Origin of the sequence: Sphingobacterium detergens, assembly GCF_003610355.1 — a bacterium.
Taxonomy (GTDB): domain Bacteria; phylum Bacteroidota; class Bacteroidia; order Sphingobacteriales; family Sphingobacteriaceae; genus Sphingobacterium; species Sphingobacterium detergens.
In genome coordinates this window covers 346,030-807,402 of sequence record NZ_RAPY01000001.1, presented here as the reverse complement: position 1 = coordinate 807,402, position 461,373 = coordinate 346,030, and the positions used below count along the sequence as shown (strand labels likewise).

At 40.7% G+C, this 461,373-nt stretch carries 404 protein-coding genes, 6 tRNA genes and 1 pseudogene (1 of these 411 only partly in view); 191 read left to right on the top strand and 220 right to left on the bottom strand.

Annotated features, from left to right (window positions below):
• Window positions 1–35 precede the first annotated feature (35 nt).
• The 5 genes and pseudogenes from DFQ12_RS03480 (at window position 36) to DFQ12_RS03465 (ending at window position 3,304) form a co-directional block, all read left to right on the top strand.
• A complete protein-coding gene (locus DFQ12_RS03480) occupies window positions 36–260 on the top strand; it encodes a hypothetical protein (RefSeq protein ID WP_120257624.1) in 225 nt (74 codons plus the stop codon).
• Window positions 247–420, top strand: a complete 174-nt coding sequence (locus tag DFQ12_RS28055; protein WP_167457185.1) for a hypothetical protein — start codon at window positions 247–249, stop codon at window positions 418–420. The genes DFQ12_RS03480 and DFQ12_RS28055 overlap by 14 nt, the downstream gene beginning before the upstream one ends.
• A 411-nt stretch (window positions 421–831) precedes the next feature.
• A pseudogene (locus DFQ12_RS28605) lies at window positions 832–1,140 on the top strand (nuclear transport factor 2 family protein); the annotation flags it as partial.
• Between the two features lie 78 nt (window positions 1,141–1,218).
• The gene (locus DFQ12_RS03470; protein ID WP_120257623.1) at window positions 1,219–2,388 is read left to right on the top strand and encodes an FAD-dependent oxidoreductase; all 1,170 of its coding nucleotides are present in this window, start codon (window positions 1,219–1,221) and stop codon (window positions 2,386–2,388) included.
• Between the two features lie 118 nt (window positions 2,389–2,506).
• A complete protein-coding gene (locus DFQ12_RS03465) occupies window positions 2,507–3,304 on the top strand; it encodes a hypothetical protein (RefSeq protein ID WP_120257622.1) in 798 nt (265 codons plus the stop codon).
• A 136-nt stretch (window positions 3,305–3,440) separates the two neighbouring features.
• On the opposite strand, the gene DFQ12_RS03460 is transcribed toward DFQ12_RS03465, so the two are convergent.
• The 3 genes from DFQ12_RS03460 to DFQ12_RS03450 all read right to left on the bottom strand — a co-directional run bounded on the left by DFQ12_RS03460 (window position 3,441) and on the right by DFQ12_RS03450 (window position 5,355).
• Window positions 3,441–3,761 carry a nucleoside triphosphate pyrophosphohydrolase family protein gene (locus tag DFQ12_RS03460; RefSeq protein ID WP_120257621.1) on the bottom strand — a complete coding sequence of 107 codons (321 nt, stop codon included), beginning with the start codon at window positions 3,759–3,761 and terminating at the stop codon, window positions 3,441–3,443.
• Between the two features lie 223 nt (window positions 3,762–3,984).
• Complete coding sequence (locus DFQ12_RS03455) at window positions 3,985–4,395, bottom strand: DUF2000 domain-containing protein (protein ID WP_120257620.1); 411 nt, start codon at window positions 4,393–4,395, stop codon at window positions 3,985–3,987.
• Between the two features lie 3 nt (window positions 4,396–4,398).
• Window positions 4,399–5,355, bottom strand: coding sequence for a bifunctional helix-turn-helix transcriptional regulator/GNAT family N-acetyltransferase (locus tag DFQ12_RS03450; protein ID WP_120257619.1), 957 nt, complete (start codon window positions 5,353–5,355; stop codon window positions 4,399–4,401).
• 161 nt (window positions 5,356–5,516) lie between these two features.
• On the opposite strand from DFQ12_RS03450, the gene DFQ12_RS03445 reads away from it, so the two are divergent.
• Entirely contained in the window at window positions 5,517–5,783 is a 267-nt protein-coding gene (locus tag DFQ12_RS03445) for a hypothetical protein (RefSeq protein ID WP_120257618.1), read from the top strand.
• Window positions 5,784–5,905: 122 nt separating this feature from the next.
• On the opposite strand, the gene DFQ12_RS03440 is transcribed toward DFQ12_RS03445, so the two are convergent.
• Both DFQ12_RS03440 and DFQ12_RS03435 read right to left on the bottom strand, forming a co-directional pair.
• Complete coding sequence (locus DFQ12_RS03440) at window positions 5,906–6,835, bottom strand: helix-turn-helix domain-containing protein (RefSeq protein WP_120259204.1); 930 nt, start codon at window positions 6,833–6,835, stop codon at window positions 5,906–5,908.
• 79 nt (window positions 6,836–6,914) lie between these two features.
• Entirely contained in the window at window positions 6,915–7,850 is a 936-nt protein-coding gene (locus tag DFQ12_RS03435) for an aldo/keto reductase (RefSeq protein WP_279634403.1), read from the bottom strand.
• 276 nt (window positions 7,851–8,126) lie between these two features.
• Here DFQ12_RS03435 and DFQ12_RS03430 point away from each other — a divergent pair, with 276 nt between their 5' ends.
• The gene (locus DFQ12_RS03430; RefSeq protein WP_120257616.1) at window positions 8,127–9,047 is read left to right on the top strand and encodes an Rpn family recombination-promoting nuclease/putative transposase; all 921 of its coding nucleotides are present in this window, start codon (window positions 8,127–8,129) and stop codon (window positions 9,045–9,047) included.
• A 74-nt stretch (window positions 9,048–9,121) separates the two neighbouring features.
• Here the strand turns inward: DFQ12_RS03430 and DFQ12_RS03425 are convergent, their stop codons facing one another.
• Both DFQ12_RS03425 and DFQ12_RS03420 read right to left on the bottom strand, forming a co-directional pair.
• Window positions 9,122–9,934 carry a helix-turn-helix domain-containing protein gene (locus tag DFQ12_RS03425; RefSeq protein WP_120257615.1) on the bottom strand — a complete coding sequence of 271 codons (813 nt, stop codon included), beginning with the start codon at window positions 9,932–9,934 and terminating at the stop codon, window positions 9,122–9,124.
• A 124-nt stretch (window positions 9,935–10,058) separates the two neighbouring features.
• Window positions 10,059–10,907 (bottom strand): SDR family NAD(P)-dependent oxidoreductase, encoded by an 849-nt coding sequence (locus DFQ12_RS03420; protein WP_244211666.1) that lies wholly within the window; start codon window positions 10,905–10,907, stop codon window positions 10,059–10,061.
• A gap of 367 nt (window positions 10,908–11,274) precedes the next feature.
• Here DFQ12_RS03420 and DFQ12_RS03415 point away from each other — a divergent pair, with 367 nt between their 5' ends.
• The 4 genes from DFQ12_RS03415 (at window position 11,275) to DFQ12_RS03400 (ending at window position 14,250) form a co-directional block, all read left to right on the top strand.
• Complete coding sequence (locus DFQ12_RS03415; protein WP_120257613.1) at window positions 11,275–12,111, top strand: SDR family NAD(P)-dependent oxidoreductase; 837 nt, start codon at window positions 11,275–11,277, stop codon at window positions 12,109–12,111.
• Window positions 12,112–12,206: 95 nt separating this feature from the next.
• Window positions 12,207–13,157 (top strand): helix-turn-helix domain-containing protein, encoded by a 951-nt coding sequence (locus tag DFQ12_RS03410; RefSeq protein WP_120257612.1) that lies wholly within the window; start codon window positions 12,207–12,209, stop codon window positions 13,155–13,157.
• 52 nt (window positions 13,158–13,209) lie between these two features.
• On the top strand, window positions 13,210–13,782 hold the full coding sequence (locus DFQ12_RS03405; RefSeq protein WP_120257611.1) for a Crp/Fnr family transcriptional regulator: 573 nt from the start codon (window positions 13,210–13,212) through the stop codon (window positions 13,780–13,782).
• A gap of 78 nt (window positions 13,783–13,860) precedes the next feature.
• Window positions 13,861–14,250: a RidA family protein gene (locus DFQ12_RS03400; protein WP_120257610.1), complete on the top strand. Its 390-nt coding sequence runs from the start codon at window positions 13,861–13,863 to the stop codon at window positions 14,248–14,250.
• A gap of 52 nt (window positions 14,251–14,302) precedes the next feature.
• On the opposite strand, the gene DFQ12_RS03395 is transcribed toward DFQ12_RS03400, so the two are convergent.
• Window positions 14,303–15,007 carry an NUDIX hydrolase gene (locus tag DFQ12_RS03395; protein ID WP_120257609.1) on the bottom strand — a complete coding sequence of 235 codons (705 nt, stop codon included), beginning with the start codon at window positions 15,005–15,007 and terminating at the stop codon, window positions 14,303–14,305.
• Between the two features lie 313 nt (window positions 15,008–15,320).
• Here DFQ12_RS03395 and DFQ12_RS03390 point away from each other — a divergent pair, with 313 nt between their 5' ends.
• From DFQ12_RS03390 to DFQ12_RS03315, 16 genes are all read left to right on the top strand, one after another.
• Entirely contained in the window at window positions 15,321–17,009 is a 1,689-nt protein-coding gene (locus tag DFQ12_RS03390; RefSeq protein ID WP_120257608.1) for a ribulokinase, read from the top strand.
• A gap of 7 nt (window positions 17,010–17,016) precedes the next feature.
• Window positions 17,017–17,718, top strand: coding sequence for an L-ribulose-5-phosphate 4-epimerase (locus DFQ12_RS03385; RefSeq protein ID WP_120257607.1), 702 nt, complete (start codon window positions 17,017–17,019; stop codon window positions 17,716–17,718).
• 42 nt (window positions 17,719–17,760) lie between these two features.
• On the top strand, window positions 17,761–19,263 hold the full coding sequence (gene araA, locus DFQ12_RS03380) for an L-arabinose isomerase (protein ID WP_120257606.1): 1,503 nt from the start codon (window positions 17,761–17,763) through the stop codon (window positions 19,261–19,263).
• A 72-nt stretch (window positions 19,264–19,335) separates the two neighbouring features.
• On the top strand, window positions 19,336–21,036 hold the full coding sequence (locus DFQ12_RS03375) for a sodium:solute symporter family transporter (protein WP_120259203.1): 1,701 nt from the start codon (window positions 19,336–19,338) through the stop codon (window positions 21,034–21,036).
• Between the two features lie 101 nt (window positions 21,037–21,137).
• On the top strand, window positions 21,138–22,286 hold the full coding sequence (locus DFQ12_RS03370) for an aldose epimerase family protein (RefSeq protein ID WP_120257605.1): 1,149 nt from the start codon (window positions 21,138–21,140) through the stop codon (window positions 22,284–22,286).
• Window positions 22,287–22,295: 9 nt separating this feature from the next.
• Window positions 22,296–23,840 carry an alpha-N-arabinofuranosidase gene (locus DFQ12_RS03365; protein WP_244211665.1) on the top strand — a complete coding sequence of 515 codons (1,545 nt, stop codon included), beginning with the start codon at window positions 22,296–22,298 and terminating at the stop codon, window positions 23,838–23,840.
• Window positions 23,821–25,821: an alpha-L-arabinofuranosidase C-terminal domain-containing protein gene (locus DFQ12_RS03360; RefSeq protein ID WP_244211664.1), complete on the top strand. Its 2,001-nt coding sequence runs from the start codon at window positions 23,821–23,823 to the stop codon at window positions 25,819–25,821. Before DFQ12_RS03365 ends, DFQ12_RS03360 begins: the two co-directional genes overlap by 20 nt.
• An 18-nt stretch (window positions 25,822–25,839) precedes the next feature.
• Entirely contained in the window at window positions 25,840–26,892 is a 1,053-nt protein-coding gene (locus DFQ12_RS03355; protein ID WP_120257604.1) for a glycoside hydrolase family 43 protein, read from the top strand.
• Between the two features lie 6 nt (window positions 26,893–26,898).
• Complete coding sequence (locus tag DFQ12_RS03350; RefSeq protein ID WP_120257603.1) at window positions 26,899–27,921, top strand: glycoside hydrolase family 43 protein; 1,023 nt, start codon at window positions 26,899–26,901, stop codon at window positions 27,919–27,921.
• 5 nt (window positions 27,922–27,926) lie between these two features.
• The gene (locus tag DFQ12_RS03345; protein ID WP_120259200.1) at window positions 27,927–29,900 is read left to right on the top strand and encodes a glycoside hydrolase family 97 protein; all 1,974 of its coding nucleotides are present in this window, start codon (window positions 27,927–27,929) and stop codon (window positions 29,898–29,900) included.
• Between the two features lie 33 nt (window positions 29,901–29,933).
• Entirely contained in the window at window positions 29,934–33,905 is a 3,972-nt protein-coding gene (locus DFQ12_RS03340) for a hybrid sensor histidine kinase/response regulator transcription factor (RefSeq protein ID WP_120257602.1), read from the top strand.
• 245 nt (window positions 33,906–34,150) lie between these two features.
• The gene (locus DFQ12_RS03335; protein ID WP_120257601.1) at window positions 34,151–37,273 is read left to right on the top strand and encodes a SusC/RagA family TonB-linked outer membrane protein; all 3,123 of its coding nucleotides are present in this window, start codon (window positions 34,151–34,153) and stop codon (window positions 37,271–37,273) included.
• 1 nt (window position 37,274) lies between these two features.
• Window positions 37,275–39,137, top strand: a complete 1,863-nt coding sequence (locus DFQ12_RS03330) for a RagB/SusD family nutrient uptake outer membrane protein (protein WP_120257600.1) — start codon at window positions 37,275–37,277, stop codon at window positions 39,135–39,137.
• Between the two features lie 12 nt (window positions 39,138–39,149).
• Window positions 39,150–39,827 carry a DUF3823 domain-containing protein gene (locus DFQ12_RS03325; protein ID WP_120257599.1) on the top strand — a complete coding sequence of 226 codons (678 nt, stop codon included), beginning with the start codon at window positions 39,150–39,152 and terminating at the stop codon, window positions 39,825–39,827.
• 57 nt (window positions 39,828–39,884) lie between these two features.
• Window positions 39,885–41,795: a glycoside hydrolase family 43 protein gene (locus DFQ12_RS03320; protein ID WP_120257598.1), complete on the top strand. Its 1,911-nt coding sequence runs from the start codon at window positions 39,885–39,887 to the stop codon at window positions 41,793–41,795.
• Window positions 41,796–41,828: 33 nt separating this feature from the next.
• Complete coding sequence (locus DFQ12_RS03315) at window positions 41,829–44,330, top strand: glycoside hydrolase family 2 TIM barrel-domain containing protein (protein ID WP_120257597.1); 2,502 nt, start codon at window positions 41,829–41,831, stop codon at window positions 44,328–44,330.
• A 5-nt stretch (window positions 44,331–44,335) separates the two neighbouring features.
• On the opposite strand, the gene DFQ12_RS03310 is transcribed toward DFQ12_RS03315, so the two are convergent.
• Together DFQ12_RS03310 and DFQ12_RS03305 are read right to left on the bottom strand one after the other, a co-directional pair.
• The gene (locus DFQ12_RS03310; RefSeq protein ID WP_120257596.1) at window positions 44,336–46,699 is read right to left on the bottom strand and encodes a glycoside hydrolase family 127 protein; all 2,364 of its coding nucleotides are present in this window, start codon (window positions 46,697–46,699) and stop codon (window positions 44,336–44,338) included.
• A gap of 450 nt (window positions 46,700–47,149) precedes the next feature.
• Complete coding sequence (locus DFQ12_RS03305) at window positions 47,150–47,554, bottom strand: nuclear transport factor 2 family protein (protein WP_120257595.1); 405 nt, start codon at window positions 47,552–47,554, stop codon at window positions 47,150–47,152.
• Between the two features lie 126 nt (window positions 47,555–47,680).
• Between DFQ12_RS03305 and DFQ12_RS03300 the strand changes: the two genes are divergently transcribed.
• The 14 genes from DFQ12_RS03300 to DFQ12_RS03235 all read left to right on the top strand — a co-directional run bounded on the left by DFQ12_RS03300 (window position 47,681) and on the right by DFQ12_RS03235 (window position 70,574).
• Window positions 47,681–47,998 carry a winged helix-turn-helix transcriptional regulator gene (locus DFQ12_RS03300; protein ID WP_120257594.1) on the top strand — a complete coding sequence of 106 codons (318 nt, stop codon included), beginning with the start codon at window positions 47,681–47,683 and terminating at the stop codon, window positions 47,996–47,998.
• Window positions 47,998–48,750, top strand: coding sequence for an RNA polymerase sigma factor (locus DFQ12_RS03295; RefSeq protein WP_120257593.1), 753 nt, complete (start codon window positions 47,998–48,000; stop codon window positions 48,748–48,750). Before DFQ12_RS03300 ends, DFQ12_RS03295 begins: the two co-directional genes overlap by 1 nt.
• Before the next feature lie 131 nt (window positions 48,751–48,881).
• Window positions 48,882–50,768 carry a beta-N-acetylhexosaminidase gene (locus tag DFQ12_RS03290; RefSeq protein WP_120257592.1) on the top strand — a complete coding sequence of 629 codons (1,887 nt, stop codon included), beginning with the start codon at window positions 48,882–48,884 and terminating at the stop codon, window positions 50,766–50,768.
• A gap of 27 nt (window positions 50,769–50,795) precedes the next feature.
• The gene (locus DFQ12_RS03285) at window positions 50,796–53,270 is read left to right on the top strand and encodes a glycoside hydrolase family 95 protein (RefSeq protein WP_120257591.1); all 2,475 of its coding nucleotides are present in this window, start codon (window positions 50,796–50,798) and stop codon (window positions 53,268–53,270) included.
• 122 nt (window positions 53,271–53,392) lie between these two features.
• Complete coding sequence (locus tag DFQ12_RS03280; RefSeq protein WP_120257590.1) at window positions 53,393–54,505, top strand: FecR family protein; 1,113 nt, start codon at window positions 53,393–53,395, stop codon at window positions 54,503–54,505.
• A 92-nt stretch (window positions 54,506–54,597) separates the two neighbouring features.
• Window positions 54,598–57,957, top strand: coding sequence for a SusC/RagA family TonB-linked outer membrane protein (locus tag DFQ12_RS03275; RefSeq protein ID WP_120257589.1), 3,360 nt, complete (start codon window positions 54,598–54,600; stop codon window positions 57,955–57,957).
• A gap of 10 nt (window positions 57,958–57,967) precedes the next feature.
• Complete coding sequence (locus DFQ12_RS03270) at window positions 57,968–59,614, top strand: RagB/SusD family nutrient uptake outer membrane protein (RefSeq protein ID WP_120257588.1); 1,647 nt, start codon at window positions 57,968–57,970, stop codon at window positions 59,612–59,614.
• Window positions 59,574–60,776 carry a BT_3987 domain-containing protein gene (locus DFQ12_RS03265; RefSeq protein ID WP_120257587.1) on the top strand — a complete coding sequence of 401 codons (1,203 nt, stop codon included), beginning with the start codon at window positions 59,574–59,576 and terminating at the stop codon, window positions 60,774–60,776. The genes DFQ12_RS03270 and DFQ12_RS03265 overlap by 41 nt, the downstream gene beginning before the upstream one ends.
• A gap of 47 nt (window positions 60,777–60,823) precedes the next feature.
• Window positions 60,824–61,819: a glycoside hydrolase family 18 gene (locus tag DFQ12_RS03260; protein WP_120257586.1), complete on the top strand. Its 996-nt coding sequence runs from the start codon at window positions 60,824–60,826 to the stop codon at window positions 61,817–61,819.
• Between the two features lie 36 nt (window positions 61,820–61,855).
• The gene (locus tag DFQ12_RS03255; RefSeq protein ID WP_120257585.1) at window positions 61,856–63,313 is read left to right on the top strand and encodes a BT_3987 domain-containing protein; all 1,458 of its coding nucleotides are present in this window, start codon (window positions 61,856–61,858) and stop codon (window positions 63,311–63,313) included.
• 380 nt (window positions 63,314–63,693) lie between these two features.
• Window positions 63,694–64,272: an RNA polymerase sigma factor gene (locus tag DFQ12_RS03250; RefSeq protein ID WP_120257584.1), complete on the top strand. Its 579-nt coding sequence runs from the start codon at window positions 63,694–63,696 to the stop codon at window positions 64,270–64,272.
• Between the two features lie 102 nt (window positions 64,273–64,374).
• Window positions 64,375–65,550, top strand: coding sequence for a FecR family protein (locus DFQ12_RS03245; RefSeq protein WP_120257583.1), 1,176 nt, complete (start codon window positions 64,375–64,377; stop codon window positions 65,548–65,550).
• 125 nt (window positions 65,551–65,675) lie between these two features.
• Complete coding sequence (locus tag DFQ12_RS03240; protein WP_120257582.1) at window positions 65,676–68,927, top strand: TonB-dependent receptor; 3,252 nt, start codon at window positions 65,676–65,678, stop codon at window positions 68,925–68,927.
• 21 nt (window positions 68,928–68,948) lie between these two features.
• A complete protein-coding gene (locus tag DFQ12_RS03235) occupies window positions 68,949–70,574 on the top strand; it encodes a RagB/SusD family nutrient uptake outer membrane protein (protein ID WP_120257581.1) in 1,626 nt (541 codons plus the stop codon).
• Window positions 70,575–70,715: 141 nt separating this feature from the next.
• Here DFQ12_RS03235 and DFQ12_RS03230 read toward each other — a convergent pair whose 3' ends face one another.
• The 3 genes from DFQ12_RS03230 to DFQ12_RS03220 form a co-directional block, all read right to left on the bottom strand.
• Complete coding sequence (locus DFQ12_RS03230) at window positions 70,716–71,918, bottom strand: dicarboxylate/amino acid:cation symporter (protein WP_120257580.1); 1,203 nt, start codon at window positions 71,916–71,918, stop codon at window positions 70,716–70,718.
• A gap of 69 nt (window positions 71,919–71,987) precedes the next feature.
• The gene (locus DFQ12_RS03225) at window positions 71,988–73,274 is read right to left on the bottom strand and encodes a CitMHS family transporter (RefSeq protein WP_120257579.1); all 1,287 of its coding nucleotides are present in this window, start codon (window positions 73,272–73,274) and stop codon (window positions 71,988–71,990) included.
• 20 nt (window positions 73,275–73,294) lie between these two features.
• The gene (locus DFQ12_RS03220; protein WP_120257578.1) at window positions 73,295–73,981 is read right to left on the bottom strand and encodes a DUF2490 domain-containing protein; all 687 of its coding nucleotides are present in this window, start codon (window positions 73,979–73,981) and stop codon (window positions 73,295–73,297) included.
• Window positions 73,982–74,134: 153 nt separating this feature from the next.
• Here DFQ12_RS03220 and DFQ12_RS03215 point away from each other — a divergent pair, with 153 nt between their 5' ends.
• Window positions 74,135–75,253 carry a sensor histidine kinase gene (locus tag DFQ12_RS03215; RefSeq protein ID WP_208642421.1) on the top strand — a complete coding sequence of 373 codons (1,119 nt, stop codon included), beginning with the start codon at window positions 74,135–74,137 and terminating at the stop codon, window positions 75,251–75,253.
• A complete protein-coding gene (locus DFQ12_RS03210; protein ID WP_120257577.1) occupies window positions 75,241–75,936 on the top strand; it encodes a LytR/AlgR family response regulator transcription factor in 696 nt (231 codons plus the stop codon). The genes DFQ12_RS03215 and DFQ12_RS03210 overlap by 13 nt, the downstream gene beginning before the upstream one ends.
• A gap of 4 nt (window positions 75,937–75,940) precedes the next feature.
• Here DFQ12_RS03210 and DFQ12_RS03205 read toward each other — a convergent pair whose 3' ends face one another.
• Window positions 75,941–76,132, bottom strand: a complete 192-nt coding sequence (locus DFQ12_RS03205; protein WP_120257576.1) for a hypothetical protein — start codon at window positions 76,130–76,132, stop codon at window positions 75,941–75,943.
• A 117-nt stretch (window positions 76,133–76,249) separates the two neighbouring features.
• On the opposite strand from DFQ12_RS03205, the gene DFQ12_RS03200 reads away from it, so the two are divergent.
• The 3 genes from DFQ12_RS03200 to DFQ12_RS03190 are packed head-to-tail and all read left to right on the top strand — an operon-like array spanning window position 76,250 to window position 79,278.
• Window positions 76,250–76,558, top strand: coding sequence for a helix-turn-helix domain-containing protein (locus tag DFQ12_RS03200; RefSeq protein WP_208642420.1), 309 nt, complete (start codon window positions 76,250–76,252; stop codon window positions 76,556–76,558).
• Entirely contained in the window at window positions 76,555–77,784 is a 1,230-nt protein-coding gene (locus tag DFQ12_RS03195) for a type II toxin-antitoxin system HipA family toxin (RefSeq protein ID WP_120257575.1), read from the top strand. The genes DFQ12_RS03200 and DFQ12_RS03195 overlap by 4 nt, the downstream gene beginning before the upstream one ends.
• A 9-nt stretch (window positions 77,785–77,793) precedes the next feature.
• Window positions 77,794–79,278: a sulfatase family protein gene (locus DFQ12_RS03190; protein ID WP_120257574.1), complete on the top strand. Its 1,485-nt coding sequence runs from the start codon at window positions 77,794–77,796 to the stop codon at window positions 79,276–79,278.
• A 60-nt stretch (window positions 79,279–79,338) separates the two neighbouring features.
• On the opposite strand, the gene DFQ12_RS03185 is transcribed toward DFQ12_RS03190, so the two are convergent.
• The 4 genes from DFQ12_RS03185 to DFQ12_RS03170 all read right to left on the bottom strand — a co-directional run bounded on the left by DFQ12_RS03185 (window position 79,339) and on the right by DFQ12_RS03170 (window position 84,103).
• Window positions 79,339–81,669: a GAF domain-containing protein gene (locus DFQ12_RS03185; RefSeq protein WP_120257573.1), complete on the bottom strand. Its 2,331-nt coding sequence runs from the start codon at window positions 81,667–81,669 to the stop codon at window positions 79,339–79,341.
• Window positions 81,670–81,833: 164 nt separating this feature from the next.
• Window positions 81,834–82,895 (bottom strand): fatty acid desaturase family protein, encoded by a 1,062-nt coding sequence (locus DFQ12_RS03180; RefSeq protein ID WP_120257572.1) that lies wholly within the window; start codon window positions 82,893–82,895, stop codon window positions 81,834–81,836.
• A 183-nt stretch (window positions 82,896–83,078) separates the two neighbouring features.
• A complete protein-coding gene (locus tag DFQ12_RS03175; RefSeq protein ID WP_120257571.1) occupies window positions 83,079–83,621 on the bottom strand; it encodes a hypothetical protein in 543 nt (180 codons plus the stop codon).
• Between the two features lie 2 nt (window positions 83,622–83,623).
• Window positions 83,624–84,103 (bottom strand): RNA polymerase sigma factor, encoded by a 480-nt coding sequence (locus DFQ12_RS03170; RefSeq protein WP_341867852.1) that lies wholly within the window; start codon window positions 84,101–84,103, stop codon window positions 83,624–83,626.
• A 156-nt stretch (window positions 84,104–84,259) separates the two neighbouring features.
• On the opposite strand from DFQ12_RS03170, the gene DFQ12_RS03165 reads away from it, so the two are divergent.
• Window positions 84,260–84,463 (top strand): hypothetical protein, encoded by a 204-nt coding sequence (locus DFQ12_RS03165; RefSeq protein WP_120257569.1) that lies wholly within the window; start codon window positions 84,260–84,262, stop codon window positions 84,461–84,463.
• 110 nt (window positions 84,464–84,573) lie between these two features.
• Here DFQ12_RS03165 and DFQ12_RS03160 read toward each other — a convergent pair whose 3' ends face one another.
• Window positions 84,574–85,944 carry a hypothetical protein gene (locus DFQ12_RS03160; RefSeq protein ID WP_120259197.1) on the bottom strand — a complete coding sequence of 457 codons (1,371 nt, stop codon included), beginning with the start codon at window positions 85,942–85,944 and terminating at the stop codon, window positions 84,574–84,576.
• A gap of 143 nt (window positions 85,945–86,087) precedes the next feature.
• Window positions 86,088–88,553, bottom strand: coding sequence for a TonB-dependent receptor (locus DFQ12_RS03155; protein WP_120257568.1), 2,466 nt, complete (start codon window positions 88,551–88,553; stop codon window positions 86,088–86,090).
• 106 nt (window positions 88,554–88,659) lie between these two features.
• Here DFQ12_RS03155 and DFQ12_RS03150 point away from each other — a divergent pair, with 106 nt between their 5' ends.
• The 3 genes from DFQ12_RS03150 (at window position 88,660) to DFQ12_RS03140 (ending at window position 91,308) form a co-directional block, all read left to right on the top strand.
• Window positions 88,660–89,586, top strand: a complete 927-nt coding sequence (locus DFQ12_RS03150; RefSeq protein ID WP_120257567.1) for a helix-turn-helix transcriptional regulator — start codon at window positions 88,660–88,662, stop codon at window positions 89,584–89,586.
• A 73-nt stretch (window positions 89,587–89,659) separates the two neighbouring features.
• The gene (locus tag DFQ12_RS03145; protein ID WP_120259196.1) at window positions 89,660–90,514 is read left to right on the top strand and encodes an AraC family transcriptional regulator; all 855 of its coding nucleotides are present in this window, start codon (window positions 89,660–89,662) and stop codon (window positions 90,512–90,514) included.
• A gap of 77 nt (window positions 90,515–90,591) precedes the next feature.
• Window positions 90,592–91,308 (top strand): FAD-binding oxidoreductase, encoded by a 717-nt coding sequence (locus tag DFQ12_RS03140; RefSeq protein ID WP_120257566.1) that lies wholly within the window; start codon window positions 90,592–90,594, stop codon window positions 91,306–91,308.
• 170 nt (window positions 91,309–91,478) lie between these two features.
• Here the strand turns inward: DFQ12_RS03140 and DFQ12_RS03135 are convergent, their stop codons facing one another.
• The 3 genes from DFQ12_RS03135 to DFQ12_RS03125 form a co-directional block, all read right to left on the bottom strand.
• Window positions 91,479–91,949, bottom strand: coding sequence for a hypothetical protein (locus tag DFQ12_RS03135; RefSeq protein ID WP_120257565.1), 471 nt, complete (start codon window positions 91,947–91,949; stop codon window positions 91,479–91,481).
• Window positions 91,950–92,222: 273 nt separating this feature from the next.
• Window positions 92,223–92,579 carry a DUF4406 domain-containing protein gene (locus DFQ12_RS03130; protein ID WP_120257564.1) on the bottom strand — a complete coding sequence of 119 codons (357 nt, stop codon included), beginning with the start codon at window positions 92,577–92,579 and terminating at the stop codon, window positions 92,223–92,225.
• Between the two features lie 71 nt (window positions 92,580–92,650).
• Window positions 92,651–93,226 (bottom strand): Crp/Fnr family transcriptional regulator, encoded by a 576-nt coding sequence (locus DFQ12_RS03125; RefSeq protein ID WP_120257563.1) that lies wholly within the window; start codon window positions 93,224–93,226, stop codon window positions 92,651–92,653.
• A 125-nt stretch (window positions 93,227–93,351) separates the two neighbouring features.
• On the opposite strand from DFQ12_RS03125, the gene DFQ12_RS03120 reads away from it, so the two are divergent.
• A complete protein-coding gene (locus tag DFQ12_RS03120; RefSeq protein ID WP_120257562.1) occupies window positions 93,352–95,817 on the top strand; it encodes an ABC transporter permease in 2,466 nt (821 codons plus the stop codon).
• Between the two features lie 83 nt (window positions 95,818–95,900).
• On the opposite strand, the gene DFQ12_RS03115 is transcribed toward DFQ12_RS03120, so the two are convergent.
• Window positions 95,901–97,721: a helix-turn-helix transcriptional regulator gene (locus DFQ12_RS03115; RefSeq protein WP_120257561.1), complete on the bottom strand. Its 1,821-nt coding sequence runs from the start codon at window positions 97,719–97,721 to the stop codon at window positions 95,901–95,903.
• Between the two features lie 244 nt (window positions 97,722–97,965).
• Between DFQ12_RS03115 and DFQ12_RS03110 the strand changes: the two genes are divergently transcribed.
• From DFQ12_RS03110 to DFQ12_RS03075, 8 genes are all read left to right on the top strand, one after another.
• Window positions 97,966–98,304, top strand: coding sequence for a magnetosome magnetite crystal formation protein family (locus tag DFQ12_RS03110; RefSeq protein ID WP_120257560.1), 339 nt, complete (start codon window positions 97,966–97,968; stop codon window positions 98,302–98,304).
• A gap of 250 nt (window positions 98,305–98,554) precedes the next feature.
• Window positions 98,555–99,172, top strand: a complete 618-nt coding sequence (locus DFQ12_RS03105; protein ID WP_120257559.1) for an SIMPL domain-containing protein — start codon at window positions 98,555–98,557, stop codon at window positions 99,170–99,172.
• Window positions 99,173–99,194: 22 nt separating this feature from the next.
• Window positions 99,195–99,599: a hypothetical protein gene (locus tag DFQ12_RS03100; RefSeq protein WP_120257558.1), complete on the top strand. Its 405-nt coding sequence runs from the start codon at window positions 99,195–99,197 to the stop codon at window positions 99,597–99,599.
• Window positions 99,600–99,606: 7 nt separating this feature from the next.
• Complete coding sequence (locus DFQ12_RS03095) at window positions 99,607–100,044, top strand: hypothetical protein (protein ID WP_120257557.1); 438 nt, start codon at window positions 99,607–99,609, stop codon at window positions 100,042–100,044.
• A gap of 22 nt (window positions 100,045–100,066) precedes the next feature.
• On the top strand, window positions 100,067–101,149 hold the full coding sequence (locus tag DFQ12_RS03090; protein WP_120257556.1) for a DUF1266 domain-containing protein: 1,083 nt from the start codon (window positions 100,067–100,069) through the stop codon (window positions 101,147–101,149).
• 24 nt (window positions 101,150–101,173) lie between these two features.
• The gene (locus DFQ12_RS03085) at window positions 101,174–101,782 is read left to right on the top strand and encodes a hypothetical protein (protein ID WP_120257555.1); all 609 of its coding nucleotides are present in this window, start codon (window positions 101,174–101,176) and stop codon (window positions 101,780–101,782) included.
• Complete coding sequence (locus DFQ12_RS03080) at window positions 101,779–102,609, top strand: FEKKY domain-containing protein (protein WP_120257554.1); 831 nt, start codon at window positions 101,779–101,781, stop codon at window positions 102,607–102,609. Before DFQ12_RS03085 ends, DFQ12_RS03080 begins: the two co-directional genes overlap by 4 nt.
• An 83-nt stretch (window positions 102,610–102,692) precedes the next feature.
• On the top strand, window positions 102,693–103,286 hold the full coding sequence (locus DFQ12_RS03075) for an LURP-one-related family protein (RefSeq protein WP_120257553.1): 594 nt from the start codon (window positions 102,693–102,695) through the stop codon (window positions 103,284–103,286).
• On the opposite strand, the gene DFQ12_RS03070 is transcribed toward DFQ12_RS03075, so the two are convergent.
• Window positions 103,272–103,967, bottom strand: a complete 696-nt coding sequence (locus tag DFQ12_RS03070; RefSeq protein WP_120257552.1) for a response regulator transcription factor — start codon at window positions 103,965–103,967, stop codon at window positions 103,272–103,274. The two genes, DFQ12_RS03075 and DFQ12_RS03070, sit on opposite strands and share 15 nt — an antisense overlap.
• Window positions 103,968–103,986: 19 nt before the next feature.
• Window positions 103,987–105,636: an ATP-binding protein gene (locus tag DFQ12_RS03065; RefSeq protein ID WP_120257551.1), complete on the bottom strand. Its 1,650-nt coding sequence runs from the start codon at window positions 105,634–105,636 to the stop codon at window positions 103,987–103,989.
• A 186-nt stretch (window positions 105,637–105,822) separates the two neighbouring features.
• On the opposite strand from DFQ12_RS03065, the gene DFQ12_RS03060 reads away from it, so the two are divergent.
• Both DFQ12_RS03060 and DFQ12_RS03055 read left to right on the top strand, forming a co-directional pair.
• Window positions 105,823–106,668: a GLPGLI family protein gene (locus DFQ12_RS03060; RefSeq protein WP_120257550.1), complete on the top strand. Its 846-nt coding sequence runs from the start codon at window positions 105,823–105,825 to the stop codon at window positions 106,666–106,668.
• Window positions 106,669–106,676: 8 nt separating this feature from the next.
• Complete coding sequence (locus tag DFQ12_RS03055; RefSeq protein ID WP_147420315.1) at window positions 106,677–109,304, top strand: porin family protein; 2,628 nt, start codon at window positions 106,677–106,679, stop codon at window positions 109,302–109,304.
• A 150-nt stretch (window positions 109,305–109,454) separates the two neighbouring features.
• Here DFQ12_RS03055 and DFQ12_RS03050 read toward each other — a convergent pair whose 3' ends face one another.
• Complete coding sequence (locus DFQ12_RS03050; RefSeq protein ID WP_120257548.1) at window positions 109,455–110,438, bottom strand: glycoside hydrolase family 18; 984 nt, start codon at window positions 110,436–110,438, stop codon at window positions 109,455–109,457.
• Between the two features lie 311 nt (window positions 110,439–110,749).
• Between DFQ12_RS03050 and DFQ12_RS03045 the strand changes: the two genes are divergently transcribed.
• Both DFQ12_RS03045 and DFQ12_RS03040 read left to right on the top strand, forming a co-directional pair.
• On the top strand, window positions 110,750–111,571 hold the full coding sequence (locus DFQ12_RS03045; protein WP_120257547.1) for a M12 family metallopeptidase: 822 nt from the start codon (window positions 110,750–110,752) through the stop codon (window positions 111,569–111,571).
• Between the two features lie 59 nt (window positions 111,572–111,630).
• A complete protein-coding gene (locus DFQ12_RS03040) occupies window positions 111,631–112,527 on the top strand; it encodes a hypothetical protein (RefSeq protein ID WP_120257546.1) in 897 nt (298 codons plus the stop codon).
• 160 nt (window positions 112,528–112,687) lie between these two features.
• On the opposite strand, the gene DFQ12_RS03035 is transcribed toward DFQ12_RS03040, so the two are convergent.
• The gene (locus DFQ12_RS03035; RefSeq protein ID WP_208642419.1) at window positions 112,688–114,040 is read right to left on the bottom strand and encodes a DUF3472 domain-containing protein; all 1,353 of its coding nucleotides are present in this window, start codon (window positions 114,038–114,040) and stop codon (window positions 112,688–112,690) included.
• A gap of 241 nt (window positions 114,041–114,281) precedes the next feature.
• Between DFQ12_RS03035 and DFQ12_RS03030 the strand changes: the two genes are divergently transcribed.
• The 3 genes from DFQ12_RS03030 (at window position 114,282) to DFQ12_RS28460 (ending at window position 118,107) form a co-directional block, all read left to right on the top strand.
• The gene (locus tag DFQ12_RS03030) at window positions 114,282–114,740 is read left to right on the top strand and encodes a GNAT family N-acetyltransferase (RefSeq protein WP_120257544.1); all 459 of its coding nucleotides are present in this window, start codon (window positions 114,282–114,284) and stop codon (window positions 114,738–114,740) included.
• Between the two features lie 12 nt (window positions 114,741–114,752).
• The gene (locus tag DFQ12_RS03025; RefSeq protein WP_120257543.1) at window positions 114,753–115,583 is read left to right on the top strand and encodes an arylamine N-acetyltransferase family protein; all 831 of its coding nucleotides are present in this window, start codon (window positions 114,753–114,755) and stop codon (window positions 115,581–115,583) included.
• A gap of 190 nt (window positions 115,584–115,773) precedes the next feature.
• Window positions 115,774–118,107, top strand: a complete 2,334-nt coding sequence (locus tag DFQ12_RS28460) for a TonB-dependent receptor (RefSeq protein WP_120257542.1) — start codon at window positions 115,774–115,776, stop codon at window positions 118,105–118,107.
• Here DFQ12_RS28460 and DFQ12_RS03015 read toward each other — a convergent pair.
• Complete coding sequence (locus tag DFQ12_RS03015; RefSeq protein ID WP_120257541.1) at window positions 118,073–119,242, bottom strand: PepSY-associated TM helix domain-containing protein; 1,170 nt, start codon at window positions 119,240–119,242, stop codon at window positions 118,073–118,075. The genes DFQ12_RS28460 and DFQ12_RS03015 overlap by 35 nt on opposite strands.
• A gap of 308 nt (window positions 119,243–119,550) precedes the next feature.
• Between DFQ12_RS03015 and DFQ12_RS03010 the strand changes: the two genes are divergently transcribed.
• From DFQ12_RS03010 to DFQ12_RS02995, 4 genes are all read left to right on the top strand, one after another.
• Entirely contained in the window at window positions 119,551–120,285 is a 735-nt protein-coding gene (locus DFQ12_RS03010; protein WP_120257540.1) for a hypothetical protein, read from the top strand.
• A 30-nt stretch (window positions 120,286–120,315) separates the two neighbouring features.
• Window positions 120,316–120,891 carry a hypothetical protein gene (locus DFQ12_RS03005; protein ID WP_120257539.1) on the top strand — a complete coding sequence of 192 codons (576 nt, stop codon included), beginning with the start codon at window positions 120,316–120,318 and terminating at the stop codon, window positions 120,889–120,891.
• Between the two features lie 327 nt (window positions 120,892–121,218).
• On the top strand, window positions 121,219–123,027 hold the full coding sequence (locus tag DFQ12_RS03000) for a tetratricopeptide repeat-containing sensor histidine kinase (RefSeq protein WP_167457184.1): 1,809 nt from the start codon (window positions 121,219–121,221) through the stop codon (window positions 123,025–123,027).
• The gene (locus DFQ12_RS02995) at window positions 123,002–123,628 is read left to right on the top strand and encodes a response regulator (RefSeq protein ID WP_120257537.1); all 627 of its coding nucleotides are present in this window, start codon (window positions 123,002–123,004) and stop codon (window positions 123,626–123,628) included. Before DFQ12_RS03000 ends, DFQ12_RS02995 begins: the two co-directional genes overlap by 26 nt.
• A gap of 97 nt (window positions 123,629–123,725) precedes the next feature.
• Here DFQ12_RS02995 and DFQ12_RS02990 read toward each other — a convergent pair whose 3' ends face one another.
• The 11 genes from DFQ12_RS02990 to DFQ12_RS02940 all read right to left on the bottom strand — a co-directional run bounded on the left by DFQ12_RS02990 (window position 123,726) and on the right by DFQ12_RS02940 (window position 142,163).
• Window positions 123,726–125,390, bottom strand: a complete 1,665-nt coding sequence (locus DFQ12_RS02990; protein ID WP_167457183.1) for an FISUMP domain-containing protein — start codon at window positions 125,388–125,390, stop codon at window positions 123,726–123,728.
• 25 nt (window positions 125,391–125,415) lie between these two features.
• Window positions 125,416–125,613, bottom strand: coding sequence for a hypothetical protein (locus DFQ12_RS02985; protein WP_120257535.1), 198 nt, complete (start codon window positions 125,611–125,613; stop codon window positions 125,416–125,418).
• A 618-nt stretch (window positions 125,614–126,231) separates the two neighbouring features.
• Window positions 126,232–128,133 (bottom strand): RagB/SusD family nutrient uptake outer membrane protein, encoded by a 1,902-nt coding sequence (locus DFQ12_RS02980; RefSeq protein ID WP_120257534.1) that lies wholly within the window; start codon window positions 128,131–128,133, stop codon window positions 126,232–126,234.
• A 28-nt stretch (window positions 128,134–128,161) separates the two neighbouring features.
• On the bottom strand, window positions 128,162–131,653 hold the full coding sequence (locus DFQ12_RS02975; protein WP_120257533.1) for a SusC/RagA family TonB-linked outer membrane protein: 3,492 nt from the start codon (window positions 131,651–131,653) through the stop codon (window positions 128,162–128,164).
• Window positions 131,654–131,737: 84 nt separating this feature from the next.
• Complete coding sequence (locus tag DFQ12_RS02970; protein WP_120257532.1) at window positions 131,738–132,955, bottom strand: FecR family protein; 1,218 nt, start codon at window positions 132,953–132,955, stop codon at window positions 131,738–131,740.
• A gap of 100 nt (window positions 132,956–133,055) precedes the next feature.
• Window positions 133,056–133,658, bottom strand: a complete 603-nt coding sequence (locus DFQ12_RS02965) for an RNA polymerase sigma-70 factor (protein WP_167457182.1) — start codon at window positions 133,656–133,658, stop codon at window positions 133,056–133,058.
• 486 nt (window positions 133,659–134,144) lie between these two features.
• A complete protein-coding gene (locus DFQ12_RS02960) occupies window positions 134,145–135,572 on the bottom strand; it encodes an MFS transporter (RefSeq protein WP_120257530.1) in 1,428 nt (475 codons plus the stop codon).
• Window positions 135,573–135,606: 34 nt separating this feature from the next.
• Entirely contained in the window at window positions 135,607–136,965 is a 1,359-nt protein-coding gene (locus DFQ12_RS02955) for a TolC family protein (protein ID WP_120257529.1), read from the bottom strand.
• 24 nt (window positions 136,966–136,989) lie between these two features.
• Complete coding sequence (locus DFQ12_RS02950; protein ID WP_120257528.1) at window positions 136,990–140,091, bottom strand: efflux RND transporter permease subunit; 3,102 nt, start codon at window positions 140,089–140,091, stop codon at window positions 136,990–136,992.
• Between the two features lie 6 nt (window positions 140,092–140,097).
• Window positions 140,098–141,171, bottom strand: a complete 1,074-nt coding sequence (locus DFQ12_RS02945; RefSeq protein ID WP_120259195.1) for an efflux RND transporter periplasmic adaptor subunit — start codon at window positions 141,169–141,171, stop codon at window positions 140,098–140,100.
• Window positions 141,172–141,623: 452 nt separating this feature from the next.
• The gene (locus DFQ12_RS02940) at window positions 141,624–142,163 is read right to left on the bottom strand and encodes a helix-turn-helix domain-containing protein (protein WP_208642418.1); all 540 of its coding nucleotides are present in this window, start codon (window positions 142,161–142,163) and stop codon (window positions 141,624–141,626) included.
• Window positions 142,164–142,392: 229 nt separating this feature from the next.
• On the opposite strand from DFQ12_RS02940, the gene DFQ12_RS02930 reads away from it, so the two are divergent.
• Window positions 142,393–142,659, top strand: coding sequence for a hypothetical protein (locus DFQ12_RS02930; RefSeq protein ID WP_120257526.1), 267 nt, complete (start codon window positions 142,393–142,395; stop codon window positions 142,657–142,659).
• A 10-nt stretch (window positions 142,660–142,669) separates the two neighbouring features.
• On the opposite strand, the gene DFQ12_RS02925 is transcribed toward DFQ12_RS02930, so the two are convergent.
• The 7 genes from DFQ12_RS02925 to DFQ12_RS02895 all read right to left on the bottom strand — a co-directional run bounded on the left by DFQ12_RS02925 (window position 142,670) and on the right by DFQ12_RS02895 (window position 147,928).
• Window positions 142,670–143,740 carry a flavin reductase family protein gene (locus tag DFQ12_RS02925; protein WP_120257525.1) on the bottom strand — a complete coding sequence of 357 codons (1,071 nt, stop codon included), beginning with the start codon at window positions 143,738–143,740 and terminating at the stop codon, window positions 142,670–142,672.
• A gap of 42 nt (window positions 143,741–143,782) precedes the next feature.
• The gene (locus DFQ12_RS02920; protein ID WP_167457181.1) at window positions 143,783–144,154 is read right to left on the bottom strand and encodes a helix-turn-helix domain-containing protein; all 372 of its coding nucleotides are present in this window, start codon (window positions 144,152–144,154) and stop codon (window positions 143,783–143,785) included.
• A gap of 123 nt (window positions 144,155–144,277) precedes the next feature.
• Window positions 144,278–144,523 carry a heavy-metal-associated domain-containing protein gene (locus DFQ12_RS02915; protein ID WP_120257523.1) on the bottom strand — a complete coding sequence of 82 codons (246 nt, stop codon included), beginning with the start codon at window positions 144,521–144,523 and terminating at the stop codon, window positions 144,278–144,280.
• A 92-nt stretch (window positions 144,524–144,615) separates the two neighbouring features.
• Complete coding sequence (locus tag DFQ12_RS02910) at window positions 144,616–145,122, bottom strand: hypothetical protein (protein WP_120257522.1); 507 nt, start codon at window positions 145,120–145,122, stop codon at window positions 144,616–144,618.
• 391 nt (window positions 145,123–145,513) lie between these two features.
• Window positions 145,514–145,705 (bottom strand): cold-shock protein, encoded by a 192-nt coding sequence (locus DFQ12_RS02905; protein WP_120259193.1) that lies wholly within the window; start codon window positions 145,703–145,705, stop codon window positions 145,514–145,516.
• Window positions 145,706–146,362: 657 nt separating this feature from the next.
• Window positions 146,363–147,148 carry a CPBP family intramembrane glutamic endopeptidase gene (locus tag DFQ12_RS02900; RefSeq protein WP_120257521.1) on the bottom strand — a complete coding sequence of 262 codons (786 nt, stop codon included), beginning with the start codon at window positions 147,146–147,148 and terminating at the stop codon, window positions 146,363–146,365.
• A gap of 138 nt (window positions 147,149–147,286) precedes the next feature.
• Window positions 147,287–147,928, bottom strand: coding sequence for a hydrolase (locus DFQ12_RS02895; protein ID WP_120259192.1), 642 nt, complete (start codon window positions 147,926–147,928; stop codon window positions 147,287–147,289).
• Between the two features lie 348 nt (window positions 147,929–148,276).
• On the opposite strand from DFQ12_RS02895, the gene DFQ12_RS02890 reads away from it, so the two are divergent.
• Complete coding sequence (locus DFQ12_RS02890; RefSeq protein WP_120259191.1) at window positions 148,277–148,822, top strand: TetR/AcrR family transcriptional regulator; 546 nt, start codon at window positions 148,277–148,279, stop codon at window positions 148,820–148,822.
• Between the two features lie 5 nt (window positions 148,823–148,827).
• On the top strand, window positions 148,828–149,238 hold the full coding sequence (locus tag DFQ12_RS02885) for a nuclear transport factor 2 family protein (protein WP_120257520.1): 411 nt from the start codon (window positions 148,828–148,830) through the stop codon (window positions 149,236–149,238).
• 111 nt (window positions 149,239–149,349) lie between these two features.
• Here the strand turns inward: DFQ12_RS02885 and DFQ12_RS02880 are convergent, their stop codons facing one another.
• Both DFQ12_RS02880 and DFQ12_RS28050 read right to left on the bottom strand, forming a co-directional pair.
• A complete protein-coding gene (locus DFQ12_RS02880) occupies window positions 149,350–149,679 on the bottom strand; it encodes a YegP family protein (RefSeq protein ID WP_120257519.1) in 330 nt (109 codons plus the stop codon).
• Between the two features lie 257 nt (window positions 149,680–149,936).
• Window positions 149,937–150,024, bottom strand: a tRNA-Ser gene (locus DFQ12_RS28050).
• A 174-nt stretch (window positions 150,025–150,198) separates the two neighbouring features.
• Between DFQ12_RS28050 and DFQ12_RS02875 the strand changes: the two genes are divergently transcribed.
• Both DFQ12_RS02875 and DFQ12_RS02870 read left to right on the top strand, forming a co-directional pair.
• Window positions 150,199–150,639, top strand: a complete 441-nt coding sequence (locus DFQ12_RS02875; protein ID WP_147420314.1) for a GreA/GreB family elongation factor — start codon at window positions 150,199–150,201, stop codon at window positions 150,637–150,639.
• A 74-nt stretch (window positions 150,640–150,713) separates the two neighbouring features.
• Window positions 150,714–151,226 (top strand): BON domain-containing protein, encoded by a 513-nt coding sequence (locus DFQ12_RS02870; RefSeq protein ID WP_120257517.1) that lies wholly within the window; start codon window positions 150,714–150,716, stop codon window positions 151,224–151,226.
• A gap of 88 nt (window positions 151,227–151,314) precedes the next feature.
• Here the strand turns inward: DFQ12_RS02870 and DFQ12_RS02865 are convergent, their stop codons facing one another.
• From DFQ12_RS02865 to DFQ12_RS02840, 6 genes are all read right to left on the bottom strand, one after another.
• Complete coding sequence (locus DFQ12_RS02865) at window positions 151,315–152,040, bottom strand: tRNA threonylcarbamoyladenosine dehydratase (protein ID WP_120257516.1); 726 nt, start codon at window positions 152,038–152,040, stop codon at window positions 151,315–151,317.
• The gene (locus tag DFQ12_RS02860) at window positions 152,037–152,699 is read right to left on the bottom strand and encodes a TatD family hydrolase (protein ID WP_120257515.1); all 663 of its coding nucleotides are present in this window, start codon (window positions 152,697–152,699) and stop codon (window positions 152,037–152,039) included. Before DFQ12_RS02860 ends, DFQ12_RS02865 begins: the two co-directional genes overlap by 4 nt.
• A 70-nt stretch (window positions 152,700–152,769) precedes the next feature.
• Window positions 152,770–154,056 (bottom strand): anthranilate synthase component I family protein, encoded by a 1,287-nt coding sequence (locus tag DFQ12_RS02855; RefSeq protein WP_120257514.1) that lies wholly within the window; start codon window positions 154,054–154,056, stop codon window positions 152,770–152,772.
• 3 nt (window positions 154,057–154,059) lie between these two features.
• Complete coding sequence (locus DFQ12_RS02850) at window positions 154,060–155,337, bottom strand: adenylosuccinate synthase (RefSeq protein ID WP_120257513.1); 1,278 nt, start codon at window positions 155,335–155,337, stop codon at window positions 154,060–154,062.
• Between the two features lie 130 nt (window positions 155,338–155,467).
• Window positions 155,468–155,959, bottom strand: a complete 492-nt coding sequence (locus DFQ12_RS02845) for a Fur family transcriptional regulator (protein WP_104381932.1) — start codon at window positions 155,957–155,959, stop codon at window positions 155,468–155,470.
• A 77-nt stretch (window positions 155,960–156,036) separates the two neighbouring features.
• Window positions 156,037–158,256 (bottom strand): RelA/SpoT family protein, encoded by a 2,220-nt coding sequence (locus DFQ12_RS02840; RefSeq protein WP_120257512.1) that lies wholly within the window; start codon window positions 158,254–158,256, stop codon window positions 156,037–156,039.
• A gap of 150 nt (window positions 158,257–158,406) precedes the next feature.
• On the opposite strand from DFQ12_RS02840, the gene DFQ12_RS02835 reads away from it, so the two are divergent.
• The 3 genes from DFQ12_RS02835 (at window position 158,407) to bshB1 (ending at window position 160,496) form a co-directional block, all read left to right on the top strand.
• Entirely contained in the window at window positions 158,407–159,039 is a 633-nt protein-coding gene (locus DFQ12_RS02835; protein WP_120257511.1) for a DUF4294 domain-containing protein, read from the top strand.
• Window positions 159,040–159,113: 74 nt separating this feature from the next.
• A complete protein-coding gene (locus DFQ12_RS02830; protein WP_120257510.1) occupies window positions 159,114–159,605 on the top strand; it encodes a glutathione peroxidase in 492 nt (163 codons plus the stop codon).
• 159 nt (window positions 159,606–159,764) lie between these two features.
• Window positions 159,765–160,496 carry a bacillithiol biosynthesis deacetylase BshB1 gene (gene bshB1 / locus DFQ12_RS02825; protein ID WP_120259190.1) on the top strand — a complete coding sequence of 244 codons (732 nt, stop codon included), beginning with the start codon at window positions 159,765–159,767 and terminating at the stop codon, window positions 160,494–160,496.
• Window positions 160,497–160,589: 93 nt separating this feature from the next.
• Here bshB1 and DFQ12_RS02820 read toward each other — a convergent pair whose 3' ends face one another.
• Genes DFQ12_RS02820 through DFQ12_RS02805 form a run of 4 tightly spaced genes read right to left on the bottom strand, consistent with a single transcriptional unit; the run spans window position 160,590 to window position 164,070 of the window.
• Window positions 160,590–161,399: a phosphate ABC transporter ATP-binding protein gene (locus DFQ12_RS02820; RefSeq protein ID WP_120257509.1), complete on the bottom strand. Its 810-nt coding sequence runs from the start codon at window positions 161,397–161,399 to the stop codon at window positions 160,590–160,592.
• Window positions 161,357–162,208, bottom strand: a complete 852-nt coding sequence (locus DFQ12_RS02815; protein ID WP_120257508.1) for a PstA family ABC transporter permease — start codon at window positions 162,206–162,208, stop codon at window positions 161,357–161,359. The genes DFQ12_RS02820 and DFQ12_RS02815 overlap by 43 nt, the downstream gene beginning before the upstream one ends.
• Window positions 162,201–163,097, bottom strand: coding sequence for a phosphate ABC transporter permease subunit PstC (gene pstC, locus DFQ12_RS02810; RefSeq protein ID WP_120257507.1), 897 nt, complete (start codon window positions 163,095–163,097; stop codon window positions 162,201–162,203). Before pstC ends, DFQ12_RS02815 begins: the two co-directional genes overlap by 8 nt.
• A gap of 1 nt (window position 163,098) precedes the next feature.
• Entirely contained in the window at window positions 163,099–164,070 is a 972-nt protein-coding gene (locus DFQ12_RS02805) for a PstS family phosphate ABC transporter substrate-binding protein (RefSeq protein ID WP_120257506.1), read from the bottom strand.
• Window positions 164,071–164,215: 145 nt separating this feature from the next.
• On the opposite strand from DFQ12_RS02805, the gene DFQ12_RS02800 reads away from it, so the two are divergent.
• From DFQ12_RS02800 to DFQ12_RS02760, 9 genes are all read left to right on the top strand, one after another.
• Window positions 164,216–166,321 carry a HEPN domain-containing protein gene (locus tag DFQ12_RS02800; RefSeq protein WP_120257505.1) on the top strand — a complete coding sequence of 702 codons (2,106 nt, stop codon included), beginning with the start codon at window positions 164,216–164,218 and terminating at the stop codon, window positions 166,319–166,321.
• A gap of 11 nt (window positions 166,322–166,332) precedes the next feature.
• Window positions 166,333–167,091, top strand: a complete 759-nt coding sequence (gene cobA, locus DFQ12_RS02795; RefSeq protein ID WP_120257504.1) for a uroporphyrinogen-III C-methyltransferase — start codon at window positions 166,333–166,335, stop codon at window positions 167,089–167,091.
• A 2-nt stretch (window positions 167,092–167,093) separates the two neighbouring features.
• Window positions 167,094–167,672: a precorrin-2 dehydrogenase/sirohydrochlorin ferrochelatase family protein gene (locus DFQ12_RS02790; protein ID WP_120257503.1), complete on the top strand. Its 579-nt coding sequence runs from the start codon at window positions 167,094–167,096 to the stop codon at window positions 167,670–167,672.
• Entirely contained in the window at window positions 167,662–168,363 is a 702-nt protein-coding gene (locus DFQ12_RS02785; RefSeq protein ID WP_120257502.1) for a phosphoadenylyl-sulfate reductase, read from the top strand. Before DFQ12_RS02790 ends, DFQ12_RS02785 begins: the two co-directional genes overlap by 11 nt.
• A 54-nt stretch (window positions 168,364–168,417) precedes the next feature.
• Entirely contained in the window at window positions 168,418–169,308 is an 891-nt protein-coding gene (cysD, locus tag DFQ12_RS02780) for a sulfate adenylyltransferase subunit CysD (RefSeq protein ID WP_120257501.1), read from the top strand.
• Between the two features lie 32 nt (window positions 169,309–169,340).
• On the top strand, window positions 169,341–170,585 hold the full coding sequence (locus tag DFQ12_RS02775; RefSeq protein WP_120257500.1) for a sulfate adenylyltransferase subunit 1: 1,245 nt from the start codon (window positions 169,341–169,343) through the stop codon (window positions 170,583–170,585).
• 682 nt (window positions 170,586–171,267) lie between these two features.
• Entirely contained in the window at window positions 171,268–172,599 is a 1,332-nt protein-coding gene (gene gdhA, locus DFQ12_RS02770) for an NADP-specific glutamate dehydrogenase (RefSeq protein ID WP_120257499.1), read from the top strand.
• A 101-nt stretch (window positions 172,600–172,700) separates the two neighbouring features.
• Window positions 172,701–172,946, top strand: coding sequence for a hypothetical protein (locus DFQ12_RS02765; protein WP_108634281.1), 246 nt, complete (start codon window positions 172,701–172,703; stop codon window positions 172,944–172,946).
• A gap of 8 nt (window positions 172,947–172,954) precedes the next feature.
• A complete protein-coding gene (locus DFQ12_RS02760; RefSeq protein ID WP_120257498.1) occupies window positions 172,955–173,293 on the top strand; it encodes a hypothetical protein in 339 nt (112 codons plus the stop codon).
• A gap of 47 nt (window positions 173,294–173,340) precedes the next feature.
• On the opposite strand, the gene DFQ12_RS02755 is transcribed toward DFQ12_RS02760, so the two are convergent.
• Together DFQ12_RS02755 and DFQ12_RS02750 are read right to left on the bottom strand one after the other, a co-directional pair.
• Window positions 173,341–175,713 (bottom strand): endonuclease MutS2, encoded by a 2,373-nt coding sequence (locus DFQ12_RS02755; RefSeq protein WP_120257497.1) that lies wholly within the window; start codon window positions 175,711–175,713, stop codon window positions 173,341–173,343.
• A gap of 20 nt (window positions 175,714–175,733) precedes the next feature.
• The gene (locus DFQ12_RS02750) at window positions 175,734–176,492 is read right to left on the bottom strand and encodes a DUF4296 domain-containing protein (protein WP_120257496.1); all 759 of its coding nucleotides are present in this window, start codon (window positions 176,490–176,492) and stop codon (window positions 175,734–175,736) included.
• Between the two features lie 72 nt (window positions 176,493–176,564).
• On the opposite strand from DFQ12_RS02750, the gene DFQ12_RS02745 reads away from it, so the two are divergent.
• The 11 genes from DFQ12_RS02745 (at window position 176,565) to DFQ12_RS02695 (ending at window position 185,518) form a co-directional block, all read left to right on the top strand.
• On the top strand, window positions 176,565–177,257 hold the full coding sequence (locus tag DFQ12_RS02745) for a YggS family pyridoxal phosphate-dependent enzyme (RefSeq protein WP_120257495.1): 693 nt from the start codon (window positions 176,565–176,567) through the stop codon (window positions 177,255–177,257).
• Window positions 177,250–177,702, top strand: coding sequence for a GNAT family N-acetyltransferase (locus tag DFQ12_RS02740; protein WP_120257494.1), 453 nt, complete (start codon window positions 177,250–177,252; stop codon window positions 177,700–177,702). Before DFQ12_RS02745 ends, DFQ12_RS02740 begins: the two co-directional genes overlap by 8 nt.
• A 144-nt stretch (window positions 177,703–177,846) precedes the next feature.
• Entirely contained in the window at window positions 177,847–178,518 is a 672-nt protein-coding gene (locus DFQ12_RS02735) for a DUF3298 and DUF4163 domain-containing protein (protein WP_167457180.1), read from the top strand.
• A gap of 25 nt (window positions 178,519–178,543) precedes the next feature.
• Window positions 178,544–179,806, top strand: coding sequence for an aspartate kinase (locus tag DFQ12_RS02730; RefSeq protein ID WP_120257492.1), 1,263 nt, complete (start codon window positions 178,544–178,546; stop codon window positions 179,804–179,806).
• Window positions 179,807–180,994, top strand: coding sequence for a THUMP-like domain-containing protein (locus DFQ12_RS02725; protein ID WP_120257491.1), 1,188 nt, complete (start codon window positions 179,807–179,809; stop codon window positions 180,992–180,994). It abuts the gene before it with no gap.
• Window positions 180,995–181,040: 46 nt separating this feature from the next.
• Window positions 181,041–182,030, top strand: coding sequence for an LLM class flavin-dependent oxidoreductase (locus DFQ12_RS02720; RefSeq protein WP_120257490.1), 990 nt, complete (start codon window positions 181,041–181,043; stop codon window positions 182,028–182,030).
• Between the two features lie 60 nt (window positions 182,031–182,090).
• Entirely contained in the window at window positions 182,091–182,900 is an 810-nt protein-coding gene (locus tag DFQ12_RS02715; protein WP_120257489.1) for a hypothetical protein, read from the top strand.
• Between the two features lie 3 nt (window positions 182,901–182,903).
• The gene (locus DFQ12_RS02710; protein WP_341867851.1) at window positions 182,904–183,566 is read left to right on the top strand and encodes a DUF1345 domain-containing protein; all 663 of its coding nucleotides are present in this window, start codon (window positions 182,904–182,906) and stop codon (window positions 183,564–183,566) included.
• A gap of 43 nt (window positions 183,567–183,609) precedes the next feature.
• Complete coding sequence (locus DFQ12_RS02705; RefSeq protein ID WP_120257488.1) at window positions 183,610–184,002, top strand: hypothetical protein; 393 nt, start codon at window positions 183,610–183,612, stop codon at window positions 184,000–184,002.
• Between the two features lie 90 nt (window positions 184,003–184,092).
• Window positions 184,093–184,512 (top strand): c-type cytochrome, encoded by a 420-nt coding sequence (locus DFQ12_RS02700; RefSeq protein ID WP_120257487.1) that lies wholly within the window; start codon window positions 184,093–184,095, stop codon window positions 184,510–184,512.
• Window positions 184,513–184,933: 421 nt separating this feature from the next.
• On the top strand, window positions 184,934–185,518 hold the full coding sequence (locus DFQ12_RS02695) for a pyridoxine/pyridoxamine 5'-phosphate oxidase (RefSeq protein WP_120257486.1): 585 nt from the start codon (window positions 184,934–184,936) through the stop codon (window positions 185,516–185,518).
• Between the two features lie 146 nt (window positions 185,519–185,664).
• Here the strand turns inward: DFQ12_RS02695 and DFQ12_RS02690 are convergent.
• Window positions 185,665–185,744 (bottom strand) — tRNA-Leu (locus DFQ12_RS02690).
• Between the two features lie 182 nt (window positions 185,745–185,926).
• On the opposite strand from DFQ12_RS02690, the gene DFQ12_RS02685 reads away from it, so the two are divergent.
• A complete protein-coding gene (locus DFQ12_RS02685; protein WP_120257485.1) occupies window positions 185,927–186,889 on the top strand; it encodes an aldo/keto reductase in 963 nt (320 codons plus the stop codon).
• 230 nt (window positions 186,890–187,119) lie between these two features.
• On the opposite strand, the gene coaD is transcribed toward DFQ12_RS02685, so the two are convergent.
• Genes coaD through DFQ12_RS02670 form a run of 3 tightly spaced genes read right to left on the bottom strand, consistent with a single transcriptional unit; the run spans window position 187,120 to window position 188,934 of the window.
• Window positions 187,120–187,605: a pantetheine-phosphate adenylyltransferase gene (coaD, locus tag DFQ12_RS02680; RefSeq protein ID WP_120257484.1), complete on the bottom strand. Its 486-nt coding sequence runs from the start codon at window positions 187,603–187,605 to the stop codon at window positions 187,120–187,122.
• Between the two features lies 1 nt (window position 187,606).
• Complete coding sequence (gene rsmD / locus DFQ12_RS02675) at window positions 187,607–188,146, bottom strand: 16S rRNA (guanine(966)-N(2))-methyltransferase RsmD (protein WP_120257483.1); 540 nt, start codon at window positions 188,144–188,146, stop codon at window positions 187,607–187,609.
• Window positions 188,137–188,934, bottom strand: a complete 798-nt coding sequence (locus DFQ12_RS02670) for a DUF3822 family protein (protein ID WP_120257482.1) — start codon at window positions 188,932–188,934, stop codon at window positions 188,137–188,139. The genes rsmD and DFQ12_RS02670 overlap by 10 nt, the downstream gene beginning before the upstream one ends.
• An 85-nt stretch (window positions 188,935–189,019) precedes the next feature.
• Here DFQ12_RS02670 and DFQ12_RS02665 point away from each other — a divergent pair, with 85 nt between their 5' ends.
• The 3 genes from DFQ12_RS02665 (at window position 189,020) to DFQ12_RS02655 (ending at window position 193,568) form a co-directional block, all read left to right on the top strand.
• Window positions 189,020–190,444 (top strand): ATP-dependent DNA helicase, encoded by a 1,425-nt coding sequence (locus tag DFQ12_RS02665; protein WP_120257481.1) that lies wholly within the window; start codon window positions 189,020–189,022, stop codon window positions 190,442–190,444.
• Between the two features lie 89 nt (window positions 190,445–190,533).
• Window positions 190,534–193,020 carry a S9 family peptidase gene (locus DFQ12_RS02660; protein ID WP_120257480.1) on the top strand — a complete coding sequence of 829 codons (2,487 nt, stop codon included), beginning with the start codon at window positions 190,534–190,536 and terminating at the stop codon, window positions 193,018–193,020.
• Window positions 193,021–193,028: 8 nt separating this feature from the next.
• Window positions 193,029–193,568, top strand: coding sequence for a hypothetical protein (locus tag DFQ12_RS02655; RefSeq protein ID WP_147420313.1), 540 nt, complete (start codon window positions 193,029–193,031; stop codon window positions 193,566–193,568).
• A 27-nt stretch (window positions 193,569–193,595) separates the two neighbouring features.
• Here the strand turns inward: DFQ12_RS02655 and ruvB are convergent, their stop codons facing one another.
• The 5 genes from ruvB to pdxH all read right to left on the bottom strand — a co-directional run bounded on the left by ruvB (window position 193,596) and on the right by pdxH (window position 198,005).
• A complete protein-coding gene (ruvB, locus tag DFQ12_RS02650) occupies window positions 193,596–194,618 on the bottom strand; it encodes a Holliday junction branch migration DNA helicase RuvB (protein ID WP_120257478.1) in 1,023 nt (340 codons plus the stop codon).
• Between the two features lie 12 nt (window positions 194,619–194,630).
• A complete protein-coding gene (locus DFQ12_RS02645) occupies window positions 194,631–195,368 on the bottom strand; it encodes a polyprenol monophosphomannose synthase (protein WP_120257477.1) in 738 nt (245 codons plus the stop codon).
• A gap of 291 nt (window positions 195,369–195,659) precedes the next feature.
• Window positions 195,660–196,856: an NADH-quinone oxidoreductase subunit D gene (locus tag DFQ12_RS02640; protein ID WP_120257476.1), complete on the bottom strand. Its 1,197-nt coding sequence runs from the start codon at window positions 196,854–196,856 to the stop codon at window positions 195,660–195,662.
• Window positions 196,857–196,861: 5 nt separating this feature from the next.
• Window positions 196,862–197,350, bottom strand: a complete 489-nt coding sequence (locus DFQ12_RS02635) for an NADH-quinone oxidoreductase subunit C (RefSeq protein WP_120257475.1) — start codon at window positions 197,348–197,350, stop codon at window positions 196,862–196,864.
• A 1-nt stretch (window position 197,351) separates the two neighbouring features.
• Window positions 197,352–198,005 carry a pyridoxamine 5'-phosphate oxidase gene (gene pdxH, locus DFQ12_RS02630; protein WP_120257474.1) on the bottom strand — a complete coding sequence of 218 codons (654 nt, stop codon included), beginning with the start codon at window positions 198,003–198,005 and terminating at the stop codon, window positions 197,352–197,354.
• Between the two features lie 154 nt (window positions 198,006–198,159).
• Between pdxH and DFQ12_RS02625 the strand changes: the two genes are divergently transcribed.
• The 3 genes from DFQ12_RS02625 (at window position 198,160) to DFQ12_RS02615 (ending at window position 201,202) form a co-directional block, all read left to right on the top strand.
• The gene (locus tag DFQ12_RS02625) at window positions 198,160–198,723 is read left to right on the top strand and encodes a YqgE/AlgH family protein (RefSeq protein WP_120257473.1); all 564 of its coding nucleotides are present in this window, start codon (window positions 198,160–198,162) and stop codon (window positions 198,721–198,723) included.
• 252 nt (window positions 198,724–198,975) lie between these two features.
• The gene (htpG, locus tag DFQ12_RS02620) at window positions 198,976–200,868 is read left to right on the top strand and encodes a molecular chaperone HtpG (RefSeq protein WP_120259188.1); all 1,893 of its coding nucleotides are present in this window, start codon (window positions 198,976–198,978) and stop codon (window positions 200,866–200,868) included.
• 260 nt (window positions 200,869–201,128) lie between these two features.
• Window positions 201,129–201,202 (top strand) — tRNA-His (locus tag DFQ12_RS02615).
• Between the two features lie 276 nt (window positions 201,203–201,478).
• On the opposite strand, the gene DFQ12_RS02610 is transcribed toward DFQ12_RS02615, so the two are convergent.
• The gene (locus DFQ12_RS02610; protein ID WP_167457179.1) at window positions 201,479–201,754 is read right to left on the bottom strand and encodes a transcriptional repressor; all 276 of its coding nucleotides are present in this window, start codon (window positions 201,752–201,754) and stop codon (window positions 201,479–201,481) included.
• Window positions 201,755–202,338: 584 nt separating this feature from the next.
• Here DFQ12_RS02610 and DFQ12_RS02605 point away from each other — a divergent pair.
• Window positions 202,339–203,370 (top strand): Gfo/Idh/MocA family oxidoreductase, encoded by a 1,032-nt coding sequence (locus DFQ12_RS02605; RefSeq protein WP_120259187.1) that lies wholly within the window; start codon window positions 202,339–202,341, stop codon window positions 203,368–203,370.
• A gap of 185 nt (window positions 203,371–203,555) precedes the next feature.
• On the opposite strand, the gene DFQ12_RS02600 is transcribed toward DFQ12_RS02605, so the two are convergent.
• Both DFQ12_RS02600 and DFQ12_RS02595 read right to left on the bottom strand, forming a co-directional pair.
• Window positions 203,556–204,125, bottom strand: a complete 570-nt coding sequence (locus DFQ12_RS02600; RefSeq protein WP_167457178.1) for an outer membrane beta-barrel protein — start codon at window positions 204,123–204,125, stop codon at window positions 203,556–203,558.
• Window positions 204,126–204,379: 254 nt separating this feature from the next.
• Window positions 204,380–205,264 carry a cation diffusion facilitator family transporter gene (locus DFQ12_RS02595; protein ID WP_120257470.1) on the bottom strand — a complete coding sequence of 295 codons (885 nt, stop codon included), beginning with the start codon at window positions 205,262–205,264 and terminating at the stop codon, window positions 204,380–204,382.
• A 144-nt stretch (window positions 205,265–205,408) separates the two neighbouring features.
• On the opposite strand from DFQ12_RS02595, the gene DFQ12_RS02590 reads away from it, so the two are divergent.
• Window positions 205,409–205,993, top strand: coding sequence for a Crp/Fnr family transcriptional regulator (locus DFQ12_RS02590; protein ID WP_120257469.1), 585 nt, complete (start codon window positions 205,409–205,411; stop codon window positions 205,991–205,993).
• A 61-nt stretch (window positions 205,994–206,054) separates the two neighbouring features.
• Entirely contained in the window at window positions 206,055–206,750 is a 696-nt protein-coding gene (locus tag DFQ12_RS02585) for an alpha/beta fold hydrolase (RefSeq protein WP_120257468.1), read from the top strand.
• A gap of 87 nt (window positions 206,751–206,837) precedes the next feature.
• Here DFQ12_RS02585 and DFQ12_RS02580 read toward each other — a convergent pair whose 3' ends face one another.
• From DFQ12_RS02580 to DFQ12_RS02560, 4 genes are all read right to left on the bottom strand, one after another.
• Entirely contained in the window at window positions 206,838–207,404 is a 567-nt protein-coding gene (locus tag DFQ12_RS02580; RefSeq protein WP_120257467.1) for a TlpA family protein disulfide reductase, read from the bottom strand.
• A gap of 865 nt (window positions 207,405–208,269) precedes the next feature.
• Window positions 208,270–208,491, bottom strand: coding sequence for a hypothetical protein (locus DFQ12_RS02570; protein WP_120257465.1), 222 nt, complete (start codon window positions 208,489–208,491; stop codon window positions 208,270–208,272).
• Between the two features lie 37 nt (window positions 208,492–208,528).
• Window positions 208,529–210,946 (bottom strand): heavy metal translocating P-type ATPase, encoded by a 2,418-nt coding sequence (locus DFQ12_RS02565; protein ID WP_120257464.1) that lies wholly within the window; start codon window positions 210,944–210,946, stop codon window positions 208,529–208,531.
• 169 nt (window positions 210,947–211,115) lie between these two features.
• Window positions 211,116–213,371: an ATP-binding cassette domain-containing protein gene (locus DFQ12_RS02560; protein ID WP_120257463.1), complete on the bottom strand. Its 2,256-nt coding sequence runs from the start codon at window positions 213,369–213,371 to the stop codon at window positions 211,116–211,118.
• Window positions 213,372–213,440: 69 nt separating this feature from the next.
• Here DFQ12_RS02560 and DFQ12_RS02555 point away from each other — a divergent pair, with 69 nt between their 5' ends.
• The 6 genes from DFQ12_RS02555 (at window position 213,441) to DFQ12_RS02530 (ending at window position 219,378) form a co-directional block, all read left to right on the top strand.
• A complete protein-coding gene (locus DFQ12_RS02555) occupies window positions 213,441–213,863 on the top strand; it encodes a MarR family winged helix-turn-helix transcriptional regulator (RefSeq protein ID WP_120257462.1) in 423 nt (140 codons plus the stop codon).
• A 159-nt stretch (window positions 213,864–214,022) separates the two neighbouring features.
• Window positions 214,023–215,117: a DNA alkylation repair protein gene (locus DFQ12_RS02550; RefSeq protein WP_120257461.1), complete on the top strand. Its 1,095-nt coding sequence runs from the start codon at window positions 214,023–214,025 to the stop codon at window positions 215,115–215,117.
• A 141-nt stretch (window positions 215,118–215,258) separates the two neighbouring features.
• Window positions 215,259–216,809, top strand: coding sequence for a M20/M25/M40 family metallo-hydrolase (locus DFQ12_RS02545; protein ID WP_120257460.1), 1,551 nt, complete (start codon window positions 215,259–215,261; stop codon window positions 216,807–216,809).
• Between the two features lie 194 nt (window positions 216,810–217,003).
• The gene (locus DFQ12_RS02540; RefSeq protein WP_120257459.1) at window positions 217,004–217,897 is read left to right on the top strand and encodes a metallophosphoesterase; all 894 of its coding nucleotides are present in this window, start codon (window positions 217,004–217,006) and stop codon (window positions 217,895–217,897) included.
• 209 nt (window positions 217,898–218,106) lie between these two features.
• A complete protein-coding gene (locus DFQ12_RS02535; protein WP_120257458.1) occupies window positions 218,107–218,691 on the top strand; it encodes a hypothetical protein in 585 nt (194 codons plus the stop codon).
• Window positions 218,692–218,826: 135 nt separating this feature from the next.
• The gene (locus DFQ12_RS02530) at window positions 218,827–219,378 is read left to right on the top strand and encodes a dihydrofolate reductase family protein (protein ID WP_120259186.1); all 552 of its coding nucleotides are present in this window, start codon (window positions 218,827–218,829) and stop codon (window positions 219,376–219,378) included.
• A gap of 50 nt (window positions 219,379–219,428) precedes the next feature.
• Here the strand turns inward: DFQ12_RS02530 and eptA are convergent, their stop codons facing one another.
• From eptA to DFQ12_RS02500, 6 genes are all read right to left on the bottom strand, one after another.
• Entirely contained in the window at window positions 219,429–220,955 is a 1,527-nt protein-coding gene (gene eptA, locus DFQ12_RS02525) for a phosphoethanolamine--lipid A transferase EptA (RefSeq protein ID WP_120257457.1), read from the bottom strand.
• Window positions 220,956–221,192: 237 nt separating this feature from the next.
• Window positions 221,193–221,777 carry a hypothetical protein gene (locus DFQ12_RS02520; protein ID WP_120257456.1) on the bottom strand — a complete coding sequence of 195 codons (585 nt, stop codon included), beginning with the start codon at window positions 221,775–221,777 and terminating at the stop codon, window positions 221,193–221,195.
• 712 nt (window positions 221,778–222,489) lie between these two features.
• The gene (locus DFQ12_RS02515) at window positions 222,490–223,761 is read right to left on the bottom strand and encodes a glucose-1-phosphate adenylyltransferase (RefSeq protein ID WP_120257455.1); all 1,272 of its coding nucleotides are present in this window, start codon (window positions 223,759–223,761) and stop codon (window positions 222,490–222,492) included.
• A 325-nt stretch (window positions 223,762–224,086) separates the two neighbouring features.
• Window positions 224,087–225,271, bottom strand: a complete 1,185-nt coding sequence (locus tag DFQ12_RS02510; protein ID WP_120257454.1) for a metallophosphoesterase — start codon at window positions 225,269–225,271, stop codon at window positions 224,087–224,089.
• 172 nt (window positions 225,272–225,443) lie between these two features.
• Window positions 225,444–226,094, bottom strand: coding sequence for a TetR/AcrR family transcriptional regulator (locus DFQ12_RS02505; protein WP_120257453.1), 651 nt, complete (start codon window positions 226,092–226,094; stop codon window positions 225,444–225,446).
• 85 nt (window positions 226,095–226,179) lie between these two features.
• Complete coding sequence (locus DFQ12_RS02500; RefSeq protein ID WP_120257452.1) at window positions 226,180–227,454, bottom strand: aminotransferase class I/II-fold pyridoxal phosphate-dependent enzyme; 1,275 nt, start codon at window positions 227,452–227,454, stop codon at window positions 226,180–226,182.
• 976 nt (window positions 227,455–228,430) lie between these two features.
• On the opposite strand from DFQ12_RS02500, the gene DFQ12_RS02490 reads away from it, so the two are divergent.
• Window positions 228,431–228,841: a DUF6157 family protein gene (locus tag DFQ12_RS02490; protein ID WP_120257450.1), complete on the top strand. Its 411-nt coding sequence runs from the start codon at window positions 228,431–228,433 to the stop codon at window positions 228,839–228,841.
• Between the two features lie 86 nt (window positions 228,842–228,927).
• On the opposite strand, the gene DFQ12_RS02485 is transcribed toward DFQ12_RS02490, so the two are convergent.
• From DFQ12_RS02485 to DFQ12_RS02470, 4 genes are all read right to left on the bottom strand, one after another.
• On the bottom strand, window positions 228,928–229,578 hold the full coding sequence (locus tag DFQ12_RS02485; RefSeq protein ID WP_120257449.1) for a DedA family protein: 651 nt from the start codon (window positions 229,576–229,578) through the stop codon (window positions 228,928–228,930).
• A gap of 308 nt (window positions 229,579–229,886) precedes the next feature.
• The gene (locus DFQ12_RS02480; protein ID WP_120257448.1) at window positions 229,887–231,041 is read right to left on the bottom strand and encodes an AhpC/TSA family protein; all 1,155 of its coding nucleotides are present in this window, start codon (window positions 231,039–231,041) and stop codon (window positions 229,887–229,889) included.
• 71 nt (window positions 231,042–231,112) lie between these two features.
• Window positions 231,113–231,775, bottom strand: coding sequence for a hypothetical protein (locus DFQ12_RS02475; protein ID WP_120257447.1), 663 nt, complete (start codon window positions 231,773–231,775; stop codon window positions 231,113–231,115).
• A gap of 42 nt (window positions 231,776–231,817) precedes the next feature.
• A complete protein-coding gene (locus DFQ12_RS02470; RefSeq protein ID WP_120257446.1) occupies window positions 231,818–234,259 on the bottom strand; it encodes an ABC transporter permease in 2,442 nt (813 codons plus the stop codon).
• A 138-nt stretch (window positions 234,260–234,397) separates the two neighbouring features.
• Between DFQ12_RS02470 and DFQ12_RS02465 the strand changes: the two genes are divergently transcribed.
• The 3 genes from DFQ12_RS02465 to DFQ12_RS02455 all read left to right on the top strand — a co-directional run bounded on the left by DFQ12_RS02465 (window position 234,398) and on the right by DFQ12_RS02455 (window position 236,766).
• Entirely contained in the window at window positions 234,398–234,850 is a 453-nt protein-coding gene (locus DFQ12_RS02465) for a DinB family protein (protein ID WP_120257445.1), read from the top strand.
• 46 nt (window positions 234,851–234,896) lie between these two features.
• On the top strand, window positions 234,897–235,364 hold the full coding sequence (locus DFQ12_RS02460) for an OsmC family protein (RefSeq protein WP_120257444.1): 468 nt from the start codon (window positions 234,897–234,899) through the stop codon (window positions 235,362–235,364).
• A gap of 166 nt (window positions 235,365–235,530) precedes the next feature.
• Entirely contained in the window at window positions 235,531–236,766 is a 1,236-nt protein-coding gene (locus DFQ12_RS02455; RefSeq protein ID WP_208642417.1) for a TCR/Tet family MFS transporter, read from the top strand.
• Between the two features lie 209 nt (window positions 236,767–236,975).
• Here DFQ12_RS02455 and DFQ12_RS02450 read toward each other — a convergent pair whose 3' ends face one another.
• The 5 genes from DFQ12_RS02450 to DFQ12_RS02430 all read right to left on the bottom strand — a co-directional run bounded on the left by DFQ12_RS02450 (window position 236,976) and on the right by DFQ12_RS02430 (window position 241,344).
• A complete protein-coding gene (locus DFQ12_RS02450; protein WP_120257443.1) occupies window positions 236,976–237,545 on the bottom strand; it encodes a Crp/Fnr family transcriptional regulator in 570 nt (189 codons plus the stop codon).
• A gap of 72 nt (window positions 237,546–237,617) precedes the next feature.
• Window positions 237,618–238,370, bottom strand: a complete 753-nt coding sequence (locus DFQ12_RS02445) for a siderophore-interacting protein (RefSeq protein ID WP_120257442.1) — start codon at window positions 238,368–238,370, stop codon at window positions 237,618–237,620.
• A 40-nt stretch (window positions 238,371–238,410) separates the two neighbouring features.
• The gene (gene ribB, locus DFQ12_RS02440; RefSeq protein WP_208642416.1) at window positions 238,411–239,052 is read right to left on the bottom strand and encodes a 3,4-dihydroxy-2-butanone-4-phosphate synthase; all 642 of its coding nucleotides are present in this window, start codon (window positions 239,050–239,052) and stop codon (window positions 238,411–238,413) included.
• A 278-nt stretch (window positions 239,053–239,330) separates the two neighbouring features.
• Window positions 239,331–240,425, bottom strand: a complete 1,095-nt coding sequence (locus DFQ12_RS02435) for an agmatine deiminase family protein (protein ID WP_244211661.1) — start codon at window positions 240,423–240,425, stop codon at window positions 239,331–239,333.
• A gap of 91 nt (window positions 240,426–240,516) precedes the next feature.
• Window positions 240,517–241,344 carry an AraC family transcriptional regulator gene (locus tag DFQ12_RS02430; RefSeq protein WP_120257439.1) on the bottom strand — a complete coding sequence of 276 codons (828 nt, stop codon included), beginning with the start codon at window positions 241,342–241,344 and terminating at the stop codon, window positions 240,517–240,519.
• Between the two features lie 108 nt (window positions 241,345–241,452).
• On the opposite strand from DFQ12_RS02430, the gene DFQ12_RS02425 reads away from it, so the two are divergent.
• On the top strand, window positions 241,453–242,748 hold the full coding sequence (locus DFQ12_RS02425; RefSeq protein WP_120257438.1) for a DUF389 domain-containing protein: 1,296 nt from the start codon (window positions 241,453–241,455) through the stop codon (window positions 242,746–242,748).
• A gap of 313 nt (window positions 242,749–243,061) precedes the next feature.
• Here DFQ12_RS02425 and DFQ12_RS02420 read toward each other — a convergent pair whose 3' ends face one another.
• A complete protein-coding gene (locus DFQ12_RS02420; RefSeq protein ID WP_244211660.1) occupies window positions 243,062–243,988 on the bottom strand; it encodes an SRPBCC family protein in 927 nt (308 codons plus the stop codon).
• 194 nt (window positions 243,989–244,182) lie between these two features.
• On the opposite strand from DFQ12_RS02420, the gene DFQ12_RS02415 reads away from it, so the two are divergent.
• From DFQ12_RS02415 to DFQ12_RS02405, 3 genes are all read left to right on the top strand, one after another.
• Entirely contained in the window at window positions 244,183–245,172 is a 990-nt protein-coding gene (locus DFQ12_RS02415) for a GlxA family transcriptional regulator (RefSeq protein WP_120257436.1), read from the top strand.
• A 262-nt stretch (window positions 245,173–245,434) separates the two neighbouring features.
• The gene (locus DFQ12_RS02410; protein WP_120257435.1) at window positions 245,435–246,310 is read left to right on the top strand and encodes a helix-turn-helix transcriptional regulator; all 876 of its coding nucleotides are present in this window, start codon (window positions 245,435–245,437) and stop codon (window positions 246,308–246,310) included.
• A gap of 71 nt (window positions 246,311–246,381) precedes the next feature.
• Window positions 246,382–246,711, top strand: coding sequence for a DMT family transporter (locus DFQ12_RS02405; RefSeq protein ID WP_120257434.1), 330 nt, complete (start codon window positions 246,382–246,384; stop codon window positions 246,709–246,711).
• A 35-nt stretch (window positions 246,712–246,746) separates the two neighbouring features.
• On the opposite strand, the gene DFQ12_RS02400 is transcribed toward DFQ12_RS02405, so the two are convergent.
• The gene (locus tag DFQ12_RS02400; RefSeq protein WP_120257433.1) at window positions 246,747–247,469 is read right to left on the bottom strand and encodes an SDR family NAD(P)-dependent oxidoreductase; all 723 of its coding nucleotides are present in this window, start codon (window positions 247,467–247,469) and stop codon (window positions 246,747–246,749) included.
• Window positions 247,470–247,602: 133 nt separating this feature from the next.
• Between DFQ12_RS02400 and DFQ12_RS02395 the strand changes: the two genes are divergently transcribed.
• Window positions 247,603–247,890, top strand: a complete 288-nt coding sequence (locus tag DFQ12_RS02395; protein ID WP_120257432.1) for a hypothetical protein — start codon at window positions 247,603–247,605, stop codon at window positions 247,888–247,890.
• A gap of 451 nt (window positions 247,891–248,341) precedes the next feature.
• Here DFQ12_RS02395 and DFQ12_RS02390 read toward each other — a convergent pair whose 3' ends face one another.
• From DFQ12_RS02390 to DFQ12_RS02370, 5 genes are all read right to left on the bottom strand, one after another.
• Complete coding sequence (locus DFQ12_RS02390) at window positions 248,342–249,133, bottom strand: phosphatase PAP2 family protein (protein ID WP_208642415.1); 792 nt, start codon at window positions 249,131–249,133, stop codon at window positions 248,342–248,344.
• 89 nt (window positions 249,134–249,222) lie between these two features.
• A complete protein-coding gene (locus DFQ12_RS02385; protein WP_120257430.1) occupies window positions 249,223–251,253 on the bottom strand; it encodes a heavy metal translocating P-type ATPase in 2,031 nt (676 codons plus the stop codon).
• A 37-nt stretch (window positions 251,254–251,290) separates the two neighbouring features.
• Window positions 251,291–252,601, bottom strand: a complete 1,311-nt coding sequence (locus tag DFQ12_RS02380; protein WP_120257429.1) for an efflux RND transporter periplasmic adaptor subunit — start codon at window positions 252,599–252,601, stop codon at window positions 251,291–251,293.
• Window positions 252,602–252,608: 7 nt separating this feature from the next.
• On the bottom strand, window positions 252,609–256,940 hold the full coding sequence (locus tag DFQ12_RS02375) for a CusA/CzcA family heavy metal efflux RND transporter (RefSeq protein ID WP_120257428.1): 4,332 nt from the start codon (window positions 256,938–256,940) through the stop codon (window positions 252,609–252,611).
• Window positions 256,941–257,090: 150 nt separating this feature from the next.
• Entirely contained in the window at window positions 257,091–257,420 is a 330-nt protein-coding gene (locus DFQ12_RS02370; protein ID WP_120257427.1) for a DUF6660 family protein, read from the bottom strand.
• 692 nt (window positions 257,421–258,112) lie between these two features.
• Here DFQ12_RS02370 and DFQ12_RS02365 point away from each other — a divergent pair.
• The gene (locus tag DFQ12_RS02365) at window positions 258,113–259,729 is read left to right on the top strand and encodes a fimbrillin family protein (protein WP_120257426.1); all 1,617 of its coding nucleotides are present in this window, start codon (window positions 258,113–258,115) and stop codon (window positions 259,727–259,729) included.
• Window positions 259,730–259,791: 62 nt separating this feature from the next.
• The gene (locus DFQ12_RS28045; protein ID WP_167457177.1) at window positions 259,792–259,959 is read left to right on the top strand and encodes a hypothetical protein; all 168 of its coding nucleotides are present in this window, start codon (window positions 259,792–259,794) and stop codon (window positions 259,957–259,959) included.
• 90 nt (window positions 259,960–260,049) lie between these two features.
• On the opposite strand, the gene DFQ12_RS02360 is transcribed toward DFQ12_RS28045, so the two are convergent.
• The 6 genes from DFQ12_RS02360 to DFQ12_RS02335 all read right to left on the bottom strand — a co-directional run bounded on the left by DFQ12_RS02360 (window position 260,050) and on the right by DFQ12_RS02335 (window position 266,713).
• On the bottom strand, window positions 260,050–261,219 hold the full coding sequence (locus tag DFQ12_RS02360) for an alpha-hydroxy acid oxidase (protein WP_120257425.1): 1,170 nt from the start codon (window positions 261,217–261,219) through the stop codon (window positions 260,050–260,052).
• 89 nt (window positions 261,220–261,308) lie between these two features.
• Window positions 261,309–262,079 carry an SDR family NAD(P)-dependent oxidoreductase gene (locus DFQ12_RS02355; RefSeq protein WP_120257424.1) on the bottom strand — a complete coding sequence of 257 codons (771 nt, stop codon included), beginning with the start codon at window positions 262,077–262,079 and terminating at the stop codon, window positions 261,309–261,311.
• 60 nt (window positions 262,080–262,139) lie between these two features.
• A complete protein-coding gene (locus DFQ12_RS02350) occupies window positions 262,140–263,777 on the bottom strand; it encodes a sodium:solute symporter (protein WP_120257423.1) in 1,638 nt (545 codons plus the stop codon).
• A gap of 9 nt (window positions 263,778–263,786) precedes the next feature.
• Window positions 263,787–265,007, bottom strand: a complete 1,221-nt coding sequence (locus tag DFQ12_RS02345) for an enolase C-terminal domain-like protein (RefSeq protein WP_120257422.1) — start codon at window positions 265,005–265,007, stop codon at window positions 263,787–263,789.
• A 44-nt stretch (window positions 265,008–265,051) separates the two neighbouring features.
• On the bottom strand, window positions 265,052–266,098 hold the full coding sequence (locus DFQ12_RS02340) for an alpha-L-fucosidase (protein ID WP_120257421.1): 1,047 nt from the start codon (window positions 266,096–266,098) through the stop codon (window positions 265,052–265,054).
• A gap of 177 nt (window positions 266,099–266,275) precedes the next feature.
• Window positions 266,276–266,713: an L-rhamnose mutarotase gene (locus DFQ12_RS02335; RefSeq protein ID WP_244211659.1), complete on the bottom strand. Its 438-nt coding sequence runs from the start codon at window positions 266,711–266,713 to the stop codon at window positions 266,276–266,278.
• Between the two features lie 184 nt (window positions 266,714–266,897).
• On the opposite strand from DFQ12_RS02335, the gene DFQ12_RS02330 reads away from it, so the two are divergent.
• Entirely contained in the window at window positions 266,898–267,764 is an 867-nt protein-coding gene (locus DFQ12_RS02330; RefSeq protein WP_120257419.1) for an AraC family transcriptional regulator, read from the top strand.
• Between the two features lie 48 nt (window positions 267,765–267,812).
• Here the strand turns inward: DFQ12_RS02330 and DFQ12_RS02325 are convergent, their stop codons facing one another.
• Window positions 267,813–268,373 (bottom strand): DUF4230 domain-containing protein, encoded by a 561-nt coding sequence (locus tag DFQ12_RS02325; protein WP_120257418.1) that lies wholly within the window; start codon window positions 268,371–268,373, stop codon window positions 267,813–267,815.
• Between the two features lie 201 nt (window positions 268,374–268,574).
• Here DFQ12_RS02325 and DFQ12_RS02320 point away from each other — a divergent pair.
• Window positions 268,575–268,648, top strand: a tRNA-His gene (locus DFQ12_RS02320).
• A 111-nt stretch (window positions 268,649–268,759) separates the two neighbouring features.
• Here DFQ12_RS02320 and DFQ12_RS02315 read toward each other — a convergent pair.
• Together DFQ12_RS02315 and DFQ12_RS02310 are read right to left on the bottom strand one after the other, a co-directional pair.
• On the bottom strand, window positions 268,760–270,100 hold the full coding sequence (locus DFQ12_RS02315) for a M60 family metallopeptidase (RefSeq protein ID WP_120257417.1): 1,341 nt from the start codon (window positions 270,098–270,100) through the stop codon (window positions 268,760–268,762).
• Window positions 270,101–270,547: 447 nt separating this feature from the next.
• A complete protein-coding gene (locus DFQ12_RS02310; protein WP_120257416.1) occupies window positions 270,548–271,177 on the bottom strand; it encodes an NAD(P)H-dependent oxidoreductase in 630 nt (209 codons plus the stop codon).
• A 199-nt stretch (window positions 271,178–271,376) separates the two neighbouring features.
• Here DFQ12_RS02310 and DFQ12_RS02305 point away from each other — a divergent pair, with 199 nt between their 5' ends.
• Window positions 271,377–271,730, top strand: coding sequence for a winged helix-turn-helix transcriptional regulator (locus DFQ12_RS02305; protein ID WP_120257415.1), 354 nt, complete (start codon window positions 271,377–271,379; stop codon window positions 271,728–271,730).
• A gap of 133 nt (window positions 271,731–271,863) precedes the next feature.
• Here DFQ12_RS02305 and DFQ12_RS02300 read toward each other — a convergent pair whose 3' ends face one another.
• Genes DFQ12_RS02300 through DFQ12_RS02290 form a run of 3 tightly spaced genes read right to left on the bottom strand, consistent with a single transcriptional unit; the run spans window position 271,864 to window position 274,409 of the window.
• Entirely contained in the window at window positions 271,864–272,511 is a 648-nt protein-coding gene (locus DFQ12_RS02300; RefSeq protein WP_120257414.1) for a response regulator, read from the bottom strand.
• Window positions 272,501–273,874 carry a sensor histidine kinase gene (locus DFQ12_RS02295; RefSeq protein WP_120257413.1) on the bottom strand — a complete coding sequence of 458 codons (1,374 nt, stop codon included), beginning with the start codon at window positions 273,872–273,874 and terminating at the stop codon, window positions 272,501–272,503. Before DFQ12_RS02295 ends, DFQ12_RS02300 begins: the two co-directional genes overlap by 11 nt.
• Entirely contained in the window at window positions 273,810–274,409 is a 600-nt protein-coding gene (locus DFQ12_RS02290; protein ID WP_147420312.1) for a hypothetical protein, read from the bottom strand. The genes DFQ12_RS02295 and DFQ12_RS02290 overlap by 65 nt, the downstream gene beginning before the upstream one ends.
• Window positions 274,410–274,590: 181 nt before the next feature.
• Between DFQ12_RS02290 and DFQ12_RS02285 the strand changes: the two genes are divergently transcribed.
• Window positions 274,591–275,340: a DUF6683 family protein gene (locus tag DFQ12_RS02285; protein ID WP_120257411.1), complete on the top strand. Its 750-nt coding sequence runs from the start codon at window positions 274,591–274,593 to the stop codon at window positions 275,338–275,340.
• Window positions 275,341–275,346: 6 nt separating this feature from the next.
• On the opposite strand, the gene DFQ12_RS02280 is transcribed toward DFQ12_RS02285, so the two are convergent.
• From DFQ12_RS02280 to DFQ12_RS02270, 3 genes are all read right to left on the bottom strand, one after another.
• A complete protein-coding gene (locus DFQ12_RS02280) occupies window positions 275,347–275,709 on the bottom strand; it encodes a helix-turn-helix domain-containing protein (RefSeq protein ID WP_120257410.1) in 363 nt (120 codons plus the stop codon).
• Window positions 275,710–276,138: 429 nt separating this feature from the next.
• The gene (locus DFQ12_RS02275) at window positions 276,139–278,550 is read right to left on the bottom strand and encodes a TonB-dependent receptor (protein ID WP_120257409.1); all 2,412 of its coding nucleotides are present in this window, start codon (window positions 278,548–278,550) and stop codon (window positions 276,139–276,141) included.
• 871 nt (window positions 278,551–279,421) lie between these two features.
• Window positions 279,422–281,668 (bottom strand): TonB-dependent siderophore receptor, encoded by a 2,247-nt coding sequence (locus tag DFQ12_RS02270; RefSeq protein WP_120257408.1) that lies wholly within the window; start codon window positions 281,666–281,668, stop codon window positions 279,422–279,424.
• 94 nt (window positions 281,669–281,762) lie between these two features.
• Here DFQ12_RS02270 and DFQ12_RS02265 point away from each other — a divergent pair, with 94 nt between their 5' ends.
• Window positions 281,763–282,788, top strand: coding sequence for a helix-turn-helix domain-containing protein (locus DFQ12_RS02265; RefSeq protein ID WP_120257407.1), 1,026 nt, complete (start codon window positions 281,763–281,765; stop codon window positions 282,786–282,788).
• A gap of 50 nt (window positions 282,789–282,838) precedes the next feature.
• Here DFQ12_RS02265 and DFQ12_RS02260 read toward each other — a convergent pair whose 3' ends face one another.
• The 6 genes from DFQ12_RS02260 to DFQ12_RS02235 form a co-directional block, all read right to left on the bottom strand.
• Complete coding sequence (locus DFQ12_RS02260) at window positions 282,839–283,384, bottom strand: hypothetical protein (protein WP_244211658.1); 546 nt, start codon at window positions 283,382–283,384, stop codon at window positions 282,839–282,841.
• Between the two features lie 252 nt (window positions 283,385–283,636).
• Window positions 283,637–284,347 carry a hypothetical protein gene (locus DFQ12_RS02255; protein ID WP_120257405.1) on the bottom strand — a complete coding sequence of 237 codons (711 nt, stop codon included), beginning with the start codon at window positions 284,345–284,347 and terminating at the stop codon, window positions 283,637–283,639.
• 113 nt (window positions 284,348–284,460) lie between these two features.
• Window positions 284,461–284,727: a hypothetical protein gene (locus DFQ12_RS02250; protein ID WP_120257404.1), complete on the bottom strand. Its 267-nt coding sequence runs from the start codon at window positions 284,725–284,727 to the stop codon at window positions 284,461–284,463.
• A 39-nt stretch (window positions 284,728–284,766) separates the two neighbouring features.
• A complete protein-coding gene (locus tag DFQ12_RS02245) occupies window positions 284,767–286,572 on the bottom strand; it encodes a serine hydrolase domain-containing protein (RefSeq protein ID WP_120257403.1) in 1,806 nt (601 codons plus the stop codon).
• Between the two features lie 343 nt (window positions 286,573–286,915).
• Entirely contained in the window at window positions 286,916–287,236 is a 321-nt protein-coding gene (locus DFQ12_RS02240; protein WP_120257402.1) for a hypothetical protein, read from the bottom strand.
• Window positions 287,237–287,361: 125 nt separating this feature from the next.
• On the bottom strand, window positions 287,362–287,655 hold the full coding sequence (locus tag DFQ12_RS02235) for a hypothetical protein (protein ID WP_120257401.1): 294 nt from the start codon (window positions 287,653–287,655) through the stop codon (window positions 287,362–287,364).
• 200 nt (window positions 287,656–287,855) lie between these two features.
• Between DFQ12_RS02235 and DFQ12_RS02230 the strand changes: the two genes are divergently transcribed.
• Window positions 287,856–289,433, top strand: coding sequence for a Na+/H+ antiporter (locus DFQ12_RS02230; RefSeq protein ID WP_120257400.1), 1,578 nt, complete (start codon window positions 287,856–287,858; stop codon window positions 289,431–289,433).
• A gap of 135 nt (window positions 289,434–289,568) precedes the next feature.
• On the opposite strand, the gene DFQ12_RS02225 is transcribed toward DFQ12_RS02230, so the two are convergent.
• Both DFQ12_RS02225 and DFQ12_RS02220 read right to left on the bottom strand, forming a co-directional pair.
• The gene (locus DFQ12_RS02225; protein ID WP_120257399.1) at window positions 289,569–290,966 is read right to left on the bottom strand and encodes an MFS transporter; all 1,398 of its coding nucleotides are present in this window, start codon (window positions 290,964–290,966) and stop codon (window positions 289,569–289,571) included.
• A gap of 40 nt (window positions 290,967–291,006) precedes the next feature.
• Window positions 291,007–292,047, bottom strand: coding sequence for a bifunctional transcriptional activator/DNA repair enzyme AdaA (locus tag DFQ12_RS02220; RefSeq protein ID WP_120257398.1), 1,041 nt, complete (start codon window positions 292,045–292,047; stop codon window positions 291,007–291,009).
• Between the two features lie 211 nt (window positions 292,048–292,258).
• Between DFQ12_RS02220 and DFQ12_RS02215 the strand changes: the two genes are divergently transcribed.
• Complete coding sequence (locus DFQ12_RS02215) at window positions 292,259–293,341, top strand: S41 family peptidase (protein ID WP_120257397.1); 1,083 nt, start codon at window positions 292,259–292,261, stop codon at window positions 293,339–293,341.
• A 42-nt stretch (window positions 293,342–293,383) separates the two neighbouring features.
• Here DFQ12_RS02215 and DFQ12_RS02210 read toward each other — a convergent pair whose 3' ends face one another.
• The gene (locus DFQ12_RS02210) at window positions 293,384–294,292 is read right to left on the bottom strand and encodes a hypothetical protein (protein WP_244211657.1); all 909 of its coding nucleotides are present in this window, start codon (window positions 294,290–294,292) and stop codon (window positions 293,384–293,386) included.
• A gap of 298 nt (window positions 294,293–294,590) precedes the next feature.
• Complete coding sequence (locus DFQ12_RS02205) at window positions 294,591–294,974, bottom strand: YidH family protein (protein ID WP_120257395.1); 384 nt, start codon at window positions 294,972–294,974, stop codon at window positions 294,591–294,593.
• Window positions 294,975–295,411: 437 nt separating this feature from the next.
• Between DFQ12_RS02205 and DFQ12_RS02200 the strand changes: the two genes are divergently transcribed.
• Complete coding sequence (locus tag DFQ12_RS02200; protein WP_120257394.1) at window positions 295,412–296,593, top strand: glycosyltransferase; 1,182 nt, start codon at window positions 295,412–295,414, stop codon at window positions 296,591–296,593.
• A gap of 102 nt (window positions 296,594–296,695) precedes the next feature.
• Entirely contained in the window at window positions 296,696–296,848 is a 153-nt protein-coding gene (locus DFQ12_RS02195) for a lmo0937 family membrane protein (RefSeq protein ID WP_104381542.1), read from the top strand.
• A gap of 163 nt (window positions 296,849–297,011) precedes the next feature.
• Here the strand turns inward: DFQ12_RS02195 and DFQ12_RS02190 are convergent, their stop codons facing one another.
• From DFQ12_RS02190 to DFQ12_RS02175, 4 genes are all read right to left on the bottom strand, one after another.
• Window positions 297,012–299,246, bottom strand: a complete 2,235-nt coding sequence (locus DFQ12_RS02190; RefSeq protein WP_208642414.1) for a TonB-dependent receptor — start codon at window positions 299,244–299,246, stop codon at window positions 297,012–297,014.
• A 41-nt stretch (window positions 299,247–299,287) separates the two neighbouring features.
• Entirely contained in the window at window positions 299,288–299,992 is a 705-nt protein-coding gene (locus tag DFQ12_RS02185; RefSeq protein ID WP_120257393.1) for a hypothetical protein, read from the bottom strand.
• 111 nt (window positions 299,993–300,103) lie between these two features.
• Window positions 300,104–300,403 carry a hypothetical protein gene (locus DFQ12_RS02180; protein WP_120257392.1) on the bottom strand — a complete coding sequence of 100 codons (300 nt, stop codon included), beginning with the start codon at window positions 300,401–300,403 and terminating at the stop codon, window positions 300,104–300,106.
• A 340-nt stretch (window positions 300,404–300,743) separates the two neighbouring features.
• Window positions 300,744–301,115, bottom strand: coding sequence for a DoxX family protein (locus tag DFQ12_RS02175; protein WP_120257391.1), 372 nt, complete (start codon window positions 301,113–301,115; stop codon window positions 300,744–300,746).
• 94 nt (window positions 301,116–301,209) lie between these two features.
• Between DFQ12_RS02175 and DFQ12_RS02170 the strand changes: the two genes are divergently transcribed.
• Window positions 301,210–301,560 (top strand): winged helix-turn-helix transcriptional regulator, encoded by a 351-nt coding sequence (locus tag DFQ12_RS02170; protein ID WP_120257390.1) that lies wholly within the window; start codon window positions 301,210–301,212, stop codon window positions 301,558–301,560.
• A gap of 40 nt (window positions 301,561–301,600) precedes the next feature.
• Here the strand turns inward: DFQ12_RS02170 and DFQ12_RS02165 are convergent, their stop codons facing one another.
• From DFQ12_RS02165 to DFQ12_RS02150, 4 genes are all read right to left on the bottom strand, one after another.
• The gene (locus DFQ12_RS02165; RefSeq protein ID WP_120257389.1) at window positions 301,601–302,698 is read right to left on the bottom strand and encodes a DUF2891 domain-containing protein; all 1,098 of its coding nucleotides are present in this window, start codon (window positions 302,696–302,698) and stop codon (window positions 301,601–301,603) included.
• Window positions 302,699–302,758: 60 nt separating this feature from the next.
• Window positions 302,759–303,466, bottom strand: a complete 708-nt coding sequence (locus tag DFQ12_RS02160; RefSeq protein WP_120257388.1) for a Sir2 family NAD-dependent protein deacetylase — start codon at window positions 303,464–303,466, stop codon at window positions 302,759–302,761.
• Between the two features lie 84 nt (window positions 303,467–303,550).
• A complete protein-coding gene (locus DFQ12_RS02155; RefSeq protein WP_147420311.1) occupies window positions 303,551–304,009 on the bottom strand; it encodes a hypothetical protein in 459 nt (152 codons plus the stop codon).
• Window positions 304,010–304,133: 124 nt separating this feature from the next.
• Window positions 304,134–305,969 (bottom strand): alpha-L-fucosidase, encoded by a 1,836-nt coding sequence (locus DFQ12_RS02150; protein WP_120257386.1) that lies wholly within the window; start codon window positions 305,967–305,969, stop codon window positions 304,134–304,136.
• 209 nt (window positions 305,970–306,178) lie between these two features.
• Here DFQ12_RS02150 and rnhA point away from each other — a divergent pair, with 209 nt between their 5' ends.
• Window positions 306,179–306,673 carry a ribonuclease HI gene (gene rnhA / locus DFQ12_RS02145; protein ID WP_120257385.1) on the top strand — a complete coding sequence of 165 codons (495 nt, stop codon included), beginning with the start codon at window positions 306,179–306,181 and terminating at the stop codon, window positions 306,671–306,673.
• A 193-nt stretch (window positions 306,674–306,866) separates the two neighbouring features.
• Here the strand turns inward: rnhA and DFQ12_RS02140 are convergent, their stop codons facing one another.
• From DFQ12_RS02140 to DFQ12_RS02090, 11 genes are all read right to left on the bottom strand, one after another.
• On the bottom strand, window positions 306,867–308,489 hold the full coding sequence (locus DFQ12_RS02140) for an arylsulfatase (protein ID WP_120257384.1): 1,623 nt from the start codon (window positions 308,487–308,489) through the stop codon (window positions 306,867–306,869).
• 41 nt (window positions 308,490–308,530) lie between these two features.
• Window positions 308,531–310,123, bottom strand: coding sequence for an arylsulfatase (locus DFQ12_RS02135; RefSeq protein ID WP_120257383.1), 1,593 nt, complete (start codon window positions 310,121–310,123; stop codon window positions 308,531–308,533).
• A gap of 33 nt (window positions 310,124–310,156) precedes the next feature.
• Window positions 310,157–311,626: a RagB/SusD family nutrient uptake outer membrane protein gene (locus DFQ12_RS02130; RefSeq protein ID WP_120257382.1), complete on the bottom strand. Its 1,470-nt coding sequence runs from the start codon at window positions 311,624–311,626 to the stop codon at window positions 310,157–310,159.
• Window positions 311,627–311,641: 15 nt separating this feature from the next.
• Window positions 311,642–314,695 (bottom strand): SusC/RagA family TonB-linked outer membrane protein, encoded by a 3,054-nt coding sequence (locus DFQ12_RS02125; RefSeq protein WP_120257381.1) that lies wholly within the window; start codon window positions 314,693–314,695, stop codon window positions 311,642–311,644.
• Between the two features lie 583 nt (window positions 314,696–315,278).
• Window positions 315,279–316,235 carry a thioredoxin-disulfide reductase gene (trxB, locus tag DFQ12_RS02120; RefSeq protein ID WP_120257380.1) on the bottom strand — a complete coding sequence of 319 codons (957 nt, stop codon included), beginning with the start codon at window positions 316,233–316,235 and terminating at the stop codon, window positions 315,279–315,281.
• 27 nt (window positions 316,236–316,262) lie between these two features.
• A complete protein-coding gene (locus DFQ12_RS02115; protein WP_120257379.1) occupies window positions 316,263–317,216 on the bottom strand; it encodes a 3'-5' exonuclease in 954 nt (317 codons plus the stop codon).
• A gap of 71 nt (window positions 317,217–317,287) precedes the next feature.
• On the bottom strand, window positions 317,288–318,610 hold the full coding sequence (locus tag DFQ12_RS02110) for a M16 family metallopeptidase (protein WP_120257378.1): 1,323 nt from the start codon (window positions 318,608–318,610) through the stop codon (window positions 317,288–317,290).
• Window positions 318,600–319,859 (bottom strand): M16 family metallopeptidase, encoded by a 1,260-nt coding sequence (locus DFQ12_RS02105; RefSeq protein WP_120257377.1) that lies wholly within the window; start codon window positions 319,857–319,859, stop codon window positions 318,600–318,602. The genes DFQ12_RS02110 and DFQ12_RS02105 overlap by 11 nt, the downstream gene beginning before the upstream one ends.
• A 17-nt stretch (window positions 319,860–319,876) precedes the next feature.
• Window positions 319,877–320,776, bottom strand: a complete 900-nt coding sequence (hemF, locus tag DFQ12_RS02100) for an oxygen-dependent coproporphyrinogen oxidase (protein WP_120257376.1) — start codon at window positions 320,774–320,776, stop codon at window positions 319,877–319,879.
• A 16-nt stretch (window positions 320,777–320,792) separates the two neighbouring features.
• On the bottom strand, window positions 320,793–321,797 hold the full coding sequence (locus DFQ12_RS02095; protein ID WP_120257375.1) for an NAD(P)H-dependent glycerol-3-phosphate dehydrogenase: 1,005 nt from the start codon (window positions 321,795–321,797) through the stop codon (window positions 320,793–320,795).
• Between the two features lie 76 nt (window positions 321,798–321,873).
• Window positions 321,874–322,221: a Rieske (2Fe-2S) protein gene (locus tag DFQ12_RS02090; RefSeq protein ID WP_120257374.1), complete on the bottom strand. Its 348-nt coding sequence runs from the start codon at window positions 322,219–322,221 to the stop codon at window positions 321,874–321,876.
• Window positions 322,222–322,289: 68 nt separating this feature from the next.
• Here DFQ12_RS02090 and ychF point away from each other — a divergent pair, with 68 nt between their 5' ends.
• A complete protein-coding gene (gene ychF, locus DFQ12_RS02085) occupies window positions 322,290–323,390 on the top strand; it encodes a redox-regulated ATPase YchF (protein WP_120257373.1) in 1,101 nt (366 codons plus the stop codon).
• A gap of 306 nt (window positions 323,391–323,696) precedes the next feature.
• Here ychF and DFQ12_RS02080 read toward each other — a convergent pair whose 3' ends face one another.
• Entirely contained in the window at window positions 323,697–323,993 is a 297-nt protein-coding gene (locus DFQ12_RS02080) for a YgaP family membrane protein (RefSeq protein WP_120257372.1), read from the bottom strand.
• A 134-nt stretch (window positions 323,994–324,127) separates the two neighbouring features.
• Between DFQ12_RS02080 and DFQ12_RS02075 the strand changes: the two genes are divergently transcribed.
• Window positions 324,128–324,973 carry an ATP cone domain-containing protein gene (locus DFQ12_RS02075; protein ID WP_120257371.1) on the top strand — a complete coding sequence of 282 codons (846 nt, stop codon included), beginning with the start codon at window positions 324,128–324,130 and terminating at the stop codon, window positions 324,971–324,973.
• Between the two features lie 72 nt (window positions 324,974–325,045).
• Here the strand turns inward: DFQ12_RS02075 and ispE are convergent, their stop codons facing one another.
• From ispE to DFQ12_RS02050, 5 genes are all read right to left on the bottom strand, one after another.
• Window positions 325,046–325,867: a 4-(cytidine 5'-diphospho)-2-C-methyl-D-erythritol kinase gene (ispE, locus tag DFQ12_RS02070; RefSeq protein ID WP_120257370.1), complete on the bottom strand. Its 822-nt coding sequence runs from the start codon at window positions 325,865–325,867 to the stop codon at window positions 325,046–325,048.
• A 34-nt stretch (window positions 325,868–325,901) separates the two neighbouring features.
• Window positions 325,902–326,429, bottom strand: a complete 528-nt coding sequence (locus DFQ12_RS02065) for an adenine phosphoribosyltransferase (protein WP_120257369.1) — start codon at window positions 326,427–326,429, stop codon at window positions 325,902–325,904.
• Window positions 326,416–327,384, bottom strand: coding sequence for a helix-hairpin-helix domain-containing protein (locus DFQ12_RS02060; protein ID WP_120257368.1), 969 nt, complete (start codon window positions 327,382–327,384; stop codon window positions 326,416–326,418). Before DFQ12_RS02060 ends, DFQ12_RS02065 begins: the two co-directional genes overlap by 14 nt.
• Before the next feature lie 109 nt (window positions 327,385–327,493).
• Window positions 327,494–328,798 (bottom strand): efflux RND transporter periplasmic adaptor subunit, encoded by a 1,305-nt coding sequence (locus tag DFQ12_RS02055; protein ID WP_120257367.1) that lies wholly within the window; start codon window positions 328,796–328,798, stop codon window positions 327,494–327,496.
• A 21-nt stretch (window positions 328,799–328,819) separates the two neighbouring features.
• Window positions 328,820–330,199: a TolC family protein gene (locus tag DFQ12_RS02050; protein ID WP_167457176.1), complete on the bottom strand. Its 1,380-nt coding sequence runs from the start codon at window positions 330,197–330,199 to the stop codon at window positions 328,820–328,822.
• 122 nt (window positions 330,200–330,321) lie between these two features.
• Between DFQ12_RS02050 and DFQ12_RS02045 the strand changes: the two genes are divergently transcribed.
• Entirely contained in the window at window positions 330,322–330,864 is a 543-nt protein-coding gene (locus DFQ12_RS02045) for a polysaccharide deacetylase family protein (protein ID WP_425275567.1), read from the top strand.
• Between the two features lie 3 nt (window positions 330,865–330,867).
• Here the strand turns inward: DFQ12_RS02045 and DFQ12_RS02040 are convergent, their stop codons facing one another.
• The 4 genes from DFQ12_RS02040 to DFQ12_RS02025 all read right to left on the bottom strand — a co-directional run bounded on the left by DFQ12_RS02040 (window position 330,868) and on the right by DFQ12_RS02025 (window position 335,948).
• Window positions 330,868–331,665, bottom strand: coding sequence for a DUF4249 family protein (locus DFQ12_RS02040; RefSeq protein WP_120257364.1), 798 nt, complete (start codon window positions 331,663–331,665; stop codon window positions 330,868–330,870).
• 6 nt (window positions 331,666–331,671) lie between these two features.
• A complete protein-coding gene (locus DFQ12_RS02035; RefSeq protein ID WP_120257363.1) occupies window positions 331,672–333,996 on the bottom strand; it encodes a TonB-dependent receptor in 2,325 nt (774 codons plus the stop codon).
• A 152-nt stretch (window positions 333,997–334,148) separates the two neighbouring features.
• Window positions 334,149–334,973 carry an alpha/beta hydrolase gene (locus DFQ12_RS02030; protein WP_120257362.1) on the bottom strand — a complete coding sequence of 275 codons (825 nt, stop codon included), beginning with the start codon at window positions 334,971–334,973 and terminating at the stop codon, window positions 334,149–334,151.
• A gap of 78 nt (window positions 334,974–335,051) precedes the next feature.
• Window positions 335,052–335,948, bottom strand: coding sequence for a hypothetical protein (locus DFQ12_RS02025; RefSeq protein WP_120257361.1), 897 nt, complete (start codon window positions 335,946–335,948; stop codon window positions 335,052–335,054).
• Window positions 335,949–335,986: 38 nt separating this feature from the next.
• Between DFQ12_RS02025 and DFQ12_RS02020 the strand changes: the two genes are divergently transcribed.
• Together DFQ12_RS02020 and DFQ12_RS02015 are read left to right on the top strand one after the other, a co-directional pair.
• Window positions 335,987–336,874, top strand: coding sequence for a DUF4377 domain-containing protein (locus DFQ12_RS02020; RefSeq protein WP_167457175.1), 888 nt, complete (start codon window positions 335,987–335,989; stop codon window positions 336,872–336,874).
• A gap of 252 nt (window positions 336,875–337,126) precedes the next feature.
• Window positions 337,127–338,080 (top strand): glycoside hydrolase family 43 protein, encoded by a 954-nt coding sequence (locus DFQ12_RS02015; RefSeq protein WP_120257359.1) that lies wholly within the window; start codon window positions 337,127–337,129, stop codon window positions 338,078–338,080.
• Between the two features lie 104 nt (window positions 338,081–338,184).
• On the opposite strand, the gene DFQ12_RS02010 is transcribed toward DFQ12_RS02015, so the two are convergent.
• Window positions 338,185–340,404 (bottom strand): NADP-dependent isocitrate dehydrogenase, encoded by a 2,220-nt coding sequence (locus tag DFQ12_RS02010; RefSeq protein WP_120257358.1) that lies wholly within the window; start codon window positions 340,402–340,404, stop codon window positions 338,185–338,187.
• Window positions 340,405–340,677: 273 nt separating this feature from the next.
• Between DFQ12_RS02010 and DFQ12_RS02005 the strand changes: the two genes are divergently transcribed.
• Window positions 340,678–341,517: an aldo/keto reductase gene (locus tag DFQ12_RS02005; RefSeq protein WP_120257357.1), complete on the top strand. Its 840-nt coding sequence runs from the start codon at window positions 340,678–340,680 to the stop codon at window positions 341,515–341,517.
• A 524-nt stretch (window positions 341,518–342,041) separates the two neighbouring features.
• Window positions 342,042–342,677, top strand: a complete 636-nt coding sequence (locus tag DFQ12_RS02000) for an HdeD family acid-resistance protein (protein WP_120259183.1) — start codon at window positions 342,042–342,044, stop codon at window positions 342,675–342,677.
• 60 nt (window positions 342,678–342,737) lie between these two features.
• Here DFQ12_RS02000 and DFQ12_RS01995 read toward each other — a convergent pair whose 3' ends face one another.
• Window positions 342,738–343,379, bottom strand: coding sequence for a peptidylprolyl isomerase (locus tag DFQ12_RS01995; protein ID WP_120257356.1), 642 nt, complete (start codon window positions 343,377–343,379; stop codon window positions 342,738–342,740).
• A 107-nt stretch (window positions 343,380–343,486) separates the two neighbouring features.
• Between DFQ12_RS01995 and mgrA the strand changes: the two genes are divergently transcribed.
• Window positions 343,487–344,524 carry an L-glyceraldehyde 3-phosphate reductase gene (gene mgrA, locus DFQ12_RS01990; protein ID WP_120257355.1) on the top strand — a complete coding sequence of 346 codons (1,038 nt, stop codon included), beginning with the start codon at window positions 343,487–343,489 and terminating at the stop codon, window positions 344,522–344,524.
• Between the two features lie 102 nt (window positions 344,525–344,626).
• On the opposite strand, the gene DFQ12_RS01985 is transcribed toward mgrA, so the two are convergent.
• From DFQ12_RS01985 to DFQ12_RS01975, 3 genes are all read right to left on the bottom strand, one after another.
• Window positions 344,627–345,154 (bottom strand): DUF1697 domain-containing protein, encoded by a 528-nt coding sequence (locus tag DFQ12_RS01985; RefSeq protein WP_120257354.1) that lies wholly within the window; start codon window positions 345,152–345,154, stop codon window positions 344,627–344,629.
• Window positions 345,155–345,168: 14 nt separating this feature from the next.
• Window positions 345,169–345,465, bottom strand: coding sequence for an MGMT family protein (locus DFQ12_RS01980; protein ID WP_120257353.1), 297 nt, complete (start codon window positions 345,463–345,465; stop codon window positions 345,169–345,171).
• A 342-nt stretch (window positions 345,466–345,807) separates the two neighbouring features.
• Window positions 345,808–345,881: transfer RNA gene (locus tag DFQ12_RS01975), tRNA-Arg, on the bottom strand.
• A gap of 185 nt (window positions 345,882–346,066) precedes the next feature.
• On the opposite strand from DFQ12_RS01975, the gene DFQ12_RS01970 reads away from it, so the two are divergent.
• Together DFQ12_RS01970 and DFQ12_RS01965 are read left to right on the top strand one after the other, a co-directional pair.
• Entirely contained in the window at window positions 346,067–346,585 is a 519-nt protein-coding gene (locus DFQ12_RS01970; RefSeq protein ID WP_120257352.1) for a YceI family protein, read from the top strand.
• A gap of 55 nt (window positions 346,586–346,640) precedes the next feature.
• Window positions 346,641–346,725 (top strand) — tRNA-Ser (locus DFQ12_RS01965).
• A 309-nt stretch (window positions 346,726–347,034) separates the two neighbouring features.
• Here the strand turns inward: DFQ12_RS01965 and DFQ12_RS01960 are convergent.
• From DFQ12_RS01960 to DFQ12_RS01940, 5 genes are all read right to left on the bottom strand, one after another.
• Window positions 347,035–347,397: a response regulator gene (locus tag DFQ12_RS01960; protein WP_120257351.1), complete on the bottom strand. Its 363-nt coding sequence runs from the start codon at window positions 347,395–347,397 to the stop codon at window positions 347,035–347,037.
• A 72-nt stretch (window positions 347,398–347,469) separates the two neighbouring features.
• The gene (locus DFQ12_RS01955; RefSeq protein WP_120257350.1) at window positions 347,470–348,300 is read right to left on the bottom strand and encodes a CheR family methyltransferase; all 831 of its coding nucleotides are present in this window, start codon (window positions 348,298–348,300) and stop codon (window positions 347,470–347,472) included.
• 2 nt (window positions 348,301–348,302) lie between these two features.
• Window positions 348,303–348,674, bottom strand: coding sequence for a response regulator (locus tag DFQ12_RS01950; RefSeq protein WP_120257349.1), 372 nt, complete (start codon window positions 348,672–348,674; stop codon window positions 348,303–348,305).
• 13 nt (window positions 348,675–348,687) lie between these two features.
• On the bottom strand, window positions 348,688–352,287 hold the full coding sequence (locus tag DFQ12_RS01945; RefSeq protein ID WP_120257348.1) for a response regulator: 3,600 nt from the start codon (window positions 352,285–352,287) through the stop codon (window positions 348,688–348,690).
• Complete coding sequence (locus tag DFQ12_RS01940) at window positions 352,277–353,761, bottom strand: hybrid sensor histidine kinase/response regulator (protein WP_120257347.1); 1,485 nt, start codon at window positions 353,759–353,761, stop codon at window positions 352,277–352,279. The genes DFQ12_RS01945 and DFQ12_RS01940 overlap by 11 nt, the downstream gene beginning before the upstream one ends.
• A 216-nt stretch (window positions 353,762–353,977) precedes the next feature.
• Here DFQ12_RS01940 and DFQ12_RS01935 point away from each other — a divergent pair, with 216 nt between their 5' ends.
• Genes DFQ12_RS01935 through pdeM form a run of 4 tightly spaced genes read left to right on the top strand, consistent with a single transcriptional unit; the run spans window position 353,978 to window position 359,655 of the window.
• On the top strand, window positions 353,978–354,961 hold the full coding sequence (locus DFQ12_RS01935; RefSeq protein ID WP_120257346.1) for a ligase-associated DNA damage response exonuclease: 984 nt from the start codon (window positions 353,978–353,980) through the stop codon (window positions 354,959–354,961).
• Entirely contained in the window at window positions 354,958–356,538 is a 1,581-nt protein-coding gene (locus DFQ12_RS01930) for an ATP-dependent DNA ligase (RefSeq protein WP_120257345.1), read from the top strand. Before DFQ12_RS01935 ends, DFQ12_RS01930 begins: the two co-directional genes overlap by 4 nt.
• Before the next feature lies 1 nt (window position 356,539).
• Window positions 356,540–359,002, top strand: a complete 2,463-nt coding sequence (locus tag DFQ12_RS01925; RefSeq protein ID WP_120257344.1) for a ligase-associated DNA damage response DEXH box helicase — start codon at window positions 356,540–356,542, stop codon at window positions 359,000–359,002.
• Window positions 358,999–359,655, top strand: coding sequence for a ligase-associated DNA damage response endonuclease PdeM (gene pdeM, locus DFQ12_RS01920; RefSeq protein WP_120257343.1), 657 nt, complete (start codon window positions 358,999–359,001; stop codon window positions 359,653–359,655). The genes DFQ12_RS01925 and pdeM overlap by 4 nt, the downstream gene beginning before the upstream one ends.
• On the opposite strand, the gene DFQ12_RS01915 is transcribed toward pdeM, so the two are convergent.
• The 4 genes from DFQ12_RS01915 to DFQ12_RS01900 all read right to left on the bottom strand — a co-directional run bounded on the left by DFQ12_RS01915 (window position 359,656) and on the right by DFQ12_RS01900 (window position 363,459).
• Window positions 359,656–360,618 (bottom strand): helix-turn-helix transcriptional regulator, encoded by a 963-nt coding sequence (locus DFQ12_RS01915; RefSeq protein WP_120257342.1) that lies wholly within the window; start codon window positions 360,616–360,618, stop codon window positions 359,656–359,658.
• Window positions 360,619–360,740: 122 nt separating this feature from the next.
• A complete protein-coding gene (locus DFQ12_RS01910; RefSeq protein WP_120257341.1) occupies window positions 360,741–361,532 on the bottom strand; it encodes a heme ABC transporter ATP-binding protein in 792 nt (263 codons plus the stop codon).
• Window positions 361,533–361,564: 32 nt separating this feature from the next.
• Complete coding sequence (locus DFQ12_RS01905) at window positions 361,565–362,596, bottom strand: FecCD family ABC transporter permease (protein ID WP_120257340.1); 1,032 nt, start codon at window positions 362,594–362,596, stop codon at window positions 361,565–361,567.
• A 5-nt stretch (window positions 362,597–362,601) separates the two neighbouring features.
• Window positions 362,602–363,459, bottom strand: a complete 858-nt coding sequence (locus DFQ12_RS01900; RefSeq protein WP_120257339.1) for a heme/hemin ABC transporter substrate-binding protein — start codon at window positions 363,457–363,459, stop codon at window positions 362,602–362,604.
• Between the two features lie 311 nt (window positions 363,460–363,770).
• Here DFQ12_RS01900 and DFQ12_RS01895 point away from each other — a divergent pair, with 311 nt between their 5' ends.
• The 9 genes from DFQ12_RS01895 (at window position 363,771) to DFQ12_RS28455 (ending at window position 372,361) form a co-directional block, all read left to right on the top strand.
• Window positions 363,771–366,149: a TonB-dependent receptor gene (locus tag DFQ12_RS01895; RefSeq protein ID WP_244211656.1), complete on the top strand. Its 2,379-nt coding sequence runs from the start codon at window positions 363,771–363,773 to the stop codon at window positions 366,147–366,149.
• A gap of 106 nt (window positions 366,150–366,255) precedes the next feature.
• Entirely contained in the window at window positions 366,256–367,011 is a 756-nt protein-coding gene (locus DFQ12_RS01890; RefSeq protein ID WP_208642413.1) for an HmuY family protein, read from the top strand.
• 29 nt (window positions 367,012–367,040) lie between these two features.
• On the top strand, window positions 367,041–367,628 hold the full coding sequence (locus DFQ12_RS01885; RefSeq protein WP_120257337.1) for a hypothetical protein: 588 nt from the start codon (window positions 367,041–367,043) through the stop codon (window positions 367,626–367,628).
• A gap of 293 nt (window positions 367,629–367,921) precedes the next feature.
• Window positions 367,922–368,710, top strand: coding sequence for an HmuY family protein (locus DFQ12_RS01880; RefSeq protein ID WP_120257336.1), 789 nt, complete (start codon window positions 367,922–367,924; stop codon window positions 368,708–368,710).
• Window positions 368,711–368,836: 126 nt separating this feature from the next.
• Window positions 368,837–369,544 carry a hypothetical protein gene (locus DFQ12_RS01875; RefSeq protein ID WP_120257335.1) on the top strand — a complete coding sequence of 236 codons (708 nt, stop codon included), beginning with the start codon at window positions 368,837–368,839 and terminating at the stop codon, window positions 369,542–369,544.
• Window positions 369,545–369,633: 89 nt separating this feature from the next.
• Window positions 369,634–370,437: a DUF5018 domain-containing protein gene (locus tag DFQ12_RS01870; protein WP_120257334.1), complete on the top strand. Its 804-nt coding sequence runs from the start codon at window positions 369,634–369,636 to the stop codon at window positions 370,435–370,437.
• 87 nt (window positions 370,438–370,524) lie between these two features.
• Entirely contained in the window at window positions 370,525–371,532 is a 1,008-nt protein-coding gene (locus tag DFQ12_RS01865; RefSeq protein WP_120257333.1) for a hypothetical protein, read from the top strand.
• Between the two features lie 102 nt (window positions 371,533–371,634).
• Window positions 371,635–372,198 (top strand): biliverdin-producing heme oxygenase, encoded by a 564-nt coding sequence (locus DFQ12_RS01860; protein ID WP_120257332.1) that lies wholly within the window; start codon window positions 371,635–371,637, stop codon window positions 372,196–372,198.
• Between the two features lie 28 nt (window positions 372,199–372,226).
• Window positions 372,227–372,361, top strand: coding sequence for a hypothetical protein (locus tag DFQ12_RS28455; protein WP_279634384.1), 135 nt, complete (start codon window positions 372,227–372,229; stop codon window positions 372,359–372,361).
• 318 nt (window positions 372,362–372,679) lie between these two features.
• On the opposite strand, the gene DFQ12_RS01855 is transcribed toward DFQ12_RS28455, so the two are convergent.
• The 8 genes from DFQ12_RS01855 to DFQ12_RS01820 form a co-directional block, all read right to left on the bottom strand.
• The gene (locus DFQ12_RS01855) at window positions 372,680–373,195 is read right to left on the bottom strand and encodes an STM3941 family protein (protein ID WP_120257331.1); all 516 of its coding nucleotides are present in this window, start codon (window positions 373,193–373,195) and stop codon (window positions 372,680–372,682) included.
• Window positions 373,196–373,487: 292 nt separating this feature from the next.
• Window positions 373,488–373,754, bottom strand: coding sequence for a hypothetical protein (locus DFQ12_RS01850; RefSeq protein ID WP_120257330.1), 267 nt, complete (start codon window positions 373,752–373,754; stop codon window positions 373,488–373,490).
• Between the two features lie 90 nt (window positions 373,755–373,844).
• Window positions 373,845–374,213 carry a hypothetical protein gene (locus DFQ12_RS01845; RefSeq protein WP_147420310.1) on the bottom strand — a complete coding sequence of 123 codons (369 nt, stop codon included), beginning with the start codon at window positions 374,211–374,213 and terminating at the stop codon, window positions 373,845–373,847.
• 123 nt (window positions 374,214–374,336) lie between these two features.
• Complete coding sequence (locus DFQ12_RS01840) at window positions 374,337–375,116, bottom strand: hypothetical protein (protein ID WP_120257328.1); 780 nt, start codon at window positions 375,114–375,116, stop codon at window positions 374,337–374,339.
• A gap of 605 nt (window positions 375,117–375,721) precedes the next feature.
• Window positions 375,722–377,227 (bottom strand): hypothetical protein, encoded by a 1,506-nt coding sequence (locus DFQ12_RS01835; protein WP_120257327.1) that lies wholly within the window; start codon window positions 377,225–377,227, stop codon window positions 375,722–375,724.
• A 62-nt stretch (window positions 377,228–377,289) separates the two neighbouring features.
• Window positions 377,290–377,796: an STM3941 family protein gene (locus DFQ12_RS01830; protein ID WP_120257326.1), complete on the bottom strand. Its 507-nt coding sequence runs from the start codon at window positions 377,794–377,796 to the stop codon at window positions 377,290–377,292.
• A 128-nt stretch (window positions 377,797–377,924) separates the two neighbouring features.
• Entirely contained in the window at window positions 377,925–378,584 is a 660-nt protein-coding gene (locus tag DFQ12_RS01825; protein ID WP_120257325.1) for a hypothetical protein, read from the bottom strand.
• A gap of 272 nt (window positions 378,585–378,856) precedes the next feature.
• Window positions 378,857–380,143 (bottom strand): GH36-type glycosyl hydrolase domain-containing protein, encoded by a 1,287-nt coding sequence (locus tag DFQ12_RS01820; protein WP_244211655.1) that lies wholly within the window; start codon window positions 380,141–380,143, stop codon window positions 378,857–378,859.
• 709 nt (window positions 380,144–380,852) lie between these two features.
• Here DFQ12_RS01820 and DFQ12_RS01815 point away from each other — a divergent pair.
• The 4 genes from DFQ12_RS01815 to DFQ12_RS01800 all read left to right on the top strand — a co-directional run bounded on the left by DFQ12_RS01815 (window position 380,853) and on the right by DFQ12_RS01800 (window position 383,984).
• A complete protein-coding gene (locus tag DFQ12_RS01815) occupies window positions 380,853–381,173 on the top strand; it encodes an ArsR/SmtB family transcription factor (protein ID WP_120257324.1) in 321 nt (106 codons plus the stop codon).
• Window position 381,174: 1 nt separating this feature from the next.
• On the top strand, window positions 381,175–381,639 hold the full coding sequence (locus tag DFQ12_RS01810) for an SRPBCC domain-containing protein (protein WP_120257323.1): 465 nt from the start codon (window positions 381,175–381,177) through the stop codon (window positions 381,637–381,639).
• Between the two features lie 26 nt (window positions 381,640–381,665).
• Window positions 381,666–382,250 (top strand): YdeI/OmpD-associated family protein, encoded by a 585-nt coding sequence (locus DFQ12_RS01805; RefSeq protein ID WP_120257322.1) that lies wholly within the window; start codon window positions 381,666–381,668, stop codon window positions 382,248–382,250.
• A gap of 174 nt (window positions 382,251–382,424) precedes the next feature.
• The gene (locus DFQ12_RS01800; protein WP_120257321.1) at window positions 382,425–383,984 is read left to right on the top strand and encodes a sulfatase family protein; all 1,560 of its coding nucleotides are present in this window, start codon (window positions 382,425–382,427) and stop codon (window positions 383,982–383,984) included.
• 160 nt (window positions 383,985–384,144) lie between these two features.
• Here DFQ12_RS01800 and DFQ12_RS01795 read toward each other — a convergent pair whose 3' ends face one another.
• From DFQ12_RS01795 to DFQ12_RS01785, 3 genes are all read right to left on the bottom strand, one after another.
• Window positions 384,145–384,834, bottom strand: coding sequence for a hypothetical protein (locus DFQ12_RS01795; RefSeq protein ID WP_120257320.1), 690 nt, complete (start codon window positions 384,832–384,834; stop codon window positions 384,145–384,147).
• Between the two features lie 116 nt (window positions 384,835–384,950).
• Window positions 384,951–385,475, bottom strand: a complete 525-nt coding sequence (locus DFQ12_RS01790) for a hypothetical protein (RefSeq protein ID WP_120257319.1) — start codon at window positions 385,473–385,475, stop codon at window positions 384,951–384,953.
• A gap of 46 nt (window positions 385,476–385,521) precedes the next feature.
• Window positions 385,522–385,821 carry a hypothetical protein gene (locus tag DFQ12_RS01785; RefSeq protein ID WP_120257318.1) on the bottom strand — a complete coding sequence of 100 codons (300 nt, stop codon included), beginning with the start codon at window positions 385,819–385,821 and terminating at the stop codon, window positions 385,522–385,524.
• A 138-nt stretch (window positions 385,822–385,959) separates the two neighbouring features.
• Here DFQ12_RS01785 and mazG point away from each other — a divergent pair, with 138 nt between their 5' ends.
• From mazG to kdsB, 4 genes are all read left to right on the top strand, one after another.
• Window positions 385,960–386,772, top strand: a complete 813-nt coding sequence (gene mazG, locus DFQ12_RS01780) for a nucleoside triphosphate pyrophosphohydrolase (protein ID WP_120257317.1) — start codon at window positions 385,960–385,962, stop codon at window positions 386,770–386,772.
• 77 nt (window positions 386,773–386,849) lie between these two features.
• Window positions 386,850–387,848, top strand: coding sequence for a tryptophan--tRNA ligase (gene trpS / locus DFQ12_RS01775; RefSeq protein ID WP_120257316.1), 999 nt, complete (start codon window positions 386,850–386,852; stop codon window positions 387,846–387,848).
• Between the two features lie 15 nt (window positions 387,849–387,863).
• Window positions 387,864–388,481: a deoxynucleoside kinase gene (locus tag DFQ12_RS01770; protein WP_120257315.1), complete on the top strand. Its 618-nt coding sequence runs from the start codon at window positions 387,864–387,866 to the stop codon at window positions 388,479–388,481.
• A gap of 79 nt (window positions 388,482–388,560) precedes the next feature.
• Window positions 388,561–389,304, top strand: coding sequence for a 3-deoxy-manno-octulosonate cytidylyltransferase (kdsB, locus tag DFQ12_RS01765; RefSeq protein WP_120257314.1), 744 nt, complete (start codon window positions 388,561–388,563; stop codon window positions 389,302–389,304).
• Between the two features lie 4 nt (window positions 389,305–389,308).
• Here kdsB and DFQ12_RS01760 read toward each other — a convergent pair whose 3' ends face one another.
• The 3 genes from DFQ12_RS01760 to DFQ12_RS01750 are packed head-to-tail and all read right to left on the bottom strand — an operon-like array spanning window position 389,309 to window position 391,929.
• On the bottom strand, window positions 389,309–390,214 hold the full coding sequence (locus DFQ12_RS01760) for an aldo/keto reductase (protein WP_120257313.1): 906 nt from the start codon (window positions 390,212–390,214) through the stop codon (window positions 389,309–389,311).
• Complete coding sequence (locus DFQ12_RS01755; protein ID WP_120257312.1) at window positions 390,201–390,935, bottom strand: FKBP-type peptidyl-prolyl cis-trans isomerase; 735 nt, start codon at window positions 390,933–390,935, stop codon at window positions 390,201–390,203. The genes DFQ12_RS01760 and DFQ12_RS01755 overlap by 14 nt, the downstream gene beginning before the upstream one ends.
• Before the next feature lie 7 nt (window positions 390,936–390,942).
• Window positions 390,943–391,929: a glycosyltransferase family protein gene (locus DFQ12_RS01750; protein ID WP_120257311.1), complete on the bottom strand. Its 987-nt coding sequence runs from the start codon at window positions 391,927–391,929 to the stop codon at window positions 390,943–390,945.
• 174 nt (window positions 391,930–392,103) lie between these two features.
• Between DFQ12_RS01750 and DFQ12_RS01745 the strand changes: the two genes are divergently transcribed.
• Complete coding sequence (locus DFQ12_RS01745; RefSeq protein ID WP_120257310.1) at window positions 392,104–393,057, top strand: zinc dependent phospholipase C family protein; 954 nt, start codon at window positions 392,104–392,106, stop codon at window positions 393,055–393,057.
• Window positions 393,058–393,285: 228 nt separating this feature from the next.
• Window positions 393,286–395,172 (top strand): TonB-dependent receptor plug domain-containing protein, encoded by a 1,887-nt coding sequence (locus DFQ12_RS01740; protein ID WP_120257309.1) that lies wholly within the window; start codon window positions 393,286–393,288, stop codon window positions 395,170–395,172.
• A 170-nt stretch (window positions 395,173–395,342) separates the two neighbouring features.
• On the opposite strand, the gene DFQ12_RS01735 is transcribed toward DFQ12_RS01740, so the two are convergent.
• From DFQ12_RS01735 to DFQ12_RS01725, 3 genes are all read right to left on the bottom strand, one after another.
• The gene (locus DFQ12_RS01735) at window positions 395,343–396,056 is read right to left on the bottom strand and encodes a ThuA domain-containing protein (protein WP_120257308.1); all 714 of its coding nucleotides are present in this window, start codon (window positions 396,054–396,056) and stop codon (window positions 395,343–395,345) included.
• 136 nt (window positions 396,057–396,192) lie between these two features.
• Window positions 396,193–397,260 carry a 3-dehydroquinate synthase gene (aroB, locus tag DFQ12_RS01730; protein WP_120257307.1) on the bottom strand — a complete coding sequence of 356 codons (1,068 nt, stop codon included), beginning with the start codon at window positions 397,258–397,260 and terminating at the stop codon, window positions 396,193–396,195.
• A 50-nt stretch (window positions 397,261–397,310) separates the two neighbouring features.
• The gene (locus DFQ12_RS01725) at window positions 397,311–397,517 is read right to left on the bottom strand and encodes an RNA-binding S4 domain-containing protein (RefSeq protein WP_120257306.1); all 207 of its coding nucleotides are present in this window, start codon (window positions 397,515–397,517) and stop codon (window positions 397,311–397,313) included.
• Between the two features lie 95 nt (window positions 397,518–397,612).
• Here DFQ12_RS01725 and DFQ12_RS01720 point away from each other — a divergent pair, with 95 nt between their 5' ends.
• Window positions 397,613–398,809, top strand: a complete 1,197-nt coding sequence (locus DFQ12_RS01720; RefSeq protein WP_120257305.1) for a proline dehydrogenase family protein — start codon at window positions 397,613–397,615, stop codon at window positions 398,807–398,809.
• On the opposite strand, the gene DFQ12_RS28450 is transcribed toward DFQ12_RS01720, so the two are convergent.
• A complete protein-coding gene (locus DFQ12_RS28450) occupies window positions 398,796–398,921 on the bottom strand; it encodes a hypothetical protein (RefSeq protein WP_279634383.1) in 126 nt (41 codons plus the stop codon). The two genes, DFQ12_RS01720 and DFQ12_RS28450, sit on opposite strands and share 14 nt — an antisense overlap.
• 202 nt (window positions 398,922–399,123) lie before the next feature.
• On the opposite strand from DFQ12_RS28450, the gene DFQ12_RS01715 reads away from it, so the two are divergent.
• Window positions 399,124–400,902: an AMP-dependent synthetase/ligase gene (locus DFQ12_RS01715; protein ID WP_120257304.1), complete on the top strand. Its 1,779-nt coding sequence runs from the start codon at window positions 399,124–399,126 to the stop codon at window positions 400,900–400,902.
• Window positions 400,903–400,956: 54 nt separating this feature from the next.
• Window positions 400,957–401,532 (top strand): xanthine phosphoribosyltransferase, encoded by a 576-nt coding sequence (gene xpt, locus DFQ12_RS01710; RefSeq protein ID WP_120257303.1) that lies wholly within the window; start codon window positions 400,957–400,959, stop codon window positions 401,530–401,532.
• A 73-nt stretch (window positions 401,533–401,605) separates the two neighbouring features.
• On the opposite strand, the gene DFQ12_RS01705 is transcribed toward xpt, so the two are convergent.
• Window positions 401,606–402,091, bottom strand: a complete 486-nt coding sequence (locus DFQ12_RS01705) for a hypothetical protein (RefSeq protein WP_120257302.1) — start codon at window positions 402,089–402,091, stop codon at window positions 401,606–401,608.
• A 180-nt stretch (window positions 402,092–402,271) separates the two neighbouring features.
• On the opposite strand from DFQ12_RS01705, the gene mnmE reads away from it, so the two are divergent.
• Together mnmE and DFQ12_RS01695 are read left to right on the top strand one after the other, a co-directional pair.
• On the top strand, window positions 402,272–403,651 hold the full coding sequence (mnmE, locus tag DFQ12_RS01700; protein WP_120257301.1) for a tRNA uridine-5-carboxymethylaminomethyl(34) synthesis GTPase MnmE: 1,380 nt from the start codon (window positions 402,272–402,274) through the stop codon (window positions 403,649–403,651).
• Between the two features lie 394 nt (window positions 403,652–404,045).
• Window positions 404,046–405,353, top strand: a complete 1,308-nt coding sequence (locus tag DFQ12_RS01695) for a G protein-coupled receptor family protein (RefSeq protein ID WP_147420309.1) — start codon at window positions 404,046–404,048, stop codon at window positions 405,351–405,353.
• Window positions 405,354–405,371: 18 nt separating this feature from the next.
• Here DFQ12_RS01695 and DFQ12_RS01690 read toward each other — a convergent pair whose 3' ends face one another.
• The 6 genes from DFQ12_RS01690 to DFQ12_RS01660 all read right to left on the bottom strand — a co-directional run bounded on the left by DFQ12_RS01690 (window position 405,372) and on the right by DFQ12_RS01660 (window position 409,346).
• On the bottom strand, window positions 405,372–406,169 hold the full coding sequence (locus DFQ12_RS01690; protein WP_120257299.1) for a DKNYY domain-containing protein: 798 nt from the start codon (window positions 406,167–406,169) through the stop codon (window positions 405,372–405,374).
• 16 nt (window positions 406,170–406,185) lie between these two features.
• Entirely contained in the window at window positions 406,186–406,569 is a 384-nt protein-coding gene (locus tag DFQ12_RS01685) for a hypothetical protein (protein ID WP_120257298.1), read from the bottom strand.
• A 148-nt stretch (window positions 406,570–406,717) separates the two neighbouring features.
• Complete coding sequence (locus DFQ12_RS01680) at window positions 406,718–407,923, bottom strand: hypothetical protein (protein ID WP_120257297.1); 1,206 nt, start codon at window positions 407,921–407,923, stop codon at window positions 406,718–406,720.
• 5 nt (window positions 407,924–407,928) lie between these two features.
• On the bottom strand, window positions 407,929–408,270 hold the full coding sequence (locus tag DFQ12_RS01675) for a hypothetical protein (protein WP_120257296.1): 342 nt from the start codon (window positions 408,268–408,270) through the stop codon (window positions 407,929–407,931).
• A complete protein-coding gene (locus DFQ12_RS01670) occupies window positions 408,252–408,758 on the bottom strand; it encodes a hypothetical protein (RefSeq protein WP_147420308.1) in 507 nt (168 codons plus the stop codon). The genes DFQ12_RS01675 and DFQ12_RS01670 overlap by 19 nt, the downstream gene beginning before the upstream one ends.
• Before the next feature lie 354 nt (window positions 408,759–409,112).
• The gene (locus DFQ12_RS01660) at window positions 409,113–409,346 is read right to left on the bottom strand and encodes a hypothetical protein (protein WP_147420307.1); all 234 of its coding nucleotides are present in this window, start codon (window positions 409,344–409,346) and stop codon (window positions 409,113–409,115) included.
• Window positions 409,347–409,878: 532 nt separating this feature from the next.
• Between DFQ12_RS01660 and DFQ12_RS01655 the strand changes: the two genes are divergently transcribed.
• Entirely contained in the window at window positions 409,879–412,350 is a 2,472-nt protein-coding gene (locus DFQ12_RS01655; protein WP_120257292.1) for an outer membrane beta-barrel family protein, read from the top strand.
• A gap of 40 nt (window positions 412,351–412,390) precedes the next feature.
• On the opposite strand, the gene DFQ12_RS01650 is transcribed toward DFQ12_RS01655, so the two are convergent.
• On the bottom strand, window positions 412,391–412,726 hold the full coding sequence (locus DFQ12_RS01650; RefSeq protein ID WP_120257291.1) for a nuclear transport factor 2 family protein: 336 nt from the start codon (window positions 412,724–412,726) through the stop codon (window positions 412,391–412,393).
• Between the two features lie 338 nt (window positions 412,727–413,064).
• On the opposite strand from DFQ12_RS01650, the gene DFQ12_RS01645 reads away from it, so the two are divergent.
• The gene (locus DFQ12_RS01645; protein ID WP_120257290.1) at window positions 413,065–413,322 is read left to right on the top strand and encodes a hypothetical protein; all 258 of its coding nucleotides are present in this window, start codon (window positions 413,065–413,067) and stop codon (window positions 413,320–413,322) included.
• 104 nt (window positions 413,323–413,426) lie between these two features.
• On the opposite strand, the gene DFQ12_RS01640 is transcribed toward DFQ12_RS01645, so the two are convergent.
• A complete protein-coding gene (locus tag DFQ12_RS01640; RefSeq protein WP_120257289.1) occupies window positions 413,427–413,774 on the bottom strand; it encodes a winged helix-turn-helix transcriptional regulator in 348 nt (115 codons plus the stop codon).
• Window positions 413,775–413,865: 91 nt separating this feature from the next.
• Between DFQ12_RS01640 and DFQ12_RS01635 the strand changes: the two genes are divergently transcribed.
• The 4 genes from DFQ12_RS01635 (at window position 413,866) to DFQ12_RS01620 (ending at window position 418,163) form a co-directional block, all read left to right on the top strand.
• Window positions 413,866–414,732 carry a DNA alkylation repair protein gene (locus DFQ12_RS01635; RefSeq protein ID WP_244211654.1) on the top strand — a complete coding sequence of 289 codons (867 nt, stop codon included), beginning with the start codon at window positions 413,866–413,868 and terminating at the stop codon, window positions 414,730–414,732.
• A gap of 81 nt (window positions 414,733–414,813) precedes the next feature.
• Entirely contained in the window at window positions 414,814–415,653 is an 840-nt protein-coding gene (locus DFQ12_RS01630; RefSeq protein ID WP_120257288.1) for a helix-turn-helix transcriptional regulator, read from the top strand.
• A 41-nt stretch (window positions 415,654–415,694) separates the two neighbouring features.
• Window positions 415,695–416,651, top strand: coding sequence for a nitrilase family protein (locus DFQ12_RS01625; RefSeq protein ID WP_120257287.1), 957 nt, complete (start codon window positions 415,695–415,697; stop codon window positions 416,649–416,651).
• 198 nt (window positions 416,652–416,849) lie between these two features.
• Window positions 416,850–418,163, top strand: coding sequence for a sensor histidine kinase (locus DFQ12_RS01620; protein WP_120257286.1), 1,314 nt, complete (start codon window positions 416,850–416,852; stop codon window positions 418,161–418,163).
• Between the two features lie 92 nt (window positions 418,164–418,255).
• Here DFQ12_RS01620 and DFQ12_RS01615 read toward each other — a convergent pair whose 3' ends face one another.
• The 4 genes from DFQ12_RS01615 to DFQ12_RS01600 all read right to left on the bottom strand — a co-directional run bounded on the left by DFQ12_RS01615 (window position 418,256) and on the right by DFQ12_RS01600 (window position 425,319).
• Entirely contained in the window at window positions 418,256–419,296 is a 1,041-nt protein-coding gene (locus DFQ12_RS01615) for an endonuclease/exonuclease/phosphatase family protein (RefSeq protein WP_208642412.1), read from the bottom strand.
• Window positions 419,297–419,397: 101 nt separating this feature from the next.
• Window positions 419,398–420,924 carry a SusD/RagB family nutrient-binding outer membrane lipoprotein gene (locus DFQ12_RS01610; RefSeq protein WP_120257285.1) on the bottom strand — a complete coding sequence of 509 codons (1,527 nt, stop codon included), beginning with the start codon at window positions 420,922–420,924 and terminating at the stop codon, window positions 419,398–419,400.
• A gap of 16 nt (window positions 420,925–420,940) precedes the next feature.
• Window positions 420,941–424,243 (bottom strand): SusC/RagA family TonB-linked outer membrane protein, encoded by a 3,303-nt coding sequence (locus DFQ12_RS01605; protein ID WP_120257284.1) that lies wholly within the window; start codon window positions 424,241–424,243, stop codon window positions 420,941–420,943.
• A 56-nt stretch (window positions 424,244–424,299) separates the two neighbouring features.
• A complete protein-coding gene (locus DFQ12_RS01600) occupies window positions 424,300–425,319 on the bottom strand; it encodes a FecR family protein (RefSeq protein ID WP_120257283.1) in 1,020 nt (339 codons plus the stop codon).
• Between the two features lie 66 nt (window positions 425,320–425,385).
• Here DFQ12_RS01600 and DFQ12_RS01595 point away from each other — a divergent pair, with 66 nt between their 5' ends.
• Window positions 425,386–425,964: an RNA polymerase sigma-70 factor gene (locus tag DFQ12_RS01595; protein WP_120257282.1), complete on the top strand. Its 579-nt coding sequence runs from the start codon at window positions 425,386–425,388 to the stop codon at window positions 425,962–425,964.
• Between the two features lie 300 nt (window positions 425,965–426,264).
• On the opposite strand, the gene DFQ12_RS01590 is transcribed toward DFQ12_RS01595, so the two are convergent.
• The 5 genes from DFQ12_RS01590 to DFQ12_RS01575 form a co-directional block, all read right to left on the bottom strand.
• Complete coding sequence (locus tag DFQ12_RS01590) at window positions 426,265–427,134, bottom strand: pirin family protein (protein ID WP_120257281.1); 870 nt, start codon at window positions 427,132–427,134, stop codon at window positions 426,265–426,267.
• An 11-nt stretch (window positions 427,135–427,145) separates the two neighbouring features.
• Entirely contained in the window at window positions 427,146–427,310 is a 165-nt protein-coding gene (locus DFQ12_RS28040; RefSeq protein ID WP_167457173.1) for a hypothetical protein, read from the bottom strand.
• A gap of 51 nt (window positions 427,311–427,361) precedes the next feature.
• Entirely contained in the window at window positions 427,362–428,093 is a 732-nt protein-coding gene (locus DFQ12_RS01585) for a DUF6796 family protein (protein ID WP_120257280.1), read from the bottom strand.
• A 306-nt stretch (window positions 428,094–428,399) separates the two neighbouring features.
• Entirely contained in the window at window positions 428,400–428,684 is a 285-nt protein-coding gene (locus DFQ12_RS01580) for a hypothetical protein (RefSeq protein WP_147420306.1), read from the bottom strand.
• Window positions 428,685–428,777: 93 nt separating this feature from the next.
• Complete coding sequence (locus DFQ12_RS01575; RefSeq protein ID WP_120257278.1) at window positions 428,778–429,347, bottom strand: hypothetical protein; 570 nt, start codon at window positions 429,345–429,347, stop codon at window positions 428,778–428,780.
• A 230-nt stretch (window positions 429,348–429,577) separates the two neighbouring features.
• Between DFQ12_RS01575 and DFQ12_RS28035 the strand changes: the two genes are divergently transcribed.
• The 3 genes from DFQ12_RS28035 to DFQ12_RS01565 all read left to right on the top strand — a co-directional run bounded on the left by DFQ12_RS28035 (window position 429,578) and on the right by DFQ12_RS01565 (window position 431,718).
• On the top strand, window positions 429,578–429,739 hold the full coding sequence (locus DFQ12_RS28035) for a hypothetical protein (RefSeq protein WP_167457172.1): 162 nt from the start codon (window positions 429,578–429,580) through the stop codon (window positions 429,737–429,739).
• Between the two features lie 276 nt (window positions 429,740–430,015).
• A complete protein-coding gene (locus DFQ12_RS01570) occupies window positions 430,016–430,852 on the top strand; it encodes a DUF5694 domain-containing protein (protein WP_120257277.1) in 837 nt (278 codons plus the stop codon).
• 20 nt (window positions 430,853–430,872) lie between these two features.
• On the top strand, window positions 430,873–431,718 hold the full coding sequence (locus tag DFQ12_RS01565; RefSeq protein WP_120257276.1) for a DUF5694 domain-containing protein: 846 nt from the start codon (window positions 430,873–430,875) through the stop codon (window positions 431,716–431,718).
• A 168-nt stretch (window positions 431,719–431,886) separates the two neighbouring features.
• Here DFQ12_RS01565 and DFQ12_RS28030 read toward each other — a convergent pair whose 3' ends face one another.
• Window positions 431,887–432,048, bottom strand: a complete 162-nt coding sequence (locus tag DFQ12_RS28030) for a hypothetical protein (RefSeq protein WP_167457171.1) — start codon at window positions 432,046–432,048, stop codon at window positions 431,887–431,889.
• Between the two features lie 187 nt (window positions 432,049–432,235).
• On the opposite strand from DFQ12_RS28030, the gene DFQ12_RS01560 reads away from it, so the two are divergent.
• A complete protein-coding gene (locus DFQ12_RS01560) occupies window positions 432,236–432,730 on the top strand; it encodes a DinB family protein (protein WP_120257275.1) in 495 nt (164 codons plus the stop codon).
• A gap of 86 nt (window positions 432,731–432,816) precedes the next feature.
• Here the strand turns inward: DFQ12_RS01560 and DFQ12_RS01555 are convergent, their stop codons facing one another.
• Window positions 432,817–435,249, bottom strand: a complete 2,433-nt coding sequence (locus tag DFQ12_RS01555) for a TonB-dependent receptor (protein WP_120257274.1) — start codon at window positions 435,247–435,249, stop codon at window positions 432,817–432,819.
• Between the two features lie 206 nt (window positions 435,250–435,455).
• On the opposite strand from DFQ12_RS01555, the gene DFQ12_RS01550 reads away from it, so the two are divergent.
• Window positions 435,456–436,475 carry a LacI family DNA-binding transcriptional regulator gene (locus DFQ12_RS01550; RefSeq protein WP_120257273.1) on the top strand — a complete coding sequence of 340 codons (1,020 nt, stop codon included), beginning with the start codon at window positions 435,456–435,458 and terminating at the stop codon, window positions 436,473–436,475.
• Here DFQ12_RS01550 and nagA read toward each other — a convergent pair whose 3' ends face one another.
• From nagA to DFQ12_RS01515, 7 genes are read right to left on the bottom strand one after another with little or no spacing between them, the layout of a single operon-like run.
• The gene (gene nagA / locus DFQ12_RS01545; RefSeq protein WP_120257272.1) at window positions 436,476–437,660 is read right to left on the bottom strand and encodes an N-acetylglucosamine-6-phosphate deacetylase; all 1,185 of its coding nucleotides are present in this window, start codon (window positions 437,658–437,660) and stop codon (window positions 436,476–436,478) included.
• Between the two features lie 3 nt (window positions 437,661–437,663).
• Window positions 437,664–438,977, bottom strand: coding sequence for a sugar MFS transporter (locus tag DFQ12_RS01540; RefSeq protein WP_120257271.1), 1,314 nt, complete (start codon window positions 438,975–438,977; stop codon window positions 437,664–437,666).
• A gap of 9 nt (window positions 438,978–438,986) precedes the next feature.
• Entirely contained in the window at window positions 438,987–439,718 is a 732-nt protein-coding gene (locus tag DFQ12_RS01535) for a glucosamine-6-phosphate deaminase (protein WP_120257270.1), read from the bottom strand.
• A gap of 6 nt (window positions 439,719–439,724) precedes the next feature.
• A complete protein-coding gene (locus DFQ12_RS01530) occupies window positions 439,725–441,158 on the bottom strand; it encodes a Gfo/Idh/MocA family protein (protein ID WP_120257269.1) in 1,434 nt (477 codons plus the stop codon).
• 5 nt (window positions 441,159–441,163) lie between these two features.
• Window positions 441,164–443,176, bottom strand: coding sequence for an alpha/beta hydrolase family protein (locus DFQ12_RS01525; protein WP_120257268.1), 2,013 nt, complete (start codon window positions 443,174–443,176; stop codon window positions 441,164–441,166).
• A 13-nt stretch (window positions 443,177–443,189) separates the two neighbouring features.
• On the bottom strand, window positions 443,190–444,737 hold the full coding sequence (locus DFQ12_RS01520) for a SusD/RagB family nutrient-binding outer membrane lipoprotein (protein ID WP_120257267.1): 1,548 nt from the start codon (window positions 444,735–444,737) through the stop codon (window positions 443,190–443,192).
• Between the two features lie 11 nt (window positions 444,738–444,748).
• On the bottom strand, window positions 444,749–447,832 hold the full coding sequence (locus tag DFQ12_RS01515; RefSeq protein ID WP_120257266.1) for a SusC/RagA family TonB-linked outer membrane protein: 3,084 nt from the start codon (window positions 447,830–447,832) through the stop codon (window positions 444,749–444,751).
• A gap of 291 nt (window positions 447,833–448,123) precedes the next feature.
• Between DFQ12_RS01515 and DFQ12_RS01510 the strand changes: the two genes are divergently transcribed.
• The 3 genes from DFQ12_RS01510 (at window position 448,124) to DFQ12_RS01500 (ending at window position 452,151) form a co-directional block, all read left to right on the top strand.
• Window positions 448,124–449,596: a tagaturonate reductase gene (locus DFQ12_RS01510; RefSeq protein ID WP_120257265.1), complete on the top strand. Its 1,473-nt coding sequence runs from the start codon at window positions 448,124–448,126 to the stop codon at window positions 449,594–449,596.
• Window positions 449,593–451,227, top strand: coding sequence for a UxaA family hydrolase (locus DFQ12_RS01505; RefSeq protein WP_120257264.1), 1,635 nt, complete (start codon window positions 449,593–449,595; stop codon window positions 451,225–451,227). The genes DFQ12_RS01510 and DFQ12_RS01505 overlap by 4 nt, the downstream gene beginning before the upstream one ends.
• Window positions 451,228–451,512: 285 nt before the next feature.
• Complete coding sequence (locus tag DFQ12_RS01500; protein WP_120257263.1) at window positions 451,513–452,151, top strand: isochorismatase family protein; 639 nt, start codon at window positions 451,513–451,515, stop codon at window positions 452,149–452,151.
• Window positions 452,152–452,319: 168 nt separating this feature from the next.
• Here DFQ12_RS01500 and DFQ12_RS01495 read toward each other — a convergent pair whose 3' ends face one another.
• Window positions 452,320–452,913 (bottom strand): YdeI/OmpD-associated family protein, encoded by a 594-nt coding sequence (locus DFQ12_RS01495; protein ID WP_120257262.1) that lies wholly within the window; start codon window positions 452,911–452,913, stop codon window positions 452,320–452,322.
• Window positions 452,914–453,245: 332 nt separating this feature from the next.
• Between DFQ12_RS01495 and DFQ12_RS01490 the strand changes: the two genes are divergently transcribed.
• A complete protein-coding gene (locus DFQ12_RS01490) occupies window positions 453,246–453,728 on the top strand; it encodes a DUF4199 domain-containing protein (RefSeq protein WP_120257261.1) in 483 nt (160 codons plus the stop codon).
• Window positions 453,729–453,876: 148 nt separating this feature from the next.
• Here DFQ12_RS01490 and DFQ12_RS01485 read toward each other — a convergent pair whose 3' ends face one another.
• The 3 genes from DFQ12_RS01485 to DFQ12_RS01475 form a co-directional block, all read right to left on the bottom strand.
• Window positions 453,877–454,449, bottom strand: coding sequence for an NAD(P)H-dependent oxidoreductase (locus DFQ12_RS01485; RefSeq protein ID WP_120257260.1), 573 nt, complete (start codon window positions 454,447–454,449; stop codon window positions 453,877–453,879).
• A gap of 64 nt (window positions 454,450–454,513) precedes the next feature.
• Window positions 454,514–455,659, bottom strand: a complete 1,146-nt coding sequence (locus DFQ12_RS01480) for a hypothetical protein (RefSeq protein ID WP_120257259.1) — start codon at window positions 455,657–455,659, stop codon at window positions 454,514–454,516.
• An 11-nt stretch (window positions 455,660–455,670) separates the two neighbouring features.
• On the bottom strand, window positions 455,671–456,528 hold the full coding sequence (locus DFQ12_RS01475; protein ID WP_120257258.1) for a TssN family type VI secretion system protein: 858 nt from the start codon (window positions 456,526–456,528) through the stop codon (window positions 455,671–455,673).
• A 121-nt stretch (window positions 456,529–456,649) separates the two neighbouring features.
• Here DFQ12_RS01475 and DFQ12_RS01470 point away from each other — a divergent pair, with 121 nt between their 5' ends.
• Window positions 456,650–457,600, top strand: coding sequence for a hypothetical protein (locus tag DFQ12_RS01470; protein WP_120257257.1), 951 nt, complete (start codon window positions 456,650–456,652; stop codon window positions 457,598–457,600).
• 7 nt (window positions 457,601–457,607) lie between these two features.
• On the opposite strand, the gene DFQ12_RS01465 is transcribed toward DFQ12_RS01470, so the two are convergent.
• The 4 genes in view from DFQ12_RS01465 to DFQ12_RS01450 are tightly spaced (at most 10 nt apart) and all read right to left on the bottom strand, a layout consistent with a single transcriptional unit that may run on beyond the window.
• Window positions 457,608–459,458: a type VI secretion system baseplate subunit TssF gene (locus DFQ12_RS01465; RefSeq protein WP_120257256.1), complete on the bottom strand. Its 1,851-nt coding sequence runs from the start codon at window positions 459,456–459,458 to the stop codon at window positions 457,608–457,610.
• A 10-nt stretch (window positions 459,459–459,468) separates the two neighbouring features.
• Window positions 459,469–459,900, bottom strand: a complete 432-nt coding sequence (locus tag DFQ12_RS01460) for a GPW/gp25 family protein (protein WP_120257255.1) — start codon at window positions 459,898–459,900, stop codon at window positions 459,469–459,471.
• Window positions 459,901–459,910: 10 nt separating this feature from the next.
• Entirely contained in the window at window positions 459,911–461,296 is a 1,386-nt protein-coding gene (locus DFQ12_RS01455; RefSeq protein ID WP_120257254.1) for a DUF5458 family protein, read from the bottom strand.
• A gap of 7 nt (window positions 461,297–461,303) precedes the next feature.
• Window positions 461,304–461,373: the 3' end of a type VI secretion system contractile sheath small subunit gene (locus DFQ12_RS01450; RefSeq protein WP_120257253.1), read on the bottom strand. It continues 377 nt past the right edge of the window; 70 of the gene's 447 nt are visible here — the last part of the coding sequence; its start codon lies beyond the right edge, outside the window; its stop codon occupies window positions 461,304–461,306.

The window sequence follows — 461,373 nt, the reverse complement described above, 5'->3', positions numbered from 1 at the left end:
CTGATCGCTAATCCTGCCTATTTAGAGTAACAGAAATGAAAAAAATCGTTAACAAAATCGGGCAGGTGCTGCAGCTGGTGCTGGCGGCACCTGTTAAACTACCAGGTAAGGTAGGGAATGTATTAAAATACCTAGCTTTGGGGCTAGGGATCGTGGAGACAGTATTGGATCAGGAGGAGCCCCTGCCAGAGGCTCACGACATACCAGAGAAAGGCTCTAAGGAAGCATTGGAAAGGAGCAAAGCCGATGAAGCTGAATGATCTCCGTATCTCCACAATCGGTGGAACAATCTGCTCCATCTGGGCGAGTATCTCGCTTGGCGATGTACTGCAGACGGTCCTTATGGCTGCTTTGGGTACACTGGTAAGTTTTGCGACCAGTCGTTTGCTGGGGCGCTATAGTAAACGAAGACGTCCATAATGGATGGCAAGGTGCACCGTTTGGGTGCGCCTTGTTCTTTTTAAAACGATATTGGTTTTTTAGCTCGTTGGAATGGAGAAGTTTGCCATGGAGCAATGATTTCCAAACTATTTCAGATCGCTGTAGTAGATTAAGGTTTATCGACCATATTGCCGCTTTTTAATCGTCGAACAGAGATTCATTATATTTTGTTTGTGGATAGAATTCAAAATAGATGAATTAATTTGTCACACATTTTTTTATATATTTAACTAGTGAAATTTATTTGAAAAAATGGAAAATAAAATAGCAAAAGTGGACAGAAGTCATCCTGCTTTCAGGGAAAATGCAGCACCTTTTTATCAAATTATCATGGAAGGATTAAAAGGCGAAGTTGAGGGCGAACATTTTTAGGACGCAGTTGCAGAAGATTGTGTGTTTGAGTTTTTATACATTTTCAAAGGATTTCCGACAAAAATTGAAGGACGAAAAAAGTATATGGATTGGTTTGGCGGTTACAACAATCTACTTACTTCAGCCGATAATTTGCGAATTTATAAATCTGCAAAACCCGAAAATGTAATCATTCTTGAATACGAAGTTCACGGTACAGTTCCTTCAACTCGCAAACCGTATGATAACCGCTTTTGCTCTATCATAACCATTAAGGACAGAAAAATAGTTTATTGGCGAGATTATATGGATACAATGGCAGTGATTACTGCGAATACACAGGATTAACAAAAAACGGACGAAGAACCAGGGCAGACTTTCCTCAATTCGCCACAAATAGAAACCAGAATAATTTGACTAAAAAATATGTTGATTAAAAACAAAAAAATAGCCATTGTTGGCGGTGGACCAGGTGGACTGACATTGGCTAAACTTTTGCAACTGAAAGGAGTTGATGTAAAAGTGTATGAAAGAGATATTGATAAAAATGCACGGGTGCAAGGTTCGCCACTTGACTTGCACGACAATTCAGGTTTGGCTGCTTTAGAAAAAGCCAATTTATTGGATGAGTTCAAAAAGAACTATATGCCTGGAGCCGACAAAACGACAATCACCAATGAAAAAGCAGAGATATTTTTTAGTGACCACGAAACTGTACAAACCGAAGATTTTGGACACGAACATTTTCGTCCGGAAATAGACCGTGGCACATTACGAAGAATTTTAATAGACTCTTTACAAGATGATACCATTTTGTGGAACAGTCATTTTCTTTCCATGCAAAAACAAAATGAAGGCTGGTTGCTACAATTCAAAAACGAGACTACATCCTATGCCGACATTGTAATAGCTGCTGATGGTGCAAATTCAAAAATAAGACCCTACATAACCGATATTAAATCCTTCTATTCAGGTATTACAATGCTTGAAGGGAATGTATATGAAGCCGATAAATCCCTGCCAAAAATCTCAGGAATACTTCGGGGCGGAAAAATAATGGCATTTGGAAACGAGAAAGATATTTTGATGGGGCAAAAAGCGAATAATGAAATCGGGTTTTATGCAAGTTTTAAAGCTGAGGAAAATTGGGCTGCAAAAAGCAATTTAGATTTTTCGGATAAATCACAACTGCTTGAATGGTTTAAGACCACCTATTTTGACTGGAGCGATATTTGGTATGAACTATTTGAAAATGTACAAACGCCATTTATTCCACGACCTATAAACTGTATGCCGTTAAACCAAACCTGGGAAACCATCGCAAACCTAACTTTGGTCGGCGATGCAGCACACGTAATGCCACCTTTTGCAGGCGAAGGTGTAAATATGGCAATGCTCGATGCTTTGGAATTGAGTGAATGCTTGACAACTGACAAATACAATTCAATAAAAGAAGCAATTGCTGTTTACGAAAAAACAATGCAAAAGAGAGCTTCGCTTATTGCACAGGAATCGCTTGAAAATGGAGAAAAAATGCACAGTAAAAATGCACTAACTACAATGATTAGTTTTTTTGGCGGAGATCATCACGGATAAAAGTTATTTTATCAGGTTGAAATATTCCCCGTTTCTTTTGAAATTGTCGGCAATCAAAGTGAATAAAACAAAAAAATAAAAGCAATTGAAAATCTTTTCCGCAAAATACGATAGCAAGATGCAGCGAATATCAGGAAGACATTTAGGTTTTTTTTCTATTCTGCTTGCGCTTATTTTTATACTGGGGGCCTGTGGGCATGTGACAACAAGGAAAACCGGAGATAATTCGGCAGGAATTCCCAAAAAAGACAGTGTAAAAACTGGTGCTATAGACAGGGGAGGAAACACAGCTATAAAAGATAAAGTTTCTATCAATTTCACCCAGCATAAAACTTTACTCGACCTGATCTTATTATTGCCGGACGACGCATTTTCAAGCTGGGAATGGAAACCGGAAGATCGATTAAAATGGTATAATGAAATAAAAGCCAATAATTTTTATAGTGATGCTACTACCAAGTTTTCTAAACAGAAGTATTTTGAACCGGACAGGGCAGGCTTTATGATTGTTGACGGCATTTGGTCAATCAACCTGTATCATGCCACCGATGGTTCAACCATTGTTATTACAGATGATCATGTCGGAGATGGTCATACCCTGAATTTTTATGAAGTTAGGTCTAACAAACTAAAAGAGTACAAAGAAGGGGAGTCCATGCTTTCTGGCTTCAGGGAGACTTTGAAAAAGACTGACCCGGTAGAACATTGTAGCGAGAAGTTTGATGAGTTGGAAGATCTTATTTTCGAATACGACTTTTCTAAAAATGATAAAATTGAAATCGAAAGCTCCTGGTATTTAGTGCAGGAATCTTATGGAAACTGCCTCAACGGAAACGCCATACAATACCGTTTCAATCCGCAAACCAAGAAATTCGATATCGAAAAGATCTATTGGAAGCCGAAACAAAGGGAATAAAATAATATCTTTCCGGACTGAATGAGCACCCCAATATAGACGAAGACCCTATTCGTAGGCAATTGTATCTTTTGGAGCTGCAGGAAGAAAAGAATGCCTGAAACTAGGATAGGGGCGATTTTGTGGAATTACATACCTATTTTAAAGCGTCCTCCGTTTTGGTTAAAAATTGATCAACGGCCTCCCTAATATCAATTCCAGATCTTTCCGCCAAGACAATCAGCCACCAAATGTTTTCGCCAAGTTTATGTTTCAATTCCGCTTCAGAACCGGCTTTCGGCCAACGTTGTTGTTGCGACATAACGTTTCTGCCTACTAGACCAGCATCCGTTAAATAAGCCAGCGCATCCTCCTCCACAGTCCATTCACTTCCATGGTGCAGCAATTCCAGTTCGCGATATTTTTTTCTAATTTCCATACTGCGGCGAATGATTTCATCAAAATCAGCTATACTCATATCTTTACTATTGTTTAGTCCACATTGGATTTGTTTCTAATATAGCCATAATCCATAGATATTGCTAACCTGTCAAAATCAAATTTGAGATCAGGCCCAATAAACGTTATTGACCATAGGTTTAGCGACCAGTCAGATACTGGGACGCTACTGTAAGCGAAGACGTCCATAAATAATGGCAAGGCGCACGCTGTGAACCAGTGATGATAGCTACAATTGTTGTCTATTCGTGGAATTTTAATCCATCGAATGCCTTATCGACTTTCTTATTTTCACCATAGACGATAATACCTACTAGATCCAAATCGTCTGTACTACGTTTTGCGATTTCCAAAATATTTTCCTCACCAGAACGTGTGTCAAAAAGTGGTTTTGTGTAAATACCAATGGCAAGTCCTCTGTCTTTTGAACGGAGGAATGCTCGTTGTAATTTTTCTTGTGATTCAGCCTTGTAAATAAGTACTGGATGCTTCAAAAACGGAAGAAATTTCACATTGTCTGCAGTAATAAAATCATTACCATGAGTTTCGGGAAACTGAATCGCAATACTACTTGCCAGAAATGATACCACATTTAGTTTTTGCCAAATTAATAACTCGTCTTTAATAACTATTGCTACTTTTTTATCATACATTTTTTAATCTTTTAATTGTAATTCCATTTGAATATTGCAACGTTTATAAGGAGTTGAATGTCCTACTATCTTGTTAAAACCTAACTTGTAATACAAATTAATGGCTGGTTTTAAAATAGTATTGCTTTCAAGATATATTTTTGATGCTCCCAGATCTTTGGCTGAATTTATAGCAGCCTGTCCAAGTAACCAGCCTATATTTTTGCCTTGAACTTTTGGTGAAACAGCCATTTTTGCAAGCTCAAAATCATAGTTGGGGTCATCCATTTTCATTAGTGCGCAAACGCCAAGTGGTTCGCTGTTGTATAATGCTACAAATATTTTTCCTCCCTTTGCCAAGATATAATCTTCAGGATTATCCAATGCTTTATAGTCGGCTTCTTCCATTTCAAAGTAAGTGGATATCCATTCTTCATTTAACGCTTTAAAAGCGGTTTTGTATTTAGGCTCGTAGGGTACGATTTGTACATCCTTACTTTCACGGAGTTTTTTTTGTTCCTGTACTCTTTTCAGTAAAGGTTTTTGATCAAGTAAAAATTCCCACTCAGCCAGAGCTTCCCAAAGGTTGTGCGTAGCCTCATTGATAATTTCATTGATTGCATGATCAACATCGCCAATTTGTACTTTTATTTTTTCAGAAAGCTTTATTCCCTTTTCGGTCAGTCCTGCTACATTCCTGCGTTTGTCATTGGACTTAATATTGTCTATAACTAATCCGGCTAAAGCCATTTCTTTAATGATTTTTGTAACAGACGGTTGAGAATGTCCTATTTCGTTCGCTATTTCCGTTATCGTTTTTGTTCCGTCTTCTGACAGTACAAAAAATACAGGAAACCATTTTGGTGAAAAATCTACATCGTACAGTTCATAAATCTTGGCTGCTTCTTCGGTAATCTGTGAAGCCATAAAGCGCAGCCTACTGCCTAATGCCATTTTACCAGTTTTTTCAAATATGTTCATAATAATAATTAATTATATAACCAGTTATGCAAATGTATAAAAAAATATTTACTTCAAATCTTTTTCCCTTATTAAGGTTCAATTTTATTAATCTCGAAATGCGAATAAGCTGGGGGATTGTTAAACCAATTGAAATACTTTGGCAACATTGAATATATGGGTTGTGGAGTCATGGTGAAAGTCTTTTTGAAGTCCCGCTTAAATGTTGTCAGGCTTCGGCACCTGAGCTGCCGGCGGCAGTTAAGATATCGCCTACATTCGCGGAGAAAATCCAAAGCGAATTTGAAGGTGATATCTATTACAAAAACAAAATTGTAAAAATTGCGGTTAATGACAAGCCAATGCGCCACCTGATCAATGAGATTTTGATTAATCAGATGCATGTCGACAGGGATTATCCCGCGCCAACGTACCCCGCACGCAATTAATCATGCTACATCAATTTGTTGGAGCTTGCCACGCTTACGACCGAAAAACACTGCCTTTCGGTCTTGCGCAATAGAACAATGTAAATGTATGCGCCAAAATTTTAAAGATGGTTGCAGCAAAGTCAAAGCTTGTTAAAGTTCATCCTTCTTCTAAATTCAAGCGGTGAGACCGCTGTTTTCTTTTTGAATAAACGATTGAGTGACTGCGGCTGTTCAAAACCCAGTTGATAGGCAATCTCGGCAACGGAAAGTTCGGATCCGGACAGTAGATCTTTCGCTTTTTCAATGAGCTTATGTTGGATATGGTTCTGTGCGCTCTCACCGGTCTGTGAACGTAATAAATCACTTAAATAGTTTTTCGACATATGGAGCTGTTCGGCAAAATACCCAACCTGTGGTAAACCGTTGCGTTCGGTTTCGTCATTAAAATAGTGATCCAATAATTGTTCGAACCGACTGACCAAAGGGACATTGTGTACCTTACGTGTAATAAACTGCCGGTTATAAAACCGCTGCGAATAAACCAGCAATAGATCAATGAAACTGACAATAGCATCCTGGCTATAGCTGTCAATCGTATTTTCATACTCGCTTATGATCCCTTTCCCAATATTTCGGATCTGCTCTTTTTCCCGGTCGGACAGAAAAAGCGCTTCGTTGACTTCATAGTCAAAAAAACTGTAGCTGCCGATTTTGTTTGCCAGGTCATAGCTGCGGATAAAGTCGGGATGAAAAACTAGGGAATAGCCTACTTCGGCATGGACGGTCGTCGGATCAACGCTTATGGTCTGGCCGGGTTTAAAGAAGGTCATCAGGCCTTCCCTAAAGTCATATTGATGTGGCCCATATCGCAAGACGCATTGCGCATCTTCTTTGACAGAAATGCAGTATAAATTGAGCTGAAAGGTGGTCTCGACCGCAGGATGCGTATGTTTGTTTTTTGAAAAATCCGTGATGCTAAAAAGCGGATGCTGGGGTTTGGGGAGCTGCAATGCTTCATGATAGTCAGCGATGTTATTGATCCTGATCAATACTGATTCTTTCTTTGACATGCTATTAATACCTGTTAAATAATAAACGAATGTAAGGAAAATGCCATGCGCTTGCTGCAAGCATGGCATTTAATATTTTCTAGGGCTGCAAGGGCATCCTTACATCCCGGGAACCGGTATCCAGTCCAACCGGCAGAATAGCCTCAATGCGCTGCAACTCTTCGGCTGTCAATAGGATGTCAGTCGCAGCAATATTCTGCTCCACATAGCGCACTCTTTTTGTACCCGGTATCGGCACGATTCCTTTTTGGATCAGCCAGGCAAGGGCCAGCTGTGAGGGAGTAACTTCTTTCTCTTTTCCAATTTGTTCAAGTTCCCGCACCAGATCCAGGTTTTTATAAAACTGTTCGCCCTGAAACCGGGGGATAAGCCTGCGGAAATCATCTTCGGGGATATCGTCCGGCGACTTGATCTCACCCGTGATAAATCCACGGCCCAAAGGGGAGTAGGCGACCAGACCTATACCCAGCTCATTTGTCAGGTCGTATATACCATTGGTCTCCACCTCACGTCCAAATAAGGAGATTTCATTCTGCACAGCCGTGATCGGGAAGGTCGCGTGTGCTTTTTGGATTTGCTCAGCACTGACTTCGGAAATACCCAGGTACCTGACCTTGCCCGCTGTAACCAGCTCAGCCATTGCACCCACGGTTTCCTCAATCGGCACATTGGGGTCTGGGCGGTGCATATAATAGAGGTCAATTACATCGGTATCGAGATTTTTCAGCGAGCGCTCGATAGACTTTTGGATATACTCCGGCCGACCGTTGATGCGCCAGGTCACCTGATCATTATCGTCAATCTCAAAGCCGAATTTGCTGGCTAGGATAAATTTGTCTCGTTTGCCGCGTATGGCCCTGGAGATCAGCCTTTCGTTTTCAAAAGGTCCATAGAGATCGGCCGTATCCAAAAAGTTGCCACCCAGTTCCAGTGACCGGTGGATGGTGGCAATGGATTCTTGTTCGTCTGCCTTGCCGTAGATATCGCCCGTGGAGGCAAAACTGCTCATCCCCATGCAGCCTAAGCCTATCATTGGAATCTCGAGCCCCTGCTGGCCTAATTTTCTTGTTTTCATCTGCTTCTTATTTTTGTTACCCAAAATTACGAAGGATGGCCTGCCAGCTGCTTACCCCAATTACGGAATCTTGTAACCGAATTACGGATCGTAAAAAAATTAGGTGATTAAAAAGTATTTACTAGCTACATTCTGTTATACTTATTTTTACTAAAATTATTAGTTTTATTGATTTATTTTTGCGATATTTACAAACAACAACCAATTATTGTATCTATGAACGAGCCAGTTTATATAGATCTAGTTTCAGACTATGCATTTAAGCGTATTTTTGGGTCAGAACCCAATAAGGATTTATTGATTTCGCTATTGAATGGGTTATTCCGTGGACGGAAATCTATTGTCGATTTATTGTACGAAAAGAATGAACATGTAGGAGATAGCGAGGAGATCGGTACGGTGATCTTTGACCTGATCTGTACCGCTGATAATGGAGAGAAGTTTGTGATTGAAGTACAACGTACTGCACAGATAAATCTAAAAAAACGCATGCTTTACTACAGCAGTAAGTTGATTGCCGATCAGGCTCCAAAAGGAAACCGGCGAGCGTGGAATTATGCGATAACCGAAGTATACATCGTGGTGCTCATGGATGGGTTTACTTTTTCACAGGCAGAAGAATCCAGCGCTGTTCTTCACGATATCTGTTTGTGTAACAGGAAGACAGGTCGAGTTTTTTATGAAGAGTTGGGGTTTATTTACGTTCAATTGCGTAACTTTACAAAAGTAGAGGCCGAATTAAAAGATGATTTGGATCGTTGGCTTTATGTTTTACGTAATATGTCAAAGCTGAATAAGATACCGGTCTATCTAAAGAAGACTATATTTGAAAAATTATTTAAAATAGCAGAATACGCAAAGTTGAATAAGGAGGAACGAGCAATGTATGATGTAAGTCTAAAACGTAAATGGGATGCTGAAGCGGTGCGCCAATATCAGGAGCAACAGCTTAACGAGGCTATTCAGAAAGGCCTCGAAACAGGTATTGAACAAGGTGCTGAGGCGAAAAGCTATGAGGTCGTGGAGAATTTGATTCATGAGCTTAAGCTTACCGATGATGTTATCGTGCGTGTTGCTGGGGTTTCGCTTGATTTTGTAAAGAAAGTACGAGCTGATCTAGCCAGAGACAAAAAATAATTATTCCCAATATAAACGAAGACCCTATTCGTAGGCAATTGTATCTTTTGGACCTGCAGGAAGAACGCCTGAAACTAGGATAGGGGATCGATCAAACGACTTGGAGCCAATCCAAATTGCTTTTTGAAAGCAAATGAAAAATGGGAGAGGTTTTCAAATCCTACCTCATAACAGACTTCCAAAGGCTTTTTTTTCTTTTCTGTAAGCTGATAATAGGCAAGTTCCAAACGTTTATGTGTTAACCAGCGTTGTGGAGTCATGGTGAAAGCCTTTTTGAAGTCCCGCTTAAATGTTGTCAGACTTCTGCCCGTCAGGTAACCAAATTTTTCCAGTGGAAGATTGAACATAAAATTCTTTTCCATATAATCGACAAGGTTGATTTTTCCGGGCTCCTCAAAATTAGCAAGCACTTGATCGATCTCTTGGTTCAGCGTTCGGAGAATACTGATGGCTTCGGTAATTTTAATGGAGGCAATATCTGCAGGAATGTCTTTCATGTCGAAATAGGGAATAAGTGATGCCAGGCAACTTTCCAGGAGCGGGTGATTATTGAAACAAAAAATCTTCGGTGAATTTTTGGGTTGGGGATTTATATTCTTGCCTGCATAGAAATTCGTTAATGTTTCTAATGATAAATGCATGACAACAGTTTTATGAGGTTCACCGTCTTTAGGATAATTAATAATAGTTGCCAACTGATTTCTGGGAATTAGAAAAATATCCCCTTTTCCAAATATATAGGTAGCATCAGCCTGTACAATCTTGGTTTCTCCGGAAAGAAACCAGACCAGCATATGCTGTTCAAACATAATATCTGATTTGAAAAACTTGTCTTCGTAGCTTGAAAGCTTTATATCTTCGGTAATGTATCGGGCTTGGTATTCCATGATTTTTGTTTTTTTTTGAGAGAAATCAATAATCTAAAGATAAGAAATAACAGCATTTACTTTGTTTAAAAGTTCATTGCTAAATTGGGGCAAAATGCAGATCCTGCCCCAGTTGTAAGCTGATTTACGGATTGAAGCGAATACCCGTCATCTCTTCTGTCAGTTTCCATAGTTTCTTCGCATTGGTTTCATCAAGTGAATAAGGGTGTACGCCTTTTTGGTCGGTCATATCTGATGATAGTACTGCAATGTCCCCATCCTCACAATAGACCCCTCCAATATGCTCCAATAAAGGGCTTGTAGCACACCATACTGTTGTAGCTGCTCCCTGTGGGATCGTTTTTAATGATGCCGCTACCTCAGGCAACATGTTGCCATTTACATCCACAAAACCCATTTTTTGAAATAGTTCCAGTGGAGCTTCTCTGCCCAATTCAGTCCCACCAATAGAACCTGGATGAACGGCATAGCTTCTGATATGGGAAGATTGTCCCCGCACATCCAGTTCCATTGAAAAAAGATTGACAGCGGTCTTGGATTGTCCGTACCCCTGTAACGTTTCATATGCGCTGTGAAGGAAATGAGGATCATCAAAATTAAAAGGCGCAAAATGATGACCGTGGGAAGAAACATTAATCACGCGTGCTCCATTGGCTTTTTTTAGTGACGGCCATAGTCTGGCGCTGAGCTGGAATAAGGCTAAATAGTTGGTCGCCAGCTGGGATTCTATACCCCGTGCATCTCTGCGAAGTGGTACCCACATAATACCTGCATTGTTGATCAGTAAATGTAAGGGTCTTCCTGACGCGATAAAGTTTTCCGCGAAAGCATCAATAGATGTGGGAGACATTAAATCCATTGCGACAATTTCGACATTTCTAATTCCTTCCAGATTCTTCTTTGCCTTTTCAATATCGCGCGCAGGTATGATTACTGTAGCTCCAGCTGCGGCGAGAACTTTGGTGGTTTCCAACCCAATTCCTGTGTTACCGCCAGTGACAATAGCGATTTTTCCGGTAAGATCGATGTTTTGAATGACATCATTGGCTGTTGATTTTGAATTGAAGCCCGAACCGATAGGCTGTTGTTGAACTCCCTGATAATTATTCTTTTTCCATTTTGAATACGTTTAATTGTTATTACTGAGACAAAATTAGGACGGATTAACATGCGCCGTTTTGTTCAAAAGTCCTAATTAGCTTTGTTCAAAAGGGCAGGTGATTTTATAACAATACCAGTCGTTCGTTTTTCTTTGTTTTGGTTAGGATAATCCTCATTCTGGCAACGTAAGGTATAGCTATTTAGGAGCAACTTTGCATGAAGATTAATACAATTAAAAAATGGAAAATAAACAGAAAGAAAAAGTTTGGTTCATCACAGGATCCTCAAGAGGATTTGGAAAAATATGGACAGAAGCCGCCTTGAAACGTGGAGACAAAGTGGCAGCTACAGCACGTAATATCGATCGTATTGCCGCATTAAAAGAAAAGTATGGCGATCAGGTTTTGATTCTTGAAGTGGATGTAACGAATGCCTCGCAAGTGCAAAACGCTATGAACAAAGCCAATGAATATTTTGGAAGATTAGATATTGTATTCAATAATGCCGGGTATTCTTTGGTAGGAACCATCGAAGAGGGCAGTACTGATGAGGTAAAAGCGATGTATGAAACCAATATTATAGGCCCTATCCATGTCATTCAGGCAGCATTACCTATACTGCGAACGCAAGGTTATGGCCATATTTTGGGGACGTCGAGCGCTGTTGGTATTTATAGTAGTCCTCTTATTGGGTATTATTGTTCTTCAAAATTTGCGTTTGAAGCGATATACGATAGTTTATCTAAAGAAGTTGCGGCCTTTGGCATCAAAGTAACGCTGATTGAACCGGGGGCTTATAATACTGAATTTGGAAGTGCTGAATCCCTAAAAATAGCCAGCAAAAAATTATCGGAGTATGACGCTTTAAAGAGCAGCTTGATGGAAAATTTACAAAAGCTGGAACGGGGAAATCCTATGGCCACTCTCGAGGCTATATTCGCTGTGGTAGATGATGAAAATCCACCATTGAGATTACTACTGGGTAAAAACGATTTGCCACATATTCAACAAATCTATGCTGAACGCATTCAGGAATGGAAAACTTGGAAAACTATTTCAGAAGCAGCCCAAGGTTAATCCATCGATGCTATTTTTGACATGCTTTTATTCGCTTTTCTTTTTTGTGAGGAAAAGCGAATATTGCTTAACTTGTAATCTGGAATTTTTATAACATGGCTTCAAAAAAATCGAATCATTCCTTAAAAAGATTTAATACACTGGCTGACGTAATGGCGGCATCTGGTTTTCCGCCCCCAAAGCACCCTTTAATCGTTTTGTTAAACGGTGTAGACAAACCACTTAAAGGTCGTGCACCGAATAGATCGCACGTACTGAATTATTATAAAATAGCTTTTAAACCGGATGCTGGAGGAGAGTTAAGGTATGGTCAGACTAAATTTGATTTTAAAGAGGGAGGTTTGTTTTTTGTGGCTCCACAACAAATTCTCTCTTCAATAGAAGAGAATGATAAAGAGGAAACTGCGGAACAAAAAATACTTAGTCCGCAGGTCACACTCCTTATAGATCCTGACTTTTTATTACAATACCCACTGGCACAAAAGATCCATCAGTATCACTTTTTCTCTTATGCGACCAATGAAGCGCTGCACCTTTCGACCAAAGAAAAAGAAACCATGCTTTCGCTATTCAGGGCGATAGAGGACGAGCTTGAAAGCCGTATAGACGACATGAGCCATGATGTGATCATCTCCCAGATTGAACTCTTGCTAAATTATGCCCAACGATTTTATAACAGGCAGTTTCTGACCAGAAAACAAAATTATCCTAGTCTTACTGACCGTATCGATCAGTTGCTGGAGGATTATTTTAAGAGTGATAAGGTTTTGAATGCCGGCGTTCCAACCGTCAATTATATCGCTGATCAGCTGCATATGTCAGCAAGTTATTTAAGTGATCTATTACGAAATCTTACGGGACAAAACACGCAGCAAATTATCCATGACAAAATGATTTACCGGGCTAAAAATAAGTTATCTACTACAGCGCTAAGTATTTCCGAAATTGCGTTTGAATTAGGTTTTGAACAGCCCCAATCCTTTAGCAGATTATTTAAATTGAAAACAAACCAAAGTCCACAGCAATATAGAGCTCAATTCAATTAACTTTTTACATAAAAACAAACCAAAATCAGCCACAATTGCTACTTATCACCCAATGGAAGATAAATATAATTTATTAAAAGAACATATAGGGAAAGTCGTTACTCTTACTGACGAAGAGTTTGCATGTGTAAGCGCATGTTTTATTTACAAGAACTATAGAAAATCCGACCGTATTTTTAAGGAAGGTGAAAACGTAAAATATATATACTTTGTATTGTCGGGTCTTCTTAAACTTTATTATACGGATGAGAATATTAAGGAGCATATTGTTTCATTTGCAATGGAAGATTGGTGGGAAACGGACGTTTCGGCCTTTTATACTAATGCAAATGCTTCATTTACGTTGGCATGCCTAGAGGACACTGAATTACTATGTCTATCGCTGGAAAATTTTGATCGATTGTGCAATCATTTACAAAAAATGGAGCGCTTTTTCCTGCGCAAATCAATTGCGGGTCATATCGGTTCACAACAACGGATCTTATCATTTTTAACTTCTGGAGCAAAAGAGAGATATGAGCAGTTGATAGCCCGAAATCCGGCTTTGGTACAAAGAATCCCAAAATTGCTGCTTGCTTCTTATCTGGGTGTGTCCAGGGAAACGTTAAGCCGTCTGTTTTCTTGATTTTATTAAATTGTGAGGTTTGTCACATCCATAAATATAAAAATATAGGGAGCTTTGTCGCACAATAAATTTACAACAATGGAAAAGCAAGTAATCAATCCTTGGAAATGGCAGGATGCCAGAAATTATGTGCAGGCAGTGGAAGTTAAACATGCAGCTTCAACTTTATATGTATCGGGACAATGTGCCATCAGTGAAGAGGGAATATCGAGTAATGCTGATATGAGAACGCAGATTATTCATAGCATTGAAAATCTTGAAAAAGTTATTCTACAAAGTGGTTATGAAGTTAAAGATCTCATTCGTCTCAATATTTACACTACCGATTCGACGGAATTAGTTGAACACTTCGATATTATACAGCGGTGGCTCAGCAAAAATCAGGTACAACAAACTAGTACCGTTTTGGAAGTCAAGTCTCTTTTTGAAACTTTAAAGGTGGAGCTTGAAGCAACTCTGGCCAGATAATTTCTTGATATGGCAGGGATTTTCGAAGTGCTTGCTACTGTTTTTTCCCGGATTAGTTTTCGGGAAACCAGCTTGGTAAATAGCGCAAAAATGACATGATTTTCTCCTTGTAGATGGCTGTATTCAATTTAAAATAAAAAGCGCCTTTCTTGGAGTTTTCTTTGTCCTTTTCTTCCAATTTGATAATAAGATCCGAGGAAAGCAACTTACGGCTAAAATTGCGTTTATCAAATTCGATATTATATACTCCCTCGTATAAGGCGGCAATCTGGGGAATGGTAAATTTCTCCGGCAATAATTCAAACAGAATAGGATAGAGCGCCGCTTTTATCCGCAGTCGATGCTGTGCCGAAGCAATCATCTGGTCGTGATCAAAGATTAACGTCGGATAGTTTTGCAATGGAAACCAATTGGCCTCATATTCCTCACTTAAAATATGCGTATATTTTTGCGTATCAATTAAAGCAAAATAACAGATACTGACAACCCGGCTGTTGGGCTCGCGTTTTGGATCACCAAAGACACTGCATTGCTCCATGTAAACGTTTTCCAATCCCGTCAGTTTTTTTAATACCCTGCTGGCAGCTAATTCAGGACTTTCGTCCGGTTGAACAAAACCTCCCATCAAACTCCATTTGTTCCGCTCCGGCTCAAAATCACGTTTTATCAATAATACCTGCAGGGATTCGCCATTAAATCCAAAGATAATACAGTCTACTGCTAAAAGGATTGCTGAGTCTTCTCTATAATATTCCATTATCTATTGTTTTGTCTCTCTTTTGACTTAATCTATTTTTTTTGATAAACCTAAACAGCTGATCAAATGCACAGTACAATGTGCACTCCCGCTTTTGAAAGCTGCAATTACCCCATACCCATCAGCCTTGGATTTATCTTATTTCGATGAGATGAAGATAGCTCAATTTTTTAAATATGAAAATATTCTTTCATATTTAAAAAAATAAATGTTAATTTGACACTAATTAATTTTGGGCCGATTATCCTGCTGGACAAACACCAAAAAGTAAGCTTTAAATCGAATTATAGATTATAAACCAAATTCAGTTAAAATGAGTAAATCATATGTCATCGGGGTGGATTATGGCAGCGATTCTGTCCGTTCAGTCTTGGTTGATGCAAGTTGTGGGGCGGAGATTGCGTCTTCCGTATTTTATTATCCGCGCTGGAAAAGGGGTGAGTTTTGCAATGCCGCCCGCAGCCAGTTCAGACAACATCCCCTGGATTACATCGAAGGCCTGGAGGCCACTGTAAAAGATTGTTTACAAAAATCCGGAATACAAAATATTGGGGAGCTGGTAAAAGCAATTTCGGTGGACACCACGGGTTCCACACCGGTTGCTGTGAATGAAGCGGGTGTGCCGCTGGCATTACTGCCGGAGTTCAAGGACAATCCCAATGCCATGTTCATCCTCTGGAAAGATCATACCGCTGTCAATGAGGCCAAAGAGATTAATCGGTACAACCAAAGCTACACTGTCGATTACCTGAAATATGTAGGGGGTATTTATTCCTCGGAGTGGTTCTGGGCCAAATTGCTCCATACCGTTAGAGTAGATCCGCAGGTGCGCCAAGCAACATTTAGCTGGGTGGAACACTGTGATTATATTCCTTTTTTGTTAACAGGTGGAAAACAGGCCAACGCAATTAAACGAAGCGTTTGCGCTGCTGGGCACAAGTCGCTCTGGGCTGCTGAGTTTGATGGTCTGCCCCCCAATGAATTCTTCGCAGGTATTGACCCCCTGTTGGACGGCTTTGTCGATCGTCTGTTTTCAGAAACCTATACCTCGGATAAGCCGGCGGGCCGCCTTTCGCCGGAATGGGCAGAGCGTCTAGGTCTTTCGACCTCCGTTGTCGTTGGTGTGGGCGCATTCGATTGCCATATGGGTGCCGTGGGTGGGCAGATTGAACCTTATTATCTGAGCAAAGTCATGGGAACATCCACCTGCGATATGCTGGTTGCGCCAAAAGAAGAGGTAGCGGATGTACTGGTAAAGGGTATCTGTGGTCAGGTAGACGGTTCCATCATCCCCGGAATGATCGGCATGGAGGCTGGCCAGTCTGCTTTTGGAGATGCCTATGCCTGGTTAAAGCAGTTGCTCTTATGGCCAACATACAATCTGATACCGGAACTGGAGGGGCTGAGCGATACAATGCGTGAAAACATACTGACCACACTGGAGGAAAAATTGTTGTTGCGACTAAGTGAAAAGGCGAGCAAATTGCCGCTAACGGCAGATTCGGAACTGGCGGTGGACTGGCTCAATGGCCGTCGGACGCCGGATGCGGATCAGTCGCTCAAAGCGGCAATCATGGGATTGCAGCTCGGCACCGATGCTCCGGCGATCTTCAGGGCGATTGCCGAAGCGACCTGCTTTGGGGCCAAAGCCATCGTGGAGCGTTTTGTGGATCAGGGGATCCCCATAAAGGGTCTGATCGGCCTTGGCGGTGTCGCCAAAAAATCACCTTTTATCATGCAGATGATGGCCAATGTGATGAATATGCCGATTCGTATCCATAAAAGCGAGCAGACCTGTGCGCTTGGTGCCGCCATGTTTGCGGCCACCGCTGCTGGATTATATGATCGGGTGGAGGATGCCATGCAAGCCATGGGTCAGGGCTTTGAATGCACGTATGAACCTGAACAGGAATGGCTGTCCATCTATGCCGAACGTTATGAAAAATACAAGGCCCTCGGTGCTTTTGTAGAAAGTAGGGTATCAATGCCTGTTACCGTTTAACCACAAAATGAGTACTATGTATAATTCAATTAAAGAAGAGGCTTATCGCTGCAATATGCAGCTGCCACAGTTGGGACTCGTGCTTTTTACCTTTGGAAATGTGAGTGTTGTCGACCGTCAGCAGGGTGTTTTTGCGATTAAACCCAGTGGTGTGCCCTACGAAGAATTGTCTCCCGAACTGATGGTGGTGGTGGACTTTGACGGAAAGGTCATCGAAGGCAAACTTAGGCCTTCCTCGGATACAAAGACACATGCGGTACTGTACAAGCATTGGCCGGATATCGGCGGCATCACCCATACCCATTCTACATTTGCAACAGCATGGGCGCAAAGCCAAAGGGATATCCCCATTTTCGGAACGACGCATGCCGACCACTTAACATCGGATATTCCCTGCGCGCCGCCAATGGATGACGAGATGATCGCTGGCAACTATGAGCATGAAACGGGTTTTCAGATCATCACTCACTTTAATCAGCAGCAACTGGATTATAAAGAAGTGGAAATGATCCTTGTCGGAAATCATGCGCCATTTGCCTGGGGTAAGGATGGAATGAAGTCTGTCTACAACAGTGCGGTATTGGAACAGGTGGCCAAAATGGCCTGGCTGACCGAGCAGATTAACCCGAATGCTGGACGGCTAAAGCCGGCGTTGATCAAAAAACATTACGAGCGCAAGCATGGTACAAATGCCTACTATGGCCAGTAACCTGCTGCTTTCCAAAATCTATAACGAAACTAATATTGAAAAATGAATATCAATCTAAAAGAACTTGAGGTCTGGTTTGTCGTTGGCAGCCAGGATCTATACGGTGAAGAAACATTGAAACAGGTCGCAGCACATGCGGAAGAAATTGCACATTATCTGAATGCCCAGACCCTGATTCCGGTAACGGTCAAGTATAAACCGATCGTAAAAAATACGGATGAAATCTATGCGACGCTAACGGCTGCAAATAGCAGCGCAAATTGTATCGGTATCATCACCTGGATGCATACATTTTCGCCGGCGAAAATGTGGATACGCGGTTTAAAGGCTTTGCAAAAGCCGTTGTTACATCTCCATACGCAGTACAACCGCGACATTCCATGGACTGGCATCGATATGGATTTTATGAATTTAAACCAGAGTGCGCATGGTGACCGCGAATTTGGACATATCGTCAGCCGCCTGAAAATAGGACGTAAAGTCGTCACTGGGCATTGGCAGGATACGGAGGTACTGGAACGCATCAATGTCTGGTGCCGGGCGGCAGCGGGTTGGCATGATTGGCAGGGAGCCAAATTTGCTCGCTTCGGCGATAATATGCGCTACGTGGCGGTGACCGATGGCGACAAGGTTGAAGCGGAAACACAATTTGGTTTTTCGGTCAACACCTATGCCGTCGGGGATCTCGTCGAGGTCATCAACGCCAGTACAGCTGATGAAATCAATGCGTTACTAGCGGAGTATGAGGCCAATTATGAGCTGGCGGATAATGTGAAGGCGGGTGCTGAATTCCATGATAATCTCATTGAGGCGGCTAAGATTGAGGTGGGGCTGCGAAAGTTTTTGAAACAGGGAAGCTTTAAGGGCTTTACGGATACGTTTGAGGATCTGCACGGGCTGGTTCAGCTTCCGGGGTTAGCTGTACAACGCCTGATGGCTGAAGGTTACGGTTTTGCAGGTGAAGGGGACTGGAAGACACCAGCATTGGTCAGAGCTTGCAAGGTCATGGGAGCGGGTTTGGTTGGAACCACAGCCTTTATGGAGGATTATACCTATCATTTTGACCCGCAGGATGCCATGGTGCTGGGCTCGCATATGCTGGAGGTAGACCCTGCACTGGCTGTCGGAAAACCACGTATTGAGGTTCACCCGCTGGGGATCGGTGGCAAAGCAGACCCCGCCCGGCTGGTTTTCAATGGCCAATCTGGCGATGCCTTGAATGCATCATTGGTAGACATGGGGACACATTTCCGTTTGATAGTCAACAAGGTATTGGGTGTTGAGGTGCAGGCCGAACTGCCAAATCTTCCCGTTGCACGTGTACTATGGAAACCGCTTCCGGATATGAAGACGGGCTGCAGTGCCTGGATCCTTGCCGGTGGAGCGCATCATACAGCCTATAGCTTATGCTTAACACCGGAATACCTGCAAGATTTTGCCCGTATGGCCGGAATAGAGTATGTACTGATCGACGAGGATACCACAGTGGCCAAACTCGAAAATCAATTGAAATGGAATGACCTCTATTATTTACTTGGTAAATAATAGAGGCATTGATCTTCGGGTAGCTGCATGCTATCCGAAGGTCGCTTAGCAATACAACCAATTAGGGAAAATATGGAAAAATTTGCAATGGTGGACTACGTTATCTTCGTGGTTTACTTCTTCATTGTGGCGGGATATGGTTATTATATCTATCGTCAAAAAAACAATAGCTTAAGCAGTAGCAAGGATTATTTTTTGGCCGAAGGTTCATTGACCTGGTGGGCAATCGGTTCCTCCTTGATTGCATCGAATATTTCAGCGGAACAGTTTATTGGCATGAGTGGTAATGGATTTGAAGTGGGCATTGCAGTGGCAGCCTATGAACTGATCGCTGCTGTCGCACTCATCATTGTCGCGGTGTGGTTTATACCGGTTTATCTGAAAAACAAGATATTCACAATGCCGCAGTTTTTAAATAATCGGTACAACGAGACGACCAGTTTGATCATGGCTATTTTCTGGCTGTTTTTATATGTATTTGTCAATCTAACTTCGATTTTATACCTGGGTGCGATAGCCATTTCGAGTATGGCCGGTGGTGGGGACAGTTTCCATACCATCACCGTTGCCCTCGCTGTATTTGCTGTCATCATTACGCTTGGCGGAATGCGTGTTATTGGTTTTACCGATGTCATCCAGGTGGTGGTATTGATTGTCGGTGGTATCGCAACGACTTATGTCGCGCTGACTCTGGTGAGCGAGCATTTTGGATTGGGCAAGGATGTGCTTGCCGGATTTAATAAGCTGATGGAAGACGCTCCGGAGCACTTTAACTTATTTGTCGAGAAACCGGCAGCCGGGGCCAGTCAGGAGGAAATCAATAAATACCTGATGCTGCCGGGAATTGGAATGTACCTGGCGGGGATATGGATCGTCAACCTCAATTACTGGGGCTGCAATCAGTATATCACCCAACGCGCATTGGGCGCAGATCTAAAGACCGCACGCACGGGAATCCTTTTTGCGGGTTTTCTCAAGCTATTTATGCCCATCATTGTGATGCTCCCAGGGATTGCGGCTTATGTTCTCTATAAAAATGGGGCCTTACAGCAGGAGATGGCCCCCGGCGGGGTATTCCATGCGGATAATGCGTATTCAGCGATATTGGGCTACCTGCCCAATGGCATGAAGGGGCTGGCCCTGGCCGCCCTTACAGCAGCCATTGTAGCTGGATTGGCAGGAAAAGCAAACAGCATCGCAACGATCTTTACCCTCGACATTTATAAGAAATACATCCGTAAGGATGCCAGCGAAACAAAGATGGTCTGGGTGGGTAAAATCACAATCGTCGTTTCGATTTTACTTTCGGTATTATTTACCTGGAATGACAGCCTGGGAATCGGCGGCGCCGGTGGATTTACATTTATCCAAAAGTATACGGGCTTTATCAGTCCCGGCGTCTTTGCCATGTTTTTACTGGGGATGTTCTGGAAAAGAACAACCGGTGCAGCAGCGATCACTGGGCTGATTTCCGGTTTTGCACTGTCGATATTTTTTAATGAGTTCGCAACAAAGGTATTTGGCCCCGAAACATGGATCTATACAGCTTACCCAAATAAAGCGGGTGTTTATGAGATCCCTTTCCAGATCTGTATGGGCTTGGCTTTTGCTTTTACCCTATTGGCCATGATCGGCGTCAGTTTATTCGGCCCGAAAGTCAATCCCAAAGCATTTGTCTTGGATCGTTCAATGTTTAAAGTGGAACCATCGGTACTTGCGCTGATTGTGGTCACGCTATTAATGGTAACGGCAATTTATGTTCGTTTTTGGTAGCATACGGCATGCAGTTGAATAATTAATCCATTTATACACCTTCTCCTGGCTTAACGAGGAGAAAATCCATCCGAAGGATGGCATAAAGACCTGAATAATTGATGAATGATAAAATCATTATTGGCTTGCTGGCCTGCACTTTATTAACCTATGGCTGCCAGTCCAATGCAACAAAAAACACTTCGCAGCATACTGGGCTGGATACCGCCTCAAGCCCTGCTTTTGATAGCCGGATAGATGGAAAGGATGTCCGTTTATTCCACGTGAAGAACAATAAACTGGCCGTGACGCTAACAAATTATGGTGCCCGTTTGGTTAGTCTTAGCGTTCCCGAAAAGAATGGAAAAACGACTGATGTGATTTTGGGTTACGATTCAGCAAAAGAATATAAAGATAACGCGGATAATTTTTACGGTGCAATTGTCGGACGCTATGGTAACCGTATCGGTCAAGCTACTTTTACACGCAACGGTACGTCTTATTCGTTAGAAAAAAATGATGGGGAGCATTCTCTTCACGGTGGTACCAATGGGCTATACAACAAAGTGTGGGATGTGGTCAGCAATACCGATACCTCAATCACCTTGGCGTATACATCACCGGATAAGGAGGCCGGTTATCCCGGCACGGTCAACATGGAGGTGACTTATACGCTGGAGGAAAATGGGGGCTTGGCCATTGCCTATCAGGCGACAACAGATAAAGAAACGGTTCTAAATCTGACCAATCATGCTTATTTTAACCTCAATGGTGCCGGTGATCCCTCCATCCTGGATCATGAGCTGCAGATTGATGCGAAAGCAATTACAGAAGTTGACAACACACTGATTCCAACAGGAAAAAGCTTTCCTGTAATAGGTACGGCATTTGATTTTACAAAACCACGGCTCATAGGTGCGCATATTGAAGATAAAGACCCACAGTTAAAGATCGGAAAGGGCTACGATCATAATTTTGAGCTTGACAAGAAAACGGGTTTTCAGAAAGTCGCCAGTGTATACGCCCCTAAAACGGGTATTCAAATGGAGATTTTCACAACCGAACCGGGGCTTCAGTTCTACAGCGGCAATTTTATGGATGCTGCTGATCCGAAGGGAAAATCCGGGCAAAGCTATCCTTTTCGATCAGCATTCTGTCTCGAAACGCAGCATTTCCCGGATGCTCCAAACCACCCCAATTTCGCATCTACGGTATTAAAACCCGGCGAAAAATATCGTTCGAAAACAACATATCGCTTTACGGTAAAATAAAAGTCTTTTATGATGAAACTTAATTTAAAACTTGGAATTGCTTTCATGCTGATCAGCGGAGTCACCCTGGGACAGAGCAGCATAAAACTGGAGCCTTCGGCAAAGGATATCACGATCAGCAAACATATTTATGGCCATTTTGCCGAACACCTGGGCCGTTGTATTTACGATGGATTTTATGTCGGGGAAAAGAATGATTCGATTCCGCATGCCAATGGCGTACGGACGGATGTCATCGAAGCGCTCAAAAAGCTGAATATCCCCAACCTGCGTTGGCCCGGCGGCTGTTTCGCGGATACGTACCATTGGAAAGATGGAATCGGTCCTAAGGCGGAGCGCCCTACCATGGTGAACAATTGGTGGGGTGGCGTGACCGAAGATAATTCATTTGGCACACATGATTTTCTAAATATGTGCGAACTGCTCGGGGCTGAACCGTATCTGGCCGGAAATGTGGGCAGCGGCGAGGTGCAGGAGCTTGCCGATTGGGTGCAATATGTAAATTTTGCTGGCAAAAGTCCCATGTCGGACTGGCGGCGCAAGAATGGGCGTCAAGAGCCCTGGAAGGTGAAGTTCTGGGGCGTAGGAAATGAATCATGGGGCTGCGGCGGCAATATGACCGTGGATTACTATACAGATATCTACCGCAAGTATGCCACCTTTATGTCCGACTGGACCAATGGCGCTGGACTGTACCGAATTGCCTCGGGGGCGAATAGCGCTGATTATAACTGGACGGAAACACTCCTTAAAAATATTCCCGGTAGCTTGATGAAAGGGATGGGGCTGCATCATTATGCGGTGATCAATTGGGACAAAAAAGGTTCCGCAACAGCATTTTCGGAATCGGAATATTTTAAAACCATGAAGTCGGCCTGGTTTATGAATGAACTGGTCGAGAAGAATATCGCCATTATGGACAAATATGATCCGAAAGGAAATATCGATTTGATCGTGGATGAATGGGGTGGCTGGTACGAAGTCGAACCGGGTACAAATCCGGGCTTTTTGTATCAACAAAATACCATGCGCGATGCCATGATTGCAGGAATGACCCTCAATATTTTCAATAATCACGCCCGACGTGTGAAAATGGCTAATCTTGCTCAAGCGATCAATGTATTGCAGGCGGTGATCCTGACAGAAGGGAAAAATATGATTCTGACACCCACTTATCATGTCATGGAGATGTATAAGGTGCATCAGGATGCGAAATTGATCCCGATTACATTACAGTCGACAGATTTTGAATTTAACGGCGAGAAACTTCCGGCGGTATCGGCCTCGGCTTCGCAGGATACAAAAGGCCGCGTACATATTTCCCTCGTGAATATTGATCCGAAAAAAACAAATAAGATCCGTGTAGACCTGGGGGAACTGAAAGCTTCGAAAGTCACGGGAAGAATCTTGCACGCTGACAAGCTGCAGGATTACAACTCCTTCAAGGTGCCTACGAAGATCGTACCCGCAGCCTATAACAAGGCGAAGATTCAACATGGGCTTGTAGATATCGAGATTCCGGCATTTTCTGTGATTGTATTGGAGCTTAATTAAAATTGCGATGAAACGGATGAAAAAAAAGATTTCGATGTTGCTCCTGGCAACGGGCCTGGCAGCTTCGGCAAGCGCACAGTTGCCGGTTGAATTGAATATACAACTGGATAAACCCAAAGGCAAGATATCACCGCATATGTGGGGTGTGTTTTTTGAAGATATTAACCTGGGGGCAGATGGTGGGATCTATGCCGAGCTGGTCAAAAATAGATCCTTTGAATTTGACAACCCCTGGATGGGATGGAAAAAACTGGGACATGCTTCAACGGAGGGGGCCTACCTCTTGCTTAATGATGCGCAGCGCAAAGGCAATAAACGGTATGTAAGATTAACGAATAGTGCAGGCAGCGAGCTGGGTTTACAAAATGAGGGTTTTCGGGGCATGGGCATCAAAGCGGGTGCTACCTATGAATTCAGTCTGCAGCATAGAAGCAATAGCTCATCGATGAACATCCATGTAGCGTTGCTGGACGAAGGGGAGCAAGTGATCGCTGAAGCGCAAATGCCCTTACAATCAACAGCAGCATGGACCGAGACTGCGCTGAAACTGCAGGCTACGGCCACAACGGCTAAAGCAAAACTAAAGATATGGCTTACGGGCGCGGGGACAGTGGATGTCGACATGCTATCGCTATTTCCATTGGATACCTGGAAGGGGCGGCCGAAAGGACTGCGTAAAGATATGGTGCAGCTACTGGCGGATATGAAGCCTGGATTTATCCGCTTCCCCGGCGGCTGTATTGTCGAGGGCAGGGATCTGGCCAATAGGTTCCAGTGGAAAAAAACCGTGGGTCCGATTGATGAACGCGAATTGATCATCAATCGCTGGAACACGGAATTTAGCCACCGCTTGACGCCTGATTATTTCCAGACTTTTGGACTCGGATTTTATGAGTACTTCTTATTGGCTGAAGATATTGGCGCGGCCCCTGTTCCGATTCTCAATTGCGGCATGGCCTGCCAGTTTAACAGTGGCGAACTGGTGCCAATGGACCAGCTCGACGAATATGTACAGGATGCGCTGGATCTGATTGAATTTGCAAATGGATCAACAGCGACCAAATGGGGTAAACTACGCGCGGATATGGGCCATCCCCAACCGTTTAAGCTCAAGATGATCGGTGTAGGCAACGAAAACTGGGGGCCTCAATACATTGAGCGTCTTGCGGTCTTCAAGAAAACGTTAAATGCAAAGCATCCCGAGATCGCCATTATCGCGAGTTCAGGAACGGATCCCGAAGGGGAGCGTTTTGAATTTCTGGACGATAAGTTACGCGCGATGAAGATTGACATCATCGATGAACATTACTACCGACCACCGTCCTGGTTCCTGTCCAGTGCCAGCCGCTACGATAATTATGATCGCAAAGGGGCGAAGATTTTTGCAGGTGAATATGCATCACATACCACCAGACCCAATGGTCCAGGAAAAAGTACTTGGGAGGCTGCGCTTTCCGAAGCGGCTTTCATGACCGGGCTCGAACGCAACGGCGATGTTGTTGAGATGGCCTCTTATGCGCCCTTATTCGGACATGTCGATGGTTGGCAATGGTCGCCGGATTTGATCTGGGTGGATAATCTTCAGGTTTATGGAACACCGAGCTATCAGGTGCAGAAATTATATTCCACCCACAAAGGCTCGGATATTATTCCGGTACACAGGGATGGTCAGCCGGTTGCAGGCAGGGATAGTTTGTATGCCTCTGCGGTGTACGATCAAAATACGATGGAACTGCTGATCAAAATCGTCAATTACAACAGTAAGCCGATGCCTCTGCGTTTTGCCCTGGCGACGGACAGGAAATTTGCCCAGGTTGCCCAGAAAATAACGCTGGCGAGCAAGGATCTCAATGTCAGTAATAGCATCGAAGAACCATTGAATATACAACCAAAGCAAACGGATATCCGGTTTAAAGGCAAGACTCTCACCGATAGTCTCGCTCCGTATTCGTTTACCCTGATTAAACTTCAAACCAAATAGCAGCTCGTTTATAAACCTATGAAAAACATCTTTATCGGCTTTGTCTTTTTGTTGAATGCTATCCACGGCTTACATGCCCAGGTAAAGGAAGCTGATTTGTCGGCTTATTTAATGGTTTATTTTAAGGATGAGAGCCATGGTCTTTACTTTGCACTCAGCAAGGATGGCTATTCCTTTACGGACATAAACAAAGGCCAGCCGATTATCGCAGGCGACAGCATTGCCCAACAAAAGGGGATTCGCGATCCTTACATCTTACGGGGTCCGGATGGTCATTTTTATATGGTAATGACCGACTTGCACATTTATGGCCAGCAGCAGGGCTATCGCAACCAGGAATGGGAAAGGGATGGTAAGGAATTTGGCTGGGGCAATAACCGGGGTATTGTACTGATGAAATCCGCTGATCTGATCCATTGGAGTCACCTTGAGCTTCGACTCGACCAGCTGTTCAAAGGCTGGGAAAATGTCGGTGCAATATGGGCTCCCCAACTGATTTATGATGAAGCTGTAGGCAAGCTGATGATTTATTTCACCATGCGTTTTGGCAATGGCCTGAACCGCTTGTATTATGGGTATATGAATACCGATTTTACCGCTTTGGAAAGCGAGCCGCAGTTGCTTTTTCAGTATCCCAAAGTAAATAAAAACTATATCGATGGGGATATCACACGCGTAGGCGACAGGTATCACTTATTTTATGTTGCCCATGATGATGTACCCGGAATTAAGCAGGCTACTGCCAACCAACCCGCGGGTCCTTATCGGTATGACGATAGGGAGTACGATCCAGAAGCAGCAGCTTGTGAGGCCCCGCATGTTTGGAAGAAAAATGGTGAGCAAAAGTGGATATTGATGTACGATATCTATGGTATTTCACCGCACAACTTTGGCTTTAGCGAAACCTCGGATTTTAAAAATTTCGTCAATCTGGGCCGATTTAATGAAGGAAAGATGAAGGCGACCAATTTTTCGTCACCCAAACACGGAGCCGTTATTTCACTGACAAAAAGGGAGGCGGATCGTCTGGCGCAGCATTGGCAGCTGGACATGCCGCTTAAAGGAAAATAGAAATTCATGAAACGATTAAAAAAACTTTTACTGATCTGTTCCTTGCTGTTGGCGGGGACAGTTACAGCCACTGCACAGACAGTGGCCACTGAATCCGAACTTGACGGAAAAAAACTGGAACCGGGACAGCGATATCACTTTGTGGCGCAGGGAAACCCTATCATCAAGCATCATTATACCGCTGATCCGGCGGCGCTGGTCAAAGGTGATACGCTGTGGCTTTTTGCAGGGCATGATTTTGCGGGTGGACAGAAAGGCTATAAAATGAAAGATTGGTTGGTATACGCAACGACAGATCTAAAAAACTGGGTTGAATACCCTGTGCCCATGAAAATTTCGGACTTCTCCTGGGCAAAAAGTGGCGATGCGTTTGCCGGGCATGCCGTGGAGCGCAACGGTAAATATTACTGGTACATCAGTACCAATTGGTCGGGCATCGGTGTTGCTGTGGCCGACCGTCCTGAAGGACCTTACCGGGATGCATTGGGGAAACCGCTCCTGACCAACAAGGATTGTTTTGCTTCCACCCATGCCTGGGCTTGTATTGATCCCGCGGTACATATAGACGATGAGGGGCAGGCCTGGATATTCTGGGGTAACCGCGAATGTTATTATGCCAAACTGAAGGATAATATGATTGAGATTGACGGAGAGGTCAAACAGCTGAAGTTCGATGGCTTCGAGTTTACCGAAGCGCCTTGGCTGCATCAATATCAAGGTAAATATTACCTGAGCTATGCAACTGGCTTTCCCGAGAAAATTGCTTATGCCATGGCTGATCATATCACGGGACCCTATACCTACAAAGGCTTGTTGAACGAGATTGCGGGAAATAGCAACACAAACCACCAGGCCATTGTCAACTTTAAGGATCAATGGTATTTTATCTACCATAATGGGGGCATCAATACAGATGGCGGCAGCTATAGCCGATCAATCTGCATCGACAAACTGGAATATCGTGTCGATGGCACCATAAAACGGATCAATATGACAAGTGAAGGCCCTTTTAATGAAATAGCGCAATGATGTGTATGAAATATAAGTGGTATTTAGCTACCGTAAAGAAACGAATCGTCCTTAGTGGTTTGCTGCTCCTGCTATTTTCGGGCCTAGGTGCACAGGAATTGCGGGTAGCAGGACCGGACGGAAAATTGGAGGTCAACTTATCGTTGGAGCAGGGTAAACTCTATTATCGCGTGAACCTGGCTGGGCAAGAGATGTTAGCACGATCGCCTTTGGGCTTGCGGGGCGACAAGGTGGATCTTGCCAGTAAGCTGCATGTGCTGACCTCGGAAAACCGGGTAATTGACCAAACCTATGCGGAACCTAAAATCAAACGTCGGCTGGTACATCACCAGGCAAATGAACTGCAGTGTACCTTGGAGAATGACTTAAAACAACAGCTTGTTGTGATTTTTAGGGTCAGCAATAATGATATTGCTTTTCGCTATGGTATTCCACAGGTGGGTGAAGCCGCAAATTTTCGAGTCGAGGAAGAAATGAGTGGCTTTAAATTTCCGGATTCAACCACCACCTTTCTGACGGCACAGGCTACCGCAATGATCGGCTGGAAGAAAACAAAACCGAGCTACGAAGAAGCTTACGTACCGGATCAGGCCATGGGCGTACCTTCACAATACGGTGTTGGTTACACTTTTCCGGCGCTGTTTCATGTGGGTTCTCGCGGTTGGGTACTGCTTTCCGAAACCGGGTCGAATGGCAGCTACTGTGGGACCAAACTCAGCGAAGGCACAAAATCGGGTTTTTATAAAATTGCTTTTCCTGAGCAAGGTGAAAATAATGGCATGGGCGACGCGGCTCCAACGTTGGCGCTACCGGGCTTTACGCCATGGCGCACAATCACCGTGGGCAGTACGTTAAAACCTATTGTGGAAACCACGATTCCTTTTGATGTGGTCGAACCGCAGTATGCCGCCAGTAAGCCTTATACCTTTGGACGGGCCACCTGGAGCTGGCTGGAGTGGCAGGACGGAAGTATTAATTTCGAAGATCAGAAGAAATTTATCGACCTATCTGCTGCCTTGGGTTACGAATTTGTCCTGGTGGACAACTGGTGGGACAAGCAGATCGGGCACCGTAAAATTGAGGAACTCGTGGCCTATGGCCGGGAGAAAGCCGTGGGGCTCTGCCTTTGGTACAACTCCAACGGATTCTGGAACGACGCACCACAGACGCCTAAAAATCGGATGAATACGGCCGTCGCCCGTAAAAAGGAAATGGCCTGGATGCAGTCCATTGGAATCAAAGGGATCAAAGTGGATTTTTTTGGCGGTGACAAACAGGAAACATTACAGCTGTATGAAGATATTCTTGCAGATGCAAATGACTATGGACTGACCGTGATCTTCCATGGATGCACTTTACCCCGTGGTTGGGAACGCATGTACCCTAACTTCGTGGGAAGTGAAGCGGTATTGGCCTCTGAGAACCTCATCTTTACTCAGGATGCCAATGATAACGAAGCGTTCAATGCGACTTTGCACCCCTTTATACGTAATACTGTCGGAGCAATGGATTTTGGCCCTGTGCTGCTCAACAAAAGGCATAATCGTGAAAATAATGGCGGGACGATCCGTAAGACAACGGAAACATTTCAACTGGCAACGGCGGTGTTGTTCCAGACTCCAGTACAGAATTTTGGGCTGACACCCAACAATCTATTGGATATGCCCGCGCATGTGATCGACTTCATGAAGCAGGTTCCCACCCTTTGGGATGAGACGCTGTTTGTGGATGGTTATCCCGGAAAATATGTGGTACTGGCGAGACGGAAAAAAGAGCAGTGGTATATCGCTGCAGTGAATACCGAAGGGAAAGAGAAGACGATCGAAGTAAACCTGCCGATGTTTTCTGAAAAAGTGGTGCAATACATCGGGGATAATAAGTCGCGCGGGTCGGAGCAGAAAACGATACGCCTAAGCCGGGAGAAAACCGTCAGATTGATTTTACAACCGGGCGGTGGAGCCTTATTGATTGGAAAGTAGTTGGTTTAGTTTTGCCTTTTTTGGACTTAAGCTATGAAAAATAGATTGATTTTGTGGGCCTTTGTATGCCAGTGTACACTGTTGTTTGCGCAGCCCAAGCAGGCTCGTTTCTTTTCCTTGCAGGATGGGTTGAGCAACCAGCAAGTGCTGGATATTGTGCATGATGACGAGGGCTTTACCTGGGTGGCGACAGAATTGGGCTTAAATAGATTTGCTGGAAAATCCTTTAAATCCTATTATGCATCCGAAAGCCAGGATGGCCTTTCACTCAATAGCAACGAGATCAACACGCTTTTATTTGATGATCGAAAGCTATATATCGGCACACGCTCCAATGGCCTGAATGTGCTTGACTTGAACAGCAATACGTTTAGCTATTACCTGCACGATCCCAAAAATCCGAAATCCATCGCTACAAACGATATCACCGATCTGATCAAAAGTAAGGACGGCACGCTGTGGCTGGCAACTTATCATCAGGGGGTTCAGCATTTTGATCCTCAAAAAAAAGTATTCACGCCGATCAATAAGAAGAATCTGCCACAGCTTCCCGAAAATAGCATTTGGTCCCTGGCCGAAGATAAAAGACGTACCCTCTACATCGGCCATGTGAATGCGGGCCTCACGATATTGGATCCGGTACGCCGCTCGGTCAGACAATTGACAAGCCTAAATACGAACTATCGCTTGCCCGATAATGAAGTGAAGGCACTTTTTTGCGATCGTTATGATAATATCTGGATTGGCACACGCAAGGGCCTGGCAGTTTACCATCCTTTAACGGGGCGACTTCAGTTTATCCCTTTGGCCAGGCTCACAAAAGGCAAGACCGAACCCTTCGTATATTCCATTAAAGAAATTGATGACAAGTTATGGATAGGAGCGGAATCTTCACAGCTTTTTATCTTGCAGCCAGACTATGGTTATGACAGTCAGGTAGCAGGTTTCAGGCAACAGCATACGGTGGATTTGGGAAAAGGAAATAATGCAATGGTCCAACATATTGCGCCTGATCGTTTCGGCAATATATGGTTGGCATTATATGGTGGTGGCCTGGGGGTCATCAGTCACCTAAAGCCATTCTTTGATTTTTTTCCGGCAGAAGGTGTACTATCAGAACGCCTGGCAACCGTCAGTGGGATCTATGAAAACGAAAACAGGACCATGAGCTTGACAACAGAAGGCTCCGGAATTGTGAATACCGATCAGAAAGGTAGACTGTTGCGGCAATTGAACAGCAAAAGTGGTGCTCCGGATGATTTTATCCTTTCGGCTTTCAAGGATCAGAAGCAGCAGATCTGGCTGGGCCTGAAAAAGGGTGGGGTGGCGGTAAAATATAAGGGATCAGATCGTTGGCAGGATATCTCTTTGGGAGAGCAGGTGACTGACGTGCGCACGATTTACGAAGATCACCAAGGTTCTATCTGGATCGCCGCCCAGCAGGGGCTGTTTATTTATAATCCACTGGATCGAACGGTGCAGAAGTTGTTGATCAATCAGCCTATGCTGGGGGACTATGCGCCAAGGGCAATTGTGGAAGATGAAAAGCATAACATCTGGGTGGGCACTTACGGACAGGGTTTATATGTATATGATCAGCACCGAAAACTGATCCGAAAAATGAATCGCGGCAACGGCCTGCGCAATAACACGATCAACCACCTGCTGCGCGACCGCAACAATACGATTTGGATCGCGACTAATGCCGGTGTGGCGATGCAGCGGGCGCAGCAGAAAATAGGGGATCTGATCCTGTTGACGCCGCCGGGAGAAGGCGCCTGGCTGTTTACAAATGCCCTGGCAGAGGATCAGTATGGAAATATCTGGTGTTCCACAAAATCGGGCATGCTGCGCTATGTGCCGCAAGAGAAACGTTTTTTGCAGTATGACGAACACTTCGGCCTTCCTTTAGGTGGTTTTATCAATGGGAGTGTAGGAAAAGATAGTCATGGGCGTTTATTTTTCGGAATGCAAGAGGGTGTATGTTCTTTTGAACCGGGTAATTTACCTTTGAGCTTGCCCGTATCGCCCGTGCGCATCGGTCGCTTTACGGTATTTCAATCCGGGGAGTCCAACAGGCAATTGGACAAATATCCCGACCCAACCCAGGAGGTGGAGCTCAGGCATGACGAAAACAGTTTTCGCGTTGAGCTCGCTGTGATGGATTATGCCCTAAACGGCCTTGTAGAGTTTGGCTATCAGCTACAGGGATTTAATAACGACTGGATTTTTTTGGGAACGGAGACAAACCTCGATTTTCGTAATATTCCTTATGGTGACCATGATCTTTTGATCCGCAAGCGCATGAAAAATGGGCAATGGTCGCCAACATTACTGCGGCTGAAGATCAATATTGCTGCACCTTTTTACCTGACTCTACCCGCAAAGATCGCCTATGCGTTAATTCTTTTGCTGTTTATCTACACCTTGGTTTTCTTTTACATCAAGCGGATGCATGCCGAGGCGGAGCTTAAATTTAAAGACAGAAAGCATAAACAGGAGGAAGAGCTCTACAACGAACGCATGAGTTTTTATACGCACATAACGCATGAACTGCGTACGCCACTGACTCTGATCCTTGGGCCACTGGATGATCTGGTGCATGAAGAGCAGTTAAATGCCAAGCATCGGGGGCTTGTGCAGACGGTTCAGCAAAGCGCCAGTCGCCTTTTTAACCTGGTCAACCAGCTCCTTGAATTTAGAAAAGTAGAATCGCAGTTTAAGCCACTTGTACTGGAAGCGGGATCTTTGGCGGAGATGCTCACTGATCTCGTCTATAAATATAAGACCTTAAATAGCAAACCCCAACTAACACTGCTTGCCGATTTACCCGAAGCAGATGTAAGAACGCTGTTTGATCCGGAGATCGTACAACTTATTGTCGATAACTTACTTTCTAATGCCTATAAGTATACAGCTGCGGGCTCCATTAAGTTGCATCTACATTACGAGGGCTCCGATATAAACCATTGGGCGGTACTCAGCGTGACGGATACGGGCTGTGGAATACCGGCACCGGAGATCGACCGGATTTTTGAGAAGTTCTACCAGATCCCGAAGACCGGTATTCATGGCACTGGCATAGGACTCGCCTTGGTGAAAGAGCTTGTTGCCATTCATCAGGGGCAGATTGAGGTGCAGAGTAAGCTGGGGCTGGGTACGGTGTTTACGGTAAGATTTCGGATGAGCAAAGTCAGTCCAAAAGAAGTGGAATCAACCTTGGCCAGGCCGCGTAGCCTCATCTTATTTGTTGAAGACAACCCGGAACTACGTGCCTATCTGGGCGACAGTCTATCGCAGCAATATGATGTGTTGCTGGCCGAAAATGGCGCAATAGCATTTGAGCTCGCAAGCGCAAGAATGCCAGATTTGATTATAAGCGATATTATGATGCCTGAACTGGATGGCTTTCAGCTGGTCGAAAAACTAAAGCAGACGGACTGCACGAATTCCATTCCCTTACTGTTGCTGACCGCAAAAGATACGGATATGGATAGACAGCGTGGTTATGACCTGGGCATAGATTCTTATTTGGTCAAGCCTGTTAGCACGCAGCTATTGCACAAACGGATACAAAATTTGCTGGGAAGGGCCAAGCTGGTTCAATATAACCCCGAATATCATCGGGAACAAAAAGATACGCAGGATGCCTGGTTCCGCGAAAATGAATTTGTACGCGATTTTATGAGCATCGTTGAACAACATATGCAGGATGAGCTGCTGGATGCGGCGGCATTGGCAGAAAAAATGAATATGAGCCAATCCACACTTTATCGAAAATTGAAGGGAATCACCGGTAAGAATATCAATCAGCTCGTTCGAAAGATACGGATTCATAAAGCTGCAGACTTACTGAAAACAGGTAAATACAATGTCACCGAAGTATCCTTTCTGGTCGGTATCAACAGTGTCATCTATTTTCGGCAATGTTTTAAAGAAGAGTTTGGACAGCTGCCTTCAACATTTCAAAAATCTGATTTGAAGTTACAGGTACAAGGGAATTAAAAATAGATTTCGAGTATTCGGACCAACGAACAAAAAAATAACCTAGAACACCAAAAAAGACTGTTTTTGACCAAAAATTGTATGCTAATTGACGGATTTGTATACGTTCTGCACAATCAAAAACGGCTAAGTTTGGACTGTTAATCCAATTATAAATCTACATGCGGGACGAGAACAGGGCAGTATATTCTTACTGTCTTTACCAGCTGGATTTTATTATTTACTATTAATAAGTATTAAAATTTATGAACAACCTAAAGATTGTTTCTCTTTATACCATGTTGAGCGTTGTGCCAACACTGGTATATGCCCAAGAGAAGATTACGGGGCAAGTTTTTAACAAAGCCAATGAACCTGTCGTAGGTGCTAGCGTTGTTATTGAAGGTGGTGGCCAGGGAACCTCCACCGACAAAACGGGGAATTTTGAACTGCATGCTGGCAAGGGAATTCTTGTCGTATCCTTTGTGGGATACAAAACGTACCGTGTTCCATTAAATGGGACGAAAAACCTGAAAATCCAGCTGGAAAACGACGACCATGTGTTAGAAGATGTTGTGGTCGTTGGATATGGTAAACAATCCAAACGCAATATTACTGGCGCCGTCAGCAACATCAAGTCGGACGATATTGTGCGCTCTTCGTCGACAACGACTGCTGGAGCATTGGCTGGTAAAGTACAGGGTATTTCAGTAAGGGCAAAAGATGCCCGTCCTGGCCGCGGAGCGTCCATTGAAATTCGTAATATGGGTTCGCCGCTTTACGTAATTGACGGAGTGGCTTATGGTGGTCAGGAAGGAACAGACTGGGTGGGCACACAGAACGGCTCCGGTGCGGATATATTTAATGCACTCAACCTGGAGGATATTGAAAGCATTTCTATCCTGAAGGATGCGGCAGCGGCTGTATATGGTTTTCGTGCGTCCAAAGGTGTGGTGCTGATCACCACCAAGAAAGGCGCGAAGGGGGATCGTGCAAAGATCAACCTCAACGGTTACCGAGGCTGGCAAAATCTGACACGCTTTCCGAAAATGGCAAATGCCAAACAGTATACACGTGGCCTGGTGGAGGCTGCTCAAAATGTAAACCGGGATCCTAACTCGGTGTATACACCTGAAGAGCTGGCCAAATGGCAGGCCGGGACCGAACCCGGTTACCAAGGTTATGACTATTACGATATGGTGATCCGTAAAAATATTCCGCAAAGTTACATCAATGCAAATATTACCGGCGGAAGCCAAAAATCCAATTACTTCCTTTCGATCGGCCATTTGAATCAAGAGGCCATGATCAAGGACTTTAATTACAAGCGAACGAATTTGCAGGCGAATATGGAGGCCGAGGTGCTGAAGGGCCTGACAATAGGAACGCAGATCTCAGCACGGCATGAAGGTACGCAGGATGTTGGCCTACCTGGTGGGGATGGCTATTTTTCATCCATATTGGCCATTATGAAAAATCGGCCGACTGTGGGGCCTTATGCCAACGATAATCCGGAGTATATCAATCATACGAATGATTTCCCTTATAATCCGGCGCTTTTCAGTCGGGATATTGTGGGGTACAAGGACAATAAATACCTTGCTGGAAACGTGAACCTCTTTGCGGCTTACAAAACCACTTTTGGCCTCTCGGCGAAAGGAACGGTTTCGTACAATTATACCAACAATAAATTTGAAGGTTTTCAATATACCTATGATGTATACCGTTATGAAAACGATATATACAAACGGACGGGGGGAAGTGATGCCGGATGGCGCTACGATACCAGTAGGGAGATTGTTTCTAGGTTTGCCCAATTCCAGATTGACTACAATAAACAGATTGGGGACCATAGCCTGGCCGGGATGCTGGGGTACGAACGTTCGGATTGGGACAGAACGTATAAAGCCTTGGGCGCAAATCCTTCCAACAATTACATTCCGCTATTGCGTCTTTCGGAACTCAATGGTTTAAGCGATGAATGGGCTTATGAGGCGCGTGCAGGTTATATTGGTCGGATTAATTACAACTACAAAGGAAAATATTTATTGGAAGTACTGGGACGCTATGACGGGTCCTACAAATATTATGACGGTAAGCGCTGGGGGATTTTTCCCGGTGCCTCCTTGGGTTGGCGGATCTCTGATGAGCGCTTCTTTCAACCCTTAAAGTCTGTGGTCAACGATTTAAAACTGCGGGCTTCCATTGGGCAGACGGGACTTGAAGAAGGTGTGGGCATGCATGACTACCTAGCCGGGTATAACTGGGCGGCAGGAAGTGCGGTGCTGGATGGCACTTATGTTCCCGGTGTACAGCCCCGGGGATTGCCGGTACGTAATCTCTCCTGGGTAAAAAACACCAATTACAACATCGGTATGGATCTTTCCCTATTAAATAATAAACTGACGCTAACGGCTGATGCCTTTAAGATTATTCGGACCGGATATCCAGGCAAGCGCTATGATGTGCTGTTGCCGGCTGAAATTGGATACGACCTGCCGAATGAAAACTTAGGTAAAAATGCATACTATGGTGCGGAGGGTATCATTACCTATACGGATAAAGTTGGCGAACTCAATTATGTTGTCAGTGGAAACATGACTTTCTCCCGTTTTCGTGACCTCGAAACCTATAAACCGCGTTTCAGCAATTCATGGAATGAATACCGGAGCTCGATTGAAGATCGCTGGGGTGGCGTCTGGTGGGGCTATCAGGTGGTTGGAAGGTTTCAGTCGGAGGACGAAATCCGTAACCATCCAATCAACAATGATGGGCAGGATAACCGCACGCAATTGCCCGGCGACCTGATCTACAAAGATGTGAATGGCGATGGTATCATCAATGACATGGACCAACGTCCGATTGGTTATCCGACAGGCTGGGCACCGATGATGACTTTTGGCGGCCGGATCGGTCTGGACTGGAAAGGCATCAACCTGAATATTGACCTGGCTGGCGGTGCAATTCAATCCTGGTTTCAGGACTATGAACTGCGCAATGCTTTTCACGGTGGGGGTAACTCGCCGGCATACCTGCTTGAAGATAGATGGCACCGCAAAGATCCCTACGATCCAAATAGCGAATGGATCCCGGGATATTATCCGGCTATCCGCAATGGCAATTCAGGCCCCAATAGCGCCAACAGTGACTTTTGGCTGACCAATGTGCGCTACCTCCGTGTCCGGAACCTTGAGCTTGGCTATAACCTGCCCAAAGCCTGGATACAAAAATTAAAGGCCGAGAAAGTACGGTTCTATATCAATGCCTCGAACCTGATTTCCTTTGACAATGTGAAGGATTTTCAGATCGACCCTGAGATAGAAGCCCGCGCTGCAGTGGTGTATCCGCAGCAGAAAGTATTTATGGTTGGATTTAACATGACTTTTTAACATGAAATTACGATTGATATCTATGGGGATTGCAATGTTTGCGGTTTCCTTACTCAACAGCTGCAATCATGACGACTGGTTCGACCGCGAATCGAAGACCCTGATTACAGATCAGCAGCTTTGGAATGATCCCAAACTACTAACATCGCTGGTGGCCAACTATTATGATCGGCTGCCGACCCTGCATGGGGTATTCAATACCGGCGGAATGACCGAACTGGATGACGCCATGTGGTCCGGGCATCGCGACCAAAACTGGCGCAATGATTTTCAGTTCGGTGATGACTATGGTCGCTATTGGGATTATGGCTTAATTCGGGACCTGAACCTTTCGCTAGAGAATATAGCCAAATTCAGTACGCAATTGAGTGATGCGCAACGAAAGCAATATAATGCCGAAATACGCTTTATTCGTGCTTTCGTATATTTTGAAATGGTCAAACGCATGGGTGGTGTACCTATTGTGACCACACAGCTTATCTATGATTTTAGCGGGGATCCAACACCTTTGCAAGTGGCCCGCTCCAAGGAACATGAGGTCTATGATTTTATCTACCAAGAGCTGGAGGAGATCAAAGAAGACCTGGCGGCAAACAACGCAAGCAAAACAAGAGCAAATAAATACGCGGCATTGGCGCTCGAAAGCCGCGCCATGTTATATGCAGCATCCATCGCCAAGTATAATAACCTCATGGCTTCGCCGATAACAACTACGGGTGGTGAAGTAGGTATTCCCGCGAATATGGCCTCGGCCTATTACAGCAAGTCGTTGGCGGCATCCAAGGAAATTATCAGTGCCCCCTTTGCTTTATATACGGAAAACGCTGATAAAGGAGCCAATTTCTACGATATGCTCAATAAGAAAACCGGCCGCGAGGTCATCTTCGCCAAGGATTTTGCGACCAGCTTGAAAGTTCACCGCTTTGCTTACGACAATATTGTCAGAAGTCTTACGGAAGATAATGAGTCCTCGTCAACGATTTCCCCATCGCTGAGTTTTGTCGAGAGCTTTGACTATCTGGATGGTAGCAAAGGAACTTTACACACTAAAAATACGGATGGCAATTATGTTGCCTATTCCCATATCGATGCTATTTTTGCCAACAAAGATGCGCGTCTTTATGGGACGGTTATTTATCCGGGCAGCACTTTTCGCGGCCGGGCGGTCAGTATCCAGGCGGGAGTGGCAATTTGGAACAACAATAAATACCAGCTGCATGCAGCCGCACAACTCGGGCAACAGCTAAAAGATGAACTCGGGAAGGAATATGCAGGCGGATTATGGACCGGTTTTGATGGTCCATTGTACGATGCGCAAGATGTGAGCAATACCGGGTTCTACATCCGGAAATTTGTAAGCGATGCGCCTGCAGCCAGTACACGCGGGACCTCAGCGGCAAACTGGTGGCCCTGGTTTCGGCTGGGAGAAATCTACCTGAATGCCACGGAAGCTGCTTTTGAACTTGGTCAGGTGGCCGATGCTACAGGCTACGTGAACAAGTTGCGTGAACGTGCTGGATTTCCAGCCAACAGCGTGACCAACCTAAGCATGGATATCATCCGCAACGAGCGCCGTGTTGAACTCGCATTTGAAGACCACCGTTTCTATGACCTCAAAAGATGGCGCATGGCACATCTGGTATGGGATGGATCTGAAAATGACACAAATGCTGTCGTCTATGGCTTATATCCTTACCGTATTTCCCGTCCCGGACATGTGGATGATGGTAAGTTTATCTTTGAACGCGTCAGACCGGCACGTTTCCGAAGAGCCCGTTTCTTCCGGATGGCCAATTACTATGCATCCATCAGCCAGGATGTCATCAATAAAAACCCTAAAATCGTTAGAAATCCATTCCACTAAATTATTCGTACGATGAAAATGAAACTATTAAGCTCCCTGTTAGCTTGTATAAGCCTACTTTTTGTAGGATGTGAATATGATAATTATGAGGCTCCCAAATCAACCCTTTCGGGCCGCATCGTTTATGAGGGCACACCCGTCGGTGTCAGAAATAACGGACCACAGCTTGAGTTATGGCAAGATGGTTTTCCCTTGCGCTCCTATATACCTGTTTTCTTAAATCAGGATGGCAGCTTCGCGGCCAGTTTATTCGACGGCACGTACAAGCTCGTCCGAAAAGGAGATTCCCCCTGGTTGCAACAGGCTACCGATACGATACTGGTTCAGGTAAAAGGGAATACGCAGCTAGATGTACCCGTCATGCCTTATTTTACGATTAGCAATCCTTCTTTTCAGCAAAATGATAAGGGCATAACCGCAAATTTCACAGTCAATAAAATTGTAAATACGGCGAACCTTCAATTTGTTCGCCTCTATATCGGCAAGTTTATACTGACGGATCAGGGACAACAGGAACTACGTGTAGATGCAAACCTGTCTTTGATCAGCTTTGGGCAGCCGGTCAGCATGCAGGTTGCTTTACCAGACAATTTGAAAAACCTGGATTATGTGTTTGCTCGCATTGGTATCAAATCAACAGTGTCCAATGAATATTATTATACACAAATTCAAAAGATCGCTTTAAAATAAGTATGCTGATCAGAAAATTGCCGAACTTAATGCTTTAATTATCCAAGATAAATCTGAATGAAAAAAAATATTATTCTCCTCCTTACCTTATTTTTAGTACATGTTACCTGCTTTATTTATGCACAGGCCTATCGCAATGGGCCGACCGAAAAGGATTTTGCCGGTTATTTATTCGCTTATTTTAAGGGCAATGCTGTGGCAGATGAAGCGGTCTGTTTTGCCATTAGTACCGATGGCTATACCTACCGTGCGTTGAACGGTAATCGTCCGGTGCTGGATTCGAAGACCATCAGTAAAACCGGGGGAGTCCGGGATCCACATATTCTCCGTGCTGAGGATGGAAAGACATTCTATATGGTGCTGACCGATATGACCTCCTCCAAAGGCTGGGATTCCAATCGCGGTATGGTCCTGCTAAAATCGCAGGATCTGCTGCACTGGTCGCATCAGGCGATCGATTTCCAGCAGCGATTCAGTGGGCAAGAAGATTTGAAGCGCGTATGGGCACCACAGACCATTTTTGATTCGGCAGCAGGAAAATATATGGTCTATTGGTCCATGCAGCATGGGAATGGTCCGGACATCATCTATTATGCTTATGCGAATAAAGATTTTACCGATTTTGAAACGGAACCAAAAGTGCTCTTCGTACCTAAAAATGGTAAATCCTGTATTGATGGCGATATTATTGAGAAGAATGGCCTCTTTTACCTCTTCTACAAAACAGAAGGCCATGGCAACGGGATCAAACTTGCCATGACCGATTCGCTGACTTCGGGAAAATGGATCGAACAAGAAGGGTATAAGCAGCAGACAAAGGATGCCGTGGAGGGATCAAGTGTCTTCAAGCGAAATCAGTCGGATCAATATATCCTGATGTATGATGTGTATGGTAAAGGGAAATACCAATTCTGTATTTCCGATGATCTGGATCGTTTTAAAGTGATCGATCAGGAGATTGATATGGATTTTCATCCCCGTCACGGGACCATTATTCCCCTTTCCAGAGAGGAGCTGATCCAATTGACGTCTCATTGGGGCAAACCTAAGGATATACCGCTTGCGCTGAAAAGGAACCCGGTTCTGGACGGCTTTTATGCAGATCCCGATATTCTTTACGCTCACAAAACCCAAAAATATTATATCTATCCGACCAGTGATGGCTTTGATGGCTGGGGCGGCTTCTATTTCAAGACCTTTTCTTCGACCGATCTTATCCATTGGAGGGATGAGGGCGTCATCCTGGATCTTAAAAAGGAGGTTGCCTGGGGACCACGTCATGCCTGGGCGCCAACAGTTACAGAGAAAAAAGTCAAAGGCGACTATAAATATTACTACTATTTTACGGCGGCGCAGAAAATCGGTGTCGCCATAGCGGACCAGCCAACGGGTCCATTCAAGGACTCAGGTACCCCATTGATCGATTTCAAACCTCCAGGTGTAACAGGCGGGCAGGAGATCGATCCCGCGGTGTTCAATGACCCCAGGTCGGGTAAAAGTTATTTGTATTGGGGGAACGGCTACCTTGCCGTTGCCGAACTAAATACCGATATGATCTCCATCAAAAAGAATACAATAAAGGTATTGACGCCCGACAAAACATTTCGTGAAGGGGTATATGTGATCTTTCGCAATGGAATATACTATTTTCTTTGGTCAGAAGACGATACCCGCAGCGAGAATTACCGGGTTCGCTATGGGACATCAACCTCTCCCTATGGGCCAATCCAGGTGCCCGAGAACAATCTGATCTTGCAAAAAGATCCGGCGAAAGGAATCTATGGCACTGGTCATAACTCAGTCTTACAGGTGCCCGGAACCGACGAATGGTATATTGTCTATCATCGGTTTAATTATCCAAATGGGATCAAGATGGGGGATGCGGCAGGTTTCCATCGGGAAGTATGCATGGATCGGCTTTATTTTGATGCGAATGGCCAGATCGTACCTGTCATTCCAACCCATTAATAGCAATCAGATCAACCTAAGCGACTACATAACATGAACATATTAATTAAAAATATAGCGATCCTTGCGGCATCAGTTTTAATCGGGCTGAGTTCCGTTTACGCCCAGCCGGGTTTTGGTGTCGCGCAGCGTATCAATGCAGATTGGCAGTTTCAGTTAGAAACTGCAGGAGCAGGGCAAAGCGCAACAGCACTAAACGAGCAAGCCTGGAAATCTGTCATACTACCCCATGACTGGGGCGTGAAGCTGCCCTTGAGTCCTAACCTGGCCAGTGCCACGGGATATTTACCCGGCGGTATAGGCTGGTATCGGAAACAGCTGTCTATCCCTGCTGAAGACCAAGGAAAGAAGATCTTTCTTTATTTTGAAGGTGTTTACAACCGCAGTGAAGTCTTTGTCAACGGCAAATCTGTTGGTAAGCGCCCCAATGGCTATGTGTCATTTTCCTATGATATCAGCCCATATATTGAATTTGGAAAGGAAAATACCATTGCAGTCAAGGTCGACCATAGCAAAAGCGCGGATTCGCGCTGGTACACTGGCTCTGGCATCTACCGCGATGTTTGGCTCGTCAAGGCCAATCCAGTACATCTGGATCAATGGGGGGTATATGCCTATCCGGAACTCAAGGCTGGGAAAGGAATACTCCATACAGAAATTACGGTGGTCAACAGTTCGTCCTTGCGCAGCCCAGTTACCGTGCAGCAGGAGCTCATTGATGCCGAAGGTAGGCTCGTTGAGAAAAAATCCGGGCAGCTTACTATCGCTGCCTCAGATAAAGCACATTTAGATCTGAAATTGACAGCATCAAATCCAAAGCTGTGGAACTTAACGCAGCCCACACAATACACCTTGAGGACAACAGTTTGGCAAAATGGCAAGCAGATAGATCAGTCCGAAGTAAAGACAGGTTTTAGGACCTTTACCTTTGATCCGGATAAAGGCTTTGCCTTAAACGACAAATGGATGAAAGTGAAGGGAGTCTGCTTGCATCACGATGCCGGCGTACTCGGTGCCGAGGTTTATCCTGAAGTGTGGCGGCGTCGCCTGCTCACGCTGAAATCTTTGGGTGTTAACGCCGTGCGTACGAGCCATAATCCACAGGCGACCTCACTTTATAATTTATGTGATGAGCTTGGTCTCTTGGTCATGGATGAAGCATTTGATGAATGGGAATTTCCGAAGCGAAAGTGGCTACAGGGCTGGAACGTCGGCGTACCTGGTTTTGAGGGAGCTTACGATTTTTTTGAAGAGTGGGGGGAGCGGGATTTGGCTGATATGGTCCAAAGAGACAGAAATCACCTGTCGATATTTGCCTGGAGCATAGGCAATGAGGTGGATTATCCAAATGATCCCTATTCCCATCCGATTTTGAATGGCGAGAAAAAAGAAGGTGGTTTTACCCAGGCCTCTTATGGCGGTTATCAGAAAGATGCACCGGACGCCATGCGTTTGGGGGACATTGCCAAACGCCTCGTTGCTGTGGTAAAAAAGTACGATCGCAGCCGGGCGGTAACAGCAGGTCTGGCGGGTGTAGCGATGTCTAATGAAACGGCCTATCCCGTAGCGCTTGACATTGCGGGATACAATTACACCGAGAGCCGGTATCAGGAAGACCACCAGCGTTACCCAAAGCGTGTCATCTTTGGCAGTGAAAATCGGCATGATCTTCTGGCATGGCTGGCTGTGCGCGACAATGCACATATATTTGGGCAATTCCTGTGGACAGGGATCGACTATCTGGGCGAATCGGGCCGTTGGCCTTCGCGCGGTTTTTATTCGGGCTTACTTGATTTTGCAGGCTTTATCAAACCCAGGGGGTATTTTCGCCAGTCTTTATGGGCAGCGAAAGCCATGGCTTATTTGGGAACCTATCCATTGGCTGGGGCAACTGGTACGACCGATCTGTGGTCCGCTTCGGAAGCTCAGCAGAAGCAACGAAAGAATGAAAGCCCCTCCATGGATGCCTGGCCGATCTGGAATTATCAGGACGGACAGCAGATTCGTGTGGTTTGTTATACCAATAGTGCTGCTGCCCGACTAACACTGAATGGGCAGACCGTGGGTGAAGAGAAAAAATACGATGCGAAAACAGGAATTATCTTTTGGGATATCCCTTATGCCGCGGGTAGACTGGAAGTGATTGGATTGGACAGCAATGGAAAGGAAGTTGTCCGCCATGCGATTCAATCCAGCCAACGGCCGGTATCCATTCAGGCTGTGCGTGTTGGAGATTCGTTGATTAAAGCAGGGGAGCTGCTGCAGGTGATGGTGCAGCTTGTCGATGAAAAGGGCATTCCCGTGGTTCTTTCGGAGGATGAAATTACCTGCGATATCGCCGGGAATGCGCGTTTATTGGGTATGGAGGCCGGAAATAATGCCGATATGGGTGATTATACGGATAATAAACAGCGAGTCCATCAAGGCAAAATGATCGTTTATGTACAATCAATAGGCAAATCGGGTGACCAGATTACGATTCGGCTGAGCTCCCCCTGGTTGAAAGCCGCCACGGTATCCTATAGCGTTAACTGATGGGCTTATTCATCCGAGCGGAGTGTCCGTATTTCTAAAATTTTATGACTAGGGGACCTTGCTGTCCCCTTGATTTTTACTTCTATGGTCGGCATCGCGGTACTTCCTTCAGGAAGCTTTATGCGCGAGGTGGTAACAACAGCACTGCTATCGGTGCTCTTTAGGGTTTCAATAAGGATTCCATTGACGATGATTTCGGTACTCCGCAGCGCCGTATCTGTCATAAATTTCAGGTATAGTGCAGTAGCGTCTGTATTTTTTAGCTGGTAACTGAACCAGCCCCTGGTTTCACGCCAACGCGTATCGTCAGTGCTCCCGGCCTTGCTATTTTCTTCCCGAAAGAAGTGATCCGATTCCGGCTGCTGTTCACCCGCAATCACCTTGTCCACCGTGATGGCAGTGAGGGCAAGACTTTCGCGTTCATCCCTTTCAATTTTATCCTGCAGCTGTTGAAGTTGGCTGGCGGTTGTTTGTGGCCAATACAAAATATACCTACTATCGTGAATACCATAGAAAGGTTCAAGTTCCATTTTTAGGCTGTCTTTCCCTTGACGAAGTCCTGTGAGTGTAAAATGCAATGGTCTATCGGAGATCGGATGGATCAGTGTCGGGATCGCCTTAGGATCAGCGACAAGGATAGGGATATCGTGCAATGGGATCTGTTTTCCAGATGCGATATGGCCCATCCGGCTATCGTCGGACTTTAGTCCTGTGAGATCACTCGTTCCCGAACGTGCGGCGAGCACAACAGGACCATAGGATATGCTGTAATAGTTACTTTGGTCAGGCAGCTGTTCGACCTGGGTTTCCATCGGCAACTCCATACGTAGGCGATCACCGGGCTTCCAGCTTCGCTTTATGATGATATGTGTCTCTGTGGAATCTGTAATGGGATAAGTTCTTCCATTTATTGAAATTTTAGGGTTGTTTTTCAACCACTTAGGTTTACGTATATAAAGTGTAAATTCATGTCCGCTTTTGGAGTTAATGATCAGCGAGGTAAAGGCTTCTTTTGGAAAGTTGTTGTCCTGAATAATCTCGATGCCCTTTTCTTTCCAATGTAATCGGGAGGGAATAAAGAGATTAACGTACAAGTCATCCTGTTGATGGGCATAAATCATTTCACCATACTTGGCATGATTTTCCATTCCCGAGCCTACACAGCACCACATACTGGTGTGGGGCTGCGAATAGACGCGATAATGTCCGGGGCGGATCTGTGTAAAGTATACAAGTCCACCATGTTCGGGATGCTGGCTGGACAAAATATGATTGTATAATGCCCTTTCGTAAAAATCCAGGTATTTGGCCTGTTGGTCTGTGCGGTACAACATTTTTGTGAGCCGCAGCATATTGTAGGTGTTACAGGTCTCGGGCCCTTCGATGCTCTGCAGCATCTTCGAAAAATCGTCTGTTGGATTAAAGTGTTCACTGACGCTATTTCCGCCGATGGCAATCGATCTATGCAATACCACATTATCCCAGAAGTAGCGTACAGCCGCGGTCCATTCCCTGTCGTTGGAGAGTTCTGCAATGCGGGCAAAACCAAGGACTTTTGGGATCTGCGTATTGGCGTGTAGGCCCGTCAACTTATCCTGATGTTGCGTTAAGGGAAGCAGGATAGACTGATGGGAGAATTTTCGCGCAAGCTCCAGGTATTTGGGGTTTTGAGTAATTGCAGCAACATCGGCAAAACTTTCATTGAGCCCGCCATGTTCACTGCGTAACATGTCCTGAATCTGTGTATCAGACAGTCGAGAAACTAATTTACAAGCCCAATCCGTCATCGCAATAAGCATATTTTTAGCGCTTTTATCAGCGGTTAGCAAGTAGACGTCCCGCAACCCGGCATAGGTTTTATGAATATTGTAAAGCGGGACCCACTTTCCGTTTAGGCTAAAGGTACTTGACTGGATATTCCCCGCATAAATTTCTTCCCAGATGCGCTTACCACCAGGGACACCGCCGATATAGCCATTTCCATTTGCCTGCTGACAGCGCTGCAGGTTTACAAGCATATAATCAAGCCGCTCTTTGATGCGTAAATCTCCAGTGGAGGCGTACATATTCGCGAGTGCGGAAAGATAATGACCACCAATATGACCGTCCAAGCCCGTGTTTTCCCAGTTGGTATAAGATTCTTTCACAACTGCTAATCCCGCTTCCCTTAAGAAGGGAGCGAGGAGACGATCGGGGTCCATCTCCAATAAATACTGCAAATCAAGTTGTTGGGCATGATAAAAGGGGCTTGGTAATAATCGGACATCCTGTAGATCGAAATAATTGAGCTCTTTGGATGTCTGTGCAAATAAAGAGGAACAAAAGAACAATGCAAGGATCGTGTGGGAAAGAGGACTCTTTAATTTCATTTTAAATTCAGGGTATCTAATCAGCTGCATAATAACGTTATGCAGCGATTTGGTTATTGGTTTTTATGAGCTAATGTACTGTTAAACCAAAGATATAAATTAGGTAATAATTTTTAAGTGTTTTTTTTACATTTATTATTTTCCTGCTTTCAGGTCGAACGCAACTTTCTATTTTTGCAAATAGGCACTTTTACCTTTTTTCTTTAATTATTTGTTGCAAACCCATTTTTTTAAAACTATAGCTTTGCTTAACCACAGATTGGCGGATCGTTGCTTACAGAAGGATTCCATTCGCAGGCTTCCAATTCATTGTCCTCCAGTTTTGGACGGACTATAACACTACAGCGCTGTCTCTTACTCCTTGCCCGTAGCCCTTAAATTGGAAAATAAACGAATCCCCACATAGTTATTTGCGGGGATCCGTTTAGCTACTTATTATCAATTGAAAATTTAATCTTTTGAAGCTCTGTTCCAAAAAGCATCTTCATCCGCTATTTTCTCTGAAAACAACCACACTTCCTTGATCTTGTTGTCTTCGACCCGCAATAAATCCATACCCTTCATTGCAAGATGTAAACCTCCTTTTTCCGCTTTAAAGTGGATCGCAGCACTGACAAGATCAGCATTGCTACTTAAATATTCGATTTCATCAATGACAAAAGTACCGTTGCTCCATTTCATAAAATTACCTAAATGGGCAAATACGGCTTCCTTTCCATTATATGTTCCAGATTGGATACCATCACCTGGCTGGTGCCATATAACATCATCGGCAAATAAACTCCCTATGGTATCAAAGTCTCCTTTGGCTACTGCATCAAAATAGGATTGAACGATCGCTACATTTTTTGACATATCATTTTAATTTTAATGGTTTAAATAGTATACAAATGTCTAAATTAGCACACTTATATACAAGTACTTACCTTAGGGTAGGGTACTTACTTGAAATTAAGAATAGTTGATTATCAACAATATAAAATGAACATAAATATTTCTGACGAGAGCTGTCCCTTACGAAAAACACTTGAAATCATCGGTGGAAAATGGACAATGCTTATTATTTTCCAGATCAATGAACGGACAATCCGCTATGGAGAACTTAAGCGTTGTATCGTAGGGATCAGTGAAAAAATGCTGATCAGCCAACTTAAATTTTTATGCGATAAGGGATTCGTTCATAAAAAGTCCTTTGCCGAAATCCCGCCAAAAGTAGAATATACACTGACAGATATGGGAAAAGAACTGCTTCCGCTGATCAATCAAATCATACAATTTGGTATAAACCATAAGTTTTAATGGTGTACGCCCATAGCTTTGGAAGCAGGGCTGGGCTTCGCGACAAGTTGCTGCGTCTTCTCAAGGCAGGGCTTAAGATTTTTAAGAATATTTCAGGAGAAAAACTATATTTGATTACTTTTACTACATTAGTATCTGACAGTACTACCATGCAAAAAGAGATAGATTATAGCCAACTTTCTGATCAACAATTAATGGTTTTAATTGGCCAGGATGATTATGCTGGCTTTACTGAACTTTATTTAAGACATCTTCAAGACCTCCTTCAATACGCCATGCGCCTGCATGTGGATGAGGAGGAAACGAATGATTTTGTACAGGAAGTATTCGCTTCATTGTGGATGCGCCGGCACGAGCTTCGGCTGGAGACGCCATTAGCATGGCTCTATATGTCGGTACGCAAGCAGATGCTGCTTAGCCTACGCAAACAGAAAACCAGGGAAAAATATGCCGAGAGCCTGGTAGCGCACCTCAGCGCTTTCTACGACCCCATTTTGGATGTGATTCAGGAAAAACAGGTGAAAGACTTTATCGAACGTGAAATTGCAAAACTGCCACCCAAGATGCAGCAGGTTTTCCGCATGAGCAGAGAGGATTATCTTTCCTATCGTGAAATAGCCGAAGAACTTAATATATCTGAAAAAACGGTCAAAAAGCAGATTAACAATGTGCTTAAAATCTTTCGCTCCAAGATAAGTTCAGACCAGGCCAAAGTCATCGTCATCATCAGTTATCTGCTCTCCCAAAAATAATTTCATTTTTTTCTACTACCAAAGGCCGACTTGTGCAACACCATCGCATAGGTTGACCCACACGAGCAACAGACAATTTCCTATTACTGTTGTTTATTTTATATATTTATCTATCTACAAGAGTTTAAGATATGAATATAGCTTTTTTAAAGAACCATTTGCTCCTGACTTTGTTGTTAATCAGCTTGAACAGTATGGTTACAGCACAAACAAAACCCGCCATTATTCCAGAACCTGTATTGTATACGCAGGGTGAGGGAACGTTTACGATTGATGCGGGTACTTCCATTGTGATACCCCAAAGTCATACAGAACTTAAACCGCTCGCCGAGCATCTCAACAAATGGATTGCTGAATTGAACGGTACTACGTTAGCGATAGCTAACGGATCGGAAAAATCTACTTCAACCATCAGCCTTTTGTTGAACCCTTCTTTGAATAATATAAATAATGACGAAGGGTATCAGTTATCTATTACAAAAAACAAGGTCATATTACAGGCGCGTAAACCGGCAGGACTATTCAACGGGCTGCAAACCTTTCGGCAATTGCTGTGCCAGGCAGGAAACGGCCCACAACAGCAACAATTAAGTTTACCGGTAGTGGAAATTACAGACTATCCCAGGTTTCAGTGGCGTGGCCTGATGCTGGATGTAAGCCGTCATTTCTTTTCAACGGATTTTGTAAAGAAATTTATTGATGATATGGCCCGTTACAAATACAATGTGTTTCACTGGCATCTAACCGACGACCAAGGTTGGCGCATTGAAATAAAATCGCTGCCTCGCTTAACAGAAGTCGGGGCTTGGCGGGTACCAAGAACAGGGCGATGGTGGTCCTATACAGCCCCGCAAAAAGACGAAAAACCTACCGATGGCGGCTACTATACGCAAGAAGAAATTAAAGAAATAGTCGCTTATGCAGCTGCAAGAAATATAACCGTCGTGCCCGAAATCGATGTACCTGGTCACTCGCTTGCTGCTATTGCCGCTTATCCTTATTTATCGGCTACGGGGTATAACTATATGGTGAATCCCGGTAGCAAATTTTATAATATTGACGATAATACATTAAATCCGGCAGACGATCGCGTATATGCTTTTCTTGAAAAAGTAATGAAAGAAGTTGCAGCTTTGTTCCCGGGACAATACATACATATCGGTGGTGATGAGTGTACGAAATATTTCTGGCAGCGTTCGGCCGTAGTCCAGGATTTTATGAAACAGCAAGGTATTAAAACCGAACATGAATTACAGAGCTATTTTATAAAACGAATGGAGAAAATGGTTAAAAAATACCAGAAAAAAATTATAGGTTGGAACGAGATCCTCGAAGGTGGTCTGGCACCGGATGCAACGGTAATGAGTTGGCAAGGTGTACAGGGTGCTATTGAGGCGGCAAAACAGGGGCACAAGGTCATTCTTACCCCCGATATGCATACCTATCTGGATTTATACCAAGGCGATCCTTTATTGGAACCAGATACCTATAGCATGCTGCGTTTAAAAAATTCTTATCTATGGAATCCTGTTCCCGCCGGTGTGGACAGTAGCCTGGTTTTGGGTGGACAAGGGAATTTATGGACAGAGTCTGTCCCCAGCGGCAAACATGCTGAATACATGACCTGGCCGCGTGCACTAGCCTTAGCAGAAGTTTTTTGGTCGCCCATGACAAAGCAGAACTGGCCGGGTTTTCAACAAAAATTACCGGCACATTTTAAGTTGTTGGATCAGGCCCGGATCAATTATTCAACAGCGGCTTTTGATATACTGGCAATAGCAAAACACGATACACAAAAACAATTGCTGGTTTCGCTGGAAACAGATATCGACGGCTTAGCTATTTATTATACCTTGGATAATACCAATCCCGACACAACTTCCTTGAAGTACACAGGTACGCCTGTCGCCATTCCCAACGGGATGTACCAATTAAGGGCACAAGCATTTAAGGGATCGGTACCTGCAGGAAAACTTTTAATTGCCCCACGTACTGAACTGGAAACAAGAGCGAAGTAAATTCCAACAAAACCACGAAGCAGAACAATGAAAAGACATACGTTTATAAAATGGATCGGGTTAAGTGTATTGGCGCAAAATAAGGTATTTGGGAGCAGTATTTCGGAGAGCCTGTTGGCAGACCTGGATATAGCAACAGATTACAACCATTTGCTATGGTATAAAGAGCCGGGCAGGTACTGGAACAGCCAAGCCTTACATATTGGCAATGGCGGCCTGGGAATTTCGTTTCTGGGCGGTATAGGCATTGAAAAATTTGCCATTACGGATAAAACCTTGTGGACAGGTGGCCCAGGTCAGGATGCCAATTATAATTTCGGCATAAAGCCCGGCGGTAAAGACAACCTGCAAAAAATAAGACAGCTTATTACAGCGAATGAAATCGATAAATTAAAAGAGGCAGATGCGCTGGTAAGTTCAAAATTTATGGGCGATACCAGTGCATTTGGATACTTTTCTGCTTATGGTATATTGTCAATAAATTTTGCACATGGCGAGGATGCCACCCATTATACACGCAAGCTTAGTCTGGCCAATGCCATTGGAACCGTGGCTTATGAAATAGATGGAATTAGGTATCAGCGGGAATATTTTTGTTCTTATCCACACAATGCCGCTGTATGTCGCTTTACTGCTTCTCAAAAGGGAGCCATTACGGCAACACTGCAATGGGAGCTGTTTCAGAAACAGAGCGTTGTTACCTATCAAAACAATATTTATGAAATAAAGGGAACTGTCAATAGCAACCAGCAGAAATTTAGTCTTAAACTACATGTTGTCCATACGGGTGGCAAAGTCTATCTAAAAGGAAATGACCTGGTTATTGATCAAGTGGATGAACTAACGATCAGGATGGCATCGGCGACGGAGTATGACGCAGTGGCTCCTTTGTTTAAAGGGAACAACCCGGAGCAACGCACAGGAGAAACCATTAGGAAAATAAAATCAATACCTTATGCGGAGTTAAAGAAAACGCATATAGCCGACCATAAAAAATTATACAACCGCACCAGCTTTACGTTAAAAGGAAATAGGATGGGGGAAGCGCTGCCCACCAACGAACGCTGGGCGGCATACAAGACAAAGCAGGATGATGTAGCGTTGAAAGTATTGTATTTTAACCTCAGCAGGTATCTGCTGATCGCCAGTTCCCGCAAAGGCTTTTTGCCTGCCAATTTACAGGGGGGCTGGAACATGACGGAGTCGGCACAATGGTCGGGCAACTACCAGTCCAATATCAATCTGCAAATGAATTATTACAGTGCAAATGCCGTTGGGCTGGACGATTGCATGCATCCGTATATTGATTGGATAAAAAGCCTGGAAAAACCCGGACAGGCAGTTGCTAAGGCATATTATGGGACAGACGGATGGGTAAGTCATACGGTGGGCAATATCTGGGGCCATGCCGCACCGGGAAGTGAGCTGATCTGGGGCATGTTCCCCATGGGATCGGCATGGCATTGCCATTACCTGTGGCGGCATTTTGCGTATACACAGGATAAAAATTACTTGAGTCACACCGCCTACCCTTTATTAAAAGGTGCGACACAATTTTGGCTGCAAAATTTGACTCCCTATCAGGGGAAATTAATCGTAGCACCAAGTGTTTCTGCTGAACATGGTGCCTTTATACGTGATGGAAAATTAGTCGCCTCAGGCAGTTCCTTTGCGGAAGATGTAGGCAATATACCATGTGCTTACCAGGATATACAAATGCTTACCGATCTGTTTCAGAACACAATCGAAGCGGCAAAAATATTACAAACGGATAGCGCATTGGTCCATACCATTGAATCAAAACTGGCGCAATTGATGCCTTTCAAAATAGGGCGTCTGGGACAATTGCAGGAGTGGGAAGCTGATATTGATGATCCCGAATGCAACCACCGGCATATTGCTCATTTATACGCGGTATGGCCCGCTAAACAGATTGGTGCCGATGACAACACATTGACCAATGCCGTCAAAAAAACATTGGAATTAAGGGGCGAAGCCCGTCAATACAAAGTGGTTCCGCATAGCGATATTTATACGGCAGGCAACTGGTCATTGGCGCTACGTATGATCTGTCGCATCCGGCTGCATGAAGCCGCAAAAGCTGACAAATTATTTAATGACATCATTAATGTGGCAGGTTTTGAAAACTTACTGAGTTACAACCATGTTCCAGCCGGTAAAATAAAAAAAGAAGATGAAGCTTATTTTACCACTGCCGAAGGCGAGTGGTACCCGGTATGGCAAATTGATACATCGCTTGCCCTTGCCGGGTTTATTGCAGAGATGCTTTTGCAAACAGATAAAAACGGTATCATACAGCTCCTGCCAGCTTTGCCTGCGGCATGGCAGGACGGAAGTATCAAAGGCTTGAAAGCAGAAGGTAATTTGACTGTGGATCTGGAATGGCAAAATGGGAAAGTACGGAACTATAAAATCTATTCGCCAGTTCAAAAAATAATACAGGTAAAAATCAATGGTCAGGTTAAAACGATCCGGGTGTAGTAATCCGGCCAGATCTGACCAAAGCCATTGTAATCAGCTTTATCTGCTCTCCCAAAAATAATTTCATTTTTTTCTACTACCAAAGGCCGACTTGTGCAACATCATAGTATAAGTTGCCAATTATGGATGTAAATAAGTTAGACATACTTTTAGAAAAGTACGCCAATAACTCTTGTTCAGAAGAGGAAAGAATGTTATTGGAGCTCTGGATAGAGACACTGCCCGAAGCTGATCGGGTAGCGCTTTCGGCCAAGCAGAAGCAGCTCTTGCTCAAACAACTGGACGCGAAGATCGCATCGAGACAAGCGCAGCCTATCCGCCAGATCGGCTGGAAACGTTATCTGCCTTATGCTGCCGCAGTTCTGATCCTGGCGCTGGCCAGCGTATCGGTCTGGCGTATCAACCAAAAGCATTCCAATACGATCGTTCAACAGATTGGCGACAAAGTCGTTCCCGGCTCTGACAAGGCTGTCCTGACGCTTGCCAATGGCAAGAAAATCGAACTTTCAGCCGGACAGGCTGTTAGCGCATCGGGAATCACCGTGACCCGCACCAGCGATGGTCAACTAAAATATGTGGTCAGCAAAGATGCCGTTATCCCGGGTGAATATCAGGTGATAGAGACACCTCGGGGTGGACAATTCCAGATTGAACTTTCCGATGGTTCGGAAGTGACGCTCAACGCCGCTTCTTCACTGCGTTTTCCCACAGACCTGACACATGATAAACTGCGTACGGTAGAATTAAAGGGCGAGGGCTACTTTGTGGTGGCTAAGGATAAACAACGGCCTTTTATTGTCAAGAGCGACCAGCAGGAGGTCCGTGTCCTGGGTACGGTTTTCAATGTGAATACTTATGACCTCAATAATAGCATTACGACGCTACTGGAAGGAAAAGTAGAAATCAACAAAGAGCGTGTATTAGTGCCGGGACAACAGTCGCGGGTCAAAGGAAAACAGATCTTGGTCTCGCAGGTGGATGTTGATGACTACGTAGATTGGAAACACAATGAATTTATTTTTAGGGATGAATCTTTGGAGTCTATCCTGACCAGAGTGGCCCGTTGGTATAACGTGGATGTCATTTATATCAATAAAGCCGAAGCCAGCAAACACACCACATTTAGTGGAAAAATATCGCGCTATGCCGATGTTGAAAAGATCCTTGAACTACTGCAGGGGGCAAGTGATCTCAAAATCAGTATACAGCATAAAACAATTATCGTAAACCCATAACCATTGCCTATGATTTACTGGAAACAAAACCTTCATTTTTAACCCAATTAAAGCTTAGAACAAACCAATTTTTAAAAAATACTTCAAAAATTATGAGGTTAACCATATTTAAACTAGCTAGAGCCATGTGCACAGCTGTACTGGTCGTCTATTGTACAGTTTCGGCGGCCGGACAGACGCTATTTACACTCAAAAAACAGTCCATCAAAGTGGCTGATCTGATTAAAGCAATCAATAAAGAAACAGGCTATAATATCCTTTATTCTAATCAGATATTTAACGACAAAAGGGCGATCAGTGTTGATTTTGATCAGGCGACAATCCATCAGGTCATGAGCAAGCTGCTGGATGGCACAGATCTGCAATACAACATCAAGGATAACGCAATTATGATCAATCGCGATAGCCAGAAAAAGGAGTCGCCAGTGTCAACAAGGACGATGAATCAGCAACAGGGGATCTCGGGTAAAGTGACTGATCCCGGTGGAAAACCGCTGCAGGGGGCGACCGTCTTTCTAAAAGGTAAAAATCTCAGTACAGATACAGACAAGGACGGACTCTTTACCTTGCCCCAGGCGAAAGTAAATGATGTGCTTGAAGTGCGCTTTGTAGGCTACGATACAAAGGATTATACCATTGTATCGCTTCAGGACCGAATTTCCATTTCACTTTCTCCCGGTGACAATGTGCTGGATGCTGTCGTTGTCACGGCCCTGGGTATAAAAAAGTCGACCCGCTCACTGACCTATAATATACAGGATGTCAAGGGTGAGGAACTGACGCGCAACCGGGATCCGAATTTCGTCAATAGTCTAACGGGTAAAATTGCCGGGGTAACGATCAATGCCAGTTCCTCGGGAATCGGTGGTGCGACCCGCGTCGTCATGCGTGGTACCAAATCCATTACCGGGAACAACAATGCTTTGTACGTTATTGACGGTGTTCCGGTGCTCAATACAACAGATTTGCGAACCAATATGCCTGCGGGACAGATTAATGATATCTTCTCTGCGAGCACGGGCAGTGATATTATTTCGATGATTAATCCGGATGATATTGAAAGCATCTCCACCCTGACCGGTGCGGCGGCGGCAGCGCTCTATGGAAGTCAGGGACAAAATGGTGTGATCATCATTAATACCAAGTCGGGACAAAAGGGTAGAACAAGCCTTAGCCTGATGAACAACACCAATTTTATGACGCCACTCGTCATGCCCAAATTTCAGAACACCTATGGCCGTAGTGACGAGGGCAGTTATTTCAGCTGGGGACCAAAATTGACCGAACCCTCAACCTATCGTCCTGCCGACTTTTTCCAGACTGGAGCGACCTCCATGACCGGTTTTACATTTGATACGGGTAAAGAAAATAACCAGACCTTCTTTTCGGGTGGTATGACACAGGGCCGGGGGATTATTCCCAATAACAACCTGAGCCGCTATAATTTCTCCTTCCGGAATACATCAAGTTTTCTGGACGATAAACTGCAGCTAGACTTGAATGGTATGTACCTATCGCAAATGGAACGGAATATGGTTGCACAAGGATTGTATCATAATCCGATTGTTCCCGTTTACCTCTTTCCTCCGGGCGGAAATTTTGAAGCCATCAAAGCATTTGAGCGCTATAATCCTGACCGTTTGTTTCCTACGCAGTACTGGCCATTTGGTGGTGCACCTTTTCAGATGCAGAATCCATACTGGACAGCCTACCGTATTCCTTTGGAAAATAATACAACAAGATTGTTGTTGGGTGGTTCGTTAAAATATAAGGTCAATGACTGGTTGAATATCACTGGAAGGGCCAAGCTGGACCGTACGCAGTTAACCTCAGACCGTAAGATGTATGCCAGCACAGATATGCTCTTTGCAGGGTATGGTGGTGCTTTTTTCATCAATGAAAACAATACCCAGGCGCTGTATGGAGACCTTTTGGCCAATATCAACAAGAGCTTTGTCGATTTTACCCTGACAGCCAATGTGGGCGGTTCACGTGTGGAATCATCCTCCCGTTTTCTGGCCGCAGGTGGTGGCATCGCGCAGGGTTCACCGCCCAATGTGTTCACAACAGATAATATCAGTGGATCTACAGGCACAGGGGCGGGCTCTGGAACGGCCCGTCAGCCGGACAAGACCAGCTTTCAGTCGCTGCTCGGAAATTTTAGCCTTGCTTATAAAAATATGCTGTTCCTCGACGGTTCCTACCGTTACGACTGGTATTCGCAATTGTATTTCAACAAGGATTCCAAGCTGTATCTGACCTATCCATCCATCGGTGTATCAGCGATATTGACGGATGCCTTTCCGGAAATCAAATCCAATGCCTTGTCCTACCTAAAAGTTCGGGCCAACTTTTCACAGGTCGGCAATCCACCGCGTCTTTACGAAGGTGGCCCACAGGTGTACCTGCTCGCAACGGGTGGTATCAACCAGAATACACCACTGCGCTATCCACTCCGTCCGGAGCGTACCGACGCCTGGGAAGCGGGGCTGAACCTCAAATTTTTGAAGGACAAAATCAATTTGGATGTCACCCTGTACAATACCAATACCTATGATCAGATTTTTACAATCACGCAGTCTGCGACCAGTGGTGGAAATCAATCCTTCTTGCTGAATGCGGGACGCGTGAATAACAAAGGGATTGAGGCCAATCTGGGCTATAACGGAACGCTCGGTGCAGTCAACTGGAATAGCAATGCGGTCTTTACGCTAAACAGGAATACCGCCAAAGAGCTGTATTCCACTGTCGGAGCCGATGGCCGACGTGTAGCAACAGATACCATCAATATTGCGGGCGGCGGCAGCTATCAGCAAAAGGTCGCTGTTGGTGGCAATATGAGTGCAATTTACATCACATCAAAACTTGCACGGGACCAAAATGGCTACATCGCGCTGAACCCGGGTGTATCTGTGGATAACCGGGAGTATTTCTATGCGGGAAATGCAGACCCCAACTATACAATAGGTTTTAACAACAGTTTCCGCTATAAGAATTTCAATTTAAGCTTTTTGGTTTTTGGACGATTTGGCGGCGTGGGGGTGTCTGCAACGCAGGCCATGTTAGATGCCTATGGCGTTTCGCAGACCACGGCAGATGCGCGTGATCTCGGTTATGTCACCGTCAATGGTGCCCCTTATCCAAATGTGGAACAGTACTATACCCAGATGGGCAGCGGCACCAATGGTGTACTGGCCTATTATGTCTATAGCGCGACAAATATACGGCTGCGCGAACTGGCGTTCGGTTATACCATTCCACAGCAATACTTGGGTAAATGGATCAAAAGCATCAATGCTTCCATTATCGGTAATAATCTATTTATGTTGTACAACAAGGCTCCATTCGACCCCGAGAGCACACCTTCTACAGGAACGTACTTTCAAGGATTTGACTATTTCAGGCAACCTAGCCTAAAAAGTCTAGGGTTCAGTATTCGGGCACAATTCTAACATTTAAACGATGATGAAAACATATCATAACGCAAAGAAGGAACGAAGATTCTCGTCGAATGTAGTTCAAGGATTATTACCTGTCCTGATCAGTTTATTTCTTTTTTCCTGTACCAAGAATTTTGAAAAATATAACACCGATCCGAATGCTTTGCCGGCAAACCGGATCAATCAGGACAATGTGTACCTGGGTGGCTTTTTTAGGCAGATGGAAGAAAGTGTATTTCCCGTAGGGGGCACGGGCACCAATGCGGCCAATGCGTACCAACTGACCGAAAACCTCGTCGGTGACATCTTTGGTGGTTATCACGGCATGGCCAACCGCTGGAATGCTGCCGGTGATCATACCACCTATAATTTTAATGCCGTCACCTGGAATAGTGCACCTTTCAACCAATATTACACCAATATTGTACGAAATTATGATACCATTGCACGTTATGCGGCGGCAAGTCCGGATATTCTTGCGGTTGCAAAAATTATCAAAGTGCAGGCTGCACACCGCACGGTGGATATGTTTGGGCCGATCCCTTATTTTAAAACGGGTACGGTATTGGGAGAGCTGGGTTCACCATACGACCCGATGGACAAAATTTACCAGTCATTTTTCACTGATCTGGATTCCGCTGTGGTCGCCTTAAAACCGTTTGCGAAGATTGGCGCAACACCATTGCGCTACTTTGATGCTGTATACCGCGGAAATTACAGGCAGTGGATCCGTTTTGCCAATTCGCTAAAACTTCGCTTGGCGATGCGGATGGCCTATGTGGATCCAGTCAATGCCAAAAAATATGCCGAAGAGGCCATGCAGGACGGATATGGTGTGATTACGGAGAATACCGATAATGCCACCATGCAGGGGATCGAGGGAACGACCTACAACAATCCCTTGCAAACCTTGTCCGAAGCCTATAATGAAACAAGGCTCAGCGCCATTATGGAATCTTACCTGACAGGTTATGCGGATCCTAGATTACCACGTTTGTTTATGCCATCCACCCGTGGCGCTGATCCTGCAGGGCGCTACCGTGGTATCCGTCTGGGCATCAATATGCCGGATAATTCGCTTTACAGACCGTTTTCGGTACTGAGGTCTGATTTTGATGTGATCTGGATGCCTGCGGCGGAAGTATATTTTCTGCGTGCCGAAGGGGCCATGCGTGGCTGGAATATGGGGGGTACCGTACAGAGCCTCTATGAAAATGGAATCCGGACCTCCTTTGCGCAATGGGGCGTATCGGGGGTAGATAGTTATATCCAGAACAGCGACCGTCGTCCTTCTCCATACCAGGATCCTGTGGGTAGCAACAGTGTAGGTGCCGGATCCGGACTATTGCCGACATTGACAATCCGCTGGGAGGAAGGGGCAAGCAATGAACTTAAACTCGAACGCATTATTACGCAAAAATGGATCGCGATGTATCCAAATGGACAAGAAGCCTGGTCTGAATTCCGCCGTACAGGTTATCCAAAGCTATTTCCTGTTGTCCTCAACCAGAGTGGCGGTACAGTCAATACAGCGATACAGGTGCGGCGTTTACCTTACCCCGCCAGTGAATATCAGCTGAATCAGGCCAACCTGACGCAAGGGATAGCACTTTTGGGTGGACCTGACAATGGTGGTACACGGCTTTGGTGGGACCGTAAGGGAAATTAAAACGCGTTATTCATTTTTTAAATACGACAAAATTATGAACAAAATAAATCAATATATGCGGAGCTGGTTTAGTTGGATGATCTTCGTGGGAGCAGTCACTTGTTTTATTGCAGGCTGTAAGCAACAGCAGCAACAGGACTTTGATAATCTTGTCTTTATACGGCAGACGGCAAACAACCCGGTTGTGACGTTGGCTTTGGATGGTGGTACAGGCACTACAGCACTTACCATTGGTTCTTCCTATACCATGGGCGCGACGGAAGAGGTACGGGTGGACATCCTGGGGCAGGACTATCTCAATGACTTCAATCGCCGGAATTTTACAGAATATCAGCTGGCGCCCCAATCTGCGGTCACACTTTCCAGCCGCTCGGTGGCCATTGCAGCGGGAACGGCACTGGGACAGGAGAATATTACGGTCACGGTCAGAGAATGGCCAGAATATATCGATGGTGCACAGTATGTGGTTCCCGTAAAGATCGCACCGGCGAGCAGCCCGGTGCTGTCGGGCTCGGATGTCGCCTTGGTGCTGGTCACCAAGACAACGGTGGGCTTTGCCGCTCAAAATGCCAACCTGCCGGTTCCCGTCGCTGTTTTTGGGGCGGATGCCAATGGCAAGCCGTACAACAACTTTACCTTTGAAGGCCGTTTCAATATGACCAGAGCCTTTGGTGTCGCTGGCAACTGGCGTTCGGATATCTTTAACGGCTGTGGTTTACAGTTTTTGGTCAACAGCGAGGGCGCCATTGATATCCGCTTTCCAAGTTCGGCCTTTATGACAACCACGGCGAAGGCCACGCTGAATACCTGGTACCATTTTGCCATCACTTATGCCAGCGGGGTGGTCACGCTTTATATCAATGGGGAACTGGTGGGTCAGACTCCTTATGCGGGACTGACCCTCAGCGAATGTGCCATTACACCTTACGCTACCGGCACTGGTGCGACAGTCAGCGAATTTCGGATATGGAAGAGCTTGCGGACGCCACGGCAGCTGCGAACTTTTGTCTGTGCCGTAAATCCTTCAGATGCGGATCTGCTGGGCTACTGGAAGCTGAATGACGGCAATGGAAATCGGGCAATGGATAGTTCTGGCAAGAATAATCACCTGACCTCATCGACCAATATCGCCTGGGTACCTGGTGTACGCTGTCCACAATAGTTCATGGATTGGAATAGAAACACAAGTTTGTACAAGAAAGATGTAACATGAAAAGATATATTAAAATAACTGTATTGTCGCTGTTATGCTGTCTGGTTTTTCAGTATTGCAGCAAACAGAATATCGCGGAACCGATTGTATTTGCCGCAACGCAGCCGATCATTGGCAGTGATGCCTACTATGAAGCTTTGCGGGCCTATAAAAAGAGCGACCATGCCATTTGTTTTGGCTGGTGGGGTGCCAGCGGTGCGGGCGGGATCGGCCCGGATATGGCACCCCGATACCTGGGGCTTCCGGATAGCATGGATATTGTCAGCCTCTGGGGTGGAATGCCCAAAGATGAGGCCAACTGGGAGGAACTCCGTTATTGCCAGCGCGTGAAGGGTACCCGTTTTGTTTCGGTGATGTTTGGCTCGGGGGTAGACCAGCTGCGGCAGAAAAATTTCCCCAATATGGAGATTATGCAAAGTATTGACAGCGTAGCCAAGTCCATTGCTGATACCGTCAGCAAATATGAACTGGATGGATTTGACCTGGATTATGAACCGAGTTATGGCGACCGAAGTATATTTGGCTTTGGTCCAAAGGATGACGGTGGCGATATTTATACACAGCGGCTTTTTAAAGCACTTTCGCAATACATGGGGCCAAAATCTACCACGGGGAAACTGTTGATTATCGATGGTGAAAATGAGCGGGGGATCGAACCTTATATTGATTATTTGGTGCAACAAACCTATAATTCTCAAAGCTTTGCTGCATTGCAAAGCCGGTATCAATCGTTTGGTTTTAATGGTGTACTGCCGCCCGAGAAATTTGTGGTCACCGAGAATATGCAGCAGTATGGAGCCAGTGGCAGCACCTTTATGCTGGGTGGTGTGAACATTGGCAGTGTGTTGGGCATGGCCAGTTGGAATCCGACACAGGGTAGAAAGGGCGGCTTTGGGGGCTATATTATCGAGGCTGATGCCAAGTCGCGTCCACCGCAATCTTATTACTACCTGCGCCGCGGGATTCAGATTCAGAATCCAGCCGTTTATTAGTAATTAACCTTTTGTTTTTGATTAAAAACCTAAAAAATGAAGATATTTCCTCTTTTGCCCAAATACTCCCGCTTGCAGAGTCTCTTTTCTTTGCTGGGGGGATTGTTTTTCCTGTTGTCGTCCTGCTCCAAAGAGCAGGTTGATACGGAAAATCTGACCATCTACCTGCCTGCAGGTTCTTTGAACTACAACAGCGGGGCAGCTAGTTATGTCACTGCCCGTAATAATGTCCTGGCAGGGGCAGGGACAGCCTTTCCTGTATTACTGACCCGTGCTGTAGACCGGGATGTACAGGTTGTGGCGACCATAGACACGACACTGCTCGCCGCATACGACAAGACCAATAATACGGTGTCCACACGCTTTCCCCTAGGGACTTTTGTCTTGGAAAACAACGGCCAGGTTCGTATTCCTACCGGAGAACTGCGCTCCGCGGATTCATTGCGAATCGGACTGGGGCAGGTTTCGGGCCTAGATTTCAGCAAAGCTTATATTGTTCCGATACGTTTGAGCAGTACCGATTCCAATCTGCCACTGAGTACCAACCGGCAGGTGATGTATCTTCGGGTGACCTTTAATCCAATTACCACACAGCTCAATGGAACACCTACCAACCGCCTGGTACCGCTTATCATCAACCGCACCCCTAATGGTGATGTGATCAGTGGTAATCTAAACCTGACAGCCGGGCTGAATACAGCCTTTGGTCAGGCGCTGACGGTGGCGCTACAGGACCGGCAGGATCTGCTGGCGGGATATAATCAGGCCAACCAGACAAATTATGTGGCTTTCCCGGCAAATAGCTTTGCTTTCAGTCCGGCCAGCGTTTCCATCGCTAGTGGAAGCCTAAATGCTACAACGCCTTTTGCGTTGGTATTGCGCAATACCACGAGTTTTGTGCCGGGCCGCAGCTATCTGCTACCCGTAGGTATCGTCGATGAGGGGCCTGTAGCGCCACATGAAACCCGCGGGCTAGCCTATTTTTCGGTGGAGGTGCAACTGCAGAATATTGATCCCGCCAACCCTACACCAACGGGCAATCGCATAGATCGTACGAGCTGGACAGCAACAGCAAGCTCTACAGACAACGATTACGCAGCTGCAGGCACACCCGCCATGGTCTTTGACAATGATTTTGCAACTGGTTGGCATTCGGCACTCGCCTTTGGCACTCCACCGGCAGTTACCTTTACAGTGGATATGCAAAATCCAAAACAGGTGCGTGGATTTACATTTACGCCGCGATATTGGGACTACTTTGGTTCGAGGTTTATTTCGGCGCCCACAGCGATACGTGTGGCCAGCAGCAGTGACGGGGTCAACTGGACGGTTCAAGGCTCTTATACAGGCAGCATGCCTGCAGGTACAGCGGCGAATCCCCAACTTCGGAATATCAGTTTCTATGCCCCAGTGCAAGCGCGTTATTTCCGCTTTACACTGACAGCTTATGGAACATATGCGGGCGGTTTTGGGGAATTAAATGCCTTTGAATAGAAACCTAAAAAGACTGCGTTTATTTATTATATGTTTATTTAGTGTGATTTAGTTGGGAGTGATTGGCGGGCGCGCCATCACTCCTTTTTTATTATTGATGAAACAAACTACCTTTTAAGTACCCTGCGCTCGCAGAGACATGCATTCCTCCTTGTACCTAAATGATCGTTCGGACACAGCCCAACTTCATCCAGCTGAACGAACGGCATAGGGGAATAGGAAGATGATAATTTTTTGGACGATCTAGCTATATTGGTCAATTGAAAATTTAAATTTCAGATCTTAAAAAAAATGATAATTTTACTTTGACGTCATAGCAATATGTATGGACCATAATAAAAGAGTTTATTGTCAAAAAGTCAAGGATCGTAAATCAGTTGATGGAAAAGGAAAGTAATATCATAGCTAATTTTTCGCTGGGGAAAGAGAATGCCCTGACTTCATTATTTCATCAATATAGTAGCCCTCTGTTTTTTTTCGCCATGCAATATCTAAAGGATGAAGATATCGCTAAGGAGATTGTATCTGATACTTTTGTCAAATCTTGGAGTAATAGAACGCAATTTACTTCGATGGCTAGCTTAAAATCCTATCTCTATGTTGTTACCAAAAATGCATGTCTCAATCAATTGCGTAGCATTTCACGACTGCCAAAGATTTATGATGTGGCAGATGTTGAATCCGAATTACTAGGCGACCAAGATGCATTGACCAAGATTATCCGCACTGAACTTATCAGCCAATTGTATGAACAGATTGAACTATTGCCGCCATTACAACGGCAAATTTTTAAAATGTCTTTTTTTGAAGATCTTTCTACCGAAGAAATCGCGGCTAAAATGACTATTGCAACTTCATCCGTTTATATGAATAAATCGCGTGCGATTAATACTCTCCGAAAAAAAATGAATGTAGATGACAGGATTTTCACATTGCTGTTGCTACTGCTCGTTCGCTAAAACTGGTTTTTGTGGGTTTTGAATATCATTGAAAAAAATATTTTTTTTCAATGATAGATTCTTTGATAATCGGTGTTTTAGAAATAAAGAGTGACCAATTAAATGAAAAAGATAGACCGTATCGTAAATCTTATACGAAAACATCTGATATATGGCGAGAGTAAAAAACTTATCGACAAAGATTCGCTATTAAAGGAAAATCCTGAACTAGGCCCCATCCTCGATGAACTGAATGACCGAGAAGATTTCAAACAAGCTTGCTCCGAATATACGCGAATTGCCACTGATCGTAATGGAATGAAACAGCAGATGTTGGACCGTATTTTCGATCAGATCGGCAATGAGGGTTTTGTGCAAAGACAGAAAAGGCAGATCAGTTGGTTAATTGCAGTGGCCAGTATCGTTATTTTTTTAAGTATAGGCTTGTGGCAATGGTCTAATTGGTATCATCAAAATAAAGCAGCTACCGTTTCTGAACAATTCGCAGATATCCAGCCCGGAAATAATAAGGCCACGCTTAAGATTGTAGGCCGAAATAATCAAGTGGATCTGAGTGGTAAAACTGGCGGAATTGTGGTCGGAAAAACATTGAAATATACTGATGGAGAAGAGGTTTTGCCTTCCGCAGAATCAGCCGATGCGGATTTTTTAATGGAATTAATAACGCCTAAAGGTGGGGAATACAAGATCACACTATCCGATGGTACCAAAGTACATTTAAATGCTGAAAGTAAGCTGACCTATCCGAAGAACTTTCACGGCTCCCAACGTAGTGTTGATTTGGTAGGGGAAGGCTATTTTGAAGTAGCCAAACAGCGTGGCACCACTTTTATAGTCCGTACGGCAAAAGAAGAAGTGAAAGTCCTCGGAACCCATTTTAATATTAGCACCTATCGAAATGAAGAGATCTCTTCCGTATCACTGATAGAAGGAAAAGTACAGGTGAACAGTGAAAAGGAAACAAAGTTATTGAGCCCGGGTCAACAGACGGTCAACAATAAAGGGAAGCTGTCCGTTCAGACCATAAACGAAGACGAAATTTTGGCTTGGACAAACGGTGAATTTATGTTTAATAATGAGAATTTAGAGTCTGTCATGGAAAAAATAGCCCGATGGTATGATATCGAAGTAAAAGTATCCCCCTCGGCAAAAGACATTTCAATTTGGGGATCAGTCTCACGTTATGGGTCATTTGAAAAAGTCTTGGATGTAATCAAATTGACTAATAGGGAGATTAAATTTAAGCGGGAAGGGAGGAGTCTGTATGTAACAAAATAACCAATCTTTTAATACCTAAATAAAAAAGCCGTAAGAGTTGCTCCCTCTTACAGCCCGATTGGTTTCTAACAGCAGGGACCAAGTGAACCACTTTATGTTTAACAATTAAAAACCATTCAAAGGTAATGAAAAAAAACATACCAACCTTTGGGGATAGCACGCTATTCCCCTGGGTTAAACTATTAATAATCATGAAATTAATCGTTATTATGCTTCTGGGGAGCATAACCTGCCTTCATGCAAGCGCGTATGGACAGGAGATCCAAATGGTTAAAAATAATGTTGCTATTGTTGAGTTTTTTCGTGAAATCAAAAAACAGACGCATTACAACATCATTTGTGATACCGAAATTATCAACACGGGTGCACATATCGACGTAGTTTTAAAGAAAGTTCCATTGCTTCAAGCTTTGAATCAGATATTGCTACCACGGGGATTAACCTACAGTATTAAAGACAAGAATATCATTGTTAGGAAAGCGGATAAACCGCAGCAAAATTTGAGTCAGGCCGAGTTAAATAAAGCGGTGAAGCAACAGATTGTGTATCGGGGTAGAGTAATGACTTCACTGGATCCCCCAACAGCACTTATAGGTGCAGGGGTGAATGTAAAAGGTACATCCAATCGTATCGCCACAAAAGAAGATGGTTACTTTGAAATCGCAGCAGCACCGGGTTCAGTATTGGTTTTTTCGATGGTCGGATATATTTCAAAGGAAATTACGCTGACAGATTCAAAAAAATCGCTAGTCGTCTCATTGGAAGAAGATATCAACGAACTTGATCAAGTGATCGTAACCGGTGTTACCAAGCAACAAGTAAAAAATCTCGCGAGTTCCGTTGCCGTAGTCAATATGGGGAATGTTGCCAATAAGCCTGTAACCCAACTATCGCAAGCCTTGCAAGGGGGAGCTACTGGGATTAATGTATCACAATCATCGGGCTTGCCAGGCGGAGACGCTGCGAGTATAAAAATCCGCGGAATTGCTTCAAGCCTGGGTTCTTCACCACTTGTACTGGTAGATGGAATACCATATGACATCGATAAATTGGATCCTAATACGATCGAAAATGTAACGATCTTAAAAGATGCTGCCGCTGCTGCAATCTACGGTGCCAGAGCCGGTAACGGTGTAATTGTTGTTACCACGAAAAGGGGAAAGCCTGGTGCCATCGATTTTAGATACAATATGTACGCAGGAATCCAACAGCCAAGTGTCGGGCATCCGGAATTTGTAGATGCTTCAACGTATATGGAAATGGTCAATGAGGCCCAATTAAATATCGGTGGAAGTGCGCCTTATGCGCAAGAAGTAATTGATAAAACAAGGGCAGGGGACGACCCAGTGGGCTATCCCAATTCCAATTGGTACAATTCGATCATAAAAAAATGGACGCCGATCCAACAGCATTCGCTGAGTGTTTCCGGCGGAAATGAAATCGCCAGATTTGCATTGACCGCAAGTTATTTGGATCAAAAGAATATGATCTCTGTAGGTGGATTCAATCGGGGTGTTGTACGTGGTAATACCAGTGTCAATCTATCCAAAAATATTGTCACATTTCTAGATTTTGTGGCCTCAAGAGAAAATCAGGAGCAAAGTTATGTCAATGGTTTTTATACATCGCAATTGCTTTCCTGGCTGTATACCGCTCCACCGAATATTCCGATGAAGTATCCCAATAAGGATGAAAGACCGGGATATACATACTATGGCAACTATGGACAAAGCTGGAACCCGCTGGCACATATCGAGCAGGGGGGAACCACCAATTTGATCCGTGATGATATTTTATTAAATCTTCGTCCACAGTGGAAAATTGTAGATGGCTTGAGTCTGAAAGGGCAGTTTAGCTATCGTGTATCTTCGGGAGTAGATCGTTCGACAAGGGATCAGTATTTGTTTTTTGATTACTTTACGAACCAAAAAGTTGGTCGGGATTTTGAATCCGTTAGAACCGCAGGACCAGCGAATAGATCAAGTTATTATTATGTCGGTGGTACCCTAGATTATGAGAAGACATTTGGTAAGCATTCCATCAATGCGATCGGCCTCTACTCGCAAGAATATGACAATGTCAATTCTTGGGATGTAAAGACATTGTTATCGTACTTGGGTAAAGTTTATTACAGTTACGATAGTCGCTATCTTCTGGAGGTTGGCATCCGCCGTGACGGTTCATCTCTTTTTGCAAAAAATCAACGTTGGGGGAGTTTTCCGTCCATTGCTATAGGATGGAATGTGGCCAATGAAAGTTTTCTAAAAGAGGCCAAAGAAATAAATATGTTAAAGCTTAGAGGGTCTTTTGGAACTTTGGGAAACAATAATATAAAACCTTACGCATACCAAACCACGATAAATACTTCGGGAAATGAGACCGTATTTGGCAATCCGAATATCACCTGGGAGAAAATGCAGATTTTGGATTTTGGAGCGGATGTAAGCTTATTTTCTAATAAACTTGACTTAACATTTGATTGGTATAATAAATTAACCAAGGACTTGATTCTATATCCTTTACCTACTTTGACATCTGCGCGGGGTGAAACACCGACAAATATTGGTGAACTTTCCAACAAAGGATATGAAATCAAGCTTGGATATAATAGTAACATCGGTAAAGAACTGCGCGTGAACGCCAATATAGGACTGTCTTATAATAAAACAAAAATTGTTAAACAAGCAACATCATTTCCTATTATTTCCAGCGGAACCATCAAACAGGTCGGCGGGCCATTCAATGAATGGTGGGGCTACCGTGCTCAAGGTCTGATCACGGCGGGAGATGTTGATAACAAGATTCCGATGCTAGCCGGACAGGAAGCCGGAGATATTAAATATGTCGATATCAATGGTGACGGTGTTATTAATGAGAACGACCGCACCACGATCGGCAATCCCGATCCTTTGTATAATTACTTTGTGAATGTCTCCCTCAAGTATAAGAATCTAGATTTTGAGATTCAAGCAAATGGGGTAGGAAACAATACGCAATTTTATTGGGGAAGGTACGCCTATCCACTTGATCTGGGGGGAAATGGTGGTACACCATTGCTTGCTCAAACCGATTATTGGACTCCCGATAACTTGCAAGCGCGTTATCCCAAACTCAGACCGACAGCCGGTAATAATGGAGAATTCTCCGATTACTGGTCTGTTAATGCCGCATTTCTACGTATTAGATATGTACAGTTAGGCTATACATTTGGCGAAAGGATCACAAAGGGATGGGCTAAAAGTTTGCGTGTTTTCCTGAATACACAAAATCCATTTGTGTTTTCAAAAATGAAATTGATAGATCCCGAAAGTAGAGGTGATCAGTCAACCTATTCCATTATGAAAATGCATACCATCGGGTTAAACGTTAATTTTTAAACCATTAATAGTTAAGGTTATATGAAAAAGTTTATATATATAAGTTTATCAGTTGTAGCGGGTCTTTTGCTATCCGGCTGTGCGAAATATTTGGAAAGAGACAATCCGGTTGCTACGACAGATGATAAATGGTGGTCGCTAGAAAGCGATGTTAGAGGTTACCTCGATCAAATTTATGGCGGAATTCCGGGGGGATCGCTGAATTACTCCTGGCATTCAAATAGCTGGTCCTATTTAGATGGGCTTTCAGATAATATGATCTTTAAAGCCGATTTTATGGGGGATGTGACGAACATACCGCTCGGTTTAGGAACCACGTCAACCAGTATTTTTGAGCAGTATTATACCAATTCCTACAATTTTATACGGATGGCTTCCCGTCTGCTCGAACACTATGAGACCGCTTATGTTGAGGATCCTAACATTAAGAAAAGATATGCTGCCGAAGCAAGGGCTTTGCGTGCCTGGTATCATTTGATGTTGTTCCGGATGTATGGTCCTATCGCGATTGTCGACCATTCTCTTAATGCGGACGAATCTTTTGTAAAGAGGAATACGCAAGAAGAGGTTATCAGTTTTATTGTTCAAGAGCTTTTGACAGCAGAGAAAGACCTTCCTTCAAAATATACGGAAAACGATAATTATCGTTTTAATAAGGGCACTTGCTATTCGCTGCTATCTATTCTTCAGTTGACTGTTGGGAACTATAAAGAGGCTGCACGATATGCGAAAATTGTTATCGATCGAAAAGCCGAATTTGGATATGATCTGCACAAGGCGTCGGATCCGGCAACAAATAGCTATGCAGACCTTTTTACCTATAATGGGGTAACTTCACCTGAACGTATTATCTATAAAAAAGGAGCTAACACAGAGGCTTTCTTTAGAAATGCCCCGCGGAGTTTGGGTGGGCAGGCAGTCGGGTCGCCTACAGCATCTATCGTAAATGAATATGAAACCCTGCAGGGAAAAACCATTGCCGAACTCGGGGGTGATAGTTTGAAGATTTATACAAATGATCCCAATTATCGGCAGAATAGGGATAAGCGGCTGACGGTTTCAATCCTGCTACCCAATGAGACATTTATTAATCGGAAATTTGAGCCCTTTAAAAATGTCGTTGGCAATATTGACCTTATCGGGCAGACACAATCTACTCAGACGGGCTTTCTTGTCAAAAAATATGTAGATCCAAGTGATGTAAGTCGTCCATATAGTGGAGCACTGGGCTTCTTTGTTTTAAGGTACGCTGAAATATTGTTGACTTATGTAGAAGCCTTGGTCGAAGATGGTCAGTACAGCAATCCTGATGTTATTCTTTACCTCAATATGATCAGAAATAGGGCCGGTATGCCAAATGTGGATATACAAAAGTATAATACGAAGGAAAAACTGCGCGAATTGATCAGGCGTGAACGAAGGGTAGAACTGGCCTTTGAAGGAACAAGGTTATTTGACATTAGGCGTTGGAAAATTGCCGAAACTGTTTTAAATGGGTCTGTATATGGTGCAGTCAATCCAGCTACGCTAAAGCCATATGTGGTACAAACCAGGATTTTTCATCCAAAACGGGATTATTTATGGCCTATTCCTTTAAGGGAAACTAATGCTAATCCGAATATGGAACAGAACCCTGAGTGGAATTAATGCCGATGGACTGATCAGTAAGTGACGGACTATTCGCTTATTGATTTGAATAGAAATCAAAAAAGAGGGTGTTTATTTAGTCGTGGTTTAGTTGGGAGTGATTGGCGGGCGCGCCATCACTCCTTTTTTATGAAAACAACTTTACTGGCGTCGCTGGGCTATCTTGGAGATACTGGCTCCGGCAACGGCAATACTAATAAAGTTGGTGACCGACCGGGCTTCATTCATAAAACGGTCCACGCTATAGAGCAGGGCAATATCCGTTAAGGGAATCTTCCCGAATTTATTGAGCGTGAATATAAGTGCCAGAAATCCCGAACCGGGCACACCCGAAGCGGTCTTGGACGTAAAAGTAATAATAACAAACAACAACAGATAATCGCCAAAATCCATTGGAATCTGGTAAAACTGCACTAGAAAACAGCAGGCCACAGCGAGGTAGATGCATGCGCCAGCAAGATTAAAATTATAGCCCAACGGAATCACAAACCGTAAGATTTTAGGGCTATAGCCTTCGGATTCCAATTTCTCAAAAATAAGCGGAAATGCGGCTTTTGACGAAGAAGTAGTGATCACAAGCAGGATTTCCTCTTTGATGTTGACCAAAAAGCGGAGCAGATCAAATTTCAATACATAGGAGATCAACCCAAGTACAACCACGATAAATACAATATCTGCCAGGTATACGGTGGCCACAACCTTGCTCAGCGGCAATAAGGTATCTACACCATACACCGCTATCCCATAAGCGATATTACAGAGGATGATCAAGGGCAGAATAAAATAGAGGTATTTAATAAAGGTATAAAACAGCTGCTGTCCCTGGTCGAGTACGTTCAGAAAGCGGGTTCTTCTTTTTGAAAAATTCATCAGTATTCCCACGATAATGGAAAAACTAAGAAAGATACCGTGCCTGTTGACGTATAAAAAGGTATGTAATTGCTGATCATCCAATTCAAATTGATCGGGCAGGGAGGGACTGACTGCTGCAAGACGAATCCCAGTGTCAGCACCAGGCTGAATAATAAAGCCAAAGAAAAAACCCAATGCAATGGCGATCGTGCTGATTGTTATAAAATAAAGCAGCACCTGCCATACAATCCGACGCGCATTGCTGAGGTCTGCAAGCTGACAGATACCATGGGTCACCGCCATAAAAATAACAGGAAGGATAAGCATCTCCAGGATCATGAAAAAGTAACGGCTTACACCACCAAGTGCGCGGCTTACCTCTGGTGCAAAATACCCCATGGCAACACCGGCAATCAGTGCTAAAAACACGTATAATGTTAGATTTCTGAGGTAGGGGCCAGTAAAAGTTTGCTTTGCATAAAAGAGGTTCATCTGAAAATCGCGCTATCTTAATCTTTATTTTACTAGTGAAATATAATGAAATTATCTCAGATTGTAGGGTTAAATAGTGCCCAGCATGACGGCAGCCAATAACATAACAAGCGAGGATCCTATGGCCCATTTTAACGTGTACCGGAGATGGTCTGCATAATCTACACCCGCGAGTGACACCAATAAATAGGTGGAAGGAACCAGCGGGCTCAGCAGGTGAGAGGCCTGACCGACAAGACTTGCACGCCCCAGTATATCCGCTGGAATCCCCAGTTTATGACCTGTTGCGGCGACAATAGGCAGAATACCAAAATAATAGGCATCATTTGTCAGAAAAAAGGTGAGCGGCACGCTGAAAATCGCGGTTATAATACTCAGGTGCATGCCCCAGCCTTTTGGAACAATGTCAATCATACTATTGCCCATGGCCTGCATAATCCCTGTGCCATTGAGGATCCCTGTGAAAATACCGGCTCCAAAGATCATGCCTGCAACCGATAATGCATTGCCGGCATGTTTTGCCATTATTTTTTGCTGATCTTTTAATTTAGGATAGTTGATGACTGAAGCGATACAGAATGCCACCATAAAGGCAATGCCCAAAGGGGCGATATCCAGAATCATAACCACGAGCAGGATAAGGGTAAGCAGGAGGTTGATCCAGATTAATTTGGGCCGAAGTAGCGTCGGATCTAGATCGCCGGCGATGCCTGTGCTTGCGTATTTCTTGAATTTACCTTGTTTGGCAATGCGCCCCTTTTCCTTTACGCCTAAAATATAGGCCACAACTAACACCCAGCAAATGCCTATCGCCATAATGGGAATCATAGGAACAAAGATTTCGGTATGCCCAAGTTTGAGCGAACTCATTACTCGAGCGGTAGGGCCGCCCCAGGGAAGGATATTCATAATACCACCAGAAAGCATCACTATGCAGGTAAGCACCAATGGGTTGATGCCCTGTTTTTTGTATAAGGGCAACATGGCCGCAACCACAATAATATAGGTGGAGGAGCCGTCGCCATCGAGCGAAACCAGGGTAGTTAATATCGCTGTACCAAGGGTGGTTTTGACGGGATTATCCCCAACCGCCTTTAATATGATATTAACCAGCGGTTCGAAAAGCCCGGTGTCTATCATTAAGCTAAAATATAGAATGGCAAATAGCAGCATGACACCAGTCAACGCGATCTCCTTTACACCATTTTTCATCATTTCACCAAGATCGGGCCCAAAGCCCGCAAGTAGTGCTACCGAGACCGGAATTATGACTAAGGCGGTAATCGGTGTCATTTTCTTGAGCATAATCAAGAGCATAAAAATGACGATCATCAAAAAACCGAGGAATGTAAGCATAGCTAAGAATGTTTATGTTATTATTTGTTTTTTCTCCAATCGAAATTGTTTCTGTAGCCGACATAGGCATAGTTGCTGGGTCTGCCCGTCTCTACCTGATTGATCCAGGCAATTTCGACAGCGGCATTTTTACCCAGTTTCCGGCCGAAGCCCGCCGTCAGGCGATTGCTGTCAAAGGGTTCATCTTTTTTGGCATTCATCCGGATCTCATTCTTGAGAATGCCATAGTATTGTTCGGGTTGGCCAGCTTTGTTAAAGGGGATCCGCAATGAAATCAGGTAACGCAGGCGGAGCACAAACTCATTGGGGTTGTTGATAAAACGTTCTTCAACCCGAAAACGGTGCGAAACCGACGTGCGCCCGATATTTCCGCCTAAACTGACTTGCTGAAAGGGTCTTTTTTCGTAGCGTGTTCTTTTTCCACCGTCTGCTTTATAGGAATTCAAGGTGAGAAACATCGCACCCAATGCAGGTCTAACATCATCAGCAACCTCGTAATCCACGTAAGCCGAGACCAAAAACAAGCGCGTGTCATAAGCCAAATCAAAGGAACGATATTGCGACAGGGCCGTAAGGGTACTCTTGTCGGTCAGTTTCGCGGATAACAGGTATTGAAACCACATATTATAGGTATCACTGCGCTGCGCATACGCCAGCGGACTAAAGGCCAGCAAAATGATGGACATAAAAAATATCTTGATGCTCATGTAAGTTTATATTGGTATCCCTTTCACCCAAATATATTTATAAGCGGATTTGATAATTTTATTTTTCAATCAACGACAGGTTTTATCAGTAAACTGCAGTTTGACCTCCCAAAAAGATCTTATATTTGATTGAGTTGAAATCCAGGATAAACAATGCTGTTGGTTGTAAATATTGTCTTTTTATTATTGGTTTTTAGAATCTTGCTGAATTCCAGGATCCTCGAAAAACTGATGCAGTCGCATTGGGGGCTTTTGGTGAAACTGCAGCATATCTTTTTCCTATCGGTGCTTTTGTTGCTGTCGATCTTTACTGAAAATTACTTTCTGGATATACCGGAATTGATCTGGGGGGTGCTGGTTGTCTTTCTTTTCAATGTGGGGATCTATTATCTGGTCTATTTTTATCTTGTTCCACAGTTTTATCTCGCCAATAAATACCCCAAATTTATTCTCTATTCGTTGATCTGTTTTCTGGTATCAAGTCTCTTTCGGATTTTGCTGGAACCGGCGGTCTTCGACGTTCGTTTTGATGAAAACCTTTCCAATACAACCTTTCTGTTCAATGTATATATTGTACAGGGTATTGTAATCCTGGTTGCATCTTTTTTGGGGATCACAAAAGATAAATTTCTGATCGAAAAGGATTACGAAGATCTGGGGGAAGAAAAAGAAAAGCTGCACCTGGATCTGCTTAAATCGAAATTAAATCCGCACTTCCTATTCAATATCCTGAACAATATTTATTCAGGTAGCATTCGTTCAGCTGAAAATACCTCAGCGTCTATTTTACAGCTCAGTAAGCTGCTACAATATGTGATCTACGATACCAATAAAACCAAAATAAGTATCGCCCGGGAATTTGCATCGATTGTCTCCCTGATCGACCTGTATCAGCTCCGCTACAATAATCAGCTTAACATCCGCTTTGACCTGCGGCAGGAGGAAGCGCTGGAGCTTATTGAGATTCCACCAGCAATTTTCCTGACCATATTTGAAAATGCGCTCAAGCACAGTGCGCTTGGTATAGAGGCTGACAGCTTTATCACAATCAGGTATACCTTAGGAGAGCGTGAGTTTTTGTTTGAGGTCGAGAACTCCATGGCTGAACACAAAAATTTGTCGGATAACCTAACGGATAGTGGGCTGGGGAATACAGCAATTCTTTCGCTGCTGGAAAAATACTATCCGGAGAAATTTACTTTTAGGACTGGTCTACGTGAAGACAATAGCTACCAGACTAGCTTACAAATTGAATATTTATGGCAAGATTGAGCATAGTAGGGGTTGATGACGAATACCCGGCATTGGAGCTTATTGAGCACTACTGCAGTCAAATAGCGGATGTGGAGCTCGTAGCGCTATTTCAGCACCCAAAGGAAGCGTTAGACTATCTCACAAAGAACCCCGTAGATCTCGTTATCCTGGATATCAATATGCCTTTTATCAATGGCATTGATCTCTTATTGAACTTACCGTATAAGCCCCTCTGTATTTTTCTGACAATGGAAACCCAATATGCTGTAAAGGCCTTTGAATTGGATGTAATCCATTACCTGGTCAAACCGGTGGATTTTGCGGGCTTTAACAAAGCGATTTCAAAAGCAAAGGATTTCCTGCAGTTCCGCGATTCGATGGAAAAAAAGAAAAAGGAAGAATACATCATGTTTAAATCGGATTATATCATGAACAAGATCTTGCTGGCGGATGTCCGATGGGTGCAGGGATGTGGCGAGTATATAGTGCTTGTTACGCCTTTTAAAAAATATATGATCCTTGATCGCATGTCAAACTTTGAAGAAAAATACCGCGACCTCGGTTTTATCCGTATTCATAAATCCTATATTGTACTGGGAGCCCATATCACCTCCTATGATATGGCTTACGTCCATTTGAAAGACGGGGAGAAGCTGCCACTGGGCCGGACCTATAAAAATCAGCTGAAGAGTCTATTCTAATAGGCTATTTCTTTTTAATATAGATGTATTTTATGCCATACCAAGCCACTTCATCATGCTCATTTTTCATCTCTTCAGGCCCTTTAAAAAGATATTGATTGTCATTAAAATAATAGGAATAAGATATTTCACCCGAATTGTGACCATTTTCGGCATATAAGTACCTATAAATCCCTCCATTTGTCCTATTATCCAATATTTAGGTAAATCAATAGCATATCGCCCGCTTAGGTATTTATTTCATCAACATATTTTATTATATTTGTACTACAATAATATTAGTAACTACTATTATTTACTAATAAATACTATTATGATATCACTTATATCTATCTCTAAAGCGCAGCAGAAATTAGCCAAAAACGTTCGGGACAGGCGTCTTTCCATGGAATTGACACAGGCTGGTTTATCTAAACGATCGGGGGTTCCCTTGGCTACTTTACGAAAATTTGAACAAACAGGGGTTATTTCACTGGAGTCCTTTTTGAAACTTTTAATGGTTGTCGGTGGGATAGAAGATATCCTTAATGAGCTAAAACCAGTAAAGCCGAACTTTACATCGATTGATGATGTTTTGAAAGATACAACGCAAATATCACGGAAAAGAGGAAGTAAGCAATGAATTATCCAACTGTAGAAGTTAAGGTCGGATTGGATTTCGGAGCTGAAATCCAGCGCGTAGGACGTTTAGCCATTCGAGACGGGGTTATCTATTATGAATACGATATGGAGTTCTTACAGAAAGGTTTGGAGATCTCACCGTTCCGCTTGCCTTTGCAAACGGGCGTTGTCGCGCTTCCGCGCCAACCTTTTGAAGGCTTGGCCGGAGTCTTTAGCGATAGCCTACCGGATGGATGGGGACGATTGCTTTTCGACCGTTCAGCAAGATCAAAAGGCATATTGCCAGCTCATCTTTCACCACTGGATCGCTTGGCTCATGTCGGACGGTTTGGTATGGGAGCTTTGATTTATGAGCCTGATCATAGTCCTGACGACGCTAATGATTTCATTGATCTTGACGCTTTAGCAGAACAAACTCAGGAAGTATTAAGAGGAACTTCTGAAGATGTAATTGAGGAGTTACTGGCCTTGAACGGCTCATCCGCAGGGGCTCGCCCGAAAGCACTGATTGGTCTTGATGGGAAGAGACAGCATATCGTCTATGGCGCCAAGCAGCTCGATATGGAGTTTGAACATTGGCTCGTTAAATTCCCGAACAGCCAAGATGGCCATGATGCTGGCGCCATTGAATATGTTTATGCATTGATGGCGAAAGAAGCAGGTGTTTTAATGCCTGAGGTACATTTGTTACCTTCGCAAAAAGGAGCTGGATATTTTGCCGTTAAACGTTTTGATAGGGATGGTAATCGGCGCCTACATATGCATACCGCAAGTGGATTATTGCATAGTGATTTCAGAACACCAGCATTAGATTATGAAGATTTGCTCAATTTAACGGGCGCACTCACAAAAGATGTCCGAGAAATAGAAAAAATGTTTCGCCTCGCCGTCTTTAACGTATTGGCGTACAATAGAGATGATCACGCTAAGAACTTCAGCTTTTTAATGGACGAATGTGGTGAATGGAAACTTGCGCCCGCCTATGACCTTACATTTTCCAGTGGGCCGAATGGCGAGCAGAGTACAATGGTAATGGGCGAAGGCACCAAGCCCACAATCAGCCATTTGCGAAAACTCGGGCTGGGAGCAAAACTATCCAAACAATTGATAGAAGATAGCATCGAACAAACAAAAAATGCCTTGGATAAATGGAAAGAGCTGTCCAACTCCTTTCATATACAAACTTCAACAATTGAGTTGATTTCAAAGCGATTAAATAAAGATTAAAAGCAAGAAATGAAGAAAAACCTTTTCGCAATTGTGGCTCTATTGATTTGCACATCGCTATCGGCTCAGAATACGCCCAATATTATTTATATACTCGCTGATGACCTAGGTTATGGCGATTTAAGTTCCTTAAACAAAAATTCTAAAATCAAAACAATCCATTTGGATAAGCTGGCTGCTGCAGGGATGGTATTTACAGATGCACATACCTCATCTTCTGTCTGTACGCCTTCGCGTTACAGTATACTCACGGGACGATACAACTGGCGGACGTCCCTTCAAGATGGTGTATTATGGAGTTATGATCCACCACTTATTGGCAAGGAACGTGCTACGGTAGCTTCTATGTTGAAGAAAAAAGGATACCATACTGCTGCTATAGGGAAATGGCACTTGGGGCTTGGCTGGCAGAAAGATGCTGCAGGTGAAGTTGACCTGATGAAAACTATTCAAGACGGACCAACTTCCCACGGATTTGATTACTTTTTTGGCATCACGGCTTCCTTGGATATTCCACCCTATGTATACATCGAGAACAACAAAGTTACTGCTACTGCAATAGATACCATTGCAGCAAGCCCTGGTCCGGCATTCTGGCGTGAAGGGCCTATTGGCAATGATTTCAAGCATGCCGAGGTATTACCGCATCTGACGCAGAAGGCTGTGGACTATATCGGTGAACAACAAAAGGGTAAGAAGCCATTTTTTCTCTATTTTGCACTTCCTTCGCCTCATACCCCCATTCTCCCTACAGCTGACTATATCGGAAAAACTGGCACTACTCCTTATGGTGACTTTGTGTTGATGACCGACGCTGTGGTCGGCCAGCTCGTACAGGCTGTTGAAAAGGCTGGACTGGCACAAAACACGCTTATTATTTTCACCAGCGACAATGGTGCTGCGCCAGCCGCCAACTTAGAACAGCTTAAACAAAAAGGACATTTGGCGAACTATATTTTTCGGGGAAATAAAGCCGATATATATGAAGGCGGCCATCGTGTTCCCTTTATTGCCAAATGGCCGGCGATGATTCGTGCCGGGGCAGTAAGTGAAGCCACCATATCCTTGACTGATTTTATGGCAACCGCTGCGGCATTGACCGACCAAAAATTGGCAGCCAACGAAGGCGAAGATAGTTTTAGTCTATTGCCACTATTTAAGGGTGCAAAAGGTTATCAGCGTAAATACACGATACTCCATTCTATTTCTGGAAACTTTTCAATCCGCCACGCAAATTGGAAACTGGCGTTTTCCTATGGATCCGGTGGCTGGAGCGCCCCCGATGAAAGCAAAGCCAAACAGCTCAATATGCCCGCTGTTCAGCTGTACAACCTATCAGCAGATATTTCAGAAAACAATAATTTGAAAGCAAAGTACCCATCAATGGTGGAGAAAATGATCAAAGAACTCAATAGAATCATCGATCAGGGCCGGAGTACCCCTGGACCAAAAGTGAATAACGATGTAACAGTGGATTACGAAAAGTACCTGTAGCTAAAAGTTGAAATGGAAAAAGGTAAACAAGTTCGATAAAGGGATAAAGTCTCGGGAGACTTAACGATTATCCTGCACTTTAAATCCAACGCGAATCGCTTTGAGTCCGATCAGTCCCTGTAAATCCTCAACTTCAAATTTTTCGATATCGTCATTCAATAAACCTTTGTGTTGAAGCAAGTTGATGTACCCCAAGTACTCCGTCTCTTCATGAACATGTGAATAGACAATGACCAATTTTCCTTTCTGGGTAATACGCTCTGTCGAGCCTTTGATCTTCGCTTTGTCAATACGTTTTTTCGCGATTTCATAACGTACATTGTAGGATCCGTCGACATCAAACTGTTTTTCATCCATTTTGAAACGGATGGAAATCGGTGTTGCAAAGACCAGTATCAGCGAAGCCACCTCCAGCTGGTGCGGTAGTGTTGGCTGCAGCACTCTAAACTGACTTTCCATTTCGCACATGACCTGCAATTGCCACAAGCGCAAATTTTTGAGATAATAGAGCTCAAAGTTTCTATCCGGCGCAATGGAAGCACCAATATAGAGGTTATGCTCGATGCCATCTGTTTTATAGCGCTCGTAATAATGCGGGAAATAATCCTGTGCCTCGACTTGCTTTTCGTCGAGGATCATGACCAGCTTTTTATTGATCAGGGTGATCGAGTTGTCGTAATCCTGACGTGCCTCATAAAATCCGCCCAGGGCTGGGTTTATTCGATCGAAATAGGCATCAATAGCCGCAACGATGGGACTAGTTTTATTGCTTTTCCGAAAGTTGTCCAGAATGGGATGTACATCCAGATTAAAATGATCCAGGATAACCTGTTCGGTATCGGTGGAAAGTGAATGGTCAAGTGTTTCCAGATTCCGCTCCAAGTCAAAGACCTTCTGCTCAAACAGGGGCAAGCTATGCTGCTCGTTTATCGCAGTGAAAAACGCGATCAGGTCTGTCGCCTGATTGATGAGATCCTGCTTAATAGCTTGATTTCTGGATTCCGAAGAGCCCTGTACGTCAATCTGGCCATAGAGCGGATACACATGTTCAAAGACGATCTCCTGTAAGGTATAATCCTTTCCAAAAGCTCTATCATTGAGGTAATGGATTGCCTCTTCCTGAAAGCGCCATTTGACACTGGGATGAATCGAGGTATATTCTTTTTGTATGATCGCTTCAATCTGGTTCTCTGTTTCAGAAAATGCCTTGGATACTTTGTCTTTTATAAAAGGTAAAACAACGTCGAGTTTATTGGCATTGACCGAATTCAGTGCGCGCACCTTGGAGGAGGACATCTCCAATATACCGAGTACTTTGTCATCCTGTATCAAGGGGACAAAGATAAAGCTCTTCACATGCTGCTGTTTGAGTTTGTTAATAAAAAATGCTTTTTTGGGGTCTACTGTAGGTAATTTATCGATGTCCGGGACAACCAGCAGCTCTTCTTTTTTAAGCATATTTTCTAACGTTTCATTACAGAGCATCTCCTGACATTCGGCAATAGTCGAATCGTAAAGCAGATGGCTGTACAACTGTTTTTCAACGATTCTCAAATTAAACTCTTCCCTGACTTTTTCAAAGGAGGTCAATCCGATCCGTAGATCATCTATTTTGTAAATGGATCTGAAAATATCCTGAATTTCTTCCATCTGAGCCGCTTTGTCTTCACGTAGTAAATTACTTTTGAAGCTTGACACGGCATTCTCCGTCGTCGCATCAAAAAGGGTCATGATGGCGAAACCTTTCAGAATCCAGCTTTGCTCAGGGAATTTGGATTTCCATAGGGCGATATCTGAAAAATTGTCAATCAGCTCAATAATGTCCGCCTCGGAAAGCTCTAATGCACGATCTGTCGGAATAATATCCATAAAATCGGCATTGAACAGTACCCGGTAATGATGCATGATATTATTTTTATCCGGAATATCCAAGAATATCGGTGTATCCATGGCATCCACTTTTATACCATAGTACTGACTGATGATCATACAGCAATTCAGAATATAATAGGTATCCGGAGCGATATCACGGTAGCTAAAATCGTAATGATCGCCGGCATCACGGAGGATATTGTCTAAGCGTTCGCTATGATTGAAGGTATACAGATAGAAGGGAATCGTAACGGCCTTTATTTCGTTTTTAGTCAACGATCTGGGGAACAGATCTGCTAAAAGGACTTTGATAATAGGCTCATATTGGTGTAAATCCTCGGTTTTTTCAATTCCGTTGACCAGTGCCGGATATTTTTTGATCTCTTCCAGCAAAGATTTCGCATAAGTAGCCTGGAATTCAACTTCGGACGATGCCGTTTCCTCAAAAGATTTGATAATCTTATGAAAAGCGATCAGGGTCTTAAAAGGACTGGAATCAAAGGTGAAGTTAAATTGCATAGCGCTTGTTTCTGAAAAATTAGCTAATTATTGGGTTCACACAAAAGTATAAAATAATCAGCTATTGCATACGCACTTTTTAACAAATAACAAGAGGCTTAATTGATCGGCTCCGCCGGACAATTATTGTTGCCTCGCGGAGCTACATCAGCATTGCTTTTAGATTATCTGGACATCGAATGGATAACGCCGATATGCGACCGGAAAGCCGCCCAGAATGTTTTAAATTCGTTATATTGTAATTTATACTCCTTACAGGTTTGTTTCACAATACGATTGAGCGCTGGGTAATGTACATGGCTAATCTTTGGAAACAAGTGATGTTCGACCTGAAAATTAAGGCCTCCAAGCAACCAGGTCAATACTTTGCTCTTGGTAGCGAAGTTAGCTGTTGACTGAATCTGATGGATCATCCATTCTTCATCCACGCGTGAGGCCTCGATGGTCTTGAATTCTGTTCCCGAAACCACATGGGCCAATTGGAATACAGTTGCCAGGCTCATTCCACAGACCACACCGGCAATCAATAGGCCGAGAAGCGTAGGCAGCCAGCCGACAAATATAACGGGAACAACCACAAATAGCGTAAAATGGATGAGCTTACTTACCCAAAAAATAATACGCTCCCTGACCGGAAAATGAAAACGCTCCGTATCATTGCCCATACGGCCGCGGAAGTATTTTTCGTAATCCTGATAGAAGATCCAAGCGAGATAGGAGATACCGTACAAGAGCGGAAAGTAAAAGCGCTGGTAGCGGTGATGTTTTTTTAATTTTTGATCATGGTGTATGCGCATGAATTTAACCTCGATATCATGGTCTTCACCGTCAATATTGGTATAGGTATGATGGGCGATATTGTGTTTGAGTTTCCAGAAATAGATGTTGCCGCCCAAGAGATTGAGTGAATAGGACAGGACGGTATTCAATCGCTTATTGTCCGAAAACGAATTGTGGCCCGCATCGTGCATAATATTGAAACCAATCGCAGCGAGGTTGGCCCCGAAAATGGCGCATAATAGGATCGCAACGCTCCAATGAAGCGGCACGAATACCAAAAGAATATAGAGTAGGATAAAGCTCGTCAATAGGATGGAAGCTTTTAAATAAATTCTTCGGTTACCCGTTTTTTGCTTTGCTGAATGAATAAAATAGTGATTGATTTTTTGCTTTAAAGCTTTAGAAAACAATGTATTTACATTGTCGAATTTAACGGACTGGGACATGTGATTTTTTGCGCGGGAGATATGCTTGTGCTTAAATTCCAATCTTTAGTGATTGAATAAGGTGAAGTTACAAAATATAATTGATCATCAATGTATAAATAAAGTTAAATTTCATCACAATTGAGGAAATCAAAAATCGTCTATTATTCCAACCTTAGCGAAAAAGCCGAGAGGAGATGCCAATCAACCAAGCAGGTCTATTGACTTTTCCAGACTGACCAAACGTTTTGCCCATATCCTATAGGTGAGCACAAGTTGAATGACAAACAGCAAACCCATAATAACCAGCGAAATACACTTATTTGTATTAAAGCTTAGTCCATAGGTAAAAAAAAGTAGAAGCCCGATCAGAAACAGCTGCTTTGAAATAATGGAGATTGCGGCATAACGCTTGACCTTTGCCAGGTAATTTTTTAACGATTCCTGGATATTGGTGCCCTGGACAAGATATTTTGCAAAACGATAGCCCATGAGGTTATGGATGATGGGCAACAAGATTGAGAAAACAAGCAATATATTGATCCAGACAGGTTTTCTGTCGCCATCAAACATCGTATAGTAGCATGTCAGGAAAATACACCAACCAATGATTTCTATGGTTAATTGCTTCCTAATGTTTTTTAAAACAGGATGTCTATTCTCTGATAACATCTTTTGGATTTCCGTTGGAGAAATTTCGGGTGTTTTTACCGTATTCCAGGTAGATTTTAGTTCATTAAATTCCATGGTTAACAGGCTAGAAGGTTCTGAATTTTGATTTTTATTCTATTGAGTTTGACACCGACATAATTTTCACTTATGCCAATAACATCTGCGATCTGTTGATAACTCAAATCCTCAAGGTACAAGGTAATGATCGCCTTGTCTCCATCATCAAGTTGTTTTAAAGCGCTGAATAATCGCTCCTGGCGTAAAGCAAGTTCTTCATCCGGCTGTTCTTCGGCCATTTCGGGCAAAGTAGGACGATATTCGACATCTTGTTTCTTTTTACGGAATGTAGCTATGGCAGTATTCAGGGCAATGCGATAAATCCAGGTGCTTATTTTCGAGTTGTTCTTAAAACTATCATGGGATTTCCAGAGCTGAAAAGTTATTTCCTGAAAAAGATCCTCCCGATCTTCGCGAACATCGCGATATAAGCGACATATTTTATGGATAATCCCTTGATGCTCATTAATAAGTATTAAGAACTGTCTCTCATCCATCATCGCTACTTTTTATTAAATGTAAGGATTTGGTCGTTATCTATTGCTCGATTCATATTTTCTAATTTTCCTATAAGTAGCGGAACTGTTCAAAAACTTACAGCAGTAGATTTACTTTGTAAGTTTTTTAGGACTCCGCCAACTAATCAGCTAAAAAACATGAAAAAACTTGCCATTATAATTTTGCTTTCCTTAGCAGCCTGCGGTCGTGCCTCATCACCAGAAGGAAGGTCAAAAATAAGAGATGAAAACATTCAGCAACAGATTGACGATCTGCGGGATCAGAACAATGCTTTACGTGATAGTATCCGTACAATTAATAAACAATTGAAGGGCCTTGCACCTGAAAACACGTTTCAATAGAACATGTATTTACCAAAACGTCTGAAATTAAAATTGGATCACAACAAAAATGGCCGCTCTAATTTTACAGAGCGACCATTTAAATGAGGTCCTATACAATATATATTGTATTAATAAGCACCGATATAACGATGTCCTGTACCATTCAATAGCTTAGCACCTTTCGTTAATTTACCCGTTTTCCAGTTGTAAACAAATACATTTCCGGCTTCGCTGATAGGTGTCAATGGAACATACACATTGTCGCCCACCTGAGCTATACTTTGTTGCTGATCAAAGTTTAATTTAGACTCGTATTCTGTGGCAATTTTTGTTGCCGTCTTCGCATTGAGGTCTATTAGCGCCAGATAACCACCTTTTTTATCAATGTCATATAGGACAAATGCTTTACCTTGACCTAGGTATTTCCATGCTTTGATTCCAGCAAGACCACTAACACCTAGTGCTTTCGATAAATCGAATACATAACTGTTGTCATAGTCATTGGTATTTTTATCAATACGCAAGATATGTGGGTAGCTCGTTGTGTTCGCACCAGTGGATTGATAAACATGGCCATCTTCAGCAATATACTGGGTCATGGTACGGTAACCATTATTACCATATTTGCTTTGTGTAGACCAGATCAATTTTGGATTTTTAAATGAAGGATAGTCTACAACCAAAGTGACAGTACCCGCAATATTGGCAGCATCACTTGGCCAGGAAACTACGCCCGTCTCCTGATTTTGGCTAGGAGTGCCCTTTGGATTCACTTTCGAAATATTACAGCCGATATAGACTTTATTCTTTGCCTGATTGATGATCGGCACATCGATACGGCCGATCGAATAACCTTGAGCCAACTGCTCATCAGTAAACGGAATAGTAAATGAAGCCGTGTTTAAAATACTTGGATTATCCAAATTGATAGACGCCACAGTGGCAGTAGATTTGATATTGCCAAAAGTTACCGCCGGAAATGTACCTGTAAAAGATGTCAGTGTTGTTGCACTTACACCAATACCGATCCCTTCGGCCGATTTAACCCAACGTGGTGAGGTGCCCAGAATAACAGCTGCATTCACTTCGTTGCCACTTTTTACATATTTTTCTGCCCCATTTACGGCGTATTTCTGGAAAATACCACCATCAGTCCCGGTATATTGGATATCGTATAAAAATTTTCCATCTGCAGATGCCTGTATACGTGAGGTTCTAGGTGAATCAAATTTCAAGCCTTTGCCATTAAAAACATCGAGCTCAAAAGCAGGGTCAATCGCTTGCTCAGGTGAAATGGCATAGGCCATTGTACCACCATTACCATCACCATCGTTTGTCAATTTTAGTGCAGCGGTCAATGTAATCCATCTGTTGTCAGTAGGTTTTTCCTCTGGAGGGACTACTGCGCCCGGATTCCCACTATCTTTACTACAGCTACCTAAGGTTACCGACGCAGCCAATGCGCCAAATAGAACGGTTTTTAATAGATTTTTTTTCATCTGTATAAATTGTTTATTCATTCGTTAATTTTCCCTTTAAGGCATTCATGCTGCCTTCGGCGGTTTTAGTTGTGATGAAGCGATCAGATTTATTCATTAGCATGATCGAATAAATCATGATGGTTTCATATTACTATTGTTTACTATAAGAATTTGCTAATTGTGTAATTAAGTTTGATGTAGAATGCTCTTCCGGGTTTCTGAACCCCAAAGTTGTCATAGAGCGCCGTATTAAAAATGTTTTTTGTATCAAAACTTGCCACCAGTTTTCCGGAGGGAAAGCGATAGCTTAGTCCTAGATCATGCGCAAACTGGCTAGGGGTGAGGCTCCCCTCAGAAGGATGCCATGCAATATCGTAATGCCCTACATAGCCCATATTGTAATAAAGGTTCATGATGGCACGTTTTTGAAAGACGTTATCCAAGCGATACTGCGCATTTGCATTGACTGTAAAATAAGGTTCGTTTGGAATCTGTAAATTATAGCGGTCATCTGCACGTCCGGCGGCATCGAATTGCCGTTTGTATAGGGCATTGAATTTAGAAAAATTGACCATGACATTAAGCTTGTTGTCAAAGACATAGATCAACTCAGCTTCCACACCCCTGGACTGCGTACGACCCAGATTAACGAAAGCGGATGCCTGAATATCCAGATCGGAATCCGTGACAATACTATCGACTGTCTGTCGGGTGATTTTGTCGTAACCGTTTCGCCAGAAGGCGCTTCCATAGAACGAGAACCGATGCTGGTCAAATGTTATATTTGCCAATCGGAAACCTAGGTTATAATTTATATTTTTCTCGGGTGTAAGATTGAGATTGGGCAATATATTGGTTTCGAGATTCCCAAACATCTGTTCTTCGGAGGGCATGATTTTACCATTCTCCATCGAAGTAATCAAAAACAGATTCGGCAAGATATTGTATGAAATCGTGGCACCATACCCAAAGTTGTCGCTAAAGGTGTTTTTTGTCTCTGGATTGAGGGTATATGATCCATCAGCGTTATACGTCGGGTTTGGATTGGTCTGCTGGGTACTGTTGGCGGTATATTTTATCAGTATATTAGTTTTCAGCTTATTATTAAAAGTCTGTGCTTCGTAATTTGCCGATAGAATATTCTTGGTAACGCCTGTTAATATCAGTAGATCTTTATTGATAGGCCTTAGGAGATTGGTATCGTCGCGGTCGGTTTTTTCCAGCTTGTGGTTGAGTGATACCCGATGGCCCGGTAAGATCATATAACCTAAATTTGAACGGACATTTGTTATTGTGCGATCGACCTGTGTGATCGACGGCAATCCTTGTTGTGCCCCGTTGGGTGATTTCATCGTCATTGGGGGAAGACCATTTTCGATCATATAATCTGTATGTAACACCACCGGATTTCCGTCCCAATTATACAATGTTGTTACCGTATCCTGCACATAGGTGCTGCGTTTGCTGCGTACAGCATTGACATTCAGTGTCAATCCATCCACAAAAAGATTACGTTTGTTATAGTTTAAGCTGAATACATGTGCATTATACTCTGAAAAACGGCCAACGTAGGGCTGAGCAGTCGTTGTGCCGTGGGGTATTTCTTTATAGGTGTCTGAGATATTATAACCCAAGAAAAACTGATCTGCCCATTTCACATCTGTAAAACCAAATTCAAAACGTCCACCTGCTGACCGATAGGTATCGTTAAATCTTTTTGCCCTAAAATCCCGGGTCAGTATCCCATTTCTGTCGGTATATTTTGAGAATTTCCCCCACATTTCATAGCTATTGTCCGTGTAGGTATAAAAGCCGGAGCCTCTAAATGAAAGTCCAGTTTTTTTATCCCGTAGGGTGATGCTTGCATCGGCATTGAAGGTATTAAAAGAGCCATAGGAGGTCGCTACGGTCGCATTGTTTTGGGCAACATCTTTTTTCATGACCACATTAATGGCACCGCCCACATAATCGCCCGTCAAATGAGAGGGGAGCACCCCTTTGTATACTTCGATGCGCTCTATCATGGCGGGCGGAATATTATTGAGGTTAAACGAAGATCCATAGGTAGAAACTTCTATGCCATCCAAAAATATACCTATTGTGCTGCCCGACATCCCGTTGAGGTTATATTCAATCTGGGATCCAACACCACCATTTTGGCGGACACGTACACCGACGGTCCGGTCAAGCAGCTCATTGGTGGTCAGGTTGCGCAGTGCAGCTTCCTTTGTTTCGACAACGGCCACGGCAAAGCCACCGATCTCCATTTCTTTTTTGGTTGAATTACGTTCTACCTTCACCTCTTCAAGGTCATTTTTGCTTCTCATCTCCACACGAATGTTGACATGTTGGCTCTTTTGGTAGGCGCGTAGGGGGAGTTCTTTCGCATGTAGCTCTAAGGAGGAAATGAACAGCACATGATCACCGTAGGGTACATTCGTTAATTGGTAATGCCCCTGAGCGTCAGTCATTGTCGCGAGTTGACTGTTCTTAATCTGAATAGTAACGTGGGAGACGCCTTTTCCCTCGTTATCACGAACAGTACCGGAAATACGGGCAACCTGGGCATATACGAAATAGAACGAACAGGTAAGAGCAAGAGTTAATATATATTTTATTTGTTCCATTGAAACGATAACAGTATTTTTGATAATTATTTGTATTTAATCTAAATAAGGCGACGCAAAAGTAAAAAGTATTATACGCAAGGAAGTAACGTATTCCGAAAACAAGATGACGCAGAAAGAAATTTATCAAGATAGGGGTGATCTGGCCGAGGAGCCAATGGTGATAGATCGACAAGTAAATGGCTTACGGATGATTGCAGCAGAAAACTGTGCCGAGTATGAAGTGAGTTTAAAAACAGAAGTTTATGCCTTGGTGGTCAATCTTGCTGATCAGGTAACGATCCATTACAATGGTTTAAAGGGGACATTACGGCGGAACAAAAAAGTATTTATTAAGTTAAACGATGCCACTTTAGCTATTGCTGGCAATGAGAAAAGCACTTATTTTATATTGGCTTTTGACCATGCCTATATACGTGAAGTTGGTCTGGAAGATAGCTTTTCGCATGAATTGCTATTCAGGGATGAACAAAATTGCTGTTTGATAGACCATATTCCAGCCATTGTTGGCAAACTGATGGATTTAAAACAAACGAGCCTCAAAAATGTACTTATGCGCGTTTATTTGCGGGCAAAAGTTAGCATGATCCTCTGTCTATTATTAGATTCGCTACAAAACAATATCAAATCTGCTCGATCAAAAGTTCCTGCTGATCAGCAGGAGAAAGTGCTTCTGGTAAAAGAAATGATTGAAAACAACCTGGATCAGAATTACACCATTTCAGCCCTTTCAAAAGAAGTGGGGACGAATGAACAATACCTGAAGCTGAACTTCAAAAAGTATGTTGGCCAAACTATTTTTGGTTATATGACGGCCTGTAAAATGAATAGGGCCAAGATCTTGCTAAAGACCACTGATTTAAAAATCAGCCAGATATCCCAGCAGGTGGGTTACAAACACCCCACGCATTTTGCGGGGGCCTTTAAGCGGTTTTTCGGTTATATCCCCAATATGATCCGTTGTATGGGTTTCTATTTGGCGGATAGTTTAGAACTGTTTATTCTCGGCGAGGAATTATTACTACCATTTTAATCGGAATGCAATTAAAATAGATTGTTTTCCAATCATCGGCTAATAAAAGCGAATGATAAATTTCCAGCAACAGATGCAGCACAAAAAAGATATTCCAGTAAGGACGCTGCCCAAAGAATTTGGGCATGGCATTGCGCTTGCAAAAGTTTCACCGGAATCTTTTTGGGAAGATGAGGAAGTCATGCAGGCACATCGGCACGATTATCATTTCTTTGTTTTACAGAAAAGTGGCGTTACCGTAATGGAAATAGATTTTCAGCAATACCGCACAGATAAACCGACCATATATTATCAATCGCCGGATCAAGTGCATAGGGCAGTGCAGGTGGAACATATAGAAATGTTTATGCTGATCATTAACAACGAAAATATCGCTGCCGAATATCTTACTATTTTGCAGAGCATCTCGCCCCTAAAACCTTTGGCGGTTGACTTGGAAGATCTTGAGATTATTGAGAAGACGTATAATTTGTGCATTGAACTCTACGAACGCACGACAGATAAATTGCATTTTTCTTTATTGAGGGACAGCACCAATACCTTGATTGCTTTGCAGCTATCGTTGTATTTGAAATATAGCAACACTGCTGAGTCACAATCGCGGTTCGAACGGATTAATAAAGCCTTTTTCCTCTCGTTGGAACAAAATTTTCGGGCCTTGAAACGTCCGGCGGAATATGCTGCTCAATTTAATATTTCGGTTTCCTATCTCAATGAATCGGTGAAAAATGTAACTGGTTTTTCTGTTTCGCATCATATCCAGCAACGTGTGATTTTGGAGGCCAAACGATTGCTCTATCATTCTGACAAGTCAGTTAAGGAGATTGCTTTTGAATTGGGTTATGAAGATTACCCCTATTTTTCCCGCTTGTTTACCAAGATATCCGGTATGAGTGCCAAAGTGTTTCGTAGCAAAAACCGCGATTAGTCCAATCAATACAACTCTTTATTATTTTTTATACTGAAGCCAGTGGCGTTCTTTGTGTTCAATCAAAACATAAGATTATGCCGAGCGCTCCAAAATGGGTCTTTGATACCCTTAATTTATTCGTTTCCCAGATTCCCGAGGTACAAGTAAGTCAAATTGAATATTTATCAACAACTGTCAAACGAATTAGTTTACAAGGGGATTTTGAAAAACTGCAGTTTTCCGTTGGTGCTTTTTTTGATATACGTGTTTCTGATACCGATGCCAGAAGATATACCATTGCTGAAATAAACAGCGAAAAAAACAGCTTGCAATTAATTGCACATATCCATGGAAATGGTTGTGGTAGCAACTTTATGAATCGTTTGGAAGTTGGTGATCGCCTGGTACTGAACAAACCGCGAACAGAACAAAAGTACTACGATAAAGGGGCGGAGAAAATCGTATTCTTTGGGGATGAAACTTCACTGGCCTTGGCCTGTTCTTTTTTGCCTGTTATGGAGGAGCAAAAGAAGGAGCATCTGTTCCTTTTTGAATTGGATGCAGAGAACAATGCTATCCCGGAAATACTCGGCTTGGAAAATAGCATTGTGTTTCCAAAATCAACCCTGTTTTCTGATCCAGATCAGATTAAAGAGTTACCCATTTTCAAAAATGAATATTGGTCCGACGCTTACTTTGTGCTTACGGGGAATGTAAACTCCGTACAAAACTTTCGAAAAGTAATCCGAACGCAAATGCATGCAGCTGTTAAACATCAGGGCTATTGGCTGCAGGGCAAAAAGGGACTTTAAAATTAAAACCGAAACATACACAGACATATGCTCCTGTATTTATTCTGGGGGCAGCGTATTGAACTTTTTTGAAAGGTAAGTAACCTTATGTGTGTTAAAAACTAAAGGATATAGGATGGTTTTAAGATAAACCACCCTAAATCCTTTAGGACTGAACTGATAATTTGGTATTAAAGTGCAGCTTTGATAGCCGCCAAACAATCGGATTGATATTTCATGATATTATCTTTGTCTGCAGCGGATATCTTTCCGTCTGCAAGATCTTTTTCGATTTCATTTTTAATATCCAACAACGATTTCTCTTTATCCACTGCTTTCTCATGCGAGTCAGCATTGATACGATCTACCCATGTTTTACCTAATTTTGTATAAAGCTCTTTGGCTTTATCATTGGATAGTGTTGGAGCGGGTACTGACGCAATTGCTGCATTGGCCGCAGCTTTATCTGAATAAACTACAGCTTCGGCATCTTTCGTCGCGGCATCTTCTGAAGTATTCATCGCTTCTTCATTGGCATCAGCAGCTTTTTCCTCAGCCTGTTCCATACTCTCAGCGGCTTTTTCCTGTGGTGTCTGATTATTACATGAAACTAGGATGGCTGCTGTGGCTAGAGACGCGAAAAATGTTTTGTTTAAAATCATATTATTATTTGTTTAGTGAAACTAATTAAATAACAAGTGCTTTTTAGGATTCGTTTGTTTTAATTTACTTTTTAGGCTCTCACATGCTTTTTTTTCTCTGTCGCTATAAAATGAAATTATTTCAAACAGTTTATACCTGTACATTGTTGAATATATATAGATTGCTTGTCCAATCATGAAGAATTTTAAAAGCTAGGCACCTTTCCAACCTAGCTTTTTTTTGTTTAACGTTAAATGTCCAGTTCGGATTGAGATATCAACTGAATTAGCTTGTTAACCTTCCATGGGAATTTCAGCGATATCATAATAAACTTTCAGCCCTCTTTCTTTTGCCAGGCGCACATCTTCATCAGCGCCTTTGGATGCCCCTTCAATACGCAATACAGCATCGCATTTTTCGAGCATCCGATGTGCCACAGGATATTGAATTTCTTCCCATTGCTGGTCACCGACCTTGGTTGATCCAGCCAATTTTATCAGTGGGAGGGCCATCCATTCACCAATAAAGGGAATATGGCCTTTCCGAAAGATATCCAGTGCAAAAGATTCGAGCTTGTCTAGATTCCGCTCCATCAAAGTCGGATCATCGTTGGTGCCACCACGATAGGGGCCTGCAATTAAAATAAGCATAGTTTTTACGTTTGTTAGTTGATGCTAAATAACGGCCTTATCAGATACAAAAAAATAAACTAGTTTAAGGTTTACAACTTTTTTCGTTTAATCATACTTAAAAATTCGGCCGTAATACCCAAATACGAAGCGATCTGCTTTTGCTTTACCTTGTTTGCAACCTCAGGATATTTTTTCACAAATATATCATAGCGTTCTTCCGCTGTCATCGAAAGATTTTGCACCACACGCAATTGTTCCCGGATATAGGCATTTTGCATCAGAATTCTAAAAAAGCGTTCAAATTGCGGTACCGTCTGATACAACTTTTCTAAATCATTTTTCTTCAATTGGTAAACCGTGCTTTCTTCAATAGCCTCTATGGTCAACATGGCAGGAAGTATATTTATAAAACAATACATATCCGTCACCCACCAGTCTTTTACAGCAAACATAATCGTGGATTCCTTACCCGATACATCCAAATAAAATGCCCGCAACGCACCGCAATCAACAAAATAGATCGAATCGCACAATTGCCCTTGCGTCAAGAGCTTATTTTTTCGGGGTATTTTCTTTTTCTTAAGCAGGGACAAAAACAACGCGCATTCGTTCTCGGTGAGCGTAATATGTCTATTGATATTTTCTAAAAGTGACCGGTCTTCCATACGTCCTCAATCTACAAATTTCTTTGGTTTTTTTACTGGCAGTGTACGTATGTGAACAGTATTTTTTAAAAACTGTCCGCATACGTACATTGCACTTTTTATCCACAGCGCTAAAATAGCTAGTGATGCGCCCTAGGAGGCATAAATTAAGATTCCTGAGCTACTGGTATGGTATTTGGCTTGTGATCGCTAAAAATGATCGTATGTTCTCCAATTACCTGAAGATTGCCATCCGGATACTCTGGCACAACAAAGTCTATGTGACGCTTAATATTTTAGGTTTGGGGTTCGCCATTGCCTGCTGCATATTATCCTATCTTAATTACAACTATAGGGCAAACTTTGACAAAAACCAGCGGAGTGAGCAAGCTGTTTTTCGTCTAAACAGCATACGCATGGTGGATGGAACCAAGCAGCCATGGGCGACTATACCTTCTCCAGTTGCGGATGCCCTGGTAAAAGAAAAGACTGGCTTGGGACGCACTGTGCGGTTCAGTAATGCAGCTGTAGTGGTAAAGATTGGGGAGCACACTTTTGATGAGCATATCCATTTTACAGATAGACCGCTTTTTGATTTATTTAATTTTCCGCTGAGAGATGGAAATCTCTCCGGTTTTGACCAACCCAATCAATTGATCATCAGTGAAACCGTCGCTGATAAATACTTTCCAAAACAAAACCCTGTAGGACAGTCTGTGACACTGATTGCAGCAGACGGTACACCGAATATCTATACAATCGCGGCCGTCACAAAACAGATTCCGACCAATTCGAGTATTCAATTTGATATGATTACCGCCTATAACAATGGAGCTAAATTCGGTCTTTCAGCCGCGGATGATTGGAGTCGGCCAAATGCCGTCACCACCTTTATTGAATTGACTGATAGGGAAGGTGCGACTTCGGCCATGGCTAACCTGAATCCCTATATAGCACTTAACAACCAGCATCATAAGGATCAGCGCATCGAAGGATTTACCTTTCAACCTTTTGCAGAACTGGCAACCAGTTCGGATATTGATATGCCGGGGTATATCTATGGTAGCCAGCTGAATACAAATCCACGTGGTGTATTGGTTATTGTTCCAGCGATTATGTCCCTGTTGATCCTGTTGATCACCTGTTTCAACTTTACCAATATTTCTATCGCATTTGCCAGTAGTCGACTGAAGGAGATCGGCATACGAAAAGTGATTGGCGGCGTCAGACGGCAGCTTGTTGGGCAATTTCTGACGGAGAACATGATTCTTTGCCTCTTATCTGCCGCTCTGGCCATACTTTTTGTCCAGTTATTATTACCAACAGTCAATCAGCTTACTGGCCTTGATCTTTCTCCTGACTATCGGCGTGATTTTGGTTTCTGGTTATTTCTGCTATGTATCCCAGCTGTCTGTGCAATCCTCTCGGGATTATATCCGGCGTTGTATATCACTTCCTTCCAGCCGATATCGATCCTTAAAGGAAAAACTGCTTTAGGTGCATCAAGCCGTTTTACACGATTTTTGCTTGTCGCGCAGTTTAGTTTGTCTTGTTTTGCACTGGTCGTTGGAATTGTGATGGCCAAAAATGCACGTTTCCAACAAAAGGCTGATTTTGGCTATGCCATAAATGAGGTCGCAGTTGTGACCATCAATACTCCCCAAGAATATACCTTATTCAGCACAGCAGTGCGCCAGAATCCAATGATCAAAAACCTAGCAGGGACCACTGAACAGATTGGTGAAAGTTCCTACACGCAAACTGCCGTAGCCGGAAAAGATCAAATACAAACACAGGTCGCACGTATTGGAGGTGAAGATTATTTAAACAGTATGGGCATTCGACTACTGCGAGGCCGTCACTTTTTCAGCACAGGAAAGGATTCGGAAGAGTCAATTATTGTCAATGAAACTTTTCTGCAGCGGCTGCAGCTGAAACAGGCTATCGGACAACAGGTAACCTTGGACAGTGTGCGTTATACCATTGTCGGTGTGGTGAATGATTATAAAGAATATGGCCTACACGGACTTGTACCACCTTGTGTATTACATCTGGCAAAACCAGATGAATATAAATCGTTGGTTATTCGCGCTGACAAAGAAAAACTTGGAGCAGTGAATAAATATTTGCAGTCAACCTGGAATCGGTTAATGCCAAATATGCCGTACCGCGCATACCTACAGTCGGATGTGATTGAAAAAGAGATCCGAATGACCGAAGCTTTTCGATCCATCGCTTTTTTTCTCGCTGTGGTAACCTTGCTTTTATCGGCATCGGGATTATTTGCGCAGATTTCATTAAATATTGATAAGAGAAACCGGGAAATCGGTGTTCGTAAAGTACTGGGTGCTTCGATCGTTCAGATCATTCAATTGATCAGTAAAGAGTTTGTCCGTATTCTCCTGATTGCATTTGCTGTTGGATCAGTTTTGGGATATCTGTTTACAAGTAAGTTTATTTTTCAGGTGATCTATCATTATCACTCCCCAGTAGGACTTGAACCTTATGTTGGCACATTAGCGATTGTGGTATTTTGCTGCTGTTTAATCATCGGGGCAAGGGTCTATCGTGCAGCACGGACAAATCCTGTTGAGCGATTACGTGCGGAGTAAGTCGTAGCTGTAGCTCCGCTAGAAAGTGAATCGAATGTTCACTGGTTGGCTGATTAAATTCAACGAATAGTATGCTTTTGTTTTCAGCTCAGCCGTTGTATGGCAAGGTCCAGGCTATCTTCTTTATCCAGTTTTAGCTTTTGTTTGATCCGGTAACGTGCCATCAGAATGCTTTTGGGGTCTACAGCAAGCCGATTGGCAATTTCTTTGTTGGAAAGCCCCATCAAGATATAGGAACAATGCTTTAGATCCAGACGCGTGAGTTTGTTATCAGCTAGCTGTTGAAGCCGATTAAAAAACTCGGGGTGTATATCGGCTAGACTGCTCTTGATATGCTCCACATCTTCATCCATTCGCAGGTCTTCCTTTAGGATGCGCTCCATCTGATTTTTGAGCATATCATATTCGGGATGGTCAGCCAATTTATCACGCATCGTCTGGAGAAGCTCATTTTTTTGCTCTACTTGCAAATTGCCGGCCAGCAGCTCTTTTTGGAGCCTGTCTTGCCTTTCCTGCAACAGTTCCTGTTCTGCTTTAAGCCGCGCAGCTTCTTCTGCCTGCAATTTTTCCTGTTGAATGGATGATTTCAGCCGAAAGTGGTAGGAACGGAAAAGAAAAGTAAGCGCAAGTGCACCAGCGATAATCAGGCCGATGTAAATAACATTGAGCTTTTTGTTAAAGGCGGCTCGCTCTTGCAGCCGCTCCAGTTCTTTATCCTTCTTCTCGGCCTCGTATTGGACTTCCAGCCTTTGTGCAATGGCCATTTTTCCAGCGTCATAGACCTGGCTCTCATACTGCATATACCGCTTGAAGTAAGCCAATGCTTTAACAGGATCGCCCGCTTTTTCGGCGACAGAGGCCAGTCCTTTGAGCATAGAAGCTTTGACCTGTAGGCTGCTGCCAACATGGCTTTCTACTTCGCTGAGCCCCAACAGAAAGAGTTTTTCGGCGGCCTTGTAGTCGCCATCGGCAATAGCATACTCGCTCAATATTCCATAACTATTGGCAATGATCTCCTCGTGACCGGACTTTCGGCCGATGATCAGGGCTTGGTTGATGTATTTATCAACACTGTCTTTATACTGCTTCGGAAAGAACTCCCAATAAATATTGGCTAGATTTAGCGCAGCAGCTCCACTGTTGATATGGTTGATAATCCTGTCGGATTGCGCTTTGGACAGTTGTAGCAGTTGTCGGTTATAGAAAATCGAAGAATCCAGTAATTGCTTTTTCGAGCGATCCAGTCTAAAATCCTTCAGGAAAGAGGAACCTACAGCCAGGTAAGCATTACAGATCATATCTGGGTCACCCGAACTGTACGCCGATTGAAGGCTTAATTTGGTGTATGTCTTTAACTTTGTATTGTCTTTGAGGTCTCCGTAAATACTTGCTAAGTAATGGTATACCAAGCTCCGATAGGCATCCGCAGGTTGTCCTTCTAAGGTTTTAAGTGCTTTAAACAAACTGGCGCTGGACCTGTCCGGTTGATTAACAATATATTCCAGCCAGCCCTTTCTTAACCATACATAGCCATTGACAACCTTATCTGTAGATGTCGCACTATAGATCAATGCACTATCGATATTCCGTTGGGCGAGTACCAGACTGTCCCGTTGCACATTCAGGTAGGTTAATGTGGCCAGTGCGAAGGCAGCGTATTGGCCATCGGAAAGTCCGTGGCTTAAGCGCAAAGCTTCATTTGCCGAAGCTAAAGCAGCAGGCAGATCCGTTTCATACAGGACCCGCCCAAGCTGTGCGAGTGTCATTGCCCTCTTTTCAGTGGCCAGATCCGGCTGGCGGAGAACTGTTCGCAGCGAATCCGCAATGCGCGATTGCGCACCGGCAGGCTTTAACACGCTGGAAAATATAAGTAAGATCAGACTGAGGCTTATAGAGATCTTCATAACAGTTCGTGGTATGGAATAGTAATTTTCAAAATTCTTTGTTCATAAAAATACAACATAATCCATAATATGCAGCTGATCCCCATTGTCTACAGGGTTGAAAAATAGATGAGACAGCGCTGTAGACGTTTTATAGAGCTATTCTTTTTCACTTGTAGATACTTTGTAGAGGCCTTATTCTTGGACAATGTAGACATTCGATAGCACCTTTGTATAAAAAGAACTTCATTTTAAATTTTATCTTATGGACAACAAAACCACCGCAATCGTATCCTATATCACCATCGTTGGCTGGCTGATCGCTTATTTCTCTTATAAAAACCGGACCGAAAAAGATGCCTATGTAAGCTATCATCTGGAACAAAGCCTGGGCGTATTTATTTTTAGTATCATCATTTCGGTCATCACCGGAATCCTGATCACCGTCATACCGACCTTGTCTGGTATCTTTTCTTTACTCACGCTTGCTCCCCTGATCCTTTTGGTCTTGGGTATTATCAATGCATCGAATGAAGTCACGAAGCCGGTACCGCTAATCGGGAGTTTTTTTGAAAGAAAATTTAGTTTTCTACAAAAGTTTTAATAAAAAATGTCACGAAACCATCATGATTTATTCAAACCGAGTGAAACGAGTTTATGAATACAATTAAAAAACAAATTGTGAATGAATAATCACACAGGAGAATGCATAATCAAGCAAAGCGAGCTCATGAATGCCGCTTAAAACATACACTCAATGAATAAATCTGATAGCTTCATCACAACTAAAACCGCCGAAGGCAGCATGAATGCCTTAAAGGGAAAATTAACGAATGAATAAACAATTTATACAGATGAAAAATATCCTTGTATTCCTGTTTTCCATTTTAAGCGTTTACAGCGTTTATGGACAAAGTACAGAAAAGCCTTTTATAGAAGTAAGAGGTATGGCAAAAATTGAAAGAACCGTCAAGTCGTATACCCTGGATATCGTCATTACCGAAGAGCTTGCCTATCTCGAAGAAAAGAAACCCTTTGAAGAAGTAAAAAAAGCATTTTTCGAAAGGGTTAAAGCAGCGGGCCTTGATGCCAGCCGGTTTAAAGAAGATAAACTGGCCTTTGCACTTACGCAATACAGTGCACTAGGTAGCCAGTTCAGTTTTGAAACAAGGGATCCTGCTGATATCATCAAGTTGAGTAACCTGATGGTGGATAAAAACGGTACACAATCAATTACTGCTCGAAAGGTAAATTATCTACCCGTAAAAGATTTTTCAAAGGTGATCGCAGCAGCTTTTGCTGACGGAAAGGCGCGTGCCGAAAAGGTGGCTGCCGCTATAGGTAAAAAGCTTGGCGCATTGCAAACTGTTGTCGATTATTCCACCACCAATGATGAAGTGGAGGACACAGCTTATTACCAGCCAAAGGACGATAGGTACTATTACCTCTCTTTAAAATATCATGTGGAGTAAATAGAAAATAAATTATAGACCGATGAAAAAGACAATTTTTAATCTTTTCGTTTTGATCCTCACCTTCAGTATGGTGGGCTGTAAAAAAGATCAAATATCCGATAAACCTATATCGGAAAGGATATTGGGAAAATGGACCTTTGTCTCGCAGGCTACAGAAACGCTTGAACCTCCAAATCCCCCCAAGGTAAAAACAAAGCCAGGAGAAACGGGAGACTATATTGATTTTCGTCAGGATGGCATCATATATTATGTCATCAATAGTTCCGATGAAAGACAGGATGACTATAAACTGAATGGTGCTGAAATCGATATTGACGGCGGCACCTATACGATCATAGAACTGACCGAGACAAGTTTCATTATGCGCAGTATTGAACAAGAAGATGATATAACATATACAACCACAATTACGTTAAGAAAATAGCAAGTCGATGAAAACCAATAAATTTTCAGTAACAATATTCTTCATAATTGCCATTCTAACACTAGGTAGCGCCTGTAAAAAAGACAATCCAGATCAGGAGGGAGGCAGTGAGGAAAATAAAATCGTACAGGTCATGCGGCAGAAAATTCTGGGACGTTGGAACCTCGTGGAATTTATAGAGGAAACAAAAACAGGGAATGAACCACCTGAAGTCATTAACAATGATCCTAAAAACGTTTACTTCGATTTTTCCGCCAATGGTCGTGTAAAAACAAATGCCGAGGGTGAGGATGAGTTGCCTTACGAAGTGAAAGCAAATAATAAACTCCTGTTGTGGGAGAACGAACAAACAATTGTTGAACTAACGGCTAACAAGTTGACTTTTAGAAATACCGCAAGTTCGGAAGGCACCACTTACACGCAAACTTATTTTTTAACGCGGTAGGAAAACGTTTTAAATAACAGATATGCAAGAATTTATCCAGAATCAACCGGGCGAAAAGGACGCCCGTCCCAAGTATAATCCGCAGGATGGTAATGCTACTGTTTCAGGATGGGCAGCTTTTGTACTCGCTGCTGTGGTGGTCGTGATTACCTATGCCGTGCTGGACAGGCTGCGAGAAATAAATAAAGTACAATCCTGGATGTACTATACCAGCATTGTGCTTGCATTAGCCTTGGGGGCTTTACTCGGCAGTTTTTTAGTTCGGAAAATGACCCGTAAACGAATCAAGGAGCAAAAGCGGTATTACCAACTGTATGGTGCCGACTGGCTCCCGCAGGAGAAACGGGAAGCTTTGCAATTGGATGCGCCCGATGGTTATCAGCATGGTGAGTGGATCGAAACCCTGGAGTACTGGCCCTGTGAAGCCAGGGGGGCGGCAGTGAAGGGTTTCAGGACTTTCATAGTGACCAGCAAAGAGGAGCGTCTCACGGGCAATGACCAAAGCTGGGGGGTACTGTCGGCGCAGTCCTATCATGAAACCATTGACCGGCTTTTTAACGGCATGCACAGTCAGCTTTTTGCCGCCGATAGGGTATTAATGCCAGCGGAGGCCAGACAAAATATGCAACGCAGGATAGCGGCCCTCACACAATTACCCGAGGCCTATGTCGAGCGCTGTTGGGAACGAAAGGATAACAGGCCTCCTCAATTGCTCTGGGGATTTGACCTAAACCGGGTCATTGAATTATCCCGGACCTCATTTATGGCTGGATTGATCAGCGAAGAAACGGCCTGGAACAATATATTAAAAACATCAGCTTATGCCCATGCGCTATTTGACAGCCTAGACGATTTCTATACGAATTTCAGGCTAGGCCATGCCTATTGGTGCAACGATTTTAGACTGACCAATGAAAAGCTGAAAGCGCATAAATCTTACAACGAAAACTGTGACTGGCCAATAAAGAAAATTAGCTGGCGTAAAAATGAGGATCCTCTGCCCGAAGTTATCCAAAATGCCTGTGAAGAATTCGTCGCCTTTGAAACACGAAAAAATCAGCACAAGGAGATCAAGGGCTTTCAGCAGGATAATAATGAGATTTAGAAGGTATTGATAGTTGATCCAAACATGAGAGAAAAAACTGACAATAGTCATTGGGAATTGTTGCCCACTTTGGGATTAGGAAAAGTGACGTTTCGGATGAGCAGGCTACAGGTTGCTGCCTTTGATGAGGTTCTAGGTAAAGTTACATCAGAACATAACCCCGCAGACATGAAAGATCATGTCTTGGATACCTACAACTTACTAAAAGACTTTATCACCGAAGCCGAGCTGAAAACCGTCATGGAGGCACTAGAAGCAACAAATGCAAATGATCAGCGGGGTATTGTCCTGATGCAACATCGCATGACAACCGGATTGACATTGGAATATGAGGATGAACAATTGACCGAAATCTTTGCCGATAATAGGGCAGGGCAGCTTCATTTTAAACAGATGCCGATCTTTTCCAGCAGCCCGCTAAATTTGGTCAAGAAAATGGCGGAAGATCTAAATGAAAACCCTATCGTTCAGGATGATGAGCTTGTATTTCCTAAAAATAATATCTACCTTTTTTCGTTTTTGAGAAAAGATCTGACCGAAGGGAATCCTCAGAACAGAACTATGATGTGGCGCATAAAACCACGAATTTTAGGAACAGATTTATCGAACTATACAGCTTTGGAAATCATATGAAAATAGGATACTACTTCTGCCTGTTGTTTTTTCTTTTCTTCTCCTGCGATGGAACACAAACCGCCCAGAATAATACCGCGGCGGGAAGAAAAGGCGCAGACAGCAGCTTAAAATGGATAGATTATCGGCAGGGTGAGCTGCCTCCGGAAGGATATTACAGCGCATTGGACAGCACCATCAAAAAATGGGGTATCCGCTATGAACGCATCGAAGGTGGTTGCGAAATTATACCTGGCGAGAAGCAACGGTACGAGCAGCATAATGAAAAATATTTTGAGCAGTTGGAAAAACAGTTTGGTATGGGCTGGCGGCAACGTTTTGATCAAGAAGTAAGAATATTGGACAGCATATTAAACAATTCCACACAAATAGGGCTTGACCACAGCAGCAGGATCGGCAAAGAGGTAAAGCGGATCGATGCACTGAAGCTCAAAACAAAGTCTTATCCGTATAGCAACAAATGTGGGGTCATGAAGGCTTCTATTGTTATTTACAGCGAAAATAATACGGTAAAAAAAATTACAGATATCGGTGTGGGGGATGATGATCGGGCAGCAAGTTCCTGGAGGTATGCCTACTATTTTGAAAACGGCTTATTGATTTTTTCAGAGGAGATGCGGCGTTATCACAATAATGAAACGAATAGGGAGGATCTGGATAAAATCCAGCAATACTATACGGATAACCATTTAGTGATGCAGGTAGAAAATGGGAAAACGGCTTACCCAAAGAATGTTTCTATTGATAACAGCGATACTAGGTATCGATTAAAAGAACTCCTCCGGGCCTCGGATATTGAAAAAATATACGAATGTCCGGTACTGTAATGTAAATAAAAATTATACGATAAGGATTGATTTTAGCGCTTATCAATTTTTGTGTTTCACGAAACAAGACTTTTTCATTCGCCATGATTATAGATATTTATCAAAAGAAACTTTCACTTGGCGACAAATACAAGGTTTTCATAAACGATATATTAACCTATGTCGTTTCGAAACAACCGCTCCAGCTCAAACCTGAAATACTGGTGATGGGTGCAGACAATAATATGCTTAAAATAAGGATTGTTAAATGTCTCCAATGGATCAAGGCCAAATATGTCATTTCATTTTCTGAAAGCCAAATTTATACTTTTAAAACAGTCTCTTATTTTAGATCACACTTCCAATGTATAACAAAGGATGCAGTATACGACATATATCGCCATCGGGGCAGGAAATGTTCCATTTATAAAGACCATGATCAGATCGCCTGGTGGCAAAAGGATCTGATTACCTGGCTGGAAGGAGATACCTATCGAATCACGAGCAACGAAAACGCTGATATTGACCTGCTTATCTCCTTTTGTCTTATCTTGGATAACTACACCAGCGGTAACAAAGGCGAGGATGTTTTGACCATCAATCTAGGTTATATGGGACTACAGGCAAAGCGATTTAATAAAGAATGGGTACCTAATCGGCAAAAATTAAGCTCAACAGACAGGTCAACCAACAACTAGCTTGAACCCCTTGCCGCGGATATTGACAATCTTAATCGTGGGATCTCCTTCCAAAAATTTGCGCAGTTTACTGATAAAAACATCCATGCTCCGGCTATTGAAATAACTATCATCACCCCAAACATAGTCCAGCGCCACCTTACGGTCGAGTACAGCATCCCGATGATCAACCAGTAGTTTCAGTAATTGAGCTTCTTTATAAGATAGTATCTGCTGTTTATTGCCTATACTGAGCTGTAGATTCCTGAAGCTAAAATGAAATTTGCCAATGACATATTCTTCTGTCAAGCTGCTAGGAGATTTTTTCAAGGAAGAGCGCCTATTGAGGAGCGCATGCATTCGAATAATCAATTCTTCCATGCTGAATGGTTTTTTGATATAATCGTTGGCACCAACCTCAAAACCTGTGGCGAGATCCTGAATCGTCGACTTTGCCGTCAGGAATATAATCGGAACTTCGCTCGCTAGTCCACGCACTTCTTGCGCCAAGGTAAACCCATCCTTGTAGGGCATCATCACATCAAATATACAGATGTCGGGCCGTGCAACACAGAACGAGGAAAATGCTTTGAGACCATCCACAGCCCAAAAGACTTCAAAGTCTCGGAGTTCTAAGGCTTCCTTGATCAGCTTGCCCATCATAGGTTCATCTTCGGCCAATAATACTTTTATTTTATTCATAAGGATGATAACAAACGAATTAAGATTTAACTGGAATATAAAGGACAAATGTTGTTCCCTTATCTAATTGACTCTCCACCTGAATGGTGCCACCATGGAGCTCCACAATTTTTTTTACGTAGGATAAGCCTAAGCCAAAGCCTTTGGTTGCATGCACGTTGCCCATGGGTACCCGAAAGAATTGATCGAATACACGGTCCAAGTAATCCCTTGGAATTCCCATACCATTGTCAGCAAAGGATAGCCGAAAGTATTGCTTCTCTAGACTAACACCAATCTGAATAGCAGGCACTTGTCGACTATATTTCAAGCTATTATCAAGTAGGTTATAGAGAATATTTTCCAAATGTGTCTTGTCCACTTCAACAGTTGGAAAATCGTCTGCGATTGTTATTATCAACGTTCCTTTCGCTTCATCAAGTTTGGATCTTGTCTGACGCTGAAAATCATGCAGGATCTGGCTGAGATCGGTGGACTCTTTTTCTAAAATATATGGATTATCTTGCGCCAACCGAAGCACGGTTTCAATCATACTTGACACACGCTTGAGTTCAGCACCGCAGATATTGAGGTATTCATCTAGCTTTTCGGGGTTGTCCTTTATCCCAAACTTACTCATCAACTCCACCGCCAGACTCGCTGTGGCGATCGGTGTTTTGAACTCGTGGGTCATATTGGAGATAAAATCATTCTTAATCTCGGTCATTTGCTTCTCGCGATTGAAGGAATTGATGAGGGCAAGCGCTGTATAAAATAGCATCCCCAAAATAAGGATAGAAACGAAGAGAAGCCATTTCATGCCATCTAAGCTCGTGAATAAATCAGGTTTTACACTAATCACGGCGCTGTAGCTAGGACTGATGGTACTTCTCACCAAGAGGTAGTGAGCGACGGAATCCAAGGGTTGCTTGGCACTATCTGCAAGGGCAGCAAAGGACACTTTAAATTGATTTTTCAGTTGCAGTTCATCAAAATTGGTGTCTATCAATGAATCCAGCAACCGGCCAATAGCAAGCGTATCCAAATCTTTTTGTGTGGATTCGGTATCGTTTGCATATACCTTAACAGCAGAACCACTGGAATGTCGCGTGACGGTAGACTTTGATGGCTGTCCAGGCTTTTTTGCGAATGCGGTATCTATCCCTTTGTTACCCTGTGAAGAAAGTTGAACGAAGGTATCCTGAACCCTATGCGTGGTGACTTTTACATGCTTCGGCACTTTGCTCATATGATTTGCCCGTAAAATCGAATCTACTAGCTTTTTTTCGACATCCTTGCCACTTTCTGCGATATCCATCCGAAATTCGTGGGTCGTCTTTTTTGAGACGTTTGTACAGGTATCACAGCTTTTCTTCGTCGTTGAATCTTTTGTAATCTGCCGATGAATCTGCACACCCTTTAGTTCATTATTGGAAACTTGGTCAAGTATACCACCCATTGCACGCAGAATGGAGGATTGTTCTTTGGAAAGGGAGGTGTCAATACCGAAATACGTTTTGAGGCGCACGACATCTATGGCATCTTTGATCGCACCTTGAATCATGATCTTTTCCTTTTGCTGGTTGATACGAAAGGCATTGGACAACCAAAACACCTGCATGACAATAACAGCTATCGTGCTAGCGATCAGTAAGGCAATGATAACGCGTGTTTTCCTGTGTGTACTCATAATAAAATTCTCAGCTACAATGCTAGCTAAAATCCACGAAAAAGAGGGATTTGCTAACAGTTCATAACATTACTTAACAGTAGTTAACAATTCCGTTTCCGGTTAACAGTATTTAACAAAGCAATAGAAATGAGAGCCGCACTTCCATTCTACTTTTGATCCACTGACAATATAAAAGTAATAAAAATGAACACAACAAAGTTTTCGCTGACCGTTATTATCGGTCTTTTTCTCCTCGTCCAAGGGCTATTTGCTCAAGACAATCAAGTGAATATGTTTATTAAGTATGATTTTGAACATATCGCTGATAGTACAAAAAAGGAAGACCCTATTACACGTTCCATGTACCTGTATATCGGTAATGGAAGCTCTTTCTATTCCATGGCACCTATGGAAAAGAATCAGGAGCAAGGGGCACTTCATATCAGTATGGATGCTGTTGGTCAGTCCGATGGACTGGTCAATCTGTATACACCTTTCGGAACTGGGGAAAGCCCGTGTCTAGTGACGATGCTCGGCCAATTGTATAAGGTGCACCCTAACAAAAACTATAAAATAGATTGGGCCATCAGCGAAGAAAAGCGGGATATCGGCGGCTATGCATGCATCAAGGCGACAGGACAATTTGGTAGTCGCACCTATGAGGCCTGGTTTACCGAAGAAATCCCATTTCCGGTGGGCCCCTGGAAGCTGAATGGCTCGCCCGGTGCCATCCTTGAAGCCAAAGATTTGACCAATGAGGTTCGCTTTCGTTATGCGGGATTGGATAAGGTCACCGACAAGATGCCCTTGATGGAGATCGACAAACTACCCGAACTTCCCTATGAAAAATACCGCAAGGCGATGGAAAATAGTAAAGCGGACAAGCTGGGAGCGATGATGGCGCAATTACCCGCCGGTGCTACCGTAAAGTTCAAAACACAGGACGGACGCGAAATCTCGCAGGAACAAGCTGAGGCCCTGATGAAAGAAAACGGAAAAAATAAACAAAAATTTCAGTTGAACAATCCGGTTGAACGCACGATCAAATAACGATTCTGATGAAAGAAATCTTTTGCAGCCTATGCTTGACTATGGTCTCCACACTTACTTTTTCCCAGGAGAAAATTGAGGGTACCATCAGTAGCAACAAACAGGCCATAGCCTATGCGACCATCGTTATCGGTTATGCCAACAGTAGCCTCCATACCGTCAGAAGCAATAGTGCGGGGCAGTATGCATTTAATCTGACAAAAGAAGAGATGTCTAAAGCCCAATGGATCGAGGTCAGCCATATTTCGTATGAGAAAATCCGTAAGGACTATAAAGACCAAAGCAAAAAAATGGACTTTGAACTGGTCAAAAAGTCTATTCAACTGGCAGATGTTACCGTCAAGAGCAAACCGCTGGCGGTACGTCGCGCCGGTGATACCACACGCTATGCGGTCAACAACTTTGTTTCTGCAGAAGACAGGAACATCGGCGATGTACTGCGCCGCATGCCCGGTATAGAGGTTGACGACAACGGCGTCATCAAGCACAATGGCAAAACCGTCAGCCGGATGTATGTCGATGGGGACAATATCTTTCAAAATGGCTATGGCGTTGGCACAAGAACAATACAACCCAAAGCGGTCAAAGACGTTGAGCTTGTCCAAAATCATGAACATAAAAAAGTCAAACAGGGGGTAAGCAACTCTGAAGATGTCGCCTTGAATCTTGTTCTTAACGAAGATGCGAAAATGATCTGGTCAGGCGAAGCTACTGTTGGTATTGCTGCACCAATTGATGGTTTTATCAATGGGAATACCATGAGCTTCAAAAAGAAGTATAAAACCCTGAATACACTGCAATATAATTCAATTGGTGAGCGCATTAACAACGATGTGGAATCCATCAACTCATTCAACCTGACCGAACCGATCGCAGCGGCAACGCCCTCAGTGCCGACAAACAAATACTACAACAATCGATCTGTCGCCTTTAATACCAATCAATTTTATAAGTGGTCCGAGGCATGGAGTTCTAGCGTGAATGGCAATCTGTGGGCCGATCGGGAGCGGCTCAGCAGCGATGGCACGCAAAAATATCTATTGGCTGATGGCAGTCAAGTCACTTACAATAATTATTATAATACGACAAAAAAACCATTTTATGGGCGTGGTAGCTTCACCTTGGAAGGTAATGATAATCGGTATTATTTAAAAAATACAATCGATTTTAAAGCCGAAAACCAAAACCACCACACCTGGCTACTGGATGATGGTGCACGCTATGACCAATGGGGGCGGGATCAGCTGAATTTTATATCCGAATCCATGGAGTATACGCCCAAATTAAAAAATAAGGATCTGATCACCTTTAATCTGGATCTGGATCGAAAATGGCATAAGGACCGCCTGGAGGTATTGCCTGGCGTGATGGCGAATTATTTAAATCAAAATCAGCCCTATGATGCTGTTCGACAAACGGTTTCTTTACCCCAGACCAATGGTAATATACAAGTGGCCTATACACGTAATAATACACGCTTAAAACGTACTTACTTTGCCCGTTTAAATTACCTCGATAAAGAACTCAACTCGGCATTAAACTTGGTCAAAGATGGGGCTGTATTTGATAACGAAAGGTTTCCCGACAACAATCTGCGCTGGAAACAGCAGCAAATGTCTGCTGGTGTAAAACTGGACTGGAAAAATAAAGACTTTATCCTTTCCGGCGCCTTTCCTTTGACCTGGAACGCATGGGATATTGCGGATCGTCAAGCGGGTTCAACCACAGTGACGAAGAAACTACTGTTTACACCGACTGTATCTATGCAAGCCTACCTACCTAATAGAGATTATTTCTTATTGTCCCTACGTTTCAATCAAGAAAATTCAGATCTAGATCAGCTCTATCCGAACCCAATTTTGAGTAATTTCAGGGAAATAAAAAGTTTCGCTGCACCACTGTATTTTACAGCAAGCCAAGCATATACATTGCGTTATGCTATCGAACGACCAATCAGCTTATTTTACCTGAATGTAACAGCGTCACATCTGCGGACACAAAATGATTATCTAGTCGGTCAGGATGTGACACAGCAGGGGATTATCAGTAAGTTGATGCCCTATGACAATCGGACGAGCAGTAATGCCCTGACACTGGGTATGTCGAAATCCTTATTGAAAGAGGGAATTTATTTGGGTGTCAATGCAAGCGCCAATCAAAATAAATACAATCAATTTTTGAATGGTCAATTTGCTGCAGCCACTGGAACGACAATAACAGTCAGCCCAAGGCTAGAATATAAGGGCATCTCCCATACAACATTATCCTATCAGTATACCTATAGCAATTTTCGAAATCGACTAAAAAGTGAGGCGGAGCGGAGTTCCAACCGATATACATCAAATACCCATAGTTTGGGAGTGCTGTATATCGTTGGCACTTACCTTTTTGTGAAAGGAACCTGGAGTTATGGTAGTTATCAAAGCAGTGGACTTGATCCAATCGCCAATGGCTTTCTAGACGCATCCGTCCGCTATAAACCACTTAAAAGTAAACATAGTCTGGAACTCAATATCAATAATATCGGCAACAAAAAAATATATACCAGTTACAGTTTGACTGCGAACCTGGAAAACCGCCAAACCATTCCGTTACGTGGATTCCAGTCGGTATTAAAATATAGTTTCCTCTTCTAAATACGGACAGGGTAGCGTTTCACTTTACATTGGTTAAATGCACAGTAATACAAAAAAGGCTGACTTGCAAAAATGTAAGTCAGCCTTTTGCTATTAAACTAAGCGAAATAGCCAAAAGCGGAAATTGCCAGATTAGCTATAGGCTATTTTTTAGGGATTAACCAATGAGATTAATTGTCGCGTAACCGAGTAGTTGGTTGGGACAATCTGATTTTGCCCATAAGGGACGCCATCGCGATCTATTGCATAACTAAATACGCCCGCTTTTTTCCCCTGTGTAGGATTCCAGTTGGTATAGCTATATGCTCTGCTGCTTGCCAATGGCGAGGTAACATCACCCCAATTTGCACCATTCTCCTCATAAAAAGAAAAACCGATCAAATATTGATTGGGAAGGATTTTACCGGCATAGGAATTAAAAGTACTCTGCAAACCATTTACCGAACGACCATAAGATTGCACCAATACGTAATCGAGTAAGCCATGAACGGCTGTAAATAACGGTGTATTGCCCTCCTGATTGGTATCATAGATCAACAACTTGCCTGTACCAGATTTTGGCCCCAAAGATTTCGAAAGGGCTGTAAAAACACCTGTGGCTCGTTGTAAATCTTCGGTATTGAGGGAGCGTTCGACGTCAAAATCGATACCATCCAAGTCATACTTTGTGATTTTATCATTTATGATTTTGGTTGCAAGTGCCTCGTAACCTGCGGCAGTGTTCGGAAAATTCTTATCCAATGCTGCACCAATATCCGCAGTCATCACCACTTTGGTACCACGCGCTCTTAAATGTGGCACATAGGAGGTCTTTAATGAATCCCAGAAAGCATTGGTCTCAGGTGTATAGTCTGGAAAGACAAAGGCGATATCCAAACTGTCTGGAAGTTCCTTCATGGATGTCTTGTTGGTCGCAGGATCTGTTGCTTTGTCCCGCCAAGTACGAAAGTAACCCGCCATAATCTGGTGATCGCTCTTTTTGTAGTTACGGAGATTTTCCAAATAGTTTGCTGCTGTATCAGCAGGATAAAGAAGCGTATTGTCCTTCGTACAGGAGGAGACAGAAGCCGTTAGAAGAAGTGCCGCCAGTCCACAACTAAAAAAATAAGTTGCGTTTTTCTTAAATCTAATCATAATTTAAATGTTATCTATGATTAGAAAACGTTTAAGAAAACAAATTGTTGTAGAATACATTAAATATTTTTACAATGTTATTAATATTACCTTAGAACAAGCATTGTTAGCCGATTGGTGAGGGACTGTAAGGAAACAATACACAGTAACTAAACTTAATTTATTTTTTATCAAAAATACTATTGTTTCAATAAAATATATTTTTTAGATTTGATTTAATGTAACAGCAGTGTTACATTTTTGGTTGTTAGTTTTTCATGTGGCCACGTTGTAAGCTGACTTAAATTATGATTGATTAAAAAATTAAACGTATGGAATTAAGAAAAAAAATCCTATTTGGATTGATCATTTCCGCTTCGGCTACGCTCGTAGCTTGCAACAAAAACGCAGACAGTACAGAAGCCCCACAAGATTCTGAAGAACTGAAACCTGTTTCAAAAGCTGACATACCAGCCGGCTTTAAAGATGCACATGTCTGTAAAGACGTCTATTTGCCTGGTGGTACAGATCCTAGAGGCGCGGTGATCAGCGCAAAAAAATGGACCAATGGTAGTGTTATCACCGTACGCCTGTATGGTGGATCGACCAAAGTGCGCCAAAAAGTAATGCAATACGCCAATGAATGGTCCAAGTACGCCAATATTACCTTTCGTTTTGTCACCAGTGGTAACGCACAGTTAAGAGTTACCTTCACGGATGGTGCTGGGTCTTACTCGTATATTGGTACTGACGCATTGCGTATCGCTTCGAATGAGGAAACCATGAATTTTGGCTGGTTTGATGACAATACACCAGATTCCGAATTTAGCCGGACGGTAATCCATGAATTTGGTCATGCACTCGGTATGATCCACGAACATCAGCATCCTCTGGCGGCTATCCCATGGGATAAAGACAAGGTTTATACCTATTACGCTGGCTATCCAAATTATTGGAGTAAAAGTGATGTTGATAATAATCTGTTTGCAAAATATGCAACGACACAGACCCAGTACAGCAGCTATGACAAGAATTCTATTATGCACTATTCTATCAGCAGCGCGTTGACAACCAATGGTTTTAGTGTTGGCAACAATACGGTATTATCCGCAACAGATAAGTCCTTTATTGCACAGGTCTATCCTAAAAATTAATTATTAAGCTGATCTTTTCATACACCCCAGTAGATCGGGGTGTATGATCTTTTTTGTGTATGAAAAAATATCTTGCCCTCTTTTGTTCCAGCTTGTTTGCATTTGCAGTCTTTGCGCAAGAAAAAAAGCCTAAATTCGCGATAACTCCTGTTATTGGCTGGAATCAGGAAAAATTGGACTGGAATATTGCGGGTGATGAAAATGGACAAAATCCCAATATATTATCCGAACTTAAATGGCGGAAACTCAGGGGACCTGAAATAGGACTTTCCTCAACGGTAGCGCTATCTTCGGTTTTACATGCCGACGTTGCCTTTAGTCACTTTTGGATCAGCCAAGGTACCGTCAATGATGCCGATTATGCAAGCGATAATAGAGCTGTAAAAACAGCTGATTATGATTTTAAGGCCAATCGAGGTCATTCAAGCAATATCCGGGCGGAAATTTTTTACACGATCCGGGCAACTGAAAAGTTCGCATTTGCAGCACATACCGGCTATTTTGGTCGCTATCAAACCTTGTATATGCTGGATGGCGTGACGCCGCTTGTCGAAGGCAAAGAATTGAAAAGCACCTATAAACCCCGATGGCATGGTCTTATTTTGGGATTAAAGACTGATTATCATACTGATCACTGGAGTCTGCTGCTTGATGTTAGCGGCCTATATTTTCCCCGTTATTCCGCAAATGCCAATTGGAACCTGCAGGAGGATTTTAACCATCCCATTAGCTTTACCCATAAAGCAAAAGGTCTGGGCTGGGAAGCAAACTTCCGGTTGGAGCGCCAGGTTGCCAAAACAATTTTCCCTTTTGTACAGATCGGTTATACAGGCCTGAAGACTGGAACAGGTACGGACCAACTGTTTAAGATCGATGGTACCAGCACGATAAGCCAGTTAAATGCTGTTCAATCTTCGAGTTTTAAGTTGGGATTGGGTGTTAGCATTAAGCTTTAATAAAACCATAAGCGGGCAGCCTATCTTACGATAGACCACTCGCTTATATTTATTCATTCAGAAGACATGGTCCTATTCTTCCTTATTTTGTGCTTTCATTAAAAGTGCGAAGGCATTTTTTAAGACTAGTGCGGTATGCTTAATCAGAGAATCACTCTGATTATGGCAATGTTGTAAGATCTATCGCAGGTGCAGCATTTCCATTGGTTACCGTAAACAAGGTACCGGGGCTGACTACGGTATTGAAAAATCCACCATTTTTAAGGAAGAAACTATTTCCATTGCTGCCGCCCATGGCATCGATGCGCTGGTTGCTGGAATAGGTTCCATCCACTGTAAATTTGGCCTGAACCACCGGCATCCAGGTGCCCGAAGCTGTCCGTACCCATTGATTTTTATAATCTGCTGAGCGTCCAAGGTAACCGTTATCGGCGTTAAAGTTTTCAAGGAAGCTGTGGAAGTTGGTCAGATAAGTGGATATCTTGGGTCTTTTCCAGCTCGCCACCAGTACCCAGCTGTTGACCGAAGGATCATTAAACCAGGCGGTAAAATCAGTGGCACCATTTCCATCAGGCTCACCTTTAAGTAAGAATTTATAGCTCTTGCCACTTGTCCAACTGTATTTCATGTAACTCTGTCCACCGGAACCCTCGCCGCCAAACTCGCCCGTCGTGGTGTTAGCTCCTTTGCGGTTGAGTGTAATACGATCTTCAACGGGTATTTCTGCTGGATTGTCCGTGCTGTAAGGACTCCATACTGAAAATAGGATACGGCGTTCCGTAGCCGAATTGACCTGCATGCCAAAATAGCCCTGGCCAAATCCATTGGCCATAAAATAAGAACCAATTTTATCTTCACCGGTAGGGACGTTGATTTCGCTATAATAATAGGAGACCTGCTGACTGGTCGGTACGGTGTAGCCTAAGTGACAGGAAGGTCCACGTCTTGACCAATAGTAGGTATTGTCGATATTATTATCGCTGTAGATTGCGGTACCTGTTGTCGCTGATCCGCTCAAAATAAGATGGGAAACATCGGCAAAGTAACCACCGGTTTTGGAAACACCCTGCAGGTCCATTTTGACATAACCGCCAGCATTGATTGTATAGTTACCCACGGTATAATCCTTTACAGTGCCACCCTTGAGACTCAGTTGCTTGCTGACACCGTTGATGGTCAGCTTGACCACGCTGCTGTCACCATTGGGCAATACTTTGGCTCGGATTTTCACGCTTAATGTTCCTCCCTGCGGCAATTTGGCATAGGTGCTCACAATGCTATTGGCATTGGTCCAGTTGGCTAAGCCATTGCTATTGACAACTTCAGCTGCGCCGGAGGGTGCTGCAGTAACAAAGGCATTGCCACCTAGCGGAACTTCATAGCCGTTGGGACCTGGGGTCGCCGCCCGCAAGGACAGTTTTTCCTCAGCCTCTGATTTAACAATAGTCTTCTGACAGGAAACAAAACAGATCAGTGCCGCACCGAGCAGTGCCGCGAATTTAATTTTTCTCATAATTTATCTTTAATTGTTTACTATTAATTTATCAAAAAACTTACATGTTACGAAAAGGAATTAAACGCAATCGATTGTGTTATTTACTTCTGTAACAAGCCCTACACTTTTGTAGCAATTTACAACAACCTGACATTTAATCCGATCCTCGAGCCGCCGATTTTAGTATATTGCATTAGCCGTTTATTGCCCCAAATTTGAACAGGTATAATTACAATTAGCACAAACACAGCTCTTAGAAATGGAACTAAAAATCAGACAAGCACAGGAGAATGAAATCGATGTATTACTTGAATTTGAACAGGGAATTGTTGCAGCCGAGCGCTCCTATGACGAAACCTTAAAAGAAGGAGAATTTCATTATTATGATCTGCTGGAATTAATAAAATCAGCGGAAGCAGAGGTTCTGGTGGCTGCTATCGGCAATCAGATCGTCGGATCGGGTTATGCCAAAATAGTCGATGCCAAGCCTTATCAAAAGTATGCGAAATATGTCCATTTGGGATTTATGTATGTCAGGCCTGAATATCGCGGTCAGGGTATCAATAAATTAATTCTGGAGGCATTGACAAACTGGGCAAAGGAACAAAAGATCTCCGAGGTCAGACTGCAGGTTTACGATCAGAATGAAAGTGCAAAAAAAGCATACAGCAAAGCAGGGTTTAAGCCCAATTTATTGGAAATGAGAATAGAGATTTAATTTTTAAAAATAATGGAAGACTCAACATTAAAAGGCTATCTGGAGCGAATAGCAATATCGGAAGGCGTTTCTGGAGATCTAGAAACGTTAAAAAAGCTTACGCAGGCGCATCCGAAGCATATTACTTTTGAAAACATAGATTCATTTACAGGCATTGTCCCAGCAATCGATACAGCGGATATTTTCCAGAAGATGGTCACTGAAAAACGGGGTGGCTATTGTTACGAGCAGAATTCTTTATTCAAAGAAGTATTGCAAACGCTGGGATTTAATATGAAAATGCATCTGGCGCGAGTGTTGTGGAGCAGCAAAGATGGCTCAGAAACCGCACGTACACATATGCTGCTGACGACCGATATAGAAGGCAAGAAATATCTAGTCGATGTGGGCTTTGGCTCAATGACACTGACAGCACCGATCGTATTTAATTCGGAGCAGGAAACTCCAAACGGTCGATTTCGTCTGATCAGCCTGGACGATAATTTCTACCGGTTGGATGTGTTCAAAAATGAATGGCTACCCATTTATAAGTTTACTTTAGAGGAAGTGCAGGTATCGGATCTGGATATGGCCAATTGGTATGTAGCGACCGGTCCCAGTTCAATGTTTAATAAGTTTCTAATGATCACCCGTGTTGATGAGCATGCACGATACGCGCTTTTCAACAAGGAATTTAATATCCGCGATAGTAATGGTGGCAAGGAAAGCAGCGAAATCACCAACGAGGAGGAGCTACAGTCGGTTTTGATAAATTACTTTAAGTTAGATCTACCAGCTGCCATATTAACAACTACATATGCAAAACTTAACAAAGTCCAAAGTAGCTTTCAGGTTACACAATAAGGGATTTGCACAAAGGTTAAGCACGCAGCACGGACAATAGGGCTTGTCTGTGCTGCGTACACAATAATTGATAGCTTGGCAATATTTTTCTTGTACCTGTATTTAGATTTATTCAAAATAATGATATCTTTGGGCCGTTATTATTTCGAATTTAATTGGCCCCATAATCATCTACAGACCGCTACAAGAAATGAAAGTTAATCCATCTAAGCTCACAATCGCATTATTATCTTGTTCTTTTTCCTTATCCCCATTCGTCTCCACAGGGTCAGTATTTAGCAGCAAAACGCCTTTACATAATTCGGTTTCCAAAACACAACAAAAGGGCTCGATTTTAGGTCGGGTAGTCGATGCGCAAGGTATGCCTTTGGCAAATGTGCATGTTCAGCTACATGGTGCAAAGAGTACCAAGTCTGATAAAGATGGTTACTTCAGATTAACCGATATTGATTATGGTAAATACCGATTGACATTAAGTTCCGTCGGTTTTGGCAAGCTATCGCAAGATATTGAATTGCGCGAAGAACAATATGATTTAGAGACTTTTACGTTGACTGCTGAGCAACAGAGTTTGGATGAGGTTGTGGTTACAGCAAGTCGATTAGCGGAACATATTGATGAAGTGCCATCATCGATCACCTATATCGGTGGTAAGGCGCTCGATCAGCAGCGACAGATCAACGATAACCTACCATCTATCTTGATGCAGAAAGTGCCCAGCATTTCACCCAGTGAAGAAAGCCAAAATAATTTTATAGCTAAAATTCGTGGGCGCAATTTTTTGGTATTGATTGACGGTATTCCACAATCTACTCCTTTACGTAATGGTGGGCGTGACTTGCGGACGATCGATGCCAGTGCAATCGATCACATCGAGGTTATTAATGGTGCTACAGCGATGTATGGTAATGGGGCTGCAGGAGGTGTGATAAACTACATTACCAAAAAGCCGCAGAAAGGTAAAAAACTGAGTTCGTCAACCTATCTCAATAATTCACTGAATCTGGTAAAACCGAGCGAAACTTATGGATACAATATTGCGCAGGTATTTTCAGGGCAGTTAGACAAATGGGATTATGTTATTCAAGGTAAAGCTGGGCGCACCGGTGTGGTTCGCAGCTCCGATGGGGCAGTTGCCAGTCCGTTTTATGGACTGGGTGAGACAGATTCTTATAATGTCCTCGCCAAAATTGGCTATCAACTAGCCCCTGATCATCATGTCGAATTTATGGGTAATTATTATCGTAGCTTACAGGATAGTAAATATGTCGGTACCAAAGGCGATTTTGACAAGTCACCAGCCATTGGCATCCCTTCGGATACCGTCATTAACGGTGGTACGCCCTATAACAAAGCATTTCATTTAAAGTATGATGGTCAATATGGAAAGACAGCCGCAAATTTGAGCTTGTACTATGAGGATATGAATACGGTCTTTGAAACTTACAATCAAAATTATTCTGACCACAAAGGAGCAAGGCTAAACTTTAATACACCTTTTCAGCTGGGTGCATCGACCAATATGTCCCTGATCTACGGTGCTGATTTTCTGAAGGATCATACTGTACAGAAAACTATGAAAGATGATCTGGTTACACCAGATATGAATATGAACAATGTGGCGTTCTACCTGCAGAGTAAATTGAACATTGGTACTGACTGGATTCTAAAAGGCGGTGTACGTTATGAAAATATCCGGTTTAAGGTAGGCGATCTGACCAAAAATGGCAAGCTAACTGCTGGTGAAAATAATAATTCAGATGCCTTTGTCTTTAATATCGCCACGCGGTACAATAAGTATAGTTACGCGCAACCTTTTGCTTCCTTTTCACAAGGATATTCCATCGGCGATGTCGGGCTTATTCTGCGGAATGGTGTGCCATTGAGCCAAATTGATCCTAAACCTGTTGTGGTCAATAATTTCGAACTGGGTGTAAATGGCAAGATGGATATATGGGACTACCAAGTGACGGGGTACTATAGTACGTCTAAGAAAGGGACCACTTTTGCGGAGACTTCGACACCGGGCAATTACGAACTGAGCCAAGTACCACAACGCATTTATGGTGTGGAGTTTGTCGGAAACATAAAGCCCATTCGATGGTTGTCTTTAGGAACTGTGCTTGGTTATATGGATGGACGTCAGGATCTGAAGAATGAAGGCAAGTACAAAGATAAATTAGACAACTCCATTATTTCTCCGTTCAAGATTAATCTAAATGCCGATTTCAAGTTAACGGATCAATGGAATGTGTATTTGCAATACCTCCATTTGGGTGGGCGGGACGTATTTCCTGCAGCAGAATATAATTATGGAAAATACCCGATTTCCGGTTATAATCTTGTTGATTTCCAAACGAGATACAAATATCAGAAATTTACCTTTTTATTCTCCATCAACAATTTATTCAATGCTGATTACTATCCCATCCATGCCGAAGTACGCGGTGCAACCAATGAAGGTCGTTATTATATCAAAGGGACCGGGACTATGGCAAATTTAGGGGTACAGCTTGATCTCTAGGTCTACGCTTTTTTCTGGCCGTTGTCTTTTTATTTCTCTTGTTGAGCCATATCCAAAGACCGGTTATGGGGAGGGTGGCAGCCAAGCTAACGGCCAGAAACAGGACAATTTTTGAAGGGAGACCAAATACCGAGCCAACGTGGATGGGTTTGACCATCTTTCGCATTTGTTCGGCCAAAGGCAACTTGTTCATGGGGTTGTTTTTAATCAACTTTCCAGATCTGCTGTCGAAATAAGTCTGATTGATCTGCAACAGCCCGCCTGCAAATGATTCTTTTGTCAATGAAAACGCTAGATTTTCCTGATTCGGAAATGTCATCAGTATATTTCCCGGATCAGGATAAAGGTTGTTAATCTGCTGATACATTGTTTCAAGTGGCGAAAAGCCAACAGGAATGTCCGTTGTTGGATTTTTCACCTTTTCTTTTGTTATCTTGATATCTGCACCAAATAATCTAAAAAACTGCTTATTGTACCAGTCAAAGCTCCAGGTTAAACCGGTTAGGGTAAAAATAAGAAGAAATAATGCCGCATAGAATCCCCCCACAGCGTGAAAATCCCACACCTTTCTTTTGGTAGAAGCGGACATGTTGATTTTAAGACGTTGCTTGAGCAGGAGTTTATTTTTGGGCCACCATAGATAAATACCACTTATTGCGAGAAATAGGGTCGCAAAGGCCGAAATCCCTGTAATGGTCGCTCCAATTTTGTCAATCAAAAGAAAGCGATGGATGTCCAATACTTTTTGAAAAAAACGCTCCGCCTGTGCGCCTTTAGACAAGACCTCACCTGTATAAGGGTTGATATAGGCATACCAATATTTTTCTTTTTTTGAACCATATTGAACCCGATAACTCCTTGAGGGATCAGCGAAGATTTCCATACGAAAAAGCCTTTTATTCGGAAAAATATTTTTTGCCTTTGATACAATCGCATCGATGGGTAAGCGATTTTCTAGAACAACAACCCGCTGTTCTTTAGGCCATAGCAAAGGCGTCAGTTCTTTCTCAAAACTCAGGAGCATACCTGTAACACAAACGGTCAAAAAAATAAGACCAAAAAGTAATCCGATATAAAGATGTAATTGTTGAAATACTTTTTTTAGACTATTTTTTTTGGTCGTCTTATTTGCCATTGCTTTCGATAAAGTATGATGATGGGACAAAAGTACAGTATTATTAGTAATAATTCTAAACAAGAGAGATGAATTCCTATAAATACAGGATTAACACAAGCTATATCATTTATCTATCGTCCAACAACCGAATGCTGAAATCGGCATTGTAGATTTAGGGATCGAGAAAATGGTAGTAAAAACCATGATATAAGTGTTAGCGTTTCTTTCCAATTGTCCAACGAATCGTAATTTTCTATTCACGGATTTTAAATAGGAGGTCATGAATATTGTCGAATCCCTTATTTTTATTTCGAAAATTTATATAGATGAAAATAATTTGGACATGCATTCAATGGTTGGTGGTTGCCGCCTTTATCGTTGTGTTTGTTTTTGTAATCAACAGTTACCGTTATCTGCTCTATGCCTTGATATGTTCTTCTCTGCTCTATTTTCCATTGACAAAAATAATTGTCAGCAAATTAAGCAATCTAGATGGTAGCGAGAAGGTTCGATATGATGTCAACGGGAAACGTGTAACAATGCAAATGAGCAAGCTCACCGCATCCGCTATTTTGTTAATCGTTGTTTATAGTATAGTGATTAGTATCTTTTCCGTAAGTCCGTATTTGGAGCGGAAAGAATTTGTGCTGACGCATCCCAACTGGGTCGCAGTAACGCCTTCCATCCTAAACCTTACAGCTGACATTCAAGGTGGAAAGACTAAATACGCATATGTCGATTTGGAATATCAGTTTACGACCAATGGACGTTCGTATTCACAAAAAATAGATAAAGCAGAAAAATTGTATTCATTTTTCCCCATTATGGGGCAGCGGCGTTTTGAGGAAATGCGGATTGAATTGTTAAACAGAGCTACTCAAAAAAAGGTAGCTAAAGAATACCTATTGTTTTATAACCCGAATGATCCTGAACAGCAAAAGTTTTTTCTGGCTAACGATAGCTTCTATCCACAGAGATCCTGGCTGTACAATATACTGTTTGTATTTTTTACAATACTTTCTGTTATTGTGGTCATGGCCTTGTTGTTTAGAAAAAATTAGCATTAGCAAGAAAAATCAAATCATCTAGCTATGAAAAAATACTTTATATTGCTCGCGGTTGTTTCGTTTATTCGGTGTAGTGGACAAAATAGGTCCGACACAAACGAGTTTGTAAACAGCTCGGATCTGAAAGGGGAAGTGTGGCATGTCGGTAAAAGTCGTGTATTCAATAAACGTGGTGGGATTATCTTTTCCAATGACGTCTATTTACATTTTCTGGACAAAGACAGTATTCAAATGACATACTCCCGGTATTCGCCAAGCATTGGTCTTAGTACCATGAGGACAGATGGAATTTACCGAGTCGATAGGAAAAACGAAGTTTCTATTGTTTTCTTTGAACCAAAGGACACATTTGGACGTAGTCGAGTTTCAATAGGTGGAACAGATGTGCAGTTTTCGCTATATGCAATGAGTTCTGTCAGAAGTCCTGATGAGCCAGCATTCGACAGAACAACATTACCGCAAATTAAAACCTATCATTTTAAAATTAGCAACTATTTAACAAACGGCGATTTTATAGCGGAACTTACCTTATTAGACGACAAGCAAGTGGCCTATAATTTCGGAACTTACACGTTTGACCATAATAAAACGGCAAAGTAGGGGTTAAGCCCATTTTATTGAAAATGAGCATAGCGATTTAAACAACGGAGTTTAGGTATCCTATGGAAATCAAGCTTTTGTGAGATAATTAATAAAAAAAAGGTTAGGATAAGTGCTCCATTTTTGTTATATTAACAGTAACAATTTAGTGCATTGCCACCTATGTACCATCTACCACTTATTCAAACAATACTGTTTTGTTTTTTGGAGAGCTTAGTCTGTCCGACGTGGGGGTATGGGCAAATTTCTGAGGATCATTTTTTAAGTAAAAAAGACACACTAGAACAATCTCCAGCTCACTATAGTCAAGTAGAGCTCTATTTTCAAATGGCTAATAAATCTGCTAAAGAAGATCCGGATAAGGCCTGGCAATATTTAAGGAGAGGAAAGGAGTATGCTGGGTCTGATGCCTACCTCAATGCAAAGGCGGCTTTCTATGAAGCACAGATTTTAACACATACGGATCCATCCAAGGCAGAAAAAACGTACTTACAAGCCGATAAATTACTTTCTCCTTTTCATTCCAAAGAAGCGCTATCTATGCGTGCCAGAGCGCTGAATCATTACATAGACTTTAGAAGGCGCAAGGGCGATTACAAAACTGTGCTAGCCGTGCTAACAAAAAAAATCATTCCTTTGGCAAAAGCAGCACAGGATAGGCCTTATTTGGCGCAAAGCTATGCCTCCGTTGGGCATTTACTGATGGAACATGAACAATATAAAAAAGCGGAACAATATTTTGAAGAAGCGCTTGAGCAATTAAAAGACCGTCCAAGGAACGGCCCGCTACAATTGTCCATTAAGTTAGGTATATGCCAAAATCTATTGCGCTCCAAACAGGCGGCCAAAGCTAAATTACTGTTGGAAGAACTTCGGAGCTTTATTCCCCCGAACACTATGCTAAGCGTGCGATTTGGATTAAATGAAGGTATGCTTTATAATAAGCTTTCACAGCCTGAGTTGGCACTCCAAACATTTACAAGAGCTAAGGCGCTGGCGGAAAAATTAAAGCAGCCCGAACTTGTCAAGATAGTTACTTACTACCAGGTCAGGACGTTAAATCTACTGAAAAAACACCAGGCGGCACAGGCGCTCACATCAAAAACTTTTGCTGCCCCCCCCTTAATTCCCCATAATAAACTGGTGTTGTATCAAAACAATGCTGACAACTATTTCCTACAAAAAAAATACGATTCGGCCTATTACTATCTTCAGAAATTGGAATACCTCAAAGACAGTCTGTATCATACTAAAGTCGAAAATGAAATAAGTGCACTGGAGATTAAATTTAAAAGCGAGGAAAATAAGAATAAAATTGTTGCACTAGAAAGTTCGAATCTAAAATCCTTGTTGGATGTGAGCCAGAGTAGATTTTACATGGGTATGCTTGGGATGTCGACGATTTTGTTGGCGGCATTGGTATTATTACTTTATACGTACCTACAAAAGAATAAGAAAGAACAGGCGCAACGGGAACGAGTGAGTGTAGCAACAGCGCTGTTGCAGGGACAGGAGGAAGAACGCAAACGTGTGGCAAGAGATCTTCATGATGATCTTGGTGGTACCCTAACAGCGATAAAAATGGGTGTTTTAGGTTTAGTTAATGAAAGGAATTTGGCTATCGGGGAGGACCCTGTGAATAAGATTTTAGGACAACTGAATCATTCTGCAAATAAAGTCAGACAGATTGCCAATAATATGATGCCCGAAATGCTACTGAAACTTGGTTTGGAAGCCGCATTAAACGATCTCTGTACCTATTACAGCTCAGACAACCTACATATTGATCTCAATTATATGGAAATCGCTGAATCAATCAGTGAACAAGATAAATTGACAATCTATCGGATTATCCAGGAGTTACTGACCAATACCGTAAAACATGCCCAGGCACGACATGTATTAATTCAATGCTCCAGAATGGAACACACATTTTTCTTAGTTTTTGAAGATGATGGCATTGGCCTGAATCCGGCTAAAAACCACAAATCCAAAGGGCTGGGACTGGAAAATATTAAGGCCAGGGTCGCCTATATGAATGGGTCGATCGAGATTGTCTCCGGAGGGACCTATAAGGGTACCATATTTAATATTGAATTAAACTTATCAGATGAAATATCGAATCGCAATAGTTGACGACCATCCGTTGATTTCGGAGGGCGTCCAAAATCTGATTACCCAGAACAGTGATTTACAGCTTGTAGGCAGCTTTGTTGATGCAACGCATTTTTTGTTAGATATGCGGTCAACTGAAATCGATCTAGTCCTTTTGGATATTTCCCTTCCTGACATGGACGGAATTGATCTCTGTTTACAGATTAAACGGTCCAAACCGCAGATAATCGTAGTAGGTTTGAGCAATCATGCGGAGAAAAGTGCTGTGATGAAAATGCTGCAAAATGGTGCAAGCGGTTATATCCTCAAAAATACTCCTCCAGATGAATTAATAGACTGTATCTATAGAGCACTTCAAGGTCAGCTTGTTTTCAGCAGCAGTATCCAGCAGATCATGGCCAAGCCCGAATTGAGTCTATTGTCCACAAATATGCAGTTAACAACACGGGAGAAAGAAGTTCTCAAGCTACTTGCCCAGGGATTAACGGGCATTCAGATTGCTGAAAAGCTCTTCTTAAGTAAATTTACGGTTGAGAATCATCGGAAAAATATGCTTCGAAAAATGAATGTCAATAATGTGGCATCGTTGATTGTCGAAGGGACAAAAATGGGATTACTATAAAATCCTTTTAAAAGAGAAGAGCGGCCCAATCCATTAATTTGGGCCGCTCAACGGGATTAAAGATATATTACATGAAATTGAACTTTCTGATAAACTATTATTCGGCTATACAACGGACATTGAATCCCCACTCTTTATTCCGATTATCTGTTGTTTCAACGATGTGAGCCGTAGGATTTGATGTTCTGGATCTTAGATAGGTGACACCACCACTTCCATTGCTGCTCCAAATAATTGCCATATTTCCGCTATTCAAAAGGACGTCGGGGTCAAATGGAGGATTTGTTAAGCCTTTATAATTCCAATACCCTTGTGCCGGAATTGTTAATTTGACACTTTTATTTCGTTTACTCGTCAATATAAGTGCTGAGGCATAACGGCTAGTGGACCAAGGCCCCGATTGACTAGATACAGTATTGCTGATTAAAGTTCTTAACTCAGCCTCTGTGGGAACACGATATCCGGTCGGACAGGGATCATTGGTTGTTTTAACAGGTGCCGCTTCGCTGCCGGAGTTCCAAGCGCTGGCTGCCGCCATAGAGGTATTCCAGTTGGAATTCGTCGCGGTCCCGGTTCCTGTGGCTACGTGGTTTTTACGGCCAAATTGATAGTAATTTCCGGCAATGGATGATGCCAGTACATCCGGATCTCCGCTCGCACCTAGATTGTGTCGTAGCCATATTTGACCATTTATCCGTCCTGCTGAATACCCCGCGTGTACCAAATAGATATCTTTAGGGATAAGGCTGAATTTAACATCGTATTTGACACCTGGCTCAAAAACCAGATCGGTAAAAGGCACTAGATTTGTTGCCGAAAGCGGTCCAACAGTAATAGCTCCAACAGTAAGTGTGCCAGCGGTAGAATTCGCATTGATGATCGTCGGGGTACCAGTGACCATCAATGCGTCAATGGCTGTCGGGAAAGCAACATTAACGGATCCGGCAGTTCCTGTTCCACTTGCGGATCCATCCGATAGATTGATGGTCGCACTGCTATTATGGGGCGCGTACATCGCCGATACTGCTGTTATATTATACCCGGTCTGTGAAGCATCCACAATCGTCGTCACCTGACACAATTGATGTTTTAAAACAATACCTACATAGTTATCTGTATTTCCAGACACCTGCATATTCATTTTGAAGTACATAAAATCATCACTTCCGTTAATTGCAAGGTGGGAGCCAACTAATGTTTTATTATTGGGATCGGCAAATGTTATTGCGGGAATTGCGCTTGCACTATTAATGGAATAAGCAACAAAGGTGTAGGTATTGCCACCATCCAGATTTAAAGCTTGCGCATTGCTTTCCTGTCCGCTGACATAATCACGTTCAGTCACATAATTGCCACTCTGATCATAAACCGCAAGTTTGTATTTGACATTCGGTGAAAGATCCTTTGTTTCCGCGACCGCTTTGGCGCCATTGGTTGTCGCTGCATTTGCTTTCAGAATGAGTTCAGTTGCTGGATCCACAGCAGAAACTTCTGTCACTAAATCAAAATCCTTATTGAAAGGAATCTGACTTGTTCGATTACTGCTGATCGCCGCTGTATTTTTTGAATTAGAAGCTTTCAGTCCGATGCCTGCCGCTGTATTAAATTCAGTGCCGACGATATTAACTTTTATTGGCGCAGTTCCCTTTGAAATAGCCGTGTTTGTATCCTTAGCACAGTTGGAGAATATAAATAGTATAAGTGGAAGTAAGGCATAGAGCTGTATACCGCTGCGAAATCTGTTTTTGTTTGTGTTTTTCATCGTGTATCTTGTCATTAAATATAAATTACCAATCCAAACCGCCATCCCGGTTTGTACCCGTTCCCCATTCTTCCTTAACGGCATCGTTGCTCCCTCCAGGATTGACTGCTGCTGAACCGCTGGCGATTCCTTGTTCAAGCTCAATGACCTGCAAGGCGATGCTCGGCGGAATATAAGTTTTCTTTACATTTCCATCTTCTGTGATTTCTAGTTTCTTTTTCATCTTTTCTAACTATTGGTTGATTTAAATATGCTTTTCGTGGTATCGTTGTCATTGTATTTATAGATTGACTCAACAAAACTACTGCAGAGCGAATAAAAAAAAATGACCTATATTGGTCATTTTGTCTAGCTGTTTTCAGTCATTTTGTAAATCACAGAATGTAAGACCAGATCTAAGTCTTTGGATAACTGAAGCGCACATGAAAGGAATATGAGGTTATTTATCCATGGAATATTTGTATGGACCAACGGGATAAGATGAACGGTTGACTAATTAAGCCGTTTATTGAAGCTATTTGAAAAAAGCGTTTCCCGACGGGGAAACGCTACCAAAACTAATGAAATGATCAAGATAAACCTAGCAGCCAAGCTAAATATCTAACGGTATAAAGATCTATAATTAGATCGCTATAATATTATTCAAATTATTCCATCGCTAATTAAATTTATAACAACATAGAGCACCATCTGCTGAGGCAACAAACAATGCTCGGATTGATGGTGATTATTTGCTTCAATGACAATGGATGTAGGATAAGTGAACATTACGATGATAAGGAAGAAAAAACGGGGCATTTGGTTTGACAAATGCCCCGTGTAATGAAAGCTAGCTTGTTACTTATTCAATGTAGCCAGGATTTTGAACTAGCAATGGATTCTTTCGGATCTCATCCCGTGAAAGTGGCAAGAAATAAAGTTGATTTTTCCAAGCACGATCTTCTCTTGTATTAAATTCTTGCGGTGTATAGGTATAGTCGTATATAGTTTCATCATATCTATAGGTGCCTGAGAGCGATTTTCCGGGCTTGAATGTCCCATTGACTTGGATGATCGTCACTTTACGGCCCAGCGTTTCAGCAGCAATCAACCAGCGGCGTGCGTCAAAAAAACGTTGCTGCTCATAAGCCATTTCTATGCGGCGTTCATGCCGATATATTTCCCGCAATGTATTTTGATCCGTTGCAGTAATAGCAGGCATACCGGCTCGGAATCGAATTTTATTTAACCAATCTTTGGCTGGCCCGGTTTCACCCAGTTCAATACATGCTTCAATGTAGTTAAACACCGCTTCGGTATATCTAAAATAGGGCCAAGGAACAAATTGTCTTCCTTGAGCATCGACAATATCAGGATCAGGATCAATAAACTTCTGAATATAATAACCTGTCCAAGTTCCATTATGCGGTTCAATCGAACTTTGCTTGGTATCGAGTCCAGAAACCTTAGTCAATTTTCCATCTATTATCAAATCGTAAGAACCGGTTTGGATCTGATTGGCCGGATCAAATCCATAACCCGATTTGTCTCTGGGTTTCCAATCTGCACCATCATAGAGAATGGAAGCATAGAAACGCGGATCCCTGTTTTTATAGGGAGCAGATTTCTGTGGGGGATTGTTCCAGCTAAATTTGCTACCGTCCGCCATCTCATAGTCATCCACTAACCACCCAATTGGCTGGTTACCACCCCAGTTTCGGTAGCCGTTTGGTCCATTATGCAAACCTTGCGAGGAGCTACTTTCAATGATGTAATAACGCGCAAAAAGAAGATCAGTCGCAGCGGCAGCATCTATACCAGGAGCTTTACTTCCGCCACCCATGGCAATGCTTTTATAATTTGCCCGACCTTCGGCAGCAGATACTGGAGCCGAAAGATTAAGTTTATATCCAGTTCCAGCATCTAATACAGCTTTAGCTGCGGCCTGCGCCAGTTTATACCGTTCTTGCTGGGAACCACTCATATAACATAATAAAGGTAGTTTATCTTTTAAATCACTCAGGTCTGTAACTTTTGCTGTCAATTTCGCATTGTCATGTAGATCGCTTGCTGCGTAAAGGAGCATTCGGGATTTAAGTGCTAAAATGGCGAGGGCTGTGACACGCCCTTTATCCAATTTTTTACGTCCAAGTAGTCTGGAAGCTTCATCACAATCTTTGACAATCAGGTTGACACATTCTTCATAACTGTTCCGTTTGATTTCATAAATGCTTGGATCCTCCGAATAGTCGTAACTGCTTGTTATGATCGGGACGCCACCATAATAGCGTAGTAATTGATGATAGCAATAAGCGCGAATAAAGTAAGCCTGTGCCAGGAGTTTATCTTTGGAATATTGATTGGAGATTCCATTTTTGCTTGCATCGGAAAGGCGTTCAATGGCAATATTGCTGAATCGAATGTAGACGTACATCCGTTCCCACCATCTTGATGTACCGTCCCAACCCAGTGTTGCCCCCGTGATAGTCCCCATATTCAATAAACGGAAGGCATCGGAGTGGTTCCAAATCGCTTCGTCGGTAGCAGAGGCCTGCATCTGCTCTGTAAAACCAGAATTACTGGTTTCAAATGCATTGTAAATATCACTTACAAATTTTTCAGCCAGCACAGAGTCCTGCCATACTTTTTCATCCTGAAAGCGATCGCGGGGAGTAACATTCAGAAAGTCTTTTTTACAGGATGTTGAAAGACAGATCACCAATATCAGGATAGAAAAGAATTTATTTTTAATAATCGTTTTCATAATTATGCTTTTAATGTTGTACTAAAGTTTATAAACCGACTTTGACACCAAAACTGATGATTTTGGATTGTGGATAATATGCACCGGCACTATTATCTGATTCGGGATCCCATATCTTTATTTTATCCCATGTGATAAGGTTAATACCATTTGTATAAAGCCGAACAGAATGGAGACCGATCCGTTTGCACCAATCGTCTGATAAATTGTAACCTAGTTCAACATTTTTGAGTCGCAGATAGTTGGTACTCCTAATCCAATAGGTATTATCGTTCATATAATATTGATCCGAGCGGTTTGTCAATCGGGGATCCTTGTCGCTAGGATTGTCAATACTCCATCGGTTTTCATAGGACCATTCGAGGTAATTTCCGATAGCGCCAGACTCAAGCGAGGCGATTCTCCGAAGTCCTCCCGTTGCGCCTTGCAGCAGCACACTTATGTCAAATCCTTTATACTGAGCAGCAAAGTTAAAGCCGCCAGTAAATGTGGGACTACCATTTTGATTAAGACGGACCCTATCATCGCTTGTGATTTTTCCATCGCCGTTATAGTCGACAAACTTCATGTCACCCGGTCTAAGCTTATTTTGCCCAAGTCCACTGTAATCTATTGTATTTGCATCAATGGCTGCCTGATCTCTAAATACGCCGTCATACAAATAAACGAGCCATGAATCCGTCACCTTTCCAATCTGCCGCTGATGTTGCGGCGTATTGGCGACATCACTAGAATACTGGACATTATTGCGCGCATAACCACCATTGACACCGACGTTATAACTAACTTCTCCAATTTTATCGGTATAAGTCAATTTAAACTCGTAGCCTTTATTGATGAGATTACCAAGGTTGGCAATAGGGAGATTGCCTGCAATACCTGAGCTTTCGGGAATTTGCCCTGGATTTTTTGTTAAAACACTTGTCCTTTTATTATAGAAATAGTCAAGTTCTAGATTTAATCGGTTATTTAGGAACAATGCTTCTAATCCGACATTGCTATTGTTGGCAACTTCCCATGTAAAGTAACGGTTTGGAATATCACTTTCGTAGAGTGTTTGAAACACCCTATCATTGAAAACACCAGACCCAGTATTCATGAGGGACAGATATTTATACTCTTGCAAACTTCCGCCATAATAAGCCTCAGCACCCATTTGACCCCAAGAGGCCCGAAGTTTTAAGTTATTGACAAAGGAAACATTATTTTTAAAAAAATTCTCCTCTGAGATACGCCAGCCGGCAGAAACCCCAGGGAAGAACCCGAATCGCCCATCTTCAGGGAAAACATAAGATCCATCTACACGCCAATTGAATTCGATAAGATACTTTTCGTTGTAGTTGTAATTGAACCGCCCATAATAACTCAGGCGAGCTCTATCATAAACATTCTCGTTTCCCATAGTTTGACGCTCGCGGTCACCAAAATTTAACTGTTCAACTTGTGCTGACGGGAAATCCATTCGATTGGCAAAAAAGCCATTATTTGTTACTTTTTCACGTGTTAACCCTGCAATAGTGGAGATATTGTGTCCCCCTTTTAGGCTTGTATCATAGGATAGGAGAGCCGAAAGGTTAACCGCCAGTTGATCTTCCTGAGCCTCTCTAAGCTGAGCTTTACGCTCTATTCCGGCAGGTACACGTGCTGTAAGTTTGGGTGTTACACCATCGGCCTCGAAAGTTATTTTATCCCAGTCATAAAGTGTCCACGGTGTTTCCCATCTTTTGCTACGCCCCCAATACTTATCAATTGAGGCAGTTCCCGTTAATTTCAACCCTTTAACTCCAGGGATCTTAACATCAATGGACCCCGTGTTTTGCAAATAGTCTCTGGTATTGCGGTCGTAACCCGTATCACCTGTGGTAATAACGACAGGATTGGCTCCTTGTTCCAGGTCTGGCCCCGGGAGACCATTGGGCCATGTAGCGATATTTGTGGGAAGCCCACGGACCAGAAACCGAAAGATCGTTCCGGCACTGCGTGTGGGGTAATTGCGAGACTCCTCCCGACCAGTGATAGCCAGCCTTGCTGTAATGTAATCATTTAACTTAAATTCAAAATTTGTCCGCAGATCATACTGTTTATAATAAGTTGCCGAATTTTTGTAAATAGCATCTTGATCCAAATAACCCAGTGAAACGAGGTATTTTGTATTTTCTGTACCGCCAGTGATCTGTAGATTATGACGTTGTTGTGGTGCCCAATCTCTCATTGTAGCGGAGAACCAGTCGGTATTTGGATAACGTAATGGATCGGATCCATCCATATACTTTTGGCGATCTGCGGGAGTATAGGTTGATTCAACAGTCTTCGATGGGCCGTTATAGATACCTGTTCCGGTATTGAGTGCTTTCCATATCGCTGACCATTGGGATGGATCTTCGGGATATACTTTGGTTACTTCATTAATAATATCGGTGTACTGTGCGGAATTTGCCATCTTGGGTGTCCGTGTAGGACGTTGAAGACCATAGGTAAAATCGTAGGTGAACCGTGGTTTACCCATCTTGCCTTGTTTGGTTGTAATCAAGATAACTCCGTTACCCGCGCGCGAGCCATAAATTGCTGCAGAAGCATCTTTCAGTACAGAGACACTTTCCACATCATTTGGATTGATTCGGTCGATACCACCTGCTCTTGAAGGCACACCATCAATAACAATTAATGGACTGCTATTGCCACCAGACAAGGAGTTTATACCACGAATACGAAGCGTAGAACCATCACCGCCCGGCTCACCACTATTTTGCATCGCTGTCACACCAGGCAGACGGCCAGCAAAGGAATTGGAAAGATTGACAGAGGAAGACTTGGCCAGTTCTTCGCCTTTTACGGAGGCTATAGCACCGGACACAACAGCTTTTTTCTGGGTACCATAACCCACTACCACCATTTCTTCGAGTACCTGCGTTTGCTGTTTTAATACGATATTCTTTAGTTGCGCCAGATTGGCGACCGGAACTTCCAGTATTTCATAACCAACGGCACGGATCAAAAGGATCTCTCCTTCAGATACTTCTAAACTGAATCCACCGTCAGGTCCTGTTGAAGTACCTTTAGCTGTGCCTTTAACTGTTATGCTGGCGCCCGCAATAGGATCTCCCTTCGCATCTTTTACAATACCTGATATAGGCTTCAATTTGTTAACTCTATTGATAGCGACCGTATTGCCTTTTATGGTGTACTGGAATGGTATCTGACTAAAAAGGTCCTCTAGTACCGCTTGGTTGGTCTTGTTAACCAGATTGGGATCCATCACCCAGATATCCTTGATATCTGCAGATCTATAAAAAAATACCAACCCGGTTTTGCCTTCTACTTTTTTGAGTGCTGTCGCTAGCAGAATACGCTGATTGTAGTGGGTTGCCGATTGTGAAAACGCGAGTGTATCAATCGACTGCAAGCTCATTCCAGCCAGTACAACACCACATTTGAATGTTAGCATTAATGATGCTTTCCGTTTCCAAAAATGCGTATCCGCATATTTGAAAGGGCACTTAATTGGGGTAAAGTGTCTCATACTTAAAAATTGGTTTTAAATTTAGTTTTATAATTCTCATACTGTTCCCTTTGAGGGGGAACAGTATCTTTTATGTTTTTAGGCTTAATAAGCCGTTTTTATAACGACTTTGCGGTTTGTAGCGGTTGTATCTAAACTGAATTTAATATCGGCTCCACCGATGATTTCCATAACCTGAGTGAAACTGAGTTTTTTACCTATTTTACCTGAAAATGTGGCCGTTGATTTTGGTCCCTGATATTCTACCTTAATATCATACCATCGCGCCAGTTCCAGCATAACAGATTCGATGTTATCATCTGAAAAGCTGAAATAATTATTTTTCCAGTCAACATCAGCCTTGTTTATCGTCCTATTTTTTAATTGTATAGAACCATCTGCATAACTAATAGCCCGATCACCGGGTTGTAAAATCAATTCAGCCTGTTGATTGAAAATACGAACCTTACCTTCCAGTAAGGTTGTCACAAAACCATTGTCTTCGGGATAGGAGGAAACGTTAAAATGCGTTCCCAAGACTTCAATCTTGCTGTCAGTGTTGTTGATATTGACTAAAAAGGGGAGCTGTGGGTTTTTCCTGACTTCAAAATAAGCTTCACCAGTCAGGAAAACTTCGCGTAAAGCACCATTAAATGCAATTGGAAAGCGCAATTTGCTACCTGCATTTAACCAGATCTGTGTACCGTCGCTCAGGGTGAGGTGATAGCGTCTTCCATTTGGAGTTTCAATGGTGTGATAAATATTTTGCGCTTGGGCCTGAGGTTGACTCAGAGAATAAACGGCCTGCGCACTATCATACTTCAAGGAGACTCCAGCACTCACAGCTAAAGAATTTTTATTGTCACTGCTGTTGTCAAGTTGGATTATTCTTCCGTTAGGCAAACTGAGCATGCCGCCATCACGTCCTGGCTCAAAGTCTGCCGCAATGGTTCGTTGAGATGGCGTTTTTTTAGATTCGGGTTGATACCAGTAAATCCCACAAACGAGAACAATACAGGCTACAGCCGCCACAATACCAAGTCTGAGCTGGAAAACATTGGATTTCTGTTCTGTAGGACCACCCATTATTGCTTCGGTTTTAGGAACTTTATCAATGGCTAGGATACGCTCAATTTGCGTGGTCTCCAATGGAGCAAATGTCTCCTGATCGGTGTTATATTTCTCCATCAATCGAATAAAAGCCTGTTCGACCGTCTCTTGATCATCCTGTAACAGAAGATGATGCAGTTCAGACCACTCTGCTTCTGTCAATTGTTGCAGGTAATAACATTCCAATAGATAGTCTATCCGGTTTAGGTGCATGATATTGGTTTAATAAAATTTAAAGAAAAAGCAATCTATTCCCTCTTTGATTATAGGAATGTAGTTTCTGAACGGACTACTATTGGGGATTATTATTTTTTTAAAATATTTTTAATAACAATAGAATTCCAAAGGAAACTGGATAGCCTTGATCCGAAAGAGCTTGTCGGATTTGCTTAAGGGCGGTACTGATTGTGTTATGTACGGTACTAGTCGAAATTGCAAGTTGGCTGGCGATCTCTTTGGAATTGAGATGCTCTTCTCGGCTAAGTAAATATATTTTTCGACGCTGATCGGGCATACTGGCAACGGTTTGATAAACAATCTTTTTGATCTCATCAAATTCCATTGCGCGGGGCAGATGTATAGTAGACAGAAGCTCTTGGTCGTATTGCAACTTAAGTCGGGAAACCTTGTTTTTGGCATGGACTTCCTTGCGTAAGAACGTTAAACTCTCCGTGCTGACGACTTTATAAAGCCAAGCTTGGAAGTTGTCAATTTCAAGAATACGATCGCGGTATAGCCATACGCGCAGGAAAGCTTCTTGCAGGATATCATCGGCTTTGGAAGGATCTTCATAGGTAAACTTCTTTAAGAAAACGATCAGTTTGGCATAATAGATTTCGTATAAACGACCAAATGCTTTTTCGTCTCCCGTTGAAATGGCTAATAATAATTCCCGATCTTTATCCAATGATTCCATTTTTTCTTGAAAGTATCTTCCCTTCTTCTGATAATGGGATAAAATTAGGAAAACCCAAGCAGGTTTTCTCACGCTTATTATAGAATTTGAGTACATTATATAAAAGTTTTTTTTGTAAACCCAGTATTGTTTCAATGCCATAACACAACGATTTATTCGATCTTGTACTATTCCTTTCAAATAAGACGTTTCAATCGTCATATTGTCCCAACTTTTTTTTCGGCCTTCTCAATTTCCCTTATCCAAGAATAAGATCTTGAAACCTTAAATGCGGATTTCTGATTGGGGCAGATCAAATTTGTCTATGTTTTTATGTTGCAATTAGTTTTGACGAAAAATGTCCTATAATTGATTATTATATTTTAAATGGAATATAAACCCAGATTGACTAACAAAAACCTCCGCTACCGAAAGCTAATATTTATTTTTCTTTCGGTAGCGGAGGTCAGCTATAGTCTAGGGAAGGGTAATAGCGGAATTTCTTCGCTACTGTTTAATCGTTCTGATCGAACCAAGGACAATTAAAATTGCTACAATACAAAGGGTTCCCGCTGAGAAAAATGCTGTTTGAAAGCCTGCATTTAATGCATCGGCATCGGATGCATTAGTCATTTTCAAGCTATTGGTTTTCGCAGCGGAAACAGCCACGATAATCGCTAAGCCCAGGGCTGATCCGACCTGATAACTTGTATTCACCAATCCGGAAGCTAATCCCATCTCGTCCGGTTTGGCGCCGGACATCGACGCTATCGTTCCCGGAATATAGGTTAGAGACATCCCCAACGCCGCCAATAAAGAGGCTGGCAGTACATCTTTCAGGAAAGAACCATCTGCTGGAATCGTGCTAAATAGAAATAAGGACCCGGCAAGGATGACCAGACCAGCTATAATATTGGTTTTGAATCCGAACCTCGCGACCAGTTTTCCTGTAAAACCGACCATCAGGATCATAATGGCTATGGTCATCGGTAACAGGGCCAGGCCGCTATGAAAGGCTGAATAATGCAGAATCTGCTGTAGGTAAAGGTTAAGAAAAAACCATAGTGGGATCCAAGCGGCGGCCAATAGCGACATCATCAGGTTACCTGCCGATAAATTAGGAACCTTAAAAATAGCCATCGGTACAAGTGGATCACTTTTCTTTTTCTGCAGCATAATGAACACAATAAATAATAGGATCGATATACCCAACAATACGACTGTCTGTAAGGAACTCCAGCCGACATGTTCTGCCGACACAATGGTATATACCATCAACACAAGCGCGATGGTGGCCAATATTGCTCCGGCAAGGTCGATTTTTCCTTTTTTTGTGCTGCCCTTAAACAGCAATCGCTTGCTGAACAGCAGGACAATAAGCCCTGCGGGGATATTGATCAGAAATATCCAATGCCAGGAGAGCCATTCTGTAATCACACCACCGAGGAAAACTCCGGCGGATCCACCAGCTGCTGCCGCGGCTCCCCAAAATCCGAAAGCGCGATTGAGCTCTTTTGGATCGGTAAATTTAGACATGACCAGGGTGAGGGCGGCAGGAGCGATCAGGGCAGAGCCCAGTCCCTGTAATCCACGACCAATATTCAATACCAGTTCAGACCAGGCGATACCGGCTAAAAATGATGCCGCAGTAAGCATACCAAATCCCCACATAAAGATCTTGCGCGCACCAAAGAGGTCAGACAAACGCCCGCCAAGCAGCAGGAAGCCACCAAATAGGATAACGTAAGCGTTGAAAATCCATTGCAGACTGGATTGTGAATAGCCTAAATCGGCTTTTATTGCCGGAAGGGCGACTCCGATAATGGAGGTATCCATAATGACGATAAACTGCGCCGTGCAGAGTAGGAAAAGTGCTGCCCAGCGTTTTGGATAAGGTGCGGTTTTACCCTTTTGTTCTATAGTTTGCGTATTCATGTTGTACGTTTTCTTTAAATTGTCTGTGTAAAATCTACTTGTTTGTTTTTGATTGCAGGTCCAATAATCCCAAGGCATGTTGCATCTCCGTATGGAGCATCCTCAGGTTGTAAGTGGCCCGTAGCCGGTTTATCCGTGCCTGTGTCAGTGCAAGGTCAGCATCCGTCAACTCAAGGCGCGAACCTAAGCCATTTTTGAAACGGTCTTCGTTCATCTGATAGTTCAGTTCTGCTGAACTAACGGTTGTTTTCTGGATCTCCAATTGTGTAATGGCTTCTCTCCATTTGCTGATGATAGCGGCCAGTTGGGTTTTGATTTCATCTCTAAAATCGTCTAAGCGTATCTGTTCCTGTTTTAGTTTAATGCTCGCCTGATTGATTTGCGATCGGGTCCTGTTGCCGTTGAAAATCGGTATGGACAGCTGTAGTCCCAAAAACGATGTTCTGGGCCAGACATAGTCTCCCAACCGCATATTATCTGCCTGGGCTTGCACCTGATACTGACCTACTAATGCCAACTTGGGCATGAGCTCGGCCTCTTTGGCTTCCATTTTTTTCTGTTGGAGATCAATGAGCAGTTGCTTTATAGCAAGGTCTTTACGATTTTGAGCCGCCGTTTTCAATAGATCATCCAATAAATAAGTTTCCTGCTGGCCGCTAAATTCCAGCTTATCAGTCAATACAATACCTTGGGATTCATCTATTCCAAGCAGCCTTTTTAATTCGATGAGCGAAACATGGGTATTGTTTTTCAGATACGAAACCGATGACCTGATATTTTCTACCTCAATAAAACTGCGTAGTGTATCGGATTTCAGCGCCCGGCCCTGTGCAAATAGGGAACGGGCATCATTCAGGGATATGATATTTCGAAGCAGGCTTTGTTCAAGTAAAGTTAGCTGCTCGTTCATGATCAAGATGTTAAGATAGTTTACCGAAACCTGAAGCGCAACTTTGCTTTTAAGGTTAGCTGTTTTTTGAAGTTCGATCTGTTCATTGATAAATGCTGTTTCTTTTTGCCTGCTAAGATCTATCGCAAAAATGGGTTGATACAAGGAGAGCATGCCGTTAAAAGCATTTTTTCCTCCAACAGCAACATCTTGTACGGGTTTGCTTGTACCGGCAAAATACCCCGGTAGAAATATTGTTTGCCGGTCAAAGTAGTAGGAATAGGCCACGTTTGCCGTAATGGTTGGTAATAAAGCACCTCTGCTCTCCGTTGTCAGCGCCGTCGCATGTATTTCCTCTAATAGCTGTGCCTGTACTGTTTTATTTCCCTTTTCTGCGATTTCCAATGCAGCAGTGAGGGAGAGGGCTTTATCCTGAGCAAACAGTGGTTTGCCTCCGCAGATCAGCAGCAGCGTGGTAATGCATGTATATATTGTTTTTTTCATTGTAATAGACTTTGGGATTGATAATTAGCGCGTTGCGTTTTCATATAGACTTTCGGCATCTTCTTCAACAATGACTTCCTTGCGCTTATTACTGGACAGGTAGGAGTAAACTGCAGGGATAATGAATAGCGTGAGTATACCGGAGAACACAAGTCCACCAGCGATGACAATACCTAGGGACTGACGACTGTTTACCGTAAGCGCAATGGGCAATGCACCGAATATCATCGCCAGGGAGGTCATCAGTATGGGGCGAAAACGCTGTTCAGCTGCTGTAATGGCGGCATCGTATTTCGAAAGTCCAGTATCTTTCAGGTGATTGGCAAATTCGACGATTAGAATACCATTTTTGGTTATGAGTCCAACGAGCGTAATGATGCCGATTTGACTAAATACATTTAAGCTCTGACCAAACCAGTGCAGGCTGAGGATCGCACCTGTTACTGCCATCGGTACCGTAAGCATAATGGTGAGCGGGTCTCTGAGACTTTCAAACTGCGCGGCCAATATCATATAGATGAGTAGAAGCGCCAGTATTAATGTGAAGGTGATATTGCCCTGGCTTTCGCTGAAATCGCGTGACTGCCCAGCTAAGGAGGATTTAAAATTCTCCCCCAGCACTTCGGCTTTTATTTTTTCGATCTCTTGTATAGCTTCAGCAAGGCTTACACCCGGCATGGGTGCTGCGGATATCGTGGCAGAGGTATATTGATCGTATCGGTAAATCGCGGCTGGACTTACAGCTTCTTTTGTGGTGATGAGGTTACTCAGTGGAATCATCTGACCTGTTGTTGAGTGGACATAAATACCATTTAAGTCATTGATATCATTCCTATAAGGGCGTGACAACTGTCCAATCACTTCATATTGACGGTCATCGCGCAGGAAATAACCATAACGTTGTCCCGAAAGAGATAACTGTAGGGTACGAGCCACCTCTTCGATGGATACACCCATCAGTGCGGCCTTCTCCCGATCTATCGTTATTTTTACCTCTGGTTTGTTTATTTTAAGATCCGAATCGGCAAACATCAGTTTTTTGCTCTGACGTACCGCACCCAAAAATTTAGGTAAGACAGCGGTCAGACTATCCAGGTTTTGTGCCTGTAACACAAACTGGACTGGCATACCACCACCATATCGGGTGCCAATGGTTGGCGGGAGATAGGGAAACAGGAGGAAACCCCGGAAATTACCTGAGGCAGCACCATATTGGTTGTACAGGTCCTGGATAGACTTTTTCCTTTCTTTCGGATCTTTCAAATAGATACTTTGCACCGCAACATTAACCGGAGCGGGAGCAGGGATAAAGGAAATAGCCACCATGGAATAGGTCTGGTACAAGCCATCGGTGGAATCGTTTACATACTTACCGACTTCGATCATATTCTTTTTCATGTACTCAAAAGAAACTCCTTCGGGGGCTACAGCAATCAGATTCATATTGGAGCGGTCTTCTACGGGTGCAAGTTCCGATGGTAATGTTTTACCGACGAAGTAGATCAGTCCTGTTGTAACAATCAGAAACAGCCAGGCGAGCCAGCGTACTTTCATGAAAAGAACCAGCAATTGCGTATAGCCATTATTTAAGCGGACAAAAAAAGGTTCGGTCACCCGATAGAACCAGCCTGGACCAGCTTTCTTTTTGAGAAAATAAGCGCTCAACATGGGTGTCAGTGTCAGGGCCACGAAAGCGGAAACCAAGACAGATCCGGAAACTACAACGGCAAACTCAAGAAAGAGCTGACCGCTAATACCGCCCATAAATACAATTGGCAAAAATACCGCTGCCAAGGTAATTGTGGTTGAAATTACGGCAAAGTAGATTTCTTTGGAACCTTTAAATGCGGCCTGTATCGGGGACATCCCTTCCTCAATTTTCTTGTAGATGTTTTCAAGTACCACGATAGCATCATCGACCACAAGTCCTATTGCAAGTACCAGCCCCAGCAGTGTGAGCACATTGATGGAAAAGCCAGCAATATACATAATGAAAAATGCAGATAATATAGATACTGGTATGGCCAATACCGGAATAATGGTCGAACGCCAGTCCCGAAGGAAAAGAAAAATAATAAGCACGACCAATCCAAATGCGATAAATAGGGTTTCTTCAACCTCCTTGATGGATTCACGGACGGAACGCGTGAAATCAAACCCTACAATAAGGCGGTAATCGGAAGGTATATCTTTTTTGAGCTGTGCCAGGCGTTTATAAAATTCGTCCACAACCTCTATGGCATTGGCATCGCGTTGAATCTGGATCGCTACCCCGATACCGATACGATTCAGATTGCCCGTCTCGTTGATAATAGCGGTACGTTCGTTCATTTCACCAAGTTCTGCTACACCAATATCTTTCAGTTTGATAACGCTGTTGCCGACTTTTTTGATCAGCATCTCATTAAAATCTGCGGCACTGTTGAGACGTCCAAGTGTCCGTATACTCAATTCACTCTGATCACCTTCGATGCGCCCTGAGGGTAGATCAATATTCTCTCTGAGCAGGGCCTGTCGGACATCTTCGGGAGTAAGCTGATAGGAAGCTAATTTAATCGGGTCAAACCGGAGTCGCATGGCATATTTATGTTCCCCGACAATAGCGACGTTATTGATTCCCGGAATGGATTGCATCCTGTCTTTGATAACCGTGGAGGCAATATGACTGACCTCTTTGATATCTTTTGTATCACTTTCTACTTCAAGAAAGGCGACCAGGTTGTCTGCGGAGGATGCCTTCTGAACAATAGGTGGATCTACATCTGCTGGCAGCTGCTTCCGGGATTTGGCGACTTTGTCTCTGACATCATTTAACGCGTCCTCAATGTCAGTCTCACGGTTAAATTCTACCGAGATGACACTGACCTGTTCACGTGATTCCGAAGAGATCGTCCGGATACCACCGGCTTCGGCGATAGACTCCTCCATAGGGCGCGTAAGTTTGGATGCGATGACATCAGGGCTCGCACCGGGGTAGAAGGTAATCACGGAGATGACCGGAGGCTCGGTAAGTGGAAATTCCCGCACCCCCAACTGCTTCCATCCGACAATTCCCAATATAACCAACAAAAGAGAAAATACTCCGGCCAATACAGGCTTTTTTATACTTAGTGACGATATACTCATGGCATCTTATTTAGTTGGAATAATAGCTTTTACGGGTGTACCATCCCCAATACGCAACATATTGGAGACAATAATGCTGTCCCCAGTACTCAGACCGGCTGTGATGACGGCCTCGGCTTCTGTTCGATTACCGATGGTGACTGCAACGGGCTTCGCTTTGCCATCGGCGATAACAAATGCATTGTATCCGCCATCTCCAGGCATGAGGGCCTCTGTAGGTATTTTGACACCTTTAGCACCTTTGTCGCTGCTACCAAAATGTATTTTGGCGGACATCCCCGGTCGGAATTTTCTATTGGAATTATCCACGCGCGCTTGAACTTCCAGACTTCGGCCCGAAGCATCCAGTCCCGGCTCTGTAGCGAGTACTGTCGCCTCAAGTTGCTCTGCGGATAGTACTGTTGTGAAGCGGACTTTTGTCCCGTTATTGATCAACGGCAGGTGTCTCTCGGAAATAGAAAAGTTAATCTTGAGGCTGATTTGGTCCTGCAGGGTAACCAGCGCGACACCAGGGATAACATAGCCCCCCACATGCACTTTTGAAATACCTATTTTTCCGGAAAAAGGCGCTCTAATGACAGTCTTGGCCAGTTCTACACGAAGCAGTTCTCGCTGGGCGGTTAAAGAACGAAAGCGCATAAGTGCTTCATCGTATTCCTGTTGTTTTATCGTTTCGGTTTTCAACAGGTTCTGTAACCGTTCTTTATTCAGTTTTGCTAGTTCCAATTCAGCTCCGATCTGATTAAGACGTGCCCTGATATCGGTATCATTCAGGATATAGAGTATGGCTCCCTGCTCCACGTAGCTACCGTCCTGAAATGCGACATGGATAATTTTTTGCGGTAGTTCGCCGACAATGGACACTTCCCGATAAGGCATCATGGTTCCTATGGCGGTCTCATCGTGATGAAGTTCCTCCTCCTGCGCGATCAATATATCGACAGGTAACCGTGCGTCATCAACGTTGATGCTGGTGGGTGCGGCGGCTGGTTTTTCAGGCTTGTTCTCACAGGCAATAAGTATGACACCAATTAGGGGAACTAACATACCCGTCCTTGATTTTGTTGATTTGTATAACATGGTCTTGCTTTTTATGATTTGCAATAAATGATTAAACGTTACTATTTTTATAAATTGATTATTGAATTTTCTGGACATTGTGTCCAGATCATTTACCGAATACAAAATTGACGATACTCGTGCAGGCGCAGCGTATGCAACTCCTTATTCAATTTATAAGATTTACTGATTTTTCCCGTAGCGCTAATAACCACGAGGGTATTGGTAGGGGCTGAAAGATATTTCGTCCGAAATCTGTAACGTCAGATGGTCAGGCTCTTTTATCTCTGAATGGTTAAATGAACAGGAGGAGGGTTATATGGTCTTCCCGCAACGCTGATGCTGCGAGGATGTTGGTCGATGCTGATAGACATTGCGCGCGAACCTCGTAACATCAGATGCTAAGGTTCATTTGTTCTGGAAGGGTTAAATACGAAAGGAGCGGGGTATAAAAAAGGAGAGCTACTGTTATTTCAGTAGCTCTGTTGGTTTTCTTTCTGTTTAGCCTGTTTAAAATGGCTTGATGTGAAGCCCGTGTATTTTTTTAGTTGGTTGGATAGGTATGCCTGACTGCTGTAGCCCAAGGCGTAGGCAATCTCCGTCAGAGACATTTCGGTGTAAACCAACAGGTGTTTTACCTTTTCGAGTTTCCTAAAAATAATATACTTTTCGAGCGTTATTCCCTCCGTCGACGAAAACAGGGTACTCAAGGTATCGTAATTCTTGTTTAGCTGATCGCTGATCAAGGCCGTAAACCGAGTTGGAACTCCGCTTGCCAATTGCATATCGATCCCTTTTTCAACATACGCTTTTATACCATTGATTATCTTCTGTTTCTTTTCGTAAAGCAATTCGAAACCGTTTCCTTTCAGCATCAGTTCCATTGTATTCATCTTTTGAGGAAAATCATCCGTCGCCTTTAGGATGACTTGCCCAAGCATAATGTCCAATACCTCAAAACCCAGGGTCGTCATTTCCCTTTTCAGTACATACACACATCTATTGCACACCATTCCTTTTATTAACAGAGTCCTAGTTTTCATCATGTATTTGTCCCTCTTTTATATCCGGATAAAATTCAGCATTTGTATCGAATATGATTATATGATATTCCTTCTTAGATTTGCGAAATTTTAGGTTATGGTCTGTGGTAGCGTTAAATATCATAAAATTAAGGGGGAAAAGTATATAGTTAAGGCTGTCGATCTTTCTGAATTTTGTAACAGATAATACGTTAGCAAGATGAAGAACAAAGCAAATAATGAACATCAGATCAGCAAGATACTGAAAGACTATAATTTAGGAAAAAGTGGGGTGGAGCTTTTTGATAAATATGGCGTATATGGCGCCACGATTTACGAACTGAAAGATAAATATAAAGATGTTGCAATGGATATACTAGTCGTATTGGTGAATTTGAACGAAGAGAACAATACCTTAAAATCGATGTATGCCGATCTATGTCTGGAGCATCGAAATCTAAAGGAACTGTTGAAGGAAAATTTTTGAACTGTATGTGTTACTGCAAAGTAACACATACATCCCCAGTTAAGGGGTAACTTTGACAGAGCAAAACTATTCCCGCTGCAATATCTTCAGGGGGTAATGCGTCGTGACGGTGCATATGAATTATACCTGTTGTTTTGACTGCCCAACAGGTTCCACAAGTTCCATTGTTGCAAGAACTTGCCACGTTAATAGCATGTATTTTCATGGCCTCTAATAACGATTGCCGTGGTTTAACCTCGACAAGTGAGGTACATTCGAATGTTTGTATTTGATCGTCTACATAGCTGTCCTCGTAGTGTGTTATGATTACCTCGTTTGTACTGCCTGCTGTTTCAAAATTAGCCAGATCTGTAGCTGTCGCATTGAAATATTCCATATGGATATTTTCTTGGGGAATTTTCAGGCCTATCAGGGCATCCCTGTAAAGGTCCATCAACGCAACGGGACCACAGATATAATAATGTGTATCATTAATTGCTGCGACAAGCCTTTTGATCACTGAACGGAGCACAAGTAAAGAGAACCGCCCCGGGATATGATTCATTTTTGTCGAAACAAATTCTGGTGCCGTAAAAGAATAGCAGATGTCCAATCTACGCTCAACTTCGAGTGATGTTAATAGATCAAAAAAAATAGTTTCTTCCGGTGATTTACTACTGTAGATCAACAAGGGAGTATGTCTTGTGCTGCCAATACTCTTCAACATCGAAAATAGCGGCGAAATGCCGCTCCCTCCGGCAAGCAAAACAACCTGCTGTTGATCTGCGATCTCCTGGTCCAAAATAAAACTTCCAAATGGACCTTCTACATCCCAGGTCTCGATATTTGCTGCATGATCTACTATATACGAACTCATCTTACCGCCTTCAACCCGTTTAACTGTAATAGCAGGATACCTGTCGGATGGGATGGAACTCAATGAATAGGATCTTATAAGCAATTCGTCGTTAATATTAAACCGGATATTGAGATACTGTCCCGGCAGGTAGGTCATCTTCTGTGCTGTTGCATCGAAGTATATCGTTACCGTGTCTTCTGTTTCCCTTACAACTTTATGTGTACGCCAAGTATATTTTTTCATTCCACGATTCCCTTTCTGACAATAATTTTGTGTGCCAACCCCTTATATTTTTTTCTGCTGCCGCCTGATGTTTTCCAGCTTGATTTCTCGGATACGTTTGAAGTGTGCCGGTGTTAACCCGGTATAGCGCAGCAACTGTTCCGATAGGTCATTTGATTTTTCGTAACCTAATGCTTTCGCGATTTGTGACAGTGGCTGTTCAGTATACACAAGCAGTTCTTTCACCTTTTCGACAATCTGTTTTAGGAAAATTACATCGAGACTCATATCACATCGGGCGAGGAATAGATTGTTCAATTCTTGATAATCTGTTTTTAGTTTGTTGTTAAGTTCCAGTGCGAATTGGATGGATTTTCCGGTTTCCAACTGCGATTGAATAATCTGCTCCACCACAAGATAAACTTTCGTTATCATATCCGGGCACTCATCTGAATTGTACATATTTATCATAATTCTTTTATAAAAGAGGACTTTTTGCAGGTATTCTTACCAATAACGTAGAGAAGCAGATGGCTTGCTTCTCTACGTTATTGCCCATTATCCGCAACAGCCTGTTGAACAACTTGAAGATTTTTCACTACGCTCAGGTTTTACGTTGTAGCCTGCACGCGTAATCGCGGATACCAGTTCATCTTCAATTTCGTTACGATCAATTGAAACAGTAAGTCTTCCAGCTTCCAATCTTTCAATTTTGACATCCTCAAACTCGTTAACCACAGCATTCACTCTTGTTTGGCAGTGTGTGCTCTGCATATCTGGTATGCTCAATTCTACATTTTTCATCTTGAATTTATTTTAGTCTTACAAATTTCCTGATTACCTACCGGGGAATTACTATGGTATTTCGGCTAAGAGTTGTGAAATTTACTGATATGCTACGCTAGCGACTCCTGGTTAATTGCCCTATTTTGAAACAGAGGCAATAGTTTAATCTGACTGTAATCATTTGCGAGATAGTTCTTTTGTTTTGATAAGATATTTATGTACAATTGCTGTTCCTTTGCTGCGAGAGCTTGTATTAATGTCGCATATCTTTTGGGCAGGGATAATATGCCCTTATAATAATTATAAAGTATACTGTTCTTTCTTAGATAGATTGCCCGAAGCAGATTGAGTTCGGCTATTAGATGTGGGTTGTCCAGGCCGGCCAGAAGATTACAGGCAATAAGATCATAACTGCGCTCAAGTTCTTCTGAAATGACTAATTCCAAAATAATATTCATATTTCCAAAGAAGCGAAAGAACTTGCTCCTGGAGAGATTCAGTGCCGAAATAAGATCGGATACTTTGAGCTGTCGTATTTTTCTGGTCAATAGGAGAGACCTAGTATCCACGATGGACTTCCGAAGGAGATTCGTGTTTTTTATATCATTTTTATTCATGAGAAATTTCCGCTAATACCGTTGAATGCAATCCTGTCAGCAACGTAGGTTATGACAAGTCTAAATCACAGGTAAAATTCGCGACAAAAGCAAAATTGTCTATATGGAATTGCGGAGGTGATTTGTAATATTTTGATTTTGAAAAAAAGCGAATTACTATGTGATGTAGTACCACAACGATTAGTCCTTGGTCATTAGCTATAATCCCTGGTAGGCTCTATCAGGGATTCGTTAGAATTTCGAGATTTACCAATTTAAGCGACAGCTTAAAAAGAACTAAGGAACAGTCGATTACTTGATAAGGGGAGGAACAAAAAAAAGTGCAACAGTAATCTGTTACACTTTCTTAGAAGATGCGCCATGCAACTTCGAGATTGAGTATTCTACTTAATTAAGCGATACGTACATTAGTTGCGTTAATGCCCTTTTTTCCGTTTTCTACATCAAATGTTACGCTATCATTTTCGCGTACTTCATTGATTAGACCGGTAACATGTACGAAAATGTCTTCACCACCATCAGCTGGTGTAATAAAACCGAAACCTTTTGTCTGGTTAAAGAATTTTACTGTTCCTTCTTGCATTGTATTATATATTAGTATTAAATTATTCATTATTAAACCTATTGAAAAGATACTGCTATCCCTGCAATGATAAATCTATTTGTTCACAAGAAATGATGTTTTGTATTTTAATGGGCTTGGGTTTATGCAAGTTCAAAAAAGGTACTTCACCTATTATTTTGACAACAAAATTAGCTTCTGAAAATGCAAAAACTGAGCAGAAAGGGATACCTGACGGTTTCAGAAAAGCAAAGGAGGAGCCTGATTATGTTACAAGTATAGGTATAAAATATTGACATATAACAGGTTTTACTTTTTTATTTTTAGAATAAATTCAATTATAGCCTTTACAAAGCATTAAAGCCCTTTTTCTGCGACATTTTTTTTTGTTCAAGAAAACACATAATTCAATTTATCTATCTTGCTTTAAAAGGAATCTGGATCACGATCAAAATATCGTTATTTTCCTGCTCTAGGTGTATATCACCGTCCAAGAGCTCCAAGCGATTATGGATATCCGGTGGAATAGGTGAGAAGCTTTGCTTATGAATACTTACATTTGTATATCATTGGAAGAAATCACTGAAATTAACCATCAGCACAATGGTTATGATGCTGATCGCTATGTGTGGACCTAATCCAGTTGTATTCTTTGCGGGATGATTTTTATTTGATTTTCTATTTTTCCAATCCTATTTTTAAAGGTTTAAAGAATAGATAAACTACACCGATACCTATTATCATTGCAACAACATAGCCTATAAATGCGACTGTTTCAGCCTGCTGTTCTGTTCCTTTGTGAACTGTTTCAACGAAAAAACCTGTATTCCCCTTGAAGCCAAATAACCAATGTGTTAGATTCCAAGCAAAATGAAGCCCCGCTGATAACGCAATATTTCCTGTTCTTAGGGTAGCAAATCCAAATAGGATCGCTCCTAATCCCGATCCAATAAGTGCGTTTACAACGGTATACCCTCCAAGAAGGTGCTCAATAATGAAAATCACTACAACAATAATCATTGCGATAAAAGAACCAGTAGTTGCCTTTAATTTCCAAAGCATATATGTTCTAAAGACAAGTTCTTCACGACAAGCCACAAAAAGAAACAAAGGAATATATACACCAAAAATATTTGGGTTGAAAGTTTGTGATCGGGTAAAAGTAACCTCACTAAAATTGAATACAATCACGGTCATAATAAAGACCATAACCATACCTATAACAAATCCTGATGTAAAGTATATAAGACTCTTTCTATTATAACCTAGTCCATTTTTGGAAAGTGTACTTTTATCATTCCGAACGAACCAATAAACCAAGGCAAAAGTAAGGATGGATGCAACGATTATAGAGAACAGATCTGATGAAGGAAGCTGTTTTGTAATCGCAGATGAGCCAACAAAAATAAGCAATGTAAGCAGGTAAAAAGCGATCACCTTCAAATAGCTAGATACTTTTTTCATTTTTTTAGGTTCTTTTACATAAAGTTAGTTAATTGATGCCAGGAATCGTTGAGCTATTTTTAATTATCCCCAGGATCGCTGATAAAGATTATCCTGGGGATAGCTTGTTAACCATTATAATGTTTTTATACCCATTCTTTATTCCGCTTTGTCATAGGAAAACTGAATACCTGCAGTTCCGCCAGTTTCTATAAAAAGATTCATAAAGCCATGGGCGGTATCTGCTCTCGCCCAATCTCTTTGTAATTCACAGAAAAGTTGTGCAACACTAACCGGCTGACCTCCGGCTTGTTCAATTCTGCGCAATGCGGCATCATGTGCTGCTACAGAAGTCCCCCCGACAGCATCAACAACCGGATAAACTTCAAATCCTTCTTGTAGTGCATCCAAAGAAGGGAAGGAAAGGCAGGCTTCAGTCCATAAGGCAGTCATAATGAGTTTAGACCGTTTTGTTTCTTTAACAGCCTTTAAAAACTCCACATCCTCCCAAGCATTTATTGTCGTACGATCATAAGAAGGTATCCCTTTAAGCTCTTTCCGTAATTGGGGAATTGTTTCAAAGTTCAAACCAGTTTTCACATTGACAGTGGAGAGGATGATAGGAAGATTATAGAGCTTTGCCATCTTGGCCAACCCAACAATATTGTTGATAAGGAGTTGCCTATCCATGGAGGCAATCGAATTAACCTGTACTGGCTGATAATCAATAATGACTAGAGCCGCATTTTCTGGAGTAATCAAATGATCTTTCTTTTGATCACGAATTGGAAAACTTGCCATAATGTTGTTTTTTAATTTTTTGATAATCTCAATAGGCCACATTCGCGACCTATTTTTCTCACTTATAAAATTAGATAAGGCCGCTCTTTTAAAGAATAATCTAGATTAAGTAGTAAACTTAATGCACATTAAGTTTTTGAGAATGCTGATAAAAGTTCTTTACAGCTAATTTTATATATAGTGATAACTTCAAAAAAACAACCATAACCGACTGAATATAAGACAAATTACAGCTAGTATTGTTTTATGACAGGTATCTTTTATGCGTCTATTTAAAACAATCATTAAACAGACAGACTTGTCTGTTTAATGATTGTTTTCTATTTTTGTTTTACAAAATTTAAAGAAATGGATAACCCAAGAGAGAGAGTTTTAAATACAGCCTCCTTATTATTCCATCAACAGGGATACAATAGCACAGGGATAAATCAGATCATAAGTGAGGCAAAGGTTGCCAAAGCTAGTTTTTATCAGCATTTTAAATCCAAAGATGATCTTTGCATCGCTTTTTTGACCTCCAGACATACTTTTTGGTTTTCGGAGCTCCGCGCATATACGCAAGACTCAGTCACATATACGCAAGACTCAGTCAGCCATAAACAATCCATATTGGCTGCATTTGATTTTATTATTCATATGAATAATAAAGAAAATTTTAGAGGTTGTAGTTTCCTAAATATTCTTTCTGAGCTCTCAAAAAATCAAAGTGCAATTCTTTCTGTCATACAGTCTCACAAAAATGATCTGAGAAAATTTTTCGCAGAAATACTGGGAGAGGGCTTATTGGCTGCGCATATCTATCTATTATTTGAAAGCGCTATTATTGAAAGTCAGCTTTTTAGCTCAAATGAACTTGTTCTGAAATCAAAAGAAATTGTTAATCATATTATTTAAAATTTATGGAACAGAAACATCCATTGCCACCTTTTACATTGGAAACGGCAAAACAAAAGATCCAGATGGCTGAAGATGCATGGAACTCCCAGAATCCTGAACGGGTGTCCATGGCTTATACGATAGACAGCGAATGGCGAAATAGGCATCTATTTATCAATGGGAGGGAAGAGATTGTTCAGTTTCTAACGACAAAATGGGCGAATGAACTGGATTATAAATTGAAAAAAGAGTATTGGTCTCATACCGAAAATAGAATTGCTGTCCGATTTGAGTATGAATATAGAAACAAAGATGGAAGATGGTTTAGAGCTTATGGAAATGAGAACTGGGAGTTTGATGAAAATGGTCTGATGAGCAAACGGTACGCGAGTATTAATGATTTAGAAATAGCAGAGGGGGATCGGCATTTGTAAAAGTGTTATTGTTTTCTGAAAGCGGAACCTATCATGTTCTGATATAAGTAAAGCCCGACATATAATATCGGGCTCTACTTGCACTTGATTATACAAATCATTTTTTATTTGCTAATCAAGATCTTCGATCGTCGCATCTGGCGCGTTTGATTTTACAGATTCAATACCGTTTTCCATTCCACTCGCACTTTCATACATTTCGCTTGTTCCTATAACTTGGCCGTTGGTTGCTTTCAAGTTGAAATAGTGCTTCCCATTTGTTGAAGTCTTTCTTTCAAATTTATCATTATCCTGGGCGTTTCTTTTTACAGATTCAATCCCATTTAAACAGTTCGCCTTTGTTTTATATCCTTCACTGTTCAAAATAACCTGACCATTTCCAGCTTTTAAATTAAACTGGAATTCGCCATCTTTTCTTGTTTTCACTACAAATTTTCCCATTTTTTCTATTATAAATTTTTATGTGATAAATGCGATTTACGCTCCTAATAAAGATAACGTAATAAATTGTTTTTATTGTGAAACAATGATTAAATTATTTGCACTAAAACAGTAAGCTGCCAAAACAGTAGACAAAAGTTTACATGATAAAATCAAAAAAATGTGTATGTGTGCTTTATCAAATTTTTCCAGGAATAAAGAAGGGGAGTTTCTATGAAACAAAAAAGAGCAACTTTTTACAGCTGCTCTTTATTTTGCGGAAAGGGAGGGATTCGAACCCTCGATACAGTCATCCCGTATACAGTCTTTCCAGGACTGCTCATTCGACCACTCTGACACCTTTCCGTGTTTCAGTGCACAAATGTAGTAATTTTTTACTTTATTGCAATACCGCTCGTGTTTTTTATAGTTTGATTTTTTCTATACTGTTGAACTTAAGCCTATTGTTTTTATTTTTTTTTGAATAAAACATATTTCTTATTTTTCAGAATGACAAATAGCTATTTTGATATAAAAAAGATGGTTTTAGAAGTTTCCATCGCACGGACAAATGATCGGATCGCGATGATTGAATCTGCTCTGGAAACCGCTAGAGATTCCAGCAATGACGATACAAAAAGTAGCGCTGGTGACAAATATGAAACTTCCCGCGAGATGATCCAACAAGATATCAATCGCTATCAGGGACAACTTCTGGAAGCGAATAAAGACCTCTTACAACTGACCAATATCGCAACAACAATAACAGACGCAACGGACTTTGTAAAACTAGGGAGCCTTGTCAAGACAAATCTAGGACTCTACTTTATTGCAACTAGTATCGGGGCATTAAAAATAGACGATATGAATGTATTTGCAATTTCACCAGTATCACCTATAGGTCAACTGCTTCTGAGTAAAAAAACAGGAGATAGCTTTCTATTTAACAAACTAAATCAGACAATTACAGGAGTCTATTAATCGCCAAAATACAGGAAAGCTAAACAATATCTCAATCTAACTGTTTTTACTATGAACGAAAATAAAACGATACGATGAAATTAAACAACTTACTTTTGATATTTTCATTAGGTGTTTTACCTTTTGTTCACTCATGCCGGTCACCAGAATCCGATGATAAGTTAAAGTCTAAAATTGAAGAAGCTTTAGCAGATAACCAAGGCATAGCAGTGGATGTAGAAGCGGGTAATGTTACCTTGAACGGACAATTAGGATCAGATTCATTGAAACAGGTTATTGAAGAGAAAACAAAGTTGGCCGGTGGTGAAAGTATCAAATCTATCCATAACAATATTATGGTCAATCTTCCGGAACCAGAAGACGCACGCGAAAAATATCATGAAATAGTAGAGGGGGCGGTAGATTCGACGCTAACAAGGGATGTCAATCGAGTGTTAAAAGAGTTTCCGACAATTACAGCCCAAGTAAAGGAGGGGGTTATTATTGCTACCGGAAATATTGAAAAATCGCAATTGGATTCGTTAAAGAAAAGATTGGAACATATTAAACCAAAAGGTCTTGATATGAAAGGAGTAACGAGTCGATAGCTCACTCTTATCCATAACAAAAATAGGAGCTACAAACCCATAGGCGAGTAGCTCTTATAATTTATGCATATGTTTATTTAGCACCAATTTAGGCATTTTCCATCAGATCCCGAATAGCAACTGAAGCAATCGCACCGCCAAAAGCTGCCGGTAGATAAGACATTGTTCCATAAGCCGATTTCTTGAAATTACTTCCATCGGTATACAGCAAAGATTTTTTGTCTGGCAATTCAGTTGAGAAGGCAACTTTAACACCGTCACGGATACCATGTTTACGCAATTTTTTGCGGATATGCTGGGCTAACTTGCAGTTATAAGACTTACTAATATCGGCAATCTCAATTTTAGTTGGATCAACTTTACCGCCCGCACCCATTGAACTTACAAATGGCATTTTTGCATCCAGTGCCAGTCTGATGAAGAATAACTTCGGTGTGATACTATCAATGGCTTCCACACAATAGTCAGGTTTCATGTCCAATAAAGCTGGTATTTTTTCGGGGATAATAAAGTCCTTGATCACGGTCAACTCCAATTCTGGATTGATAGCCAAAAGACGCTGTCTCATGATTTCAGCCTTCGCTTCACCGTGGTTCGTTGCAAGAGCTGGGAGTTGTCTATTTCTGTTAGATGGGTCTACCGTATCACCATCTATAATGGTCATTTTACCAACCCCTGCACGACAGATAAATTCTGCTGCAAAGGAACCTACACCACCTAGACCCAGAACCATTACGTGTGAATCCGCTAATTTTTCCAAAGCTGTCCTACCGACCAATGCCTCAGTGCGTGACAGCCAACTTAAATCTTTCATTTTTTTAATACAATCTTATAATTATGATATAATGCCTGCTTTAGCATCTCTACTGGAATAGATCGAACTTGAGCGACATATTGATATAGGCTAGCAATTTCCGTTGCTGTATCGGTATCTGTTTCCAAAAATAAATGTGCAAGGGGAATATTTCTTACGACTTGATCCTGGCTGCCATCCAAACAATGGACACCGATTGAAAGGTAGTACCCTTTATCAATGAGCTGTTTGGCTAAGATCCAATTCTTGCGATAACCATGAAAGATAACCGGGAGTCGAAATTTTTCTTTCGCCAAAGAAGCCTGAATCTCCTGAAAAGCACGAACACAATGAATAATCAGCGGCTTCTGAAAAGCTATGGCCAATAGAATCTGTTGGTCAAAAACTGCTTGTTGTTCCGCGAAGGATACGTCACTATTTTTGTCCAGACCACATTCACCTACTGCTAAAACATTTGCTTCCTCTATCATTGTACGCATCAATTCCAATGCTTTTTCTGTATTGTTGTTGATATACCATGGATGTAACCCAATCGAGCAGTCTCCCCCCTTAATGATAGTCTCATTATGGTTCAATGCTACGTTTACAATAGATAGACTGGAGCCATCCTTTATAACATTGGGCTGATGTGTATGTATATCAATATAAGGAATCTGCATTTTCAACAGCACAAAGGTCGAAAAAATAGTTGAAGCAAAAAATATTCTCTACAAAATTAGTATAGTTTTATCATTGTACCACCGTATCCAATGCATATAGAAGAGCTGAGGCTTTCAGCAGGCACTCTTGATATTCTTGTTCCACTAATGCTTGGTTGGTAACAGCGCCACCTGTATGAAAGGACAGGTAATGTTCCCGCTGGTTGTATAGGAGGGAGCGGATCACGACATTAAAATCAAATTCATCACGAACAGTATCAAAATAACCTATGGACCCCGCATATACTCCTCTTTTGGAAGCTTCAATCTGATCACAGATTCGCATTGCTGCAATCTTAGGCGCACCTGTCATTGAACCTGCAGGAAATGTATGTCTAAATACATCCATATTGGATACCTTCGGATTTTGGATGCAGGTGATTGTCGAGATCATCTGATGCACCTGTTTAAAAGATTGGATTTCAAACAAACGTGTTGCTTCAACTGTTCCGGGAAGGGCACTTCGTGTCAAATCATTTCGAACTAAATCCACAATCATTACATTTTCGGCGATCTCCTTTTGTGATTGGAGCATACGACTGACAATCTCTTCATCCTCGTACGCTGTAACACCTCTTTTAGCAGTGCCTTTAATGGGCTGAGAAATCAGTTTACCTTGTCTTTTCGCCAAAAAACGTTCTGGAGAAGCGCTCATGATAAAATGATGGCCAACTTTAAAAAAGTTGCTGAATGGAGTAGGTGATACAGTATTCAATTTTAGATAAACCTCGATAGGGTTAATATCTGCATTTTCGGCAAAGAACTCCTGACAGAGATTTACTTCATAGATATCACCACGCTGGATATGTTGTTGTACCTTATCAAAGGCGGCAAAGTATTCTTCTTTCGTCCACCTTGAGTGTATCTTTATCTCTGGGTTGGCATTTATCTGTGGGATTACTGTGCCGCAGATGGACTGATACACCGCAACTGGATCATCGGCTTGGATGTGAACTTGATTAGCGGCCCATCTGACCGTAATGGTTGGAACAAAAAAATAGGCAGCTGGAAATCCGAGCTTATCAGTGGCGCTAGTATGTAAATTTTCGATCTCATTCTTAAGATCATAGGATAGAAATCCCGGAATAAACTCGCATTGATGTTTGACTAAGAATTGCTGTAATTGATCCAATACATCATCATCGGCACAAAATGAATGCAAGGCCTTCACCGCCAATACACTCTCAAATCTTCCCCATTCGTCAGGCGCGCCGTTGCTATTAAAGAAAGAAATTTCATCAAATTGCCCCGACCAATGCAGGGCTTTTTGATGAAATTTATCTTTAGAATCGAGAAGATCAAAACTTTCGATCCTCATATTTTACTTTGATAAAGCCAGTGTTTGTTTACGATCCGGACCTACCGATAAAATTGTGATAGGAACTTCAAGTGCTTTCTCCAAATAAGAAATATAGTTGTTTAACGCCTCAGGAATCTCGCCCTCAGATGTGATACCAGTCAAATCTTGTTTCCAGCCTTGAATTTCTTCCAAGATCGGTTCTGCTTGATGAGTAATAATCTCATATGGCATATAATCAATTACCTCACCATTATATTTATAATGTGTACAAGCATAAATCTTGTCGAAAGTATCCAATACATCCGCCTTCATCATGATTAAATCAGTCACACCATTCAACATAATCGCATATTTCAATGCTGGGATATCAATCCATCCTGTACGGCGGGCACGTCCTGTCGTAGCGCCAAATTCATGACCTAATTGACGTAGTTTTTCACCGGTCTCATCATGAAGTTCAGTAGGGAAGGGACCTCCACCTACGCGGGTCGCATAAGCTTTGAAAATACCGTATACCTTACCAATTTTATTGGGAGCGATACCAAGACCGGTACAAGCTCCAGCAGTTGTTGTATTCGATGAAGTAACAAATGGATAAGAACCGAAATCCACATCCAAAAGGGTACCTTGAGCTCCCTCAGCCAATACACGTTTGCCTTCTTTCAGATATTGATTGACTAAATGCTCTGAATCAACATGAGGAATGGTTTTAATAAATTCGATAGCATCCAGGAACGCTTGTTCTTTTTCACTGAAATCAGGAATATCGCCATAGTGTGAAAGAATATTTAAATGCTTTTCTTTCAGCTTTTGGTAACGCTCTTGAAAATCTGGAAGTGTCGTATCACCTACACGTAAGCCGTTTCTACCAGTCTTATCCATGTACGTCGGGCCGATACCTTTTAAGGTAGATCCAATCTTGCCTGCGCCCATTTTCGATTCTGAAGCGGCATCCAATAATTGGTGTGTTGGCAAAATAAGGTGTGCTTTGCGCGCTAGCACCAAATTGCCTTTACCCACCGGATCAAAACCAGCTGTCTTAAGGTTGTCTAATTCTCTTTTTAGGATAATCGGATCAATAACGACACCATTACCAATAAGATTTAGTGTACCTTCATTGAAGATACCAGATGGAATTGTGTTGAGCACGAATTTTTTGTTATCAAATTCCAACGTGTGTCCGGCGTTAGGGCCGCCTTGGAAACGAGCGATTAAATCGTATTTTGGACAAAATACGTCTACGATTTTACCTTTACCCTCGTCACCCCATTGTAAGCCCAAAAGCACATCAACTTGCATAGCTTTTAAAGTATAGTAATTAAAATGTTATTAATAAAAATAGACTCATTAAAAAAATAAAAATGTTCAGGAATTTTTCTCCTGAACATTCCTGAACAAATGTACTATTATATTTAACAAAAATATAAGATTAATTTGAAATAGCTTCTTGGGCTACGGTTTCTTCTTTTTTATTTTTTTCCTGGCAATCTTGACATACACCGTATAAATTTAAAGAATGGTGTTTGATGTCAAACTTCAATAGGTCCCCCATAAGGCTTTGGATCTGGTTGATACGAGGGTCACAAAACTCTACAACCTTATTGCATTCAATACAAATCACGTGGTCGTGTTGTTTGAAACCGTAAGACTTTTCGAATTGAGCCATATTACGGCCAAATTGGTGTTTAGTAACCAAATCACAAGACACTAATAATTCGAGGGTATTATAAACTGTAGCACGGCTGACACGGTATTTTTTGTTCTTCATATGGATATACAAAGACTCAACATCAAAGTGATCAGTACGTGAATAGATCTCTTCCAAGATAGCATAACGCTCTGGAGTTTTTCTTAGATTTTTATTTTCTAAGTATGCTTCAAAGATTTTTTTTACAGTTGCAAAATTTTCAGCTTGATTCATAGTAAAAATATTCTTGTACAAATTTACCAATTTAGATTGACATTTGATAGTATTTCTAAATTGTGATATTCATTTGATTAATTTTCAGATTCATAACGATTTACTCCTGTGATCCCTCTTACTTGTTTGAGGTTTTTCATCAAGCTCTCTAATTGCTGTGTATCATTGACGTAAACCATAATATTACCATCAAAAATACCATCATTACTCGATATGGATAAGGAGCGAATATTAACGGCAAACTCTTGAGAAATAACCGTTGTGAGTTTATTGACCAATCCGACATCATCGATCCCCACAATATGCAACCCAGTCAGGAATGCAGAGTCTTTTGTAGAAGCCCAGCGTGCCTTCAGTATACGGTAGCCATAATTCGCCATTAACTTGGACGCATTGGGGCAACTGGTACGATGGATCTTGATACCGTCATTAACTGTCAGGAAGCCAAAAATATCATCGCCAGGAATCGGATTGCAACAAGGGGCTAGGGTATAGTCAACTTTTTGCATATCATCTCCAATAAGGATGGTATCAAACTCTTTCTTATTGATCTTTTCGACTAAACCACCTATATGGCTATTGAACTGATTGCCAGAAGAAGAACCCGCATTAATTTCAACTGCTTTCTCATGCGCCACGTACTCGCGCAATTGCTTGATATCAACAATGCCTTTTGCGACGTTATAAAAAAGGTCCTGAGAACTTGGATATTTCAGATAATTAGCAATCTTGTTGATATTATCTGTATTGTAGGTTACTTTTAAAGACTTCAATTTGCGTTCCAGAATCTCCTTACCGTCCTCTGCGACTCTTCGTTTCTCTTCTTTAAGGGAGGATCTAATTTTAGATTTCGCTTTTGCGGTAACGACAAAATTGAGCCAATCTTCTTTTGGAGACTGCTTACTCGATGTAATAATCTCTACTTGATCACCATTTTGCAAGACGTGGCTAAGTGGGACCAATTTATGGTTCACTTTGGCACCAATACAACTTGCACCTATATCGGAGTGAATCTCAAAGGCAAAGTCCAAGGCTGTGGCATTATTGGGCAATTGAATCAGTGTACCTTTTGGCGTGAAGATAAAAATCTCATCGGAGAACAGATTCATCTTAAAATCATCCACAAAATCCATGGCATTCTGATCAGGGCTGCTCAATACATCGCGTACCTTTTTGATCCATTGATCCAGGCCTGAATCCGAATTAGACTCTTTATATTTCCAGTGGGCCGCAAATCCTTTCTCTGCAATTTCATTCATCCGTTTGGTCCGAATCTGTACCTCTACCCATTGGCCTTTGGGGCCCATCACTGTGGTATGTAAAGATTCATAACCATTCCCTTTGGGGGAGGAGATCCAATCGCGTAAACGGTCTGGATTGGGGCGATATAAATCCGTAACAATGGAATATACTTTCCAACATTCGGTTTTTTCCTTTTCGTCTACCGCATCGATGACGATACGGATGGCAAATAAATCATATACTTCCTCGAATGGAATTGACTTTTTGCGCATCTTGTTCCAGATCGAATGGATGGATTTGGGCCTTCCAAACACAGATGCTTTAATCCCTTGTTCTTCTAGAATTTCTTTAATAGGGTCAATAAAATCACCAATAAATCTCTCGCGCTCAGCCTTCTTCTCATTCAGTTTTCGGGCAATAAATTTGTAGGTATCCGGATCGGTGAACTTCATGGACAAGTCCTCCAATTCTGATTTAATTGCATACAGACCCAAGCGATGCGCTAAAGGGGCATAGAGATAACTGGTCTCCGAAGCAATCTTCAGCTGTTTATCTCTTGCCATAAACTCCATCGTCCGCATATTATGCAGCCTATCCGCCAATTTGATAAGAATAACACGTACGTCGTCTGCAAGAGTGAGCAGCATTTTACGGAAGTTTTCGGCCTGCATTGAACTATTAGGATCGAATATTCCGGAAATTTTAGTTAATCCGTCGATAATGCGACGAACTTTTTTTCCAAACATTTCCTCAATTTCGTCCAAGGTCACATTGGTATCCTCAACAACATCATGGAGCAAAGCGCATACAATGGAGGTCGTACCTAAGCCTATTTCCTCAGCAGCAATTTGCGCCACAGCAATAGGATGATAAATATAAGGTTCTCCTGATTTGCGGCGCATTTCCTTATGACTATCCAATGCCAAATCAAAAGCTTTACGAATCTCTTGCTTATCCCCGCGCTGCAAAGTAGGCTTGCAGGCACGCAATAATGCACGGTAACGTTTTCTTATCTCTTTGTTTTCTGCCTCTATATCAATCACATAATCTTTCATAAACGTTGCAGGTAAATGATGTTTTTTTGAGTATTTTTGTTTAATTTAGTTAATGTATTTCGAATACGATTATCAAGCTAACTTATTTTGTAATAAATTTACCAAAATATAATAGCATTGACAAATTAAAAGAGTTATATAGTCATTCAGATGAAGACAATAGTAGGTGGTTTGCTTTTTCTTCTTGGGACCTTGTCAGGTGTGACACAGGCTCAATCTCTTGTTCTTCCATTGTATGGTGAAGGGGCGCAAGAGACTGTGACTGATTATATGAAAACAACATTACCTTCGGGCGAGATTCTGCCTTGGTTTCCCATCCCTGAGGTTGTTATTGTCAGAAAACGAGTATGGTCAAGCGAGGAAGCAAGACGGGAATATCTACGCTTTAGACGAAATGTACTGAAGGTACTTCCTTATGCGATATATGCACAAAAAAGATACGACCAGCTGGATCGGGATCTAGCCATGACATCTGAAAAAAAGGAGCATGAAGCCTTGGTGGAGCGTTGTGAAAATGACGTGAAACAAATGTTTAATAGGGAAATTAAAAACATGACCATTTCCCAGGGTAAAATTCTTATAAAACTGATCGATCGTTATACAGGGCATACAAGCTACGAAATGGTAAAAGAAATGAAAGGTGGAATCTCCGCGTTCTTTTATCAAGGGGTTGCCAAAATTTTTGGGCATAATCTAAAATCTGCGTACGATCCAAAGGAGGACTTCGAAATCGAAAACATTATCCGGGAATTTGAAAGATCAAGACCTAAACCGGTCATGTAGATTTCGATATGCTAATTACAAGGAGACTTGAAAAAGTATCCGGATCCTCATGTAAATACCTAAATTAAGATAATATGAAAACGATTTATGACTTTGATGCCTTGCAATTCAATGGAACCATGAAATCTCTAGGGGATTTTGAAGGAAAGGTTTTGTTGGTCGTCAATACAGCGAGTCAGTGTCTGTTTACGAGACAATTTAAATCGCTTGAAAAGCTCTACCAAAAGTATAAAGAAAAGGGGTTTGAGATACTTGCATTCCCGTCCAATAACTTTCGGAATCAAGAACCCCTGACAGGCAGTACGTTGGAGACATTTTGTCGAATAAACCAACAAGTCAGTTTTCCAGTTTTTAAGCGTAGCCATGTCGTTGGTACCTATACGACGCCATTGTATAATTTTCTTTCAAATAAGACAGAAAACGGTCATATAAATAGTAAACCTTCCTGGAACTTTCACAAGTACCTGATCAACAAGCAGGGAGAGGTTGTGGATTTCTATTACCCCACGACTTCGCCATTGTCAGGTAAAATTTGTCGTAATATCGAACGACTTTTAGCGGAGTAAACAACAAACTTTCTACCTTTGACCTCGGCTTCACAGCAGTAAGTCCATCTATGTTGGCTATCGTCAAAATAAGCTAGCAATATGAAAGAATTAACTGCAGAATCATTTTAACCGATTTTGGTGAAATTGGAAGCTGTAAACAAAAAAGAGGATATCAATATGCTAAAACTAGATTTATTAGTCATTGCTGTGCATCCCGATGACGCAGAATTAGGGGCAGGCGGAGTAATGGCAAAATATGTTGCTGAAGGAAAAAAAGTAGGAATTGTAGACCTGACACAGGGCGAACTAGGCACACGCGGTACAGCTGAGACAAGGGCGCAAGAGGCAAAAGATGCCGCAACGATCCTGGGATTGGCTACTCGCGAAAATCTTGGTCTCAGAGATGGTTTTTTCGAAAATGCTATCGAAGAAAAAATGGCTATTATAAGTGCAATAAGGAAATACCAACCTGAAATTGTTATTACCAATGCGATTACCGACCGTCACCCTGATCATGGTAGGGCAGGACAGCTTGTGAATGAAGCTTGTTTCCTTTCGGGTTTAAGAAAAGTGCAAACAAAAGATGAAAATAATCATGTCCAAGAAGCCTTTCGACCACGGTTAGTATTACAGTTTGTACAGGACTATTATATCAAGCCTGATGTGGTTATTGATATTACGGACTACTATACTATCAAGGAGAAGTCAATCCTAGCCTATAAAACACAATTCTATACAGGTGAAAACACCAATCCAGACGAGCCACAAACCTATATCTCCAATCCGGATTTTATGGAATCTACTGCTGCTAGAGCGAGAGAATTTGGCCGTTATATCCAGGCAAAGTATGCGGAAGGATTTACTTCTAAAAAGATATTAGGTGTTGATGATTTATTCGACCTGAGATAAAGAAGCTGTAATAAAGTAAAGAAGTGAAAAGTCGAAGATTTTATGGAGCCTCCTAGAATCTTCGACTTACATATATAAACGATAGGCAGTTTATCAGGAGATAAAACCTTTTACATATTGTTTTGTGATCTCATGCTGTGGATTTAACAACACTTGCTCAGTGGGGCCAAATTCAAGGATTTCTCCCCCATAAACGAAAAGAATATAGTCGGACACCCTTCTAGCTTGTCGTAAGATATGTGTAACCAGAACAATGGTATAATCCTGCTTCAGCTCGATTAATAATTCTTCAATTTTTGCTGTAGATAATGGATCCAATGCAGAAGTCGATTCATCGCCAAGTATAATTTCAGGTTCAACAGCAAGGCCCCTGGCTAAACAAAGTCGTTGCTGCTGTCCAATCGAAAGACCACTTGCAGACTGCCCCAAACGATCCTTGACCTCATCCCATAAGGCTACATTTCGCAATTGTGTCTCGACAATTTTATCCAGTTCCTTTTTATTCTTGGTACCATGTATACGCGGGCCATAAGCGACATTATCGTAGATGGACATCGGTAAGGGATAAGGTTTTTGGGATAAAAGCCCCATCTTCTTACGAATATGTGTTACCTCAGCATCCTTACCATAAATATCCTCACCGTTCACGAGCACAGACCCCGTTATTTCAACACCTTTCGTATCGTCAACCAGTCGATTAAGTGTTTTCAGCAAGGTGGTCTTACCACAACCTGAGGGCCCAATGATCGAGGTTACACTGTTGTTTGGTAAGGCAAGATTAATATTCTTTAAGATATGTCTCCCATCGATATACACATTGAGATCCTTGATCTTAATGTGAGGATCAGTCAAAGGACTGTTTAACGACGATTCTTTTGTTTCGATTGAAGGATATGCGTGCATACTACGATAATTAAAATAATGATTGTTAAAACCAGGGCTGAAGCGTAAGCTCGCCCCTGTACCTCAGGAATTGGACTACTTAACTGAAAAAATATGGCCAAGGGAAGTGTTGCTGCAGGTTCATCTATATATTTAGGCAGATTATCACTGAAGCCTGTTGTCAATAGCACACCAGCAACATCACCAATAGCCCTTCCAAACGCCAACAGAATAGCCGTTAATAGTCCAGCGCGAATGCTCCGCAACATAACCTTAGCGAGCTCCCAACGTGTTGTACCAAGGGAAAGCGTGACATTTTTCAAATCTTCAGGAATCGTTTTGATTAATTCGTCTACTGTCCGTACCACAATAGGGATCGTCAATAGTGTGACCGTAATGATACCACCCAATAGCGAAGCTCTAATACCAAAATAGACCATGATACCAAAGCCGACAGCACCATAAACAATGGATGGAACACCGTAAAGTACATCGAACAAAAGCTTTGAAAACTGTGTTACTCTGGAATTTGTTCCTAAATAAATATTAAGATAAAGAGATATTGGGATGCCAATAAAAGCGGAAAGGGCGGTCGCTACACCTGCCAGATAGAGTGAACCTAATATGGCATTTAAGATTCCGCCTTCTTTACCGATGTAAAACCCACCTTTGGGTAATTGGCTGACCATCTCCCAATTGAGATAGGGAAGCCCCTTATAGAGGATCGTACCTACAATAAAAAATAGGGAAGCAGTTACTGTGATTCCGGACAGATGCATGAAACCCTTCGCGATTTTTTCGCTCAATAACCTTCTTTTGGTATTATCCATCTAAACCTCCTTCGAGACGTCTCAAGATCAGACGTGATATTAAATTGAAAACAAATATGATCACAAATAGCAATAATGCTGAAAACATCAATGCTGACTCATAAAGTGGGATAGACATCATCTCACCAAAATTGTTGGCAATTAAAGCTGGGATGGGGTAACCGGCATCAAAGATGGACGTAGGAACCTTAGGCACATTACCACAAACCATTAATACCGCAATCGTTTCTCCAAACGCACGAGAGGTTGATAGGACAATTGCCGCAATAATCCCGGGCTTTGCTTTTTTGAGAATAACATGTTTTATGGTATCCCATTTTGTTGCTCCTAAAGACAAAGAGGCTGCTTTTAATTCATATGGAATCGTTTGGAGCACCTCAACCATAATTGAAATCATGATCGGAAATATCATGACTGCCAATACGATCCCACCGGCTAACACCGAATAACCAGATGTCACCACGCCAAAAATCGGAGCAATATAAAGCTGGATCAATGGTACAATAAATAACACACCCCAAACACCATATAGCACTGGAGGAATGGCAGCCAAAACATTAACAAGCGGGAGCATCATATTTTTCAATGCATCTGAAGCATATTCAGTCAGATAAACAGCTGTTAATATACACAGTGGTATGGCAATGGCAAGGGATATCAATGTGACAGCAAGTGTGCCGGCGATAAAAGGTAAAAATCCGAATGAGCCTTTCATAGGTGCCCATACTTTGTCTGTCAACAGCTGAAATACATTGCTATATTCAAATAGTGGAATGGATTTTACGGTTAAACCGACCGCAATAATAAGGACAACTGAAAGCGAAATCAGCAGCAATAATAATGTGGACCGTTTTACTAAAGTATCTTTAACTAGACGTGTATTTAGCATGCTATAACTTATTTAGTTCTTCATTAATCAGTGTTGCACTCAATGGTACATAACCATTTTCCAGTAATTGTGATTGCGCCTGTTTCTGTAGTACAAATGAGATAAATTCCTTCAAGAGCAGAGATTCTGTTTTATTACGTGTGACAAATGTCAGATCACGCGAAGGGGGGGCAGGGTATCTTCCCGCCGCAACCGCTCCTGTCAAGTCCGACAGGGAGCCATAGAATTGCTCATCTGCTTCAATTTGCCCATTTTTATTTAAATCCAATGGCAATACATCAATATGATCAAATACTTTGTTTGTCTTTAAATTATATACATAATTAATGTTGTTGAAGCCAATGCCAAACTTATCATCTTTAATCGCTTGTGCGATGCCAGGGTCTCCGAAGATGCCAATGCCTTGCAGATCCTCCTGTTTGTGTCCAAAAAATTTGGCCCAGGTTTCTGCCGCTCCGGCGGCATCCGAACGCACGTAGACATTAATCGGATCTGAAGTAAACTGCGGATCAATTTGATTCCATGTTTTAAATTTTCGATTGACAAAAATATCCGCAAGTTCCTCCCGTGTTAAACCTCGTTTCAGTAATGCTTTATAATTCGGATTGCCAGGATTCAATGTACAAATCACAGCGTCTTTAGCGACGATAATAGGAACTGCACCTTTTTTAACTTCTTGCGCATGAAGATCCCGTGATACCAAACCAATGTCTACCATACCAGTTAGCACATCGGCTATTCCTTTGCCCGCTCCGCCTGCGGAAATATTAAAACGAACATGAGGGTGAATTTTTTTAAAGTCTTCACTCCAGATTACCGCCAAAGGGTAGAGGGCAAAAGCTCCAGATAATGAAATATTACCTTCAAACCCACGCTCTTTGCTATATCCATTCTTTACTTTTGGCGCGCATGACGTGATCTTAGATACAACTATAAAGCTAAAAACAAGGACTATAAAACATCTTTTTATCATTACACCTATTAGTCTACAGGTTTAGTATATTAAATTTTATACGGCAAATATATATTAATTTGGTAGATATTATAGAATATTAAAAAAATATTTTTACATTTGACATCGAGAAAAGAATACTAAATCAATAGATTTTATTTGTTTTATGCAAAGCTTCCGTACAGAATTAGAAAATCCAGTCGTGGAAAAGGAGATTATTGAACTTGAAAAAAAGATTCGGTTATTTCACGAAGGTAAGATCGCTGATGAGAAATTTAGATCACTGCGCCTTGCCAGGGGAGTATATGGACAGAGACAACCAGGGGTTCAAATGGTTCGTATCAAACTTCCATTTGGAAAAGTTACTTTTAAACAATTGATCAAAATCGCGGCAATCTCTGATGAATATGCAAGTCGCAACCTGCATCTGACCACACGTCAGGATATTCAGATTCATTACGTCAGTCTGGATCGCACGCCAGAGCTTTGGTCAAAATTGGCAGAGGACGATATTACCCTAAGGGAAGCCTGTGGTAATACTGTTCGTAATGTAACGGCTTCACCAACTTCGGGTATTGATCCGAAAGAACCTTTTGATGTATCACCATATGCACAGGCGACATTTGAATATTTTCTACGTAATCCAGTCTGTGCGGAGATGGGTAGAAAATTCAAGATGTCTTTTTCTGCAAGTGAAGAGGACACCGCTTTCTCGTATATCCATGACTTGGGTTTTATTCCAAAATTAAAGTATGTCGATGGTGTAGAAGTACGTGGTTTCAAAGTCTTGCTAGGAGGTGGACTGGGATCACAGCCATTTTTAGCATCGCTAACAAATGAATTTCTATCGGAAGATGAGCTAATTCCTTATATAGAGGCTACCTTAAGAGTGTTTGACCGATACGGCGAACGCAACAACCGTAACAAGGCTCGCTTTAAATATCTTATTCAGAAACTTGGCTTGGAAGAGGTGTTAAATCTGATCGAAGCAGAAAAGATTGCTACAAAAGTAAAAGCTTTCGCTATCGATCGAACCAAAATTGAACAACCGCTACCACCGGATGACAGCCAAATCACCGTACTTGATCTCGATACCGATTTAAACTATCAGGTATGGAAGAACACGAATACATTTGAACAAAAGCAAGCAGGCTATTATGGTGTCTATGTACGTGTTTCTACTGGGGACATCGGTACCGATAAAGCCCGGTCCTTGGTCGCTGGACTAAAAGATCTCGTTGCGGATGATATCCGGATAACACAAAACCAAAGTTTGCTATTGAAGTATGCAACCGAAAAGTCGCTACCTCATATTTATCAACTGCTAAAATCATTAGATCTTGCTCAGGTAGGCTTTGACAGTACTGCAGATGTGACAACATGCCCTGGCACGGACACCTGTAATCTTGGCATTTCAAATAGTACCGAAATGGCGCGGGTCATTGAGTCATATATCGCCGAATTCCACCAAGATTTTATTTTCAACAGAGATTTGAAAATTAAGATATCCGGTTGTATGAATTCCTGTGGTCAACATGGACTGGCACATATTGGCTTCCATGGCAGCTCAGTTAAAGCAGAGGGTAAGGTAGTTCCTGCCGCCCAGGTTATGCTCGGTGGCGGCACGATCGGCGATGGTGAAGGCCGGGTAGCCGAACGGATTATCAAAGTACCCACCAAACGAGTATTGCATGTGGTTGAATTCGTACTGAACGATTACAAAAAGAATGCTGAAGAAACTGAAAACTTTCATGCGTATTACGACAGACAAGGTAAAAATTATTTTTACAACTTATTAAAGCCACTGTCAGATCTGACAACGCTTTCGGAAGACGAGTTTGTAGATTGGGGGCATGAAGATACTTTTCAAACAGCGATAGGTGTTGGTGAGTGTGCTGGGGTAGTGATCGATCTGGTAGCAACATTGATCTATGAGGCGGAGGAAAAGCTGCAATGGGCAAATGAGACATTCGGGGAAGCAAAATTCGCAGACGCTATCTATCATGCATACAATGCCTTTGTTCAGGCAGCGAAAGCCTTGCTGTTAGATAAAGGTATTAGCGCAAGCACACAAAATACAGTGATCAATGAATTCCAGACACATTTTGTGGAGTCCGGGGAATATAACTTTGATCAGTCATTTCCGGAGCTTGTCTTACAAATCAGTAAAAATGAACCTACGGAGGTCTTTGCAACAGGTTATCTACAAGAAGCCACAAAGTTTATCAATGAGGTTTATCAACGTAAAAATTTAACGCCTGTATTGGCTTAGGAGGGAACGGAATGTCGATAGAAGCAAAAGTAACTTTAGTAGGTGCTGGGCCAGGAGACCCAGAATTGATTAGCCTTAAAGGGATCAAAGCAATCCAGAAAGCGGATGTTATTTTGTATGATGCGCTGGTTAATGAAGAACTATTGGATTATGCGAAGGCAGATTGTATAAAAATTTACGTCGGAAAACGTGCTGAACAGCTTTCAACATCACAAGATGAAATCAATCGCTTACTGGTTGATTATGCTTTAAATTATGGGCATGTGGTGCGTTTAAAAGGTGGAGATCCCTTTGTCTTTGGACGTGGAGGTGAGGAGATCGATCATGTGGCACAATATGGTATTGAAACAGCCGTTGTACCGGGTATTTCCTCCGCTATCGGTCTGACAGGGTTACAGCAGATTCCTTTGACCTATAGAGGGATTAGTGAAAGCTTTTGGGTGATAACAGGGTCAAAATCTGATGGTAGTTTATCTAGCGATCTATACCTAGCAGCGGAATCCAATGCGACTGTAGTCGTTCTGATGGGCTATGGGAAATTAGCAGAGATCGTGGCCATCTACCGGGATAAAAATCTTCATCATTTACCTATCGCTTTGATTCAGAACGGTTCACTGCCCAATGAAAAGGTTGTATTGGGAACAATAGACAATATATTAGATGAATCTACTGAAAAAAGAGTTGGGGTACCAGCTATTATCATCATAGGTGAAGTGGTGGCGAAACACAGATCGTTTCAACAGATTAAAGAAAAGGCGCTTGCATTATAAATATGAATCAGTTGTTTCCCATATTCGTTAAACTTGATCAGATCCAGACCTTACTGGTCGGAGGAGGAAAAGTTGCGTTGGAAAAATTCCAGGCATTGATAACAAATGATGAGCGATTGAACCTAACTGTTGTTGCAAGGGAAATTGTTCCAGAATTTGAAATATTACTCAGGAATTATCCTCACATTCAACTTCATATACGTCCTTTTGAGACGACTGACATTGAACACAAGCAACTTGTGATTGCGGCCACGAACAATATGGAACTGAATGATGAACTTCGTGCGTTAACATCACTTCACAATATACTTTTCAATGCCGCGGATAAACCAGATCTATGCGACTTTTATTTGGGATCAATTGTTACTAAAGGCAATCTAAAAGTTGCGATTTCCACAAACGGCAAATCGCCAACGATTGCAAAAAGGGTGAAGGAACTGCTCAATGATCTATTACCAGCTGAAATCGACGAAACGCTTTCACTGATGAGTGAATATCGTGAACAGTTGAAAGGGGACTTTGAATTTAAGGTAAAGAAGCTGAACGAACATACCAAAAATATATTACGTCATGAGCGTTAAGGAAATTAAAGAAATTATCGGTGATAAAAAGGGAGTGGAGATGCTGCAAGTAATTGCATCCCTATATCCTTCAGAAGTTGTTTTTTCGACATCTTTTGGGATAGAAGATCAGATTATCACCGAATGGATCGGCAAAAACAATATCGGTATCGAGATTTTCACTTTAGATACCGGTCGATTATTCAAAGAGACGTACTCTTTGTGGAGCCGCACATTGGAACGTTATCAACTGAATATCAAGACATACACACCAAACACAATATTGCTGGAAGATTTTATCAGTAAAAAGGGGCCTAATTCTTTCTATGAATCTGTTGAAAACCGTAAAGAATGTTGTCGGATCAGAAAGATTGAACCATTGCAGCGTGCTATCAAAGGAAAAAAAATCTGGATTACCGGCATTCGGTCTGAACAATCGGTCAATAGACATGATATGGATTTTGTAGAGTACGACGAAGTAAATGATATCATAAAAATCCATCCGCTGTTTGACTGGACCTTTGATCAGGTAAAAATGTATTGTAAAGAACAGTATATTCCCTATAATGTCTTACATGACAAAGGATTTCCGAGCATTGGTTGTCAACCCTGTACAAGAGCTGTTCAGGAAGGAGAAGATTTTCGTGCCGGAAGATGGTGGTGGGAAGATCAGAGTAAAAAAGAATGTGGTTTACACGCTGTTAAATCTTAATCATAAAAAAGCGTATACCCGAATTCATTAAATCAAATTTTATTATTTCAAAGAATGGACTATTTAGATCATTTAGAAGCGGAAGCAATATATATATTAAGAGAAGTCGCTGGACAGTTTGAAAAACCAGCACTATTATTCTCGGGCGGAAAAGATTCCATTACATTGGTTCATCTAGCAAAAAAAGCTTTCAGACCGGGTAAATTTCCCTTTCCACTGGTTCATATTGATACAGGGCACAATTTCCCAGAAACTATTGTTTTCCGTGACAGTCTTATTGAAGAAATTGGAGAAAAACTTATTGTTGGCTATGTCCAAGATAGTATAGATCAGGGCAAAGTCGTTGAGCAGAAAGGTAAAAACGCAAGTCGTAATGCACTTCAGACTGTTACCTTACTCGATACGATCTCGAAACACGGTTTCGATGCATGTATCGGAGGGGCACGTAGGGATGAGGAGAAAGCACGTGCAAAAGAACGTATTTTCTCTGTTCGTGATGAGTTTGGACAATGGGATCCAAAAAGACAAAGACCAGAGTTGTGGAGTATTTTCAACGGTAAGATAAACAAAGGCGAGAATGTACGGGTATTCCCGATATCAAACTGGACTGAGCTCGATGTCTGGAATTATATCAAACGCGAACAGATTGCATTACCATCCATTTATTTTAGTCACGAGCGGGAGGTAATTACCCGTAACGGACAATTAATGGCAGCAGCACCATTTTTGAATATTGATGAGGAAGATGTTGTTGAGACTAAATCTGTTCGTTTCAGGACGGTCGGAGATATGACCTGTACAGCAGCAGTAGATTCTACAGCAACTGCTTTGGATGATATCATCGCGGAAATCAAGGCATCAACAGTCAGTGAACGTGGGGCTCGGATGGATGACAAAGTATCCGAGGCAGCAATGGAAGAACGCAAAAAACAGGGATATTTTTAATTCCTCAAATCTAATACTTGATATTGACAACAATGAATATATTGAAATTTATAACAGCTGGTTCGGTAGACGATGGTAAAAGTACCCTAATTGGTCGATTGCTATACGATACCAATTCTATTTTGGATGACCAATTGGAAGCGATACAGCGTGCCAACCGAAAAAATGATGATGGAACAGTAGATTTAGCGATATTAACGGATGGACTAAAGGCAGAACGCGAACAGGGAATAACCATCGATGTCGCTTACAAATATTTTCAGACCGATCATCGAAAATATATTATCGCTGATGCTCCGGGCCATATCCAATATACGCGAAACATGGTTACCGGCGCATCCAATTCTGAGCTGATTATTATCTTGGTAGATGCACGGAAGGGGGTTATTGAACAAACGAAAAGGCATTCGTTTATTGCTAAATTACTAGCGATGAAGCAGGTATTAGTATGTGTCAATAAAATGGATATGGTAGATTATAGCGCTACTGTTTTTGAACAAATCAAAAATGATTACCAGCAATTGGCTGCTAACTTGGGACTTCAGGACGTTGATTTTATCCCAGTATCCGCATTGAAAGGTGACAATATTGTTCATAAATCCGATCGTATGCTCTGGTATTCCGGAGAATCGCTATTGGATTACCTGGAAAATGTTGAAATTCATGAAAATCAAGCGGCGAATTGGAGATTCCCTGTACAATGGGTTGTAAGGCCACAAACAGATGATCTCCATGACTATAGAGGATATGCCGGTAGAGTGTTAGGAGAGGGGCTTACTGTAGGCGATCAGGTGATTATTTATCCTTCTGAAACATATAGTACCATAAAGGCGATAGAATTTAACGGCCTACAGCTTGACCGAGCAGAAAATGGACAGTCAGTTATTCTTCATTTAACAGACGATGTGGACATTAGCCGTGGCGACACGATTGCAAATGTTGAAAAACAGCCAAAATTTGAGCGCAATATACAAGCAAACGTATGTTGGTTTGACAATAAGCCCTTGGATACCGAACAGATCTACTTGCTTCAGAGCCACAGTAAATTGACAAAAATTAAGATTGTCGATGTGCTTTATAAATTTGACATCAACACACAGGAAAAAGTTTTCGACGAAACGATTAAGCTCAATGATATTGGTCGGATTGCAATCAAATCTGCTGAAAATCTTGTATTTGATTTACAAACAGAAAATTCTGCAAATTCTCAAGCCATTGTCATAGATCCACGGACTAACTTAACAGTTGGTGCTTTGATGATTCAGGCAGTTGATTAGTATTTTTTATTCTGTAAATATTCAACCTAAATATTTATTGAGGAATCTGAGCGTTTCGCTTGGATTCCTTTTTTATTTAAAATATGTAAGCCTTATTTGTAAATCATTGTAAGAAAACTTATTTTATATAATATCAAAAACCAGCAATAACTATATTAAATAATTCATTAAAAACCTCCATTCTCATCACTATACATATTTATTATAATTTATATTATGTTAAATAGTAATTTGCAAACCCTCCCTTTTACCCAACGATTTGTTATATTTTGTAATAAAATAGTATTTGCTACACTGTTATAACGAAAACTCTAATCTCATTGCACATAGCGATTTTAATTCCGCGTAAAATCAGATCTTACAATCTATTGAGACTTCATGATATAATGGCCTTATAAATTTTAAAATTTATAAGGCTTAGAATTACACAAATCATTACGTTTAGTCTGTTCTATTATAAAAACGAAAATGATTCTTTTTTTTAGCTAAAGTATCGAATAAAATACGTGGATGATTTGATTTCGGCTACAATTCTATATTATCAAGCTAAATAGACATATTTTATAGAATTTGAAATTTCATTATAACAACGTAAAATTTATAAAAAATTAACAAAAATTGGATTTTTATTAAAAAATACATAAATTAGTGCCAGCCAAAGGGAAATTTTACTAATTAAAACATGTCAAAAAATTTTAACGAGTTCATTGCGAGCGTTGAGAAACGCAATCCAAATGAGCCAGAATTCTTACAAGCTGTAAAAGAAGTTACAGAGGATTTATTTCCTTATATCACCAACAATCATCCTGAGTTTTTCGATCAAAAAATTCTTGAAAGACTGACCGAACCTGAACGTATTATCTCTTTTCGTGTAACCTGGTTAGATGACAATCATAATGTACAGGTAAACCGTGGATACCGTGTGCAAATGAATAGTTCTATCGGTCCATATAAAGGCGGACTTCGCTTCGCTCCTTCTGTGAATCAAAGTATCTTGAAATTTCTTGCTTTTGAACAAGTTTTCAAAAACAGTTTAACAGGCTTGCCAATAGGTGGCGGTAAAGGTGGTTCTGACTTTGATCCTAAAGGCAAATCAGACAATGAAATCATGCGTTTTTGTCAAAGCTTTATGACGGAATTATATCGTCATATAGGTGCAGATACAGATGTTCCTGCTGGGGATATTGGTGTTGGAGGACGTGAAATTGGCTTTTTATTCGGACAATTTAAGCGTCTTCAGAACAATTTTACTGGGGTTCTAACAGGCAAAGGTGAATTATGGGGCGGCTCCTATATTCGTCCAGAAGCTACCGGATATGGCCTACTATACTTCGTAGATTGTATATTTAAACATAAAGGGCAATCCTTAAAAGGAAAAGTTGCAACAGTTTCAGGTGCTGGTAATGTTGCATTTTATGCTGTTGAAAAAGCGATGCAATTAGGTGCAAAAGTAATTACTGTTTCTAATAGCTTGGGTACATTGTATGATCCAGATGGCTTTGACACAGAAAAAATGGCTTTTGGAGCAACTTTAGGACGGAATTTAGACCAATACCCTGCTCGTTATCCAAATGCGCAGTTTTTACCGGGCCAAAAACCTTGGCAATTTAAATGTGATATTGCATTACCATGTGCGACACAAAATGAATTGGATGAATCCGATGCGAAAACACTTGTGTCAAATGGCTGTATTTGTGTTGCTGAAGGCGCTAATATGCCTTCCACTGCCGAAGCTATTAAGGTTTTCTTAGATGCAAAAATTAGTTTTGCACCAGGGAAAGCTGCAAATGCTGGCGGGGTTGCCGTAAGTGGTCTGGAGATGTCCCAAAACTCGATCCGTACACAATGGGGTACTGAGGAAGTTGATAGCCGTCTGAAAACAATTATGGAAAGCATTCACGAAACTTGCTTAAAATATGGCAAAGAAAGTGACTTTGTTAATTACTTAAAAGGTGCCAATATTGGCGGCTTTATTAAAGTGGCTAATGCCATGAAAGCTCAGGGAGTTGTATAATCAGCCTTTTTCTAATCATATCATAATCCTGAACGCTCAAATGTATTTCATTTGGGCGTTTTTTTATACTTTTATGGTAATTTTTAAAACAAGAGATTTACATGAGATTAATAGCGGAACTCCCCCATCCTGATTGCAAGATTTCCATCTTTGGAATGAACCAGAAATTCATCATCAAATTTGAACAAGGAAATCTGGAGCAATCTTATAAAATTGCAGAGGTTGACATCATAGGCGGCGTAAATGGTGTTTTTGAATTGCTCGATGAGGAATTTCTTAAAAGTGTAATAGACCAGTTCTCGTTAATGCGTCAATCTTTTAACGGTGCTTACAGTAGATACGAATAGCGACAATTATGTTAAATTACCTTTATTTTGCGGCATTTTGGGCTTGCCAAATTGTCTCCTCCATCCTATTTAAACTTGGCGGTATTCACCCCAAATATAAATGGGCGGCGTTGATTGTTGGGAATATTATTTTGCTTTCAGCAAGTTGGTTTCTGATTCAATTATTTAAGAATGTCTCTCAACCTATTGTTATCGCATTATGTTCAGGTGGGACTTTTCTGACGGTTCAATTGGCAATGGCATTTTATTTTAAAAGTCCACTGAGCTGGCAGCAGGTTGTCGGTATGTTTGTTATTATTGTAGGTATGGTGATGATTACCTTTGGTGGCAAAGATCAAACGATCTAAAAAGGTAAAAAAGAACTCGCATTTTACATGTGCGAGTTCTTTTATTGCTATAAATAAGCGTAAGTTATTCCGTCTCCACCGCGGTCTTGATGTTCATCTTCAAACCGACTGACATGGCTGTATTTACGCAAGTAATCCCGAATGAATTTTCGTAAAATGCCGTCTCCTTTACCGTGGATAATTTTTAAAGATGGGTAGCCTACCATAACAGCCCTATCCAGTACTTTCTCCAATTCATTCAACGCATCTTCGGTGCGCATCCCTCTGAGGTCAAGTTCCGGATTAAAATCTGCGACAGTACCCGCAGACAATGATTTAGACAAGCTTTTTGCTGATTTCTTATTCTCTCGTCCTTCGAGCTTAATGACATTCTTTCGCTTCTGTACTGTTCTCAATTCTCCCATAGCAAGAATCAAATTGTTTTTGGCAATTTCAACAACCTGTGCTTCAGCACCATTATCAATAATCTGTACCCAGTCACCTATACTCAATTCGGAGGATTCCGTTACTTTTTCTTTAATGACATGCTTCACTGTTTGCTCTTTCGGCAAAACAGCTTTCAAAGCTTGATCCAGATTGCTGCGCAATTCACGGGTTTTCTCCTTATCAGCTTTCGCTGATTTGATCTGTGCAACCGTATTTTCGATTAATTTATTGGAGTTTCTGATGATTTCCTGAGCCTCCTCTTTGGCTTTTTTCAGGATAACCCGCTTATTTTCTTCAAGATAACCTTGTAATTCCAAGTACTCCGATTTAAGCGTTTCAAGTTCTTTCTCTCTTTTGTTGATGGCAACTTTCGTGTCAAACACCTCTTTCTTCTCCCGTTCAAGATCGATCAACAAGGTATCTACCTTTTTCTGTTGTACACCGATTTTCCCTTTGGCGGCCTCTAGAATATCCTTGCCTAAGCCGATTTTCTGTGCAATTTCGAAGGCATAAGAGCTTCCAGGTTTACCGATCTGGAGAATATACATTGGATGCATCTCGCGGTTATCGAACAACATGGAAGCATTCTCCAGCCCCGTTGTATTGCTCGCAAATACCTTTAAGTTTGAGTAATGGGTTGTTACAACGCCTCTAATCTGCTTTTTATTCAACGATTCCAATACGGCTTCGGCAATAGGTCCGCCAAATAGAGGGTCTGTTCCGGTTCCGAATTCATCAATGAGTACCAAGGTGCGTCCATTGGCAAATTCCGTAAAATACTTCATTTTCGACAAGTGTGCACTGTAGGTACTGAGGTCACTCTCAATAGATTGATCGTCACCAATATCAGCAAATATTTGCTTGAATACACCTACTTTCGTCGTCGGCTCAGCTGGGATCAATAGACCTGATTGCACCATGATCTGCAGCAAGCCCACTGTCTTCATACATACTGACTTACCACCGGCATTTGGTCCAGAGACAACAATAACACGTTGCAACTGGTCGATTTGTATATTTAATGGAACTACAGTGCCTTTATGATTTTCGTTAAGTATGAGCAATGGATGACGCGCATTGATGAGATTGATCTCCGCCTCTTTGGACAATTCAGGCATCTCGGCCTCAATATCCAAGGCAAACAATGCTTTGGCTCTAACAAAATCAACCTTGGTCAATAAGCCATGATAGGATAACAATAAAGGGAGATGCGGGCGCACTTTATCTGTGAGGTCCACAAGAATTCGGATGACCTCCCTCCTGCGTTCAAATTCAAGATCTCTAATTTTATTGTTCAGCTGAAATACTTCTTCTGGCTCAATATAAGCCGTTTGTCCTGTCGCAGACTCGTCATGAATCAATCCTTTAAGCTTTCTTTTATTTTCAGCCAAGATCGGAATACATAGACGTCCATCCCGTACAGTCAAATTGCCATCCGCAGTCCAGCCACTGTCCTGAGCATTTTTGAAGATACTATTTATACGTTTGAGCGCATCTTGTTCTGCCCGTTGTATTTGTTGAGTGATTTCGAGCAATAAGCGTGAAGCATTATTTTTGAGTTTTCCTCGCTCGTCAATCACTATTTCAATATCACGGATGATTCCCTTCTCGATAGGTAAATGCTCAAATAGCACTTCCAAATTCGGATAAAGGCCCTCTCTTTCGTTAAAATAGCGAATGATGGCATAAACAGTTTTCAAGGACAACAGGACACGAAAAAATTCTTCTTCAAGTAGAAAAGCACCTTCCACCCTCGCTTTTTCAATAATGGATTTTAGAGGAAAAAAATTCTCGACTGGAAATGCTCCATCATTGACAAGAAGATCTTTGAATTCACTTGTCTGTCTCAAAAAACGATCTATCTGATCAAAGCGAGTTTGTGGCTGAATTTTTTCGACCAGCTCACGGCCCGATTCACTCAGGCATTTTTGTTTTATTTTATCTTTTATCTCGGAAAAGCCGAGTTTATCTATCGCATTTAATGGATATACCATAAAATTATATTCTTTGATGGTTAAAGTTTTGATACAGGCTTCAATGCCTGTGGTGGAGTAAGAATAGGTTTTTCAAGTCTTTGCTCCATTTGTTTTGGTAACGTTGCTGTGTCCTTTGCCGAAACGCCAGGTGTTGTTGCTGGGGACGCAGGATTTCCAGAGGAAGTAGGTGGCTGTGATCCAGCTGGAGTAATTGAACTACCATTAGTTAGCTGGTTCATTAAATAGCTGTCCAAGCTAACACCTGTTTTCTGTTGGAAATTTTTGTTAAACAACGAAGACGCTTCTTTAAAACTGAATTTCTCCTTACTTGGTTTGTAGTGGATAAGCGCAGCAATACGTTCTTGATACTGTTGCTGTTGTCGCATCACACGACTTGTACTATCCTGAATCCTTGCATTGACAATCGAATCCCTTGTTCGGATAGAATCTTGTTTTTTACGTTCGATATCCGTATAAAACTTATTCTCCTTCGTCAAATTATCTTCCACTTTCTTATAAATGGATGACATGACCTCAGCATCTTTACCGTAATAGTCCAGGTTCTTTTTAAAAGAAACGGAATCCAGTCCGTATTTATCAAAAGTCACCTGGTACAAAGGCACCATCACTTTGCGTGCACTATCAATGGGCAAAATATTGAGATATGAATCTGTCAATTGGATTTCTGTCAAAGCATTTACAAATTTGCTTTGTGAGATAATATCCTTCTCCTCTGGTCTGACACAGGAACCAAATAAAAAAATCACCGCAAGTAGATTCAGTATTAATCGTAGCATTTCGTAGTTTTGTACAAATTTACAAAAAGCACCGACATTTGGCACTTTTTACATCATCAAACTATATCGGAAATGAGTATTGCGAGTAATTTAGAAGCTTTAAGATTGGAAACCGAAGCAAAGGGCGTTCAGCTTGTAGCAGTTTCAAAGACAAAGTCCAATTCAGAAATCATGGAAGCCTATGAGGCTGGACAACGTATTTTTGGCGAAAATCATGTTCAAGAATTAATTGAGAAAGCGGAGCTTTTACCCAAAGATATTCAATGGCATATGATCGGACACCTACAGACGAACAAAGTAAAATATATTGCGCCATTTATTAGTCTAATTGCTTCTATTGACTCCCTAAAACTGCTAAAAGAAGTTAATAAACATGCGATAAAAGCGAATCGTAACATCGATTGTTTATTGCAAGTATATATTGCTGACGAGGATACCAAATTCGGTTTGGATCATGCCGAATTGATCGAGCTGCTTCGTGATGAAGAATTCCTGGAACTAAAAAATATCCGAATTTGTGGGCTAATGGGGATTGCGTCCAATACAGACAATGAAAAGGTGATCAAAGCAGAGTTCTACGAACTAAAGATGTTATTTGATGGAGTTAAAGCCAGCTTCTACCGTAAAGACGACTATTTTAATATCCTTTCTATGGGGATGTCATCGGACTATAAATTAGCAATTGAAGAAGGATCTACCATGGTCCGTATTGGAAGTACAATCTTTGGTAAAAGAGTAATTAAACATTATAAAAACAATGACTAAACCAATTATACGCGCAGCAATTAAATCAGATTGCCCACAAATGTTTGAGCTAATCAAAGAATTGGCTATCTATGAGAAAGCACCGGATGAGGTGACCGTTTCTCTCGCGGAGTTTGAAGAAGCTGGATTTGGACATAACCCTATTTGGGGTGCATTTGTAGCGGAAGTTGGCGACGAAATTGTTGGAATTTCATTATATTACGTCAGATACTCCACCTGGAAAGGAAGAAGGCTTTATCTGGAAGATTTAATCGTCACCGAAAAAATGCGTGGACTGGGAATGGGCAAACAACTCTTTGACAGAACACTGGCTTACGGCAAAGAATGCGGTTATCATGGCATGGTATGGCAAGTTTTGGACTGGAACGAGTCGGCCATAAAATTCTACGAGCGGTATAAAGCTGATTTTGATTCAGAGTGGATTAATGTATCAATCACATATTAAATTAGAGGGGAAGCAATCAATTCAATGCGGTTTTATCTTTTTTTGAAAATTTTATTTATAGGTAGCTTGTTGTATTCATGTCAAAACAAAAGTGCCACACCTTCTCTTGCGAAAACAGGAGATACGCTCTCATATCATAAAAAAATGGTTGATGAGCATAGTAATTATTTTCTAAAAGGAGATGATCAGTTGGATACCACATACTTTCGGGCAAGCTACCCTGTATTCGATGAAGTAAAAATCAATGATCTTGTTTCATCTATTGTTCATCTTGAAGGGGATACAAGCATGGAGGAAGCTGCTCATCGTTTTATCAGTGCTTACAATGAATATGTGGATGATAACAACGGCAAATCTACTGCAACTTGGAATCGCGATCTTCAGGTAGATGTAGTAGCTAACACACCGGTCTATCTTGCTTTACGAACGAAACAGGAAGAATATACTGGTGGAGCTCATGGCGACCATGTAACGTTATATTCAAACTTTGATAGGCAGTCTAATCGTTCTATCACGATTGACGATATTATTCGCAAAGAAGATAAAGGCAGATTTACAACAATAGCCGAACAATGCTTTCGTAAACAAGAAGGGTTAAATAAGGATGATTCCTTAAATGGAAAGTATTTTTTTGAAGAGGGCAAGTTTTCACTCGCAGATAATTTTACGTTTGAAAAAAACGAATTATTATTCTACTATAATATCTATGAAATTAAATCCTATGCGGAAGGTAGTACAGAATTACGCATCCCTTACACCGCTATTAAAGATCTAATGTCAGAAAAAGGATTACATTATATCAATAGTATCAATTAGCAATCAACTAAACTCAATAAAATAAATGCAGGTTTTTAAATTTGGAGGTGCATCAGTAAAGGATGCGGAAAGTGTCAGAAATTCAGCAAAGATTATTTCGAAATACAAAGGTGAAGCTTTGTTGGTCGTTATATCTGCCATGGGTAAGACGACAAACCTTCTGGAGAAATTGACCAGAGAATATTATAACAATACAGGGGTGCAGCTTCAAACCCTTGAAGATGCCAAAGCATTCCATTTTCAAATTCTTCAGGACCTATTTCCTGATGGTGAGCACCCAATATTCGATGAAATTGCCAATTGTTTCGTCGAGATCGAATGGATTTTGGAAGAGGATCCGCAGGATTCCTATGACTATCTATTTGACCAAATTGTATCCATGGGTGAATTGATATCGACTAAAATTGTCGCTGCCTATGTTGCCTTTATTGGTGAAAAAGTTAAATGGTTAGATGCCCGTGATTATATTTTAACAGATAACACCTACCGAGAGGCTGTAGTTGACTGGAACAAAACAGAAGAAAAAATCCGTGCTGAACTTCCATCCATATTGGACGAATACATTGTCATTACACAGGGTTTTCTAGGATCTACATCTGAGAATTTCACAACGACATTGGGTCGTGAAGGATCTGATTATTCTGCAGCGATATTTGCGTCTTGTTTAAATGCCGAAAATGTAACAATCTGGAAAGACGTCCCGGGTGTACTCAATGCTGATCCTAAATGGTTTGAAAAAACTGAATTGATCCCTGAGCTATCTTATACGGATGCGATCGAACTGACCTATTATGGTGCGACCGTAATTCACCCGAAAACGATCAAACCACTGCAGAATAAGAAAATTGCCTTAAATGTGCGTTCTTTTGTTGATCCGGAGTCTCCCGGAACGATAATTCGAAGTACAAATCAGACATTACCGGTTCCCTCGTTTATATTTAAAGTAAATCAGATTTTTATTTCCATTTCGCCCAGGGATTTTTCTTTCATCGTGGAAGATAACCTCAGAGACATCTTTAATCTATTCCATGAACATCGTATCAAAATAAATATGATGCACAACACAGCGATCAATTTTACGGTCTCCGTGGATGACACTGGAAAGAATCTAGTGGATTTAATTAACGATCTTGAACAACGATTTAAAGTTACCTATGAGTCTGGTCTTGAATTAATCACGATCCGTTATTATAACCAAGAAACGATCGATCGTGTTCTGGTTGATAAAGAGGTGATCAGTGAATTAAAAGATAGATATACGTGCCAGCTTCTTGTTAAGAAAATATAAATGAATAGATTGATTCTTCAAAAGGAGGTACAGCTGTTTTTGGAAAAAAACCTGAGCGAGTCTCCTACTAAAATAGCTTTAAAGAAATCTCCTTTTGAAGGAATATCGTCTTCTGAATTAGCTGCACAACTCGATGGTAAGCAGCGTACACGGATTAAAATACCTTTTTGGGCAGGGACTCCAGGAGTCTATTTTCCTGCTAAACTAAATCTAGAACAGTGTTCATCAGAAAAAACAGCATTATTCAAAAGTTCCCTTATTAAGGAAGGTACAAATTTAGTTGATGCGACAAGCGGTTTTGGTGTCGACAGCTTTTATTTTTCAAGGCAGGCAAAGCAAGTGATTTCATGTGAACTCAATCCTGATCTTGCACAAATTTCTGCATATAATGCCAGGATATTGTCTGCCACAAATATTGAGGTTATTGCCACAAATGGTGTAGATTACATACTTAACAATCCACAGGCGCATTTTGATTATATCTATCTGGATCCTTCGCGTAGAGTTCAAAATAAGAAAGTATTTTTACTGGACGAATGTGAACCCAATTTGGTGGCTCTGCAAAACGATTTTTTCGAACGATCAGATGTCATTATCAGCAAGCTTGCGCCATTATTGGATATCTCCTCAGCATTGAGTATGTTAGTCCATGTAAAGGATGTTTATGTCGTTTCCTTGCAAAATGATTGTAAAGAACTTATTTTTTTTCAAGAGAAAGGATATATAGGCGAACCTGTCATTCATGCTGTCCGACTGGTCAAAGAGGAACAACAGATCATCTCTTTTACTTATGAGGAGGAACGCGCTACCCTTGTCGATTATAGTGCACCTCTATCCTATCTTTATGAGCCGGATGTTGCCCTGACCAAAGCCGGTGCGTTTAAAACAATCGTTGATCGGTTTGATGTAAAAAAACTACACAAAAGCACCCATTTATATACATCGGATCAGAAAATCCCTGATTTTCCGGGCAAAATATTTGTGATAAAGCAGGTTGAATCTTTCACAGAATTTAAGAAAAGGAAAAGCCCTCTAATTGCGGATATTATCGCCAAAAATTTTCCATTAAAAACGGAGGAGATAAAAAAGAAGTTTAAGATCAAAGATTCCGGTGACACCTTCAGCTTCTTCACGACAACATTGAATGATCAGCTGATTGTCATACATACACAGCGAATCCTAGAATAGACAATTTTATTACAATTGTCCTATTTCTTCTCCGTAATTTTAATGCATGGATAAAATCGTATTATCAGCATTAGATTTAGCTCCTGTCAAAAAGGGAGAAAATGCAGCTAGTGCTATCGCTCGCAGTGTAAAAGTTGCACAACATATCGAAAAACTAGATTTTAAAAGAATCTGGGTAGCTGAACACCATAATATGGAGTATATCGCAAGTTCGGCAACCTCACTACTTATACAACATATTGCTTCAAATACTGATCGGATCAGAGTAGGTTCGGGTGGTATCATGTTGCCTAATCATGCTCCCCTAGTGATTGCCGAACAATTTGGCACACTGGAAACGTTATTTCCCGGTCGAATTGATCTTGGCTTAGGTCGCGCACCAGGTACCGATCAATTAACAGCAATGGCCTTGCGAAGAAATAATATGAATACTGCCTTTCAGTTTCCGCAGGAGGTCAAAGATCTCCAGCGTTATTTCAGCACCGATAATTATGATGCAAAAGTACGGGCATTCCCCGGTGAAGGACTGGAAATCCCTCTTTATATTCTGGGTTCTAGTACGGATAGCGCTTATTTAGCGGCTAGTTTAGGACTTCCCTACGCCTTTGCGACACATTTTGCGCCGGCTCAATTTGCCTCAGCAAGCATGATCTATCATCAAAACTTTGTACCATCGGAGGTATTGGATAAACCTTATTTTATTTCTTGTGTCAATGTTATTGCTGCAGACAGCACAGAAGAGGCTGAGTTTTTGTCAACCAGCTTCTATAATTTATTTGCTGGTATAGTAACCAATACAAGGAGACCATTGTCTCCTCCGACGGAAGAGGTGATTTATAAAGGCATTCCGGCCATCGAACAAGCTGTACACAGCATGGCATCCTGCGTTTTTGTGGGAGATAAAAATAAGATCACCCCAGAGATAGAAAAATTTGTCAAAGATCATAAAGTCGATGAAATTATGGCGACCTCGTATATCTTTGATGATGAAAAATGCCTGAAATCATTTTCCTTACTTAAGGAAGCTCTCTCCTAACAAAGCTAAAGGGTTTATATATTGTGAATTTTTATATATTTAAATAAAAATTCACAATATATGAACAGCTATTCTGCTTTGACCTTATTGTTTGGGCTATTATTCATCCAAGCTTGTCACAGTCCCACAACAAAAAAAGATGATACCCCAATAGATTCGGTTGCCACAAAAGATAGCTCATCTTTGATGTCGAAAGACAGTACAGACTTGTTACTTTCGGCAGCGGCCGATAGTTCAAAGGGGCAGATTTTTTTGGTTCGCAGTTATCGCATCTGGGAAAAAGAGGATCCAACCGCTGTATTGAATAAGGATTGGTTTGATCTTTATGAACGCGAGGGGAAATATTATCTGGAGAAAGTCGACTATGAAATTAAGGATAGTTATGATGAATGTGCTCAGGTTCCGTCAAAAAGTGTCGAGTCTAAAAGGAACTCGCTTTTATTTCTGAATATAAAGGGATTAAAACCGGGCGCCGTGGAAAATATGAAGATAAACCATTCGGAAATCTGGCCCAAGGAATCTGTAGATTATAATTTTAAAAAACAACGAATTGTCCTTAAAGGATTGGGAGACATCAAATCCACTGAAGTGCAGACGGATGAAAAGGGACATGAAAAACTATTTCACGAAGTCGCACATTACAAGCTCAATGCCGCCTTTGGGGGAGCTAAAGAAATAACTTTATTTCAAAAAGATCAATATGATCATATATTTATGTCTACACAGTTTGTTGGTGACATAGATCGTGATGGTCAGTTGGATTTTATCTTTTCCAATCCGAGTCACTACGAGGAAGAAGCATTGCTCTTGTTTCTTTCCAACGGCGGAAAACCGTTGATTTTTGAGGCGAGCGAACAGTTCGATTGTTAATTTATGATCATGGAAAAAATAAGGACAATACTGCATCAAATGAAGTCCATTCACCGGGCTCTAATCGCAATTTGTGTTTTTATACTTGTGTATATCTTTTCCCCGATTAAAACCTTCACATTGTTAAGTCTGGTTTTATGTTGGCTTGGCTTTTGTATTTCCTATATATTGGTTTCCTGGTATACGTTTTACACCATGCCGGTGACCACAATCGCTAAGAAAGCACAACAGGAAGACGGTAGCCGACTTTTTGTATCCCTATTTATAATATTAGTTACGGTTAGCTGCTTTATTTCTGTACTGATGATCATTATATCGACTAAGGATAAACAGCTTGATAATTCATTTATTATCATTATCTGTATGCTTGCTATACTTGCTTCGTGGTGTCTGGTTCATACCATCTACACATTCCATTATGCACGTTTATATTATGAAAATGGTTCCAAGGGCAGTGGATTGGAATTCCCAGGGGACGACAAACCGGACTATTTGGATTTTACCTATTTTTCTTTTGTCATGGGCTGTACATTTCAAGTGTCTGATGTGGGTATTTCATCGAAAAAGATCAGACGTGTTGCGTTGTTTCACGGTCTCCTCTCCTTTGTACTCAACACATTCGTGGTGGCATTGACTATCAATATCATTTCCGGTTTGATAAATTGAGTTTTTAATCTAAAAACCGTATTTTAGCACAAAATTTACACATATGAAGTTGTTCAAACCATTAGTCGTACTCATTTTATGCCTTATCACTTTTTTTTCGTGTAAGAAGAATGAAAATACGGATGGTGAAGGATCTGCTGGAATTACCGGAAGTTATATTGGCAGGGTTCAATTTGAGGGCAATTCATTGTCTGTTGATCGATCCAATAGATTGATCCGTATTCTAGGTGATGGAACCGCAAATTCCTATAAGATTGAGTTTTTTACCGGTGTGCCAAATATTACAGGAGTTCGCTTTAACCAAATTAATGATAGTACTTGGGTCTCAAACGATACTGTAAAACTAAAAGATGTTAGAATTCAGGGAAAACTGCTGACGATTAATTACCAATTAAACAGCCAATCCTGGATTGTAAATGAAGCCCTACGTAAATAATAATCAATCTAAATTGTCATAATAACTTCATTTTTCGTTGCTAAAGTATTTTCTTATCGCTATATTTAGTCAAGCATAAGGAAAAGAGAAATGAAACACATCAAAAAAATTGGAGCAATTGCTTCTGTATTTGCTATAGCCATCGCCTTGAGTGCATTTAACTTCCAACAGGAAAACCCTCAGGAAGAACCTAAACCAACTAATTTAAAGGTCTTACCAAAGAATATCTCGCATGATGAGTTGATCTCAACAATGAAAGAGTTTAATGTCGCATTAGGTGTAAAATGTGGCTTTTGTCATGCTCCTTCAAAAGAGGATCCTAAAAAGCTGGATTTTGCGAGTGATGAGAACCATAAAAAGGAAATTGGCCGAGCAATGATCAAGATGACCCAAAAGATTAACAAAAAATATTTTAACCGCAGTTGGGATAGCTCTCCTGCCAAAGCAATTTCCTGCAAAACTTGTCATGGAGGCAAAGAAGAACCAGAAATGGTCATAGCGAAAAACTAATCAAACTATATATTTATGTAACACCATAGGGCTTCTCTTATGGTGTTTTTTATTGCCTATTCTTTGCTTATTTGTTGCTGTTTCTTTGCTTATTTATTGGCGTTTGTTTGGTTATTCTTTGCCGTTTCTAGGCTAATTCTTCGAGACTTCTTCGGGCTTTCTAGGGACTTTCCTTGGGTTTCGTTTGTTATTTCTTTACTGTTTCTTTGCTATTTCTTTGGTATAATGGTAATAAAATAGGCTTCAAACGGCAAAGAAACAGCAAGGCAAGTCGTATGTTGACCCAAACCCTGTGGCAAAAATTCCCCAATAGATGGCATTAAAGTAAATTTCCGGATTTTACAAAACTGTACCCCTTTTTATCCGCTACTCTGTAGCTACTATCGTTATCGCAAATTCTATAGTTTTGTATATTTATGATATGGAAACTTTAAACAATAATCCGTTTGAGCTATTTGAGACGTGGTATACTGAGTATCGACAATTAACTCAATCCACGCTACCAGCATCTTGCTGTCTCTCTACAAAGGGCTTAGACAATTATCCAAATGCACGATTTGTAGCGTTAAAGCACTTCGATGAAAAAGGATTTATTGTCACAGGTTCAGTCGCTTCACGAAAAGGAAAGGAAATTGAACACTCGCAGCACGTTGCTTTAACCTTTTGGTGGGATGAAACAGGGCGACAAATCCGGATACAGGGAGATGCCGAGGCAATTGACGATCAGGAAGCAGATCAATTTTTTAGGGAACGTAGCAGAGATAGCCAGATCGTTTCCTATGTAAGTGAACAGGGGGCTTTACTTATAGACCACGAAAGCATGATTGACACCTATGAGGAATTAAATCAGGCTGGGGTGTCTATTCAAAGGCCTATGCACTGGTCTGGCTATAGAATCAAGCCCATCCGTATAGAATTTTTGCAATTTAGCACACAGCGTTTTCATGACAGAACATTGTTTGAACGCTCCACATCAGGATGGAAAGCAACAAAATTACAACCATAACAGAAACACCATGAAGTTAGAGATACAGAATTCTCTATTTATAGCGTAATGAAACGATAGAATGATTGCCTCAAGAATCCGATATGATCCGTACTGGCTGTGACAAACAAAAAAAGGCTTTCCAAATTGAAAAGCCTTTTTTATTGTACCCGGAGCCGGAGTCGAACCGGCACGGTTTCCCACTGGTGTTTGAGACCAGCGCGTCTACCAATTCCGCCATCCGGGCATATCCGTTTGGGATGATGCAAAAGTAAGGAAAGTTTTTATTTTTCCAAACTATCTCCCGTTTCTTTTCCTAAACTACCTGAAAATGAATTAGAAATTTTTTATAAAACGATTTACAATGCCTCTCCAAAGGCTTAACTGGCATTTTTTTCTTAATTTTAAGCTGGAAATATTAGGCAAATCATGGAAAAGGTAAAGTTAGGAAATAGTGAAATTGAATTTAAACCGATCGTTTTTGGTGGAAATGTATTTGGTTGGACTATTGATGAGCAACAGTCATTTGCTCTTTTAGATGCATTTGTCGATATGGGCTTTAGTTTTATAGACACATCTAACAACTACTCCCATTGGGTGCCCGGTCACACAGGATCAGAATCCGAATCCATTATTGGTAAATGGATCAGTAAACGGGATGTGCGGGATAAAATTCAGATTGCAACGAAAGTGGGCGGACGTCGGCTCGGCAATGACAAACCCAATTTGAAAAAAGAACATATTATCAAGTCTGTGGACGAATCACTCATGAGATTGCAAATAGACACAATAGATCTTTATCAGTCCCATCACGATGACCTTTCAACAGCCATAGATGAAACGCTTGAGGCTTACCAGCAATTGGTCCATGCCGGTAAAGTAAAATGGATTGGAGCGTCTAATTTAAGCCCTGAACGCCTAAAGGAATCATTAGTTGTCGCAGAGAAGCATAATCTCCCTGCCTATATTGCTATCCAGCCCGAGTATAATTTGCACGACCGTTCAAAATATGAGAAAGATTATGAGCAACTCGCGCTCGAAAATCACTTGGGTGTAATCACCTATTACTCTCTTGCAAGCGGATTTCTCTCAGGCAAGTATAGATCGATAGATGACATTAAAGATGCAAAACGATCTGACGCCTTAAAAGGCAGATTTGATACCCGCGGGCTTCGTATTCTGGACGCTTTAGCTCAAGTAGCACACAATCACCAAGTCGCTATGCCAACAATTGCACTTGCTTGGATTCTTCATCGACCTTCTGTCACTGCTCCCATTGTAAGTGCTACCTCCTTGCAACAACTTGAGGAACTAACTAGGGCAACCAAAATAAATTTGTCAACAGAAGAAATGTCCCTATTAAATACAGCGAGTGCATATGAAGAAAATTGACTTTGAAACAACAACAAAACATTGATATAAAGGCTTTTAAAATAAAATTAAATACTAATCAGAATATTATTTGGCAAGTATGCTTCTAAAAAGGTTTTACACCTGACCCCTATAGCAAAGACATACTTTACATATAACACCATAATAAGCTGTGCTTCAATACAAAAAATATCCCAACAAAATAATATTTTGTTGGGATATTTTGTATTTCGCACTGGTAAATTGAGCGATTAGTGCTTTGGCGATCTCTTCTCGTCCAATAAGGCTAGAACTTCTACAGGCACCATCTCGCTAACATCTCCCCCGTTAAACCAGACATCTCGCACAATAGTTGACGATATATGGGCCTTCCCAGATCTACTCATCAAAAAATAACTTTCGACTATGGGGTTTAGCAACAAGTTATTTTGAGCGATCGCATTTTCAAATTCAAAATCTCCCGTATTTCGCAAACCTCGCAATATAAACTTCGCACCAACGTTCAGACAGAAATCTACTGTCAAACCACTATACTTCACAGCTTCAATCGCCTCAGTACCTCGAAAAACATCCTGTATAGCATTGACTCGCTCGTCATGGTCTAACATACCTTTTTTACTTGCATTATAACCTACGGCAATAATGATTTTATCAAATAATGGCAACGCCCTTTCAACCAGATCCTGATGGGCTAAGGTAAAAGGATCAAATGAGCCTGGAAAGACAGCAATTTTCATATTATAGGGATTTTGCGTAGAATGAAAAAGATGAATAACCGTATTTTCTGGTTTCTATAAAATTCGGATGTTCCTCCATTTGCCTTGTAGAAGGATGTTCGACAATAAGAAGCCCATTATTATTCAATAGATTGTTATCAAAAACCAATTTTGGCAATTGGGGCAGTTTTGGAATATCGTAAGGCGGATCTGCAAAAATTAAATCATAGGTACTTTTGCAGCTTGTAATAAATTTGAAAACATCTCCTTTCCGTGCATTGATCTGTTCCAGCTTCATTTTTTTAGCAGTGTCCGTAATGTATTGTACACATTTAAAATGTAAATCGACAGAATCAACATGCTCCACCCCCCGAGATGCTAGCTCAAAGCTAATATTTCCGGTTCCTGCAAAAAGATCAAGGCAATTTAAGCCATCAAATTCCAAACGATTCTGCAGAATATTAAACAAGGCTTCTTTAGCGATATCTGTGGTTGGTCTAACCGGCAAATTGGTTGGTGGATTCAGCCTTAAGCCACCAATTTTACCTCCTATTATTCGCATAATATTGAATCAAATAATATGTTGTATGGTGTCAAGTTACTATTCACGTCCTGATCAGCCAAGACAACCTTTGTTTTTAAATCCAATACTTCGATATCTCCGGCATAGGACGTTATGCGCTTATAAAAGGATTCGTTGGGAACTTCACCAGAAAGTAGAACTTTATCGATAGAATCGCCCAAGCCAAATTGTGTTAATATGTTCAATATGTAATAACTAACATCATCAAGATTATGAATTTCAAAGCTGTTGTAAAGTTGAAAAACACCATTCTTGAACAAATAAAAGTCGACAATGTTATCAGCTACAAAGTGTAACCCCAATACACTACCCCGAATAGATATACGCTCTTGTGCACGATCCAACACAACGGCAAATTCAGGAAGAATAACAGCATCCGGAAACAACCTGCGCCAGCGATTTAAAAGAAGCTTATCAAATTGATACAAAGCCACCAAACCAAGATTATCTAAATAATAAATAAATGTATTTTCAAGATCTGATGTACCCAAAAATTGTAAATATTGCGCAATATTATCCTTCTGAAAAACCTCCTTTGGTATAAATGTAAAGCTTTGATGTGGGATCACAATCCGAACGAATCGAAATGGCAGGCTCATTATTCTTGTCGCATCTAAAATTGGCTCCTCCGAGGAATATTCGATCAATATAGGTGCTACTGACTTCTTATCAACTACCGCTAATACATCTTTCTGGAAGCCAGCCTTTACCAAAAGATTATACTCAGGTAAGTAATGAATGTTAAATTGTTTTGAAATATAATTCATTCGCTGAATTGTAAAAATAAAAACTTGTTAAAGCAAAAATAGCTTTTTCTAGAGGATAAGACAAACCTTTTAAATAACTTTGGGAGTGTTCATCAAAAATCTGCTAATACAACAATTTCCCTGGCAACCAACCGCGCAGCAGTTGGAAGCATTCGAGCTATTGGAAGAATTTCTGCTTGCTTTTGACAGGCAGTCTTGTTTTGTCCTCAAAGGCTATGCCGGAACCGGTAAAACAACATTAATTGCGGCATTGGTCAAAGTATTGCCTGCATTGAAAAAAAGAGCCGTGCTCCTAGCGCCAACCGGTAGAGCGGCTAAAGTGATGAGTTATTATTCCGGACGAAAGGCACTGACCATCCACAAGAAGATCTATCGGAAAAAATCCGCCATTTCCTTTCAACTAGACTTTACTTTAGCGGAGAATTTGCACGAAGATACTTTATTTATCATAGATGAAGCCTCTATGATTTCCAATGAATCCGTGAATGTATTTTCAAAAAGCCTTTTAAATGACCTCTTTCGCTATGTACAATCTGGCAAGAATTGTAGCCTCTTATTTGTCGGTGATACCGCTCAGTTGCCACCGGTTGGTTTATTGGACAGCCCGGCATTGAACCCTGGCTATCTTGAAAATGAATTTCACCTATGCGTCTATCCTTTTGAACTAACCACGGTAGTACGGCAGTCCCAAGATTCGGGCATACTGTACAATGCGACCAAAATACGAAATGAGATCATATCGGCTGAGGAAGGGCAACATGACTTCCCATTTCCAAAATTCATAACAAAAGGATTTAAAGATCTTTATAGAATGACAGGTGAACGATTAATAGAGGGAATAAATTATGCCTATGATAAATATGGCGTAGAAAACACCATGATCATATGCCGTTCGAACCGTTCAGCAAACTTATATAATCAGAACATCCGCAACAGGATTCTTTTTAGGGACGAAGAACTAACAGGTGGAGACTATATCATGGTTGTGAAGAACAACTACTTCTGGCTACAGGAAAACAACATGGGCGATGGTTTTATCGCAAATGGTGATATGGCCAAAGTCCGGAAGGTGAGCAATATCCACGAGCAACATGGCTATAGATTTGCCGACGTTACACTGGAATTTATGGATATTGATGAAATCGAACCGATCACTTGTCGCGTTATTTTAGATAGTCTCTATACAGAAGGTCCCAACCTTTCCTATGAAAGTCAGAAGAATCTGTACGAAGAGATCGGTATGGATTATGCAGATATATTAGACAGGAAAGATCGGCTTGAAGCTATTAAAAAGGATCCCTATTACAATGCCCTGCAAATTAAATTTGCATTTGCAATCACCTGTCACAAAGCCCAGGGCGGACAATGGCCTATTGTATTTGTCGATCAGGGTTATATTAACGATGAAATGCTCGATCTTGAGTTTCTTCGCTGGCTATATACTGGTGTTACTCGAGCCACACAGGAACTTTTTTTGGTAAACTTTAATGAAAACTTCTATCCATCATAGTATTATTACACGAATCATTCGTATGACTGTACAATAATGAATATTTTAGTGGTCAAAACCAAGATTACACAATTATCTATATTTATTTAATGCATAAGTTCTATTTTATTTTTGCAGCCAGTCTATTACCCTATTTCGGCTCCGGACAGCAGATTCAAGAACCTCCGGTAAAAGCGAATTATCAGTTGGCCGCCAAATTTTCACCAGAGAAATTAAAAAAAATGATTTTCTCTACAAGCATCAAACCAAATTGGATCAATTTTTCGGATCGCTTCTGGTATGATTACACAAGTTCACAAGGTAAAAACTGGTATATCGTCAATCCAGCACTTAAAAAGAAAGAGACCCTTTTTGACAGCGAGAGCGTAGCCGCTCAAATAACCAAGATTGTTAAAAATCCTGTTGATGCACAACACCTGGAATTACAGGGCCTGAGATTCACCAAAGATGAAAAAAAGATCAGATTTCAGATCCAGAGTACCAAAGACACGGTGAAGTCTAAAGATGAGATCGAAAAACTTAAAAACAAATCAGATACAACAAAGAAAAAGCTTTTTTATCTAGAATATGATTTTGCTTCAAAGACAGTAACTGAAATCAGCGATTCTACTAAGGTTAAAGCACCACTAGCTTGGGCAAGTTTTTCACCCGACACCAATACCGTCTACTTCGCCAAAGACTTTAATCTGTATTGGATGGACAAAGCCAACTATCTCAAAGCGGTCAAGAATGAGAAAGATAGCACCATTGTTGAGCACCAGATTACCAAAGACGGTGTGCAATACTATGCTTGGGGTGGTGATGAATATAGCACAACCACAGGTGACGAAAAGGATAAAGATAGTGAAACGAAACGTAAGCGTGTATGGATCAGCTGGTCACCAGACGGTCGCTATTTTACCCTGACAAGAAAAGATAACAGATCATTAAAACCTTTGTGGGTGATCAATAATGTCGGTTCTGCTCGCCCTACCCTGGAAACTTATAAATACCAAATGCCAGGTGAGGTTGACTCGACCGAAACTGAATTCTATATCTTTGAAGCAGCAACAAAGGCACCACGCAGGATAAATATCGCAGCTTTTAAAAACCAAACTATCTCCAACTGGACCAAAACGCCAGACAGAAATTCATACAAAGAGGATTATTACATTAACTACTGGCTAGGAAATAACGAAGAGTTCTATATCTCCCGTTCCAGCCGTGATTTAAAAAGAATAGACTTGTTGAAGGTGAATGTGAATGGAGCGGTCAATCCTATTATTCAGGAACGTTCAAACGTCTATCTTGATGTTCAAAAACCACTCCTGACCGAAAATGGGAAACGTTTGGTTCATTGGTCCGAAAGAGATGGATGGGGACATTACTACCACTACGATACCAACGGTAAACTGATTAACCAAATTACCAAGGGAAGTTTTCATTGTGAGGAAATTACTGGGATAGATCCGACAACTCAGACTTTGTTTTTTACAGCATCCGGTCGTGAGAAAAATGAAGATCCTTACTACCTTCACCATTATAGTGTCAATCTCAACGGCAATGGAATTAAACTGCTGAACGCAGGAAACTTTGATCATCAAATTGAGATGAGCGAATCCTCCAAGTATTTTGTCAACAACTCCTCAAGAGTAAATACAACACCAGAATCTGTATTATTGAATAGCAATGGACAGAAGGTCATGACACTTGAAAAGGCAGATCTTTCGTTACTATTTGCCGCAGGTTATAAATTCCCTGAACCTTTTAAAGTAAAGGCTGGCGACGGCACCACAGATCTCTATGGTGTCATGTACAAACCTTTTGATTTTGATAGTACGAGGACCTATCCTATCGTAGAATATGTCTATCCAGGCCCACAGACAGAAGCTGTCAATAAATCTTTTGGACGGAGCATGGATCGGATAGATCGATTGGCCCAATTTGGCTTTATCGTTGTTACCGTGGGGAATCGAGGCGGACATCCATCCCGTTCACAATGGTACCATACCTATGGCTATGGCAATCTACGTGATTATGGATTGGAAGACAAAAAGGTGACAGCGGAGCAACTTGCTGACCGTTATAAATTTATTGACGTCAATCGTGTGGGTATAACAGGGCACTCTGGAGGTGGATTTATGTCAACTGCAGCAATGCTTGTTTATCCTGATTTCTTTAAAGTAGCAGTATCGGGAGCCGGCAACCATGAAAATCAAATCTACAACCGCTGGTGGAGCGAACGCCACCATGGTGTGACAGAAAAGGTGTCGGCAAAAGGTGATACGACTTTTTCATACCAGATCAACAAGAACACCGAATTAGCCAAAAATCTAAAAGGAAGATTATTGATTGCCACCGGCGATATAGACAACAATGTTCACCCAGCAAATTCGATCCGGATGGTCGATGCATTGATCAAAGCTAATAAACGATTCGACTTCCTGCTCTTACCAGGACAAAGGCATGGATTTGGTGATATGACGGAATATTTCTTCTGGAAAATGGGCGACTATTTCAGCCAATATCTCTTGGGGGATTCCAAAATGAATGAAGTCGATATGACCGAAATGAATAGAGAAAAACCTCAAAAATAATAGGTTTTATGACCTACTTCGAAAAAATAAAGTTTTTATCCGTTACCTTAAGATCATTTGAGGTAACGGATTTTTCTTTGAATATGCTTGGGGATATTAGCCTTCGGGACCTACTAAACATCTCACTAGAGAAAGATAAAACCGTTTCTTTCCGGGCTGCCTGGGTATTTGAAACCATTGTATTAAAGAATACGGCTTTGCTTGATGGATTGTTACTACAATTTTTTGATAATTTGAAAAAACAAAAAAACTGGAGCTGTCTTAGGAGTTATAGCAAAGTTTTGATGTATTTGACCTCAAAGAAGAATAAACGCTATGACCTTGATGAAAAGACCGAAGAAGAACTTATTGAACAGGCTTTTCAATGGATGATCGAACAACAATGCCCTATAGCTGTTTTGGTCAACTGTTTAGACATATTAAATAATCTGAGCAAGAAACATTCGTGGGTAAAAGAAGAGCTTTTTGCTCAGATAGATCATTTTCAGAAAATAAAACCTAGTCCGGCTTTATTGAGCCGAACGAAGCGAATCCTTCAAAACGATTGAAAATAGCCTCTAGGAGGCTATTTAGAATTAAAACAATGTATTTCCTTTTGGATTATGCGCCCGACCAAGGTGTCTATAGGCAGCTTCAGTGCATTCACGCCCCCTCGAGGTACGCATAATATAACCTTCCTGAATCAAAAAGGGTTCATATACCTCTTCGATTGTCCCCTCGTCTTCTCCTACGGCAGTAGCAACAGTTTTAAGTCCTACTGGCCCGCCTTTGAATTTATCAATAATTGTAGTCAAGATTTTATTATCCATCTCGTCCAAGCCATTTTCATCCACATTCAGTGCTTGCAGCGCATATTTTGCAATTTCTTGATCGATACTTCCATTTCCCTTTATCTGAGCAAAATCTCGCGTACGACGCAATAAAGCATTTGCGATCCGTGGCGTTCCTCTACTCCTACGAGCGATTTCGTAAGCTCCCTCATCAGAAATAGGTGTATTCAAAATATGTGCAGAACGAAGTACGATCGTTGTCAATAGTTTTGCATCATAATATTGAAGCCGTGAATTGATTCCAAAACGTGCACGCAGTGGAGCAGTTAACAAACCAGATCGTGTCGTCGCGCCAATCAGCGTGAAAGGATTTAATGAGATCTGCACAGAACGGGCGTTAGGACCTGTTTCCAGCATGATATCGATCTTAAAATCTTCCATGGCCGAATAGAGATACTCCTCCACCAAAGGGCTTAACCGATGGATTTCGTCAATAAACAGCACATCACCCTCCTCCAAGTTTGTTAATAACCCCGCAAGATCCCCTGGTTTGTCCAAGACCGGGCCTGAGGTAATTTTTATACCTACCCCCATTTCATTGGCAATAATATGCGAAAGTGTCGTTTTACCTAATCCTGGAGGGCCATGTAACAAGACGTGATCCAAAGCTTCTCCTCTCAATCGTGCAGCTTTCACAAAAATATTTAGATTCTCCAATATTTTTGCCTGCCCTGTAAAATCTTCAAATGCTTGAGGTCGCAACGCCCGTTCGATGTCACGATCTGTATTGTTCAAACGTTCCGGATTTGGATCTAAGTTTTCGTTCATTGACCAAGATTATTAATTTCTCTTATAGCTTTTTCCGATACTCCCCAGTTTCAACTGGATCACACCAAAAAAAGCCTCCTTAAAGATACTCGTACTCATTTTAGATGTGCCTTCGGTTCTATCCGTAAATATGATAGGTACCTCCACAACATTAAAACCATATTGTATGGCCGTAAATTTCATCTCAATTTGGAAAGCATAGCCAACAAATTTAATCTTGTCCAAAGGGATAGTCTTCAACACCTCCCGTGTAAAACAGACAAAACCAGCCGTAGCATCCTGAATTTCAATTCCAGTGATAAAACGGACATATACAGACGCAAAATACGACATCAAGACCCGGCTCATCGGCCAGTTGACAACATTTACGCCTTTAATATACCGAGATCCAATACTCATATCAGCACCATCCACACAGGCTTGTCTCAGACGGACCAAATCCTCCGGATTGTGACTAAAATCAGCATCCATTTCAAAGATATATTGATAATGTTCTCTGGCAAGCCCCCATTTAAACCCATGAATATAAGCGGTCCCCAAGCCCAGCTTCCCTTTCCGTTCTTCTATAAATAAGCGGTCAGCGAACTCGTTCAATTGTAAATTTTTTACGATATCTGCTGTGCCATCAGGCGACCCGTCATCCACAATTAGGATATCAAATGCATGTGATAAGGAAAAAACTTTACGAATAATCTTTTCAATATTTTCCTTCTCATTATATGTTGGAATAATTACTAAACTCTCCGCCACTTTTCTTTTATTTAAGACCCGTAAAGGTAATAATTTAAGCCAAATTCTATACTAGGAATTTCGATGAAATCTTCACAAATGGGATATTTTGTATAATAACTAAAAAAAGAAAAGCCCGCTACTATGGGAGTAACGAGCTTTCATTAACCAATTATAAACTTAAATTATGAGACTGCAAATATGATGAATATTGCTTACATATGCAAATTTTTATGCGTTTTCATGCAACATTTTCAATACAATATCCCATTTTTTATCAAAACATCTTCATAATGTGCAGAATACTGCATTCTATCGATCTACTTCACCCAAAACAATGTCAATTGACCCCAGTATAGCAATGAGATCAGCAATCAACACTCCTTTTCCCAATTCGGAAATAACAGAAAGGTTATTGAAACTTGGCCCCCTCGATTTTACCCGCAATGGAATATCGGATTTCTCTTTCGTTACAAAATAGAAACCGAGCTCTCCTTTCGGATTTTCCGCACGCACATAGTAATCTTGCGCTTTCAAATTCACCTTTTTGGGCACAAGTGCACGCGGATCAAAATCAGCTGTACGCTTAAAATCTTTCTGAAGCCGTTCAAGGCATTGTTCTACGATACGAACAGATTCATGTACCTCATCTACCCTAACCTTATAGCGGTCCCAGCAATCTCCAATGCTCCCCATAGCTCCTTTTCCTACTGGAATCTCAAAATCTATTTCCGGATAGACGGAGTATCCATCAATCCGCCTCAAATCCCATTTAATACCTGATGCGCGTAACATAGGACCCGAAACACCATAATTGATTGCAACATCCGCCGGTAGGACACCTATATTCGCTGTCCTAGATATAAATATCTGATTCTGGGTCAATATCTCATCCAATTCAATCAATTTGGGTTTAAAATAGTTGATGAATTCTGCGCAACGCGCTTCAAAACCAACAGGCAAATCATAGAAAAGACCACCGACCCAGATGTAATTATATAACATACGCGAACCGGATGCCCATTCCAACATATTCATAATATGTTCACGATCTCTAAAACACCATAGAAAAGGAGTTGTAGCACCAATATCGATGCCGTAGGTACCAATAGCAATTAGATGTGATGCAATGCGATTGAGTTCGCAGACCAGTACCCGAATATATTCTATTCTTTTGGGGATTTTACTATCCAACCCCAACATACGTTCCACCCCCATCACAAATGCATGGCTATTATTCATGGATGCCAAGTAATCTAGACGATCGGTAAAGGGAATTGTCTTCCCATAGTTTAAAGATTCCGCATGTTTATCAAAACATCGGTGCAAGTAGCCCAAATGCGGAACGACTTCCTTGACAATTTCCCCATCCGTAATCAACTGCAAACGCAATACACCATGTGTTGAAGGGTGCTGCGGCCCCATATTCAAGACCATCTCTTGCGTGGAAATTTCCGTGAGATGCCTTTCATAACGATCTAACGCTTCTTTATATTTTGGATTCGCCATACAGATCAATTAATGTTAATGCCATGATATTTTTCAGCCTCCTGATAATCCTTTCGTAGTGGATACCCCTCCCAATCATCCGGCAAGAGTATCCTTCTTAGGTCCGGATGTCCTGAAAAATAAATTCCCATCAGATCAAAAGCTTCCCTTTCATGCCAATCTGCTGTACGCCAAATGGAAGTAACAGACGGGATTTCTGGCAGCTCATCCAACGAGCGATTGCCCTCCAGTTCCACTTTCAATACGACTGTATGTTGATAAGGCAATGAACTCAGATGATAGACGATCGTAAAGTGATCTTCGTAATCTACAGCAGTTATATTGCTCAAAAAATCAAAATATAGACCCTCGGTATCCCTAAGAAAAGAGCAAACAGGAACTAGATCTTCAACATGGACAAACAAAGCGGCTTGTAGGCCAGTCGCCTCCTCTTTCAGGATTACTGCATCTCCAAATGTGGAAACTAGTTTTAATTTAATTTCTTCAAATGTCATATTATGGAGCTAGACGCGTGATTTTCCAAGAATCCGAAACCTTTTTATAGACGATCCGATCATGAAGACGGCTAGCACGTCCCTGCCAAAATTCAAAATAGATTGGTTTTAGAATATAACCACCCCAATGCACTGGACGAGGTATAGTCACATCATCCGAATATTGTTTCTGAAGCTCTTCTACTCTACTCTCCAAAAAATTTCGGTTTGGAATCTCTCGGCTTTGGGGGGATGCCAATGCACCTATGCGACTCCCCTTAGGACGCGACTGAAAATATTCATCCGAATCTGATTCATTCACTAGCTCGATAATACCCTCAATACGGATTTGCCGTTGTAGCTCAGGCCAGAAAAATAAAAGCGCAGCATGCGGATTGTCTTTCATGTCTTCCCCTTTTCGGCTCTCATAATTTGTAAAGAATACCAACCCTCCTTCTGAAATATCTTTTAATAAAACAATCCTTGAAGAAGGTAAATGCTGTGACGAGACAGTGGACAACACCATCGCATTGGGCTCAATCACCTCACTATGAGCAGCCTCATCAAACCATTTTTTAAACTGATGGATGGGATCATGATCCACATCCGATTCAGATAGGTTACCCAATACGTAATCTTGTCTGATCGCTGCAATATCTTTATGTTGAATGGACATAGAAACCTATTTTTATATTCCTACAAACTTACTAAAATCATTGCTTTTTCTCTATAAACTTAGTAGAAATTGCCAAAAACGTTTTTTTGGCACAAATCTCGCATGAGTTAAACAAAAAAGGATTAATTTCGACATATACTTAATTTTGCGTCCTATGTTTAATGAATTAGACCCACAAAAAGGAAGCCTGCTGATTTCAGAGCCATTCATGTTAGACCCTCGATTCCTAAGGTCTGTTATCCTATTATGTGATCATAACCAAGAAGGTAGCTTAGGCTTTGTATTGAATAATAAAACGAATGTCCATATTGGTCAATTATTGGAATCAATAGCGCAATGTCATTTCCCGATTTATATAGGTGGACCTGTGGCACAGGAGAGCCTATTTTTTGTACATAGTCGGTTTGATCTTCTACTAAGTGGTGAAGAGGTTGCTCCAAACCTCTATTTTGGCGGTGATGAAGAAAAACTTATCGACGCGATTCAACAGGATCAGATTAAATCTGATGAAATCAAGTTTTTCATCGGCTATTCAGGTTGGTCAAGCGGACAATTGGATAAGGAAATAAACGAAAACAGCTGGGCTGTTCAAAATAAATACCATCATCAGATTATTTTTGAGGGTAATGGTGAATTGCTTTGGAAGGATGCCATAATTGGGCTAGGTCCAAAATATGCGCATGTCGCCAACTTCCCACAGAGCCCTGAATTAAATTAAGATTATTCGCAGAGCTAAATCTCCTACAGGATTACCGATCGACCGATTCAAACATTTGCTTGCTTCCATCCCGAGCCTCTATATTTTTTGTCTAAACTATCCTGACATAGGTTCAAATACGATTACTAGGGTACATTGAACGATTATGACAAAATGAATGAATTTCTGCCATCCTGTCCTACAATCGCTATTTGGAACACAGATTGTGCATTAATCACCAAAATCATAAAATTAAATAGCAACATACAAATTATGAATCCAGAAAAAGGTAGTATTTCAATCCACACGGAGAACATATTTCCCGTAATCAAAAAATTCTTATACTCAGATAATGAAATTTTCTTGCGCGAACTGGTATCTAATGCAGTTGATGCTTCCCAAAAGATTAAACGTTTAGCATCTTTGGGGCAATACAATGGCGAAACAGGTGAGTTAATCGTAGATGTGAAGTTTGATGAGGCGGCCAAAACCATTACGATTTCAGACAATGGTATTGGTATGACTGCCGAAGAAATCAAAAAATATATTAATCAAATCGCGTTTTCGGGAGCAACAGAATTCATGGAGAAATTCAAGGAAGCTAACGATGCAAATGAGATTATTGGTCGCTTTGGATTAGGATTCTATTCTGCATTTATGGTGGCTGACACCGTAGAAATTCAATCATTATCCTACCAAGATGGAGCCGAACCAGCGCATTGGACATGTGACGGTAGTACTTCTTACGAAATTTCAACAGGGACTAGAACAACACGTGGTACAGACATCATTTTGCATATCAATGACGAGTCCACAGAGTTTTTGAGTCAAGCTCGTCTACAGGAAATCTTGGACAAATATGCAAAGTTCCTTCCTATCCCAATTCGTTTTGGCACGAAGACAAGCTCTGAGCCAGATGGAGAAGATGAGGAAGGTAAACCAAAATATAAATCTGTAGAAGTTGACAATATCATCAACAATACAAATCCAGCCTGGACAAAGTCCCCTTCGGAGTTAAAAGACGAGGATTATTTAGCTTTCTATCGCGAATTATATCCATATTCGATGGATGAGCCATTGTTTTGGATCCACCTTAACGTAGATTATCCATTTAACCTGACTGGTATTCTTTACTTCCCTAAAGTAAAAAACGAGCTGGAAATCCAACGCAACAAAATCAAGCTTTACTCTAGACAGGTATTCATTACCGATGAAGTAAAGGACATTGTACCGGAATTCCTGATGTTACTTCATGGGGTAATTGATTCTCCGGATATTCCATTGAATGTCTCACGCTCTTTCTTACAGGCAGATAGTAATGTTAAGAAGATCAATAGCTATATTACCAAAAAAGTTGCGGATAAATTAAATGAAATATTCAAAACTGACCGCAAAGGTTTTGAAGAAAAATGGACAGACATTGGCTTGTTTATCAAGTATGGCATGCTAAGCGATGAAAAGTTCGCGGAAAAAGCGAGTGATTTCTGCTTGGTAAAAAACACGAACAACGCGAGCTTTACAATCAAGGAATACTATGAAAAGGTAAAAGATATTCAAGTCGATAAAGATGGTAATATTGTTTACTTATACACACATGATGCTGCTCAGCAAGATGGTTTTATCCAAACAGCGTTAAACAAAGGCTACGATGTTTTGGTACTTGATGGCCCACTTGACACACATTTCACCTCCTATTTGGAACAAAAAGGAGGCGAAAAGGTACAGCTTAAACGTGTAGACGCAGATGTGATCGACAAGCTAATTCAAAAAGATGAGAAGATCGAACTTTCATTATCCGAAGAGGAATCCAAAAAAGCTTTGGAAGTTTTCGAAAAAGCGATTTCGCGTCAGGATATGAAAGTTGAGGTAGATGCCCTTCGTGAAGGTGACTTACCCGTATCCGTTACTATAGATGAGTTTATGCGTCGTATGAAAGATATGGCCAAAACTGGCGGTGGTGGTATGAACTTTTATGGTTCATTGCCGGATAATTACAAAGTAACGGTTAACGGCAATCACCCGTTGATCAAAAGAATATTATCCTCTTCTGATGAAGAAAGTGCGAAACTGGCGAAACAAGCCTTTGATCTAGCACTTTTGTCAAGAGGCCTGTTATCTGGTGCAGATCTAACATCTTTTGTAAAAAGAAGTGTTGAGATGATCTAACATCACAATAACTGTATAAAAAAAGCGATCACCCGACTAGAGTGATCGCTTTTTTTATACTTTTTCATTCAATTACCTAACAAAAATCGACCTGATTTTAAGTAAAAATCTCAAATCACGTCCTACGGGCTATTACAATCGTTTTTTATTAAAATTTAATAAACTAATCTTCACCTAGTTGACTTTAATACCTGTTTTTTTTCATTTAAATATTTGGAGGGAATAGGGTTTAATCGTACTTTTGTATCATCAAAATCACGGTAGGTATAGCTCAGTTGGTTAGAGCACTAGATTGTGGTTCTAGGGGTCGTCGGTTCGAGCCCGATTACTTACCCGAAAAGGGCAAATCAAAATAAATTGGTTTGCCCTTTTTCCATTTTATATCGGCTATATTTTTACTCAACAACACGACAATTTACTTTCCCTATCCATAACTTACAACATGAAACACTTTTCAGTAGTCATGCGAGTTTGTTTGCAATAGATCTGTGCCAATGGCCGCTTTTTATTTGCGAGCAATCAAAATAGCTGTTACGGAGAGATTAAGGACAATTTTAGATTCCCAAGGCCAGATCTCGTCGATAAAAATATGATCATGAATCTGCCGCGATTAGCACAGGTCCACAGCTTTGAAATCTTTCCTGATCCAACGATAATATCGTCCTCTAGGACCATTCCCACGCAGTTCGAGCCAACCAAGAGCATGCAGCAATTTAATTGTGGAGTACAAAGTTGCCCAACTGATGTGTTGTATTGTTCGCAACTCTACATAGAGGTCGTCAATGTTGTCAATAATAACTTTGCGCCACAAATGCTTGATAATATGTAGGCGTTGAGGTGTTAATTTGTGTCCATTACTTGTTAATGAGCTGATTAAAACTTCCATATCTCTTATACTATAAATAGTAGAGTCCGATGACCTGGTTTCGCTCCCATATCTTACCATCCAACTCTATATTATATATTGCATAACTTGTAAAATACCGAAGGTAAAAAACTATCCCTCCAATGAATAATACACAATAAACTAATAATCAACCTAATAAAATTCATCAAACTATTACACATAGCTCATCGTTTTTCAAGAATTATCTTGTCTTTGATCATATTAAGTGATACTACATGAAGTCCTTCTTAAGAATGAAAACAACTGGATATATTTACTTGAGTAAGAATTGTAGTTCTTTAGATCTTCTAAACCCGGCGTATTTCGCTGGCCTATTGTTATCATAGATTTGTAATGAACAACGATGGTATATAGGTATGGATAGGCAAAATCCAGATAAAGTGGACAAAAAATGTGATTTTCCCAAAGAAAAATCAATCCAAATATGTAAGGATCGATCTAAAATAAGACAAGATATACTTATATTTATATCCAGACCCTACTTCGGTCCAACAGTTCGTAGATGTAATTACAAAAAGAATACTCAACAGCAAATAACCTTGCTTCAACAAGATCATATAAAAATGAAAAATACCAAGATCAATACCGGAATTCTAAGCTTTGGTATGTCGGGTCGCGTCTTCCACGCACCTTTCATCCATAGCAATCCACATTTTAACTTAGTCGCCGTTGTCGAACGGTCACAGAAAATAGCACAAGACCTTTATCCCGAAATCAAAAGCTATGATACCGTAGATCAGTTATTGGCAGACGATACGATAGCACTGGTGATTGTAAACACGCCAAATCATACACACTTTGAGTTCGCGACAGAGGCCCTAAAAGCAGGAAAACATGTTCTGATCGAAAAACCAGCCGTGGAAAATATAACGCAGTTCAACGAACTTTCCGAGGTCAGCAAAAAAAGTGGGAAGCGGATTTTCTTTTATCAAAACAGACGTTATGACAGCCATTTTCTCGATGTAAAAAAAGTTATTGAAAGTGGCAATCTTGGTAAATTAACTGAAGTATCTTTCCGCTTCGACCGCTATAAAATGGAATTAGGTCAAAAATATTTCAAGGAAAACAACCAATATATCTCCAGTGGTCTCACCTATGATCTGGGGCCTCATATTATAGATCAGGCTATTTCGCTCTTCGGAAAACCATTGAAATTTAGTAAAACAACTTCAATTAACCGACCCAACTCCCAAGTAGCAGACTACTTCCATTATCATTTACGCTACCCCAATGAACTGAATGTATTTCTAACGGGGAGCCTCGCTGTGGCCGATCCTTTGCCCGCTTTTGTGGTACATGGTACCAAAGGAAGCTTCATAAAAACGATGGCTGATGTGCAAGAACAGCAATTGATAGATGGCATGCTTCCCGATAATCCAGCTTATGGTGTAGAACCGAATGGCAGTGAGGGTAAATTGGTGACTATCGACAACACAAATCAAAAGCATATTTCTTATCCGCTTCCACATAGAGGAGATTATAATCTATTATTCAACGACATCTATGAGAATCTTGTCAATGAGGTCGAATATCCAATTACAATGGACCATATCAGATGGCAAATTGAAATGTTATCTGCCGATAATAACCTCTAGCATATAGCATTAATAAGGCAATCGTAAAGACTCAAGCACAAAAGTAGTAGCTTTTAACACAAAAAACCATCCCAATTAAATTGGGATGGTCCTCTCCTGTTTATATTGCCAATATCAATTTTTATGCATTAAAAACCAATAGTTTAGCAAAGTCTTTCACAAATGGATTTTGCACTGAAATCGATTTAAAACAGCTCGAATTTGAGTCCCAGTTGATATTGTTCAATATCCGCAGTCCAATTGTCTATGATATCATTTGTTCTATTAAATTTTCGATACCGAAAATAAACCTTACCCAATTCTGCACCTAAACTGTAACCTGTTCTGGGCTTACTTCGAAATGCATTCGCTCCATTGTTCAGTTTATAACGGTCATCATTGAGCAAAAAATTGAAATCCAGTCCCCCCATAATCGCAATTGTACGGGTAAAATTTACCTTTAGATACAACGGCACACTCATATATTCCAATTTTCTGGTTCCGGCTCCTATCCCATATTCACTTTCTGCAGTCTGATCGTTATTACGGATCCGCATTAAATTATAGACCGGTTCGGCCTGCAATGCTAGATTTTTGTTAAAATGATAGCTAAGATCCCCTCCGATCTGAAAACCGATTCTTTTACCTGAACGAAAAGCCGAACCATTTGTACCAGATAGATTCCCGCCGGCCCTAAGCCCCATTCCAAATTGCGCTAACGCATCATGTGTACACAACATTCCAAAAATTACTGTTACGGCAAATACTATTTTCATTCTTTTGTTGACTAGCATACAATGTTATTTACGATATAAGCTTCTCCCAACAATCCATCCAACATAACTGCATGTATATTTAACAAAGCACCCTCATCGTGAACAGGAGGAGAAAACTTACAGACAATCTATTTCCAGAGAAATAAATTGTTATTTAGAATAAAGCTAAAGGAAAAATAAATACAAATTGACAAAATTATACGAACATCGCTATTTGATATACGAACAGGCTAATTCTTGCCAAACAGGGCCGTTTAGTCTATATATGTACTCGGTTCGATGTGGATCATAACATGACCAAGGTCGGGTATATGTTCGATCAGATAATCTTTGAGTTCGTGAGCCAGTGCATGACCTTCTTTCACCGTGATCTCACTATTCACAATCGCATGTAGGTCGACGTGATATTTTGTTCCCGACTTTCGAACATAGCATTTCTCCGTCGCTTTTATACCCGCTACCTCCAAAGCATATTTTCTGATTTCCTCGATCACTTCCTCGTAAACATTTTCATCCATGATTTCACCAAGAGCAGGTCTAAAAATATGGTAACAATTATACAAAATAAATCCAGCTGCAAATAACGCGGCATAATCATCCGCATTCTCGTATCCCTTACCCAATACTAAAGCGATAGATATACCAATAAAAGCCGCCACCGATGTAATTGCATCACTTCGATGATGCCACGCGTCCGCTTTCAGTGAAGAGCTATTGGTCTCTCGACTCTTTTTCATGACAATTCTGTAAGAACTTTCTTTCCAGATAATGATTCCTCCGAGAACGAATAATGTCCAGGACTTCGGCAGTTCATGGGGTGTCCCAATATTTTCTATACTTTCATAGGCAATGATCGTAGCTGATACAATGAGAAAGCCAACAACGATAAACGTAATAAGTGGCTCTACCCTTCCATGACCATAGGGATGATTTTCATCGGCAGGCCGCTGGGCATATTTTAAGCCAAGAAGAACTAAAAAGGAAGAAAAAATATCAGCGGTGGACTCAATCGCATCTGCTATAAGTGCGTATGAATTCCCAAAAAAACCCGCCAGCCACTTCAGCAAAGCCAACATTGTATTTCCTATAATACTGAAATAGGTGGTTTTTATCGCTGTTTGCTCTTTAATTTGGGACATATCATTATTGCTGTGATGTATTACGAAGGTAATATTTTTATAGTCAACTGTAAAGAAAGTATATGATTCAATGTTGTGACATACTATCAAAAGTTTTCAATAATTTTAATACAAAATTATTTTGGCTTAATATTTTTACCAGCTATGTCTGAGATTGTAAACGAATACACTAAGTTTGGCCCTCTGTTTTTGGTCGATGAAGAACACTATCCTGAATTTTGTAGTTATCTCAAATCGGCAACCTATAAAAAGTCCGATTTCTTTTTGAAAGAGGGCGAGAAATGTCAATACCTTGGTTTTCTAAAAACCGGTTTTATGCGAACGTATTATATCAATGATAACGGTGAAGATGTAACTTTCAATTTCCATTTTGACAATTACTTTTTTACCGATTACGAAAGTATCCTTTGTAACACGAAGTCGCGTATGAATATTAAAGCGGTATCCGATGCCGAGGTATTACTTCTACACAAAGATGACCTTCAAAAACTCTATCAAAAGGATGTTTACTGGCAAGAATTTGGGCGAAAGATGACCGAGGTCATTTATCTCGGAGCTAAAAAGAGAATCGAAGAGTTGTTATATTACTCGCCGGAAATACGGTATAATAATCTACTCGCCGAGAATGCACAAATTTTTCAGCTCGTAGCCCAAAAACATATCGCCAGCTACCTCGGCGTTAAACCACCTTCGCTAAGTAGAATCCGTCGACGAATTTTAAAACGTTAACTTAAGTTAATATGTTTAATAGCAACTTAAACATATATTTGATCTATAAACTTCAACGAATATGGGAAATCAAAATGTAACAATTATTTTAGTCCATGGAGCCTGGGGAGACGGGTCTCATTGGAGACATGTTATCACGAATCTTCATGCAGAAGGATATACAGTACGAAGCGTACAAAATCCATTGACATCTGCTGAAGACGATATCCAAAAGACCAAAGATTTGATCGACCTACAAGCTGGTAAGGTTATTTTGGTTGGTCACTCTTATGGTGGAGCAGTAATATCCGCCGCTGGACATCATGAAAAAGTTGCAGGCTTAGTATATATCGCTGCCTTTGCCCCGGACAAGGGTGAAAGTTTGGGCGGTATCTTCGGCCGTAGAGAACCACCATCCGGTGCTGCCAACCTTGTTCCTGATGAAAAAGGGTTTCTATGGATCAAATACGATAAATTCCACGAAAGCTTCGCTCAAGATTTAGATGAAAAAGATGCGATCGCAATGTCCTTGGCGCAGAAACCAACACATGGAAGTATTTTTGCGGCAGAGGCGGGAGAGCCAGCCTGGAAAACAAAACCCAGCTGGTATCAGGTATCAGACAATGATCATATGATACCACCAGTGACTCAACAGGAAATGGCGGAACGAATTAATGCTCGTAAAATTATTCATTTGGAAGCCAGCCATGCTTCACTAGCAACCCATCCAAACGAAATTACAGCATTGATCAAAGAGGCGGTTGAAGCAATATCTTAGGTCAAAAATCATAAAAAGAGCTAAATAGGTTAACACCTATTTAGCTCTTTTTAGTCCGTGCGACTTTCGCTATGCTCTAGAGTGATGCTAATTTGCCTTTGTCAGTTCCTCTAAGGCCTTTGCAATCTCAGGAGCTGCATAGTCTCTGCTCCCCTCCAAACGTTCTACAATTTGTCCATTTTTGTCCAAAATCACTGTGGTAGGAATGGATCCACCCAAAAATTCTGGTGGAATTTCTCCCGTTGCAGTATATAGTGGCAAATCATATTTGTTCTCCTCCATAAACGCCGCCGATTGCTCAATATCATTGTCGACATCAACCATTAGAAATACTATATTTTTGTTGTCTTTGAATCCCTGTCTTAAGGTATTAATGGACGGCATTTCATGTATACACGGCGGACACCAAGTAGCCCAGAAATTGATAAAGACAACCTTCCCTTTTAAATCACTTAGTTTAACAACATTACCGGCTTTATCTTTGAAGGAAACATCGGCCACTTTTGGCTCTTCAACTTCTTTAACAGCTTGAGCTTGCTCTTTTTCTGCTTTGGGTTTGTTACCATCTGCCGAGTTTCCACAGGCTGTCAAAACACTTGCTGTAATAATAAAAAGTCCAAAACCTGTTATAATCCTATTAAATTTTATATTCATTATTATATATGTAAATTACTGTATTTTAATTATTTATAAACTATCACTAAAACCCACCTACAGTTTGCTTTTGTTTTATCTTAATAGCTCCCCATCGTATAAAAACAGATGAATATCAGGGCTGTTCTATAACGAAGGTGGGCTAGTCAAAAAAGAATTCTAAATGCGTAATGTTCGATATTGCAGAAAAATAGGTAAAGTATGTGCAATCTTCTGACGCCGGTTTCGGCTAGCCGACAGTTGCAGAGGCTCCCATATGCTAAAAGGGTAAAACGACCTCAGGATTAGCACAGCATCTGGCAAAAGAAGAGTTTCTTTTACAAAGCTTAATCGGGCATTTTCGCTCTCTACCAACTCACTACAGCGCTCAAATCCGTTAACAAGGGGTATGGCCCGATCCGCTATTCTCCCCTGTTCCGTATTCATTGGTGTCCCTATGAGACTTTTGATTCCATTTTTTATTGGACAGGATGTGAGCAATACAAGAATAAACATTACCAAAATAGTAATGTATTGTCCATAGCTTCTGAGAATATTAGATTTAATGCTGCCCATTAATGGCTAAAATAAGCTTATTTGCCCAAGCACACAAATAGCTTGGGCTATTTTTATTTATTTTTAGAGGCTATTGCTCTTCTTCAACAGATAGCCTATAAAACGAGACTTCTTCATAGAAAGATTGGCCTTGTAATTAAAAAAACCAATTCCGCTACGCTTGTTGTTACTCATGTCAGTCGGTCGATATAGGCAAGATAATAGTGGTTTTCAAGTGTTCATAGGATCCTATGGCCTTGTAACAACTTATGCAAAAAAATAAAAGTCGTCCCGGATAAAGGACGACTTTTTCTTGGTTTCCGCATTCAATTTATGCAGAATGTGATGTAGCAATGAAGCCTTTTCTTTTGATAATTTCAATGACTTCTTCCTCAGAGATACCGTTCGATTTCACTGTAAGAATTTTGTCGCTATTTGATGTATCGACGCTCCATTCACAGATGCCTGCAGCATTGTCTAAATCAGCACTTACTTTGGATACACAGCCACCACAGTTAAGGTTTGTTTTGAATTGAATATTTTTGCTTTCCATGTTATTTAATTTTAAAGTTATTGTTTACTATTACGATCTATTTTTTCCATTTTAAACGCAAGCTATTGCTCACGACACTAACACTACTCAAGGCCATTGCCGCTCCAGCAAGCATGGGATTCAAAAGAAAACCATTGATTGGGAAGAGTATACCTGCAGCGACAGGAATACCGATCACATTGTAAATAAAAGCCCAAAACAGATTTTGCTTGATGGTGGCCACCGTCTGTTTCGACAAGCGGATTGCTTGTGGTATTTTAGTCAAGTCCGAGGAAATAATGGTCATTTTTGCTACATCCATAGCAATATCACTCCCTTTACCCATCGCTATACTGACATCTGCAGTTGCCAAGGCGGTACTGTCGTTGATACCATCACCGACCATCGCCACTACCTTTCCGCGTTGTTGAAGTGCTCTTACGAAGTCAGCTTTATGTTGCGGCATCACTTCCGCTTTATAATGCTTAATGCCCGTCTGTTCTGCGATAGCTTTGGCAGTCGATTCATTATCACCGGTAAGCATATAAAGCTCAATACCCATGGCCTGCATTTCTTGAATAGCCAATATCGAGGTCTCCTTAATTTTATCTGCAATAGCAATGACAGCTAGTGCTTGGGTACTGTTGGCAAACCAAATGACAGTTTTTGACTCCTCACTCCATTGTTCTGCCCGATCCTGCAATTGCTCTGCGATAGCGATGCCATTTTCAATCAATAGTTTCCTGTTACCAACGTAGTAAGTCTCCAGACCATGATTGGCTTTCGCTCCTTTTCCCGTAATACTGTCAAATGCCGATATTGTCGTCACTGCTACACCTTCAAGGTAATTGACTACAGCTTCCGCAAGCGGATGTTCAGATTGCTTTTCTATACTTAATAATATGGCATTTGTCGTATCATCGCTGTCCAACCATTGGATACCTGTTACCTGCGGTCTCCCCTCGGTAATTGTTCCAGTCTTATCCAAGACAATTGCATTGACACTTTTGGCAAGTTCCAAGCTTTCCGCATCTTTGATCAGGATGCCTTGCTCAGCCCCTTTTCCAACACCCACCATAATTGCTGTGGGTGTCGCTAAGCCAAGCGCGCAGGGACAGGCTATAACTAAAACAGTTACAGCAGCCAGCAGACCTTGCACCACACCATTTTCACCGCCTAGAATAAACCACAATACGAAGGTAAATAGGGCGATACCAATCACCACCGGAACAAATATTCCGGCAATCTTATCGACCATCTTTTGCACTGGAGCCTTGCTACCCTGGGCGTCTTGCACCATTTTAATGATCTGCGCCAACATCGTCTCCTTGCCTACTTTGACCGCTTTGAATTGAAAGCTGCCTTTCTGATTAATCGTACCCGCAAAGACCTTTTCGTTTTCTTTTTTGAACACTGGAACCGGTTCACCACTCAACATGCTTTCATCAACATAGGAATCGCCCAAAATAACCATACCATCCACAGCAATCTTCTCCCCTGGTTTTACCAGGATAATATCACCTGCTTTTACGGCTTCTATTGCAACTTGTATTTCAGATCCATCAGGTTGTATGACCATGACCGTTTTGGGCTGTAGCCCCATTAATTTTTTTATAGCCGAAGAGGTATTACCTTTCGCTTTTTCTTCCAATAATTTCCCAAGCAGGATAAAAGCAATAACAACCGCTGCAGCTTCGAAATACACATGCGCATGCAGTCCCCGCTGATGCCAGAAATCGGCAAATAACATATTGAAAACACTAAATATATAGGCGATCCCCGTGCTTAATGCAACCAGTGTATCCATATTTGCTGAACGATGTTTTGCTTGCTTCCATGCATTAATAAAAAAGTCCTTACCCAACCAGAGTACAACAGGTGTTGCAAAGAACCACATGATTGGATCTGCATATGGGATATCCATAAAAAACATACCGATCGCCACGACAGGAAGTGATAGGATAATTGCCCATATCGTTTTGCTTTTGAGTGTCCGGAACTTTTCGGCATGGATAGATTCCAACGTTTCTTGTTGGGTTGATTCGTCTTCCACTAATAGATCATAACCGCCGGCTTGTACAGCTTTTTGGATTTTAACGGCATCAGTGATATTCGGAAGATATTCAACGGTCAAGTTTCCGGTAGCAAAATTTACGGAAGCATTCACTACACCAGATTCGTATTTTACCATACTTTCTGCACTCCCTGCACAGGAAGCACAAGTCATTCCCAGTACAGGAAATGTTTTGACTACGGTCGACACGCCATAGCCAAGATCCTTAACAGCTTTCACAGCATTGGCTACAACCTCATTATTTTTGACCGTAATAGCCGCCCTACGATTGTTCAGTTCAACTTTTTGGCTCTCTATCCCCTTTACCAAGGCCAACTCTTTTTCAACAATTAATGCGCAATGTTCGCTTTCCACATCCTCTAAAGGAATATAAATTGTTTCGTTATAATTATTTGTAGCCATATCTGTATGTATTAATCTTACATTACAAATTTGGCCACAAACGGGGAGTAAATCCTTACAGAATTACGGAATTGATTTGTAATATTATGGCTTGTTTTCTATCCTAGGATTCCTAAATGTAAGATCAAATTTTTAGTCTGATCTAAGAATACATCCTGTTTATGATATACTAAGTCATTTTTAAGTGCCCTCTTAAATATACAGCAGTGAGTGATATCTTATCTTCTAAAAGATCAGCCACTGTTCCTTCAAAGAGCAGCTCACCACCATATTTGCCAGCTCCGGGACCAATATCTATTACCCAGTCCGCCTGAGCAATGATGTCAAGATTATGTTCAATCACAATAACAGTATTCCTATTTTTCACAAGTTCATCTATAAAGTTCAGTAGTTTTTGTGTATCTGATGGATGTAATCCCGTACTTGGCTCATCGAGGACTATAATACCATTACTTTGGTTGAGTTCCCTCGTAAGCTTCAGGCGTTGTCGTTCGCCACCTGAAAAGCTATCCAGCCGCTGTCCTAAACTGAGATAACCTAGGCCAAGGTTAGATAACATGTTAAAAACACTATGAAAGGGATCATCGGGAAAGAATACAGCTGCCTCTGTGACAGTCATATTCATGACATCAACGATATTTTTATTCTTGTAATGATAATCTAGTACCTGTGCTGTGAATCCTGAGCCATCACATCGCTCACAAGGTTGCTCAATATCATCCATAAAAGCCAGATCAATTTTCTCAACCCCCAATCCGTTGCAATTTTCACAGGCCCCTAAACTATTTCTACTGAATAGTTTATCAGAGACCTTATTTGCTTTTGAAAAAAGCTTCCTGATCATATCTGATAAATTAAGATAAGTGAGCAGATTGGAACGTACACTGGCCGCAAATAGCGCCTGATCAACAACTTTGATCTCTGGATAAAACATGGGCAATATTTTGTTGATCAGCGTACTCTTACCTGAACCGGCAACACCTGTAACAACAGAAAGCACGTGTTTGGGTATTCTTACATGGATATTTTTCAAATTATGTAAGCTCGCATTCTTTATCTCCAGATAACCTTCCGCCTGTCGTGGAGTGTGATTGAAATCGAAGCGTCGTCCAAAGTAAGATCCTGTTTTTCCCTTGGCATATTGCAGTCCTTCAAATTTGCCTTCGTAGACAATTTCACCGCCTAATTTTCCTGATCCCGGCCCCATATCGACAACCCAATCCGCAATCCTAATTAAATCTGGATCGTGTTCTACAATAATCACCGTATTACCCTTCTCCTTGATCTGTTGAATAATCGTTGCGATATTTTGCAAATCTTTAGGATGGAGACCGATACTCGGTTCATCAAAAATATAGAGCAAGTCAGTTAGACTATTACCGAGATTACGTACCATCTTGATACGTTGGGATTCTCCGCCAGATAAGGTATCTGTGCGCCTGTCCAACGTCAGGTATTGAAGGCCAATAGTGACTATATCATGTAATTTCTTGCTCAGTTCATTTAACAATACCTGATAGGTCTTAGTATTTATAGCGCCTATGAATTCGAGTAACTCATCCACGGAGAGTGATGCACAATCCGCTATGCTTTTTCCTAATATTTTACACGATAGAACCCTTCTATTTAGCCTTGTGCCATTACATACAGGGCATTTTTTTGTGATTATGATAGTTTTGAGAGCCTCTTTTCGGGTTATATTCTCCTTCGAATCTTTTTTTAAGAATGCCTTTTCGATACGAGGAATTAAGCCTTCGTATTTCACAGTCTTTCCCCATTGTTTGTCAGGGTGTCTGGGCTTATGTTCTGCAGCGTTCAAAAGCATCTCCCATTCCGATTTGCTATAATTTTTTAATTTCTTATCATTGTCAAAATATCCAGATAAAGTATATCGCGTTAACCGCCATCCTCCGGGCTGAAATGTCGGAAATGCGATTGCACCTTCATTCAAAGATTTTTCCATATCCAAAAGTCGTGTAATGTCAGGGGTCTGCACAAAACCAAGTCCCTCGCATTCCGGGCACATGCCCAGTGGATTGTTAAATGAAAATACATTGGAATATCCCACAAACGGAGTACCCATTCTAGAAAAAAGCAATCGCAATGAACTATAGATATCTGTAGCTGTACCTACCGTGGAACGGGCATTCCCACCTAGTCTTTTTTGATTGATAATAATAGGTACATTTAAGTGTTCAATCTTATCTACTTCTGGAACCCCGATGTGCTGCAAACGATTTCTGATAAAACTCGTCTGGGTCTCATTAAACTGCCGCTGTGCTTCCGCTCCGATCGTTTCAAATACCAAAGACGATTTTCCAGAACCGGAAACGCCCGTGAAAACAGTGATCTCTTTTTTGGGAATACGGAGCGAAATATTCTTCAGATTGTTTTGCCTTGCATTTACTATGACGATATAATTCATTTCTTTATCTTTGATATGATTAACTTAGTTAACCATAATACTTAACAAAGTTAACTAAACTATTGTTTTATGAATAAGAGCGAAACTGATTTTTATCAGGTCTTTACCGACCTACAGTGTTTTATACTAGCCAATATGAACCGAGGAAATATACATGGGGTGACGGCTACACATTACAATATCATGGAATATATTTATAGAGGTCATCAGGTTACCGGTAAACAGATTGCTGAAGCCTTCCAGATCAGCCAGGCGGCTATTTCCAAGCAGCTTAAATTTTTGACCGAAAACAGGCTTATCAAGCAACAGCAATCGACAAGAGATCGTAGATTTTTTGATCTGTCCCTGACTGATGAAGGTCGATATATCATTGATAACTCGGAAAACTTTAGGGAAAGTATTGCAAAAAAAGCCTCACGCTCCTTGACAAAGGATGAATTAAAGACACTTACTGTACTTCTTCATAAGCTTATGCAACAGGTAAAAGATTAATACTGTTTATTTGTGATTCAACATATTTGGCTAGTGACAAACAGTTGTCAGTTCTATCCTCTAGTTTTGTCTCTAACGAACAACTTGGCACGATGGAATTTTGGTCAATTTGTGGCCACATCTTGTTTTAAATATATATTTGAACTATATACAATATTTATGAGTCTTATCAAAGATATCTATTCGCTCAATTTCTATCAACACATTGCAGATCAGTTTAGTCAGGTAAATCCCGATTTCAATAAAGAGCAATTTATTACGAGAATCTTTAGCCCTGATTTCAACACTATGGAATGGAAGCAAAGGACCAAACATACCACACAAACCTTGCACGAATTTATGCCATCCAATTTTCCCGAAGCAATCGCCTTAATCACCCAAGTTGTTGAGAATTTAATTGCGGCAGGGTATCCCGGTGGACTTGAATATGTTATATTCCCCGACTACATCGAAACGTATGGTGTTGAGCATTTTGAAACCGCCGTGCAATCCCTTGAAATAATTACACAGTTCATCACTTGTGAATTTGCTGTTCGCCCTTTTATTATCAAATATAAAGGGCAGATGATCAGCATAATGGAACAATGGGCACGAAGCCCGAATGCACAAGTTCGCCGTTTGGCAAGCGAAGGTATTCGTCCACGGCTACCATGGGCTATGGCTATCCCCTTTCTGAAGAAAGATCCGAGCCCTATTTTGCCTATTTTGGATTTACTAAAAAATGATGTGTCGGAAACTGTAAGAAGAAGTGTCGCCAACAATTTAAACGATATCTCCAAAGATCACCCCGATATTTTGCTGGCCATTGCGAAAAATTGGAAAGGGATCAGTAAAAATACGGATGGAATCATTAAACATGGCTGCCGCACACTACTTAAACAGGGGCATCCAGAGATTTTACACTACTATGGCTTGGAGGGAACAGATTTTGAGGTTTCCGATCTACACATTGCGACACCGTATGTAAAAGTTGGTGAATATGTCTTTTTTTCATTCCAGATCGAAAATACACATGCGCAATCCAAACCACTCCGCCTGGAGTATGGATTATATTATCAAAAATCAAATGGTTTAATGTCCCGTAAAGTCTTTAAAATTAGCGAGAAGATCTATCTATCCGCTGAAAAAAATCGGATTGAACGCAGGCAATCATTTAAAGTAATCACCACCAGAAAATTCTATATCGGTAAACATAAAATTTCCATTATTGTCAATGGCAGGGAAACATCGGAAATGGAGTTTGACTTGATTTGATAATTTTTAAATAACATTTGCGACGGTTGATTCTGGCTCCAAGTCTCAAGCTAAAACAAAGTGGACAGTATGATGTTTTTATCCGTAGGTCTCTATTTGAGATGGTATTGATATAAACGTTCCACTACAAACAACGCTGTTATGAAGAAGCTACTTTTGGTACTATTGCTATTGCTGATTGTGATTTTTATTGGTTTAGTGATCAACACATTGCTCTTCCCTTTTGCCAAGATAAAAAAATCCGATGCACAAGCATTCCAGCCCATAAGCAATGATAGCATCTTATCCCGATTAGCGGGGGGAATTAAGATACCATCCGTTTCCAATGGGGATCCTAATTTATTTGCCTACGCCCCTTTTGATACTTTTAAACAGTATATCGCAGCAAGTTATCCGCTTATTCACCAACAACTGGAGATCTATACCGTGCATTCCTATGGTTTAGTTTTTAAACTTAAAGGTAGCAATAGCAATTTATTGCCACTCCTATTTTTGTCCCATTATGATGTTGTTCCTCCGGGTTCAGCTGAAATTAAAAACAAATCCGAACATGTTTTCCTTCCTTCAGATAAGCCGCTCCCTCCAGTTTCCACAATAGCAGAAGATTGGAATTATGCCCCTTTTTCGGGTGCAGTAGCCGATGGACGGATTTACGGGCGTGGAACATTGGATATGAAAGGAATGCTCTTTTCATTACTCGAAGCCATGCAGAAAATACTGCTGGATAAGGAAAGACCTGAACGTGATATCTACCTGGCATTTGGCTTTGATGAGGAAGTAGGTGGCGAACTTGGGGCAAGCAAAATTGCTGCAGATTTCAAGCGTAAGGGACTTCGATTTGAAGCTGTCTACGATGAAGGTGGACTCATTCTCGAGAAAGGATCTGTTAAAGGAATACATTCAGATGTCGCATTAATTGGCTGTGCCGAAAAGGGCTTCCTATCTTTAAAGGTCAAAGTTAAAGGCTTAGGAGGACATTCTTCAATGCCACCGTCTGAAACGGCCATGGGCAAAGCTGCGGTGATCATGCAGCGGCTCGAAGAGCAGCAGATGAAACCGATGATAAGTCCACTTATTCAGCGTTTTTTCCAACAGATAGGCGGTTCAATGCCTTTTGTTTCGCGCTTTGCAATAGCAAATAGATGGTTGATGGAACCTATGCTACTTGCCCAGTTGACCAAAAATCATTCGACCAACGCCTTGGTACGCAGCACGACAGCACTGACGATGATGAAAGGTAGCGATGCCCCCAACGTGCTGTCTCCAGAAGTCGAATTTGTTGTCAATTTTAGACTATTGCCTGAAAATACAATTCAGGAAGTCCAAGCACACGTTAAGAAAGCAACAGCGGGTTTTGATGTCGAAATAGAACAGGTTGATAATGCCCGGGAGGCCTCCAATGTATCTCCTAGTGATACAAAAGCCTATCAGATGATGGAAGCCTCCATCCGAAAGTTATACCCAGATCTTATTGTCACACCATACCTGACCGTTGGCGGTACAGATGCCGTCAAATACCAAGAACTCAGCAAGAATATCTACCGATTTATGCCAATCAAAATCAATCATTCCGAACAGCAGAGCATGCACAGTACCAATGAATATATCAGTATCGAAAACTATATGAAAATGATTGCGTATTTCTATTATATCATGCGAAATTATGACGAACAAATACCAGCATCTAAATAACATATATCCGGTGTAGCATTTTGGTTTTCTGAATTTTATGCAATCGATTGCTATTAATTTCAGCTTTTAAACGTCAAAAAATCATGTATGTTTGTATGGACCAGCGATTGAGCTAATAGAACCAAAATTAAAATCGGTAGCCTCGTCGGTTTGTTTTCGAGCCCGATGGCATTCAAAATCTAAAATTACCCAGAATGAAAATTAAAATTATAGTTTTCTCCCTTTTATTTGTCCTCTTACATGGTAAGAGCATTAGCCAACAAAAGAACACTCCATTGAAAATAGGTTTAATTGCAGACCCACAATATGCTGATCAGGACACCAAAGGAAGTCGATTTTACCGCAATTCACTTTCCAAATTAGATTCAGCAACGACAGCAATAAATGCAGCTGGCGTGGATTTTACGGTGATGGTAGGAGATTTAGTCGATGTAGGTGCAAAAGATTTGACTCCAGCCTTGCAGCATCTGGACAAACTCAAGGCACCAGTTTACAATTTACTGGGCAACCATGATTATGTCGATGTGAAAAACGGTGCCACACTCTACAAGGCCTATCGCATGTCCGCCCCCTACTATACCGTAGAAAAAGGTCATTGGTTATTTATTCTCCTCAACACCAATGAACTCAGCGAATACGCAACATCAGAGGCTTCAGCTAAGCGCGCTGCTTGGCAAGCATTAAATAACCAGCTAAAATTCGAGGCACGGAAAAATACACAGCCATGGAATGGTGGCATCAGCAGACAACAACTTGCATGGATGGAAAAACAGCTAAAAAAAGCAGAAAAAGAGGCTAAGAATGTGATCATCTTTTCTCATCATCCCTTATTTCCAGAAAACGGACTTGAAACACTCAACAATAGGGATATATTGGCAGCAATCGAAAAATATCCTCGTGTGAAAGCTGTTATCTCAGGGCATCATCATCCCGGTAACTTCGCTAACTATAAAGGGATTCCCATGATTACACTTGAGGGGATGATCGAAACCAGCAATGAAAATGCTTATGGGGTTTTGGAACTATTCCCCAACCGAATAAACCTGAAAGGTCAGGGTCGTATGACCTCCAGAAAATTTGATTTTTAATAGCAGAACCTGCGTTTGGCTACTGTTCGATCTCAGGTTCTGCATTCCAAAAAACGATACATTTCTCCTTTGAAGACTTAACTTGTTACCTAAGCGTTAGCGTACTGTTAAATTAGATTCGATTCAAATTGCAATTAGATGCCTGTAAAGCGGTTGAAAGCAAAGTTTTAAAATTATCTTTAAAGTGCTAAATATAACGAGCAACGGATATGGAAAAAATAAGGACTTTTCAGCAATATGAGCTAAATAAAATCAGGAAAAATGTCAAAGATAGCGGACTGCAATTCGAAAAGTTTGGTAGATCTTCAAATATAATGGATTATTCCGATAGAGAAATCAACGAGATGATCCTAGGTATCTATAAAGATAGTAAACATCTATTGGTCGATGGAGATTATTTTATTGATGTCTCAACGGTTCAGAAGGCAACCTGCATTTTAACCGATATATCCTATTCCCGGAGAATCAAGCTGGATAAAAGCTCCCCGATCAAATTGAAAAATATAAGAAATTTTTATATTCAGGATTATTTCCTGGAAACAAGTGAAGAGTTTTCAAATTCCTCTAAACACAAAATAACTGGCTACCTAAAAAAAATAGGCGGTATCAGTCTTGGCAAAGGAAAATATAGTCATGCTTACTCTATTCCAAACGATTTCAAAACCTTCTATAAAGGCATTCCGATAGACCTTTTTTACCCAATCCAACATTATATCAATGGATTATTTTTTGGAGATGATTACCATGTGTCAACTTTCGAAGTAATCAGTAACTTAACTATTATAGACGAATAGCCCCCCAATTTCTCATAAAGAGCCTGTCTATCTCAATCTTCAGTAATGAGTTTAGTAGCTCCTATTATTTTCTCTCTAAGGTCAACCGTCCCTTACTTTTTCGTAAATTCAATGCATAGAAATATTATGCGCGCTATGAGAAAAGTAATTGCAGCGATTAATATGAGCCTAGACGGCTTTTGTGATCATACTTTAATGCTTCCAGATGATGAAATTCATCAGCATTATACAGACTTATTGCGTGAGTCTGATACAATATTATATGGTAGAATAACTTATCAGCTTATGGAATATTGGCGGGCCTTCTTGACAACCTCCAGTGGTAATAAATCCTCAGACGAATTTGCGCATGTCATGAACACGATACCAAAAGTCGTCTTTTCGCAAACACTAAAAAATCTGGATTGGGACAGTGCAAGGCTGGCAAACCGAACTATCGTTGACGAACTTCAGGCACTTAAACAGTTACCGGGCAAAGATATTTTGATAGGTAGTCCTAGTCTAATTGTCGCATTAACAAACAGCGACCTTATAGACGAGTATCAAATTTGTATTCATCCCGTTATTGCTGGAAATGGCTTACCATTGTTCAACAACATAAACAGAAAAATACAGCTGACATACCTAAAGACAAAAACCTTTGCTGGCGGTGCTACAATTCTATATTACAAACCCGCTCACCAATAAACAACCGTATACAGCTCCTCTCGTAAACGATTCCCATTGGTTTCTGTATACTATTTAAAGATGTCCATACTTTCATCATAAATAGGACTCTGTATATTTAAGAAGTTCAGAACACTGTGAAATACATGGTTCTGGGTCAATATTTTATTGGGTTTTAGCTCTTTCGCTGGATCAGAAACCCAAACGATAAAAGGAATATCATATTGCTCTTTAGGTGCGATACTCATTGGTAGTCCATGCATATATAAATTGTTTTCACCTAAAGATTCACCATGATCAGATACAAAAAGCATCGCACTTTGGTATTGCTTCAATTCTTTTAAATCTTCTATCAAGCGGTTTAAAATATAATCTGTATACACAATTGTATTGTCATAAGCGTTGACAAGTTCCTCCTTAGAACATTTCCCCAGCTCTACACTATTACAAACAGGCTTAAACATTTCAAATTGCGCCGGATATTTTTTGCTATAAGTCGGTCCATGGCTAGTACTTGTGTGTAACACAATAAATATTTTATCCTTTTTACTGGCTAGTATCTGCTCTTTTAATCCCGCCAGAAGAGCCTCATCATAGCTACAGCCCTCCCCTTGGCAATTCGATGTTAGCTGTTCTGTTTTTTTGTAATCCTTGATGTGGACCGGAGGTTCGCCCCAGTTGGAAGTTCTCCAGACAACATCAACATCATTCCTGAACAGATAATTTGGTAATATTTCATATAAATCCCCGCTATTTTTATGTTCCAAAATACATTTCACACCCGCGGTTGTATAAGTGGAACAGGAGGTCGCTTCAAAATGATGTAGATTCGGGATCTTGGATAGTAAGGGATTTGTATTTTTCTTATAACCGTATAACGAAAAATTCTGACTTCTTGCAGATTCACCTATTACCAAAACAACAACGGCCTTTTTGTTATCCATTATTTTGGCATCAGGAAGTAAGATTTCCTTTTTATTTTCCTGCTGCTGATGAATATAAAAACGTGTGAAGTTTACCGTATAAGACCAAGGCATCGCTAGCCCGCCTAAAGTCTTTGAATTTTTATCGATCCATAACCAATTACTCGCATTCGCAAAAATCAGTATGATTATAAACAATAGGCTGAGCGCAGAAGTAATAAGAAAACGCTTTAATTTCACATTCTCTATTTTCACTTTCGCAATATATATACTAGGCAGGATACCCAATAAAACGACATATAAAATTAGTTTAATCGAGAAAAAACTACTCGACTCCGCGTAATTGGTATTGAGGATATTCCCCACCATCGTTTCATCTATGATGACACTATAGGTATTGATAAAGTAAACCGCGATAGAACTGCCGATGAAAAAGAAGATCAGCAAGATTTTGCCAACTAGACGTGATAGAAAAAATATTAAATAGAGTACAAAGGCGTTTAAGACCAACATTAAGATCACTAAGCTTAGGACCAGAACAATGCCATTCAGGCTTTTATAATCAATATTTTTAAAAACAAAGGAAAAGAAAGGGAGATGGAAAAATAAAAAATTAAGAACACTCATCAATAACACGAATTGAGTTATCTTTAGATTATTTTTTAGCTTAAACATTGTAGTTTTATAAAGTGAAATAACTATGCCAGCCAACGAAAAAGCAAGAAAAACATCCAATTTCCGTCAACTATTCTGCTGATTAATATCGTGCCGAAAATAAGAAATAATAAAATAAAAAACGGATAATTTTTCCTGCTATTAATCTATTTCAAGTTTCATGATTCACAGAAAAACAAAGAGCCCCAACCTATTCCTTGGATTACGGAATAAGCTAGGGCGCTCTTTGTTTTATTTTTATAAACTAAAACTGTTCAAAAAATTTTCAAGTTCTTCTATCGGAACCTGGTTTGCCGAAGCAACAACAGCATAACGATTGCCCTCTAAGTATTGTATACTCGTCAAGCCATCATTTTCGAACATACTCCAGTCAAATGAGACTAACCAGCCCTTATAATTTTTAACTGCTGACTTGTCTTCCGGTGTATAAATGTCTTTCAGTTCTAAATAATTCAATAAATTAGCTTTCACCTGCTCCGATCCAGGTCCCGCACCATCTGTTATCATGAGATAAATATTCCCCCCATCCTTTGCATAGTTGGCCGAGGCAAAGGAGCCCGTTTCTTGGTCTTCAAATGCCTGAGCTTCGGTCAGTTTAAAACCGTTGATCTCTTTTTTAAACTTTGCTTCGAAATCGGCCTTAGGAATAGGTTTAAGCTTCTTCAATTCCTTCACCAGATTCTCGACTTTTGTCGAATCAGAATTAACCCGCACGTTTCCAAAAGAATGAACAGCTTGTTGATTGCCAGAAGCAGTATTATGACGCGCCATAAGCGCTAATCCGACACTTAATGTTGCCATCCCTAAATAAAAAGATTTCATATTGATATAAATATTTTAAATGTCAGACCGAACAAAAAACGCACCAATTCATGCCTTGTAAATAGTCTTTGGCAATTATTTGAACAACATTTTATACAATCCAATTAGTATAAATAACTTATGAATCTCAACTCTTGTCCGAGCGAATTCCTTTTTTAATTCGGACCAACTTATCTTATCTTATCTTATCTTATCTTATCTTATCTTATCTTATCTTATCTTATCTTATCTTATCGCATGACTGAAATTTTAGAATTATCGTCACAGGATACTTTGACAATAGCATTTTCCGCAGTGATGCTTATAGAGATTTTACAACTATATTGATTATTAAGAAATAATAAGGGAGTAAAATGCGTATTTTTTGAAAGCTACCGTCTAGCCTAAATAGATTTTAAATATTTCGCACAAAATCAATAAAACCAATCGGTTGTAGATTTAAAACTACAGTTTCAACGAGCAGGATTGAGGTTACTATAATGGGCATGACTTTTGCGAAATTAAATTTATAAGTAATAAATAAAAAAAATCATGAGAAGAACCCCTTATACTACAACAGTCATCGTTTTATTGATACTATGTGTGATCGTATTGATGACAACTTGCGCTAGAATTGTATAAATGTTAGTGCAAATTCGGATCAGGCAAACAATTCAATAAAAGACCAGGCGCATACAGTCCTAGTCCTTTACTACTTAATGTCTGAAAATAGCTAGCAGCCTATACTTACACCATTCGAGATTACGGCATTTTTCTTTACAACAACGATGCCATCGCAGATTGCATGTGTCTGAAAATCGCCATCCTCCAGATGTGGTCCTCCTTTTATTCTGACATCATTTCCTATCCTGCAATTTTTATCCAAAATAGCATTTTCAATATAACAACGCTCCCCCACACCAACAGGTGGCGGTTTTTGGGTATTCCCCAATTCAATGACTTCCTCAAGTTGTTCGTAATGATCTGATCCCATCATGTAGGTTGATTTAATTACTGTCCCCTCACCAATACGGGAACGTATACCGATCACAGAACGTTCGAGCTTATCTGCATTGAGGATACAGCCATCAGCAATAACCGTATTATTGAGTGTTGTTCCCGAAACCTTAGACGGAGGTAACATACGCGCTCTCGTAAATACAGTTTCATCGAACAAATTAAAATCAGGAACATCTGCAGTCAATCCAATATTGGCATCGAAAAATGATTTTATCGTTCCAATATCTGTCCAATAGCCATCGAACTGGTAACTCAGTACTTTGTACTTGTTGATCGCATCTGGTAGTATTTCCTTCCCAAAGTCCATACCTGGATTGGCAAGCAGTAAATTGAGCAAAACACCTTTTGAAAAAACATAAATCCCCATCGATGCCAGATAATTCCGCCCACATTTGGCCATCTCACTGGAGACTTCTGAAGACCAATTCAAGACCTCCTCTTTATTGGGTTTTTCGGTGAACGCTGTAATTACATTTGCCTCATTGGCTTTGAGAATGCCAAACCCAGTCGCATCGGCTACATTGACAGGAATGGTTGCAATTGTGATGTGCCCGCCGTTCTGCACATGAAAGTCTACCAAAGCAGAATAGTCCATTTGATAGAGCTGGTCGCCCGATAAAACCAATACATAATCGTAGTCAACATTCAATAGGTGCTTATGTGTACGTCTCACGGCATCAGCTGTTCCCTGAAACCATCGATCTCCCTCGTTCGTTTGTTCAGCAGCCAAAATGTCAACAAAACCTTTACTGAAAATGCTGAAATTATAAGCGTTTTTGATGTGCGTATTCAAAGAAGCTGAATTGAACTGTGTTAAAACGAATATCTTATTATATCCAGAATTTAAACAATTCGAAATAGGAATATCGACCAATCGATATTTCCCAGCAATAGGAACAGCCGGCTTAGAGCGCTGTTGTGTCAATGGATAAAGTCGAGACCCTCTACCCCCTCCCAAAATAAGGGAAACTACTTTGTGTGCCATACCTCAAATTAAATAATTGGTTTATAAATCTAATTAACTATCGAACGCATCCATCCCTGGATCTATATGACAATCCGCTTGTTCATTTTTACCTATAGTATGTCAAGCAATGGATATTCTTCTTTTGTTTAATTTGATGCAATTGGTTAATACTAATAGCACTAGCTTACCATCTTTTTTAGACCAAGCTACGCTAACTAAATATAATAAAATTAATCTTCGAAACAAAAAAATATTGCCCAACCTGATCTATTTATATCGTTAAAAATAGATATGAAAAATAAGCCTGACATCCGAACGGTATCATCCTGGCGCCATCCAAAGATTATGAAATAGATTTTTTCAACGTGATGACGGTAATCTCCGGCCATATACCTATCCTACCCTTGAGTCCATGATAGCCAAAGCCACGGTTGACATACAAGTATTTCCCTTTTTTTTGATATAATCCAGCCCACTGTTCATAGAAATATTGTATCGGGCTCCATTTAAATCCGAACAGCTCTATACCAAATTGCATCCCGTGCGTATGCCCGGCCAATGTAAGATGTACATGTTTTTCATGATCTAAAGTGACATGATCCCAATGAGAAGGATCGTGCGACATCAATATGTTAAAAGAGTCCGTCGCCAGATCCGACGTCGCTTTGCTCAGGTCTCCATATTGATGAAAACCACCCTTTCCCCAGTTTTCCACCCCGATCAATGCGATGCTAGCCCCATTCTTTTGAATGGCAATAGATTCATTCATCAACAGCTTAAATCCCATTTCCCGATGAATCTCCTTCAACCTAATAAGATTAGATGCCTTTAATTCAGCACTATCCCAGTGCGTATAATCTCCATAATCGTGATTTCCGAGTACAGAAAATTTACCAAACGGGGCCTTTAGCGAAGTGAAATCTGAAATCCAGGATTCCATCTCAGCCGCTTTGTTATTGACAAGGTCTCCGGTAAACAGCAGAAGATCACTATCCTGCGCATTCGCCAGTGCGATACCCTTTCGGACTCCATAAACATCAGATAAGCTTCCGGAATGAATATCCGAAATCTGTGTAATCTTAAATCCATCAAATGCATCTGGCAGATCCGGAAAGCTTAGGACTTCCTCCCTTACCCGATATAAATGCCGCCCTCTGGTGAGGCCAAAAACAATAATTAAAACAATCAGTAAAGCCAGTGCAAGCACAAATTCACTTATATAAATACTTCGTGGGGGAAATCCCTGTAATAGCCGTACCAAATCCTCAGCCAATAAGATTGGAAAGGCCGGCAATTTTGGGATAAATACAATTAAAAAAGAAGTGACCAGACCTGCCGCCAGTCGCTGAATATCTTTACCCTGTTGCCGGAGAAAAATCAGGGTAAACACCCCAATAAGCAACAATACATCTAAATACCAATAAATCTTATGTAAAAATGGAGTATGGATAATGGTCGTAAATGCTTGAAAGAAATAAGCATCAGCAATCACAAACAACATTAATATGAGCAATAATCTCTTCGCCATGTTTCGAATCGTTTAAATCTAAACAGGCGAATGATATGCCAAAAAATGGTGATGACCAATTGGACGATCCTTTAAATAGAATATTGATACCTGTATGACAATATCAGTGTTAATCGGCTGATTTCCTTTGTTATAATTGACAGATTGGCATAGTGCGCCATCAATCCTTTCGTCAAACTTCGACCGGTTTTTTTTCGTTCTCTCCATAAGCCCAGGAGAGGATTGTTCTGACCGCATTGCGGATTCTGTCTAAACCATCCGCGTTAAGCTCAATTTCACAAAAAGTACTTTCCGTATTTATTGAGTGTAACACCAAGTAATAGATCCCCGCAGTCAAAATACTACTTATAGCCCGCAAATCAACATCTTTACCTTCCATTTCCTTATCGGCAAAGGCAAAAAACAAAGCACTCATCTTCTCCCGCTCCCTCGTGATTTGCGACATAATCTCAGACTTTTCACTGATCTGCCAAAGAACTGCTTTTTGCATTTCGGTATTCTCCAGAAAGCTATCCATTTGATTCAGTAACAACGATTCAAGAAAGCCCTTTGACCCCTCGGTTGGAGCAGTACCAAAATATTCAACAGCACCCAGCGTAGCAGACACCCAGTAGTCCTTACTCCTGATGTATGTTTCAACTAAATTGTCAACGGAGCCAAAATAAAGTGAAATGAGCTTCCTGTCAACACCTGCCGTTTTAGAAATATTGGCAATTGTTAAGCCCGTATACCCTTTATCGCGAAGAACCTTACCAACAGACAAAACAAGTTTGTTCATGGTGCGTTCTTTATCATTCTTTTCTCCCTTATAAGTTTTACGCATGTGTTATTAATATGCTATTGATCTGAATGCCTAAAATTAATGATTCAGATCAATATAATAAATAATTAAATATTATAAGATTAATTTATCTTGATTTTTTCAAACTTACAACCTTACTGATATCTTCCAATGTATTTAATACCTTATCCAAATGTTCCTTTGTATGTGTGGCCATCAAGCTTGTACGAATACGAGCATCTTTTTTTGCCACTCCGGGATAGACGATGCAATTTGCATAAACACCGTTTTGCAATAACATGCGCGAGATCTGAGCGGTTCGAATTGGATCACCGATCTTTATCGGAATAATTGGGGATGAGGATGTGCCAATATCAACACCAAGAGATAGCAATCCCGCCTTAAAATAAGTCACATTGTCACTGAGCCTTGTTCGCCAATAAGGCTCTTCATCAATTAAATCAATGGCTTTCAATAAACCGAAACTTGCGGGGGTCGATGTGGAGGAAAATACCTGCTGCCTCGACTGATAACGAAGGTAATTAATGATTTCTGGCGATGAAACTATAAAACCTCCAATATGACCAAACGCTTTACTCAAAGTGCCGGCTATAATATCTACTTTATCCAAAAGATTATAAGCTTCAATGGCCCCCCTACCATTCTCGCCCATTACACCTATTCCATGTGCATCATCCACCATTAAATAGGCACCATACTTCCTGGTTAATGTATAAATTTCATCCATTGTCGCTAAATCTCCATTTTGGGAATATACTCCATCAATGATAACCAACTTGGTTCTGAACTTATTTTCGGCGTCTGCCAATGCCCTTTCAAGATGAATCATACTGTTATGTGGAAATCGTTTCACATTGGTATTTAATAAGCCCTCATAAACACTTGCATGTACTTCCATATCGACAATGGCACAGTCCTCCTGTTTCAACAAACTTAATAAAGTAGAACTGTTTGCGGTATATCCGGTGGTAAAAACGATACTCGATCCCTCTGGTCGGTTGAAAAATTTACAGATCTTCTCCTCCAACGCAACATGATATTCATGGTGCCCCCCTATTAACGGTGAAGCTCCAGCCCCTGTACCATATTTCTCTATTCCAGCTATGGCCGCTGCTTTTACTTTTGGGTGTTGGGAAAAATTAAGGTAATCGTTTGACACAAGACTTATGCATTCTGTTGGTTGCTCTAAAAATGGTGAACTTACAATAGCAGTCGGCCCGCATCCCTGTGTTATAAATCTAAAGTTAAGATGCTGATTTTCTTTCATGTAATTGATATAGGAATGGAAATACTTGGCAGTATCCATCATATCAAAACCAGCAATATTCTCAAATTCTTTGAAACTTGCTGTCGCAAAATCAATGTGTTCGTTAATTTCCATAGATATTCTTTTAGGTATTCATAATAATACCATAAATATAAAGTAAAAAACAGATCACTCATCTGGTCAGCGAAGCATTTGCAGGAAATTTTTGATGAAATATTTAGGGCGCGCCAAAAAGACCGCCTATAAAAGCTGGCTTACCACGTAAGTTACAACATGGGGACCGCTGAAACACTCCACGAGGATATAAAACTTAGTTCATAGCATGAACCTTAAAACAGCTATGGAAAACAACAGTGGTAGCCCCTACAGCTACCACTGTTAAATTATACACCTACCTACAGTATACATATCATAATTACATTTCTATATGGAAATATGCCCATATAAAACTTTACTCGGATCAAGCATTAAAGCTGAACAAGTAAGAAAGTCTCAATGACATACAAATATAAACAAATAAAATTTCCCTTGTATGTTAAAATTAAAAAAAATAATAAAAACACATATTATGATCCTTCTGAGCCAATTTTTATACAAAAAAAATTAACAGGTTTGACCTTTGTAACTATAGCTACTATTTTTTTTCATTCCTATAAGAAAATAACACAACGAGCATATACTCGAACAATAAATTTTCTCAAAACAAGGAATATTATAAATTATTGTTATAAATTTGAACAGCAAAAGGAGTTAAAATAACCAATTGTTACTTTATGCTATATTAGCTCAGGAATAAGCAAATGGAATAATCATAGATGTCCTATACGACACTAAAAGAAAAATGGCTAATAATCTGTTGATTAATAGCCACTTATGATAGGTATACTGTAGGGTGCTGCTTAATAATTTCTGTAAAGCTAAGAAAAATACTGCAAAACATTTCTTTTTCGTAAAAAAAAATGTTTAAAACACAGATGAAATTAGTAATAATACAGATAATAATTTCTTTAAAACCTTTTGACAAATCCATAGGAATACCTATTTTTCTGCGGTCTTATTCTTGAATTACTATGACAATACAAAAAAACTTATGAAAGTCCATTCCACAAACTACATTGATACATTTATTGAAGTGGCTGAAGATACACAGGTTTCCGAAGGAACCGCTCCTCCCATCAGAAATAAAAAGACAATAGCCGAAATGCAATATGAGTTAATCACACAATTTCCATATAGATATACTTCCGATGAATTGCTTTTTCAGATCTATGCAGACCGTAATGCGCTTAATGACGTAGATTATAAAGAGGCCAGGAATATATTCTTTTCCAAGGGACAAGCCTGTCTACGTGCATCCCCGCTGACAAAAACCTATGGCTTTGGTATCCATAGTAATCACGAGGGCAAAATAGCAAGCTATGGGATGGAAACTAAAGAGTACCGCAATTTTATCAATGACTCAACCATAAAGAAAGTGAAGGCGATGAAATCAAACAAATAGCGGATCAACCCCACAAAGTGAACCTACATCTTAATTGTTGTCACATCATTTAGTCTTCCTATTGATTTCAGCAGATGATCAATATTTTATTGGGCAATCTTTGCTTTATCTTTCGAAGTAAATGCTTTTATAATGACTGGTGCCGTTGCAATCAAAACGATTACGATAATAACAAGCTCCAGATTCTCCTTCACCCATACGTTTTCACCTAACAAATAACCAAGGGTAACCAAGCTCCCCGCCCAGACAACTGCACCAATCACATTGTACAATACAAATTTTCTGAACTCCATCCCAACAATACCAGCAACAATTGGTGCAAAAGTCCGAACAATAGGAAGAAACCTTGCAAGCACAATAGCACCTCCGCCCCTTTTTTCGTAAAACTCCTGTGCTTTGAAGATATAGCTCTTTTTGAAAAACCAACTGTCCTCCATGCTCATGATTCTTTTCCCAAAGACCTTCCCACACCAATATCCAACAAAATTACCCAGAATTGCAGCCAACGATACAAGCACGATCCAATAGAGTAAGGTAGGCACCTGCTCGGAAGGCGAAATACTCATGTTGGAAACAATCATTCCTGCAATGAATAGAATAGGATCTCCGGGAAGGAAAAAGCCAATCAGTATACCTGTCTCAGCAAAAATAATAAACAACAGCAGATATAAACCTCCATGAGACACAATCCAGTCTGGATTTGTGAGGTTATTTAGAAATTCAAAAAAAACATCCATCAAATAAGTCGAATAATATCTAAAACAAAAATAATCGGCCGCTCTTCCACCGACGACCTGACGCGCTTATTCTACCAGCTGTATCAAAATAAGATACAATTGAAAAAATAAATTTTTAAAGCATCCAGCCCTCAGTTAAACCTGCTTACAGCCCGAATATCTTATAGCCATGTGATCTCTAATTAAAGGCGCAAGATAGAAAATCGCTTGCAATTGTAGGCAATTTTTCATACTTATTTTTGGAACAAAATGTCATGTTTTATAAAAGTCCAATTCACAGGGATATTTTGGATAGGAAGATAGCGATCTTACGGAGTCGGCAGGTCTGCAAAGATCCTTTTCAACATATTTTGTAAATCTTCAGCCCTTAGGTTACGAGCAATTATTTTACCTTCCGGATCGAGCAGAAAACTGGCGGGAATAGCATTGATTCCATAAATTTTTGCGGCATAGCTGTCCCAGCCTTTTAGATCAGAAACCTGAGTCCATAATAGACTATCTCCTTTTATGGCATCGATCCAGGCATCTTTCCGTGCCGCATCGTCCAGGGAGATTCCCAATATTTCAAATCCTTTATCATGGTATTTTTGATAAGCTTTTACCAGGTTGGGATTTTCGGCACGACAAGGACCACACCAGCTCGCCCAAAAATCTATGAGTAAATACTTTCCCAAAAAATCCGAAATTTTGATGGCCTTCCCCTCAGGGTTTTTGAGCGTTAGGTCTGGCGCCTGCTGCCCGACTTTGGTCTTGGACTGGGCTTCCAATTGCAACGGAATTACCTTGCCTAACGGACTTTCTTTTAGCCTACTCGAAAGACCGCCAAACGCTGACTTGGCCGATGCATAAAATTTCTCCTGACCAGCAACAAAACTTAAACCAATTACACTGAGGTATGAATCGGGATGGCTCTTAGCGAAATCCAGGTAGGCACTGTAATTTTCATCCATAAGATTCATTTCCCGTGCGACAAACTGGGCAAATATGATAGAATCTTTCTGTTGTTCTGGTGGAAGTTTGGCAAATTCTTTATTTAATGCGTCGAATTTATTGTCAACAACTTTTTTCATCGCTAGGAGCTCCGCATTTTCCGTATTGAGTTTGGACCCATTCAATACAATATTTTTTAGTGAATCCTTTGCATTCATCCCGATCTGAGCAGCTTCCAGATAAAAGCGGAAGTAATCCAGTTTTTCACGGGGCTGTAGCTTGGTTGCATAGGGATTTTTATGAAGATAAAGCGCGGAATAAACCGGATACGCGAGCTCGCCCCTAAAGGTAAAATGCCCTCCTTTGGTTTCTGTGGAATCGACAAATGAAACACCATCACTATTATAGACCAGAAAAAGCCTACTGCCATCTTTCAACTCATCTACTTTGCCTGTAATTACGTAATTATTCTGAGCAAAGGTCAAAATAGGAAATAGCAAAAATATCGATAAACACAGTAAAAAAGTTCTCATCAAGCTTACCTTTAGATCTATTAATCAATTAATTACTAAAAATAACAAATTTATTTCGATCAAACGAACATTTAAATATCCTGAGATATCCGTGTATTGGAAAATAGCTTTTTCACGACGGCAATCAATTGCTCAACCTGTCTCATATCCCCCCCAATTGGAACAGCTATATGCGAATCTTTTAAGCCATACAATGCCGGATCTTTTATCTTCAGAAACATTTTGCATGTACTCTTTCCAAGGAGTCGTTTAAAATTAATTTCCTGAATATCACTGATAAAGACAAACTGATAATCACTCATGTATATCCCGTTGGGCGCCAATTTAATGGTTGTTTTCTCTGTAAATGGAATCAGTAGAAATCTCCCACCAATAAATAACACGAAAACACCGAAGATTGATTTCTCGTAAAACATACCAATTCCCGAAAAGCAAATAATTGATCCAAAAATCATCATCGCTACCATACTTGAACTTACAGTATATGTCTCTTTGTAATTTATTGAGGCTTTACTCAAGGAACGCTGATGAACAGCTTTGTACTTTTGTACAAACTTCTCTTTTTTGGCGTCTTCCTTCCATTCCAAAAAATAATACAAATTGATCAGGGCTAAGCCAACAACACAAAAGCTTAATCCCGTCGATTTCATATCGAATGGATAATATAGCAAAAGACTGCCTACAACATACAATACATTATATCCTATGATTCTATAAACTCTTTTACTATCCATTCCGTATTTTTCAATTATCCGCAAAGATAATCATTCTACCTGTCAATCATCCCTTAAACAATCCACAGGATTAGCCAATGAAGCGCGTATGGATTGATAACCCACCGTTAATATTGTAATTCCGATCGCCAAAATTCCTGTTGCTGCAAAAAGCTCCCAGCTCATATTAATTCGATAAGCATATTCCTGAATGTAACTATCCATCGCCCAATACGCAATTGGAAATGCAATCAAACAGGCGACACTGACCAATAGCACGAATTCACTCGATAGCATCCGGGCAACAGAAAAGATAGAGGCACCATGAATTTTACGGATACTGATTTCTTTTGTTCTGCTTTCAGCCATATAAGCTGCTAATCCAAACAGACCGAGGCAAGAAACGAAAATGGTGAGCGCTGCAAAGATACTGGCTAATTTCCCTGTTCGCTGTATCTCCTGAAATTTCCGTGCGTATTCAGTATCCAAAAAATGATATTCAAAAGGATAATTGGGATTATATTCTTTGAATATTTTCTCCGTTCTATTCAATGCATCTGCTGTGGTTAACTCTGGATTGAATTTAATATGAACAACGCCTAAAGGTGCAGCAGCACCTTCTATTACTGTTGGTGTAACTGGATTAAATGGGGATTCCTGAATAAAGTCTTTGACAACACCGATAATAATAAATTTTTCATCACCATCCATGATATAGCTGCCAATAGGCTGATCAAGTTTCATGACCTTGGCTGCTGTTTCATTGATAATCGCAGCCATCGAATCTGTGGGAAAACGTTTTAAATCAAAATCACGTCCTTTAAGTAATGTTAGCCCAGTTGTCTCGATCAATCTATCATCTGCCGACTGCCGATTAAACGGGATAATGCTATTTGGATCTTTTCCCTCCCAGGATGCACCACTCCATCCACTCCACCTCTCAGTCATTGGTGACATCGTCCGGGTGACAGCAGTCGCTATTCTCTGATCGAGTAATGCTTGCCGGATCAATGCGATATTTTGTGCTATGGTTCCCACCTCAGCGACGTAGACCAAATTCTCTTTTTCAAAACCTACATCACGCTGTTGAGCATGCTGAATCTGTTTTCGGATAACAAGCGTACTAATGATCATAACAACAGCAATGACAAATTGAGTGACAACAAGAACCTTCCGTGGATTTATTTTTTGTCGGAGATAAACAAACCTTCCTTTCAGTACCCGAACAGGATGAAAAGAAAACAGAAAAAAAGCCGGATAACTACCCGCCAATAAACCAGTTAAAAGAATAAATGCAAGGATCGATATAAAGAAATAAGCTTGATCAATCGGAAGCGTCAATTTACGTCCTATTAAATCACTAAATTCTGGCAATAGCAGAATTACGATAAGGATAGCGATGATCGTTGACACCAATGCCAGTGCGATCGATTCTGTTAAAAACTGTCCGATCAGCGATCTCCTTTGTGCACCGACAACTTTTCGGACCCCAACCTCTTTAGCTCTTTTTTCGCTCTGCGCAGTACTTAGATTCACAAAGTTTATACAGGCAATCAAAAGAATAAATACTGCTATACAGATAAATATTCTTACCATGTCTATTCTTCCACCGACAACTACAGCATTTTTATAGTTGTTATAAAGGTAACTTTCGCCGATAGGTTTGAGAAAATTATCGTTCTTAACATCCGCATGTGCTTTAGAAATATGTTGCAGTTTCTGCTGGACAGCTGTCGTGTTCGTATTTGGAAACAGCTCAACAAAGGAATACACCGAACTGTTATACCAATTATTATCTGCAAAACCCATTTTTTCCAAAAATACCCAAGGAAAAAAATATTGAAACTCCGCAAATCGACTATTGCTGGGTATTTCATCCAAAATAGCAGCGACCTGTACAAGTTCAATACTATCAATCTGAATATCTCTGCCAATAATATTGTCTGTTGAGCCAAATAATGATAGCGCGAGATCTTTGGTCAAAACAATGTTTGATGGATCATTTAGTGCTTTTTCGATATTCCCTGCCAGCACCGGCAGTTGAAACATATCCATAAAGGTTGAATCCACAAATGCGCCACTCCCCGCAATCATCTTCTTTTCGTTGACTGTAAATAGAAAACCTCTGGTTTTATTTAATCTGCAAGTCTGCTTAACCTCTGGAACAGCTGCTTTAACCGCAGCAGCCAAAGGCTCAGGGCTAACAAAGTAAACAGATCGTTCGTCATTAGTCTTACCGATAGATCCGATAATATGAAGACGGTCCGTTTTTGGATACCCCCTATCAAAATGAAGCTGAGAATCTACCCATAACATGATCAGCATCGCCGCAGCCAGACCGATCGCCAGACCGATGATGTTGATCCCTGTAAATCCCTTCCTCCTCATCAGACTGCGGAAGGCTATCTTGACATAATTGCTCATCATAATTAAATCCATAATCAATCCGCCCGCCATTTTAAATACAATACTGATATACAGCACATTAAATAATTTAAAAATCATACTACATGTCCGCTTTCGGACGATTATTGTTCGTTTGCGGACAGACTTTACCTACCCAACAGCAATAAAATTAATGCTTCTACCTACGTTTACATACTTAACTTACGTATATTTAATACCGCAACTAAGTCATTCGAGATGTCAACTCCACTAGTACAATTATGGTTATATAACGATTGGGCGAATAACATGCTCATCGAGAAAATGAAACAGGAAGCCGAAAAAACGCCCTCCGTGTGTTTACGATTATTCAGTCATATAATGAATGCACAGCTGATATGGTTATATCGACTGAATGGAGAAAAACCTCCCGTAGGTGTTTGGGATGAGCATAGTTTATTAACATGTGAACAATACCATCAACTGGCTTCTTCGGGATTTAAGGAAAAGGTCTACGCCGATGCGACTGAGATTGCAACAATCATATCCTATACCAATACGAAGAATGAACAGTTCCAAAATTCGTTTGGAGACATCCTCTTACATGTATTTAATCATGGTACTTATCACAGAGCGCAAATAGCCTCAGAAATGAGAAGAAATGGACTTGAGCCGATCAACACGGATTATATTTCATTTGTTCGAATATAAAGTTGGTACCACAAGTAGAAGTTAATAAAAAGCGCTATTTCATAGAATGAGTTTCAAACATTACTTTAAAGCTAGTTTAACCTGGTTTCAGCAAGAACAGTCTACCTCCTTACCAAAGGTATCTAACAAGAGCCATCGGATTTCCATCCAGGGCAAGGCAGATCTACAGGTCTCAGCGGCAAAGGCTTTCAAGGGTGACCCAACATTATATAACCCCGAAGATCTTTTACTGAGTAGCCTCATTTCATGCCATATGATGTCTTATCTATATGTCTGTTCCAAAAATAACATCGAAGTGATTTCGTACACGGATAATGCAGAGGCGGTATTAGAAACTAACCCTGATGCAAGTGGCAGATTTGTGCAGGTTGACCTGTTTCCAGAAGTCGTTATTTCAGATCCTGACAAAATAGCATTAGCGACATCACTACATCAAGAAGCAAATCAACTTTGTTTTATCGCCAATTCCTGTAACTTTCCCGTACGACATCATGCTGTTTGCCGCACTATTTAAGCGCAGCAAACAGGAGGAAGACACCTTATTTTTTCCAGTAGATTTGACACGTACAACATGCATAGTGGCCTTATCAACCAACTTTCTCAATTAGCCCAATAGTTTACCACAAATTAACCTTTTAAAATTTAGGTGAATTTTTTCAGGAATTTTATATTTTTAGGCCATGATTGACAACTCCAAGAAAAAGGCCGCCATAGGCTTTATATTTATCACTTTACTTATTGATATCACGGGATGGGGTATTATCATTCCAGTGGTCCCCAAGTTGATTGAAGAACTGATCCACAGCGACATCAGTGAAGCGGCAAAGTATGGTGGCTGGCTGGGTTTCGCTTATGCTTTCACTCAGTTTATATTCTCACCTGTAGTAGGTAATCTGAGTGACAAATATGGACGAAGACCGATTATTTTGATTTCTTTGTTCGGTTTTGCAGTAGACTACATTTTTCTAGCCCTCGCTCCTTCGATAGGTTGGTTATTCTTGGGACGGGTTATTGCTGGATTGACCGGAGCAAGTTTCACAACCGCCAGTGCTTATATCGCGGATATTTCTACCGATGAGGATCGGGCCAAAAACTTCGGATTAATTGGCGCAGCCTTCGGATTGGGTTTTATTATTGGCCCCGTAATCGGAGGATTACTTGGACATTACGGCGCACGGGTTCCTTTTTATGCTGCGGCAGGCTTATGCCTATTGAATTTTCTGTATGGGTATTTTATTCTCCCCGAAAGCTTGGACAAAGATAAGCGACGGGCTTTTGACTGGAAGCGTGCTAACCCCATTGGATCCTTTCGCTTTCTGGGAAAACACCCCGAGATTTCTGGCTTGATCGTAGCATTGATCCTGATCTATATTGCAGGCCATGCCGTACAAAGTAACTGGAATTTCTTTACCATGTACAAATTTAATTGGACCGAAAGAATGGTTGGTATCTCACTTGGGGTCATCGGCTTATTGATTGGCCTGGTACAAGGTGTCTTGATCCGTTGGACCACACCAAAACTCGGTGAGCAAAAAAGCATTTATTATGGTCTGATATTTTATGCAGTAGGATTATTACTGTTTGCATTTGCCAATCAAGGCTGGATGATGTTTGTCTTTCTCATCCCTTATTGCCTAGGTGGAATATGTGGACCTGCACTGCAATCTGTGATTACCAAAAATGTGCCATCAAATGAACAGGGAGAACTTCAGGGAGCGTTAACCAGTTTAATGAGTGCGACATCGATTATAGGTCCTCCAATGATGACCAATCTGTTTTACTTTTTTACACATGATAATGCCCCATTCAAATTCTCTGGAGCACCCTTTTTTCTCGCATTTATTCTAATGACAATCAGCGTCATTATCGTATATTCAGCCTTTAAACGAAAGCGTAAAGAACAGTTTGAAAATTAAATTTCAAAGACTATACCATCCAATAAAGGCCAGCCCATCTTTTGATGGGCTGGCCTTTGCTTTTATAAAATATCAACCTGATACATTTAACGAATTGAAACACAGCAGCCTCTACTTTCTAATCCCAAATCTTTTGTTTTTTTAACCTAGTAAGGTATCCAAGAATACCCTTTCCTTTTTGCTCGAAGTGGATCCTACAAAAGAAAAAACTACAATTTTGATTTCAAGCGACTGAGTGTCTCCTGCGAAATATTTAAATAAGATGCGACCATTCTATTCGACATTCTACGTACGATCATCGGATTTTCCGTCAACAATTGTCGATATTTTTCCAGCGCATCCTGCATAAGGAAAGACATTAAGCGTCTGGTATTGGTAACATAGGCTATTTCCAAGTAAATCCGATAAAATTTCTCCCATTGTGGAACAACGTTCAACAAATGGTAGAAATCTTTATGACTGATGGCATAGATTTCAGATTCTTCAACAGCCTGAATAAATTCCTCGGACTCTTCCGAGGTAATAAAGCTGACAAGTGCAGTCGCAAATTGGTTCTCAAAAGCAAAATAACGTATCGCCTCCTGTCCATTTTCATTGATAAAAAAGATCCGTAGACAGCCCTTGACAACAAAAAATGAACGCTGGCTAATCTCTCCATTCGCCAGCAATAGTTCATTTCTCTTTAATTTGATAGGTTTGAAAAAACCGAGTATAGTACTAAGTTCTTCATCTGTTACAGTTATCTTACTTGTTATATATGATATCAATAGATCATTCATGCATCTTTTCTAAGTCACTAAACAGCAAAGTTAGCAAAATTGCAAGGACAAATCTATCGTAATGATCAAGCTTTAGGGTTTTATTTCATCCGAATGTTCCCCTTCTTTGGCGCCGATTTTCCAATACGAACAGGCATACATCTCTTTTGGATTCCAGCACTTTTCGACACGAAAATAATAACGCAACGTTTTAATTATATCATATTCTGCCGCTAGATAGATATACCTGGCCAAACTATTGTCCTCAAATTCAAATGCTTTTACGCGCTCTGCGAGTACACTTCCCTGCTCAGGATGTGGGTTGTGGATCCATTCCAGATCTACATCGGCAGTCGTAGAAAGCACAAGTTCATCTTCTTTTGTCGCAACTTCAATATAGGCCTTGACTTTCACTCCTGACGGTAGCTGTTCCAAAATAGTCGCAATGACAGGTAAAGCGGTCGCATCACCAGCAATTAGATAATGTGCTGCATCCGGAACCAAGGTTCTCATACTTTCTTTCATACCGATTTCCAGAGAGTCCCCAACTGCAGCATTTATCGCCCATGCTGATGCCAGGCCATTATCTCCGTGGTGGACAAAATCAATAGAAAGTTCTTTTGCGACAAGATCTATTTGACGATTTGTATAGGTTCTTACTTGAGGCTTTTCTTCATCCGATGTTGAAATAAACAGTTTATTATTGGAACCGGATCGAACACCCGAAAGCCAGACAAGTTGTTCTTCATTAATCTCGAAAACTACCCGAATAAGATGTGGAGTGAGGTATTTTTTGTCTTTCACAGTAAATACCGAACGTATTTTTTTTGAATCTTTCTCGTTCATAAACAATATAATTTGTGATCATGGCTGATCAATTTTCTACTTAATTTAATTGGCGGTAAGCGATAATATCTGCTATTGACAAGACAGTAAGCCCCTCCTTTAATGCGAATGCCGCAATCTGTGGCAAACGTGACATGCTACCATCCTCATTCATAAGCTCACATAATACCGACAGCGGCTGTAAACCTGCCAAACGCATCAGGTCAATACTACCCTCAGTATGTCCGTTTCTACCCAGCACGCCATCGGCATGGGCTCTTAACGGAAAAATATGCCCTGGGCGTACCAGGTCTTCTGGGCTGGCACCAATCGCAGACGCGGCTTTTATAGTCGCCAACCTATCCGCAGCCGAAAGTCCAGTTGTAGCTCCCAATCTTGCATCAATAGAAACCGTAAACGGCGTCTGAAACGGACTTGAATTGTCATTGACCATATAAGGTAATTCCAGTTCATCTGCTTTTTCATGTGTCAGACATAGACAGATTACGCCACTGCAATAGCGGATCATCTGCACCATATCCGCATGGTTCATTTTTTCAGCCGAAAAAATAAGATCACCTTCGTTCTCCCTATCCTCATTGTCAATGAGTAAAATACCTCTTCCCTTACGGAGTTCTGTCAGCGCACGTTCAACCCTTTCATGTGCATTACTACCAAATACTTCCAATAGATTCTCCATCATTTTTTAATTTAATCAATATGTTATATGCCATCCTATAGCACAGGATGGCATTATGTACAACCGCTGTCCCATCATGTTATAAAAACACTTTACCAAGGCTTACACCCTGATAAAGTGTCTTGAACAAGTAAAGTGCTAAAAAAGACATTACTTATTCAGTGGTTTCATAGTCTGAGGACAAAGATCAGCAGCTGCTTTTCCCTAAACATTGACTTAAGTCAAAAAATGATATTTAATTATACGAGTAGCGATTCTCCAATTTAGATCCTCGAAGTAAATTATTGAGGTTGTTGCTGGGTAACACAGTGAATCATTCCGCCATTAGCGTATAGATTTCGAACATCAATACCGATGACGACTCTTCCGGGATAAAGGCTTTGGATAATCTTATTGGCGACAAGATCATTGGGGTCATTATAATTAGGCACCAATACACAGGTATTTCCGATATAATAGTTTACATATGAACCTTTATAATCTAATTTTTTACCATACGCTGTTTCCACATTATTTTGCGTTAGCGGAAGTTTAACAATCTGATAAGCGACATCCGTACTATTTTTTGCTGCATATAGTTTGTTAATATCCTGTTGTGGAACTTCCCATTCTAGCAAATCCTCGGTATCCATTGTCACTAAAATATTCGGACTGGCGAATCTAGCGAAGCCATCAATATGCATATCGGTAATTTCCAGGCCTGCCCTACCTTCCAACCAGATAAAATTGGTTGCCCCCAGATACTTGGTAAAGATCGCTTCCGCCTCTCTTTGCGTCATACCAGCGTTTCGATTACTGTTCAAAATCGCGCTTTTGGTCGCGAGCAGTGTACCTTTACCATCTATTTCTACAGCCCCACCCTCGTTAACCATCAACTTGTTTAGATCAACACGCTTAAACCCTTGATCTTTTGCTATTTTAGCGGGAACCTGATCACAGTTTTCAAATTCCGCTTTTTCGCCCCAGCCATTAAAACCCCAGTCTTGAATCACTAATTCACCCGCTTGGTCATACACATAGATAGGACCATTATCCCGTACCCAGACATCATCTGTCGGATAAACTTTAAAATCAATACGGTTTAGCGAAATTCCTGCATCACGCAACAAGGCGATAATCCTATTTTTTTCGGTACCATCATAGGCGATGATATGGACTTTTTCCCCTTTAACCAACGCCTCAGTCATCTTGACCCAGGTGGCGTCCAGCCGATTGCGATAGGTGATACCATACTGATATTGATGTGGCCATTGAAGCCAGGTTCCCTCATGCAACGCCGACTCTTCAGGCATGCGATATTGGATTGTAGTATCCGTTGAAGGACGATAATTTTCTTCTTGCTTACATGAAGAAAGAATGCTTAATAACGTGATCATTACGATTTGCATGTTTTTTATCATTTTAAAAATTCTTATTTCCGACAAAAAACGGGATAAATCCCAATCATATGTTGTCCAAAATTGACAACTATTTTTTCTGTAGCGGAATTAGAATTTCGGTGACATAATCGTTAACATGAGCTGTATTGGTCTCATTTTTCACATAGTGCTCCAGAATAGGATCATTGTCAAATGCGTAAGCACCTTGCAAAAGGCTCTCTTTATAAATCCGTCTATACGTATCCATTATCCCGTGATAGTCCCCTTTGTGAATATATCGGAGGTATCGTCCCCCCATAATATACCGTGGGAAAAACAACAGACTTGCAGGATCTTGATCCACACAGGCTTCGTATCTACATTTCAGCCGGTCAGTAATCAAAGGCTGATCCACGATAATGCCGTAATAATGCGCACTAAAATCTGCGGCAACCAAGGTATCAATATCCGCCCATAACTGATCAATTTCTCTATTTCGGTATTGCTCCGTATGTATTCCAATACTAAAAACCTGTTGTGCCCTCAAAAAGACAATATCATGATGGAGAGATTGATGCTCTACTGCTAGTCCAGCAATAAAATCCTGAAAAATGCTTGTCTTCTCATCCCGTGCACCACTGGGCGAATGTCCAAATTGTTTTTTGAAGGATTTGGAAAAAGATTGCAGGCTATCAAAGCCAACCGCATAAGCAATCGTGCTAATGGATTCATCTGTATAAATCAGTTTTTTATACGCGTTTTCAAGTTTTAATCGTTTTTGAAAGGCCCCAATCGATTCATTGAAAATCCCTTTAAATATGCGTTGTGTATTTCGGTAGGAATAATTAGACAGCTGCTCCAGTCTTTCAATGGAAAGGTCTTCATTGTAATGTTCTTCAATGTACCTAATGATCTGTTGAATCCTTGCTAAACTCATCTTGTAATGGTAACGCTACCTATTCGGCTTTTCTAAGTTAGTAAACTTCTTTCATTTAAGAACAATCAGTTCTCTTATGTATATTCGCATAGAGAAAAACAATCTGTTATGAATAAGATACTCCAATTTTTCGATTTACATCCAGGAGAGGAACGAAAAGAAGCCGTTCTTGATAATGTAATCAACAATATTTCATTCCGCGGTGCCAATGCATGGATTTTGGCCTGTGCCATAGTTATTGCCTCTGTCGGCCTCAATGTGAATTCAACCGCGGTAATCATTGGCGCTATGCTTATTTCCCCACTAATGGGACCGATTGTGGGTGCTGGTTTTGCACTGGGTACATTTGATTTTCAACTCTTAAAGAAATCAATCAAGAATCTATTGATAGCAACGTTGATCAGTCTGATTGTATCATACTGCTATTTTCTCCTGAGCCCATTTAAAGAGGCGCAATCGGAATTGCTCGCCCGTACCTCGCCCAATATCTATGATGTACTAATTGCACTTTTTGGCGGATTGGTGGGTGTTATCGCCATAACTAGGGTAGACAAAGGGAATCCAATACCAGGCGTGGCCATTGCGACGGCGCTGATGCCTCCACTTTGTACAGCAGGCTATGGACTGGCCATTGGAAACCTAAGTTATTTTGCTGGGGCTTTATTTCTCTACATCATCAATTGTGTATTTATATGTATAGCGACATTTACGATCGTAAAATACCTCAGATATCCTAAGAAACATTATGTTGATCCAAAAAGGGAAAAAAGAATAAGTCAGAGCATCACCCTGATTATTCTGGCCTTAGTAATACCAAGCTTATACTTCGCCTATAATCTGCTACAAGAGAAGAAATACACGAATAAGGTTAAACAATTCGTTCAACAACAATTTAGTGATAAAGGTTACACGGTCGTCTACGAAAAATTGCTCACTAAACCGAAACGTTTAGAACTAGCCTTTTTAGCAAAGAAATTTAGTGACCAAGAAATCGTTGCTTTGAAAAAATCCATGGAATCATTTGGTATCGCGCAGACTGATCTGGTCATTCGACAGGATAGCCTCGATCTAAAAACGACAATCCTAAGTGAAATCGACAAAAGAAGTGCTGCTGTAAATGATAAAGATTTAACCATACGGGCGCTCAACAATGAACTTGCGAAATATCAGGTAGCAAGCCCGCAATTAGATAAAGATCTAACAGTGCTTTTTCCAGAACTACAGTCCTATAGCATAGGACAGCAGCAGTATTATGCAAAAAAAGATAGTTTAGCGAATGTTGTTGCTTTTATTTATTCGTCAAAAAATCCTTTAGCTGAAGGACAACAATTAAAATTGCGTCTTTGGCTAAAAAACCGTTTTCCAAAAGACAGCCTCCAGATCATAGACAGGAAGGTCAAATAGGCGATGCACTATTCGATTTCCTAGTTTGGACGTTGGTCGAAACACCGACGGCCCGTGGAACGATCCGGTATTTACCAGCTCTGTTGTCTACTTCTGGTTCTATTTGCACATGTCTGTCAGCGAAAAACCTCGTCGTGAACAATCCGTCTTCTGCTAAATATGACAGTCCCAATTATTACGATATAATTGGGACTGCTTTTGCATCAGCGTCTAAATTAAATTTTTCCAAATCCTTCTTAAATAAATCAATGCTCATACGGTGAGCGAAAACTGACTCCCCCCTCAATCTGAATCTAGGTGAAGCGTTTGTGCCTTACTTATTGAATTCAGGGTAAGGAAAACCTTTTCCTGTTTCACACAAAAATTTCAGGCTCCTGAAGAACAATGCCCAATCATAGCTACAGGAAGCAAATTCCCCACTATAATTGTCCCAACCATCGTGATGGAATAAAAGTGTACAGCCTTGCTGATGTGGTATCAATTCAAATGTCAGTGTTGTGCCTATCCATTCCTCAAAGCCTTCCTTACATTGCCAAGCGACAAGTGCATAGGGATATAACGCAAGGACTTCCATCTTTTTGAAATAATCCGGGCCAAAGCCAAACCGCAAGATGCTTCCTACCGCAGGTGCAGCAATGGTATCGGGTGTCCACCAGCCTGCCAACCCTTCCTGAGTCGTGATTGCCCAATATACTTTTTCAACTGGGGTTTTAATCAGCAATCTATGATAGATACTTTTACCCTTTTGTTTCGCCAATAATTGTTCTTTAACTTCCGCCAGGGACAGCACGCTCTCTTTGGGCGTAGCAAGTCCCTGCCCTGTTAGAATCAATTGTTTCAGACTTTCATGGATATAATATGTCCAGGCAGCCTGACAGACATCATAACATTCCATATCAGGTACCAGCCCCTGATGCGTAAATTTTAATTGCGTCTTACCGCCAAGATCAATAATATCAAAGATTACATAGCTCTCCACCCATTCCTGTTTATCGGTCGTAAATTTGAAATCGTTCTCCAACACCTGCCATACAACTTTGACGTCGTGCTGTATTTCAACGACCTTTACCTTACACTGGTGTATATCCTGGTAGTGATAAGAAAATACATCATCTAGTGCCTCTGTAGCTCCCTCAATGTTCTCTGACCACCAGCCACGAACATTGATAATCGCATCAAATACCTGCTGCGGTTTCGCTTCAACGATTATATCGGTTGTAAAATCCAGTTTTTTCATCATCTATTTTTTTTGTTAGTATTTATTTTTCAATCACTTAATCATCAACTCTACCATATATAAATCAAAGATATCGACATTTTAAATCTAAAACAGGGTGCCAAATAGACATTGTGAGCGGTTGATTTGGACAACACATTTTCTTATATTTGAGTAATAGATCAGCAATTAGATTAAGCAATGTTAAACCAAGAAAGATGAAACACCTAACAATTTTGGTCCCCGAAGTTCAGACTGGCCCCAATACACTGTCATGCATTGTGGGTACCTATCATATCTTTACTGAAGCCAATAGGTACTACCATCAGAATCATGATAAGACGATGTTTAAAATTGAACTGGTCGGTCTTTCAAAGCAGTCCGTTTTCTTGAATGGTTTACTTGCGGTGATGCCGCAGAAAGAAATTACCGACATCATCAAGACCGATCTAATCGTAATTCCTGCCGTCGCCCCGAACTTTACAGCATTGGATGCTCAAAACACCCCGTTTCTTGACTGGATACGCAATCAATATACCCATGGTGCCAATGTGGCCAGCATGTGTACCGGAGCCTATATACTCGCCTCTACAGGTCTGTTGGAAAAGAAAAACTGTTCAATCCATTGGAGTGCTGAAACAAATTTCAAGCAGTTATTTCCCAATATCACCATGAAGACTGACAGTATTATAACAGATGAAGAAGGCATTTGTACCAATGGTGGTGGATATTCATTTTTACACTTGCTCATTTATCTGGTTGAGAAGTATTATGATCGGCCGACAGCAATCTATTGTTCCAAGATATTCCAGATTGACCTTGACCGGCAACAACAATCTGATTTCGTTATCTTTAATGGTCAAAAAAGGCATGGAGATGAGATGATCATCAAAGCGCAGGAGTATATAGAGCATAATTTCGCTGAGAAGATTTCCATTCAACAACTTTCAGAACGATTTACCGTAGGCCGACGGAACTTCGACCGGCGATTTATAAAAGCGACCGGTAATACACCGATTGAATATCTACAACGTGTCAAAATTGAATCTGCAAAAAAAGAACTGGAAATCTCTGGAAAAACAGTAAACGAAGTCATGTATGAAGTAGGCTATTCCGATTCAAAAGCCTTTAGGGAAATATTTCGTAAAGTTACTGGCCTCTCTCCTTTGGCCTATCGCAACAAATACAACAAATCTGCAATGAAATAATATTTTTTGTCCTGCATTGGTAATGTTTTGGTAAAAATTATTTCCTGCGATAAAAATTAAAGCCAGGTTCTACGAAACTACTTATATTTATCCTTACTATAATATTAGTATTTATCGTTGATCATAAACTATAACATGCAGAAACAGGAAATAGATTTTTTACAGCGCAATGAATTGGCTTGGAACAAACAAGCATTGGAACAAAATGAGTGGTCCAAAGCAGTGGATACCTCTTTGGTCAATCCTTATTTTTAGTCAACTCATGAAGACTCAATTTTACACATTAGACCAGGTTCATCACCACTATACAATTGATACACAGCTAAAATCAAAAGGAATCTTTATTCTTCATCAGACCAATGCGCTTTCACAAGAACTGGTGGACAACAAACATCAATTTGAAGGATTGGTCATCAGCTTTATGTTAAAAGGTAGCATGCGGGCCAATATCCATTTTTTATCCCATGAAATCAACGCCAATGATACCGTGGTGATACTCCCACAATTAACAATAGACCCGCAATGGGCCAGTGAAAACGCAGAAATGATCACAGTGGGTATCTCCTTGGATTTTATTAGCACATTTCCACTTTTACGCGAATTTATAACAAATGATCAGATACGTTGGCGCCCCGTTATCCGATTAAATACAGAAGAACAGACCCTGCAACAAGAATTCGTTCATTTCCTTCAGCGCTATTATCAGAAAGGACCAAGCTCAAAAAAAACTGAGGTACTCCAATATTTGATCATTGCCCTGATCACAATGCTATCCGAAGCCTATACGGGCTTACCAAAAAGCAGCAGCCAATCAACAAATCGAACAGATGAGATTATTGATAATTTCTATGTTTTAATCTCGAAATATGCCAATCAACAACGTAGCGCAAAATTTTATGCTGAAAAATTGCACATCACAGCACAATACCTCACCACATTATTAAAACGCAGAACGGGGAAATCCATTGTCGAATGGATAGATCATGTCGTGATCATGCATGCAAAATCACTGTTGAAGTCCTCTAGTCGATCCATTAAAGAAATCAGCAATGAACTCGAATTTGGCAATACAAGTTTATTTTGCAGGTATTTTAAGCGAAACACAGGCCTCTCCCCCAAAAAATTCCGCGATGATTAGCCCCTTGTTTTTTAACATTTGTAAAATGTTAAAAAGATATCATTACTGATCTTTGTATAAAATAATAAAATATGAATTGGGTAATTTTAATCATCGCCGGACTCTTTGAGGTAGGATACACTTACAGTCTGGGAAAAACAAAAGAGGTATCAGGCAATGCGATCTATACCTGGTACGGTATCTTCGTATTATGTCTTATTGTCAGTATGGTGTTATTGATCAAATCCGTACAAGGACTTCCCTTAGGAACCGCTTATGCAATATGGACGGGCATCGGAGCTGTCGGCACAGTCATTATAGGAATCCTTGTATTTAAAGATCCCGTAAGCTTCTGGCGTCTATTCTTTATCGGTACGCTAATCGCCTCTATTCTTGGATTAAAGTTTGTAACTGGCCATTAAAACAACAGGGATCTACATCTCCTGCATTCGGATCATTATACATTCCTGTCATTCATTGCCGGCATATGAATCTCTTTCACACAACTTGCTTTTGATGTCGAGATAATAAATCTTAACGCCTGAATGACATCCGATAATGGTATAAGATCGTCATTTGTTTCATGAGTGGGCATTTCCAGATTATTCTCCTCATCAGGCGCTGTTGCCAGATAACCAAGGTTCAATATAGATACTGCAATCTGATCAGGTCGAAGTTGTTCTCTCAATGCATGAACCACGCCCCGAAGCGCAAATTTTGTTGCTGAAAACGCAACTTCCCTTCCATTGTGGTTGTCAAGCCCCCATGTAGAACCGATCAAAATAATTTTGGCATTTTCGGCCTGCTTCAAATTTTCTAATGCTGATTGAATATTTAAAATACATGAAGTAACGTTGGTATTGATCAGGCCGCTAATCTCCGCTACCGGAGAAGACGCAAAATCATAGTCATCGCTAAAAGCGTTATTCTCCCAAATGCCAACATTATAGATGAAATAGTCAATTTTCGTATTTTTTATCCTGTCTTTGATTGCGTTAACAGCCTCCACAGGGTTGGATAGATCAGCCGGCACCCAACACACATTTGCGTTGTCCTCCAAATAATCGGGTTCACTTCTGGACACTCCAAATATAACATCAGACGGATCTGGCAGATGCAGTGTAATTGCCCTTCCCAATCCTTTACTAATGCCAAAAATAAGATATGTTTTCTTTTCCATTGTATTACAAATATAAGGTAAGAGCCCCCTTTTTTAGGGAATATTTCGAACTATTTTGAATTATTTTCGATCGCATGAAGGCAGAAAAAAGCTATAAGAAACAACAAATTGATATTTCCGCTGTTCTATGCATATGGAAAGACATTATAACAAAGGAAACACGATTTCTAGCGGTCATAACACCCACAAAGGTAAGGCTGCAAGAAAGTATATCGTCAGTGAAATTATTCTCAATGGCGAGCTTGTTGGTGTGGGCATTTATTATGATGGAACCGACGAACTTCGGGCCGCTGTTGTGGTAAATGACCAGGGACAGGGTGTCGAAATCCGCAATCTCCATGATGAACACTATCCAGAAGCACAATCAGATGATGACCTTGCGGAACTCTGGCCACTCTATGAAAAACTCGTGGCAAAATAAATGTCAGCTCTTTTCAATTCAGCAATCTTTGGAAAATATACAAAATCTATACTTATATATGGATAAAGTTGAATATTTCAATTTTAACGTATTTAATATTTATACGATTGTATTTATATATTATACATTTTAATTGATTAACATACTATACTTTTAGCTTTCCGGAACGATATCCGTATCTTATTCTTTATTCGATTTAAGTTCGGACCTGATTTGGGACAGAATATGCCCTTCTTCGCCCCTCAGTCGACATAAGACCATAATGAGTACATCTTCATACCACTGTTATACCGTGTTTAACTCGGACTCACCATGGACTCATGTCGGATGCATAGTGGACGCAATACGAAGCAGGTAAGACGAAAGCTATACGCAGGCTCGACCAAATCCTATAAGATACCCGAATCATTGGGTTTGCTATTTTACAAGAAATTAGTGTTTAAAAAGTTTATTAAAATGATCTTACAGCATTTATTCCAAACCTATTATGTCCTATATAGGGTATAAATGCAGATTGCCCTGGTCGCTGTTCTCCCCCTTTAAATAAAGCTGTCATCTTTGGGTACAACCAATAGGCTAGCTCAGTGGAGGCGATACCTATTCCCGCGCCTGCAACGATATCGCTCACCCAGTGTCTATTATTGATCACTCGATATATACCAGTAAATGCCGCAAAAGGATATCCTGCAAGACCGAGCCATACATTTTTATCACGATATTCTTTATACATAAAATGGGCTGTCGCAAATGCGGTCGCCGCATGGCCTGAAGGAAAGGATTTCTTATTGGATCCATCGGGACGCTCTTCAGCTATAAACTGTTTGGCAGGAAACACAATCGCCCCTGAAATCAGCTGCGAAGTAAGATAAATAAGCGTGCGGTCCTTAAAATTGTGAAGTCCTTCAACATTAAATGCATTGAGACCGTACACCATCGCTGCAGGGAAATATTGGGTATAATTGTCTATTGTTGTCCTTGCCGGATTCTTATGCAGCACTTCATTCCGGGTCTGTAAGTCCCATTTCTTCATTTTCGGGATGGCAAAGCTGCTCGCACCATAGGCTATAAGCGCTGTTGGAACGACAAACTTCCGCAACTGGAAATCGTGGTTATCAACAGCGGAAAATTGCATTCCACTACTTGTTTTAAGTGCAAGACTATCCTGAGCGCTCAACAATATAGGGAACATTAGAAATACAAACCATAGGATAAATAGGGTCGATATAAATTGGACTATATTCATGTAATGGAGAATTAAAAATTGGACAATAGAAGACCTACCCTTCCAATATTTCAACTTGAAGGGTAAGCACATCATAAATGAAAATTGATTTAGAACTTCATCTTCTGGATCCGGATGGCGTTCAGTATAGCGATAAGAGAAACACCCACATCCGCAAAGACCGCTTCCCACATCGTTGCCAATCCTCCGGCGCCAAGGATCAAAACCACCCCCTTGACCACAAATGCCAATCCTATATTTTGGTAAACTACTTTTTTGGTCTGTTTACCAATATTAATTGCCATTGGTATCTTAGATGGTTTGTCATCTTGTATGACTACATCGGCGGTTTCAATGGTTGCATCACTGCCCAGTCCCCCCATAGCTATACCAACATCACTCAAGGCCACTACGGGGGCATCATTGACGCCATCACCAACGAAAGCCACACTTTCACCAATAGCCTTTATCTCCTTGACTTTATTCACCTTATCTTCCGGAAGAAGATCTCCATAGGCTTTATCAATACCCAATTCCTTCGCTACATAAGCGACGACCGTACTCTTATCGCCACTTAGCATGGTCGCTTTCACTCCGAGCTTGTGCAAGAGTTGTATGGTCTGTGCGGAATCTTCTTTGATACTATCTGCAATGGTAATATATCCAACGAAGCGATTATCCAATGCAATGGCTATTGTGGTATAAACGATCGTATTGGGATCGATGGTATAGCCGATATTAAACTTGTCCAAAAGTTTAAAGTTACCAACCAAAAACACCTTGCCGTCCACACTACCCTTCAGTCCATGCCCCGGTATTTCTTCGACATCAGTCAAATTTACAGATTCATCGACATCACCCGCATATTCCCTGATTGCTGTCGCTACCGGATGACTGCTATGACTTTCGATTTTATTGACCAATTTGAGAATTGTCGCTTCATCAAAATCTGGTTCTAAACGAACTTCCTGCACTTTGAAAACCCCTTCAGTCATCGTACCGGTTTTATCCATAACAACATTCTGTATCGCTGCCATCGCATCCAAAAAGTTACTTCCCTTAAACAGGATACCGTTTCTACTTGCAGCACCGATGCCTCCAAAATAGCCCAATGGAATCGAGATCACCAAGGCACAGGGGCAGGAAATCACGAGAAATACGAGCGCTCGATAAAGCCAATCGCTAAATACGTATTGTCCAACAAAAAAGTAAGGCAGCAGACAGATCGCTATCGCCAAAAGCACCACAATCGGCGTATAGATTTTCGCAAATTTCCGGATAAAGAGCTCCGTAGGAGCCTTCTGCGAGGTCGCATTTTGTACAAGCTCAAGTATTTTGCTCAATTTACTGTCTTGGTATGCTGTTGTCACCTTTACCAGACTCACGGTATTCATGTTGATCATTCCGGCCAGCACAACTTCACCTTTGGTCTTTGTGTCAGGTTTACTTTCTCCCGTCAACGCCGCCGTGTTGAAGGAGGCCGTATCGGAGATAAGTTCCCCGTCCAAGCCCAACTTCTCCCCGGGCTTCAGTTGGATAACATCACCTATTGCTGCAGCCTCAGCCTTGATCACCCGGCTACTGTTTGCTTCAACAATGGTCACCTCATCGGGGCGCTGATCCAGGAGCGCCTTAATATTGCTCTTGGCACGGCTGACAGCCAATGTCTGAAACACTTCCCCTACGGCATAAAAAAGCATGACAGCAACACCCTCTGGATATTCTTTGATTGCAAAAGCACCAATTGTAGCGATGCTCATCAGTAAGAATTCAGAGAAAATCTCTCCTTTTCCAATACTCTTCAATGCATCTTTAATCACTGGAAATCCAACCGGAATGTAAGCCAGTACATACCAAATGATCCGGATCCAGCCCTTGAACCATTCCTGTGGCAACCAATTGTCCATTGCAATGGCCACAATCAGCAGGACAAATGAAATTATTGCTGGCAGAAAGAGCTTCAATGTACCGCCTTCCGCCACTGAATGATCATGACCGTCATCATCACTGTGACTATGTGCCTGATCCTGGGCAGGCGCGCCCTGTATTAAACGTTGGGCGCCCGCCTGATTATATATTTTTTCCGTCTGTGTACAACAAAGTTGTTTACCTTGTGCATCATAAATATGTTTGTGTTCCATACCTTATCATGATTACTTCGTTAACAAATGCTACTACTTAATGTTCATGCCCACCTGTATTGCTCATCTTGGCATTGATAAAAAATGCTCCTTTCACAACGATTCTTGTTTGCGCAGGAATTTCCTGTACTGGTGTAATTGCTGTATATCCCAATGCTGAGACACCTTTTTGAATTTCAATTTTCTCAAAATTCACATTCTTACCCTGTTCAGTTGCATGTTTAGCCGCTTCTGATTCATTTTTATGTTCGTGCTTAGCCTCACCCTCATCATGCGCATGTCCATGATCATCGTGCCCTTCTTCATGCTCCTCGGCCTGCTTGCTTGTTTCTATGAAAATGTAGAACTTACCATCCGCTTCCACAATTGCGTCATTCGGAACCGCCGGAGTGGTCACATTATTGATCCCGATCATCCCTGTAATATTCATCCCGTCTATCAGACCAACCTTGCTACCGATCACAGTACTATGAACAGCAATTGTTTTACTATCATTTTCAAAAGACGATCCTATCGTAAATACTTTAGCCGAGTAAGTTTTATCAGGGTTGTTTGTCAATTGAAAATTAATAATCTGCCCAATTTTGATCATAGGAAGGTCTTTTTCAAAAACCTGAAGATCAAGGTGCAATAGACTATTATCTATAATCTCAATAACCGGTGATGAAACATCCACATAACTACCTATCTTGGCAAAGACATTACTCACAGTACCATTAATCGGACTTGTCACCACGAGTGAAGCCCGCAAATTGGAAAGGCTCACACTGTTGGGATTGATGCCCATCAGTTGAATCTGCTGTTGTAACGATGCCTTTCTGGCACGAAGGCTATTGAAATCCGCCGTCGCAGACTGCAGATTTTTTCTTGCTCCTGCGTTGCCCTCATTGAGCTCTTGCTGTCTTGCCATCTCCTGTTCTGCAAGTGTAATTTTGCTCGCCAGAGCGACATATTCTTCCTGAAGCTGAATAAATTGCGGATTCGTAATGGTTGCAATAACCTGCCCTTTGCGCACAATGTCACCTAGTTGCACATTTAAAGTCTTGATTACACCACCATACAAGGTTGTCGCATTGGCTTTGTTGTTATTGGGAACACTGAGAAGACCATTGGCTTTGATTGTCGCTGTCAGCTCCTTTTCCTCTATAGTTCCAAAAGCAATACCTACAGCCTTTATCTGTTGTTCACTCAATGCCGCTACCGTCACGGGCCCTTCCTCATGGCTTTCTTCAGCAGCACCTTTCCCTTCCTCCTTCTTGGCATCGCCAGCACCTTTTGAATCTGATCCGCAGCTATATAAAACTGTTGTAATCGCTAGTGCAAAAAATATTTTTATGATAACTCTCATTGTTGACTTATTTATTATTGAAGTAATTGTATTGGATTGCTGATTGATTATATTGATTGAGCACGTCTAAATAGTTCTGTCTGATACCGATCGCCTGACTTAAGAACTGGCTCATCTCCGCAAAACTTATTTCACCGGTTCTGTAACCAAGGCTTGCGGCTTTGATGATGGCGTCAGCTTGCTTGAGGCCTGCGGATTCATAGAACTGCAATAGCGCAGCATTTTTCTCAATATCAGCCAATGCATTCACCTTATTCGTCTGAAAAACTTGTGTATCATATTCCAGTTGTCTTTGTTGCGCCTCCATTTCCGCGTTTGCAGCTTTCACCTTGCTTTTATAAGCACCAAGGCCAAATACAGGAAATGATGCCGACACCGAGAATCCCGTAAAAGGATCTTTTGCCCCCCAAAGGCGCTGCGAAAAGAATCTGCCCGAAAATTCAGGCTTATTTGTATTTTTCTGTACCGCAATATTGGAGGATGCAATATTGACATTCTGTTGTTGCAAAGCTAAAACAGGATGTGAGGCATCAACCGATGGATTTTGTACATCCACGTCCATTTTTATCTTTTCCAGCGATTGCTCTACAGGTAATATCCATTCATTGCGGTTGAGAAGCATCATCAATTGCTGCTGCTGAACCAACATATTCTTCTTGTTTTGAACCAATTGAGCCTGCAACTCCCGTAATTTCGCTTCCGCGGCAATTTTATCCAATGCTGCGACATCTCCGGTTTTGAAACGTAATTCAGTCGCCTTAAACATCGCCGAGTAGATACTGTCCAACTCCACATAGAGCTTCTGTCTATCTTGAAGATACCAGAGCTGATAATATGCTGTGCGCACATCTTTCTTAATATTAGCATTGAGTACTTCGGTATTCAGATTGGCATATTTTAGCTGTTGCTTAAAATATTCCTTTCGTGCCGAATAGAGTCCCGGCCAAGCAATACTTTGCGTGATACCGATTTTCATGATCCCTGTCTTATCGCTCGGTCGGTAATCTTCATTCTCCACAAAAACACCCGTCTTCGGGATTTCATTCGCGGTTTTAACATTATAAGTTGCTCCGGTTATTTCAGCCTCATTGACCTGAAACTGGCGATTGCTCTTCAATGCCATGCCGATTGCGTTATCAATCCCGATCCGTTCCTGTGAAAAAGCCTTAAATCCAATGGTAGAAAATAGGAAAACCAATACCGTCGCAATGGTCTTACCCGCATTTCCTTTTTTCATATTCAGTTTTGAGTTAAAAATAATATACAGCAAAGGCAGTACAAACAACGTTAAGAAGGTTGCTGTCACCAATCCGCCGATAACAACCGTCGCCAACGGTTTCTGAACTTCCGCTCCAGCACTCGTACTAATTGCCATCGGCAAAAAGCCCAGCGAAGCTACGGTAGCGGTCATCAGTACAGGGCGCAACCTGGTCAATGTTCCCTCCTTCACGCGCTGAAAAATATCATCCATACCTTCCTTCTTCAATTGGTTGAAAGTTCCGATCAGTACAATACCATTTAGTACAGCAACACCAAACAAAGCAATAAAACCGATTCCGGCACTGATGCTGAAAGGCATACCGCGGAGCATCAGGGCAAAAACACCCCCAATTGCACTCATTGGAATGGCTGTAAAGATCAGCGCCGCTTGCTTAAAGGAATGGAATGTGAAATACAATAGCATAAAGATCAGCAAGAGAGAAACAGGCACTGCAATCATCAGACGAGCGCTTGCTTTCTGTAAGTTTTCAAACTGCCCCCCATACGTGAAATAATAACCAGCAGGCAATTTCACTTTGGCAGACAGCTGTTGTTGGATATCTTTGACCACACTCTCCACATCTCTTCCCGAGACGTTGAAGCCAATGACGATCCGACGCTTTCCGGCTTCTCTACTGATCTGCGCGGGGCCAAGTTTATAATCAATGGACGCTACCTGCGACAATGGAATCTGAATACCTGTATCAGTTGGAATCATCAGATTGCGTACATCGTCTATACTACTGCGGTGTGTCGTATCCAAACGAACAACTAAATCAAAACGACGTTCATTTTCATAGATCTGTCCAGTACTACGACCAGCGAAAGCCGTACTTACCACATCATTGACATCCTGAATCGTGAGACCGTAATTAGCAATGCGTGTACGGTCATATACGATATTGATCTGTGGCAGCCCCGAAACTCGCTCCACTTGTGGAGAAGTAGCACCTTTAACGGACTGAATCTGTGCCGCCACGATATTCGCATAAGATGCCAAAGAGTCGATATTTTCGCCGAAAATCTTCACAGCAACATCCTGACGGATTCCTGTCATTAACTCATTGAATCGCATCTGTATTGGCTGATTTTTTTCAAAGAAAACACCCGGGATAACTTCCAATTTTTCAAGGATGGCAGCGCCGAGTTCATTATAACTTCGACCGGACTTCCATTCCTTCTGGGGTTTCAGTACCACCATCAAATCGGTCGCTTCCGGTGGCATTGGATCCGTCGGCACTTCCGCCGCTCCGGTTTTACCAACAACCATTTTTACTTCATTAAACTCCTTAATGATACGGGAAGCCTGCATGGAAGTTTCTATACTTTGTGAGAGAGAGCTTCCCTGTGGTAATATACAGTGAAAAGCATAATCCCCTTCCTGCAACTGCGGGATAAACTCTCCCCCCATATTTTTAAAGAAGAAAACAGCTATGGCAAAGAAAGCGATTGTCAAGCTGACGATAATATATTTGAAACGGATAGCTTTCTGCAATAAAGGCGCATAGATATGCTGAAGTTTTTCGATAAAACGGTCACTGAACGTTTTCTTGTCATGATGTTTTTTAGGTAAAAACAGGGCACACATCATTGGAATATATGTCAGCGAAAGGATCAATGCGCCAAAGATCGCGAAACCTACGGTCTGTGCCATCGGGCGGAACATCTTGCCTTCCACCCCGACCAATGTCAAGATAGGAATATAGACAATCAGAATAATGATCTCACCAAATGCCGCACTGGTCCGGATTTTTGAGGCAGATTCAAACACCTCATGATCCATTTCCGATTGTGACAGCTTTTCAGTAGACTTGCGCAGGCCAAGATGGTGAAGTGTTGCTTCGACAATAATTACCGCGCCATCGACAATAAGACCAAAGTCTATCGCACCTAGACTCATTAAATTGGCACTCACACCAAAAACATTCATCAATCCCAAAGCAAAGAGCAGGGATAATGGGATGGCTGAGGCAACGATAAGCCCCGCACGGAGGTTACCCAAAAATAGCACCAATACGAATATAACGATCAGCGCTCCCTCGATTAAGTTCTTCTCAACAGTACCTATTGCACGGCCAACAAGATCTGTACGGTCCAGATAGGGCTCGATCACCACATCATTGGGCAGGGATTTTTGGATCGTAGGAAGCTTCTCTTTTACACGCTTGACCACTTCATTGCTATTCTCACCCTTCAGCATCATCACTACACCGCCCACGGCATCCACTTCCCCATTATATGTCAGGGCACCGTACCTGACCGCATGTCCAAAACGCACATCGGCCACATCTTTGACATAAATAGGTACAGCACCAGTTTTTTTAATCGCAATATTTTTCACATCCTCCAGCGACGTAGCCAGTCCAATGCCACGAATGAAGTATGCATTCGGTTTCTTGTCAATATAAGCACCACCGGTATTCTGATTATTTTTCTCCAATGCGGTGAAAATTTCTGGAATGGTGATATTCATCGCTTTAAGGCGATTAGGGTCAACAGCGACCTCATATTGTTTCAATTCACCACCAAAGCTATTGACCTCAGCAATACCGGGTGTACCGTAAAGCTGGCGCGCAACGATCCAGTCCTGCATGGTCCGTAGATCCTTTGCATTATACTTGCTTTCACTGCCTTTTTTAGGGTGAATGATATATTGATAAACCTCTCCCAAACCTGTACTAACGGGAGCTAATTCGGGTTTACCGATACCTTGTGGAATTTGGTCCACAGCTTCTTTTAGACGCTCGCTGATAAGCTGCCGCGCAAAGTAGATATCGACATCATCGTCAAAAACAACGGTAATCACCGAGAGTCCAAAACGGGAAATACTTCTGATTTCTTCTATCTTCGGTACCGTAGCGATACTCTGTTCGATCGGGAAAGTAACCAGTTGCTCCACTTCCTGGCCCGCCAAGGTCGGACAGGAAGTAAAAATCTGTACTTGATTATTGGTAATATCCGGAACGGCGTCTATGGGCAGCTTTGTTGCACTCCAACCGCCCCAAATAATAAGTAACAAGGTCATCAAACCAATAATGATCTTATTCTTGATGCTAAATTTAATTATACTATCTAACACAATATGCTTGATTAATGCTTAAATAATAGATATATAGAATATCTTATTTCCCTGTAACCTCAAAAGTTACAGCTACACACCGATGGCCAACATTAATTAGAAAAGCAAAATTCCTTAATAATGTTTGCGTACGGCTATAAAAAGTTATCGTTAAGCATCTACCTTAGGCGGCTGCCAGATAGTTCCGAAGTAGTTAGATAGAATAGGTGTATTGAGAACCGGCATCCGATTATCAAAATAAATTGAAATCGGGATACCTTCAATTTTTGGTAACTGATATTCGAAGGCTGTAATATTTCCGCTACAACAGTTGCAATAACAAAAAATAGAACAAGCATCGGTGGTATCTTCACTATGATTATGAGGTTCATTGAATTGTGTTTCCATGGCTGTCACCTCGCTGCGAATATTCGCATCACTGCATGGGACAAAGGAAAGTCCCAAGATATAGGTGATCAATATGAAAACAATTACCCTCATTGTTATACAAATTTAGAAAAATATTTCAAAAATTTATTCTTTTATAATAACATCGCCTTGTTAGCGTACAATATTAATTGCGATTGCAACACCCTCCTGTCCCTATCTCCCTGTACCTATTGCTAGCAATCTTCTATATAGGGATCGACTATTAAGTTTCTAAAACATTCAACTGCATATTGCCCTGTCTCACTAACGCTGTAGTCCAAGCTTACGCTTAGTCCAAATTGACGTACACAGGCAACATTCCTTAATAACGAATACCGTATTTACCCGGTCATATAAATAGTTCACACGAAAACTGTGCCATAATAGCAGACTTCCTATCATCATAGCCCATTCCGTCAGATATTCCCACACAAACCCAATATTAACCAAAGGGAAAATATTAACCCAATAGAATTATAAATAAAACAGTAGATAACCGCCATCAAAGCACTTAAAATCAACGTTTAAACACCAATGCTTGTTTGTAGAACTTTCACTACAGGAAAAATTACTTAATGAAAATCATAATGATTAAACAGAAAGCTATATATATAATTGCACCAATAAATTTCAACACTGATCAAAAAAAAACAAAAATGATAATACACTTAAATAGTAACTCTATAAATAAAAAGTAAAAAATCACACAAGTACAAATCAATCAAAAACACTAAGAAACAAGTAAAATTAAAATGTCTACTTACATGAAAACGAAAAATTACCCCAACCTTAAAAATGTATTAATGCTGGGATGCATTATGCTGGTTGCTTCAAGTATCTACTCTTGTAAAAAGAGTGGCGAAACCATCCCCTTAACCGAGGAAACTCTGGTCAAGATCAATCTTCAGGGGGTCGAGGCCTATGGTGAGAACGAAATTAACGCTGTCGGTCAAAAGCAAGGATCTTCAAAAGCCTCTACTGCGAGCACTGCTTCCGAAGTACAGGAGATGACTGTTCCTTTTGGCAATAGTTCTTCCATTGATGTTGTATTGACAAATAGCTCAGCTACCGCTGTCAATAAAGGATTGGTGGCCTCATCGGGTGCCAAAGCAACAACGACAACGCAAGTAACTGAGAAAAAACTGGACAAAGATGTTAAATATAAAGTAGTTGTCTATGATAGCCAAGGGAATTACGTGACTGAAAAGACCTATAGCTATGGTGGAGAAGCCGCAGCAGAGGGGATTGTTCTTGATGCTGGAAAAACCTATACATTTGTTGCTTATTCAACAAATAGCACAAGTACAGTACCTAATATTAGCAATCAAAGTACTTTATCCTCAGCAAGCCTCAATAATATCAGTGGAGACCTGATGTATTTCGCGAACACGCTGAAAGTAAACAAAGGCGTTAACAACCTAGATGTTGTGTTGAAACACCGCTTCAGTCAGATTATCACCACTTTGACAATGGATGCCAACATGACGGGAGCCATCACCAAACTTGAAAATGCCGTGTTTAAACCAAGTCATACATCGGCCAACTTAAAACTTTCGGATGAAGCACTTACATACAACGGATTGAACGACGCGGGTGTGCAAGCACAGTTTCCGGCTTTGGGTATTGGACTACGTACAGTTGTCAGCACTCCTTCCCTATTGATCCACCCAGCAACAAGTACTGGAACACTTAAACTTGGAAGCCTGACTATTGATGGTGAAACCAAATCAAATGTTACCATTCCAAATGTAAAGATCAATCCTGGACAGAAATATGACCTCAAGCTTAATTTCAAAACCTGTACACAAGATGTGACCAGTAATGGATTAAACTGGAGCTATCCAGCGGTGGTCGTTAACGGTAAAACTGGAATCCGTATTGATGGCGTATTTTATCCAAGCGGAACCACGATCTCCAGAAATTTCAACGCTCCTGCAGCAGATTATGGATTTGTGTTTGATATCACCGAGCTGGACAATGCTTTCAATATGGAAATTAATGGCGTGAAGCTGGCAAAAAATGAAATCCAGTTTGAAGTTGGCGCATCTTCAGCACAAAATATCCAGTTCCTAGACGGAAGTAAATATGCAGGCAATGATGTAGAAACAAATAAAAAAATTGCTCAAGTCTATAATATGCAAGGAACTGCAGCAAATCCGTTGATCAAACTCGTGATCAGCAGAACAGGTAAAGTGACTATGTTCGGTAGTAAAGTCAATGGTGGACCTTTATATGAGCTTGTATTGAACAATGGTAATTCCTTCAATACCTTCCCTTGGGGAAGCACACAGAGCAATACTGTAAAAGTAACTCAACTTGTTGATGGTCGTACGATCATTAAAGGTGTAGGTGCAGGAAAGAAGAAAATACCTTGTAGCTAAGAACTTATAGCTAAAAAAAATAAGAACAGATTTATCAAATATAATACAATAAATAAAAGACTATGAAAAAGAAAATAGCTTATATCGCACCGGAGGTTAAGGCGTACCAGATCGAACTCGAGCAAGGTATCGCAGCCGGTTCAGCAACTGCTAGACCCGAAGATTCCAACGGACAAGTCAACGAACAATGGGGTCTTGGCGACAATGACAATAGAACAATAGACTGGTAACAAGCGCCACAGAATCAGTATGCATAAAGCCGTATTACGCACAGCAATAGTTGTGTTTAATACGGCTTTTTTACTTCTATTATGGTAATATTACGATAATATCTTCTGTAAACGTTTTGGAAACTCGTCAATCTTCGAGATGCTCAGTTGTTTCATCACCTGAAATAAATGTGCTTTGAACATATTGATGGTATGTTCACCGCCGGCATTCCCCAGGGCACCTACGCCGTACATAAATGGTCGCCCCATGAAGTTAAATTCAGATCCCACAGCATGTGCACGGGCAAGGTCTACTCCAGAACGAATACCACCATCCAACATAATCTTGATTTTGCTTTTATAATCTGGATTGGCTGCCAGATGAATCAATGAATTAATGGATGATTCACTGGCATCAAGCTGTCTTCCACCATGATTAGAGACGATAACACCATCCACGCCCAATGCAATAGCGGCCTGCATATCCTCATCTGTCGCAATTCCTTTTAACACCAAAGGTCCCTTCCATAAATCCCGAATGGCTTTGATCTTTTCAACATCTACTTTACCGGTAAACGTTCTGTTCATAAATTGTCCCAGCTGCGCTAGATCCAGGCCTTTCTCCATATAAGGCTTTAAGGTTGCAAAAGATGGAATACCATGTCTAAGTGTTTCAATTCCCCAGGTAGGACAAGCAAACGTCTGTAAGATATTAGCGATGTTCATCTTTGGTGGCATAGACAATCCACTTTTAATCTCTTTGTACCGAAGTCCAAAAGCAGGAACATCGACCAGAACAACAAGCACAGGACATTCTACCTCTTTCAGACGTCGCAGGATATCATCGCGCAGCTTATTTTCTGTAGGATGATAAAGCTGAAACCAAGCTTTACCTTGTGACACCTCAGCAATACGTTCAATACTACTTGTCGATACGGTACTCAATATATAAGGGATATCATTTTCTGCAGCGGCTTTTGCTAGAATTTCTGGAGCATTGGGCCACATCAAGCCCTGTAAACCAATTGGCGAAACACCAAATGGCGCACTGTAATGGCGACCAAAAAGTTCTACAGACATATCAATTTCCCCACTCGTCTGAAGATATTGCGGCTTTAATAAGATATTGTCAAAATCATTTTCATTTCTGGCAAGATTCAGCTCTTCATTGCAACCGCCTATTAAATAGTCAAACGCAAATTTTGGAATTCTTTTCTTTGCCTGTTTTCTCAAGTCTTCAACAGCAGGAAATCGGGTATTGTATGTAAACTTTTGGCTCATGATTGATGTATTAAATATTGGCAGTGATTTATCTGCGCGCCAAATATACTATATAATTTGAAATTAGTTCGCTATTTATCAATAATCTCCTAGCTATTCCGACGGTAGCCAAGCTCGGCACCGCCACTCACAGGCAGGTTCACCCCGGTAATAAACCGAGCGCTGTCTGACAATAAAAACAGGCAGGTATCCGCGATTACATCCCCTTCTGGGCAATAACCCAAGAGGTGGATATCTTTTAGAAAACCAAATACCTGTTCCGGCTCTGGTTGCTCCAAAGCCCATTGCTGAAGCATAGGCGTCATCACCGCTGCAGGCATGACAGAATTCACCCTGATCCCCAATGCTGCGTAATCTATTGCCATTGATTTGGTCAGGGCATTGACAGCCCCTTTTGTTGCGGCATAAGCAGCATGGTTTTCCTGGCCAATTTCCGCCACCAGACTACTTGTATTTAATATACATCCTCTTGAGGCTTTCAAGTGAGGAAAACCATATCGTGTTGTCAACAAAATACTTTTTACATTGACATCGAACAATCTGGTCCATTCCTGCTCCGTGGTGTCATGCAATGGCTTTGATGGACTCGCAAGACCAGCGTTGTTGTGAATGGCATCTAATCGCCCAAAGGTTGCAACTGTTTGGTCTATCGCTGCCTTCACATCCTCCTCCTGGGAGAAATCAGCACAGATACCCAGATGTGGAGCACCCAATAATTCGCCTGTAGCAGCAACGGAGGCCTGATCAAGGCCGATAAAAACAACTTGGGCCCCAGCCTTTGCATAGGCCTGCGCACATGCCAAACCGATTCCAGCAGTACCACCACTGATTAATATCACTTTATCCTTCAATCTATTCACGATAAATCTATAAAAGCTTATTCAATTAATTCTAAGATCTAAAATACGACAAGTAACTTCTTACCTGAAAATTATGTATAAAATTGTGACAATAGCCAACAATAGTCCCGATAAAACGCGGTAATTCCCGATTCCTTTCCATGCGGCCCCACGAAGTGGCTCCAATGGACTCTTCCAATAGAGCTGTTCGCTTTCCGCGTTGTGTTGTACCGGATACCAATATGATAAGATAATCTGAATGATCATACAGGTCAAGAAAAGGTAGAATGCCATCATCATAAATGGAGTTTGTCCGATCCAGGAATCTGGCAGGACCTTATTCAGAATAAAGACCCCCATACCCAAAAAAGATCCAATCCAGAGGGTCAATTTAGCCGATACCGCCGAAGCTTTCCGCCAGAAGACGCCTAAGAGGAATACACAGGTTATGGGAGGCGCAATATGGGCGATCACGTCGTTGATCCCATTAAAAATACTCTCATATCTGTCCAGTAGTGGCAGTAGAGCCAGCGAAAAAGCCATCGCGATCACAGCGGATATTTTCCCGATACGGATAAGCTGCTTATCCGAGGCCTGTGGCTTCCGTTGCTTAAAAATGTCGTAACTAACCATCGTGGAAATCGAATTAAGCGCACCGGAAATCTGACTCATCAGCCCGGACAACAAAGCCGCCACAAGGATCCCGATCAGGCCAGAAGGCAACAGCTGCGTGATCATCAGCGTGTATATTCCTTTGGAATTCACATGGCCTGCAGCGTCCAAGCCCAGACTACTTAGATCAAGATGCCCACTCTTAAAAAGGGTGTAAGCGAATAACCCGGGCAATACAAAAATAAATACGGGCAAAATTTTCAGAAAACCGCAGAACAGTGCGCCCACACGACCATGGTTCTCATCCTTCGCCCCCAGTACACGTTGGACAATCGTCTGATCCGCGCACCAATACCAAATCCCCAGAATCGGATAACCAAAGAACACCGCATACCAGGGCATGCCACTGCTGTCATCAGCGCCACGGAGCATGGACAACCGGTCGAGTCCACCTTCAGCGATCAGTACATCTTTCATCGGTATCCACCCACCCATGCGATCGAATGCTGCAAAACTGATGATAAATGCACCGGCTAATAATACAATGGTCTGAATGGATTCCGTAACAACTACCGCACGTAACCCACCAAGGATAGTATAGATTCCGGTAATAACACATATCACTGTAATACTCAAATACATATTAATCCCGAACAGGGTCTTTAACACGATACCTCCTGCCAGCATGGAAAAGGCGATATGGATCACTATGGCAGATATAATGGAAATAAACGTCAACCAATCTCTACTGGAACGGTCATACCTTTTTTCCAGGAAATCTGGGAGCGTTGCCACACCGGACTTGAGGTAGAACGGTACAAAAAACAAAGCCAATAAGACCAAAGTAAATGCGGCCATCCATTCAAAGTTTCCATTAAGCAAACCCGTATCAAATCCACTTTGCGCAAGACTTACCAAGTGTACAGTGGATATATTTGTCGCAAAGAGTGCTAATCCGATTGCTGGCCACCGCAAGCTTTTGCCGGCGAGAAAATAACCTTCGGCCGTCCCTGTATTTCTCTTACTGCCGATACCGGCGCGGATACCGACAATCAAAATCAATGCAATATAAGCTACTGCGATACTCAAATCTATATTTCCTAACATAAGCTAATTTTAGATTAAGTCACAACTACTTCCAGCTTCCATCGGTGTCCGATAAACACCATTTTCGATGACTACAGGATGTACAAAGTGAGATTTGAGATGTGGAATATGTTCAAGAAACAGGGCTTCATGCCCAAGACTAATGTGATTAAACAACACCAGGTGCTGGTGCAGTTGTCCCATATCCCCTACATGCGGTACAACAGGGATACCATATTTACGACAGAGTAAACTGACCGCAATAAATTCGCTCACCCCCCCGACACGGACTGCATCTACCTGTACAAAACCTGCAGCCCCCAACTGGAGGTAGTTTTTGAATAAAATCCGGTTAGGGACATGTTCCCCCATAGCGACCTTTATAGGCGCAATGGCATCAGTCAGTATCTTATGTGCAACAATATCATCTGGATGTGTCGGTTCTTCCACCCAAAACGGATTCATTGCCTTGAGCTCCTGACATATTGCTAGCGCCTGCGGTAATGTCCATTGTTGATTGGCATCCAGCATGACTGTTGCCTGATCACCAGCAACCTCACGAACAATATGGGCCCGTCTGATGTCACGGAGCGGATCCGCACTCCCCACTTTTAGCTTCATGGCTGTAAAGCCGTTTGCAATAGCCCGTTTACAGTTTTCCCTAACCTGGTCGTCTGAATAGTTAAACCAGCCAACAGAGGTATCATAACCCGTATATCCCTTTTCGATGATGTTCATTCGTTCCTGACGGCCCTGTCTATTGGCAGCAATCAGCGCAATAGCCTCTTCCTTTGTCAGCTCATCCTCCAAATAGGAAAGATCCAGGGTATTGACAATTTCCTCTGGCGATAGATCAACCAATAATTTCCAGAGTGGAACAGACCGCGTTTTCGCCCATAAGTCAAAACATGCATTTGTCACCGACGCCAGTGCTAGGTGCACAATACCTTTGTGCGGTCCTAACCAACGAAACTGCTGCTCATTGCTCAGTGTATTGAAGATTGTGCCAAAGTTTGCCATCAGCTCTTCGATGGGTATTCCTTTGAGCCGCTCGGCATAAAATGCTGCCGCCTGACAGACCAGTTCATTTCCCGCACCTATGGTGAATGCCAAGCCAGTGCCCACACGTCCTTTATCATCTAACAAGCGGGTAACGGCATAAGAATATACAGGATCTTTATGGATAGCATCGCTACCTGCCCCGGTATTTAAGGGAAATCGGCGATCCTGGATATCGTACGTTGTAATCATACTACTATTAATTTTTATAATCTATGGATAGGTGTATTTCTGCTTTATAATTTTAATTTTTCTTTCAATTGGAGAAGCAACGCTACGTCTGTCTCTTTGATACGTCCTTCCCTATTGGGTCCAACATTTAGGATCAGTATATTATCCTGCGCGGTTGCTGTCCGGTAGATATCTTCCAGTTCTGCAAGGGTCTTGTACTTTTTGTCTGTTGTATTATAAAACCAGCGTTCGCCAAGTACAACTGTTGTCTCGAATGGCATGTAGTAGATATTCCCCTGTGCGGTAAAGAGTTTGGGATCAGGTGTACCTGGCAAATATGGATCACCTAAACGGAAGTCACTTGGGAAATAACGTATTGGGAATAAATTCTGTTGATCCTTGGGCTGCACAACGTGTTTATCCGCATTTTCAGGACTACCAATGGTCCAATTGATACCTACCTGACACTGAGGAGCCTTACTTTTGACCAAGGTATAGATTTCCTGTGCGGGCCATCTATAATTCTCCTTTTCCCAGCCGCCATCCAACCAAAGTTCGACGATGTCTGTATACTTCTTGGTCATATCAAGCAATTCCGTCAATTGATTGAGCATATAGGTATTATAGGCTCTATCCGCTTTTCTGTCATTTACATTCCCATTCTGTTTCCGGTCCCACAAGGAATAATAAAGTCCCAGACGGATGCCCTGCTTGCGGCATTCCTTTGCCAGCGCCTCCACAACATTCGTCTTGTTAGCTGAATTTGCCACATCGTAATTGGTATATTTACTATCCCATAAGCAAAAACCATCGTGATGCTTGCTTACCAATATGATATATTTCATTCCTGCAGCTTTCGCCGTAGATACCCATTGTTTTGCATCAATGGTTGTTGGCGCATAAGAACTGGTGGGTTTTGACCCGTCTGTCCACTCCTGATCGTGAAAGGTATTTATACCAAAATGGATAAACATCCCATATTTGCGATCGATCTGCTCTTGTTGGTATCGATTGGGTTTATCGGATGCTGTGGGTATAACAACTTTCGTCTGGGCGAATACCTTAGCTGCCAATAAGCATAAGGTTAAACTAAAAAACACCTGCTTTTTCATCTCTATAAATTTGTTTTTTCAATTGTGATGAAGCTATCAGCTTTATTCATCGAGTGTATGTTTTAAGTGGCATTCATGAGCTCGCTTTGCTCGGTTATCCACTTATTAGTGTGACTGAATAAATCATGATGGTTTCATAATTTTTTGTTTTAGGTTATTATTCGGATTTTGTTTCAGTTAGTTGGTATGAAATACCTCTTCCATATCCGACCAGACAGTTCCTTTTGCACGGGCATCCGGGAGTGGCATCTGGCAAGGATCCGTTTCCTTCCACCAACGTTGCGTTTCGGGATCAGCGGCCATCCGTTGCATATCGGCATTAAAATCCGCTCCGGTATACTCAAAATAGCTGAATAGATAATGCCGCCCATCGACCTCTTTCAGAAAAATAGAATAGTTCTGGATATGGCATTCCTTGATTTTCCGCAGCACCGACGGCCATGCATCCCCGTGAAGTTTTTTGTAATATTCCAATTTTTCGGCTTTTACACCTGTAATGGAAGCATAGCGTTTAACAGATTTAGGTTCCTGATCCCGTCCACAGCAAACCATTAAAATGGAGATCGCACACACGAGTGTAAAGGGTACAAATGGAACTAATTTTCTTAATATCATATTTAGGTATTCTTGTTATCAATACTCCTTTTTACATAAAGCTAAACTACTACTCTTAGGACAATAAAACTGTGCCTAGATTGCTCAATATTGACACTATATTAACGACATTTCGACTATCGTTTCGTATTTATGACAAAATAAGCTATATTTAACATCCATTAAACAACATGATAACCAGTAAATGAAACCCATCTTCACTAAAATATTGGAGGGATCCGAGATAGCGACATTTGCAACAAAAGAAGTTTGCCAACCTTTTTTTTCCACGGAATTCCATTTTCACAGTGCCTGTCAGATGACTTATATTGTCCAAAGTGAGGGTAAACGTATTATAGGGGACAGTATCGACAGTTTTTCGACCGATGAGCTGACTTTTGTGGGACCTGACCTACCCCATGTTTGGCACAATGACAGCTCGAATCAGGATTCAACAGATCTATCGCGCTCAATGGCACTTTATGTCGAACCTAAATTACTCTTAGAGGTATTGGGACAGCTTTTTAAAACACATAAAATAGAGGCTTTTCTGACTGCCTCCAAGCGGGGACTTCTATTTCGGGGAGAAACAAAGCAGCAGCTAAAACACAAACTGGAACAAATAGTTCATCTTGACTACGGTTTTAAAAAAACAATATTGCTGCTTGAAATCATCGAATTGTTGATTACAACCGATGAATATGAATATCTTTCCAGTCCAGGTTACACACACAATTACAGTTCGATGGACAATGAGAAAATCGACCGTATCTTTAAGTTTGTGTTCAACAACTTTACAAAAGAGATTCCGCTGGATCAGGTTGCGACGCTAGCGAATATGTCCAAACATTCGTTCTGTCGTTATTTTAAGTCCCGCACACAAAAAACCTTTGTCCAGTTTGTCAATGAAGTACGCATCAGTGAATCATGCCGGCTGATTACCGAAAATAAATTACAGATCACCAACATAGCCTTTGCCTGTGGTTTCAATAGCCTTTCGAATTTTAATAAAATTTTTAAATCCATTAAAGGTATTACCCCAAGTAGGTATAGATCACATATACAGCGTTAAAACAACCCTTTCTGAGGGCAAAAAAAAATCAACATGAACTGAACCAAGCTATTCAAAAGTGAGGTTGATCTTCGAAAAGCCCAGTCCTTGCAACAATGGTTTGAACACAGTCGTCGCATTTACTTTGGTCTGTTGTAGGATATCAGATTTCTTCACATCATCCGCTACAGCTTTTTCAGCAGTTTTATAAGCTTCATCAACCAATTCTGCCTCTCGCAGGAAGGCCATTTTGGTATCATATACCTTTGATGCTTCGTGGTCAATCTTAATGTAACAGATCTCCGGAGCCGGCAATTTAATGGAAACAGAGTCTCCTACCACCTTAATATCCTCCGGTGTCAGTTTTGTTAAATTCACACAGCCAACAGCATCCGCTTTGACAATGAGCAATACACTTGCCGTAGGCAAGAAGGTATTGATATTTTTATGTTCCACAACATCGCTATAGCGATATTTCACCAATTCCAATTTCCCCATAGCTTCAATGCGATCAACCAGAAGCTGATGCTTGCTTTCCACTCGCGGTCCGCTATTATATTTTTGATAGACAAACCAAGCTCCCACTGCCAAAATGGCTACGATAATTAAAAATTTCAAAAATTTTCCCATATATAGTATAATACAAATAATAGACCAAGGTCCAATTATGGCCATTTGAACCGAAAATGTTACGCGAATATTATCTTTTGTCGCCTTTCAATATGCTCCGATAAAAATATACCATTTGATAGACAATTGTTTAATCAAAAAGTTTAAAAAACATTTGGAAGATATGGGCTATAATACTACTTTTGTGACATCAAAATCACGGTAGGTATAGCTCAGTTGGTTAGAGCACTAGATTGTGGTTCTAGGGGTCGTCGGTTCGAGCCCGATTACTTACCCAAAAGGCAGATCGTTAAAATGATCTGCCTTTTTTGATTTTCAAAATGTCCGGTCTTCGAAACCTATTGAGACAATTTGGATGCTGTACGGGGACGGTGATATCAAATCATTTAATCCCTTAACAAGGTAATATCTTGAGCTGGTGCAGTTAAACTAAGGTTAGCAATTTCTGTATAAACAGATTCATCAACTTTGAAGCCCCATTTTCTAAAGAAATCTGAGAGATCCTTTTGTGTAATCTGACAGGCTGAAAGCATAAAGTAACGCATCTTTTCGGCATCGGTAGAAACAGTTGGTCGATTTTCACGTGTAGATCTGCTCAAATTAATATAGAGGTTATCGCCAAATGCCAACCATAACTGATGGAACATAATCATTTTTAAATCATTATCACCCGCATTAAAATTACGGTCTGCTATATTCTTTTGAAAGTAAGTATCCAATTTTGGCCAGGAATTATTTGCGGTAATACGGCTCACAGGAATACCAAATCCTCTTTCGCTGGCCAATGAATAGACATTGACTGTTGTTTCGGTGAGATTGCCCCAAGTCCAGGCCTTTTGTTGATAAGTGTGCCCCACTTCATGCCAGATTCCCCAGCCGTTTGTATTGGAGAGGTATTTAGGCTGTAACATTCTATACGATAAAGATTCTGTAAAATAAATAGAAATACCAGCTGCCATATACCCCCCAGCAGAAGAATCTCTAACCGTAATCAAATGTTTGTTATAGGGAATAGCATGTACGCCGCTGGCACCACTCAAGCCACTAATATAATTTGAAAAGCCGATGATAGAGTCCAGTCGGTCTACAATTAACTGCTGATCTTCGTTCTGATATAAAAGGGCTTCATCCATATTGGCGACCATAATCGTACGGTCAGAAGAGAACATGACATCCGGCGCGCTGTTTTTTAACGAGTCTAGTGTGACCAACCATTGTGCATGCGTTGTTTTTCCTTTCTGAAAATACGGAACAGGAATGAAGCCATCTCCAAAGGTCACTTCAATTTCTCCTGGAGTACTGTAATTGTTGGCGGTATAGATCACATACACCAAACCTCCATACTGATCGGCTGTGAAGGTCTGCGTTCCTGCCTGAAGATTAAAATACTGTCTAACAGGTCGAATATTATCTCGAAAAGGCGTACCAATTGCCAGACGGGCAACAGTAGTACCTGTATTGATTTTTACATTCAGCGTAATTGTGCTATTGGGAGCGACATAAAATCCCGTCGCCTGCATATCGTTGTGATTTGCTCTGAATTGTAGCCGATCCACCTCTGTGGATGCCGATGGTGTAATTTTGAAGATCTGTACGCTGTCTGCAATGGCCAGTGCTGGGGATTGTAGATCAGCAAGAACAGAAATCATCCGCCCAGCATCCTTTTTGCAGGATGAAAATACAGCAATACAACAGAGTGCAATAACATAAAAGATGTTCTTTCTCATTGGTTTTTAAATTAAGTTTATGAATTGTGTTAATTATTTTATTCGCAAGAATACCATCGCAGACTTTTATGTCCGTTACGTATTTTCATCATATTTTTAAATTTCTATAACAAGAAATTTCGTGGTTTAAAATCGGTAGCAATATAGGCGGAAAAGTTTTAGAAAATTTCATCAAACGATTGCGTAATTACCGAAAACGGTATAGTGTATAACAAACACTATAATGCAAAAACATGAAAGCTATTATAATTAAATATAAATTATTTTAATTTCTATAAATTATTTGTGAAAAATTTAGAAAAGCTAGCCTATAGGTATTGATGCTGAGTGGGATTAAATAAATTCCAGAAAGACAATTTCGGATAATCCATAGCGAAGGAAACTGCCCCTATAGTAATAACAAAAAAAGGGAGCCTTGGCTCCCTTTTTAACAATTAAACGAATGATCTATAGTTCAATAAATAGCTCTTCGTGCGGTCTGCGTACCCGATCTAATTTTGACCACCAGTCATTCTCATCGTCACGATGTCCCAAAGCCATCATCACTGTACTTCTTAATCCCTGCGACTTTAGATCCAGCAGTTCATCCAAAGCATTATTGTCAAAGCCCTCCATTGGGGTTGCATCAATTTTAAGATCGGCAGCTGCCAATAATCCAAAGCCTAGCGCAATATAAGATTGGCGCGAAGCATCGATAAATTGCTCTTCTTTCGTTTTCTTATCCAGTAAACTCAAAAGGTTCAATCTATAAGCGTCAGTTGCTGTTGAAGGAAGGTTGCGGACCTGATTACTATATTCAAAAAAACCATCTACCCGATCCACGGAAATAGCATCCCATGCTGCGAAAACAAGAATATGGGAGGCTTGTAAAATCTGAGGTTGTCCCCAGGCTATTGGCGTCAATTTCGCTCTGATGTCTTGATTACTGACAACAAATACCTTGAATGGCTGAAGACCAGAACTTGTTGGCGCTAAACGAATGGCCTCAAGGATCTGATCCAATTTTTCTTTCTCAATTGTTTCTCCGTTAAAACTTTTGGTTGCAGATCTCCAATTAAGGGCTTCTTTTAATGACATAACTTTTATCTTTTAATCGTCTTAAAATTCCAATTAACGTAATTCTTTCATTGAAATAGAATCACCTAATTCTTTTTGATGCAACAAAGTTAAAGGTTATTAAGTATCAAATTGCTACTTGTTACCTAGAGGAAACTAGTTACTTCGGAGTAACCAAGTATTGAATAAAACATTTTATACCTTTGTTTTTTATTGCATTATGAAAAAAGAAAAGATTGAAATTGCGCCAGAATGCAACGAACATATTCGTGGTGTCAGGGATACCATGTCTCTATTGGATGGAAAATGGAAAACCTTGATCATTAGTCATCTTTATTATGTCGGTAAAATGCGGTTCATGGATCTCAAAAGACAAGTGGAGGGCGTGGCGTCAAAAACGCTTTCAAAAGAACTAAAAGACCTTGAACTGAACAGGCTTATCACTAGAACACAAAATAATACCATGCCTGTATCGGTTGATTATGAACTGACTGAATTTGGAAAAAGCCTCCATCAGATTATTGATACCATGGGCGCATGGGGAATAAGGTATAGGGAAGAGATCTTAAAATAGCCTGGATCCCGTCGCGCAATAAATCATTTAGCTTCATCCCCTTTTGCTCCGTCACAGAACAAGCTTTGATTGAATCCGCACTATGTCAATAGACACTTCTCTCGTGTATAACATAGACCTATACTGCTTTTGCTTATTCTAAGAGACCATATATCCTTGCCTTGTTAATTGCAATAACAATATTACCGGTTTCAAATTTTTGTAGTAGTGTTGCCCGATGTGTTTTCACGGTAAGCGGACTAATAAATAATTCTTCTGCAATCTGGGCTGATTTTTTTCCTTTCGCAATTAAATTTAAAATCTGCCGCTCCCGTTTGGTCAATTCCGGTATCTCAGCAGGCTCATTTAAAGCCTTCAAATCAAATAAGGAATTAACCTCCCTACTCAATACAATTTCACCGGCTAATGCTCTTTTGATACAGGATAGAATATCAGCTGGCTCCGCTGTCTTCAACAAATAACCGTTGGCACCACTCTGCAACATCTGCTGGATAATGCTACGTTCACTAAGATTGCTTATAGCCAGGACAATGATCTGTGGTTGTTTTTGTTTTAATTCTCTACAGAGCTGTATGCCATTACCATCGGGCAAAGTAATATCCAACAGAACAATATCTGCTGTTTCCTCCTCCATAAATACCTGAAAATCCAAGGCCGATGTAAACCAGTTCTTCAGTACCAATTGCTCTCCATTATTCACGACATTTTTAAAGCCCTCAATAACGACGGGATGGTCATCCACAATGACAACACTTACCAGCTTTTGATCATTATTCAACATACAGTTCAATATATATATTTGTTCCTTCAACTGACGATTCAACCTCTATTTTTCCATTCAATAGATCAACTCGGTTATGGATATTCTTTAGCCCCTGTCCAGTGTCTGTCTGGGCAGCTGTCGGAAACCCCTTACCATTATCCTCAACGGTAATGAAAAACATTCCGCTCGACTGGCTGCACTGCACAATGATTCGTGAGGCTCCTGCATGCTTTAAGACATTGTAAATAAGCTCCTGGACAATACGGTAGATCATCAGCTGTACCTGTGCCGAAAAATACGGCTGTATATCAAATGCCCTAAAACTTATTGTTACCATAGGTAGGGCAGCTTCTGTACAGAGGTCTTTCAATGCGGCTTCAAGTCCAGATCGCACTAAGGATTCAGGCATCAGATTTCGCGCGATCCGTCGAAGCTCTTTAACGGAATATCCTAATCGGTCAACAGTTTGTTTCAAGTCCGCTTCCCCCAGACTTGCCTGTTGTTCGATCATCTGGGCAAGATTGAGTTTAATCCCCGCTAGCATACCGCCTAACCCATCATGTAAATCCCTCGCCAAGCGACTGCGCTCCCGCTCTTCTCCATCCAACAATGCTTTCCCCAATTCAATTTGTTGCTGCTGTCGCAACTGTTGAATCGTCCTCCTTCTCCAGCTTTGATACCAAAAATAAACAACGATCAACGCAATAACTGCAATACTGACAACGAGCCAAATAATAGTGCGCTGCCTTTCTGCTTTTTCCTGCGCAACCAATAATTCCTTTTCTTTTTGGTCATAATTATATTTTGCTTCCAGACCAGCAATCTGTAGTTTCGTCTGTTGTGCATACACTTCTTCGGAGAGTACTCTATGTTTTAGCATCCACTCATACGCTCCTCTGTAATTACCCAGATTGGAATCTATCGTGGCTAGATCTTCAAAAAGCTGTTTTTTGTCTGTGTTCAATTCCACAAATCCCTGCTGGTACATGGTCAACAAAACCTGTTTCGCTGCCGACCAGTTGCGCTGTCCTTCAAAAAGCTTGGCCTTTTGATAACGTAAAAGACGAATTTCCTGACGTGCTCCTAATTTTTCCGCAACCTGTAGTCCTTTTTCTATTGTCTGAAGAGCATCTTTCCATAATTTGCGCTTGATGAAATACATACTTTCAATTGCATGGAAATTGGGCGCATACAAACTTGTCGGATTATCTTTCAGCAGTTCGCTAGCCAGCTGCAGATTTCTCCCAGCTTCACCCACCCTATTCTGCAACAGATAAATTTTTGCGAGATGGCAATAAATATCGATCTGTCTGAGATCATTCGGGGCCAAGTCTTCTGAAAAGGGCAGCCGATTTATTAAGATAGAGTATGGCTTTTTCATACTGCCCAAAATTCATAAAGGGTAAGGAAACATTGGTGTATCCATCCGCCATACGTAGACTGTCTCCCCCCTTACCTGCAAGCGGAATGGCCTTTTCTAAAAATAGCCTAATATAGGTTGTATTGTCCCCATTCATCTGTGCCAGAACTGCTTTATTCGCCCAGGCACGACTTTGGTAGATCACAGATTCTGCTGTAGCGATTGGCGCAAGGTAATAAATGGCGCTATCAAACGATTTTACCGCTTTGTTGCGTGAAAATTCCATATAGACACGCCCCAGGTAGAAATACCCAAGTCCTTCATAAAACGGACTTCCTTTGGCATATGAGAGCCCCTTTCGAACAAAAGAAACAGCCTTTGCCGTATCCTGGTTAACCAGATCATCGCCCATTTGATAGTAAATTTCGACCTTTTTCGCCATAGTTTGGACTTTATTGAGACGATGCGTCAGGCTGTCAACCAAAGCCTGCTGTGCGCAAACAGTAACTGAAGCGCAACAGATAAAAAGCATCACTATAGATCTTACAAAGTCCATTATGTAATATTACTAAATTATCGGGAAGAGCCATTTAAAATACTGAAAATTACTCCATTGGGAGTATTGCGTCCCAAACAGATAAAACTGAAATTTGATAGGAGAACGATATTCAACGCCGATACAATAGCAATAAGCTCCACCGGACTTTCATCGTTTTCAATACTTAAATAAATCTCACATGAAAAATTCTAAAATAACATTTTGTCTGATTACACTGTTTACGATTTTTTTATCCAATCTTGAGGCTATCGCACAAATCGGTAATCCGGGAATAATGTATCAGGGAGCGTTCAATAACGCAATGTTTTTAACGACAAAAAGTTCGATTGAGCGAGGAATGAAAGGTAATACCAATAATAAAGTTATCGGTAAAAAGGAACCTCACACTAAAAATCTTGCTGTTAATCTAAATTTCACCTCTTCTACAAAAATTCAGGACAAGGTCTTGAATATGGTTGCGTCTATGGCTGCAAACGGAAACAGGGATAAAATAAAAACGACAACAGAGGTCATAAAGAATGCTAATTTTCTGGGAGAGTTTAACAAACTACTGAAACCCTACGGCTTTAGCAGCCATAATCTGGCGGATGTATTCACCGCATTTATTGCACTATCCTGGCAGGCTGTCAACAATGGTGATGTCGCAAAGTATCCCCAAGGGATTCAGAATCTAAGAAAGCAGATGAATGACGTTATGAGCAATAATCCGGCAGTCTCAGCTTTCAACAATGATCAGAAACAGGAAATTGCTGAAATTCTATCCTATATGGCGATTATCTTTACCTACGCTCGCCAAGAGCAATTAAAGACCAACAATTCAGCGAATTGGGAAACAACACGTGAAAACATACGACAAGGTGCCATTAAGGTTTCTGGAATCGATCTCCAAAAATACACCTTCAATAATGATGGGCTTATCGAGAAATAGTAGCTGTTACTCTTTATACTTCAACGCCCTATACTTGCTGGGAGTCATACCAGTGACTAACTTCACAAAACGTGTCAGTGCTGAAGCCGACGTAAAACCATATTTGGCACAAAGGGCTTTCATGCGTATTTCCGTTGTTGTCAAATCTTTCTTAATGTGCTCTACGATATAATTTCGCAAAAATTTTGTAGGAGATAAACCCAATACATCTGCGAACATTCGCTCTAACTCCAATTTTGAAATATTGAGCTCAGACAGATAAAAATCCAATCGCTTTTGTTGTTGAAGATGCTGCTCAATGAGTGTTTTAAATGCAAGGATTGTCTCCTCCTCTTTTTTACTACCTAAATATCTCCCTTCGATCATCATAGTTATAAATTTGATTGTAATCTCGTCTATAAGTTACCGTTCAGAGGAACTCAATAGATTTTTCGTTGGCAATAAAGTTAGTATTCACTGTGCGTTTACATGTAGGACGAAAACTGTAATTAAAAGAACAAAAACGGGAACTTATAGCACAATTGGTGACTACTTGTTACCTTACTCAAATCCGGTACATCCTCCCTGGAATTATTCAACTCATATCGGAGGTAATCTCATCAGCTGTATCCGCCACAACGATGCGTGAAATCAGGCGGGAATATCTGCAATTGACTTAGGTGATAAGAAAGATAAATAAGCGGTAAAATCCTTCCGTTTATAAAAACAAAAACGGCAAATCAATACAATGATCTGCCGTTTTGAAGAACCTTCGAAAGATTTCAGTTGAATCTACTCCAATTTGGTCAGGATCTTCGATTACAGTTTGTAGGAAACCGTTGCCACAAAATTTCTTTTTTGCTGTGGATTAACGGACCAATAACCGATATAGTATTGTTTATTATTGATATTGTTCATATTAAAGTTTACGCGGAATTTATGAAAAGAATAAAAAATACTGCCGTTTAAAAGCGCATAACTCGGAAGTTCAAATACACCCGTCACACTATTGTCTATTACCTTATATTTTCCACCATAGTTACCTCCAATTCCAAAACCAAGATTCCGCAGGTTCCCATGTTGAATCTGATAACTTCCCCAAAGGTTGGCTAAAGTACCTGGCCCTTGTCCTCCGGGAGCGCGTCCTTTTTCATTATAGAAATCATTTCCATTTCCGGCAATTATCTGGATATCATTATAGCTAAATCCAGCTTTTACCGAAACTCCTTGGTAAGGAAGTGCTTCAATATCAAAATCAAAGCCCTTACTTTCTACCTTCCCGCCTTGTACAGATCCGGTTGGTGTACTGTACACCCTATTTGCAACAGTAATGTCGTACAATGCTAATGTAGTCCATAGTCTATCTTTGATCAGGTTCGCTTTGGTACCAAATTCCCATTGATTGGCTCGCTCGGGCTTAAATGACTTTACGCCTATTTTTACATTATTGCCGTCATAGGTTATGTTCGGAGCAATGTTATAGAAAGCGTTCATATAATTAGCAAATACAGAGACTCTATCTTTTACGATCTGGTAGACGATACCGAATTTTGGAGATAGTGCCCATTGGCTATAATCATCGTCTTTATTGGAAACATCACCTTTTGAGTCAAAATAATCTGCCCGCAAGCTCAGCATAACGGAGAGTTTATCCGTAAGATCCACTAGATCGGAACCATACACGCTAAATGAACTATTTTTTATATGGGAGGGATCTCCGGCTTTTGTCCCCGCCAGCAACTTATCTATGGCATCCTTGGTCAATGGAACAGGATCTAATACTGTTCCGTCTTTAAGCAATGGTCCTTTTATTTCCCCCTGGGGGCTTACCCTACGTCCTAGTCCCCAGCCAGACCCATTTTCCTTGACATCCCTCGAGAAATAGTCAACACCAACCAAAAGTCTGTTTCTTAAACCGGCCAATTTAAAATCACCATTGAAGTTTTGCTGCAGATCATAAGTCCTTGTCTTTTGATTTTCATTATGAAAATATTGGTCAAAAAAATTGCCCTGATTACCCCATATATAGGTGTATATCCCATTCGACTTCACCTTTCCGTATGAAACAACGGTCTGCGAATTCCAGTTCTCATTGATTTTATAAAGCACTTCGCCCTGGATATTGGTCCGTGGGTTTTTGATCGTCAGTTCATTGCTTGTAAAGGAAAGCTTGGGGTCAAGGTTTAGTTCGTCTATATTTTTAAATGTAAGTGGTGCTACCCTATCGGAATGGAAAAAAACGGGAGCAACAGCCCTTTTCATATCAAGCAATTCGGTCATCAGATTAACGGTCAACCTGTCATTTACCTGATAGGTCAACGATGGTGCAAAATAAAAGGATTTTTTAAATCCGGCATCCTGAAAACTGTGTTCATGATGATAGGCTGAATTGATCCTGAGTGCCAGGGTTTTACTTTTATTCAGGACGCCATTGAGATCAACTGTCGCCCGATGCAGCTTATTGCTACCGTAGTTGTAGGAAACTTCACCACCATTTTCAAAATATGGTCTTTTCATAATCGTATTGATTACTCCACCATACCCATAAAAACTGGCACCGAATAAAGTCCCAGAGGGTCCTTTCAGGACTTGAATCTCCTCTATTCCGGCCGGATCCAGGATACCGCTGGACAAACCAGGAAGTCCATTGACAAGATTACTTTGTGCTTCAAAACCCCGTAAGGAAAAATATGCGCCGCCATCCCCAGCTCTACCTGTAGATTCCCATGTCCGGCTGAGCCCCGAGACATTGCGGATCAGGGCATCATCAAAACTTGTGATTGCCTGTTGTTTTAATAGCTCATGTGAAACGGTGCTATAGACCTGCGGGTTCTCTATATTGTTCAATGGCATCTTGGCTACAGCGCTGGTTGTTCGGTTGACTTTGAAAGCAGATACCAGCACCTCCTGCAGTTGTGCGTAGTTCTCATTTAAAGCAAAATCCAGGATAACAGGTTTGTTATTTTCAACAGTTACTTCCTTTTCAATTGGATTTAGTCCAGTGAAACTGGCCACAATCTGGTAACTCCCAGGTTTCAATCGGTCAAATTTGAAGTTCCCGCTTTTATCCGTCCGGGTCTGTCGATTAATTCCTTTGATGGTCAAATTGACCGACTCCGCCGGATTACCATCAATTGTCGTTATTTTACCAAAGATACTCGCTGTCTGCGCATTGGCGACTCCTGTAAGCGAAAACATCGCTACTGCAATAGGTATAGATCTGATTCCCATAAAAAAAATTATGGAGCCGAATATAGCACATCCAACCGTATAAATAAAATTAATTAGACTAATTATAAATAATAATACATTTTACTATTGACTATTAGGTTAAATAATAGAAATAAAATGACTGTTGAGTAATCAAAAAACTGGTAAATCGACGCTCAAGTTTTTGAATAGAACCAGTACTTTGATAAAATAATTATCCCAAAAAGTATAAATTGCCGATTGGTCTTTTGTAACGGTTTTCCTCCCTTTGACAGATCTCCTTGTTGATCATCATGAAATTGCATACTAATCGTTTTATTATAAATACGATTTACAAATGGAGCAAATCGGCCATGATTAGCAGTATCTATTTGAAGCTACTTTGATAGCTCTGCCCTACCCATTTGGAGCCATTTGAGGCCACTCCGACATGTTAACTATATTTAAACAATAAATAGTTTTGATTAATACAAATCACTGAAAACAGATAAATTTATTTCTCAATACAACAAAGCAGTTCCCCAGTACAGATATAGTACGTCTCCAGTACAGATAAAGCACAGATAAAGTACTAATTTGTTACAAAACGATGTGTGCCTTTATGGTACTATTAGGGTACATAAAGGTTGATTTCAGCTGGTTAATGGTAGACTTGTATTTTTGTCCACTTTTTAACCTATAGATAAACAAAAACGGTATCAGTGAGCTTATATATACGTGTATCACTCTTACTTAGTGCCGCTTTTTCTAATAATTTATCTGGTATGGCATAGTCAACATAAGATTGTCGGGGGAAATAAGCAGAACTGCATAAAAATAGGGGTGCCCGATTTTTTTGGACACCCCCCAGTAAAATATGTGACAAATAATTTTTACTGTGTAACGGCATGTATTAGAACTTATAGGCTAGGTTCAACCTAAATCCCTGCGGATTGACTGCCCGCCATCCATAGTGCGTATATCTCCAGGCTCCGGGATAGAAACCGACGTAATTATAACGGTTGGTCACATTGTTGACCAGTAGTGCAATGTGATAGTTGTTTTTTTGATAGGACGCCCCCAAGTCGATGGAAAACAAGTCATCAGGAAGGTACTTATGGTCTTGGACAACTGGCCAAGTGGCACGCTTCGCCTGATATTCATAACCCGCAGAAAATCCGAGGCCTTCTAAATTCCCTTCGGCAATGGTATACTTTATCCAGGCATTGCTAATATGACGGGCAGTACCATACAACATTCCGCCAATCTTTTTTGGATCCTTATCTTTTGTCACTTTGGCATCGGTATAGGCATAATTGAATACTACATTCCAGTTTTTGTTGATAACCCCATTGACGTCTAACTCAATACCTTTAGATGTTGCTTCGCCCGATTGTTCAAATCTTCCGGGATTGTCAACTCCAGCCGCAGTGAGCATATTGGTCTTTGTCAAATGGTAAGCAGTCAAATTGGTCATCAATTTATTCTGAAACCAGGTTTTCTTCAGCCCAATCTCTTTATTTCGCCCGTAGGATGGATCTGCAGCCCCCCCATCCAGCAACAGTCCCACTTGCTCCTGAAATGTTTCATCATACAACGCATAAAGGGTAAAAGTAGGTGTCAACAACCCCGTCACACTAAACCGCGGTGTAAATGCTTCATTTTTAACTTCATTACCATTATTGGCAATAGATACCTTCTTTGTTGCAGTATACCGTAGACCAGCAGCGACCCTAAGTTTGTCCTGCAAAAAACGAACTTCATCCTGAATATGGACAGAACTGTATGAGTAATCCGATAGATAATTGGCACCACGTTCCCGTAATGATTTGGAACGGTCATATACTGGCAACATATCCTTGGTCAAATTGCCATAAACCGGATTATAGATATTAAAGATCACCTCTCCACGGGCATTGACCGGCAGCTTTTTGCTTGGATCAACAATGCTACCTGCAACAGACCAATCCGCTACATAGAACTTCTTTCCCATATCTAAACCAGCCAGAATATTGTGGTTGACCTCTCCAGTTTTGAATTTTCCCCGTGTAAATACCTGTCCTACGGTCGAAGTATTCAAGGCATCATTAATACTGACGTTGCGTGTTACATCGCCCTTTTTAACACCGTCAGCACCATCTTTTAAAGCAATTGCATTATAATTTGCATACAGCGAGGCTCCCTCCATTTCGGACCTTACATAACCGAACTGTGCTGTCAAGAGCCAATCCTCGTTAAAGTTATGGTTGATTGTCCCGTAGATATTGTGCTCCCAGGATTTGGTCGGATCCATAATCGGATCGCTAAATGAAAAGTTCTTTTTCACCTCCTTAAAACCGTCTATACCATAGGCATATTTTGAAAATCCACCTTCAAAATTATTCTGTGAGAGAATATATTCGAATATTACGTTTGTATTTTCGCTGGCATTATACTTAAACGATGGGTTCAAAACGAATTGTTCGTGACCGACATTTTGCTGAAAATTTCCCTTCTTGGTTCCCATGACGTTAAACCGTCCTAAAAACTTCCCGTCACTACTCAACCGCTGGTCAATATCAACCGCAGCGCGCAATAGATTGTAACTCCCCAGGGTCATTTGTGCTGTTCGTTGATTATTTCCCGATGGTTTTTTGGTCACAATATTATAGAAACCACCAGGCTGTGTATTACCCATCATAAAACCTGCTGGGCCCTTCACAAATTCTACGCGCTCCACGAAAGCCATATCTTCACGTAGTGGCCCGAAACTACCACTTACGTCCATCCCATTACGGAGATTCGACGCTTGAAATCCACGTACGGCAATCCCTACACTCCCCTCCTCCTGATGTGTGATCGTCCGTACACCACTTACGTTCCGCGACAGACCTTCAGCCGTCGTTAATATCATTTGATCATTGAGTAGACGCTGGTCTATAACCTGAATATTTTGCGGTGTGACCAAAAGATTTTCGCCCAGACGTAAAGTCGAAGATGGTATTGTTGTTCTATTGGCAACAACGTTGGCGGTCGACAGCACATAGGATTTTGTACTATCCACCTTTGTGGAGTCGACAGCCAGTTTTATTCTATTCTTCTCTTTTTCCGTCCTACCGCTCTGAGCCAGTACCACAGTGGGCAAAACCAAGATGCTCCAGAGAATACTTTTCTTTAACATACGCTATTTAGAATTAATATAATTAAATTTACATCGCAAAAGTAGAGCACATTTGGGCAATCAAATTTCGAATTCGGGAGAAAAACATTAGAATATGGGAGCAATTAAAACAAATCGGGAACTGATGGACGAAGTATTATGCTTTTATGATCAGGACGAAGATGACCAGACGGTAAAACATCTGGAAACTCCTTTAGGAAATTTTACCACAACTTATATCTATGACAGTCCGGAATTTATCATTAGGGATTATGCTTATACTTACACACGGGACATTACATTAACATATAGAACTTCAACAAAAAACTATATTCAGATTGCCTTTTTTCTGAATCAGCATGTGCTAAAGGATAGCATTAACAATAAGCAAAATAGCTATCTACCGCAGCACAATTATATCTATTTCACACCATCCGAAGCGGATGTGGAGATATTTTTCAGGAAAGACATTGCCTATCGTAATTTCGATATTTATGTGGAATCCGACTATTTTCATCAGTTTGTTGCCGAAATGCAGCTGGTGGACTCATTTATCGCCCAGGTCGACAAGAATAATTTTGTTCGTTTGGTTGAAGAAGGTGTTCCCCTCAGTCCACAGATGCTTCATATCCTCCAAGAGATGAAATCCTGTCGCAAAACAGGCATTCAGCGACAGTACTTTATGAAAGGCAGAACAATGATCCTCCTGCAATTGCTATTTGAATGGATTGATCAAGAAAAAAAACAAAGCAATATGAATGGTACTTATGGGGTGACTGATGCCAATATATTCTATACGATTCAAAATTTTATTGTAAAGAATACCGGAGAATTTTATACCATCGAGCAACTGGCTATCAAATTTGGCGTCAATGAATACAAATTGAAAAAGGGATTCAAGGAAATATTCGGTATGGGGCTCTTCCAATTTGCAACTAAAGTACATATTCAGGAAGCAATCTCCCTCTTGAAAACAACTGATCTATCCATTAAAGAGATTGCCTTCAGAACAGGGTACTCATCGCCCTCGTCCTTTTCCGTCGCATTCAAAAAGCAATGTGGCATAGCGCCCAATCAGATTCGAAAGAAATCGGATACTGTGCATGAAGAAAAAGCGTCTTTTAAAAGGTCTGATAATTGATTCAGACGACTTTTGTTCTATTACTTCAATTTAATAACAGCAATAATAGTTTATGAAAATTGCCAGAATCCGGGTATTATCCGACCTGTGGAACTGTGCTTATAAAGGTAGAGAGATCCATATGCAAAAACATATTCCGAAAGCTCTAAGTATCCTTCTTCTTCAATTTGCAGAAAAAAAGTATATCCATCCTTCTCAAGTTGCTCATAGTAAAATTTACTAGACTGAATCAACCGCGGTAATCCACCAGCTTTTAAAAACAGAAAATCACCAATCTGCTTATCAACGTATTCACTAATCGAGTATTTACCGAGTTGGAACAAACAAGAATCACCATTGGTACCCTCTTCCGAATAGGCATGTTCGATTACCTGAATAGCAACTGAAGGGTAAATGTTATTATCAATTAACGTATCAAAATCTCCATGTATTAAAATAGACATCATGGTATCATTTTTTTCAGGATGGATTAAAGTGGCATAGAATTTATATTCCTTGGGTACCGATTGTTCTATCGTTAATGGTGGGTTCCCTCCAATTCGTCCTCGGAGCAGGGCATTATACGGAACACATTGCGCAAATATTTCATTCATCATACAGGAATTTACCTCGAATATACGCTATATTCATCATACAATTATTTGTATTATCTATAGAGTGGGCTATTTCCGCTTTTGTCAGCTTAACAATTATTCTTAGAAAGCGCTATTTTCCCAGTTTTTTATGGTAAATCTGCTATAGCCTTTCGTATTCCTGATCGCTAATTTTTCCAAAAGCTATACAGAAACTCAATCTTGTCAATCCGGATGCTGAGAAAGATTCGATAAAATAAAAATTACGGCAATCTGCTATTCTTCTATCACCGGTTTATTGTTTTCACAACGTACGTTTTTGTGAGAAGCAAGTAAATTTTCACATTTTACATAGTTGGGATCTAATTTAGCCAGTCTACGAGATAAGGCTTTATGTTGACGATAGATAGCATTAAAATCCTTTCTGCTTTCGCTATTTGCATCATTTTGAAATAGCACATATTTCAATTTGCAGTCTTTAGCTATTGGTAGCGCATACCAATTACTCGGGTTATGACAGATTGGATTAGCATAGAAAGTTTCTAATGCCCTTATATTCGTATTCAATTTTTCTCTCGTTTGCTCAAAATTGAAATCCGATGCCAACAGTACTTTTGGAAAACCATCAATACAACCGATGCCAAAATGAGGTTCGGATTCGACTAACATATCAAATATTGGCCGTTCATCTATTTTTCTAGCGGCCTCCAGCAACGATATATATTCTGATTTTAGTTTATTGTAGGCATTTTTTATCTCATTACCTACAGGGAAGTATTTGTAAACGCTATTGTAACCGCCATTATACCCTCCAATAACACTATCAATTTGCAAACTGCTAAGATCGTTACAAGATGATGTCTTGACCAACTTTTCTATTTCAACGAGTTTCGTATCGGCTTTTTTATAGAGCTCTTCGTAGGACTGATTATCTTTTTTACAAGCTACGCAAAGAACTATCAGGGAAAATAGTCGGATTAATTTCATAATTATCAGGTTTACTATATAATGTGTTATTTACATAATACGTAAAACATACCCTCCTTGCTACAAAAAATAAAAAAACTGACATAACGGTATTATAGAACCGCCCAATCCACTTAATCCTCTTCCAAATAAATATTGTGGACGACAAACTTAACATTCTTACTGAATAATAGCATATCATCGACATCCTCCGAATCTATCGCATAAAGTGTATCGACTTCTCCCCCATCCAAAAGCTCCGAATCAGGTATTAGCTCAAAAAAGGTAATCCCTTCGATGGTAGACAATTCTTCTACCTTAATATAGGACACATCTTGGTTTTTCCAGATTGATAGAATCTCCTTGGAAAATAATTGATAGGTATTTGCTTGCATTGACATGTGTGCAAATTAGCAAAAAATTAGTTCATTACACTTTTATTATAAGGTTTCTAAAATCTTACTTACTTTTTCATTTTTAGGATTGATTTCGAGTAGCTTTATATAGTTTTGCTTTGCTTTGCCTCTTTGACCCGCTTTCAGATAAGCTTCTGCTAGACTATCGTATACATTTTCGCTCTTTGGGTATAAAATCGTATTGACCCTAAAAATATCGATCGCTTGGGTCAATTTCTTTTGAGAAAGGAGCTCATAACCTGTGCCGTTCAGAAAACCTTCTGAAAGCAACCTATGCCCACTATCCTCTTGTTTTGCCCGTTGATAAGCTTTTAATCCCTGTTCAAAATGACCTCCTAAAATCAGCTCTAGCGGAATAATATCGCCTGCATTAAGTTTTGGATTTCTGGCATGGATTGTTTTATCACGCAAAACCTGAACAAGCTCCTGCTTACCTGTAGCTTTATCTTTTACAAAGGCCATTTTAAAATCCCAGTCATGCATTGCGAATGTGTCTACCCCAACTTTAATCAGTTCAACGGGCGCATCCAGATTCTGAATAGCCATCAGTTTACCATTTTCCTTATAGACTTTGATTATTCCATATTTATCAGCACGATAACGTCCGATATAGGAACTCAGCTCTTGTGCGGTTGATGGTAAAATTTTATTAGCTGGAGCAATGTAATTGGGCCATTGATAGGTTAAAGCGACAGCGCGAACGAGTTCGTTGATAAATAAGGGCTTGTTGGTATTTGTTAGTACGACAACCCCGTCACCACTGGTCTTGCTTCCTATAAAATAAGAACTAAAACCTTCATTCCAGCCACCATGGCAAAAGTAAACCGCTCCAGCATAGTTTTCAATAAACAGCCCTAGACCGATAAAGGATTCAATGAAAGGGCTGGTAAACTCTTCCGCTGTCTTTTTGGAAATAACTGTATTGCTTTTGCCTGTCAATGTATGTTGAATATCGATCACAAACTTGGCGTAATCTTCAGCTGTAGACCACAATCCTGCTGCAGCCTGCTCCGGATAAACATGATATCGTCCTTCAACAGGCTTTCCATCTGCAGAATAGGCTGTAGCGGCAAGCTTTGCTTGTGCGGCTGGAAGTGGTTGCGCAAAAGTGCTATTCTGCATTCCCAATGGCAGCAGCACTCTCTCATTCATAATGCTTGTGTAATCTTTCCCTTCGATATCCATAAGCATCTGTTGCATCACGGTATATCCACCTCCTGAATAGCGAAAATTTGCTCCCGGAAGTTTATCGACAAACACCGCAGGGGTGTTGGCGGGTTTTCCGCCGTTCAATACCTCCACGGCCGTGGGAATAGGATCTGTTACCTTATATCCTGGAAATCCACTTACTGTGAAACCAGCAGTATGACTGACGATATGCTTGAGGGTGACTTTTTTCGTGTTGGTCCATTCGTTATCTAGAACTTTCCATGACGTTAAAAATGAATTCACATCCGTATCTGTGGCTAATTTGCCAAGTTCTACCTCCTTTAACGCAGCGTAAGCACTGACAGGCTTGCTCATCGAAGCGACCTGAAACAATGTCTTAGCGGTGACTGGAACCTTGGATTCAAGATCTACAACTCCGTAGCTCTTACTCCAGATGACCTTAGACTCTTTGATAACAGCTATACTCACACCGGGAATATTATAAAATTTCATGCGTGAGGCAATATCCCAAGATCGCTCCCCCACAAAGCGGACAGGTGGTATCAGCCCTGATTCAACACTGGAAATTTCTTTTTGGAGCTGATTTTCGGTTTGCGCACAAGCTGTTGAGACCATTAGTCCGAAAATAAGGGCAATAGGTAAAGATTTTATGATCTTCATAATATGTTAAGTTTTAGACTCCGAGTAATATAATTCATGTCGCTTTTTTCGATTTTTGTGACAAAAAAGGCGATGGCTTCCGCGTCATCTTTTACACAATTTTCTCGATTAACTGCCTTATCAACTCGCTTGCCAAAACAGTATACCACTGTTAAACAACACACTAAAACATATTGATAATCATAAATTGATCATAATCGGACACCAAATGTTCAGAATCGAACGATATAACAATGTCCCCTAGCTATAGCTCCCTTTCTATAATATATGTTTTGGATATCGTATGAAATCACTTTTAAAGTAGGTTAATTTATGTATCAATCATTACATTATAAACCCAAACTTAACTATTATAATGTTTTGTTTTATTTAACCCAATCATTTGTTCGACCAATAACTTCAGCACCGATCTCTCGGCGATCAGGTTGAAACTCCAGATATCATCTGTAATAAACACATAATGACCGGAAAAACTAAAGATGTAATCCCCTCCTTCTATTCCTATTGACCAGTTTTCCTTTTTTAGATCAGGAAAAGTCCTTAATACCTGCCAGCAATATTCCTTTATTTCGCTTTCACTCCAAGTAGCGTCTAAGCTATCCATCAAGCCCTCAGCTGTACTAAGCCCGTACATTTCTAACATTTCCGCAACGGTATTTCCCATGATTGACTGATTATCCTAACTGTCTCTAAATATACTGGAATGTCCGACACGCCTCTTTCTTTCACTAAAATAATGAAAATAATGCTTTTACAGTAACATCTTACGTTTTTCAATTTCTCCGAATTTTAAAATGCAAACTCCTTAAAATATCCACTAAAAAGCAAGAGCGTCAACGACACTAAAACAATGAGGAATATACCTTGTCTATAACTTGTTATTTTTCCTCGTTGTTTGAATTGATAAGTTTCATAGACAAAAAGGACCAAACTTGTTACCAGTAAGATAAGCAAAAGACGAAAAAACAGTATTGCAGCATCCATATAACCAAATTCTTCCCGTTCGCTTACATAATCGCTTATTGTATTGATCAGAATTACGATCAGAGTAAGTATAACTATTCTTGGAATGATATATCTCATAACAGTATAAAGATAAATGTACTCACTGTTACTAACAATGGTATTTTGGTATCCTGACAGATCAACTTTATTTTTATGCCATCGAAGCCAAGAGTCAACAAACGAATATTATCCAACAGCTTTTAACTCGGTTTAAATTTTAAATGGGCTTTAAATGTTTTTAAAAATTTAATATATATTTATGTATCTAAAACGAATACATGTTAGAAAATTTCGCATTCTATCTCTTTTTGGTTCTGTTGATTACCATGCTTATTATGCTGGCAAAAAAAATTCGGGTGGCATACCCTGTTTTGCTTGTGTTGGCAGGACTTTTAATAAGTTTTATCCCAGGCGTACCACCTATAAAAGTAGAACCTGAATTAATATTTATTATTTTTTTACCACCATTATTGTACGAAGCCGCTTGGTCAACCTCCTGGAAGGAACTCTGGCGATGGCGCAGGATTATTTTCAGTTTTGCTTTCGTCGTTGTGTTTTTCACCGCATTATCGGTTGCGGTTTTTGCAAACTATTTTATCCCGGGATTCTCTTTAGCCTTGGGATTTTTATTGGGCGGAATTGTTTCTCCTCCTGATGCAGTAAGCGCAGGTGCAATTTTAAAATTTGTAAAAGTACCAAAAAGACTGGCTTCAATTCTCGAAGGCGAGAGCTTACTGAATGACGCTTCTTCACTGATTATTTTCCGATTTGCTATGATTGCTGCTGCAACGGGGCAATTTGTATGGTATGAGGCAGCAGGAAGCTTTATCTGGATGTGCATCGGTGGCGTAGGTATCGGACTTACACTTGCGTATATTTTCTTGAAAATGCACAAAATCCTACCAACCGATCCAAATACAGATATATTGCTGACTTTCATTGCGCCGTTCTCCATGTATCTGGCGGCAGAGGAACTTCATGCCTCCGGTGTTTTGGCCGTGGTAAGTGGTGGTTTGTTTCTCTCCTACCGTAGTCACGATTTTTTGAGTAGCGCATCCAGAATACGCACGGTAACAGTCTGGGAAAGTTTTTGCTTTTTGCTAAACGGGATTGTGTTTATGCTTATTGGTCTGGATCTGCCCGAAATAGTGAACGGTTTAGGGGATACTGATATTTACACCGCAATTGGTTATGGGGTTGCAGTTACTGCAGTACTGGTTATTGTGCGAATTTTAGCAGGTTATGCGGCAGTCATTACCACTTTAGTGATGCGGAACTTTATCACTGTTGCAGATGCGCAGTCTCCCGGCTGGAAAACGCCCATGATCATTGGTTGGACTGGAATGCGGGGCGTAGTCTCCTTGGCTGCGGCACTTTCAATTCCCCTAACGTTAGAGAATGGGGCTCCTTTCCCACAAAGAAATCTGATCCTTTTTATCACATTTGTCGCTATTCTGTTAACACTGCTTGTACAGGGACTTACGCTTCCTTTTTTATTAAAGAAATTTCCGCCAATAGATCGAGATTTTGTGCGGACAGAAAAGGAAATCGATTACGAAATCCAAAACAAACTTGCTCAGGTGGCTGTAGAGAAAATTCGTAAAGATTACGCGGACAAAGTAGACAGCTTTCCAACATTAAAAGATCAATTGCAGAAATATGAAAACCAATTGACCAGTTCGGAAATCATCATTAACTACGCTGAATACCGAAAAATCTATATCGACATCCTTGAAACTCAAAGAATGTGGTTGATCAATAAGAATCGTGAAGAGCTTTTGTTGGACGAAGAAATCATCAGAAAACATCTTCGCATACTCGATCTTCAGGAGGAAAGAATGAATATGAAAAGCTAATCTTACTTTTGAACATCAATTAGTACGATTGATGTTCAAAAGAGAATTAAATCATTACTAGTATGCATAAAGAATTGGCTTGACAAGAGTTACTACCTGAGGGTATTTCCCATCCTGTGGATCAACGGAGAAATGTTATGTCCTTCGTTCATTCGGTAATAGGCATAACATTAGCCAAACCCCTATTAAGAAGACAATGCATACTGTTAGTCCACACTGTAAAGCGAACAAATAGTTTGCAAGATAACGCCCTGTGTCCAATACTGTATAAAAAACACCGCCAATAACGCTGATTCCCAAAGCCGAGGCTGTTTGCTGAAATGTTGAAAATACTCCTGAAGCAGCACCTGCATCTTTTTCATGGATATTATTTAAAACAACATTTAAGAGAAAGGGCAATACAAAGCCATTTCCAAAACCATAGAGTGCTAAAAAAAGCATCGATATGAACGGTTTGTTCTGCGCTGTGAAAAAGAAAATTTGCATTAAAAACGAAAGCAATATGATCGCTAATCCCAATTGTAAAACCGCCTTGCCAAACCTCGGAAGTAACCTCGAAGCAATTCGAGAAGATAACATAAAGAAAATCGCGTGTGGAATAAAATACAAACCACATGTCAATGCTGTTATCCCTAATCCACTTTGCAAATAGACAGCGATTATCAATAAATAAGCAGTATGAAGCATAAAGTGGAATAATACAGCAAATAAGCCAATTCTAAAATCCTTTATTTTGAACAGTGAAAGATCAATCAGTGGATACTGTTCATTTAATCGTTTCTTTTGCTCAATAAAAACAAACAAGCTCAAAAATACAAGCGACAGGATAAACAACACATAAAACCACCAAGGAAAGCTATTTTCCCGTCCTTCTGTCAATGCATAGATTAGGCAGGCTAGTCCGATTGTTAACACAAAAGCGCCTTGGTAATCAAATCTACCCTTCACAGTTTTCGCTGTTTCTGTCAAATACCGATGGATCGCCAAAAGCGAAAAGATTCCAACAGGAAGATTAATAAAAAATATCAAACGCCAACCTTCTACAAAGAAATAAATTTCGGCCAGATATCCTCCCAATACCTGTCCGATTATAGCCGCAATACTCAAGGTTATACCATACCATCCAATAGCAACAGCTCTTTCTTTCGTATCTATAAACAACAATTGAATCAGAGAAATTGATTGAGTAACCATAAAAGCGGAACTCACGCCTTGGAAAAAACGGGCAATATTTAGCTGTGCTGCTGTTTGACTTAGTCCACAGATGCAGGAGGTTATTGTAAAGGCCAACATCCCCCCAAAAAAAACTTTCTTTTTGCCTAGAAAGTCTCCCGCTCGCCCACCAATGATCAGAAAACATGCACTACCCAATAAATAGGATGCGATAACAAGCTGTATTTCACCATCAGATGCATGCAGGTTACTTTTGATTGTTGGTATGGCAATATTGATGATAAATATATCAATAACATACAGTAAAGGTGCAGTAAGCACAATAAGAAGTGCATACCACTTATTAATAGTCGTACTCATGGAAATAGAATTGATGTTTATAAATTGGGAAATACAGGAATTAGTGTTGCTGTTTTTCTAGCTCCAGCAACCATTTTTTTCGCCAGATACCACCGCCGTAGCCGCTTAGGCTGCCATCGGCACCGACCACTCTATGGCATGGCACCAAAATGGAGATCCTATTCATTCCATTGGCATTTGCGACAGCCCGCAGCGCTTCTGGTTTTCCGATATGAAGTGCTTGCTGCTTATACGACCTTGTTTGCCCGTATGGAATTTCTCTCAACGCCCGCCATACCACATTTTGAAAATCCGAGCCGGGTGTAAATAGAGGAACTGTAAATTCTTTTAGTCTACCTTCGAAATAAGCTTGGAGTTCCTTTTCTAGCAAGGGAAAATGGGGATTATCGCCCTGTACGATCGTTCCATTGAGTGCTTTCGCAAGATTTTTGAACTCTGTTTCTAGCATTTTCCGATCTGTAAACTCGAGTAAACATACGCCCTCTGGTACGGCGCAGGCATACATGGTACCTAGCGGAGTCTCAATTCGCTTTAAATCAATCATACGTTGCTCTTTACTATTTTTAGGAGAGACCCCAAAAATATGTTTAAAGGAATCACCAAAGCCACTAAGGGATTCAAATCCAGAGTTAAAAGCTACATCCGTCACAGAAGCGCCATTTTGGATTTTTTTAAACGCCGAATTTATTCTAAACATCCGCTGATAAGCATGAAAGGTCATACCATGGTTTTTTATAAACCAGCGTCGCAACTGGTTTGGTTCAATACGACGTTGACGCAGATCGTAGTCCTTGAACTTTATACTCGGATCAGCTGTTAATTCGGCTATAATTTCTTTGATGTATAAAGGTGTTTCACTTAACATCTCAAGTGGATGGCATACCTTGCATGCGCGATATCCATGGAGGATACATTCTTTGGTTGATTTAAAAAATTCGATGTTCTCAGGTTTGGGTTTCCTGGCAGTACAAGAAGGCCGACAGAAGATACCCGTTGTCTTTACAGCAGTAAAAAATATACCTTCATAATTGACATCTTTATCAATGATAGCCTGATACATTTGTTCGAAACTTAATTCCATAATGCGATTATTTATAATGATAGAACAAATTTATAGCGAATACATTCCTTCTACAACCGAAAAATTGACAAGTATTTTTTTATTTACGAGGGATTGCAGGATATCTTCTTTTTTGCTATTTTATCCAACAAATATCTGTTGGAGCATTTGATAAACACGACTATTTTGGTCTTATATTATACGCACGAAACGATATTCACTAACAAGCAACATGAAGAGAGCCTTTCTATTTTTTATTGTATTATTCTGGATGCCGAAGCTGCATGCACAGGTCAATCAGACACATCAAATGGTGATCCAATTTCTGGATACCTTGCAAAAAAATGCCTACATGGGAAAATCCATGCAGTGGGATTCCATCAGACCAGCGTTCATAACGGAGACTCGGCATATTAATGAGGTCAACCAATTAAAACCATATTTCGAAAAATTGTTAAAAACTTTAAAGGATGGACATTCTAGTCTGTTCTTTGAAGAAGCGGAACAGAATAAGGAATCAGAACAGGACCAATTTGAAAAAATGGCGGTCATGACGGATAAAGAAGCAGGTATACCCCCGAAAAACTTTCAGCATTATATGATCAATAGCAAATATGCTTACATCAATGTACCACCCGTAATGCTAGAAAACAGAAAATATGTGGATACCATAGGCATACAACTGAAAAACTTGGACGCTCAGGATCCTAAAGCGTGGATCATAGATCTAACGGAAAACAACGGTGGAAATATCATGCCGATGATCTGGCAATTTCCGTCCTTATTGGACACTGATAAAACGTACGCTTACGTAGATGCGCAAGGCAAAGAAACGAAGGCTATTACCTATTATACTGTTGAAAGTCCCGAAGATCTCACATATTTCCAACTTTTTCAATTGGAACCTGATCAGGTCAAACCCGTAAAATTGCTGCATAATGATATCCCTATTATTTTATTGACAAGCAACATTACCGCTAGTTCCGGAGAGTTCTTTACCGCTCACTTCAAAGGACAGAAAAATGTAAAAGTAATAGGGCAAAAAACTGGTGGTCTCACTTCTGGCAATGCTCCTTTCAATATCAATAAGAATTGTATGGTCATGCTTACAACTTCAGTCTTAAAAGATCGTAATGGCAAAGTATACAAGATCGCCGAGGGTATAGAACCTGATCTTGTTTTTCCCATCGACATGAAGCCAAAAAATGGTAAGACCAAACTGACCTATAACGAAATGCAGGAAGTTATAAAAAATGCAAAACAACGTTACATAGATCAGGCGATAGCGGTCATCGAGAATAAATCTGGAAGCTGATTCCAGGGACACGATCAAGCTTGGCGATTGCCTGATGAATATTTATCTTACAATTTGCAATACCGTTTCTCCTTTGGGGATGTATAACAGCATATCTACGAATGTTTTTCTGTTCATACCATTTTTATCTGTATCCATATAGCCCAATAAAGATTCTCCCTTATTAACACCTTTTCGTGGTTCAAGTCGAACCATTCTACCCTCAGCATAAAATTTCATGATGTAATCCTCCAGTACATAAAATGTCCGGGAATTTGGCTTCGAGTTCGAAAATGTCGTTGCGACAGATTTACCTTTTCGACCTTTCACTGTTTGAAACTTAGTAATTATATCTTGGGAAAAATACTCAGATTGGTACCATTCAGCATCTGCCTTCAAAAATCGTGCATTTAAATCATCGTAGTCACCCGTTTCAAAAACAGCTATCATCTCCTTATAAAAACCCAGTAGCTGCTCTTCGAGCTGTTGAGGATCCAACTGAGTCAAATCTTGTCCATTCTTCCATCCTGCAAGTTGATAGGGAACAGTAGCGGTAAAGCTAATATCGGTTTTATATGCTGTCCGTTTGGTTAAATCCACTTTTTCGTCAACAGCCTTATAAGACACAATTTCTTCGGGCTCCTTTAAAAGACCATCTTTCCCCCAACCAGTTTTCTCTATTTTGAGTGTGAATTTATCACCAGCTTCGAGATAGGGCTTATTAATTCCTTGATCATCATAACCCGGATAGAGTTCAATGGTAACTTGTTGTTGCCCATTTTGAAGAATATAGGGATTGATATTTATCCTCCCCATTCCCGGAATTTTATCAAAATTGGAATAAACCGGACAACCATTTACCAATACGCTGAAACTAAACAAGCTTTCAACTTCCAGTTGATAAAGAGGTTCATCTTTGAATCTGCGAACTTTTTCTGAAAGATAGCTTATACGATTAGTTGTTGGCATCATCCTCTCTTTTTTTTCCTGTGCACATCCCCTGCCACATATTACCGTTAATAGCAAAACCATTATCAATTTCACCATATCTATTGAACTTTGAGCATATTTATTGAACTTTGAGCATATTTATTCAGTCGCATCATACAAAGTAAATAGATATTTTCACCTGTTAAGTATTCTTTTAAAATTCGTTGTAGTTCATTTAATATCCGTAACGCCAGTCATGGCATTTCTACTCGTGAGATTTATGGTCTATTCTTCAACAACACCTGATTTAAATCGTATTATCCAATTGCAGATATTGATTTTATAAGCTATCTATCAAATGCCACCCGAGGAGAAGACCAATAATAAGAAAACATGCAGACATCAAAGCAATACCATATGACCCATAAGTAAAGTTTTCTGACTCAATCTGTTTTGCAACTTTTCTATACTTAATATAAGCTAGAACAACTGTAATGGATCCTATGATAACGATTGAGACACCAACAACTCCGGAATATTCGGGTTCTATGTCCATGGACATCTTTGAATTCAACATCAATGTGATCTGCTGTATAAATAAGGAAAATTTGACAACAACAAAACCAAAGCCCATGATCCCCAAACTCGTTGTTATCCAAGCTAAAAATGTACGTTCATTAGCTAAATGGTCGTTGATTTTTTCGGTGTTATTTTTTTCTATCATAAGGTAAAAAAGCGTATGTAGTGGAAGTTTCACATGATAATTCCCTAGTCAATCTTGTACGGTAAACCAACAGTTGACCTGTTTTGTTTAGGCCGCATGTAAAAATAGTTGGAAGGCCAATTTGAAGAGCTGACATAAATTTTCTTTCATGAGGGAAAAATACCTACTCCTGTAGTGTTTGTGCGGTAAACACTGTATCACTTTACGGATTACGTCTTTGTAAACTACGGATATGAAATAAATGCCCCTCTTTGGGTACAGCTTTTGATACATAAAACGAAACAAAATACCACCTTAATTATTAAAATGTCATATGGAAAATATAGATCAGAAAGCAAAGAAAATGGGCCTGGAAAAAGGATATTATCTACTACTCATGGCTATTTTGGATATTCCAGTAAATAACGAGAAAGACAAGGAGAAAGAGGATTAACTGTATGAAAAGAATCGTTATTATAAGTACCTTTCCACCCCAGGAATGTGGATTGGCGACTTTCACGAAAGACCTCAGAAAAGGAATGGGATTGGACCAGACGGCATCCATCGATGTAATTGCTGTATCCAAATCCGGTTCCGAACAGTTTGATCCGGCAATACGCTTTGTTATCGACAAAGAACGGCTTGATAGTTATATCCAAGCTGTACATATTATCAATGGCGAATACGATTATTGTATTATCCAACACGAATATGGAATATTCGGTGGCGCTGATGGTATATTTATCAATCAGCTGGTCAATCACTTAAATATTCCTTTATTAACAATATTCCATACCATATTGCAATCTCCATCCTTGCGACAAAAGGAAATCATGGAATTGCTGCTTAGCAAATCCCAGGCAGTAGTTTCGCTATCGCCGAAAGGACGTGAATTATTAAAAGATCTCTTTCCACTGGTCGACAGACAGAAAATTCATGTCATAGCCCACGGTGTACCCCAGTTTGATTACAATCAGGGATTGGCAAAATACAGATTGGGCTTACAGGATAATTTTGTGATGATGACTTTTGGTCTGATAGGGCGAAGTAAAGGATTAGAATATGCAATCCGCTCATTGGTAGAGCTCGATCTACCAAATTTCAAATATTTAATTGTGGGCAAGACGCATCCGAATGTACTGGCACATGAGGGTGAATCGTATCGTTTTGAATTACAAAGCTTAGTAGATCAGTTACAATTGCAAGATAGGATTATTTTTATTGATGAATTTATTAATGATGATCAATTAAAAGAATATTTAACAGCCTGCGATATCTACCTTTCTCCTTATCAACATGAACAGCAGATCAGCAGTGGGACATTATCGTTTGCGGTCGGTGCCGGTGCTGCCGTCATCTCAACACCCTACTGGCACGCAGTAGACCTATTGACGGATGAACGGGGTATCCTCACACCTTTCAATGATGTCCAAACCATGGCTGCTCATATCAAATTATTGTATAGATCGAAACGGTTACTTGCATGGCATCGTTTCAAAGCACGTTGTTATGGAGAACAGACAACCTGGAAGATGATCGCCAAAGTATATCTTGAACTGCTCTCAACACTCGCCACGCCTGTACGATCGCTGGTACATTATAAGAATTACCATACGTTTGATTTAAAACAAGAAGCATAACGACAAAACATTGAACAGCAGTCATGCATAGATAGTTTGATTTATTTATTATAAAACATTATTCAAATGGATGTTGTTCTGAGTAAAAAAAGCATCAATATTATGGGAAATTTATTATACATCATTGCCGTTATTTTAGTTATCATCTGGGCAATTAGTTTTTTCGGAGGTTACGCGACAGGAAATATAATCCACACGCTTTTGGTCATCGCAATTATTGTGGTGCTGTTACGTGTTATTCGCGGTGCCGCCTAAGCGGTGTCAGGGTTGGACAAAATATAGAATGTACCTGAAAAGATCTCTTGAAAAGGCTAATTTGATCGACTATGGAATACGGTAGTCTTTGTATCGCTCTCATGGCCTGCAAATTCACCGTATTCCATTGTAATAGCCAGCCCAAAATCAACTATTACCCCGTTTAAAATTTGTAACTCAAGCCTGCTTTGATTATAAAAGGTGTCCCGGGTGTAAAATGCAGTTCTGAAACAGGTTCTTGTTCATTCCGTAAACGGGTTTCAGTTTCAAATTGGGCCTCATTCCATTTCGTATTGAATAGATTCTGTGCCTGGATCAGGAAATTCCATTTTCCTGCAGCATAATTTAATAGAAGATCATTGACAAAATAGCCTTTTGCCTGTACAGTGTTATCTTCAGTCGCGGGCTTTGTGTTCATATAACGATACCTCAGATTTGCCGAGATTCCCCAAGGCAATTGCACAGCAACCCCACCTGTACTGGTCAACGAAGGCACCAACGGGATATAGTCCTCTCCTTTCGGTTCACCAACTGCTCTCGCATAGGCGTAATTGATATCACCATCCACATATAACCAAGGTGTTGCCTGATAACGCAGACTCAGGTCAGCTCCCAAACGTCTGGTCTTGCCCGATGGCTCCACCACCGCCTCATCGCCAACATATACAAATTCCTGTTGTAGGTAGAGTCCCCAAAGTGCGGGCTGAATAAATAGGTTATCCGTAGGTTTCCAGATCATACCCAAATCGCCACCATAGGAAAATGGCATAATTTCATTTCCTTTTTGTGCCATAACGACTCTAATATCGTTGGAATGGAAGCCCATACCTGTCTTCAGATAGACTTGTGCTTTACTATTTATGGTGTAACCAAAATTCAGCTTAGGGCTGATACGCGTCGCCGAGGCATCTTGTCCAGCGGGATCGCTCTGAAGCTTATCGTGCATATTGAAAATGAGATGGTCAACTCGTACCGCTGGATTGATCAACCATTTGCCGATGCGCCAGTCCAGGTTCGTATAAGCATGTAAATTCATCTCCACTCCGGTAATATGCGACAACCTATTCAATAAGGAATCGCGTTGATATACATGATTTAACTGTAGGTCTTTTATATCGTCTACACGAAGTCCAAAACCTGAAGTCCAGGAAAGCTGACTATTGTCAAAATGGTATTGACGATTGTATTTGTTTTCCATTCCATACAAGTATCGATTGTCGACTTGCTCGATCTCATCCCCATACATGGGGTCTTTCAAGAAGAAGGTGAAGTCTGAAAATAATTGAAATTTATACCTGGAAAAATAGATATTACTCTCCCAGCTTTCGTCATCGTTGATCAGAGCCCGATACTGTAAAGCAAGGTTCATCCGTGAGGTATTACCTCCTTCTGTAGAGTCAATTGAGCCCCAACGACTTATTAAGCCCTGGCTGACGGCTCTTTCCGGGATTTGCCCCGATGCATTCCAACCCGAACTAAAGATGGATCCCTGCAGATTGATATAATGCTTTTGATCTATCCATTGGTTATATTTTGCGAATAGATTAACACGGCTAAAGTTTTGCTTTACATCAAAAGGTCCATTTGAATAATTAAACTCACCGGCAGCATACGCATATTTATTTTGCTGGTGATTATTCAACAGGTTTATCATCGCGACTGTACGCCAAGAATCAAAAGAACCGCCCTCGACCTTGAAAAGATTATTGTCCAAATGATCCAAAGTGTTAAAATTGACATAACCAGATGTATTTAAATCACCTTTGTCCGCATAATAGGCACCTTTACCAAAATCAATATCTTTCACTGTTTCCGGAATAATAAAATGCAGATCTGCATACCCTTGTCCATGAGCATGCGAAACCATATTCACAGGAATGCCGTCCGCACTGACAGCGATATCTGTACCATGGTCGTTGTCAAAACCGCGCAGGAAAATCTGTTCAGCTTTTCCACCGCCGGCATGCTGTGCAATAAATAAACCCGGCACCTTACGTAATAAATCCTGCGCAGAATTTACAGGTATGCGGTTCAGATCAACTTTGCTCAAGGTCTTGTTGACGTTGAATGCATCCACCTGAATCTGGTTTAATTCCACTTCATTTTTCTGCATAACAACCGCAATGGAAGATTGTTGCCTGTTTAGAATATAATGCTGATCAAGGTAGCCCACTCTACTGAATATCAGGGTATCCGGAAATGTTGACGGCTGCACCGAAAAAGTTCCGTTTGAAGCCGTATGACTATGTTTCAACCCACGTTGATAGCGAATATTCACTTCTTCCAGCTGCTGTCCGCTATCTTTATCCCTTACCAGGCCCTGAAAAATGGGCTGTTGTGCATATACATAGGAGAAGCAAAGCATTGCTGCCGTAAGGATTATTTTATGTTTGTTCATTTATATGTAATCGTAAATTAAGTTTTTGGTAGTCTTTCGGATTACCAACCAAGAAATAGCATACCCGCTCCACAAATGGATAGTACAGTACCGCTGATGGCATGCACATAGCGATCTATCTTTTCTGTATTGAGCAAATTGTAACCATAGATTCCCAACAGCACCATACCGACCATCGTGATCACTGTTGTAATAGTAAATACACTGATCAGTGTAATCACCTCGGGTATAGACCGATGTGCTCCCGAGAAAAACAAAAGCGGTATCAAAGGCTCTGAAGGCCCCATAACGAAAATTGCAAATAATACAAAAGGTGTAACCTTTGTCTGCTGATGGTGATGAGTATGGGAACTTTTACCATGACTATGTTCATGCACATAAACTTCATTGCCAATCACATCAAAATGCTTATGGGATTTTTTGCTATAGATCTTCCAGATACCATAAGATAGATAACCGAGGCCAAAGATAAACAGCGCCCAACTGGAAAGATTTCCACGTACATCTTGCAACCAGCTAATTTTGTTGAGCTGCCAGCCCAGATATACGCCGATAATTCCTAAGATAACCGAACTAAAAACATGTCCCAAACCGCAGACCACAGTCCAAAGGATTGTTTTACCGAGCGACCATTTTTTGGATTTGGACAATACTATAAAAGGCAGATAATGGTCAGGACCAGATGCCGTATGAAAAAAACTGATTGTAATGGCCGTGATGGCCAATGCATAAAGTGTCGTACTCATGTGTACAAATGATGTTGATGTTAAAGAAGCCGTTACTTCCAAAAAAGAGTGAAACATCACATAGCAATAAAATATGTGCTATGTGTAATTAACCAAGAAATAGCAGGAGGTTTAACAGTAAAGTCTAAAGGAATGGTAAAGGATATACCGATCAGGAATCCTATTGGACAGGTATTTATTCTGAAAATCATAAAAGCTGTACCAGGCTTTCTTCGCCATAAAGAAAAAAGCGATCGACAGAAGTAAGCCCAAACTACATAACCACAAAGCATAGGCTAAATGCTGTTCATAGCTCAATTCAAATGCACATTCTTCTGTTGAGCCTAAATAAAAATCATCATGTTTCTGTCCTGATGCAACAGTAGTAACGGAATGATGATGATTAGCTTTCGCAGAGGTTTCTCTACTCATTTTTCCTGCAGGTGAGCTACAACAAAAAATGAGCATAATGACTATAAAAAGATGTCTGATATACCTATGCATAATACCGTCAATCCATGCTGGATTTGTTTTCAAATTTATTGCATGAACCAAAGCTTCGAGTAGCACAAATCTTGAATTTTATAGTCTTTTTATAATCAAGATATATTTCATGATTATAGTACTATTTCTTTCAAAACTTCATTGTAAACTATTCCAAATAGCAATATGACCAAATAAAACACGCAGATAGTATTGATCAAAACAATTAAAAAGTAGCACAAATCATGAATATATTTCAATTGATTTCGATTTGTGCTACACAAAAAAACTAGACGATGATTTTAAACTGTTTGTCCGTTGCCAATAAGACAATACTCAGCACACACATGATTAGGGAATTATAGAAATGATGGTATTCCTGATGAGCCATATGTGCTGTCAACGCCCCCACCGCAAATGGAAACAGAAGCAAGATACCGATATTCTTAAACTCTGGTTTGTATAAACCGATCAGAAGAAGTATAACACCGAACAACTCTCCTATTCCAATGCCCAACGTCCATATTTTATTAAAGCCTAATGAATCCATGCTCTGCATCATAGACTGTTTCTGAAAGACTTTAAACAATGAAGCATACCCAAATACGTATAGGTAATAGGCATAACTCAACCAATGAACAATAGATTTTATAGTTTCCATTTTTATATTTTATTAGATGAGCTACAAATTTCTTTATTAAATTGCATGAATAACAGTACGTACCAAATTGTATGATACCAACAAAAAAGTAAGTATGAACAACAGAAAAGAGAATTCCACCAATACGATCAATGAAACGTATTGGAAAGATCATTGTGGTATTGCATTTACCTTATCTACTATTGGTGGAAGGTGGAAAATAAATATGCTGTCTTATCTCCTCAATGAGGAAAGACTACGTTATAGTGAGTTGCGAAAAAGATTGGTTGGCATTTCGGAGCGCATGCTCATCGCTAAATTGAAGGAACTGGAGCAGGACGGATTGATTAATCGAATTGTCTATCAACAAGTACCGCCCAAAGTAGAATATGAACTGACCGAGCTTGGTCGCTCACTGGAAAAAATTTTGGTCCTCATGGATGAATGGGGTGAGAAAAACATGTAAAATACAGTCCTTATATCAATGGAAATATAAGGACTGTATATTAATTTTTGGAAAGCGCATATAGGGCAAAAGTACCCAGCCAATGCGACCCCATATAATCATCTTTGGAAGTGATATTGGGTAGTGAATATTTTAAATGTTTATTGGCCAAACCATGCAGATGCTTCAATTCAGGGAGTGCCTTAGCGATGCCATTCAGACAGGTAGCCCGGCTAAAATTCAATCCATCCAAATGAACCAGATGTCCATCCGTACGATCCTTTACGATACCAGGTTCCAAATTAAAATCTGGATTAAAAATTTCAGGAAGAAAATCTTTCAACCATTTTCGATATTGGTCCTCTCCTAAAACTACACTCATGCAGAGCGCTTCCTCAAGGCAGGGTGAAAGGAAATCACTACCACTGGGTTCAAAAGAGATATTACAGTTTTTATCATGATCATATAGCCTCACAGCGTTTGTCGTCAACGACTTTTCGAAGGCTGCATTGTTTGTCCCCCGTGCATAGTCCAATGCCAATGAAAGACCAAAAGCTGAATTGTCGTGATAGCCTGTCCGGATTGGATAGACCAATTTCGGTAAATATTCCTGGTAAGCTTTCATAATATGCTTTGCCATTGGATCCAGAATTTTTGCCCAACGTTCTGCATCTGGATCTTTCCAGGTCAATAACTCTTTTTGCAACTGCAGGAGCCAAGCCCAACCGTAAGTCCGCTCAAAGTTCTTATTATTTTTATCCTGGAAAAAAGCTAATTCTATTGCTGCATTTTCGGCTGTAATATTATGATTAAGCTGCTTCCTTATAGCTCCAGATTTGTCCAAATCCGGAAATTGCTTCAAAATCCGCACGATGGACCAATAGCCGTGGACAGATGAATGCCAGTCAAAACAGCCGTAAAAAATGGGGTGCAGCGTCCGTGGTCCCTTCAAATCCTGATCACTTCCAAGCACTTGTCCCAATTTGTTCGGGTATTCAACTTCAATACAGTGCAAGGGCAATGTAAGGAGATGTTTTGCCTGTGCGCTATCCAATTGTATCGGTGCATTGTTTGTACTTGTGTTTACTTTTATCTCCGAGTTGTTGTGGCAGGAAATCGCCAAAACAGAACCACAGAACAATCCTATTATTCTTTTCATTTTTTAAAATTTTATTCCATCTAACTCACAACCAAGACCGGTTTATAATTCATTGTTATATTAGCTTTTATCCGAGGCTTCATGAAGCAACTGTGTTACCAAATTTGGTACTGCCACCGTCGCTGCCTGTTCAAAACATTGTACACGCCCCAACGCTGTACTATTTGGGATCTGTTTGTCTATTAAAAACGATCGGCAATGGCTCGGTGCAAATTCCCGAAGTCCCGCGGCAGGATAAACCTGTAACGAAGTTCCGATAATAATCAGGATGTCTGCCTCAGCAACGTGCAACATCGCTCGTTCAATCTCTGGGACAGCCTCACCAAACCAGACAATATTTGGTCGCAGTTGACTACCTTTTTCGCAGAGTTCGCCCATCTTTATCTCGTCCCCTTGAATTGGATAAATCAACCGATCATCAAGAGATGACTTGGATTGATCCAAACGGCCATGTAAATGGATAATCTTTGTGGAACCAGCCCGCTCATGCAATAAATCTACATTTTGTGTAATAATCGTCACCTGGTAAGCCGACTCTAATTGACGTAAGGCGAGATGTGCTGCATTTGGCTGTGCAGCCAATGCTGCTTTCCGTCTAAGGTTGTAGAATTCCTGCACCAGTACTGGGTTTTTGTTCCAGCCTTCGATGGAGGCTACAGCCATCACGTCATGCCCTTCCCATAGCCCATTCGCATCCCTAAAAGTAGGTATACCACTTTCGGCAGAAATACCTGCTCCTGTTAATACAACGATATTTTTCTTTTCCATTTGGCTTTTTAGTCAGTTAAAAATAAGAAAATCTCCCGATTCTAATAGATTCAGACATACTTTCTTTTGAAAATGAAACCTTTCTTATTCCCTTATCAACCTAGTAGCATAATCATCTGGAAGCTCCAACCGAATCGAATCTTTGCTAGCAGCCGCCTTTCGGTTCATCTCATCGAAAGACCGTTGGTAATAGACAAATGCTTTGTTGGGTATATGTAGATCCTTGGCTTGTTTTACAGCAAATTGATATCTGTTATCCATAAGTTTGACATGTTTGTAAATCCGATAAGTCACAAGCTGAATCTGTACCTTATCAAAAGCAGGAATTCTCTTCAAATCGGCAGGCTCATGAAAATATTTTTCATCGAAATACATAAATTCATCGGATTCCGCCAATTGCTCCAGGTTTAATTTTCCATTGATTACTTCATTGCACAGCGAATCCGCCCGTTGTCGTTCCATTTTATTTCCATCTCCGGCACTGCAGGAAGCTAAGAGCATAACCGTTGACAAAGACAACAGAAAAATATACGATAGACTCATCTGCCTAAGTTAGTATAAAAAATGCTTCTCTCCATAAGATAAACATCAAATATTACCATTCAACTAGAACTAAAAAGCCCAAGATAGGATTATCTTGGGCTCGAAATAATTTAATAAAAGGAAGTTACAGATTATTTTCAATTGCGCCTACCTTTTCGCGGTGCAATGCTAAAGGCGAATCCAACAATACCGCAATCACTGTCATATTTTTATCCAAACGTTCTTTTGGTGCCTGGATATAAACAATCCCCGGAATACTGCTCCAATAGAGTTTATTGAAAATCTCATGGTTGATCATCGAACCTTCACCTACGACTCGAATACGTGCGATACCATTCTTTATTCCTTTAAGTGCAATAGGTCCTGTCGGAGTTCCTTCCACAAAAAGATAAAGGGTCTGACGATCCTTGGAAAGTGCACTTAAGCCTTCATAATGTCCCTCTGGCAAGCCTTTCCCGGTTTCATAAAGTGCTTCAGCATGCTTTTTAACCCAATCCAACACGGCTGGATTTGTCAGATTCCCTGTAGGCAACTTAGTCTCCATACCATCTAATGTCAAACCGGAATGATCGAAGATATTCTTTCCAACATGCAGCGTTGACGCAATTTGATTTAACGCAGTACCAATATGCTTGTTGTTTAAAACATTTTCCAGGCTTACCTCTTTTTCCTGAGGAGCTTGCCATTGAACCTTGTCTTTGAATTTCAATGCCAAAACAGTAACATCTTGGTCGAAGTTAACTTTCGTTAGATCCAATTGGATTGCTGCATCGGCAGTCGTTACTGTTACCTTTGAGGCGGCATCCCCCACAACGGAAAGCTCTGGAAGAGCTGTATTCAGCAAACCCTTTAGTTGTAATTGCGGTTTTTGCTCATACACATAGAGATAAAGGGTTTTTCCATCTTTTGACAAAGCCGACTTTCCTTGGTAATTCTCGAAAGGAATACCTGCTCTTGTGCCATAGATAGCCGTTGCGTGTTTATTTGTCCATCTTCCCAGCTGCTTCAAAATATTCAGTTGCTCTTCAGGAATGCTTCCATCGGCTTTTGGACCGATATCCAACAACAGATTTCCGCCCATCGAGATACAATCAACCAAGGTGCGGATAATCATGTTGGGTGATTTGTATTTCTTGTCGAATGGTTGATAGCCCCAGGAGTCGTTCATGGTGTAGCAGAGTTCCCAAAATTTAGTTTCCGGACGGGTTACAGGAATACCTTGTTCAGGCGTTTCGTAATCACCGTGATGGTTCAATCGCGAATTAATAATGATATTCGGATTATGTTTACGCAACAGCGCCAGAGTTTCCTTCGCTTTCCACTCCTCAGCACTATGCTCCCAGTCCCCATCAAACCAGATCAGTTCGGGTTTATATTGCTGTGATAGCTCACTGAGTTGCTTCTGATAATATGCTACATAATGGTTCCAACGGTTGGGTTCTTTTGCCAGTTCATAACGCTTTCTTGCGCGAGTAAACACATCATAATAGGGATGGCTCCAATCTGGCAATGAATAATATAAACCTGTATGTAGGCCCTCTTGCTGTATAGCTCGCACAAATGGTGTAATAACATCCTGTTTTGCAGCGGCATCTTTCACTGTTGTAATAGCCTTATCCGCTTTGGTATTCCATAAGGAAATCCCATCGTGATGTTTTGTTGTGATAACCGTATACTTTGCCCCAGCCTGTTTGATCAATTTAGCCCATTCCTTAGGTTTATAATTTTTGGCTGTAAATCCATCAAGCTGCTTGATATAATTATCGTGGTTAATATAGTTATTGAAGAATGACCACGACTCTGAGATTCCATCAACGGAGTAAATACCCCAATGAATAAAAATCCCCAGTTTGGCATCCTCAAACCATTCCATTTTTTGCGCTGGTACGTTGTTCTGGGCGGTGACGTTTAGACAGGTCGACGCCAAAAGAACAAAAAGAGAAACCTTTTGAAACTTCATAAAGCTAAATTATCAATTACATAACGAGTTTAAGCCGGCAAAATACATATAAATCGTCAGAATCCTATTGTGTAAGCGATAAATTACAGCGAGGAAGCCTTTGCTAAACCGTATAACTCCTCAATATTAGTGACAGAGTACCAAGCTGTAGAAGCAATGGGCACAATTATAATTGTATTTCAACGCAAATTTATCTAAGTTTGAAGGGTATGATCGAATTATATACAGACGGGGCATCAAGCGGAAATCCGGGACCGGGTGGTTATGGAACCATTTTGAGGACCATTTATACAGGCGACAACGAAGCATTTAAAGGGAAACTCATCGAAAAGGAATTTTCAGGAGGTTATCGAAAAACGACAAACAACCGCATGGAGCTAATGGCTGTTATTGTGGGGCTGGAAGCATTAAAAAATTTAAACCAAGCGGTTACTGTATATTCCGATTCCAAATATGTCATTGATGCAATTGATAAAAAATGGGTCTATGGATGGATCCAAAAAGGATTTGCCGGAAAAAAGAATAAGGACTTATGGATGCGTTTAATGAACGTCTATAAATTACATAAGGTCAAGCTGGTTTGGGTCAAGGGACATGCTGGTCATCCTTTGAACGAACGCTGCGACCGCCTTGCTGTTGCAGCTTCCAAAGATAAGAGTACCTGGAAGATTGACACAGTATTTGAAGTCGAAGAAAACAAATAGCGAATGCAACTATTCCAAAAGTAAATTTTGTAAAACTGAATCAATTTAGAATTGAATATCGAACGTTCAATTGTTATAGCAGAGCAGCAAATCCAAAGGATTTGCTGCTCTTTTGTTTGGTCTAGACTTCTTCGGATCAATTTGCATTCCCTCCCATATACCAGTAACTCAGTTTTATCAAAGTTTCTCCCTCCTAAAAGCGAAACGCTGGTGCAGCGATTTCTTGGGTTTTACTCGCTCTAAATTCCTTCATACTGACAGGCTCCTTGCGCTCCAATTCGGCGAAATCCACCACCCCATTATCCTTTGCCCAGCGAAAATAAGCTGTTGATAACCGTGATACAACTTCGTGATGTTGGCTCGCTATATCTTTTCGTTCTGTAGGGTCTTGTTCCAGATCGTATAATTCCCATTTATAGGAAGGCCAAGTTGATACCAATTTCCACTTTCCGATCCGCGCGGCACGATTACCTGCCCGTTCCCAAAACAGACCTTCTTCCCGTTTGACTGTATCCTGTTGCTGCAACAGTACAGGAACCAGACTTTTCCCGGGAAGTTTATTCGCCTGATGTCCTTGATATTCTTTTGGATACACAGCTCCAGCCAAATCATAGAAGGTCGGCGCCAAATCTATGATATGCCCAGTCCCCTTTTTAATACCCTGTGCGATCTTGCCCGGAAACCAAGCTATAAACGGCGCGTTGATACCACCTTCATAGGTATAATCTTTAAAGGCCTTGAATGGTGTGTTTGATGCATAGGACCAGTTTTTACTTTGTGATTCGAATGAGCCCACCGTGCCAACCGGACCATTATTTAATCGAGCACCATGAAACCAACGAACAAGATCCTCGGCAGGTGCTCCATTATCAGACAGAAACACGATTAAGGTATTGTCCAATTGTCCGTTGTCTTTCAGTTTTTGCAATAGTTTGCCTACAGTTTGATCCAAACGGTCGACCATCGCGGCAAATACCTCCATTTTCTTGGCCCATAGCTGTCTTTGATCAAAAGATAAACGCTCCCAATCGTAAATATCTTCATCAGCAACAGAGAGTGCTGTCCCATTTTCAACAATACCCAATTGCTTCTGACGTTCAAATCGCTCACGACGGATACTTTCCCACCCTTTATCATAGCGTCCCTTGTACTTGGCAATATCTTGTGGTAGGGCAACTAAAGGCCAGTGTGGCGCAGTATGTGCCAAATACAGAAAGAAGGGTTTATCTTGACCTTTGATCTGATCCAAAAAACCTTCGGCTGCCCGATTGATCAGCTCTGTGGAAAAGGAACTTTCCAAGGGATAACCTGCGGAATCTGTTGTTTTATTGAAAGTTGGAGCGCCCGAATCAGCATTCTTTTCCTCTCTCGGGAAAACTAAGTCAAAACCGCGATCCCAAGGAAGACTCTTGCCTTTACCAGACACATGCCATTTGCCTGATGTCGCTGTGATGTAGCCATTGGAGCGAAGGACTTCAGCGATGGTCAGCGACTCCGCATTGATATAACCTTGATAAGCCGGTAGGCCCAGATCATTTGAGAAATACCCTACCCCTGCTTTGTGCTGATACTGCCCCGTAATCAGCGATGCACGTGTAGGTGCGCAGATGGAGTTATTGTAAAACTGTTTCAGGCGTATCCCTTCATTAGCCAAACGGTCGAGATTGGGGGTTGCAATCTCTGAGCCGTAGGCACCCAAATCTGAATACCCAAGGTCATCCGCGAGAATCAAGATAATATTTGGCTTTTTATTTTGTGCCAGAACAGTACCTGCCCATCCAAAAATAAGGGCTATATATAATGTTATCTTTTTCATCCGTATAAATTATTTGTTCATCAATTAGTTACTTCCTGCGCTTAGCGGAATTGACCGGTCGGTTTCAGCCGCCTATAATCTACTACGCCATTCTCTTTTGCCCAGATTGTATAACGAGCTTCGAGGTCTTTGACGATCTCAGGGTATTGATCGGCGAGATCTCTATTTTCTCCGCGGTCTTCGTCGATATTATAAAGCTGCGGCTTATTTCCCTCCTTAAATAAGGAGACTAGTTTCCATTTACCATAGCGAACAGCTTTGTTTCCGGCCCGTTCCCAAAACAAGGGCGCTTGGCGGTCAACCTGGTTTTTGTCTGTATGTAGTAGCTGCCGTAGACTTATACCTGGTAGTGGGTTGGTGGTCAAGTCTCCTTCTTTCGAAGGATATTTCGCTTGTGCAAAATCATACAATGTAGGCGCAATATCAATCAGGTGTCCTGTTCCCCGCTTCACAACATTGGCTTTAACTTCTTTGGGATACCAGACAATAAATGGTGAACCAATGCCCCCTTCGTAAGGATTGTCCTTATAGCTTCGCAAGGGTGAATTGCCTGTTTGGGACCAACTGCTATTTTGTATATCATAGGAGCCCGGCAAACCAACGGTTTCGGTATTTCGGGATGTATAAATGCGATTACGCTCACCACCTTGAGCGCCGTTGTCGGATAAAAAGATGATAATCGTGTTCTTATCTTCTTTTAGTTCTTTTAATGTCTGCCGCACCTTTCCGATGCTCTGATCCACACGATCGATCATTGCGGCAAACACTTGTTGCCGACGTTGCCAATATTGTTGTTCATCATAAGTAAGCTTATTCCATTCTTGCACACTGGAATCCTTTGCAGCGATCATCTGTCCTTTAGGAAAAACACCTTTTTGAAGTGCATTTTCGTAGCGTTTCACACGCAGGCTATCCCAACCTTGTTGGTATACGCCATTATATTTTTGGGTTTCCTCTTCTGGAGCCTGCAAAGGCCAATGTGGTGCATTAAAGGCGAGATATAGGAAAAATGGTTTTTTATCCTGTGCTTGCTCGCGTAGAAAACCGATTGCCTGATCAGTGATTTCGTCTGTTAGATACCGATTTTTAGGTAAATAGAAGGCTTTGTTATTTCGATACAAGGGTACGGTGGGATTTTCGGGATCATTGATTTCATAAAAATTGGAGGCTCCACCCACAAAATTAAAGGAGCGTTCAAACCCACGTTGCGCAGGCCATTGATCTTTATCATCGCCGACATGCCATTTCCCGGAAATAATAGTCGAATAACCTGCTCCTTGCAGTATTTCGGCCAATGTCCGCGATTCGTGATTCAGAAATCCCTGATAGGCCGGCAAGCCGAGATTAACGTTAAAATAGCCCATACCGGCACGATGGGCATACTGCCCAGTCAACAATGTTGCGCGTGTTGGGGCACAGATCGAATTGTTATAAAACTCCTGAAAACGCGTACCTTGTTGTGCCAATTCCGTCAAATTTGGTGTATGAAAATCTGTTCCGCCATAAGGCTCTATATCTGAAAAACCCAAATCGTCGACCAGAATCAAGACAATATTTGGCCGCTTATCCTGCGCTTTACTTCTATTCAGTAAGCAACTTAGACCAGTCAATAAAAGAATAAATACTGTTTTCATAATTTATCTTGTTTTGTTGAACTTATATCTTTATTATTTCGCCAGCCAATCTGGATGTTGGACCAGTTTTGGGTTTAAATTCAGCTCTCGCTGCGGAGTTGGAAAATGAAGATGTCTAGCTGCTGCGTTTGTTTTTCCCGCTGCTTTGAGTTTTGTGATGTAATAGTTTGCTCCCCGACGTACGAGGTCAAACCAGCGCTGGTACTCATACACCAATTCCTTGCGGCGTTCTTCAAATACAAGCTCCCGAAAACTATCTTTATTCTCCTTATCCAGCACGTTCTCCACCCCTGCCCGTGTACGTACCGCGTTGATTGCATCTCTTGCTTCCTTCGTTGGACCATTTAACTCATTTTCCGCTTCAGCAAAAATGAGTAAGACCTCAGCATAACGGATGATGGGTGTATTCTTCGCAGACTGTGACTGGTTACCGACCACGGTCTCATCGTAATACTTATTGAACTGTGGCTTAGCCAATGCATAGTATTTCCCGTCGGTAGGTGATGTCATGCCAGTTGTAAATGTGATGGGGAGACGTTTATCGGTTGCTACGAAGCTTTTGTAAAGTCCGCCTTCGGCATGTAGGGCGTCGGCGTAATCCCCATTGATACCTGGTATATCGGCTGGTGCCGAACGACTGGCCAATGAATTGCCCTGATAGCCACTGTTCCCTTTAAACTGTGCCGAGAAAATATGTTCAACACCATTCTTTTTCTCTACATCGAAGACATCAGCGAAGCTCGGAAAAAGCGCATAACCCTCTTTGTCAATCACCTCCTTAGCAAGCAGTTTGGCATTTGTCCAATCCGCTCGCGTTAGATATACCTTAGCCAAAAGACTTCTGGCCGCTCCGGATGTAGCACGTCCCTTATCTGCATCGCTATAATTCTTATAATTCGGTAGACCGGAAGCCGCCTTCAGATCATTTATGATCTGTGCATACACATCATCTTCGGAGGCCTTTGTCACATACAGCTCTTGTGTGGATAAGGTTTCTATAGGACGTACCACAAGTGGAACTGGACCAAACCAGCGCACCAAGTTGAAGTAGTGCAATGCACGGAGAAATTTTGCCTCATTGATCAGGCGCTGCTTTACTGTTGCATCAATCTGATTTTGTGTCATCGCTTCGATATTGACAATGTTTAGGTTTGATGCATTAATTGCATCGTAGCTCTGTTTCCAGAGTTGCTCCATTCGATCATTTGAGGCGTCATGGGTCAGATTGCTTAGGGCACGTACATGGGCATTTCGTGCTCTGGGTCCAGCTTCATAGTCATCTGTTGCCATCTCTACACCAATCTGGAATAGGCTGTTGTAAAGGGACTGCCCTGTCTCATACAATTTTCGATAAGTACCTGTTACTGCGGCAACTGCTTGCCCCTGATCGAGGTAAAACTGCTCCGAAACCAATGCGCTTTCGGGGTTTTCGGTCAATTTTGAGCAGGATATCCCTGTCAACAAAATCAATACTACAGTAAGATGGAAATGTATTTTTTTCATTGGTATCTGTAAAAATTAAAAGGTTAAGGAAACACCTAAGGAAACAGATTTGGCAGCTGGGTAAATGCCGGCATCCGTCCCAATCTGAACATTGCTACCCGAAGTTACCTCCGGATCAAATCCTTTATAGCTCGTCCAGGTCAATAGATTTTGCGCAGCCAGGTACAGATTCAGATTTGTAATGTGTGCATTTTTTAACCATTCTTTTGGAAAACTATAGCCAAGTTGTAGGGACTTCAATCGTGCGAATGAACCACTTTCAACAAATTGATCCGAAAATATGGGGGCGGGATCTAGTTTCGCTCTAGGGTACAGTTGACTTGGATTAGTCGCGGTCCAACGGTCAAGCGCATCGATGGATGCATTCTGCTGTCCTGTAAACATCTCAAGATTTTGACGGTTGATATTCAGCAGATCATTACCAACTGTTCCCTGAATCAAGAAAGAGAGATCAAACCCCTTGTAGGAAAAAGTATTGCTGATACCGAATATAAAATCAGGCTGTGCATTACCGATTAGCGTGCGATCATTGGCGGTTGTAAATTGACCGTCTCCATTAATATCCTTATATAAGCGATCCCCGGCTTTTGGATTTGCATTTCCCGTCAATGCACCTTTGCTACTTTCCTCCCCCAACTGTAGAATACCGTCGGTAACAGTACCATAAAAAGTACCCAAGGGCTCACCGACTTTAATAATATAGTTTCCAGAAATATAAGATGTCGCACCTTCACCGATAGTTAGTACTTTATTGCGGTTAAACGAAACATTCAGGTCGGTATTCCAGCTCAGATTGCCTTGTAAATTTTTTGATTTCAAACCAAACTCCACGCCCTTATTGGAAACTGAACCAAAGTTTTGCAATGAAGTGGCATAACCCGAAGTCCAAGGGATCTCAACGTTCAGTAATAGATCCTTTGTCTTTTTATAATAATAATCAATCGTAAACTGCAGTCTATTGTTCAGGACAGCAAGATCAAAACCAGCGTCATATTGAAAGGTTGTCTCCCAGCCCAGGTTTTTGTTGGGTATCCGTTGCGATGCAAAGCCTGTGACTACATTATTTCCAAAAAGATAATTTAAACTATACAAGGTTGAAAGTGACTGGTATTGACCGATTTCTTGATTTCCTGTGGTACCGAAACTGGTGCGTATCTTAAAATCACTGATGCCGGGAAAAGCTTGTTTAAAAAAAGGCTCATTCGCTACACGCCAGGAGAATGCCAAGGAGGGGAAATTACCCCATTTATTGTCGGCACCAAATCTGGAACTTCCATCGCGACGTATGCTCGCTGATGCATAGTATTTATTGGCATAATTATAATTAACCCGCGCCAGGTACGAATGTAGCACCCAATTGTAGGTATCCGAAGAAGGGCGTGTAATGGTGGAGCCGCTTTGTAGGCTATTGAAAAGCAAATCGTCTGTAACAAAATTCTGTGCTCCAGCCTTAAAAACTTCATTTTTATTTTCCTGCTGTGTAAAACCAAGCAAAGCATTAAAATTATGCTGTCCGATAGCTCCGGTATAGGTTAAGGTATTTTCATTCAACCAGGATGTTCCATCTAAATTTCCTAGACTTGCCTCACCTTTGGATCCGCTCCCTTCATAGATGTAGGATGGTAGATAGAATTTATCATTGCGGTTGTTTAGATCAACCCCAAAGAGCACTTTAGCTTGTAACCCCTCTAATATACGATACTGCGCAAAGGAGGTACCCAGAATACGTAAACCATTTGATGTATTTGTGGTTTCTTTCAATGTCGCAATAGGATTTGCAAAAATATTTTCAAATGGATTGCGTAGCGTATACGCACCATTTGGCTCGTAGATTGTTGCTGTGGGCGGCATAATGAGCAAGGCATTGACAATACCCGTTGGTGCAATCTGTGCATTGGTTTTATTGATAGATACATTGGCTCCTACCAGCAAACGGTCAAAAGGATTTGCATTGATATTGGAACGGAAACCCAAACGTTTGAAATCTGTATTTTCGATAACACCCTGTTGATCAAAATAATTGGCACCGAGAAAATACTGTACTTTTTCAGCACCACCGGACAGTGCAAGTTGATGATTTTGTATGTTACCTGTCCGAAAAGCTTCTTTTTGCCAATTTGTTCCTTCGCCCAATTGATCTATCTCTGCCTGTTTACGATATTGATATGGACCTAAGCTGGGATTAGCATCATATAAGGCTTCGTTGCGAAGGATGGCAAAATCATGGGCACTCAAGACATCAATGTTTTTGAGAACACGCTGTACGCCTATACTACCGTCATAGTTCAATTGTACATGGCCGGCCTTACCTTTTTTAGTTGTGACCAAGATAACGCCATTTGCCCCACGAGATCCATATATTGCTGTTGCGGCCGCATCCTTTAGGACCTCAATGCTTTCTATATCTGCTGGATTTATGCTGGCCAGCGGATTGACAGGTGTACCGCTTCCCACACCAGTGCTTTCTGTCTGGTTGTAGACTGGAAATCCATCGATGACATACAGCGGTTCATTTCCGCCTTGTATGGAAGCCCCACCCCGAATGCGGATGCTCACTCCCCCACCAGGTTGTCCCGAAGTTTGTGTAACCTGAACACCGGAGACAGCTCCTTTCAAGGTCTGATCTAGCGAAGAAACAGGCTGCCGGAGCAGATTTTCTGGCAAAGATGCCACAGCTCCCGTCAGATCACGACGCTTTTGAGTTCCGTATCCCACCACGACAACTTCCTCCAGATCTTCGGATGAAGGAACCAACTCAATAATTGCCGGTGATGTGTTGACGATTATTCTTTTCTTCTGGTAGCCAACAAAAGTTAAGATTAATGTAAAAGGCAGTTTTTGCCCGGTTACGAATTGGAATTTCCCTTTCTGATCTGTTTTTACGCTATGTGTAACAGCCTCCAACTGTATGGTCACCCCCTCGATGGGTTCTTTGGTCGTTGCGTCAATAACTGTACCTATTAGGGACGCGTTGATAATCGGTTGAGGTTGCTGTGCCTTCGCAAATACGAATGTAGAGAGAAAAAGCACGACTAAAATAGCATACGGAAGTACGCTGAAATTTTTCATTGTCAGTTCTATTTAATATGAATATGCAAACAAGTGCCAACGCCATTTGGTACTCTTATTTTTTTTAAAACTCGAATTGCTTGTTTAATGATTTATAAACAAGAAAGATGGGTGTGTTTAACTACACATTCGCATTCGACAAATGAAGAAGAAAAGATTAAAAGTTGGGATAAGTTTTAGGTTGCTTTTTAGCGGTTTTAGATAGTCGTTTTTCATACTTGTTCAAAATTTGTAGTCTAGATTTTATGTTCGTTGCCAACGCCAATTGTTAACGACAGTACAAATATATAAATAGTTTTCAAAAAGACTACTAAATAAGTAGTCTTTTTGAAAACTATTTATGATTTTCTTATCAAGGGTTATTTATCGCGTTGAAACGAATCAATCAGAGGTATTAGTGGCAGTTCTTTTCTAAAAAAGATTATTTATTCTCGTAAGATAAATCTATCAGGCGGGTCATTGTAGAAGAGAGTGCCTAAAACAACATAAGCCCGATATGGGATCGGGCTTATGCTTACAATTTTTTTGAGAATTCATCCTCGCTAGCGTTGATATCCCAAAGGTATCCACTATTTGCAGGATCTTATTCTCCGCTTTCTTTTGCAGCAAGATATCTTTCTGCTTCAAGCGCAGCCATACAACCTGTACCAGCCGCAGTGATTGCTTGGCGGAATATATTATCCTGTACATCTCCACAGGCAAAGACTCCTGGTATATTGGTTGCAGTACTATCTGGCTTGGTAATCAGATAGCCTGTTTCATCCATTTCCAATACGCCAGTAAACAACTCCGTATTGGGTTTATGACCAATTGCAACGAAGAAACCTGTTACTTCAAGATCTTTCTCAGATTGATCTTTGTTATTGATTACACGGATTCCTGTCACCACTTGACCATCCCCTAAAACCTCTTTAGCTTCGGAGTTGTAATGTACTTCGATATTCGGTGTGTTCATGACGCGGTGTACCATTGCTTTAGATGCGCGGAACTCATCACGACGCACCAACATGTGTACTTTCGAACACAATTTTGCGAGATAAGTCGCCTCTTCTGCAGCTGTATCACCAGCACCTACGATGGCAACTTCTTGATTTTTAAAGAAGAAACCGTCACAGACAGCACAAGCTGACACACCAAAACCATTATATTTTTGTTCAGATTCTAAGCCCAACCACTTCGCTGTTGCTCCTGTAGCAATAATCACCGTGTCGGCAGTAACCTGAACTGTTCCATCAATTTCTACGCGGTGTACATCACCTGTGAAGTCTACTTTTGTCACATAACCAAAGCGTACGGATGTTCCAAAGCGTTCAGCTTGTTCCCGTAAGTCTTCCATCATAACTGGACCGGTAATCCCCTTTGGATATCCCGGAAAATTGTCCACTTCTGTTGTTTGTGTCAACTGCCCCCCCGGTACAATACCTGTATATACCACTGGTTTCATATCCGCACGGGCAGCATAAATTGCTGCAGTATATCCCGCCGGTCCTGAACCAATAATCAGACATTGTACATGCTCCACTTCTTGTTTGAATTCCATAATCCTTTTTCTAAGCTATTAATAAAGTTATTTTTTAAATTTATCTTGCAATCCTTTCAACATATCCAAAGAGATATTTTGAGGTTTCTCCTCTTTTTGTTGATTGAATTCCTTTTTAGCAGTTTTTTTATCTTCTACTGAATGCGTCGGAGCCGCTTTAGCTTTTTGCTCGCTTTTTTCTTTCTTATATCTGATCCAGATATTTTCCAGTACTTTTTTGGTATATAAAGGGAAGTCACCGTTCTGCATCCACGCATAGTAGCTAGGCTCCTGTTCAAACACTTCTACAATCGGTTTTCCTTTGTGTTTACCAAAATTAATGGTCTCCAATCCATCTTCGTTGTATACAATGCGGCCTGCAAAATCTACGGGTTTACTTAAATTTGTAAATTCGTGTAATGCTGCAACATCATTAACAACAGGATAAGATACAACGCCATGACGGTCTTCAAATGCTGATCCCTCGTATTTTGTCAACTGTGCTTTTAAGACTTCATACGTAGCACGCACATCCGCTTCAGCAGTATGTGCATTTTCAAGATTTTCATTACAATAAAACTTATACGCTGCCTTTAAAGTACGCTGTTCCATTTGATGGAAGATATTTTGCACATCAACAAAGGCACGCCCTTCCAACGAAAAATCTACGCCTGCACGTAAAAATTCTTCCATAAGCATAGGCACATCAAACTTATTTGAATTGTATCCTGCCAAATCCGCATCGCCAATAAATGCCGCCAATTCTATTGCAATGGCTTTAAACGTCGGCGCATCTTTGATATCTTCGTCACGAATACCATGAAAGAAGGTTGATTCTGCAGGAATCGGTCTTTCTGGATTAATTTTCTTCGTATATACAGTTTCTTCACCACTGGGCATCACTTTCAAAAATGATACTTCTACAATACGATCTGTCGCGACATTAACTCCTGTCGTCTCCAAATCGAAAAATACCAATGGTCTTTTTAATTTTAATTCCATGCTGGATAGTATGCTTTTTTTACAAAAACCAAAAATACAAAGTTGAATTTGATTTTTGTAGTCTGTGAAATTTAATTTACAACCGCTTGATGAATCGGTTCCAACTGATTGAATTTACCTACGACAACTTTAATCATTTGGTTAAAATCGAGATATTTATTTGCGATATCACGAACTTTCTCGGGGGTCATGTTTTTGATCTGCTCCATGTAATAAGAATAATACGTTAAGCTCATATCGTTCAACAAGACATTTTTGAATTTATCCGCATGAGAAAAGATACTCTCCAACGAACCCAACATCGATCCCTCCATATAGGTTTTCACCAGCTCGACTTCTTCGTCTTGGGCTAATGTGGTCCTCAACAGGTTGATTTCTTTCTCGATCTCTGTTAATGTTGCATTTGTTACATCGACACCAACTTCCGTAGCAATTGTTAAAAAGCCGGTATGCTTTAAGGTCGCAACTGCAGAACCAATACTGTAGGTATATCCTTTTTCCTCACGGATATTTCGCATCAATCGAGAACCGAAAAATCCGCCCAACAATGTATTTACAAATTGTAGTGCAGGGTAATCGGGATGGGTTCTCGAAATGGTTTGATTCCCTAGACGAATAGCTGATTGTAGTGCATTTTCTTTTTCTTCGTAAGCTATACCACCGGCATCTTGAATAAATACAGGATTATTTGCCGTAGTGACTGCTGCATCTTCTAGCCATTCGAATCCAAAAATCTGCTCCAACTCTTTCATCAAATTATCAGAAACATTTCCAGACACAATCAATGTGCAATTACTCGGCACAATTTCTTTCTGATATAATGCAACCAATTGATCACGGTTAATCGCATCATAATCATCTAGTTTTGGTGTACGACCATAACGGTTGCTTTCACCAAAAACCAAGTTGTAAAACTTACGTCGTGCCAGATAATCATTTTTTTGAATGGATACCTGAAATTTTTGTTTGTTGTTACGGAGATAGGTATCAAGTTCCTCCTGTGGAATAGATGCTTCTGTCAGTATATCTTTGACAAGCGGCAACAGAACCTGACTATGTCTGTTCAATGTATACAAAGACAAGGAGGTTACATCAAAGGAGTATTCGGGAACAAGAAATGCACCATAAAAATCTACTTTGTCTGCAATCTCGGCACTTGACATACTCATTGTACCCTCTTTTAGCAATACACTTAATGCACTATTCAGGAGCGGATTTTCATTTTGTGCATCGAGGTATTTATTTTCAAAAATCCATTCAATGCGGACAAGTTCCTGCTCAGGAGAATGAAATACATACACTGGCAATCCGTTTGCGAACTGCTTTTTGACAGGTTCTTTCAAACTTATATGACCAATTTCACGGAATTCAGGTGCTTTTGTTCTATCCAACATGTCGTATCTCCTCCTCTTGTGCTTTATACATTAATACTGATGCGTTTTCGGGATTAAAAATAGCTTGTGCTTGTGTTTGTACTTCTTGGGCGGTTACAGCCAAATATTTGGACACTTCGGTATTGATACCATCGGCATCACCAAGCAACTCATGAAAGGCCAAATTCATTGCTTTATCCAAGATTGATAATTCAGCAAATACATTTGTTGACTCGATTTTATTTTTAACTTTTTCCAGTTCGGTATCAGACACCAATTCTTTTTTCAACAGATCGAGTTCTCCCCATACTGCACGTTCGGCTTCTTCCAACGATATTCCTTCGGAAGGCTTACCTTCGATAACAAACAGGTTATTATCGATACTGCCCATCACATAGGCATTTAACTCACTAAAGAGCTGTTCTTCCTTTACTAGTCTACGATATAGTCTTGATGAAGATCCTCTGGAAAGGATATCAGAGAGTAGGTCCATGGCAAAGTAACCATCTTCCAATCGTGCTGGTCCGTGAAAAGCCATGTAAAGTGCATCTAATGGTACTGGAGCAAAAGCCGTTTCCCTTCTTAGTTCCTTTTGTATCGGTTCTTGTGGTAGCTGACGGTTATATTTTTGGCCGGGACCAATATCGCCGAACCATTTCTGAACCAAGGATTTAACCTCTTCATAATGCACATCACCAGAGACAACCATAATTGCACTCTGTGGATTGTAATGCAATTTGAAGAAAGCCTTAACATCCTCCATGGTCGCATCTTCGATATGTTTTAGCTCTTTGCCAATGGTAGCCCAACGATATGGATGCACCTTATACGCTAAAGGACGCAATTTAAGCCAGGCATCCCCATAAGGTTGATTGAGATAACGCTGTTTAAATTCTTCACTTACTACATTCCGCTGCACTTCAAGGCTCTGTGGCGAGAACGCTAAACTTAACATGCGATCCGATTCTAACCAAAGGGCTGTTTCCAAATTCGAAGAGGGCAAAGTAATATAGTAATTGGTGATATCATTGCTCGTAAAAGCATTATTCTCACCACCTACTTTTTGTAATTCTGTATCAAAACTAGGGATATTAACGCTACCACCAAACATCAGATGCTCAAATAAATGGGCAAAACCAGTCTGCTCCGGCGATTCGTCCCTTGCACCTACATCGTACAATATATTTACACAGGCCATTGCTGTGTTATGATCCTCGTGTACCAACACACGGAGGCCGTTTTCTAAGGTAAATTTTTGGTATGAAACCATCTAGTTCTTTTTCGATTTTATGAAATCCAGTTAATACCTTTTCGCAACAAGGATAAGGTCTTGGCTTCTTCGGAGCCTTCTTCAGGGTGATGATCGTATACCCAATTGGCTTGAGATGGTAGACTCATCAGTATGGACTCGATACGGCCATTTGTTTCCAGTCCAAATTTAGTACCAGAATCCCAGACCAAATTAAACTCAACGTAGCGTCCCCGACGGATCAATTGCCAATTTTTCTGCGTTTCGTTATATGTTTTATTCCTATTTTTTTCAACCAGCGCAGTATAGGTCGGTGCAAAGCTACGACCTAAGTCACAGGAAAATGCCAAGATATCTTCCATAGCCATGCCCGTTTTGGCTGTATTTAATTTATCGTAGAAAACCCCTCCTATTCCACGGGTTTCTTGTCTATGACGAATAAAGAAATAGTCATCGGCCCATTTTTTAAATTCATCATAAAAAGTCGGATTATGTTTATCGCAGACCGTTTTCAATTGTTGATGGAAAAACTGGGCATCATCTTCATTCACGTAATGTGGTGTCAGATCAATCCCCCCTCCAAACCAACGCATCTGTTCATTTAATTCAAAATATCGGATGTTCATATGGATGATCGGTACCCATGGATTATTGGGGTGAATGACAATCGAAACTCCAGTGGCGAAAAAATCGTCTTCATCGACGCCAAACGCTTTTTTTATTGTCTCGGGTAGTTTGCCATGCACGGCGGAAAAGTTGACTCCACCTTTTTCCAATATATTGCCGTTCTGAATAATCCGTGTTCGACCACCACCCCCACCTTCTCTTTCCCATAGTTCCTCCTCAAAGCGGGCCGAACCGTCCAAGCGTTCCAAAGCCTGGCATATTTCATCTTGAATTTCTTTATAAGCTAAAGCTATCGCTTCTTTTGTAATCATCTACTCTATCGCTAGTTTATGTTAATTTTTCGCTCAGGGCTTGAATAATTTTAGATGCAGGCTGATGTTGATATAAAATTTGATATACAGCATCACAAATGGGTAATTCGACAGCATATTTTTCGGCATATTCCTGAATACAAGCAGAAGCATAATAACCTTCGGCCACCATATTCATTTCAAGTTGAGCCGATTGCACGCTATACCCTTTACCGATCATATTACCAAATGTTCTATTGCGGCTAAACTGCGAATATGCCGTGACCAACAAGTCTCCCAAATAAGCTGAAGTATTGACATCCCGGGATGTATCGCCATCTACTTTAGCAACAAACCGACGCATCTCGCGGATAGCATTGGAAACCAAAACTGCCTGAAAGTTATCACCATAACCCAACCCATGGCATATACCTCCAGCAAGGGCATAAATATTCTTTAATACAGCTCCAAATTCAATTCCTAAAATATCTTCCGATAAGATCGTTTTAATGACTCTGGAAGACAAAAACGAAGCAACCAGGGCTGCACTATCCAAGTTTTTGCATCCAAATGTCAGGTAAGACAGCTTACCTAAGGCGACTTCTTCCGCATGGCAAGGTCCTCCGACCACACAGATCCGTTCGATATCGACCGCGTAATGCTGTTCCAAAAACTCGCCGATAATCAGGTTATCCTTAGGAATTATCCCTTTGATGGCTGACACGACTATCTTGTCTTTAAAATCTTCCTTTGTGACTCCTCTCAATGCATCTTTTAAATAAGCTGCTGGCGTATTTAAAATAACAATATCTGAATTAACAACAACATTTTTGGCATTGGTATCGATGGTTGTAATACTCAAATCAACAGAAACACCACTCAAATAAGTCGGGTTGTGTTTAAATTGTTGAATATACTCCGCATCTTCCTCTTTTCTAATCCACCAAAAAATATGTTTGTCTTGGTCATTTTCGCATAGCATCTTGATCATGGCCGTCGCCCAGCTTCCGCTACCAATTATACCAATCTTTTTCCCCTGCATGTTTTTAATTTGTTTTCGAAAGCAAATATACTTATTTACTGCTTAGATATGCGATTGCATCAAGAGATATGATACTTTAGTTACTTTTAGAACCGAGAAAACTTTGCCAAAACCCTTTCTCAATACCCACATAATAGGCATTTTCTTCCTCTTTAACAGGGTAAATATGAATAAAGTCATGTTGGGTAGGATTACCCTTTCCTGTTACAAGATCAAATTCATGGCGATGGAAGGGACAGATCACTTTACCCCGTTCACACCAACCATTTTTGAGCGGAGCGCCCGCATGCGGACATTTCCTGGAAAAGGCATACAAATGATCCTCAAACCAAGTAAGACAAATAGTCTTTCCGCCAAATTTATGCTCTGTTATCCCCTCATCCTTTAGAAATTGGGCATTATCAATTTTGTACCATCGAAGCATTCCACAAGATAGTTAAAAATTACAGTGAATTTTCTATCTTTGTGCAATTTCAAAAATTTGCACTATATATGGCTTTACAATGCGGTATCGTAGGTTTACCAAACGTTGGTAAATCAACATTATTTAACTGTCTGTCGAATGCGAAAGCACAGGCAGCAAACTTTCCATTTTGTACTATTGAACCAAATGTTGGGGTAATTACCGTACCGGATGCCCGTCTAAATAAATTAGCTGAGTTAGTCAATCCACAACGTATCGTTCCGAATACCATTGAAATCGTCGACATCGCCGGGTTGGTAAAAGGAGCATCAAAAGGTGAAGGATTAGGTAACCAATTTTTAGGAAATATTCGCACAACAAATGCGATCATCCACGTTTTGAGATGTTTTGATGATGGTAATGTTATCCATGTGGATGGTTCAGTAGATCCAATCCGAGATAAAGAGATCATCGATACAGAATTGCAACTTAAGGATTTGGATACTGTGGTAAAACGTATCCAAAAAGTGGAGAAAATGGCAAAAACAGGTGGTGATAAAGATGCTAAAAAGACTTTTGATATCCTATCTGTCGTTAAAGAACATTTGGAGGCAGGCAAGTCAGCACGTACAGCACCTATTGAAGCCGAAGATTTTGAATTTATCCAAGACTTAGCCTTGTTAACCGCAAAGCCAGTACTTTACGTATGTAATGTGGACGAAGGCTCTGTCAATACAGGTAACGCTTATGTGGATCGTGTAAAAGAAGCCGTGAAAGATGAAAAAGCTGAAGTATTGGTTATATCTGCGCAAATTGAGTCTGAAATCGCTCAATTGGAGAGTTATGAAGAGCGTAAGATGTTTTTGGATGACCTTGGATTAGAAGAATCTGGTGTCCATAAATTGATCAGAGCAGCATATTCCTTATTAAATTTAGCGACCTACTTTACAGCAGGCGTTCAAGAAGTACGTGCCTGGACAATTGAGAATGGTTTTACAGCCCCTCAGGCAGCTGGCGTCATTCATACAGATTTTGAAAAAGGATTTATCCGTGCTGAAGTAATTAAATATGATGACTTTGTTAGTCTAGGTTCAGAAAGTGCTGTAAAGGAAGCCGGGAAATTGTCTGTAGAAGGAAAAACTTACATTGTACAAGATGGTGATATTATGCACTTCCGTTTTAATGTATAAATAGCTGTTTAACCAGCAAAATTTTAAAAAAAAGCGGCCGAAAAGATGATTTTCGACCGTTTTTTTTATACTATATTTTAACCCCCAAATTTCCAGTATGTTCACTGTATATTCGTACTGCAATCAATATAAGTCCACGTGAGTCCACCTCTTATATTGGAGCCATTGCGCTAGCATGATGGTGACAGCTTGCTAACAAGTAAAATTAAAATTTTGCTCCTTATAATGTATCAGTTAAACTCCAGTAAGCACCTCCAAAGCTGACGATCAGTTTATTTGTTAGTAGACTAAGAGTTAAACCCATCGTTATTTAACAAAATAACGATGTTCTATTACCTCAACTTTTTTAACATCTTTATCTTCCAGCAATTTTTTGACATCACAATGTCCTGTCACACCACGATAAATTAACGTCCCACCAAGGGTCAATCCTGAAAGCCCAGCCAGTGGAGATTTAAATATCTTTTTTACGCCTAAACCTAAAATAAAGCCGCCGGCAATCACAGACAGCACGCGCTCGGAAGCACCAATATTCTCCTCAATGCAATCATCTTTTATCTTAGCTTTAATCTTGTCAAATGCAAATAGCAATAGGTTACTCATAATTATCTATATTTAAGTATTGTTTCTTTATGTAAACAAATTATGATCCAAAAAAGTTTAGAAATAGAATAATAGTTTTTATATGATTTCTCGGATCACATCCCTTATATTCGTATTTATCAAATTAAATATCCATGCAAGTCAAAAAATATTCCGGTGAATTAGTACCCTTTAATGGAGAAGCCTTACGGCATTCGCTTTCCCGTTCAGGAGCAAATAGCGATCAAGTAAACGAAGTATACAGCAGTGTTATAGGTGAAATATACGATGGTATTTCAACCAGGGAGTTGTATCAGTTGGCTTTCGATACATTGAAGACTGTACGAAACTCATTTGCCGCGCGATACAGCCTAAAAAAAGCACTACGTGATCTTGGACCTGAAGGCTTCTATTTTGAAAAATACATCTCCCATTTGCTTCGTTCAATTGGATATGAAAGTACCACTGGACAGACGGTACAAGGCCATGCTGTTTCCCATGAATTGGATGTGGTTGCTTATAAAGATGGTAAGTTGATGACAGCGGAGTGTAAGTTTAGAAATGACATTGACGCCAAGATCTCCGTTACCACAGCAATGTACTACCTATCGAGGTTCAAAGATATCAGTGGAATTGACTATAATTTTTTTGGCAAAAAATTACAGTTTCAGGAAGGCTGGCTGATCACTAATGCCTACTTCACATCAGATTCGATCGATTTTGCAACTTATTACGGCATCAACTTGCTTTCTTGGGACTATCCAAAAGAGAATAGTATCAAAAGAAGAGTCGATAAAGCCGTCTTTTATCCGGTCACTTGTTTGACCACCCTTTCGGACCTGGAAGAACAGCAGCTGTTAAAAAATCAGCTGATTTTGGTAAAAGATCTTGTAAACAATCCGGATAAACTGGATATTCTTGGACTTAACAAGGAAAGAAAAGAGAAGGTCCTCAAAGAAGCCAGTGAGCTATTAGACTACAAAGTAGAAGAAGAATATTAATATTATCAGTCTAAAAAGCAATAGGCATACATGTAGACTCAGGTATGGCCTATTGCTTTTTACAAACTGCGATTATCTTTCTAGCGCAACGGGATAGTAAACCTTACCATATCTGGAAAACTCGCTTAAATCCATCTTTTCCCAAGAAATGGCATAGATTGCAGCACCGGAGCCTGACATCGACGTGTATATTGCCCCTTTATGATACAAGGCTTCTTTAATTTCTTTGAGCATCGGATAGCGCTCAAAAATAGATTCTTCAAAATCATTTCGAATATGGAATTTCCATTCCTGAATAGGCAATCGGATAGCCTCCTCCAAATTAACATCTGAGGGCATCGGTTTCACCCCACTGTAAGCTTCGGCCGTAGAGACATGGATATCAGGCATAATAACCGCAAGGTGGTATTCATCCAGATCAAGCGATATCTCCTTAAAATCTGTCCCTATCCCGGTTGCAAATACGGGTTTATTTGCGATAAAGAACGGGCAGTCTGCCCCCAATTGTGCGGCATATTTCGCTAATTGCGTACTTGTCAAATTTAGCTTAAACAGCTCATTAAGTCCTTTCAATACAAAAGATGCGTCCGCTGACCCACCTCCCAATCCTGCTCCAATTGGAATTTGTTTGATCAGATCAATCCTAACCTGAGGAATGTCAAATTCTTTTTTTAATAATGCATGCGCCTTTAAACAGAGATTATCCGCGGAATCCCCGGGTATATGGTTACCCTGTACTGTCAACGTGGAATCTTGTGCATCTGTCTCCAGTATCTCTATAATATCATAGATCGGCAAGGGATAGAAAATACTATTCAATTCATGATAGCCATCCGTTCGTCTGGCAACCACCTGCAGTCCAATATTTATTTTAGCATTTGCAAAGAGGATCATACGATATCGTCTAAATCAACACTTAAATTCTATATTAATAGCTCACCAACGAGGAGATTGTATCACTAAATCGAGACAATCGGCCTTTTGCTTTGAGAAAATCCAATGAAATGATAAAACTATAGGCTGCAATCACTCCGCCCAATTTTTCAATAAGTTTGCTTGCTGCAACGACAGTTCCGCCTGTTGCCAACAGATCATCATGGATCAAAATACGGCTACCTTTTTCGAAGGCATCTTCATGAATTTCTATCGTAGCCTGACCATATTCCAGCGCATAAGACTCAGAAATCGTTTTAAATGGTAATTTTCCTTGCTTACGAATTGGAATGAAGGGCAATCCTAATCTGTTGGCAAGTAAAAATCCAAAAAGAAATCCACGGCTTTCAATACCTGCAATAGCATCAATTTCTATTCCTTGAAGTTGGTCAATAATTGCATCGATCATTTCATTGCAAAGTTCAGCATCTTTCAACAAGGGGGTAATATCTTTGAATACAATACCCGGTTTTGGAAAATCCACAATATCCCGGATTTCCAGTTTCAATTTATCTTGAATCATTCTCAAATATTAAATACGGCGCGATTTTAGCAATAGCAAGATCTGAAAGTGTACCTATCTTGGTAAAATCTTCTATATTAGCGTAATTGCCATGTTGATCTCGATAATTAACTATTAATTTCGCATCCTTTGGGCTAAGATACGGATGTTTGCCCAATGAATTGGCATCAATCTGGTTAATATTGATTTTTTTGATTCCTTCTAAATTAGACACTGTAATGTAGTCCTTAATGACTTCATATGTTTCCGAAGTGACACCATAAACTTCCTTTAACTGCTCTATCCGATAGAAACCACCAAGCACCTCTTTATATTTCAAAATGCGTTTAGAAAGTATTGTACCGATCCCTTTGAGGCTCATCAAGGCTATTGTATCACAGGTATTAAGATCTATAAGTTCAGCACGATTGGTTTCGAATTTATCGTAAAGCAAGGGGGTTTTAGCTATCGTACCGGGACCTGTTGTCTCCACTTTAATGCGGATAAAGGGTTCTAGTTTTTTATATAATTTCGCGTTGATGGAATACATTTTCCTAACATCATTTTTATCTTTAAACCGGCCACCTTTTTTCTCGTAATTCTTGATTACGGCAATTTGCTTATCCGAGAGGCCGAGCTCGCGCCATGCCTCGACAGATAAATTATTGGGATCAAAATAAAATAGCTTGGTATCTACAACGTTATTGTCTGTACTGGGATCCGGATCCGAACGAGCTACTTTCTTTTCCAAATGAACATCGGCTACCTTAAATTTCTTATTTGGATAATCTGCGGCATCGGTTGAGTCATGAAATGACTGCTCAAAAACCCGCGCCTGATGAGCAATCGGATCACTTTTATCCTCTCTACTGACAAGGGAATATATAATACTAAAGACGATGATTATCACCAATATAACGAAGAACCCATTTTGCTCTGTTTTGTTAAATTTAAAATAAGTCAATAGCCTTTTCATAAGCTGTTAGGGATTGGGTTATATAAATTTAATAAATTAGAAGGAAAATAAAAAGGGAGGTGTTAAAAAAACACCTCCCTTTTGTTATAAATAATGTATCAAAATAATTTTATAACACGGATTTATCTACTTTTTCCACTTTACTACCATCCTTTAGCGTTTTAGAGATGGCATCAAATGGTCGAGAAACAACTTGATCTCCTTTTTTCAATCCGGATAGAATAATAATGTTTTTATCATCTTGAATCCCAGTTTTGATCGGAACTTGTTTTACTGTCTGATCTTTTAAAACGAAGACATATTCCTGTATCTTCTTATTTGTATTCGTAGAATCTTTATCATCCGATCTTACGGTAACCGACTGGATAGGTACTACCAAGCCTTTATCATGTTTTGTGAAAATCTGTACAGTAGCGGATAATCCAGGTTTGAATGGCGAAGCGACATTTTCTTTGATCAGATCCTGATAAGATTCCGCGCTGATACGCACTTTTACATTAAAATTTGTGACTTGATCTGTTGATGAGGTTGCAGCTGTCGTTGTTGCAATATTTTTGGATGAGCTTGCAATTTCGGTCACAATGCCTTTAAATTTTCTATCTTGAAAAGCATCTACTTCAATTTCAGCCTGATTACCTACTCTGACGTTATTGATATCATTCTCATTGACATCAACATTTACTTCCATCGAAGACATATTGGCGATGCGCATAATTTCAGTACCAGCCATTTGTGCTGTTCCCACCACACGCTCTCCCTGTTCGATAGACAATAAAGAGATAATACCGTCAGTCGGAGCATAAATGGTTGTTCTATTTAGGTTATCCTGAGCTTCTTTGACAGAGGCTTGTGATTGATCAATACCATATCTACTTGATTTTACAGTCTCTCTTTGTGCCTGAATGGCAGCAAGAGTCGAAAAGTACTCAGAAGAACTCTTATCCATTTCAGCTGCGGAAATAACCCGTTTTTCAAAAAGTTCTTGGTTTCTCTTGTAAGTTGCAGCTACATTTTTGAAATTTTCTTCTTGTTGTTTTAGCTGTTGTTGTGCAGCAGCGAGATTGGCACGCTGCGAATTCATTGCTGCTACAGAGCGATCATAGCCGGACTGTAAGATATCGGGTTTGATCCGACAGAGTACTTGTCCTTTTTTTACAAAGTCACCTTCTTTGATATTTAGTTCAACAACCTCACCTGAAACTTCCGAACTCAGCTTAACTTCTATTTCCGGTTGTATTTTTCCACTGGCAGACACCAGTTCATCTACATCCGTTTCCTTCACAACGTCTACAGCGACTTTAGTAATATCTCCTTTTCCAAACCAGCCGGCCTGAAAGCCGATCAAAACAAAAATTGCCAGGAGCGCTACGACTATTAATAGAATCTTTACTACACTACGTTTTTTCTTTGCCATTGTTTTTGTTAATCAAATAGGTTAATTGTTGTCGAATTGAATTGGATTTCCTAAGTAATAATCGATAATCTTAGATCTGAATATTACGTTATATTTTGCTTGAATCAGATCAAATTCTGCTTTGTTCCGTTCGGTCTGTGCGGTAAATAATTCCAAAGAATTTGCCATACCGATATCGTATCGTTCTTTGGTCGCTTTGTAAGCCGTTTCAGCACTTTCAAAGGCTGTCGTTGCCGAAGTATATTTTTGTTTGGCAGCATTAACGTCCAATACCGCTTGGTTTACAGCCTTATTCAAATTGTTCTTGGCTAATTGCTCAGCAGCTTCAGCCTGTTTTAGCCCGATCTTAGCTTTCGCGACGTTAACCTTATTCTGATTCTTAGAAAAAATTGGAACTGCAAGTGATAAACCAGTAAAAAATGATTTGTTTTCTGATATTTGATCGCTAAAAGGCACACGATATCTCGTTTTGATATCTAATGGATCGGTTTGTCGTGTTGTGGCAGAAGAATAATTTGTGCCGTAACTCACACTCAAATTGAGTGTTGGGTAATATCCCCCTTTGGCAATATCGATTTGTTTTAACGCTACCTCCTTATCCAATGCAGATTTAAGGATATCCGGTTGCCTTATTAAAGCCTTTTGGTATACGTCTATGGCATTTTTATCTTCGGCATTTACCAAAACAGATTCTAAGTTCGGACGTTCCAAAGAAATAACTGTTTCTGGGGGCATTTCCATCAATTGTTTCAAAGTTAACAAGGACATCTCGTATGAATTCTTCAAATTTACTTTGTTCAATTCATTCGTAGCCACCTGATTCTTTGATTTTGCAATATCAGCTATAGTCTTATTACCAACAGCAAACTGTATGGAGTCTAATGAAAATTGTTGTTTTGATAAAGCAATCTGATCTTCACTGGCTACCATCAATTCATGATTTGTAATAGCTTCTAAATAATTCACCAGGACATTTAGAACAAGATCATTTTTCACTTTATCCACCTGTGTAGCAGAGGATTCCAACTGAAACTTATTTGCTTTTATCTGATTAACCTGTTGAAAACCTTGAAATATATTCACACTGGACCCTACCGATCCATTCGTAGTTCTGGTCCAGGCATTGTTAACAATTTGTGCCGATGTCAAATCGAAGGCAAAACCGTAACGGAAATTTTGATCAACGGAAGCTCTTAAATCAGGTAATAAATTACTTTTTGATTGAAATAAATCCTGAGCAGCGAGATCTTTACTCAGTTCGGCTTGCTTAATTTGCACATTACGTTCCAAAGTCATGCGTATTGCTTCGGCTACCCCAACGACCTGTTGAGCTTGGATTAGGTTGTTCGTTCCAAGAAAAAAAACAGTAAATATTACTGCAGAATAATAAAATCTTTTCATGTTCATATGTAGAACCATACAATTTTTATAGATTTGAACTTCATTTATCGGTTATGTATTTTGTCAAATCCCCTTTTTTCCTTCGTTGGTTTTACCCCAGATCGATCTGGCATATGCCGAGGATGGAAAAAAAAGTCTATCTCACTTTTGATGATGGTCCAATTCCTGAAATTACACCTTTTATACTCGATATCCTAAAAAAATATCAGGTCAAGGCAACATTTTTTTGTGTTGGTGAAAATATTAAAAAAAATCCACATTTGTTTCAAAGAATTTTACAAGAAGGACATCAAGTGGGTAATCATACTTACAATCATCTCAAAGGCTGGGATACAAATGACGAGGTCTATATCGATAATGTAACTCAATGTCAGGAGCTAACACAAACCGATCTCTTTCGTCCACCTTATGCAAAAGCAACAAAATCACAGCTTAAAAAGTTATACAAAAATTATCGTGTGGTAATGTGGGATATCATGTCCGGCGACTTTGATCAGAAGCTAAGTCCTGAAAAATGCCTTGAAAATGTACTTCCCAATATACAAAATGGCTCGATCATCATCTTCCATGACAATATCAAAGCCATTCCCCGAGTTGAATACGCTTTACCTAAAACGATTGAATTTCTCCTAGCAAATCAATATCAAATAGCAAGACTAGAATAAGCATTAGGGCCTAGATCGTGATAAAACCACTTCAGATTCATAATATTTACCCACACTCACACTGAAATATCCCAAAACATTATTGGACAGATTTGAAATTGGATTGGAAGGTGACGCTGCTCCAGGATTAATCATCTGGAAGCTATTCCAATAGTTATATGCGCCCAGATCAATGCATTGACGCAAAACCCGTACCCTGTCTCCTATCTTGAGATCTCTATCGCGGTCGACAATATCATGTTGTACTTGCAGCCCATTATTATATTTATCACTGAACACATCGATAAAGCGCAACTCTCCCCCATTCACAGACATCTTATACTTATAATAATTTCCTTTTTCCGGAGGATCATTAAAGACCAGTGTGGGATAATATATGGTGTCTGTAAATATGATCCGTTCGGAAAGGCCTATCGAATCCACATCTACATAGGATGGCACTGTCGAAGTTCCTTCAATTTCTTTGCCATCAGCGGTTTTGACGTACAGTCGATAACTGGACTTTTCCTGTAGTCGCAAGGTCTTATTGGTATACACACCATCGGCTCCAGGCAAAAAAGTATATATGCGATTATTTTGCAGATTTCTTATGTAAACTTCCGCATCTGTTATTGGAGCTAACATTGATTCTTTTAAACTGACGACTTTTTGAATACTGATCTCATGTTGTTGATCCGACACCATTAGATCAGCCGTGATCACCAGCTGGCCCGTGTTTTCAGGTAATTTCAAATCAATTTTATCTTCACAACCAATCAAAGTTATCCAAACTATGGCGATCAATCCTACTATCTTTCTCATGTTGTGCTAAAATTTAAAGTTCCAAGTAATGGAGGGTATGGTTCCAAATAAGGCAATCCTATAGATCTCTGTTACGTTGGATTGTCCTTCTTTCTCTCTAAAATCGATCAAATAAGCGTTTTTGCGATTATATGCGTTATAAATTCCGAAAGATAAACTGGAATAAGTATTTTTTGTACGCTTGATATCATATGTTGCGGCAAGGTCCAAGCGGTGATAAGCCGGCATGCGTTGGCCATTCCGTTTATCATAATAGAAGATCGTTCTATCGTCAACAAAATATTTCCCAGCGGGCATGGTTACAGCATCGCCCGTATAATAGACAAAGTTTGCACTTAGATTCCATTTAGGATTCAATTGATATTGTGCCACGACTGCGATATTATGAATCTTATCCTGGCGCGCGTTAAACCACTGTCCATCATTGATCTGATCAAATTGTCTTTCACTTTTGGATAATGTATAACTTATCCATCCACTAAGCCTTCCCAATCGTTTCTTTATAAACCACTCAACGCCATATGCTCTTCCTTTTCCAAATAGCAGTTCACCATCCAGAAGTTCATTCGCCTGTAGATCCGCTCCATTCCTATAGTCGATCTGATTTTTAAGGTCTCTATAGTAGCCTTCGACAGAAAACTCATACCTATTAGACGCAAAATTCCGAAAATAGCCCAAGGAATATTGTGTTGACAATTGCGGTTTTATCGTATTATTGCTTAATACATACTGATCTGTAGGTAAGCTACTTGTTGTATTACTCAACTGATGTAGATACTGCACATTTGTATTATAAGAAGCCTTTAGTGTAGTCAATTCATTCAAGGCATAGTTCAGCGAGAGACGTGGTTCCAGGTAAACATATTTTTTGCCCATTTCTCCACTTCCCACATAGGTTGAATCAACAGCTTCTCCAGCATTATCATAGGTATAAAACATACCCGGTCCTAAAGCGGCATAAGCCGTCGCCCTAACACCATAGTTTAATTTGAATTTATCATTTATCGCCCAATCGTCCGAAATGTATGCGGCAATGTCCAGCCCCTTGCGCTGTTGAATATGCAGTGAATTTACTTTGGAGTCTTCACCGGCTTCGATACTTGCTGGACGAATCTCCTGTAAGGCCGCCTGTAGACCAAACTTTAGATTATGACTGTCTGAGAGGCTATATTGAAAATCTTGTTTAAAGTTATAATTGAAGATATCCGAACGAATCTTGAAATTATTGTCGTCTTCAATCTTCACCTGATAATTAAATTTACTGAATATCAAGGTAGTATTACTGAATAAGCGATTGCTCCAAACATGATTCCAGCGCATCGTTCCGGTTGCGTTCCCCCAATTGAAGTCAAATAAATCATGGTATGCCATGGCATCTTTACCAAAATATCCCGATAAATAAAGGGTATTCTTATCGTTAATCCTATAATTCAGCTTGGCATTCAGGTCATAAAAGAATAATGCGCTTTTCTTAATGTTCTCATCACTTGAAAGCTTCAGGAATAAATCGGCGTAGGTACGTCTACCGGATATCATAAATGAACTCTTCCCTTTTTGTATAGGTCCCTCGACCTTCAGTCGTGACGCTATTAACCCTAATCCCCCTTCAACATTAAAATGCTGATTATTTCCATCCAAGGTTGTTATTTCCATGACTGAAGAGATCTTTCCTCCATACTGCGCCGGTACACCACCTTTATAAAAGTTGACATCTTTGATGGCATCGGAGTTAAAGGTTGAAAAGAAACCAAAAAGGTGAGAGCTATTGTAAACTGGGGCTTCATCCAACAAAATTAGATTTTGGTCTCCACCACCGCCACGAACATAAAAATTGCTACTTCCTTCACCGCCACTTGTCACGCCTGGGAACAATTGAATTGTCTTTAAAATATCTTTCTCTCCAAATAAGACAGGAACTTTCTCAATCTCCTTCGGGCTAAATTGCGTCAAGCCGGGAGTCAAATCTTTGATCGATTTTCTTCTATTTCCAGTGACAACCACCTCAGCCAATTGATTTTCTTCGGGTACCAATTGCACAATGTAAGTAGAATCTTTTCCTATTTGGACCGGTAAAACCTTTGTTCTATATCCCATTGAGGAAACTTCCAAGAACGCCTCCTCTCCACGAAGGGATAAACTAAAAAATCCATATTTATTGGAAGCCGTCGATTTTTTTTCTGTGTCATTACGGACCAAGGCGCCAATAATATTTTCACCACTGATACTATCTCTGATAAATCCCGATATAGATTTGGATTGTTGACCATAGGATTGCTGTGCGCAAAACAAAATAGAAGAAAAATAAAAAACAACCTTTATAGGTTTAAGCATAACAGATTGAAATCAAAAATTTATTGAAAATAATAAAAAAGCCTTACAATTTGCAAGGCTTAATAATAAGTTTATAATTTGTTAGTCAAGATCTTCTGGAAACAAAAATAGCATTTTATTCATTTAAGCCAAATATTTATCTATTTTTCTTGCTATTTTTTTTCTGGCTGATTGAAAAATTCGTTAAAAAAAGCCATTTGATAGATAATAGAGCGTGACCAATAAGCCCAATTATGCCCACCCTCACTTGTAACAAAGGTGTGGTTGATGTTGTGATACATGAGTTTGTCATGCAGTGCGATATTGACAGTATAGAAAAAATCCTCTTTACCACAATCAATCATCAGACGAAGTTTATTATTCAGCAATTTCGGAATCATATTGATCACCACTCGATCGTCCCAAGCCTGTGGCACATCTGCATAATTACCGATACGATCCTTAATTTCCCAATTTAAAGGGAAGGGTCTAAAATCAACACCTCCTGCTGTACTACCCGCTGCGCCATAGAGATCCTGATGTTTTATCGCAAGCGATAAGGCCCCATGCCCTCCCATACTCAGTCCGGTAATTGCTCTACCTTTTCGATCTTTGACTGTCGTGTAATGCTGATCTATATAATCAACCAGTTCTTTGGAAACAAATGTTTCATATTGATAATTCCGATCGTTGGCACTATCCCAATACCAACTTCCAAATCCCCCATCCGGACAAACCACCATATATCCATATTGATCTGCCAAAGAAGCTACAGTGGTATTTTTAACCCAATTACTATAATTACCTGAATATCCGTGAAGTAAGTAGAGCACAGGATATTTTGTATTCGCCGAATAACCTTTGGGGAGAATAACGACTGTTTTAATTTCTTTTGCCATGCTCCGACTCGGAATATTCAAGGTATCCACCGTAGCAGCCTTACTCCCTAGAAAGCAAAATAGCGCAAGTGATAAAAATAAAAATTGTTTTAAATTCATGATGTTAGCAATTGGTATATATGTTCATTCCATCTATTCAGACCGCTATCAATGATCTGTCTTACTGAATTGGGCTTGTTACTTATCCGCTGATTTAGAAACTTTTTCAAAATAATAAAGATAGGATTTTAAACCAAATGGACGTTCACTAATTGTATAAAAGCCAGTCCCCTTATTATCAAAAGTGATCGCTTCCCCCTGGGGCTCTACCGTATAAGGCACCTCGATTGGTTTCCGTTGCAGTGCACCTCCCCAAGATTCCCCCGGTTTTCTCTTCCAATAAAAGATATGTGTAATATTCTTGATAAGCATCTCTCTTCCTGTTGGATCGATAGCCGAAGCTGTAGCAAAAGTAAAAGGAAGTTCGGCGACTTTGGTTAACGTAAAGTACTGTTGTTGAACACCTTTAAAAACAGCAGCAGCATATACTGTGGAATGAAATTCACGCTTAGAAACGATATACAACATATTATCACGGGGATCAACCATAATGGATTCCGCATCTAAACGTTTTTGCCCCGGAAATTTGACAAATATGGTTTTAATATCTTTTTTGGATATGACGAGCGAATCATTGGCTGAAGGCTCAGGAAATACATACAGGCTTGCCCAAGTCCGCTTCCCAAGATTATTGCCGATATCAGCCAAAACCAGGTAATTTTTACCATTGATTTTGACGCGATCCATATCCTCACAATCAACCACATCCACACCTTCGAGTCTAAACTTTTTGAGTAGATTGGCCTGACGATCGATCAGATAGATGTTTGCACCATCCCCACTATCATTATGAACCCAAAAACAGCCCTCTCCTTGAGCCGCCACAATTCCAGACACTTCTTTTAACTGTACATCTGTCAATTCGCCTAAGGGGATTTGTGTTTTAAAATAATCCTTGTTATTTTGGGCATATATCCGTAAGCCAGACAAAAAAAGTACGATCATCAACAGTACTTTTGTTCGTGCAATATTCATGTTTAAAGATACGTTTTTATTGATATTTAATGCCCATTATGAAGAAATCCATTAAATCAAGTTTGTTTTTTATCCTATTATTTCTATTCCAATATACTTTACAGGCACAGAGCAGTTCGTTTCGGATAAAAGTAAAATCTGAACTTGACAATACGCCACCTTATCTTGTAAAGTATTACAATAGTAAAAACTGGGAGAATTTTTATGCGGAAATTCAACAGTTTAATTACAATGCCGCGTTTGAGTACAATATTCGTGTAAAAAAGACAAAAACAGCACAAGCGTCAATCTACACATTGGAGGAAATTATTAGCAAATTGAAAGTTGATCATTCTGACATCGCCATTTGGGATGTCGGTGAGAATTATGTCAATGACCCAGTGTCTGGAAAATTGACCTGTCTACAGATAAAATCCAACAAAAAAAACAAATGGGAATATATTTCGGTACCCATTCTCGGTTTTGATTACCAGGAACAGTATCGTTATCGCATCAAAGTAAAGCAAACGAAAGCAAAAGATACCGACAGTATACATTATGAATTGCTTAATATTATTTCCAAAGATAAAGTCACCGAGCTCCCCAGTGTTGCCTCATTCCTCGCCAGATTTAAGTGGAATTTGCTGCAGTTAAATGGCAAAGATGTAACAAGCAACAGCGCCAACATTGGTTTCGACGCAAAAAATGGAACGATCGCCGGATCGACGGGATGTAATAAATTTTGGGGAAATTTTAGCATTAAAGGCAATATGATAAGCTTTCCGAACTTGGCAAGCACCATGAAGTCTTGCAATGGACCCAATATTGAAAATGATTTCTTCGCGGTTGTTGAGCAAAAACAGATTCAATTTGATATCGCCGAGCAGACACTAAACTTATATATAGACGGAAGGCTAGTGATGATCTTCGGCTTGGAGCGTGAATAAAAAAACACCCGAAGTCTGGGGGACTCCGGGTATCTTAGCCATATTATTAACCTATTTTATGAAAAGTATTTATGCCATTTGGAAATGACATAAACAAATATGTGAAATAAAGCGGAAAGAATCGAAAGCAACACCTCATTTTAACATAATTTTAACACTTTAAAAATATTGAGAAAAATCAGCATAAAAATGATTTTTTTTTGAATATCCCAACCGACAAGATATCCTATCTTAACCATTTAAAGCATAACGATGATCAGAACATTTTTTACGACAACATCTCTATTATTGGCAACGACACTCTTTGCACAACAGAACCCCGTCATTCGTGGAAACTATGCAGATCCGGAGGGTATCATCTATGGAAACAAATATTGGATTTTTCCCACCTATTCGGCACCTTATGAAGAACAGGTATTTTTTGATGCTTTTTCTTCATCAGATCTGACTAGCTGGACAAAACATCCCCGTGTACTTCAAAACAATCAGGTAACATGGGCAAAAAAAGCGATGTGGGCTCCTGCTGTTCTCGAAAACAAGGGCAAATATTATTTATTCTTTAGTGCAAATGATGTCCATCAGGGCGAAATCGGCGGAATTGGTGTGGCTGTAGCAGACAAACCTGAAGGGCCTTATACAGATTTGCTTGGCAAACCATTGATCAATGACATTATCAATGGTGCGCAGCCGATAGATCAGTTTGTATTTAAAGATAAGGATGGAACGTTCTACATGTATTATGGTGGCTGGAAGCATTGTAATATGGTCAAACTTAAACCTGATTTTACGGGCTTGCTTCCATTCGATGACGGAACCTATTACAAGGAAATTACACCAAAGGATTATGTGGAAGGGCCATTTATGTTTATTAAAAATGGCAAATACTATTTTATGTGGTCCGAAGGTGGTTGGACTGGTCCGGATTATAAAGTGGCTTACGCAATTGCCGATTCTCCCTTTGGACCATTTGAACGTATCGGAACAATTCTCGAACGTGACCCAAAGGTTGCTGTCGGTGCTGGGCATCATTCCGTTATCAAAGCACCCAATAAAGACAAATATTTCATCGTCTATCACCGTAGACCATTAGGTAAGGAAGGAGCCAATGAGCGTGTCACTTGTATCGATGAGATGAAATTTGACAAAAATGGTCACATTCTACCCGTCGAAATGACCTTTAAAGGTGTCAAATACCCATTAAAATAGATTATTTCTTCCAATGGAGTAAGAATATACATACAACCAAACCTAAACAGAAGAGCCCCGATCGATGACCGGGGCTCTCATTATTTAATTAAGACAATAAGCAATTAAATACCCGCTATTGCATTATTTAATGTCTCTGAAGGACGCATAGCTTTTGTTGCTAATTCGTCATTAGGGAAGTAATAACCACCGATGTTTTGTGCCTGACCTTGTGCTCCGATCAATTCTTCATTGATTTTAGCTTCGTTATCTGTCAATACTTTTGCAACACTTGCAAATCGATTTGCTAAATCTGCATCTTTCGTTTGAGCAGCTAAAGCCTGAGCCCAATATAATGTTAAATAAAAATGAGATCCACGGTTATCAATCTGACCCACTCGACGTGCCGGAGATTTATCATTTGCCAAGAATTTCTCTGTTGCTTCGTCTAACGTCTCTGCTAAAACCAATGCTTTAGCATTATTTTGCGTTTGCGACAAGTGCTCCAAAGAAGCACCCAGTGCCAAAAATTCGCCTAATGAGTCCCAGCGTAGGTAACCTTCCTGAAGAAATTGTTCTACGTGTTTTGGAGCCGAACCACCTGCACCAGTTTCAAACAAACCACCACCATTCATCAATGGTACAATAGACAACATTTTTGCTGAAGTACCAACTTCCAAAATAGGGAATAAATCTGTCAGATAATCACGTAATACGTTACCTGTTACAGAGATTGTATCTTCGCCTTTACGAATACGCTCCAAAGAGAATTTAGTAGCTTCTATTGGTGAAAGAATTCTAATATCCAAACCTGTTGTATCAAAATCAGGCAAGTATTTCTCTACTTTCTTGATGATCTCTCTATCGTGAGCACGGTCTTTATCTAACCAGAATACTGCTGGAGTGCCAGACAAGCGCGCGCGGTTTACTGCTAATTTTACCCAATCTTGAATAGGTGCATCTTTTGTTTGACACATGCGGAAGATATCACCTTCATCAACCTTTTGCTCCATGTATACATTACCTTCGGCATCTACGACACGGATCACACCATTACCAGCAGCCTGGAAAGTTTTGTCGTGCGAACCATATTCTTCCGCTTTCTGAGCCATCAAACCAACATTTGGAACAGAACCCATTGTTTTGGGATCCAAAGCGCCATTTGCTTTACAGTCTTCTATTGTAGCTTCATAAACACCTGCGTAAGAACGGTCAGGAACCATAGCGATCGTATCTTCTTCTTGGCCTTCTTTATTCCACATTTTACCACCGATACGGATCATTGCTGGCATAGAAGCATCAATAATCACATCAGAAGGAACATGGAAATTTGTAATACCTTTATCTGAGTTAACCATTGCCAAAGCAGGACCTTGTGCGATCGCAGCATCGATAGCAGCTTTTACTTCCGCTTCCTTTGCGTGACCTGCAATTTTAGCATATACTTCACCTAAACCGTTGTTTTTGTTGATCCCCAGTTCTTTGAACAAGTCGCCATACGCTGCAAACACATCTGCAAAGTATGTTTCAACCACTGCTCCAAAGATAATTGGATCGGAAACTTTCATCATGGTTGCTTTCAAATGCGCAGATAACAATACACCAGCAGCTTTCGCTTCTGCAATTGCATCAGCAACAAAACCTTTCAATGCATTCAAGCTTAAGGTCGAAGTATCAATCACTTCACCAGCTTTTAACGGAGAAAGACCTTTTAATTCAGTAACAGATCCTTGCGCATCCACAAATTCAATTTTGAATTGACCTGCGTTTTCTACTGTTACAGATTGCTCTGAACCATAGAAATCACCAGATGTCATCGATGCTACCTTCGTTTTTGAATCCTTTGCCCAAGCACCCATCTTATGTGGATTTGCTTTAGCATAATTCTTCACCGCCTTAGGTGCGCGACGGTCAGAGTTACCTTCACGTAATACCGGGTTTACAGCTGACCCCAATACTTTCGCATATTTAGCCTTGATGGATTTTTCTTCCTCAGTAGTTGCTTCATCTGGATAGTTTGGAATAGCATAACCAGCTTTTTGTAATTCGGCAATAGCACCCTTCAACTGTGGAATAGACGCTGAAATATTTGGCAACTTGATAATGTTTGCCTCTGGAGTTGTTGCCATCTGACCCAACTCTGCCAATGCATCGGCAATTTTCTGATCTTCTTTTAAAAATTCTGGAAAGCTTGCAAGAACACGACCTGCTAAAGAGATATCTCTCAATTCAACATCGATATCAGCTGTAGCTGTAATCGCTTGTACAATAGGCAAAAACGAGTAAGTCGCCAACAAAGGTGCTTCGTCTGTTTTTGTCCAAACAATTTTTGATTTGTTTGACATAGTAATCTATTAGAAATATGTTTAATTTTTAATGCTATGTGAAATCATTGAAAAATCTAAATTTCTCAAAATTTCGCCTAAAGATAAGAATTAATGCTATAAACCATGCGTTAATCCGACCTTTTTGACAATAAAATTGTGAAAATAAATATATTTTGGCAATACAGAATAAGTTTGCCATCATCGCTTTAAAAGACAGCCCTCTTGACATTTCAGTGACGAGATAATAGGATTGAAATCCTAATTTAGTCAAACAAAAAATTATTATTAAGCATGAAATCATTCAAATTGAACAATGGAATTGATATTCCAGCAATTGGATTTGGAACCTGGCAAATTCCGGAAGGAGAAGACGCATACCAAGCTGTTAAGGAAGCTTTGGTTGCAGGATATACACATATTGACACTGCAGCAATTTATGGTAATGAGAAAAGTGTCGGCAGAGCGATCAAAGATAGCGGAATAGCTCGTAATACGTTATTTATAACAACCAAACTTTGGAATACTGAACGTGGTAATGATAAGACAATCGCTGCATTTGAAAAATCCCTTGCAGACTTGGGATTGGAATATCTAGACCTGTATTTGATACACTGGCCAGCCAACGAAACTCAATTTGAGGATTGGGCAGCGATCAATGCCGATACCTGGAAAGCCCTTGAATACTTATACCAACAGGGAAAGGTAAAAGCTATTGGGGTTAGCAATTTCCCGAAAGAATATCTCGCCAAATTATTGGAAACAGCAACGATCATCCCGGCTGTCAATCAAATTGAATTCCACCCTGGTTATCTGCAAGAGGAAACTGTCGAGCTTTGCAAATCAAATGATATTTTGGTGCAGGCATGGTCTCCACTTGGCTCAGGAAGAATATTGCAGGACGAGACACTGATCGCTTTAGCGGAGCAGAAGTCGACCAGTGTCGGACAGATCTGTATTAAATTTGCACTCTCGCAGGGCATTTTACCACTACCAAAATCCACCAATCCGGCAAATATTAAACGAAACTTGGATATTGATAGCTTCGATCTTACGGAGGAGGATATCAGGACAATTCGGACATTACCAGCAATGGGCTTCTCCGGATCGGATCCTAAAAAAGTAGCATTCTAAATCATCGATAGTATTCCAAATCACATAGAAAGGGTCCTCCAAGCGAATATGCTTGGAGGACTCTTTTTTTATCTTTTTTCCACCTCACACCTGTTGATTTTGAATTGCGACAGCAAGTTCGCCTACGACATCCTGCCTGTCCGTCAATAAATTGACGCCGCCCATTAGCTTCGAATCCATGATTTTAAAATGATTTACAAATTCAAAAAAACAAGAAATATGAGCTTGTCCGAAACAAAAGTTTAATGTAACTGTTAACACTCATATACTATTAAATACGACGAGGCCTACCCACAGCATAATGTGTCCATATACAACAAAGCGTTTGCTGATAAGAAGTAGCATGTAATTGAAAAAAGTATTTGAACCAATTGGCGAGTTGACACGAATAATCTATACCATAGGCACTTCCATTTCTAAATTTGCAGTGGGATTGAAGTCTGCAAATGCTGAAGTCAATATTGTATAAGCATCTTACACTATTTTTAAAGAATCCGGAAAGATTTAAATTTAACAACACTATTATGGCAAATTCATTTTTAAAAACAATCAGATCCTCCATTAAACATTGGTATATTCCGCTTATCATTGGAATTCTTTTGATTTTATTGGGTTTCTATACGATATCCACGCCGGTCGCATCCTTTCTCGCATTGAGTATGTTGTTTTCCTGGTCATTCATTGTTTCGGGGATACTAGAAATTATTTTTGCCTTACAAAACAAAAATGAGGTTGACGGTTGGGGCTGGTACCTTACCGGTGGTATCCTTTACACCTTATTTGGAATTTTATTGATGACCAATCCCCTGTTATCTGCAGGAACTTTGACTTTTATTGTCGGATTTTATGCTTTGTTTAGGTCTTTTCAATTGGTGTCCTTCTCCTTTGATCTCAAAAACTATGGCAGTAAATCTTGGGGCTGGATTACATTATTTGCGTTATTAGGTATTATTTTTAGTTTTATTTTACTTTGGAACCCACTTTTTGCCGGGTTATCTCTGGTAATATGGACTGGGATGGCAATTAGTACCGCTGGCTTTGCTGCCTGTGTATTTGCTTTTCAGCTGAAAAGCCTGAAAAATATCCCCAACAAACTTCCTAACGAATGGAAAGAACGTTACGAAAAATTAAAAGAAGAGTTTGAACAACACAACAAATAACGGAAGGTATATAAAAAATAGCTTCCTCCTATAAGAATAAAACCATCTTAAAAGATGGTTTTATTCTTTGATCTCCACGATGCTAAAAGGAACTTTTTCTAAAGGGAAGTCCTGTTGATCTGTTTTCACCTGGCTAATCTTCAAGATCACATCAAGACCCTGATATATTTCGCCAAAGACTGTAAAATCATGATCAAGCCTAGGTTGTCCACCGTGAGCTAAATATTCCTTGCGCTGTTTTTTACTGTATTTTATACCCTTTTTTATTTCCAGACTATCGAGATCAGCAGAACTGACCTTCTTTCCAACGACAAAATAGATTTGATTTAGGAAAGACGCCTTTTCAGGGTTACCATCACGTCCCGCCCCCAATGCACCTATTTTGTGAAAAGCACGTTGGTCGAATTCCGCAGCCAAACGGGGTTTACGGTGCTGGGGATCTACCGCCTCTCTCCTTTCGATATCTATATCGTGCTCACCACCTTGTACCACAAAATTTTCAATAATGCGATTAAACAATGCGCCTTGGTAGACAGTATCCTTTATGGACTTTAAGATCAGATCCCGATGATTTGGCGTAAAATCATAGAGCACCACCTTAAATTCTCCAAATGCGGTTTTAAATAACAGCCGCTTTGACTGGGCATTACTGTTACTCATGCAGATGAACAACAGGCCTATAATCAGTGTGATTTTCTTCATATTTTTTAACAGGATCAACTTATTCAAAATTTCGTATAAAAATACACTAAATTTCAATTCGAGGAAATCCGTTTATTATTATATTTGGATTATAACAATTCAAATTTATGCAGTATATCCCAAACCCTGATCGCTACCAACAGATGATATACAATCGTTGTGGTAAATCCGGTCTTCAGTTACCAGCTATTTCTTTAGGTCTATGGCACAACTTTGGAAACGATACAGCCCACCAAACCAAAGTTGATATCTGTACGACAGCCTTTGATCTTGGAATCACGCATTTTGACCTTGCCAATAATTATGGTCCGCCTCCAGGAAGTGCAGAAACTGCATTCGGACAGATTCTTAAACAACAGTTCGCTGGCCACCGGGATGAATTGATTATTTCGTCGAAGGCGGGGTACCACATGTGGGATGGTCCTTATGGCGAATGGGGCAGCAGAAAGTATATTATTTCCAGCTGCGATCAATCTTTAAAACGTCTAGGTACAGATTATGTTGACATTTTCTATTCACATCGCTTTGACCCAAACACACCATTAGAAGAAACCATGATGGCGTTGGATCAACTTGTACGGAGTGGAAAAGCCCTTTATATTGGCATTTCGTCTTATAATTCGCAACGTACCAAAGAGGCTTACGCAATATTGAAATCCTTAGGAACACCGTTTATAATCCATCAGCCCAGCTATTCTATGTTAAACCGATGGGTTGAGACAGATGGGCTATTGGACACACTGGATGAAATCGGTATTGGCTCTATTGTTTTTTCGCCACTCGCCCAGGGCATGCTAACGGACAAATATTTACATCATATCCCAGAGGATAGCAGGGCATCACAATCAAAATCGTTGCAGACCAAGTTCTTAAGTGAGGAAAACAGACAGAATATCCAGGCACTTCATGCGATTGCACAACGCAGGGGGCAGTCTTTGGCCCAAATGGCCATCGCTTGGGTCTTTCGCAAGCAGCAAGTGACTTCGGCACTGATCGGCGCATCCAAGCCGCAACAGGTCATCGATTGTGTAGGATCGCTCAAAAACCTATCATTTAGTCCAGAAGAAATTCATGAGATTGATCTGTATGCAAAAGATGGACATATCAATATATGGGCTCAATCTGCGGAGATTAATAAAGGTTAGATCAAAGTATAGATTACTTCATTAACATAAAAGCGTATTGATTATCTTGAGGTAATCAATACGCTTTTTACATATAATTCCATTAAATCAACACACATTGATTTAATGCATGATCTTCAAAATTTTCTCAAATGTATTCACATTCCTGCTTGTGAACTTATCTTTCAGACTTTTCTTACCCAATACTTTTCCGAATGTTGAATCCAATGTATTTCCTTTGGGGACCTGCCAGTAAAACAGTCCATTGATCACTTCCGCTTTTTCATTATCGGCTTTGGTACTTTTATTAAATTCATCTAGGAGAACTTCTTCTATCCCATGTAAACCTACAAAACCATAAATATGAAAATCAGGATGTTTTTCAAAGGGAATGTTACTCCAGAATAAACTCGTTTCTTCCTGCGACTTAATGAAAAGGAAGGCTTCATAGGAAAAATAACTGGACATCGCTGCTTCCAGAACTATTTTAAGTTCTTCCGCGGACCTATCCGAAGAAAAAACAATATTTCCGGAAGCCAACACCGAACTCACATGATCCATCCCAGCATCTTTAAATACCTGGCATACATCGACCATCTTCATGTTGGTTCCCTTTACATTTACCCCTCGTAAAAACGCGCAGTATTTCATCTTTTATCGATTTATTAAATTTCATCCATCGGATTCCAAAATATCTTTTTAAAATCCTTGATCCTGAGATTATTTATTCCAACGCCTTCGTTTTCGAGTTTAGACTGAAACTCAGGAACCGACAGTACTCCGCCACTTGAAATCACCCGATGCGCAGGCACATCTTTGGGACATCCTCCCATTGCTTTTCCAACATGGCGGGAATGATTTGGATAACCCAGCGCTTTAGCAATTGCGCCATATGTTGAAACTCGCCCTTTTGGAATTAATCTCGCCAATTCATACACTTGCTGTTTAAATGTTTCATCCATATTGTATCTATTAGATCCCTAACTCAACTTATCATTAGGCCCTACAGATCGTTCAGATCAGTAATGATAAGCCAAAATCAATATAATTCAATGTCGACTAAAGATACAAAAAAACAGATGCTTAACGATAGCATGACTAAACTTAAATTGTGGATAAATTTACCCTCAGGCTGCATAGTTCCGCTAAAAACAGTGCGTGTTTTAATAAAGGAGATAACTTCAAAAGGAAAACAACACCTGTTCAGATCCTAGGTTAGGAAAGATTCATCTAGCATGGCTACAAATTGCTAATAAGTAAAAAAGGTCCTTAATATAATTATTAAGAACCTCTTTACAATTTTGTACGCCAATCAGGATTCGAACCTGAGACCGTCGGTTTAGAAAACCGATGCTCTATCCAGCTGAGCTATTGGCGCGTCGTTTTCGGTAATGCAAAAGTAGACATTTGTTCAACAATTCCAAAATATCATATGCTTTTTTTTGCGGTTTTTCAATAACTGATTGCTTTTCAATAAGATTATTTTATTGATCTAGGTCAAACAAAAATTTAAAAGCTGCTGTTACCTTTGTATTATTAAACAAATAAGAAAATACAAAAATTATGGCACAAGGAAAATGGGAATTAGACGCTGCACATAGCGAGATAGAATTCAAAGTAAAACACATGATGATCACAAATGTTAAAGGAAACTTTGACAATTTTAAAATAGATCTTGATACAGACGATGATAATTTTGATAATGCTCTTGCAAAAGTAACTATCGATACAGCATCAATCAATACACGAAATGAACAACGGGATGGACACTTAAAAAGTGCTGATTTTTTTGACGTAGAAAAATATCCAGCGATAACATTTGAAGCAACAAGCTTAGCGAATGAAGAAATCAAAGGAAATCTGACTATCCGGGACGTGACTCGACCTGTCGTTTTTGAATTGGAATTTGCAGGTATTCAGAAAGACCCTTGGGGAAATACCAAAGCTGGATTTATCGTAGAAGGAAAGATCAAACGCTCAGAATTTGGACTTAATTGGAATGCAGCTCTTGAAACAGGTGGTGTGATGGTGAGTGATGACGTAAAATTTAGTGCTGATATCCAGTTTATAAAAGCAAAATAAGAAGTATTTCTAAAATAAAATTTGGCAGGAGAGCAAAAATTCGTACTTTTGTCGCGGAGAGTTGGCAGAGTGGTCGAATGCGGCGGTCTTGAAAACCGTTAACTGTCACAGGTTCGGGGGTTCGAATCCCTCACTCTCCGCAGAATAAGCCTTTCAGAAATGAAAGGCTTTTTTCGTTGTATTCGGATGCGAACCAGAAGGGTTGGCCGGGGTTCGAACTTTATCATCGCGGGTTATGGCAAGGGGGTGTGGGACGCGATAAATCCCTCACTCTCCGCAGAAAAAGCCTTTCAGAAATGAAAGGCTTTTTCCGTTGTATTGGGATGCGAACCAGAAGGTTTGGCAATTGGGGAGGCATAATACTTCTCCAGGTACAGTAGAATAAGCCTACAAAGGTCTGTAGGCTATAAATCGTTTGTCAGTAGGACATATCAATAGTACGATTTTTGTTAGATATGTTTATTAACAATATCTTCCAGATCATCCAGATCAAAGGGCTTGGACAGAAAATCATCTGCTCCTGCGCGGGCGGCTAATGATTCAATATCGTTATTGGCGGACACATAAATAACCGGAATATGTTTAAACCGGTCATCAGCCTTCAGCAGGCGGGTTGCCTCTACTCCCCCAATATTTGGGATCCAATTGTCCATCAAAATAAGATTAGGTTCTGTAGTTTCTACCTTTTGAATAATATCGTGTGAAGTCTCGGAGACTTCTACATGAAACCCCAAATCTGTCAGCACGACTGTTATGACCTCCAAAATAATCGTATCATCTTCAAATATCAGTACAGTTTTTCTTTTGCTCATATAGCTTAATTTATGTCTTTTATAGGGGTCTACTATGGTCTGAATGTCATACCATTTCTAAATAGAACCATATTATAACGAATAAAGTTTTTTCCAAATTTTTTGATCACCCACTGCGGTGAAATTCTGTTGTATACTGGAGAACCTTATGGTTTCCTTGCTGCCCAATGCAAGATATCCCAAATTTTCCAAACTTGCATCAAACAGTTTAAAAACGCGGTCCTGTAAATCCTTGTTGAAATAAATCAACACGTTCCGGCACAGTATCAATTGAAAGCTGTTAAACGAGGTATCTGACACCAAGTTATGGGTCGATAGGATCATTTTTTGTTTCAGTTCCGGGTTAAATTTTGCCCATTCATAATTTGCCGTATAATAATTAGAAAAGTCCTGCTTCCCACCGGATTCAATATAATTTTCTGAAAACGACTTAATCTGACTTAATGGATAGATTCCATTACGCGCTATTTCTAATACCCGCGGATTAATATCCGTTGCATAGATCAACGATTTATGATGCAGATTGGCCTCCTTCAATAAAATTGCGAGCGAATAAGCCTCCTCTCCACTTGAGCATCCAGCGATCCAAATCCGGATCAGCGGATAGGTCCCCAGTTGCGGCAAAATCTCCTCACGCAATTGCTTGAAAAACAACGGATCCCTAAACATTTCAGTCAAATTAACGGTAATCTCCTCAACAAAATGCTGAAGAAACTGCGGATCGTCTTTTAGCGCAAACCGGAGTTCCGCAAAACTCGCAAATCGGTCATTCGTCATGATTCGATTAATCCTTCTTTTGATCGAAGCCCGACTATATTGTATAAAATCGTAGCCATAGCGTTGGTAGATATCTTCCAGTAAAATATCTATCTCCTCATCTTTAATTATATTATGGCCCAACATGGCTAAATTAACTGTTCTATTTCAACCATTAGTATATCTACATCAATTGGCTTTGACACGTACGCCTGTGCCCCCGCTGCGAGGCATTTTTCTCGGTCCCCACTCATTGCCTGTGCTGTCACCGCTATAATCGGAAGATCTTTAATAGCAGTAGAACTGCGAATTAAACGAATAGCCTCATACCCATCTATTTCAGGCATCATCATGTCCATCAAAACCAATGAAACATTATTTTCAGCCTCCAATAGTTCTATTGCTTCCTTTGCCATGGCACAACTAACGACCTGATATCCCCTCGCTCTTAAGGTTAGCCCCAGCGCGAAAATATTTCGGTTGTCATCGTCCACAATTAATATTACCTTATTTCGATTCATTAAACCGTCTCCATTAATTCTCGTACAACCATACCCGCAACAATGAGAGAAGCTGATCTATATCAACAGGTTTTGAAATATAGTCTGAAGCTCCCGCTTGTATACATTTTTCCCGATCGCCAATCATAGATTTGGCCGTAACCGCAATGATAGGCAATGTTGCAAATGGAGGTGTCTGTCTAATATTCTTGATTGTTTCATAACCATCCATTTCAGGCATCATCATATCCATCAGCACAATATCAATAGCCTCACCTGAGTTCAGCACTTCTAGGGCTTCCTTACCATCCATTGCCGGAATGACTTGCACCTGAAATTTTTCCAATGCTTTTGTCATCGAAAATATATTGCGAACATCATCATCGGCCACTAATACTTTTTTCCCTTTCAGCACATCGGTCAAAGCCCCCAAGCCATTGTTTTTCCGTCTCACATCATCTGAATTGTTAATTTCAATCAAATGCAGAAATAAGCCAACCTCATCAAGGATACGCTGATAGGAATGCGCAGTTTTGACAACGACAGAGTCTGCATATTTTTTAATTTTCAGCTCCTCAGATTTCGATAGATTTTTGCCAGTAAATATGATTATAGGTAGATTTTCAAGTCCTTCATGCTGTTTGATGGCTTCCAGCGTATTGTAGCCCATTTCATCAGGCACCCCCATATCCAAGATTACGCAGTCTACCTCAGCAGTTCCCAATGCATCGATACTATCAGACACATTATCTTTTACTTCAAGTGAAATATTAAAACTACTTAAAAAATAAGCCAATGCACTAGCATGTTTAGGATTTTCTTCGACAATAAGAACCTTTTTCGGGGACCTACTCAATGCGGATTCAATTTTCTGGAACACCGATGTCATCTGCTCTAGCGCAACAGGTTTATTGATAAAATCAATCGCACCTTTGAGCAAACTTTCCTTCTTCACCTCAAGGGAGGACATGATATGGACTGGAATATGCCGTGTCTCCTTATCCCCTTTTAATTCATCCATCACAGCCCAGCCATCCATGATGGGTAACTGAATATCCAATAACACAGCCTGCGGATGGTACTTCTTGGCCACTGGTAGCGCATGATCTCCCCGTACCACGACAACACCTTTATAGTGCTGGCTATGCGCATATTTCAATAGTGCTTTCGCAAAATTGATATCATCTTCGACAATCAGAATAACCTTATCTTCCTCAGTAATATGATTCCGATCATCAGGCAGTTCTTCGGGTATACGTATTGTCGCAGGATTGTAGGCATCGTCCATGACAAGCTCACGCACCTCCTCAATTTCAGAATGGATCTCTTCTACGAGCTGCTGCTCCTTTGAGCGAACTTCATCAAGTTCCACTTGATGATTCGGAATGATAAATAAAAACGTACTACCTTTCCCTTCCTCACTCACTAACCTAATTTCCCCTCCGAGCAAGCGGGCAATCTCCCTGCTAATGGATAAACCTAATCCTGTACCACCAAATTTCCTCCGCGTGGAACCATCTGCTTGTTGGAAAGCTTCAAAAATTATCTTTTGTTTCTCTAATGGTATCCCAATACCGGAGTCTACAACCGCAAAAACAAGTTTATCTTTAGCCACACTGTCCTCATAAATATCCAATCTCACTTCGCCTGCCGCAGTAAATTTAATCGCATTAGAAATCAGATTACGCAATACCTGATCTATTCTAAGACGATCTCCCTGAAAACGTTGGTTGAGGTTGGGATCAATATTGATCGTGAAGGCCAAGCCTTTCTCATTGACCAATGGCAAGAATAAATTATTCAGATCTGCAGAAATATCATTTAAATTTAGGCTCGCATATTCCAAGGTCATCTTACCAGATTCAATCTTTGAAAGATCCAATATCTCGTCTATTAATGTCAATAGACTTGTTCCGGAACTTTGGATCACTTTAGCCGATTCAATCTGATCCGAACTCAGATTCTGTTCATTATTTTCGGATAACAGGCGAGAAAGTAGCAGAATAGAATTTAGCGGTGTACGCAGTTCATGAGACATATTTGCTAAAAATTCCGACTTATATTTTGTACTCAACGCAAGTTCTTCCGCCTTCTGTTGAATCTCCTGATTCCGCTCGGCAATCAATAAATTTTTATCCTCCAGCAATTTTGAACGTTCCTCTAACTCCTGGTTAGATTGCATCAATTCTTCATGTTGTACCTTCAGTTCCTCTTCAGATGACTGTAAGCGCAGGGTCTGGGCCTCCAATTCCGTATTTAGGTTCTCAAGTTCAGCATGTTGTGACAATAATTCCTCCGATTGAACCTGTGTTTCCTCTAAAAGTGCCTGGATTTTGGCACGACCTTTTGCTGACGCTATAGCGATACCAAGTTGTCTGGCACATTCCGTCAGGAACGTTACTTCTATTTCTGTAAATGGCTGACCATGTCCAATCTCCAAAACACCCAATACTTGATCCGCCGATACGATAGGTGCAAAAATAAGATGTGGTACATTGATTTTGCCACTGGCAAAACTGACCAGATAATCTTCTGTACGGATATTATTGACGACTTTTAATTCCTTATCGACGAATACTTGTCCTACATAGCCTTCACCCGGAAGGAAATAAAGCTGTGTTTTCGGATCCAATCCATAACATCCTGATCGTTCAAGCTTTTCGTCATTGAATATATATATCGCTCCCGTGATAGCGCCAATATAATTTACTAATCCTTTTATTGCATCTGTCGTGAGTAATCTTTCGGTTTTGTTGCCGACCAATCCCGTATAGAGATCAGCATATCCCATATGTAACCAGTCATTGTCTTTAAGCTGATCAAACGATTTTTTCAAGGATTTTGACATCCGATTCACAGATTTTGCGATCGCACCGAGATCATCATCCTCGATATCTTCTGCTTTTACATTGTAATCTCCGGCAGCAATACGATTGGTGATTTGTTGAACCAGATTTAGTCTGCGTGCAATTCCTTCATCCTTTTCCACCAGCGATTTTTCCAGTGCTAAACGTTTAAGAAAGTCAGCCCTCAGCCGAAAATAAAAGTATGCTGTAATAATCAAAGATAGTAAAGCACTGATAACGATAAATAAGGTCGTTATAAAAGAAGAGTTATCTAAATTGGCAGATTTCTGGTCGATATCGTCATCTTCATAGTGAATAATATCCTTGATAATGGCGCGGCATTTGTCCATGGCGGATTTGCTCTCGTCTAGATGTGCCAGACTTACAGTCCCGCCATTTCTTTTGATATTCACTGATTCTTTTAATACAGCTAACCTTTGCTGAGCCGCTGTAAATAAACTATCTACGCGAACCTTTTGGACCGGATCTGCTTCCGTAAGCTCCTTTATTTCCTTCAATTCAATCGGCAGGTTCTCTAAAGCTTGGTTGAATGGCTCCAGGTAATTCTCTTTCCCGGTGAGCAAATAGCCCCTGTTTCCCGTTTCAGCCCCCTGTAAAGAATTCAGGATAATATTTGATAAACTGATTATCTTCCGGGTAGCGGTCAACTCCTGGCGGTGTTTATTCTGCTCTTTAATCCCTAGATAGGAGGCTGTGGAACTCACCAACAGTACAAATAAGGACAAGCCAATTCCTATAGATAAGTTATTCAGTGTTTTATTTGGCATCTGTAGGCAGATTTAATGGTATTGTAAAATAAAAAGTGGCTCCATTACCGGCTGAACTTTCGACGGCAATTGTACCTTGGTGGCTACGTATAATTTCCGAACAAATATAAAGGCCTATTCCCAGCCCCTGAAAATCAAAAGAAGTTTCTTCCACACGGTAAAACTTATCGAAAACTTCAGGCTGTTTGCTTTCGGGTATTCCAATTCCGAAATCTATCACACTCACTTTGACAAAGTCTACCATGACTTCACAATCAACGATTACCTTCTCTGTTCCAGCCGCGTATTTATAAGCATTGGTTAAAAAATTAACCAGAACCTGCTCAAGCCGTATCTCATCCCCATATACCATTAAGTCGGAAATATCTCCTTGTCTATAGAGTTCCATATTGCTCTGATCATGGGTCTGCACGATGGAATCAATGGCATTCTGAACCATACGTTCAAGCGAAAAGACTTTTTTATTGATACCTAATTTGCCATTGTCAATTTTTGATAAATCGAGCAAATCGGTAATCAGACTATTGAGTTTTTCCACTTGATCCTGAACTCTGTTGACATATTTGGACTCAGCACAACCTTTGTCAAGTTTTAGCTTTCGGTCAAGCAACTGCATATAAGCTTTAATACTCGTCAACGGAGTCTTGAGTTCGTGACTGGCTATACTTAAAAATTCATCCTTTTCTTTCTCAGCTTTTTTCTGGGCATCTATATCAGTAAAGGTTCCTACCCAATTATTTTCACCATTCTCTAAAATTGGCCAAACCCTTAATAATTGATAGGAATACCCCGATTCATCCCGCTTTTTGACCCGTACCTCCATTTCCAGAGGTTTGCCGGATTCAAGACTTTCTTGCAACTCGGCAGCAATCGGTCTGTCATCAGGATGTGTCTGCGGAAAAGTATGCTCATTGTCCGAAAATTGAAACCAACGACCATTGACAAAACCGATATTCCCACGATGGTCACAGGTAAACGCAATTTGAGGCAATGATTCCAGTAACGTATGCAAATAATCCACTTTCGAGCGAAGCTCTTTTTGTGCTTGCTTCCGCCCCTCTACCTCCCTCTCTAAGGTCTGCTGAATATCTTTTAACGCTTGTGTCTGCTCATATAGCCTATAGAATGTTTTGACTTTGAGCATCAGGATATCCGGATCAACAGGTTTGGTTACATAGTCCAAACCTCCAGAATCATAACCCTTGGTAATAAAGCGTTTATCTGTATTGACGGCAGACAAGAATATGATAGGCGTCTCCTTGGTCTTACTGAATCCAGCAATGTTCTCGGCAACTTCAAAACCATCCATATCGGGCATCTGCACATCCAATATGATTAAAGCATAATTATATTTTAAAATCTTCTTTAAAGCTTCTTCGCCAGACTGGGCGGTATCGACTTTAAAATTTTTGGATTCTAATAACTTTTGTAACGAATAAATATTATCGGGGTTGTCATCGACTATTAATATCATAGAGAGCTAAAACTAAGAATCAAAGTAAACAAATGTAAAAAAATTAACCGAATCCACCCGATAATCATTTCAGGCAAAAAATTTCATTACATCCGCAATTTAAATACTAGGATTGACTTTCACTAAAAAATAAACAAAACTTTAACTTATTGCTACCTGTTTGAATACATAAGATGCTATAGACAGAAGTTATGTTGTCAAAAACAAGGATTCAATATGATTCAATTCACATCAAAAGGCATTTATTGTATCCCAGGCAAATTTTACCTGGAACCATGGCAACCAGTTGATCTTGCCATCATTACACATGGGCATGCAGATCATGCGCGTCCAGGTATGAAAAAATATCTCTGTCACCATTTTACAGTTGGTATATTGAAAAGTCGTATTGGCCCCGATATCCAGGTGGAAGGCTTAGCTTACAACCAATCTATCCATATCAACGGTGTAAAAATTTCTTTACATCCTGCTGGGCATATCATTGGTTCGGCGCAAATACGAATGGAATATAAAGGAAAAGTGACGGTCTTTACTGGAGATTACAAGCTCCAGGATGATGGCCTCTCCACCCCATTTGAACCCGTAAAATGTCATGAGCTAATTACTGAAAGTACCTTTGGTCTGCCGATTTATCGCTGGGAAAGTGTTGAAATGCAAAATCAACGCTTGAATGCATGGATTATGCACAACCAGGGATACAAAAAGACATCCGTATTTATCGGTTATTCATTAGGCAAGTCCCAAAGGATACTAAACGCAGTAAAGGATATGGGCGAAATATATGTACATTACAGTATCGCCAAATTAAACATAGCCTATAGTGATGCTGGTATAAATTTACCGTCTTATCAAATTATCGACCCTACCACAGATATGAAACACCTAGACGGCAAGATTGTATTACTGCCTCCAGCATTACTTGACACACAGCTACTTCAAAAGATACCACATGTTGCCTATGCAATCTGTTCTGGCTGGATGCAAATTCGCGGCGCACGGAGGTGGCGCAGCGCAGATGCCGGTTTCGCCATCAGTGATCATGCGGACTGGAACGGATTGTTACAAGCGGTGAAGGAAAGTGGAGCCGAAAAAGTGTATGTAACCCATGGACAGACGGCCTCATTTAGCAAATACCTAAATGAAATAGGCGTTGAGGCGGAAGAGGTAAATACAAATTACGGGGAAGAGTTAAGCGTATGATAGAATTTGCAACATTGGTCAATGCGCTGGATAGCACCAATAAAGCCAGCTTAAAAAAAGAAGCGATTATACGCTTTCTAACCTTTGCACCTGAGAAAGACAAACTTTGGTTTCTGGCCTTAATGACTGGCAAAAGGCCAAGGCGTCCTATTTCCACCAAAGAACTTAAAACTTGGGTACTGGAAATTACCAATATCCCAGAGTGGTTGTTTGTAGAATGTTATGCCGCTGTCGGTGATCTCTCTGAAACCTTAGCGCTATTACTACCCCCTGCATCTGAAAAAATAAACAAAAGTCTCAGTGAATGGATGGAAGACATCCTACAGTTGGCAAATGCTTCAATGGCAGAAAAAAAAGCATTTGTGCTCACTTCCTGGAATAGGTTGAATACCATTGAGCGTTTTATTTTTAATAAATTGCTTGGCGGCAGCTTTCGCTTAGGGGTTTCTTCCAAAGGGCTAATAAATACAATTGCGACACATTTCCAGATCGAACCAAGCATTGTCACCCATAGTATTATGGGTGAATGGAACTCTCATGACTACGCATTTGACAAACTCGTCCGAGGTGAATATAGCAATACAAACCTTTCAAAACCTTATCCCTTCTGTCTGGCTTACCCCATTGAAAAGGAGGTGGAAGAACTTGGTCTAATCGCGGAATGGCAATGCGAATACAAATGGGACGGTATACGCGGACAGCTGATCAAACGAGGCGACGAAATCTTTATTTGGTCAAGAGGCGAGGAACTTGTCACCATACAGTTCCCCGAGATTACCGATGCGCTCAAAAAATGGAAAGGAAGTTTTGTTCTAGATGGCGAAATCTTGGCTGCAAAAGACGGTCAAATATTGAATTTTAATGAACTACAAAAAAGGATCAATCGAAAGCTAATTTCCAAGACTTTACGTGAAGAAGTCCCCATTGTTGTATACCTTTATGACCTACTGGAATTGGATGGTAAAGACCTCCGATCTGAGTCGCTGCAAAACAGGCGCAAGCTATTGGAACAGTTGTACCAACACAATGTTGGTCCTACGATACTATTGTCTCCACTTATTTCTTGCGAAAATTGGGCCGATCTACGGATCTTACAACTTGCATCGCGTGAGCTAAACAGTGAAGGTATTATGCTTAAAAAGAAAGACTCCATATATTATGTCGGCCGAAAAAAAGGTGGTTGGTGGAAATGGAAAGTCAACCCCATGACCATCGATGCGGTGTTGATATATGCGCAGAAAGGCAGTGGACGAAGAAGTGCGCATTATACCGACTATACCTTCGCGGTTAAAGATGGTGATCATTTAGTAAGTATCGCAAAAGCATATTCAGGCCTTACAGATAAAGAAATACTTGAGGTTAGCCGCTATATTCGACAAAATGCGTTGGAGAAATTCGGGCCAGTAAGAACTGTCAAACCCGAGCTGGTATTTGAAATTGCCTTTGAAGGAATAGGTTACAGTAAACGTCACAAATCTGGTGTAGCTTTGCGTTTTCCACGAATTTTGCGTTGGCGTAGGGACAAAAAGGCAGCAGATATTGATACATTGGAAAACATTAAAAAATTAATAACATAAATTGAGTCAGAAGATAATACATAGTGAAGGATTCAAGATCGTCAATCGCTATTTTGAATCCTTGGGTAATACCCCTTTTGGCTTCCAGGTTAGAACCTGGGATCGGTACATGCTGGGATACAGCGGAATGGTGATTGCTCCTACAGGATTTGGCAAGACATTTTCGGTATTTATGGCTGTCTTGATCGACTACATGAATCATCCTGAACGCTACCAAAAAGGATTAAAGTTACTTTGGGTCACGCCTTTGCGCTCTCTGGCAAAGGATTTGGCCAAAGCAATGCAGACCGCTATAGATGATATCGGATTAGATTGGGTTGTACAGGTGCGTAATGGGGACACTGATCCAAAGATCAGAGTGCAACAGACCAAAGCAATGCCCGATATTCTTTTGGTAACTCCTGAAAGCCTTCATCTATTGCTCGCCCAAAAACAACGTGACAAATATTTCAAGAATATACGCTGCATTACTGTAGATGAATGGCACGAACTTATTGGAAATAAACGTGGTGTCATGGTAGAACTGGCATTATCATACTTAAAACACCAACATAAAAATCTCCAGATTTGGGGCATCACCGCCACCATAGGCAATCTGGACCAAGCAATGGATGTACTGTTGCCAGGAGAAAAAAAGAGCGTACAGATTGTCGCAAAGGAGAAAAAGAAAATTGCAATCAAATCTATCTATCCAGATAAAGTAGAGCTTCTTCCCTGGGCAGGCCATCTTGGTGGCAATCTCGTGAATCAGGTCGTCCCTATCATCCTGGAAAGCAAAAGCACCATCCTTTTCACCAATACCCGTAGTCAAAGTGAGTTATGGTATCAGCTATTGCTGCAAGCACATCCAGATTTTGCCGGACAGATTGCATTGCATCACAGCTCGGTAGATGCTCACATCCGCGAATGGATCGAAGACAATTTGAGCAGTGGAAAGCTAAAAGCGGTGGTATCCACTTCATCACTTGATCTGGGCGTAGATTTTAAGCCTGTTGACACCGTGATTCAAATCGGATCAAGCAAGGGTGTTGCCAGATTTATGCAACGTGCCGGAAGAAGTGGGCACAGCCCTTTTGAAACATCGATCATCTACTTCGTCCCGACACATTCCTTGGAGCTCATTGAAGTGGCCGCATTAAAGGAAGCTGTCAAAACCCAAACGATAGAAAACCGCGACCCCATGGTCCAGAGTTTTGATGTGTTGGTGCAATTTATGGTCACGATCGCTCTCGGGGGTGGTTTCCAGTCGACAGAACTCCATCAGATCGTTGCCCGGACCCATGCCTTCAACTACATGGAAGATGAGGAATGGCAGTGGTGTATGTACTTTATCACCGCAGGTGGCAAAATCGGCAAACGTTATGAGGAATTTCACAAAGTTGTACAAGACAGCGATGGTAACTGGATAATAAAAAATAGACGCATCGCCCTTCTTCATCGGCTGAATATCGGCGCCATTGTTGGCGATGCCATGATGCGCGTAAAATTCCTTTCCGGTGGATATATCGGTATGATTGAAGAATATTTTATCAGCAAATTGAAGAAAGGTGAACGATTTAACCTTGCTGGGCGAATTCTTGAACTCGTTATGGTCAAGGATATGACCGTATTTGTCAAGAACTCATCCGGTAAAGCCATCACACCAAGCTGGCTAGGAGGTAGATTGCCCCTATCTTCCAATCTGAGCCATTTTCTCCGTAAAAAACTTGCGGAAGCTATAGCTCCCAGCAATGCCGAAAAAGAACTACGCTTCCTTTCACCATTGATCCAGAAGCAGCAAAGCCTTTCGGCTGTGCCTAATGAATCAGAATTTCTTGTCGAACACATCAAGACCAACGAGGGGAATCATCTGTTTTTCTATCCACTGGAGGGTCGATTGATCCATGAAGTCATGGCCGCCTTGATCGCTTACCGCATCAGCAAACGTTATCCCATTAGCATCTCCATGGCCATGAACGACTATGGTTTTGAACTCTATTCCGACCAAGAAATCCACTTGGACCAAACGCAATTAACAGAGATCTTGAGTCGGGAAAATCTTATGCAGGATGTGATCAGTAGCATCAACTCCGCGGAAATGGCGAGCCGTAAATTTCGCGATATTGCTGTAATTTCCGGATTGGTGGTACAAAACTATCCCGGAACACAACAAAACAACAAATCCTTACAAGCTTCCTCCGGAATTATATTTCGTGTTTTGATGGATCATGATCCTGACAATCTATTATTAAAACAGGCTTTCACCGAAGTGTTCAATCAACAACTCGAAGAATACCGTCTGATAAAAGCATTTGAAAGGATAAACAATAGCCAAATCATCTATACCTTTGTAGAGGAGTATACACCACTAAGTTTTCCGATCAAAGTGGACAGTTTACGTCAGTCCCTTTCTAGTGAAGCGTTGATCGAGCGAATTCAACGCATGGAGCATGCAAATAAATCAAAACGTGGACGAAGAAAATGAATATACAGGAACAGCACATTACATTCAATAAACAAAAACTTATCCTTAATAATCAACGTACTATCTTTTGGCCGAAGCAGAACACCCTCATTCTATCTGATCTTCATCTTGGTAAAGCTGCGCATTTCCGTAAAAATGGTATTCCGATTCCTTCAGATATATCTAGCCTCGACCTGCAAAGACTAGCTTCTTTAATTGATTACTACCGAGCAGAAAACATTTTGGTTGTCGGTGATCTTATTCATGCGGGCATCAATCAGGAAGTCCTTCTACTGGAAGAATTTAAACAAAACCATGCCAGTCTCAATTTTCATTTGGTGATAGGCAACCATGATAGACAGGTGGAAAAATTAGCTAAGCAGATTAATATAATCTATCATCACGACAAATTCGAAATGGAGCAAATCCACTTTGTACACGAACCGGCAATAGATCGTTCGGTTTTCACCATCAGTGGACATATTCATCCGGGTGTCAGTATCAAGCTTCCACCGAACAAGCATCTCCGTCTGCCCTGTTTTTGGGTTTCAGCGCAACAGATTATTCTACCTGCATTTAGCAAGTTTACGGGACTGGATAGCCGAAAAATGTCAGAAGAATACGATTGCTATGCTTTGCACGAAGAAATAATCCTCCCACTAAAGAATAGCTAGTTACATTTTAAGTTCACCTGGGGAAATTCCATAGTATTTTTTAAAGGCGCTACTAAAGTTATTCTGATGACCATATCCGGTCAACAAAGCAACCTCATAGACTGTCATCTTATCATCCAATAGGTAACTTTTAGCCTTTTCCATGCGGATTCTCGTTAAATAATCATGGATGGTCACCGAAAAATATTCCTTAAAATCCTTTCGCAGCTTACTTTCACTTGTCAATACCTCTGCCGCCAGTTCTTTTTGTGTCGGCGGATTGGCAATACGCTGTTCGAGAATCTGCCGCGCCATTTCTAGACGTTGTACATCTTCTTCGTGGAATAAAGAAACAACCTGTTCACTTTTCTCGTTGTACTGCTCAAATTGATACATCAGCAACTCAACAATACGAGATTCGGTATGAAGCCTTCGTATCTCACCTTTTTTCTTGGATTCAATAAGTTCTGCGATAGTATGCTGCATCTCATAGGTTGCCATCAGATCTTCTTCTGAAAACGAAGTATATTCTCCTTTTTCGATTTCATGCACAAACTGCTGGTGCAATAACGAATCCCGCTTAATAAGATTCAGGTAATATTCCTTGGATATAACAGCAATAAAATACGTATACTCAATACCGGGTTCTACTTGATGAACCGATTTAACAGAAGGAATATATCGGATATTATGCCTACTCATCCCATAGGGCAATTTACTGGCCGCCGGTTTAAAAAATATAAATTGACTGGTAATGGTCTCCCCTTCGATCTCGGTCAATATTTGAACAGGCCGATCAAATTGCATTTTCGAATGCAATATAAATAAGCCCGATGTAGAGAGCTGAAAATTCTCCATGTGAACGGGCTCCGTATGGATTGTGATTTTATTTTCAACCAAAGGCTTGTCTGGCACATAGCCATCTGGTATTTCTTCTTCAAAAAGCCAATCAGCCAACTCAACTATTTTACTTTTCACCAACATGATTTCAATCCAAATAAGCCCGAAGCAATTAAAATTAACAAATTAGAGCGGTAATTAAAAATTATTTATAATCTATCTAAATAATTTTTTTGTAAGACATAAAAAAATAGAAGCCATTAGATCTACTCTAGATCAATCTCCATCTCCTCCAATTGTACATAAGGTTTTAATGTACGTGGATTCATGATCACATTGGATTCAACCGAAAAAATGGTGTAGATTTCCTTCTGTGCTAAAACCTCCACTGGCGTTCCATGAAAGAGTTTACGTCCATGTTTAAGCATCAGGATCCGGTCGGCATACATCGCTGCAAAATTAACATCATGGACAACCAAAATAACCATAAATCCTTTACGGGCCAGTGCTCTGGCTATTGCAAGCACTTTTTGCTGATAATGTAAGTCTAAGGCAGAGATAGGTTCATCCAATAATAAAAGGGCATCCGGATTATCCCATATCTGTGCTAAGACACGGGCAAGATGAACCCGTTGTTGTTCCCCTCCTGAGAGGCTCAGAAAATCCCTATCGGCAAAAGCGGTTACACCACAGAGTTCCATCGTCTCGGCCACCACCTTATAGTCGTGCGCTGTGGGCGTATTTCTATAATGGGGGTATCTGCCCATTAAAACAATCTCTTCCACCTTAAAACTCAATGTCATCTGTTGCTGCTGACTTAACAGCGCCCTGCATTTGGATAATGCTGCTGCATCATACGCAGATAGTAGCTTTCCATTGAAATGGATCTGCCCAGAATCAGGTTTTTTCTCCCCACATAATACCCCCATCAAGGTGGACTTTCCGGCCCCATTGGCACCAAGTACAGCCAAAATCTCACCTTTACGCACCTGAAAGGTGATATCTTTCAGTAGTTTTCGGCCTTTCAGCTCATAGTTGATTTTCTCTACACGCAACATAAGACAATATTATTTAGACATCCGAACGAAGACTATTTATCCTTGATTAAAATATACAAAAATATAGGTGTCCCTAATAGGGCAGTAATCACACCAATAGGCAATTCTATCGGTGCTACCGATACGCGGGCGATAACATCTGCCAGTGTCAGGACCAGAGCCCCTAAGAGCAGTGAGCCTGGAAGCACAAAGCGGTGATCCGGTCCACCCATCAGGCGTACGGTATGCGGAACAATAAGTCCTACAAAACCTATAATTCCCGATACAGCCACTGAGGCCCCAACGGCCAAAGTCGATAAGATGACCACCCATCTTTTTACGCGATCACTACGCATCCCCAATAAATCCGCTTGAATTTCGCCCAGCGCAAATGCATTCAAAGATTTTCCAAAAAATGGAAGAATAAACAAGGAAATACATATAAATGGGCCTACAGCTAATAAATTATCCCAGGTTGCACCGCCCAAGCTGCCCAGCATCCAAAACGTAATGGTGCGGAGCTGCTGTTCTGTAGACATGTAAGTCATCAAACCTGTAAGTGCACCCGCAAATGCATTAATGGCTATTCCCGCCAACAGCATCGTAGTCACATTGGGGCGACCATTTTTACTGGCAATACGATATACCAAAAAGGCGGTTAATCCGGCTCCTACAAAAGCACCAAAAGCCAAAATATAATAACCTATCCATGCTGAAAGTGAAGTCAGCAAGAGCGTTTCAAATGCAATAATCAATACCGCAAACAAGGAGGCACCAGAAGAAATACCGATTAGTCCGGGTTCTGCAAGCGGGTTTCGAAAAATCCCTTGAATGGCAGCACCTGAAATACCTAAGGCGGCACCGACCAACAACCCCAATAACAAGCGTGGCATGCGGATCTCAAATAAAACATTGGTCTGCATGCTATCCTGATCTGATGCTGTAGACAGATGCAGCTTCTGCATGAGCATGGATAAAATATCTCCTGCCGGTATATGATAAGCACCTAAACCTAATGCGACAATACAAGTAATAAATAATATCAGGCTCAAAGCCAGCAATATTAACTTTTGTTTCTTCTGCACCTGATCTATTTTGAATCCATTACTTTTCCAAATCCACGGTGCAGTTCCAAGATCGCATCAGGCAGCCGATTACTGAAGTTAACGAGCAAGGAGGCATTCATTACCAATATACGGTCGTTTTTACCCGCATTGGTAATTCGCATCCCTGGCAATTTAAGAATAGCTTCCTCCCCTCCCAGGCTACTCGCACCAAAATCAAACAATAATATTATATCTGGATTGGCCTGAACTAATGCCTCTGTCGTATAGGGCTTAAAGTCCGAAAACTCCTGTATAGCGTTCTTTCCACCAGCTAAATTGATCATCGCATCCAAGCTACTACCCTTTCCTGCAACACTCATTGTTCCTGTTCCGCGTGCATACAAAAACAGCACTTTCGGCACCGCCTTACCTTTATTTTCTTTTTTTACCAGCTCCAAGGTATGATCCAGGCTTATTTTTGTACGCGATACCAGGGCTTTTCCCGAAGCAGGTTCACCGACACCATTAGCGACTTCCTGAATATAGCGCAAAGCTCCAGCGGCAGAATAATCTGGTTTGACTGCAATAAACTTTACGCCAGCTGCTCGGATCTGCTGAATTACGGCATTGGCCACATCGCCCTCATTTGCCAGAACAAGTGTAGGCTTAAACGACAATAAACCTTCAGCCGAAACAGAACGGTTTTTGCTTACCCTTGGCAATGCCGCCGCAGCCTTTGGTGATATACTGGTCACATCTGTCGCAATCATACGATCCCCTATCCCGAGCCCGTAAATTGTTTCTGTCAGTGAACTGTTCAATGTAATAATCCGTTGCTGTACACTTGCCCATCCCCCAAGATGTAGCAAACAACAGAGCATAATTAAGTAAATTCTACGCATCTCTTTCTGTTAACTCCATTAGAACCACACAAGATTTTGTTCCTTGTTTTCTTGTATGGCAATTGTATTTGATTACAAAACAAATCAATAATCAGTCTAAATACAAATTATTTTCAATTCACCTAAATAAAGGCATACAGCAGAATAAACAAGCTATCACACTATCATACAACAAAGTAGCACACAAAACTACGCTCATTATGGATAACAAAAATCGGATTAAATAGAATTTATGACAATTTGCATATAGAAAAATCCAATAGTATTGCCTTTTTTTGTAACATTATTTAGAATGATTAAAAATAAAAATAGTGTCTAAAAGCCTCTCTTCTATTCGAATAAGTACAGTAATCGCCCTGTGTTCCTGCCAGATATTAGCTGTGCAAGCGCAGGAAAAATGGAAGCTATCCGGAACCTTAAAAAATGAGTCCAACAAAGCCATAGCCAATGCAACTGTTTACCTCTATCCGGATAAATATGCTTTCAAAACAGATACCGCTGGAAAATTTCAATTCAATAAACTTTATGCTGGCCGTTATGAACTTGTCGCACAAGCGTTAGGCTATAAGGAGCTGCGCCAATTTGTAGACTTGGCGGATGAGAACCAGGAACTGACCCTTACGGTACAGGCAGATAGTCGTCAAATCGACGAGGTTGAAGTAAACCGTAAATTGGAGGCCGTTGATAATCTTATCAAAGCCGAAAACGCTGCTATGCCGGTCAAGGTCATCACAAAAAGAGAGATTGAGCTTATGGGAAGCCGTAGGTTAGACGAAGTCCTGAAAGAGCAGACTGGTATTGCTATCGTCAATGATATCGCCGGTGGCTCTCGAGCTGTTGGCGTTCAAATTCAAGGCTTTAGCAGCAACTATGTCATGGTATTGGTAGATGGACAACCCATGCTTGGTCGTAATAGTGGCAATTTTGATCTTTCCCGTATTTCGGTGACCAACATTGAGCGTATCGAGATTATCAAGGGTGCATCCTCCTGTCTCTACGGCAGTGATGCACTTGGTGGCGCCATCAATATTATTACCCGTCATGGCGCCATAACCCCACAAGTACATGCTTCCCTCCTCTATGGCAGCTTAAACACAGTTGACGCAACATTGGAAGGCGAAACACCATTTTCCAATCAACGGGGTAGCGCCGTTGTCTCCGGAAATTATTACCGTACAGATGGATTCAATACGGACAAACAATATCTCAACTCAAAAAGTACAACATTCCCGCCTTATACCAATTACAGTTTTCAGGGGCGAGTACGCTATCGCACGAGCAAAAATGGTACAGTGGGAATGACAGGCCGATTTGCTGCCCGCGAATCTGAAATGATCAATGCCTGGTCTGAAGACCGCACCCTGCAGGACAAGCAAAAAGATCAAGATATCAATCTGTCAGCCAGCTATGACCATAATTTCGAATCAGGACTACGCAGCATGACACGTTATTATTTTTCCAGGTTCCATTCCCAAATCGCAGCACAATGGTTGCGACAAGGGGTTTTGGCCAGCGCTGAAGAGTTTGGTCAAAATGTACACCGCATTGAGCAGCAGTTCGCCTACAGTCCAATCCAACAGGTCAAGTTTACGGGTGGAATTGGTGGTAGTCTAGAGCAGATGGATAATCAGGACCTGGATGCCAAACGCTCGTTGAACAGTGCGTTTGTCTATCTCCAAACGGAGTGGAAACCGGTAGACCGCATACTAACGACACTAGGGCTACGTTATGACCAGACCAATGTTTATAACGGGCATCTGAGTCCAAGTCTAGGTTTACAGTATCATATCAGTCCAACATTATTGGTCAAAGGAGGTGTTGGCGCCGGGTTCAAAGCGCCGGACTATAAGATGCGTTATCAGGTATTTTTCAATCCTGCCGCCAATTATTTAGTTGTAGGCACGGAACGGGTAGCCGATGTGGTTGCTGCCATGGACCAAGCGGGTGAATTAAGTTACAAGAACAGCTATATGCTGAATTTAGTCGCAGGTAACTTAAAGGCCGAAACTAGCCTCTCCAACAATATTGGGCTTACCTGGAATCCTTCAACCAAATTTCAGGCAGATTTTTCTCTTTTCTATCACCGTATCAACAATCAGATCAATACGGTCAGTGTAGGTAATGGTACCAGTATCGCGCAGATCTATAGTTACCGTAATTTACCGAAAGCGATGAATAAGGGTTTTGAAGTTTCAATGAGTTATCAGGCTACCAGGGATCTGCAATTATCCATGGGCTATCAATACCTCATCGCAAAAGATCTTAGTGTATTGGATAGTATCGCAGCGGGCAACTACCCTTATAATCAGATCAATGATGCTGCAAGCGACCTCTATCGACAGAGCAAAAAATCGGACTATTGGGGCATTGAGGATCGCTCGCGCCATATGGTCAATTTCAAAGCACAATACGAATATAAACCCTGGGGAGTCAATGTTAATGCCCGTGTCAATTTCCGAGGCAACACCCCTTTTCAGGAGAATAATGGAAATCAATTTATTGACAAGTATGACATCTTTATCCCCTACCATACACTCCTGAACATGACGATCGAAAAAAGTCTGATGAACCGGAGGTTAACCTTTCGTCTGATCGGCGACAACCTGTTCAATTTTACCAGCCGCTACCTATTGGGTCAGCCCGGTAGAGTGATTATGGGCGGAGTCAGTTATCGATGGATGAAGGATTAGAGATTGGAGATTAGAGATTGGAGATTGGAGATTGGAGATTGGAGATTGGAGATTGGAGATTGGAGATTAAAGCTAAAGAGAAGTACACAAAATAGTAGATAAAACAATGAGAACAATTAAAATCATTATAGCGGAATGCAGCATCTGGCTTTCATTTCATAAGATTGGACGTTGTATTTTTTCAGGTTTTCTGGCACTTATGTTCCTTTCCTGCGGGAAGGACAAAGACTATACGATTGGACTAGAAGATGGCAAGAGTATTGCCATCAAAGATCTGGCCGGTGACACCGAGGCCGCCATGGGTGACGGTGCCGAGGGTAAAGAAAAACGACCCTTCAACATGTTTCTTTTCCGATTTAAGGACAAAAAGCAAATCTGGATCAAGACAAAGGCCGACTCCGCACAATGGTTGAAAACAAAAGACTGGGATATTGCCTTTACGGGCCCCTACAATTCTGAAGTCTTTGTTAACAATGCTGTTGATGAGTTCAATCCGGGGTATCAGGGAGAAGCCAACAATACAGCTGTCATGCTATTAAAGCAATCATACCAAAGCCTGACTGTTGCACCTTCGGACGAAGAATTTAATAAGAACGGAACGGGCAAAATTGGTTGGGCATCCAACTCGGAGTCTCTAGGCTGGTTTCAGTATAGTCTAAGTACCCATATTATGCAAGCGCTGCCAAATCGCACCTATGTTATCCGACTTCCCGATGGTAAATATGCCAAGTTACAATTGATCAATGCCTATAAAGGAAATCCATCGGCAGTGACCAATATGAACTGGCCTGCCCCCTACTACACTTTCAAATATTACGTACAGGAAGATGGTAGCAAAAACTTAAATACAAACACATTATAATAAGGAAAAATTACACAATTAAATTAAAGATGAACAAATTATTTACAACAGCTGCACTTTTATGTGCATTAAGTTTAGGTTTTACTTCTTGTAGCAAGGATGATGATAAAGTTGAAGAAAGCAAACTTAACGATGCTACGGCTATAACTGCAGTTGCAAAAATTGAAGTTCCCGCAGGCGCAAAAGTTTTTTATGATTTCAAAACAAATAGTGTTCAGGAGGAAGCAAAAAGTATGATAAATCTATCTGGCATGTATGGTTCTACTTTGCAAAATACATCAACTGAAAACTATAAAATGGGATATTTCGATCAAGAGAATACAAATATTGAAAAATTGACATTAGCGGCAGTACTAGGTGCCAATATAATTTCCACAGAAAAATTAGGCATAGATGCTTCCAGTGCTGGTGCTCCAGCGACAGGACCCACATGGATAATCTATGACTTTAAGAATAATCATGCAGTATACCCCACCCCTAATCGTTACATCGTAATGTATAAAGGGGAAAAGCTAAGCGATAAGAGTGACGAACTCTTTGTGATTCAGGCAGCTGGAATTACTGCTCTCAATGGAAATGCAACATACAATATTAATTTTAAAAAGTTTGTAAAATAATTTATTAAAAGGTACGATCAATCTACTCAAGTAGTTAATGTCTCCAAATATATTCAAATCAAAAAAACCTACATGAATTAAATTTGGAGACATCATTATTATTTTTCCGATCAAAAAGCTCTTCATTGAAGTTTCATTAACATTATATGCAAAGAACATATTACATATTAAGTCAAACGGTTAAAATCAAAATTAATATATAAAATATCATTTTTCATACACAAGTAATAGGGTAAACTCTTTACCTTTACCATTATTTAGAATGATTTTAAATAAAAACAAAGACACAACAAATGAATATAGCAAGACAGCTCACCAGAACAAAATATATTACATTGCTTTGCATTGGTCTAGCAATCCATACTTCCTGTAGCAAATCGGATCCAACGGTAGAACCTGTTGTCGAGCCGCCGAAAGAAGAAGAGAGCAATACCGGGCTTTACAATAAATTGATTACCGTACGCGATTTCGCTGCTACAGATAAAAACGATGGCCAAAATGCTGCCCCTACAGTTTATTATAGCTTGGAAACCAATAAAGGTATCGCGGAAACAAATCGTCAAACGCGGAACTGGGACATTGCATTCAGCAATATCTTCAACAGCCACGTATCTGGAAATAATGGGACGAACAACACGAATTTTGGTTACGGCAATAACGCAACTGGTGGTATCCTAATCGTTGAAAAAGCATTTGACGAAGTAACAGAAGTACCGGCTGATACTGAATTCAAGGTAATCGGCGATGCGATCGGAATGGATCAGAATGGTGATGAAGGAAATGGAGTTGGCTGGTTATTGTATGACTTTTATGGTCGTCTGGTTCGGCAGCACGCTGTTCAGAACGAACATGTTGCTTATGCGCTTGGAAATGGACTAACATTACTGAATGGAAAAGTAATTAAACCACGAACGTTAATTGTTCGTACGGCAAAAGGCAATTATGCGAAAATTAGACCGATTTCAATGTATAAAGGTCTCTATAAACCCGAGCAATGGCTTAAAGACTCTCCCCATGTATTTATCTCTTTTGATTACGTTATCGTACCAAAGGGCAGCAAAACATTTGAGATAAAACCCTAAAATAGTACAATTCTTATTCAAAAAAAAACCGGATATACGGTCGAGGTACATCCGGTATCAAATTGACTAATTAACATATATTTATTAACTAGCCCACTGTAGAAGTGGCAAAATTACGAAAAAGAAATGAAAATCAAATTCAGAACTTTATCAATTGCCTTAGGTATTGCCGCGATTGGCATGACTGCATCATGTAGTAAAGACAATTCACTTGCTCCTAGTATTGAAGAGCAATCACTCAGCAAACGTGCTGTTACTCCTTCGACGACAATTGGCGGTACGGTAAACTTTACCGCAACCGGTACAAAAGGATATTTAAAAACGATCGCTACAGGCACCTATGGTGCACGCAATTTCCACCAAGGTACAGTGCCAGATTTGGTTGACACAACGCAATGGAAAAACCCAGCCAGCACCTATTACTACAACTTGATTACCAATGATGGTGGTACATCCACTAGCTATGATTTTCAATTTAGTGGTACAGCAAATGCGAGTTTGACCGTAAATACGACGAAGTATAACTTGTATTATGTAAATACAGCTTTTGAATCTGTTTCTTCAAGTACTACAGGAACATTAATTGCAAACGGTACAGCAGCTTCCAATAGTACAAATGGAACAGGCAACCCGAGCAGTACTGGCTGGTACATCTATAACATTAGCAATCATATTATGAGCAGCTATGGGCCGAGAACGTATATTTTAGAAAACAAGACAACCGGCGATCAATGGAAATTGCGTTTAAATAGTGTTTACAAGGACGAAACTCCAAATGCGAGCTACGCCGCAACAAACTTTCCGTTTATGAGTTTCGATTATAAGAAACTATAATAAGCCTTAATACCCTTATTTTTTAATAAGAATTGTAAATTTTAAATCCGGTGCCAGCCTTGCTGGTACCGGTTACTTTCCAGACTAAAATGAAAAATCAGTTATTAACCACCCAAAAATTTAAGATCGCTACAGGCCTTTTATTGAGCAGCTTGTATTTAAGTTCTTGTACCAAAACAGAAATTCAACCCTATGAACCCGAGAGCATGGCCCGGATCAGTAGTTTCAAGATTGTCAATACCAGCAAAGAAGTCATTGGCGCTATTGACAATGACGCCAAGACCATTACGGTTACACTGCCCGAAGGACTCTATATGTCCAGCCTGGAGCCTGAAATAAAAGTTGCCACAGGCGCAACCCTAAAACAAGGTTCGGATACACTGATCACCAATATGGTCGATTATTTTTCCAAAGGCCGTACCATTCAATACCCTGTTACCGCTACAGATGGCAGTACGGCCACCTATACGCTGATCGTCAAAAGTGATCAACCATCGCTCAATTTGCAGGAGGTTAGTTCGAACTCAAATGAACCAGTTGTATATGACCAATCGTACTGGTATACCTCAAATGATATTTACATTTACAATAACTTCGCTAGTTACCCCTATATCGCGACTTATGAGAGCGATCTGGAACTAGTTCGTGCTAGCTTAGTGGATAAAGACGGGAAAGAGTATCCATTTAATATAGCTGTGACCGGAACTCCCCCATCGATCGAAAAATCCTATATGCATCTTGTTCTAAATGATATTAAAGGACGCGTCACAGGCAGCGGTAGTTCCCTGACATATAACAAAGTGCCGGCAGCAGGTGATTATTATGTCAAATTGCGTTACTACAGCCGCGAGGAAACCTTAAAAAATCCTATCCGAATTATTTACAACAACTAATCATTGTTTTCAAAAGCGAGATCATGACCGCATTCGCTTTCAGGTATTGACGGAAACACTCCCCGGCGATAGAAATTTACCCCAAATATGAAAAAAACAACCACATTATATCGCATTCCTACCCTATTGTTAGCAGTAGGAATCACACTATTCTCCGCTTGTAAAAAAGAGTACGAAACTGCGCTAACGCCTTACACAGAAATCACTTCTTTTAAAATCCCTTACAACGCGGGCAAAGATACCATTGTAGCAGCTGTGGATGGTGAAAACATTTATGTCTCCTGGCCCGGATCAACCGAATGGCCTATTCCGGAGACTGTTGCTCCGATTATTAATATTTCAAAAAATGCAAGCATTAGCCCTGCCTCAGGAACGGCAATCGCACTCAAAGATGGACAGCAGTATCAGGTAAAAGCTCAAGATGGCACCATTAAAACCTATACAATAAAATTATCCAACGGTGCGCTATTACCTTCCTTTAGAGACGAAGAAACGCAGATTACTGCTATCGTGGGTCAAAGCAATTTCAGTATCCCAATGAATAATCTTGCGCTGGATGGAAGTGATAGTCTGTACCTCGTTAACGATCAAAATAAAGCCTATAAACTTATGCTGAATAAAGTTGAAAACGGACTTATTATTTTCTATTTGGATCAGCAAGATGGCTCGGGGATTCCTTCAGGTGATTATTACGCACAGGTGATGAACAAATTTGGTATTCCTGTTAAAAGCAGTAAAAAGTTCGTAAGCGTTGCAGCCGATCAGGCACTTCCTTATGTCTATTTTAACCATGCAAAAGAATGGCAAGTCAAAAGAGGTGAAATCATAAATCTTCCTGCAAGACATTTGAACAAAACGTCAGATATTAGAGTTGTAAATTTAAATTACACCGAAGATGGCTTCCCCAACAGTTTATCTTTGAACTTTGTCGGTATTTCAGATGATTTAAAATCCATTAAAGTGCAGATACCCGAAGATGCTCCAATAGGCATTTCTTCAGATTTAAACAATGGTATTAGCATACGGATCCGTCTTGATCGTTTTATTACACAAGTCACTCCCTATTATAATTATCCAATCAAAATCGTAGAATAAAAATCCTGTCGTTTTTCATAGATGATAAATCAGAAAACAGCATAAATATTTGGAAATAAATACGAATCTTTGTATAGAATCGTTATAAATAAAAATAAGAACATGTTAAGTCAACATATCAAAGAGCATACGCACGCTGCTCACCAAAACGTAGAAGGAACGATCGTGCGTCAATTAAAAAATATTCGTTCTGAAGCAGATTATGCTGAAGTATTAAAAGGGTTCTATGCTTATTTCCGTGCTGTAGAAGATAACATCGCTCCTTTTGTTACGGCTGAAGTATTACCAGATCTCGCCGAACGTCGCAACTCATCTTATATTAAAAATGATATTGAGACGCTAGGTGGCAACGTCGATAGCCTCCCTGAAGCAACAGCACCTGCTGTTAACAATGTATTGGAAGCGTTGGCATCTTTATACGTGCTGGAAGGTTCTATCATGGGTGGTCCGTATATCGTACAGATGCTGAACAAATATGGTGTCAACAAAGGAACCTCTTTCTTCGAAGGTTATGGTGAAAATAGCCGCGAGATGTGGGCTGGCTTTACGGCTGTATTAAATAAATATGCTGAAGATCCCGCAACTTATGATCGTGCAGTAGAAATTGCAAACCAAACTTTTTATAACTTTGGGGACGTATTCACTCCGATCACAAGTGCAAACTAAAAAGGAGTGATATTGTTTAATCCTTCAGATGGAGCAAAAAGACAATAAATCAAAATGGTTGAAGCGTGCCGGCATGGGGGCATTCCTCTTCTTCCTGGCAAAAGGACTTGTATGGCTTGCGGTATTTTTCTTCGCAGCTAAGTCCTGCAGTGTATCTATTTAGTATCAAATAAGAAGCCGTCTCCAATTGTATTAAAGAACAATTTCGGAGACGGCTTCTATTTCTTTTAAAGGGCCGCTGCTCGCCAGTCAGCAATATACTCTCCTGGTGAAGAGGTAAGGTACGAGCTATTTATTCAAAAAACTATTGTTTTTAGTTGAAATATATTAACCGTTATCCTTTGAAAAAGCTTTACATTGTAAATCTATGATATACATATCTCAGCTAAAGCAAGAGCTGAATATCTCATCAAGCCCATTTTATAATTAGCTGAGAACCCTTAAAAGTTTGCTGGCTTTATATTAAGATTTTTAAAGTTCCTTATTGGATTAAATATCTATTATGACCAACATTGACAGCATCTTCTAATTCTGAAAACTTACATTTTAGAAAAACAGGTGATATAGATATTGCTGAGCCAAAAGACTTCGCATTCACTCGCATCCACCAAGCTTTAAGTTTATTTAAATCTTTTAGATATTCCTCTTGGTTTTTTACATCAATTATTAAAAAAGGCACTGAGTTAACCTCAATTTTCCTTATTCTCACAATATCCTCCCATTTTATCAATCCAACTGAAACAAGGCTGGAGGTGTCGATAATACCATCATGGTTAATAATTACACCTGATTTATGTGTATATACTCTAAACAATATACCTAAAGAAATCAAAGATATCAGACTAGTTAATAACCCAATAATTATTGCCAAAATGGGGCTATCAAAAAAATTTGACATTTTTTCCGGAAATCTTATGGTATATAATCCTAATATCAGAATCAGAAAACACATAGCAGAAAAGAGAATTATTTTTGTTTTAGCAAGTTTAAATTCCATATTTTTTTAGTCCATTAAATCAAAATAACTTTGTACTACCCAACCACCTAATTTACTTCCCTGGTCACTCCCGTAATAAGCTCCAGCGGCTCCTCCGGCTACAGCTCCCACCACAGCACCTTGAGAACCAGTAAGTGCTCCAATAAACCCAAAGGCTCTTGAACCATCTGGAGACTCTGCAAAACAGATTCTTGGGCAGGATCAGTCTGTAATTGGTTTGAAAAAGCTTGCAAATTACGACTTTCATCCCTAACAAAACGACTTCCACTTGACTTAACAGCGGGTTCCTGTTCTAAAATTGATAGCCTAACGGGAACCAAATTCCTCGCATAGTAGGAGACAACATATTTGGGATAATATGATTTTCATCGAGACTAGATAGGTCGATATCTTCAACTATAGATGAAATCGGAGGTATAATTTTGCTAGAAAACATCTTTTCTTCTACTATTTTAAGCGCATCATATTTAGATAATGCAGTAATTCCACAACCTAACTTAATCCCGAAAGGAGTATCAACAACATCTTCCAAGTTAAATTTAAGCCAATATCTTATCATAATTCGCATTCTTATAATATATATAAATAAGGTTTTATAACTGTCGCAATTTCATTACTGCAATCCCACAACCAATCTTTCTAAATACAATTAATTAATCTTTTCATAAAAAAAATCACAAGTATCATCTAAAACAATCATTATATTATTTCCTGTTTTTTTTATTTCTAGTTCAGACGAAGCAGTACCTCCTGAATAACTCAAAACTAATAGTGTTCTAAAAACACCATATTCAATACGATACTCTCCATTCCCCCAAAAGGAACTTCTATATTTATTATCATCAAGCAAAGTAAGTATATCATCCCTATCAGGAATTTCTCCGATAGCACCACATTCATGATATTTAAAATAATATTTTCCTAATACCATTGAGGGGGAAATTAACCTTGAATAGATGATTGCAATAGGTAATAAAACCAAGATAAGTAAAAGTGGCCAATTATTAGTTTTCTTCATTATTTTTAATAAAATGATAGGTTTATTCTAAGCTCAACTAGGAAGTCTTGACCAGAACGTTTTCAATGTGGATCAATGAACAAGACGATTTATTTCATTCTTAAGTTACGATAGAGATTTTGATTACTTCTCAATCAAATGTTGCTGTCTTGATTCAGATTTCTTATGTCCTTTGTATAGCTGAAAGGCAGCTAGAATCGAAGCTGGATTAAAATCTATTTCGTTGAGCACATTCGACCGGCGGCTACCTTTTTCCAGATACAGTATGGTAAATCCAACAAATATGGAGCTACCTACAAAATCGCTACATTTAATAGTCAGGGTCTTTGCTGGTATCCCATCCTGTTTAACATCGTATTCCCACTCAATATCTTTTATCTCTGTAGGCTCAAACTCGTCGAAGTCAAATGAGACTGCAAAAAATTTAAATACTACCGCGTTGCATTTTTCAGGAAGGACCAGCGCTCTTTTGATATCAAACTCCGGAAATGATATTTTAAGCTCATTCTTCTTGTTCAGGGAGATTACCGGATCGATAAAAAGATAATCCTGCATATGACAGTTTTCATTGAACTGAAAATTTACCAAGCGATCCAATACGCAGTTGCTCAGCGTCCGGCTGCCCTTTTCGCAATCAAGATTTGTCTTTATCGCGCGATAGATCTGCCTATTTAAGCGATTGCCCATCTGTCCATCATGGAGATCCTGATGGACTTCCCCAAAACACATCCGGATCATTGCACCCGCGCGGCTTACCTTACCAAAATCTTTACCTGCCCTTTTGGTATCATCTGTCTGTTTGACGCGATATGGCCTGCTTTGCAGGTAGTTTTTGTTGCCAACTTTTCTATTCACCAGCGGGCCAACCAGACCTCTGATAAATCCATTATCATTTATTCCCATATCTAAAGATACGACGATAAAACACTGGATTCAAGCGCCTTATTTATTTTTAGCAAATTTCAAATTCGAGTAAAATGACAATTATAAATATTGTAATTTTCAAGGGACTTTGTTGTAAATAACTTATGGACAAGTTCGCCACAAGCTCGCCCTCCTCCCGACTTGTAAAAAACATTCAGGCACAGTGAAAGCGCCTTAAAAGGTGGACTCAAGGTGGACTCACTGTGCATTCAATCTGCTTACAAGTCGAACTTGGTAATAACTTGGTCACCAGCAGTCCCCTCTCCCAACCAAACGTCACCATCAAACATTCCCAAGAAACCTGTTTACGCTTTTTTTACCTGAATCCCCTAATGCTGTCATTTGACAACTTCATTGCCACTCTATCCTGTTTATCCTCAGGGCGAAAAAGCTTCTAGAGTATATTTCAAATTGTGAGGCCCTTTTATTTCTCTTATTTTGCAATTTTTAATAAAAAAAGACTTCGAATAAATAACGTCCAATTTTTTAAGCGAATACAATTGAACAACCTAAAATCGTCAACCTATCTCGGGCCAATTTAGCAATAGCGGCATTTCAAAGTAAAGAATAAGCGTATCAGCGCATCAATTTTTCATTTTTTTCTGCAATTCCCTCAACTGCTCGTAATTATCTTTTTCTACTGTATCAGGCCCAATAGCTTTAATCAAGGTCAACGTCTGGTCACCGGAGTGGTAACCATAGATATGATTTTTATCGCGAAAAAAATAGTTGTACTCAATCACCACGGGTATCTGACCCCTGCCCCCATCGCAACCTTCAATGACATCCACAGTAGAACCGAGCAGTTCCACGCTTTCCCGATCTGCGCTGTTGGGTATCTCTTTATCTTCTATCAGCAATTTATCGTCATAAGCGTAAGCTAGTTTCAGATCTTTTAAAGTGGACTGATGTGTTATTGTTCTTTTCTTCGTCAAGGTATTATCGTCAAATACCAATTGCCTACCATCATCAAAGAAATTAGGAATTCCTTTTTGATAAGAATAGACCCCATTGACAAACTTGCTGTCTTTACTGAGCCAGGTCACAGGCTCTAATGTTCCCGATCCATCTTGGTCCTTATAAAAAGCTGTGCCATCAAAATAGAATCCAGAGGCAGTGATCTCCAATGATCTTGGTTGTGCAACAGCTTTCAGGTTCATTGGTGGCTGGTCATTGATCAGATCCCAACCATTATAATATATCTTACCTTCTTTATCGATAAGTTCATGTTGTTTATTCAGCCATTGTGCTTTTACTGGATACAAGTAAGCAGTTGTACCATCCTGCAATCCCAGTCCCGCCGAAATATAGCACCAGATATTTCCGTCATTAAAATCAACAAACGAATTCAGCCAGTTTTTGGCCACCTCTTTAATTGCAAATGGCCGTTTCAAATCAAGACGCAGAAGTGATTCGGTAATATCCATTTGGTCAAAAATACTGACATCATAAATGTAGGCCATATTCCCATCCGTAAGCAAATATTTATCTTCATTATTTTCTAGTTTGAGGCATTGTATGGTCGCAGGGTTCAGTCCCTCAATTATTTCAGCCGTTAATTGTCTACCTTCATAGCAATAGACATGCTTATCGTCCTTGAGCAGATATCTACGGTTTTGGAATTGAGCGAGTACAATAGGTTTGTCAGGAAACAACTTGGCTGCTGTCTTGGTTATTTTTTTTACGTATGGATCAAAGGAAAAAGAAAACCATTTTCCATGCATATAAAGTAGATCTGCGTCAAATGTAGCTTGCACATCTTTTCTATCTGCAATTTTTACTGGCGTTACTTGATTAACATCAGAGAATTCGGCCGCAAGTAAATAGTAGGCATTATCGTCCATCAGGAGCATATTATCTCTATTTCGATTGATCATTTTCACATCCTTGCCTACCTGTAACATGGATATACACCGTTGATTCGCCATACTGATACCATTAGGATCCATAACAGTAATCTCTAAAAAGGGGCTATCTTTTACCAGAACAATTTTATAGGATGTCTTTGTATGGTAATGATAACATTCGCTTGCCCGCAGCACAACCTGGGTGAGCAGCAAGAATATGGTGATTACAATTACTTTTTTCATTTCCTAAAGCTATTATTTTATCAAAATTACTGCCCAGCATTGGCTAATCACACTACCATATTTTAGCGATACCGTTGGTGGTAATCTGCAATCAGATTTTTAAGTTCATTGAAATCAACAGACAATTGATCGGCCGTCACGGCTATTCCATTACTAATAACAAATTGTTGCAACTGCGATGAAAGGTTTTGAATATGATCTTCTGGATTCTGTAATTTCACAGAGACAAATGGAGCACGATGAGCAACTCCCTCCGATACAGACTGCACTGCAGTCCATTTTATTAAGCCAATCGCTTTCCCCAGGGGTGTTCCCTTAAAATGGATACCATCTGCATTCAAAATAAGACCTGTTCGGTCTTTATCAAACATACTCTTTGTACCGGAAATTAAACCATAACAACCAAGGCAGCCCATCATAAACATCAATGTACCAAAGGTTATATTTATTCTTTGAGCTACAAAGAAAATGTAATAAGCAAAGGTCAACGTCGCGACAGTAAACACAATACCGAACACGATTAATTTCAGGCGCTTTTTGCTGTCAAATTCTATAATAGTCTCATTCATATATCTGTTTTTTCAACTTGTTTACAGGTCACGATCTCCTTATTGGGCTTTTCACTAAATCCATTGACCGTATCTTTCAACTTTGATCTATCTGAAGGAAAACGGCTCATCTCGGTATTATGACTAATTTATTGACCAATTAATGAAGCATCCGAACCAGCAAACCAAATAAAGAGAATAATCAGCCACTGCATAGCGATGCAGATCCAGAAAGGCTTATTGTTGGCCTCAGTCAGCATTTCCAATACATCGATGAATTTGGACTTTACAATATCGTAGAAGTTGTTATTGTTGTCGAGATCTAAGCTGTCAAAGCTTATTTTGTTCAGACCAAATACGACAATACGTTTGATCCATGGATTTTCAATCTTTGTGTTTTTCACTTCGTTGATCAATTTGAGTTTCGCAAAAGTATAATCCCCCGCATTCTGAATAAGATCAGGCTGGTTGGATTGAAAAACAAGTAACACCTTGTCCAAAACAGGAATAATTAAATCATCCTGCCGCTCTTCAACAACTTTACTGGCAACAGTCGAGAAAACATATTTATTGCTAAATAGGAAAAGCAAGATCGGCAACAAGATCAACCCAATCAACCACAGGAACTTTCCAACGGTCTGTATAGACCCGGTCATTGAAAAGAAGGCGCCATCGACATTGCTCCTGAGCAGAAAGTATCCGACTATGAGGTACAATACTGTTGACAGGATAGCCAACAAATAGCACTTAAATAAGGTTTTTGTCCCTAGAATAGTTAATTTTTTAATATAGGCCAAATGTGTATTCATAAAGTTGTCATATAATTTATAATACTAAATTAAAACTATTCCCTTCAAATTTATAAGCCAACTCCAATTCGCCTGGAACCATTTTAAATTCGCTACAATTTCGCGTCTATTCGCATTTCCGCGATCTGCATTTGGGTAAAATAGAATAAGGTCCAAATTCATTAAGAACTTGGACCTTATCCATTCATTAAACTGAGATTCCAAAATTTTATCTGGTCATATATGCCAATATTTGTTTATTGGATAGCCGCTCAGCTGGTGCTTTGAGACTATTAACTCTTTTTTTTCTCAAGATCTGTAATCGCAGTCCACAAAACACCGGCTTCTCCCCTGAAACTAGCTGACCCCTGTGGTTTGTTGTCTGGTGTATACCACTCATAAAAACCTTTATTTTTAAGTACACGATCTAACATTGGTTCAAGTGCCTCACAGGCTTCATCAATAAGACCATAACGGATCAATTGTGAGATCATACGTCCACCAAACCAGGTCCAGTCACCGCCATTCTGGTAGGAATATGGTCCCATACCGCCGTTTTTAAAGAAGCCCTGTGGATATACCGGATAAATTGTCAATCCTATGGTTGCCGCATTTGCTTTCTTGACGTTCTCCTGCATCTTTCTATACGCCACTTTTACCTCAGCCTTACTGAGCAATCCCGCTTCTATCGCCACAGCTGTTCCGCCGTGATAGTAGATTTCGGACTCATTGAATGAATCTGGAAAAGGCGAACCGTTCAGATAAATATGTGGTATAAATTTCTCATTCTTTTTATCCCAAAGGTGCTTACGGACATTCTTCGCAATCTTGTCTTTAATATCCTTCCAATGTTTCTGTTCAGCCTTGCTCAGGTCTGCAATCTCCAGAAAATCATTAATGGCAATGATAAACATCGCATTATCATATATGTCAAGTGTCAGGTGGGAATTTTCATCCAAAACAACCCCCCAGTCGTGTTCCGGCTGGACATCACCCCAATCGACAGTTGTCGCTCCCCATAATAATCCATATTTTTCATTATATCGTTTGGTCAATAAAAAATCCATTGCCCGCTCAAGCCCCTTTTGTACAGAAAATCCACCAATCTTATTATTCAAAATACTTTTATCTCCTGTACTTCTGACGTATTTTGCCACTGCTTGGATCAATGAAGTTTCCTGATCAGTCTCCACCGTATTCTTATGTCCGGCATACTCCGGCGCTAATGCAGAATGATAATAATTGTAAGGAACGGCGCCTTTCTTGACGGGTACATAGCCATCCAGAATACCACCATCAGGCTGTTGAAACTGAAAAAAAGTAAGCAAATGCTTTTTTATTAACTCTTTATCATTAACTGTACTGGCAACGGTGACAAAAGTATTCAGGTCTCTTATCCAGACTTCACCATAGCCATCACCTGCCGTAAAGCCTTTTTTAACCAATTGCTCCGCCATTGTTTTGACAACATCCGCTTTGGGTTTAATTTCAACTCTTCCTGTGTTCTTCACGGCTTTCACATCCTGTCCATAGCTGCTCCTACTCCCGGTAAAAGCACATAGACCTACTAGCACTAACATTTTTACATTCATTTGTATCTGATAATTTATAATTGATTTAAATTTTTTATTTATTCCTATTTTTGGTATATACATTCAGTTCCCCTATCGTGGCAAAACTATTTCCAGCACCTTGATGCAACGGAAATACAGCAGCATGATCTTCCCTTCCTACTTCCCCTCCCATTTTAATTGTCAAACGAGTAGACAAAACTATACACGATTGTATATATTCACGATCAAAAAACAAACGGCGAAATAATCCCATTCTAATATAAGAAATGATACTTCAGCGCTTAATTCTGGCTGGGTTTAACTTGGTTTTCATAAAACAAATTTTAATTTGTATATACATAATTACTCATTAAAGTTTTAATTTCAAATTTTTCTTCTGTTTTTAAACAGAAAAACTCAAGCAAGCTTTTAGACAAAATAACACGTATAGAGCTAAAAACAAGTACATTAATGTAAAAAGCAGTTGTTAACAAGATAAATTCAAATCAATCTCGCTTCTTATTAGCTATTCTATGGGCATTATGTAAAAAATTAATTGTATACACATATATGATATTTATAGCTGCTAGTCTCTTTTTAATCTTAAAAACAGACTAGACATTGGTCAGTTTAACCAGATCATCTTTTCCTGAAGTACAGCGAATTTCAAAAAAAAACAAAAAACACTTGCGTAGTTAAACGGCAACATATAAATTTGTAGTCAAATAACTTCACAATGAATTTAAGACGAGATGTTTTTCAAGCTATTGCGGATCCAACCAGAAGAGCCATACTTCTTCTTCTGGCTTCACAAGCGATGACTGCAGGGGCTATTGCCGCAAACTTTAATACCGCAAGGCCAACGGTTTCTAAGCACCTGCAGATTCTAAGCGAATGTGAGCTGCTAAAATCTGAGCAAAATGGCCGTGAAATTTACTATCAGCTCAATCCATCAAAATTGAAAGAAATAGCTGATTTTATTGAACCGTTCCGCGACATGTGGGATGTGCGATTTAACAAATTGGAAGAAATTATGAAAAACTATAAAGACAAATAAGATGGAAAAGAAAACAAAAATCCATGCTGAAGAGGGTAAACAGGAGATTTTGATCACCAGAGAATTTGACTTACCACTAACACTCTTATTCAAAGCATATGAACAACCTGAAATCTTTGAACAATGGATGGGAACCAAGGTTTTAAAATGGGAAAATAGAAAGCATGGCTCTTATGCCTTCGAAACCTCCCATGACAATCGTGTTGTATTTAAAGCGAACGGAACGATACACGAATTTATCCCCAATGAGAAAATCACACGAACATTCGAAATGGAAGACAGCCCCTTCCCTGTGCAATTGGAATATCTGAGCTTCGAAAAGATAACCGATAATAGCAGCAAACTTCTCATGCATATTGTATTTCAATCTGTGGGCTCCCGCGATCAGCTTCTTCAAATGCCCTTTGCTCAAGGTATCAATATCGCACATAACAGGCTTCAGGAAATCGCAACCAAACTTATCTAACCCTCCATTATCTAAACCAAAATAGAATGATAAACCTAAAAGCAGAACAGTTCTTCGAGAATACCAAAAGATGGAACGAAGAATTCAATTTACTACGGGAAATTGTCCTAGAAAACCAATCGCTCGTAGAGGATTACAAATGGATGCACCCATGTTATACCTTTGAAGGAAAAAATGTTGTCTTGATCCACGGTTTTAAAGATTACTGTGCCTTATTATTTCACAAAGGCGTCCTATTGAAGGATACGGCGCAATTATTAATTCAACAGACTGAAAACGTCCAATCAGGCAGACAGCTCAGATTTACACATATCGGACAAATTGCAAACCTCAGGGAGACAATCGCAAATTATATCCAGGAGGCTGTAGCAATTGAAAAGTCCGGTGCTAAAGTCAACATGCGAAAAACGGAAGACTACCCCGTTCCCGAAGAATTCACGAAAGCCTTAAATGAGGATAAGGACTTGCAACATGCATTTCTATCGCTAACTCCCGGTCGTCAAAAAGGATATCTATTTTATTTCAACCAGGCAAAACAGGCAAAAACACGTGAAGCAAGGATTGAAAAATATTATCAGCATATTCTGGATGGAAAAGGCATAGATGACTAAGAGAATGAAAAAAGCTGGAGTCAATGCAGACGCAACCTGGACTTTTGGCAGTCACGGCACGAATATGACTGGAATTTGGTAGCTTTGTTATGCAACATTGAACAGAGCCTAAACCAGCATCTGTACTGTTGATGCATTACGCGGAATTACATAGCACACACAAGGAGAATATACATGAATAAAAAACTATTTTTGTTTATCTGTGGCTTACTACCATTTATAACACAAGCCCAGCAAAAAATCGACAACAAAACTCGCCCAAACATTATCTTTATCTTAACTGACGACTTCACTGCGCAAGCTTGGGGTGTTTATGGCGGAATTTTAAAAGATATTGTAAAGAATCCAAACATTGATAGCCTTGTCAAACAAGGTGCGATACTCAATAACGCATTCTGTACAAATTCCATCTGCACACCCAGCCGGGCAGCCATTCTTACAGGGCAATATAGTAACAAAAACCAAGTTTACACGCTCGATGATGCACTGGATCCAAACCGAGCGAATATCGCCAAAGACCTACAGCATGCGGGCTATCAAACGGCTGTTTTTGGGAAATGGCATCTTAAAAAGAAACCTTCAGGATTTGATGATTTTAAAGTATTGCCGGGACATGGTGTTTACCACAATCCAACATATCTTTCCAAAGACAACTGGAATGACAATGAAGAGGCTGGCACACCATACAAAGGTTATGTAGATGATATTACAACACAGCTGAGCCTAGACTGGTTGACCCAGCGCAACCCTGACAAGCCATTCTTTTTGATGTGCCATTACAAAGCAACCCATGAGCCTTTTGACTTCGCAGATAGATTCAAGGACTTGTATCAGGGTATTGAATTCCCCTATCCGGCAACTTTTCTGGATTCTGGTGCAACGACAACCGGAAGGTCCTTTGAAGGCCAGCCGCTCGAAGAGCTCGGTAACCGTTACGAACAAGCCTCCACAGGTCCCTTCTGGACCTCCTACCCCGATCTCCCCTTCTCCACCAAAGGCATGAGTGCCCTCGACGCCCGCAAAAAGATCTATCAAAAACTTATGAAGGATTATTTACGTTGTGTCGCAGGTGTCGATGATAATCTCGGAAAAATTATGCGCTATCTGAAAACAGCTAAAATTGACGAAAACACGGTGATCATCCTTGCATCCGATCAAGGTTATTTTCTTGGGGAACATAATTTTATGGACAAACGCCTGATGTATGAAGAATCGCTACGCATGCCATTTGTTATTCGCTACCCAAGGGAAATTAAGGCTGGTAGTAAAATTGATGATATGATCCTTAATATTGACTTTGCAGCGCTTTTTGCTGACTATGCTGGCATTAAAAAACCTGCGTATATACAGGGAGAGAGTTTTCGTAAAAACCTAGCGGGTGACACGCCAAACAATTGGCGTACATCTATGTACTACCGATATTGGCAACATGCTCCTATACGCCCGGCTCATCTTGGTGTACGTGACGAACGCTACAAGCTCATCTATTTTTATGGCCAACCACTGGAAATGACCGGCAGTGATAAAAAAACTACAGCGCCAGCTTGGGAATTCTATGACCTACAAAATGATCCTATGGAAACACATAATGCGATCAATGACAAGCAATACACAAAAGAAATTAGTCGATTAAAAAAGAAACTCATTAAACTTAAAGCCGAAGCTGGAGACAGTGATATAAGCCGTCCTTCTTTCCAGCAACAGTTGATCAATGAAAGTTTAGTCAAAAAATAACAAGGTCATGAACCAACACCGTTCGTTATTTTTTTATTGATTACCTGAAGAATCGACTATTGGAGTAGCCGATAAAAAAGTGCGGTGTCATGATGATAGATGACGCCGCACTTTTTAACATTATAGATACAATAAAGAAGTATCCTCACCGTTAGTCTAACTAGTTTTGCTCCTGAAGCTGTGGGTATTTTTGATACAACCTATTCAGAAAAAAACGTCCCATCAGCTGAAGCTTCGACTGTGTTTCAAACATACCAGAACCGGGAAATATGATACCATCAGGCATTCGTTGCACAGCACCATAATAGATGATATCAAGGCCATTTCCATTGATATCAAGATGCATTTTTTTAGGCTTTAATCCCATAATGGATCCCATACGGGTGACCTTTTCCGAATTACTGATTTGAGCAGGACGCGCATTCAATAGAGATTCATGGTCAAAAACCAAATGATCTTTGGCTTCACCATCGTCAAAAAAGACATAATGCAGTTCATTATTGCTGAGCACAAGATAGGAGGCGTTGTCACGTTCGCTATATCTCGCTTTTACCCCTACTGCCGCCCAAGCTACAGTTTTAGCTGCCGTCGCTGCCGCCGAAGCCACCTTATCACCAACTGTGGCAATGTAGGCACATTGTGTGAACGCCTCGATTGGAGCTCCATTCATTTGTTTGGTTAATTCTTGAAACTCTTGAAGCAACAGTTCATCTTTGATACCCGGAGCCAAAGCAATCCCAGCATCACCTTCATACTTCCGAGCTGTCTCTTTTTGCTTTTTCATCATCATAAGAGAGATAAAAACACAGACAACTACGATCACAGCAAAAATACCGATGTATAAAATCATATTAATTCTAATTTAGAAATGGTTAATAATTCAACAATAAATTTAGCGTCAAAAAAGAGGATACTGAAAATCATTATCCTCTTGTCGTGTTTGTTAATAACAAAAATTTTGCCAAACTAGAGTATCCGATCTGGATAGTGGATATTGTTCAACGCAGTCTGATGCATATCTACCCAAACATCATTATAAGACTGCTGTAACAACCAATTTGGGGAACTACGCATATCCGCGTCTTGATCATTGTTGTAAATCGAAGGAAACTCTGATTCCTTGGCACGGAGCAGCACCACTATTGTTCCTTTCATATGTAGTGGCAGGTCTCCCAAAATGAGATTATAAAACCCTTCTTCGACCAGCCCCGGGCTAAATCGTTCAAGGCTATCGTAACTCCTTTCCAGTTTACCAATGAGCTTTTCCAGTTCCTGCGGATAATGTCGTTCGACGTAAGACTCAAAAAGCCCTGTACCTTTATTATAAAACCCTGCTTTCATTAAGTTGAGCGCCTCATTGCGGTATACCTGCAACAGACGATCCTCATTTAGATCGGTATAGCCTCCATCCAAAGGTTTACCATCGCGACGCAAAGCCCATATCCTAAGCTCTTTGAGTCTTTCAGATTCAGTAAAACTACTTCCTTCCATACCTTAAAATTATATTAATTGCTACTATTTTAGGATAGCCTTATTGCTAATGTTCTCTTTCTTTTAGTTCAAGCTGCAGTAGAATATCCCGCTTCTTTCCTTCAATCAGTGATAAATTGCCCGCTACAAAAACACCTTTTTCTCCTGAATTTCGGCTTATTCCATATACAGTAGACTCGTCATCCGGATCTGACGCCCCCTCATAACGGAACAGATAATCAATCTTAAACTGGTCTGCATGAGCCAATAAATCATCAAATTCGATGTTGTAATCTATTTTATATCCCAAGCCGCTTAACTTTTCCAATGCCACACTAGCTGACGAGTACCCATGCATTCTTTCCATAACTAATTCTTCTTAAGTTGATCTAAATAATCCTTTTTTATTATAAAACGACCATTTACCCCCTTTTGTTTTCCTCAATTTCAAATAGTTTATTCAAAATCATATTTCTATTTTTGTAAGACGAAAACTCAATATCATATGGCAAATTTAGCAGCTCCGGCTTATCAGCATACCCCTCAACTAGCATTCCAACGTCTACTCGATGTCTTGTATACCTTAAGGCTTGAATGCCCGTGGGACAAGAAACAAACCATGGAATCTTTGCGTCACCTAACGATTGAAGAGTTATACGAGCTGACAGACGCTATCCTGGAACAGGATTACCCCGAAATAAAAAAAGAACTTGGTGACGTTCTGATGCACCTCTTATTCTATGCCCGTATTGCGGAAGAAGAAGGACATTTTAATATCGTTGATGTCCTGAATGCAATCTGTGACAAGCTAATTACCCGTCATCCGCATATCTATGCTGATGCGAGCGCAAACACGGAAGATCAAGTGAAGTCCAACTGGGAAGCCATCAAGCTTCAGGAGGGCAATAAATCTGTCCTTGCAGGTGTTCCAAAAGGGCTACCGGCTCTTGTCAAGGCCTACCGTATCCAAGATAAAGTCAGAGGTGTTGGTTTTGACTGGGAAGACAAAAGACAAGTATGGGAAAAAGTTGAAGAAGAACTCGCCGAATTTAAAACAGAATTCAATATCGAAACCACCGAAGCCATCGACCTTGAAAAAGCAGAGGCTGAATTTGGCGACCTATTATTCTCGCTCATAAATTATGCAAGGCATATTGGAATCAATCCAGAAAATGCCCTAGAACGCACCAACAAGAAATTCATCACCAGGTTCACCTATTTGGAGCAAAAGGCTGCGGAAAACAAGCAACAATTGCAGGATATGAGCCTTGAAGAAATGGATGTTTATTGGAATGAAGCAAAAAAACTAAAAAAATAACGACAATCCATTAAAAGGCACCGGAGTCACGGAATTTAATTCTACTTTGTCAAATTTATCCGTAAATTCGCAGGAATATGGAAACAGTTGTTAGTGGTATCAGAAGTACCGGAAAATTACATTTAGGAAATTACTATGGCGCATTGAGCAATTTTGTGAAAATGCAAAATGAATATAATTGCTTTTTTTTTATTGCGGATCTGCATTCTTTGACGACACACCCTACACCACATGGTCTTCAGGGCACTGTACGTCAAGTTATCGTTGAATATCTAGCTGCGGGTATAGATCCCGAAAAATCAACTATTTACGTACAGTCTGACGTCCCCGAAGTTGCTGAGCTTTACTTGTATATGAACATGAACGCTTACTTAGGCGAACTTGAGCGCGCTACAGCATTTAAAGATAAAGTACGTAGCAACCCAGATAATGTCAACGCGGGCTTGCTAACCTACCCTGTGTTAATGGCTTGCGACATTCTGATCCACCACGGAACTAAAGTTCCTGTTGGAAAAGACCAGGAACAACATCTGGAAATGACACGGACATTTGGTAATCGCTTTAATCGTCTATATAATGTAGATTATTTTAAAGAAGCTTTTGCTTTCTCCTACTCGGACAAATTGGTTAAAATACCGGGATTGGCAGGTCAAGGTAAAATGGGTAAATCCAATGGTGAGGCTGATTGCATCTATCTTTCGGATTCTGCTGATGCTATTCGTAAAAAAGTAATGCGCGCAGTTTCTGATTCAGGTCCAACTGAAATGAACCAACCCAAACCCGAAGCGATCCAGAATCTATTCGATCTAATGAAAGTGGTTTCAACAGCCGATACATTACAACACTTTGACGAGCTTTACAATAAATGTGAGATCCGTTATGGAGATTTCAAAAAGCAGTTGGCAGAAGATATGGTATTGGCTACAAATGATGTACGTCTTCGTATTGAAGATATATCGAACGATGATGATTATATTGCGAAAGTGGCAAAATTGGGAGCCGAGAAAGCCAGTGAGTCTGCACGCAAGACATTGAAAGAAGTTCGTGAAATTATTGGTATCAAGAGATTTTATTAAACAAGGAAAGAGAATATGCATATTGCTATCGTAGGAAATATAGGTGCTGGAAAAACGACGCTAACGGAATTATTGGCGAGTCATTTCAAATTTGAACCTCAATTTGAGGCCGTGGACAATAATCCCTATCTAGAAGATTTTTATTCAGACATGAAACGTTGGGCCTTCAACCTTCAGATCTTCTTCTTAAATAGCCGTTTTAGGCATATTGTAAAGCTTCAGGAGACTGACATTAATATGATTCAGGATCGTACAATCTATGAAGATGCCTATATCTTTGCCGAAAACTTATATGATATGGGTTTAATGAGTGCTCGTGACTTTGAAAACTATAGCAACATATTCCAAAGTATTATTCATTACATTAAACCTCCGGATCTATTGATCTACTTAAAAGCTTCTGTTCCCACTTTGGTTAATAATATCCAAAAAAGAGGCCGTGATTATGAATCGGCCATCCGATTAGATTATTTATCTAAATTGAATGATAAATATGACAAATGGATCAACAATTACAAGGAGGGTAAAGTAATGATCTTAGATAAAGATAATCTTGATTTTACAACTAATCCAGAGGATCTTGGTGGAATCATACAAAAGATAGAAGCCGAATTATTCGGATTATTTGAATAACAATACATAACAGATAGATAAAAGCCTGTAAATTGATAATTTTACAGGCTTTTTATTAAATAGAAATTCACAAAGTATCATGAAATTTTTAGGCATTATTCCTGCTCGATATGCTTCAAGCAGATTTCCGGGCAAACCTTTGGTTGATATTGAAGGCCAGACCATGATTCGACGGGTATACGAGCAGGTAAAGAAATCAAAAAAATTGACCGAAGTAATTGTCGCGACCGATGACCAACGTATAGCAACAGAAGTGCTCTCCTTTGGCGGCAATGTAGCCATGACATCCGATACACATCAGTCCGGTACAGACCGTTGTGCTGAAGTCATTGCCAATGATCAGGCATATGATGTTGTGATCAATATCCAGGGCGATGAACCTTTTATCAATCCTGATCAAATAGATCTTTTGGCAACTTGTTTTGAAAATCCGCAAACAAAAATTGCAACCTTAGTAAAAGAAATCGGGACTCCAGAGGAATTATTCAATCAGAATATTCCAAAAGTTGTCCGAAACACATTTGGCGAAGCAATTTATTTCAGCAGACAAACGATTCCTTTTTTAAGAGGAGTTGATCAGGAACAATGGCTTAAGAAACAAACATTCTACAAACATATTGGTATTTATGCCTATCAAGTGGATACTTTAAGAGCCTTGACGCAATTGCCCGTATCTATACTTGAGGAAGCTGAAGCGCTCGAACAATTACGTTGGATAGAAAATGGCTACGCAATCCAAACGGCAGTTACCACGCATGAAACTGTAGCAGTCGATACGAAAGAAGATCTCAATAAAATTTTAAAACTATTTTTTAATAAATAGACACTTACCGGTGTTCGGTGTAATATAAAGACCGGACACCGTCCAGTAATTTCTTCTTGTCTAATTTATCCAATTCCTTAATCCGTTGTGTTGTCGATAGCAATTCATCCAACTGCAATTTAGTACTCACACCTACCACAGCTGTTGCTACTGCGGGACTGGATAGCACATAGGATAGCGCTTCAGTCGCCCTACCTTCTCCTGATTTTTTTGTCCTATTATCCAGATTGCGAAGTATATGCGCGACTTCTCCAGAACTATATTGAAGATAAGGTTCCACAGGCTTATTCACCAAGAGTCCTTTTGCTAATGCTCCTCGTGCCAGCATACTGGCACCATTGTTAGCCAATAATGTATCGATCTCCTCCTCTGGTCTCCTATCCAAAACACTATATTGCATCATCACTGACGCAATAGAAGATTTTGATAGAAATGTCTTAATGACATTTGGACGAATAGACGATAGCCCGTAGGTACGGATCTTTCCTTGTTTCTTCAGTAATTCAAAAGCTTCAATGATTTCGTCAATTGGATCATCAATTGTACCACCATGCAATTGATAAAGATCAATATAATCTGTTTTCAATCGTGATAACGATCCTTCAATGGTTCTGATGATATAATCTTTCGACGCTTTCCAGTCCCAGCCCGAACCGTCAGCCCGCCAGAGATTACCGACTTTACTGGCCAAAACAATTTGCTTGCGAAAAGCCTGTACGCTTTCACCAACAACGGTCTCATTTTGACCTTTGTCATAGAGATCAGCGGTATCAAAAAATGTGATTCCCTTATCGAAAGCCTTTTGGATAATATCTTTGGATTGTTTGGGTTGATTGCTTTTTAACGACATACAACCCAAACCAATTTCCGAAACCATTAGACCACTTTCGCCTAATCTACGTTGTTCCATCCGTATTAAAATCGAGCAATTCTACTTCAAACACCAGCGTGCTATTTGCAGGAATATCATTGCCTTTTGCCTGCCCGCCATAGGCCAGTCGGCTTGGTATAAAAAATTTATATTTAGCCCCCTTAGACATTAATGGAATACCGATCTGCCATCCTTTGATCACTTGTCCCAACGATAGTTTTAATGGCTCATTGCGATCATAGGAACTATCAAATTGTTTACCGTTTAATAAAGTTCCTTTATAATGCACAGTAACTTCATCATTTACAGTAGGCTTCGCTCCTTCTGTCTGGGTCAAAATAAGGTATTGAATACCCTCAGCCGTTGTTTTCATTCCCGCTATTTTCGCATTTTCAGCGAAGAATTTATCTTCTTGGGCACGACTTACGGCTTCTTTTTCAGCGCGTATATCCATAATGGCTTTTTGGATGACTTCTCTTGTTTGTCCATCTTCCAATAAGGTTTTCTCATTTTTCAAGGTGGCAGCAATCGCTTTCGCGATAACATCAGCTTTTAAATATTCTACTTCAGTAGATTTTAATGACTTTCCAATATCCATACCGAATGCATAGGATACAGAATCCGCTTTGGTTACCAACAGATTTGCTGAGTTTGTTTTTGTTGTCACTGTTTTTTTCTTGACCGAACTGGTCTTTTTTTTCTGCTGAGCAAATCCAGTTACGGTAGTCAGAGACAATAGGGCTAATGCGATGTACTTCATGTTTTATTTAACGGTGCTTTTGCACAATTTCTTCAATAATTTCCTGTGTTATATTAGGGTAATCAACTTCAACCCTTGATTTACTGTTGAGCCAAGCCTCAATGGCCAGCATATTTTTCTGTTTTAAACTGGATATCACTGGTACCCCCATTTCTTCCAGTGATGCAGCATTTAAATGCTGTTCATACTGATTTTTCATCGGGACAACCAATAGTTTCTTTTTCAAATATAACGCTTCTGCGGGGGTTTCAAAACCCGCACCGCATAAAACTCCGGAGGAAGAAGCCATACTTTCAATAAAAGCCTGATTATTGATCGGTTTTATGGTCACATTCTTCATCTCAAAAGGTCGGGAATTGTGCTTACTGAATACATCCCATTTCACGTCTGGAAACTTCATTAAGTGTTTCAACAGATGCGCATCATCATAAGCGGGCAAATAAACGGTGTAATGCCCTTGGTCAGTAACAGTCAGATCACGGACAGCATTACGGATAACTGGGGGAAAAATATTCTTGGCGTATCTTTTAAAATGGAAGCCATATGAATGTGTTGCAGGCGCATAATTTTTCATAATAAACTTACCTAACATATCACTTTCTTCCGGTTTAGGGCTCGCAGGGTCCAAAGCCCCGATCTGATGACTTAGTCCAATGCATTCCAGATCCTTGGAGTGACAGGCCCATGCTGAAATCGGCTCAAAATCATTGATAACCAAATCGTATCCTTCGATTGGCAGACTTTTGATCTCGTTGGTAAATTTACGAATGGTTGAACTCATAAAAGTTTTCCATAAATCTACGCCTCCCGATTTTCCGAAAATAAAGCTTAAACCATGAAAACGATACTTTACTTCAAAAGGTAGGGAGAGATCTGCCTGAATTCCACTGACCAAAACATCCACTTCTCCCAAAGCTTTCAAACAGGGAACAATGTCCATGGCACGACTCAGATGTCCATTGCCAGTCCCTTGTACGGCGTACAATATCTTCATAACGACTGTATTTGTGTCGGCAAATTAATGAATTTTAACGACTATCAATATTATTTTATTGTTTAGTTATATTAAGAAAAGATAAATTAATACAATGAATCTATAGAGTTAACACGGTTTTTCTTCTATTTTACGTATATTTAGTATTAACAATTATTTAATAACCAATTTACTATGACAAAGTCTCCTCTCCTTTGGATACTTTCCATTGTTGCACTGTTTACATTTAACTCATGGGGATTTTTTGCGCATAAAAAAATCAACCATTACGCGGTCTTTGCACTCCCCGCAAAGTTGGCCAAATTTTACAAGACCAATATTGACCTTATTACAGAGAAAGCTATAGATCCGGATAAGCGTTGTTTTATTGACAGTACTGAAGGGCCACGGCACTTTATTGATATTGAAGATTACCGTGAAGATAGGCAGATCGACTCAATACCTATACATTGGTCTCAAGCAAAGGATAAATTCCAGGAACGACAACTACTTAAAAACGGAATTATCCCCTGGCAAATTAACTTTACCTATCTAAAGCTTGTTAAAGCCTTTCAATCCAAGGATTATAATAAAATCGTCAAACATTCAGCAGATTTAGGTCATTATATCGCAGATGCCCATGTCCCCTTGCATACGACCAAAAATTATAATGGCCAATTAACTGGTCAGATCGGCATTCATGCTTTTTGGGAAAGCCGTCTACCCGAAATGTTCGCCGGCAAGTATAACCTACTTGTTGGAAAAGCCAATTATATTGTGGATCCCTTAAATGAAGCCTGGAATATCGTTCGCGAAAGCAATCAACTCGTCGATTCTGTACTCCGTATTGAATCGCTTCTCAACAAACAGTTTAAAGCCTCTCAAAAAAACTCATTTATCGAACGGAACAATCAATTGTTATGGACCTATTCTGACAATTATGCTAAAGCCTATCATCATGCATTAAATGGGATGGTGGAACGGAGAATGCGTAAAACAGTTCTTCGGGTAGCCTCCTACTGGTACTCGGCCTGGCTTGAGTCTGGTCAACCTAACCTTTCTAGCACCACCAAAATCAAAATTGACAATAAACAGGATAGCATTACTACAAACGGTAAAAAGCCTATCGGCCGCGAGGAATGGATGTAAGCAGACCGCAGACAACCAACCGGACTACACACAATATTAGTACCGGACTATTTACTTTCTTAATCAACTGAACTAGTTTTGCGGCATAAAACCTATGAACTGCCCTATCGTGATTTTGCAAAAAAGTAAAATACGATAACGGCGCAAATCAACAACAGGTAACAAGGATATATCGAATCTCTTTGCTGACTACAAGTTTATAATTAAATAGGATAATTAAAAGAAATCATGTTGAATAAAAAAATAGCGTTAACAAAGCTCGCCATTATCTTGACTGTAGGTGCCTCCTATGCACAAATAAGAGATACGACAGCATTGAATGAAGTCATTATTAATCAGAACAGGCTCCAGATCCCCTTTTCAAAGCAAAGCAAAAATATACAGATACTGACACAGGAAGACATCCAACGGCTCCCCAATCGTTCGATAAACGAACTGCTAACTAATATCCCCGGTGTAGATGTACGCCAAAGAGGACCATTTGGTTCACAGGCTGATGTAAGTATAGATGGTGGCTCATTTGAACAAACTGCTATCCTATTAAATGGTGTTAAAATTACAGATCCACAGACTGCGCACCACAATATGAACCTCCCTGTACCTGTAGAATCTATTGAGCGTATCGAAATTATCAGAGGCCCAGCTTCCCGTATCTTCGGCATCAATGCGCTAACAGGTGCGATCAATATCGTTACAAAAAAAATCGAATCCAATCAGATCAGTACTCAGGTATATGGCGGATCGTCATTTAAAGACAATGAACAGGCGAGCTCTGGTAAATATTACGGCAAGGGAGCCCAATTAGGCGCGCAGTTCAACAGCGGACGCACCAGTCACGGCTTATATTTTGGTCACGAAGATTCCAACGGTCAGCGTTATAATACAGCCTCCAATAATAACAAATTGTATTACGACGGAACTTATCAGCCCAATGAATCCCATCAAATAAAAGCAAACTTTGGCTATATAGACAATCAGTTTGGGGCCAATGGATATTATGCTGCCCCAACGGACAAAGAAGCTTATGAACAAGTTAAAACAGCATTCGCATCCCTGCAGTCGAAACATCAATTGAGCAAGGACCTTTCTATCAGTCCCCGACTCAGTAACCGATATAATGAAGATGAATATTGGTATTTGGGAAGGCAAACCAGCAAAGGTAGATCAAAACATTACAGCAATGTTTTTGGGGCTGAAGTAAATGCCGCATTAGAGCAGCATTACGGAACTTTTGGTTTGGGACTAGAGAGCCGATTCGAGCGAATCAATAGTACTGCTATCGGCTCCCATAACCGCGAAAACTACGGCGGTTATCTGGAATTCAAAACTGAAGCGATTGCCAAACTAATGGTCAATGCGGGAGCCTACGTAAATTATAATTCAAAATTTGGCTGGCAGGTATTCCCGGGCCTCGACTTAGGCTATGCTATTACAGAACATTGGAAATTTGTTCTGAGTGCAGGATCTGCCCAGCGTATTCCATCATTTACAGACCTCTATACCAATCAGACGGCTAATATTGGAAATCCAGATCTAACATCAGAGAATGCCTACCAGATTGAGGGGGGTATCAAATATCTATCCAACCGTATCGTTGCTCAGGCGAGCTATTTTCACCGAAATATAAATGATTTTATAGACTGGCAAAAAACCGAGGGCGCTGTGGCTGAGGGAACCGTTGTTCCATGGAAACCCTCCAATATTGGAAAAAATACTGTTGATGGAGTCAATGGATCTTTTCGTTATCAGCTCAATGATCCAATGGCCACCACACGATATTACACGACAATAAGTTATAACTATCTAAACCCAACGATCAAAGTTGAAGATGGCATCCGCTCTAAGTATGCCATTGAAAATTTAAGACATCAGGTTATTCTCAATTTTACGGTGAATCATAAAAACTGGATGCTGACAACAGCTAATCGTTTCAACGAACGTATCAGTTACAAAAATTATTTTATTGCAGATGTAAGAGCTTCCTATCAGATTATCGACCTCAATATTTTTGCTGATATTCAGAACATTTTTGATAAGAGCTATATTGAAGCGGCGGCTGTACCGATGCCAGGAAGGTGGTTTAGTCTAGGTGCAAAATATAAATTCAGTTACTAAAAACTTCAAATCATCTCAAAGAGATACCCCTGTGTAAAAATGCATGTTGTCTCCTACAGATAAAATACCCCATAACTGATGATCAATATGGGGTATTAAACGTTTATTGAATCTTTGGCATTCAACCACTCAGCCCTTTCAATGATTATACCAACCTTAGGCTAATTACACTATTTTCTCGGAAGTACCGATAAAATCCCGCCAATCAAGTGTTTTTGGAATGCAGGTTCATCATAAGATTCTTCTGTATGCCCCAATCCTGTATAAAAAACCTTTCCTCCATCATAATTTTGGCTCCAGGAAATCGGATGATGATCCCCCATTTTTCCGCCATTATAACTCTTCTCATCCAAATTCATCAACACATGTAGGCCTTCTTTAACATCTTTAAAATTGTACCATTCATCCTTATGCCACCATACGGGATCAAGATGTTTGGTAGCGATATGTTTTCTATCGACAACATCTATTTTAGCATTCTGTACAGCAGGATGTGATGCAAAATAAGCCCCAACCAAACCATTATACCATGGCCAGTCAAATTCGGTATCCGTTGCTGCATGGATCCCCGCAAAACCTTTGCCTGATTGAATATAACGGACAAACGCATCTTGTTGTGTCTCATCCAAAATATTACCTGTAGTACTTAAAAAGATAATCGCATCATACTTTTTCAAACCTTGGTCCGTAAACAACCCTGCATCTTCGGAATGATCAGAGGTGATCTTTTCCTTGTCCAACAATTGTTTCAGCACTTGAGCACCTTTTTCGATACTACTGTGTCTAAACCCTTGGGTTTTACTAAAAATCAGTACTCTTTTTTGTGCAATGGCGGTCACGGTCACCGCAAAAAAGAAAAACAGAAAAATGAAGAATTTATTCATGATATAGTTGGTTATGATTAAAATTTAGTTTAGGTTTTTTTATGAGCTAAGGTCATAATTTTCGGCAGTTCATTTAAACCTTAGATCATAATAGAAAAAGCTGTATACTCTCCCCGTACACAGCTTTTTCCAAATTTTATTGTGCGATTAGTTCCCGGTAAAAATCAAGACTTTCAATAATATCATCTTCAGAAACGAAAATATCATACTGACAGCTACCTATTTTATCAAGGAGCGCAAAGCCGATCTGATTAGATAGATTTTTCTTATCATTTCGCATCAGATCCAAAAGCGTTGTATCGATAGCCGGACTGAACGTATAATCTTCAAAGTATCTTCTGAAAGTAGCAATGAGATCATTGAATTCATCCAATGAAAGTCCATTCAGTTTATGAGAAAGGTACCCTTCACAGATCATTCCAACAGCAATTGCTTCCCCATGTAATAAAGGATTGCGATCGTTCAACAGCGAATACCCCTCAATAGCATGACCTATGGTATGTCCAAAATTTAGGATTTTACGAAGTCCTTTTTCTTTGGGATCTTCTAGGACTACTTGATTCTTTATGGAAACAGAATGTTTAACCAGTTCATTATCTACCTGTGTTATATCCAGTATTTTAATACGTTCGTAATACGCATGATCAAAGATCAGTCCGTGTTTAATGACTTCAGCAAATCCGGAGATCAATTGCCTTCTATCCAATGTTTTTAAAAATTGGCTTGAGATAAATACAGCCTGCGGTTGTGTAAACGTTCCGATTATATTTTTCACACTTCCCATATCTATTCCGGTCTTTCCACCGACAGAAGCATCTACTTGCGAAAGTAAGGTTGTCGGAATTTGAATAAAGTCCATCCCCCGCTTAAACGTGGACGCCGCAAAACCACCCATATCAGTGACGACACCACCACCGAGATTGATCAGCAACGAGTGCCGGTCAGCTCCAAAATCAAGCATATTCTGCCACACTCCGATGCAGAAATCTATATTTTTATTCTCTTCCCCTGGATCTACCTCTATGACGTCATAGTTGGATAAATTAGGTAAAGCTTGCTGAAACAATGGTAAACAATTGTCTAAGGTATTGGTATCTACCAAAACTATAATTTTTGAATAATTCCGTTCCGCTAAAAACGTCTCCAAAGAGGCCAACGTATCATCAAAATATACTTGATAGCCCAAACTTTCTATGACTTCCATTCTACGATTCTTTAAGGTTTAAGTTTTCTATTTACCAATATTGTTTAATATTACACCAATTTTACTTCCATCCCATCAAATTCAACAACATCACCAGGCTTCAATTTCAGTCTTTTCCGATAATCAACCTGACCATTATACTTCACGTACCCTTCAGCGACAACCCATTGAGCCATAGCACCATGCTCCACCCAATTTAAAGCTTTAAGTAACTGAATAAGCTGTATATATTCCCCTTCGATTTTAAATTCTTGCATTTCACAAAAATAGTGGTTTAACCGAGGAATACAAGAATAATCATCGTTTTAATGCTTACTAAATTACTACATTTGCCTTATTGCAAATAAAGATTATGATTGAGAATTCTGAGCCCAGAACATTGTCCTTTGATAATACAGAGATCGCTTTTAAAAGTAAAAGTGATAAGGATTTAGAAAGAGCGTATTGGTTATTCAAAATAATAGCGAATAACTTTTTAACGAAAGTAGGTCCATCAATGACCAACTTTGCGCTGAACATTGGATTGCCGATCCAGGGTATAATCCGTAGTACAATCTTCAAGCATTTTTGTGGAGGAGAAACCATTGAAGGCTGCGAAACCGCCATCAATGAATTGGGTGAAAATGGTGTTGGAACCATATTAGACTATTCAGTTGAAGGCGAAGAGACCGAAAGTGCTTTTGATGCCTGTTGCGAAGAAGTACTACGTACGGTATCCGCTGCCAGCAAAAACAAGTATATTCCTTTTTCAGTTTTTAAACCAACAGGATTAGGACGTTTTGAATTGTTCGAGAAGGTTAATGCCAAAGAAACATTAACAGAATCTGAGCAAGCAGAATACCAACGCATGTTGGATCGCACAGACCGTATCTGTAAAGCTTGTCATGAAGCGGGTGTAAAGGTATTGGTTGATGCTGAACATTCCTGGATTCAGGACGCTATTGATGACATTGCGCGTGAGATGATGGAAAAATACAATATGGAAAAACCTATTGTTTATAATACCTATCAACTTTACCGTAGTGACAAATTAGCTTCTTTAAAAGCTGATTTTGAATATGCTAAGGTCAGAGGCTTTCACATGGGAGCAAAAATTGTACGAGGTGCCTATATGGAAATCGAACGTGCACGTGCTACACAAATGGGCTATGCTGATCCAATCCAACCGAATAAAGCTGCATCTGATACAGATTACAACGAAGCTATTGAGTTCATATTGGACCACTTGGACAATTTCGGCCTGATGGCTGGTACACACAATGAAGACAGCAGTATGTTATTGGCAGAGGAAATAGACAGACGTGGTATCGACAGATCAACAGATCGGATCTACTTTGCTCAACTATTGGGAATGTCAGACAATTTGAGCTTTAATTTGGCTGCCCACGGCTATAACGTTGCTAAATATATGCCTTATGGACCGGTTAAAGCTGTGATGCCTTACCTCTTCAGAAGAGCACAAGAAAATACCTCCGTTGCCGGAGCCACTGGTCGGGAGCTTGGGCTGTTGATCAAGGAAAAACAAAGAAGAAAAGCTAGTCGTCGATAACGACTAGCTTTTTCTTTTTCAGCGTGTATCCACCTATTAGATTTCTACGATCCAATACCCCATCTTTGTCTCCAATATCAGCAGCGACTACCTCAGGAATGCCCTCTTCCACTCTACTTTCCTTATCTATTATAAATAGCGATAATGTTTCATAAAAACAGTGTTCCTATTTCAGCTTCTCGACATTGGCATAAGCTAATTACAAATTGATTCCAAATTATTGAAACAATTATTTATGTTTGCAAACTTTTCCCTTAAAATAAAGTTCATAGGAAAATGATGTTCCCCCGGAACAAACAGTATATATATTTGAAATGGAAGAAAAACTTAGATTATTTGATCTTGCACGTCATCAGGTCAGCAAATATCCCGATCTTAACATGTTTGCTCACAAACTGGATGGCAAGTGGAATTATATCAAAACGGCTGATTTTCTTGAAAATGTGGACAATCTGTCCAAAGGACTGATTGAACTCGGTGTCAAGCCCAACGAAAAGGTTGGTCTTATCGCTGGCAGTAGTATGGAATGGCACATGATAGATTTTGCTATTCAGCAAATTGGCGCAGTGGTGGTAGCCATTTATCCCAATATTACCGACGCTGATTACCAATATATTTTTAATGATGCTGAAATCAGAGTCTGTATCGTCAGTAATAAGAGTCTATATGACCGCTTGATGAACTTAACGGAGTCCATCTATACATTAAAATATATCTTCTGCATTTCGGAACAGGAATCTACCCGAAGCTGGAATGAGCTCAATGATCTAGGGGTCAACTGTCCAGAAGATAAACTGATTCAGTTACGTGATCAGATCAAACCTGAAGATCTGGCTACATTAATTTATACTTCTGGCACAACTGGTAAGCCAAAAGGTGTTATGCTGTCCCATAATAATATTTTTTCCAATGTACTTGGAGCGGCAGAAATCACACCCTGCAAGGCTTATGATCGAGGACTAACTTTTCTCCCTCCTTGTCATGCTTATGAGCGAATGGTACTCTATACCTACATGTATCTGGGCTTTACCATACATATTGCAGAGTCTTTTGATAAAATTGGCGATAACCTAAAAGAGGTAAAACCACATATCATGACCGTGGTTCCCCGCATCCTCGAGAAGGTTTATGAGAAAATCATGAAAACTGGTCATGAGCTTACCGGATTCAAAAGAAAAGTATTTGATTGGGCCGTTAATATCGCTGAAGAATATGATCCTAACCCTATCAAGAGAAATTTTGCCTATAATATGAAGCTTAAACTTGCCAAACAGCTTGTACTCAATAAATGGTACGAAGCCTTGGGTGGTGAGCTGTTAACTGTTGCTTCTGGTTCGGCCTCGCTACATAACAGACTAACGCGAGCTTTTTTGGCCGCTGGAATTCCATTATATGAAGGATATGGTATGACTGAGGCATCACCTTTGATCTCGGTTAACCATTACATTAAAGGAATACGTATAGGTACCGTTGGGCTCCCCGTTCGGTTCGTAGAAGTCAAACTAGCTGAGGATGGTGAAATTTTGGTCAAAGGGCCTAATGTGATGATGGGCTATTACAAAAATAAAGCCGAGACTGACAAAACGATTATTGATGGCTGGTTGCATACAGGCGATATTGGTAAATGGGAAGATGAGAAATTCCTAAAAATTATAGATCGCAAGAAAGAAATGTTCAAGATTTCAGGTGGCAAGTACGTTATCCCGCAACCTATAGAGACCAAACTTGTGGAATCTAAATTTATTGAACAAGCCATGGTGATTGGTGATGGGATGAAATTTGCTTCTGCATTTATTGTACCCAATTATTCCCACCTATTGGATTGGGCTAAAAATGATGCTCCAGAACTTGCAGATATGACCAAAGAGGACTTCTTGACTAATCCCGCAATTATCAAAAAGGTAAATCAGGAAGTACGTCACGCCAATCAGCACTTTGGCAACTGGGAACAAATCAAAAAGCCTATTATTTTAAGGGATGAATTCACGATTGAAAATGGAGAACTGACACCGACATTGAAAATGAAGCGTAAAGTTATTCTCGAACATCATCAGGAAGAATTTAATAATCTATATCAAATGGAGATCGATTAACCGAAATCACTCCTATTTTAATGTATCTTCGCACTTATTTATAAAAAGTATCACATGAAATTATTAAAGGATAGAATCCTTAATGACGGCAAAAGCCTCGCTGGAGGCATACTTAAAGTAGATAACTTTATCAACCATCAGATGGATCCTGTATTGATGAAGTCTATTGCAGTAGAATTTGTACGGCGTTTCGCAGATCTACCCATCAACAAGATCATAACAATTGAAGCGAGTGGCATTGCACCCGCGATTATGCTGGGCTACCTATTAGAACTGCCTGTTGTTTTTGTTAAAAAGGCAAAACCTAAGACTATGGGTGACATGTATGTTAGTGAAGTACATTCTTTTACCAAAAATCGAACCTACGATATCTGTGTGAGTAAGGAGTTTCTCTCCGCAGATGACAAAGTGCTTTTTATCGATGACTTTCTTGCCAATGGAAATGCAGCGTTTGGTATGCTGGATCTCATCCAACAGTCTGGTGCCGCATTATTGGGTATGGGCTTTATTATCGAAAAATCCTTTCAGGAAGGTGGTAAAAGATTACGGGAATTATCCGATATCCGAATAGAATCTTTAGCACGTATAAAATCTTTGGAAGTAGATAAAGTCAGCTTCGAAGAAGATTAACAACACAAACAAAAGCCTCATTCTTTACAGAAATGAGGCTTTTTAAGTTTAAACAACAAGATAAATTATATTTTTAATCCCAACGATAGTCATTGTAAAAATCTTCTGGATGTCTACTGATCGGCACATCCTTCACCACACGTATGTTGGCAGCCCCTAAGTTAACGTTTAACATGAAAGAAGGTACATTAGCCGAAAAACTCCAACGTCCGTTTCTCATATAAACATATCCATTGCGATAAGGATCATAAAATGTTTTGTAGTCCCTAAAATAAACGTGATGTCTATTATCATATCGATGTGCTCTCGCCCAAGCTGGCGGACCATGCCTATATTCCTTACGATAATACTTGGCTACTTTTTTATGATATTTCCGATCTTCCTTATCTCTTTTTTCCCAGTATTTCCGTTCTTCCTTATCCCTTTTTTCCTCGTATTTCCGATGCTCTTTCTCATGCTTCCATTCGCGGTCATTTCCACGATGCTGAGCTGACGATTCTTTTGGAGTTATTAATGCAAGTCCTCCTATTGCTAGTGCGAAGTATATTATCTTTCTCATAACCAGACAATTTAAATTTATAAATCAAGTACGATACCGCCTACCTTTTTCACCTTTTTATAAGCGTTTCTATTGGTATGACATGCGTGTCTAAACAAAGGTTTAATTCCCCATCGAAAATTTAATTTGCTGGGATATTTAAGCACTTTCATTCCAGCCAATTTAACGTATCTTTGCAGCATGTCCAATACAGGTTATATTACTGAAGATACAATTGTCGCATTGGCGACATCGTCTGGTGCCAATGGTGCGATTGCTGTAATTCGCGTTTCAGGTCAACAGGCCATTAAAATCACCAACGATATTTTCAAGGGTAAAGATCTGCTCCAACAAGCCTCCCATACCATTCATTTTGGAACCATTCGCGATGGTGAAGAAATTATAGATGAAGTGCTCGTATCCCTTTTTGTAGCTCCAAACTCTTACACAAAAGAAAATTCTGTAGAAATCTCTACACACAATTCCAAATATATTATTGAGCGTATTATTAATTTGCTCATCAAAAAGGGAGCTCGGGCCGCCCGTGCTGGTGAATTTACGCTTCGCGCTTTCCTCAACGGTGGAATGGATCTTTCACAGGCCGAAGCTGTAGCCGATTTAATTGCCTCCAATTCGGCTGCATCCCATCAAATTGCCATGCAGCAGATGCGGGGCGGATTTTCCAATCAACTTAAATCCCTCCGTGAAGACCTGATCCACTTTGCATCCCTTATTGAATTAGAATTGGATTTTTCAGAGGAAGATGTAGAATTTGCGAATAGAGATCAGCTCAAAAATCTAATCAATAAAATAAAAGTAATTGTTCAAAAACTGGTTCAGTCTTTTGAACAAGGAAATGTGTTAAAAAATGGTGTTCCTGTAGTCATTGCGGGGAAACCAAATGTAGGTAAATCAACCCTATTGAATGCTTTCTTAAACGAGGAACGTGCCATTGTTTCGGACATCGCCGGGACTACACGTGATACCATTGAAGATGAAATTAATATCCATGGTGTAACCTTCCGGTTTATAGATACCGCTGGTATTCGCGAGACTGCAGATATCATTGAAGCGAAGGGAGTTGAGCGTACACGCGAAAAAATGAAACAGGCGAGGTTGATTATCTATCTTTTTGATCCAATGCAGGATAAAATAGATGAAGTTCAATCACAGTTGCTAGAAATTGAAAATCTTCAAATTCCATTTTTGACCATCATCAATAAATCTGATTTATTATCTGATAAACAAAAAGCAGAATATGAACCTCTTAATCCGCTTTATATTTCAGCAAAAGAGCAGATAGGTGTAGAAGAGTTGAAGGAGGAACTGATCAACAGAGTACAGCTGGGAAATTTAAATACAGACGATGTCATGGTAACTAACATCCGACATGTAGAAGCCCTGCAAAAGACATCCGATTCTCTGGAGCGTGTATTATTCGGTATTGATAATCCGGTTACTTCGGATTTCCTAGCGATGGATATCCGTCAGGCCCTATATCACCTTGGAGAGATTACAGGCAGTGTGTCTACAGATGATTTACTCGATAATATCTTTTCCAAATTCTGTATCGGAAAGTAAATACATTATAATAACCTCTACCAGCCCAAACTAGGCATTGAATGTTTCCTTTTACTTACAAGAAGAGGAAACATTCACGACTTCTTTGACTTTTATTTCCACAGAAAGAAGATATTCATAAAACACATCGCATATTTCTTGAATGCTATTGAGGTAGCAAAAATAATGATAGCTGCTTAAGGCCGGAATCAATTATTGAACAAGACTGGACAAATAGCAATTAAAAAATGGTCTACATGGTTTCGGAGCTCATTGTCATATTTCCAAGTATTATCCTTTACGGTTTAACCAATGGAAAAGCGATTTCCATCCCCTCAACACTTGTCTATGACGAGGCAATTATTTACCTTAGAAGACAGAAAATAGACTTAACTCAGTTATTATATTGGAGCACTTGAATAAAGGAACAGAGCGCCCTAGAAAGGGTATTCTATTAAAATCATTTTGGGCATGTTTAATATTTATGGCACTCTATGTCATTGGTTTTTATACAATACCCCTACCTGGTAATAACGAATTAAACTATATTATATTTTCCCCCATTGCATTTGTTCTTAGCTGGGTGTTCTTCTATGTCTTTATCCTCCTGAAAGGTGGGAGTCAACTAAAGTACTTTCTACTCGGATGTTTGCTGCTCGCTTGCTTTTTCATCTATGTAAATGGAATTTTTAATGTGGATATTCGGTTGGAGAATGCATTTAATTTCTCAAAGCTGCCAAAAGAGTATGAAAAATATGTGGATATCAACAACTCAAAAAACACATTTGGCACACATGAAATAGACCTGTTTATAGCAAGTGACGATCCTGTCTATCAATTGTTGACCCAAAACAATGAATTAATTATACACAGTACAACAAATCCACAACATACAAATGATCCTTTTCCAACCATCCATGATTTTTGCAAGCTTGACAAAAATGGCAATCAGATAGATCACTATTCTTTTCGGCAGGATAGCGATGATGATAAAGAAGTTTTATTTGAGGGTTATCTGATCAATATTTCTAAAAACTATTTTCGGAACTGGCCGCTACGCGGTGATACTATAAGAAAGACGATCGAGATATTCAATGAAGACTTAAAATGGTCAAGAGATCAGCAGCGTCAGAAATTAACTGAAATAGAAAAGGAAGCGACCTATGTTATGTCAACCCCCGTTTATCATTCTGATCGTAATAACGAATACGCTGGCTCTTATTATAAGATAACCTATTTATTAAACGATAAATGGTATACATTTTATGAGAACTTTTCAGATGAGGAATATTTCCCCTACAAGATAAAGCCAAAAGGTAATGTCGTTAATGATCTTTTTGGTCAATGGGGAGAAGATCAACTTGAACCGTCCGATAATGCTCCCCCTCCAAATATCAGATCTGTATATTATCAAAAAGTACAACGTATGCGCGATCGACATGATGCTAAAACTGGAGAATATGACCGTGGGGATGTCTGGCAGGGATATTTATTTTCACAGCTGATTGTAGACAATGATACACTAAAATTTAAAGATAAGTTATATTTGGATGAAGAATGGCATTGGTCAAAAATTGAAATAAACAATAAGAATATTGGAGCGCTTTCTTTTGAAAATACCGAACAATTTAAGGTATACAGTTTCTACTCAAATCCAGCTTTAGGCTTTCAACTCTTCACCAATCAACGCAACAGGTTATACCTGATAAAGAAGATCAAATAGTGATATGAGCTCACTGTATTATTTATCCAATTCGCTAATCGCCTGTTTTACATATTCATCATTGAGATCCTCCCCTGTAATCCGATCTCCCCAGGACAAATAGCCATCTTTATCTTTGGCAAAACAACCGGACACCGTGCTTTTTACTTTAAAGGTCTTATAGTCTACATGATCCAAAATACCTTGGCGATTCTCATAGATATGCCTTTTATCTTTTGCATAACAATCACCAAGTGCTACAAAAGTTGCATGATCAGCTTCTTCAAAAGTAGAAAAGCTTCCGCCATAAGCCATTGCATAATAGCGATAAATATGTTTTTTATCTTTATAAAATGCACTGTTTAGCTTTTGAAAAGTACTAGTATCAATAATCGCATGCAATGGTTCCTCTGTATTAAAACCCATTCTTGTAAGATAACTATCAACAAAAGTAATACCCTCATTTCCAACAGGGATCATTTCCTTCAATCCGATATCTCCTTTTTTATTAATCCATAGATCCTCTTTCAGAAGTCTCCATTCTAAGCTCCTATTTGCGCTATCAAGAGCTTGTGCAAGCATTTTGTCCCGCTGTCTATCCTTCTCATTAGGGCACCCAATATCCTGTATTCCAGCAAAGGACAATAGCCCACCAAGTTTCTGTAGTTCCTTTTCTTTAATAATATTCCTATCTATCTGATAGATTCCCATGCGGTATCGGTATAGATTATCCTCACCGCAGCTGTTGGAATATGGTATCGGCTTCAAAAATGAAATCAGGCAAAAAATACATGCCAATAGTATCACCACCACAAATATAAATTTCAATAATTTCATATGAGGAAGTCTTTTATCAAGAATAGGGCTTCCGGCGTATCAATATCACGAAAACGATCAATATCAATTGCACTACAATTATCAAAAGAGCTAATATTTGTGTTTGAAAAGCCCGCCCCGAAATCTGCCTTTCATTAGTACGCTTCAGATCTATTTGATTTTTAATAATTTGCTTTTCGCAGGAATCGATATCGCTCCGTTGATCCACCCGCCACTTTTGCTCACTTGCAAACTGATCATTTTTATTGGACGGAATATCCAAAGAGCTCACCAGACCAAGGATGAGCCAACCACAGATTAGAATAGTCATAACGGCCAAAATAATAACAACACTTTTCTTTATCATAACACCATACCTCCCATGATTTCGATCTATACTACCATTGCTTTCATTTTCCATAATCATTAAGATAATAGAATAAATATTTTCGGTTAAACTGTCTATCCAAAAGAAAAATGCTATAGATAGCCCGCATGTTAATTTTTTTAATACGTATAGCTTTCTTCATCACTAAATATGATTGAATATACATTGCTAGCAATTTCCGCTAATTGTTATTGACTATTTTATAAGCGGTTTCCATAGCCCCATTCAACGAACCGTTTTCAAATAGATATTTTTCCTTTTTCATCTTAAATGTATTAGTTTTGACAGGCATCTCTTCCTTTGCAGTATCCGTTATTTCCTCCGTCAATTTTCCTTCTACCACATCATAATAGAGCGATTGCGAAGAACCAGCGCCAACATTATAAGTCTCTACATAAGTCAACACCAGATCATCCCCAAAATATTTATAATGTCCCCAAATATTACCCTGGACACCAGCAAGCCCATAGAAATTAAGATGAAGTTCACCATTTACAACACTAATGTCCTCTGTTCCATATATTTTTGATCCATCCTTATTAAATTCAACTGGCATGAGGAGATTTGAAATTTTGTCCAAACGATAAGATTTGTCCTTATTCTGAAGTAGTACCAAGATTGATCTGATCGCCATTTTATTTGTTTTATCTCTTCGCACCATCACGATATCAGACAGACCATCAGCATTTAAATCTCCTACTGTTTCATATTGAATCTCAAAAACAGTAGGATCGACAATAAAGTCCAAAACCTTTTCCCCTGTTGAGGGGAATGTAAATGCTGGATCTTCGTCTGATTCAACATAGTCGGGGTTAATTAACCGCAGATTCTTAGGTTTCGTAATTTCTACAAACTTTTCTTTCTCCAAGTCAATACGCCATATCCTCCTGACCTGCGTAATGATTTCGGCATCATTATTATAAAACTCAACAAAATAATCTCCTTCTATATCATTTTCTATTGCCAATTGGAAATTCCCAAAGCAGATCGCCGGATAGTTGGCCACCACATCCAGTTCATCCACAATCAAAAACACAGATTTACCGTTCGCATCATGACGTAGAAATCGTTCAATTACAAATTTGCTCTGTCCGTGTTGGCAATGATCAATGACAGCGGAATACTGCGCAAGTGCATACTTATCTTTCGATGCTTTTCTGGACAACATTACTCCAAAGCATTCATGCATCTTTGACAGGTCAATATCGTTAGTTGTTTTACCAATAAAAGAGCGAATTGGAATAGCAGCCGTTTTTATGGTATCTACCTGTATGACATCCCTCTCTATCGCAGGAGTTACCTTTTCTTTGACATGATCTTGTGCTTTATAACGACAAGATTGCAAGAAGGTACCAACTGCTAAGGTCAATATGAAGGATCTTTTCATAACACTTATTTTTTACTGAGGTTTTTAGCTCGATCCTGATTCTTAGCTATCAAATTCCGCCAAAGGAATAAGAGATATAATATAGTAGAAAGCCCGACGATAATCATGGTTGACAGATCAAACAAAACCTGACCAAAGACCTTACTATCACCAAAACATTGCACCGAATCACCCCAAATATCAGTTCCCATTGCACCTTCGGTATCGCAACCGACACAAGCAAGGTATTCAGGTACAATAAGGCCAAGGTAAAACAGAATAACCAGAATATAGATCCCTCCAAGAATAACTTGGACCACTTTGAGTATGTTGATTCCTACATTATTCTTTATTGCTCTTGCTCCCATAGCTTTTCAATATCTTGAGGTGTCAATCTCCGTTTAAAAGTCAATGTTTTTCTTTCAAATGGAATTGCAATTACACGTTTAAAATATTGACCGCCACTATAAAAGTAGTTGGCCTTTCCCGCTAAAACCTCTACGGTAATAATCTCATCATTTAGGATAACAAGCTTCAATTTGACAGTCTTGCTTTTCGCACCGAATCCATTATTGCGATGTCTAAGTTTCAAACGATAATCTGCTTGTATTCCAAAACTGGCTGCAGGTGTTTGTGTATGCTCTCCAATCTGATAGCAGATCGTATCATTTGATACAATAAGTGTTCTTCTGATGGTTTTCTTTTCAAAGTTTAGCAAATTCTCTCTTCCCTTTCCAAGGGTATCAGGCGAAGTAATATCAGTAAATTCGTATACACCACTCTTTAAAGAAGCTTGGGCAAACGCTGCATTCGTTTCCATTATCACAAAAATCAATATGCAAAATATCCACTTCATACCAGATTAGTTTTCCAGCAATATACAGTTGATTTTTGTAGTGTATAAGGTTATTTTATAATTCGTTAGCAGATATTTATTATTCGCTATGGCCTCATCATTATCCGTATAATCTCATTCTGGCAAATTTCTTCTAAAGACCAAACTGATCAACCAACAAAAAAATGATCCCATACATAGATAAATAAGTGTTTTGATTAAAAAGAAAGGCCATGAAATAATTGCTAGCCCAAACTGATCGTCAATTGGAGCCGTATCGGAGTAACTAACCATGGTATCCCAAAAAGAAAACAAAACACCTGCTATTCCGCCAATAATAATAAAAATAAGTCTCATTCAAGGACGCTTAAAAAATCATCTTTTCTTTGAAATAGATCGAATCTGTTTAATTGAAAGATAGATGAGGATAATAGAAAAACCTATAAAAACAACAGTCTGAAAAGCAAATCGTATAGGTCTGGTAGTCCACTTGATCATTGTATACCCACCACCTGTTCTGCTAAACCTCAACTTATATTCGCCCATTCCTAGTCCGTCAATAGCCATACTGGCAGTCATGCCCGCTAGCGCCAGCAGAAATATTATCATACCTATCTGCAGTACATAATATGCTATGGTAAAAAGCTTTGCAATCAAATTTCCCCAAAAGCTCCTTTCTGGTAAAAGCGTAAGAGCAAAATACAATAACATCAAAATGATGCCAGCAACTAAGCCGACAATTCCAATGCACAGTATGACCACAAATATTTCTGTTATACCCACTATCTGTTATGCTTTAGTGATTTCTATCCTATTATCCGAAATAGCACAAATTACTGTTCCAATCCATTAACTTTCAAAGAAAGATCTTTAACAAGAAAGGCCTCAATCCCCCTGAATAATAAATGAACAACTGCCGAATCAAAGATATCAAGTTATTTTCGGTCAACACGAAACGAATCTTAAGTCAATCTCGGCGAATCGTAATTGTTTGTAATGACAACAGGAGCCATTCGTACATTCAAAAAATATTGCAAGAGAGATATTCCAAACTTACACCATATTATCCTGCAACATAATACTAGCTTATACGACATACAACTAACGGAGTAGACATACAACGTTGATAGAAATATAAAAAATGCGAATTCAACGAAACCTCCACATGATCATGCCCAACCATTCGAAAGCAAGATGTATTTTGATCACATTCATAGCCCTGCTACTGTCTGTATCGGCAACCAAGATCATGGCACAACAGGTTCAGAGAAATGACTTCATATTATCTGGAAAAATAGCGACTACGGAAATTACCTCACTGGAAATTAACCTATTCAATGCAGAGGCTAAGCTGATCAAGACTGAATTTCCCAATCAGCAAGGTGAGTTTCGATTTGATGCCCTCAGCAAAGGAGCTTATTACTTCAAAATTCGTCGTGGTCAATCAGACCTCTACAATTCGGAGGTCATTCAAGTGACGGACCATGACATAGCTCTACCTGAAATTCGGATAATCGAACAACGACTGGAGACCGTCGTCATCAACAAATCACGTCCTTTTATTGAACGACATGACGGTAAAATGATCTTAAATGTAGAAAGTAGCCTTCAAAATACGGGTGGATCTGCGTTAGAAATACTGGGAAAAGCACCTGGTGTTACAATAGATGGGAATGACAACGTTATTTTACGGGGGAAAAATAATATTTTAATACAGATTGATGGGAAAAACTCACCACTTACCGGCGATGAGCTAGCCAATTACCTCCGCGGACTCCCTGCATCTGCGATTGACAAAATTGAACTCATTACCAACCCTTCCGCAAAATATGACGCTGCTGGAACTGCCATTATTAATATAAAACTAAAAAAAGGAACAAATAAGGGAACCAACGGAAGCTTTTCTACAGCGTTAGGTGCAGGTAGATACGTTAAAAATAACAACAGTTTTAATATCAACCATCGTAATAATAAGTTCAACCTCTTTGCCAATTATAATTTTGCTTATCGCGAAGCATTTAACGAGCTCATGATCGATCGAAAGTTTTACACGGAAGGCAATTTAGAGAAAACGTACCTACAGGACAATTTCTTTAAGTTCAATACCCGTAACCATAACGGTAAAATCGGCCTCGATTACAATCTAACTGAAAAAAACCTACTGGGTGCATCTGTCAGCTTCACAAGTAATGTCTTTAAACCACGTGGGGATAGCAAAACGGCCATCCTAGGTCCCAACGATCAGCCACTCAGTCATACCGCCACCTTAAGTCAAACGGCCAATACCTTGAAAAATATCTCTGCTAATCTCAATCATAAATACAGTATGGATACACTGGGGTCCGAACTTAGCACGGATATAGATTTCATTCGCTATGTCAATACATCGAACCAAGGTTTTGATACCAAAACCAACAACAACGAAGGTGAACCTATAGGTATACCCTATATCTTGAGAGGAAAAACTGATGGCGGTTTGAACATCTATGCACTAAAAAGCGACTGGATTAAAATATTCCCTAAAAACCTCAAACTGGAAGCCGGCTTTAAAACGAGTTACGTTAAATCAGATAACGATATTGAATTTTATGATCATAGTACATCGCCGGCTGTACGGGACACCAATAAATCGAATCATTACATATACCAGGAGCACATCTATGCAGCCTACGGTAATGTATCCAAAAAATGGAATAAGCTGAAAACCGTATTAGGTCTACGTATTGAAAAAACCGATGTGACAGGAATACAGCTAACCACTGCACAAATTAATAAAAGGCAATACACTCAGTTATTTCCAAGTGCCGTTTTTTCCTATGAGTTCACAACAGATCATAATCTCGAAGTCAATCTCAGCCGTCGCATCAACCGTCCCAATTATCAACAGCTCAACCCCTTTAAATATTATATTAATGCGACAACATATCGTGTTGGCAACCCCGATCTAAATGCACAAACATCGCAAAACTATGAACTCACCTATAGTTTCAAAAGTAGATATATAGCCACCCTGAGTTATAGCAAAATAAGCAACAATATCACGACTGTCATAAAACCCGTAATCGAAAATGGAGAGAACATCACCGTTCAGACAGAAGAAAACCTGAAATCAGCATCCTATTACTCCCTCAATCTCATTCTACCGATCAAGCCAACCAATTGGTGGGATATAAACAATAGTGCAAACTTCTATTACGGTTCATATACAGGAAACGTCTCAGGGACACAGATCAATAATATTGGCAATTTTACCCTCGACATGAATAGCATCCATACGCTTAAATTGGGTAAAAATTTCGTCGCCGAATTAGCAGCCAATTATAAAGCTACCGAAGTATATGCCTTCGTCCGTATTGACCCTTATTGGTATCTCAATATCGGGTTGCAAAAGAAATTTAAGGACAAAACTACCTTGAAGCTCGCCGTAAGTGATCTATTCAACAGCAATACGATAAAGGGAGTGACTGTCTACAATGATTACAAAGAAAATTTTAAGAGCAGAAGAGAGCCCCGCGTTGTGATGCTGTCCTATAGCTATAATTTTGGATCCACCAAAACAGGACAGTCTCGAAAAACAGGTGCCGCCGACGATCTCAAACGAAGGGCCGAATAGCTTTACTCAAGAGTTTGGATTCACAAACTCTTGAGTAAAGCTATTTATCTTTCAGAAGCGGCCGTGGATCAAAGACGACCTTTATCTTCAGGATCAACTCGTTTTCTACTTGATACCAGCCTGCACTAAAGATCTCCATTCCACCCATATCAATGTTATAGAAGATAGCAACATGATTACCATTTGTCATTACTTCTTTAATATTGTATTTAAACTTCATTTTCTTCATATCCGCAATATAATGATCCGCAGTATGCCGACTCCCAAGCACCCCCTCGAACACCATATCACTATCCAATAATTCATATGCAGCAGTAAAATCTTCTTTATTCAGACTTTCGAGAAAACTGAGCACAATGTATTTCGCCGATTTCATTTCTTTCTTTTTTATGGTTATTTATACTATTCCTTATTTGGCCATTACTATTATGAATACTTAAATAGAAATTCACAACATCCTGTCCCAGGCCAGTTAAATAAAAGAACAACAAAATTGACGAAGCGTTTGATAATTTTTTATTTTTCCCTTACCCTTCTATCATTTATACCCCTTATATTTCCGGCAAAACAAAGATTCAGTATTGAAAAGCAGCCCTTATCTAGCTTTACCACTGGCATCAAAAAATAACTTGACAGGGTCAAAAATTTATTTAAATTTGTTTGTAACAAGAGAAGTAAGTAACCTTTCTTTATAAATCCTAACACAATTGAACCATGGCAGAGAACAAAGTTTTATCTCAATTGACCAACGAGGAGTTAAACAAAAAGAAAAAACAGTCCATTGGAGTCATGATATCTTTTGGTATTGTCATGTTTATAGCTATTGTAGTTTTGGTCTATCTTTCCTTTAAAACAAAAAAGTACGCTCTTTCAGGCATTGCAGCTTCCTTGTTTTGTGTATTTATACCGATCTATGTGAATAATATACAGATCAACCAAGAACTCAAATCGCTCCAATCCAAGAAGGACTAAATTGCAATTTTGTAGCTGTATAGATCGCTGTAACGACTATAGAAACTAAGTACGTGATGTATTGGAACAATATGGCCCACTATCGATCATAGAATGAGTAGGCTTTAACAGTGAGAATCATTTTTTTCAACTAAAAGCGATTCACCCCAGTCATTTAATTTCCACAGCACCTCTACCAGACTTTTACCTAGTGGTGTCAGTGTATATTCTACCCGCGGGGGTAGCTCTTTAAAAACCTCCTTGCGAAGTATTCCGTCATGCTCCAACTCCTTTAGCTGTTGATTCAATACACGCCGATCCACCTTAACAATACCACGCAACATTTCGCTTGGACGCTTTTCACCCTGATTGATACGCCAGACAATCGGAATTTTCCATTTCCCACTGATCGCATTGACTGCAAATTCTAATGGGCATATTTTTTCTTCTATGGCTCTATCCGTTTTTTTCATAATGTTGACTTTTTTAGCCCATAGTGACAATTTTATGCGTTATTGTACTTATGGATTAACTTTCGAATCTTTGCAAAGATTAGGAATAAATATGAAAAATAGACAAGAGGATATGCCAGTATTAAATAAAAATTCAGCAAAACAGTGCCGATCACCAAAACGAATAGGCGCACGAAAAACAAGTGAGATACCAGCATCTATTCTGGAACAATTGAACAAGGGTGAGATTGAAACTGCCAATCTTGTTGAGTGGTTAGCCGTAGACCAAGCTATCTTATTAAACCACCTACTTACAAAGCATGATCGGACAGCCTATCTTAAGCCGATACTAAACGAAATTAATCAGTTAAAAAAACGGACTGTCAATACCATCAATGAAGCCATCGGAATTGGACTTCTTGAACAGATCACACAGCAAAATGATATCGTTTTCTTCCAGACGATATCGCTTCATCCGGCTGATCTGGTTCGTTGTTGGGCCGCATATACTGTTGGGAAAAATAAGGATCTAAGTATCTCCGAAACATTAGACCAGATCCAACAGTTTGCTGCTGATCCACATTTTGGTGTTCGAGAAATCAGCTGGCTAGTTGTACGTGAAAAAATAAGCAGCAACTTGCAAGAAAGCATTTCTATTCTTACCGAATGGGCTACCAACAGCGATGAAAATATCAGGCGTTTCGCATCAGAGGCCATTCGACCGAGAGGTGTATGGTGTGCACATATTGATGCGTTAAAACAAAATCCCGCCATCGCCTTATCCATATTAGAAGCCTTGAAGTCCGATCCATCCCGATATGTGCAAAATAGCGTGGCCAATTGGCTGAATGACGCCGCCAAGACCTGTCCGCTATTTGTTAAAGAATTATGTACCAGATGGGAAAGAGAAAGTAAAAGTAAAGAAACCATGTACATCGTAAAGCGAGCGATCAGAAACCTTAATAAAGACAACAAATAACGCTAAATATCAAATCATTTTTAATTTTTCATACAACAGGAAATACGTACATTTGGTATACATCAACTCACGGATTAGGCCATGCAGATACTCCCGCCAAAAGAATTATTGCCTTACATCAAACACTACCTCTTTTTGGAAAGCGCTGCTGATCCGCAAAAAACGCTACGCTTATTCTCGGACGGCAATACAGGAATGGTCTTTCTTTTGAATCAAGGCCGATTATCCATCAACCGAAACGATCATCTCCCCCAGTCATTTTTGTATGGTCAGATCAGTCATTTTAAAGATCTCTGTCTGATCGAACGCATTTCCTTTATTATTGTTGTATTTCAACCCGATGGTCTCTACAAATTACTGGGTATACCGGCACATGAGCTAAAAGATCAAATCATCGGCTTAAAGGATATCTTTGGACAGTCAGCAGACCGGCTTTACGATCAGCTTATGTACTGCAAGCATCCAACAGCTAAATTAAATGCATTAAACACCTTCTTTTGTACACTCGCCATTCAACACAAATCGCTAGGTCAGACCTCCTTTTCTAACGTATTAAAATATATTACCGATCACAAAGGGCGCCTCTCTGTGGAAGAACTACTCAAACTCAGTGGTCATAATGAGCGGCAGATGGAACGGATATTTGCCGAACAGGTCGGGATGAGTCCCAAAAAATTCGGACGTATTGTCCAACTCCATTGCTTTTTGAAGTTACTTCGCAATAAACCTGATGGTACAACACTGACGACCATCTCCTACGAAAGCGGGTATTTTGATCAATCTCATCTCATCAGGACATTTAAAAAATATACTGGTTTTACACCATCCATATATTTGAACAATACAAGCAGACTGACAATCAATTTTATGGAATTCCAAGCCTTGCCTGATCGCTTGTCGGGTTTGTACAATTTATCTTAACAACTTACAAGTAGATTTGTCTATAGATCAAAGAAAGAAATATGGACAAATTAAAAATTGCCACAGCACAATTTGAGCATAAAAGTGCGGATAAAGCCTATAATCTGACAATCATAGAGCACCTTGCGCAACAGGCCGCAGCCCAAGGTGCTGATGTGATTGCTTTTCACGAATGTTCCATTACTGGTTATACTTTCGCAAGAAATTTAGATAAACAGCAAATGCTCGATATTGCCGAACACGTTCCCAAAGGAAACAGCACCCAGAAGTTGATCGAGATAGCAACCAAATACAATATCACCATTCTTGCCGGTTTATTTGAAAAAGATGAAAACGACAATTTATATAAGCCCTATATCTGTGTCGACAAAGATGGCTTAGTTGCCAAACATCGCAAATTACATCCCTTCATAAACCCTTATCTGACCCCAGGTCAAGCTTATACGGTATTTGAGATCAAAGGATGGAAATGTGGCATTTTGATCTGCTACGACAATAATGTCATTGAAAATGTACGCGCAACAAAATTATTAGGAGCTGACATTATCTTTATGCCACATGTGACCATGTGTACTCCTTCATCTAGACCTGGAGCGGGCTTTGTGGATCCTCAGCTCTGGCATAACCGTGAAAATGACCCAACCTCCTTGCGATTGGAGTTTGATGGAATGAAAGGACGTAGCTGGTTAATGAAATGGTTGCCAGCCAGGGCCTATGACAACGCGGTTTACACCGTGTTTTCAAACCCCATCGGAATGGATGACAATCAGTTAAAGAATGGTTGTTCAATGATCTTAGATCCTTTCGGGGATATTCTCGCAGAATGCCATACATTTGACGATAGTTTTGTCATAGCCACAGTCACACCCGAAAAACTGATACAGGCTGGCGGACATCGTTATATCAGCGCCCGACGACCAGAACTCTACCGCAACATTATTGGTCAGCAACATGAAGCAGAGCAAAAAGTAGTCTGGTTACATACAGAATATAGCTAATCTCCATCAATCCAGCAACTGATTTAAGGTCTCTCAACCGAAGTCTTAAATCAGTTGTTTCACGATTATCCACCAGAGGTACCCCAGCCATCTGTCAATTAAAGTATTGCGAACATTTTTTTCGCTAAGCATCGCGCTACAACACCTTATTTATGTTAATTTAGCGGATTAATATTCACTAGCAGTTTAAATAAAATTATGAACTATATCCGAAGATATTGGAACATACTCACGAATATCGGAACGCATCCGGATATGTCCTATATCGACCTCAAAAGGATACAGATGGTCAACTTGATTGCCATACTTTGTTTATTGCCCACACTTTGCTTTTTTATCCTTAATATCATCGACCAACGTTACCTGCTGTCGACGATCAACCTATCCAATACCATTTGCTCTATTTCGGTACTCTTTCTACAATACGACGGTAAACATAACTTTGCGAAGGCGATGTTATTGGTCAGCAATTTCATCTTTTTTCTTTTGGGAGCGATATTATTTAAAAATGGCGGAGAATATTTTCTATTATGCACCCTGATCGCGTCCATGTTACTCTATGACGACCGTCGTATCCATATCTTTTTCTGCCTTGCTACTGCTTTCGCCATTGCATTGCTCTATTTCTTTCCGACCATTGTTCCTGTAGCCCAACGTGTCCCCAGGCTAAGACTGATCTTCAACATTAGCAATGCACTTGCCTTTATTGTTATCGCTGTCAACTCCTTCCTACAGATTATTTACAACAATATGGAGAAGATTGAGGAACAGCGTCGAAAACTTGAATCTATGAATCGCGATAAGGAGAAAATATTTTCCATTGTCGCACATGACATCAAAAGTCCATTTGCCAGTTTGGAGGCATTGGTATTGATGCTTCGTGACCAGATTCTCAACAATACCGTATCTAGAGAATACATACAACAGCTTTATCAACAGATTGTACATCAAAATCAAGCGCTGGACGACTTTCTGCAATGGGGAAGTAGCAGTATGCGTGGGATTACCAGCCCTGCTATTTTAGTGCTGATCGAACCATTGATCCGCGAAATCATCATATTGTTTACCGATCAAATACAAGCAAAACAGCTCAAGATAGAAGTTGCTATACCCGAAGGAACACATATCTTCGCCAATAAGGATCATACCTCCATTATTCTCCGAAACCTTATTAGTAATGCAATCAAATTTAGTTATGTGGCCGGAAAGATAAGTATTTATTGCAGTAGAAATGAGATTCATACCAACATTCATATCCAAGATGAGGGGGTTGGAATTAATCCCTCCAAATCGGCCTTACTCTTTAATGTAATACAGCATAAATCATTCGGTACGGAAGATGAACCCGGATCGGGCTTAGGGCTCGTATTATGTAAAGATCTGATCGAGCGCAACAAAGGTACAGTCGATATTCAGAGTATTCCCAATAAAGGTTCAATTTTCACTGTTGGCTTACCGTCATACCCCACCAGAAACCAGACCTCCAAAAAAGAAGCACAGACCTGTTGCTAAAAACCTGTCCGTGCTTCTTATGCCGTGCAATATCCCCACGTATTCCTTTAGCACTGTATTCAATCAACAGCAGTACAATTGAATTTCCTCTCCTAAAAGGTAAAAGTCACTAACAGGGCCTTATGATCTGTAGGCCATATTCCTTTTGGAAGCAAAAATTCATCTTCGCTATCTTTACCCTGCTTTTTGGCATATTTCACTGTTTCCGCAGGTCCCACAATTCTCGCCTTCACCACTTTTAATGGTAGCTTACTACGATAATAGACATAGTCTATTCTGTCCCGATCATCCGCTGTAGGTGCCCAGACCAACTTATCAATAGGCACATCCTTATTGAACGCCGGATAGGTAAAGCCGGGATGACTTACCGGGTTAGGATACTGCACACGAAAACTATCTTTAAATCCTGCCTTTTCCAATAGAACTGAACAGTCCCAAGGTACTACAGCACCCCGATGGTCAAACAGATCCTTTGTCGCTACAGTCCAATCCAGATGTGAAGGTTCATTAAAATCACCCGCAACAATAAAGGATTGCGATTGCTTCTCCCCCTCCACATCGTGTATAATATCACGTATCGCCTCATCCCTTTTGCTTTTACGATTGGCTTCCACAATTGCCGATACCTCAGTAATCGGATTTTCCATTTTCTTCCAGGTTACACCATCATACCCCCTAGGTAGGTAACAGGCATAATTGGTATAATCCAGGTGTAAAGAATAAAAGACAAAATCGCGTTTGCCAACTTTGATCTTACTTTTCAACACACCTCCCATCCCACTATCTTTGCCATACAATGCGTGTTGGTCCGTCACTGGAAATTTGGAGATCAATCCAACATCCAGCTTTTCATCACTTGACTTACCAAAATAGCTCGCTCCTTTGGATTTTAATTCCGCTAATATTCGCTGGATATAATCTGTCCCTTTGTAATTACGTACCTCACTAAAGAGCACGACATCCGCATTCTTGTCGATGATTTCATCCGCAATAGCCGGGAAGCCATTGGGTACGACTGTCCCCTCCTGCCAAATATTGATCTGCAGCACTTTCAATTCAGTTTTCCCCTGAGCGACTATGATCTGTCCAATGTTGAGCAGTAGCAACAACATTATAAATTTTCCTATTTTCATCTATATGGTATATATTTACGCATCAGTATATAAAACTTGCCTTAGCGAACTAAGGCAAGTCTAATCTTCAAATATCCAAAGACTTTGGCACAAGTCCTATTTTATTTTTGTAACAACCATATGATTTTGTCTACATTGTCTACACCACCCCATTGACGTTGTATCGCCGCATCCACATTCTCCCGATTGGTATCAAATTCTGAGCTTGGATACATCCAGCGCATCGGCATTTTTGTATTCGTGATATTCTGATTCGTATTCGGATTAATCGGAAATTTCGGATATCCTGTACGTCTATAGTCATAATACGATTCCCACTCGCGTTGCATAAAAGACAACAGGTATTTCTGATACATAATTTTCTCCAAATCTGTCTCAAAGTTTCCGGTTAAAAGGTTTGACGGATGGTTTTGTACAGCTTGTATATTGGCAGCATCAATCTTTTTATTATGGTGATAGTCCGCAACATCCGGTGTATTATCGGCCACAAATAGCATACTCGCACGGATAGCTTCATTGTAGTAGCTACTCGCCTGGCCTGGAATCCAGCCACGCAAGGCAGCTTCTGCCAAAATAAATTGCTGTTCAGCATAGCCTAACTTAACAATAGGCTCCCCGCTAGGCAATTGCGTATAACGTGCATTAATTCCTGAGAATTGACCAGAAGACCATCTTTTGCTGATCACATCAAATGAAGCTGAAGGGTCAACACTTAGATAAGCATCCGGACTATTGGCTGGCACCTGTTTATCTGTTTCGCTTTTTGCCGGTTTGGCAAAGTAATACAATCTGTTATCTGAGCTTTCCTTCAATTTATCGATGATTAGATAACTCAACATCGCATAGGGATTATGATTAAGCCGTGTAAAATATACAGGATAATATTCTTTGGCATTATTGGAATAAATGCGTTGAAAGTTGTCCGCATTAGAGGTCATCAAATCCGATTTCGCATAATTTTGAAAGCGGCTGGCCACTTTCAGGTCATTATCAGTCTGTTTAATAGACAAATGCATTAATACTTTAAGCTGAAAAGCGCGCACAGTCTTTCGCCATTTTACCGGATCACTCTTAAAAATTGGATCAGCTTCCAGCTTGACTCCTTTACCAAAAGCCTCATAAGATCGATCCAGATCATTTAAAATAGCCAACAAGGCTTCTTTCTGCGTATCATATTTAGGTTTCAAAATCCCGCTTTCCCCTTGGAACGCTTCAGTATAAGGGATATCTCCTAAAGTCATCGTTAGATAAAACATCTGGTAGGCTTTAGCAAAGTAATATAGTCCCTCATAAGCCGGCCTATTTGCATCAGTCGTCAACTCCAACATTTTATTGCCGTTGATTACTGTACTGTAGCCGCTCAGGTCCGATCGACCAAAAGAATTATATTGGTTGCCATCTGCGCTTTCTCCCCAGGCCAAGCTTTTAGATACCAGCTGGTTGGCGTAAAATGGCTTACCCATACTACTCGAAGTCAAATCCAAAATAATATTTGTCGCTAATAGCGGTCTTGACGCTCGTGTTGATCCATTGGGATCAGTATTGATATCCTCAAAATTATTACACGATGTAAACGTTGTACCCAAGGTCAATACTAGTACAAATAATTTATTTATTTTCTGTTTCATGATGCTACTGTTTAAGTTAAAATTGAAGTTTTACATTCATCCCGATATATCGGATTGACGCTGAGTTTAAGTTTTCTTTACCGATATCCGGGTCCGAATATTTAAAGTCCTTGGCCCACATCCACAGATTCTGCCCGATTAAACCTACCGATGTATTTTTGGCTTTGATCTTCTGTGACCAGGCAACTGGCAAACGGTATTCTAAGCTCAGATCTCTTAATTTGACAAAGGTCTGCGAAAACATAAATTGTGATCTTGGACTACCAATATAAGGTGCCATACGAATTTGATAGTTTTCATAGGACACCGGTACATCATTGGCAGTAAATACACGGTCATCTCTGGTGATATTACCATACGAATCGTAATCAACAGAACCAGAAAGCACCTTCACACCTTGACCTACATAATTATTCTTACCATTGACCACCATATCATAGCGGTATTCGTTATCACTATCAGGGTGACTTCCCGAATTCCACATGGCCTGATCAGTCACACTTTGAGCAATACCACCAACACGACCATCAAAAGATAGGTTTAAGGTAAACTGCTTGTATGAAAAAGTATTTGACCAGCCCCAAATAAAGTCAGCTTCGTTAAAGCCAGCGACAGTTTGGTAGGCACTCGCTCTAGGTAATCCGCCATAATGGATAATATTACCACTAGGGTCTCTTTCCCAATCATTAATAGCCACCCAGTTCCATCGAGCACCATCTTTTACCCAAGGTCTATCTGTGGAGTAATCCGGATCCACCCGATCATACGTATAGCGTTCTCGAGACCAGTTGATTTTGGAATTCCAATTAAAGTCAGCACTTTTTATAACGTCCGCACCTAGCATAATCTCCACACCGCGTCTGCGTAGGTCTTCTTTGATATTGATCTGTGTTCTAGAAAATCCTGAGGCAGAGCTGATAGCCGCATCACGCTGTTGGTTAAATGTTAATGCGTCATAGTAGGTAAGATCAAATTGTATTCTATTTTTCAGTAAATTGATTCCAGTACCCAATTCCCATGAATCCATTGTGACTGGTTTAATCGAAGCATTTCTTAACGTGGATGGATAAGAAGCTGTTCCTAACCCCTGCCAAACATCGCTATTAATTGTATACTGTTGGTTAATGGCGTAGATATCGGGAGCCGTTTTTGTCCTTGTCCAAGAGCCTCTTACCTTCCAGAAACTAATGGCCGAAGGCAGATTCAATAAGTCAGAGAGTACCACACTGGACAATACCGAAGGATAGAAAAATGAACGATTATTTTTGTCCAATGTAGAGCTCCAATCGTTACGTCCCGTCACTTCCAAAAAAACGGCATTTTTCCATGAAGCAGTAAATCGTCCATATATTGCATTCTCCTGGCGCCGCTCGAGTTGAGATGTTGTTGTTGCTGGATTGACCGAAGCTTTTAACGAATAGAATCCTGGAATCGTTAGCCCACCTGAGGTGCTTCCATTTTGGTTATCCTTATTGCGGTAGTTTATTCCCGTACCCACGAAGCCCTCAACATTGAATTGGCCAAACTGTTTCTTTGCTGTTGCCATCAAATCTCCATTCACACTATAGCCACCCTCACGGCTTGTTGAGAAATAGCCTAACCGGTGCCATCCCCCCACGGCACCAATTGGATTTTGGTATTGGTCGAGCTGCGAATAAACATCCGAACCCAGACGTGCCGTGATTGTCAGCCAGTCGTTTGACTTAAACTCGGTATTTAGGTAGCCATTTAGGATATTGTAATCACCGGAATGCACAATTTCATTAGCGATAAAATACGGGTTATCATACCAGGAAGCATCCATCCAGTTCTGTTTTTCATTAGGTGTCACCCAATAATTCTTATAATCCCTAATATCGTATTCGGTTCCCGACCAAACAGTTAGGTTGTAAAGAATACCGCCACCACCATACCCTGTGGCTCCCATATTTGGATAGTACCGCTTATTATAATTCAGCCCGCCCTCAAATTTAAATTTACCAGCAGTCATATCACCGGAGACGGCGTAAGTCATCTTGTTCAGCTTGTTGTTTTCATACTGGCCTTTATTATATACATGCGTAAAAGAAGCTCTGACGCCACCATTTTCACCCCGTTGAGCGATACTGATATTATTATTGGTAATAAAGCTTTGTTGTTGAAAATTTTTCAGATTATCTTTTCCTACAGATCGTAATTCGGTATCCTCTTCCTGAAAAGTATAAGGGTTATAAATCTTTGCGGTTCTTCCGATATCCAACTTATCGCCCCAGACATAACTTCCCGGTTTATATTTACCGCCCTGTCCTGTACTATAGGATGTCTGGACCTCTGGTCTCCGCAGATAACCCGCATTAAACATTGTACTACTATTAAGCTGCACATCCAATCCCTTTCCCTTACTCTTTTTTGTGGTAATCATGATGGCTCCGGCACCGCCTCTGGAACCATATAACGCCGCAGCTGTTGCTCCTTTCAATACGCTGATATCTTCTATATCATCTGCCGGAACATCCCGTAGACTAACAAATTGCGACGCTACCCCATCAATTACAATCAAGGGTGTACGCCCGCGTAGTTCAATTGTTGGCGTAGTGTTAAACTCAGTGCTATTTTTAATATTCAGACCGGCCACACGCCCTGTCAACGAAGTCGCTACATCCACACCTTTAGCTGAAGAAAGTGCTGCTCCACCTACCTTTTGGACAGCATAACCCAACGCTTTCTGTTCACGTTTTACCCCTAAGGCGGTCACCACGACTTCATCCAATGCCCTGTTTCCTGTGTTCAACTGGACACGAAGTTCATGTGAGCTTGAAGGGCTCAGCTCCACACTTTCAAAACCAAGAGCATTGACGAATAGATTTTGATCAGCTTGAACACGGATCGTAAATTTCCCCAGTTGATCCGTACTTGTTTTTCGTTCCCCTTGACTTACCGTTGCTCCGGAAAAGGGTTTTTGTGATTCATCCAATACGATACCACTGACCGTAATCAGCTGCTGTTGCCCTTCCGATTTCGTAACACTTGATTTTTCCTTTACCGAAAGGATGATATTTCCTTCCATAATACGGTAACTGATTTCAGTGCCTTTAAAAAGTCGCTCAAGCACGGCATTGATATCCTCGCCCTTGGCATTGACCGAAAAACTACGCTTAGTGTCAATCTGATTGTTGTTGTAGAAGAATCGAAAACCCGATTTCTTTTCAATTTCATCCAGGATTGTCTGCATGCTTTTGTTGCTGACAGACAAAGTCAGTGACTTCTGCTGGGCTTGGACAAATTGGAATGCAGAGATTCCAAAACCCAATAAGATCAGTTTTAATCTTAACTTGTTCATGATAATGGTTAATAAATTGTATAAGTAGAATTTTATTGTTTACATAGTAATAAGGCTTATTTATAGAGTTCCACCGTGATCGAACCATCGGTTTTGCTACCATCATTGATCATATTATATTGGATCTGCGAGGATATTTTGATATGCTCCAACACCGTAATCAATTGTTGTGAATCAAACACACCCGTAAACCGTTCGTCATTCAGTTTCGACGATTTCAAATTAAACTTAACATTGAACCGCTTGGATACAATTGTCAGTAACTCAGTTAGACTCGTGTTCTTGAGTACGATCTGATTATCTTTCCAGGAGGTCAGGGTCTTCTCATTTAATGCGTTAGGCACTATCGACTGATTTTTCCTGTTATAGACTATAGTCTGGCTCGGTTTCAGTAGCAAGGATTTAGACCCTGTATTGGATTGGTAATTAAACTGTACACTTCCCTCTTCGAGCGTTGCCCGCACAGTCGAGTCCGTATGGTAGGCATCTACATTAAAACGGGTCCCCAATACCTCAATAGCCGCCTGCGCAGGAGTCTGTACTTTAAATTTCTTTTCAGGATTTTTTGTTACATCAAAAAAGGCTTCACCGTCCAGTTTGACAAGTCGCTCTTTATTGAATTTCTGCGGATAGCTGATCACTGTATTTGCATTCAACCACACCGTTGAACTATCTGGCAATCGTATTGAAGCTACCATTCCTGGATTGGTCCGCATGGTAACCCAAGCTTCGGAACCAGAACGGTTGTCGTACCATTGATACAACTGAACCAGCAACAGTGGAATAAACAGTACTGCCGCTGCACGTTGGAGTACCCGGAGATAGCTCAGCGATCGAACCGGCCTAAATTCACCGATTTTCCCGGTCATTTTCTCAAATGCCTGATCAGTATCAGTGCTCTCCAAAGTCGTGTAGGCATCGATCTGATGGTAAAATTCACAGAAGGCACGTGCTCTGTCCCGATTGCTTTCTGATTCCAGCAGCCAACCCCGCAAAAACTCCTCTTCATCTGCCGCTAAATTATTATTAACAAAATTCAAAAGCAGAGTTTCTATATATTCATCATTTTTATGCATTTTTACAATGATTTTAAAGGATGACTATTTAAGGGGAGTATATCCTAAAAATTTTTTTATTTTTTTATGAATACGAGTTTAGGCGACGAGATCCTCGTCGAAAATCTGGTTAAAGGAGATAAATACGCATTCGAGTCTATTTTCAAAAAGTACTATGCCCCGCTATTGGCTTATGGGAAGCAATATGTGGAATTAGCTGATGCACAAGAAAATGTACAGGACTTGATGTTATGGCTCTGGAACAACCGTGAGAACCTCTATTTTAGTACTTCCCTAAAAAGCTATCTATTTGCAGCTGTACGCAACCGCTGTTTGACAGCAATCAAGAAGGAAAAAACAAAAGCAAGTTCTTTTTATGAATTAAGCCAGCTGAGTGGATTCGAGCTATCGAGCCAGGATCTCTATTTTGAAAAGGAACTGAAAGAGAAGATCGATAAAGCAATCGCCAATCTGCCTAGTTCGTTTCGTGAGGCTTTTGAATTGAATAGGTTTGAGAATCTCACCTACAAAGAGATTGCGTTAAAATTAGGAGTGTCACCCAAGACCGTTGATTACCGCATCCAACAAGCGCTGAAAATCCTGAGGAAAGACCTCAGGAATTACCTGCCTTTATTGGTCTATTTTTATCCCATGCTACGCATATAACTTTCCGGTTTCTATACTCGCCCCTTACGCATCAAGTTGAAACACCATTTTGTTATTGAGCTTATTTTTTACTAGATTATCTGCTACCACTTAAAGCAAGAAAGCGTCTTAGTTGCTATTCGAACACTAGGCCTATCTATAAACAAAAAAACTGAGAGGCTTGTTGTAAAGAGTACATTATTCAAAAAAATCCCCTAAGCTTTTGTGCTTAGGGGAAATTCATGACGAAATCTATTAACCGATAATTATATTCGGCAACCGTTTTTAGCAGAAAATAGTACAGTGGTTTTCCATTAATGACTATTCAAGTGTACCGAATTTACCAGCCTGAAAGTCTTCAAAAGCCTGATAGATTTCCTCTTGTGTGTTCATTACAAAAGGGCCATAGCTTACAATAGGTTCGTCAATAGGTTCTCCACTCATAAACAGTAAGACAGCTTGCTCATTGGCCTTGATCACGACTTCTTCACCATCGTTTTCAAACAGCACAAAACTATGTTCTTTGGCCAACTGTCCATTGACCTCCGCTTCTCCATTGACTACCAGAATGGCGGAATTGTGATGTTGCGGAACATTAAATGCTGTCTGATGGCCCTTTTCTAATTTAATATCAAAGAGATTGACTGCAGTATAAGTTTCGGCAGGTCCCTTTGTATCCTGAAATACACCGGCTATGATATTGACGATCCCGCCATTTTCAGGCAACTGTACTTTGCCCATCTGATCTGCCGTAATACCCTGATAATGTGCTTTGGTAGATTTATCCTTTGCAGGAAGATTAACCCAAAGCTGTACCATTTCAAAGGGGCCACCAGCTCTGGAGAAATTCTCCTCATGATACTCTTTGTGCAATATTCCTGCTCCAGCTGTCATCCATTGAACATCCCCGGGATTGATCACCCCGCTGTTGCCCGAACTGTCGTGATGTGCTACACTGCCTTTATAGGCGATTGTAACTGTTTCAAACCCTTTATGCGGATGAACATCTACCCCACGAATATGATCTGATGGACCAAAATCAAATTCCGCATTGAAATCCAATAAGAGGAAAGGACTCATCCGTCTTTTGGTAATGCCGTTACCGGGAACCATATTATACACACGGAATCCGTCACCTACCATACCCGGTTGTGCGGGACGAGGGAAGATTTTTTCAATTGATTTTTTCATTTTTAATACTCCTATCTTTTGAATTCATACATCACCGAATACACTCCGCTTGCTTGCTTGCTTGCTTGCTTGCTTGCTTGCTTGCTTGCTTGCTTGCTTGCTTGCTTGCTTGCTTGCTTGCTTGCTTGCTTGCTTGCTTGCTTGCTGTTCAATTTTGTATATTCAAATTTACGCAAACAAAGAGGTATAAGCCAATAACCTAGCTTAAGCTAAAAGCTTAATGTAGATTAAGAATCCATCAGCGTCTCTTGTGCTGCAGGTTTTTTGAAAAGCAGCCACAACAAGATAAAAAAAATCAGGTAGGCAATATTAAACCCCGCTGCGAGCAACCAACCCTTCAGTACAGACGAGGGTAGGAATCTCAAGGGCAACTGATATATAGTGATAAAAACAGGACTGATAAAGGCTGCCCAGCGAGGTAACTGTGTCTTCCGCATAAAAACCAGTATCGAAAACAGCAGCCAACCTACCATCAACACCACAATAGCCGTCCCCCAAGCAATATACAGTACCTTCGTAAAGCCTGAGGCCGTTTCCAACAGATATGGATGAGCGATCGGATCGCTGTGGTATATCGCTTTATATATTTCACCCGTATAATAAAAGTCCGCATGACCTAGCGGCATCAACATAACACTGACTATCAACACAAAATAAGTCCCCCAGGCATACCACCTTGATTTGTCATTAAAATACTGATAGGCCAGCCACACACCCGGTAAGAATAAAGTAGCTGTCATCGAGGCAATCAGTGCACCAAACATGAGACGTTCGCTCGACCCTTTCAGCATGAGTACCGCAATACCCACATCCACCTGCTCCGCATAAGTCTTCGAAAAAAGTGGATATTCCCCAGGATCTACATCAAAACCCGCGACAAACATATCTCCGATAATCCAACATACCGCTGCCAGTATACTAGCAATAAATGACCATTTAATTTTTGTTGTGTAAAGCATATCAAGAATTATTCTAAATAATATAAATATGCTGCAAAGATATTGTTAAGGAAGCTAGACAGCATCCGTCTAAAGGAGCAATTTATCCGCAGAAAGGATTTTTTGAATGGATACTGAGAATACGCAACAGTCGTCTCTGCTTAAAAAACATTAAATCACTCAAAAAACAACCATAACCATTGGTTATAAGCATGCATTTTTAGCACTACACTTTTAATTCATATAAACAATATAACCAACTAGATTACAAACAATAACTACACACAACACACAATTAAAAACCCCAAGTTCATCGCTACAAATCCGTTATGGATATCCGACTCCATAGGAATCTATATTACCGATTTTATCATGCTCAAAATAGTATTTTATCAAAGCAGTCGCTTCGCTCATCATCACTGCTGTGACAGCAAATTTGATCAAATATTCATCTATCAGTATCTCCACTTTGATCTCTTTATTATCCGCTACTTCAGTCCTATCTAAGGGTTTCAACTGTAAATAAGAATCCCCAAATTTTTGGTTGTAAAATGTATTTTCATCATCCCAATTCAGCGTATAGAACAATGCAAGAGCCTCTTGATAATTCATAGGTATTCCATAATGACCCTTGGATTTACTGTGTATTATTTTCCGTAATATCATATTAAAAACGAATTATTGAATTTAAAATAAAAGCTCCAGTCAGAATTCCGCAATGGAATAGTAGATTCTGGTTATTCCTTTCCTGTTTTCTACCATTTTGTTAAAGCCTCTTTCTTTGGTAAAGATAGTATCCAGTTTATCTCTTTCCTCCAAAATAGGTTTGCCAAAGATCAAATTAGCGAAACCTACATGATACTTGACCAACTTATCCTGGTAGTTGATCACGAGTTTAGCATAGTCGGAATCATTCCAAATATCAAAACTCACGATCTTGTCCAAATCAAACTGTCGTACCCCGTCCCCTTGCACCACGATGCGATCTGAATAAAATGCCATGATATATTTTTTAGCGAGGAATTTCGAAAAAATAAATGCGACACAAACAAAGGATACAATACCTAAGCCTCCCATAATACCGATTATCTGTCCCCTATTCAAATCGGTGATATTATTGTGCATTACAAAACCCATAAAGGCTGCTACCGGGATCAGAATAGCCACCAGGATCAGTCCAATGGCTATCTGATATCTTTTGCTGCTAAGTGCTCTAAATGTCAGATTTCCGATCACTGTCAACGATATGGTATTATTTTCAATATTTTTTTCCATGTCTTAATTTTCCGATTTATAGAATTTATCTTTTATTCCCCTACTAATAAGCACCGCCCCATGACCACTATTTTAAACTAGCCATTAGCATATAGCAGTTCAATACCGACTAATACCCTTTCGCAAAAAAACATAATAACAATTAATAACCAACACACTATAATAGCCAAATTAAACACAAACTTCACCACTATCCATCCATCAGATCGGTGAAATTATGTGAGGCAGAAATGGCTAAAAAAGTTATTCCATTATCCACTACCTATGGAGTTACGCTTAAATATACGGCAATCACAGACCGGCCACAGCGGCAAATTGATATCCGGCACATCTTATTTACCATTCGTTCTATGCAAACTATTATCCGTGTAAATGGATGTACGCTTTTGTAAATACCTGGAAATGCTGGTTAATATGGGCTTCTACTGTGTTAAACCTTTTTTGACAGCAAAGCTATTTGTATAATATTAGGTATTGGATAATATTATATTAAGTTTTCGTTAATCGGTAACACGACGCACAGCCGGCTTAACGATCTGATACTTCTCCTTAGCGCAGCTACCCGATAATTTATTTGGTAAATATGAGCTGTTTTATATCTTTGTATCGCTAATTAACAAAATATTTAATCCACTAATTTTTTAATATTTCTCAACCATATGATCATAATGAAATACTGGTTATGCCTTACGCTATTTGTTGCTTCAACAATTTCGTATTTACATGCCCAAGAGAAGGTCAATGTGATCCTTCTCGGAACATACCATTTTAATAATCCGGGTAATGATGCTGCTAAGGTCGTTGAACGAAATATTTTAAGCGAAAAAAATCAATTGGAACTTGAAGAGATAACAGATGCTATTATCCGTAAACATAAACCTGATCAAATATTTGTGGAGAGTGCGCTTTCCAAAAAGAAATATTTGAATTACCTCTACCGCTTATATCAAGATAATCAGTATAGCCGTTATACAGACACCTTACAGAACAATAGATATAAGCGCTATTACACAGAAGGTGAAACTTTCCAGCTTGCCTTTCGCCTGGCAAAAAAATCAAGGCACCAAGAAGTTTTTCCGATTGATACAATGATAGAAATGCGATTTGATCTTCTATTAAAATTAGTTCATGCTAATGCGGAATTAAAAAAAGAATATGACACACAAATCATCACCTTAGGTAAAAGCACGAATAAGGCTATCGAGCAGGAAAAACTAAAAGATGTATTTTTAAGTCTCAATGAGGATAAACATTTAACAGAAAATATAGGCTTCTATTTCTGGTTATCAAACAAAATAGGGATACAAGATGATTATTTTGCATCCAAACTAGTCTCGGATTGGTATAAACGTAATTTATTTATGTATGCCAATTTTCAGAGCCAGTTGAAGCGGTCCACAAAAACAGTTTTTATTTTGGTCGGCGAAGGTCATGCTGCCATATTTAAAGACTTCTTACGACATGATGATCACTTCAATCTGATCGAGTTAAACAATGCACTGTAAAACCTATTTTTATTTAGAATATGAACATAATAAAATACTTAAGCTACCTCACCTTATTTTTATCTTTAACTATAACGACGCTACATGCCCAAGAGAAAGTCAATGTGATCCTTCTTGGAACATACCATTTTAATAATCCGGGTAATGATGCGATGAAAGTCGCTGAGCGCAATATTTTAAGTGAAAAAGATCAGTTGGGGCTTGAGGAAATAACGGAAACAATCCTCCGCAAGAACAATCCCGATCAAATATTTGTGGAAAGCGCATTTTCCCAAAAAAAACATTTGAATTACCTCTACCATTTATATCTGGATAATCAGTACAGCCGATACACAGATACCTTGCAGAGCAAAAGATCTAAGCGCTATTACATCGAGGGAGAGACCTTTCAGCTTGCGTTTCGTTTGGCAAAAAAATCAAACCACCAAGAAGTTTTTCCGATTGACACAATGATAGAAATGCGATTTGACCTTTTATTTAAAGAGCTCAATGCAAATCCAGACTTAAAAAAGGAGTTCGACACAAAATTGGCCACATCAAGTAAAATTGGAAATGAAGCACTTGAAAAGGAAAAACTGAGGGATGTCTTTCTGGCACTTAATGAAGACCATGCTTTGGCTAGAAATAAGGGTATCTATCTATCCCTATTTAATAAAGTAGGCATTCAAAACAATTACTTTGGCGCCAAACTGGTGTCAGATTGGTTTAAACGCAACCTAATCATGTATAGCAATTTCCAAAGCCAGTTAAAGAGTACCACCAAGACGGTAGTCATACTAGTCGGTACGGGTCATGCCGCAATCCTAAGGGACTTTATTAAAAATGATGACCGCTTTAATCTGATCGACTTAAAAAATGTTCTATAATCTTTGTTAACCTTTATCTGGAACCAAAACAAAGCAATCAGATTTAACCCAAAGCGAACAACAATAAGGCGCTTTGGGTTTTAGTTTTTTAAATTTTACTCTTTTTGCTATTTCACAGTTTAACTCCCGCTGTAGCGGTCCCAGCAATTGTGTCAGCAGCGGTTTCACTTATTCAGCTGTCAACTGTGCGATTGCGGCTTCTAACACGGTATCCTTTCCCTTTCTAAAATCTGCTACTGTCGGTGACACAATAATATCAGGCTGTATCCCCTTACCAATAAACTCTCCTCCATCACCAAGTTTATCCCTCTTGGCAACATCAGAAATCACTTATCATTTCACTCCTATTTTCAGTGATTTAAAGAGTCATTGCCATCAGCATCTGGAGACTACTATTTTGTCCATAAAGCGTATTTGGTTCCTACAATGAATAGTGAAAAATTTCCACATCGAGCAATAAACAATTACAATCCAGCAATTGTTCCTTTCTAAAAAAGAAGAACAAAAACTGACAGTCATGAATGATATTTTGATAAAAGATCATATTCAACAATTAAAGGATGTCGAAGCAGCTGACCTCTGGATCGACGAAAATTTTGCAAAGAAACTAGCTCAGGTGGACGGAACAACAGCTTTTGAGCGTCCCATCCCTGAAATGCACAGCATCGCAGAACTAGCATCCCATTTAATCGAGTGGCGCAGGGAAGTTTTAAGCCGCCTAAAGGGAAATCCAAGAGGACTTGAGATGAGTGATGCAGCAAACTGGCGAAATAATGATGAGTTAAGAAAACGTGGTTGGGAAAATCTAATGCAGGATCTTCACGCAACACAGCAAAATATTATTTCTTTTCTGGAAGGAAAAGATGATGCTTTCCTTCATACTGCTTACCCACATGCTGACACCTCCTTTCCACACGATTATAAGTACCTGTTAACGGGTTTAATTCACCATGACATGTACCACCTCGGGCAGATGGGTATTACGATTAAGTTCCTTAAAATTCAACATTGAGATGTTAACACATCCATTCTCAATGATTTTACAAGAACGCGATATTTAGCAAGCGCAGGAGCTGATTGACATCCTTTATTTTTTCGTTACTGTATTCGGCCACTTTCACTTTCGAGCGCTGACTTTCGACTACGCTGTTCCTTTGTTGCCCCACGGCTAAATCTATAGCCAAAACTAAGACGCACCTGCCTTGACTCATAATAGCCATAGCTTGATGACTGCAAGCCGGGTAAATTCTGCGTGTATTTAATCTGGTTGCCTTTATAGACATCCGTCACGGCTAGTCTAAGCGTCGCTTTATCCTTCAATAAACTCTTTTGTAATGCAATATCCACTTGACTGATCGGTCTACTTATCGTATTTGCTCCACCCAGCCGCTTCGAGTTGTAGACCATTGAAATCTCACACCGCATCTTATTCGGCAGCTTAAAAGACTGGAGCAGGCTAACACGTCCTGCAGTCTGCTTTAAATTGAGGTTTTGGTACTGGTCAAATGAAACATCATTGTGGATATAATATAGCAACCCATTAAAGGTAATATCCCACCAAGGTTTTGGTGATAGCGTCTGAGTCAAGGATAGCGACCAATGCTTTTGTGTACCCACATTTTTGCTGATCATCATTATTTTATCAGCTTCCAATGTATCCGTTATTTTGGCATTCAATTGATCCGTATACGCATAATTTAAGCCGACAATCGTCGAGCTCTTTAGGGAATAAAGTAAGGAAAACCGCTGGGTCAGTGAGGGGGTCAAAAACGGGTTTCCCTTCCAGAAAGATAGCTCATCGAGCATATAGACAAAGGGATTCAGATCCTGATAGGCCGGTCGTTCAATACGCTTGGCGTATGACAGTGAAATCGTCTGTTTATCGGCCAGTTGCCTCGTGATAGATAAAAAAGGGAAAAGATTAGTGAAATTTCTATTGATTTGATCATCCAGATCCTTTTCTTGCTCCCGATAAAATAAAACACCCTTGGAATTCGCATTTTCTAGCCGTAGTCCAGCTTGGAGAGACCATTCTCCGATCGTTCTTTTATAATCAAGATATGCGCTAGCTATGCGTTCGTCAAACTGAAAATCATTGGACCGTCTATTATCGAGACTATCACTTGCAGGGCCGACATGATAAAACCGGGAATTGTTTTTAGAACCTACGGCCGAATATTTGGCACCTGCTTCCAATTTTCCGTCCCACAGTTTCGTAGCGTAATCCACCTTTAGCCCTTTTAGATCAATATCGATATCATTCAGCGTACGGTACAGATTCTCATCAAAGACATTTCCCCCATTGTCCCGATAGGTATTCGATTGCAGGTTTTTATTCCATTTATCAAAAAGACCGTAATCCAAATCCACATTTAGGCTACGACCCAACGTATCTTCATATTTGTAGTTCAGATTAAAGTTGTAGCGCTTGGTGCTCTGGCCGTAGTAATCGTTGATAGCATCAAGAGATCCTTCCAACACTGCCGAGGGAAGTGTAGCAATCGTCGTAGCTGTATTGGTCAGTCCGCCACCGAAGATAAAATTACCGTTTACCAAAAGACCTATTGTATTTTTATCATTGAGAAAGTAATCTATCCCCATCTGAGCGTCCATTTTCTGGCGCTTATCCACATCGACCGTGTGGCTGTCATAGGATTTGCCGTTTTGCTGACGATTAGTGCCATACAAGTAATTGTAGTGGCCAAGTGTATGGTTATAACTCCCAAATACATTGAATTTATTCACCCGGTAATTGAAGGTCATATGCTGCAATTGCTTCGGGCTGACACCATAAGCAAAGGCACTTGTTATACTTCCATTCAAGCCCTTCAACTGATTTTTCTTCGTTTTGATATTGATAATACCAGCTGCACCGCTCGCATCATATTTAGCTGAGGGACTATTGACAATTTCGATGGATCTGAGGTTATTCGATGACATCGACTTCAATAGATCGCTGAGCTCCTTGCCCGAAAGAAAAGTTTGTCTTCCGTCCAACAGGATCTGCACTCCGCTTTTACCATTGAGCGTAATGTCGACTTCATTTTCGATCTGTACCCCAGGCGCTCTTTTTAATGCGTCAAAGGCCGAAATATCCTGTGCTCCGATACTATTTTCTACCTGATAGACAATCGCGCCACCATCAACTGTTAGTACCGCTCTTTTGCCTTCGACTGTCACCGCTTCCAGCTTATTTTCCTGTCGGGAGAGTTTTACTATCTCCAAATTACTATTGGCAAGGTCAAATAGCGTGCTCCTATAATCATGATAGCCAAGGTGTTTTACCGCGACAAAATATTTACCCTGAATTTTACCCCGAAGCTGAAAAGTCCCCAGACTATCTGTGTTTGTACTGGCTACCAATATCCCACTGCTACTGTACAGACCTACTGTAGCCAAGGCAACAGGTGACATCTCCGGATCAACCACCTTGCCTTTGACCAGGTCACTATCATTCTGCCCATAGAGTATTCCACTCCATAAGAAGACAGTTGCAATTAATACGAGTTTTATAAAATCAAATAGGATCATTGGCTACCCTTAATCGTACGTAATGATACAGATAAAAAAGCAAGCTATGCAATAAAACGCAAAAAACCTCTTCTTTATTGATGCTCAATAAAGATAAAAAAAATCATAGTAACTGAATTCTGACAGGGCAATATCATATATCACAATCATATATAAATTGTTTTTAGTAAATTGTAAATCGAATAATTCGAACCAACCTTTTATCTATGAAAAATCCCATCGGCATCAAGGATATTGCTGAAATGCTTGGCATTTCTGTTTCCACTGTTTCACGAGCGTTTCGAGACACGCATGATGTCAACCCCACAACACGTCAGAAAGTATTGTCACTGGCCAGGGAACTTAATTTTAAGCCCAACAAAAATGCAGCGGCATTAGCCTCAGGTTCAACAAAAAATATTGGCGTTGTCATTCCATTTATTACCAACTATTATTTCTCGACAGTTATTTCAGGTATTCAGGAGGAAGCCTATGAACAGGATTACAATATCATTCTTTATGTCACCAACGATAGTATGGCCCGTGAGCAGAGCCTACTGGAAAACCTATCGACCAGTAGCCTCGACGGACTTCTAGTCTCCATATCTTCGGATTCCTATATCAACGAACATTTTGAACGACTGATGGCTAAAGGGCTACCTATTGTATTTTTCGACCGGGTCCCAAATAATATCGTAGCATCAAAAGTTGTACAGGATGACTTTGCGGGCGCTTTTCAGGCAACAAGATTTCTACTCGAAAATGGCGCCAACCGTATTGCCCATATTGCTGGTCCGAAAGACCTCAAATTTACACAACAGCGACTCAACGGTTATATTGAAGCATTGAAACAGTGCAACAGACCTTTAGAAGAGAACCTGATCGTACATTCCGGTTTCTCGCAAATTCACGGCAGTGAGGATACAACCAAACTACTGGCACTACCTCAGCGTCCCGACGCCATCTTTGCCGCCAATGACCGCAAAGCTGTCGGTGCAATCTTGTGCATCAAAAAACACAACTTGCGCGTAGGTATTGATATCAGCGTTATTGGTTTTACAAATGACCCCATCTGCACCGTAGTCGAACCCAATCTGACCACCATAGAGGAACCCGCCTTTGATATCGGAAAACGTAGCTGTGCCCTGCTGATCCGTCACATAAAAAATAAGGACTTCGAAATTCAGGATATTATACTCCCCGGAAAACTGGTGGTTCGTGATTCGGTGATAAACAAAATCACCTAATTAATTTTTATAACATAATTTGCCGGATATAAAAGTATAGTGTACCCGTATATCTTGATCAAACAGAACAATATCCGCATCCTTGCCGATATCTATCGCACCCATACGATCGTCGCAGCCAAGTAATCTTGCAGGGTTTAGCGTCATCATCTTTATGGCCGTTATAAGATCTAAACCAGCCATATTGATCATAGTCCTGATTAGCCGATCGGCGGTAGCGACACTCCCAGCAAAAGAAGAGTAATCAGGTAGTTTAGCAACGCCATCTTCAACAATAACTTCAGTTCCACCAGTAAGACTTCCCAATATACTTTTTCCTTCGGGCATACCTGCGGCCCGCATGGCGTCTGTAATCAGAATGATTTTATCATCACCCTTGATTTTATGGATCAATTTTAAAAAGGGTTCTGGCAAATGAACACCATCGGCGATAATCTCGACATCAATAGCATCTAGAAGCAGACAGCTTTCTATTGCCCCAGCATAACGATAAGCATTCCGTCGTGTCATTCCAGACATTCCCGAATACAAATGAGTTGCCAACCGATAGCCGTGTTCGACTGCAGGGAGGATTTCTTCATAAATAGCATCTGTATGAGCCAGGGCCAGTAAAATTCCATAGTCATGGACTTTCTGTCCAAAATCAAGCGCCCCCGGAAGTTCAGGAGCGGCACTCCATCGTGCAATCAGGTGATGATACTGCTCGAGAATAGGCAGATACTCATTCGGGTCTGGATTTCGAATATAACGTGGATCCTGTGCCCCCCGCTGGTTCATCGCAAAATAAGGTCCCTCCAAGTGCAACCCCAAAAAGCGCGAGCCGTGCACGTTGCGGCTTAAAGCCTCCATATAGGTATCAAACAAAGCCAATAACTCACTTGGCTCACTGGTCAGTGTCGTCGGCAACATCGCTGTGGTACCATAACGGACATGTGTCTGTGCAACTTTTAGAAAAGCATCAACCGTATTATCCATAAAATCGGCACCACCACCACCATGCACATGGATATCAATAAATCCCGGGGACAAAAAAAGCCCCTCGGCATCCAGCCATTCACCTGACTGCTCGTCCGCTGAAACTCGCTGCGTAGCGATATCCACAATTTTTCCCTCAGCAATCCTTACTGTTCCATTTTCAATGATACGATTGGGCGTAATGATGTTAGCGTTTGTAATCGTTAGCATAGCTCAATTTTGTTTATTAAATATATTCCATGTGCGTAACCTATGGCCTTTGAATGCATAGAAAACTAAATATAGAAAACAAGGTATCAATATCCAATAGGCAGACCTTACATCAACAGCATCTGCCCATAATCCATACAGCAACGGTAACACGGCATTCCCACTCAGTCCCATAATCAACAATGCAGACCCCTGTTTTGCATAACTTCCCAAGCCTTCCAATGCTAGGGGCCAAATTCCAGCCCAAATCAAGGCATTAGGTAGCCCGATCAGTACGATGAACCAAACCGAAATATCCAAATCTTTATTCAAAAAATAGACAGAGCCATGCGATGTACAAACTAATAACGCCAGCATTAACCCAAGGATCGTACAAAATTTAAGCGCGAGTCGTTGGCTGCAGATCTTTGGGATTAGCACAATACCACAGAGATATCCACAGATCGTAGCAGTTAATGTATAAGATGGCAGAGCTTTGGCTTCCAACAAGGATAACCCCATCGATCCAGCATAATTAATAATGGTATCGATCGCAATGACTTGCGTTCCCACATGCAAAAAAATTGCCAGCGCCCCAAGTACGAGGTGAGGGAACTGAAAGATTCCTTTTTTGTTTATCCTTTGTCCATCCACTATAGGGGCTTCCTGTTGATCCAATTCTGGGAGAATGGAAAACTTGACTAATACCCCGATCAGAAACAGCACCCCACTTACGACAGTGTAAGGCCAGACGACACGTAAAATCAACTCATCCAACGCGATGGCACGGGATAACTCATCCATTGCTTCCAGTTGATTAAAAAGCGTATTGTCCTGGGGTCGCAGGATAACATATGAAAAGATCAGCGGAGCCAGTATCCCGGCTCCTTTGTTACAGATCCCCATCATGCTGATTCGTTGTGCTGCCCGCTCTTTTTCACCAATCAGTGTAATATACAGGTTAGCGACAGTTTGCAGCAACGTCAATCCGGTACCCAAAGTAAAGAGACCTACTAAAAAAATAAGGTATGTGCGTCCATAAGCAGCCGGGACGAATAACAATGCTCCCATTGCCATAATCCAAAAACCGACCATAATCCCATTTTTATAACCCAGCTTCTTTAATATATAAGATGCAGGCATCGACATCAACAAGTAGGAAATGTAAAACGCAAACGCTACCAAATACGACTGAAAATTACTTAATTCACATGCGATTTTAAAATAAGGAATCAGTATCGCATTTACCCAGGAGACAAATCCAAAAATAAAGAACATCAGTCCTATGATCCCTATGGATACCAATGTTGTCTTTCGATCTAAAGCAGTTGATGTCATCGCAGCGGATTATAGTAAAGAAGCTGATTCTTTGTCGAGATAGCAAGTACTATCCGTGTGTTGCTGTAATATGCTCGCAGGATGCCAGTTCGAGATCATCCCGGAGAGGCAGTTCCGCACCGCCTCTGCTTTTCGTTTATCTGGTACTGCACATATAATTTTTCGGGATAACATAATCTGTCGAATAGACATACTGATAGCCTGAGCAGGAACTTCGTCAATCGATGCAAACCATCCCTCCCCCAGCTGTTGCTGCCTGCACTGTGTATCAAGGTTTACTACCAGATAAGCTCCACTGGCATCAAAATCCGCAGGCGGATCGTTGAAAGCTAGGTGTCCATTTTCGCCTATCCCGACAAAGGCAACGTCAATGGGATGTGCACCGATTTTTTTGTCGAGACGTTCACATTCAGCTTGGGGATCCCCTTCTCCGTTAATGAGCACGACCTCTTTTAAAGGGGCTACAAGATTAAGAAAGCGCTCGGTCAAATACTTACGGAAGCTTGCTTTATGTGTTACCGGAATACCGATGTATTCATCCAGATGAAACATCCGTACTTTGCCCCAATCAATATCCGTCGCCGCTACCAGCGTTGCCAAAGTTTCAAACTGGCTCTGTCCTGTCGCCAGAATAATATTTACCTCACCATTTTCCGCTATTGCAGTTTTAATAGCCTCGATTCCGGCCTTTCCAGCCGCCAAACCCAGTTCTTCGCGTGTTTTAAAAGTTTTTAAGTTCACTTGATTTTATTTAGTTGATTTCAATACTTGTGTTGTTCCACCTTTTGTTAAGTTGATATCATGTACCAGATTATCTTTCCAGAGGCCATTTGTAAAATCTGGTATTTCAATCGGCTGGGAGCCATTAGCCACAGACCATTCGCTCAATGGGCCGATAACACTCCAGCTTGCGGCATCGTAGACATCCATATCGACCGGAAGCCCATTTCTAAGACAGTCGATCAATCGCCAATCCATCATAAAATCCATCCCCCCATGACCACCAATTGCTTTTGCTAGCTCGCCGATCTTGGTGATAATACCAGGAGCATACTTCTTTTCCAATTCAGCCATCTCGGTTGCTCCTAAAAAATCATCATGCCCTATGGCGATCTTTCCAGGCAATGGATATTTTTGAGCAAACGCCTTTGTACCACTCACCAGATGAATACGCGAATACGGACGCGGTGAACTTACGTCATGCTGCAACATCATCGTACTACCGTCTGAGTTCATAATGTTCGACACATTAATATTTCCGCGGAATGGTTTATCGACATAACTTTCAAACTGCTTATCTACCTGTGCCATTTCCTTTGCTTTGGAATTAAGCATAAAGTCCTTTGAAGACATTGAGTTCATATAGTCCATTTTGTTGCCACGATTGATCCGAAGTATCTGGCAAATCGGCCCCAGTCCATGGGTTGGATATAGATTTCCGTTTCGAGCAGCATTTTCTTTGAGCCGCCAAAAATCGTATCGCTTTTTCTCATCAAAAAGGCTGTCCATAATATCATGGATATAAGCCCCCTCACAGTGGATGATATCACCGAAAAAACCCTGTCTTGCCAAGTTGAGCGTCAATAGCTCAAAATAGTCGTAACAGCAATTTTCGAGCATCACACAATGTTTTTTTGTTGCTTCGGAGGTTCTCACCAATCTCCAGCAGTCCTCCACAGTAATTGCCGCGGGGATCTCGAGTGCGACATGTTTACCCTGCTCCATGGCATAGATCGCCATATCAGCATGCATGCTCCAATGTGTAGCAATATAGATCAGATCAAATTGATCCGATTCACACATCCTTTTCCAATCTTCTCCAGTTTTGGCATAAATTGTGGCAACATGCCCTGACGTCTTAATCCGCTCCTTGGCTTCATGGGCTTTCTCCGGTCTGATGTCACAGATACCATGAATGCTGACACCAGCAATCTGGCTCATTCGTTCTACCGCCGCCGAGCCCCGGTTTCCAACACCAATAAAACCCACGCGTACAGTTTCAATTTTGGGTGCGGCATAGCCCGACATGTTAAAAATGCTGTTATATTTTTTAGATGCTTCCAGCCGGATATGATCGAGCTTAGTACCCGAGGTTTCCTTTTCCTGTGCAGTGCAACCGGTTATTAGTCCAAAACCGGCTAGACCAGACAATTTTAAAAATGATCTTCTATTTGTTCCCATGGTCACTAATTGATCTGGAGAGTTCCTCCAATGTTAAACTTTCTTTTATACGCATTTACCTTATTCAATAATTGCTTTTTATCCTTTTCTGGGCAGCTTTTACCACTCCAGGGCATCAGCTCATCCACATTAATATCTTCCCTGCTCAATGCCAACAACAAGGGTATATCGCCCCACTTTAAAATTCCAGGAATATGGACGGCCATGTTGAAATTTTCCAGACTGCCGGTCATATCTGGCAGGTAACTGGCGGGCAATCGCCGGAGCTTCAGTATCCGTTGTTGTGGCGATAAGTCGCTGCTGATCAAGGCTGCCAAAGCAGTTTCGCGATCGGCATGAACAATCAGTTTATGGTTACCGTAATGTTGCTGCAGATAGTTACTTACGAGCGTAATCTCGTTGGCCCATATTCCCATCATAGTTTGCCCCATCCAAAGCATTGAACGTGAGATGGTATGAAAACGAGGTAGCGCCCCATCAATATGTTCGGCACTGGCTGAAGCTCGCTCCCCGAGGCCAAAGAGATCTACGATCGCAATGCCCTCGCCCCTCTCGACCATCTGTTCAATTTCCGTAAGATTAAGTCCCTGTTTGCCCTGATCGGGGAATAAGACGTGCATCATCTTCCCTCCTCCAGCAGGCTCCTTAACGAGCAGAGGAATCAGTTGCCGCTGAGCCGTTTCGAGGATAATTCGTCGCCATCCTGCCTCAGGTAATAACGTTCTCACCGAAAGCAGTCGATCCGATTCGACCTTGGAGAGCAGCAGGCGGAGCTCCTGCAGATAGGTTTCTGTGCTCCGCCCATTAGTGACGATTAACTTATTTTCAGCTAGTTTGAACTCCCTATTCACAAAGGCTGGTATCGTCATTATTTTTTCGCTTTTAATCCCATATTGCAACACCGACAAACGACTGGTATCGAGCATATGTACCGCATTTAGCTCAATTGGTAAGGACTGACGATAATTAAAGCTTTTATTAAACCAAGAGAGCATAGCTTTATTCATTTCAATTGTATAGCTGTGCGACTCATCAAATAATTCATACGCTAATCGATCAGCCGAGTCCTGTTGTTGATATGCTAACTTGCCAAGACGATACGACTTCAGCATCTGATGAACGTTAAATGCGGCGTTCCCATCTTTTAGGGCTGTAATGATCTTTACAGCCTTAGGAGCCATCGCCTGCAAGAGCTGTCCCTCTTCAAAATGCTGCAGGCCATTAGGATGTAACTCACAGACACAGTTGCTATTCATAATATAAGAGCGGAAGGTACCTACACTGACTACCGGGACAGCAGCTTTGACGCGAGCATCCATTGCTGTTAGCCACATGGTCTGATTGCCACCACCACTGGCACCAGTAGCGCCAATTTGCTCTTTATTCACATAATCCAAGCTGCATAGCAGATCTATAGCACGTTTATTTTCCTGCAGCTGTATCCCCATTAGGGGTGTCCCCATATCCAGTAATAATGACCCCAGATTGGCCCCATGATATTCATGTTCGTGCCGACGTCCACGTTCCCCCGCCCCCATAGCATCGATACTAAGGCATACATAGCCATTGCTTGCTAGTATTTGAGATGTCCGTTGCACGATTTCACTACGACGTCCCGGTGCCCAATGACCGTGGCTGTTTAATATCGCTGGAAAAGGCCCTTGCCCTTTGGGAACATAGAGGTTGGCTGGGACGTATACGCCCGGCAGACTTTGAAAGATCAGATTATATACCGTATAGCCACCACAGTCCAGGCTAGCAACAACCCGCATATCCAGATCGCTATCGGCGCTGTTACCCAATTGAAGATTGGTATGAATCTGATTTAAGAGTTGTCCAGGGTCTACAATACGATCCATCGGCAGTTTATACAAGAGTTCATCCGCCTGACTTTCGATTAATTCCTTGAGCGGATCAATGTCCTTTGGGATGGATAGTATTTCCGGCAGGGCTGTCTGTGCAGTTACCTGCTGTCCGAATGTCATCATAAGCGTGACTGTATATAGTTTAAAATTCATCCTTATTTAACCCTTAATCCACGTCCCACCAAAGTTTAGTTGCGGCGTTATCCGCTCCACCGAGCAAGGCCCGACCCTTTGTCAATTCGGCAAAGTTGTCTGTCACTTCCGTCAAAGGGTAAGGCAACCTCTTGATAAATGTTCCAGCCGGCAGGTCGGGATTGTCGGACTGTAGCACCGCATACATCTTTGGGTATCCTGAACGACGATATTCAGCCCATGCTTCCATACCATTGGGATAGATTGCAAGCCACTTCTGTACACCAATCTGTTCACGTTGTTCAGCCTCCGTACCGCTCCATTTAATTGGAGTTACGGCAACTGCTGGAGAATTATGGTAATCGCCCGGAGCGGTCGGTCTATTCGTTGAGGAAAGGTAATTGCGGATGATTGTTTCATCATTGACACCCCATTGCGCCATACTCAGACGTATTCCTTGTTCGTAGAGCACCTGTGCTGTACCATCCATATTCCAACCATTCAGAGCGCCTTCCGCACGCAGCATAAACGATTCGGCGGCGCACATAATATGAAAATTCTGTGTAAAATTACCTTCAAGCACTTCGCCATTGTACCGCACCCAGTAGGTACCCACATTGGAATTGGCTCTCGACTGATTTCTTGGCTGCCCAAGATCGGTGGCTATAGCTCCATTACGTACGCTGTTAAAGACTTTTCCACTCAAGCTGGGTTGAAAATAAATACCCAATCTTGGATCTTCATAGCCTTTGAGATATGAGGCTATCGTTGAACTCATCGAAAATTCGTTCCAAACAGCCACCTGCGACAGACCGTTGGTATCGTTGCCCGAGAGTGACTTGAGCATGGTGGCATTTTGACCATTACTGGTCATCACACCTGCTGCCACCGCAGCCTCAGCTTCAAACTTTGCCTTTATGGGATCTACTTTTGATATCCGAAGAGCGAGCCGTAGGCGCATTGAATTCGCAAAGCGGATCCAATTTTCCACATTTCCGTTATACATTAGATCATACCCCTGAAAGATTGTTGCACCCGAAGGCAGGGCTTTCAGCTGGTCTACCGCTGTCGTAAGACGAGTAAAAAAATCCGCATAGATCTTATCCATCGGATCGTAAGGAATGACATCGCGAGCCTCTGCTGCTGCAAAATAAGGGATCGGACCAAAATGATCAGTCAAGCGGTGAAAGGCATATACCCACATAATATTCGCGAGTGCCGCTTCCCCTGTACCAGACTCGGTATTATCCATAATACTTTTAAGCTGCGGCGCGGTATCAACATACACCACAGTCCAGAATCGCCGTTGCCAGTCAGGTGTCAGCAGGTAGCGATCCGTACTGAAAGAATTAGTTGTCAATGCAAAATACTGTCCATAGAGATCGGCGCCAAGATTCTGTACGGTTTGGTAAAAAGAACGGTTCATCGCAGCCGAAGACTGTGCTTTTGCAAACATAAAGGGCAGCTCACGCTGTGTGATCACCGTGATGTTGTTGGGATCGCTGTTAATCCGATCAAAATCTTTGCTGCAAGAAATAAGGCTCAATCCTAGCAAAGCACCATATAGCATGTTTCTTCTCATGTTTACAACTGTTAAAAGGTTAATTTTAAGTTTAGCCCGAATGTCCGTACCGACGGTGGTAGTCCAACTTCTACACCCTGATAATTGCCAGCTCCCAGCGCAGCCTCGGGGTCTATCGGGTTTTTTGTCTTCCCAATTCCCGGTATATCCAGTTTGGATTTTCCGCGGTAGATGAAAAAGAGGTTATGTCCTGTTAGGGATAGCCCTGCATTCTTGAATACCGAGGTATTCTTTAAGTCCAACCTATAAGTAATGGACAATTCCCGGAGCCGCACATTAGTCATGTCATAAGTAAAAAACTCACCCCAACCATCCCGGCCATTTTGCGATACACGTGTCCACAACTGCTGCGCGGTGATGGCTTGTGTATTGGCGGCACCATTGGCATCCACAGCATCCAGTACGAGACCACCTTCGCGGTACATTGAGGTGTAGTCTGCTACACCAAAGGCTGCGAGGTAGGCTGAAGTTCCTGAGACTATTTCTCCTCCAATTCTTGCATCCACTAATGTATTGAGCGTAAAACCCTTGTATGAAAAGGAATTGGACCAACCCAATAAAGCCTTGGGATTAAAGTTACCTAATTTTTGATTCGCTTCTACCACCGGCAGCCCACTACCATCTACCACAAATTTTCCACTCTGTGGATCACGTTTCCAAGCATAACCGTAGAGGTCACCATACTTCTCTCCTTCGTTTACCACAACTGTGGCATACCTGTTATTGTCGGTAATATTGGCTCGTTTTGTTTTATCGTGCAATGCGATTATCTTGTTGGTGTTACTGGCAAAATTCAACGTCGTCTCCCAAGAAAAATGTTCGCTTTTTATAGGCGTTGCCATCAGCTGCAGTTCAAGTCCTCGGTTTTCAATATCCCCTGCATTGATGTATTGCCGGCTATAACCGCTAGCCATAGGCAGCCCCAGAAAGAGTAGCTGATTTACCGTATTGCTTTTGTACAAAGTCAGGTCAAAACCTAGTCTGTTTCCAAAGAATTTCATATCAAGACCTGCTTCAAATGACTTGGTCAATTCGGGTTTTAGGTCTGGAATAGCTTTAATCGGCGAGCGGGAAATAAATCCATTTCCGGCTCCCAGTCCAAATGAATAAAGCTGTCTGAGCAGATACGGATCAGCATCATTACCGACCTGAGTATAAGATGCTCTAATTTTTCCAAAATTGACCCAAGCAGGCATCTGTAACAACTCATTGAATATCGCAGACATACCAACAGAAGGATAAAAATAACTGTGCGGTGCTTTCAATGTTGAGGTCCAGTCATTACGGGCAGTCATATCCAAAAAAATAGTATTGTCAAAGGATAGCTGTGTACTGGCATAAACGGAATTGAGGCGGCGCTCGTAGCCTGCTATAGCTAAAAACTCAGGCGTCGTTGCCATTTTCAGGCTAAACTCATTTGGAATGGATAGACCATTGGCCATATTCTGAAAACTACTGTATTTCCGACGTAGTGTACTAGCCCCGAGATTGTAGGTAATGGCGATATGTTCTGTCAACGGATTTTTACCGTTGATCAGAAAGTCAAGGTTACTTTCTTGGTACCGGGCATTGGTCTCATAATATTTCCCCCCTTTGCGCACATCGCCAACAGATACTGTACTCGCAAAAAAGGAACCATCCGTATTATCAATATATTTATCAAAGCTATATCTGCCCATGATGCTGATCCAGTCCCTAAGCTGATAAGTCGCCGAACCCAGTGCTGTAATGCGATCACGTACTTCATTGACAGATGTACGGTTGATACTCCAATAAGGATTATCGTAAATGGCCGATCCCGACCAGTATTTACGTAGGGGCTGACCTGTATTGGGATCGATGGTCTCATAATCCATCAGTTCATTTTTATCCATGTCCCGTGGAATAATATAGGCTTCAACAGGAATCCCCATATCCCCCAGACGTGGCCGGTTGTCAATCTGCTGATTGACATAATTGAGTTTGACATCCGTTTTCAATTTGGGAATAAGCTCCGTATTGACGCGCAGATTAAGGCTGTTACGTTTAAGTGAGTTACCCTGGATAATCCCGCCGATTTTGTTGTTGGCATAGGAAACATACCCCTGCAGCTTCTCTGTACCACCATAGGTGCTGATACTGTTATTGAAAGTTGCCGAATTTTCATAGAAGTCCTTAACATTATTTTTATAGGTTTGTGCCTTTGGTCCCCAACTCTCCCCGATGTTTGTCCCGCTGACACCACCATTTCCTCGGCCATAGGTATTTTGAAACTCGGTAAGTAGGTTGACCTGATCAAAGAAGGCACTTCCGTTGTAATCTATCGTATATCGTCCCGACTTTCCCTGTTTGGTCGTGATCAGAATTGCCCCGTTTGCAGCTCTGCTTCCATACAACGCCGCTGCTGAGGGACCTTTGAGTACGTTGATGGATTCCACATCATCCGGATTGATATTGGCAGCACCATCACTGGTACCGTAGTTATAGGTCGTACCAGTCGCCTGCTGTGCACTTGAATTGTCATATGGTACGCCATCGACAACGATCAGGGCATTATTATTTCCTGAAATGGATTTGTTACCGCGGAGAACCACCCGTGCTGAAGCACCGGGACCGGAGGCGGCAGTGGTAATAACAGCACCGGCCACTTTACCCGTGAGACTGCTCATGATATTCCCGCTATTGTCCCTAGCGTCATTAACGGCACTGCCACTAAGCTGCTGTGTTGCATAGGTAAGTCCTCTTGTTTCCCTTTTGATACCAAGTGCTGTTACCACAACCTCATCGATGGTAAAATTCTCCTGTGCAAGGCCAACGGTCAATAAGCCTGCTGCCGTCACAGGCAACTCCGCCGATTTATACCCGATCAGAGAGAACTTGAGTCTATCCCCCACCGCAGCCCTAATACTAAAATTACCTTCTTGGTCTGTGTGCTCCGCCAGCTGCGTGCTGAGGTTTAGCACCGTCACTCCCAGTAGCGGTCTCTGATCCGTCGTGCTGATCACCTTTCCTATCCGGGTGCTTGGCTGTGCATGAGCTCCCTTAGTAAAAAGGAAGAAATAACAGCCAATTAGCCCCACAAAAAACAAATGTTTACTGTCGATACGAGCTATCATAATTTATCGATTTAAATTGTTGGATTTTAGTTTATTTCCATTGCGTTATACCCAAAGAAAGACCTTTGGAGAAAGAAATCCAACAGATTGCCCGAATAAAGTAGCGGTAGCGTTACCGAAAATCCGCCGTCTATATAAAGCGTTCAAACGACCAACAAAACTTTTCTGACAGTTTGATCAGAGCAAATCGGACCGATAACGTTATCATTGATTTTCATTGTTGTTTTTCATAATAAACAGTAGAATTGTAAATCAGATCAAAACCCAATTGCCGCGCTAAAAAAACGAACAATGGAAAATAATAAAGCCACATTATCTTGGAATCAGCTGAACGCTATAGATCCCACATGGGTCGATATCCCCGAGCTGTCTCTATTGACACTACCTGAACGGGTGATCCAATTTGGCACTGGAGCCCTTTTGCGTGGCCTACCTGACGACTATATCCACCGAGCCAATCTCGCTGGCATCTTTCAAGGCCGCATTTTAGTTGTCAAGTCGACCGATCAAGGCAGTACAACAGCTTTTGAACAGCAAAATTCGCTCTATACTTTACTTGTACAGGGGTACGAAGATGGACAGCATATCGTCTCTAGACAGGTCAATGCTGCTATTTCCCGCGTATTGTCTGCACAGCAACAATGGCATGAAATCTTAAAGACCGCCAGATCTCCCGAAATGGAGATCCTGATTTCCAATACCACCGAAGCTGGTATTGTCGGCTCCGAAGGTACAATCCATGACAGTCCTCCAATAAGCCTTGCCGCTAAAATACTTGCTTACCTATATGCTCGTTATCGGCATTTCGATGCGGATCCGACCAAAGGGTTGGTCATTATACCTACCGAACTCATTACAGACAATGCTGTTGTACTTAAAGATATTATCCTCAATTTATGTCATCAGCAACAACTTGAAGACACCTTTATCGATTGGGTTGATCAAGCAAACTACTTCTGTAATTCGCTAGTAGACCGGATTGTCCTCAATAAGGTAGCCCCAGAGACACTGCCTTATGTGGATTCACTTGCGATAATGGCAGAACCCTACCGGCTATGGGCCATCGAATCGGATAGCAGTGTTGTACACAACAAGCTGTCTTTTGCAGCCCTGGATCCATCGATCAAAATAGTTCCAAATATCGCTAAGTACAAAGAGATTAAGCTCCGCCTGTTAAATGCGACTCATACACTCTGCTGTGGTCTGGCTATACTTTCCGGTATTGCAGATGTCAAAACATTCTTTACAGATGCAGTCCTGGACTGTTATATCCGTCAGATCCTTTTCAAGGAAATTGGCCCTAGCCTCCTGCAAACAGGAATCCTAACTACAGAAGCTGACCAGTTTGCCCATACCGTCATTGACCGTTTCAAAAATCCATTTCTGTCCCATCAATGGACTTCCATTGCCATACAATTCAGCAGTAAGATCAAGACCCGTGTGCTTCCTATACTGCCTTATTGGTATGGCCAGCATCAAGCTCCCCCCACAGGGGTCGCCATCGGCTTTGCAGCCTATATTTTGCTGATGCAGCAGACCACTGAAGAACACGACTTTCATGACGATTACCGCAGTGCAGTGCAATTACATCTGCAACAGCCTGATCCTGTTCCATCCTTACTAGCAGACCAGCAGATCTGGGGTGAGTCTCTCCTAAACTACGCTGGACTTGCCTGCATGGTCAGTGAAATTTTACAACGTATTAAACAGGTGGGACTACGCAGCACCATAGTTGATTATCTTTTCGAACAGCAAACAGTATGAATACACTTAAAATACATCCCAAAGACAATGTAATTGTCGCACTGAGGGATTTATACGCACAGACTACCGTAAGAAACGGATCCAGCACGTATTACCTCCATAATGATATTCCGGCCAAACATAAATTTTTTATAGAGGACCTGAAAGCTGGGCAAGAGGTCCTGATGTATGGTGTCGTCGTTGGCCGTTTAACGCAAGATGTGACACAAGGCAGTCTGATGGACACTGCCAATACCCAACATGCTGCGGATTCCTTTCAATACCGAGGATTTTCACAACAATGGACACCACCAGATGTCAGCTCATTCAAAGATCGACATTTTATGGGTTACCGCCGTGCAGACGGTCGTGTAGGCACTGCGAACTACTGGCTATGTATTCCAACCGTTTTTTGTGAAAATAGAAATATTGATGTCCTCCGGCAGGCCATGGAGGAAGAACTGGGTTACGGCAGTTCCAATATATATAAAAATTATACCCGGGCTCTATTGCGCGCTTATGATTCCATTGAAAACCTAGAGCAAGTGGATCTATCACCCGAAAGCACACAACATGAAGCACGTGTTTTTACGCACGTTGACGGCATTAAATTTTTACAGCATCAAGGTGGTTGCGGGGGAACCCGGCAAGACGCAACTGTACTTGCCCATTTATTAGCCGCCTATGCAGATCATCCCAATGTTGCTGGTGTTACTGTATTGAGCCTAGGCTGCGAGAATCTACAAGTCGAAGACTTTCGCGCTGCACTATTCCATCGCAACCCCCAATTTAACAAACCGTTGCTTGTATTTTCGCAGCAGCAAATAGGAAGCGAAAGAGCTCTTATGCAGCATGCCATTAAAGAAACATTTATTGGCATGGTCGATGCCAATAAACTGCGACGAACACCACAACCAATCAGCAAACTTACCCTTGGCGTCAAATGTGGTGGTAGCGATGGCTTCAGCGGCATCTCTGCCAATCCCGCAGTAGGTTACTGCTCGGATCTTTTGGTTGCTCTGGGAGGCAAGGTTCTCCTGGCCGAATTTCCTGAACTCTGCGGAGCCGAGCAGCAGCTCATCGACCGCATGCAAGATGCAAAAACCGCTCATAAATTTATAAAGCTGATGAGTGACTACAGCTTTGCAGCTGAACAGGCTGGGTCCGGCTTTCATATGAATCCTTCACCTGGGAATATTAAGGATGGCCTTATTACTGATGCCATAAAGAGCAATGGAGCTGCAAAAAAAGGAGGCACTTCACCTGTAGTAGCTGTTCTGGATTATACCGAACCGGCAAACAAAGCTGGACTCAGTCTTGTCTGTACCCCTGGCAATGATGTGGAAGCAACGACAGGAAAAGTCGCCGCTGGAGCAACCCTCATGTTATTTACTACAGGTCTAGGCACACCGACAGGCAATCCAATCTGCCCGACGATCAAAATAGCCACCAACAATCGACTAGCCACCCACATGTCTGATATCATCGATATCAATACAGGAGCCATTATCGAAGGCCAGAAGACAATTGAGCAAATGGGAATAGAAATCCTTGAATATTGTATTTTGGCAGCCAGCGGAAAAATCATTCCTAAAGCAGTACAACTTCGACAGGACGATTTTATTCCTTGGAAACGTGGCGTGAGCCTTTAAGTCTTCTTTCCATCAAACAGAACTATTTTAATATCCACTTGAGAAGACTTATGATTCGCTAACAGCAACTAAATTCTCCCATTTGCATGCTTAGGTGCCCATGAAGGGTTGTTCCATCAGTTCCGAACTAGAATGTATTCCTAATGAACGGCCTCTTTCGAAACAGTTCATTTCCTAAGACTTAATGTACCTTAAGTCTTAGGCTTAATCTGCTTTATTTTCCACTACAAATACGCTGCCTACCTTTAACCAAAGATTTATTATACAAATTAAAATTTTAAAATTATGGCACTTACAACAAGAATCAATGCAGATGATGTTGCATTTTTACTAATCGACCACCAGAGTGGTCTATTCCAAACAGTCAAAGATATCGAAGTACCTACATTAAGAAACAATGTCGTGGCACTAGCCCAAATTGCCGCAATAGAAAATATTCCGGTCATCACTACCGCATCAGAACCCAAAGGCCCCAATGGACCATTAATGCCCGAAATCCACGAAAATGCGCCACAGGCTGTATATGTTGGTCGTACTGGAGAGGTTAATGCCTGGGATACTCCGGCTTTTGTTCAAGCAGTGAAGAATACCGGGAAGAAAAAATTAGTGATTGCGGGAGTACTGACCAGTGTCTGTGTTGCCTTCCCTGCTATTTCAGCGATCGCCGAAGGTTATGAGGTATTTGCGGTCATTGATGCCTCTGGTGATATGAGCCCGCTATCGACTCAGGTAACTCTTGCAAGACTACAGCTGGCAGGAGTTATCCCAATCACAACTACCGCTGTTATCAGTGAAGTATTAAAAAGCTGGCAACACAAGGATGCTGCGAAATATGCCAAAGCACTTTCCATGGTCATGCCAAATTACCAGGCCTTGATTGAAAGTTACTACAAAGCGCAGGAAGTTGCACTTGAGAATAAATAATAACCACACATTAGACTGTCGTAAAAATTACGGCAGTCTAAATAAAAAAAGACTAATCTCACGACTAGTCTTCCTATGAAACAACAAATTTAAGTGCTTATGTCGTCTCGAAGATAAGTCTTATTTAGAATAATTACAAATAATAATTTATTTATTCAATCATTAAGATTATCGAAATTGCTTTGGTTTCATTTGGCAAGCAGCCTGTTCCGCAATTTCCACGATCCGTTTGTTTCGGGTTTCAGGACGCTTCGCTAACGCAATCCATTGCAGCAACATTTTTTTTGCTGATTTACTCAAACCGGCAAAGAATGCTTCAGCCTCGGGATAGCTCTTCAATGCACTGTCCAGATCTTCCGGAATAAACAGTTCCTCTACACTATCGAGAGCGGACCACGAGCCGTTTTCCTGGGCCAATCTGATTACTTCCAGTCCTGCTGGAGTCATCTGTCCATTCGCAATAAGCTTCACTATTTTTTCCTTGTTGACCCTAGACCAAGTTCCCTTGGACTTACGTCTGCTGAATAACTGCTTAAAAGAGCCTTTCTGAATTGTTTTTCTTGTACTATCAATCCAGCCGAAACACAATGCTTCATCCACCAATTCACTCCAGGCTACAGCCGGCTGCCCCGAATTCTTTGTATGACAGATAATCCACACGGATTTCTCCACAAGATGGTTATCCATTAGCCACTGCCGCCATTCCGCCTGTGTGTGAATACTGATGGACTGCACTTCCTTTACCTGATGTATCTTATTCATTTGTAGTTTATTTATTATTTCCGGATCTCGACGGGATTATCCCCACAGAAATATTTCTACAGGGTTCAGCATTTTACTGCATTATCAACCCGCCCCCCTATTATTGGTATATAAAATTAGTAAAACAAAAGACAACAGTTTGTCAGTACGGAATAATTCTACAGGATTACCTCGGAGATGAATCGCTTTAGATGGGGAGTTTAGTCAATTTAGATACCGCAAAAAAGCAGGTAAAGCCTTGTTTTTTCTATCCAAATTAATATTATATTTAATAAACCGATTATTGATGGTTTTCCAGAGAAATAACAAGATACCGTCTAAAACTGAGCATTATGAAAAATATTAAAATTGAGATTAAATGGGCTATTTTTTTCACACTTATGACTTTAGTGTGGATGCTATTAGAAAAAGTGTGTGGGCTCCATGGCAAGTATATTGACTATCACCTTTACCTGACCAATCTTTTTGCTATACCGGCAATCCTATTTATGGTACTGGCACTGAAAGATAAGAAGAAAAATTTCTACAACGGTAATATGAGCTATATCCGGGGATTAATTTCGGGCTTAGTGCTTTCTGCTATTATCGCTTTATTAAGTCCACTGACACAATGGATTATTTCTTATGTCATCAGTCCGGAGTATTTCCCCAACGTCATCAAGCGATCGGTCGAAATAGGTTATTATAAAACAACAGCCGAAGCGGAAGCAAATTTCAACTATAAGAATTATGCCATTAATTCTACTATTTTTGCTTTCATTTTCGGTGCTGTCACCACAGCGATCGCGATGATTTTTATACGTACAAAAAAGTGATCCCCTACCCAGAAGTTTTAAATGTCTGACTAAAGTTGGATAACAAAAATTTATAGGGAAGTATCACTTTTCAATTGGGAGTACAAGAAATTAATGGACAGATTTATAACGAGGGTCATCAAGACAAAAAAGAAGCAATCCTTAACTTTTAGAGCAAGTCTATTCTTCCAAACCGAGCTAACTTTTCGGCCCATTTTTCACTGTATGAATTTTTTAAGTTATGCAACTCTCCCATTGCCGAAGTTCGCACCGGAGAAATATGACACCTTTCAAAAACATCCTTCTTGATGCTCATAAAGTTTGTTTTCTTAAACTGACTATATTCATGAAAAAGCTCATTATCCAATATACTGACAATACGTGCAGATTTCCCATAAAAGTTATTGTCAATGCGATTAGGGTCTAAGTTGCTCTGATTGGACAGGAATAAACGATCAAAAAATCCTCTTATTTTAGAAGGTATATAAGAGCGATAGACTGGACAAAATAAGACAATATGTTTGGCCCAATGTAGCTCACGCAGTGCATCCTGAAGATCAATCTCTAATGGACTTGAGTAGATGGACGGAAGTTTGATATTATAATTAAAAAGCAAGTCAACGATTTTCAGATCATGCACAATACCATCGGCTTGGTAAACACCAGCGCGGTAAGCATCCATCAAAAAATCAGTGGACGCTGTTTTAAAGAGGTCTCCGTTGATTAACAATACGTTCTTCATCTTCTGCTAACATAAGCAAAAAAATAAAGATTCAAAGGCCTTACTTATTAAAATAATAAATATGTTAATCTAACAAAGACCAAGTACGTCTTGTCTGCACTTCCTGAACAACCTTCTGCTCCGCAACAACAATATTTTCCCGTCGCTGACCGATATATTCCAATGTCGCTAATTTGCCCCATAGCGATACCATAACATCCATAAAATCAGCAACACAGCTCATGGCCTCAGCAATCTCAAAATGATTATACCGCATTTCAATGAGATTGGATAGGCGTTCCTCAAAATTACCTGGTGTCACATCTTTCCATTCATAGAAATATTTAAGCATTTCTTCCCGTTCAGCAGGTTCAACTAAACGTACAGCATTGAAAAATACATGGGCAAAATCAGAAAAATATTTTAACAGATATATTGGTGCCCGTTGTGGGAGAACAGATCTATATTCAAAAAATGTCGTAGCCATATATTCCAAGATCTTTTCAGTAATAAAGCGGATATTCAGCCCCAATTCTGTGATTTTAGGTCTGTTAACTGTTTTATCCATGATCTTATAGGCAGCCGTTTGAAATTCATTCAGCAAGCGATAGAAGCGATTGTGATAATCCATCAATAGCGGATGACTCTCGACGTAGATACTTGGAATAATGTATTGCTGTATCAATATGGTCTCCTGTGCTTCTTGAAACAACTTACCAATCGGCAGAAATGATCCTGTCACTTGCCTTTGATTGATATCAGATTTACTCACAATATCGATTGTATACTCCTTTTTAACATAGGGATAACGGAGCGGAGACTCTTCCGGATTAGGTTCGCCAAAAGCTGATCTTTTAAAGGGATTAACATGTAAAACTACATAATGCTCGCCGAGGGCCAATTTAGAAACATCCATATAGGCACTGAAACTTGCTTCAACTGCTCCTTGCTGATATGCTATGTTGATTCGGTTACCATCGCTGGTCACCGCATTACAAAATCGAACTTCAACTTCTAGATAACTTGTCGTTTTTTTGATAAGCGATATATCGTATGAACGTTCATATCCTGCGAAAGCTGGTAATAAACCAAAATTAGTACCATTCAGCCCCACCGAAATGCTATCGCGTACGAGATCCTGCGTAAAAAGATCCGTATGAACAAAATCCCCGCTGGAAAGTTTCATACCATCAATCCAGTTGATGCCTTCGTAATTTAATGGTTTTTGCATATCCTTCTTTGTTATCCTATTGTTTCTGAAACACGCTTAGCGTGTATGGTCATTTTTTCTGTAATCTGATTTCCCGAAATATCCAAACTTGGATCGATATAGACATTTCGCTTGAAAACAGACCGTTTCACAACAAATATCCATTTCTGATATTCTCCGCCAATATCGGCATAGCGAACTGGCGCATTGGGAAATTTACTATTGTAATCTTCAATAAATTTTTGAAACCACAACCCGAAATTCATCTTTTCAGGGGCTTTTACCTTTACACGTAATGGTTCGACATCTTTGCTATCCTTGTATAATTCCAGTTCCAATACCAGCAATTTGTCAAAATCCAGGTGGTCCAAATTAATTTCTTCAGGAAACCGTGGATACTCCCAGACCCGATGGATCTCCATCGGAATAGAAAGCAACGCAATATAAGTCCACCAAAAAAACATTGGCACAAAGAAAATCGAAACGCTAGTTGCTGCCCACCACCCTAATCGGAAAGGACTCATCCAATCAAAAAATAGTTTATAGATATATAATCCGAGCAGTAGCATTATCAACATCACAAAAAATACAAAAACCTTTCTATTTTCTAAGCTATTCAAATCCCATTTGCTCAGCAGATATACCCATAAAACACCGACCCCAAATGCATAGATCATTGTCATGAAATAGCCCCAGGGCATAAATGCAAAACCCAAAAACCCGAAAAAACCAGGCAATGCCAATGCCAATCCTCCCAACAAGATCGAAATGATAAGCTTCTTATTACTCAGAAGACTATTCTTCTTATTCCAGACCGACATTACAATGGCCGAAATAAATACTAATAAAGGCGCAAGGATGTACCTTAAAAAAACTGTTTGAACTTCCATTTCAACTGATGCACTATTCACAAACAAATATACTATCTTTAAACAAAAATTTACAATACTGATCACTCATCTCAGTTAAATTAGCTGATCGAGTTTTAGGGTTCAAGAAATAATTCTTTCAATGAAAAAAAAGGACAGTTTATTTTCAAGCAATAGTATGGTTTCGGATATCAAAGCAAGCCAAAAAGCCGCCGACTTGATTCAGCGCGGTGTTGATCCAGATCACATCATTTTTCGCTGCGCGGGTTCGAGCCGTCGCCCTTTCTCGACAGAAATCCAACAGGTTGACACCTATCTATCTGAAAGCAGCAATGAAGAGTTTGTCCGAATCAACATGAACCGGGAAGGACTTTATGATATGCTTCCAGAAGGTCTCTTTCATACCCTACATGCGGGCAGTGAAATCCTTGACGAAGATGTTATGATTCAGGATGTGCGCAACAAAAGACGCCAAGAACAAAATGCAAGAAAATTCTTCGCTCCATTTGAAAACGAATTATTTTATTTACGTACTCTTTTAGATCAATATGAAAGCCGTCTTGACATGCAGACAAGCCATCAAGAAATGAGTGACCTGCTTTTGTCCAACTGGCCTGAACTACAGAAACTCAATGCACGCCAACGTGTGATCTGGATGCATTTTATTCCTGAAATTCATACCCATAAAAATGATCTCGGCTATGCACAACAGCTCTTGCGCAATCTGCTCAATATCCCCATCGATCTCAAGCTATCAACGCGTGATCGTGTCCTAGATTGGCATGAGATAAATATATCTTCCGGCCTGCTAGGTCATTGTCAGCTTGGAGTTGATAGTTTGACGTCCATGCAATATGAACTTAATGAAACTTATCTCGCGATTCTGATAGGTCCTTCCTATCCCCAACTATTAAAGAACTATTTGCCTAATGCCAAGGATGAATATATTATTCATCTTGTGCTAGACCATCTATTCCCCGTTCAATTAAACGTTCATATTACATATGATCTTCTACCCGAAGTAAAACACAGCTACTTAAGTGACAAACATGGCCACAATCAAAGTATCCTCGGGCATACGTCATACTTATAAAACTAGGCTATTTTACTAATAACCTATAATGCACTTCCATACTGCTGCGTACCTGTAATTTCCCCAGCACTTGGGCTAATAATTCCTTCCATTCCGAGCCTTCTAAATCAAAAGCCAGATCCGGTTCTACATAGATATCCGTTGTCTTTTGAAATCCTCTCCTCGGATCACTGTCCATAACCACTCCAGGCTTTATTTCAATACGTTTTACCACATTGCCAAGCTCAAGCTTGATAAAATTGATGATATCGTTTTTACTGACAATACGATCTCCAGTAGTTACATTGTATTTGAAAGCTTGTAAGCTATCTCGCCGGTTGAGTCTAGAGCGACCACCTTTACTATTGGTCAACAAGACTAGCTGTTCATAATTTTTTGCGGCCCCCAGCTGTAGCTGCAATTGACTGCCAACACTGATTCCGTTTGCCAATTCAGCATGTGTCAGCCACATTTTTGTGAACACGAGATCACCGTCATTTTTGGCGTTCATCACAATATATTGTTTAAACTCATTCTGGCTCAAATGCAGTGCTTTACCCTTTTGCTGGATTAACGCTAGGTTTTTATCCAACTCACGAAGTATAGTATTCAGAAAATCAGCATTATAAGATGCAAATGCCGCTTTCTCATCTCTAATCAACTCAAATAAGTAATCCAATAGGTCTTTCGCTGTCCGACCGTCCAATCGCTCAACACCGCCCTGCCGCACGGTATAAAATCCAGCATCGGCATGTACCCCAGACCGGTTGTAAGGTACTTCGCTATAGCGTTCGCCCTCCTGATCCACGACATCCTCTACCGTGAGCAGCTGTTCAAGTTCGGCAGTTTCTATTGCGACAATATTTTTAAGCGCCTTCACGCGATGTTTGCCTTCAACCAGACGTTTATTAACAACTGGAAACGCATTTATCTGTACATGTAGTTCCTCCAAAAGCTGATTTGGGAGCGAAGTAGGCATATCAATTCTGATCCAGTCCAGATCCTGATCCAGTTTGCTGACGATCTGCGCATCAAAATTAGCCGTAATTCCCTCAGGTATACTTTGTTCCTTTCCAAAACAGGTCTCGTCCAGATCATCATCCAACGTCAAAAAATGCTGTTGGTAGTACCCTTCGATATCTTGGCTCAGATTAAAAAGATAATTTTTACGGCCAAAGAGTTCCTCCTCTGATCGCCAACTTTTCTTTAGAAATCTATTCTGATGATGCTTCACTGGGACTCCATTGAGATACCATTTTCCCAAGTTCAGTACTTTGTACATCTCTCGGTTAACTTGGTAATTTCCCCAGTCAAAATAAAAATTCAACCCTTCAAAAGATTTCATCTTATGCTCCTCCAAGCATTTGATCCCCAAATAGATGGCATGTTCTGTCGTCAGGTGTACCGATTTCCCCAATACTTTTTTCGAGTTGGGCTGCACTTCGTACAATTGGCGGGCCGTAGCCATATAACGGATCTTTCCATGAAACAGATCAACCTCCTCCAAACTTGAAAAATTCATTTCCATCATCTTCTCTCCTTTTGAGCCCCCAGCTGCAATTTTCTTCTTCATGTTCATCTGAAGATAAGGGCTTACACACACCTCATTTTCATTGGGTTGATAAAATAGAATAGCATGAGCGGGAAGCGGAGCGACAAGATAATCCGGTGCCAACAGACGACCGATCTTATCGAAAATTCTGTTTTCAAAATCGTGCACATCATTGGAAACCTGAAAAATCTCACTACTCAGTACCTCCATTAATAGCAGAACTAAGGGATCGAAGTCAAAAACCTTTTGAATCCCCCAAAGTTCTTGTGCTTTCTTGATGATCCTGTTCCGAATCTCCTCTTTGCTCGAATAAAAAATATCGTTCATTTAAATCTCACTATTTAGATAGTGGGCTTAGAAAAAGCGAAGTGCTGAACGCATATCGTTCGCCCGTTTCCACCATCTTTCCTTCCACATAGATCATCACCTTCTTTTTAATTTCAGCCACATTCCGTTTTGGAAAAAAAGTCTCCACCTCAGAAATATTGACCTGTACCGTAACCTGCTGAATACGCCATTCATATCGCGTGATCGAGTCCAGCAACGATTTTCGGAACTTCTCTTCCCAGAGGCTTTCGCTGACAATAAGCTCAAAATCAAGATCCCAGATTGCACAGCCAAAATCGGCGTTGAATCGGTGTTCACCTTTGCGCGTAAATATGATCAGCTCCAGGTAGTTTGAAATGGATCTCCCCAGGTCAGCCTCTTTTAAGCGTTGACTTTGAACCGGAAGGTCCAGCTGCAGTGGTTTATCTAAGTAAAAATCCATTTCAAATCACTTATTGTTGGTTATATTCACTTGCCCAAGTTGTGCTTTCATCCTCCCCTTTATAACCATCAAGTTTTACCATAAAACTTTTTGCCGGAAAATAAGGTGTGATGTGGATGTCCAAGTGAATCTTATCTTTCTGCTGATCATCACGTTCAAAACGCATAATCTTAAATCGTTCAATTAGTCTGTCTGGTCCTTGGATACTGTCCAGAAACTTAACGATCTGTGCACGAAGGTCTTTTTCGGTTTTGGTTGTCCAGTTCTCAAAAGCTCTTCTGTTTAAGAAATCAAACAAGACTTTGGTGACATAATCAAATACACGGACAACCGAATAAGTTTGTAATCCAATATTATCTCCATTGAACAATGTTTTGGCCGAGAAAGCCATTACTTTACCATATTCATTCACCATCGGTACTAGACCGATACGTTCAAGATGGGAGATCTCACTTTTTTTCAAGTCGAATTTTACACCATCGACCTCATTGATTGTACCATGTTTTTTACCAGCAGTCACCTGTGACATCAATGTGTAGTACATTTTCCCCGCCAAAGCAGCAGAGCCTGGTACAGTCAGATCCTCCTCTTCGCCAACAGTGGTATTTTTTTCACGCCCGATCAACCAATTGGTTGTCATAATGACATTCGACTTATAGGCTTCAGCACTGGTATAATTACCTGAAGTAAACAGATCGATGACATCATCAGGTTGATCCAGATCCGCAAAGTCTGTTACCAGCATTGCTTTATTGACATTGGCAATCTTTGCCCAACGGTCCAACACCTTATTGGAACCTAAATAGCCAGGGACCACTAATAGCGAATAATTATCCCGAAGATCCAGACGATCATAATTTTGTTTAAATTCTTCGGAAACATATTCGATAAATCGAGGATTGTCCAGGTCCGTCAGTTGATCCATACTTGCATTCATCAAGACCACGTTGTCCAGTTTATCCGACTCCGTATTTTTGTAGAATAAATGTACCGAACGGTAAGATTGCTCCAGTTCGCGGCTAGCTTCCAATGCCACCCCCAAATTACGATTCAAGGTCTCTTCAGCAACTTTTAATTTTTCAGCACTTTTCTCCACCATTCCAGCAACAGAATCCGAGTTCTCCAAAAGATCCACCCATAACTCCATCTTCTTCTTCAGCTGCTCCCGTTCTTTCTTTTTCTGATCATCACTCAAAAAAATCTGCTTCCGTGCCTTCCTTTCAGGATTCAAATTCTGAATCCCGTCCACAGAGGCTTCCAAAAGATCAAAACCACCGACACGAACCAATTTATCCAAGCTATCTTGCAGGTTTTCTTTCGCTGACCTATCTTTTACTTCTTTATATCCGGCAGCGGTACCCGCTTGCGCCGCTTTTTCTTGTTGTGTATTTGCCATCTGTTTCCTATTTATTTGCTTCCAATTCTGCGATGAAATTTTTTAGCACATTAATAAATGCTTCTTTAGTTTCCGCG

Bases quoted from the DNA above. Each gene is read 5' to 3' on its own strand.
- pdeM (WP_120257343.1), top strand. From the start codon at position 358,999: ATGAATATACAGGAACAGCACATTACATTCAATAAACAAAAACTTATC.
- DFQ12_RS03010 (WP_120257540.1), top strand. From the start codon at position 119,551: ATGAAAATAATTTGGACATGCATTCAATGGTTGGTGGTTGCCGCCTTT.
- DFQ12_RS01675 (WP_120257296.1), bottom strand. From the start codon at position 408,270: ATGGGAGCAAGAGCAATAAAGAATAATGTAGGAATCAACATACTCAAA.
- trpS (WP_120257316.1), top strand. From the start codon at position 386,850: ATGGAAACAGTTGTTAGTGGTATCAGAAGTACCGGAAAATTACATTTA.
- DFQ12_RS01490 (WP_120257261.1), top strand. From the start codon at position 453,246: ATGAAAAATATTAAAATTGAGATTAAATGGGCTATTTTTTTCACACTT.
- DFQ12_RS03220 (WP_120257578.1), bottom strand. From the start codon at position 73,981: ATGAGCATCAAGATATTTTTTATGTCCATCATTTTGCTGGCCTTTAGT.
- DFQ12_RS01565 (WP_120257276.1), top strand. From the start codon at position 430,873: ATGAACATAATAAAATACTTAAGCTACCTCACCTTATTTTTATCTTTA.
- DFQ12_RS02310 (WP_120257416.1), bottom strand. From the start codon at position 271,177: ATGTCATTAAAAGAAGCCCTTAATTGGAGATCTGCAACCAAAAGTTTT.
- DFQ12_RS03145 (WP_120259196.1), top strand. From the start codon at position 89,660: ATGCAGCACAAAAAAGATATTCCAGTAAGGACGCTGCCCAAAGAATTT.
- DFQ12_RS02415 (WP_120257436.1), top strand. From the start codon at position 244,183: ATGAAACACCTAACAATTTTGGTCCCCGAAGTTCAGACTGGCCCCAAT.
- DFQ12_RS02510 (WP_120257454.1), bottom strand. From the start codon at position 225,271: ATGGCGAAGAGATTATTGCTCATATTAATGTTGTTTGTGATTGCTGAT.
- DFQ12_RS02380 (WP_120257429.1), bottom strand. From the start codon at position 252,601: ATGAGAGTTATCATAAAAATATTTTTTGCACTAGCGATTACAACAGTT.
- DFQ12_RS02340 (WP_120257421.1), bottom strand. From the start codon at position 266,098: ATGAAAAAGCAGGTGTTTTTTAGTTTAACCTTATGCTTATTGGCAGCT.
- DFQ12_RS02080 (WP_120257372.1), bottom strand. From the start codon at position 323,993: ATGAGTAACCTATTGCTATTTGCATTTGACAAGATTAAAGCTAAGATA.
- DFQ12_RS02280 (WP_120257410.1), bottom strand. From the start codon at position 275,709: ATGATGATCGAAGGGAGATATTTAGGTAGTAAAAAAGAGGAGGAGACA.
- DFQ12_RS03310 (WP_120257596.1), bottom strand. From the start codon at position 46,699: ATGAAATTAAAGAGTCCTCTTTCCCACACGATCCTTGCATTGTTCTTT.
- DFQ12_RS02850 (WP_120257513.1), bottom strand. From the start codon at position 155,337: ATGCAAGTTGATGTGCTTTTGGGCTTACAATGGGGTGACGAGGGTAAA.
- DFQ12_RS03395 (WP_120257609.1), bottom strand. From the start codon at position 15,007: ATGGAATATTATAGAGAAGACTCAGCAATCCTTTTAGCAGTAGACTGT.
- DFQ12_RS02625 (WP_120257473.1), top strand. From the start codon at position 198,160: ATGTTTAATGAATTAGACCCACAAAAAGGAAGCCTGCTGATTTCAGAG.
- DFQ12_RS03415 (WP_120257613.1), top strand. From the start codon at position 11,275: ATGGAAAATAAACAGAAAGAAAAAGTTTGGTTCATCACAGGATCCTCA.
- pstC (WP_120257507.1), bottom strand. From the start codon at position 163,097: ATGCTAAATACACGTCTAGTTAAAGATACTTTAGTAAAACGGTCCACA.
- DFQ12_RS02830 (WP_120257510.1), top strand. From the start codon at position 159,114: ATGAAAACGATTTATGACTTTGATGCCTTGCAATTCAATGGAACCATG.
- DFQ12_RS03265 (WP_120257587.1), top strand. From the start codon at position 59,574: ATGGTGGTACACGGCTTTGGTGGGACCGTAAGGGAAATTAAAACGCGT.
- DFQ12_RS02950 (WP_120257528.1), bottom strand. From the start codon at position 140,091: ATGAGTATATCGTCACTAAGTATAAAAAAGCCTGTATTGGCCGGAGTA.
- DFQ12_RS02350 (WP_120257423.1), bottom strand. From the start codon at position 263,777: ATGTTAGGAAATATAGATTTGAGTATCGCAGTAGCTTATATTGCATTG.
- DFQ12_RS01950 (WP_120257349.1), bottom strand. From the start codon at position 348,674: ATGAATCGAAATAAGGTAATATTAATTGTGGACGATGACAACCGAAAT.
- DFQ12_RS01500 (WP_120257263.1), top strand. From the start codon at position 451,513: ATGGCACTTACAACAAGAATCAATGCAGATGATGTTGCATTTTTACTA.
- DFQ12_RS02450 (WP_120257443.1), bottom strand. From the start codon at position 237,545: ATGAATGATCTATTGATATCATATATAACAAGTAAGATAACTGTAACA.
- DFQ12_RS03290 (WP_120257592.1), top strand. From the start codon at position 48,882: ATGAATATAGCTTTTTTAAAGAACCATTTGCTCCTGACTTTGTTGTTA.
- DFQ12_RS02265 (WP_120257407.1), top strand. From the start codon at position 281,763: ATGGGAGCAATTAAAACAAATCGGGAACTGATGGACGAAGTATTATGC.
- DFQ12_RS01830 (WP_120257326.1), bottom strand. From the start codon at position 377,796: ATGAATGAGACTATTATAGAATTTGACAGCAAAAAGCGCCTGAAATTA.
- DFQ12_RS03175 (WP_120257571.1), bottom strand. From the start codon at position 83,621: ATGGAATTTAATGAACTAAAATCTACCTGGAATACGGTAAAAACACCC.
- DFQ12_RS01645 (WP_120257290.1), top strand. From the start codon at position 413,065: ATGGCAGAGAACAAAGTTTTATCTCAATTGACCAACGAGGAGTTAAAC.
- DFQ12_RS03370 (WP_120257605.1), top strand. From the start codon at position 21,138: ATGAATGATAAAATCATTATTGGCTTGCTGGCCTGCACTTTATTAACC.
- kdsB (WP_120257314.1), top strand. From the start codon at position 388,561: ATGAAATTTTTAGGCATTATTCCTGCTCGATATGCTTCAAGCAGATTT.
- DFQ12_RS02000 (WP_120259183.1), top strand. From the start codon at position 342,042: ATGGCAAATTCATTTTTAAAAACAATCAGATCCTCCATTAAACATTGG.
- DFQ12_RS02465 (WP_120257445.1), top strand. From the start codon at position 234,398: ATGTCAACTCCACTAGTACAATTATGGTTATATAACGATTGGGCGAAT.
- DFQ12_RS01795 (WP_120257320.1), bottom strand. From the start codon at position 384,834: ATGATTTTATACATCGGTATTTTTGCTGTGATCGTAGTTGTCTGTGTT.
- DFQ12_RS01605 (WP_120257284.1), bottom strand. From the start codon at position 424,243: ATGAACAAGTTAAGATTAAAACTGATCTTATTGGGTTTTGGAATCTCT.
- DFQ12_RS02765 (WP_108634281.1), top strand. From the start codon at position 172,701: ATGAGATTAATAGCGGAACTCCCCCATCCTGATTGCAAGATTTCCATC.
- DFQ12_RS01800 (WP_120257321.1), top strand. From the start codon at position 382,425: ATGAATAAAAAACTATTTTTGTTTATCTGTGGCTTACTACCATTTATA.
- DFQ12_RS02075 (WP_120257371.1), top strand. From the start codon at position 324,128: ATGCAAGTCAAAAAATATTCCGGTGAATTAGTACCCTTTAATGGAGAA.
- DFQ12_RS03135 (WP_120257565.1), bottom strand. From the start codon at position 91,949: ATGATTTTAAACAAAACATTTTTCGCGTCTCTAGCCACAGCAGCCATC.
- DFQ12_RS03235 (WP_120257581.1), top strand. From the start codon at position 68,949: ATGAAAAAGTTTATATATATAAGTTTATCAGTTGTAGCGGGTCTTTTG.
- DFQ12_RS02635 (WP_120257475.1), bottom strand. From the start codon at position 197,350: ATGACATTTGAAGAAATTAAATTAAAACTAGTTTCCACATTTGGAGAT.
- DFQ12_RS03060 (WP_120257550.1), top strand. From the start codon at position 105,823: ATGAACACAACAAAGTTTTCGCTGACCGTTATTATCGGTCTTTTTCTC.
- DFQ12_RS02800 (WP_120257505.1), top strand. From the start codon at position 164,216: ATGCAAAGCTTCCGTACAGAATTAGAAAATCCAGTCGTGGAAAAGGAG.
- DFQ12_RS02755 (WP_120257497.1), bottom strand. From the start codon at position 175,713: ATGGTATATCCATTAAATGCGATAGATAAACTCGGCTTTTCCGAGATA.
- DFQ12_RS02960 (WP_120257530.1), bottom strand. From the start codon at position 135,572: ATGAATACGCAAACTATAGAACAAAAGGGTAAAACCGCACCTTATCCA.
- DFQ12_RS02885 (WP_120257520.1), top strand. From the start codon at position 148,828: ATGGAACAGAAACATCCATTGCCACCTTTTACATTGGAAACGGCAAAA.
- DFQ12_RS02695 (WP_120257486.1), top strand. From the start codon at position 184,934: ATGGAAACTTTAAACAATAATCCGTTTGAGCTATTTGAGACGTGGTAT.
- DFQ12_RS02470 (WP_120257446.1), bottom strand. From the start codon at position 234,259: ATGATTTTTAAATTATTTAATGTGCTGTATATCAGTATTGTATTTAAA.
- DFQ12_RS01860 (WP_120257332.1), top strand. From the start codon at position 371,635: ATGTTAAGTCAACATATCAAAGAGCATACGCACGCTGCTCACCAAAAC.
- DFQ12_RS02200 (WP_120257394.1), top strand. From the start codon at position 295,412: ATGAAAAGAATCGTTATTATAAGTACCTTTCCACCCCAGGAATGTGGA.
- DFQ12_RS02385 (WP_120257430.1), bottom strand. From the start codon at position 251,253: ATGGAACACAAACATATTTATGATGCACAAGGTAAACAACTTTGTTGT.
- DFQ12_RS28460 (WP_120257542.1), top strand. From the start codon at position 115,774: ATGAAAGTTAATCCATCTAAGCTCACAATCGCATTATTATCTTGTTCT.
- DFQ12_RS02405 (WP_120257434.1), top strand. From the start codon at position 246,382: ATGAATTGGGTAATTTTAATCATCGCCGGACTCTTTGAGGTAGGATAC.
- DFQ12_RS02655 (WP_147420313.1), top strand. From the start codon at position 193,029: ATGACCTACTTCGAAAAAATAAAGTTTTTATCCGTTACCTTAAGATCA.
- DFQ12_RS03460 (WP_120257621.1), bottom strand. From the start codon at position 3,761: ATGAGTATAGCTGATTTTGATGAAATCATTCGCCGCAGTATGGAAATT.
- DFQ12_RS02705 (WP_120257488.1), top strand. From the start codon at position 183,610: ATGAAGTTGTTCAAACCATTAGTCGTACTCATTTTATGCCTTATCACT.
- DFQ12_RS02365 (WP_120257426.1), top strand. From the start codon at position 258,113: ATGAAAACGAAAAATTACCCCAACCTTAAAAATGTATTAATGCTGGGA.
- DFQ12_RS02600 (WP_167457178.1), bottom strand. From the start codon at position 204,125: ATGAAAATAGTATTTGCCGTAACAGTAATTTTTGGAATGTTGTGTACA.
- DFQ12_RS01770 (WP_120257315.1), top strand. From the start codon at position 387,864: ATGCATATTGCTATCGTAGGAAATATAGGTGCTGGAAAAACGACGCTA.
- rsmD (WP_120257483.1), bottom strand. From the start codon at position 188,146: ATGCGAATAATAGGAGGTAAAATTGGTGGCTTAAGGCTGAATCCACCA.
- DFQ12_RS03200 (WP_208642420.1), top strand. From the start codon at position 76,250: ATGATATCACTTATATCTATCTCTAAAGCGCAGCAGAAATTAGCCAAA.
- DFQ12_RS02455 (WP_208642417.1), top strand. From the start codon at position 235,531: ATGATTGACAACTCCAAGAAAAAGGCCGCCATAGGCTTTATATTTATC.
- DFQ12_RS01740 (WP_120257309.1), top strand. From the start codon at position 393,286: ATGTTGAATAAAAAAATAGCGTTAACAAAGCTCGCCATTATCTTGACT.
- DFQ12_RS03120 (WP_120257562.1), top strand. From the start codon at position 93,352: ATGCGCCCTAGGAGGCATAAATTAAGATTCCTGAGCTACTGGTATGGT.
- DFQ12_RS01600 (WP_120257283.1), bottom strand. From the start codon at position 425,319: ATGCATAAAAATGATGAATATATAGAAACTCTGCTTTTGAATTTTGTT.
- DFQ12_RS28055 (WP_167457185.1), top strand. From the start codon at position 247: ATGAAGCTGAATGATCTCCGTATCTCCACAATCGGTGGAACAATCTGC.
- DFQ12_RS03000 (WP_167457184.1), top strand. From the start codon at position 121,219: ATGGCTAATAAATCTGCTAAAGAAGATCCGGATAAGGCCTGGCAATAT.
- trxB (WP_120257380.1), bottom strand. From the start codon at position 316,235: ATGGAATTCAAACAAGAAGTGGAGCATGTACAATGTCTGATTATTGGT.
- DFQ12_RS02845 (WP_104381932.1), bottom strand. From the start codon at position 155,959: ATGAATCAAGCTGAAAATTTTGCAACTGTAAAAAAAATCTTTGAAGCA.
- DFQ12_RS01855 (WP_120257331.1), bottom strand. From the start codon at position 373,195: ATGGAATTTAAACTTGCTAAAACAAAAATAATTCTCTTTTCTGCTATG.
- DFQ12_RS02710 (WP_341867851.1), top strand. From the start codon at position 182,904: ATGATCATGGAAAAAATAAGGACAATACTGCATCAAATGAAGTCCATT.
- DFQ12_RS02305 (WP_120257415.1), top strand. From the start codon at position 271,377: ATGAAAAAAGAAAAGATTGAAATTGCGCCAGAATGCAACGAACATATT.
- DFQ12_RS01715 (WP_120257304.1), top strand. From the start codon at position 399,124: ATGGAAGAAAAACTTAGATTATTTGATCTTGCACGTCATCAGGTCAGC.
- DFQ12_RS02555 (WP_120257462.1), top strand. From the start codon at position 213,441: ATGAATAAGAGCGAAACTGATTTTTATCAGGTCTTTACCGACCTACAG.
- DFQ12_RS02110 (WP_120257378.1), bottom strand. From the start codon at position 318,610: ATGTTGGATAGAACAAAAGCACCTGAATTCCGTGAAATTGGTCATATA.
- DFQ12_RS03225 (WP_120257579.1), bottom strand. From the start codon at position 73,274: ATGCTTACATTCCTCGGTTTTTTGATGATCGTCATTTTTATGCTCTTG.
- nagA (WP_120257272.1), bottom strand. From the start codon at position 437,660: ATGCTAACGATTACAAACGCTAACATCATTACGCCCAATCGTATCATT.
- DFQ12_RS02225 (WP_120257399.1), bottom strand. From the start codon at position 290,966: ATGAGTACGACTATTAATAAGTGGTATGCACTTCTTATTGTGCTTACT.
- DFQ12_RS02165 (WP_120257389.1), bottom strand. From the start codon at position 302,698: ATGAAAAGAATAATAGGATTGTTCTGTGGTTCTGTTTTGGCGATTTCC.
- DFQ12_RS01910 (WP_120257341.1), bottom strand. From the start codon at position 361,532: ATGTTGCGTGTAGAGAAAATCAACTATGAGCTGAAAGGCCGAAAACTA.
- DFQ12_RS03345 (WP_120259200.1), top strand. From the start codon at position 27,927: ATGAAATATAAGTGGTATTTAGCTACCGTAAAGAAACGAATCGTCCTT.
- hemF (WP_120257376.1), bottom strand. From the start codon at position 320,776: ATGATTACAAAAGAAGCGATAGCTTTAGCTTATAAAGAAATTCAAGAT.
- DFQ12_RS02785 (WP_120257502.1), top strand. From the start codon at position 167,662: ATGAGCGTTAAGGAAATTAAAGAAATTATCGGTGATAAAAAGGGAGTG.
- coaD (WP_120257484.1), bottom strand. From the start codon at position 187,605: ATGAAAATTGCTGTCTTTCCAGGCTCATTTGATCCTTTTACCTTAGCC.
- DFQ12_RS01980 (WP_120257353.1), bottom strand. From the start codon at position 345,465: ATGGATGAAACATTTAAACAGCAAGTGTATGAATTGGCGAGATTAATT.
- DFQ12_RS02325 (WP_120257418.1), bottom strand. From the start codon at position 268,373: ATGGGAAAATTTTTGAAATTTTTAATTATCGTAGCCATTTTGGCAGTG.
- DFQ12_RS03150 (WP_120257567.1), top strand. From the start codon at position 88,660: ATGACGCAGAAAGAAATTTATCAAGATAGGGGTGATCTGGCCGAGGAG.
- DFQ12_RS03050 (WP_120257548.1), bottom strand. From the start codon at position 110,438: ATGATTAGATTTAAGAAAAACGCAACTTATTTTTTTAGTTGTGGACTG.
- DFQ12_RS01985 (WP_120257354.1), bottom strand. From the start codon at position 345,154: ATGAAATACTGCGCGTTTTTACGAGGGGTAAATGTAAAGGGAACCAAC.
- DFQ12_RS02545 (WP_120257460.1), top strand. From the start codon at position 215,259: ATGAAGAAGCTACTTTTGGTACTATTGCTATTGCTGATTGTGATTTTT.
- DFQ12_RS03190 (WP_120257574.1), top strand. From the start codon at position 77,794: ATGAAGAAAAACCTTTTCGCAATTGTGGCTCTATTGATTTGCACATCG.
- DFQ12_RS02890 (WP_120259191.1), top strand. From the start codon at position 148,277: ATGGATAACCCAAGAGAGAGAGTTTTAAATACAGCCTCCTTATTATTC.
- DFQ12_RS02180 (WP_120257392.1), bottom strand. From the start codon at position 300,403: ATGAGTAGAGAAACCTCTGCGAAAGCTAATCATCATCATTCCGTTACT.
- DFQ12_RS02035 (WP_120257363.1), bottom strand. From the start codon at position 333,996: ATGCTTAAACCTATAAAGGTTGTTTTTTATTTTTCTTCTATTTTGTTT.
- DFQ12_RS02970 (WP_120257532.1), bottom strand. From the start codon at position 132,955: ATGCACCTAAACCGGATAGACTATCTATTGGAATGTTATTACCTGCAA.
- DFQ12_RS02920 (WP_167457181.1), bottom strand. From the start codon at position 144,154: ATGATAACGAAAGTTTATCTTGTGGTGGAGCAGATTATTCAATCGCAG.
- DFQ12_RS03070 (WP_120257552.1), bottom strand. From the start codon at position 103,967: ATGAATAAAATAAAAGTATTATTGGCCGAAGATGAACCTATGATGGGC.
- DFQ12_RS01970 (WP_120257352.1), top strand. From the start codon at position 346,067: ATGGCACAAGGAAAATGGGAATTAGACGCTGCACATAGCGAGATAGAA.
- DFQ12_RS02995 (WP_120257537.1), top strand. From the start codon at position 123,002: ATGAAATATCGAATCGCAATAGTTGACGACCATCCGTTGATTTCGGAG.
- DFQ12_RS02670 (WP_120257482.1), bottom strand. From the start codon at position 188,934: ATGAATTATATTTCAAAACAATTTAACATTCATTACTTACCTGAGTAT.
- DFQ12_RS02090 (WP_120257374.1), bottom strand. From the start codon at position 322,221: ATGCTTCGATGGTACAAAATTGATAATGCCCAATTTCTAAAGGATGAG.
- DFQ12_RS02610 (WP_167457179.1), bottom strand. From the start codon at position 201,754: ATGGAAGTTTTAATCAGCTCATTAACAAGTAATGGACACAAATTAACA.
- DFQ12_RS02220 (WP_120257398.1), bottom strand. From the start codon at position 292,047: ATGGAATTAAGTTTCGAACAAATGTATCAGGCTATCATTGATAAAGAT.
- DFQ12_RS03015 (WP_120257541.1), bottom strand. From the start codon at position 119,242: ATGGCAAATAAGACGACCAAAAAAAATAGTCTAAAAAAAGTATTTCAA.
- DFQ12_RS02700 (WP_120257487.1), top strand. From the start codon at position 184,093: ATGAAACACATCAAAAAAATTGGAGCAATTGCTTCTGTATTTGCTATA.
- DFQ12_RS03315 (WP_120257597.1), top strand. From the start codon at position 41,829: ATGAACATATTAATTAAAAATATAGCGATCCTTGCGGCATCAGTTTTA.
- DFQ12_RS02565 (WP_120257464.1), bottom strand. From the start codon at position 210,946: ATGGCTACAAATAATTATAACGAAACAATTTATATTCCTTTAGAGGAT.
- DFQ12_RS03455 (WP_120257620.1), bottom strand. From the start codon at position 4,395: ATGTATGATAAAAAAGTAGCAATAGTTATTAAAGACGAGTTATTAATT.
- DFQ12_RS01455 (WP_120257254.1), bottom strand. From the start codon at position 461,296: ATGGCAAATACACAACAAGAAAAAGCGGCGCAAGCGGGTACCGCTGCC.
- DFQ12_RS01485 (WP_120257260.1), bottom strand. From the start codon at position 454,449: ATGAAGAACGTATTGTTAATCAACGGAGACCTCTTTAAAACAGCGTCC.
- DFQ12_RS02215 (WP_120257397.1), top strand. From the start codon at position 292,259: ATGAAGAGAGCCTTTCTATTTTTTATTGTATTATTCTGGATGCCGAAG.
- DFQ12_RS02750 (WP_120257496.1), bottom strand. From the start codon at position 176,492: ATGCTACGATTAATACTGAATCTACTTGCGGTGATTTTTTTATTTGGT.
- DFQ12_RS01885 (WP_120257337.1), top strand. From the start codon at position 367,041: ATGAACAAATTATTTACAACAGCTGCACTTTTATGTGCATTAAGTTTA.
- DFQ12_RS02095 (WP_120257375.1), bottom strand. From the start codon at position 321,797: ATGCAGGGGAAAAAGATTGGTATAATTGGTAGCGGAAGCTGGGCGACG.
- DFQ12_RS02295 (WP_120257413.1), bottom strand. From the start codon at position 273,874: ATGAAAAAGCCATACTCTATCTTAATAAATCGGCTGCCCTTTTCAGAA.
- DFQ12_RS02815 (WP_120257508.1), bottom strand. From the start codon at position 162,208: ATGGATAATACCAAAAGAAGGTTATTGAGCGAAAAAATCGCGAAGGGT.
- DFQ12_RS02895 (WP_120259192.1), bottom strand. From the start codon at position 147,928: ATGGCAAGTTTTCCAATTCGTGATCAAAAGAAAGATCATTTGATTACT.
- DFQ12_RS02930 (WP_120257526.1), top strand. From the start codon at position 142,393: ATGAAGAACAAAGCAAATAATGAACATCAGATCAGCAAGATACTGAAA.
- DFQ12_RS02505 (WP_120257453.1), bottom strand. From the start codon at position 226,094: ATGCGTAAAACTTATAAGGGAGAAAAGAATGATAAAGAACGCACCATG.
- DFQ12_RS03240 (WP_120257582.1), top strand. From the start codon at position 65,676: ATGAAAAAAAACATACCAACCTTTGGGGATAGCACGCTATTCCCCTGG.
- DFQ12_RS02330 (WP_120257419.1), top strand. From the start codon at position 266,898: ATGAAACCCATCTTCACTAAAATATTGGAGGGATCCGAGATAGCGACA.
- DFQ12_RS01995 (WP_120257356.1), bottom strand. From the start codon at position 343,379: ATGAAGAAAATCACACTGATTATAGGCCTGTTGTTCATCTGCATGAGT.
- DFQ12_RS03275 (WP_120257589.1), top strand. From the start codon at position 54,598: ATGAGGTTAACCATATTTAAACTAGCTAGAGCCATGTGCACAGCTGTA.
- DFQ12_RS02840 (WP_120257512.1), bottom strand. From the start codon at position 158,256: ATGAAAGATTATGTGATTGATATAGAGGCAGAAAACAAAGAGATAAGA.
- DFQ12_RS01590 (WP_120257281.1), bottom strand. From the start codon at position 427,134: ATGAAAAAATCAATTGAAAAAATCTTCCCTCGTCCCGCACAACCGGGT.
- DFQ12_RS01840 (WP_120257328.1), bottom strand. From the start codon at position 375,116: ATGGGAATAAATGATAATGGATTTATCAGAGGTCTGGTTGGCCCGCTG.
- mgrA (WP_120257355.1), top strand. From the start codon at position 343,487: ATGCAGTATATCCCAAACCCTGATCGCTACCAACAGATGATATACAAT.
- DFQ12_RS03140 (WP_120257566.1), top strand. From the start codon at position 90,592: ATGCCGAGCGCTCCAAAATGGGTCTTTGATACCCTTAATTTATTCGTT.
- DFQ12_RS03125 (WP_120257563.1), bottom strand. From the start codon at position 93,226: ATGGAAGACCGGTCACTTTTAGAAAATATCAATAGACATATTACGCTC.
- DFQ12_RS02760 (WP_120257498.1), top strand. From the start codon at position 172,955: ATGTTAAATTACCTTTATTTTGCGGCATTTTGGGCTTGCCAAATTGTC.
- DFQ12_RS02360 (WP_120257425.1), bottom strand. From the start codon at position 261,219: ATGAGCCAAAAGTTTACATACAATACCCGATTTCCTGCTGTTGAAGAC.
- DFQ12_RS03250 (WP_120257584.1), top strand. From the start codon at position 63,694: ATGGAAAAGGAAAGTAATATCATAGCTAATTTTTCGCTGGGGAAAGAG.
- DFQ12_RS01820 (WP_244211655.1), bottom strand. From the start codon at position 380,143: ATGTTAGTGCTAGTAGGTCTATGTGCTTTTACCGGGAGTAGGAGCAGC.
- DFQ12_RS02490 (WP_120257450.1), top strand. From the start codon at position 228,431: ATGAAAGTCCATTCCACAAACTACATTGATACATTTATTGAAGTGGCT.
- mnmE (WP_120257301.1), top strand. From the start codon at position 402,272: ATGTCCAATACAGGTTATATTACTGAAGATACAATTGTCGCATTGGCG.
- DFQ12_RS02955 (WP_120257529.1), bottom strand. From the start codon at position 136,965: ATGAAAAAAACAATATATACATGCATTACCACGCTGCTGCTGATCTGC.
- DFQ12_RS01680 (WP_120257297.1), bottom strand. From the start codon at position 407,923: ATGAAAAGATCCTTCATATTGACCTTAGCAGTTGGTACCTTCTTGCAA.
- DFQ12_RS03045 (WP_120257547.1), top strand. From the start codon at position 110,750: ATGGAATTAAGAAAAAAAATCCTATTTGGATTGATCATTTCCGCTTCG.
- DFQ12_RS01960 (WP_120257351.1), bottom strand. From the start codon at position 347,397: ATGAGCAAAAGAAAAACTGTACTGATATTTGAAGATGATACGATTATT.
- DFQ12_RS01635 (WP_244211654.1), top strand. From the start codon at position 413,866: ATGAAAAATAGACAAGAGGATATGCCAGTATTAAATAAAAATTCAGCA.
- DFQ12_RS02515 (WP_120257455.1), bottom strand. From the start codon at position 223,761: ATGGCACACAAAGTAGTTTCCCTTATTTTGGGAGGGGGTAGAGGGTCT.
- DFQ12_RS02560 (WP_120257463.1), bottom strand. From the start codon at position 213,371: ATGAATTATATCGTCATAGTAAATGCAAGGCAAAACAATCTGAAGAAT.
- xpt (WP_120257303.1), top strand. From the start codon at position 400,957: ATGAAATTATTAAAGGATAGAATCCTTAATGACGGCAAAAGCCTCGCT.
- DFQ12_RS02175 (WP_120257391.1), bottom strand. From the start codon at position 301,115: ATGGAAACTATAAAATCTATTGTTCATTGGTTGAGTTATGCCTATTAC.
- DFQ12_RS02980 (WP_120257534.1), bottom strand. From the start codon at position 128,133: ATGAAAACGATTATTAAAAATAAATTCTTTTCTATCCTGATATTGGTG.
- DFQ12_RS02535 (WP_120257458.1), top strand. From the start codon at position 218,107: ATGGAAAAAATAAGGACTTTTCAGCAATATGAGCTAAATAAAATCAGG.
- mazG (WP_120257317.1), top strand. From the start codon at position 385,960: ATGGCAAATTTAGCAGCTCCGGCTTATCAGCATACCCCTCAACTAGCA.
- aroB (WP_120257307.1), bottom strand. From the start codon at position 397,260: ATGGAAGTCATAGAAAGTTTGGGCTATCAAGTATATTTTGATGATACG.
- DFQ12_RS01845 (WP_147420310.1), bottom strand. From the start codon at position 374,213: ATGAAGAAAACTAATAATTGGCCACTTTTACTTATCTTGGTTTTATTA.
- DFQ12_RS03160 (WP_120259197.1), bottom strand. From the start codon at position 85,944: ATGAAAAAAAATCTATTAAAAACCGTTCTATTTGGCGCATTGGCTGCG.
- DFQ12_RS03365 (WP_244211665.1), top strand. From the start codon at position 22,296: ATGATGAAACTTAATTTAAAACTTGGAATTGCTTTCATGCTGATCAGC.
- DFQ12_RS02060 (WP_120257368.1), bottom strand. From the start codon at position 327,384: ATGAAAAGGCTATTGACTTATTTTAAATTTAACAAAACAGAGCAAAAT.
- DFQ12_RS02460 (WP_120257444.1), top strand. From the start codon at position 234,897: ATGAGTTTCAAACATTACTTTAAAGCTAGTTTAACCTGGTTTCAGCAA.
- DFQ12_RS02605 (WP_120259187.1), top strand. From the start codon at position 202,339: ATGAAAAATACCAAGATCAATACCGGAATTCTAAGCTTTGGTATGTCG.
- DFQ12_RS03115 (WP_120257561.1), bottom strand. From the start codon at position 97,721: ATGAAGATCTCTATAAGCCTCAGTCTGATCTTACTTATATTTTCCAGC.
- DFQ12_RS02030 (WP_120257362.1), bottom strand. From the start codon at position 334,973: ATGAATTTAAAACAATTTTTATTTTTATCACTTGCGCTATTTTGCTTT.
- DFQ12_RS01865 (WP_120257333.1), top strand. From the start codon at position 370,525: ATGAAAAAAACAACCACATTATATCGCATTCCTACCCTATTGTTAGCA.
- DFQ12_RS01550 (WP_120257273.1), top strand. From the start codon at position 435,456: ATGAAAAATCCCATCGGCATCAAGGATATTGCTGAAATGCTTGGCATT.
- DFQ12_RS03245 (WP_120257583.1), top strand. From the start codon at position 64,375: ATGAAAAAGATAGACCGTATCGTAAATCTTATACGAAAACATCTGATA.
- DFQ12_RS01915 (WP_120257342.1), bottom strand. From the start codon at position 360,618: ATGTTGGTGAAAAGTAAAATAGTTGAGTTGGCTGATTGGCTTTTTGAA.
- DFQ12_RS03425 (WP_120257615.1), bottom strand. From the start codon at position 9,934: ATGGAATACCAAGCCCGATACATTACCGAAGATATAAAGCTTTCAAGC.
- DFQ12_RS02905 (WP_120259193.1), bottom strand. From the start codon at position 145,705: ATGCAAGAAGGAACAGTAAAATTCTTTAACCAGACAAAAGGTTTCGGT.
- DFQ12_RS03295 (WP_120257593.1), top strand. From the start codon at position 47,998: ATGGTGTACGCCCATAGCTTTGGAAGCAGGGCTGGGCTTCGCGACAAG.
- DFQ12_RS02395 (WP_120257432.1), top strand. From the start codon at position 247,603: ATGGAAAGACATTATAACAAAGGAAACACGATTTCTAGCGGTCATAAC.
- DFQ12_RS01945 (WP_120257348.1), bottom strand. From the start codon at position 352,287: ATGCCAAATAAAACACTGAATAACTTATCTATAGGAATTGGCTTGTCC.
- DFQ12_RS01510 (WP_120257265.1), top strand. From the start codon at position 448,124: ATGGAAAATAATAAAGCCACATTATCTTGGAATCAGCTGAACGCTATA.
- bshB1 (WP_120259190.1), top strand. From the start codon at position 159,765: ATGCTAAAACTAGATTTATTAGTCATTGCTGTGCATCCCGATGACGCA.
- DFQ12_RS02870 (WP_120257517.1), top strand. From the start codon at position 150,714: ATGAAATTAAACAACTTACTTTTGATATTTTCATTAGGTGTTTTACCT.
- DFQ12_RS02595 (WP_120257470.1), bottom strand. From the start codon at position 205,264: ATGTCCCAAATTAAAGAGCAAACAGCGATAAAAACCACCTATTTCAGT.
- DFQ12_RS02900 (WP_120257521.1), bottom strand. From the start codon at position 147,148: ATGAAAAAAGTATCTAGCTATTTGAAGGTGATCGCTTTTTACCTGCTT.
- DFQ12_RS02550 (WP_120257461.1), top strand. From the start codon at position 214,023: ATGAGTCTTATCAAAGATATCTATTCGCTCAATTTCTATCAACACATT.
- DFQ12_RS03305 (WP_120257595.1), bottom strand. From the start codon at position 47,554: ATGTCAAAAAATGTAGCGATCGTTCAATCCTATTTTGATGCAGTAGCC.
- DFQ12_RS02135 (WP_120257383.1), bottom strand. From the start codon at position 310,123: ATGAAAACAGTATTTATTCTTTTATTGACTGGTCTAAGTTGCTTACTG.
- DFQ12_RS01670 (WP_147420308.1), bottom strand. From the start codon at position 408,758: ATGAAGTGGATATTTTGCATATTGATTTTTGTGATAATGGAAACGAAT.
- DFQ12_RS02420 (WP_244211660.1), bottom strand. From the start codon at position 243,988: ATGATGAAAAAACTGGATTTTACAACCGATATAATCGTTGAAGCGAAA.
- DFQ12_RS01540 (WP_120257271.1), bottom strand. From the start codon at position 438,977: ATGACATCAACTGCTTTAGATCGAAAGACAACATTGGTATCCATAGGG.
- DFQ12_RS01620 (WP_120257286.1), top strand. From the start codon at position 416,850: ATGAACTATATCCGAAGATATTGGAACATACTCACGAATATCGGAACG.
- DFQ12_RS02965 (WP_167457182.1), bottom strand. From the start codon at position 133,658: ATGGAATCATTGGATAAAGATCGGGAATTATTATTAGCCATTTCAACG.
- DFQ12_RS03155 (WP_120257568.1), bottom strand. From the start codon at position 88,553: ATGGAACAAATAAAATATATATTAACTCTTGCTCTTACCTGTTCGTTC.
- DFQ12_RS02005 (WP_120257357.1), top strand. From the start codon at position 340,678: ATGAAATCATTCAAATTGAACAATGGAATTGATATTCCAGCAATTGGA.
- DFQ12_RS01930 (WP_120257345.1), top strand. From the start codon at position 354,958: ATGATAGAATTTGCAACATTGGTCAATGCGCTGGATAGCACCAATAAA.
- DFQ12_RS02685 (WP_120257485.1), top strand. From the start codon at position 185,927: ATGGAAAAGGTAAAGTTAGGAAATAGTGAAATTGAATTTAAACCGATC.
- DFQ12_RS02790 (WP_120257503.1), top strand. From the start codon at position 167,094: ATGAATCAGTTGTTTCCCATATTCGTTAAACTTGATCAGATCCAGACC.
- DFQ12_RS03085 (WP_120257555.1), top strand. From the start codon at position 101,174: ATGAGAGAAAAAACTGACAATAGTCATTGGGAATTGTTGCCCACTTTG.
- DFQ12_RS03410 (WP_120257612.1), top strand. From the start codon at position 12,207: ATGGCTTCAAAAAAATCGAATCATTCCTTAAAAAGATTTAATACACTG.
- DFQ12_RS01625 (WP_120257287.1), top strand. From the start codon at position 415,695: ATGGACAAATTAAAAATTGCCACAGCACAATTTGAGCATAAAAGTGCG.
- DFQ12_RS01505 (WP_120257264.1), top strand. From the start codon at position 449,593: ATGAATACACTTAAAATACATCCCAAAGACAATGTAATTGTCGCACTG.
- DFQ12_RS03450 (WP_120257619.1), bottom strand. From the start codon at position 5,355: ATGAACATATTTGAAAAAACTGGTAAAATGGCATTAGGCAGTAGGCTG.
- DFQ12_RS03195 (WP_120257575.1), top strand. From the start codon at position 76,555: ATGAATTATCCAACTGTAGAAGTTAAGGTCGGATTGGATTTCGGAGCT.
- DFQ12_RS03095 (WP_120257557.1), top strand. From the start codon at position 99,607: ATGAAAACCAATAAATTTTCAGTAACAATATTCTTCATAATTGCCATT.
- DFQ12_RS02045 (WP_425275567.1), top strand. From the start codon at position 330,322: ATGGAAAAAAAAGTCTATCTCACTTTTGATGATGGTCCAATTCCTGAA.
- DFQ12_RS01705 (WP_120257302.1), bottom strand. From the start codon at position 402,091: ATGAGAAAGATAATATACTTCGCACTAGCAATAGGAGGACTTGCATTA.
- DFQ12_RS03100 (WP_120257558.1), top strand. From the start codon at position 99,195: ATGAAAAAGACAATTTTTAATCTTTTCGTTTTGATCCTCACCTTCAGT.
- DFQ12_RS28045 (WP_167457177.1), top strand. From the start codon at position 259,792: ATGAAAAAGAAAATAGCTTATATCGCACCGGAGGTTAAGGCGTACCAG.
- DFQ12_RS02015 (WP_120257359.1), top strand. From the start codon at position 337,127: ATGATCAGAACATTTTTTACGACAACATCTCTATTATTGGCAACGACA.
- DFQ12_RS02235 (WP_120257401.1), bottom strand. From the start codon at position 287,655: ATGAGATATATCATTCCAAGAATAGTTATACTTACTCTGATCGTAATT.
- pdxH (WP_120257474.1), bottom strand. From the start codon at position 198,005: ATGTCCATTCAACATAAAGATATTGCAGCGATCAGACAAGATTACGTA.
- DFQ12_RS03440 (WP_120259204.1), bottom strand. From the start codon at position 6,835: ATGTCAAAGAAAGAATCAGTATTGATCAGGATCAATAACATCGCTGAC.
- DFQ12_RS01475 (WP_120257258.1), bottom strand. From the start codon at position 456,528: ATGGAAGTTCAAACAGTTTTTTTAAGGTACATCCTTGCGCCTTTATTA.
- DFQ12_RS02040 (WP_120257364.1), bottom strand. From the start codon at position 331,665: ATGAGAAAGATAGTAGGATTGATCGCCATAGTTTGGATAACTTTGATT.
- DFQ12_RS01460 (WP_120257255.1), bottom strand. From the start codon at position 459,900: ATGGATTTTTACTTAGATAAACCACTGCAGCTGGACCTTCCGGTTCAA.
- DFQ12_RS03005 (WP_120257539.1), top strand. From the start codon at position 120,316: ATGAAAAAATACTTTATATTGCTCGCGGTTGTTTCGTTTATTCGGTGT.
- DFQ12_RS02735 (WP_167457180.1), top strand. From the start codon at position 177,847: ATGGTTGATGAGCATAGTAATTATTTTCTAAAAGGAGATGATCAGTTG.
- DFQ12_RS03325 (WP_120257599.1), top strand. From the start codon at position 39,150: ATGAAAATGAAACTATTAAGCTCCCTGTTAGCTTGTATAAGCCTACTT.
- DFQ12_RS01660 (WP_147420307.1), bottom strand. From the start codon at position 409,346: ATGATAATATTTCTGCTGGCGCTAGCGGGCATGACTGCCAGTATGGCT.
- DFQ12_RS03430 (WP_120257616.1), top strand. From the start codon at position 8,127: ATGAACGAGCCAGTTTATATAGATCTAGTTTCAGACTATGCATTTAAG.
- eptA (WP_120257457.1), bottom strand. From the start codon at position 220,955: ATGTTTAAGCTAAAAAATAATCTAAAGATAACTCAATTCGTGTTATTG.
- DFQ12_RS03025 (WP_120257543.1), top strand. From the start codon at position 114,753: ATGGAAGACTCAACATTAAAAGGCTATCTGGAGCGAATAGCAATATCG.
- DFQ12_RS03185 (WP_120257573.1), bottom strand. From the start codon at position 81,669: ATGCAATTTAACTTCACCTTTGATTCCAGTCCTTTTAAGACCCTGATC.
- DFQ12_RS02940 (WP_208642418.1), bottom strand. From the start codon at position 142,163: ATGGTGTGCAATAGATGTGTGTATGTACTGAAAAGGGAAATGACGACC.
- DFQ12_RS02775 (WP_120257500.1), top strand. From the start codon at position 169,341: ATGAATATATTGAAATTTATAACAGCTGGTTCGGTAGACGATGGTAAA.
- DFQ12_RS02275 (WP_120257409.1), bottom strand. From the start codon at position 278,550: ATGGGAATCAGATCTATACCTATTGCAGTAGCGATGTTTTCGCTTACA.
- DFQ12_RS02580 (WP_120257467.1), bottom strand. From the start codon at position 207,404: ATGAATATAAAATTTAATAGGATTATAACAGGTTTTGGACTTTTTATT.
- DFQ12_RS01515 (WP_120257266.1), bottom strand. From the start codon at position 447,832: ATGATAGCTCGTATCGACAGTAAACATTTGTTTTTTGTGGGGCTAATT.
- DFQ12_RS01580 (WP_147420306.1), bottom strand. From the start codon at position 428,684: ATGAATTATCAAGAGGCTCTTGCATTGTTCTATACGCTGAATTGGGAT.
- DFQ12_RS02590 (WP_120257469.1), top strand. From the start codon at position 205,409: ATGTCTGAGATTGTAAACGAATACACTAAGTTTGGCCCTCTGTTTTTG.
- DFQ12_RS02315 (WP_120257417.1), bottom strand. From the start codon at position 270,100: ATGAGAAAGAACATCTTTTATGTTATTGCACTCTGTTGTATTGCTGTA.
- ychF (WP_120257373.1), top strand. From the start codon at position 322,290: ATGGCTTTACAATGCGGTATCGTAGGTTTACCAAACGTTGGTAAATCA.
- DFQ12_RS28455 (WP_279634384.1), top strand. From the start codon at position 372,227: ATGGAGCAAAAAGACAATAAATCAAAATGGTTGAAGCGTGCCGGCATG.
- DFQ12_RS02370 (WP_120257427.1), bottom strand. From the start codon at position 257,420: ATGAGGGTAATTGTTTTCATATTGATCACCTATATCTTGGGACTTTCC.
- DFQ12_RS01750 (WP_120257311.1), bottom strand. From the start codon at position 391,929: ATGAAGATATTGTACGCCGTACAAGGGACTGGCAATGGACATCTGAGT.
- DFQ12_RS03300 (WP_120257594.1), top strand. From the start codon at position 47,681: ATGAACATAAATATTTCTGACGAGAGCTGTCCCTTACGAAAAACACTT.
- DFQ12_RS02430 (WP_120257439.1), bottom strand. From the start codon at position 241,344: ATGAGTTTAGCAAGGATTCAACAGATCATTAGGTACATTGAAGAACAT.
- DFQ12_RS03110 (WP_120257560.1), top strand. From the start codon at position 97,966: ATGGACAACAAAACCACCGCAATCGTATCCTATATCACCATCGTTGGC.
- DFQ12_RS02660 (WP_120257480.1), top strand. From the start codon at position 190,534: ATGCATAAGTTCTATTTTATTTTTGCAGCCAGTCTATTACCCTATTTC.
- DFQ12_RS03435 (WP_279634403.1), bottom strand. From the start codon at position 7,850: ATGGGGATGAGCAGTTTTGCCTCCACGGGCGATATCTACGGCAAGGCA.
- DFQ12_RS28035 (WP_167457172.1), top strand. From the start codon at position 429,578: ATGGCTAAAAAAGTTATTCCATTATCCACTACCTATGGAGTTACGCTT.
- DFQ12_RS02210 (WP_244211657.1), bottom strand. From the start codon at position 294,292: ATGATGCCAACAACTAATCGTATAAGCTATCTTTCAGAAAAAGTTCGC.
- DFQ12_RS03180 (WP_120257572.1), bottom strand. From the start codon at position 82,895: ATGTCCCAGTCCGTTAAATTCGACAATGTAAATACATTGTTTTCTAAA.
- DFQ12_RS01785 (WP_120257318.1), bottom strand. From the start codon at position 385,821: ATGGAAAGAATGCATGGGTACTCGTCAGCTAGTGTGGCATTGGAAAAG.
- DFQ12_RS01575 (WP_120257278.1), bottom strand. From the start codon at position 429,347: ATGGAAAAAAATATTGAAAATAATACCATATCGTTGACAGTGATCGGA.
- DFQ12_RS03215 (WP_208642421.1), top strand. From the start codon at position 74,135: ATGCTGTTGGTTGTAAATATTGTCTTTTTATTATTGGTTTTTAGAATC.
- DFQ12_RS02115 (WP_120257379.1), bottom strand. From the start codon at position 317,216: ATGGAATTAAAATTAAAAAGACCATTGGTATTTTTCGATTTGGAGACG.
- ribB (WP_208642416.1), bottom strand. From the start codon at position 239,052: ATGATGGAGAATCTATTGGAAGTATTTGGTAGTAATGCACATGAAAGG.
- DFQ12_RS02065 (WP_120257369.1), bottom strand. From the start codon at position 326,429: ATGATTCAAGATAAATTGAAACTGGAAATCCGGGATATTGTGGATTTT.
- DFQ12_RS02400 (WP_120257433.1), bottom strand. From the start codon at position 247,469: ATGGAAAAGAAAACATATCTTATTTTTGGCATTAGTAAAGGATTGGGA.
- DFQ12_RS02860 (WP_120257515.1), bottom strand. From the start codon at position 152,699: ATGCAGATTCCTTATATTGATATACATACACATCAGCCCAATGTTATA.
- DFQ12_RS02170 (WP_120257390.1), top strand. From the start codon at position 301,210: ATGAACAACAGAAAAGAGAATTCCACCAATACGATCAATGAAACGTAT.
- DFQ12_RS01615 (WP_208642412.1), bottom strand. From the start codon at position 419,296: ATGAAAATAGGAAAATTTATAATGTTGTTGCTACTGCTCAACATTGGA.
- DFQ12_RS02160 (WP_120257388.1), bottom strand. From the start codon at position 303,466: ATGGAAAAGAAAAATATCGTTGTATTAACAGGAGCAGGTATTTCTGCC.
- DFQ12_RS03255 (WP_120257585.1), top strand. From the start codon at position 61,856: ATGAAGATATTTCCTCTTTTGCCCAAATACTCCCGCTTGCAGAGTCTC.
- DFQ12_RS01610 (WP_120257285.1), bottom strand. From the start codon at position 420,924: ATGAAACAGAAAATAAATAAATTATTTGTACTAGTATTGACCTTGGGT.
- DFQ12_RS01630 (WP_120257288.1), top strand. From the start codon at position 414,814: ATGCAGATACTCCCGCCAAAAGAATTATTGCCTTACATCAAACACTAC.
- DFQ12_RS02880 (WP_120257519.1), bottom strand. From the start codon at position 149,679: ATGGGAAAATTTGTAGTGAAAACAAGAAAAGATGGCGAATTCCAGTTT.
- DFQ12_RS02025 (WP_120257361.1), bottom strand. From the start codon at position 335,948: ATGAATATTGCACGAACAAAAGTACTGTTGATGATCGTACTTTTTTTG.
- DFQ12_RS01520 (WP_120257267.1), bottom strand. From the start codon at position 444,737: ATGAGAAGAAACATGCTATATGGTGCTTTGCTAGGATTGAGCCTTATT.
- ispE (WP_120257370.1), bottom strand. From the start codon at position 325,867: ATGATCCTCTTTGCAAATGCTAAAATAAATATTGGACTGCAGGTGGTT.
- DFQ12_RS02300 (WP_120257414.1), bottom strand. From the start codon at position 272,511: ATGTTGAATAATGATCAAAAGCTGGTAAGTGTTGTCATTGTGGATGAC.
- DFQ12_RS01530 (WP_120257269.1), bottom strand. From the start codon at position 441,158: ATGGGAACAAATAGAAGATCATTTTTAAAATTGTCTGGTCTAGCCGGT.
- DFQ12_RS01890 (WP_208642413.1), top strand. From the start codon at position 366,256: ATGAGAACAATTAAAATCATTATAGCGGAATGCAGCATCTGGCTTTCA.
- DFQ12_RS02725 (WP_120257491.1), top strand. From the start codon at position 179,807: ATGAATAGATTGATTCTTCAAAAGGAGGTACAGCTGTTTTTGGAAAAA.
- DFQ12_RS01595 (WP_120257282.1), top strand. From the start codon at position 425,386: ATGAATACGAGTTTAGGCGACGAGATCCTCGTCGAAAATCTGGTTAAA.
- DFQ12_RS03130 (WP_120257564.1), bottom strand. From the start codon at position 92,579: ATGCTTATTTTAATTGCAGGCCCCTATCGTGGTGGCACCAACGATGAT.
- DFQ12_RS02285 (WP_120257411.1), top strand. From the start codon at position 274,591: ATGAAAAATTCTAAAATAACATTTTGTCTGATTACACTGTTTACGATT.
- DFQ12_RS02010 (WP_120257358.1), bottom strand. From the start codon at position 340,404: ATGTCAAACAAATCAAAAATTGTTTGGACAAAAACAGACGAAGCACCT.
- DFQ12_RS02435 (WP_244211661.1), bottom strand. From the start codon at position 240,425: ATGATCACGTTATTAAGCATTCTTTCTTCATGTAAGCAAGAAGAAAAT.
- DFQ12_RS02745 (WP_120257495.1), top strand. From the start codon at position 176,565: ATGAGTATTGCGAGTAATTTAGAAGCTTTAAGATTGGAAACCGAAGCA.
- DFQ12_RS03400 (WP_120257610.1), top strand. From the start codon at position 13,861: ATGGAAAAGCAAGTAATCAATCCTTGGAAATGGCAGGATGCCAGAAAT.
- DFQ12_RS03040 (WP_120257546.1), top strand. From the start codon at position 111,631: ATGAAAAAATATCTTGCCCTCTTTTGTTCCAGCTTGTTTGCATTTGCA.
- DFQ12_RS02820 (WP_120257509.1), bottom strand. From the start codon at position 161,399: ATGCACGCATATCCTTCAATCGAAACAAAAGAATCGTCGTTAAACAGT.
- DFQ12_RS01560 (WP_120257275.1), top strand. From the start codon at position 432,236: ATGAATGATATTTTGATAAAAGATCATATTCAACAATTAAAGGATGTC.
- DFQ12_RS02530 (WP_120259186.1), top strand. From the start codon at position 218,827: ATGAGAAAAGTAATTGCAGCGATTAATATGAGCCTAGACGGCTTTTGT.
- DFQ12_RS02715 (WP_120257489.1), top strand. From the start codon at position 182,091: ATGAACAGCTATTCTGCTTTGACCTTATTGTTTGGGCTATTATTCATC.
- DFQ12_RS03385 (WP_120257607.1), top strand. From the start codon at position 17,017: ATGAGTACTATGTATAATTCAATTAAAGAAGAGGCTTATCGCTGCAAT.
- DFQ12_RS01875 (WP_120257335.1), top strand. From the start codon at position 368,837: ATGAAAATCAAATTCAGAACTTTATCAATTGCCTTAGGTATTGCCGCG.
- DFQ12_RS02250 (WP_120257404.1), bottom strand. From the start codon at position 284,727: ATGTCAATGCAAGCAAATACCTATCAATTATTTTCCAAGGAGATTCTA.
- rnhA (WP_120257385.1), top strand. From the start codon at position 306,179: ATGATCGAATTATATACAGACGGGGCATCAAGCGGAAATCCGGGACCG.
- DFQ12_RS03270 (WP_120257588.1), top strand. From the start codon at position 57,968: ATGATGAAAACATATCATAACGCAAAGAAGGAACGAAGATTCTCGTCG.
- DFQ12_RS02425 (WP_120257438.1), top strand. From the start codon at position 241,453: ATGAATAAGATACTCCAATTTTTCGATTTACATCCAGGAGAGGAACGA.
- DFQ12_RS03170 (WP_341867852.1), bottom strand. From the start codon at position 84,103: ATGATGGATGAGAGACAGTTCTTAATACTTATTAATGAGCATCAAGGG.
- DFQ12_RS01880 (WP_120257336.1), top strand. From the start codon at position 367,922: ATGAATATAGCAAGACAGCTCACCAGAACAAAATATATTACATTGCTT.
- DFQ12_RS02105 (WP_120257377.1), bottom strand. From the start codon at position 319,859: ATGGTTTCATACCAAAAATTTACCTTAGAAAACGGCCTCCGTGTGTTG.
- DFQ12_RS02875 (WP_147420314.1), top strand. From the start codon at position 150,199: ATGGTTTTAGAAGTTTCCATCGCACGGACAAATGATCGGATCGCGATG.
- DFQ12_RS03390 (WP_120257608.1), top strand. From the start codon at position 15,321: ATGAGTAAATCATATGTCATCGGGGTGGATTATGGCAGCGATTCTGTC.
- DFQ12_RS01815 (WP_120257324.1), top strand. From the start codon at position 380,853: ATGAATTTAAGACGAGATGTTTTTCAAGCTATTGCGGATCCAACCAGA.
- DFQ12_RS01655 (WP_120257292.1), top strand. From the start codon at position 409,879: ATGCGAATTCAACGAAACCTCCACATGATCATGCCCAACCATTCGAAA.
- DFQ12_RS02055 (WP_120257367.1), bottom strand. From the start codon at position 328,798: ATGGCAAAGAAAAAACGTAGTGTAGTAAAGATTCTATTAATAGTCGTA.
- DFQ12_RS02140 (WP_120257384.1), bottom strand. From the start codon at position 308,489: ATGAAAAAGATAACATTATATATAGCCCTTATTTTTGGATGGGCAGGT.
- htpG (WP_120259188.1), top strand. From the start codon at position 198,976: ATGAATCCAGAAAAAGGTAGTATTTCAATCCACACGGAGAACATATTT.
- DFQ12_RS02865 (WP_120257516.1), bottom strand. From the start codon at position 152,040: ATGAAAGATTTAAGTTGGCTGTCACGCACTGAGGCATTGGTCGGTAGG.
- DFQ12_RS03375 (WP_120259203.1), top strand. From the start codon at position 19,336: ATGGAAAAATTTGCAATGGTGGACTACGTTATCTTCGTGGTTTACTTC.
- DFQ12_RS02480 (WP_120257448.1), bottom strand. From the start codon at position 231,041: ATGAGAACTTTTTTACTGTGTTTATCGATATTTTTGCTATTTCCTATT.
- DFQ12_RS02945 (WP_120259195.1), bottom strand. From the start codon at position 141,171: ATGTTATACAAATCAACAAAATCAAGGACGGGTATGTTAGTTCCCCTA.
- DFQ12_RS02345 (WP_120257422.1), bottom strand. From the start codon at position 265,007: ATGATTACAACGTACGATATCCAGGATCGCCGATTTCCCTTAAATACC.
- DFQ12_RS03330 (WP_120257600.1), top strand. From the start codon at position 37,275: ATGAAATTACGATTGATATCTATGGGGATTGCAATGTTTGCGGTTTCC.
- DFQ12_RS02195 (WP_104381542.1), top strand. From the start codon at position 296,696: ATGGGAAATTTATTATACATCATTGCCGTTATTTTAGTTATCATCTGG.
- DFQ12_RS02130 (WP_120257382.1), bottom strand. From the start codon at position 311,626: ATGAAAAAAATACATTTCCATCTTACTGTAGTATTGATTTTGTTGACA.
- DFQ12_RS02855 (WP_120257514.1), bottom strand. From the start codon at position 154,056: ATGAGGATCGAAAGTTTTGATCTTCTCGATTCTAAAGATAAATTTCAT.
- DFQ12_RS02410 (WP_120257435.1), top strand. From the start codon at position 245,435: ATGAAGACTCAATTTTACACATTAGACCAGGTTCATCACCACTATACA.
- DFQ12_RS02730 (WP_120257492.1), top strand. From the start codon at position 178,544: ATGCAGGTTTTTAAATTTGGAGGTGCATCAGTAAAGGATGCGGAAAGT.
- DFQ12_RS02190 (WP_208642414.1), bottom strand. From the start codon at position 299,246: ATGAACAAACATAAAATAATCCTTACGGCAGCAATGCTTTGCTTCTCC.
- DFQ12_RS03055 (WP_147420315.1), top strand. From the start codon at position 106,677: ATGAAAGAAATCTTTTGCAGCCTATGCTTGACTATGGTCTCCACACTT.
- DFQ12_RS02260 (WP_244211658.1), bottom strand. From the start codon at position 283,384: ATGATGAATGAAATATTTGCGCAATGTGTTCCGTATAATGCCCTGCTC.
- DFQ12_RS02475 (WP_120257447.1), bottom strand. From the start codon at position 231,775: ATGGATAGTAAAAGAGTTTATAGAATCATAGGATATAATGTATTGTAT.
- DFQ12_RS03355 (WP_120257604.1), top strand. From the start codon at position 25,840: ATGAAAAACATCTTTATCGGCTTTGTCTTTTTGTTGAATGCTATCCAC.
- DFQ12_RS02915 (WP_120257523.1), bottom strand. From the start codon at position 144,523: ATGAAAAATGTAGAATTGAGCATACCAGATATGCAGAGCACACACTGC.
- DFQ12_RS03165 (WP_120257569.1), top strand. From the start codon at position 84,260: ATGAAAAAACTTGCCATTATAATTTTGCTTTCCTTAGCAGCCTGCGGT.
- DFQ12_RS02805 (WP_120257506.1), bottom strand. From the start codon at position 164,070: ATGATAAAAAGATGTTTTATAGTCCTTGTTTTTAGCTTTATAGTTGTA.
- DFQ12_RS01940 (WP_120257347.1), bottom strand. From the start codon at position 353,761: ATGATATTAATAGTCGATGACAACCCCGATAATATTTATTCGTTACAA.
- DFQ12_RS03105 (WP_120257559.1), top strand. From the start codon at position 98,555: ATGAAAAATATCCTTGTATTCCTGTTTTCCATTTTAAGCGTTTACAGC.
- DFQ12_RS03350 (WP_120257603.1), top strand. From the start codon at position 26,899: ATGAAACGATTAAAAAAACTTTTACTGATCTGTTCCTTGCTGTTGGCG.
- DFQ12_RS03210 (WP_120257577.1), top strand. From the start codon at position 75,241: ATGGCAAGATTGAGCATAGTAGGGGTTGATGACGAATACCCGGCATTG.
- DFQ12_RS01650 (WP_120257291.1), bottom strand. From the start codon at position 412,726: ATGAAATCGGCGAAATACATTGTGCTCAGTTTTCTCGAAAGTCTGAAT.
- DFQ12_RS03260 (WP_120257586.1), top strand. From the start codon at position 60,824: ATGAAAAGATATATTAAAATAACTGTATTGTCGCTGTTATGCTGTCTG.
- DFQ12_RS01955 (WP_120257350.1), bottom strand. From the start codon at position 348,300: ATGTTGGGCCATAATATAATTAAAGATGAGGAGATAGATATTTTACTG.
- DFQ12_RS02020 (WP_167457175.1), top strand. From the start codon at position 335,987: ATGAAGAAATCCATTAAATCAAGTTTGTTTTTTATCCTATTATTTCTA.
- araA (WP_120257606.1), top strand. From the start codon at position 17,761: ATGAATATCAATCTAAAAGAACTTGAGGTCTGGTTTGTCGTTGGCAGC.
- DFQ12_RS01810 (WP_120257323.1), top strand. From the start codon at position 381,175: ATGGAAAAGAAAACAAAAATCCATGCTGAAGAGGGTAAACAGGAGATT.
- DFQ12_RS01850 (WP_120257330.1), bottom strand. From the start codon at position 373,754: ATGATAAGATATTGGCTTAAATTTAACTTGGAAGATGTTGTTGATACT.
- DFQ12_RS02205 (WP_120257395.1), bottom strand. From the start codon at position 294,974: ATGATAGAAAAAAATAACACCGAAAAAATCAACGACCATTTAGCTAAT.
- DFQ12_RS02185 (WP_120257393.1), bottom strand. From the start codon at position 299,992: ATGAGTACGACACTTTATGCATTGGCCATCACGGCCATTACAATCAGT.
- DFQ12_RS01825 (WP_120257325.1), bottom strand. From the start codon at position 378,584: ATGAATACACATTTGGCCTATATTAAAAAATTAACTATTCTAGGGACA.
- DFQ12_RS03320 (WP_120257598.1), top strand. From the start codon at position 39,885: ATGAAAAAAAATATTATTCTCCTCCTTACCTTATTTTTAGTACATGTT.
- DFQ12_RS01570 (WP_120257277.1), top strand. From the start codon at position 430,016: ATGAAATACTGGTTATGCCTTACGCTATTTGTTGCTTCAACAATTTCG.
- DFQ12_RS01760 (WP_120257313.1), bottom strand. From the start codon at position 390,214: ATGGAACAACGTAGATTAGGCGAAAGTGGTCTAATGGTTTCGGAAATT.
- DFQ12_RS02975 (WP_120257533.1), bottom strand. From the start codon at position 131,653: ATGAGACACTTTACCCCAATTAAGTGCCCTTTCAAATATGCGGATACG.
- DFQ12_RS02740 (WP_120257494.1), top strand. From the start codon at position 177,250: ATGACTAAACCAATTATACGCGCAGCAATTAAATCAGATTGCCCACAA.
- DFQ12_RS01735 (WP_120257308.1), bottom strand. From the start codon at position 396,056: ATGAATAAATTCTTCATTTTTCTGTTTTTCTTTTTTGCGGTGACCGTG.
- DFQ12_RS02640 (WP_120257476.1), bottom strand. From the start codon at position 196,856: ATGGCGAATCCAAAATATAAAGAAGCGTTAGATCGTTATGAAAGGCAT.
- DFQ12_RS02245 (WP_120257403.1), bottom strand. From the start codon at position 286,572: ATGAAGATCATAAAATCTTTACCTATTGCCCTTATTTTCGGACTAATG.
- cysD (WP_120257501.1), top strand. From the start codon at position 168,418: ATGGACTATTTAGATCATTTAGAAGCGGAAGCAATATATATATTAAGA.
- DFQ12_RS02255 (WP_120257405.1), bottom strand. From the start codon at position 284,347: ATGAAATTAATCCGACTATTTTCCCTGATAGTTCTTTGCGTAGCTTGT.
- DFQ12_RS01690 (WP_120257299.1), bottom strand. From the start codon at position 406,169: ATGAAATTATTGAAATTTATATTTGTGGTGGTGATACTATTGGCATGT.
- DFQ12_RS02150 (WP_120257386.1), bottom strand. From the start codon at position 305,969: ATGAAGTTTCAAAAGGTTTCTCTTTTTGTTCTTTTGGCGTCGACCTGT.
- DFQ12_RS01835 (WP_120257327.1), bottom strand. From the start codon at position 377,227: ATGAAAAAAGTAATTGTAATCACCATATTCTTGCTGCTCACCCAGGTT.
- DFQ12_RS02540 (WP_120257459.1), top strand. From the start codon at position 217,004: ATGAAAATTAAAATTATAGTTTTCTCCCTTTTATTTGTCCTCTTACAT.
- DFQ12_RS03090 (WP_120257556.1), top strand. From the start codon at position 100,067: ATGCAAGAATTTATCCAGAATCAACCGGGCGAAAAGGACGCCCGTCCC.
- DFQ12_RS02390 (WP_208642415.1), bottom strand. From the start codon at position 249,133: ATGAATATAGTCCAATTTATATCGACCCTATTTATCCTATGGTTTGTA.
- DFQ12_RS01725 (WP_120257306.1), bottom strand. From the start codon at position 397,517: ATGCAAGAATTTAAAATCGAAGGGGAATATATACAGCTTATTCAGTTA.
- DFQ12_RS02570 (WP_120257465.1), bottom strand. From the start codon at position 208,491: ATGGAAAGCAAAAATATTCAATTCAAAACAAACCTTAACTGTGGTGGC.
- DFQ12_RS02910 (WP_120257522.1), bottom strand. From the start codon at position 145,122: ATGAATAAAAATGATATAAAAAACACGAATCTCCTTCGGAAGTCCATC.
- DFQ12_RS01720 (WP_120257305.1), top strand. From the start codon at position 397,613: ATGATTGAGAATTCTGAGCCCAGAACATTGTCCTTTGATAATACAGAG.
- DFQ12_RS01480 (WP_120257259.1), bottom strand. From the start codon at position 455,659: ATGCAAAAACCATTAAATTACGAAGGCATCAACTGGATTGATGGTATG.
- gdhA (WP_120257499.1), top strand. From the start codon at position 171,268: ATGTCAAAAAATTTTAACGAGTTCATTGCGAGCGTTGAGAAACGCAAT.
- DFQ12_RS02585 (WP_120257468.1), top strand. From the start codon at position 206,055: ATGGGAAATCAAAATGTAACAATTATTTTAGTCCATGGAGCCTGGGGA.
- DFQ12_RS03075 (WP_120257553.1), top strand. From the start codon at position 102,693: ATGATTATAGATATTTATCAAAAGAAACTTTCACTTGGCGACAAATAC.
- DFQ12_RS02290 (WP_147420312.1), bottom strand. From the start codon at position 274,409: ATGGACTTTGTAAGATCTATAGTGATGCTTTTTATCTGTTGCGCTTCA.
- DFQ12_RS01870 (WP_120257334.1), top strand. From the start codon at position 369,634: ATGAAAAATCAGTTATTAACCACCCAAAAATTTAAGATCGCTACAGGC.
- DFQ12_RS03405 (WP_120257611.1), top strand. From the start codon at position 13,210: ATGGAAGATAAATATAATTTATTAAAAGAACATATAGGGAAAGTCGTT.
- DFQ12_RS01755 (WP_120257312.1), bottom strand. From the start codon at position 390,935: ATGAAGTACATCGCATTAGCCCTATTGTCTCTGACTACCGTAACTGGA.
- DFQ12_RS03280 (WP_120257590.1), top strand. From the start codon at position 53,393: ATGGATGTAAATAAGTTAGACATACTTTTAGAAAAGTACGCCAATAAC.
- cobA (WP_120257504.1), top strand. From the start codon at position 166,333: ATGTCGATAGAAGCAAAAGTAACTTTAGTAGGTGCTGGGCCAGGAGAC.
- DFQ12_RS02050 (WP_167457176.1), bottom strand. From the start codon at position 330,199: ATGAAAAGATTTTATTATTCTGCAGTAATATTTACTGTTTTTTTTCTT.
- DFQ12_RS02445 (WP_120257442.1), bottom strand. From the start codon at position 238,370: ATGAACGAGAAAGATTCAAAAAAAATACGTTCGGTATTTACTGTGAAA.
- DFQ12_RS01585 (WP_120257280.1), bottom strand. From the start codon at position 428,093: ATGCTTTACACAACAAAAATTAAATGGTCATTTATTGCTAGTATACTG.
- DFQ12_RS03065 (WP_120257551.1), bottom strand. From the start codon at position 105,636: ATGAGTACACACAGGAAAACACGCGTTATCATTGCCTTACTGATCGCT.
- DFQ12_RS03230 (WP_120257580.1), bottom strand. From the start codon at position 71,918: ATGAACCTCTTTTATGCAAAGCAAACTTTTACTGGCCCCTACCTCAGA.
- DFQ12_RS02990 (WP_167457183.1), bottom strand. From the start codon at position 125,390: ATGAAAAACACAAACAAAAACAGATTTCGCAGCGGTATACAGCTCTAT.
- DFQ12_RS03285 (WP_120257591.1), top strand. From the start codon at position 50,796: ATGAAAAGACATACGTTTATAAAATGGATCGGGTTAAGTGTATTGGCG.
- DFQ12_RS02835 (WP_120257511.1), top strand. From the start codon at position 158,407: ATGAAGACAATAGTAGGTGGTTTGCTTTTTCTTCTTGGGACCTTGTCA.
- DFQ12_RS03335 (WP_120257601.1), top strand. From the start codon at position 34,151: ATGAACAACCTAAAGATTGTTTCTCTTTATACCATGTTGAGCGTTGTG.
- DFQ12_RS03080 (WP_120257554.1), top strand. From the start codon at position 101,779: ATGAAAATAGGATACTACTTCTGCCTGTTGTTTTTTCTTTTCTTCTCC.
- DFQ12_RS02720 (WP_120257490.1), top strand. From the start codon at position 181,041: ATGGATAAAATCGTATTATCAGCATTAGATTTAGCTCCTGTCAAAAAG.
- DFQ12_RS02485 (WP_120257449.1), bottom strand. From the start codon at position 229,578: ATGGATGTTTTTTTTGAATTTCTAAATAACCTCACAAATCCAGACTGG.
- DFQ12_RS01935 (WP_120257346.1), top strand. From the start codon at position 353,978: ATGATTCAATTCACATCAAAAGGCATTTATTGTATCCCAGGCAAATTT.
- ruvB (WP_120257478.1), bottom strand. From the start codon at position 194,618: ATGAACGAAAACTTAGATCCAAATCCGGAACGTTTGAACAATACAGAT.
- DFQ12_RS01470 (WP_120257257.1), top strand. From the start codon at position 456,650: ATGAAAAAAAAGGACAGTTTATTTTCAAGCAATAGTATGGTTTCGGAT.
- DFQ12_RS02985 (WP_120257535.1), bottom strand. From the start codon at position 125,613: ATGAAAAAGAAACTAGAAATCACAGAAGATGGAAATGTAAAGAAAACT.
- DFQ12_RS03465 (WP_120257622.1), top strand. From the start codon at position 2,507: ATGCAGCGAATATCAGGAAGACATTTAGGTTTTTTTTCTATTCTGCTT.
- DFQ12_RS01790 (WP_120257319.1), bottom strand. From the start codon at position 385,475: ATGGAAGGAAGTAGTTTTACTGAATCTGAAAGACTCAAAGAGCTTAGG.
- DFQ12_RS03480 (WP_120257624.1), top strand. From the start codon at position 36: ATGAAAAAAATCGTTAACAAAATCGGGCAGGTGCTGCAGCTGGTGCTG.
- DFQ12_RS02335 (WP_244211659.1), bottom strand. From the start codon at position 266,713: ATGATATTAAGAAAATTAGTTCCATTTGTACCCTTTACACTCGTGTGT.
- DFQ12_RS02240 (WP_120257402.1), bottom strand. From the start codon at position 287,236: ATGGGAAATACCGTTGCGGAAATGTTAGAAATGTACGGGCTTAGTACA.
- DFQ12_RS02270 (WP_120257408.1), bottom strand. From the start codon at position 281,668: ATGTTAAAGAAAAGTATTCTCTGGAGCATCTTGGTTTTGCCCACTGTG.
- DFQ12_RS01525 (WP_120257268.1), bottom strand. From the start codon at position 443,176: ATGAATTTTAAACTATATACAGTCACGCTTATGATGACATTCGGACAG.
- DFQ12_RS01495 (WP_120257262.1), bottom strand. From the start codon at position 452,913: ATGAATAAGATACATCAGGTAAAGGAAGTGCAGTCCATCAGTATTCAC.
- DFQ12_RS03340 (WP_120257602.1), top strand. From the start codon at position 29,934: ATGAAAAATAGATTGATTTTGTGGGCCTTTGTATGCCAGTGTACACTG.
- DFQ12_RS03035 (WP_208642419.1), bottom strand. From the start codon at position 114,040: ATGAGAAAAATTAAATTCGCGGCACTGCTCGGTGCGGCACTGATCTGT.
- DFQ12_RS01900 (WP_120257339.1), bottom strand. From the start codon at position 363,459: ATGCGTAGAATTTACTTAATTATGCTCTGTTGTTTGCTACATCTTGGG.
- DFQ12_RS01685 (WP_120257298.1), bottom strand. From the start codon at position 406,569: ATGGAAAATGAAAGCAATGGTAGTATAGATCGAAATCATGGGAGGTAT.
- DFQ12_RS02230 (WP_120257400.1), top strand. From the start codon at position 287,856: ATGTTAGAAAATTTCGCATTCTATCTCTTTTTGGTTCTGTTGATTACC.
- DFQ12_RS02925 (WP_120257525.1), bottom strand. From the start codon at position 143,740: ATGAAAAAATATACTTGGCGTACACATAAAGTTGTAAGGGAAACAGAA.
- DFQ12_RS02155 (WP_147420311.1), bottom strand. From the start codon at position 304,009: ATGAGTCTATCGTATATTTTTCTGTTGTCTTTGTCAACGGTTATGCTC.
- DFQ12_RS01640 (WP_120257289.1), bottom strand. From the start codon at position 413,774: ATGAAAAAAACGGATAGAGCCATAGAAGAAAAAATATGCCCATTAGAA.
- DFQ12_RS03030 (WP_120257544.1), top strand. From the start codon at position 114,282: ATGGAACTAAAAATCAGACAAGCACAGGAGAATGAAATCGATGTATTA.
- DFQ12_RS01745 (WP_120257310.1), top strand. From the start codon at position 392,104: ATGACAAAGTCTCCTCTCCTTTGGATACTTTCCATTGTTGCACTGTTT.
- DFQ12_RS01555 (WP_120257274.1), bottom strand. From the start codon at position 435,249: ATGATCCTATTTGATTTTATAAAACTCGTATTAATTGCAACTGTCTTC.
- DFQ12_RS01465 (WP_120257256.1), bottom strand. From the start codon at position 459,458: ATGAACGATATTTTTTATTCGAGCAAAGAGGAGATTCGGAACAGGATC.
- DFQ12_RS02125 (WP_120257381.1), bottom strand. From the start codon at position 314,695: ATGAAAAATTTCAGCGTACTTCCGTATGCTATTTTAGTCGTGCTTTTT.
- DFQ12_RS02500 (WP_120257452.1), bottom strand. From the start codon at position 227,454: ATGGAAATTAACGAACACATTGATTTTGCGACAGCAAGTTTCAAAGAA.
- DFQ12_RS03470 (WP_120257623.1), top strand. From the start codon at position 1,219: ATGTTGATTAAAAACAAAAAAATAGCCATTGTTGGCGGTGGACCAGGT.
- DFQ12_RS02520 (WP_120257456.1), bottom strand. From the start codon at position 221,777: ATGAAATCTTTTTATTTAGGGATGGCAACATTAAGTGTCGGATTAGCG.
- DFQ12_RS01805 (WP_120257322.1), top strand. From the start codon at position 381,666: ATGATAAACCTAAAAGCAGAACAGTTCTTCGAGAATACCAAAAGATGG.